The 461,373-nt window shown below is 39.7% G+C and carries 437 protein-coding genes, 28 tRNA genes, 6 rRNA genes, 12 pseudogenes, 7 riboswitches and 3 other annotated features (2 of these 493 running past the window's edge); of the genes and pseudogenes, 123 read left to right on the forward strand and 360 right to left on the reverse strand.

What is annotated here, in order from left to right; all coding sequences use genetic code 11:
• Positions 1-284: the 3' portion of a YusW family protein gene (locus ACZ427_RS12935; protein ID WP_461179006.1), read on the forward strand. It extends 274 nt beyond the left edge of the window; the window shows 284 of its 558 coding nt (coding positions 275-558); the start codon falls outside the window, past its left edge; it ends in the stop codon at positions 282-284.
• 50 nt (positions 285-334) lie between these two features.
• Here ACZ427_RS12935 and ACZ427_RS12940 read toward each other — a convergent pair whose 3' ends face one another.
• The 10 genes from ACZ427_RS12940 to ACZ427_RS12985 form a co-directional block, all read right to left on the reverse strand.
• Complete coding sequence (locus ACZ427_RS12940; protein ID WP_461179005.1) at positions 335-1,057, reverse strand: amino acid ABC transporter ATP-binding protein; 723 nt, start codon at positions 1,055-1,057, stop codon at positions 335-337.
• Positions 1,057-1,713 carry an amino acid ABC transporter permease gene (locus ACZ427_RS12945; protein ID WP_461179004.1) on the reverse strand — a complete coding sequence of 219 codons (657 nt, stop codon included), beginning with the start codon at positions 1,711-1,713 and terminating at the stop codon, positions 1,057-1,059. Before ACZ427_RS12945 ends, ACZ427_RS12940 begins: the two co-directional genes overlap by 1 nt.
• A 189-nt stretch (positions 1,714-1,902) precedes the next feature.
• Positions 1,903-2,718: a glutamine ABC transporter substrate-binding protein gene (locus ACZ427_RS12950; protein WP_461179003.1), complete on the reverse strand. Its 816-nt coding sequence runs from the start codon at positions 2,716-2,718 to the stop codon at positions 1,903-1,905.
• 973 nt (positions 2,719-3,691) lie between these two features.
• Positions 3,692-4,243 carry an NADPH-dependent FMN reductase gene (locus ACZ427_RS12955; protein ID WP_461179002.1) on the reverse strand — a complete coding sequence of 184 codons (552 nt, stop codon included), beginning with the start codon at positions 4,241-4,243 and terminating at the stop codon, positions 3,692-3,694.
• Positions 4,244-4,386: 143 nt separating this feature from the next.
• Positions 4,387-4,980 carry a DUF6241 domain-containing protein gene (locus ACZ427_RS12960; RefSeq protein WP_461179001.1) on the reverse strand — a complete coding sequence of 198 codons (594 nt, stop codon included), beginning with the start codon at positions 4,978-4,980 and terminating at the stop codon, positions 4,387-4,389.
• A 76-nt stretch (positions 4,981-5,056) separates the two neighbouring features.
• Complete coding sequence (locus ACZ427_RS12965) at positions 5,057-5,578, reverse strand: GNAT family N-acetyltransferase (RefSeq protein ID WP_461179000.1); 522 nt, start codon at positions 5,576-5,578, stop codon at positions 5,057-5,059.
• 713 nt (positions 5,579-6,291) lie between these two features.
• Positions 6,292-6,471, reverse strand: coding sequence for a hypothetical protein (locus tag ACZ427_RS12970; protein ID WP_464883443.1), 180 nt, complete (start codon positions 6,469-6,471; stop codon positions 6,292-6,294).
• 270 nt (positions 6,472-6,741) lie between these two features.
• Entirely contained in the window at positions 6,742-7,251 is a 510-nt protein-coding gene (locus ACZ427_RS12975) for a GNAT family N-acetyltransferase (RefSeq protein WP_461178999.1), read from the reverse strand.
• Between the two features lie 113 nt (positions 7,252-7,364).
• Positions 7,365-7,649, reverse strand: coding sequence for a 2TM domain-containing protein (locus ACZ427_RS12980; protein WP_461178998.1), 285 nt, complete (start codon positions 7,647-7,649; stop codon positions 7,365-7,367).
• Positions 7,650-7,803: 154 nt separating this feature from the next.
• A complete protein-coding gene (locus tag ACZ427_RS12985) occupies positions 7,804-8,310 on the reverse strand; it encodes a GNAT family N-acetyltransferase (protein ID WP_461178997.1) in 507 nt (168 codons plus the stop codon).
• A gap of 218 nt (positions 8,311-8,528) precedes the next feature.
• Here ACZ427_RS12985 and ACZ427_RS12990 point away from each other — a divergent pair, with 218 nt between their 5' ends.
• The gene (locus ACZ427_RS12990) at positions 8,529-9,314 is read left to right on the forward strand and encodes a glycoside hydrolase domain-containing protein (protein ID WP_461178996.1); all 786 of its coding nucleotides are present in this window, start codon (positions 8,529-8,531) and stop codon (positions 9,312-9,314) included.
• Between the two features lie 110 nt (positions 9,315-9,424).
• On the opposite strand, the gene ACZ427_RS12995 is transcribed toward ACZ427_RS12990, so the two are convergent.
• From ACZ427_RS12995 to ACZ427_RS13025, 7 genes are all read right to left on the reverse strand, one after another.
• Positions 9,425-9,979, reverse strand: coding sequence for an SLOG family protein (locus ACZ427_RS12995; RefSeq protein ID WP_461178995.1), 555 nt, complete (start codon positions 9,977-9,979; stop codon positions 9,425-9,427).
• Between the two features lie 132 nt (positions 9,980-10,111).
• Positions 10,112-10,618 (reverse strand): CotD family spore coat protein, encoded by a 507-nt coding sequence (locus ACZ427_RS13000; protein WP_461178994.1) that lies wholly within the window; start codon positions 10,616-10,618, stop codon positions 10,112-10,114.
• A gap of 115 nt (positions 10,619-10,733) precedes the next feature.
• Complete coding sequence (locus ACZ427_RS13005) at positions 10,734-10,865, reverse strand: DUF4260 family protein (protein WP_461178993.1); 132 nt, start codon at positions 10,863-10,865, stop codon at positions 10,734-10,736.
• Positions 10,866-10,930: 65 nt separating this feature from the next.
• A complete protein-coding gene (locus tag ACZ427_RS13010) occupies positions 10,931-11,719 on the reverse strand; it encodes an MBL fold metallo-hydrolase (RefSeq protein WP_461178992.1) in 789 nt (262 codons plus the stop codon).
• A 95-nt stretch (positions 11,720-11,814) separates the two neighbouring features.
• Positions 11,815-12,207 carry a large conductance mechanosensitive channel protein MscL gene (gene mscL / locus ACZ427_RS13015; protein ID WP_461178991.1) on the reverse strand — a complete coding sequence of 131 codons (393 nt, stop codon included), beginning with the start codon at positions 12,205-12,207 and terminating at the stop codon, positions 11,815-11,817.
• A gap of 819 nt (positions 12,208-13,026) precedes the next feature.
• Positions 13,027-13,179 carry a small acid-soluble spore protein P gene (locus tag ACZ427_RS13020; protein WP_461178990.1) on the reverse strand — a complete coding sequence of 51 codons (153 nt, stop codon included), beginning with the start codon at positions 13,177-13,179 and terminating at the stop codon, positions 13,027-13,029.
• Positions 13,180-13,239: 60 nt separating this feature from the next.
• Positions 13,240-14,589 carry a dihydrolipoyl dehydrogenase family protein gene (locus ACZ427_RS13025; protein ID WP_461178989.1) on the reverse strand — a complete coding sequence of 450 codons (1,350 nt, stop codon included), beginning with the start codon at positions 14,587-14,589 and terminating at the stop codon, positions 13,240-13,242.
• Positions 14,590-14,833: 244 nt separating this feature from the next.
• Between ACZ427_RS13025 and ACZ427_RS13030 the strand changes: the two genes are divergently transcribed.
• Positions 14,834-15,037, forward strand: coding sequence for a cold-shock protein (locus ACZ427_RS13030; RefSeq protein WP_461178988.1), 204 nt, complete (start codon positions 14,834-14,836; stop codon positions 15,035-15,037).
• Between the two features lie 105 nt (positions 15,038-15,142).
• Here the strand turns inward: ACZ427_RS13030 and ACZ427_RS13035 are convergent, their stop codons facing one another.
• Both ACZ427_RS13035 and ACZ427_RS13040 read right to left on the reverse strand, forming a co-directional pair.
• Positions 15,143-16,072, reverse strand: a complete 930-nt coding sequence (locus ACZ427_RS13035; protein ID WP_461178987.1) for a manganese-dependent inorganic pyrophosphatase — start codon at positions 16,070-16,072, stop codon at positions 15,143-15,145.
• A gap of 154 nt (positions 16,073-16,226) precedes the next feature.
• Positions 16,227-16,778 (reverse strand): hypothetical protein, encoded by a 552-nt coding sequence (locus ACZ427_RS13040; RefSeq protein ID WP_461178986.1) that lies wholly within the window; start codon positions 16,776-16,778, stop codon positions 16,227-16,229.
• Between the two features lie 129 nt (positions 16,779-16,907).
• Here ACZ427_RS13040 and ACZ427_RS13045 point away from each other — a divergent pair, with 129 nt between their 5' ends.
• Together ACZ427_RS13045 and ACZ427_RS13050 are read left to right on the forward strand one after the other, a co-directional pair.
• Positions 16,908-17,360: a DinB family protein gene (locus tag ACZ427_RS13045; protein ID WP_461178985.1), complete on the forward strand. Its 453-nt coding sequence runs from the start codon at positions 16,908-16,910 to the stop codon at positions 17,358-17,360.
• A 1-nt stretch (position 17,361) separates the two neighbouring features.
• Entirely contained in the window at positions 17,362-18,480 is a 1,119-nt protein-coding gene (locus ACZ427_RS13050) for an NAD(P)/FAD-dependent oxidoreductase (protein WP_461178984.1), read from the forward strand.
• Between the two features lie 172 nt (positions 18,481-18,652).
• Here ACZ427_RS13050 and ACZ427_RS13055 read toward each other — a convergent pair whose 3' ends face one another.
• Both ACZ427_RS13055 and ACZ427_RS13060 read right to left on the reverse strand, forming a co-directional pair.
• Positions 18,653-19,069 carry a universal stress protein gene (locus ACZ427_RS13055; RefSeq protein ID WP_461178983.1) on the reverse strand — a complete coding sequence of 139 codons (417 nt, stop codon included), beginning with the start codon at positions 19,067-19,069 and terminating at the stop codon, positions 18,653-18,655.
• Between the two features lie 51 nt (positions 19,070-19,120).
• Positions 19,121-20,581 (reverse strand): SulP family inorganic anion transporter, encoded by a 1,461-nt coding sequence (locus ACZ427_RS13060; protein WP_461178982.1) that lies wholly within the window; start codon positions 20,579-20,581, stop codon positions 19,121-19,123.
• Positions 20,582-20,840: 259 nt separating this feature from the next.
• Here ACZ427_RS13060 and ACZ427_RS13065 point away from each other — a divergent pair, with 259 nt between their 5' ends.
• Positions 20,841-21,005 (forward strand): hypothetical protein, encoded by a 165-nt coding sequence (locus ACZ427_RS13065; protein WP_461178981.1) that lies wholly within the window; start codon positions 20,841-20,843, stop codon positions 21,003-21,005.
• Between the two features lie 129 nt (positions 21,006-21,134).
• On the opposite strand, the gene ACZ427_RS13070 is transcribed toward ACZ427_RS13065, so the two are convergent.
• Both ACZ427_RS13070 and ACZ427_RS13075 read right to left on the reverse strand, forming a co-directional pair.
• Positions 21,135-21,791, reverse strand: a complete 657-nt coding sequence (locus ACZ427_RS13070) for a hypothetical protein (RefSeq protein ID WP_461178980.1) — start codon at positions 21,789-21,791, stop codon at positions 21,135-21,137.
• Between the two features lie 164 nt (positions 21,792-21,955).
• Positions 21,956-22,606, reverse strand: coding sequence for a YczE/YyaS/YitT family protein (locus ACZ427_RS13075; protein ID WP_461178979.1), 651 nt, complete (start codon positions 22,604-22,606; stop codon positions 21,956-21,958).
• A 498-nt stretch (positions 22,607-23,104) separates the two neighbouring features.
• Here ACZ427_RS13075 and ACZ427_RS13080 point away from each other — a divergent pair, with 498 nt between their 5' ends.
• Complete coding sequence (locus ACZ427_RS13080) at positions 23,105-23,263, forward strand: hypothetical protein (RefSeq protein WP_461178978.1); 159 nt, start codon at positions 23,105-23,107, stop codon at positions 23,261-23,263.
• Positions 23,264-23,514: 251 nt separating this feature from the next.
• On the opposite strand, the gene ACZ427_RS13085 is transcribed toward ACZ427_RS13080, so the two are convergent.
• On the reverse strand, positions 23,515-25,239 hold the full coding sequence (locus ACZ427_RS13085; protein WP_461178977.1) for a sulfate adenylyltransferase: 1,725 nt from the start codon (positions 25,237-25,239) through the stop codon (positions 23,515-23,517).
• Positions 25,240-25,515: 276 nt separating this feature from the next.
• Between ACZ427_RS13085 and ACZ427_RS13090 the strand changes: the two genes are divergently transcribed.
• Both ACZ427_RS13090 and ACZ427_RS13095 read left to right on the forward strand, forming a co-directional pair.
• Positions 25,516-25,860, forward strand: coding sequence for a hypothetical protein (locus tag ACZ427_RS13090; RefSeq protein WP_461178976.1), 345 nt, complete (start codon positions 25,516-25,518; stop codon positions 25,858-25,860).
• Positions 25,861-26,011: 151 nt separating this feature from the next.
• Positions 26,012-26,227, forward strand: a complete 216-nt coding sequence (locus tag ACZ427_RS13095; protein WP_461178975.1) for a YjzC family protein — start codon at positions 26,012-26,014, stop codon at positions 26,225-26,227.
• A 133-nt stretch (positions 26,228-26,360) separates the two neighbouring features.
• Here the strand turns inward: ACZ427_RS13095 and ACZ427_RS13100 are convergent, their stop codons facing one another.
• Positions 26,361-27,011, reverse strand: a complete 651-nt coding sequence (locus tag ACZ427_RS13100; protein WP_461178974.1) for an SDR family oxidoreductase — start codon at positions 27,009-27,011, stop codon at positions 26,361-26,363.
• 293 nt (positions 27,012-27,304) lie between these two features.
• The gene (locus tag ACZ427_RS13105; protein ID WP_461178973.1) at positions 27,305-27,967 is read right to left on the reverse strand and encodes a YczE/YyaS/YitT family protein; all 663 of its coding nucleotides are present in this window, start codon (positions 27,965-27,967) and stop codon (positions 27,305-27,307) included.
• 393 nt (positions 27,968-28,360) lie between these two features.
• On the opposite strand from ACZ427_RS13105, the gene ACZ427_RS13110 reads away from it, so the two are divergent.
• Positions 28,361-29,347, forward strand: coding sequence for a diaminopimelate dehydrogenase (locus ACZ427_RS13110; RefSeq protein ID WP_461178972.1), 987 nt, complete (start codon positions 28,361-28,363; stop codon positions 29,345-29,347).
• A gap of 134 nt (positions 29,348-29,481) precedes the next feature.
• Here ACZ427_RS13110 and ACZ427_RS13115 read toward each other — a convergent pair whose 3' ends face one another.
• A complete protein-coding gene (locus ACZ427_RS13115; RefSeq protein WP_461178971.1) occupies positions 29,482-30,057 on the reverse strand; it encodes a TetR/AcrR family transcriptional regulator in 576 nt (191 codons plus the stop codon).
• Positions 30,058-30,213: 156 nt separating this feature from the next.
• Here ACZ427_RS13115 and ACZ427_RS13120 point away from each other — a divergent pair, with 156 nt between their 5' ends.
• Positions 30,214-30,975, forward strand: a complete 762-nt coding sequence (locus ACZ427_RS13120; RefSeq protein WP_461178970.1) for an SDR family oxidoreductase — start codon at positions 30,214-30,216, stop codon at positions 30,973-30,975.
• A 158-nt stretch (positions 30,976-31,133) separates the two neighbouring features.
• Here the strand turns inward: ACZ427_RS13120 and ACZ427_RS13125 are convergent, their stop codons facing one another.
• On the reverse strand, positions 31,134-31,523 hold the full coding sequence (locus tag ACZ427_RS13125; RefSeq protein ID WP_461178969.1) for an RDD family protein: 390 nt from the start codon (positions 31,521-31,523) through the stop codon (positions 31,134-31,136).
• 364 nt (positions 31,524-31,887) lie between these two features.
• On the opposite strand from ACZ427_RS13125, the gene ACZ427_RS13130 reads away from it, so the two are divergent.
• The 3 genes from ACZ427_RS13130 (at position 31,888) to ACZ427_RS13140 (ending at position 35,313) form a co-directional block, all read left to right on the forward strand.
• On the forward strand, positions 31,888-33,057 hold the full coding sequence (locus ACZ427_RS13130) for an SEC-C metal-binding domain-containing protein (protein ID WP_461178968.1): 1,170 nt from the start codon (positions 31,888-31,890) through the stop codon (positions 33,055-33,057).
• A gap of 273 nt (positions 33,058-33,330) precedes the next feature.
• On the forward strand, positions 33,331-33,495 hold the full coding sequence (locus tag ACZ427_RS13135; RefSeq protein WP_461178967.1) for a hypothetical protein: 165 nt from the start codon (positions 33,331-33,333) through the stop codon (positions 33,493-33,495).
• A 666-nt stretch (positions 33,496-34,161) separates the two neighbouring features.
• Positions 34,162-35,313: a LysM peptidoglycan-binding domain-containing protein gene (locus tag ACZ427_RS13140; RefSeq protein WP_461178966.1), complete on the forward strand. Its 1,152-nt coding sequence runs from the start codon at positions 34,162-34,164 to the stop codon at positions 35,311-35,313.
• Between the two features lie 253 nt (positions 35,314-35,566).
• On the opposite strand, the gene ACZ427_RS13145 is transcribed toward ACZ427_RS13140, so the two are convergent.
• From ACZ427_RS13145 to ACZ427_RS13230, 18 genes are all read right to left on the reverse strand, one after another.
• A tRNA-Leu gene (locus ACZ427_RS13145) sits at positions 35,567-35,649 on the reverse strand.
• A 6-nt stretch (positions 35,650-35,655) separates the two neighbouring features.
• Positions 35,656-35,729 (reverse strand) — tRNA-Cys (locus tag ACZ427_RS13150).
• Positions 35,730-35,744: 15 nt separating this feature from the next.
• Positions 35,745-35,819: transfer RNA gene (locus ACZ427_RS13155), tRNA-Gly, on the reverse strand.
• A 3-nt stretch (positions 35,820-35,822) separates the two neighbouring features.
• Positions 35,823-35,897, reverse strand: a tRNA-Gln gene (locus ACZ427_RS13160).
• A 10-nt stretch (positions 35,898-35,907) separates the two neighbouring features.
• Positions 35,908-35,983, reverse strand: a tRNA-His gene (locus tag ACZ427_RS13165).
• Between the two features lie 11 nt (positions 35,984-35,994).
• Positions 35,995-36,068: transfer RNA gene (locus ACZ427_RS13170), tRNA-Trp, on the reverse strand.
• 23 nt (positions 36,069-36,091) lie between these two features.
• A tRNA-Tyr gene (locus ACZ427_RS13175) sits at positions 36,092-36,176 on the reverse strand.
• Positions 36,177-36,201: 25 nt separating this feature from the next.
• Positions 36,202-36,277 (reverse strand) — tRNA-Phe (locus tag ACZ427_RS13180).
• A 15-nt stretch (positions 36,278-36,292) separates the two neighbouring features.
• Positions 36,293-36,369, reverse strand: a tRNA-Asp gene (locus ACZ427_RS13185).
• Positions 36,370-36,380: 11 nt separating this feature from the next.
• A tRNA-Met gene (locus ACZ427_RS13190) sits at positions 36,381-36,457 on the reverse strand.
• 59 nt (positions 36,458-36,516) lie between these two features.
• Positions 36,517-36,592: transfer RNA gene (locus ACZ427_RS13195), tRNA-Val, on the reverse strand.
• 81 nt (positions 36,593-36,673) lie between these two features.
• Positions 36,674-36,748 (reverse strand) — tRNA-Glu (locus ACZ427_RS13200).
• 18 nt (positions 36,749-36,766) lie between these two features.
• Positions 36,767-36,859 (reverse strand) — tRNA-Ser (locus ACZ427_RS13205).
• A 1-nt stretch (position 36,860) separates the two neighbouring features.
• Positions 36,861-36,935: transfer RNA gene (locus tag ACZ427_RS13210), tRNA-Asn, on the reverse strand.
• Between the two features lie 141 nt (positions 36,936-37,076).
• Positions 37,077-37,192, reverse strand: a 5S ribosomal RNA gene (rrf, locus tag ACZ427_RS13215).
• A gap of 119 nt (positions 37,193-37,311) precedes the next feature.
• A 23S ribosomal RNA gene (locus ACZ427_RS13220) occupies positions 37,312-40,231 on the reverse strand.
• Between the two features lie 165 nt (positions 40,232-40,396).
• Positions 40,397-41,964 (reverse strand): 16S ribosomal RNA (locus ACZ427_RS13225).
• Together the 16S, 23S and 5S rRNA genes with 14 tRNA genes alongside form the textbook arrangement of a ribosomal RNA operon.
• A 499-nt stretch (positions 41,965-42,463) precedes the next feature.
• Positions 42,464-43,351 (reverse strand): nucleotidyltransferase-like protein, encoded by an 888-nt coding sequence (locus ACZ427_RS13230; protein ID WP_461176462.1) that lies wholly within the window; start codon positions 43,349-43,351, stop codon positions 42,464-42,466.
• Between the two features lie 125 nt (positions 43,352-43,476).
• On the opposite strand from ACZ427_RS13230, the gene ACZ427_RS13235 reads away from it, so the two are divergent.
• The gene (locus ACZ427_RS13235; RefSeq protein WP_461176463.1) at positions 43,477-43,875 is read left to right on the forward strand and encodes a YgzB family protein; all 399 of its coding nucleotides are present in this window, start codon (positions 43,477-43,479) and stop codon (positions 43,873-43,875) included.
• Between the two features lie 80 nt (positions 43,876-43,955).
• On the opposite strand, the gene perR is transcribed toward ACZ427_RS13235, so the two are convergent.
• From perR to ACZ427_RS13260, 5 genes are all read right to left on the reverse strand, one after another.
• Positions 43,956-44,399 (reverse strand): peroxide-responsive transcriptional repressor PerR, encoded by a 444-nt coding sequence (perR, locus tag ACZ427_RS13240; RefSeq protein ID WP_461176464.1) that lies wholly within the window; start codon positions 44,397-44,399, stop codon positions 43,956-43,958.
• Between the two features lie 234 nt (positions 44,400-44,633).
• A complete protein-coding gene (locus ACZ427_RS13245; protein ID WP_461176465.1) occupies positions 44,634-45,194 on the reverse strand; it encodes a cob(I)yrinic acid a,c-diamide adenosyltransferase in 561 nt (186 codons plus the stop codon).
• Between the two features lie 2 nt (positions 45,195-45,196).
• Positions 45,197-46,144, reverse strand: a complete 948-nt coding sequence (locus tag ACZ427_RS13250) for a D-2-hydroxyacid dehydrogenase (RefSeq protein WP_461176466.1) — start codon at positions 46,142-46,144, stop codon at positions 45,197-45,199.
• Positions 46,145-46,319: 175 nt separating this feature from the next.
• The gene (gene bcp / locus ACZ427_RS13255; protein WP_461176467.1) at positions 46,320-46,787 is read right to left on the reverse strand and encodes a thioredoxin-dependent thiol peroxidase; all 468 of its coding nucleotides are present in this window, start codon (positions 46,785-46,787) and stop codon (positions 46,320-46,322) included.
• Between the two features lie 61 nt (positions 46,788-46,848).
• Complete coding sequence (locus tag ACZ427_RS13260; protein ID WP_461176468.1) at positions 46,849-47,280, reverse strand: potassium channel family protein; 432 nt, start codon at positions 47,278-47,280, stop codon at positions 46,849-46,851.
• A gap of 132 nt (positions 47,281-47,412) precedes the next feature.
• On the opposite strand from ACZ427_RS13260, the gene ACZ427_RS13265 reads away from it, so the two are divergent.
• The gene (locus tag ACZ427_RS13265; RefSeq protein ID WP_461176469.1) at positions 47,413-48,708 is read left to right on the forward strand and encodes a glutamate-1-semialdehyde 2,1-aminomutase; all 1,296 of its coding nucleotides are present in this window, start codon (positions 47,413-47,415) and stop codon (positions 48,706-48,708) included.
• Positions 48,709-49,463: 755 nt separating this feature from the next.
• Here ACZ427_RS13265 and ACZ427_RS13270 read toward each other — a convergent pair.
• The 3 genes from ACZ427_RS13270 to ACZ427_RS13280 all read right to left on the reverse strand — a co-directional run bounded on the left by ACZ427_RS13270 (position 49,464) and on the right by ACZ427_RS13280 (position 52,181).
• Positions 49,464-51,212, reverse strand: coding sequence for an ABC transporter ATP-binding protein (locus ACZ427_RS13270; protein WP_461176470.1), 1,749 nt, complete (start codon positions 51,210-51,212; stop codon positions 49,464-49,466).
• Positions 51,213-51,286: 74 nt separating this feature from the next.
• A complete protein-coding gene (gene ntdP / locus ACZ427_RS13275) occupies positions 51,287-51,814 on the reverse strand; it encodes a nucleoside tri-diphosphate phosphatase (protein ID WP_461176668.1) in 528 nt (175 codons plus the stop codon).
• A 196-nt stretch (positions 51,815-52,010) separates the two neighbouring features.
• Positions 52,011-52,181: a gamma-type small acid-soluble spore protein gene (locus ACZ427_RS13280; protein ID WP_461176471.1), complete on the reverse strand. Its 171-nt coding sequence runs from the start codon at positions 52,179-52,181 to the stop codon at positions 52,011-52,013.
• 152 nt (positions 52,182-52,333) lie between these two features.
• Here ACZ427_RS13280 and ACZ427_RS13285 point away from each other — a divergent pair, with 152 nt between their 5' ends.
• The gene (locus ACZ427_RS13285) at positions 52,334-52,507 is read left to right on the forward strand and encodes a hypothetical protein (RefSeq protein ID WP_461176472.1); all 174 of its coding nucleotides are present in this window, start codon (positions 52,334-52,336) and stop codon (positions 52,505-52,507) included.
• A 45-nt stretch (positions 52,508-52,552) separates the two neighbouring features.
• Here the strand turns inward: ACZ427_RS13285 and mutY are convergent, their stop codons facing one another.
• The gene (mutY, locus tag ACZ427_RS13290) at positions 52,553-53,629 is read right to left on the reverse strand and encodes an A/G-specific adenine glycosylase (RefSeq protein ID WP_461176473.1); all 1,077 of its coding nucleotides are present in this window, start codon (positions 53,627-53,629) and stop codon (positions 52,553-52,555) included.
• A 93-nt stretch (positions 53,630-53,722) separates the two neighbouring features.
• Between mutY and ACZ427_RS13295 the strand changes: the two genes are divergently transcribed.
• Positions 53,723-54,709 (forward strand): metal-dependent hydrolase, encoded by a 987-nt coding sequence (locus ACZ427_RS13295; protein WP_461176474.1) that lies wholly within the window; start codon positions 53,723-53,725, stop codon positions 54,707-54,709.
• A 35-nt stretch (positions 54,710-54,744) separates the two neighbouring features.
• Here the strand turns inward: ACZ427_RS13295 and ACZ427_RS13300 are convergent, their stop codons facing one another.
• Together ACZ427_RS13300 and recX are read right to left on the reverse strand one after the other, a co-directional pair.
• A complete protein-coding gene (locus ACZ427_RS13300) occupies positions 54,745-55,080 on the reverse strand; it encodes a YfhH family protein (protein ID WP_461176475.1) in 336 nt (111 codons plus the stop codon).
• Between the two features lie 57 nt (positions 55,081-55,137).
• The gene (gene recX, locus ACZ427_RS13305; protein WP_461176476.1) at positions 55,138-55,941 is read right to left on the reverse strand and encodes a recombination regulator RecX; all 804 of its coding nucleotides are present in this window, start codon (positions 55,939-55,941) and stop codon (positions 55,138-55,140) included.
• Positions 55,942-56,063: 122 nt separating this feature from the next.
• Between recX and ACZ427_RS13310 the strand changes: the two genes are divergently transcribed.
• From ACZ427_RS13310 to ACZ427_RS13330, 5 genes are all read left to right on the forward strand, one after another.
• A complete protein-coding gene (locus ACZ427_RS13310; RefSeq protein ID WP_461176477.1) occupies positions 56,064-56,960 on the forward strand; it encodes a TIGR01777 family oxidoreductase in 897 nt (298 codons plus the stop codon).
• A 73-nt stretch (positions 56,961-57,033) separates the two neighbouring features.
• The gene (locus tag ACZ427_RS13315) at positions 57,034-57,165 is read left to right on the forward strand and encodes a YfhE family protein (RefSeq protein WP_461176478.1); all 132 of its coding nucleotides are present in this window, start codon (positions 57,034-57,036) and stop codon (positions 57,163-57,165) included.
• A gap of 953 nt (positions 57,166-58,118) precedes the next feature.
• Positions 58,119-58,319: a PLD nuclease N-terminal domain-containing protein gene (locus ACZ427_RS13320; RefSeq protein ID WP_461176480.1), complete on the forward strand. Its 201-nt coding sequence runs from the start codon at positions 58,119-58,121 to the stop codon at positions 58,317-58,319.
• The gene (locus ACZ427_RS13325) at positions 58,320-59,231 is read left to right on the forward strand and encodes an ABC transporter ATP-binding protein (protein ID WP_461176481.1); all 912 of its coding nucleotides are present in this window, start codon (positions 58,320-58,322) and stop codon (positions 59,229-59,231) included.
• A complete protein-coding gene (locus tag ACZ427_RS13330) occupies positions 59,228-60,007 on the forward strand; it encodes an ABC transporter permease (protein ID WP_461176482.1) in 780 nt (259 codons plus the stop codon). Before ACZ427_RS13325 ends, ACZ427_RS13330 begins: the two co-directional genes overlap by 4 nt.
• Before the next feature lie 41 nt (positions 60,008-60,048).
• Here ACZ427_RS13330 and ACZ427_RS13335 read toward each other — a convergent pair whose 3' ends face one another.
• The 14 genes from ACZ427_RS13335 to ACZ427_RS13400 all read right to left on the reverse strand — a co-directional run bounded on the left by ACZ427_RS13335 (position 60,049) and on the right by ACZ427_RS13400 (position 75,386).
• Complete coding sequence (locus ACZ427_RS13335) at positions 60,049-60,756, reverse strand: hypothetical protein (RefSeq protein WP_461176483.1); 708 nt, start codon at positions 60,754-60,756, stop codon at positions 60,049-60,051.
• 2 nt (positions 60,757-60,758) lie between these two features.
• Positions 60,759-61,616, reverse strand: a complete 858-nt coding sequence (locus tag ACZ427_RS13340) for an ABC transporter ATP-binding protein (RefSeq protein ID WP_461176484.1) — start codon at positions 61,614-61,616, stop codon at positions 60,759-60,761.
• Positions 61,606-61,983, reverse strand: a complete 378-nt coding sequence (locus tag ACZ427_RS13345) for a GntR family transcriptional regulator (RefSeq protein WP_461176485.1) — start codon at positions 61,981-61,983, stop codon at positions 61,606-61,608. Before ACZ427_RS13345 ends, ACZ427_RS13340 begins: the two co-directional genes overlap by 11 nt.
• 1,056 nt (positions 61,984-63,039) lie before the next feature.
• Entirely contained in the window at positions 63,040-63,213 is a 174-nt protein-coding gene (locus tag ACZ427_RS13350) for a type II toxin-antitoxin system antitoxin (RefSeq protein ID WP_461176486.1), read from the reverse strand.
• Between the two features lie 12 nt (positions 63,214-63,225).
• Entirely contained in the window at positions 63,226-64,071 is an 846-nt protein-coding gene (locus tag ACZ427_RS13355) for an SPFH domain-containing protein (protein ID WP_461176487.1), read from the reverse strand.
• 202 nt (positions 64,072-64,273) lie between these two features.
• A complete protein-coding gene (locus ACZ427_RS13360) occupies positions 64,274-65,737 on the reverse strand; it encodes a nicotinate phosphoribosyltransferase (protein WP_461176488.1) in 1,464 nt (487 codons plus the stop codon).
• A 63-nt stretch (positions 65,738-65,800) separates the two neighbouring features.
• A complete protein-coding gene (locus tag ACZ427_RS13365) occupies positions 65,801-65,935 on the reverse strand; it encodes a hypothetical protein (protein WP_464883444.1) in 135 nt (44 codons plus the stop codon).
• A gap of 418 nt (positions 65,936-66,353) precedes the next feature.
• Positions 66,354-67,232: a ComEC/Rec2 family competence protein gene (locus tag ACZ427_RS13370; protein ID WP_461176489.1), complete on the reverse strand. Its 879-nt coding sequence runs from the start codon at positions 67,230-67,232 to the stop codon at positions 66,354-66,356.
• 238 nt (positions 67,233-67,470) lie between these two features.
• Entirely contained in the window at positions 67,471-69,612 is a 2,142-nt protein-coding gene (locus ACZ427_RS13375; RefSeq protein ID WP_461176490.1) for an ATP-dependent Clp protease ATP-binding subunit, read from the reverse strand.
• A gap of 367 nt (positions 69,613-69,979) precedes the next feature.
• The gene (mbcS, locus tag ACZ427_RS13380) at positions 69,980-71,557 is read right to left on the reverse strand and encodes an acyl-CoA synthetase MbcS (protein WP_461176491.1); all 1,578 of its coding nucleotides are present in this window, start codon (positions 71,555-71,557) and stop codon (positions 69,980-69,982) included.
• A 168-nt stretch (positions 71,558-71,725) separates the two neighbouring features.
• Complete coding sequence (gene pdaA / locus ACZ427_RS13385) at positions 71,726-72,517, reverse strand: delta-lactam-biosynthetic de-N-acetylase (RefSeq protein WP_461176492.1); 792 nt, start codon at positions 72,515-72,517, stop codon at positions 71,726-71,728.
• 154 nt (positions 72,518-72,671) lie between these two features.
• On the reverse strand, positions 72,672-73,982 hold the full coding sequence (locus tag ACZ427_RS13390) for a Na+/H+ antiporter family protein (RefSeq protein ID WP_461176493.1): 1,311 nt from the start codon (positions 73,980-73,982) through the stop codon (positions 72,672-72,674).
• 130 nt (positions 73,983-74,112) lie between these two features.
• Positions 74,113-74,913: a YfkD family protein gene (locus tag ACZ427_RS13395; RefSeq protein WP_461176494.1), complete on the reverse strand. Its 801-nt coding sequence runs from the start codon at positions 74,911-74,913 to the stop codon at positions 74,113-74,115.
• A gap of 80 nt (positions 74,914-74,993) precedes the next feature.
• Positions 74,994-75,386, reverse strand: a complete 393-nt coding sequence (locus ACZ427_RS13400) for an OsmC family protein (protein ID WP_461176495.1) — start codon at positions 75,384-75,386, stop codon at positions 74,994-74,996.
• Between the two features lie 147 nt (positions 75,387-75,533).
• Here ACZ427_RS13400 and ACZ427_RS13405 point away from each other — a divergent pair, with 147 nt between their 5' ends.
• Positions 75,534-76,697, forward strand: a complete 1,164-nt coding sequence (locus ACZ427_RS13405) for an MFS transporter (protein ID WP_461176496.1) — start codon at positions 75,534-75,536, stop codon at positions 76,695-76,697.
• A gap of 51 nt (positions 76,698-76,748) precedes the next feature.
• Here the strand turns inward: ACZ427_RS13405 and ACZ427_RS13410 are convergent, their stop codons facing one another.
• The 10 genes from ACZ427_RS13410 to ACZ427_RS13455 form a co-directional block, all read right to left on the reverse strand.
• The gene (locus tag ACZ427_RS13410) at positions 76,749-77,432 is read right to left on the reverse strand and encodes an amino acid ABC transporter permease (RefSeq protein WP_461176497.1); all 684 of its coding nucleotides are present in this window, start codon (positions 77,430-77,432) and stop codon (positions 76,749-76,751) included.
• Positions 77,433-77,445: 13 nt separating this feature from the next.
• Positions 77,446-78,336, reverse strand: a complete 891-nt coding sequence (locus ACZ427_RS13415) for a transporter substrate-binding domain-containing protein (protein ID WP_461176498.1) — start codon at positions 78,334-78,336, stop codon at positions 77,446-77,448.
• 59 nt (positions 78,337-78,395) lie between these two features.
• Positions 78,396-79,277, reverse strand: a complete 882-nt coding sequence (locus ACZ427_RS13420; RefSeq protein ID WP_461176499.1) for a transporter substrate-binding domain-containing protein — start codon at positions 79,275-79,277, stop codon at positions 78,396-78,398.
• Positions 79,278-79,925: 648 nt separating this feature from the next.
• On the reverse strand, positions 79,926-80,750 hold the full coding sequence (locus ACZ427_RS13425) for a YihY/virulence factor BrkB family protein (RefSeq protein WP_461176500.1): 825 nt from the start codon (positions 80,748-80,750) through the stop codon (positions 79,926-79,928).
• Between the two features lie 19 nt (positions 80,751-80,769).
• Positions 80,770-81,069 (reverse strand): YtxH domain-containing protein, encoded by a 300-nt coding sequence (locus ACZ427_RS13430; RefSeq protein ID WP_461176501.1) that lies wholly within the window; start codon positions 81,067-81,069, stop codon positions 80,770-80,772.
• Positions 81,070-81,083: 14 nt separating this feature from the next.
• Entirely contained in the window at positions 81,084-81,557 is a 474-nt protein-coding gene (locus tag ACZ427_RS13435) for a low molecular weight protein-tyrosine-phosphatase (protein ID WP_461176502.1), read from the reverse strand.
• A gap of 142 nt (positions 81,558-81,699) precedes the next feature.
• On the reverse strand, positions 81,700-82,368 hold the full coding sequence (locus ACZ427_RS13440) for an SOS response-associated peptidase (RefSeq protein ID WP_461176503.1): 669 nt from the start codon (positions 82,366-82,368) through the stop codon (positions 81,700-81,702).
• Between the two features lie 13 nt (positions 82,369-82,381).
• Entirely contained in the window at positions 82,382-83,377 is a 996-nt protein-coding gene (locus ACZ427_RS13445) for a glutaminase (protein ID WP_461176669.1), read from the reverse strand.
• Positions 83,378-84,081: 704 nt separating this feature from the next.
• Entirely contained in the window at positions 84,082-85,053 is a 972-nt protein-coding gene (locus tag ACZ427_RS13450) for a CAP domain-containing protein (protein ID WP_461176504.1), read from the reverse strand.
• Positions 85,046-85,267, reverse strand: coding sequence for a hypothetical protein (locus tag ACZ427_RS13455; protein ID WP_461176505.1), 222 nt, complete (start codon positions 85,265-85,267; stop codon positions 85,046-85,048). The genes ACZ427_RS13450 and ACZ427_RS13455 overlap by 8 nt, the downstream gene beginning before the upstream one ends.
• 236 nt (positions 85,268-85,503) lie before the next feature.
• Between ACZ427_RS13455 and mreBH the strand changes: the two genes are divergently transcribed.
• From mreBH to ACZ427_RS13475, 4 genes are all read left to right on the forward strand, one after another.
• Complete coding sequence (gene mreBH / locus ACZ427_RS13460; protein WP_461176670.1) at positions 85,504-86,511, forward strand: rod-share determining protein MreBH; 1,008 nt, start codon at positions 85,504-85,506, stop codon at positions 86,509-86,511.
• Between the two features lie 241 nt (positions 86,512-86,752).
• Positions 86,753-87,331 carry a hypothetical protein gene (locus tag ACZ427_RS13465; RefSeq protein WP_464883445.1) on the forward strand — a complete coding sequence of 193 codons (579 nt, stop codon included), beginning with the start codon at positions 86,753-86,755 and terminating at the stop codon, positions 87,329-87,331.
• Positions 87,332-87,614: 283 nt separating this feature from the next.
• Positions 87,615-88,757 (forward strand): CaiB/BaiF CoA transferase family protein, encoded by a 1,143-nt coding sequence (locus ACZ427_RS13470; protein WP_461176507.1) that lies wholly within the window; start codon positions 87,615-87,617, stop codon positions 88,755-88,757.
• A 24-nt stretch (positions 88,758-88,781) separates the two neighbouring features.
• Complete coding sequence (locus ACZ427_RS13475; RefSeq protein ID WP_461176671.1) at positions 88,782-89,972, forward strand: acyl-CoA dehydrogenase family protein; 1,191 nt, start codon at positions 88,782-88,784, stop codon at positions 89,970-89,972.
• A 247-nt stretch (positions 89,973-90,219) separates the two neighbouring features.
• Here ACZ427_RS13475 and ACZ427_RS13480 read toward each other — a convergent pair whose 3' ends face one another.
• Positions 90,220-90,540 carry a DUF3870 domain-containing protein gene (locus tag ACZ427_RS13480; protein WP_461176508.1) on the reverse strand — a complete coding sequence of 107 codons (321 nt, stop codon included), beginning with the start codon at positions 90,538-90,540 and terminating at the stop codon, positions 90,220-90,222.
• A 94-nt stretch (positions 90,541-90,634) separates the two neighbouring features.
• On the opposite strand from ACZ427_RS13480, the gene ACZ427_RS13485 reads away from it, so the two are divergent.
• Positions 90,635-91,693, forward strand: a complete 1,059-nt coding sequence (locus ACZ427_RS13485) for a ketopantoate reductase family protein (protein WP_461176509.1) — start codon at positions 90,635-90,637, stop codon at positions 91,691-91,693.
• A gap of 122 nt (positions 91,694-91,815) precedes the next feature.
• On the opposite strand, the gene ACZ427_RS13490 is transcribed toward ACZ427_RS13485, so the two are convergent.
• The 4 genes from ACZ427_RS13490 to ACZ427_RS13505 form a co-directional block, all read right to left on the reverse strand.
• Positions 91,816-92,988 carry a saccharopine dehydrogenase family protein gene (locus ACZ427_RS13490; RefSeq protein WP_461176510.1) on the reverse strand — a complete coding sequence of 391 codons (1,173 nt, stop codon included), beginning with the start codon at positions 92,986-92,988 and terminating at the stop codon, positions 91,816-91,818.
• 205 nt (positions 92,989-93,193) lie between these two features.
• Entirely contained in the window at positions 93,194-94,687 is a 1,494-nt protein-coding gene (locus ACZ427_RS13495) for an aldehyde dehydrogenase family protein (RefSeq protein WP_461176511.1), read from the reverse strand.
• A 19-nt stretch (positions 94,688-94,706) separates the two neighbouring features.
• Positions 94,707-96,368, reverse strand: coding sequence for a thiamine pyrophosphate-dependent enzyme (locus ACZ427_RS13500; RefSeq protein ID WP_461176512.1), 1,662 nt, complete (start codon positions 96,366-96,368; stop codon positions 94,707-94,709).
• A 3-nt stretch (positions 96,369-96,371) separates the two neighbouring features.
• On the reverse strand, positions 96,372-97,544 hold the full coding sequence (locus ACZ427_RS13505) for an aminotransferase class I/II-fold pyridoxal phosphate-dependent enzyme (RefSeq protein ID WP_461176513.1): 1,173 nt from the start codon (positions 97,542-97,544) through the stop codon (positions 96,372-96,374).
• A gap of 212 nt (positions 97,545-97,756) precedes the next feature.
• Here ACZ427_RS13505 and kynU point away from each other — a divergent pair, with 212 nt between their 5' ends.
• The 5 genes from kynU to ACZ427_RS13530 all read left to right on the forward strand — a co-directional run bounded on the left by kynU (position 97,757) and on the right by ACZ427_RS13530 (position 103,446).
• A complete protein-coding gene (kynU, locus tag ACZ427_RS13510; RefSeq protein WP_461176514.1) occupies positions 97,757-99,028 on the forward strand; it encodes a kynureninase in 1,272 nt (423 codons plus the stop codon).
• The gene (gene kynB, locus ACZ427_RS13515; RefSeq protein WP_461176515.1) at positions 99,025-99,669 is read left to right on the forward strand and encodes an arylformamidase; all 645 of its coding nucleotides are present in this window, start codon (positions 99,025-99,027) and stop codon (positions 99,667-99,669) included. The genes kynU and kynB overlap by 4 nt, the downstream gene beginning before the upstream one ends.
• Positions 99,666-100,514, forward strand: coding sequence for a tryptophan 2,3-dioxygenase (gene kynA / locus ACZ427_RS13520; protein WP_461176516.1), 849 nt, complete (start codon positions 99,666-99,668; stop codon positions 100,512-100,514). Before kynB ends, kynA begins: the two co-directional genes overlap by 4 nt.
• Before the next feature lie 204 nt (positions 100,515-100,718).
• Positions 100,719-102,065, forward strand: a complete 1,347-nt coding sequence (locus tag ACZ427_RS13525; protein ID WP_461176517.1) for a sodium-dependent transporter — start codon at positions 100,719-100,721, stop codon at positions 102,063-102,065.
• A 43-nt stretch (positions 102,066-102,108) separates the two neighbouring features.
• Entirely contained in the window at positions 102,109-103,446 is a 1,338-nt protein-coding gene (locus ACZ427_RS13530; protein ID WP_461176518.1) for a CoA-disulfide reductase, read from the forward strand.
• Positions 103,447-103,668: 222 nt separating this feature from the next.
• On the opposite strand, the gene ACZ427_RS13535 is transcribed toward ACZ427_RS13530, so the two are convergent.
• The 9 genes and pseudogenes from ACZ427_RS13535 to ACZ427_RS13575 all read right to left on the reverse strand — a co-directional run bounded on the left by ACZ427_RS13535 (position 103,669) and on the right by ACZ427_RS13575 (position 111,342).
• A complete protein-coding gene (locus ACZ427_RS13535) occupies positions 103,669-104,340 on the reverse strand; it encodes a hypothetical protein (protein WP_461176519.1) in 672 nt (223 codons plus the stop codon).
• A 114-nt stretch (positions 104,341-104,454) separates the two neighbouring features.
• Positions 104,455-105,504, reverse strand: coding sequence for a C45 family autoproteolytic acyltransferase/hydolase (locus ACZ427_RS13540; RefSeq protein ID WP_461176520.1), 1,050 nt, complete (start codon positions 105,502-105,504; stop codon positions 104,455-104,457).
• Between the two features lie 114 nt (positions 105,505-105,618).
• Positions 105,619-106,188 (reverse strand): hypothetical protein, encoded by a 570-nt coding sequence (locus ACZ427_RS13545; protein ID WP_461176521.1) that lies wholly within the window; start codon positions 106,186-106,188, stop codon positions 105,619-105,621.
• A 155-nt stretch (positions 106,189-106,343) separates the two neighbouring features.
• Positions 106,344-108,227: an ABC-F family ATP-binding cassette domain-containing protein gene (locus tag ACZ427_RS13550; RefSeq protein WP_461176522.1), complete on the reverse strand. Its 1,884-nt coding sequence runs from the start codon at positions 108,225-108,227 to the stop codon at positions 106,344-106,346.
• A gap of 25 nt (positions 108,228-108,252) precedes the next feature.
• The gene (locus tag ACZ427_RS13555) at positions 108,253-108,423 is read right to left on the reverse strand and encodes a hypothetical protein (RefSeq protein ID WP_461176523.1); all 171 of its coding nucleotides are present in this window, start codon (positions 108,421-108,423) and stop codon (positions 108,253-108,255) included.
• A gap of 123 nt (positions 108,424-108,546) precedes the next feature.
• Positions 108,547-109,017, reverse strand: a complete 471-nt coding sequence (gene ribH, locus ACZ427_RS13560; protein ID WP_461176524.1) for a 6,7-dimethyl-8-ribityllumazine synthase — start codon at positions 109,015-109,017, stop codon at positions 108,547-108,549.
• Positions 109,018-109,042: 25 nt separating this feature from the next.
• Positions 109,043-109,654, reverse strand: a pseudogene (gene ribB / locus ACZ427_RS13565) (3,4-dihydroxy-2-butanone-4-phosphate synthase); the annotation flags it as partial.
• 14 nt (positions 109,655-109,668) lie between these two features.
• Entirely contained in the window at positions 109,669-110,319 is a 651-nt protein-coding gene (ribE, locus tag ACZ427_RS13570) for a riboflavin synthase (protein WP_461176525.1), read from the reverse strand.
• Between the two features lie 231 nt (positions 110,320-110,550).
• Positions 110,551-110,697, reverse strand: a riboswitch (FMN riboswitch).
• Positions 110,698-110,835: 138 nt separating this feature from the next.
• Positions 110,836-111,342: a redoxin domain-containing protein gene (locus ACZ427_RS13575; protein ID WP_461176526.1), complete on the reverse strand. Its 507-nt coding sequence runs from the start codon at positions 111,340-111,342 to the stop codon at positions 110,836-110,838.
• A 137-nt stretch (positions 111,343-111,479) separates the two neighbouring features.
• Here ACZ427_RS13575 and ACZ427_RS13580 point away from each other — a divergent pair, with 137 nt between their 5' ends.
• Positions 111,480-112,481 carry a DmpA family aminopeptidase gene (locus tag ACZ427_RS13580; RefSeq protein WP_461176527.1) on the forward strand — a complete coding sequence of 334 codons (1,002 nt, stop codon included), beginning with the start codon at positions 111,480-111,482 and terminating at the stop codon, positions 112,479-112,481.
• A gap of 277 nt (positions 112,482-112,758) precedes the next feature.
• On the opposite strand, the gene ACZ427_RS13585 is transcribed toward ACZ427_RS13580, so the two are convergent.
• From ACZ427_RS13585 to fabG, 23 genes and pseudogenes are all read right to left on the reverse strand, one after another.
• The gene (locus tag ACZ427_RS13585) at positions 112,759-113,667 is read right to left on the reverse strand and encodes an RluA family pseudouridine synthase (protein ID WP_461176528.1); all 909 of its coding nucleotides are present in this window, start codon (positions 113,665-113,667) and stop codon (positions 112,759-112,761) included.
• 61 nt (positions 113,668-113,728) lie between these two features.
• Positions 113,729-113,959, reverse strand: coding sequence for an excisionase family DNA-binding protein (locus ACZ427_RS13590; protein WP_461176529.1), 231 nt, complete (start codon positions 113,957-113,959; stop codon positions 113,729-113,731).
• 116 nt (positions 113,960-114,075) lie between these two features.
• Positions 114,076-114,360: a GNAT family N-acetyltransferase gene (locus ACZ427_RS13595; RefSeq protein WP_461176530.1), complete on the reverse strand. Its 285-nt coding sequence runs from the start codon at positions 114,358-114,360 to the stop codon at positions 114,076-114,078.
• A gap of 191 nt (positions 114,361-114,551) precedes the next feature.
• Complete coding sequence (locus tag ACZ427_RS13600; protein ID WP_461176531.1) at positions 114,552-114,770, reverse strand: DUF2187 family protein; 219 nt, start codon at positions 114,768-114,770, stop codon at positions 114,552-114,554.
• Between the two features lie 409 nt (positions 114,771-115,179).
• Positions 115,180-116,088: an alpha/beta hydrolase fold domain-containing protein gene (locus tag ACZ427_RS13605; RefSeq protein ID WP_461176532.1), complete on the reverse strand. Its 909-nt coding sequence runs from the start codon at positions 116,086-116,088 to the stop codon at positions 115,180-115,182.
• A 43-nt stretch (positions 116,089-116,131) separates the two neighbouring features.
• On the reverse strand, positions 116,132-117,007 hold the full coding sequence (locus ACZ427_RS13610; protein WP_464883446.1) for a sensor histidine kinase: 876 nt from the start codon (positions 117,005-117,007) through the stop codon (positions 116,132-116,134).
• Between the two features lie 51 nt (positions 117,008-117,058).
• Complete coding sequence (locus ACZ427_RS13615) at positions 117,059-117,826, reverse strand: ABC transporter permease (protein ID WP_461176534.1); 768 nt, start codon at positions 117,824-117,826, stop codon at positions 117,059-117,061.
• Positions 117,819-118,742, reverse strand: coding sequence for an ABC transporter ATP-binding protein (locus tag ACZ427_RS13620; RefSeq protein WP_461176535.1), 924 nt, complete (start codon positions 118,740-118,742; stop codon positions 117,819-117,821). The genes ACZ427_RS13615 and ACZ427_RS13620 overlap by 8 nt, the downstream gene beginning before the upstream one ends.
• Before the next feature lie 266 nt (positions 118,743-119,008).
• Positions 119,009-119,701 carry a response regulator transcription factor gene (locus ACZ427_RS13625; protein WP_461176536.1) on the reverse strand — a complete coding sequence of 231 codons (693 nt, stop codon included), beginning with the start codon at positions 119,699-119,701 and terminating at the stop codon, positions 119,009-119,011.
• 44 nt (positions 119,702-119,745) lie between these two features.
• Entirely contained in the window at positions 119,746-120,324 is a 579-nt protein-coding gene (locus ACZ427_RS13630; protein WP_461176537.1) for a hypothetical protein, read from the reverse strand.
• Positions 120,325-120,686: 362 nt separating this feature from the next.
• Positions 120,687-121,559, reverse strand: a complete 873-nt coding sequence (locus ACZ427_RS13635; protein WP_461176538.1) for an AraC family transcriptional regulator — start codon at positions 121,557-121,559, stop codon at positions 120,687-120,689.
• A 427-nt stretch (positions 121,560-121,986) separates the two neighbouring features.
• Entirely contained in the window at positions 121,987-123,369 is a 1,383-nt protein-coding gene (gene rlmD, locus ACZ427_RS13640; RefSeq protein ID WP_461176539.1) for a 23S rRNA (uracil(1939)-C(5))-methyltransferase RlmD, read from the reverse strand.
• Positions 123,370-123,466: 97 nt separating this feature from the next.
• A complete protein-coding gene (locus tag ACZ427_RS13645) occupies positions 123,467-124,378 on the reverse strand; it encodes a diacylglycerol kinase (RefSeq protein ID WP_461176540.1) in 912 nt (303 codons plus the stop codon).
• 154 nt (positions 124,379-124,532) lie between these two features.
• On the reverse strand, positions 124,533-125,966 hold the full coding sequence (gene gatB / locus ACZ427_RS13650; RefSeq protein WP_461176541.1) for an Asp-tRNA(Asn)/Glu-tRNA(Gln) amidotransferase subunit GatB: 1,434 nt from the start codon (positions 125,964-125,966) through the stop codon (positions 124,533-124,535).
• Entirely contained in the window at positions 125,966-127,432 is a 1,467-nt protein-coding gene (gatA, locus tag ACZ427_RS13655; RefSeq protein ID WP_461176542.1) for an Asp-tRNA(Asn)/Glu-tRNA(Gln) amidotransferase subunit GatA, read from the reverse strand. The genes gatB and gatA overlap by 1 nt, the downstream gene beginning before the upstream one ends.
• 12 nt (positions 127,433-127,444) lie before the next feature.
• Positions 127,445-127,735, reverse strand: a complete 291-nt coding sequence (gatC, locus tag ACZ427_RS13660) for an Asp-tRNA(Asn)/Glu-tRNA(Gln) amidotransferase subunit GatC (RefSeq protein ID WP_461176543.1) — start codon at positions 127,733-127,735, stop codon at positions 127,445-127,447.
• A 168-nt stretch (positions 127,736-127,903) separates the two neighbouring features.
• Positions 127,904-129,424 (reverse strand): sodium/proline symporter PutP, encoded by a 1,521-nt coding sequence (gene putP, locus ACZ427_RS13665; RefSeq protein ID WP_461176544.1) that lies wholly within the window; start codon positions 129,422-129,424, stop codon positions 127,904-127,906.
• A 1,185-nt stretch (positions 129,425-130,609) separates the two neighbouring features.
• A complete protein-coding gene (locus tag ACZ427_RS13670) occupies positions 130,610-132,139 on the reverse strand; it encodes a long-chain-fatty-acid--CoA ligase (RefSeq protein ID WP_461176545.1) in 1,530 nt (509 codons plus the stop codon).
• Between the two features lie 180 nt (positions 132,140-132,319).
• The gene (locus ACZ427_RS13675) at positions 132,320-133,612 is read right to left on the reverse strand and encodes a GntP family permease (protein WP_461176546.1); all 1,293 of its coding nucleotides are present in this window, start codon (positions 133,610-133,612) and stop codon (positions 132,320-132,322) included.
• Between the two features lie 135 nt (positions 133,613-133,747).
• Positions 133,748-134,074: pseudogene (locus tag ACZ427_RS13680) on the reverse strand (3-hydroxyacyl-CoA dehydrogenase family protein); the annotation flags it as partial.
• Between the two features lie 687 nt (positions 134,075-134,761).
• Entirely contained in the window at positions 134,762-136,330 is a 1,569-nt protein-coding gene (locus tag ACZ427_RS13685; protein WP_461176547.1) for an acyl CoA:acetate/3-ketoacid CoA transferase, read from the reverse strand.
• A 63-nt stretch (positions 136,331-136,393) separates the two neighbouring features.
• The gene (locus ACZ427_RS13690) at positions 136,394-137,614 is read right to left on the reverse strand and encodes a thiolase family protein (RefSeq protein WP_461176548.1); all 1,221 of its coding nucleotides are present in this window, start codon (positions 137,612-137,614) and stop codon (positions 136,394-136,396) included.
• Between the two features lie 47 nt (positions 137,615-137,661).
• The gene (fabG, locus tag ACZ427_RS13695; protein WP_461176549.1) at positions 137,662-138,408 is read right to left on the reverse strand and encodes a 3-oxoacyl-ACP reductase FabG; all 747 of its coding nucleotides are present in this window, start codon (positions 138,406-138,408) and stop codon (positions 137,662-137,664) included.
• Between the two features lie 401 nt (positions 138,409-138,809).
• Here fabG and ACZ427_RS13700 point away from each other — a divergent pair, with 401 nt between their 5' ends.
• Complete coding sequence (locus tag ACZ427_RS13700) at positions 138,810-139,727, forward strand: LysR family transcriptional regulator (RefSeq protein ID WP_461176550.1); 918 nt, start codon at positions 138,810-138,812, stop codon at positions 139,725-139,727.
• A gap of 497 nt (positions 139,728-140,224) precedes the next feature.
• On the opposite strand, the gene ACZ427_RS13705 is transcribed toward ACZ427_RS13700, so the two are convergent.
• From ACZ427_RS13705 to ACZ427_RS13830, 26 genes and pseudogenes are all read right to left on the reverse strand, one after another.
• A complete protein-coding gene (locus ACZ427_RS13705) occupies positions 140,225-141,793 on the reverse strand; it encodes an acyl CoA:acetate/3-ketoacid CoA transferase (RefSeq protein ID WP_461176551.1) in 1,569 nt (522 codons plus the stop codon).
• A 910-nt stretch (positions 141,794-142,703) separates the two neighbouring features.
• Positions 142,704-142,847, reverse strand: coding sequence for a hypothetical protein (locus ACZ427_RS13710; protein ID WP_461176552.1), 144 nt, complete (start codon positions 142,845-142,847; stop codon positions 142,704-142,706).
• A 13-nt stretch (positions 142,848-142,860) separates the two neighbouring features.
• The gene (locus ACZ427_RS13715; RefSeq protein ID WP_461176553.1) at positions 142,861-144,129 is read right to left on the reverse strand and encodes a helix-turn-helix domain-containing protein; all 1,269 of its coding nucleotides are present in this window, start codon (positions 144,127-144,129) and stop codon (positions 142,861-142,863) included.
• Between the two features lie 481 nt (positions 144,130-144,610).
• Complete coding sequence (locus ACZ427_RS13720; RefSeq protein ID WP_461176554.1) at positions 144,611-145,720, reverse strand: CamS family sex pheromone protein; 1,110 nt, start codon at positions 145,718-145,720, stop codon at positions 144,611-144,613.
• A gap of 15 nt (positions 145,721-145,735) precedes the next feature.
• Positions 145,736-147,739, reverse strand: coding sequence for an NAD-dependent DNA ligase LigA (gene ligA, locus ACZ427_RS13725; protein WP_461176555.1), 2,004 nt, complete (start codon positions 147,737-147,739; stop codon positions 145,736-145,738).
• 12 nt (positions 147,740-147,751) lie between these two features.
• Positions 147,752-149,977, reverse strand: a complete 2,226-nt coding sequence (gene pcrA, locus ACZ427_RS13730; protein WP_461176556.1) for a DNA helicase PcrA — start codon at positions 149,975-149,977, stop codon at positions 147,752-147,754.
• Positions 149,978-149,994: 17 nt separating this feature from the next.
• On the reverse strand, positions 149,995-150,675 hold the full coding sequence (gene pcrB / locus ACZ427_RS13735; RefSeq protein WP_461176672.1) for a heptaprenylglyceryl phosphate synthase: 681 nt from the start codon (positions 150,673-150,675) through the stop codon (positions 149,995-149,997).
• An 8-nt stretch (positions 150,676-150,683) separates the two neighbouring features.
• A complete protein-coding gene (locus ACZ427_RS13740; RefSeq protein WP_464883447.1) occupies positions 150,684-151,097 on the reverse strand; it encodes a hypothetical protein in 414 nt (137 codons plus the stop codon).
• 176 nt (positions 151,098-151,273) lie between these two features.
• Positions 151,274-151,576, reverse strand: a complete 303-nt coding sequence (locus ACZ427_RS13745; protein WP_461176557.1) for a YerC/YecD family TrpR-related protein — start codon at positions 151,574-151,576, stop codon at positions 151,274-151,276.
• Positions 151,577-151,594: 18 nt separating this feature from the next.
• On the reverse strand, positions 151,595-152,656 hold the full coding sequence (locus ACZ427_RS13750) for a DUF3048 domain-containing protein (RefSeq protein ID WP_461176558.1): 1,062 nt from the start codon (positions 152,654-152,656) through the stop codon (positions 151,595-151,597).
• 46 nt (positions 152,657-152,702) lie between these two features.
• Positions 152,703-154,445 carry an adenine deaminase C-terminal domain-containing protein gene (locus ACZ427_RS13755; protein WP_461176559.1) on the reverse strand — a complete coding sequence of 581 codons (1,743 nt, stop codon included), beginning with the start codon at positions 154,443-154,445 and terminating at the stop codon, positions 152,703-152,705.
• Between the two features lie 932 nt (positions 154,446-155,377).
• Positions 155,378-156,622 (reverse strand): phosphoribosylamine--glycine ligase, encoded by a 1,245-nt coding sequence (purD, locus tag ACZ427_RS13760; RefSeq protein WP_461176560.1) that lies wholly within the window; start codon positions 156,620-156,622, stop codon positions 155,378-155,380.
• Between the two features lie 16 nt (positions 156,623-156,638).
• The gene (gene purH / locus ACZ427_RS13765) at positions 156,639-158,171 is read right to left on the reverse strand and encodes a bifunctional phosphoribosylaminoimidazolecarboxamide formyltransferase/IMP cyclohydrolase (RefSeq protein ID WP_461176561.1); all 1,533 of its coding nucleotides are present in this window, start codon (positions 158,169-158,171) and stop codon (positions 156,639-156,641) included.
• Positions 158,172-158,181: 10 nt separating this feature from the next.
• Positions 158,182-158,748: a phosphoribosylglycinamide formyltransferase gene (gene purN, locus ACZ427_RS13770; protein WP_461176562.1), complete on the reverse strand. Its 567-nt coding sequence runs from the start codon at positions 158,746-158,748 to the stop codon at positions 158,182-158,184.
• A complete protein-coding gene (purM, locus tag ACZ427_RS13775) occupies positions 158,745-159,764 on the reverse strand; it encodes a phosphoribosylformylglycinamidine cyclo-ligase (RefSeq protein ID WP_461176563.1) in 1,020 nt (339 codons plus the stop codon). Before purM ends, purN begins: the two co-directional genes overlap by 4 nt.
• Before the next feature lie 15 nt (positions 159,765-159,779).
• On the reverse strand, positions 159,780-161,189 hold the full coding sequence (gene purF, locus ACZ427_RS13780; protein WP_461176564.1) for an amidophosphoribosyltransferase: 1,410 nt from the start codon (positions 161,187-161,189) through the stop codon (positions 159,780-159,782).
• Positions 161,165-163,393 carry a phosphoribosylformylglycinamidine synthase subunit PurL gene (purL, locus tag ACZ427_RS13785; RefSeq protein ID WP_461176565.1) on the reverse strand — a complete coding sequence of 743 codons (2,229 nt, stop codon included), beginning with the start codon at positions 163,391-163,393 and terminating at the stop codon, positions 161,165-161,167. The genes purF and purL overlap by 25 nt, the downstream gene beginning before the upstream one ends.
• Positions 163,377-164,060, reverse strand: a complete 684-nt coding sequence (purQ, locus tag ACZ427_RS13790) for a phosphoribosylformylglycinamidine synthase subunit PurQ (RefSeq protein ID WP_461176566.1) — start codon at positions 164,058-164,060, stop codon at positions 163,377-163,379. The genes purL and purQ overlap by 17 nt, the downstream gene beginning before the upstream one ends.
• On the reverse strand, positions 164,057-164,308 hold the full coding sequence (gene purS, locus ACZ427_RS13795; RefSeq protein ID WP_461176567.1) for a phosphoribosylformylglycinamidine synthase subunit PurS: 252 nt from the start codon (positions 164,306-164,308) through the stop codon (positions 164,057-164,059). Before purS ends, purQ begins: the two co-directional genes overlap by 4 nt.
• Positions 164,308-164,460, reverse strand: a pseudogene (locus ACZ427_RS13800) (phosphoribosylaminoimidazolesuccinocarboxamide synthase); the annotation flags it as partial. The pseudogene ACZ427_RS13800 and the gene purS, both read right to left, overlap by 1 nt.
• 43 nt (positions 164,461-164,503) lie before the next feature.
• Positions 164,504-165,808 carry an adenylosuccinate lyase gene (purB, locus tag ACZ427_RS13805; RefSeq protein WP_461176568.1) on the reverse strand — a complete coding sequence of 435 codons (1,305 nt, stop codon included), beginning with the start codon at positions 165,806-165,808 and terminating at the stop codon, positions 164,504-164,506.
• Positions 165,805-166,935 (reverse strand): 5-(carboxyamino)imidazole ribonucleotide synthase, encoded by a 1,131-nt coding sequence (gene purK / locus ACZ427_RS13810; RefSeq protein ID WP_461176569.1) that lies wholly within the window; start codon positions 166,933-166,935, stop codon positions 165,805-165,807. The genes purB and purK overlap by 4 nt, the downstream gene beginning before the upstream one ends.
• On the reverse strand, positions 166,922-167,413 hold the full coding sequence (gene purE / locus ACZ427_RS13815; RefSeq protein ID WP_461176570.1) for a 5-(carboxyamino)imidazole ribonucleotide mutase: 492 nt from the start codon (positions 167,411-167,413) through the stop codon (positions 166,922-166,924). Before purE ends, purK begins: the two co-directional genes overlap by 14 nt.
• Positions 167,414-167,652: 239 nt before the next feature.
• Positions 167,653-167,753, reverse strand: a riboswitch (purine riboswitch).
• 105 nt (positions 167,754-167,858) lie between these two features.
• Positions 167,859-168,752, reverse strand: a complete 894-nt coding sequence (locus ACZ427_RS13820) for an SDR family oxidoreductase (protein ID WP_461176571.1) — start codon at positions 168,750-168,752, stop codon at positions 167,859-167,861.
• A gap of 969 nt (positions 168,753-169,721) precedes the next feature.
• The gene (locus tag ACZ427_RS13825; protein WP_461176572.1) at positions 169,722-170,360 is read right to left on the reverse strand and encodes a DUF2179 domain-containing protein; all 639 of its coding nucleotides are present in this window, start codon (positions 170,358-170,360) and stop codon (positions 169,722-169,724) included.
• 76 nt (positions 170,361-170,436) lie between these two features.
• Entirely contained in the window at positions 170,437-171,084 is a 648-nt protein-coding gene (locus ACZ427_RS13830) for an MOSC domain-containing protein (RefSeq protein WP_461176573.1), read from the reverse strand.
• A gap of 139 nt (positions 171,085-171,223) precedes the next feature.
• Between ACZ427_RS13830 and msrA the strand changes: the two genes are divergently transcribed.
• The gene (msrA, locus tag ACZ427_RS13835; RefSeq protein ID WP_464883585.1) at positions 171,224-171,703 is read left to right on the forward strand and encodes a peptide-methionine (S)-S-oxide reductase MsrA; all 480 of its coding nucleotides are present in this window, start codon (positions 171,224-171,226) and stop codon (positions 171,701-171,703) included.
• A 51-nt stretch (positions 171,704-171,754) separates the two neighbouring features.
• On the opposite strand, the gene ACZ427_RS13840 is transcribed toward msrA, so the two are convergent.
• Together ACZ427_RS13840 and ACZ427_RS13845 are read right to left on the reverse strand one after the other, a co-directional pair.
• The gene (locus ACZ427_RS13840) at positions 171,755-172,465 is read right to left on the reverse strand and encodes an MOSC domain-containing protein (protein WP_461176575.1); all 711 of its coding nucleotides are present in this window, start codon (positions 172,463-172,465) and stop codon (positions 171,755-171,757) included.
• A 400-nt stretch (positions 172,466-172,865) separates the two neighbouring features.
• Positions 172,866-173,585 (reverse strand): gamma-glutamyl-gamma-aminobutyrate hydrolase family protein, encoded by a 720-nt coding sequence (locus ACZ427_RS13845; protein WP_461176576.1) that lies wholly within the window; start codon positions 173,583-173,585, stop codon positions 172,866-172,868.
• Between the two features lie 208 nt (positions 173,586-173,793).
• Here ACZ427_RS13845 and ACZ427_RS13850 point away from each other — a divergent pair, with 208 nt between their 5' ends.
• Complete coding sequence (locus ACZ427_RS13850; RefSeq protein WP_461176577.1) at positions 173,794-174,969, forward strand: MFS transporter; 1,176 nt, start codon at positions 173,794-173,796, stop codon at positions 174,967-174,969.
• An 87-nt stretch (positions 174,970-175,056) separates the two neighbouring features.
• Here ACZ427_RS13850 and ACZ427_RS13855 read toward each other — a convergent pair whose 3' ends face one another.
• Entirely contained in the window at positions 175,057-176,547 is a 1,491-nt protein-coding gene (locus tag ACZ427_RS13855; RefSeq protein ID WP_461176578.1) for an alkaline phosphatase family protein, read from the reverse strand.
• 240 nt (positions 176,548-176,787) lie between these two features.
• Between ACZ427_RS13855 and ACZ427_RS13860 the strand changes: the two genes are divergently transcribed.
• Positions 176,788-176,937: a hypothetical protein gene (locus ACZ427_RS13860; protein ID WP_461176579.1), complete on the forward strand. Its 150-nt coding sequence runs from the start codon at positions 176,788-176,790 to the stop codon at positions 176,935-176,937.
• An 803-nt stretch (positions 176,938-177,740) separates the two neighbouring features.
• Here the strand turns inward: ACZ427_RS13860 and ACZ427_RS13865 are convergent.
• The 11 genes from ACZ427_RS13865 to ACZ427_RS13915 form a co-directional block, all read right to left on the reverse strand.
• Positions 177,741-179,075 carry an NCS2 family permease gene (locus ACZ427_RS13865; protein WP_461176580.1) on the reverse strand — a complete coding sequence of 445 codons (1,335 nt, stop codon included), beginning with the start codon at positions 179,073-179,075 and terminating at the stop codon, positions 177,741-177,743.
• 206 nt (positions 179,076-179,281) lie between these two features.
• Positions 179,282-179,382: riboswitch (purine riboswitch) on the reverse strand.
• Between the two features lie 74 nt (positions 179,383-179,456).
• Positions 179,457-180,992: a glutamine-hydrolyzing GMP synthase gene (gene guaA / locus ACZ427_RS13870; RefSeq protein WP_461176581.1), complete on the reverse strand. Its 1,536-nt coding sequence runs from the start codon at positions 180,990-180,992 to the stop codon at positions 179,457-179,459.
• 356 nt (positions 180,993-181,348) lie between these two features.
• Positions 181,349-181,450: riboswitch (purine riboswitch) on the reverse strand.
• Positions 181,451-181,487: 37 nt separating this feature from the next.
• Positions 181,488-183,686: a transglutaminase TgpA family protein gene (locus tag ACZ427_RS13875; protein WP_461176582.1), complete on the reverse strand. Its 2,199-nt coding sequence runs from the start codon at positions 183,684-183,686 to the stop codon at positions 181,488-181,490.
• Entirely contained in the window at positions 183,683-184,951 is a 1,269-nt protein-coding gene (locus ACZ427_RS13880; protein WP_461176583.1) for a DUF58 domain-containing protein, read from the reverse strand. The genes ACZ427_RS13875 and ACZ427_RS13880 overlap by 4 nt, the downstream gene beginning before the upstream one ends.
• Positions 184,951-185,910, reverse strand: a complete 960-nt coding sequence (locus ACZ427_RS13885; protein WP_461176584.1) for an AAA family ATPase — start codon at positions 185,908-185,910, stop codon at positions 184,951-184,953. Before ACZ427_RS13885 ends, ACZ427_RS13880 begins: the two co-directional genes overlap by 1 nt.
• A 371-nt stretch (positions 185,911-186,281) precedes the next feature.
• Positions 186,282-187,823 carry an AbgT family transporter gene (locus ACZ427_RS13890; RefSeq protein ID WP_461176585.1) on the reverse strand — a complete coding sequence of 514 codons (1,542 nt, stop codon included), beginning with the start codon at positions 187,821-187,823 and terminating at the stop codon, positions 186,282-186,284.
• An 825-nt stretch (positions 187,824-188,648) separates the two neighbouring features.
• Entirely contained in the window at positions 188,649-190,148 is a 1,500-nt protein-coding gene (locus ACZ427_RS13895; RefSeq protein WP_461176586.1) for an amidase, read from the reverse strand.
• Positions 190,149-190,226: 78 nt separating this feature from the next.
• Positions 190,227-190,376, reverse strand: a complete 150-nt coding sequence (locus ACZ427_RS13900; protein ID WP_461176587.1) for a hypothetical protein — start codon at positions 190,374-190,376, stop codon at positions 190,227-190,229.
• A 4-nt stretch (positions 190,377-190,380) separates the two neighbouring features.
• The gene (locus tag ACZ427_RS13905) at positions 190,381-191,559 is read right to left on the reverse strand and encodes a Ger(x)C family spore germination protein (protein ID WP_461176588.1); all 1,179 of its coding nucleotides are present in this window, start codon (positions 191,557-191,559) and stop codon (positions 190,381-190,383) included.
• Between the two features lies 1 nt (position 191,560).
• Entirely contained in the window at positions 191,561-192,658 is a 1,098-nt protein-coding gene (locus ACZ427_RS13910; RefSeq protein WP_461176589.1) for a GerAB/ArcD/ProY family transporter, read from the reverse strand.
• Positions 192,655-194,193 carry a spore germination protein gene (locus tag ACZ427_RS13915; RefSeq protein ID WP_461176590.1) on the reverse strand — a complete coding sequence of 513 codons (1,539 nt, stop codon included), beginning with the start codon at positions 194,191-194,193 and terminating at the stop codon, positions 192,655-192,657. The genes ACZ427_RS13910 and ACZ427_RS13915 overlap by 4 nt, the downstream gene beginning before the upstream one ends.
• 918 nt (positions 194,194-195,111) lie before the next feature.
• Here ACZ427_RS13915 and ACZ427_RS13920 point away from each other — a divergent pair.
• The 13 genes and pseudogenes from ACZ427_RS13920 (at position 195,112) to ACZ427_RS13980 (ending at position 208,819) form a co-directional block, all read left to right on the forward strand.
• Positions 195,112-196,134: a DUF3231 family protein gene (locus tag ACZ427_RS13920; RefSeq protein ID WP_461176591.1), complete on the forward strand. Its 1,023-nt coding sequence runs from the start codon at positions 195,112-195,114 to the stop codon at positions 196,132-196,134.
• Between the two features lie 6 nt (positions 196,135-196,140).
• Positions 196,141-197,145, forward strand: coding sequence for a DUF3231 family protein (locus tag ACZ427_RS13925; RefSeq protein WP_461176592.1), 1,005 nt, complete (start codon positions 196,141-196,143; stop codon positions 197,143-197,145).
• A gap of 8 nt (positions 197,146-197,153) precedes the next feature.
• Positions 197,154-197,648 carry a hypothetical protein gene (locus tag ACZ427_RS13930; RefSeq protein WP_461176593.1) on the forward strand — a complete coding sequence of 165 codons (495 nt, stop codon included), beginning with the start codon at positions 197,154-197,156 and terminating at the stop codon, positions 197,646-197,648.
• A 135-nt stretch (positions 197,649-197,783) separates the two neighbouring features.
• Positions 197,784-198,755, forward strand: a complete 972-nt coding sequence (locus ACZ427_RS13935; protein WP_461176594.1) for an ABC transporter ATP-binding protein — start codon at positions 197,784-197,786, stop codon at positions 198,753-198,755.
• Between the two features lie 14 nt (positions 198,756-198,769).
• The gene (locus tag ACZ427_RS13940) at positions 198,770-199,765 is read left to right on the forward strand and encodes an ABC transporter ATP-binding protein (RefSeq protein ID WP_461176595.1); all 996 of its coding nucleotides are present in this window, start codon (positions 198,770-198,772) and stop codon (positions 199,763-199,765) included.
• 87 nt (positions 199,766-199,852) lie between these two features.
• Positions 199,853-201,667 (forward strand): peptide-binding protein, encoded by a 1,815-nt coding sequence (locus ACZ427_RS13945; RefSeq protein WP_461176596.1) that lies wholly within the window; start codon positions 199,853-199,855, stop codon positions 201,665-201,667.
• A 182-nt stretch (positions 201,668-201,849) separates the two neighbouring features.
• Entirely contained in the window at positions 201,850-202,818 is a 969-nt protein-coding gene (locus tag ACZ427_RS13950; RefSeq protein WP_461176597.1) for an ABC transporter permease, read from the forward strand.
• An 11-nt stretch (positions 202,819-202,829) separates the two neighbouring features.
• A complete protein-coding gene (gene opp4C, locus ACZ427_RS13955; RefSeq protein ID WP_461176598.1) occupies positions 202,830-203,771 on the forward strand; it encodes an oligopeptide ABC transporter permease in 942 nt (313 codons plus the stop codon).
• Between the two features lie 155 nt (positions 203,772-203,926).
• The gene (locus tag ACZ427_RS13960; RefSeq protein ID WP_461176599.1) at positions 203,927-204,610 is read left to right on the forward strand and encodes a hypothetical protein; all 684 of its coding nucleotides are present in this window, start codon (positions 203,927-203,929) and stop codon (positions 204,608-204,610) included.
• Positions 204,611-204,630: 20 nt separating this feature from the next.
• Positions 204,631-205,808, forward strand: a pseudogene (locus ACZ427_RS13965) (IS3 family transposase).
• Between the two features lie 509 nt (positions 205,809-206,317).
• Positions 206,318-207,049 (forward strand): ABC transporter ATP-binding protein, encoded by a 732-nt coding sequence (locus tag ACZ427_RS13970; RefSeq protein WP_461176600.1) that lies wholly within the window; start codon positions 206,318-206,320, stop codon positions 207,047-207,049.
• The gene (locus tag ACZ427_RS13975) at positions 207,046-207,813 is read left to right on the forward strand and encodes an ABC transporter permease (RefSeq protein WP_461176601.1); all 768 of its coding nucleotides are present in this window, start codon (positions 207,046-207,048) and stop codon (positions 207,811-207,813) included. The genes ACZ427_RS13970 and ACZ427_RS13975 overlap by 4 nt, the downstream gene beginning before the upstream one ends.
• Positions 207,814-208,081: 268 nt before the next feature.
• The gene (locus tag ACZ427_RS13980; RefSeq protein WP_461176602.1) at positions 208,082-208,819 is read left to right on the forward strand and encodes a YqjF family protein; all 738 of its coding nucleotides are present in this window, start codon (positions 208,082-208,084) and stop codon (positions 208,817-208,819) included.
• A gap of 70 nt (positions 208,820-208,889) precedes the next feature.
• Here the strand turns inward: ACZ427_RS13980 and ACZ427_RS13985 are convergent, their stop codons facing one another.
• The 24 genes and pseudogenes from ACZ427_RS13985 to ACZ427_RS14100 all read right to left on the reverse strand — a co-directional run bounded on the left by ACZ427_RS13985 (position 208,890) and on the right by ACZ427_RS14100 (position 232,298).
• Positions 208,890-210,065 (reverse strand): MFS transporter, encoded by a 1,176-nt coding sequence (locus tag ACZ427_RS13985; protein ID WP_461176603.1) that lies wholly within the window; start codon positions 210,063-210,065, stop codon positions 208,890-208,892.
• Positions 210,066-210,124: 59 nt separating this feature from the next.
• On the reverse strand, positions 210,125-210,679 hold the full coding sequence (locus tag ACZ427_RS13990; RefSeq protein ID WP_461176604.1) for a TetR/AcrR family transcriptional regulator: 555 nt from the start codon (positions 210,677-210,679) through the stop codon (positions 210,125-210,127).
• Positions 210,680-211,014: 335 nt separating this feature from the next.
• Positions 211,015-212,598 (reverse strand): BCCT family transporter, encoded by a 1,584-nt coding sequence (locus ACZ427_RS13995; RefSeq protein WP_461176605.1) that lies wholly within the window; start codon positions 212,596-212,598, stop codon positions 211,015-211,017.
• 356 nt (positions 212,599-212,954) lie between these two features.
• Positions 212,955-213,773: an enoyl-CoA hydratase/isomerase family protein gene (locus ACZ427_RS14000; protein ID WP_461176606.1), complete on the reverse strand. Its 819-nt coding sequence runs from the start codon at positions 213,771-213,773 to the stop codon at positions 212,955-212,957.
• Positions 213,774-213,790: 17 nt separating this feature from the next.
• Positions 213,791-214,133, reverse strand: a pseudogene (locus tag ACZ427_RS14005) (thiolase family protein); the annotation flags it as partial.
• A 19-nt stretch (positions 214,134-214,152) separates the two neighbouring features.
• Positions 214,153-214,551 (reverse strand): MaoC/PaaZ C-terminal domain-containing protein, encoded by a 399-nt coding sequence (locus ACZ427_RS14010; RefSeq protein ID WP_461176607.1) that lies wholly within the window; start codon positions 214,549-214,551, stop codon positions 214,153-214,155.
• The gene (locus ACZ427_RS14015) at positions 214,548-214,997 is read right to left on the reverse strand and encodes a MaoC family dehydratase N-terminal domain-containing protein (protein ID WP_461176608.1); all 450 of its coding nucleotides are present in this window, start codon (positions 214,995-214,997) and stop codon (positions 214,548-214,550) included. The genes ACZ427_RS14010 and ACZ427_RS14015 overlap by 4 nt, the downstream gene beginning before the upstream one ends.
• Before the next feature lie 29 nt (positions 214,998-215,026).
• Positions 215,027-215,791, reverse strand: coding sequence for an SDR family oxidoreductase (locus ACZ427_RS14020; RefSeq protein WP_461176609.1), 765 nt, complete (start codon positions 215,789-215,791; stop codon positions 215,027-215,029).
• Between the two features lie 35 nt (positions 215,792-215,826).
• Positions 215,827-217,002: an acyl-CoA dehydrogenase family protein gene (locus ACZ427_RS14025; protein ID WP_461176610.1), complete on the reverse strand. Its 1,176-nt coding sequence runs from the start codon at positions 217,000-217,002 to the stop codon at positions 215,827-215,829.
• 268 nt (positions 217,003-217,270) lie between these two features.
• Positions 217,271-218,014: an SDR family NAD(P)-dependent oxidoreductase gene (locus tag ACZ427_RS14030; protein WP_461176611.1), complete on the reverse strand. Its 744-nt coding sequence runs from the start codon at positions 218,012-218,014 to the stop codon at positions 217,271-217,273.
• 39 nt (positions 218,015-218,053) lie between these two features.
• Positions 218,054-219,034 (reverse strand): NADPH:quinone oxidoreductase family protein, encoded by a 981-nt coding sequence (locus tag ACZ427_RS14035; RefSeq protein WP_461176612.1) that lies wholly within the window; start codon positions 219,032-219,034, stop codon positions 218,054-218,056.
• A gap of 163 nt (positions 219,035-219,197) precedes the next feature.
• A pseudogene (locus ACZ427_RS14040) lies at positions 219,198-219,399 on the reverse strand (acyl-CoA carboxylase subunit beta); the annotation flags it as partial.
• A 23-nt stretch (positions 219,400-219,422) separates the two neighbouring features.
• Positions 219,423-220,202 carry an enoyl-CoA hydratase/isomerase family protein gene (locus ACZ427_RS14045; RefSeq protein WP_461176613.1) on the reverse strand — a complete coding sequence of 260 codons (780 nt, stop codon included), beginning with the start codon at positions 220,200-220,202 and terminating at the stop codon, positions 219,423-219,425.
• A 29-nt stretch (positions 220,203-220,231) separates the two neighbouring features.
• Complete coding sequence (locus ACZ427_RS14050; protein ID WP_461176614.1) at positions 220,232-221,836, reverse strand: long-chain-fatty-acid--CoA ligase; 1,605 nt, start codon at positions 221,834-221,836, stop codon at positions 220,232-220,234.
• Positions 221,837-222,190: 354 nt separating this feature from the next.
• Positions 222,191-223,165, reverse strand: a complete 975-nt coding sequence (locus tag ACZ427_RS14055) for a quinone oxidoreductase family protein (RefSeq protein ID WP_461176615.1) — start codon at positions 223,163-223,165, stop codon at positions 222,191-222,193.
• Positions 223,166-223,179: 14 nt separating this feature from the next.
• A complete protein-coding gene (locus ACZ427_RS14060) occupies positions 223,180-223,929 on the reverse strand; it encodes a 2-phosphosulfolactate phosphatase (RefSeq protein WP_464883448.1) in 750 nt (249 codons plus the stop codon).
• Complete coding sequence (locus ACZ427_RS14065; RefSeq protein ID WP_461176617.1) at positions 223,930-224,997, reverse strand: phosphotransferase family protein; 1,068 nt, start codon at positions 224,995-224,997, stop codon at positions 223,930-223,932.
• A gap of 139 nt (positions 224,998-225,136) precedes the next feature.
• A complete protein-coding gene (locus ACZ427_RS14070) occupies positions 225,137-225,697 on the reverse strand; it encodes a TetR/AcrR family transcriptional regulator (protein WP_461176618.1) in 561 nt (186 codons plus the stop codon).
• A 67-nt stretch (positions 225,698-225,764) separates the two neighbouring features.
• On the reverse strand, positions 225,765-226,538 hold the full coding sequence (locus tag ACZ427_RS14075) for an SDR family oxidoreductase (protein ID WP_461176619.1): 774 nt from the start codon (positions 226,536-226,538) through the stop codon (positions 225,765-225,767).
• Positions 226,535-227,761 (reverse strand): acyl-CoA dehydrogenase, encoded by a 1,227-nt coding sequence (locus ACZ427_RS14080; RefSeq protein ID WP_461176620.1) that lies wholly within the window; start codon positions 227,759-227,761, stop codon positions 226,535-226,537. The genes ACZ427_RS14075 and ACZ427_RS14080 overlap by 4 nt, the downstream gene beginning before the upstream one ends.
• A gap of 172 nt (positions 227,762-227,933) precedes the next feature.
• Entirely contained in the window at positions 227,934-229,604 is a 1,671-nt protein-coding gene (locus tag ACZ427_RS14085) for an SLC13 family permease (protein ID WP_461176621.1), read from the reverse strand.
• 125 nt (positions 229,605-229,729) lie between these two features.
• Entirely contained in the window at positions 229,730-230,455 is a 726-nt protein-coding gene (locus ACZ427_RS14090) for a response regulator (protein ID WP_461176622.1), read from the reverse strand.
• Positions 230,452-232,059, reverse strand: a complete 1,608-nt coding sequence (gene dcuS / locus ACZ427_RS14095; RefSeq protein ID WP_461176623.1) for a DcuS/MalK family sensor histidine kinase — start codon at positions 232,057-232,059, stop codon at positions 230,452-230,454. Before dcuS ends, ACZ427_RS14090 begins: the two co-directional genes overlap by 4 nt.
• A 26-nt stretch (positions 232,060-232,085) precedes the next feature.
• The gene (locus ACZ427_RS14100; RefSeq protein WP_464883449.1) at positions 232,086-232,298 is read right to left on the reverse strand and encodes a hypothetical protein; all 213 of its coding nucleotides are present in this window, start codon (positions 232,296-232,298) and stop codon (positions 232,086-232,088) included.
• A 95-nt stretch (positions 232,299-232,393) separates the two neighbouring features.
• Here ACZ427_RS14100 and ACZ427_RS14105 point away from each other — a divergent pair, with 95 nt between their 5' ends.
• The 4 genes from ACZ427_RS14105 to ACZ427_RS14120 all read left to right on the forward strand — a co-directional run bounded on the left by ACZ427_RS14105 (position 232,394) and on the right by ACZ427_RS14120 (position 237,369).
• Entirely contained in the window at positions 232,394-233,491 is a 1,098-nt protein-coding gene (locus ACZ427_RS14105) for a hypothetical protein (protein WP_461176625.1), read from the forward strand.
• Between the two features lie 3 nt (positions 233,492-233,494).
• A complete protein-coding gene (locus tag ACZ427_RS14110) occupies positions 233,495-234,724 on the forward strand; it encodes an amidohydrolase family protein (RefSeq protein WP_461176626.1) in 1,230 nt (409 codons plus the stop codon).
• 333 nt (positions 234,725-235,057) lie between these two features.
• The gene (locus ACZ427_RS14115; RefSeq protein WP_461176627.1) at positions 235,058-235,951 is read left to right on the forward strand and encodes a DMT family transporter; all 894 of its coding nucleotides are present in this window, start codon (positions 235,058-235,060) and stop codon (positions 235,949-235,951) included.
• A gap of 935 nt (positions 235,952-236,886) precedes the next feature.
• On the forward strand, positions 236,887-237,369 hold the full coding sequence (locus tag ACZ427_RS14120; RefSeq protein WP_461176673.1) for a ribonuclease H-like YkuK family protein: 483 nt from the start codon (positions 236,887-236,889) through the stop codon (positions 237,367-237,369).
• A gap of 514 nt (positions 237,370-237,883) precedes the next feature.
• Here ACZ427_RS14120 and ACZ427_RS14125 read toward each other — a convergent pair.
• Positions 237,884-238,434: pseudogene (locus ACZ427_RS14125) on the reverse strand (short chain dehydrogenase).
• Between the two features lie 118 nt (positions 238,435-238,552).
• Here ACZ427_RS14125 and ACZ427_RS14130 point away from each other — a divergent pair.
• Positions 238,553-239,329, forward strand: coding sequence for an acyl-[acyl-carrier-protein] thioesterase (locus ACZ427_RS14130; protein ID WP_461176628.1), 777 nt, complete (start codon positions 238,553-238,555; stop codon positions 239,327-239,329).
• 677 nt (positions 239,330-240,006) lie between these two features.
• On the opposite strand, the gene ACZ427_RS14135 is transcribed toward ACZ427_RS14130, so the two are convergent.
• The gene (locus ACZ427_RS14135; RefSeq protein WP_461176629.1) at positions 240,007-241,377 is read right to left on the reverse strand and encodes a hypothetical protein; all 1,371 of its coding nucleotides are present in this window, start codon (positions 241,375-241,377) and stop codon (positions 240,007-240,009) included.
• A 741-nt stretch (positions 241,378-242,118) separates the two neighbouring features.
• Here ACZ427_RS14135 and ACZ427_RS14140 point away from each other — a divergent pair.
• Positions 242,119-242,631: a gamma carbonic anhydrase family protein gene (locus ACZ427_RS14140; RefSeq protein WP_461176630.1), complete on the forward strand. Its 513-nt coding sequence runs from the start codon at positions 242,119-242,121 to the stop codon at positions 242,629-242,631.
• A 71-nt stretch (positions 242,632-242,702) separates the two neighbouring features.
• Here the strand turns inward: ACZ427_RS14140 and ACZ427_RS14145 are convergent, their stop codons facing one another.
• The 17 genes from ACZ427_RS14145 to ACZ427_RS14225 all read right to left on the reverse strand — a co-directional run bounded on the left by ACZ427_RS14145 (position 242,703) and on the right by ACZ427_RS14225 (position 256,840).
• Positions 242,703-243,149, reverse strand: coding sequence for a PaaI family thioesterase (locus ACZ427_RS14145; protein WP_461176631.1), 447 nt, complete (start codon positions 243,147-243,149; stop codon positions 242,703-242,705).
• A 23-nt stretch (positions 243,150-243,172) separates the two neighbouring features.
• Positions 243,173-244,120: an NAD(P)H-dependent flavin oxidoreductase gene (locus ACZ427_RS14150; RefSeq protein WP_461176632.1), complete on the reverse strand. Its 948-nt coding sequence runs from the start codon at positions 244,118-244,120 to the stop codon at positions 243,173-243,175.
• Positions 244,121-244,148: 28 nt separating this feature from the next.
• Positions 244,149-245,036, reverse strand: a complete 888-nt coding sequence (gene paaX / locus ACZ427_RS14155; protein ID WP_461176633.1) for a phenylacetic acid degradation operon negative regulatory protein PaaX — start codon at positions 245,034-245,036, stop codon at positions 244,149-244,151.
• A gap of 21 nt (positions 245,037-245,057) precedes the next feature.
• Complete coding sequence (locus tag ACZ427_RS14160; RefSeq protein ID WP_461176634.1) at positions 245,058-245,834, reverse strand: enoyl-CoA hydratase-related protein; 777 nt, start codon at positions 245,832-245,834, stop codon at positions 245,058-245,060.
• Between the two features lie 19 nt (positions 245,835-245,853).
• Positions 245,854-247,050: a thiolase family protein gene (locus ACZ427_RS14165; protein WP_461176635.1), complete on the reverse strand. Its 1,197-nt coding sequence runs from the start codon at positions 247,048-247,050 to the stop codon at positions 245,854-245,856.
• Between the two features lie 15 nt (positions 247,051-247,065).
• Positions 247,066-247,911, reverse strand: a complete 846-nt coding sequence (locus ACZ427_RS14170) for a 3-hydroxyacyl-CoA dehydrogenase (RefSeq protein ID WP_461176636.1) — start codon at positions 247,909-247,911, stop codon at positions 247,066-247,068.
• Between the two features lie 172 nt (positions 247,912-248,083).
• Positions 248,084-249,598 carry an aldehyde dehydrogenase family protein gene (locus ACZ427_RS14175; protein ID WP_461176674.1) on the reverse strand — a complete coding sequence of 505 codons (1,515 nt, stop codon included), beginning with the start codon at positions 249,596-249,598 and terminating at the stop codon, positions 248,084-248,086.
• Positions 249,599-249,619: 21 nt separating this feature from the next.
• Complete coding sequence (locus ACZ427_RS14180; RefSeq protein WP_461176637.1) at positions 249,620-250,393, reverse strand: enoyl-CoA hydratase-related protein; 774 nt, start codon at positions 250,391-250,393, stop codon at positions 249,620-249,622.
• Between the two features lie 14 nt (positions 250,394-250,407).
• Positions 250,408-251,184 carry an enoyl-CoA hydratase/isomerase family protein gene (locus ACZ427_RS14185; protein WP_461176675.1) on the reverse strand — a complete coding sequence of 259 codons (777 nt, stop codon included), beginning with the start codon at positions 251,182-251,184 and terminating at the stop codon, positions 250,408-250,410.
• A complete protein-coding gene (locus tag ACZ427_RS14190) occupies positions 251,177-251,479 on the reverse strand; it encodes an EthD family reductase (protein WP_461176638.1) in 303 nt (100 codons plus the stop codon). Before ACZ427_RS14190 ends, ACZ427_RS14185 begins: the two co-directional genes overlap by 8 nt.
• A 2-nt stretch (positions 251,480-251,481) precedes the next feature.
• A complete protein-coding gene (paaD, locus tag ACZ427_RS14195; protein ID WP_461176639.1) occupies positions 251,482-252,003 on the reverse strand; it encodes a 1,2-phenylacetyl-CoA epoxidase subunit PaaD in 522 nt (173 codons plus the stop codon).
• Positions 252,004-252,031: 28 nt separating this feature from the next.
• Entirely contained in the window at positions 252,032-252,823 is a 792-nt protein-coding gene (paaC, locus tag ACZ427_RS14200; RefSeq protein ID WP_461176640.1) for a 1,2-phenylacetyl-CoA epoxidase subunit PaaC, read from the reverse strand.
• Positions 252,824-252,835: 12 nt separating this feature from the next.
• The gene (paaB, locus tag ACZ427_RS14205) at positions 252,836-253,141 is read right to left on the reverse strand and encodes a 1,2-phenylacetyl-CoA epoxidase subunit PaaB (RefSeq protein ID WP_461176641.1); all 306 of its coding nucleotides are present in this window, start codon (positions 253,139-253,141) and stop codon (positions 252,836-252,838) included.
• 35 nt (positions 253,142-253,176) lie between these two features.
• Positions 253,177-254,160 carry a 1,2-phenylacetyl-CoA epoxidase subunit PaaA gene (gene paaA, locus ACZ427_RS14210; RefSeq protein ID WP_461176642.1) on the reverse strand — a complete coding sequence of 328 codons (984 nt, stop codon included), beginning with the start codon at positions 254,158-254,160 and terminating at the stop codon, positions 253,177-253,179.
• Between the two features lie 55 nt (positions 254,161-254,215).
• Positions 254,216-255,532, reverse strand: a complete 1,317-nt coding sequence (locus ACZ427_RS14215; RefSeq protein ID WP_461176676.1) for a phenylacetate--CoA ligase family protein — start codon at positions 255,530-255,532, stop codon at positions 254,216-254,218.
• A gap of 46 nt (positions 255,533-255,578) precedes the next feature.
• Complete coding sequence (locus ACZ427_RS14220) at positions 255,579-255,821, reverse strand: indolepyruvate ferredoxin oxidoreductase subunit alpha (RefSeq protein WP_461176643.1); 243 nt, start codon at positions 255,819-255,821, stop codon at positions 255,579-255,581.
• A 17-nt stretch (positions 255,822-255,838) separates the two neighbouring features.
• Positions 255,839-256,840, reverse strand: a complete 1,002-nt coding sequence (locus ACZ427_RS14225) for an NAD(P)/FAD-dependent oxidoreductase (RefSeq protein ID WP_461176644.1) — start codon at positions 256,838-256,840, stop codon at positions 255,839-255,841.
• A gap of 313 nt (positions 256,841-257,153) precedes the next feature.
• Between ACZ427_RS14225 and ACZ427_RS14230 the strand changes: the two genes are divergently transcribed.
• Entirely contained in the window at positions 257,154-257,396 is a 243-nt protein-coding gene (locus ACZ427_RS14230) for a MetQ/NlpA family ABC transporter substrate-binding protein (protein ID WP_461176645.1), read from the forward strand.
• 637 nt (positions 257,397-258,033) lie between these two features.
• On the opposite strand, the gene ACZ427_RS14235 is transcribed toward ACZ427_RS14230, so the two are convergent.
• The 6 genes from ACZ427_RS14235 to ACZ427_RS14260 form a co-directional block, all read right to left on the reverse strand.
• Positions 258,034-258,600 (reverse strand): NADPH-dependent FMN reductase, encoded by a 567-nt coding sequence (locus ACZ427_RS14235; protein ID WP_461176646.1) that lies wholly within the window; start codon positions 258,598-258,600, stop codon positions 258,034-258,036.
• A gap of 129 nt (positions 258,601-258,729) precedes the next feature.
• Positions 258,730-260,190 (reverse strand): CoA-acylating methylmalonate-semialdehyde dehydrogenase, encoded by a 1,461-nt coding sequence (locus tag ACZ427_RS14240; protein ID WP_461176647.1) that lies wholly within the window; start codon positions 260,188-260,190, stop codon positions 258,730-258,732.
• Positions 260,191-260,463: 273 nt separating this feature from the next.
• Positions 260,464-261,975, reverse strand: a complete 1,512-nt coding sequence (locus tag ACZ427_RS14245; protein ID WP_461176648.1) for a sodium:solute symporter family protein — start codon at positions 261,973-261,975, stop codon at positions 260,464-260,466.
• A 60-nt stretch (positions 261,976-262,035) separates the two neighbouring features.
• Positions 262,036-263,409, reverse strand: a complete 1,374-nt coding sequence (locus tag ACZ427_RS14250; RefSeq protein WP_461176649.1) for an LLM class flavin-dependent oxidoreductase — start codon at positions 263,407-263,409, stop codon at positions 262,036-262,038.
• A gap of 47 nt (positions 263,410-263,456) precedes the next feature.
• Positions 263,457-264,125, reverse strand: a complete 669-nt coding sequence (locus ACZ427_RS14255; RefSeq protein WP_461176677.1) for a carboxymuconolactone decarboxylase family protein — start codon at positions 264,123-264,125, stop codon at positions 263,457-263,459.
• Positions 264,126-264,362: 237 nt separating this feature from the next.
• Positions 264,363-264,473: riboswitch (SAM riboswitch) on the reverse strand.
• 244 nt (positions 264,474-264,717) lie between these two features.
• Positions 264,718-265,920 (reverse strand): DUF4317 domain-containing protein, encoded by a 1,203-nt coding sequence (locus ACZ427_RS14260; protein ID WP_461176650.1) that lies wholly within the window; start codon positions 265,918-265,920, stop codon positions 264,718-264,720.
• Positions 265,921-266,126: 206 nt separating this feature from the next.
• On the opposite strand from ACZ427_RS14260, the gene ACZ427_RS14265 reads away from it, so the two are divergent.
• Together ACZ427_RS14265 and ACZ427_RS14270 are read left to right on the forward strand one after the other, a co-directional pair.
• A complete protein-coding gene (locus ACZ427_RS14265) occupies positions 266,127-266,978 on the forward strand; it encodes a DegV family protein (protein WP_461176651.1) in 852 nt (283 codons plus the stop codon).
• Between the two features lie 157 nt (positions 266,979-267,135).
• A pseudogene (locus ACZ427_RS14270) lies at positions 267,136-267,454 on the forward strand (MBL fold metallo-hydrolase); the annotation flags it as partial.
• A 42-nt stretch (positions 267,455-267,496) separates the two neighbouring features.
• Here the strand turns inward: ACZ427_RS14270 and ACZ427_RS14275 are convergent.
• The gene (locus ACZ427_RS14275; protein ID WP_461176652.1) at positions 267,497-267,709 is read right to left on the reverse strand and encodes a hypothetical protein; all 213 of its coding nucleotides are present in this window, start codon (positions 267,707-267,709) and stop codon (positions 267,497-267,499) included.
• Positions 267,710-268,012: 303 nt separating this feature from the next.
• On the opposite strand from ACZ427_RS14275, the gene ACZ427_RS14280 reads away from it, so the two are divergent.
• Positions 268,013-268,501, forward strand: a complete 489-nt coding sequence (locus ACZ427_RS14280; RefSeq protein WP_461176653.1) for a metallophosphoesterase family protein — start codon at positions 268,013-268,015, stop codon at positions 268,499-268,501.
• Positions 268,502-270,076: 1,575 nt separating this feature from the next.
• Here ACZ427_RS14280 and ACZ427_RS14285 read toward each other — a convergent pair.
• Positions 270,077-270,328 (reverse strand): DUF3243 domain-containing protein, encoded by a 252-nt coding sequence (locus tag ACZ427_RS14285; protein WP_461176654.1) that lies wholly within the window; start codon positions 270,326-270,328, stop codon positions 270,077-270,079.
• A gap of 255 nt (positions 270,329-270,583) precedes the next feature.
• Between ACZ427_RS14285 and ACZ427_RS14290 the strand changes: the two genes are divergently transcribed.
• Together ACZ427_RS14290 and ACZ427_RS14295 are read left to right on the forward strand one after the other, a co-directional pair.
• Positions 270,584-271,480 carry an AEC family transporter gene (locus ACZ427_RS14290; protein WP_461176678.1) on the forward strand — a complete coding sequence of 299 codons (897 nt, stop codon included), beginning with the start codon at positions 270,584-270,586 and terminating at the stop codon, positions 271,478-271,480.
• A 174-nt stretch (positions 271,481-271,654) separates the two neighbouring features.
• Positions 271,655-271,804 (forward strand): DUF3813 family protein, encoded by a 150-nt coding sequence (locus ACZ427_RS14295; RefSeq protein WP_461176655.1) that lies wholly within the window; start codon positions 271,655-271,657, stop codon positions 271,802-271,804.
• A 173-nt stretch (positions 271,805-271,977) separates the two neighbouring features.
• On the opposite strand, the gene ACZ427_RS14300 is transcribed toward ACZ427_RS14295, so the two are convergent.
• Positions 271,978-272,265, reverse strand: a complete 288-nt coding sequence (locus ACZ427_RS14300; RefSeq protein WP_461176656.1) for a transposase — start codon at positions 272,263-272,265, stop codon at positions 271,978-271,980.
• A gap of 263 nt (positions 272,266-272,528) precedes the next feature.
• Here ACZ427_RS14300 and ACZ427_RS14305 point away from each other — a divergent pair, with 263 nt between their 5' ends.
• A complete protein-coding gene (locus ACZ427_RS14305; RefSeq protein ID WP_461176657.1) occupies positions 272,529-272,954 on the forward strand; it encodes a YugN family protein in 426 nt (141 codons plus the stop codon).
• Positions 272,955-273,054: 100 nt separating this feature from the next.
• On the opposite strand, the gene ACZ427_RS14310 is transcribed toward ACZ427_RS14305, so the two are convergent.
• From ACZ427_RS14310 to ACZ427_RS14320, 3 genes are all read right to left on the reverse strand, one after another.
• Positions 273,055-273,483 carry a DUF2383 domain-containing protein gene (locus tag ACZ427_RS14310; protein WP_461176658.1) on the reverse strand — a complete coding sequence of 143 codons (429 nt, stop codon included), beginning with the start codon at positions 273,481-273,483 and terminating at the stop codon, positions 273,055-273,057.
• A 202-nt stretch (positions 273,484-273,685) separates the two neighbouring features.
• Complete coding sequence (locus ACZ427_RS14315) at positions 273,686-274,108, reverse strand: pyridoxamine 5'-phosphate oxidase family protein (RefSeq protein WP_461176659.1); 423 nt, start codon at positions 274,106-274,108, stop codon at positions 273,686-273,688.
• Positions 274,109-274,459: 351 nt separating this feature from the next.
• Entirely contained in the window at positions 274,460-274,768 is a 309-nt protein-coding gene (locus tag ACZ427_RS14320) for a DUF378 domain-containing protein (protein ID WP_461176660.1), read from the reverse strand.
• A gap of 135 nt (positions 274,769-274,903) precedes the next feature.
• On the opposite strand from ACZ427_RS14320, the gene ACZ427_RS14325 reads away from it, so the two are divergent.
• On the forward strand, positions 274,904-275,161 hold the full coding sequence (locus ACZ427_RS14325; protein ID WP_461176661.1) for a transcriptional regulator SplA domain-containing protein: 258 nt from the start codon (positions 274,904-274,906) through the stop codon (positions 275,159-275,161).
• Positions 275,162-275,182: 21 nt separating this feature from the next.
• On the opposite strand, the gene ACZ427_RS14330 is transcribed toward ACZ427_RS14325, so the two are convergent.
• The 10 genes and pseudogenes from ACZ427_RS14330 to ltrA all read right to left on the reverse strand — a co-directional run bounded on the left by ACZ427_RS14330 (position 275,183) and on the right by ltrA (position 283,561).
• Positions 275,183-275,608, reverse strand: coding sequence for a toprim domain-containing protein (locus ACZ427_RS14330; RefSeq protein ID WP_461176662.1), 426 nt, complete (start codon positions 275,606-275,608; stop codon positions 275,183-275,185).
• On the reverse strand, positions 275,605-276,123 hold the full coding sequence (locus ACZ427_RS14335; RefSeq protein WP_461176663.1) for a restriction endonuclease: 519 nt from the start codon (positions 276,121-276,123) through the stop codon (positions 275,605-275,607). Before ACZ427_RS14335 ends, ACZ427_RS14330 begins: the two co-directional genes overlap by 4 nt.
• Positions 276,124-276,142: 19 nt before the next feature.
• Positions 276,143-277,387 (reverse strand): annotated as a pseudogene (gene mobP2 / locus ACZ427_RS14340) (MobP2 family relaxase).
• A gap of 3 nt (positions 277,388-277,390) precedes the next feature.
• Positions 277,391-277,843, reverse strand: coding sequence for a hypothetical protein (locus ACZ427_RS14345; protein WP_461176664.1), 453 nt, complete (start codon positions 277,841-277,843; stop codon positions 277,391-277,393).
• A 1-nt stretch (position 277,844) separates the two neighbouring features.
• Positions 277,845-278,222, reverse strand: coding sequence for a hypothetical protein (locus ACZ427_RS14350; RefSeq protein WP_461176679.1), 378 nt, complete (start codon positions 278,220-278,222; stop codon positions 277,845-277,847).
• 222 nt (positions 278,223-278,444) lie between these two features.
• Entirely contained in the window at positions 278,445-279,500 is a 1,056-nt protein-coding gene (locus ACZ427_RS14355) for a hypothetical protein (protein ID WP_461176665.1), read from the reverse strand.
• Between the two features lie 23 nt (positions 279,501-279,523).
• Entirely contained in the window at positions 279,524-280,651 is a 1,128-nt protein-coding gene (locus ACZ427_RS14360; RefSeq protein WP_461176666.1) for a M23 family metallopeptidase, read from the reverse strand.
• Positions 280,648-281,325, reverse strand: coding sequence for a hypothetical protein (locus ACZ427_RS14365; protein WP_461176667.1), 678 nt, complete (start codon positions 281,323-281,325; stop codon positions 280,648-280,650). The genes ACZ427_RS14360 and ACZ427_RS14365 overlap by 4 nt, the downstream gene beginning before the upstream one ends.
• Entirely contained in the window at positions 281,325-282,182 is an 858-nt protein-coding gene (locus tag ACZ427_RS14370) for a hypothetical protein (RefSeq protein WP_464883450.1), read from the reverse strand. The genes ACZ427_RS14365 and ACZ427_RS14370 overlap by 1 nt, the downstream gene beginning before the upstream one ends.
• Positions 282,183-282,301: 119 nt before the next feature.
• Complete coding sequence (gene ltrA, locus ACZ427_RS14375; RefSeq protein WP_464883451.1) at positions 282,302-283,561, reverse strand: group II intron reverse transcriptase/maturase; 1,260 nt, start codon at positions 283,559-283,561, stop codon at positions 282,302-282,304.
• A gap of 754 nt (positions 283,562-284,315) precedes the next feature.
• Between ltrA and ACZ427_RS14380 the strand changes: the two genes are divergently transcribed.
• Positions 284,316-286,382 carry a catalase gene (locus tag ACZ427_RS14380; protein ID WP_461177101.1) on the forward strand — a complete coding sequence of 689 codons (2,067 nt, stop codon included), beginning with the start codon at positions 284,316-284,318 and terminating at the stop codon, positions 286,380-286,382.
• A 171-nt stretch (positions 286,383-286,553) separates the two neighbouring features.
• Here the strand turns inward: ACZ427_RS14380 and ACZ427_RS14385 are convergent, their stop codons facing one another.
• The gene (locus tag ACZ427_RS14385) at positions 286,554-286,745 is read right to left on the reverse strand and encodes a GNAT family N-acetyltransferase (RefSeq protein WP_461177098.1); all 192 of its coding nucleotides are present in this window, start codon (positions 286,743-286,745) and stop codon (positions 286,554-286,556) included.
• 503 nt (positions 286,746-287,248) lie between these two features.
• On the opposite strand from ACZ427_RS14385, the pseudogene ACZ427_RS14390 reads away from it, so the two are divergent.
• Positions 287,249-288,449: pseudogene (locus ACZ427_RS14390) on the forward strand (IS110 family RNA-guided transposase).
• A gap of 172 nt (positions 288,450-288,621) precedes the next feature.
• Positions 288,622-289,847, forward strand: a pseudogene (locus ACZ427_RS14395) (IS110 family RNA-guided transposase).
• A 519-nt stretch (positions 289,848-290,366) separates the two neighbouring features.
• Here the strand turns inward: ACZ427_RS14395 and ACZ427_RS14400 are convergent.
• The 15 genes and pseudogenes from ACZ427_RS14400 to ACZ427_RS14470 form a co-directional block, all read right to left on the reverse strand.
• Positions 290,367-290,789 (reverse strand): methyltransferase domain-containing protein, encoded by a 423-nt coding sequence (locus ACZ427_RS14400; protein ID WP_461177097.1) that lies wholly within the window; start codon positions 290,787-290,789, stop codon positions 290,367-290,369.
• Positions 290,790-290,868: 79 nt separating this feature from the next.
• A complete protein-coding gene (locus ACZ427_RS14405; RefSeq protein WP_461177096.1) occupies positions 290,869-291,129 on the reverse strand; it encodes a metal-sensitive transcriptional regulator in 261 nt (86 codons plus the stop codon).
• A 144-nt stretch (positions 291,130-291,273) separates the two neighbouring features.
• On the reverse strand, positions 291,274-291,663 hold the full coding sequence (locus tag ACZ427_RS14410) for a DUF302 domain-containing protein (RefSeq protein ID WP_461177095.1): 390 nt from the start codon (positions 291,661-291,663) through the stop codon (positions 291,274-291,276).
• A gap of 156 nt (positions 291,664-291,819) precedes the next feature.
• Positions 291,820-292,179, reverse strand: coding sequence for a rhodanese-like domain-containing protein (locus ACZ427_RS14415; protein WP_461177094.1), 360 nt, complete (start codon positions 292,177-292,179; stop codon positions 291,820-291,822).
• 36 nt (positions 292,180-292,215) lie between these two features.
• Positions 292,216-292,998, reverse strand: coding sequence for a sulfite exporter TauE/SafE family protein (locus ACZ427_RS14420; protein WP_461177093.1), 783 nt, complete (start codon positions 292,996-292,998; stop codon positions 292,216-292,218).
• A 51-nt stretch (positions 292,999-293,049) separates the two neighbouring features.
• Positions 293,050-293,277, reverse strand: coding sequence for a sulfurtransferase TusA family protein (locus ACZ427_RS14425; protein WP_174616279.1), 228 nt, complete (start codon positions 293,275-293,277; stop codon positions 293,050-293,052).
• Between the two features lie 68 nt (positions 293,278-293,345).
• Positions 293,346-294,476 carry an MBL fold metallo-hydrolase gene (locus ACZ427_RS14430; protein WP_461177092.1) on the reverse strand — a complete coding sequence of 377 codons (1,131 nt, stop codon included), beginning with the start codon at positions 294,474-294,476 and terminating at the stop codon, positions 293,346-293,348.
• A gap of 19 nt (positions 294,477-294,495) precedes the next feature.
• Positions 294,496-294,900 (reverse strand): DsrE/DsrF/DrsH-like family protein, encoded by a 405-nt coding sequence (locus tag ACZ427_RS14435; RefSeq protein WP_461177091.1) that lies wholly within the window; start codon positions 294,898-294,900, stop codon positions 294,496-294,498.
• Between the two features lie 18 nt (positions 294,901-294,918).
• A complete protein-coding gene (locus ACZ427_RS14440) occupies positions 294,919-295,494 on the reverse strand; it encodes a sulfurtransferase TusA family protein (RefSeq protein WP_461177090.1) in 576 nt (191 codons plus the stop codon).
• Positions 295,495-295,514: 20 nt separating this feature from the next.
• Positions 295,515-295,814: a rhodanese-like domain-containing protein gene (locus ACZ427_RS14445; protein ID WP_461177089.1), complete on the reverse strand. Its 300-nt coding sequence runs from the start codon at positions 295,812-295,814 to the stop codon at positions 295,515-295,517.
• An 85-nt stretch (positions 295,815-295,899) separates the two neighbouring features.
• Positions 295,900-296,379 (reverse strand): DsrE/DsrF/DrsH-like family protein, encoded by a 480-nt coding sequence (locus tag ACZ427_RS14450; protein ID WP_461177100.1) that lies wholly within the window; start codon positions 296,377-296,379, stop codon positions 295,900-295,902.
• A gap of 191 nt (positions 296,380-296,570) precedes the next feature.
• Positions 296,571-296,867, reverse strand: a pseudogene (locus tag ACZ427_RS14455) (peroxiredoxin family protein); the annotation flags it as partial.
• 233 nt (positions 296,868-297,100) lie between these two features.
• Positions 297,101-297,649 carry a cupin domain-containing protein gene (locus ACZ427_RS14460; protein ID WP_461177088.1) on the reverse strand — a complete coding sequence of 183 codons (549 nt, stop codon included), beginning with the start codon at positions 297,647-297,649 and terminating at the stop codon, positions 297,101-297,103.
• A 139-nt stretch (positions 297,650-297,788) separates the two neighbouring features.
• Positions 297,789-298,358, reverse strand: coding sequence for a TetR/AcrR family transcriptional regulator (locus tag ACZ427_RS14465; protein WP_461177087.1), 570 nt, complete (start codon positions 298,356-298,358; stop codon positions 297,789-297,791).
• A gap of 7 nt (positions 298,359-298,365) precedes the next feature.
• Entirely contained in the window at positions 298,366-298,659 is a 294-nt protein-coding gene (locus ACZ427_RS14470) for an MMPL family transporter (RefSeq protein ID WP_464883452.1), read from the reverse strand.
• Between the two features lie 536 nt (positions 298,660-299,195).
• On the opposite strand from ACZ427_RS14470, the gene ACZ427_RS14475 reads away from it, so the two are divergent.
• Both ACZ427_RS14475 and ACZ427_RS14480 read left to right on the forward strand, forming a co-directional pair.
• The gene (locus ACZ427_RS14475; RefSeq protein ID WP_461177086.1) at positions 299,196-299,687 is read left to right on the forward strand and encodes a tyrosine-type recombinase/integrase; all 492 of its coding nucleotides are present in this window, start codon (positions 299,196-299,198) and stop codon (positions 299,685-299,687) included.
• Positions 299,617-300,393: a tyrosine-type recombinase/integrase gene (locus ACZ427_RS14480; RefSeq protein WP_461177085.1), complete on the forward strand. Its 777-nt coding sequence runs from the start codon at positions 299,617-299,619 to the stop codon at positions 300,391-300,393. Before ACZ427_RS14475 ends, ACZ427_RS14480 begins: the two co-directional genes overlap by 71 nt.
• A gap of 86 nt (positions 300,394-300,479) precedes the next feature.
• Here the strand turns inward: ACZ427_RS14480 and groL are convergent, their stop codons facing one another.
• Entirely contained in the window at positions 300,480-302,120 is a 1,641-nt protein-coding gene (gene groL / locus ACZ427_RS14485; protein ID WP_461177084.1) for a chaperonin GroEL, read from the reverse strand.
• 49 nt (positions 302,121-302,169) lie between these two features.
• Complete coding sequence (groES, locus tag ACZ427_RS14490) at positions 302,170-302,454, reverse strand: co-chaperone GroES (RefSeq protein WP_461177083.1); 285 nt, start codon at positions 302,452-302,454, stop codon at positions 302,170-302,172.
• A gap of 286 nt (positions 302,455-302,740) precedes the next feature.
• Between groES and ACZ427_RS14495 the strand changes: the two genes are divergently transcribed.
• Together ACZ427_RS14495 and ACZ427_RS14500 are read left to right on the forward strand one after the other, a co-directional pair.
• Positions 302,741-303,451, forward strand: coding sequence for a CPBP family intramembrane glutamic endopeptidase (locus ACZ427_RS14495; protein ID WP_461177082.1), 711 nt, complete (start codon positions 302,741-302,743; stop codon positions 303,449-303,451).
• Positions 303,452-303,453: 2 nt separating this feature from the next.
• A complete protein-coding gene (locus ACZ427_RS14500) occupies positions 303,454-303,642 on the forward strand; it encodes a YdiK family protein (RefSeq protein ID WP_461177081.1) in 189 nt (62 codons plus the stop codon).
• 147 nt (positions 303,643-303,789) lie between these two features.
• On the opposite strand, the gene ACZ427_RS14505 is transcribed toward ACZ427_RS14500, so the two are convergent.
• Complete coding sequence (locus ACZ427_RS14505; RefSeq protein ID WP_461177080.1) at positions 303,790-304,488, reverse strand: hypothetical protein; 699 nt, start codon at positions 304,486-304,488, stop codon at positions 303,790-303,792.
• Positions 304,489-304,586: 98 nt separating this feature from the next.
• Positions 304,587-305,225 (reverse strand): redox-sensing transcriptional repressor Rex, encoded by a 639-nt coding sequence (locus ACZ427_RS14510; RefSeq protein ID WP_461177079.1) that lies wholly within the window; start codon positions 305,223-305,225, stop codon positions 304,587-304,589.
• 155 nt (positions 305,226-305,380) lie between these two features.
• On the opposite strand from ACZ427_RS14510, the gene ACZ427_RS14515 reads away from it, so the two are divergent.
• Positions 305,381-307,303: an ABC-F family ATP-binding cassette domain-containing protein gene (locus ACZ427_RS14515; protein ID WP_461177078.1), complete on the forward strand. Its 1,923-nt coding sequence runs from the start codon at positions 305,381-305,383 to the stop codon at positions 307,301-307,303.
• Between the two features lie 171 nt (positions 307,304-307,474).
• On the opposite strand, the gene ACZ427_RS14520 is transcribed toward ACZ427_RS14515, so the two are convergent.
• The 24 genes from ACZ427_RS14520 to ACZ427_RS14635 form a co-directional block, all read right to left on the reverse strand.
• A complete protein-coding gene (locus ACZ427_RS14520) occupies positions 307,475-308,650 on the reverse strand; it encodes an FtsW/RodA/SpoVE family cell cycle protein (RefSeq protein ID WP_461177077.1) in 1,176 nt (391 codons plus the stop codon).
• Between the two features lie 205 nt (positions 308,651-308,855).
• Entirely contained in the window at positions 308,856-309,866 is a 1,011-nt protein-coding gene (gene tsaD / locus ACZ427_RS14525; protein WP_461177076.1) for a tRNA (adenosine(37)-N6)-threonylcarbamoyltransferase complex transferase subunit TsaD, read from the reverse strand.
• Positions 309,863-310,312, reverse strand: coding sequence for a ribosomal protein S18-alanine N-acetyltransferase (rimI, locus tag ACZ427_RS14530; protein WP_461177075.1), 450 nt, complete (start codon positions 310,310-310,312; stop codon positions 309,863-309,865). The genes tsaD and rimI overlap by 4 nt, the downstream gene beginning before the upstream one ends.
• Positions 310,305-311,009: a tRNA (adenosine(37)-N6)-threonylcarbamoyltransferase complex dimerization subunit type 1 TsaB gene (gene tsaB / locus ACZ427_RS14535; protein ID WP_461177074.1), complete on the reverse strand. Its 705-nt coding sequence runs from the start codon at positions 311,007-311,009 to the stop codon at positions 310,305-310,307. Before tsaB ends, rimI begins: the two co-directional genes overlap by 8 nt.
• Positions 311,010-311,118: 109 nt before the next feature.
• On the reverse strand, positions 311,119-311,583 hold the full coding sequence (tsaE, locus tag ACZ427_RS14540) for a tRNA (adenosine(37)-N6)-threonylcarbamoyltransferase complex ATPase subunit type 1 TsaE (protein ID WP_461177073.1): 465 nt from the start codon (positions 311,581-311,583) through the stop codon (positions 311,119-311,121).
• Positions 311,584-311,591: 8 nt separating this feature from the next.
• Positions 311,592-312,557, reverse strand: a complete 966-nt coding sequence (gene thiL, locus ACZ427_RS14545; RefSeq protein ID WP_461177072.1) for a thiamine-phosphate kinase — start codon at positions 312,555-312,557, stop codon at positions 311,592-311,594.
• Positions 312,558-313,081: 524 nt separating this feature from the next.
• Positions 313,082-313,158, reverse strand: a tRNA-Asp gene (locus ACZ427_RS14550).
• A gap of 78 nt (positions 313,159-313,236) precedes the next feature.
• Positions 313,237-313,313, reverse strand: a tRNA-Met gene (locus ACZ427_RS14555).
• 33 nt (positions 313,314-313,346) lie between these two features.
• Positions 313,347-313,462, reverse strand: a 5S ribosomal RNA gene (rrf, locus tag ACZ427_RS14560).
• A gap of 115 nt (positions 313,463-313,577) precedes the next feature.
• Positions 313,578-316,498: ribosomal RNA gene (locus tag ACZ427_RS14565) — 23S ribosomal RNA — on the reverse strand.
• A 229-nt stretch (positions 316,499-316,727) separates the two neighbouring features.
• A 16S ribosomal RNA gene (locus ACZ427_RS14570) occupies positions 316,728-318,294 on the reverse strand.
• Positions 318,295-318,533: 239 nt separating this feature from the next.
• Positions 318,534-318,607, reverse strand: a tRNA-Ile gene (locus ACZ427_RS14575).
• Between the two features lie 10 nt (positions 318,608-318,617).
• Positions 318,618-318,691, reverse strand: a tRNA-Gly gene (locus ACZ427_RS14580).
• A 61-nt stretch (positions 318,692-318,752) separates the two neighbouring features.
• Positions 318,753-318,829, reverse strand: a tRNA-Pro gene (locus ACZ427_RS14585).
• A 6-nt stretch (positions 318,830-318,835) separates the two neighbouring features.
• Positions 318,836-318,912 (reverse strand) — tRNA-Arg (locus ACZ427_RS14590).
• A 63-nt stretch (positions 318,913-318,975) separates the two neighbouring features.
• Positions 318,976-319,059 (reverse strand) — tRNA-Leu (locus tag ACZ427_RS14595).
• Between the two features lie 83 nt (positions 319,060-319,142).
• A tRNA-Leu gene (locus ACZ427_RS14600) sits at positions 319,143-319,226 on the reverse strand.
• Positions 319,227-319,229: 3 nt separating this feature from the next.
• A tRNA-Lys gene (locus ACZ427_RS14605) sits at positions 319,230-319,305 on the reverse strand.
• A 55-nt stretch (positions 319,306-319,360) separates the two neighbouring features.
• A tRNA-Gln gene (locus ACZ427_RS14610) sits at positions 319,361-319,435 on the reverse strand.
• Positions 319,436-319,440: 5 nt separating this feature from the next.
• A tRNA-Asp gene (locus tag ACZ427_RS14615) sits at positions 319,441-319,517 on the reverse strand.
• A 27-nt stretch (positions 319,518-319,544) separates the two neighbouring features.
• Positions 319,545-319,616 (reverse strand) — tRNA-Glu (locus ACZ427_RS14620).
• 9 nt (positions 319,617-319,625) lie between these two features.
• Positions 319,626-319,716, reverse strand: a tRNA-Ser gene (locus ACZ427_RS14625).
• Between the two features lie 3 nt (positions 319,717-319,719).
• Positions 319,720-319,794 (reverse strand) — tRNA-Asn (locus ACZ427_RS14630).
• Positions 319,795-320,570: 776 nt separating this feature from the next.
• On the reverse strand, positions 320,571-321,029 hold the full coding sequence (locus tag ACZ427_RS14635; protein ID WP_461176821.1) for a SprT family protein: 459 nt from the start codon (positions 321,027-321,029) through the stop codon (positions 320,571-320,573).
• 229 nt (positions 321,030-321,258) lie between these two features.
• Between ACZ427_RS14635 and ACZ427_RS14640 the strand changes: the two genes are divergently transcribed.
• Positions 321,259-322,716: a catalase gene (locus ACZ427_RS14640; protein ID WP_461176822.1), complete on the forward strand. Its 1,458-nt coding sequence runs from the start codon at positions 321,259-321,261 to the stop codon at positions 322,714-322,716.
• A gap of 160 nt (positions 322,717-322,876) precedes the next feature.
• Here the strand turns inward: ACZ427_RS14640 and ACZ427_RS14645 are convergent, their stop codons facing one another.
• The 15 genes from ACZ427_RS14645 to acpS form a co-directional block, all read right to left on the reverse strand.
• Positions 322,877-325,042 (reverse strand): Tex family protein, encoded by a 2,166-nt coding sequence (locus tag ACZ427_RS14645; RefSeq protein WP_461177063.1) that lies wholly within the window; start codon positions 325,040-325,042, stop codon positions 322,877-322,879.
• Positions 325,043-325,306: 264 nt separating this feature from the next.
• On the reverse strand, positions 325,307-325,903 hold the full coding sequence (locus ACZ427_RS14650; protein ID WP_461176823.1) for a SpoIIE family protein phosphatase: 597 nt from the start codon (positions 325,901-325,903) through the stop codon (positions 325,307-325,309).
• Complete coding sequence (gene sigB, locus ACZ427_RS14655; protein ID WP_461176824.1) at positions 325,900-326,691, reverse strand: RNA polymerase sigma factor SigB; 792 nt, start codon at positions 326,689-326,691, stop codon at positions 325,900-325,902. Before sigB ends, ACZ427_RS14650 begins: the two co-directional genes overlap by 4 nt.
• The gene (gene rsbW / locus ACZ427_RS14660; RefSeq protein WP_461176825.1) at positions 326,663-327,139 is read right to left on the reverse strand and encodes an anti-sigma B factor RsbW; all 477 of its coding nucleotides are present in this window, start codon (positions 327,137-327,139) and stop codon (positions 326,663-326,665) included. Before rsbW ends, sigB begins: the two co-directional genes overlap by 29 nt.
• Positions 327,139-327,471: an STAS domain-containing protein gene (locus tag ACZ427_RS14665; protein WP_461176826.1), complete on the reverse strand. Its 333-nt coding sequence runs from the start codon at positions 327,469-327,471 to the stop codon at positions 327,139-327,141. Before ACZ427_RS14665 ends, rsbW begins: the two co-directional genes overlap by 1 nt.
• Positions 327,472-327,597: 126 nt before the next feature.
• Positions 327,598-328,611 (reverse strand): PP2C family protein-serine/threonine phosphatase, encoded by a 1,014-nt coding sequence (locus ACZ427_RS14670; RefSeq protein ID WP_461176827.1) that lies wholly within the window; start codon positions 328,609-328,611, stop codon positions 327,598-327,600.
• Between the two features lie 290 nt (positions 328,612-328,901).
• Positions 328,902-329,303: an anti-sigma regulatory factor gene (locus ACZ427_RS14675; protein WP_461176828.1), complete on the reverse strand. Its 402-nt coding sequence runs from the start codon at positions 329,301-329,303 to the stop codon at positions 328,902-328,904.
• 2 nt (positions 329,304-329,305) lie between these two features.
• On the reverse strand, positions 329,306-329,662 hold the full coding sequence (locus ACZ427_RS14680) for an STAS domain-containing protein (protein WP_461176829.1): 357 nt from the start codon (positions 329,660-329,662) through the stop codon (positions 329,306-329,308).
• A gap of 5 nt (positions 329,663-329,667) precedes the next feature.
• Complete coding sequence (locus tag ACZ427_RS14685; protein ID WP_461176830.1) at positions 329,668-330,537, reverse strand: RsbT co-antagonist protein RsbRA; 870 nt, start codon at positions 330,535-330,537, stop codon at positions 329,668-329,670.
• 505 nt (positions 330,538-331,042) lie between these two features.
• Positions 331,043-331,405, reverse strand: coding sequence for a type II toxin-antitoxin system PemK/MazF family toxin (locus tag ACZ427_RS14690; RefSeq protein ID WP_461176831.1), 363 nt, complete (start codon positions 331,403-331,405; stop codon positions 331,043-331,045).
• A 4-nt stretch (positions 331,406-331,409) separates the two neighbouring features.
• Entirely contained in the window at positions 331,410-331,694 is a 285-nt protein-coding gene (locus ACZ427_RS14695) for a CopG family ribbon-helix-helix protein (protein WP_461176832.1), read from the reverse strand.
• 160 nt (positions 331,695-331,854) lie between these two features.
• Complete coding sequence (gene alr / locus ACZ427_RS14700; RefSeq protein WP_461176833.1) at positions 331,855-332,982, reverse strand: alanine racemase; 1,128 nt, start codon at positions 332,980-332,982, stop codon at positions 331,855-331,857.
• 598 nt (positions 332,983-333,580) lie between these two features.
• Positions 333,581-334,597 carry a LolA family protein gene (locus ACZ427_RS14705; RefSeq protein ID WP_461176834.1) on the reverse strand — a complete coding sequence of 339 codons (1,017 nt, stop codon included), beginning with the start codon at positions 334,595-334,597 and terminating at the stop codon, positions 333,581-333,583.
• Between the two features lie 54 nt (positions 334,598-334,651).
• Positions 334,652-336,169 carry an NAD(P)H-hydrate dehydratase gene (locus tag ACZ427_RS14710; protein ID WP_461176835.1) on the reverse strand — a complete coding sequence of 506 codons (1,518 nt, stop codon included), beginning with the start codon at positions 336,167-336,169 and terminating at the stop codon, positions 334,652-334,654.
• A 58-nt stretch (positions 336,170-336,227) separates the two neighbouring features.
• Positions 336,228-336,587, reverse strand: coding sequence for a holo-ACP synthase (gene acpS / locus ACZ427_RS14715; protein WP_461176836.1), 360 nt, complete (start codon positions 336,585-336,587; stop codon positions 336,228-336,230).
• Positions 336,588-336,740: 153 nt separating this feature from the next.
• Here acpS and ACZ427_RS14720 point away from each other — a divergent pair, with 153 nt between their 5' ends.
• Positions 336,741-337,511: a rhomboid family intramembrane serine protease gene (locus ACZ427_RS14720; protein WP_461176837.1), complete on the forward strand. Its 771-nt coding sequence runs from the start codon at positions 336,741-336,743 to the stop codon at positions 337,509-337,511.
• Between the two features lie 60 nt (positions 337,512-337,571).
• Here ACZ427_RS14720 and ACZ427_RS14725 read toward each other — a convergent pair whose 3' ends face one another.
• The 3 genes from ACZ427_RS14725 to ACZ427_RS14735 all read right to left on the reverse strand — a co-directional run bounded on the left by ACZ427_RS14725 (position 337,572) and on the right by ACZ427_RS14735 (position 341,054).
• Positions 337,572-339,002 (reverse strand): PH domain-containing protein, encoded by a 1,431-nt coding sequence (locus tag ACZ427_RS14725; RefSeq protein ID WP_464883453.1) that lies wholly within the window; start codon positions 339,000-339,002, stop codon positions 337,572-337,574.
• A complete protein-coding gene (locus ACZ427_RS14730) occupies positions 338,992-339,471 on the reverse strand; it encodes a PH domain-containing protein (protein ID WP_461176839.1) in 480 nt (159 codons plus the stop codon). Before ACZ427_RS14730 ends, ACZ427_RS14725 begins: the two co-directional genes overlap by 11 nt.
• A gap of 107 nt (positions 339,472-339,578) precedes the next feature.
• The gene (locus tag ACZ427_RS14735; protein ID WP_461176840.1) at positions 339,579-341,054 is read right to left on the reverse strand and encodes a degradosome RNA helicase CshA; all 1,476 of its coding nucleotides are present in this window, start codon (positions 341,052-341,054) and stop codon (positions 339,579-339,581) included.
• 683 nt (positions 341,055-341,737) lie between these two features.
• Between ACZ427_RS14735 and ACZ427_RS14740 the strand changes: the two genes are divergently transcribed.
• Complete coding sequence (locus ACZ427_RS14740) at positions 341,738-342,649, forward strand: DMT family transporter (protein WP_461176841.1); 912 nt, start codon at positions 341,738-341,740, stop codon at positions 342,647-342,649.
• Positions 342,650-342,843: 194 nt separating this feature from the next.
• Positions 342,844-343,698, forward strand: coding sequence for a DegV family protein (locus ACZ427_RS14745; protein WP_461176842.1), 855 nt, complete (start codon positions 342,844-342,846; stop codon positions 343,696-343,698).
• A 40-nt stretch (positions 343,699-343,738) separates the two neighbouring features.
• Here ACZ427_RS14745 and ACZ427_RS14750 read toward each other — a convergent pair whose 3' ends face one another.
• From ACZ427_RS14750 to ACZ427_RS14775, 6 genes are all read right to left on the reverse strand, one after another.
• Positions 343,739-344,440: an alpha/beta hydrolase gene (locus tag ACZ427_RS14750; RefSeq protein WP_461176843.1), complete on the reverse strand. Its 702-nt coding sequence runs from the start codon at positions 344,438-344,440 to the stop codon at positions 343,739-343,741.
• A 246-nt stretch (positions 344,441-344,686) separates the two neighbouring features.
• On the reverse strand, positions 344,687-345,058 hold the full coding sequence (locus ACZ427_RS14755) for a YppG family protein (protein ID WP_461176844.1): 372 nt from the start codon (positions 345,056-345,058) through the stop codon (positions 344,687-344,689).
• A 161-nt stretch (positions 345,059-345,219) separates the two neighbouring features.
• Positions 345,220-345,510 carry a thioredoxin domain-containing protein gene (locus tag ACZ427_RS14760; protein ID WP_461176845.1) on the reverse strand — a complete coding sequence of 97 codons (291 nt, stop codon included), beginning with the start codon at positions 345,508-345,510 and terminating at the stop codon, positions 345,220-345,222.
• Positions 345,511-345,763: 253 nt separating this feature from the next.
• Complete coding sequence (locus ACZ427_RS14765) at positions 345,764-346,384, reverse strand: SDR family oxidoreductase (RefSeq protein ID WP_461176846.1); 621 nt, start codon at positions 346,382-346,384, stop codon at positions 345,764-345,766.
• A gap of 175 nt (positions 346,385-346,559) precedes the next feature.
• Positions 346,560-347,462 (reverse strand): diacylglycerol/lipid kinase family protein, encoded by a 903-nt coding sequence (locus tag ACZ427_RS14770; RefSeq protein ID WP_461176847.1) that lies wholly within the window; start codon positions 347,460-347,462, stop codon positions 346,560-346,562.
• 173 nt (positions 347,463-347,635) lie between these two features.
• Positions 347,636-348,751 (reverse strand): RNA-guided endonuclease TnpB family protein, encoded by a 1,116-nt coding sequence (locus ACZ427_RS14775; RefSeq protein WP_461176848.1) that lies wholly within the window; start codon positions 348,749-348,751, stop codon positions 347,636-347,638.
• A gap of 252 nt (positions 348,752-349,003) precedes the next feature.
• On the opposite strand from ACZ427_RS14775, the gene ACZ427_RS14780 reads away from it, so the two are divergent.
• The 5 genes from ACZ427_RS14780 to ACZ427_RS14800 all read left to right on the forward strand — a co-directional run bounded on the left by ACZ427_RS14780 (position 349,004) and on the right by ACZ427_RS14800 (position 354,112).
• A complete protein-coding gene (locus ACZ427_RS14780; protein ID WP_461176849.1) occupies positions 349,004-349,957 on the forward strand; it encodes a phosphate/phosphite/phosphonate ABC transporter substrate-binding protein in 954 nt (317 codons plus the stop codon).
• 111 nt (positions 349,958-350,068) lie between these two features.
• Positions 350,069-350,845 (forward strand): phosphonate ABC transporter ATP-binding protein, encoded by a 777-nt coding sequence (gene phnC, locus ACZ427_RS14785; protein ID WP_461176850.1) that lies wholly within the window; start codon positions 350,069-350,071, stop codon positions 350,843-350,845.
• Complete coding sequence (gene phnE, locus ACZ427_RS14790) at positions 350,842-351,657, forward strand: phosphonate ABC transporter, permease protein PhnE (protein ID WP_461176851.1); 816 nt, start codon at positions 350,842-350,844, stop codon at positions 351,655-351,657. The genes phnC and phnE (ACZ427_RS14790) overlap by 4 nt, the downstream gene beginning before the upstream one ends.
• On the forward strand, positions 351,657-352,457 hold the full coding sequence (gene phnE / locus ACZ427_RS14795) for a phosphonate ABC transporter, permease protein PhnE (protein ID WP_461176852.1): 801 nt from the start codon (positions 351,657-351,659) through the stop codon (positions 352,455-352,457). The genes phnE (ACZ427_RS14790) and phnE (ACZ427_RS14795) overlap by 1 nt, the downstream gene beginning before the upstream one ends.
• A gap of 134 nt (positions 352,458-352,591) precedes the next feature.
• Positions 352,592-354,112 carry a bifunctional metallophosphatase/5'-nucleotidase gene (locus ACZ427_RS14800; RefSeq protein ID WP_461177064.1) on the forward strand — a complete coding sequence of 507 codons (1,521 nt, stop codon included), beginning with the start codon at positions 352,592-352,594 and terminating at the stop codon, positions 354,110-354,112.
• Positions 354,113-354,172: 60 nt separating this feature from the next.
• Here the strand turns inward: ACZ427_RS14800 and ACZ427_RS14805 are convergent, their stop codons facing one another.
• From ACZ427_RS14805 to ACZ427_RS14835, 7 genes are all read right to left on the reverse strand, one after another.
• Complete coding sequence (locus ACZ427_RS14805) at positions 354,173-354,718, reverse strand: PepSY domain-containing protein (protein ID WP_461176853.1); 546 nt, start codon at positions 354,716-354,718, stop codon at positions 354,173-354,175.
• 134 nt (positions 354,719-354,852) lie between these two features.
• On the reverse strand, positions 354,853-355,494 hold the full coding sequence (locus ACZ427_RS14810) for a PepSY domain-containing protein (protein ID WP_461176854.1): 642 nt from the start codon (positions 355,492-355,494) through the stop codon (positions 354,853-354,855).
• Positions 355,495-355,580: 86 nt separating this feature from the next.
• A complete protein-coding gene (locus ACZ427_RS14815; protein WP_461176855.1) occupies positions 355,581-356,954 on the reverse strand; it encodes a HAMP domain-containing sensor histidine kinase in 1,374 nt (457 codons plus the stop codon).
• Positions 356,954-357,643: a response regulator transcription factor gene (locus ACZ427_RS14820; protein ID WP_461176856.1), complete on the reverse strand. Its 690-nt coding sequence runs from the start codon at positions 357,641-357,643 to the stop codon at positions 356,954-356,956. Before ACZ427_RS14820 ends, ACZ427_RS14815 begins: the two co-directional genes overlap by 1 nt.
• Before the next feature lie 910 nt (positions 357,644-358,553).
• On the reverse strand, positions 358,554-358,874 hold the full coding sequence (locus ACZ427_RS14825; protein WP_461176857.1) for a thioredoxin family protein: 321 nt from the start codon (positions 358,872-358,874) through the stop codon (positions 358,554-358,556).
• 71 nt (positions 358,875-358,945) lie between these two features.
• Positions 358,946-359,761 carry a DUF368 domain-containing protein gene (locus ACZ427_RS14830; RefSeq protein ID WP_461176858.1) on the reverse strand — a complete coding sequence of 272 codons (816 nt, stop codon included), beginning with the start codon at positions 359,759-359,761 and terminating at the stop codon, positions 358,946-358,948.
• Positions 359,762-359,879: 118 nt separating this feature from the next.
• Positions 359,880-361,037: a CapA family protein gene (locus ACZ427_RS14835; RefSeq protein ID WP_461176859.1), complete on the reverse strand. Its 1,158-nt coding sequence runs from the start codon at positions 361,035-361,037 to the stop codon at positions 359,880-359,882.
• Positions 361,038-361,171: 134 nt separating this feature from the next.
• Here ACZ427_RS14835 and ACZ427_RS14840 point away from each other — a divergent pair, with 134 nt between their 5' ends.
• From ACZ427_RS14840 to ACZ427_RS14850, 3 genes are all read left to right on the forward strand, one after another.
• Entirely contained in the window at positions 361,172-361,312 is a 141-nt protein-coding gene (locus ACZ427_RS14840) for a YfhE family protein (protein WP_461176860.1), read from the forward strand.
• Between the two features lie 197 nt (positions 361,313-361,509).
• Positions 361,510-361,935, forward strand: a complete 426-nt coding sequence (locus tag ACZ427_RS14845; RefSeq protein ID WP_461176861.1) for a DUF4064 domain-containing protein — start codon at positions 361,510-361,512, stop codon at positions 361,933-361,935.
• A gap of 100 nt (positions 361,936-362,035) precedes the next feature.
• Positions 362,036-362,215 (forward strand): hypothetical protein, encoded by a 180-nt coding sequence (locus tag ACZ427_RS14850; protein ID WP_461176862.1) that lies wholly within the window; start codon positions 362,036-362,038, stop codon positions 362,213-362,215.
• Between the two features lie 2 nt (positions 362,216-362,217).
• On the opposite strand, the gene ACZ427_RS14855 is transcribed toward ACZ427_RS14850, so the two are convergent.
• The 4 genes from ACZ427_RS14855 to ACZ427_RS14870 form a co-directional block, all read right to left on the reverse strand.
• The gene (locus ACZ427_RS14855) at positions 362,218-362,340 is read right to left on the reverse strand and encodes a hypothetical protein (RefSeq protein ID WP_461176863.1); all 123 of its coding nucleotides are present in this window, start codon (positions 362,338-362,340) and stop codon (positions 362,218-362,220) included.
• Positions 362,341-362,696: 356 nt separating this feature from the next.
• Positions 362,697-364,526 (reverse strand): translational GTPase TypA, encoded by a 1,830-nt coding sequence (gene typA, locus ACZ427_RS14860; RefSeq protein ID WP_461176864.1) that lies wholly within the window; start codon positions 364,524-364,526, stop codon positions 362,697-362,699.
• A gap of 83 nt (positions 364,527-364,609) precedes the next feature.
• Positions 364,610-365,938 (reverse strand): sensor histidine kinase, encoded by a 1,329-nt coding sequence (locus ACZ427_RS14865; RefSeq protein ID WP_461176865.1) that lies wholly within the window; start codon positions 365,936-365,938, stop codon positions 364,610-364,612.
• 3 nt (positions 365,939-365,941) lie between these two features.
• Positions 365,942-366,631 (reverse strand): response regulator transcription factor, encoded by a 690-nt coding sequence (locus tag ACZ427_RS14870; protein ID WP_461176866.1) that lies wholly within the window; start codon positions 366,629-366,631, stop codon positions 365,942-365,944.
• Positions 366,632-366,771: 140 nt separating this feature from the next.
• Between ACZ427_RS14870 and ACZ427_RS14875 the strand changes: the two genes are divergently transcribed.
• Positions 366,772-368,133, forward strand: coding sequence for a S1C family serine protease (locus ACZ427_RS14875; RefSeq protein WP_461176867.1), 1,362 nt, complete (start codon positions 366,772-366,774; stop codon positions 368,131-368,133).
• A gap of 66 nt (positions 368,134-368,199) precedes the next feature.
• Here the strand turns inward: ACZ427_RS14875 and ACZ427_RS14880 are convergent, their stop codons facing one another.
• Positions 368,200-368,406: a zinc ribbon domain-containing protein gene (locus ACZ427_RS14880; RefSeq protein ID WP_461176868.1), complete on the reverse strand. Its 207-nt coding sequence runs from the start codon at positions 368,404-368,406 to the stop codon at positions 368,200-368,202.
• Positions 368,407-368,441: 35 nt separating this feature from the next.
• Entirely contained in the window at positions 368,442-369,113 is a 672-nt protein-coding gene (locus ACZ427_RS14885; protein ID WP_461176869.1) for a TraR/DksA C4-type zinc finger protein, read from the reverse strand.
• A gap of 202 nt (positions 369,114-369,315) precedes the next feature.
• Here ACZ427_RS14885 and ACZ427_RS14890 point away from each other — a divergent pair, with 202 nt between their 5' ends.
• Positions 369,316-370,191, forward strand: coding sequence for an NAD(P)-dependent oxidoreductase (locus tag ACZ427_RS14890; protein ID WP_461176870.1), 876 nt, complete (start codon positions 369,316-369,318; stop codon positions 370,189-370,191).
• Between the two features lie 21 nt (positions 370,192-370,212).
• Here the strand turns inward: ACZ427_RS14890 and ACZ427_RS14895 are convergent, their stop codons facing one another.
• From ACZ427_RS14895 to ACZ427_RS14905, 3 genes are all read right to left on the reverse strand, one after another.
• On the reverse strand, positions 370,213-370,518 hold the full coding sequence (locus ACZ427_RS14895) for a hypothetical protein (RefSeq protein ID WP_461176871.1): 306 nt from the start codon (positions 370,516-370,518) through the stop codon (positions 370,213-370,215).
• Position 370,519: 1 nt separating this feature from the next.
• A complete protein-coding gene (locus ACZ427_RS14900; protein WP_461176872.1) occupies positions 370,520-371,206 on the reverse strand; it encodes a class I SAM-dependent methyltransferase in 687 nt (228 codons plus the stop codon).
• 171 nt (positions 371,207-371,377) lie between these two features.
• Complete coding sequence (locus ACZ427_RS14905; RefSeq protein ID WP_017795660.1) at positions 371,378-371,575, reverse strand: cold shock domain-containing protein; 198 nt, start codon at positions 371,573-371,575, stop codon at positions 371,378-371,380.
• 321 nt (positions 371,576-371,896) lie between these two features.
• Positions 371,897-371,999: riboswitch (SAM riboswitch) on the forward strand.
• A gap of 150 nt (positions 372,000-372,149) precedes the next feature.
• Here ACZ427_RS14905 and ACZ427_RS14910 point away from each other — a divergent pair.
• From ACZ427_RS14910 to ACZ427_RS14925, 4 genes are all read left to right on the forward strand, one after another.
• Positions 372,150-373,199, forward strand: a complete 1,050-nt coding sequence (locus tag ACZ427_RS14910) for a homocysteine S-methyltransferase family protein (protein ID WP_461176873.1) — start codon at positions 372,150-372,152, stop codon at positions 373,197-373,199.
• Positions 373,200-373,378: 179 nt separating this feature from the next.
• Complete coding sequence (gene trhO, locus ACZ427_RS14915) at positions 373,379-374,344, forward strand: oxygen-dependent tRNA uridine(34) hydroxylase TrhO (RefSeq protein WP_461176874.1); 966 nt, start codon at positions 373,379-373,381, stop codon at positions 374,342-374,344.
• On the forward strand, positions 374,236-374,937 hold the full coding sequence (locus ACZ427_RS14920; protein WP_461176875.1) for a hypothetical protein: 702 nt from the start codon (positions 374,236-374,238) through the stop codon (positions 374,935-374,937). The genes trhO and ACZ427_RS14920 overlap by 109 nt, the downstream gene beginning before the upstream one ends.
• 105 nt (positions 374,938-375,042) lie before the next feature.
• Entirely contained in the window at positions 375,043-375,522 is a 480-nt protein-coding gene (locus tag ACZ427_RS14925; RefSeq protein WP_461176876.1) for a glutathione peroxidase, read from the forward strand.
• A 112-nt stretch (positions 375,523-375,634) separates the two neighbouring features.
• On the opposite strand, the gene proS is transcribed toward ACZ427_RS14925, so the two are convergent.
• The 10 genes from proS to ACZ427_RS14975 form a co-directional block, all read right to left on the reverse strand.
• Positions 375,635-377,074, reverse strand: a complete 1,440-nt coding sequence (gene proS / locus ACZ427_RS14930; RefSeq protein ID WP_461176877.1) for a proline--tRNA ligase — start codon at positions 377,072-377,074, stop codon at positions 375,635-375,637.
• 57 nt (positions 377,075-377,131) lie between these two features.
• Positions 377,132-377,359, reverse strand: a binding site (T-box leader).
• 88 nt (positions 377,360-377,447) lie between these two features.
• The gene (locus ACZ427_RS14935) at positions 377,448-377,723 is read right to left on the reverse strand and encodes a hypothetical protein (protein WP_461176878.1); all 276 of its coding nucleotides are present in this window, start codon (positions 377,721-377,723) and stop codon (positions 377,448-377,450) included.
• Positions 377,724-377,973: 250 nt separating this feature from the next.
• Complete coding sequence (gene thiD / locus ACZ427_RS14940; protein WP_461176879.1) at positions 377,974-378,804, reverse strand: bifunctional hydroxymethylpyrimidine kinase/phosphomethylpyrimidine kinase; 831 nt, start codon at positions 378,802-378,804, stop codon at positions 377,974-377,976.
• 29 nt (positions 378,805-378,833) lie between these two features.
• Positions 378,834-379,319 carry a DUF456 domain-containing protein gene (locus ACZ427_RS14945; protein ID WP_461176880.1) on the reverse strand — a complete coding sequence of 162 codons (486 nt, stop codon included), beginning with the start codon at positions 379,317-379,319 and terminating at the stop codon, positions 378,834-378,836.
• 12 nt (positions 379,320-379,331) lie between these two features.
• On the reverse strand, positions 379,332-379,955 hold the full coding sequence (locus ACZ427_RS14950) for a glycerol-3-phosphate acyltransferase (protein ID WP_461176881.1): 624 nt from the start codon (positions 379,953-379,955) through the stop codon (positions 379,332-379,334).
• Positions 379,956-380,027: 72 nt separating this feature from the next.
• Positions 380,028-381,500 (reverse strand): ABC transporter ATP-binding protein, encoded by a 1,473-nt coding sequence (locus ACZ427_RS14955; protein ID WP_461176882.1) that lies wholly within the window; start codon positions 381,498-381,500, stop codon positions 380,028-380,030.
• A 7-nt stretch (positions 381,501-381,507) separates the two neighbouring features.
• Complete coding sequence (locus ACZ427_RS14960; protein ID WP_461176883.1) at positions 381,508-382,350, reverse strand: ABC transporter permease; 843 nt, start codon at positions 382,348-382,350, stop codon at positions 381,508-381,510.
• Positions 382,350-383,339, reverse strand: coding sequence for an ABC transporter permease (locus ACZ427_RS14965; protein ID WP_461176884.1), 990 nt, complete (start codon positions 383,337-383,339; stop codon positions 382,350-382,352). The genes ACZ427_RS14960 and ACZ427_RS14965 overlap by 1 nt, the downstream gene beginning before the upstream one ends.
• 22 nt (positions 383,340-383,361) lie before the next feature.
• On the reverse strand, positions 383,362-384,960 hold the full coding sequence (locus ACZ427_RS14970) for an ABC transporter substrate-binding protein (RefSeq protein WP_461176885.1): 1,599 nt from the start codon (positions 384,958-384,960) through the stop codon (positions 383,362-383,364).
• 478 nt (positions 384,961-385,438) lie between these two features.
• Positions 385,439-386,815, reverse strand: coding sequence for a glycoside-pentoside-hexuronide (GPH):cation symporter (locus tag ACZ427_RS14975; RefSeq protein WP_461176886.1), 1,377 nt, complete (start codon positions 386,813-386,815; stop codon positions 385,439-385,441).
• 147 nt (positions 386,816-386,962) lie between these two features.
• Here ACZ427_RS14975 and ACZ427_RS14980 point away from each other — a divergent pair, with 147 nt between their 5' ends.
• The gene (locus tag ACZ427_RS14980) at positions 386,963-388,156 is read left to right on the forward strand and encodes a helix-turn-helix transcriptional regulator (RefSeq protein ID WP_461176887.1); all 1,194 of its coding nucleotides are present in this window, start codon (positions 386,963-386,965) and stop codon (positions 388,154-388,156) included.
• A gap of 116 nt (positions 388,157-388,272) precedes the next feature.
• Here ACZ427_RS14980 and ACZ427_RS14985 read toward each other — a convergent pair whose 3' ends face one another.
• Positions 388,273-389,355: an NADH:flavin oxidoreductase/NADH oxidase gene (locus ACZ427_RS14985; protein ID WP_461176888.1), complete on the reverse strand. Its 1,083-nt coding sequence runs from the start codon at positions 389,353-389,355 to the stop codon at positions 388,273-388,275.
• A 225-nt stretch (positions 389,356-389,580) separates the two neighbouring features.
• On the opposite strand from ACZ427_RS14985, the gene ACZ427_RS14990 reads away from it, so the two are divergent.
• A complete protein-coding gene (locus ACZ427_RS14990; protein WP_461176889.1) occupies positions 389,581-390,528 on the forward strand; it encodes a DMT family transporter in 948 nt (315 codons plus the stop codon).
• Positions 390,529-390,736: 208 nt separating this feature from the next.
• Here ACZ427_RS14990 and ACZ427_RS14995 read toward each other — a convergent pair whose 3' ends face one another.
• From ACZ427_RS14995 to larC, 15 genes are all read right to left on the reverse strand, one after another.
• Positions 390,737-390,868 carry a hypothetical protein gene (locus ACZ427_RS14995; RefSeq protein ID WP_461176890.1) on the reverse strand — a complete coding sequence of 44 codons (132 nt, stop codon included), beginning with the start codon at positions 390,866-390,868 and terminating at the stop codon, positions 390,737-390,739.
• A 3-nt stretch (positions 390,869-390,871) separates the two neighbouring features.
• Entirely contained in the window at positions 390,872-392,353 is a 1,482-nt protein-coding gene (locus ACZ427_RS15000) for an MFS transporter (RefSeq protein WP_461176891.1), read from the reverse strand.
• A gap of 232 nt (positions 392,354-392,585) precedes the next feature.
• Positions 392,586-393,953, reverse strand: a complete 1,368-nt coding sequence (locus ACZ427_RS15005) for a hypothetical protein (RefSeq protein ID WP_461176892.1) — start codon at positions 393,951-393,953, stop codon at positions 392,586-392,588.
• 194 nt (positions 393,954-394,147) lie between these two features.
• Positions 394,148-394,615 (reverse strand): nickel pincer cofactor biosynthesis protein LarC2, encoded by a 468-nt coding sequence (gene larC2 / locus ACZ427_RS15010; protein WP_461176893.1) that lies wholly within the window; start codon positions 394,613-394,615, stop codon positions 394,148-394,150.
• 2 nt (positions 394,616-394,617) lie between these two features.
• Positions 394,618-395,373, reverse strand: coding sequence for a nickel pincer cofactor biosynthesis protein LarB (gene larB, locus ACZ427_RS15015; protein ID WP_461176894.1), 756 nt, complete (start codon positions 395,371-395,373; stop codon positions 394,618-394,620).
• A 58-nt stretch (positions 395,374-395,431) separates the two neighbouring features.
• Positions 395,432-396,907, reverse strand: coding sequence for a gluconokinase (locus tag ACZ427_RS15020; protein WP_461176895.1), 1,476 nt, complete (start codon positions 396,905-396,907; stop codon positions 395,432-395,434).
• Positions 396,908-397,002: 95 nt separating this feature from the next.
• Positions 397,003-397,773: an SDR family oxidoreductase gene (locus ACZ427_RS15025; RefSeq protein ID WP_461176896.1), complete on the reverse strand. Its 771-nt coding sequence runs from the start codon at positions 397,771-397,773 to the stop codon at positions 397,003-397,005.
• Positions 397,774-397,803: 30 nt separating this feature from the next.
• On the reverse strand, positions 397,804-399,072 hold the full coding sequence (locus ACZ427_RS15030; RefSeq protein ID WP_461176897.1) for a nickel pincer cofactor-dependent isomerase, group 22: 1,269 nt from the start codon (positions 399,070-399,072) through the stop codon (positions 397,804-397,806).
• Positions 399,073-399,554: 482 nt separating this feature from the next.
• Positions 399,555-399,860, reverse strand: coding sequence for a monooxygenase (locus ACZ427_RS15035; RefSeq protein WP_461176898.1), 306 nt, complete (start codon positions 399,858-399,860; stop codon positions 399,555-399,557).
• A gap of 90 nt (positions 399,861-399,950) precedes the next feature.
• Positions 399,951-401,024, reverse strand: coding sequence for a Gfo/Idh/MocA family protein (locus ACZ427_RS15040; RefSeq protein WP_461176899.1), 1,074 nt, complete (start codon positions 401,022-401,024; stop codon positions 399,951-399,953).
• Between the two features lie 187 nt (positions 401,025-401,211).
• Positions 401,212-402,072: a sugar phosphate isomerase/epimerase family protein gene (locus ACZ427_RS15045; RefSeq protein WP_461176900.1), complete on the reverse strand. Its 861-nt coding sequence runs from the start codon at positions 402,070-402,072 to the stop codon at positions 401,212-401,214.
• Positions 402,069-403,079: a Gfo/Idh/MocA family protein gene (locus ACZ427_RS15050; protein WP_461176901.1), complete on the reverse strand. Its 1,011-nt coding sequence runs from the start codon at positions 403,077-403,079 to the stop codon at positions 402,069-402,071. Before ACZ427_RS15050 ends, ACZ427_RS15045 begins: the two co-directional genes overlap by 4 nt.
• Before the next feature lie 67 nt (positions 403,080-403,146).
• Positions 403,147-404,298, reverse strand: a complete 1,152-nt coding sequence (locus tag ACZ427_RS15055; RefSeq protein WP_461176902.1) for a Gfo/Idh/MocA family protein — start codon at positions 404,296-404,298, stop codon at positions 403,147-403,149.
• A gap of 187 nt (positions 404,299-404,485) precedes the next feature.
• A complete protein-coding gene (gene mgsA / locus ACZ427_RS15060; RefSeq protein WP_461176903.1) occupies positions 404,486-404,896 on the reverse strand; it encodes a methylglyoxal synthase in 411 nt (136 codons plus the stop codon).
• Between the two features lie 27 nt (positions 404,897-404,923).
• Positions 404,924-405,748 carry a nickel pincer cofactor biosynthesis protein LarC gene (gene larC / locus ACZ427_RS15065; RefSeq protein ID WP_461176904.1) on the reverse strand — a complete coding sequence of 275 codons (825 nt, stop codon included), beginning with the start codon at positions 405,746-405,748 and terminating at the stop codon, positions 404,924-404,926.
• A 255-nt stretch (positions 405,749-406,003) separates the two neighbouring features.
• Here larC and ACZ427_RS15070 point away from each other — a divergent pair, with 255 nt between their 5' ends.
• Complete coding sequence (locus ACZ427_RS15070; RefSeq protein WP_461176905.1) at positions 406,004-407,209, forward strand: ROK family protein; 1,206 nt, start codon at positions 406,004-406,006, stop codon at positions 407,207-407,209.
• A gap of 461 nt (positions 407,210-407,670) precedes the next feature.
• Here the strand turns inward: ACZ427_RS15070 and gndA are convergent, their stop codons facing one another.
• The gene (gndA, locus tag ACZ427_RS15075; protein ID WP_461176906.1) at positions 407,671-409,080 is read right to left on the reverse strand and encodes an NADP-dependent phosphogluconate dehydrogenase; all 1,410 of its coding nucleotides are present in this window, start codon (positions 409,078-409,080) and stop codon (positions 407,671-407,673) included.
• A 42-nt stretch (positions 409,081-409,122) separates the two neighbouring features.
• Positions 409,123-410,520 (reverse strand): glucuronate isomerase, encoded by a 1,398-nt coding sequence (uxaC, locus tag ACZ427_RS15080; protein WP_461176907.1) that lies wholly within the window; start codon positions 410,518-410,520, stop codon positions 409,123-409,125.
• 475 nt (positions 410,521-410,995) lie between these two features.
• Between uxaC and ACZ427_RS15085 the strand changes: the two genes are divergently transcribed.
• Both ACZ427_RS15085 and ACZ427_RS15090 read left to right on the forward strand, forming a co-directional pair.
• Complete coding sequence (locus ACZ427_RS15085; protein WP_461176908.1) at positions 410,996-412,168, forward strand: ROK family transcriptional regulator; 1,173 nt, start codon at positions 410,996-410,998, stop codon at positions 412,166-412,168.
• Between the two features lie 126 nt (positions 412,169-412,294).
• On the forward strand, positions 412,295-412,870 hold the full coding sequence (locus ACZ427_RS15090) for a M15 family metallopeptidase (RefSeq protein WP_461176909.1): 576 nt from the start codon (positions 412,295-412,297) through the stop codon (positions 412,868-412,870).
• 171 nt (positions 412,871-413,041) lie between these two features.
• On the opposite strand, the gene ACZ427_RS15095 is transcribed toward ACZ427_RS15090, so the two are convergent.
• Positions 413,042-414,025 (reverse strand): Gfo/Idh/MocA family protein, encoded by a 984-nt coding sequence (locus tag ACZ427_RS15095; protein ID WP_461176910.1) that lies wholly within the window; start codon positions 414,023-414,025, stop codon positions 413,042-413,044.
• Positions 414,022-414,183 (reverse strand): YtzI protein, encoded by a 162-nt coding sequence (ytzI, locus tag ACZ427_RS15100; RefSeq protein WP_461176911.1) that lies wholly within the window; start codon positions 414,181-414,183, stop codon positions 414,022-414,024. Before ytzI ends, ACZ427_RS15095 begins: the two co-directional genes overlap by 4 nt.
• 469 nt (positions 414,184-414,652) lie before the next feature.
• On the opposite strand from ytzI, the gene ehuB reads away from it, so the two are divergent.
• The 4 genes from ehuB (at position 414,653) to ACZ427_RS15120 (ending at position 417,978) form a co-directional block, all read left to right on the forward strand.
• A complete protein-coding gene (gene ehuB / locus ACZ427_RS15105) occupies positions 414,653-415,576 on the forward strand; it encodes an ectoine/hydroxyectoine ABC transporter substrate-binding protein EhuB (protein WP_461176912.1) in 924 nt (307 codons plus the stop codon).
• Positions 415,577-415,833: 257 nt separating this feature from the next.
• On the forward strand, positions 415,834-416,493 hold the full coding sequence (locus ACZ427_RS15110) for an amino acid ABC transporter permease (protein WP_461177065.1): 660 nt from the start codon (positions 415,834-415,836) through the stop codon (positions 416,491-416,493).
• On the forward strand, positions 416,493-417,203 hold the full coding sequence (gene ehuD, locus ACZ427_RS15115; RefSeq protein WP_461176913.1) for an ectoine/hydroxyectoine ABC transporter permease subunit EhuD: 711 nt from the start codon (positions 416,493-416,495) through the stop codon (positions 417,201-417,203). The genes ACZ427_RS15110 and ehuD overlap by 1 nt, the downstream gene beginning before the upstream one ends.
• A 4-nt stretch (positions 417,204-417,207) precedes the next feature.
• On the forward strand, positions 417,208-417,978 hold the full coding sequence (locus tag ACZ427_RS15120; RefSeq protein ID WP_461176914.1) for an amino acid ABC transporter ATP-binding protein: 771 nt from the start codon (positions 417,208-417,210) through the stop codon (positions 417,976-417,978).
• Positions 417,979-418,143: 165 nt separating this feature from the next.
• On the opposite strand, the gene murB is transcribed toward ACZ427_RS15120, so the two are convergent.
• The 3 genes from murB to ACZ427_RS15135 all read right to left on the reverse strand — a co-directional run bounded on the left by murB (position 418,144) and on the right by ACZ427_RS15135 (position 420,898).
• Positions 418,144-419,076: a UDP-N-acetylmuramate dehydrogenase gene (murB, locus tag ACZ427_RS15125; RefSeq protein WP_461176915.1), complete on the reverse strand. Its 933-nt coding sequence runs from the start codon at positions 419,074-419,076 to the stop codon at positions 418,144-418,146.
• Between the two features lie 120 nt (positions 419,077-419,196).
• Complete coding sequence (locus ACZ427_RS15130; RefSeq protein ID WP_461176916.1) at positions 419,197-420,009, reverse strand: alpha/beta hydrolase; 813 nt, start codon at positions 420,007-420,009, stop codon at positions 419,197-419,199.
• 91 nt (positions 420,010-420,100) lie between these two features.
• Complete coding sequence (locus ACZ427_RS15135) at positions 420,101-420,898, reverse strand: histidinol-phosphatase HisJ family protein (RefSeq protein WP_461176917.1); 798 nt, start codon at positions 420,896-420,898, stop codon at positions 420,101-420,103.
• 112 nt (positions 420,899-421,010) lie between these two features.
• Between ACZ427_RS15135 and hisZ the strand changes: the two genes are divergently transcribed.
• The 8 genes from hisZ to hisIE are packed head-to-tail and all read left to right on the forward strand — an operon-like array spanning position 421,011 to position 427,493.
• The gene (gene hisZ, locus ACZ427_RS15140; protein WP_461176918.1) at positions 421,011-422,261 is read left to right on the forward strand and encodes an ATP phosphoribosyltransferase regulatory subunit; all 1,251 of its coding nucleotides are present in this window, start codon (positions 421,011-421,013) and stop codon (positions 422,259-422,261) included.
• Positions 422,262-422,888 (forward strand): ATP phosphoribosyltransferase, encoded by a 627-nt coding sequence (gene hisG, locus ACZ427_RS15145; protein ID WP_461176919.1) that lies wholly within the window; start codon positions 422,262-422,264, stop codon positions 422,886-422,888.
• A gap of 5 nt (positions 422,889-422,893) precedes the next feature.
• On the forward strand, positions 422,894-424,180 hold the full coding sequence (gene hisD, locus ACZ427_RS15150; RefSeq protein ID WP_461176920.1) for a histidinol dehydrogenase: 1,287 nt from the start codon (positions 422,894-422,896) through the stop codon (positions 424,178-424,180).
• A complete protein-coding gene (gene hisB / locus ACZ427_RS15155; protein WP_461176921.1) occupies positions 424,173-424,757 on the forward strand; it encodes an imidazoleglycerol-phosphate dehydratase HisB in 585 nt (194 codons plus the stop codon). The genes hisD and hisB overlap by 8 nt, the downstream gene beginning before the upstream one ends.
• 16 nt (positions 424,758-424,773) lie before the next feature.
• Entirely contained in the window at positions 424,774-425,379 is a 606-nt protein-coding gene (hisH, locus tag ACZ427_RS15160; RefSeq protein WP_461176922.1) for an imidazole glycerol phosphate synthase subunit HisH, read from the forward strand.
• On the forward strand, positions 425,376-426,098 hold the full coding sequence (gene hisA / locus ACZ427_RS15165) for a 1-(5-phosphoribosyl)-5-[(5-phosphoribosylamino)methylideneamino]imidazole-4-carboxamide isomerase (RefSeq protein ID WP_461176923.1): 723 nt from the start codon (positions 425,376-425,378) through the stop codon (positions 426,096-426,098). The genes hisH and hisA overlap by 4 nt, the downstream gene beginning before the upstream one ends.
• Positions 426,088-426,852, forward strand: coding sequence for an imidazole glycerol phosphate synthase subunit HisF (gene hisF, locus ACZ427_RS15170; RefSeq protein ID WP_461176924.1), 765 nt, complete (start codon positions 426,088-426,090; stop codon positions 426,850-426,852). Before hisA ends, hisF begins: the two co-directional genes overlap by 11 nt.
• Positions 426,852-427,493 (forward strand): bifunctional phosphoribosyl-AMP cyclohydrolase/phosphoribosyl-ATP diphosphatase HisIE, encoded by a 642-nt coding sequence (hisIE, locus tag ACZ427_RS15175; RefSeq protein WP_461176925.1) that lies wholly within the window; start codon positions 426,852-426,854, stop codon positions 427,491-427,493. Before hisF ends, hisIE begins: the two co-directional genes overlap by 1 nt.
• A gap of 126 nt (positions 427,494-427,619) precedes the next feature.
• Here hisIE and ACZ427_RS15180 read toward each other — a convergent pair whose 3' ends face one another.
• The 8 genes from ACZ427_RS15180 to fni form a co-directional block, all read right to left on the reverse strand.
• A complete protein-coding gene (locus tag ACZ427_RS15180) occupies positions 427,620-428,333 on the reverse strand; it encodes a SurA N-terminal domain-containing protein (protein WP_461176926.1) in 714 nt (237 codons plus the stop codon).
• A gap of 1,145 nt (positions 428,334-429,478) precedes the next feature.
• Entirely contained in the window at positions 429,479-430,417 is a 939-nt protein-coding gene (locus ACZ427_RS15185) for a siderophore ABC transporter substrate-binding protein (protein ID WP_461176927.1), read from the reverse strand.
• Between the two features lie 571 nt (positions 430,418-430,988).
• A complete protein-coding gene (locus tag ACZ427_RS15190) occupies positions 430,989-431,744 on the reverse strand; it encodes an iron ABC transporter ATP-binding protein (RefSeq protein ID WP_461176928.1) in 756 nt (251 codons plus the stop codon).
• Positions 431,738-432,688 carry an iron chelate uptake ABC transporter family permease subunit gene (locus ACZ427_RS15195; RefSeq protein ID WP_461176929.1) on the reverse strand — a complete coding sequence of 317 codons (951 nt, stop codon included), beginning with the start codon at positions 432,686-432,688 and terminating at the stop codon, positions 431,738-431,740. The genes ACZ427_RS15190 and ACZ427_RS15195 overlap by 7 nt, the downstream gene beginning before the upstream one ends.
• Entirely contained in the window at positions 432,678-433,631 is a 954-nt protein-coding gene (locus ACZ427_RS15200; RefSeq protein ID WP_461176930.1) for an ABC transporter permease, read from the reverse strand. The genes ACZ427_RS15195 and ACZ427_RS15200 overlap by 11 nt, the downstream gene beginning before the upstream one ends.
• 288 nt (positions 433,632-433,919) lie before the next feature.
• Positions 433,920-434,636, reverse strand: coding sequence for a DsbA family oxidoreductase (locus ACZ427_RS15205; protein WP_461176931.1), 717 nt, complete (start codon positions 434,634-434,636; stop codon positions 433,920-433,922).
• Positions 434,637-434,749: 113 nt separating this feature from the next.
• Positions 434,750-435,199, reverse strand: a complete 450-nt coding sequence (locus tag ACZ427_RS15210) for a DUF2188 domain-containing protein (RefSeq protein WP_461176932.1) — start codon at positions 435,197-435,199, stop codon at positions 434,750-434,752.
• A gap of 143 nt (positions 435,200-435,342) precedes the next feature.
• On the reverse strand, positions 435,343-436,398 hold the full coding sequence (gene fni / locus ACZ427_RS15215; RefSeq protein ID WP_461176933.1) for a type 2 isopentenyl-diphosphate Delta-isomerase: 1,056 nt from the start codon (positions 436,396-436,398) through the stop codon (positions 435,343-435,345).
• 999 nt (positions 436,399-437,397) lie between these two features.
• Here fni and ACZ427_RS15220 point away from each other — a divergent pair.
• Positions 437,398-437,937, forward strand: coding sequence for an HD domain-containing protein (locus tag ACZ427_RS15220; RefSeq protein WP_461176934.1), 540 nt, complete (start codon positions 437,398-437,400; stop codon positions 437,935-437,937).
• Between the two features lie 105 nt (positions 437,938-438,042).
• Here ACZ427_RS15220 and ACZ427_RS15225 read toward each other — a convergent pair whose 3' ends face one another.
• The 3 genes from ACZ427_RS15225 to ACZ427_RS15235 all read right to left on the reverse strand — a co-directional run bounded on the left by ACZ427_RS15225 (position 438,043) and on the right by ACZ427_RS15235 (position 440,334).
• Complete coding sequence (locus ACZ427_RS15225; protein WP_461176935.1) at positions 438,043-438,585, reverse strand: hypothetical protein; 543 nt, start codon at positions 438,583-438,585, stop codon at positions 438,043-438,045.
• 342 nt (positions 438,586-438,927) lie between these two features.
• Entirely contained in the window at positions 438,928-439,488 is a 561-nt protein-coding gene (locus ACZ427_RS15230; protein ID WP_461176936.1) for a DNA-3-methyladenine glycosylase I, read from the reverse strand.
• A 3-nt stretch (positions 439,489-439,491) separates the two neighbouring features.
• Positions 439,492-440,334: a sulfurtransferase gene (locus ACZ427_RS15235; protein WP_461176937.1), complete on the reverse strand. Its 843-nt coding sequence runs from the start codon at positions 440,332-440,334 to the stop codon at positions 439,492-439,494.
• Between the two features lie 286 nt (positions 440,335-440,620).
• On the opposite strand from ACZ427_RS15235, the gene pepT reads away from it, so the two are divergent.
• Together pepT and ACZ427_RS15245 are read left to right on the forward strand one after the other, a co-directional pair.
• Positions 440,621-441,850: a peptidase T gene (pepT, locus tag ACZ427_RS15240; RefSeq protein WP_461176938.1), complete on the forward strand. Its 1,230-nt coding sequence runs from the start codon at positions 440,621-440,623 to the stop codon at positions 441,848-441,850.
• A gap of 141 nt (positions 441,851-441,991) precedes the next feature.
• Positions 441,992-443,032, forward strand: coding sequence for a D-alanyl-D-alanine carboxypeptidase family protein (locus ACZ427_RS15245; protein WP_461176939.1), 1,041 nt, complete (start codon positions 441,992-441,994; stop codon positions 443,030-443,032).
• 34 nt (positions 443,033-443,066) lie between these two features.
• Here the strand turns inward: ACZ427_RS15245 and ACZ427_RS15250 are convergent, their stop codons facing one another.
• Positions 443,067-443,240 carry a hypothetical protein gene (locus tag ACZ427_RS15250; RefSeq protein WP_464883454.1) on the reverse strand — a complete coding sequence of 58 codons (174 nt, stop codon included), beginning with the start codon at positions 443,238-443,240 and terminating at the stop codon, positions 443,067-443,069.
• Between the two features lie 613 nt (positions 443,241-443,853).
• On the opposite strand from ACZ427_RS15250, the gene ACZ427_RS15255 reads away from it, so the two are divergent.
• On the forward strand, positions 443,854-444,402 hold the full coding sequence (locus ACZ427_RS15255) for a hypothetical protein (RefSeq protein ID WP_461176940.1): 549 nt from the start codon (positions 443,854-443,856) through the stop codon (positions 444,400-444,402).
• A gap of 126 nt (positions 444,403-444,528) precedes the next feature.
• On the opposite strand, the gene ACZ427_RS15260 is transcribed toward ACZ427_RS15255, so the two are convergent.
• The 6 genes from ACZ427_RS15260 to ACZ427_RS15285 form a co-directional block, all read right to left on the reverse strand.
• Entirely contained in the window at positions 444,529-445,077 is a 549-nt protein-coding gene (locus tag ACZ427_RS15260; protein ID WP_461176941.1) for an HD domain-containing protein, read from the reverse strand.
• A 207-nt stretch (positions 445,078-445,284) separates the two neighbouring features.
• Positions 445,285-445,737, reverse strand: a complete 453-nt coding sequence (locus tag ACZ427_RS15265; RefSeq protein WP_461176942.1) for a DUF2269 family protein — start codon at positions 445,735-445,737, stop codon at positions 445,285-445,287.
• Positions 445,738-445,850: 113 nt separating this feature from the next.
• On the reverse strand, positions 445,851-446,717 hold the full coding sequence (locus ACZ427_RS15270) for a fructosamine kinase family protein (RefSeq protein ID WP_461176943.1): 867 nt from the start codon (positions 446,715-446,717) through the stop codon (positions 445,851-445,853).
• A gap of 82 nt (positions 446,718-446,799) precedes the next feature.
• Positions 446,800-447,528 carry a metallophosphoesterase gene (locus ACZ427_RS15275; RefSeq protein ID WP_461176944.1) on the reverse strand — a complete coding sequence of 243 codons (729 nt, stop codon included), beginning with the start codon at positions 447,526-447,528 and terminating at the stop codon, positions 446,800-446,802.
• 320 nt (positions 447,529-447,848) lie between these two features.
• The gene (locus ACZ427_RS15280; protein WP_461176945.1) at positions 447,849-449,327 is read right to left on the reverse strand and encodes a sodium:solute symporter family protein; all 1,479 of its coding nucleotides are present in this window, start codon (positions 449,325-449,327) and stop codon (positions 447,849-447,851) included.
• 4 nt (positions 449,328-449,331) lie between these two features.
• The gene (locus tag ACZ427_RS15285) at positions 449,332-449,517 is read right to left on the reverse strand and encodes a hypothetical protein (protein WP_461176946.1); all 186 of its coding nucleotides are present in this window, start codon (positions 449,515-449,517) and stop codon (positions 449,332-449,334) included.
• 323 nt (positions 449,518-449,840) lie between these two features.
• Between ACZ427_RS15285 and ACZ427_RS15290 the strand changes: the two genes are divergently transcribed.
• Both ACZ427_RS15290 and ACZ427_RS15295 read left to right on the forward strand, forming a co-directional pair.
• On the forward strand, positions 449,841-450,383 hold the full coding sequence (locus ACZ427_RS15290) for a transcription repressor NadR (protein WP_461176947.1): 543 nt from the start codon (positions 449,841-449,843) through the stop codon (positions 450,381-450,383).
• Positions 450,384-450,645: 262 nt separating this feature from the next.
• Positions 450,646-451,206, forward strand: coding sequence for a nitroreductase family protein (locus ACZ427_RS15295; protein WP_461176948.1), 561 nt, complete (start codon positions 450,646-450,648; stop codon positions 451,204-451,206).
• 85 nt (positions 451,207-451,291) lie between these two features.
• On the opposite strand, the gene ddlA is transcribed toward ACZ427_RS15295, so the two are convergent.
• Together ddlA and ACZ427_RS15305 are read right to left on the reverse strand one after the other, a co-directional pair.
• Complete coding sequence (gene ddlA, locus ACZ427_RS15300; protein WP_461176949.1) at positions 451,292-452,395, reverse strand: D-alanine--D-alanine ligase; 1,104 nt, start codon at positions 452,393-452,395, stop codon at positions 451,292-451,294.
• 290 nt (positions 452,396-452,685) lie between these two features.
• Positions 452,686-452,883 (reverse strand): SHOCT domain-containing protein, encoded by a 198-nt coding sequence (locus ACZ427_RS15305; protein ID WP_461176950.1) that lies wholly within the window; start codon positions 452,881-452,883, stop codon positions 452,686-452,688.
• A 291-nt stretch (positions 452,884-453,174) separates the two neighbouring features.
• Positions 453,175-453,418: a binding site (T-box leader), on the forward strand.
• A gap of 36 nt (positions 453,419-453,454) precedes the next feature.
• Positions 453,455-453,718 (forward strand) — a binding site (T-box leader).
• A 60-nt stretch (positions 453,719-453,778) separates the two neighbouring features.
• On the opposite strand from ACZ427_RS15305, the gene trpE reads away from it, so the two are divergent.
• The 8 genes from trpE to ACZ427_RS15345 all read left to right on the forward strand — a co-directional run.
• Positions 453,779-455,191, forward strand: coding sequence for an anthranilate synthase component I (trpE, locus tag ACZ427_RS15310; protein ID WP_461176951.1), 1,413 nt, complete (start codon positions 453,779-453,781; stop codon positions 455,189-455,191).
• Entirely contained in the window at positions 455,172-455,777 is a 606-nt protein-coding gene (locus ACZ427_RS15315) for an anthranilate synthase component II (protein WP_461176952.1), read from the forward strand. The genes trpE and ACZ427_RS15315 overlap by 20 nt, the downstream gene beginning before the upstream one ends.
• Complete coding sequence (trpD, locus tag ACZ427_RS15320) at positions 455,758-456,783, forward strand: anthranilate phosphoribosyltransferase (protein WP_461176953.1); 1,026 nt, start codon at positions 455,758-455,760, stop codon at positions 456,781-456,783. Before ACZ427_RS15315 ends, trpD begins: the two co-directional genes overlap by 20 nt.
• On the forward strand, positions 456,784-457,566 hold the full coding sequence (gene trpC, locus ACZ427_RS15325; RefSeq protein ID WP_461176954.1) for an indole-3-glycerol phosphate synthase TrpC: 783 nt from the start codon (positions 456,784-456,786) through the stop codon (positions 457,564-457,566).
• A gap of 5 nt (positions 457,567-457,571) precedes the next feature.
• Entirely contained in the window at positions 457,572-458,174 is a 603-nt protein-coding gene (locus ACZ427_RS15330) for a phosphoribosylanthranilate isomerase (RefSeq protein ID WP_461176955.1), read from the forward strand.
• Positions 458,175-458,187: 13 nt separating this feature from the next.
• The gene (gene trpB, locus ACZ427_RS15335) at positions 458,188-459,384 is read left to right on the forward strand and encodes a tryptophan synthase subunit beta (protein WP_461177066.1); all 1,197 of its coding nucleotides are present in this window, start codon (positions 458,188-458,190) and stop codon (positions 459,382-459,384) included.
• 1 nt (position 459,385) lies between these two features.
• A complete protein-coding gene (trpA, locus tag ACZ427_RS15340; RefSeq protein WP_461176956.1) occupies positions 459,386-460,177 on the forward strand; it encodes a tryptophan synthase subunit alpha in 792 nt (263 codons plus the stop codon).
• Positions 460,178-460,320: 143 nt separating this feature from the next.
• Positions 460,321-460,426, forward strand: a riboswitch (TPP riboswitch).
• A 217-nt stretch (positions 460,427-460,643) separates the two neighbouring features.
• On the forward strand, positions 460,644-461,373 hold the 5' portion of the coding sequence (locus ACZ427_RS15345; RefSeq protein ID WP_461176957.1) for a lipoate--protein ligase family protein. It continues 134 nt past the right edge of the window; the window shows 730 of its 864 coding nt (coding positions 1-730); its start codon is at positions 460,644-460,646; its stop codon lies off the right edge, out of view.

The following is a 461,373-nucleotide window of genomic DNA, read 5'->3' on the forward strand; positions in this document are numbered from 1 at the left end:
CAGATGTTGAAGGAACTCAAGACGCAGTCGATGTAGACTATGAATATGAACAAAACGAAGTGGAAGCATCTTTCGAGGATCAACAAGCAGGTGTCAATTTATCAGGTGATGAAGCAATGCAGGAGCTAGACTCCATTTTCTCTAGTTTTAACTTCGATCAGAATACAGCAGCAGAAGACATTTTTCAAGAAGTGTTAGAAGCATTTAATATTCCCGATGATGCACAGGAAGTCGAACTGGATATTGAATTTAACGACGGAACTGAGATAGATTATGATAAATAAATAATATAGAAGGCAAGCGCAGAGATCCGCTTGCCTTCATCAATTTCTAACTACAGAATTTTATTTAAAAATTCTTTTGTCCGCTCAGAATGCGGATTTGTAAACAATTGGTCCGGATCTCCTTCTTCCACAATCATGCCATCATCCATGAATAGTACACGGTCGCCTACTTCCCTGGCAAACCCCATTTCATGTGTGACAACAAACATTGTCATCCCTTCATCAGCCAATTGCTTCATAACTTCCAATACCTCACCGACCAGCTCAGGATCGAGTGCCGAGGTCGGTTCATCAAACAGCATCATTTTCGGTTCCATAGCAAGCGCACGTGCAATTGCCACACGCTGCTGCTGACCGCCAGATAACTGTTGTGGATATTGATCTGCTTTGTCACTTAGACCTACTTTTTCCAAAAGTTTCATTCCACGATCCCGTGCTTCATCCCTACTGATTTTACGCACTTTTTGTGGTGCAAGCATAATATTTTCAATAACAGATTTATGCGGAAACAAGTTGAACTGCTGGAACACCATACCAACTTCAGTACGAACCACATTAATATCTGTTTTCGGGTCTGTTAAACTATCTCCATCAACAATCACTTCTCCACTGGTAATTGATTCCAGCATATTTAAACAACGCAGGAATGTACTTTTACCAGAACCACTCGGGCCAATAACGCAAACAACTTCTGATTGCTGAATTTCGCAATCAATCCCCTTAAGTACTTCGTGATCCCCAAAATTTTTGTGTAAATCCTTAACTGTAATCATTAAATATCCAACCTTCTTTCTATAATGCGCAAGACAAAGGAAAGTGTCAATGTAATAGCAAGATAGAATACAGCAACTGCTGTATATATTTCTACTGCGTTAAAATGGTTTGACGCAATCACCCTTCCCTGAAACATAAGTTCCGGAACGAGAATGACGGATAAAAGCGATGTATCTTTAATACTAATAATAAACTGATTGCCAAGTGGTGGTATCATACGTTTAAATGCTTGCGGCCAAACAATGTAACGCATTGCCTGACGACGCCCTAGTCCAAGTGAACGTCCCGCTTCCATCTGTCCTTTATCCACGGACTGTACTGCACCACGAACAATTTCCGCTATATAAGCACCCGAATTCAGTGCAATTACCAAAATACCTGCTGTCACTGACTCCATATTGTATCCTGTGATTAACGGAAGTGCGAAAAACACCCAAATCGCCTGTACGAGAACTGGACTGCCACGTATAATTTCAATATAAATGCTAGAAATTCCATAAATAATTTTTTTATCAGAAATACGGCCAAGCCCGAAAATGGCACCTAAAATAAACCCAATCAAAAGCCCTGCTACTGAAATTAGCAAGGTATAATATAGACCAGTACCCAACTGGGGCAAAAAGTCTACTACACCTGCCCAATTAAAATTCCCCATTATTGTTTCACCTCATTTGAACCCCTTGGCTTACCATCAATACATTCTGTGAAAGCCTTAGTTTTTATACTTTAATAATTGATTACAATTTAAAAATAAGGCTTATCTGTCTAAACGGAGATAAGCCTTAGCCTGTTCGTTATTTTCTTTGAAGCATACCTCTAAGTTGTTTTATTGTGAGTGATTCTACTATTCTCCTGAACCGAACCATTTTTCATAAAGCTCGTCGTATGTGCCATTATCACGCAATGTTGCTAAAGCGTCGTTAATCGCTGTTACCAATTCTTCATTCCCCTTTGTAATGGCAATACCATAATCCTCAGCTTGATACAATTCGCCGACTACCTTTAAGCTACCTTCTCCTGATGTTTGAATATAATATCGAACGTTTGGATCATCATACAGAACAGCATCTGAACTTCCATTTTCAACGGATAAGTAAGCTTGATCCAGTTGTTCATATTCATTTGGCTCGGCACCTTCAATATTCTCTTTAATATAAGCTGAACTTGTTGAGCCTAAGCGGGTGGCAATTGTTTTTCCTTCTAAGTCTTCAATCCCCTGAATGTCTTCGTTATCAGCAGGGACTCCGATAGCCAGACCGGACTCAAAATAAGGTTCACTATAATCGATTGCCTGTTTTCTTTCTTCCGTGATACCAATTCCTGCAATCGCAATATCGAATTGCCCTGTCTGTAATCCAGGAATGATTCCATCGAAATTGGTTGTTTCCATTTCAATTTCAAAACCTGCTTCTTCTGCAATGGCGTTTATAAGGTCTACATCAAAACCTACAAGTTCTCCATCTTCCATAAATTCAAATGGCACAAAGGAATTATCTGTTGCCACTGTATATGTGTCTTCCAATTCGCTTCCGTCAGCACTTTCCCCCTCCGCATCGTTTTCTGCATCGTTTGTATCATCTCCTGATCCGCATGCTGCCAATAGGAGAATAAGTGCAAATAATAATATTGCAGCTTTTACATTCCATTTTTTAAAATTCATTAAAATACCCCCTGTTTTTTTCGTATAAATTCTCTGAAAAGAACGATTTTAATCGTAATATTTTAATAATACCAAAAAATAAATTTTTAGACAAAACGGATTTTTTAGGTATTTCAGAGGATGAACAAGCCCTTAACTGCAAATAAATATCCAAAAGGGAAACAAACGTACATATCATCCAAATAACGAAAGAATGCTATCAAATTCAGTCATAAAAAAGTAACAATACGTTCGGAACAGACTGTCACACCCTATTTAAAAAATCGTAAACTTTTACATGCCCTTTTCATAAATTTTGTTGCTCCTTAACGTCGCAATTGATATAAAAGACGACGTAACTTAACAGTGACTTCCTCTCATCCTTTACAAAATGGGTGCTATTCCAGCGCTGCTAAAAAAACACTCGCTTTCCACGGGGAACGCTTCAGCCTCCTCACTCGCAAAGCCCGCTCGCTGCGGGGTCTTCAGACTGTTCCTTTCCCGTAGGAGTCTCGCATTTTTTTAAGCAGCTTAGAATAGCTTAGAATAGCTCTCTGTTTAAGAGAGAAAACGTCCATGAAACATAAATTCCATGAGCTTTATCCTTTCTATAATCAGAACACCACTCCAAGCGTAGGCAGAATGCGTAGACTCCTGTGGGAATAGCACGAGTCTGAAGACCCCGGAGGAAGCGTTCTTTGCTTCTGAGGAGGCTGAAGCCGTGCCCACGGAAAGCGAAGTATTCTGCCGAAGCGATTGTGATAGCACTCGGGTTCAAAAAAAAATGGAAGAAGCAAAATCACGATAAAGTTACTTCGTCTTTTATATCTTTTGTGTCAAAAGCAACAGGTATTTTGGTGGGACGAGTAATCGCAGTCCCAGATCTTTTGATGGGGCGAATAATCGCAGTCCTAATCTTTTAGAAAGCAGCCTTCTGCAATACTAAAAAACACGCACACAAGTCATTAGCCTGTGTACGTGTTTGATTTGTTAATTAATTAAATTCCTTCATATTATCAGCCCAGTTGGTAAAGTTATTGACAACATTATCTAAAAAGGAAACTGTCTGTTCATCTGACAGATTACCGGAATCGTCTATTTTTTCATGAACAGAACCGACAAATACTTCATTACCAGGTAGTGTCAGCGCCCCTACACCAGGTGCGTTCAAAATTTCACGAAGATGCAATTGAGCTTTTACTGTACCCAGTCCGCCCATGGATGCTCCGACTATCATTGTCGGTTTATTAACCATTACTTTATCTACTCTGGAGAACCAGTCAATTGCATTTTTCAACATACCGGAAATGGATCCATTGTATTCCGGGGTCGCAATTAAAATTCCGTCACTGTTTTTGATTCTATTCTTAATCTCATTAACAATTTCAGGTGAGTTCAATTCCTCATCCTGATTATAGAAAGGAAGCTGATCGATCGGCAAAATTTCTATATCTATTTTTCCCTCATATCTTTTTTGCATAAACGTTGTAAGCTGCATATTATATGAATCTTTCCTGTTACTTCCTACCATTGCTACTATCTTCATGCTTGAATTCCTCCAATATATTCTGATTTGATTAACATGATTATTTTTATCAAAATAATAAGGATTTATCAAGAAATCTGATTTCAATCTAGGATAAATAACTCTTTCATTAAACAATAACCCCCTATAAGCCAGGGTATACATTAGTCTGCCTGACTTTCTACATATTCCTGTTCCTCTTCTGCACTTAGTATTCCTGTTGCTTTCCCTACTGTTCCATCCTGCAAATCCCATATGCTGTTATGGTCCTCATCCACACTTGTAAAATTTCCAGCTTCCCACTTTTTTAAAATATCCTTGTATACAGATTCATGCTCTACATTCGCTTGCTCTAAACCATCCAACAGCCATGTGATACGCTGGGGGTGGATTTCATAGAACCCCCACTTTTTATCTGCTTTTATCTTTTGGTGGGACATGCCATGAATATATTCCTGATATGTACGATCTGTTAATTCATCCTGCTGCTTAGACATTCCAAATGGATTGAGACCCGCTTCCGTATATGCTGCTAAATCGTCTTCTGTAATTACTCCCTCAATTTCTTCTCTTTGGGAAACAAGCTCTTCCTGTTCCGTTCCTTGTTCAGATTCTGTCTTTTCCTTTGCTTCTGTTTTATTTTCTTCTGTTGCTGTTGTTTTATCTGGTTCTTCATCTTCCAGCCAACTATACGCTCCCCAACCTGCAAACCCCAGCAGAATAAGAGAGGAAATTATAAGAATCGATGCTTTCTTCATTTGTCCCCACCTCCTGTCTCTATTTAGAAACATTACCTACTACACTAAGTCTTTATTTCATTTATGTATTGTTTGTTCAATGGTGGTCTACTTCTATTAATCGATGATATCTTAACGCTTTAAAATCCTCCCCCTCAATAATCCCATACTCATCCTGTTCATGGATAAATTGAAAACCTTTTGACTCATAGAAAGGGATACCTTTTCTGTTTCCTTTTGTAACGTTTACCCATTGCTCTTTCGCGCCGTATTTTCTCAATTCTACCGTAACAGCATTCAGAATCCTCGTACCTAATCCTTCTTTTCTACGGGAAGGGTCTAAATACAAAGTAAAAAGTTCTCCATGATTTTCGCTGATCATGCCGCCAACTCCAGCCCCGATTACTGTGCCGCCATCAAGTGCAACAATCCAGCCATTCCACTGTTTGTTCGTTTCTGTTACTTCTTTTAATAACCTTTCGCGTGTATAAAATTCCTTAATCATTCGCTCGATGTATTGCCGTGATAGTAAATCTCCATACGTTGCCCAATAGCTGTCTATACATACTTTTGCAATTCCATCTACATGTTCTGATGTCGCTTTTTGAATGGATATCATTCGAAGTGAACTCCTTTACTTATCTTAGTTTAAGAGCTATACAATAATTTGCTTATCCTGGAAAACTTTTGCGGGCTTCTTGATGAGGTAAAATTTGAAGAGGCAATGCCAGTTAAGTGAACCCCAAAGTCAAGTGTATTTCCAACTGTGCTATACCAAGAGATAATAGAAGATCATTACGTTCCAATTGAAAATAGTACAGCTTTTCCCCATATTCTTCAAATTATTTGCTTAACGCACATAACATCGGTTTTATTTATAAATTATTAGTTCAAGGTGAGAAACGAGCATTCAAAAATCCAATGTGATAAATAAAAACGAATCTGGTTTCTTTATGAAATCAAATTCGTTCTTTAGATTTTTATTGGTAATTATTTCTTTTATTTTTTCGCTTATTTAAAAGCTTCCTCACCATTGGATAAATGATTGGTCCATATTTAATAAGTCTTCTTAATAATCGTCCCATTTTTTCTCCTCCATTAATAAGGATTAATACTTACATAGGTTTATATTTCCTTTAATAAGAGGATTTTAAACAAAAAAGAATCAGGTTTTTTGTATTACTGTAATTCCACCGAAATAATATATACCTGCTTATAGTTGGCTATTCTCCTGAAATCACCTTCTGTCTTTATATTGGTATATATTTCATCTGAATGCGCTCCATTTCATCTTACATTATGAATTCAGCCCTAGATGTACCTGAACATATTTTATTCAGTTGAATTGTCACGATGAAGCTTATACATTTTCTTTAGTGTTTCGTTAATATTGTTCAAGCTTACAAGTACAAACCCCAACATAATAAAAGTTACAATTTCTCCAGTAACAAAAGACAGGAGACCGAGCACCAGTATGTAAAAAATATACCACCCATTACCCATTCTCACCATTCCTACCTCCCACGTGGCACAAAACCTTTAGAAAACTTGGTATTTGCTATAGGTTAGGTGAAAGCACATAAGCCCGCACTTATGCAGTAAGAAAGTTGTATGCTTTCTTAACTGCTAAAATATGTCCGTTAAAACCCTTATCACGAACCTCGGTAAGTAAATAAGAATCTCAAAAACACTCCCCAATAGATCGAAAATCCACCATCTATCTTTTCGCTTTTTTTCCTTCTCCATTTGAATCACCTTCCATTATAATCCCAAATCAAAATATCATAAAGACACTGCATAGACAGCTATCTCCTTATCCCATTTAATAATTTTCTTTTCCAATTTCATACCAATTCGCTCAGCAACTCTGATTGAGGGCTGGTTATTAACATCGATTAAAGAAATCATCTTTTTCAGTCCCGATTTTTCAAGACCAAACTTTTTACAAGTCAGCGCTGCTTCGGTAGCATACCCATTTCCCCACACACTGCGTTTAAAAAGATAGCCGATCTCCATTTCTATGACGCCATCCACTTTTTGCAGAACAATCCCGCACTGGCCCAGAAATTCACCAGTTTCTCTATGTTCAACAATCCAAAGTCCTGTGCCATAACTGGTATAATTTTTTATATTCCAGTTAATCCATGCTTTTGTTTCCTTTTCATTTTTCGTAGAAGGGTAGTATCTCATAGCAATTGGATCGGAAAATATCTCTAATAGATTTGCGGTGTCATCCTGTCTCATTTTTCTTAAATTTAAGCGTTCCGTACTTAGGACATATGTATGTTCCATCTCGTACTTTACCTCCAGTATGAAAATGACTTTAACGATGCTAATCTGAACAATAGAAACAATGGAAATAGAAAATGGGAGCCTCATCAGCCCCCCTGAAACATTCAATAACTTCAATCATCCCTGTTATCTTTCTCCATATATTCCTGTATCTTTCTCTCTTCCCAATCCGGTCCAAATAATCCGAATGAAGCTACTGACAGTCCGTGGGATACGAGCCCAATTCCCCACCCCAGAAGTGGATATACAAACCACCAATGCTGAGCAGCGTCATAGTTCATTAAGTTAATGATAATAAACATCGTATTTACGAGGATATAAACCGTTAAATGAATATAAAATGCCTTCAGATTTTCCACTCTTTTTTTCGCCCGCATATACTTTTTATCTTCTTCCATTTTCACACCTCCTGTTTCTTCATAAGTTTATTATATTTATTTTCATTCATACGTTATTTTATCAGTTCTTACATAATCCCTTCCTCCGAATCAGGAAACAAACCATGCATCCTAACTTAATGTATAATATATTCATCCAAAAATTAGCCGATTTTCATGATGTTTTCATTGTTTCTTGTACTTTCAAAACCATACGCAATGTATGTAAAATATGACCATCGAAGTTATCTTCGAATTCAGAGTCCACTTCAAACCCTTTTGCCTGATAAAAAGTTTTACCGATTTCATTGTTTTTCTCCACATTTAAGTGAACCTCTTTCACTCCTGCAAATTTCTGGATACCTTTATAAAGTAAAGCAGTTCCGATACCTTTCCCCTGGTACTCTGGATATAAATAAATGGCGCCAAGTTCCACTTCTCCCTCATCATTTACGTTTGAAAAATTTGCAAAGCCAACAATTTTCCCGATATCCTCTGCCACGAAAAGATTTGTATGCTTCAGTCGTCTTTTCATAGTTTTATCACTGTACGCATTTTCAAGGAATTTTTTCTGGATTTCAATTGGAATGATTCCAGCATATGTTGCGTTCCAACTCGTTTTTGCAACATGCCGCACCTGAATTATATCCTTTTTACGCATCTTACGAATGACAAACCCCATATCCCCATCACCCCCACACACGTATAAATATATTCTAATATTTTTAACAATTATAACATCAATTATTCCTCCTGTGCTATGCGTTTTCTATTAGAAAAGCATTTCGCTTGACGATGTTTCTATCTACGATACAGACAAGACGACAAGCCTGTTTGAATGTCCACACAGGATCTCCTTTCTCTTAATATACTGCTACAAGGTGCGAAAGGAGAGTCATAATGAATAGATATGAAAAGATAGGCTTAATTGTATTGCTGGCAGGAACGTTTGTATTGCTTGTTTTTATGAGCACCAACCTGCTTGATTCTCCTGATTCTGGTGAAAATAATGAAGAACAGGAAGAGAATGAATCCGGAAACGATAACAAAGACCTTTACTGGGGTGTTGATTCCGCAAGCTATACCGATGAAAATTTATTCGCATGTGTGGTTGACAATTTTGGCGAACCAGAAGTGTGGGGACGCTATTTAGGGGATCGCGAAGGTGTCTCTGCTGGAATGGATGCTGAAGAAATAGATTATTTGCATGAAAATGGCGTGCAGGTTCTTATTATATATAACCACGTTAATGATGCAACAGGCTATGACCATGGTGTTAATCATGCAAATGAAGCAATTGCAATGGCTGAGGAAATAGAAATACCTGAGGGTGTTGCAATTTTTGGTGATATTGAACCCAGTTATCCGATAGACAGTGCTTTTATCGAAGGCTGGTATGAGACTTTAAAAGGCTCCGCTTATGAGCCTGCATTATACGGTGTTTTTAATGAGGAAAGTGATCTGATGGAAGCCTATCATGCTACCGGTGAAGAAGTACAAGAGAATACCATCGTATGGACTGCATACCCACAGGAAGAAATCACTACAAAAAAGAATGCCCCTGAATTTAACCCACAAGGTCCTGACAGTGCCATGCTGTATGGTTGGCAATACGCTATCGATGCAGAAACGTGTAACATTGATACAAATTTATTCACGGATGATATGATCGAATATCTGTGGTAGCATCCCTCCAGGCGATACACCAACTGAATTTTGTTGAAAGAATAAGGATAGCGATCCTTGTGGTGATTGCTATCCTTATTGTATATACTGAAGTTTTTCCATCATTACATTCATTCCCAATAATCCGGATCCGCCATCCGCATCTCTTCAACTACATCATCTAAATCGGCAGGTGTTATCACGAATATTGGATAATCTTCTGCTGCATCCTTCGCTACCCTATGAAAAAACCGGGTGCTCCCCTGAAACTCTTCATCCATCAGCATAAGACACCCATCGCTTTTATCGACAAGCCACATATCTTTCGCCTTGAATTGAAATGCTCCCTTGTAATCACCCTGATAGATAGGCTTGTAGAAATCAACCACTGAAATAATCTCCTGATACTTTTCCTGCAGCGCTTCCGGCCAGCGTGATTCCTGGTTTTCAAACGGCGGAAAAATAGCTATATTTATATCATATTCTTCTTTCAAATCCAAAACGACTTCCGCTGTCCATAATTCTACACCCATTTGCCCGGAAATTAAAACCCATTCCAGCCCTTCCTCGATAAAGCCTCTTAACCTTTTTTCCATTGCGGCTTTAATAAATGATATTCTGGGATCGTCTTCCTTAAATATATTTAGTTCCATTGGTTTATACCCTGTTACGGTTAAAATTCTCATATGTAATACCACACCTCTTCTAGTAAACCTGACTTACCGCCTAAGCCTGACCATACGGCTAAGTTGCATATAATATTTGCTTGCTATTAAAATTTAGAAGCTGGCAGATTTCATGCCAGCTTCCTCCTTAAATTAACACCATTTATTCGGTTTATTCCAATGATGCGACCCATGGTTGCCGTGATTTCCATGATGACCTGGTGACATAGTTCCGGCTATCTGGCCCTTATGTCCACAGCCTGGAAGAGCCTGATTACCGTACCCTGCGTTCTGCCCCATTCCTGGCGACATTGCTCCTCCTACCTGGCCGTTTTGTCCCCAGCCTGGAGCCCCTTGATTACCGTATCCTGGGCCCTGTCCCATGCCTGGTGACATTGCTCCTCCTACCTGGCCACCCGGACCTGATGGAACATTGAATGATCCTCCATACTGATCCACACTGTTCGTGGTATTTTGGACAGAAGTGGAATGAGGGTAAACATGTTGATTTTTAACTGTATGATGATTCATCACGGTCGTATGGCTCGGATGGACATGCTCCACAACACTTTCCGAATACTGATTAACACAATTATGCTTTGTCGGATGCACAATCTGCTTCGGAGGGCATCCACAATTCGGTCTAGGACGATGTCTCATATAAAATCCCCTTTCCTGTAATAGGTTCACTATTAACCTATGGCAAAAGCATAAGGGATGTATAAGCCATGTACCTATTTTCTAAAAAAATACCTAATCTGACAGCACCAACACGTTAATTTAAAACATATCCAAGCATTGACAAGTCAGGAATAAACAACATAATTATAAATAACAACCAGCTAAATTCATAATGAGCGTAAAAATACAGACTTGCTACGAGAACGGTTAACCCTTCTATATGCAAAAAAATTTATTCTAAAACACTCCCCCTTCAGAAGCTCAAGTGAACCAGCATCTTCTTTTTCCTTTCTAAAATTGCAAGCTAAATTGCCTAAAGTGGTGAATTCCAGTCCCATGTCTCACCAGATTCTTTTGCCGAAGTACATCAACTGCTTCTTCAACTTCTTCTAAAATACCGGCTTCTATTCCTAACTGATTATGGGAGCCATAAACCTTCATAATTTTAGGTAAACGTGCAATTCTCTCTAATGAATTTACTAAATCTGACGGATTTGTAGTTGGATAAAATGCATAAATAGGAGTCCCTGTGTACAATAAATCTCCTGTAAACAAGTAGCCTTTCACATTGTCCAAAATACAAATATGGCCTGGAGAATGACCTGGTGTATGGAGGATTGTTAATGAACGATTCCCAATATCAATGATTTCTCCATCTTTCAATAATCCAGTTGGTTTTCCCTGAAACGGTTTATATGTAGCTGGATCAAATGAGGCTGGTGCCGGTTTTGTAATGTCACGTCCAATATCTTTTCTTATCTGTTCAATCGGCAGCCCTTTAATCCCATTCACTAGCCAATCTTCCTCCGCTTTATGCACATATATCTCAGTGAATTCACCATGACTTCCGATATGGTCCACATGAACATGTGTCGTAATTACAATAATAGGTAGTTGCGTCAATTGCTCCGTAATTCTTTTTATATAATCAATTCCAAGACCAGTATCGATCAACACTGCTCTTTCCTCACCAATCAGTAAAAAGGAATGTACTTTTTCCCAATGACCATATTCACTAATCGCAAATGTTCTATCATCAATCTTCTGTACCGTAAACCATGTATCAATAATTTGCTGCATATATCCACTCTTTTCTAATAAGCTGTACACTTTTGATTTACGTAATTAGTTAATCGGAAGTTCCGTCTAATAATACTGGAAATTATATAAATTTATTAACTTTTTCTATTCTGTTCTTTCAATAAATCCCTAATCTCTGTTAAAAGCTGCTCCTGTGCATCTATTTCTGCTCCTTCCTCTTCCTCTTCCAATTCTTCTTTTTTACGCTTGAATTTCATTAGCAATTGAATAAAAAGGAAAATAGAAAAGGCAATAATAAGAAAGTCAAAAATAGACTGAATAAAATTACCGTATAGTACCTCTGCATTGCCGACTTTAATCATCAATCCGGTGAAATCAATACCACCTAATAATATCCCCACCAATGGCATAATAATATTATCAACCAGAGACGTGACAATTGCGCCAAAGGCTCCGCCAATAACAACAGCGACAGCAAGATCCATGACATTTCCCTTGAAAGCAAATTCCTTAAAATCATTCCACATGTCCAACAACTCCTTTATGCGTGTATTATAACAAAATAGTATGTGCTTTTCCCGATTATTATAAGTAATGTCTTTAGAAAACATAGCTTTTCGCCAAGCCCTTATGGCGAAAGGCCAAAGCCCGCACTTATGCAGTAAGAAAGTTTTATACTTTTGTATGAAAACAACTGTTATTAGAACGGGAAAAGCTATTCAATATAACCACTATGAAATAAGATTATGCCTTTTTCTGCTTGGCTCTTTTCGTAAATTTTGTTCCTCTTTAACGTCGCATTTGATATAAAAGACGACGTAACTTGAAATTATGGTTGGTGGGATTACTCGCTACGGAAATACACTACGCTGGTTAGCGTACTGCAACTTATCGCATTTATTTATTATTTGGTTTAAGTCACGTAATAGTTATGCACTTTTAAGATAGTTGATTGGAGCGGAGGACCGTTGACTCCTGCGGGAAAAGCAACAGCTGAAGATCCCGCAGGAAGTGGTTTTTGCTTCCGAGGAAGCTGAAGCGTTGCCCGCGGAAAGCAACGGTCCGCAGCGGAAATCGACATAGCAGTTACGTCGCCTTTTATATCTTTTGCGGCAGAAGCAACATATCTTTCGATGGGACGAGTAATCGCAGCCCCAATCTTTTCGAGGACAGCTTTCTGGTTAAATTAGCTGTTTTCATAATAGATGGTGGCGGCAAGTTCTTAGCCGCCATGTTGGTTTCTTAACTGCCAACGAAAAAAACGCAGGAGCTAATACGGAAAGTCAAACGAAGGTTATTTTTTTCCTTCCTAAATAAAAAGACAGCCAAATGGCTGCCTTTGTTCATTACATGTCATGATGCGGGTTTCTTTTTTGTCTTGAATGATTCGCGTTTTTCACCTTTTTCGAGCCGCTCAATGGCTCGCCATAAGGCTGCTGAGGACTTTGTGGCAAATTCGGATGTTTCTGCTGTTTCGGTCCTTTTGGTTTTCCACCCATTGCTTTTTCCTCCTTCCTGACACACTGCTAGTTTCTGGGGGAAGATGAGAAATTATTCAGTCACAGCATGGAAGGGATATCCGAAACTGCTGTTGGAAATGCATAGGTCACTTTTTTCAGGTCGGCCGTTTTTAATTGCAATTGAATCGCCATTGCAAAATAATTAATCAACTCGTCTGCTTCTCCGCTGATTATATGCGCTCCCAAAATTTGATCGGAATCCCTATCTGTAATGATTTTCACACCTGCCGTGTCGTCATTTGTATGCTTATATGTGAACCAATCTGAAATATCCATGTAGTTCACATCCGTATTGTATGAGGATTCTTTCGCCTCTTTTTCTGACATGCCTGCCATTGCCAGTTTTGGTGTAGAGAAAACTACAGAAGGAACACCGGTATAATCTGTTTCTTTCTGATTCCCATGCAGAATATTCTTTGTAACTGCTGTTGCTTCTACATGAGCTACAGGTGTTAATGGCGACCCTTTTGTATCTGCAGCATCTCCGGCAGCATAGACAGCTGGATTACTCACACTCTGCATAAACTCATTGACGGTAACACCGCTTTTTTCGTAAGTCACATTTGCTTTATCCAGATGCAGGGCTTCTATTTCCGGTACACGTCCACCTCCATGGATAACAATATCACCTTCCAAGCTTACTATCTCTCCGTTTTTGTCTGCTTTTATCGTATAACTACTTTCATTTTTTTCAATTGCTTGAACGGAAGCATTCAAATGAACATGAATTCCGATGGCTTCAGACTTTTTAACAAGCTGGTCTACAAGATCCGGATCAAATTCTTTTAACGGATGTTCTCCCCGCTGGACAATGTGGACCTCACTTCCAGCCATCGCGGCAATATGAGCAAATTCAAAGGAAATATAACCGCCTCCAACAAAAATAATCTGCTTTGGAAGTTCATCCATTTCCAGGAATTCATCACTGTATGTGAGGTGCTCGGCCCCATCGATTGGTAAGGAAGCAGGCTTAGCACCTGTGGCAACAACTATTTTCTCTCCCCATAACATCTCATCTTCTACCCGGAGTTCGTTTTCACTGACAAACTCAGCCTTTCCATGGAAGGTTACTACTCCTGTTTTCTTCAGACTTTCTTCTTTTGCCTCCGGAACGGGATCCGTAAATGAACGTTTGAATTCAATTAACTCTTTCCAGTTTATATTACTAGCTGGCTCAAGACCATTTCCTTCCATGCGTTTATTCTTATCAATGATGCTGGTCGCACTTGCAAGAACCTTCTTCGGGTTACACCCCCGCAATGGGCATGTTCCGCCATATCCCCGTGAATCAATAATCGCTGCTTTCAAACCTTGTACTGCACATTTATTTGCAATATCTGACCCACTTGGCCCTGTACCTATCACGATAACATCAAATTGTTTAGACATTCTAAATTACTCCCTTCACTTAAGGTGATTTCCCTTATTATTTTCAATTAAACGAGTAAAAAAAGTTTTTTTAAAAAAAGGTGTATATTTTTAGATGCATGTGTTATACTAGGTTTAACTTATTGATGTTCGGTAAGCAATACAAGATACACGTAATAACTTTTAAGAGTAATTATCGTCTTGAATTATTACTCAGAACAAAAATAGTAATAAATGTGCTAGAAAGCACTTGGAGGAATTTCACATGAACACAGGTTCAGTAAAATGGTTTAACGCAGACAAAGGCTTCGGTTTCATCGAAGTTGAAGGTGGAGACGATGTATTCGTACATTTCTCAGCAATTCAAGGCGAAGGTTTCAAAACGTTAGAAGAAGGTCAATCTGTTTCTTTCGATATCGAAGAAGGAAACCGTGGACCACAAGCAGCTAACGTTGTTAAAGAAGCGTAAGCTAACGAATAAAAAGACTCTTCTCACTTGATGAGAAGGTCTTTTTTTAATGACTTTATCCATATTAAAAAACCTTTCCAGCAAAATGGAAAGGTTTTTTAATTTTTATTTTGTAAATTCATCTGTTAGTACAGTAACAATCTGTTTCTTACGTGATACCACACCTTTAAGAAGTGCACGGTTGTTCTCATCCAAGGATGCATCAAATCCTGATTCTACTTTTCCTTTTCCATCACCAAGTGCAAGCACCTCGGAATCATTGTTTAAAATGTCGGTTACAACGAAAAGGAATAGATCAAGCTCTTTATCTTTGATGATTTGTGCAATTTCTGTATCCAGATCTGCCTGGAATGCATAAATTTTACTTGCATCCACGGTGTTTACTTGTGCTATTTCAACTTTTGCATTCCCCATCGAGAATTCTTTTGCATCCATTGTCAACAATTCCTGAACAGATTTATCACTCACATCCGCTCCTGCCTGTAGCATTTCCAGACCATATGTTTCCAAGTTGACACCGGCAATTTCTGCCAGTTCATAAGCCGCATCAATATCTTCCTGTGTACATGTTGGAGATTTCAGTAACAATGAATCAGAAACAATAGCTGACACTAATAGTCCGGCCATCTCTTTGGAAATTGCTACATTGTTCTCTTTGTACATTTTATTTAAGATAGTAGCAGTACAGCCGACCGGCTCTGCACGGAATAAAAGCGGTTCCCTTGTTTCAAAGTTGGATACACGATGATGGTCAATCACTTCAGTAATTCGTACGTCTTTGATGTTATCAACACTTTGTTGGAATTCGTTATGGTCAACGAGAATTACATCTGTATTTTCCTCCACTTTTTCAATCAGCTGTGGTGCTTCCACACCGAAATAATCCAATGCGAATTGGGTCTCTTTGCTAACACCACCAAGTCTTGCCGGCTCTGCATTAACTCCCAGTTTGTTTTTTAAATCAGCATAGACAAGCGCTGAAGCAATTGTATCAGTGTCCGGACTTTTATGGCCGAAAATTAACGTTTTACTCATGGATATTCTCCTCTTTTCTTCGTATATATGTAGGAATTATTAAAAAAATCGGCTTCTCGCCAATATACAGTAAGAAAGATTTATACTTTCTTACTTGCCTATAAAAATTCTATCATAACTACTATAACTGTACAATGTGAATACCAAGGAAGCTTTAACGCTCTCCCTCGTACCAGTCGGTAACTTTTTTCACTATGTCGGTATTCTGCACTTCCTCGGCACTAAATCCCCCAATGTCTACCACTTTTATGTGGGCACCTTCATCATTTTGCAATTTCACAACACAATAACCCTCCAACTTTGAAGGTAAAATTTCCAAAATGGCCTCCCTGGAATATAGTTCATAGATTTTTAATATATCGCCTTCTTCCAGGTCCCAGTCCGATGACTCCTCCGTCTTTTCGTACAGCACACCAGACTGCTGGGGTTCAGCACCCAGTGGTCTCCTCAGATGTTCAACTTCCCTGTGCCTGGCATTGAGTTGACGCAACAATTTAATAACCTCGGCTAAACCAATCAATACCATGCCTAAGACGACTGCTCTTCCAGCGACCGGCAAGAAAATTGCCCATTCCATTGTCACTCCTTCATTTCCTAAACCAGTATAGCTCGTGGAGTTTGCCATATTATAAGCCGAGAAAACACCAGTAATAATCACAACAATCCCAATAACAAATAATATTTTTCCTATTATATTCCCCTGCATACGCCACACCCCCTCCATGTTTATTTCGTTATTCTGGCGATTTTTCCTTCCAGAGTAATCAATAAATTTTACATTTGAGTATTTTATTTTTATATTAATGCTAGGGCAAATATAAATGGAGGGATTTAGATGAGTACACAGTTTGAATACACAAGAAATACCTTTTTGGATTTTGCAGGAAATCTCGATGAAAAAACGGCCGATAATCAGGCAAGATATTTCAATAACACAATTCGCTGGCACGTGGGACATGTACTTGTAACAGCAGAAAGTTTACTTTTTGGCTATCCGAAGCAATCTACAAACTTCCCAAAAGAATACGAGGCACTTTTTGGCACTGGAACAAGACCTGCTGACTGGTCAATTGAACCACCTGCACTGCCTGAGCTTATCAAATTATTAGAAGAGCAAAAGAGACGGGTTCAGGAGCTTTCGGATGATTTTTTTACACAGGATCTGCCGTATACGTTGCCGTTCGGTAATTTTAAAACGTATGGTGATATCTTTAATATGATTCTGCAGCATGAAAACGAGCATCTTGGGAAAATGAAAGCAATGAAACAGGTAGTGACTGCAGATTAATATGGGGGAAAAATTTATTATAATAGGTGCAGGGATATTAGGAGCCAGTACAGCTTATCACCTTGCTAAGAATGGTGCAGAGGTAACTATAGTTGACCGTAAAGATAATGGACAAGCGACAGACGCTGCTGCTGGAATCGTCTGCCCCTGGCTCTCCCAACGACGAAATAAAGCATGGTATCGCCTGGCAAAAGGCGGAGCACGAATTTACCCCGGTCTGATTGAGGAGCTCACCAAAGATGGGGAAACAGAAACCGGTTACGGCCCTGTCGGAGCAATTAGTCTTCATATGGATAAAAAAAAACTTACTGCCATGAGGGACCGTGCAATAAAACGACGGGAAGATGCGCCTGAGATTGGTGAAATTACGCTTTTGGATGAACAGCAGACAAAGGCTATGTTTCCATTAGTGGCAGATGGCTACAGTGCTGTACATGTAAGTGGCGGGGCAAGAGTTGACGGTAGGAAACTCCGTGATGCTCTACTAAGCGGCGCTAAAAAACATGGTGCTTCCGTAGTAAACTCAGAAGCCAGTTTGCTCCATGAAGGTTCTGTCGTGACTGGTGTCAGGGCGAACAATAAAATAATCGAAGCAGATACTGTCATTGCAGCCACAGGAGTATGGATGAATGAATTATTAAAGCCGTTAAATATAGCGTTTGAGGTAATTTCACAAAAAGCACAAATCATGCATGTACAAATGCCATTAATGAATACTTCCGGTTGGCCTGTTGTGATGCCACCCAATAATTCCTATCTACTCTCTTTTGATGATAATCGAATCGTCGTTGGATCCACACATGAAGATAATGTTGGGTTTGATTATCGTGTAACTGCTGGTGGCGTACATGAAATCTTAACAAAGGCACTGGATATCGCGCCAGGATTAGCTGAAAGCACGGTACTTGAAACGCGAGTAGGATACCGGCCGTCCACTCCAGGGTTTTTGCCTGTAATGGGAAAACTGCCCCAATATGATGGGTTGCTGCTTGCCAATGGCCTTGGCGCATCCGGACTGACGATGGGACCATATATAGGTATTCAACTGGCAAAACTTGCACTTGGTAAAGAATTGGAAGTTGACTTAGCTGATTACGATGTAGCAGGTGCTGTAAAGTAGGACAGATTTCTCAAGGGGCCTGCCTGTCCCCTCCCGATTATTAGCAAGCTTGACTTTTCGCCAAACCTTTGTGATGAACAACCGCAGCCTGAACTTATACAGTTAAGAAAGTATTTTATCTTTCTTAACTGCCAAAAAGAGGCTGCCTCCAGCGACAGCCTCTATCAATCTACTATTTAACGATTAGAACCGGACATTCTGCACGCTTCGCCACTTTATGACTTACACTTCCCAAAATCAAGGACTGCAAATCATTCAATCCACGGCTTCCAATCACGACACAGTCACATTCTCTATCCTTCACAAACTCTACAATTTTTGGTCCTGGTTCGCCATGTAAGATATGGGTCCCGAAAACCAAGCCGGAATCCTTCAATAAATCTTTGATCGGTTTAATTTTTTCTTTTCGTTTCTTTTCAATTTCAAACTTATTCGCAGCATGTAATACATCTTTTTTCGCTGTATCGCCATCAACGACGTAAACTGCATCAATTGTTCCATCAAACTTTTCAGCAAGCTCAATGGCATAATGTGTTGATCTTACAGAATGTTCAGAGCCATCTACCGCCAGTAAAATCCGCTTAAACATAAATCCCACCTCATTAGAAAATACGCGTTTTTTTCATCATACCACAGTTAATTAATGACCGGAAGCATTGGAAATCCCACCTATACGGTTCTTCAGCTGCTGACTTGCATCATTTAAGCCGGTATAGTGAACGACGATATTATTTTGAGCAAATTTCATTTCAATTTTATCCAACGCACCGACTGCAGAATCATCCCACAAATGTGCATTTGTTAAATCAATCTCCACTTCTTTAACCGAATCCGTGAAATTGAATTTTGCCGGAAACTCATTAACAGATGCGAAGAATAACTGTCCTTCTACGTGATAGACTTTCTTCTGCTCTCTTAAAACAAGTTCTTCCGTTACATTAACTTTAGATATTTTAGCCGCAAAGAATATTGCACTCAGCAATACACCGACTAAAACACCAATGGCCAGATTATCCGTAATTACTACAATTGCTACAGTTGCAAGCATGACAACAGCGTCTGTCCGTGGAAGTTTTCCAAGATTTTTTACGGATGACCAGTCAAATGTACTGATAGAAACCATGATCATCACACCTGCTAAGGCTGCCATTGGGATCTGGACAACGATACCGCCTAAAGCAATAATTAAAAACATCAGGAATGCACCTGCAACCAATGCTGATAGCCTACCTTTACCACCGGATTTGACGTTAATAACTGATTGTCCAATCATCGCACAACCCGCCATACCGCCAAAAAATCCGGTTACCACATTCGCAATTCCCTGGCCGCGGCTTTCTCTATTTTTATTGCTCTCGGTATCTGTCATATCATCAACAATACTGGAGGTCAGTAGGGATTCCAACAGACCAACAACCGCCAGTGCCAGAGAATAAGGGAAAATGATCGCAAGTGTTTCAAATGTAAATGGAATAGATGGTATCAAAAACACCGGTAATTGTTGTGTCAGTGCTCCCATATCTCCCACTGTACGTATTCCAATGTCCCCTATAAGCACAATTACAGTTACAACAATAATAGCTACAAGCGTTGAAGGAACTGCTGTTGTGATTTTTGGAAAAAGATAAATAATTGCCAGTGTTAAGCCGACAAGTGCATACATCGGCCATCCTTCTCCTACAAAATGCTGAATCTGTGCCATAAAAATCATGATGGCAAGTGCATTGACAAATCCGACCATCACCGAACGTGGTACGAACTTCATTGCTTTAGCAAGCTTAAATATACCAAATAAAATCTGAATAATACCTGTTAAAATCGTTGCTGCAAATAAATACTCCAATCCGTGGTCTGCAACAAGGTTTACCATGAGTAATGCCATTGCTCCTGTTGCCGCAGAAATCATACCCGGACGTCCTCCAGCAAAAGCAATAACAACCGCCATTGTAAACGATGCATATAATCCGACCATCGGATCCACACCTGCAATAATTGAAAAGGCAATTGCTTCAGGAATTAAAGCCAATGCCACAACGATACCAGCCAAAATATCCCCCTTAACATTGCCAAACCATTCCTGCTTTAATTGTTCTACTCTCAATGCTCTACCTCTTTCTATAATATATTTTATTTTTTCAAGCCTATTGTAGGTTTGATCCGAATTCAACCAATGAATTATACCATAGAAAGTAATTTTGCGAAAATGTCAGGGAAGCGCAAACAATGAAATATACCTTTAAATAGCTCTATATTACTCTGCTTTTCTACCAGAAAAATCAGAGCCCCTGATTATAGTGAGTTTCCGTTTACACTTTCTACATCATTTGGTACGATTAAGCATATTGATGGAGGGATTTTTCATGAAAAGTAAAATAATCATACTGATAATGATACTCTTAACAATAGTCGGTATTGCTATCGCATATTTCTGGATGCAGCATATACTCGACGAACGTGACATGAGCGCTCCAGCATCACTGCAAATACATGAATACATAAGTATAGAAAATGACCAAAGCTCATGAAATGACTTAGGTCATTTTTGTTTATCTATCTTTGCTCCTCACTTTTTTCATCTAATTCTTTCACATAAACGATTCTGATTCTACTATCTGATAGTTCTTCTATCAGTTCACCCACGTTTACATTAACCTTCATTGATGCTTCTCCATGATTTCCAGGGTGATATGAAGAAGTGACGGAAATAGTTGGGGATTTAGCATGTAATTTTGTGATGTATGATGTTTTTCAAAATAAGTAGTGACTTCACGAACAATTTCATCATTTAAATGTTCAGGTATTTGAAATACATCACCGAGCGGGGTAAACAGTCCATCTTCTAAAGGCATCAACAGACCACTAACGACAGAACCTTTTAATGGAGTCTGAAATTCTTTTTGAGAGAACCATGCAAATTTTGGTTCACCTTCATATACGTCCCGAAAAAGAAATGCATTATCGCTTATACTCTCCTCGTAATCCACATAATAAAAACCTGGACTAAGACGTGACCATTTCATCAATGTATCATGGAAAGCTTCACTTCGATCTTCCCATTTATCTCTATTGTAAGACAAATAGCGTTCATAAATCGTAATATTATCATCCCCAAAAGGTTTGCAAAAAATGAACCAGTAAACAATGTGGGGGTGAGCTTTTTCACTTAACTCCTTTGAAATATTCATATTGTCAAGCATCGACTCCGTCATTTCCATGACTTCCAGAGAATAATGGTCTATTGAAAAGCGAATAATGTCATCGAGCAGATGGATTGCTTTCTTTCGATCCGGAAAGTTAACGATATTATCCATTACAATTTCCCTCCTAAACTTTTTCATTATTTTAGCATAAGATGAAATCTGTTGCAGGAGGTAAAAATGAATTTCGCAAGTAATAAAGAAGGAGAAAACAGAATTTTCTCCTGGATAATTTTTAAAATTCAGGCCTGCTACATACACGAAAGCGTGAAATTGTACTATGCACTAGATTTAGAATAAAGTTTTTTCTCGTATTTAGAACTGATGCGTTCAACCACACGGCTAAGTTGTAAATAGGTTCTTTGAAAAATGGGGCTTTGTATGAATGTAAATATGAATGTAAATATAAATACAGGCCCCCCTAATATGAGCCCAAGCACCAATACAAAACTCTCGGTAATGATACGGACCTTTCCAATCGATGCCCCAAGCTTATCAGAAATGGAAAGCATAAAACCGTCACGAGGACCTGATCCAACACCGGCAGCATTGTACATGCCCCCACCAATACCCATTATGATAATTCCTATTATCATAAAAATGATATCCATCCACGTATTTGTAGCTTGTGGTAAGATACCAATCCATAAATAAAAATCGACGAATGCGCCGACTAACACCGCATTTAAAAACGTACCAATTTTAATATACGACTTATCCAATATCCATGAAATAATAATTAACAGGAACGAAACGATGATTGCCCAGGAACCGATGGATAAACCAACCTTGTTATATAATGCGACATTCAATAAATCCCAGGGGTGAACACCTAAATGCTGCATGCTTATCGTAATACTAATACCAAAGCTAAAAATGATAACTCCTATTAAATAAACGGACCAACGTAGTGTAAATAACAGTTTCATCAGCCTTCTTTCAATAAAGTTCTTGTATATTTATAAAATCTACTTCCTTATTATATGATACCAGAAAGTAATAGAACATATAGATACTTATGTTTATGAAAATTTCTAATAAATGATTAAAGGATATCAAAAATTCGGGGCGCCTTGATCACCCTAAGGCAAGAGGAAGTTCAACTAAGAGCACCACTTCCGTGCAACGCCGAACTGACCCACGTCATGTGGGCCGAATCTTGAACTCAACATGCGCTTTTTTTGCTCATACGGGAATTTTCTCATAAGACCTCGAGGGGGGAGGAGCTGGACGTGGCTTACGTTGTAGTCAAAATTTATACTGCCAAATTTTATACTTTCTATAACCATAAATAAAGGGATGGAACCTCCATTTAAGTGATGAACGACCGAACGCGGAGGAAGAGCCGTCTTTCGGGAACTTATCGAGGGGATGAATGACCGAACGCGGAGGAAGAGCCGTCATTCGGGAACTTATCGAAGTGATGAATGACCGAACGCGGAAGAAGAGCTGTCATTCGGGAACTTATCGAGGGGATGAATGACCGAACGCGGAGGAAAGCTGTCATTCGGGTACTCATCGGGGGGATGAATGACCGAACGCGGAAGAAGAGCCGTCATTCGGGCACTTATCGAGGGGATGAGTAACCGAATGCGGAGGAGGAACGCTTATTCGGTCACAATAACATACGAATTGGAACCCTACTGACAGCGATTAGAAGTATGTTAATTCAGTTAATATCCATCAATAGTGAACTACTTAAATCAATATTTCCACCCCTTTATTGCTCCATATTTACGTTGATCTTCATCACAATAAACCCTTCCCTTGTATCAACGGTATAGAAAGACAAATCCATTGGTTTAATGAAAGGACCGCTCCGCTAATACTTTTTAAACTACTTTTCATCACTTCCCCGATATCGCTTATATGGTAGTGGGTTCCATGTTCGATATTGTAATTCTTCAGAGCGTAGTGCGGATGGAATATCACCTGAGGTTTTCCGTGCTACTTTTAATTCGTGCTCTGCTTCTTCTTTATCTTGGTACATAAATTCATCCGATGCTTTATCTGGTGCTTTATTGACTTTTTCCTCCAAATACTCAATAACCATTTCTTGTTGTTTATGGATAGATTCACGAGCATTTGCAATCCACTCTGCTTGTGTAGATCGCAGGGTATCCGTGACATAACTAAATTCCTCAAAAATTTCTTTATAAATTCGATCTGCATTTGAACGGACATCCATCATAACTGTCTCTAAATCTTCAATCGTCAGTTCTTCCACATCTAATGGTTTTTTTCGCTTTGGCCCGCCCAATCTGGATGTATTTAAATAATATGGGAAAAGACTTTTTATTGTTTTTCCAACTGGTGACACAGCCTGATTGTTTGCATCAACACCTTTTGGTTGGACACCTTGCATTGCAATTCGAGCTGATTCCGGTCGAACAATTTCCTTTGGAGGTAATACCCCATATCGCAACAATTCCCTAATACCTGTCCCAGAAATATTAATTCTATACCGCTCATCATGTGGACAAGTCTGATCTGTTGCCGGATTATCACATCGAATACAATAAAATACTTCATGGAACAATCGTATATCAATCCCTAATTCGTCCGCTGTAAATTTATCAAAAATGGAATGGCTGGCATATTTATCATAAAAGTCACCAATACCCGCATGGTCTCGCCCAATAAGTGCATGGGTACAGCCATAGTTTTTCATAATCAGGGCATGGAGCACAGCTTCACGAGGACCTGCGAAAATATACGTAACCCTTAACGGTGCAAGAACGGTTCTTTCTTTCGGATAATAAGTATCCAAAACACTGCGGTAAGATAGCATCCGAAACTCATGTCTTGTGTATTCACGTTTCGCCATCTCAACAAGAGGCTGAACAAATAAACCATCCATTTCCTCCAATGCATTTCTATGAATATACTCATGACCTCGGTGCAAAGGGTTGGCACCTGTTATAAATCCCCCAACAGAATTAAATTTCTTTTCCTCATAAAACAGTTTCCATGTATCTTTCGGTTCCATTCGAATATTCTCAAATGGACCCCAATGAACCCTCCGAAGCAATTGAACAGGTCCCCCTAAAGCAGTATCACCCATCCTCCGATAAATGGAATCTACTCCTGGATGGCTGCGGTCAGTCGTGCCGAAAAGATTAGAAGCACGAAACTTTCGATCATAATGAAAGATATCATCCAATTTAAGAATAGCAACGGGCTCTTTCGTTTCATCCGCAAGTGCCACTTCATCACCAACGGATAACGTTTGAATCATTTGCTTGTTCCGATCACCAATTGGCGCAAAACTCAGTGGAACTGGCCATACAACGCCATTTTTTAATCGCCCTTCCGTAAGAACTGATTTGTAATCCTCTTCAACCATAAAACCTTCATTAGGAGACAATACACCTGTAGCTATCATTTCAAGTGTAATAACAGCTTCCAAATCTACCATAATCATTGGCAACTGCTTCGCTCTCTCCATTGCTTCATTCCGTTCTTTACCGGTAAGAACACGATTAACTAATTTTCCACCATGTGGCTGTTGTGGGTAGCTTGCAAATTTCTTTTCATCTAATACAAATGTATCTTTACTCATCAGCTCTCCTCCTCTATTCGCTACTTAATATATGAAAACATTTTGCTAATAATTAAACTTATATTTTAGTACGCCCTTACTCATACATATGTTAAAATATTTGTTACTATAACAGTGGATTTTTTTAGTGAGCCAGGCCCCGTTTTGTTGTTTATCCAGATAATTTATGGTAAAGATAAAGAAAATGAACGAGATTAGCGTCTTATTTTATAATTGAGAAATAATAAAATCATGCAGCTAGCAGTTCGACAAAAAAGAGATGCTGGAGGTAGAACAATGGAAGAATCCATTTCATTAAGTGCTTTAAAAGCTTTGGTTGATAGGAAAATGAAGAAGAAAATCCTCGTAAAAGTAATGTGGAATGACAATGAAAAGATAACGTTGTTTATTACACCAAATATGAAAATTAACTCCTTTATTTATGACGAAAAGGAAGGATATTTGTTTTACGATAATGAAGGAAAGCTTGTTGAATATGAAATCCCATGTATCCTGTCAGAAGATGAATTGGTAAACGGTAAAGTGATTCTGAAAGGGGCAAAAGATCGAAAGTTCATGATAAACAATCACCCTTTAGCGAACGAAGATATTACATTTTTAAGAGAATATCGTTCGCAGTAATTTACACCGATTCAACGGTCATCTTCTCCCATTACATCAACACAAATATAAGGATTGGACGCCCAGTATCACCCTCTTCCTAGTTTTTCCATTCATAGATTTATCTTTGTCTTCCCATAATAAATATGACGAAAGATAAGGAGGAATTTTCATGGGAGAAATTAGCCAATTTAAAGGTGGAGAAAAAGCTCCGAATAACGGAATTTATATTGAGGTTGGCGAGTCTGGAAGTGGTGTAGACGATCCACATCAGATAGAGCTGAAAGCTGGGGATAAGTTCCCGGAAACATCAAACAACGACCGTGTTTGGAAAAACAAACGCAGCCTGTCTCGCCCCAGCCCTCAAAATAGCAGACATACGACCTAAAAAAAAGTAAAGGAGCTGAGATTCAAGCTCCTTTACTTTTTTACAGGGACTGCCAAACAAAAGGACAATTCACCACATTGGCAAATTGTCCTTCATTTAATATTGATACCTACAGCGAAACTGTCCGCCTCAATTAGATGGAATTTATTGTTTCTTTAATTGGATTTGATCCGGTTACTACCTGAAATTCTTTTCCAATTGTTTTCTCATTTTCTAAACTTGCAAGAATTACACTTGCTATATCCTCTCTAGGGACCTCATCTCTCTCCACTTCAGATGCTGCTTTTATTTGACCAGTTCCTTTATCGTTTGTCAGTAAGCCTGGATGTATAATCGTATAATCCAAATCGGTTGATTTCAACCATTCATCCGCATAATGTTTTGCTATAACATATGGAGCAAAGGAAGAAGAAGCATCCTGAATTGCTTCACGGGTCGTATCAAACGAACTAATCATAATAAACCGCTTCACACCTGCAACTTTAGCTGCTTCGATTGTTTTTACAGCACCATCCAAATCAATCATAATGGTTTTGTCTTTCCCTGTGTGTCCACCAGAACCGGCTGTAAATACAATCGCATCGACCCCATCAGCAGCTTTTGCAATTGCTCCAATATCGTCTTCCAGATCCGCTACAACGGATTCTGCACCTAAGTTTTCAAAAAAGGAAGCTTGCTCTTGTTTACGAATCATCGCCTTTGCTTCCAGACTATCACTATCCTGTATAAATGAAACAAGATGTTTTCCAATTTGCCCATTTGCCCCAACAACAAGAACTTTCATTACCTCCACCCTTTCTAATTAAATAAAATAGAACTACTATCATCAAAAAATAAAATGCTGTAAAGAATCTCTTATCTAAATGTTAACAAATGTGTAGAAAAATACAAAGACAACCACCACATCGGCACAATAAACAATGATATTGGGAGAAACACCACCCCACTCCGACTAGCACGAAGAGAAGTGAAACATCTATACATGTCATTCACCACTTTGTCGTTTGTAAGTAGTAGAAGGCTTCTGATTTTTCGGCAATTAAGAAAGCATAAAACTTTCTTACTGCATAAGTGCAACTAAGACTTCACCATAAAAGCTCGGGGAAAGCCTAGTTTTCTCAGTTCGGTTTGGAAAATTTTAATAAGAGGACCGATGATAAAAGCAGAAATAACCGTTCCTTCACGTATCCCGTAAATAGTTCCGAACGCCCCAAATGAAATGATAGCGGCAAGACAAACTAAACTCACATCAAAATATATTTTTACCGTCCCGAACTTTTTCGATGTTTTGATTGCAAAAGCTTTTACAATACCTTCTGTAGGATTATTTACTACCTTTGCCTTCAATTGTAATACTGTACTGAATGCAATTACCACACAGCCCATTACAACCATAATCAATTGTGTGAAATAATAGGATTTAGGAACAGATAAAACAATATAGGACCAGAAATCAATAGCAAGTCCTAAAATGGGGCCGACTGCTAATTGTAAATACTGTATTTTTGGAAAACCCCTGCCCAATAGTATCATTTGCATCAAAACAAAAAGAAAATTAACTAACATCGTTAACATCCCAAAACTAATAGGAAGGAACAAACTAAGAATATACGACGGACTTATAATTGCAGTCGTTCCAAGATGTGCCAAAGTAACCAGACTGATGCCCAACCCCATGATAATAAGACTCAGTAAAAACAATCCATAGGCTTTTATTGTGTTTTTATTAAACAATGACATGCACTTCCCTCTATAAACATGCTGGAAATGAAATAATTTCATGCTCCTTTCTTCAGTCTAAGAATACATCCTTTTCGGCAAAGTGTCTTATTAATGAAACAGATAAATTCTCAATTTCGGAAATAAAAAACAGGAAGGATTACTTCCAGCTAGATAGGGTCATTCTTCACCGCATAGGAAAATGATGGTTAGTTGTGTTGATGTGATCTGCTGCTTTAGATTCTTAGGTTCTGCTTCAGCCGTTTGATTAGTATTAAGGAAAGAGAAAAATAGTAATTTTCTAGGGTGTGGAAAAAGTTAAGACAACAGTATTCTACGTTTGATTTCTCACTTAAAATTCTTTAAAGTAATAGAAGTAGATAATAAATTTTCAAAAAATGAGGAGGAATGTATATGAGCAATAAGATAAGACTAGGAATCGTTGGTTACGGTAACCTTGGAAAAGGTGCAGTAAAAGCTATTAAAGAGACCTCTGACCTGGAATTAGTAGCCGTTTTCACTAGAAGAGATCCAAAGAGCCTGAATCTTGATGAAGCTGGTGTAAAAGCTGTACATATTGATGATGCAAATAATTACCAAAATGATATTGATGTGATGTTACTTTGTGGCGGATCAGCAACAGACTTACCTGAACAAACCCCATATTTCGCAAGCATGTTCAACACTGTAGACAGTTACGACACGCACGCAAAAATCCCTGAATTCTATCAATCCGTAGATAAAGTAGCAGCCAAACATAATAAAACAGCTGTTATCTCCGTAGGCTGGGATCCAGGTTTATTCTCAATTAATCGTGTAATGTCTGAGGCAATTTTACCTAATGGTTCAAACTATACGTTTTGGGGAGAAGGACTCAGCCAGGGACACTCTGATGCAGTAAGAAGAGTAGATGGCGTTAAGAATGGTGTACAATATACGATTCCATCGGAGCCGGCAATGGAAAAAGTGCGCAGTGGTATAAATCCGGAATTATCAACATCTGAAAAACATCGTCGCGTTTGCTATATCGTAGCAGAAGATGGAGCGGACAAATCAGCAATTGAAAATGAAATCAAGACAATGCCAAATTACTTTGCTGATTATGACACAGAAGTGAATTTCATTACAGAAGAAGAATTAAAACAAAACCACTCCAAAGCAAAACACGGCGGATTTGTTATTCAAGGCGGAAATACAGGTGATGACAATAAGCAGATTTACGAGTTTTCACTTAAATTAGACAGTAACCCTGAATTTACTGCAAGTGTATTAGTCGCATATGCAAGAGCAGCACACAGATTAAGTCAGGAAAAACAATTTGGTGCTAAAACGGTTTACGATATTGCACCAGGTCATATTTCACCACGTTCACCGGAGGAACTGAGAAAAAATTATTTATAAAATAATTGTGTTTATTGGCAACTCCCTTTTTGATGAAGGGAGTTGCTTTTGTTACGGTTTCAATGATTCAATCATAATATTTTATGACGCTAGTTTTGAAATATAAACAGGTACCTTACCCTAAAAATTCATTCCTACATCTTGCGAAATGGACGATTAATGGATAATATTTCTATAAGCTGCTTGTTTAACTCTGGGATAGATGTCTGGAAGCCTTGCCGATGCCATTCAATCAAAATACCCAGGATGGCATTTGTCTGATAGCTTATGAGATAATCTATTTTTATTTCAGGCTCTATTTCCAAGAATTCACTTACAGATTCTTTCATAAATGAACGAACTGTATCAAATAGTAAATAATAGTACATCATCGGAATTTTTTCATCAAAAATAATCTGATAAAAATCCTGGTATTTCTTTACATGATGGAATATTTTAATCATATCTGCTTCGATATTCGAAACATTGAAGTTTGTCTTATAATAAGGTTCCTCATAGGATAGTCGTAAATCTTCAACAATTACCTCCAAGTAATGTTTAAACACTCCATGAACGTCTTCATAATGCAGATAAAACGTGCCACGGTTAATTCGTGCCAAGCGACATAGTTCAGCAATTGTAATAGCCTCCAGGGACTTCGATTTTAGCAAGGTTAATAAAGCATGACGTAAACTTTCCTGTGTTTTTATAATCCGCAGATCCTGTTTCAAATTATTTCACTCCATTATTGAACACTTTAATAAATTATTGTTTATTACTTAACACAATTCGGCTTTTCCGTTGTTTGTACTTATTATTCATATCTATTATAATTTTTATTGTACACATGTTCAATAAAAATTATAAACCTTTAGGAGGAAAAGAAATTGAAATTAAAAAACAAAGTAGCTATTGTCACCGGTGCCGCTTCAGGTATGGGTAAAGCGATTGCAGAATTGTATGCTAAGGAAGGTGCAAAAGTTATTGTTGCAGACCTTAATTCAGAGGGTGCCGAGGCAGTAGCTAAAGAAATCACAGAAAATAATGGTGTCGCTAGGGCTATTCAGGTAAATATTGCAAACCAAAAAGACATTGATAACATGATTGATACAGCCGTAAACGAATACGGAACTGTGGATATTCTTGTGAATAATGCTGGTATTATGGATGGATTTGAACCTGTTGGAGATATTCTTGATGAACGCTGGGACTTAATCTTTGATGTTAATACAAAAGGCGTTATGCGGGCAATGCGCAAAGTACTGCCAATTTTCCTGGAAAAAGAAAATGGAGTAATCGTTAATACTGCTTCAACTGGTGGATTAAGCGGGGCTCATGCAGGTGCAGCATATGGAGCATCAAAACATGCAGTCATCGGTCTGACGAAAAATACTGGTTATATGTATGCACAAAAAGGTATCCGTTGTAATGCCATTGCTCCAGGGGGTGTAGCAACAAATATTGCCTCCTCCATGAATAATGTTAGTGAATTTGGTATGGAACGCACAAAGGCAGTACAGGCAGTGATGCCAAGAGTCGGACAAGCAGAGGAAATTGCACAGGTAGCACTATTCTTAGCATCTGATGAATCAAGTTTTGTAAACGGAACAGTCGTAACTGCAGATGGTGGGTGGACTGCTGCGTTTTAAATATAATTCAGCAACTTTAGTCCTCAAAACAAAAAATCCTCGTAGGCTTAATAGAACGAGGATTTTTTCATAAACGCTTCGCTGCTGTTTTCCTTCAATAGGTTTTAATTTAGAGGAGGTTTACTGCAGCTTGCTTCATTCTGCATATTCAACCTTGCCTAATTTTCCCTCACCACTGTACCCGAAAAATGATCATGTGGAAACACTGTTCCATTTTGTTCCTCAAATGCCTTGGGATTTTTCAAGAAATCGAAACTGCTTACTGTATCTCGATAAGCCATACGTTTAATAATCTGACTGGATGTTAATTCAAAGCCCTCCTTATTCTCAAGGACCAATCCCATCTTTTTGTAACCAATGGTTTGTCTATTACGACATAATTGTGCGTATTCCAGTGACCACATGACAATTGTCGGTGTGATCAATGCATGAACCACTTCATTTTTCACTTTTTTACGCAGAAAGTATTCAACAACAACCGTAGCTACACTTGAAATAGCAAAATCAATAAAATACGCTTTTGTACGTTTTTTCGTAATAGGCTTCATTACGGAATTTCCTCCTATCTTTTCTTTGTATATAACCATACGAAAATAAATAAGGATAAGTTTCATGTTTTTATTTAGTAATGATGAAATTCTGGATAGTATAGAACCGCCTTCCTCTGATTATAATCAAAAGAAAACATTCAATCATGAATTTTATTCATGTTTGAATCCGATTTATATTTTAAAAGTCTTACTGTATACTATCAATTAGTATAATGACCATAAAATCTATCTCATAGAAATGGATACTTGTCTATATAAAGGGTCTCCCCCTCTTCAGCCCTGCTTCTTATCTTATAGATGTAGAAGGATTACAACTAGAATATTAAATAGTATCATTATGTTATAAAGGAGGATACATATAATGGCTAATACATTCTTAGCAACAGTTGAACCATATATCCTGAGCGACGATAAATTGCTACGTAATTTCACGCTGCATACACTCAATAATTCTCAATTGGGAACAGAGCAAACTTTTTTCTGTGCCCTACAAGCATTGGACAAGCTAGAACCTCATCCAATGATTAATCCGATTATTCCTTATACAAAGCACATGCCTGTAACAGAAAATGTGTTAAAAGAGGTAATTATACGCCTAAATGAAAAAGATGATAACTCTCATTGGTATTCGATGATTATCTCACACTGTGACAATGATCTGCTTGCAAAGTATCAAAGTGAACTTTCTCCATTCGTCAATAAAGAGGCAATAGAAACAATTGTAAGCTTACGTTCGATGGATACGGAACAGTTATACTTGGAAGTCGCTGATATTATGAATTCATTAGAAGATGGTGCATTTAATCAACCCCTCTTCAACTTCGGTAAAAGAATTTTTAAAGAATTGATCAATCGAGGAGAATATGACCAACCAAATTTTTGGGAGATTGAAGCAGCTATAAAGGAAGATTGGGACAAGGAGTTTATTTCCTTTAATGGCATTTATAATGTTTACCTTGCTGGTGAGCAAAAAGTAACTTCCTTGATTCCTCAACTTACGGAATTACTTTCACGGGCGGAAGAAGACTTTTTGTTGGAAGAGGTCACTGACGCCCTAATTAAGATTGGTACACCTGAAGTAATTCCAGCAGTTGAGAAATATGTTACAAATGAAGATACGTCTTTATTCGCGATTGATGTGTTAGAAAATATTAAACATCCTGCCGCTGAAGAAATGCTACTACGTCTCTTTGATCAGACAACCAATAAAAGTTTGAAAACGCAACTTGCAGAAGCATTATGTCGCCAACTATCAACAAAAGCTATTCCAAAGGTGGCAGCACTTATAGAGGAAGGCTACGATGAGACATTACTTGATTTAAAGGAGCCACTCTATGCGAATTGTGTCATTAATGGCATTGGTCACCCAAAACTGGAGGAGTGGAAAAAAGAACTAGTAGAAAAAGATGCTTATTGGGAAGAACAACAGAAAGAAAGAGCTAGACAAGACGCTAAACGTGCGAAGATTGGACGAAATGATCCTTGCCCTTGTGGTAGTGGGAAGAAATTTAAAAAGTGCTGTGGAAAGTGATTAAAATTGAAATATATGAACTCTTTTGGGAGTTGCCTAGCCTTTCTTTTTATAGAAAGGCTTTTTAATCTTTTACACACTGCTTTCACTTTAGGTAGGAGAAGTCCAGACTTGTCCCTTATGTTTCGGCTAATGCAAAACATGATATACTCTCACTAACAAAAAGATTGAATAACGCACCTTTTTCCCTGTAATAATCCAACCAATTTTCTACTTTGATGACAATCGATGGAAAGCGATCTTTCACTCGTTCTAAATTCAATAATAATCGTTATGTACGATCTGAATAAGGTAGGATTTGAAATCATTTTATACAAGAAAATTGAGAATTTACATCGTTTCATTTTAAAAGATATTCATGATGAATATGAAGAAGTTTATCGAGACCAGCAAGTATTTATTTCTGTTGATATACCTACGGAGAAATGGAAAAACTAATGAACTGGTATAAACAAGAAACAGTTACTCGTGGCGCGATGGTACATGCAATATTTATAGGTATTCACCCTTTGGAGCCTTTTATCCCAAAAATAAAAAAACAAAAACATTGATGTGTCAACATTTGTGAGTGTTCTATCGTTTTTATCTAAAGATACCGGTGCACCGAACACAACGTTATACACACATTATAGTAATAGATAGTTCTTCAATATTAGCAACTATTATTATTCTTGTTTTTATGAAATAGTGGGACGATTATTGCTTCTTTCGAAAAACGTGGGAAGCAGAGAATCCCCTGAATCCCCTGCTTCCGTGATATCATATACTTTTTACTTAGAAAAACCTCTATTGTTATTTGGTCCTGGGAGTGGTCCTTCAAAGTTTGGGTATCCTGGAAATACATTCCCATATTTCGATAAATAAAATTTGTTATTCATGTTATTTATTTTCCAACCTCCTTTTAAATGTTTTCAACGCTAGATATGCAAAACTTTCTCTTAACGGCACACATAGTGGGACAAAGAGACAATTCTACTATCACTCTAGTAGTCAATGAATCCTAACAACAAGAAAAAACGTCAACTGAAATGGTTCATGGGAACATTCCTTGTCCCCATGAACTGTCCGCGCATTTTGTGAATAGGCTAATATTGGAGGTGTGTTATGTTGCCAAATTATACAACAAAATGTTTACCCGGATTAACGATTTACACTGTTAAAGAAGGAGAAAATATCTATCAAATTGTCCAACAGTTTCGGATTCCTCTTCAATCCATTCAAGCAGCAAATCCCATGACTAATTTACAAGAATTATCTACTGGAGATACAATATGCCTTCCAATGCAACAAAATTTCCCAGGCTGTTCCAACGGACAAATATACTTCATCCAGGATGGAGATTCCTACTACCGACTATCCCAATACTTTTTTATACCTTTGGAGCAATTGATGCAAGCCAACCCAAATACAGACCCTAGTAATCTACAAATTGGGCAGGCAATCTGCATACCAACTACATCTTCTTTTTCTTATTGTCCTGATTCAACCCCTTATCAGATTAAGCAGGGGGATAGTTTTTATGAACTTGCTAGTAAATTTAACCTCTCCCTTTCAACCGTTTTACAGGCAAATCCTAATGTGAACCCTAATCAGTTGGTGATTGGGCAAATGGTATGTTTACCAATTCAGTGGAAGCTTTTCTTTGAACAATATCACCATGTAGCTTTTATGTATCCTAACACATGGGAGAGAGTTACGAATTTACCAATAAGATATGAGGGGCGATCGGGTTACTTTGAGGTGTCCAGCATTAGTGCTACCCTACCATCAAATCCAACTGATAGTGCTTCATTAGATGAAGTCTGTCAGAGCCTTGTATCAGAAGGTGATTATGGAGAAAGTCCTACGAAAGAGAGAATCAATGTTGATGGGCAAGCAGCTTGTTTGATCTATCCATCAGAAGGTCAAAAACAAAATAGGGCATCCTTAATTATGAAGTATCCCAAACCTTATGTCATTGGTTCCCTCAAGCACTATCTTGTCATTCATGCAGATACGAGCCATATAAGAGGAATAACTAGCACTGTCAAACTATTAAATGTGGAAAAGGATAGGAACCTGACAACGGAGCAAGCAGAATTTCTAGTTAGAAGGGCTCTGGGATTGATAGGTAATACGAATATATACGTTACCTATGATCGAAATCTCAATAATAAATATTTAATTCACGTATATGAAATTGTCGGCAATCATACAGCAACGAGAGGATGGTACCTAGTCAACCCACATACAGGTGAAATTAGAGAATATGTGTAGGTGAGGAAGTGGGAACAAAATCCATGGTGAGAGGCGCGCCCTGGACCACTTTTTACCGACAAATCCGGCTGCTTTTAAAATGCTTAAGTTCGGACAGAAAGGAATACCATCCTGTTCACTCTGTTGGGTCCCCGCTTATCCTCCTTTGTTCACCTCATAGTCTTAAGTAGCATATAAAAAGAGACAGGAATTTATTCATCCTGTCTCATCTCTTACGATAATATTATAATACTTTATTCGTGTATAATACTGATACCGGTGGCCGGGATCGAACCGGCACTCCCAGAGGGAACATGATTTTGAGTCATGCGCGTCTGCCAATTCCGCCACACCGGCATGTGTTGGAGGCGGTAACCGGATTTGAACCGGTGATAAAGGTTTTGCAGACCTCTGCCTTACCACTTGGCTATACCGCCTTATGAATAATATCATGGAGCGGAAGACGGGATTCGAACCCGCGACCCCCACCTTGGCAAGGTGGTGTTCTACCACTGAACTACTTCCGCAAGTGGCTGGGCTACCAGGATTCGAACCTGGGATACACGGGATCAAAACCCGATGCCTTACCGCTTGGCTATAGCCCAATTATTAATATGGGGCGACCGATGGGGATCGAACCCATGTATGCCGGAGCCACAATCCGGTGCGTTAACCACTTCGCCACGACCGCCATAATAAAAATGGCAGGGGTAGTAGGAATCGAACCCACATCAAAGGTTTTGGAGACCTTCGTTTTACCATTAAACTATACCCCTACGTTATTAATATTTAAATGAAATGGTGGAGGGGGGCAGATTCGAACTGCCGAACCCTGAGGGAGCGGATTTACAGTCCGCCGCGTTTAGCCACTTCGCTACCCCTCCATATTTATTATTTACAAATGAAAAGTGGTGGCTCGGGACGGAATCGAACCGCCGACACAGGGATTTTCAGTCCCTTGCTCTACCGACTGAGCTACCGAGCCGTATATTTTATGTAATGGCGGTCCGGACGGGACTCGAACCCGCGACCTCCTGCGTGACAGGCAGGCATTCTAACCAACTGAACTACCGGACCATTAAAATATTTGGTTGCGGGGGCAGGATTTGAACCTACGACCTCTGGGTTATGAGCCCAACGAGCTACCAGACTGCTCCACCCCGCGGTATGAGATAATAATATTGATTTGTTCCATTCACTTTATAAGCTGTCATCTTAAGAAAATGGTGGAGGATGCAGGGCTCGAACCTGCGACCCCCTGCTTGTAAGGCAGGTGCTCTCCCAGCTGAGCTAATCCTCCGACACATAGGATAGTACGGCTTATGTATTATGACTCCTTGTTACAAACTAACATGGATTCAAAATTGTAAATTATAAAAGTTGGTGACCCGTACGGGATTCGAACCCGTGTTACCGCCGTGAAAGGGCGGTGTCTTAACCACTTGACCAACGGGCCAATATAATATATGAATAGTGGCGGAGAGCGAGGGATTCGAACCCTCGAGGCCGCGATAACGGCCTACACGATTTCCAATCGTGCTCCTTCGGCCAACTCGGACAGCTCTCCATGGCTCCACAGGCAGGATTCGAACCTGCGACCGATCGGTTAACAGCCGATAGCTCTACCACTGAGCTACTGTGGAATAATCCAAATCAGAATAGCATGCAAATGAACCAATTAAAGCTTGTCTTATTGCAATTATTCAGAGCAGCTTCATTCACCGTATAATTTCATCAACATTTTTTTAAACTGCTAACAATCACGGTGTATGGAAATTTGGTTTGCCTGGCGGCGTCCTACTCTTGCAGGGACAATGTCCCAACTACCATCGGCGCTGGAGAGCTTAACTTCTGTGTTCGGCATGGGAACAGGTGTGACCTCTCCGCTCTTGCTACCAGACATTCCTCAAAACAAGGACAAGATATATTATATGCATTTTTAAATAAAAATGCAAGGGTTTTTTTGATTTATACCCTAAAAACTAAATAAGAGTTAAAACAACGGACATCGTAAAGAAGTTAGTTAAGTCCTCGATCGATTAGTATTCGTCAGCTGCACATGTCACCATGCTTCCACCTCGAACCTATCAACCTCATCGTCTCTGAGGGATCTTACTCACTCGAAGTGATGGGAAGTCTCATCTTGAGGGGGGCTTCATGCTTAGATGCTTTCAGCACTTATCCTTGCCACACGTAGCTACCCAGCCATGCTCCTGGCGGAACAACTGGTACACCAGCGGTGTGTCCATCCCGGTCCTCTCGTACTAAGGACAGCTCCTCTCAAACTTCCAACGCCCACGACGGATAGGGACCGAACTGTCTCACGACGTTCTGAACCCAGCTCGCGTACCGCTTTAATGGGCGAACAGCCCAACCCTTGGGACCGACTACAGCCCCAGGATGCGATGAGCCGACATCGAGGTGCCAAACCTCCCCGTCGATGTGAACTCTTGGGGGAGATAAGCCTGTTATCCCCGGGGTAGCTTTTATCCGTTGAGCGATGGCCCTTCCATGCGGAACCACCGGATCACTAAGCCCGACTTTCGTCCCTGCTCGACTTGTAGGTCTCGCAGTCAAGCTCCCTTCTGCCTTTGCACTCTGCGAATGATTTCCAACCATTCTGAGGGAACCTTTGGGCGCCTCCGTTACCTTTTGGGAGGCGACCGCCCCAGTCAAACTGCCCGCCTGAAACTGTCTCCGAACCGGTTCACGGTCCTGGGTTAGAAAGTTCATACAGCCAGGGTGGTATCCCACGGGTGCCTCCACGTAAGCTAGCGCTCACGCTTCTCAGGCTCCCACCTATCCTGTACAAGCTGCACAAACATTCAATATCAGGCTACAGTAAAGCTCCACGGGGTCTTTCCGTCCTGTCGCGGGTAATGTGCATCTTCACACATCGTATAATTTCACCGGGTCTCTCGTTGAGACAGTGCCCAAGTCGTTGCACCTTTCGTGCGGGTCGGAACTTACCCGACAAGGAATTTCGCTACCTTAGGACCGTTATAGTTACGGCCGCCGTTTACTGGGGCTTCGGTTCTACGCTTCGCACGTAAGTGCTAACGCTTCCCCTTAACCTTCCAGCACCGGGCAGGTGTCAGCCCCTATACTTCGCCTTTCGGCTTCGCAGAGACCTGTGTTTTTGCTAAACAGTCGCTTGGGCCTATTCACTGCGGCTCACTCACAAGTGAGCACCCCTTCTCCCGAAGTTACGGGGTCATTTTGCCGAGTTCCTTAACGAGAGTTCTCCCGCTCACCTTAGGATTCTCTCCTCGCCTACCTGTGTCGGTTTGCGGTACGGGCACCTATGATCTAACTAGAGGCTTTTCTTGGCAGTGTGAAATCAGGAACTTCGGTACTAAATTTCCCTCCCCATCACAGCTTGAAATTGTTGGACGGATTTGCCTATCCAACTTTCTCACTGCTTGGGCGCACACATCCATCGGTGCGCATTCCTTATCCTACTGCGTCCCCCCATCGTTCAAACAATCATGAGGTGGTACAGGAATATCTGCCTGTTGTCCATCGCCTACGCCTTTCGGCCTCGGCTTAGGTCCCGACTAACCCTGAGAGGACGAGCCTTCCTCAGGAAACCTTAGGCATTCGGTGAAAGAGATTCTCACTCTTTTTTCGCTACTCATACCGGCATTCTCACTTCCAGGCGCTCCACCAGTCCTCACGGTCTGACTTCACGGCACCTGGAACGCTCTCCTACCATTGTTCAAAGAACAATCCGCAGCTTCGGTGATACGTTTAGCCCCGGTACATTTTCGGCGCAGAGTCACTCGACCAGTGAGCTATTACGCACTCTTTAAATGATGGCTGCTTCTAAGCCAACATCCTGGTTGTCTGGGCAACTCCACATCCTTTTCCACTTAACGTATACTTTGGGACCTTAGCTGGCGGTCTGGGCTGTTTCCCTCTCGACTATGAACCTTATCACCCATAGTCTGACTCCCAAGGTAAAGTAGCTGGCATTCGGAGTTTGACTGAATTCGGTAACCCGGTGAGGGCCCCTCGTCCAATCAGTGCTCTACCTCCAGTACTCTATCTCCTTGAGGCTAGCCCTAAAGCTATTTCGGAGAGAACCAGCTATCTCCGTGTTCGATTGGCATTTCACCCCTACCCACACCTCATCCCCGCATTTTTCAACATACGTGGGTTCGGGCCTCCAGTCAGTGTTACCTGACCTTCACCCTGGACATGGGTAGATCACACGGTTTCGGGTCTACGACCGCATACTGTATTCGCCCTGTTCAGACTCGCTTTCGCTGCGGCTCCGTGTCTTCCACTTAACCTTGCATACGATCGTAACTCGCCGGTCCATTCTACAAAAGGTACGCCGTCACCCATTAACGGGCTTCGACTACTTGTAAGCGCACGGTTTCAGGTTCTCTTTCACTCCCCTCCCGGGGTGCTTTTCACCTTTCCCTCACGGTACTGGTTCACTATCGGTCACTAGGGAGTATTTAGCCTTGGGAGATGGTCCTCCCGGATTCCGACGGAATTTCTCGTGTTCCGCCGTACTCAGGATCCACTCCGGAGGAAATTCCTTTTCGACTACAGGGCTCTTACCCGCTATGGCTGATCGTTCCAGATCATTCGTCTAAGGAATTTCTTTGTAACTCCAATGGAGTGTCCTACAACCCCAGAAAGCAAGCTTTCTGGTTTGGGCTGATTCCGTTTCGCTCGCCGCTACTTGGGAAATCGCGTTTGCTTTCTCTTCCTCCGGGTACTGAGATGTTTCAGTTCCCCGGGTCTGCCTCCTGTGCCCTATGTATTCAGACACAAGTCCTGTTCCATTACGAACAGTGGGTTTCCCCATTCGGAAATTCTCGGATCGTAGTTTACTTACAACTCCCCGAGACATATCGGTGTTAGTCCCGTCCTTCATCGGCTCCTAGTGCCAAGGCATCCACCGTGCGCCCTTATTCACTTAACTAGCGTTACTGTGAATAAGCGTACGAATTTAAATTCGCCTTCGCTTTATTTCAAAAAAATTGATGTCGTTGTTACTCTTATTTAGTTTTCAAGGTACAAATAGAGAGTTTTCACTCTCTCAAAACTGAACCAAACAACCGAGTATGTTTCCGTAATATATCCTTAGAAAGGAGGTGATCCAGCCGCACCTTCCGATACGGCTACCTTGTTACGACTTCACCCCAATCATTGGTCCCACCTTCGGCGGCTGGCTCCAAAAAGGTTACCTCACCGACTTCGGGTGTTACCAACTCTCGTGGTGTGACGGGCGGTGTGTACAAGGCCCGGGAACGTATTCACCGCGGCATGCTGATCCGCGATTACTAGCGATTCCGGCTTCATGCAGGCGAGTTGCAGCCTGCAATCCGAACTGAGAATGGTTTTATGGGATTTGCTTGACCTTGCGGTTTCGCTGCCCTTTGTTCCATCCATTGTAGCACGTGTGTAGCCCAGGTCATAAGGGGCATGATGATTTGACGTCATCCCCACCTTCCTCCGGTTTGTCACCGGCAGTCAGATTAGAGTGCCCAACTAAATGCTGGCAACTAATCTCAAGGGTTGCGCTCGTTGCGGGACTTAACCCAACATCTCACGACACGAGCTGACGACAACCATGCACCACCTGTCACTCTGTCCCCGAAGGGAACTCGGTATCTCTACCGATAGCAGAGGATGTCAAGACCTGGTAAGGTTCTTCGCGTTGCTTCGAATTAAACCACATGCTCCACCGCTTGTGCGGGCCCCCGTCAATTCTTTTGAGTTTCAGCCTTGCGGCCGTACTCCCCAGGCGGAGTGCTTAATGCGTTAACTTCAGCACTAAGGGGCGGAAACCCCCTAACACCTAGCACTCATCGTTTACGGCGTGGACTACCAGGGTATCTAATCCTGTTCGCTCCCCACGCTTTCGCACCTCAGCGTCAGTTACAGACCAGAGAGTCGCCTTCGCCACTGGTGTTCCTCCACATCTCTACGCATTTCACCGCTACACGTGGAATTCCACTCTCCTCTTCTGTACTCAAGTCCTCCAGTTTCCAATGACCCTCCACGGTTAAGCCGTGGGCTTTCACATCAGACTTAAAAGACCGCCTGCGCGCGCTTTACGCCCAATAATTCCGGACAACGCTTGCCCCCTACGTATTACCGCGGCTGCTGGCACGTAGTTAGCCGGGGCTTTCTGGTTAGGTACCGTCAAGGTGCCGCCCTATTTGAACGGCACTTGTTCTTCCCTAATAACAGAGTTTTACGATCCGAAAACCTTCATCACTCACGCGGCGTTGCACCGTCAGACTTTCGTCCATTGCGGATGATTCCCTACTGCTGCCTCCCGTAGGAGTCTGGGCCGTGTCTCAGTCCCAGTGTGGCCGATCACCCTCTCAGGTCGGCTACGCATCGTCGCCTTGGTGAGCCATTATCTCACCAACTAGCTAATGCGCCGCGGGCCCATCTGTAAATGACAGCATAAATGCCGCCTTTCAACTTCCACTCATGAGAGCAAAAGTATTATCCGGTATTAGCTCGCGTTTCCGCGAGTTATCCCAGTCTTACAGGTAGGTTGCCCACGTGTTACTCACCCGTCCGCCGCTCGTTCCACAAGCGCACACCCCGAAGGGTGATTACTTGCTTCCCGCGCTCGACTTGCATGTATTAGGCACGCCGCCAGCGTTCGTCCTGAGCCAAGATCAAACTCTCCAAAAAAGTTTGAAATAAGATTAACACCAATCAATCTTATATACTTAGCTTTTCTCAGAAGGGTTAACTTCTGATTTGTTTAAAGAAAAACAGGTTGTGTTCTTCTTGACATACTGGTTGTTTTGTTCAGTTTTCAAAGAGCGAAAATCGTTTGTTGCTTTAAAAACAGCAACTTTTATATTGTATCACCTGCACCCTTCAAAGTCAATAATTTTTTGCATTTCTTTTTGAAGAGTATTTTCTACAAGTTCGCCAATCAAATCGGCGACTTTATTAATATACCATGTTAACTTGTGTAAAGTCAACAAGAATTTTAAAGTTTTTTGTCGCTATTTCCTGTTCCTTTTTTGCGACGGACTTAAATGTATCATGGTTAATATACAAAGTCAATAAATAATTTACATTAAATTTATAATGTACTATCCCTTCATTATATAGCAAATTTATTTAAACCTGTAATTATCGTCCCCCGGGTTATTAATACCAACACATAATTCTATGCATTTCATTCATTTTCCGTTACAGCATCATTAACGACATATTTTCTATGAAATACCCCCACTCCTTTTGATTGTTCTTTTACTGTATTGATAATATCTTTATCTACTAAATATGAAATGATAGCTGACATATCCAATGAAAATGGAGCTGTCATCGCCAGTTCCTTTAATTCTGCATAAGACCAGGCGGTGTTTTTTGCTTGCATAATATTCAATAAATAATTTACAGCATGTTTGGCTCTGTTACTAATAACAAAATCCATCGCAATGAGCATCAATTGGATTCTTTTTTCAATTGCTTCACTGCTTTCAATGAATTCCTCATATAGTTTGTAAACTTCAATGTCTATTTGATTAACCTGATTCCATACCATTACTTCCGGATAATACCCTTTTTCAATTACTGCCAGCCGTGCAAGGTAATGAAGCGAATATAATATTTTACTGTTTGCATCTTTATGCTGATTTGATTCAAAGAGTTCCTTGGCTTCCCTATAACTCTTAATCAACTTTCCAAATTCAATTACTTTGCGCAAATCTCTTTTTTCCACAGGAAAGTCTCTAAGCTGTTCTTTCAGGCCACTGACAAAATCATTACGATCAAAGATCTTCCTTCCATATATAATCCATTCAACTGCCTTACGGTACCCGCTTGTATCAATCCATTCCATCAGTAAGTCCTTTGTAACAATATGCAGCGCTGCGGTTTTATCTTCAAACTCATAATGCTTCACTTGCCAAGGTTGTTCAGATTCACTTACTAATATAAGTAAAATAACATCGAAATCATCTGTAACGGTGCTATTATGCAGCGTTTTTTCCATTATTAAAATACCCAATGTTTTCATATCACTTGCATGCTCCTGGTATATAGGTCTTAAAAGAGATTCCATATCCTTTCCCCCTCCAATTCACTAGTATATATAATTCGTTACTTTTACTCGAATTCCTTTTTCTGTCACGAAATTTCCACAAATATATGCTATACTACCCTATGTAATATGTAAGGAGGACAACAATGGCAGAACAACGATTAGTCTATTCAAGTAAGATAAATAAAATACGCTCTTTTGCACTAGGCTTAATCTTTTTTGGTTTCATCCTAATGTATGGTGGACTTTTATCAAGAAACATTGGTTGGTTAATGGGACTCTTCTTTATTCTTGGGACGTTATCTATACTTTTTAGTTGTGTTGTATATATTTGGATCGGTACGTTATCAACAAAAGCCGTCCCTATAATTTGCCCCAGTTGTGAAAAACCGACGAAAATGCTGGGCCGCGTGGATGCATGCATGCACTGCAAGCAGCCGCTTACACTGGATAAAGATCTGGAAGGCAAGGATTTTGATGAGAAATATAACACACGTAAATATAAAAAAGAAGTAAAAGCTCAGAATAAAAACGCCGAGAAATAAATTTCAAATTTTATTGGTACATAAAAAATCCAAATGCAGCATCTGCATTTGGATTTTTTTATGAAGAAATACTTAATATATTAATGCTTTTGTGTTTCCAGGCCTTGGCAACCTTCACACTTTCCATAGATTTCCAAACGATGGTGACTTACATCAAAACCTGTCACCTGCTCAGCCAATGACTCCACTTCGTCTAATGTCGGATAGTGAAAATCAACTATTTTACCACATGCATCACATATGATGTGATAATGATCTGAAGTGTTGCAATCAAACCGGCTTGAAGAGTCACCATAGGTCAACTCGCGAACAAGGCCAATTTCCCTTAGTACACGCAGATTATTATATACCGTTGCTACACTCATATTAGGGAATTTTCCCTCAAGGGCTTTATAGATTTCATCAGCTGTCGGATGAATCATGGCGTTTAGAAGATATTCAAGAACCGCATGACGCTGTGGTGTAATCCGGACGCCTGATTCTTTTAGTGTATCAATCGCTTCATTTAATCGTTTGTCAGACACGGACAACCACCTCTCTTTCCATATATTATACAATTCTAATCATATTATTAGATTATAATCTTTATAATTAGTGTACCTGCTATAGTAGTAGCCTGTCAATATAAGTATATTACAGGAAATCATTTTTATAACTGTTCCAAATAATTTAGAAAGACTGACGTATTGTGTAGCCTATATAAGTAAAGCAGTCATTACACACAGCAGGTAAATAAAGGTGGCTGTCTTAGTCGGTTATTAAATATCTGCTTTCAACATACGCTCTTCTCCGCCCAGCTTCTGGTTCACATATCTTGCTGCGACAAACAGAAAATCTGAAAGACGATTAATATAGGAGTATACAAGCGTATTTGTCAGTTCATCTCCAATACCAACAGCAGCACGCTCTGCACGCCGGGCTATAGTCCTTGCAGTATGCAGTGTACTTGATGCACGATGTCCGGATGGCAGGATGAAATTTTTTAAAGGCTCCAGCCCCCCATCCCATTCATCGATTTGGTCTTCCAGCTCCTGGATATGCTTCTGTTTCAACTTCCAGGTTACCTCTTTATCATTTGGTGTAGCCAATTCTGCTCCAACGTGAAATAAAATCGTCTGAACACGATGCATTTTTTCAATAAATACATCTTTTTCATCCCAATCCTCGTTATCCAGAAAACTTAATGCCATACCTATCATTGAATTAGCTTCATCACAGGTTCCATATGCTTCGACACGCAAGTCATTTTTTGCTACCCTTTTTCCATAAATTAAAGATGTTTCCCCTTTATCTCCAGACCGTGTATATATACGAGCCATGATTAATACCCCCTGGTTACATCAATTTTATTTACGAAATCAGCTTTTCCAGCCAAATACGTATTAAGATTTTCCCTAAAAATCTCCAATGCCCGTGTCGTGTAATGCGGGGAGAGCCCAGCTATATGTGGCGTAATCGTCACCTTTTCCTCTTCCCAGAACGGATGATCTACAGGAAGTGGTTCTTCCTCAAAAACATCCAGCACAGCATGACCGATTTCTTCCTGTTGTACCGCTTTTAACAGATCTTCACTGCGCACCAAATCACCTCTTCCCATATTCAGGAATACCGCATGATTTGGTAAAAGCTGAAAATGTCTGAAGGTGAATAGACCTCTTGTTTCTTCGGTGCTTGGAAGAATTGATACAACTATATCAACGTCTGGTAGTAATTTCTCCAAATCAGCTGTTGTGTGGTTCTCATCAAAATTTTCCACAGTTCTTCCACTTCTGGAAATACCAATCGTTTTTATTCGAAAGGCTTTCGCAAGCCGTGCTACTTCCTGCCCTATTGCTCCCGAGCCAGCTACAAGCATTGTTCTGCCAGTTAGTTCCTGCATTTTTACAGATTGATCCCAATCATGGTTTTTCTCCGTCTGGGCAAGAACTTTCGCCTGGCGATATACCTGAAGCAGCATGGAAATGACATATTCGGCCATCTGGATTTTGTGAATACCCCTGGCATTTGTGACAAGGATACCCTTTCGCCGAATTATTTCGGATGGCAATTGATCTATTCCGGCAGACAGTACCATAATCCATTTCAGGTTGCTCGCCTGTTCAATGAATTCATGATCCAAATCTCCACCATATGTAACAAGAATTTCAGCTTTTTTTATATGCTGACTTACTTCATCTTTATCTTCAGAAAATATAAATTCCTGATCTGGATAGACTTCTCTTAATTTATCATGATGCCTCCGGGATATTTTTGCGGAAAAAAGAATCATACACCCTGCCTCCCCCTACATTACTTAATCATCTATTTTAATTGGTTTATCTGATTTTGAAAACTTGGCTTATCGCGTTGCTGATATGACGTGCGCCTAAGCCCAAACTTATAAAGCAAGAATGTTTTATATTATCCTGACTGCCAAAAAGACAGCCCTAATAAGAGCTGCCTAATTACAGATTTTCACGAATAAAGGACAGAGCTTCTTCCACATGACCTTCTACCTTGACTTTACGGAATTCCTTTTGAAGTTTTCCTTCTTTATCAAGAATAAACGTGGAGCGTTCAATACCATAATATTCTTTGCCAAAATTCTTTTTCAGTTTCCAGACACCGAAATCTTCCGCTACCTTATGATCCTCATCTGCCAATAATTCAAATGGGAGTTCATGCTTGTCAATAAATTTCTGATGGCTAGCTACAGGATCCGGGCTTATTCCGATGATGACTGCGTCCAATTCACCAAAGCTCTCGTGTTGATCACGAAAGTCGCAGGCCTCTGTTGTGCAACCTGGAGTCATGTCTTTCGGGTAAAAATACAAAACGACATGTTTTCCTTTGAAATCAGATAGACTGACCTGTTCACCATTCTGATTAGGTAGTGTAAAATCTGCTACTTGTTTTCCTGTTTCTACTGTCATTATGAATCCCTCCATATCTTATATTCTATAATTTCCACTATAGCATATTCGAAATGATGATTCATTCATTCCTGCTTCGTTGCTGTGATTGGACGAGTCGTAATACAAAAGCGGTTGGTAGTATATATCCAATTAAAGCCTGAATCAATGCAATCAGACGGCCGATCCCAATTGGTGTAATATCGCCATAACCAATAGTCAATAAAGTCACTCCACTGAAATACATAGAGTGAATAGCTGTTCCCAATGCACTAACCTGCCTTAATTCTCCATTCTCCACCAGGATGATTCCATGGAAAGAGAGAATAAAGTAAATCAGCCCAAATCCAATAATGACAATACAATAAATAATCAACAACACATAAAAAAGTTCAAAGGAAAAGCGACTTTCCCGCATTTCAATGTGGAAATTCCTGCCCCGGATAAATTCATACAAGCTTGATATTACAATGAAGCATATAACTCCTATTAACAGACATGGAATAACCTTCATAAAATCCCCTTCTATTTTAATTTCTTCAACTAATATATATGCCTATTCTTCGCAAAGCTTGTCATTTATTTTTCAGTAACAATACGATAGGATAGAAATATAGCATGGACAATGAAGAGAGGAAGGATTTTAATGAATTTTTCTAAATCAGAAATCTTACATAAAGAAGCACTTGAACATATCGTTGGCGGGGTAAATTCCCCATCCCGTTCCTACAAGGCTGTTGGCAAAGGAACGCCAGTATATATGGAACGCGGTGAGGGTGCTTATTTCTGGGATGTGGATGGAAACAAATATATTGATTTTCTCGGGGCATACGGTCCAATTATCACTGGACATGCGCACCCACACATTGCAGAAGCTATTTCGACAGCAGCTACAACAGGTGTTTTATATGGCACTCCCACTCGCCTTGAGAATCAATTTGCAAAAATGCTAAAGGAAGCTATTCCTTCATTGGAAAAGATACGTTTTGTCAATTCAGGAACGGAAGCTGTCATGACAACAGTTCGCGTAGCCCGTGCATATACCGGCAGAGACAAATTAATCAAATTTTCCGGAAGCTATCATGGACACTTTGATGCGGTACTAGTAGAAGCAGGTTCAGGCCCTGCGACACTTGGTACACCAGATTCTGCCGGGATCCCTCAATCCGTTGCTGAAGATGTTATCACTGTCCCATTTAATGATTTGGATGCCTACAAGGAAGCACTGGATCAGTGGGGTGATCAAATCGCAGCTGTATTAGTTGAACCAATTGTAGGCAATTTTGGAATCGTTGAACCACATGAGGGCTTTTTAAAGGCTGTAAATGATATGACACATGACGTGGGTGCATTAGTTATATATGATGAGGTAATTACTGCTTTCCGATTCACTTACGGCAGTGCACAACAAATTTATGGTATTGAACCTGATATGACAGCTATGGGTAAAATTATCGGTGGCGGCTTGCCAATCGGTGCATATGGCGGCCGAAAGGATATTATGGAACAGGTTGCACCACTCGGGCCGGCATACCAGGCTGGAACGATGGCTGGAAACCCCGCATCAATGGCATCCGGAATTGCCTGTCTAGAGGTCTTGCAGGAAGAAGGGGTTTATGAAAAACTTGATAAGCTTGGCAAACGATTGGAAAATGGCATTTTGGAAAAAAGCAACGCGAACGGAATTCCAATTTCTGTAAATCGATTATGTGGTGCTTTGACTATTTACTTTGGGGATGTTGAAATCACGAACTATGAACAAGCAGAAGCAAGTGATGGTGATGCCTTTGGTAAATTCTTCCAATTAATGCTCCGGCAGGGAATTAATTTGGCCCCCTCCAAATATGAAGCTTGGTTTTTAACGACCGAACACACGGATGCAGATATCGATAAAGCAATTGAAGCAGTCGGCCATGCGTTTGAACAAATGGCTGAACAATAATCCGTGCACCCTCCTTTTTGGAGGGTGTACTTTTTTGGCAGTTAAGCATATAAAGGCTTGGCGAAAGAATCGATGTTTCGTTTGATTTGGGTGATGTTTACTGGTTTGAGGGTGATGTTTTGCAAGATTAAGGTGATGCTCACTGGCTCAAGGGTGATGTTTTGCTAGATTAAGGCGATGATCACTGGATCGGGGGCGATGTTTTATAAGATTAAGGTGATGCTCACTGCTTGAGGGTGATGTTTCACAAGATTAAGGTGATGCTCACTGGATCGGGGGCGATGTTTTGCAAGATTAAGGTGATGCTCACTGACTCAAGGGTGATGTTTTGCAAGATTAAGGTGATGCTCACTGCTCGAGGGCGATGTTTTATAAGATTAAGGTGATGCTCACTGGCTCAAGGGTGATGTTTTGCAAGATTAAGGCGATGCTCACCGACTCGGGGGTGATGTTTTGCTAGATTAAGGTGATGCTCACTGGCTCAAGGGTGATGTTTTGCAAGATTAAGGCGATGCTCACCGACTCGGGGGCGATGTTTTGCAAGATTAAGGTGATGCTCACTGACTCGAGGGTGATATTTCGAAAGATTAAGGTGATGCTTACCGACTCGGGGGCGATGTTTTACAAGATTAAGGTGATGCCTGATAGCTGCTTAAGGGTGTTGCTTATATCATCCACTCCCGCCGCTATCCTGCTCCTACATACAAAAACTCCCCCACCAGTGGTGAAGGAGTTCTTCTTAAACGGTCTCAGGCTTACCCGTCTAAATCCTGTACTTGATACAAGTCGAAATAACTTCCTTTCATTTGCATCAGTTCATGATGTGAGCCCATTTCCTGAATTTCGCCGTTTTCTATAACTACTATTCTATCCGCGTGTGTAATGGTTGCCAGCCGGTGTGCAACAATGAATGTCGTACGGTCCGATGCCAATTTTCCCACTGCTTCCTGTATTGTATGTTCACTTTCCAAATCTAAAGCAGAAGTCGCTTCATCAAAAATCAGAATTGGAGGGTTCTTTAAAAATACCCTGGCAATTGCGATTCGCTGTTTTTGCCCACCTGATAATTTCACGCCACGTTCGCCTACCAATGTATCATAGCCATATGGCATTTCTTCAATAAATTGATGGGCATTGGCTGCTTTAGCTGCTTCTACAACTTCTTCATCCGTAGCATCCGGATTCCCCATCCGGATATTCATGGCAATTGATTCACTAAATAGTGTATTGTCCTGAAGAACGATGCCGATTTTGTCACGTAAGGAACGGGCTTTAACATCGCGAATGTCCGTGCCGTCTACTTTTATTGCGCCATCTGTCACATCATAAAATCGGGGAATTAAGCTGATAAGTGTTGATTTCCCGCCACCGCTCATCCCGACAAATGCGATGGTTTCTCCCTTTTGGACATTCAGGCTGACATTTTTCAGCACATAATTGTCCTCTTCATCATATTGAAAGGAAACATTATCAATTTCAATAGAACCATCTACGTGCTTGATTTCTTTTGCGCCTTCCTTATCGACAATATCATATTTTTCATTATACAATTCAAATACCCGGTCAATTGAGGCGATTGCCTGAACAAGCGTGGTTGAAGAGTTGATTAAACGCCTAAGCGGGCTGTACACTCTTTCCATGTATCCGACAAATGCTACCATTGTTCCTAATGTCAGATTGCCAATGATTACGCTATATCCGGCATAAGCAATAACAAGCAATGGAGCTAAATCGGTAATGGTATTTGTTACGGCAAATGTTTTTGCATTCCAGTCCGTATGTGTTAGTGCTTTATTCAAGAAGTTTTCATTTCTTTTTCCAAATTGCCCCTGCTCATAATCTTCCAGAGCAAAGCTTCTTGTAACAGGAACTCCTTGTATGCGTTCATGCAGATGTCCCTGAACTTCAGCAAGCGCCTGGGATCTATCCCTTGTCAGCCGGCGTAATCTTCCGTAGAAAAATTTAACCGCGAACCCGAAAAACGGGAATAATATGATAGAAACCAATGTCAATCCCACATCCATTGTGAGCATAATAGCAATTGCAATAAATATTGTTATCAGGTCCAACCATATATTCATTAATCCTGTAATTACAAAATTCTTCGTTTGTTCGACATCATGTATTACCCGGGAAATAATTTCGCCGGTTTTTGTCTTAGAATAAAAATTAAGGCTTAATTTTTGGATATGATCAAACAATTTGCCCCTTAAGTCAAACAGGATTTTATTACCTACCCACTGTGCAAGGTATTGTCGAATATATTCAATCGGCGGCCTCAATATGAGAAAAACAACAAATGAAACACCCATAATCCAAAAGAGTTCATTTATTTTATCTGAATTGCTTAAATTATCTGCACCAATGATGTTATCAATCACATATTTTAAAATTAATGGCATCAATAAAGGAATTCCAAATTTGACAATTCCAATAAGAATGGTCCATAAAATCTTCCATTTGTATGGTTTAACATAGTTCATATATTGCTTAACACTGCTCATACATCAATCTTCCTTAAATTATAGTTAATAGAAAAGCCTTGCTACGTTTGTAACAAGGGTTTACTGATAGGTCATTACCGATAAGTAAGGTATCGTTCATACCACTGGTCGACAAAATCCGGGGAGAAGGGGCCTCTGCGCTGGCGTATACATCGTATTAAATAATCAACGTTATTATACAGGATGCGATCCAGTACCTGCGGATAATTCATCTGTACACGATGTTCTTCATATTCATCCTCGTCCAATAAATCGTATGTCATATCCGGATAAACCTTTACATCCAAGTCATAATCAATATATTTTAATGCTTCCTCTTCGTAAACAAAAGGGGAGCTAATATTACAATAATAATAAATACCATCGTCCCGAAGCATCCCAATGATGTTAAACCAATGTTTTGCGTGGAAATAACATATAGCAGGCTCCCTTGTTACCCATGTTCTTCCATCACTTTCCGTTACCAGCGTTTTATCGTTGGCTCCGATTACAACCGTTTCTGTTCCTTTTAGCACCAAACTGTTCGCCCATACCCGATGTAGCTTTCCATTATGTTTATAGCTCTGTATCTGCATCTTAAAACCAGGTCTCGGAGCAACCATTCTATCTTCCTTTCTCCTCATTTTACTTCCGTTAGCCATTAATCCTTTATACATTATAAAGGCAATGACATAGAATATAAAGCATTAAGACCTAAAGAGAGCAGTTCTTGACATTTCCCCGAATTTTGTCGAATGCATAATAAAAAGAGCTTCCTTGAAGCGAAGGAAGCTCTTTTATGGTAGTAGGGGTAATTATTTACTTTTTATTTTGCTGAGATTTTTGATTTTGCTTTTTTACTTCCTGGGCATTTGTTTCAGATGCAAATTCAGTGCCAAACTGTCCTTGTCCTTGTTTAGCTTTTTGGTTTTGCTTTTTCACATCCTGAATGTTTGTGCCTGAAGAAGTTTTATTAGGATTTTTAGCCATCAGTATCACCTCCGCAATGATTAATTTGTCCATATCAGATTTTATTATCCGTACTGATTCATAATGGTAAAACATACCTTTGTCGAATAAAAAACGTGATTAAACATAATCTAAAGCCAAACAGCTATTTACGGAGTTACGGAGGATAAAACATGCAAACAAGAGACTTTACGGAACTGTCAATGATGAGCAAAACAAAATGGAATAGTGATGAATTACACTATTTTCAACATGCTTTGTCACAAACCCTGCCTTATATAAACCCTGAGGGCTTAACGATATTACATGAAATTAACAAGGAAATACAGCGTAGAAATACGCATTAAAACACCATAGAGGGAATGCAGACTAAGCAGCATTCCCTCTTCTGTCTAATCTTCTGTTAAATATTTCATCATTTTTTGATGCGATACAGGAAACGGATATATTTGTAATTCATCCATATCAACAAAGCTTAGACGCTCGTCCTGTGTATCGAATTGCATTGTTTCTGCTTCATATATTTCCAGTTCCCAGATAATATGGGAAAATACATGTTTCAAATCGCCTTTTCTTTGCTTGATTTTGATATCCAGGCCATATTCGTCGTACACCCAATTTCCCACATGATCCCAGCCAACTTCCTTAATTGGAACCATAGGGAATTGCCATAGATTTGCCAATAATCCTTTGTCTGCCCTTTTCTCAATGACACATTGATTTTTATTATTTTTTATTAGTAATGCCACATAAGTAATAGTTTTTTGCTTTTTTGCTTTCTTTTTAACAGGCAACTTTTCTTCCATCCCTACAGCAAATGCGCTGCAATGATTTTGGACAGGACAAAACAGGCATGCAGGAGATTTTGGCGTACAAATAGAAGCACCCAAATCCATAATGGCCTGATTGAAGGAAGATGGGTCTTCTTCCGGTATAATTTCCCGAAGATACGATTCAAAAAGCTTCTTTGTTCGCTGTTGTGCAATATCTTCTTCAATTTTAAGCACACGGGAAAACACACGCATGACATTGCCATCTACTGCCGGTTCTGGCTGATTATATGCAATCGAGAGGATAGCACCTTTCGTATACGGCCCTACGCCTTTAAGTGACCCTAGTTCTTTGGGGTTGGAAGGTACTTCTCCTCCATAAGTGTCAACAACTTCCCGAACTGCGTTTTGCAAGTTCCGTGCACGGGAATAGTAACCTAGACCCTCCCATGCCTTTAAGACATCCTGAGGGTCAGCTTCAGCCAATTTATATACGTCAGGAAACTTTTCCATAAACCGATGAAAATATGGAATAACGGTGTCAACTTTTGTTTGCTGTAACATGATTTCCGATACCCAGACTTTATACGGGTCACTCGTTTCACGCCAAGGTAATTTGCGTTTATTTTCGTCATACCAGTTCAGTAAATCTTGTTGAAATTCTAAAGTGTTAAATGATTGTAACGGTTTGTTCGTCATATTACCACATCCTTTATGGTACAATAAAAAAGTAAAAGTAACGATATTCTTATATGCAGATAAAGGGACAAAACCTAAGGAGGACCCTTACTTATGGATACTGGAACCCACATTGTTATGGGTGTTGCACTTGGAGGATTAGCTACACTCGATCCTGTTGTGCAAAATGATCCTGTACTATTCAGCGCTGTTTTAGCTGGAACTGTTGTCGGGTCTCATGCACCTGATTTCGATACGATTTTTAAATTAAAAAATAATGCAACCTATATCCGGCATCACCGCGGAACTTCACACTCTATTCCTGCCGTTTTTCTATGGGGAATTCTGATTTCAGGAATTATCTATATGATTGTCCCCCAGGTGGATTTTCTTCACCTTTGGCTTTGGACCTTTTTAGCAGTGGTTATTCATGTGTTTGTCGATATATTTAATGCATATGGAACACAAGCATACCGGCCTTTCACAAAAAAATGGATAGCCCATGGATTTATTAACACATTTGATCCATATATCTTTTTCCTCCACATCGCAGGAATTGGGGCATGGATACTTGGAGCAAATCCGGTTTATACATGGGTTCTAATGTACACGGTGATTATATTATATTACATTAAGCGCTATCTGGATAAGAGGGAAATTGTTAAAAAAATTGAAGACTATTTTCCAGAATCCAAACAGATTGCAACATCACCTACAATGAAACAGAATTACTGGCGTGTAGCTATTACGACAGATACGAAATATTATGTCGGAACAGTCGAAAACAGGCATATCGAAATCATTGATGAATTCGATAAAGCGCCACTGCCGGATTCACCAATGATGGAAATGGCCAAAAATGATAAAAACATCTCAGCCTTTTTATCGTTTTCACCAGTTTACCGTTGGGAAATAAATGATTACGATGATTTCACAGAAATCAGGCTCACTGATTTACGTTACCGGTCAAACGGATATTATCCTTTTAATGCGGTTGTTCAGATTGATGATAATATGCGAATTATGAGTTCCTATACAGGATGGATCTTTTCCGAACATAAACTGCAAAGTAAATTATATGTCAAGGAAGGTCCAGTATAAAACAGCAGATGCTCAAGATGAGCACCTGCTGTCTTTTAATCCTTATCTTTATCACCGAGCAGCGAAATGGGTATTGCTTCTTCTTTTTCATTCATTTTGTCCAGTAAGTCTACCCGGTGTCCCCACGCAAATACACCATTTATATAATTAATTTTAAATTTATAGCCTGGCTCCATTTTCAATTGATATATTTCATCTGCAGAAAAATCTCCTGGATTTATTGTATATGATAATGCAACCTGCATTTTCCGTTCATTTACTGCCACTTCAGAAATATTCCCCAATTGCTCCGCTTTCTGTGCCTTTTCCTTTAATTTCGCGATTTCTTCACGCAACTGTTCAATGGAAAAATCACTATATCGATAGTTCATCTAATCAACTCCCCACGTTCTCTATTTTATCAATTGTTTTAATTAATTGAAATGATATTACTCCTGCTCAAGGAAACGGTTGATCAATTCAATCGAAAATCCTTTTCGAAAGAGACCTTCTTTTACTTTATTCTGCAACCTATATCCCTCATATTTTGTCTGGTGCTTTCTAAACAGCTTCTCTCCCTGGTAAACCACAGCTTCCCATTCAGCCTCTTCATTTTTTTCATCATTGATGTCTGATAAAGCATCTTTAATGACATCCTGTGGAAAACCTTTTTGCATCAGCGTTGCTTGTAAGTTTTGAACCTGTTTGCGAAACGAATCTTTTTTCGATTGCTTCTGTTTCTTTTCTATCAGTTTCTGTATTTTCTCATATTGAATTTCATACGGATACTGCTCGACTGCTTCACTGGCAACAGTTGCAGCAACCCCTTTTTCAATCAGTTCTTTTTTTATGACTGCAGGCCCCTTGAAGGAAGTGTTTATTCTAGTTCGGACAAACATTGCCGCAAACTGCTTGTCATCAATCAGCCTCTCTTCATCCAATTTTCCCATAATCTGATCGATTTGCTCATCTTCGGCCTCTTTTTTCACTAAATAGTCATGAATTTCTTTTTTTGTTCTCATTCTGTAGCTTAAAAATTGGATGGCTTGGGTATATAACTTATGTACTGTATCTTTTTGGACAAGTGTAGTGATCATGGAATCATCCATTTCGAGACCTTTGCGAAGCCTGTATTCAACTAATATAGCTTCGTCTACACTAAATCCATATGTTTCACCTTGGCCATCGTCCAAGAAGATATTATACCGATTCTTATGTTTTTTTTGTGTAGTGATCCGGGTAATTTTTCTCATCGTTTCTCACCCCTTTCCCTTATGATAGCATGAAAATAATTACCTGGACACTGCCGTAAGAATCGTAAATATGCATATAATAATATTACGGAACGATTGAAATGATAAGGAGATGGATACCGTTGAATATATTAATTACCGGTGGCACTGGGTTTGTCGGAAAGAATTTGACAACAAACCTTCAAGAAAAAAAACATCATATCTACATACTCACAAGATCCCCGGATAAATATCATGATACAGACAAGACTACCTACATCAGCTACGATTATCCAATTGAAAAACTCCCAGCCATACATGCTGTTATCAACCTCGCAGGCGAATCGCTTTTTGGGTATTGGTCCAAACAGAAAAAAGAAACAATTTTAAAAAGCAGAGTGGAAACGACCCGACAGGTTATTCGTATGATGGAAAAAATGAATAAAAAGCCTGAAGTTTTCATAAGCGGGTCTGCTGTTGGTTATTATGGAATTAGTGAAGATTTAATTTTTACTGAAGAAACAACAGATCCAGGTGAAGATTTCCTGGCTGAAGTTGCAGTGACATGGGAAGAAGCGGCCAAAGAAGCGGAAACCCTCGGCATTCGTACAGTGTATGCCCGCTTTGGCGTCATTTTAGGAAATGAAGGGGCACTTCCGTTGATGCGACTGCCGGTAAAACTGCTCGTCGGCGGGAAAATAGGAAACGGGGAACAATGGCTTTCATGGGTACACATTGAAGATGTCGCAGGCCTTATTGAATTTTGTCTGTTGCATAAGGAAATGGTAGGCCCTGTTAATGTGACAGCACCAAATCCGAAGAGAAATAAGGACTTCACTAAAATATTAGCGGCTGTACTGAAGCGTCCGTACTGGTTAAAAACCCCCTCCCCCATCCTTCATGCAAGCCTGGGTGAAATGAGTCAGCTTATTACTAAAGGCCAATATGTTTACCCTAAAAAAGCATTGGATACTGGTTATCAATTTGTGCAACCGAAACTGAAGGAGGCCCTACAAGCTATTCATACAAAGAACGATTAAAAATCATGTCTTCATTTAATATGTATATAGAGAATATATTACGGTCATCCTAAGAAAAAGTGAGGGATGCCAAGTGAATCAGAAGTCCAAACAAAATCAGCGTGATAAATTTTTATCAAAAACACAGGAAGTTCATTATCAGAAGGAATTTAAGCATGCAGACCGTTTATACAATCAATTATCTCAAAGAAGAAACCGAAGCTAAAGTTGCTTTGGTTTCTTCTTTTTTGCAAATAAGCACAAGTAAAACGTTTGTATGAAAACAACTGTAGAACGGAAATGTTTATTCCGTATATACACCATAATACCTTTTTCTGATTGGCTCTTTTGGTGAAATTTTGTTGCTCATTAACGTCGCAGTTGATATAAAAGACGACGTAACTTGAAATTATGGTTGGTGCGATTACCCGCTGCGGAAATACACTACGCTTTCCGCGGGCGGCTGGTGAGCCTCCTCGTGCTATCGCACTCCGGGGTCTCACCGATGCCTTTTTTCCCGCTGGAGTCTCCGTGTATTTCCTTCGCTGGTTAGATGCTCTGTAACTTCATCAACACACTTATGTTGCTTAATTATATAACAAGCATAGTCATGCACTCTTATGATGGTTGAATGAAGCGGAGGACCGTTGACTCCAGCGGGAACAGCACGTGTCTGAAGACCCCGCAGAGTGGGTTTCTCGAGGAGACTGAAGCCGTGCCCGCGGAAAGCAACGGTCCGCAGCGGAAATCAACCCAGCAGTTACGTCGTCTTTTATATCTTTTGCGCAAAAGCAATAAATATTTTCGGTGGGATGAGTAAGCGCAGTCCCAATCTTTTAGAAAATAGCCTTCTGGTTAAATAGCGTTTTCATTAAAAATGGTAACGGCATGCTTAGCCGCCATATTAAATTTTATTGTATTAATCAAATCTCTTAATCTGCACTTGCCCACAGGCTGTGAATAAATTCCCTTAACAGCAATACGACGGCCCCTGTTTTCCACAATGATTTGTGCACAACTCAATGTTTTGTTGTGAATAGTGTTAATAACTTGAATAACCCCATCCTTATCGGGGTTGTTCCTGTTGATAGTTCTGTGGATATGTGCACACATTTTTCATGGAACTTTTTGCCTGTTTATTCGTATATAAATCATGAACAAAAAAGGAGGATACTCCAAGTGGAAATTTTAAATGATATCAACTGGGTCGTTATTGCACCGTTTATTGTCATTCAGGGGATATTGCTCATTGTAGCACTCATTGATTGGGCGAAGGCGGAGGATATCAATGGGCCGAGATGGATGTGGTTTTTTATTATCGTATTTGTAAATATCATCGGCCCGATATTGTATTTTATTTTTGGGAGGAGGAAAGATTAAATGGCATTATTATCCGTATCAAATCTCACAAAACAGTATGACCGCAAAACAGCGGTCCATAATGTCAGCTTTGAATTTCAGCCTGGTAGATGCATTGCGCTGATTGGTCCAAATGGTGCTGGTAAAACAACAATATTAAGAGCTCTTGCAGGATTACTCAACCCAACGAGTGGGTCTGTTACTTTCTCAGATATGAAAATAAATGACGATATTCGCCCATATATTGGCTATTTACCGCAATATCCCGTCTTTTATTCATGGATGACTGGAAAGGAATTTTTAATTTACAGTGGCCGGCTAGCTTTATTATCCAATACAGAGGCGTCAGAACGTGCAGAAGAGCTGCTGGAAAAAATGGGAATCCATGAAGCACGAAATAAGCGGATTGGCAAATATTCAGGGGGGATGAAACAACGGCTTGGCATTGCCCAGGCAATTATTCATAAACCAAAGCTGTTAATGCTGGATGAGCCTGTATCCTCATTGGATCCAATTGGCCGCCGTGAGATTTTAACGCTTATGAAAGAATTGAAGCGGGAGATGACCATTCTTTTTTCGACACATATTTTAAGTGACGCTGATGAAATCAGTGATGAATTACTGCTTCTGCATCAAGGTGAGATTCTGGAATCCGGATCAATGGAAGAATTACGGAATAAATATCAGACTTCCAAAATTGAGCTTGAATTTCAGGAGGGCATCATAGGATATCAGGAAAAGGTGCATGCACTCCCCAGTGTGAAAAGCAGTTATATAGAGAAAAACGCATTACACATAAACGCTAAGGACATTACCAAGGCACGACAGGAAATTCTGACCGCCGCATCCGAAGGTAACTGGCCGCTGACCGGATTTGCAATAAATAGAGCAACAACTTTAGAAGATATGTTTATGAAGGTGGTGCAGAAATGATGCAATGGCTAACCCTTTTCAAAAAAGAAAGCGTTGAGAACTGGCGTAATAAAAAATGGATTTGGGTTCCTTTGGTAATTATTTTACTTGCAATTATTGATCCGATTTCCAATTATTATATGCCACAAATTATTGATTCCGTCGGTGGCCTTCCTGAAGATACCTCCTTTCAGCTGCCCGAATTCACTCCCGCTGATGTTGTCTTGATGAGCCTTGGTCAATTAAGCAGTTTAGGTGTCCTGGTTATTGTACTTATGTCGATGGGAACTATTGCCGGAGAGCGAAAAAGCGGAGTTTCAGAACTGATTTTAGTAAAACCTGTATCCTACCGTAATTATATTACTGCAAAGTGGGCAGGACTCCTTGTACTTGTATGGTCATCACTATTTCTGGCAATGCTTGCAAGCTGGTATTATACGAACATTCTGTTTGGTGAGCTCACCTTTATAACGTTTTTACAGATTGTTTTCTTTTACGGGCTTTGGCTCACATTAGTAATTACGGTATCCATCTTTTTTAATACACTTGTTAAAACCCCTGGCCTTGTTGCGTTTCTTTCGATATTAACATTTATGCTAATGAGTCTCATAACACAAGTATTCGGACATTTCCTGGAATGGAGCCCAAATAATCTTTCCAGTCATATTAATGAAATGGTTATTACAGGCAGCATTTCATCAGATCTTGTTGCAACAGCCGTCGTGACGATCGTACTCATCATCCTTGTATTAACAGCTTCCATCTTTACGTTTAAAACAAAGGAAATGGCGGATTAAACAAAGGATTGGAACCTCTTTTGGGGGTCCCAATCCTTCTACTACTTCACTTTCACAGTGGTTATTCTTCTTAGGAACACGAAGGAAATGCAATAAATCACGATGCCAATACCCAGCACTTGATAAAAAAGTGTCAGCTCAACATTCGTAAACAGTTCGATAATGAAATCAAAAATCCAGCCTTGTGCGATACCTACAAGTAACACAATAGCTATTACCCCCAACACACTACCAGCAACGGCCATCCCATATTTGTGAAATAGTACCCCTATAATAAACATTAATGTAAAAAGGAAAATCATAATTGATATATCAATAACAATTCTTGTATACCATGTGTCATCCATAAAATAAGAAAAATGTAGGAAGTAAAATAAATCGATGCCTATCAACGATGAAAATGCCCCTACGATCTCCTGTAGAACACTTGCAGCAATTGCCATTAACAAAGCCATCAAGAAAAAGAACATCCCTATACCAACAAACAAATTTTTACGTGTTGCTCCTATTTTAATTGAAAATGGGATCCATTCTTTTACCGCTAAAAATCCTCTTATCGCACAATATACATAGATTGGTCCCGTTAAACTGAAAGTGAAAAATACCTCTTCATCGTCGATACCTGTTAAAAAATATGCGATTGCTAATGAAACCACTAAAATCCCTAATAAAATGGTCCAAAAAATCATAAGTGAATAGCGTATTTCTGTGATAAAAAAGTAAAGCAATCCTTTGATTTGTCTGCCCATCGTTATGCCCCCTTCTTTCTTTCCGTTAGATAAATCATTAAATCCTGGATCGGCACACCTTCCACATTCAATCCGTGCGTTTTAGCTTCCTCTACACTTCCATACACATAAGCTGTCATCATCCCAGCCAGCTGTTTTACCTCAATTACTTCTTTGTCAGCAGTGAACGCTTTGACCTCTTCGGCGGTTCCTGATACGGCACACGTGTTATCTCTTAATACATCCGCTTCCTCCTGCAAAACTAATGAACCTTCCTGCAATATCAATACTTCTTCAAATAATAAACTGACTTCATCAATTAAATGCGTTGAAAAAATAATGGTACGCTTCTCCTCTTCATACGTTTCCAGCATTATTTCATAGAATTTTTTCCTGGACGGAGCATCCAGACCGATATACGGTTCGTCAAAAATAGTGATTGGTGCCTTACTTGCTAAACCGACAATAATCCCAAGTGCTGACTCCATCCCTTTTGAAAGTGTTTTCACTTTTGCATTTAGATTGAGATTGTATTCTTTGATTAACTCATCTGCAAGTTCCTGATCCCATGTCGGATAAAAAAAGGAATAAATTTTGAGAACGTTCTTCACCTTTAAATCTTTTTTAAAGTTATTTCCCTCTTTAATCAGACAAATCGATTCAGTTAATCGTTGATTATCAAAAGGATTTTCTCCATCAATTAATATTTGACCTTTACTTGCCAGTATTTGCCCGGATAAGATATCCATAAATGTTGTTTTCCCGGCACCATTCCTGCCAAGTAATCCATAAATTTTCGGTTCATCCAATGTAAAGGAAACATCTTTCAATGCCTCTGTGTTCCGATAGATTTTGGATAGATTTTTCACTTCAATTTTCATTATTTCCATCCTCCCTTTTTACCATTTCCAGTAATTCTTTTTCATCAAGACGGAGTTTTTTTGCTTCATTTTTTAATGGGAGCATATAGTTTTCATAAAACGTCTCCTTCCGTTTTTCAATTAAAATCTCCTTGGCATCTTCTGTTGTAAACATACCTACACCTCTTCGCTTATAAAGAATTTTCTCTGTGACAAGTTCGTTAATCCCTTTGGCAGCTGTGGCAGGATTAATTTTGTAATAAGCGGCAAATTCATTCGTTGATGGTACTCTTTCTCCATACTTAATGGTTCCATTTATAATCGAATCTTCTAGTTGTTCTTTTATTTGAAGGAAGATTGGCTTGTTTTCATCTAATGTGTTTTTCATTTTAAACTCCTTCGTTAATTGGTTAATTACCTTTGTAACTAACCATATAACTAATTAACTTATTTGTCAACTAGTTTTTTGACAATTATGTAATTTATACCACTTCTTCATTCGCAAACAGGATTTCGTTGAAAGTGATTCCCAAAAAGAAATTATACTTTTGTATGAAAACAACTGTTATTAGAAAGGCAAAAACCATTCAGCATAATCAGCATCAACCAAGATTATACCTTTTTATGGTTGGCTCTCTTCGTAAATCTTGTTGCTCTTTAACGTCGCATTTGATATAAAAGACGACGTAACTTGAAATTATGGTTGGTGCGATTACCCGCTGCGGAAATACACTACGCTTTCCGCGGGCGGCTGGTGAGCCTCCTCGTGCTATCGCACTGCGGGGTCTCACCGATGCCTTTTCTCCCGCTGGAGTCTTCGTGTATTTCCTTCGCTGGTAAGATGCTCCTGAAACTTCATCAAAACACTTATACTGCTTAATTATATAACAAGCATAGCCATGCGCACTCTTATGATGGTTGATTGAAGCGGAGGACCGTTGACTCCTCGAAAATGTGTACACATTTTCTTCGTGCGATGTAACGCTGCCGAAGCTTTCCTTGTCCTGCGGGAACAGCACGAGCTGAAGATCCCGCAGCGGTGAATTAAAGAACATAGGCTAAGAACGCCCCGTCCTGGGACTGCGATTACTCGTCCCACCGAAAACATTTGGGGCAACGCCTATGTGACCAACATCGTGTTGGCCCGAGGCTGAAGCGTTGCCCTAAGGTGCGCAACGGTCCGCAGCGGAAATCGACATAGCTGTTACGTCGTCTTTTATATCTTTTGTGTCAAAAGCAACATATCTTTTTGGTGGGGGGGGTAATCGCAGTCCCAGGTCTTTTCGGTGGGGCGAGTAATCGCAGTCCCAAGGATATAGGAGACAGTCTTCTGGTTAAGTTAGCTGTTTTCATTATAAATGGTAGCGGTAGCATGCTCTTAGCCGCGATGTTGGTTTCTTAGGAACTAAAAAAATAGGGTACCACACGCATTGTGTGCAGTACCCTATTCTTCATTTTTATCTTCTTTTTTTGGTAGCCTGCCAGATTTCTTTGCTGATTCCCTTAGTAGAAACTCCACATGGCTGTTAACGCTGCGAAATTCATCCTTTGCCCATGCTTGCAAAACGTCATATAATTTTGGGTCTATTCTTAGTGGAAAATTCTTCTTTTTCGCCATAATAACCCTTCTTTATTGGTATAATGATCCAGTGTTCACTACAGGCTGTGTACCGCTATCTGAAACGATCGAAACGAGCAGATTATTTGTCATGGAAGCTCGGCGTTCATCATCTAAGTCCACAAGCCCGTCTTTTTCCAGTTGTCCAATTGCATCCTGAACCATCCCTACAGCACCTTCAACAATTTGTTTTCGGGCAGCAATAATCGCACTGGCCTGCTGGCGCTGAAGCATTGCTTGAGCAATTTCCGTTGAATAGGCAAGGTGTGTCAAACGTGCTTCGATTATTTCAACACCAGCGACCGTAAGCCGATCTTGCAGCTCCGTCGTTAACTGATTGGAAACTTCTTCTGCGTTCCCACGAAGGCTGAGCTCCACATTTTGAAAAGTATCATAAGGATATTTTGTCGCAACTGCGCGGATTGCTGTTTCACTTTGAATCTCTACAAACTGCTCGTATTTATCCACATCAAACACAGCTTTAGCTGAATCAACAACCTTGAATACAATAACCGCAGCTATTTCAATCGGATTTCCATTTACGTCATTCACCTTCAAGCGATTGCTGTTAAAATTTCGGACACGAAGCGAAATGGTACGTCTCACTGAGAATGGCACCGTAACAACAATCCCTTCACGACGAATCGTTCCCATATATTTTCCCAGAAAAATCACAACTACCGATTGATTTGGTTGTACAAGTGTTATTCCACTGCCCAATGTGATTGCCAGAACTAAACAAATCCCACCCAAAACAAACTGCTGCTGTACAAAACTGAACACCGTACCAGCCAAAAGTAAGGCAATAACAATAATACCTAAAAATCCATTCATCATCCACGCATTTCTCTCCTGCATCATCCAAGCACACCTTTCTCACCTAATATGATTTTATAATTATATTAAAATGATATCACTTTAATATAATTTTGCAAACTATTTACTAAGCAATATCAAATAAAAAACCCCGAGAATCAGCCATATAAAAGGCGTTTTCGGAGTTTTGAAAAATATTATAAATTTGTACGTATTTATCCTGTGGACTAGTTGCAGATAAAGCTTATCCTTCAGCAACCTCCTTGAATTTTCCCCTGACTTTCCGGATGTTCTCCATCTTGTTGTCCCATGTCTTCTGACTTAAATCAACCGCATACTCTTCCGGGTTGATTGTTCGTTTATATTCGTCCCAAAATAGTTTCAACTGGTCTTTTGCATATGCTTGCATTTCATTTAAAGGAGGATTTTTATAGGTTAGCTTTCCATCTACAAATATATCTTCATGCAAATTAACTGCTTCAAAATCCGTAACGAATTTACTAATGTAGGTGTGGATAGGATGAAACATTTTCAGTTTTTCTTCTTCATTTGGATTCTCATTTTCTAGGGTGATGTAATCCCCCTCAGCCCGGTGATTGATCTTGTTTACAATACGATAAAGCTTCTTCAGACCTGGTGTTGTTACTTTTTCCGGATTTCCTGAGATTTTTATTGTGTCCGTCATTTCTCGATTTTCATCCTCAATAGCTACCAGTTTATATACAGCCCCCAGAGCAGGCTGATCATAGCCTGTTATCAGTTTGGTTCCAACTCCCCAAACATCAATTTTTGCTCCTTGTGCCTGCAGTGTTAAAATGGTAGATTCATCCAGATTATTGGAGGCGTAGATTTTAGCTTCATGAAACCCAGCTTCATCAAGCATCTTCCTTGCTTCTTTTGACAGATATGCCATATCGCCACTGTCCAGACGGATCCCCTGGAAATTAATTTTATCTCCTAATTCTTTTGCTACTTTAATTGCATTCGGGACACCTGATTTCAATGTGTCATATGTGTCTACTAAAAATACACAATCCTGATGACTGTTTGCATATTTTTTAAAAGCCATATATTCATCCTTATACGCCTGTATCATGGAATGAGCATGGGTACCTGAAACTGGAATACCGAATAATTTTCCTGCTCTGACATTGCTTGTGGCATCAAACCCGCCAATCACTGATGCACGAGCTCCCCATATGGCTGCATCCATTTCTTGTGCTCTTCTTGTTCCGAATTCCATAAGTGGTTGACCGTTTACAATTTGTTTAATTCTCGCTGCCTTTGTAGCGATTAACGTTTGATAGTTAACAATATTCAACAATGCTGTCTCCAATAATTGTGCTTCTGCTAAATTTGCTTCCACCCTTAGTATTGGTTCATTACCAAAGACTATTTCTCCTTCACGCATTGCTTTAATCGAACCATTAAAGCGTACGGTTTTTAAATAGTCAATGAAATCTTCTTCATACCCCAATTCTTCCTTTAAATAGTTTAAATCGGACGTCTGAAAGCGAAAGTCCTGCAAATAATCAATGATTCGTTCTAAACCTGCGAACACCCCATATCCATTTCCAAATGGTGATTTTCTAAAGTATAAGTCAAATACGGCTCTACGATTATGAATCTGATCCTCCCAATATGTCTTTGCCATATTGATTTGATATAAGTCTGTATGAAGAGCCAGTCCATCATCTATGTATGACATTGTAATACCTCCTGTGGTCTCTAATTTTTTGCTTTCCAATCTATCCGGGATTTTATTTTATTACTAAATAATACCTAAATTCCGTATCATTAAAAATATACAGCCAGGACGTACCCATTTATTTCCTGCACTGTTTGGTTCTCCTTCCGTATCATATTCCCCTTTTCGTATCAACATAATCTCTAATACCCTTTGCATTTTATATTGGCTTCTTCTTAAAATCAATCTTTAGATATGACTGATTTCTAAAAGATGGTTGTTTTTCAAGAATTAATAAACCTTTAACTACTAGTTGATATAAACTGCGACATAACTACTATGTTGATTTCCGCGGGCAACGCCTATGTAACCAACATCGTGTTCGCCCGAGGTTCACGGGTCACCCTAAGGTGCGCGAAGTGTATTTCCGCTGCGGGTAAAGGCATCAACCTTCATTTCAAGCTAATCGCAGTTTATAGAAATACAAACAAACTATGCGAAAGGAGCTTAGATATAATATGATTATTTCGCTTCGATACTGTTAGTTCCCCAGAAAAAACTCCGCAAAAAAGCCAAAGAATTAGCGTTTTGCAGAGTTTCTTAATGAGTCTTATTGAGGAAATGAATTCATAAGTCTTTATCCTGCTCCTTTATACAAATTTTCAATCGGTCTCCTTTCCGGCACTACGAAATAATCTTCTCCATTCGTTGTAACGATTATATTTCCAAAGACAGCTGTTGAATAAATTTCCGCATTCACTTTATACAAATTTTCAATGACCCGGTTTACTGGATGTCCATATCTGTTTTGGACACTGTAAGTTAATATGCCTATTTGGGGTTTAACCTCCTGCAAGAACTCTAGGGATGTGCTGGTCTTTGAACCATGATGAGCTATCTTAATAAATTCAGATTGAAGTTCCTTCTGTTTTAACAGTGCTTCTTCTTGTGCTTTTTCCACATCACTCATCAGCAGGAAGTCAATATCCTGATAGGTTATTTTCAAAGCAATGGAGGATTGATTATTGGTTTTGAATTTTCCATAGCTGTTTAATACTTTAATATCAAGCAATGGATCCAACTCAATTTGCTGGTTTTCCTGTGCGATTTGGACAGGGATTTCCTGTTTTCTGATTTCACTAATATAATTTACAAAGGTTTTTGTTGTATGGAGTTTACCAGTATCCAGCACCTGATCGATATGAAAAGACTTCATTACTTGGGGGAGACCGCCGATATGGTCAATGTCCGGATGTGTCGCTACTAAAAGATCGATTTTGTCGATTTTAAGCTTTTCAAGATAACTTACTACTTTATCTCCTGCATCGGGCGGCCCACCGTCAATGAGAATGTTTTTATCATGTGGAGTTTGAATCAACATACTGTCTCCTTGTCCGACATCAATAAAGTGAACCAGCATTTCAGGCTGGCGTTCACCTTGAACCACCTGTACTGGTGTATAAATGGAAAAGGAAATAATTAATACAATTACCGGGAAAATTTTCAAACGTCGCATAGGATACATCCTTTATTTCGGGGTATCCCTTAGTTTTTAACAGATTGACGTTAATTATGAATGATTAAGAAATAAATTTATGATCCATTATACGATTCATTTATCTGCCTTAAATGCGAGCGTTCATGCTTATTTCTGTGCAGTTTCTTTATTTAAAAGCTTACCCGTGAATCATTTTCCATTATATTAGAAAAAGGTCTCGCCGACATTGCCAGCGAGACCCTTTCATTTATCTCTTCTATGCTTTTTCAACTACAATTTTTTCATTAACTACATCAACTTCTACTTTGTTAACAGATTCTTCTTCCAGAATTAAATCGGTAAGCTGATCCTCAATTTTGTCCTGGATAACTCTGCGTAAAGGTCTTGCACCGAAGCGCTTATCATAGCCAAGTTTTACTAATTCTCGTTTTGCCTCATCTGTTATGGTAATATTAATCTCATTCTCTTCAATGGTTTCTTGAAGTTCAGTAAGCATCAAATCAACAATTTCAATCAGATTGTCTTCAGACAGTTCATTGAAGTTAATAATGGAATCAAAACGGTTCAGAAATTCAGGCTTAAAGTAATCACTTAAGTTGTCCAATGTGGATACAGATTCATGTTTATCGCTATTGAAACCTACATTCACAGTTTTCACACCTGTTCCTGCGTTACTTGTCATGATAATAACTGTTTCCTTAAAGCTTACTGTACGCCCATGTGAATCCGTCAAGTGACCATCTTCCATAATTTGCAGGAACATATTTTGTACGTCCGGATGCGCTTTTTCAACTTCATCAAGCAAAATGATGTTATAAGGATTGTGACGTACTTTTTCGGTTAATTGCCCAGCCTCTTCGTGTCCTACATATCCCGGTGGTGAACCAATAATTTTAGAAACGGTGTGTTTTTCCATATACTCACTCATATCAAGACGAATAAGTGAATCGCGTGAACCAAATAGCTCCTCAGCAAGTGCTTTGGTCAATTCTGTTTTACCAACACCGGTTGGCCCGACAAATAGGAAGGAACCAATTGGGCGGTATTTAGATTTCAGACCTGCACGGCTGCGTCGGATTGCTTTAGCAACTTTACCTACTGCTTCGTGCTGACCGATTACTTTAGCACCAAGATTGTCTCCGATATCGCGCATTTTTTTCTGTTCATCTGCTTGCAGCTTCGTAACAGGAATGCCCGTTTTTTCTTCTACTATCAATTGGATATCAGATACTTCTACATCAATAACCTGCTCTTCGTCTTTTGCTTTTTCCAACTGTTTTTGCAGCTGAATTTCCTGATATCTAAGGTTGGCTGCTTTTTCATAATCTTCCAGTTCTGCAGCTTCTTCTTTTTCCCTCACAATTTCATCCAAATGCTGTTGGATGGAATTGGAGTCTTTTTCCGCATTGGAAAGATTCAAGCGTGATCCCACTTCGTCCATCAGGTCAATAGCTTTATCCGGCAGGAAACGATCCTGGATGTAACGGTTTGACAGTGTTACGAAAGCATGAATTGCTTCGTCGGAGTAGCGGACTTCATGGAAGTTTTCATAACGGTCTTTAATGCCGTGTAAAACAAGTTCCGCTTCTTCCAGTGTAGGTTCTTTTACAATGATTGGCTGGAGACGGCGTTCCAATGCTGCGTCTTTTTCTATTTGACGGTACTCTTTCAATGTTGTGGCACCAATAATTTGCAATTCACCACGTGCCAGTGCGGGTTTCAGAATATTTCCGGCATCCATTTGCGAGCTTTCAGCAGTACCTGCACCAACCAATTGATGAATTTCGTCAACGAAAAGGATTACTTCTTCACGTTCCTGTAATTCGCTAATCAGTTGTTTCATGCGTTCTTCGAATTGACCTCGCATGCTGGTATTCGCTACTAAAGAAGCAACATCCAGTAGGTAAACTTCTTTATTCATTAATTTCGCAGGTACGCTTCCCTCTATTATTTTAACTGCCAGTCCCTCTGCAATCGCTGTTTTACCAACACCTGGCTCACCAATTAATACCGGATTGTTCTTGTTTCTTCTATTTAAAGTTTCAATAACACGTTTTACTTCATTGTCCCTGCCGATCACAGGATCAATTTGGCCAGATTTAGCTGAATCTGTTACATTTTTGCCTAATTGGTCTAGTAAACCATTTCCTTTATTACCTTTTCGCTGCTTTGTTTTTGTTCCAGTCTGGTTTGAGCCATTTCCTTGAGAAAAGTTATTGGAAAATGCTTCACTTGCATTACCAAACGGGGATTTTGAAAAGAAATCATTTGAATTCATCATTTGCCCCTGGATTTCCTGGAAGCATTCATTACAAAGATGCACTTGCATTTTTTGGTTATTAATATTCATTGCTAAATTCACATTCGCTTGATTTACACCACAATTTTGACATTGCATATTCTATTCCTCCTTGAGGTAGTTATTCTCTATTTTATTTAGTTTGACTTTGACTATCTTTGACCTTTACTTTATTATAAATCCACATTTATTAGCATGCAAATGTTTTGCTTGAAGAGATTTTCGCTAATCAATGTGGTTTTTACTAATAGGTCAAATCAAAAGAAGTTTGTGCTCAAGTAGCAGCACCTTCAGTTTGACTATCTTTGACCTTATGATTTTATTATACTCTGACCATCTTTGACTTTCAAGTGTTTTGTGCAATTTTTTTATAAAAATTATAGTTATAAACCGCAGCCCCATACCTTTGAGAAAACAGCCATAAAAAAGATGAGACTATGTAAAAGTCCCACCTGAATTTTATATATTACTGTTTTGACTTTTCCTTTTGTCTCAGTTCAATTCGTCTGATCTTCCCTGAGGTGGTTTTTGGTAGTTCATCCATAAACTCAATTTGCCTCGGATATTTATAGGGAGCTGTCAGTGATTTCACATGATCCTGTAGGTCTTTAGGTAAATCTGGATTGTCTTGATTCACATTTTCCTTCAATACGATAAATGCCTTTACGATACTTCCCCTGGTTTCATCAGGACTTGCCACTACTGCACATTCCTGCACATACGGATGTTTAACTAGTGCATCCTCTACTTCAAATGGTCCAATGGTATAACCGGAGCTGATGATGATATCATCCTTACGACCTTCAAACCAGAAATAACCGTCTTCATCTTTTTTAGCTTGATCACCAGTAATATAGTACGCTCCAATACGAGACATTTTTGTTCGTTCCATATCCTTGTAATATTCCCTGAATAATGCCGGGCTATCGATCTTAACTGCGATATCACCGACCTCATTTGCAGGAAGCGGCTTTCCTTCTTCATCAATAATCTCTACCTCATTGCCTGGAGTTGGTTTGCCCATGGAACCTGGTTTTACCTTCATATTCTCCATCACACCAAGAAGCAGTGTGTTTTCTGTTTGTCCATAACCATCCCTTACTATGATGTCAAAATACCTTTGGAATGTATCAATTACTTCCACATTCAATGGTTCCCCAGCTGAAACGGCACTGTGAAGCTTTGGCAATTGATAGTCTCCCAGATTATCAACCTTAGCCATAATCCGATATTCTGTCGGTGTACAACATAATACATTAATCTCTTCATCCTGCAGAAGGCTTAAATATGTTTTCGGGTCAAATTTTCCATTATAGATAAAACCTGTTGCTCCTGAACCAAGCACAGATAAAAACGGACTCCATATCCATTTTTGCCAACCCGGGCCTGCGGTTGCCCATACTTTGTCCCCTTCTTTGATGGAAAGCCAGTTTTTGGGCGCAGTCTGCAAATGCGCATAGCCCCATCCATGTGTATGTACTACACCTTTTGGATTACCTGTTGTTCCTGAAGTATATGGAAGAAATGCGATATCGTCCCGTGTTGTATCTGCCATTTCCAATTCATCAGATACATCCTTTTTCAACTCATCAAGGAAAGACCACTCTTTAACCGGTCCTCCTACTGTATATTTTATCAATTGATCATATTCATGAATATCCTTAAACTGATCAACAAAAGGATAATAACTTACAATTCCTTTTACTTCTCCATGGCTTATCCGATATTGCAGATCTTTTGTTTTAAGCATCTCAGAGCTTGGTATGATAATGATTCCTGTTTTTAAAGCTGCAAGGTATACCTCATATACATCAATAAATCTTGGTATCATTACTAGTAGCTTATCTCCTCTTTTTAAACCATTATCAAGAAAAACGTTTCCAATTCTGTTTATATTTTCCACTAAGTCAACATAAGATATTTCTTTTGACTGGCCGGCTTCATCCTGCCAAATCAATGCTTTTTTGTCTGGATCTGTTGCGTAACGCTCCATTTCCATCACTATATTATAATCTTTTGGAGCAATCAAATCTTCCCTTTTCATTCCTTTCACTCCCCATACGCGTTTGCAATTAAGTATATCAAAAGTTAAGAAAATTTTAAATAAATATAAGGGGTCTGATCCTCGGTTACAATATCCAGTGAAGAATTGAAATTTCTCGCTGGATATTACAGTTAAACGAGGGATCAGACCCTTTTGGACTGTCCATACTTATAATCCATAAATTCCTTCTGGCAGCCTGTCTTCCAATACAAGATCATCCAGACTCTTAAAATTGTATCCCTGGTCTTTCAATTCTGAAATCAAATGCTCTAGTGCCTTTGCATTATCAGATGATACGGTGTGAAGCAGTACAATTGCCCCCGGATGAATTTGGTTCATGATTTGATCAAATGCATATTCCCAACCCTTTTGCTTATTCGTTTCCCAATCAATGAATGCCAACGACCAAAAAACGTGGATATAGCCTAATTCATTTGACCATTCCAATGTTTGCTCATTAAACATTCCTCTAGGCGGGCGGAGATATTTTAACTCCTTCTGGTCGGAAACATCTGCAACTGCCTCTTCCAGGGTTTCCAATTCCTGCTGCATTGTTTCTTTTGAAACCGTTGAAAAATCCGGATGATGGTAAGAATGATTTCCTATAATATGTCCTTCATCCACCATTCTAGCAATCAGATCCGGTTCACTATCAACATAGTGCCCTGTCACAAAAAAAGTCGCAGGTACTTCTTCTTTTTTTAAAACATCCAATATACCTTCTGTATAACCTTCCTCATAGCCATTATCAAAGGTCAGATAAATATTTTTTTCTCCGGAAAGGTCTGCATAGTAGGCTCCATACTTTTCAAGTAATGCCTGATAACTTCCAATGTCGGGCACTTGATGATCTGTATTTTTTTTAAATCCCCACCCATATCCTGTGGCAGTTGCCGGCTCAAGAAAACCAAAAGAAAAGATAAGAATAACGATGATTGATACTGCAGCATTTTTTTGCATAAACAACCCACCTGTTTTTATCTTACCTTTTCCTTTTATCTTCTATATTATTCATTTAGGCTATCGTAATTTTGTTGCTTTTTACTCTTGCAGTTGAAATAAAATGTGACGTATCTGCTAGGTTGATTGCCGCAGTGCGGAAACCAACCTTCATTTATAGTACGATAGCTGCTAACCACCCAAATATAAATAACGGGATATTATAATGGATAAATGTCGGGACAACGGTATCCCAAATGTGATGATGTTTGCCATCAGCATTTAAGCCTGATGTCGGCCCGAGGGTACTATCAGAAGCTGGTGATCCGGCATCCCCAAGCGCTCCAGCCGTACCAATTAAAGCGGCAGTTGCGACAGGTGAAAACCCGGCAGCCATACAAATTGGAACATATAATGCAGCTAGAATTGGGACCGTTCCAAAAGATGAACCAATCCCCAGAGTTACAACTAAACCAACAAGTAATAATATAAAAGCAATCATTGCCTTATTATCACCTAAGAACCCGGAAGATACTTCGACAAGGGCATCAACTGAACCGGTTTCTGTTAAAACATTTCCATATCCGGAAGCAACCAGCATTACAAATGCAATGGTTCCCATCATACCGATACCTTCTGAGACAATTCGATCACCACTTTTGAACGGAACTACAATGAAAGCAAACATTAATACAAGTCCAGTTAAAGCTCCCAGAATTAAACTTTCTGTTATGATTTGCACAATTAATGCCCCAAGAATTGCAACAATGGTAAACATATGATTTTTATTAAATGAAACTTCTTCTGCCTCTGATGTAACAAGAGATGACTCTATTCCGCCTGCACCTGGTATAGCTTCACGATCTTTTCGATATGTGAAAAATATTGCCACAAGCAGTCCGACAACCATCCCCAAACCAGGGAGAAGCATTGCCATCGCCGTATCTCCAACTGTTACTGCAGTACCATTCTCATTCATACTGTCAACAATAGTATTATGGAAAATAAGGCCGAATCCAGCTGGAATCATCACATATGGTGCCTTCAGACCGAATGTCAGTGCAGTAGCTACAGCCCGACGATCCAGACGCATGTTATCAAAAAGCTTTAATAACGGTGGAATTAAAATTGGTATAAATGCAATATGAACTGGTACCAGATTTTGTGAAAGTGATGCTACCCCGGCTATCGCCAACAGCATCATTGTCTTCTTTCCTGTCAGTACCTTTATCAGGTAATTTACTAAAATACCTGTGATCCCCGTATAGCTGATAGCGACAGCAAAAGCTCCAAGCAAAATATAGCTTAATGCTGTATTCGCCTGTCCTCCCATGCCATTTACCAGCATTTCAATTGAATCTATGAATGACAATCCTGCCATTAACCCTGCGGTCAGTGCTGCAGCTATGATGGCAATAATCACATTTACCCTTGACAGACTAAGTATTGTCATAACCAGAACGGAAACGACCACAATCCATTCCATATATATTCCCCTCTCTATAGCGATACCTGATGATTTTATCTTTAATACTTCACCATGATAAAGCATTAAAGCATAAAAATCAACCTTAATATTAAAAAACCCTGCAACAAAGTCACAGGGCTTTTTTTGGCTATTTTAATTGAAAAGAGAAAGAAGTATGATCTTGAATTGGAATCCATGCACCGATTCCCTGTTTGGTTACATTTTTAATAACGATGGCTTTTTTAGAGCCTTTTAATTCGATATATACTTCTCCAAATGTTACTTGTCCTTTTTCATTCACAGCTGGGGCATATGCTTTTAATTCCCCATTTTTAGTTTCAGGAACATTATAGGCATTATCTTTTTTCGTATTTTTCCCAATGGTTGTATTATAGGATAGGGGAAGCTCTGTCTTGGCTTTTGATTTTAGTAGCATCATTGTTTTTACATTTTCAGGATTTGCGATTTTGTTGGTAAGTGCTCCTTTAACTTCTTTTTGTTCCTGCTGTACATAGTTCATTTTCTGGTTATCGTTTCCGCCAAGATTATTAAGTTCATTTGTGTTAATATGCTGGTACTCCCAATTAATCGTTGTTTCTGTTGATTGATAATTCAGCGGCCATCTTCCCAAATACACCATTCCCCTATAGCCAATTGCAATCGGAGACGGCTTTAGGGTTGATTCATTCAGTAATTTGATTAATTCAGGGTTTTCAACCGGTGTTTTTATTTTATCAATCAACTCTTGTGTTAATTCGCTTGGTTCAACAACTTCCTGGTCCTCTGAAGCGTTTGGAAATGTATTTTCTTTGGAGATTGTTAATACATGACTGGGAATATCATAGTCTCCTTTTGATGACTCTTTTTCATCACTGTGACCAGGTATCGGAAATACAAAACAAAAAGCAAATACAATTAATGCAATAGCATAATTTTTCCTCTTATTCATGTGTGCCATTCCTTTCCTTTTTCCATAGTTTTTTCTGACACATGAATTTTATACGAAGATTTCATTTAATCTTCTTTATTCTAGTGGCTCAATTCAATTGTTTCAATACTCTCCTCAATCTTAATACTATCTTCCACAGAGCGAATCATGGAACAATTTTTTCGTGCAATTTCTAAGTTTTTATAAAGTTTCTCCGGGTCAAGCCGATAACCTTTTATCGTGAATTTTAACGAAATACGTTCAATACGGTTTGCTTCTTCAGGATTTCTTACAATATCAGCTGAAATAACCATATCTTCCACTTCGGCACGTTGTTTATTCAAAATTTTCCGGAATACGGAACCGCTGCAGCCTGCAATGGATGCTACCATCAACTGAAATGGGCGAAATCCATATTCTTCGTTTCCTGAAATGCTTAATTCATTGTAATCCAAATCGGTTCGTATACCTTTTTCTTTTAAATAAAATTCCATCTAGTACCCCTCCGTTTCTTTCGACTTACTAGTATATTTCCATTAATGGTTTACTTTAATCTTTTTCTCGGCTGGTAATGCAGAATATTTGCCCTTATAATACCAATTAGGTTGGATATGTAATATAAAACGAATGGATGAACAATAATGGTTTCTGCTAAAAAACGATTTTGGATTTTAATAGCGCTTGTTTCAGTTTCGGGGTTTTCACAAGGAATGTTACTACCATTACTTGCAATTATTCTGGAGCAAAATGGGATTTCTTCCTCTGTTAACGGTCTTCATGCAACTGGATTATATATTGGTGTCCTCTTAGCTTCTCCCTTTATGGAAAAGCCTATGCGAAAGTTTGGCTTTAAACCAATTATCATTTTCGGAGGAATGCTTGTATTTATTTCATTAGCTTTATTTCCATTTTGGGAGGCCCTATGGTTTTGGTTTATTTTGCGCATAACTGTTGGTATTGGCGACCAAATGCTTCATTTTGGCACACAAACATGGATTACAACAACCGCTACTAAAGAAACAAGAGGCAGAAGCATCGCTTATTATGGAATGTTTTTCGGGTTGGGTTTTGCCCTGGGGCCATTAATGACGCGCTTATTATCTGTTAATGAAGCTCTGCCATTTTTAGTTTCAGCAGGACTTAGCATGCTTGTCTGGTCTACCATGCTGTTTGTTCGAAATAGCTGGCCGAAGCAAGAAATCGAAACAACCAGCAGAACAAATTCGATTGGCCGGTTTTGGCACGCTGGAAAAATAGCTTGGGTAGCTCTTCTGCCCGGGTTTGGTTATGGATTTCTGGAAGCTTCCCTGCACAGTATCTTTCCAATTTACGGGATGCGAATCGGTCATGATGTAGATATCCTGTCCCTCATTGTCCCCTGTTTTGCTGCGGGCAGTCTTATCACACAATTGCCATTGGGAATTTTAAGTGACCGATATGGAAGAAGAGCAACTCTCCTTTCCATATTGATTGCCGGAACAATCTGCTTTGTGCTTGCAGCAGGTTTTGAAACATCGGTAATTGCTTTATTTATACTATTTACACTAGCCGGGATGTTTGTCGGCTCTCTTTTTTCTCTGGGTATCTCCTATATGACCGATATGCTTCCAGGAGAATTGTTACCGGCTGGCAATCTGATGGTGGGGATTACTTTTAGTATTGGGAGTATAAGTGGACCCTTTCTCGGCGGGTTATATGTGGAAGCATTTCCGGGAGTTTCATTCTTTTATTTAATTGTTGCAGTACTGCTTGTGATAATAGCTGCAATTTTCTTACGTAAAGAAAAACACGCTGATGCCGTATAATAAGTTGATAGGCTGTCTCAAAGAATCAACTTCTTTGAAGACAGCCTATTTTTATACATATTTACTATATCTGTTTTCCAACCGATCCTGCATAAATCCAATCAGGATACATATCGGCCAGTAAATCAATGCAACAAGCACATACATTGTCATTGCGTCAAACTCTCTTCCGGCTACGATTTGTGTTTTCTGAAAAAGTTCAGGCACTGTAATAACCGCTGCAAGCGATGTGGCCTTTACAATATCCATGAACACATTGGTTAGTGGAGGAATTGCAATTCTTGTTGCCTGTGGCAGGATTATCTTACGTAACGCTGTCCAATAACCTATATTCAAAGCCGTTGCCGATTCCCATTGACCATTATCAATACTATTTAATGATGAACGATCGATTTCAGCGATGTATGCCGCACTATTTAAGCCAAACCCCAGGATCGCCGCAGTAATAGCTGTGAATTCTATGCCGACAATAGGTAATCCAAAATATAAAATAAACAAAAAAACAAGCATTGGAGTTCCTCGCATAAATGATATATACAGTCGCGCCGGCCAACGAAGGATACTTTTTTTTGAACCTCTGGCTAATGCAAGGAATAATCCCAGACCTAAACCTATCAGCATTCCTGCGATTGAGATGATAAGGGTCATTGGCAATCCTTCCAGAATAAAAGGGAGGCTCTCCAATGCGAGTTCTATGTTAAACAAACCACCAAAGTCAAAACCATTGAAGTTCATTACTCAAGTCTCCTTAAAGGTCTAAGCCTTCGATCTCCTCAATTTCCTCTTCCGGTTCCTGTGAAGCGTCTTCTTCATAAAATTCTATGGCAAGCTCAGAAAGTGTGCCATCTTCACGCATCTCATTTAGTGCATTATTTATTTCTTCTGTCATTGTATCCGCACCTTCTGGTATAACAACAGCCTGTTCCGTAGGGTGGAATTTCAGATCGGGATGTAGATGGATATCAAATTCAGGAAATCCTCCAACACCGAATTTCGTTAAAAAGTAGTCATTAATGACAACATCCGTTCTCGCTCGATGCACATCACCCAAGTAGGCTTCATTCGGAGCATTTCCATATGTAATTACCTCCGCACCATAGTGTTCTGCAATTTGGCTATAAATTGTCGTTGCTCCGCCACCGGCTTTTTTTCCTTCTAAATCTTCCAATGACTCAATCCCTGAATTATCTTCTTCTCGAACAGCCATTGTAGTGTAAGAATATTTATATGGTTCACTGAAGTTAAATTCTTCTTTTCGTTTATCTGTTGCCTCGATATCATTTGCCGCAACATCAATTCTACCACTTTGAACTGCTGGAAGCATACTGTCAATCCCCATAATTTCAAACGAAATATCTAATTCCAGACGATCAGCAACTTCTCGCATTACTTCAACATCATAACCGGTTAACTGGTCTTCACTTTCTTCTTCTCCATCATAATAAGAAGCAGCAATTAACGTACCAGAAGTTCCAACAACAAGTTCACCAGCATCCTGGACTTCTTCCCATCTTTCATCTGAAGCACTTTCCTCTGTTTCACCGCCCGTACTTTCCTCTTCAGAAGTACCACATGCACTTAGTAGAGCAATCGATATAAACAAAACAAATAACATATTAATTTTTTTCAATTTTTTCATCTCCCTTGTTATATAAAAAAACAATGCTCTAGTTCTCTATTAGCTACCATTTATTCTACTCACAAATCCAGGCCCTCGATTTGTTGAATTTCTCCTTCAGGCTTCTGTGATGCATCTTCTTCAAAGAACTGTACTGCAAGTTCAGACAGTGTTCCATCATCACGCATTTCATTCAATGCATTATTTATTTCTTCCGTTAATTTATCCGAACCTTTTGGTAGGACAATAGCATTTTCAGTTGGGCGGAATTTCAATTCAGGATGTAGATGAATATCAAAATCCGGGAATTCCGCAATACCGAATTTTTGTAAATAATAATCATTGATAACAACGTCCGTACGCCCGTTGTGAACATCACGCAGGTAGGCTTCATTTGGGGCATTTCCGTATGTAACAACCTCCGCTCCATAATGTTCTGCAATTTGGCTATATACTGTTGTTGCTCCACCACCGGCTTTTTTTCCGTCCAGGTCTTCCAGTGTGTTTATTCCTGAATTATCACCTTCACGAACTACCATGGTGGTATACGAATATTTATAAGGTTCACTAAAGTTAAATTGTTCTTTTCTTGAGTCCGTTGGTTCAATGTCATTGATTGCCACGTTAATTCGCCCGCTTTGAACTGCAGGCAGCATACTGTCAACCCCCATAATTTCAAACGAAATATCTAACCCAAGCCGGCTTGCAAGCTCCCGTATCACTTCCACATTATAACCGGTCAAGTTATCTTGATTTCCTTCTTCTCCTTCATAGTAAGAAGCGGGAAATAGAGTACCGGAAGTTCCTACAACAAGTTCACCGGCACCCTGAATCTCTGCCCAACTTTCATCTGCAACACTTTCGTCTGTTTCACTACCCGTGCTTTCTTCTTCAGAATTACCGCATGCACCCAAAACAGCAACTGCTATAAGTAAAACAAGCCAAGTTTTAAAATTCTTCATCAAATCCCCCCTAACATCACCTGTGTCATAAATTGTATCAAATTAATAGTAACAGCTTTTTATGAGAGATTCAATAAAGTGAATTCTGTATTAATAAATACTCCATAAAACATCAACAGCAGATACCATTTACTTCCTCGTTTGTTTTAGCTTTTTAAAAAATCACCCCTCAATGGGATGGAGAGCACAAGCACAGCGCAGTGAAAACAACTGTTATAGCAATATCTAATAATGTAATTGTTACAGTTTTTGCATGGAAGGATACTGTTTGAATCAATCAATTAAAGAAAGATTTAACATGTGACAATAGTAGGTGAATGAACTAATGATGCTCCTGTACTTGGTGCAATGGGGAGGTCATTTGTAGAATTGGTAGCAGAGGAGATGATGCTGATGTAAATGATTTGGTGCAATCCATCTATCTAACATGTGAATTGTTAAGCTACACTTCTTTCAAGAGGAATGGAAGAAAGCAAAAAACGATAGAGTTACGTACCATTTTATATCAACTGCGACGTTAAAGCGCAACAAAATTTACGAAAAGAGCTTTTGCAATCAATGTGGTTGTTTTACTGATGATGTTAATGGGCATGAGGGGAGTAGGATTTCAGTAAATGTAAATGATTTGCCAGTATTGGCAGCTGATATTCAACTGCCAGCCCTTTTGTTTTTTCGGATCACTGCATTAATTACTCCGCCGGTCATAATAATAATTCCGGAAATATAAAACCATATCATAAGTACAATAACAGCACCTAAACTGCCATAGGTTGCAGAGTAGTTCCCCATATTACTGACATAAAAGGAAAAACCAAGCGATATGAGCTGCCAGCTGACCGTAGCAAAAAGTGCGCCCCATACAGCATTTTTAAAATAAATTCGTTTGTTGGGTGCCAGTTTATACAATGCAAGAAATACAATAAAAAATATAAGTGAAGATATAACATATCGAAAGGTTTCCCATATGGAAAGAAAACCTGCCGACAGACCAAAAAATGAAAATATGTATTCACCGATTATCCGGCCAAAAACGGGCAGCAGGAAGGCGATACAAATGACTAGTACCATTGCAACTGTTAATACAATTGCTATCAGTCTGGCAACAATAAATGAGCGGTTCTCTTCCACCTCATATGCCTTATTGAAGGATCTTGTCATAGCATTAATCGCATTGGAAGCTGCCCATAATGTGCCGATTATCCCAATCGATAACAAACCACCATTCTGCTCATTGACCAATTGACTGATGTTTGTATTGATTAAGTCAACAATTTGTGCTGGTGCGTAATCTGCAAGTAGATCAATTACCACCTGATCATTAATCGGCAAATAACCAATCAAGGTTAGCAGAAACAACAGGAAAGGAAAGAGTGATAGCAAAAAGAAGTATGCTAATTGTGCAGCCAAACCAAATATATCATCATTCATAATTCGGCCATATACTTGCTTGGTGAAGTTTACTGCTTTTCCCATACCAACTCCCCCTTTGTGATTACTGTTCTAATTCTTTTGTTTCCTTATTTCCTGCCACTTTCTCCAATTGCTTTTCTGCAGTTTCCAATGCATTGATTACATTCGCAGCTCCATCCGGAAAGTTTTCACTGACTTTGTCCAACGTCATTCTTAACTTATGAACGGCTTCCGAAGGATTTTGTATCCAATAAGATGAACCTGACTTAACTGTATTCAGTTTATTTACGGTGTACTTCCTGGTTTCTTTGTCAAATAAAGTTACCAGTCCTCCGATTGCTGCTCCTGTTAGAATCCCTGTTACCAATTTACGTTTACTCATCTTATTCTCTCCTCTTATTTTATATTATGTGTTTCTTTGATATATGAAAGTAAGTTTTTGCATCCTTTCGAAACCAGCTTATATGTGTAGTTGAAATCCCCGGTGAAATAAGGATCAGGGATATTTATTTCATCCGGATCATCCACAAATTCCATCAGTTTTTTCACAACCGCTTCATCCGTGTTCTGGTTCATTTCTTTTAAATCCATTATATTTTGCTCGTCCATTGCAATAATATAATCATAAGCATCCCAGTCATTTGTATTAACCTGCCTTGCAAACATTCCTTCATAGGAAATTTGCTGTTTTTCTAGTAGATTTCTTGTCCCCTCATGCGGCGCCTCGCCAATATGCCATTCTCCTGTTCCACTTGAATCGACCTCTATTTTTCCGGATAAATTATCCTTTTGCACAAGATCACGAAATACAGCCTCTGCCATTGGAGAACGACAAATGTTTCCCAGACAGACAAACAAGACACGTATCATTTTACACAACCACCCCTACTTTAATTCTATTATAATCATCAATCAAGAATAGAAGCAAAAAATATTACATTTTTCATTCTTTTGAGGTACGTAAACTCCTTATATAGAAAGGATGCCCGGCAGCGCAAGGGGCATCCTTTCTTTACAATGTAATCGGCTCGATACATGTTGTATCGTTATTTTTGGCAGCATTCACATAGTCGGCCACATTATAAGCGGTGAGCGGGATATCCTCTAATGTCTGTATGAATTGCTGTGCATCTATTGACGATTTTATATGACCATGAATCCATTCATCCTCCCTGCCATCAGGCAAAATGACCGGCATCCGGTGATGGATATCCTGCATGAAGTCATTCGCATCCTTTGTCAAAATTGTACAGGTGAAAAGTGTTTGATCACCATGTACCCATTTATCCCACAATCCTGCAAATGCGAATAGATTTCGTTTTTTTAGCTTAATTCGCTTCGGATGCTTTCTTTCGTCTGTTTTCTTCCATTCATAGAAACTGTCTGCCACGATTAAACATCTTTTACGTGACATTAATTGTTTAAAGCTTGGTTTTTCATGTGCTGTTTCGCTTCTTGCATTAATCATTTTATAGCCGATTTTCTCATCTTTAGCCCATGAAGGAACAAGCCCCCATCGCAAATAACCTGCTCTTTTTTTCTTGCCATCGTGGATAATTGCGAGTACATTTTGTCCTGGAGCGATGTTATAACTGTATTGATATCCATTGATGCCATGTTCCAAACCAAATTCCTGCATGATCTCCAGTTCATCAGCCAATAATGTATACCTGCCACACATTATTATCCCCCTCTTAAAATAAGCTTAAATCCCATTGGTTTGCAATATGCCTTAACAAACGAATCCCTGCAATGCTATTACCTTGCGGGTCGAGAGAAGGTCCATATACGCCTATGCCGCAACCTTCCATAAAAGGCAGTTCTTCGTCACGCACTCTAGGTGGAGCGAGGGCTATAATACCACCGGAGACTCCACTTTTTGCTGGAATTCCCACATAAGCAGCAAATTTGCCTGAAGCATCATACATCCCGCATGTCAGCATTAGTGCTTTCGCAAGCCGGGTAATCTGCCGTGGAATAATCTCTTCCCTGGTGTTCGGATCTTCTCCATCGTTAGCTAGTATCATACCCATTCTAGCCAAGTCATCTATTGTAATTTCAATAGAACATTGCTTAAAATATGCTTCCAATGTTACATTCAGATCCGACTCCAGGTAATCCATTTCCAATAAATAATAACCAATCGCCCGGTTCCGCATGGAAGCATCTCTTTCTGATTCGTACACATCGATGTTAATCAACGGACGATAGCCAAGCATTTTTTCGAACAGCTCGAACAACGACTCCAGTTTAAGATCAGATGTCTTTCCTTCCAGCATAGAGGTAACAGTTATCGCGCCAGCATTAACCATGGGATTAAATGGTTTTTTAACCTGTTTCATTTCCAGATGCATAATCGAATTGAATGCTTCACCAGTCGGTTCAACATCAACGCGATCCAGCATGTAGGAGACACCGCGTTCCATGCATGCCGCAATGAAAGTGAAGACTTTTGATATACTTTGAATAGTGAATGGGATATTAATGTCTCCGGAGCGAATGGCTAGGCCATTTTTCCCAAGAATTGAAATGCCTAAATCATCCTGATCTGCTTCTTCCAGGATGGGAATATAGGATGCAAGCTCTCCATCACCTGTATGTTTTCGATAAAAGGAGACCCAGTCATCCACATACTGCTGCAGCCATTCCCGGGTTAACTCCGTATTCCAATTTGTTGTCCCTTGTACCAATGAAACCACCTCGCCAAGACTAGTATGTGTATATTTCTGTGAAAATTTCAATGAATATCAGGAATTCATCATCTCTGCGTTAGTTTCTTCCTGTTTAACCATAATACCCTAAAAAGAATCGCAATAACCTTTTAGAAACCAGTTTCGCCATGACTTTTAAGCCTTAGTTAAGAGAGAAGACTCTTTTGGACAACCCTTGTGTTAGAATTTGGCTAAACGCCCAAGCCTTTATGGCGATAAATTCAAAGCCCGCACTTATGCAGTAAGAAAGTTTTATACTTTCTTAACTGCCTAGAAAAGGAGTCGGTTTTTTCATGCTGACTCCTTTTCATAATATGATGCGTCAATTACAACAGCTACAATTGTACATTTGCCTTCTTCTTTACCTTTTGGAGCTTGAATATCGTTCCAATACAAGCATACTTGCATATTATGTAAATTCATATGGTTCAAATCATCAAATCACACTGACACTGACACTGACACTATTATTATACAACGTGGGTTGGCATTTTCAAGGGGGGAACCCTCCCTAAACAATGACTTCTCACACTTTCCATTGTCATAAGAAAAATTGGCTCTTCGTCAGAATTTTATAGTGTAAGCCTTATCCTTAACTTATGCTGTAAGAAAATTCGCTTTCTTAACCTTAAAAAAAGAGACTGGAACCCTATTCATAGGATTCCAGTCTCTTAATCTATCAATTATTTTCCAATAAATTGTTGTGTCCAGTGGTTACCTTGTTCCACATATCCAACACCGATATGTGTATAATCGCCATTTAGAATATTCGCACGGTGACCTTCACTATTCATCCATGCATCAACAACTTCTGCTGGAGTACGTTGACCTTTTGCGATATTTTCCCCAGCGGTACGGTAATCAATACCAAAGCTCTGCATCATATCAAATGGAGAGCCGTAATTAGGGCTGTTATGGGCAAAATAATTGCTTCCCGCCATATCACGAGATTTCTCTCTTGCCACTTCACTTAATTCTGTATCGATTTGAAGGGGGCTTAGACCCTGTTTAGCTCTTTCTTCGTTTGTTAATTCTACTACCTCTTGTTCAAATTGATTTAATTCTTGTGATTGTTCCTGATTCTGGTTTTGTTGTTCTTGTTCCTGAACTGTTTGCTGAGGAGCTGAGGATTCAGGCTGTTCCACTTGCTCTACAGGCTCTTCTTCTGTCTCTTCCTCATTTTGTGTTGGTTGTTCTTCTTGCTTGTCTTGTTCAACTGGTTGTTCCGATTGTTGTTCTTCAGCAGGTTGCTCTGCTTCTTGCTCAGGTTGTTTCTCTTCAGTTGGCTGTTCCGCTTCTTGCTTAGGTTGTTTCTCTTCGGTTGGCTGTTCTGCTTCTTGCTTAGGTTGTTTCTCTTCAGCAGGTTTTTCTTGTTTTTGTTCTTCTTTCACAGGCTGTTCTTGTAACTCAACCTGAATATGATTCCAATTCACGTTGTCCAATTTATCTTTTAAATTGCTCCACGCTTTATCTAGCATTCCATTTACATCATCACCAGAAATGGTCCCCTGCTGAGAATTTACAGAATAAAAGATTTTATATTTGTTAAAGCTGGACTGATCAGCATTTGCTGATGCATCTGCAGTAGAGTCAAATGCTCCACCAAACAGTAAAGCTGTTGATAATGCTGTAACAATACTTACTTTCTTAAACATCTTGTTGCACGCTCCTTTGTGTTTTGTTTGATGCAAAATTATCATAGCATGGATTATTTGTAATAATTCTGGCAGGGTTTTCCAAACGGTGTCTTCTCTTTTCTAAATCAGAATCCCCCTTTGTTTTTATAGGAATCATAACCATCCTAAAATCAGATAAATAGGAAAAAGTTTGGTAAAGTGGTAGATATTTCATCAAAATTGCTATTGACACCCTTAAAAAGTCACCTGTTTTATTACAATGATGAATAATTTGTAAAGATATTGTTACTTGCTTTCCCCCTATGAAATGCCTTATTTTTATATAGTAGGGATAAGTGGAGAATCTATGATATTACTAAAATATATTACTTTTTTATCAACCCCCCTTATTTTCAATCGTTCACCCTTAATAAATAGAAATAAAATGTTAAGAATATAGTCATCATTGGAGGATTCATGAAAATGTCAATGTTATCAAATGCAGAAATCGGAATTGATTTAGGTACTGCAAATATACTTATTTATTCAAAAGCAAAAGGAATCGTCTTAAACGAGCCAGCTGTTGTAGCCATTGATGTCAACACAAAAAAAGTGGTAGCTGTTGGTGCAGAAGCAAAAGAAATGGTAGGAAAAACACCACAAAACATTGTCCCCATCCGCCCATTAAAAGACGGAGTTATCGCTGATTATGATGTAACTGCACAGATGCTGAAAGAGTTTTTGAAAAAAGTAAGCAAAAAAAATGGGTTATCCTTGAGAAAGCCAACAGTTGTTGTTTGCACACCTTCCGGAAGCACAACAGTAGAACGGCGCGCTATTCACAATGCTGTGTCCAGTTATGGAGCAAAACAGGTGCATTTAATTGAAGAACCTGTAGCTGCTGCAATCGGTGCTGATCTTCCTGTAGATGAGCCCGTAGCGAACGTTATTGTTGATATAGGCGGCGGAACTTCAGAGGTAGGTATCATCTCATTTGGCGGAGTTGTTTCCTGTAATTCTGTGCGTACTGGTGGAGATAAGATGGATGAGGAAATTGTCCAGCATATCCGTAAAAATTATAATATTCTAATCGGTGATCGTACAGCAGAGAATATTAAGATGGAAGTTGGAAATGCGATTCCCGATCATAAAGAAGAAACTATGGAAATCCGCGGTAGAGATATGGTTACCGGTCTGCCTAAAACAGTAAGTATTACATCCACAGAAATACATGCAGCCCTAAAAGAGTCGCTGGATAAAATTTTGGAAGCTATCCGTTCTACATTGGAGAATTGTCCTCCTGAATTAAGTGGGGATATTGTTGATCATGGTATCGTATTAACTGGTGGAGGCGCCTTATTAAAAGGGATGCAGAATTGGCTTTCCAATGAAATCATCGTACCTGTACACCTTGCCCCAAACCCGCTTGAATCGGTGGCAATCGGCACAGGCCGCGCATTGAAAATGATTGGAAAACTACAAAAAGCAGCGAAATAAAAGAATAATTATACTTAAGCCCATGCATTTATTTTATGTATGGGCTTTTTGTTGTCAGTTAAGTGGATTAGGTGATGAGTAGATTGGCGGGAGACGATGTTTGAACACTTTTGGGCGATGTGCACTTTCATGAAGGCGATGTTAAAACACATTCGGGCGATGGACTTTCATGAGGGCGATGTTGAAGCACATTCAGGCGATGCGCACTTTCCTAGGAGCGATGTTAAAACACATTTAGGCGATGCGCACTTTCATGAAGGCGATGTTGAAACACATTCGGGCGATGCGCACTTTCATGAGGGCGATGTTGAAACACATTCGGGCGATGCGCACTTTCATGAAGGCGATGTTAAAACACATTCGGGCGATGAGTACTTTCCTAAGGGCGATGTTGAAGCACATTCAGGCGATGCGCACTTTCCTAGGGGCGATGTTAAAACACATTCGGGCGATGCGCACTTTCATGAAGGCGATGTTGAAACACATTCCGGCGATGCGCACTTTCATGAGAGCGATGTTAAAACACTTTCAGGCGATGCGCACTTTCATGAAGGTGATGTTTCAACACATTCAGGCGATGCGCACTTTCATGAAGGTGATGTTTCAACACATTCAGGCGATGCGCACTTTCATGAAGGTGATGTTTCAACACATTCAGGCGATGCGCACTTTCATGAAGGTGATGTTTCAACACATTCAGGCGATGCGCACTTTCATGAAGGTGATGTTTCAACACATTCAGGTGATGCGCACTTTCATGAGGACGATGTTTCAACACTTTCGGGCGATATCCTTTGGTTCGTGGGGGCGCTCCCTTTAATCACCCTTACTTTTAAATTTTTCCGAAATTTTAAAATAAACCGTTTACATATCATTCAATTTCATGTACAATAAAGTTAATAAATCATGTCAAAGTGCTACATGCGTTAAACACATGGTTAATTTGTGAAATCAAATCAAAAACCGACTGCCTAATCTGTTTACAGTTCCATTCCAGAGCTGTTCCAACAGATAAAAGCCAGTTCATGTTGAATTACAGATTCCCCTGTAATCAATTTGAACTGGCTTTTTTATTCCATAATATAGAGAGAGGAGGCTACAAATTGGCTGGTGCTTTGGAAAATATCAAAGTTCTCGATTTATCCCGAGTCCTTGCAGGTCCCTATTGCACCATGATTCTTGGCGATCTGGGTGCGGAAATCATCAAGGTAGAGGCGCCGGGTGGCAGTGACGAAACTCGCAAGTGGGGCCCTCCTTTTCAGAATGATGTAAGTGCCTATTATCTTTGCGCAAATCGGAATAAGAAAAGCATTACCGTCGATTTAAAATCGAATGATGGAATAAATACAATCAAACAGCTTGTAAAAGAGAGTGATGTCATCATCAATAATTTCAAATCCGGTACGATGAAGCGTTTTGGTCTAGATTACGAAACACTTGAAGCAATCAATCCAAAAATTATTTATTGCTCGATCACCGGTTTTGGTGAAACAGGCCCCTATCAGGATATGCCCGGCTATGATTTTATCATTCAGGCAATGAGTGGACTAATGAGTATAACCGGTGATGAAACTTCCGGCCCTCAGAAAGTCGGTGTAGCAATTACTGATATTTTAACTGGTTTATACGCTTGTATTGGCATTCAGGGAGCTTTACTGGAACGTACAATTTCAGATAAGGGACAAAAGCTTGATCTTTCCCTGTATGATTCTGCTGTCAGTTCCCTAGTCAATATCGGAAGTAATTACTTAATGTCTGGCAAAACACCGGAGGCTCTCGGTAATCATCACGCGAACATTGTTCCATACCAGACCTTCCACGTCCTTGATGGTGATATGGTTATCGCTGTTGGTAATGACAATCAGTTCAAAGCGTTATGCCGCATTCTGGGCAAACCCGAATACAGTATGGATCCCAGATTTCTATCAAACTCTGACCGTGTACAGCATCGCAGCGAATTAGTTCCATTATTACAGGAAGTCTTGATAAAAAAGCCGACTGCTTATTGGCTGGAAGAATGCCGTAAAAACAATATACCATGTGGTCCTATCCAGACGATTGATGAAGTAGCCAAAGACCCGCAGCTGCATGCGCGTGACATGTTTATTGATGCCACGCACCCGACTGCAGGGTCGATTAAAATGATTGGAAATCCTCTGAAACTGTCCCGGACTCCAGTACAAGTGAGACATCATCCACCAGATGCAGGTGAGCATAATGAAGAGATACTGGGAGAAACAAAATAAATAAAAGATTAGGAGATGATTGCATTGAATTTTGATTTTACTGAAGAACAAAATATGCTGCGTCAAACTGTTAGAAGTTTTACAGATAAGGAGATTATGCCATACATTGCCGATTGGGACCGGGAGGGAAAATTTGATCCTTCCCTTCTTCCAAAGCTTTCTGAGCTAGGCTTAATGGGTGTATGTATCCCAGAGGAATATGGCGGAAGTGGGATGGATTATAATTCACTGGCGATTGTCTGTGAAGAACTGGAGCGTGGAGACACCGCTTTTCGTACCGCAGTCTCCGTTCACACCGGATTAAACAGCATGACGCTTTTACAATGGGGAACAGAAGAACAAAAACACAAATACCTTACCCCACAGGCGATGGGAGATAAAATTGGCGCATTCGGATTGACAGAACCAGGTGCAGGATCCGATGTAGCCGCAATGCAGTCAACAGCAGCAAAAGAAGGAGATTATTATATTTTAAATGGACAAAAAACGTGGATTTCCTTATGTGATATTGCAGATCACTTTCTTGTTTTTGCTTATACAAAAGACAGGTCTGAAAAGCATAAAGGCATCTCTGCCTTCATCGTAGAACGTGAATGGGAGGGATTTTCTTCCAAAGCTATTAAAGGCAAGCATGGCATACGTTCCGGAAATACGGGAGAGATCTTTTTTGAAGATGTCAAAGTTCCAAAAGAAAACCTGCTTGGAGAAGAAGGGGAAGGATTTAAAATTGCGATGGCAGCCCTTGATAATGGCCGCTTCACCGTGGCTGCAGGGGCAGTAGGGCAAATCATGGCCTGTATAGAAGCAAGTGTCAACTATTCGCATGAAAGAGAAACATTCGGAAAAGAGATTGGCAAACACCAGCTTGTTCAGCAGATGATCGCTAAAATGGAGGCTGGATTTCAGATGAGCCGTCTGCTTGTATATCGCGCAGGTGAATTAAAAAATCAAGGAAAAAGAAATACAAGGGAAACATCCCTCGCCAAATGGCAAGCATGTGATTTTGCCAATAAGGCAGCGGATGACGCCTTACAAATCCACGGGGCATACGGGTATTCAGATGAGTATCCTGTAGAACGCTATCTGCGCAATTCCAAAGCACCTGTTATTTACGAAGGAACCCGCGAAGTACACACAATAATGCAGGCAGAATATGTTCTGGGTTATCGTCAGGATAAAAAACTCAATAAAATGCTTCCGGCTTTGGAGAAGTAGATAAATTTTTTCCACGCTTGAGGACCTTGGGTAGCACTATCAAGGTCCTCAGATATATATCGTCTGAATCGAGCGGATGGCTGATTATTCCAAGTGAGAAAGCCTTTATATCGAGCATATATCTCTATCGAAAAACGAGCGTGGTATCCACGCTGTCGCTCGATTTGAACAGGCGCCACCCGATTTCAAGTTACTTCTGCTCTATTTTAATGCGCTGTTGCTCGATTCAGCCATACTCGCTTGATACCTACCTTGCTAACCCTTCCGCATGTGCTTCGTACTGTTTATATAAGTCTTTTAAAGCTGAAGCAAGTGCGCCACCTGCTTTTCCGAGATAATGTGTTTTCACTTTTTCAATCGGCTTGTCAATACCATCTTGTAAACTGTGACCACGGAGCAGCTGCTGGATAAATTCTCTCCCATGAGCTGTTGCTAAAGTACAATTTGCTGCAACAATCACACCATATTTCTTATCGATTTCCGCCGTGATTGTCAATGTTTCATACATACTTTTTGCTGCCATCCCTGCAGGTAACCTGGAATGCCCGGCGATAAATACAGTATTCATCTTCTGCTTCCTCTCCCGCCTATATAGAATATATATTCATCATATCATAGTAAAAAGAAATGAGACCTCTTGAAAAATTGCATGAACTATCCGTATGCAATTTTATTCTAACATTGTAAGCAGCATCTCCATTTCGTGGACAAAACAGAATGGTGGGATTGCCAACTTATCAATGGTAACATTAGTAGAAAAGAGATGGGGAGGCTGTTCTATTATGAATATATTGGTACAAGGCGCAGGAGCTTTGGGCGTTTATTTCGGTGGGAGAATGTTGGAAGCAGGACAAGATGTTTCTTTTTTTGTGAGAGAAAAACGGAGTGCTCAATTAAAAAAAGAGGGATTAAAAATAAACAGCCCAGTAGGAAATTTCGAAAAAAGAGATATAACTGTCTACACATCGCCTGAGGAAGTCAAAAATATAGATGTCGTGCTCCTTGCTGTAAAAGGTTATCACCTTGATCAAGTTATACCGCAAGTTCAGATGATTGTTCGCCAGACGGGGGCATTCGTGCTTCCTTTGCTAAATGGTGTAGAGCAGTTGGAAAGACTACAGCAAGCCATTGGCAAAGAAAAAGTGTTGGGAGGATTTGCCTCTATTATTGCAACACTGAATGAACAGGGTCATGTAAATCATACCAGTGGTGGTAGTGCGATAAAATTTGGTGCTCTTCATAACGAGCAAGCAGATATATGCGAACAATTAGAGAAGCTTCAGGGTCTTGTCAAGACGAATATTCTAAGGGAAGAAGACATACGAAAGCATATGTGGAAAAAGTACATATTTATCACAGCGTTTTCTGGAATTACTTCAGCAATGAATCTGCCGGCAGGTTTTATATCTGAGAACGAGGCTACGTTTGTCACTGCTAAAAGAGTAATCTATGAAATGAAAATGCTCGCAGAAAAAGAGGGTATTGATTTAACAGAACAAGAAGTGGAACAGATGGCAAACAGGTTAAAAGGTTTTCCACAAGAAGCGACATCTTCCATGCATCAGGATATGAGAAAAGGGCTTTCTATAGAAGTCGAGCATTTACATGGAGGGGCACTACGTTTAGCTGGGAAGTACGAGGTGAATGTTCCTGTCATCGAGACACTATATGGCATACTGAAACCGTATGAAAACGGAAAGCCAATGGACGATAGGGAGTAAAGATTATACCATCTTCGAAAACTTATGCTATAGCTGCCATGTTGGTTTCTTAACTGCTGAAAAAGCACCGATACATACGGTGCTTTTACACATCACAGTATTTATTTTATCCCTTACTACCTCTACATATTTAACCCAGCCTTCGTTTGGTTTTTCACTTCTTGAATTGTCACGCCACGGTTAGCCATTTCCCTGATATAAACTTCCCCTGGAACAATCTGCTCTGGTGGATAAACACCCTTTTTATCAATTGTTCCATTTCCAATCATTTGAGCGACTGCCGATATCGTGTTCGCAGTGGCCCTGGCCATTGCTGTTACATTTGTATGTCGATCCTTATATGTTGTCATTTCATATTCATAGGTTGATAGTACACCGTTTTTCTCACCGGATACGATGACTCGAAGTAAGACAGCATCATCTTTTTCACCCAGTTCAACGATAGGATCAAGTACTTTCAACAGCACTTCACGCGGGCTGATTTTTTCTCCGTTCACATCCACTTCGTAATCCATTCGTGTTAAATTCAAATCAACAAGTAATTTGAATTTCTCGGCATGCCCCGGATATCTTATCGTCTTATATTCCAGAGTGTCCAGGTACGGGTAGGACAGTGACAGGGTTGAGGTACCACCAGAGGTATGGAATGCTTCCAACGGCCCAAATTTCTCAAAGTAAACACGTTCTACCTCTGTTAATGATTGAATTTCCTGTTTTATTCCGTTACGAATAATCAGCGAAGGATCGGTATAATGATCAAATACACCCGCCATGGAAAATACGTGATTATACTCAAATGGTGGATCAGGTTTAACAGGAATTCCTCCAACATATAGTTGAATAGACTTTGGCTTATCCAGTTTACCTGCCCCGTGTCCTGATAGTATATTAATCATCCCTGGTGCCACACCTAAATCGGGTATAAGTGTCACTCCTGCCTTTTTTGCCTCTTCCTTCATTGTGAGAACTTTATCAGTCATGTGTCCAATATGTCCACCGAGGTCCACGGAATTAACACCAACTTGAATGGCTGTTTTCGCGACAATTTCATTAAAAGAATAAAATAATGCATTAATGATTACATCGAACTTTTTCATATAACTTGCAAGGTCTGCCTCATCACTGGCATTTACCTGATATGCTTTCAGTTTTGGTGAGTTTAACTGACTGACGACTCTCCGGGCACCGTCAATATTGATATCTGCCAGGCCGACAGCAGTCACTTCCTCACTTGCAACCAGATCGCGCGCCACTTCTTTCCCCATTAAACCAGAGCCTAGCACACCTATCTTCATACGATCCACCCCTCGCAAAAAAGTATTCCCTTTTTTAGAAAACCTTATTTATCTTCAAGCTTTAGCCTGGACTTATGAAGTAAGGAAGACATTCTTAAATTCTTAGAAAACTTGGCTAAACGCCCAAGCCTTTAGACGAATTGTCAAAGCCCTCACTTATGCAGTAAGAAAGTTTTATACTTTCTTAACTGCTAAAAAATCCTCTTTACTCCACATCAATTTGTGCACGTTGAAGTTTTCCACTGTAATCGACGTAAATCGCTTTCCATTCTGTAAATACATCTAATGCCTGCACACCTGAATCCCGATGCCCATTTCCTGTACCCTTTGTGCCACCAAATGGCAGATGAATCTCCGCACCTGTTGTTCCCGCATTCACATAGACAATACCTGTATCGAGATCCCGCTGTGCTTTAAAGACACGATTTACATCATGTGTGAAAATAGAGCTTGAAAGTCCATATGTTACTCCGTTATTCACCTCAATTGCTTCTTCAAAGTTTTTTACCGGAATCAATGAAACGACCGGTCCAAATATTTCCTCCTGGGCAATACGCATATCTGCGGTAGCATCTGAAAATAACGTAGGGGCAAAATAGTATCCATTCTTATGATCCCCTTCACTCAGTTCATAGCCACCTGCAAGTAATTTAGCTCCCTCATCCCTGCCAATCTCGATATATGACTTAATTTTATCCATACCGGATTTGTTTATGATTGGCCCTACCTTTATCGATTCATCCAACCCATTGCCTATCGTCAGTTTTGTCATTGCTGCAAGTAACCGTTCTTGCAATGTTTCTTTCACTTTCTCGTGAACTATCACACGGCTGCATGCTGTACAGCGTTGGCCGCTCGTTCCAAAAGCACTCCATAAAATACCTTCCACAGCCAGATCAAGATCAGCATCATCCATCACAATGACAGCATTTTTTCCGCCCATTTCCAGGGAAACCTTTTTCAGCTGTTTGCCACACTCACTGGCAATATTCCTTCCTGTATCATTTGATCCTGTAAATGATATAACCCGGATCGCGTCATGATGGACCATCGCATCTCCAACAGTAGATCCTGCCCCAAACACGACGTTCATAATTCCGTTAGGCAGACCTGCTTCTTCAAAGATTTTCGCAAGTTCATAGGCCATAATTGGTGTCTGGGTCGCAGGTTTCCAAATCACTGCATTTCCAGCAACAATTGCAGGGAATGATTTCCATGTTGCAATCGCAATTGGGAAATTCCATGGGGTGATAATACCAACGACACCAACTGGAGCTCGCTGACTCATTGCAAATTTATCCTTTAATTCCGCTGGTGTGGTTTGACCGAAAAGCCTTCGTCCTTCCCCGGCCATGTAAAAGGCCATATCGATACCTTCCTGGACTTCCCCACGCGCTTCTTCAAGAACTTTTCCATTTTCCATTGTTAACAATTGAGAAAGTCTTTCCTTGCGCTCCCTCATGAGATAGCCAACCTGATAAAGTACTTCAGCCCGCTGTGGCGCGGGTACCAGTGCCCATTCTTTTTGAGCCTTTTCCGCTGCTGCTACAGCATCTTCAACATACTCATTACCAGATAAAGGTACTTGAACAATTTCTCCGCCAGTTGCCGGATTGATAACAGGGGTAGACTCCTTCACACCTACCCACTCTCCATCAATAAAATTTGCTAGTTTTTGAGTTTCAAGTGTTACTGCCATGAAAAAAACCTCCTAAATTTTATGATTTCCCTTGTCGTTTTCGGATTTGTGCTATCGTTGAGGAAACAGAAATTTGTTCTTTATCTGTCCTGATTTCGATCACTGCAGGGTGTTGCCTGCTTAGTGCCTGTTCTAGAGCATGTTCAAAATCAGTGATGTTATCTGCTAAATAACCATCTGCTCCTACACTGATTGCTAAGTCTTTAAAAGAAACCTGCCCTAGTTCAGTAGCCATTACCTTTTTTGGATAATGCATTTCCTGATGCATACGGATCGTACCATACATATTATTATTAAAAACGAGACTTATGACCGGAATATGATACCTGACTGCCGTCTCCAGTTCCTGGACGGTCATCATAAACCCTCCATCACCGGATAAAGAGACTACGGTTTTATCCGGGAAAGCAAGCTTTGCGCCAATTGCTGCAGGCATCCCATACCCCATTGCACCTGATGTAGGTCCAACAAATGTATGCTGCTTCCTAAATGGATAAAAAGCATGCAACCATCCGGCAAAATTACCTGCATCTGTTGTTAATAACGCATCTTTCGGCAGCTTTTGTTCCAGCTTTGCGATAATTTGCTTATTAATCACATCATCCTCTGACACTTCTAAGCTGCTCACCTCAGCATATGCCTGCCGTCTCCATACTGCCCAGTTTTCCCAGGTCACCTCCACCTTCATCTGAAGAAGCGCCTGTAGTGTTTCTTTCATATCGGCAACAATTCCCACATCTGGAGCAAACACTTTACCAATTGTGTCATAGGAAATATCCGCATGAATCAGTTTTTTATCGGATGTAATGATTGAATAATCCTGTGTAGTGACTTCCGAAAGCCTCGTACCTAATGCGATAATCACATCCGCTTCTTTAACAGTCTGAAGGATTCTTTTATTTGTCCCAAGACCAAGGTGACCTGCGTATAAACCGTGATCATTTGGAAAAGCATCATGACGACGAAATGCCGTAAGAACTGGAAGCTGATATTTTTCCGCAAACTGTACCAGTAATCTTTCTGCTTTTGCGCTTTTCACACCACCGCCAGCGATTATCAATGGTTTTTTTGCCTTATTGAAAAGGTCTTCCACCATTACTATTTCACCTGAAGCTGGTGCAGGCATCGGCCTCCCTGAAACAGGACCGAATTCCATTTGCCCTTCCTCAGGAAGTACATCCTCAGGTAGTGATACAATAACTGGTCCAGGTCTCCCCGACTGGGCAATTCGAAACGCACGCTGAATCATTTCCGGCATACGTTCAGCATCCCTCACCTCAACAGTCCATTTTGCAATGTGAGCAAAATATTGATCCAAATCCACTTCCTGAAAGCCTTCTCTCCCCCTGAATTTCTGATGAACCTGACCTAATAATACGACCAAGGGTGTAGAATCCTGGTATGCAGTATGAACACCGATGGATAAATTTGCTGCACCAACCGCCCGAGTGGCAAAAACAACGCCCGGCTTTAAGACAGATGTTGCATAGCTTTCCGCCATAAATGCGGCACCGCTCTCATGCCTGGTTGAAATGACATCAATCGAAGGTTCGTCATAAAGTGCATCGAGTACAGGGAGATAGCTTTCTCCAGGCACACAGAACACCCGCTTGATTCCTTCCATTTTCATACATACCACAATCGACTGTGCCCCAGTCATTACAGCCATTTGCCTTTTCATCCATTATTCACCTCCAATACCAAGTTGCGTCAAACGCTTGATAACTTCATCCAATCTGGTTGATGATACGGTTAATGCAATTCGAATAAAGCCTTCGCCGGCTGAACCAAAGGCATTACCCGGGGTCACAATAATCCCTGCCTCTTCCAGTAATGTGGTAGCAAAATCAATCGAATTGGAACCTGCTGGAACTTTTGCCCATAAAAAGAGGGTTCCTTTCGGCTTTTCCGCTGAAATCCCAAGTTTCATTAAAGCAGCATGTAATTTTTCCATCCGTTCTTTGTATATGCCGTTATTTGCTTGTACTGTCGAGAGGTCACTTCTCAATGCTGTAGCAGCAGCTTTTTGAATTGGTAAGAATTGCGAGGTGTCCATATTACTTTTCAGTGTTGCTAAAGCTTGAATGACTTTTTTATTTCCGACAACATAGCCGATCCGCCACCCTGTCATGTTAAAGCTCTTGGATAGAGACCCGAATTCTAATGCAACCTCTTTCGCATTCGGTACCTGCAGCAAACTTGGTGATTTGTAGCCGTCAAAAGTCACCAGCCCATATGCAGCATCATTAGCGATAACGACATTATTTTCTTTTGCAAATGTAATCGCTTTCACAAAAGTATCTAATTCGACAGTTGCTGCTGTTGGATTACTGGGGTAGTTAAGGAACATCAGCTTCGCCTGCTTTACATCATCTTTTGCCAACTGCCCAAAACTTGGAATAAAACCATGGTTCCCATCCAATGGGAATGAAACACTTCTTCCACCTGCTAAATGCACACCAGCGCTGTAAACTGGATAGCCCGGGTCTGGGAGCAATACGGTATCACCTGGATTAATTATTGCCTGAATCAAATTGGCAATGCCTTCTTTGGATCCAATTAATGCCAAAACTTCTGATTCCGGGTCAACATTGACGCCATAATATTTTTGATAAAACGCTGCAACGGCTTCTTTAAATTCACTACAGCCACTATAAGCGGAATATCGATGGTTGTCTGGTTTCTTCGCTTCCTCCACCAATTTGTTATATACAAATTCAGGTGCAGGTAAATCCGGAGCCCCGATTCCCAAGTCGATGACATCTACCCCTTCATCCTCCAGCTCCCTTTTCTTCTTCTGAAACGCTGAAAATGGATATGGCGGCAGATTTTTCACTTTGTCCGAAACAAAAGACATCTTTTAACCCCCACTTATAATATACGTAACATCATGTCAAGTATCTGATTCAATTATAAATCAGTTTTTTTACATTTACAACTATTCGAAAAACACAGATGGTTTGTTCCGATATTTAATTTTATTTTAAAAACCGCATATTTATACGAAAAAATGATCTTTATTTGTTAGAATGAGAAGATACAGGAATATATGTAAAAGGGGATCAAAATATGAACGCAGAAAAGGCTTATGCACAGCAATTGGACGAACAGGATGAGCTGAAAAACTTTCGAAACGAATTTTATATAGCGGATGACAATATTTATTTTGACGGGAACTCACTAGGTCTCCTCTCCAAACGTGCAGAAAAAGCTGTAACAAAGCTAATGAACTCCTGGAAAGATTATGCCATCGATGGGTGGTCAGAAGGAAATCACCCTTGGTATTACTTATCGGAAAATCTGGGAGAAATAAGTGCTTCCTTAGTTGGAGCGAAACCGGAAGAAGTGATTATCACCGGGTCCACAACAACGAACCTGCACCAGCTCCTGGCAACATTTTACAAACCTGATGGGAAGAAGACGAAGTTTATCGCCGATGAACTTAACTTCCCTTCTGACATTTATGCAATAAAAAGCCAGCTACAGCTAAAGGGCTTGAATCCGGAGGAGCATCTTATCCAGGTGAAAAGTAATGACGGAAATACGCTGGAAACGACAGAGATTATTAATTGCATGTCAGATGAGGTGGCACTTATCGTATTGCCTGGTGTGCTCTACCGAAGCGGTCAGATTTTGGATATGAAAAGATTGACAACTGAAGCACATAGGCGCGGTATTCTGATTGGGTTTGATTTATGCCACTCCATTGGTTCCATTCCTCACCAATTATCGAATTGGGACGTGGACTTTGCCTTTTGGTGTACATATAAACATTTAAACGGCGGACCGGGAAGTGTCGCAGGCCTATATGTAAACGAAAAACACTTCGGAAAAGTGCCCGGGCTTGCAGGCTGGTTCGGCTCTGCAAAAGATAAGCAGTTTGATTTGGAACATACCCTTACTCCGGCGGAACACGCGGGGGCATATCAAATCGGAACACCACATGTGTTAAGTGCAGCTCCATTGCTTGGTTCGCTGGAGATGTTTCAGGAAGCCGGTATGGACCTGATTCGCAACAAATCACTAGCTTTGACGAACTATTTAATGGAACTGATTGAAACGGAGTTAGCCGACTATGATTTCACGATTGCAAACCCACGTGATAAAGCAACACGCGGCGGTCATGTCTTTCTCGAACATCCGGAAGCTGCACGTATCTGCAAGGCCCTTAAAGCAAACGGGGTCACTCCTGATTTTCGTAATCCGAACGGTATCAGGCTTGCTCCTGTTGCTCTGTATAACACCTTTGAAGAAGTATGGAGAGCAGTACAAATTTTAAAAACAATTATGCGTGAAGAAACCTATAAAAAATTTGAAAACAAACGAGGTGAAATTGCATGACAATGTGGATTGATATCTCACAACCGCTAACGAATGACATGGCCCACTTTCCAGGAGATACCCCATTTTCCTATGAGCTTACGTTTACAAAGCTGGAAACAGGCTCCGCTAATATTGGCCAAATGACAGGAAGTCTGCACACCGGGACACATATTGATGCACCTTTTCACTACGACTCGAATGGAAAAACAGTGGAACAGCTTGACCTTGACCGTTATATCGGCAAAGCGGTAGTCCTTGATGTCAGCAATACGGAAAAAATAACTGCCGATGTTCTACAGGAGTTTGAATGGGAATATGTAACGAGAGTTCTTTTGCACACATCCCTAAAAAATGATCCTAAACGCTTTCCAGAGACTTTTCCATACCTGGATCCGGATATAGCCCCCTTTTTGAAGGGAAAAGGTGTGAAATTACTTGGGGTTGATATGCCATCCGTTGATGCAGCTGATAGTAAAAATCTGGCTACACATCATGCACTATATAAGCATGACATTAATATCTTGGAAAATATTATGCTTGACCACGTATCCACAGGTGTGTATGAATTGATTGCATTGCCGCTTTCCATTAACGGTGCTGATGGCAGTCCAGTCCGGGCGGTGCTTCGCCCGATTGAGGAAAAGGAGAGCGAATTATGACCGAAAAGCACTCGAAAGATACATTTCGATCAGAAGAAGGAATCCATACTGATTTCAAGGAAAAAATGACATATGGGGACTATCTGCAGCTTGACTCATTATTATCAAGTCAAAAAAGACTTTCCGAACACCATGATGAAATGTTGTTTATCATCATTCATCAGGTGAGCGAACTCTGGCTGAAATTGATTATTCATGAAACTCAGGGAGCAATTGCCGCAATCGAGCGCCATGACTTGCAGGCGTCCTTTAAAATGCTGGCACGTGTCTCCAGAATACAAACACAAATTATTCAAGGTTGGGACGTATTGTCAACACTCACTCCGGCTGAATATATGGAATTCCGTGACAGCCTGGGAAATGCTTCCGGTTTTCAATCCTATCAATATCGTCTGGTTGAATTTGTTCTCGGATATAAAACACCATTCATCCTGAAAATTTACGAAAAAGACCCTGAGTTGCATGCGATCTTGGAAAAAGCATACAATAACCCAGGGCTATATGATGTTGCGATTAAAGCATTGGCAAAAGAAGGCTTCCCAATTAATAAGGAACTTCAGGAACGTGATTTTTCCAAAACATACGAAAAAGATGCGACTGTAGAACAGGCTTGGATGGAAGTATATAAAAACGTAAACAAATATTGGGATCTATACCAGCTTGGCGAAAAGCTGGTCGATATTGAAGACCAATTTCAACAATGGCGTTTCCGACACATGAAAACCGTAGAACGGATTATCGGCCATAAGACAGGAACAGGCGGTTCCTCAGGTGTTGGCTATCTAAAAAAAGTGTTAGAACACTATTTCTTTCCAGAATTATGGGATATTCGAACCAAATTATAAACAATTTTATTTTTATTTCTATAAACTACGACGTACCTTAAAATGCAGGTTGATGTCTTACTCGTTGCGGGAAAAGCACGTATCTGAAGTGCCCGCGGAAAGCAACCCAGCAGTTACGTCGCATTTTATACCAACTACTGGTTAAGAAATCAGCCAGAGCTATTAATCCTGCTATGAAGACGCATCTAAGAAAGGAAATTTATAATGAGCAAGAAAACAGATCAATGGTCGACGAAAATTGGTTTCATCCTATCCTCGGCCGGTGCCGCGATTGGCCTTGGTGCCATATGGAAATTCCCTTATATGACCGGGGTGAACGGTGGAGGAGCATTCTTTCTTCTATTTATCGCCTTTACGGTAATTATCGGACTGCCTATTTTAATCGCGGAATTCATTATTGGCAGAGGAGCAGAGAAAGAGGCGGTCAGTGCGTACCAGACACTCACACCGAAAAAATCCCCCTGGTCATTTATCGGACATTGGGGTGTAGTCGGTGCATTTCTCCTTATGTCGTTTTACAGTGTTGTAGGTGGTTGGGTTCTGATTTATAGCTTACTGTCGATACCGGGGATGGTTATTACAAGTGGAACAGATTATCAGGAACTATTTGCATCCATCACTGGAAATCCGATGATTACTATTGCCGGACTGGCTTTCTTTTTATTGATTAATGTTATTGTTGTTTCGTTTGGTATTAAAGATGGAATTGAACGATCTAGTAAAATACTAATGCCATTATTATTCATCTTTTTCATTATTCTCGTGATCCGTGCCGTCACTTTTGAAGGAGCCATGGAAGGCATACGCTTTTTCCTTCAGCCTGATTTTTCTGCACTTACAGCTGAAAATGTATTATATGCACTTGGTCAGTCTTTCTTTTCCCTGGCTGTCGGGATTTCCGTCATGGTTACGTACAGTTCTTATTTGAATAAAGATGTAAGTCTGCCGGCATCCGCAGGTTCTGTTTCTGTGATGAATATTCTCGTATCCTTGTTAGCTGGGCTCGCCATATTCCCTGTCGTATTCGCTTTTGGTCTTGAACCGGCAGAAGGACCGGGTTTGTTGTTTATGGTATTACCGGAAGCATTTAGTCAAATGCCATTTGGCGAAGTCTTTCTAAGTTTATTTTTGCTGCTTTTCCTATTTGCGGTTTTAACCTCCTCTTTCAGTATGTTGGAGATCATTACTTCCGCTTTTACAGAAAAAAAGCCCCGATCCCGGAAGAAAGTAGCAATAACCGCCGCATTGCTTGTTTTCATTGCAGGTATTCCGGCAGCTTTATCATCCAGCGCGTTAGCCGACTTTAAAATTTTTGGATTAACTCCATTTGACGCAACAGATTTTTTAGTCAGTAACATTATGCTTCCTGCCGGGTGTTTATTTATTGCACTGTTTATTGGTTTTAAAATGGATCAGGCCCTTGTGGAACAAGAATTTTCTTATAGTACAAATATATCTCCCGGCATCTATCAAGTATGGATTCAGCTTATCCGCTGGATTGTACCGGTTACAATAGTTATTGTATTTTTAGGTTCATTAGGGATCATTTAGGATAAAATAATGATTATCTCATTCAGCAAAGGAGCGATTTGATATGGCACAGAAAATCCTGATCGTTGGCGGCGTTGGCGGTGGAGCGACCGTTGCCGCGCAAATACGCAGGAATGATAAGAAATCGGAAATTACTATTTTTGATAAGGGTGAGCATATATCTTTTTCCAATTGCGGGATGCCTTATTATATCGGTGGAATCGTCGAGGAAAGGGACAACATTTTAGTCTCCACCGATAAATTCAGAGAGAAGTACAATGTCCACATTCGAACAAATGCTGAGGTGGTTTCCATTGATCGGACAACAAAGCAGATTACGTATAAAGACCAGACAGGAAATCACAATCAATCCTATGATAAATTAATCCTGTCACCAGGTGCCTCAGCTGTCGTGCCGGAAGTTGAAGGTAAAGACAAAGCATGTATTTTCACACTGCATACCATTCCAGATATGGATAAAATCTACCGGTACATTAAGGAAAGTAAACCAAAAACAGCGGCAATTATCGGAGGTGGCTTTATTGGGCTGGAAATGGTGGAAAACCTGCATGCATTGGGGATTGACTGTACTATTATCGACAGATCAGAACAAGTAATGAAAGTCGTTTCTGAAGATATGGCTGAGGTCATTGGTGATCATCTTAAGGAAAAAGGTGTTCAGCTTCTTTTAGAAGATGGGCTATCCGGATATTCTGATCAGGGAAAAACTGTCCAGTTTGCTAGCGGCAACAGTATTCAGGCAGACATGACCATTATGGCGACAGGAGTCCGGCCGAATATTGACCTTGCCTCATCAGCCTCCTTAAAGATTGGAAAAACAGGAGCTATTGCTGTGAACGAATATATGCAAACGAATGATCCTGACATCTATGCGCTTGGAGATGCAGTTGAAACAAAGGATCTAATAACAGGAAAACCGAGACATATAGCACTTGCAGGACCTGCCCATAGACAAGCATTCGTCATTGCAAGCCATCTGAACAACGAGATGGTGCCATATAAGGGTATTATCGGAACGTCAATTATGAAGCTGTTTGATTTAACAATTGGAGCAACAGGTCATAACAAAAACACATTAAATGAAGCCGGAATCCGGTTTAAAGAAGCTGTGCTTCATAGCTATTCCCATGCAAAATATTATCCCGGTTCAGGTAAACTGTGGATAAGGATCTTATTTGATGAAAAAACCGGCATTCTTTATGGAGCCAATGTCGTGGGATTTGACGGTGTAGATAAAAGGCTTGGAGTACTCGCAACTGCCATCAAAGCCAAATTGACAACCGCAGAGCTTGAAGAAGTAGAATTAGGCTATGCACCTCCATATTCAAGTCCAAAAGATCCAATTAACATTATTGGATACAAAGCTTCCAGTATGCTTTAACTTTAAAAAGAAATTTAGAAAAATTGGCTTTTGGCAAGTCTTTTTGATGGGAAAAGTAATTGCAGTCCCATATCTTTTAGAGAACAGCCTTCTGATTACATTAGCTGTTTTCATTATAGAGTAGTGGCGGCATGCTCTTCGCCGCCATGCTGGTTTCTTATCTTTTAAATAAAAGGGTCTGCCCCCTTGCTTGATTGTGGGGGCAGACCCTTTGTTCCTCTATTATAAATCTTCTTCAAAACGGTAGACGAGTTCAAAATTAGACTCATTTAGCAGTTCCGCAACGTGAACACGTACGCCATGGCCAAATACAACTTCATCTTCCGTCATCGCAACAACCATTGCTTTTGTTTTGTTTTGAACATCAATATAGATATCTCCGACAACCGGCTTTAATGTATCATCTTTCTCAGAAAGATAGGAAATGGACTCATCCTCAATTTGCTGGGACTCCGGTACCAGATTTTTATCAAAATAGGCAATTTCCTGACTGGCATCAGACTTTCCGGGAACCATTACAACATACTCACTATGTTTTACACCATTATCCCTTGTTGTCGTTACATTTCCTCCCTCTACACTTTCCACTTTTTCAATTTCGTTTAGGGAATAGTGATCCAGGAAATCAGGGGCAGGCTTGATAATTAGAATATAATCACCAGGTTCTGGCTTGCTATCTTTATCTATCGTATATCGCTTCCCATAGAATATAAAAGTATCATTATGCTGAGGTCTGTACAATTCGATTTCACTGGCACTCGTCAAAACCTGCTGCATGTCTTTCAAACGGTACAGATGGACAGATTTTTTAAACACAGGCTTAACAGAATAAACCTTATGCAGTTCATTTCTGTAAAAAACAAATTGTCCTTTTCTTACTTGATAAAGCTTCATTTCGTTACCTCCTAAAATGCTTATGCTTTTTATATTATAACTATATTTCGTGAAAAAGAAAGCCCATATATAAGTTCCCTAAGTTTATCAAAATTTAAACATAATCACCGGTAGTTATCGTACATTTTTTTCCATATGGACAAAAGGGACCTCCGTATTCACCTCACCTAAAATCCGTTTTGCTGTAATATTATCACCTTGAAGCCATTTCTCAAAATCAAACATAAGCGGTTCACGATCACCGCCAAGAGCAAATCCTGCCTTTTTTTGTTTTGGGAAATATGCAGATGTATGAATCGTCCCTGCCCATTGTTTATATTTATCGGAAAAAACTCCTCTATCCGTATCATTTAGCATTCGGAATGCCTGATAGGCGTCCATTGTGCCAGCTTGCTGCTTCATCACATTTAACCGTTGATAAGAATCATCCAGATGATGGCGGTTTTCGTCTTTCAGGATTTCAAAATGATTCGTACAGATATTAGATTGTCTTACTTCCACCCCTCTTGGAGTTGCTTCCACCACAAATGTCTCCTCATTTTCATCCAGCACGGTGTAGCTAAAAGAGTGGCGATGCGGAATTTCTTTCAAAAGAGAGATCGCTTCATCTACATTTGCGCAAGTTTCCAGAACGATTCTTCCAATCATATGACAGATAAATCCATCACCTGGCTTCTTGCGGTGCATAAAATTGTATCCCATTACCAGCCCTTTTTCATTCATCCCATCCATACGTCCAGTGATCTTCTGGGATGGTCCAATCACCGCATAGCCATTATCTGTTGGCTGATAAACCGTATAACGACCTTCATAGGTCTTGGGATTGTAATCATAATTACGAATCATATAATCAGATCCGGTGAAAATGGAACAACCGCTTTTCACATATTCAAGACGATACCCGCCGAATTCCAGTAATACATCTTCCATTTTCCATTCCAAAGCATCACGAAAACCGATAAGTTCCTCCCAAATTTTAGGAGCAAATGACAAAAACGCCTGTTTTGCTTCCGCTTCACTTATGGTAAAGCGTGGCCTTCTTATTTTCCACTGTTTTTTCCGATTCTCTACGGTAAAAGAATCTTTAAGCAATTCCCCCTGCATGTATCCAAAATCATAGTGGCTGCCGCGAAATTGGACAATATCACTATATATCTGCTTCATCCGTACATCCCTCATTTTCTATTATCTGCCTATAGTGTATCTTATATGAATAGAAATAGAAAATAATTTTTCTTGATAAACAAAATGCCGAAAAACCCCAGTCACAACTGGAGCTTATATTTTTCTATCTGTATTTTTTATTTTAAGAAAAAGCTTTGTAAACCATAGGGACAGAAACGCAATCCCGACATCAATGAATAATAAGTACGTCAGGTTCATTCCTTTATGGAATTCTAATAAACCGAAAATACTAGATAAACCTCCTAAACCAAAAGCAAAAATGACCGACGCAATTACAGCATAAAAGTAAAAATTTTTCCCTTTATTTGTACAGTGTTGATACAAGAGCATGAAAGTTACTGGAAGTAAAACGGCAGTTACCGTGATTCCACTCGTAGTAAGGGGAGTCAATGTGTGTGGGTGAATAAGAAAATTTTGCTCCGCTAATATAGTATCCACATTCATCCATAAAATGTGTATCGTAAAACCAAAAAAAGAAATTTCGAATAATCTTTTCCTATCTATTACAAAGTACAGAAAAATCAGTGGCAGCAAAACGCTCGCAATATTGACCCAAAAGTACCATGTATCCATACCTGAATAGAGACTCCAGTATTCAGAATATAAGTTACTAAGCTGTTCCCTAACTTTGAAGATTTCTTGATATAATTGATGTTCATTCATCTCTCAGCCCACCTAAATAAATCATTTCTTTTTAGTTTTAGACTAAAAGAGTAATTCTATTCAGGATGAAAAACTTGGCATAGAACTTAGGCAGTTAACGAAATACGTTCTCAAACTGTATGGAAGAAACCATCCTAAACATACAGCAGAACCTTTTATGATTTATTTGCCAATTCTTCCACCAGCAGAGAAAGTTCTTCCCAACGATCCATTTTTGTTTCCAATTCCGCTTCTACTTTCTGCTGCTCGGTAAATATTTCTTGCACCTTTTCAGAATCACTTCCGGCTTCAGCAATTTCACCCTGAAGTTCTTCAACCCGAGCTTCCAGTTCCATAATTTCCTCTTCAATTACGTTCCATTCTTTCTGCTCATGGTAGGAGAGTTTTTTCTTTTGCTTTTTTGGTTTTTCTGCTGGTTTAACCATCTTTTTCTGCTGGTTTTCTTCTGTCTCCCTAATTTCTTCAAGATAATCGCTATAATTTCCAAAGAAATGTCGTGTTTTTCCCTGTCCTTTAAAGACAATCAGCTGATCTACAACTCTGTCCAAGAAATACCGATCATGGGAAACGGTAATCACCACACCCGGGAAATGATCCAAATATTCCTCTAAAATACTTAGTGTCTGTGTATCCAGGTCATTTGTAGGCTCATCGAGAAACAGCACATTCGGCTCTGTCATCAACACCTTCAGCAAATACAGACGCCGTTTTTCCCCGCCGGAAAGCCTGCGTATATAGGTCCATTGCTGAGGACGGGTAAACAGGAATCTCTCCAGCATCTGTTCTGCAGTGATTTCTGTACCATCTTTCGTATAGATGACTTCAGCTACTTCTTTTATATAATCTATCATACGCATATTGCCATCAAGTTCTTCATCACCCTGGGTATAATAACCGATTTTAACGGTTTCTCCTGTCTCGATTTCTCCTTGATCAGGGCTCACCCGCTTCGCCATTATATTCAACAGTGTTGTTTTGCCAGTACCGTTTGGGCCAACAATCCCAATACGGTCCCCGGGTACGATAAGATGACTGAAATCTTCCAACAGCTTTTTATCTTCAAAGGTTTTATCAATATTGTTCACTTCAATAACTTTTTTTCCTAACCTTGTTGAGGCTGCCTGGAATTCAACATTTTTCTTTGTCGTATCAAATTTCTGCTCTTTCATCTCCGATACGCGGTTAATCCTTGCTTTTTGCTTTGTCGATCTGGCTTTTGCACCGCGTTTTAACCAGGCCAGCTCCCGTCGTAATGTGTTTTGATGTTTTTGTTCATTGCTTCGTTCTAGAGCTTCACGTTCAGCTTTCTTTTCCAGAAACACTTCATAATTGCCTTCGTAAATATACAGATTGCCTTTATCCAATTCGTAGATTCGATTGGTAACACGGTTCAGAAAATACCTGTCATGTGTTACAAGCAGTAAGGACCCTCTATAAGCTTGCAAATATTTCTCCAGCCATTCCACTGTTTCATTATCTAAATGGTTTGTAGGCTCATCCAAAATAAGCAGATCTGCAGGCTGGATAAGTGCTTTTGCGATTGCGATTCGCTTTCGCTGTCCCCCTGAAAGCTCGGTGACATTTTTATCAAAATCCGTAATTCCCAATTTGGTAAGAATCTTCTTTGCCGCAGCATTTGCTTCCCATGCTTCCTCATCATCCATTTTCTGCTGCATTTTTAGTAGCCGGGATTGTGCTTGCTTACTTTCCGGGTCTCGCTGAAGATGCAAGACCGCCTGTTCATAATCACGCATGACTTTCATAATCGTTGCTTCACCATAATAAATTTGTTCAATAACAGTTAAATCATTGTCCAATTCAGGGTCCTGGGGCAAATATTCGATATGGTAATCCATTGAATGTTTGATTATCCCTTTCTCGGGTGTCTCGATTCCGGCAATTGTTTTTAGAAAACTTGACTTACCTGTCCCGTTCACCCCGATGAGACCGATGCGTTCCTGTTCAGCAATTGTTACAGTGATATCTTTAAATAACAATTTTTCACCATATGACTTATGTACATTTTCAATCGTAAGCATATACTATCCTTCCTCACGCTTTTATCTATTTCGTTTGATGTCTTCTATTCTTTATCCATGCCTTCCCAATGATAACAATTAAAAATAACAACCAGGAAGTAACGAGATAAAAGATTAATTTACTCGTATCATTCATATCAGAAAAGAAAAAGGCCATTCCTGTCCAGACTACTGCTATGATAATAAATTGTGTCACTAAAAGTTTGATTATAATCTCCCCCGATATTCGTAATAGCCCACCATACAGTTTATCTTACTCATCGGTATTTTTCCATTTAAAAAGCCGGGAAAAGCAGTATGTACTGCCTCCCCGACACCTTTATCCTTCTATTGATTTGATCAGGTTCACCATTTCGACTGCAGAAACAGCAGCTTCAGCACCCTTATTTCCTGCCTTGGTACCTGCACGTTCGATGGCCTGTTCAATCGTTTCCGTTGTTAAAACACCAAAGATTACCGGTTTGCCTGACTTAGAAGATGCGCCTGAAACACCCTTTGCAGCTTCACTACAAACATAATCAAAATGCGGTGTGGATCCACGGATTACTGTTCCCAGTGTGATTACAGCATCATATTCCGGTTTTTCTGCCATCTTTTGAGCGATTAACGGAATTTCAAAAGCGCCGGGGACCCAGGCAATATCGATGCTCCCCTCAACAACACCATGTCTTTTTAATGTATCGACGGCACCTTCCAATAATTTACCTGTAATGAATTCATTAAATCTGCCTACAACGATACCTATTTTTAAATCTGTACCAACTACATTTCCTTCAAATTTTTTTCCCATCTGTTTCATCTCCTCATTAATTATGAATACGAGTCTCCATTTTTTTTCGATAAGCAATTAATTGCTCTATTGTAATTAGTTTCAAGTCAAACAGTTCGGCCATTTCCAGTAAATCCGGAATCCGGGCCATTGTGCCATCATCTTTGATAATTTCACAAATTACTCCGGAAGGAAAGGCATTACTTAATAATGCTAAATCGACCGCAGCTTCCGTATGGCCAGGGCGGGTCAATACACCACCTTCTTTGGCAATTAAGGGAAATACATGTCCGGGTTTTTTAAAATCTGCCGCCAGTACCTCCGGGTCCGTTAAAGCTCGTATCGTCCTCGACCGTTCGTTCGCGCTGATACCAGTCGTTGTATCTATATGATCGATTGAAACTGTAAAAGCTGTTCCTAATGGATCTGTACTTTGATCTGTCATCATCGACAGGCCAAGTTTTTCGGCCAAGTCTGCTTTGATTGGCGTACATACCAAACCTCTTGCGTGTGTAATCATAAAATTAATCACATCAGCTGTGACTGTTTCCGACAAGGCAATGAGGTCACCTTCATTTTCCCTGTTTTCATCATCTGTAACAATGATAGGCTTTCCCTGTTCTAATTCAGCTATTGCCTCTTCAATTGAATGGAACATTTTATACACTCCCTTTATGCAAACCCATTATTTTCAAGAAATTCCTGATCTATTTCATTTTTCTGCTGTGGAAATTGCTTGCTTAGCATATTTTGCACATATTTTGCCAGCATATCGCATTCAATATTTACACGATCGCCTATCCCTTTTTCACCAAGAATCGTTTCCGACACAGTATGTGGAATGAGTGAAATGGTAAAGGAATCCTTGTTTACTGCAAATAATGTTAAACTAACACCATCAACCGTAATAGAGCCTTTATGCAATAAAAAACCGGACAGCTCCTCTGGAATCTGAATATCATAATAAATTGCATTTTCCTGTTTTCGTTTTCCGTATATTTTACCGGTACCATCCACATGTCCTGAAACAAAGTGACCTCCGAATCGTCCGTTTGCATGCATCGCCCGTTCCAGATTCACACTTGACCCTGTTTTTAACGCCTGTAATGAGGTTGATTGAATGGTTTCAGGCATAGCGTCCACCTGGAAATGGTTACCTGAATACTCTGTAACAGTGAGACAAATCCCATTCACCGAAATACTGTCGCCAATATTTACGTCTTCGAGTATCTTTGCTGATTCAATGGTCAATTGAACCGCCTGTTCCGATACGTTTTTGATATTTTTTACAGTCCCTTTATCTTCAATAATTCCTGTAAACAATGCGCTCTTCCTTTCTGTAAGGCAGATGGAAAAGTAATTTACTTTCCTACTGCATAAGTGATTTATGTAAACGAAAAAAGCCCCTGAAATAGCTTCAGAGGCTTAGGTTAGAATTTTAATTATCAGCACACTTTATTTATTCAAAAGAAACAGCAAAAAGAAAGATTATACACATATAAAATGTATAAAATCAACGAAATTACTATCACTTTAGCAACCGTGCATCACTAAAAATTCCTTCTCCCATCCAGACTATAACTGTCGGCTCTGGAGTTTCACCAGATCCACCGCTTGGTTAGAAAACCGCACGGGTCACGGACTAAGAAGCATTGCTTCAACACCGCCGATTGGGAATTTCACCCGACCCCGAAGGACTATTTCGTAATTTAATTTCTTATAGTATACAGTTAATACTGGGAAAATGCAAAGATATAGCCTGGTTAAAATATAGAATTATTGTTCTTCATCGGCAGAATCACTCCAGCATCATTTGTTCAGTCAAAATTGCCGCCTTTATCATTCCATCTTTTCAAACTCCTCGACCATCAACTCATAATCCAGTGCACCAAAAGCCTTATATTGAATAACTCCCTCTGAATCAATCATGTAGGAAGTCGGGATTGGTTTAATCCGATATAAGGTTGATACTTCCCCCTGATTATCCAACAATATCGGAAAAGTTAACCCAAATTCATCGGTCATTTTTGGTATGTCCTTTTGATTGATTTCCGTATCGGTTAAATTAATTGCAAGTATGGCGACATCTTTATCCTCATAGAATTCCTGCATTGCCGGCAATTCTTCTTTGCATGGCGGACACCAGGTCGCCCAGAAATTCAGCATCACCCGTTCTCCACGGAAATCGGATAATTTAACCGTCTCACCATCTGTTGTTGTCAATTCAAAATCAGGTGCTGTATTTCCAATTTCAAGACCTGTTTCCTCGGCTGCTACTGTAGATCCGGCTACTAATGCAATTGTAATCATAACTAGTAAAATAAACCATAATCGTATTTTTTTCATAAACCATACCTCCGCTAACGTAGTCGTATTTATTCTTCCGCACTTTGATTGATACATACAAAAAATACGGTGACTTTGCTAAGAATTTGCTATAATACATATACTTCAATTAAATGCTAAAAAAGGAGAATCCTTCTATGCCATTACCAAAAGGAAAATTCAATTGCATTACGGATATCAAAGGTGTAAGAGTAGGACATGTCACTTTACATGAAAAGATTGATAGAGAAGACTCCATATGCACTGGTGTTACGGCAATCCTTCCCCATGGTGGAAATCTGTTTAAGAAAAAAGTACGCGCAGCAAGTGCGGTAATTAACGGATTTGGTAAATCAACTGGTATTATTCAGCTGGAGGAGCTTGGACTGCTTGAATCACCAATTATGCTGACAAATACATTTGGAGTGGGATCGGTTCTTCAGGGGACACTGCAATATATGCTTGAGGAAAATAAGGAAATTGGTGATACCACAGGTACCATTAATATTGTTGTTGGTGAGTGTAATGACGGTTATTTGAACTCGATTCGGCATCAGGCAATAAAGCCGAAACATGCGATGGAAGCCATTCATAATGCTACAGAAAGCCCTGTACAAGAAGGTGCTGTAGGTGCCGGAAAAGGGATGGTCTGCTTCGGTTACAAAGGCGGAATCGGTACAGCTTCCCGTAAAGTTATATCCGATAAGCAAACGTACACGGTCGGCTGCTTGGTCCTAAGTAATTTTGGCAAACGAGAACAAGCATTATTTGCCGATTGGAATAAAATCGAGCTGGAAACTCCTGATGGCTCCATCATGATGATTATCGCTACTGATGCTCCACTTTATGACCGGCAGTTAAAACGTCTGGCTAAACGTTGCGCAGCAGGACTTGGTCGTACAGGAAGCCATATTGACCACGGCAGCGGAGATATTGCCATTGCCTTTTCAACCGCAAGTACATCGGATCACAACTCAAATTATGCGGTAGAATCCATGTCCTTTCTTCGTGATGATCATCCATTGATGAATCAATTATTTCAAGCAGTTATCGAAACAACAGAAGATGCGGTCATACGATCACTTGAACAGGCTGAAAAAACAGAAGGTAGAAAAGGACGGGTAGTGCATAACGTTCGGATGCTCAAGGATGATTTATAGGATTCAGGTGATGGTCAATAATCCAAGGGCGATGTTTTAGCGGATTCGGGGGATGGTTAATAAGCCAAGGGCGATGTTTCATCAAATTCAGGTGATACGCCACTAATACGTGAGCAACGCCGAACTGACCCATCTGAACTCAACATGCACGTTCTTTGCTCATGAGGGGAGTTCTTACTTAAGATCTCGAGAAGGGAGTCCGCTACACTGGACGTGGCTCACATAATAATGGAATACTGGAAAAAATGAGTAACAGCCTTATTTTGCTATCACTTAACTATCTAGACTTATTAATGAAAGACTTTGGAACATCTGCCTTGAATAGTAATGATCGTCCAGTGGAAGGATGCTTAAATGCCAGGACCTTTGCATGAAGCCCCAGCCGGCCTATCGCCTTTTTCTTTGATCCATATTTTTTATCCCCAACAACCGGATAACCGAGATCCTGCATATGCACACGGATTTGATTCTTCCGGCCTGTTTCCAGCTGTACTTCTAATAGGGAGAATTCTTTATTGGATTGGATACATTTATAATGGGTAATCGCATGCAGCCCATCATTTTTGGCCGGGCTGGAATACATCAGATGCGTCTTGCTTTCCTTAAGCCAGGAAGAAATATAACCTTTCTCTTTTGTAACCTCGCCTTCTACAAGGGCAACATAGGTCCGTTCTTTTACCGTGTCTTTCCAATTGTTTTGCAGCATATGTTTTACCTTTTCGGTTTTTGCAAACATCATAACACCTGAAGTATCTTTATCCAAACGGTGCACGACAAAAACTCTGTTTGCCGGATTCTCCAGACGAACATATTCCATTAATTGATGGTGAGCGGTCTGGTTTTTCTCCTTTTGAGTTGCGATGGAAAGCAAGCCTGCCTCCTTATTAATTACGATAATGTCCTCATCCTCATATAAGATGGACATCCCAATTAATGCGTCTTCCTTTATAGCTGCTTTATTCTTTAATATCGAAACGGTTTGACCCGGATGCAACGGATAATTGTGTTTTGTTTCAATATGATCATCTACCGTAACCTGTCCACGGGTTAAAATGGATTTTACTGAGTTGCGGCTTCGTTGTGACATTGCCCGTAATAGAAATGGTAGTAGTTTTGTTTCTTCTTTCACTGTATATATTAACGAATTTGCTTGTTTATTTCTTGTATTGCCCTGCTTTTTTGCCATTGAATAAATCTCCTCTTCTGTCTTAATTAGCGTGTGATTAATTTAACCAATCGGCTTATATCTAATCTTCATCCTTCACATCAATATCCTCAGGTATTGGCTCATTGAGGTAATCCTGAATCATTTTACGGTATTTTTCAACTTGGTCAAGATGAGTATTGAATTGCTCCCTGTTAATAAGATAGTGCTCCCCGTCAAAGATAGCCCGCACGCGCCCTTGTAAGACGAAGGCTCTGATTTTCGATTCCTCGATGGATAAATATTCAGCCGTTTCTTCTATGGTGAGGTACATAAAGGTGGCTCCTTTCATACACAACTTAGCTAAACGCCCAAGTCCTTATTTTAAGTTTTCTGAAATACCGAAAAAATCAGGATATCTCCTTGGTGAGAAATCCTGATTTCGAAAGACTATTTTTGCTCTATCAGCACATCATGAAATTCTGGTGTCTTTTCCATTTTACTTTTAGCATATGGACATAAAGGCAAAACTTTCCTATCCTTTTCTCTTGCATGCACCACAACTTTTTCTACTAATTTCCCGGCAATCCCCTGGCCTCGAAGCTCGTCCGATACATAGGTGTGATCAATAATCAGCTTACCGCCGCCATTTTGTACAAATGTAATTTCTGCTAATGGGTCTTTGATATCATCCCCAACGTAGAATTTATTCTCACCCTTATTAATCGTAGTCATTGTAATGCCTCCATTTAAGCAATTTGAAACAAAACTTACCCAAACGAAGCCGTACCATTTTGATTATCATTTGAATAATATTTTGTATTGAGAATCTATTATACCTCTTTATTTAAATAAAATAAAGATACAATAGGCAAAGAAATGGTTTCTCATGACTTGTAAAAGCCAGCGTAGCGCATTTTTAATTTTTACTCTTCGCGTTTATAATTCTTATGATTAACAACGGTTTTAATTGGGTCCCCTGTCTCTGAGTCTGTTCCAATCCTGACAATCACCGTGTTCTCCCTTACAATTAAAACTTTTCCTTTCTTACCTTTTTGTTCACCCCTAATGATGTTAATCGTCTCTCCCTCAGCCGCATGATTTGTTTGGACTTCACCATTACCAAAAGTGTTTTCTTCTTCCATCTCGACTTCCTCCTTTACATATTTCCGCTTCTTGTTATCATAACCTTCACATCATATTTTATCAGATATAAACGTATAAAACCTTTCTCCTGCATACATGAATAAAAGATCACAGCATTCAAATTCTATCAGCTAATACTTATCGAATAAAAAAGTGATTTTCATCTTATTGTAACAGATATGACCATACATTAGAAAACCTGTTTTTTCACCAAGTCTTTATGAGGAAAAGCCAAAGCCATCAGTTATGCAGTAAGAAAGTATCATACTTTTGTATAAAACACCTGGTATTAGAACGGGAAAAATTATTCAGTATAACCCACCATCAACCAAGATTATATCTCATTATAGATGATGACTGCATGCTTTTAGCCGCCATATTAGTCTCTTAACTGCTCAAAAATAGTTATCATTTTCCCACACAGTCAATAATATTCACGATTTCCTTCGTCGCTTTTTTTGCCTCTGGAATCGGATATAGTGGAAAGACATGATTCATTTTTGGATATTCATAATAATTTATCATCACGCCTTGTGATTTCGCAATATCTCTAAACCTTCTTGCATCAGGGAAAAGTACTTCACGTGTCCCAATGAATAAATGAATGCTTCCTAATCCGTCTACTTTTCCATTTATAGGGCTCAGTAAATAATGGTTAGGATCGGTATCTCCTGCATATGCTTTTCCCATTTGAATCAAACCGTAGACCCCGAGCATTGGATCTTTTTTTTCCAATTCATAGGCAGCTTGATTTTTCATGGTTATATCAAGCCATGGTGATAGTAAAATAATGTGTGCTGGCTGCGGCAATTCCTTTTCCAGAATCAATTGGGCTAAAGCTAATGCGAAGCCCCCTCCAGCAGAGTCACCCATTAAAATAGTATTTTTCCCACCTGATGTGTGCAAAATCTTTTCATAGATTGGAAGCACTTTTTCAAATGATTCCTGGTACTGGTGATTCGGTGCTTTCGGGTAAATCGGAACGAATATCGTTGCATTGGTTTCTTTTGCAATCTTCCCGAGAAATTTCCAATGATAGGCCAGTGGTTGATTAACGTACGCCCCACCATGTAAATACAATATTTGTTTTTCAGAAGAGGCATTTCCTAAATTATAAACATAACAATCCATTCCATTTAATATCCGTTTTTTTAGATCAAATTTCTGGTGGATATGTTCAGGCAAGATATATGGCTTGTCATTTTCATTTCGTTTTTGTTCCATAAACGCTTCCAGTTGTTTCTCATTCACAAATTTCTCTTTAGAACCTCGTCGAAGGAGTAAGCGTTCGACAATTTTACTTTGAAGACTTCGCATTTTTTGCTCCCCCATTTTATTGTATTTACTTTTTAAAAAAACTCTAATTTTCGTGGGATTTCCACTCACATATAATCGACAACTGACCATTTTTAAGTGTAGCGGTAACTTCTCCATCCATCTTTATCATGAAACTTTTCACAATGGACAAGCCTAGCCCTGTACTTTTACCAGTTCGAGATTGATCTGCCACATAAAATCTATCGAAAAAGAGCGCTACATCCTTATCAGTTAATGTAAGTGCATCATTTTGAACGATTAGTCGAACAGCTGATTTCTCCTCCTCAAGACCTATGGCTATATTTCCGCTGGAATGCTTCATTGCATTGGAAATCAGATTTTCAATGACTCTCGTTACTGCAGATTTATCCGTCTTCATAAATACATCATTATTTGGCATGTTGATAATTGGTTCCATATTTTTTTCATTAAAACGGTCGAAAAAACGCATTAATACATCTATTGTTAAGTTCTTCAAATTAAATTTTTCTGGCTTCAGTTGATAATCAGCAGATTCAATAACAGACAGCTCAAAGAAATCATTTAATAATTTTTCAAGCCTTTTAGCTCGATTTTTTGCAATAGATATATATTCTTTTCTTTCATCTTCCGGAATTTCATTTGATTCAGCCATCTGCATATATCCTAAAATAGAAGTTAAGGGCGTTCTTAAATCATGGGATATATTTGCAACGGTCTGTTTTAGTTCATTTTCAAAACGGATTCTTTCTCTTTTTTCTTTTACGTGCAAATCTATAAGGTGATTGATTTCAATTCCTAAATGCTCAACATTCTGATCTAAAAGCGTCATATCTATTTTTTTGTTTGTCCTTTGATTATTATAGTTTTTCAGTTGCCCGCCTGTTTTTTTCACTTCTTTCTTTATAGAAATAAAGCGAATAAAAAAGTATACAGCCATTAATGATACGATTATTAATAGATATAGCACCTTTTCACCCGCTTTCAAAAGTTATTTCATTTCCTTTTTGTTAAAAACAAAAATTCCGCACAAAATTAAGATGATGAACGTTACCAAGGCAATTAAAATAGACTTCAATATTCCTCCATTTGTCATCGTAAACTGAAACACTTCACTAAATTGCTGAAAGATAGAATGCTCATACAAAATGCTTATAAATGGTGACGTAGGAAGTTTTTCAACTGCATACATTACAATGGTAAATAAAATAGATAAAATAATTGTTTTTCCACTATCTTCCGTAATAATGGCGATCAATAATATGATCACAGTATAGCCTAAAAATTGAAGTGTAAATAGTCCAAATGCTCTACCTAAATAAAGCATACTAGAAACAGTCAATATGTCTCCGTGTCCTAATAATATAACCTCTATGATAGCTGTCATTAATGGAATCAGTATCGTAACGATGATTGATCCAATTGTAAATACGAGGTACTTTGATATGAAAATATGGCTTCTTTTACTACCGCTTATTATTTGGTTTTTGATTACACCACTTTGCGAAAACTCATTAGAGATAAAAAAACCGGCTAACGTACTAACGATTAAGTTAAAAAATAAAGGTATTGTAAATGTAGATACGGCATTTAGTTCACTTAAACCAGCACTATCAAAAGCGGTACCACTCATTTGCCACCAATCAATGATCACTAAATAATGCAGCAATGCACTTAAGCCCGTGCTGATTAATAGTAACACCCAAAATGTCTTATTTCGTTGTAATTTAAACCATTCGGCTTTAATCTGATTACTCATGTTCCTCACCTCCGACAAGTTTTGAAAAATAACTTTCGAGGCTGTCGCCATTTTGTGCGAGATGTTCAATAACAAGACCATTTTCAGTTAAAGCCATTGAGACGTTTCGCACGTCATCCAGATGACTATAAAGTTTTATTGTACCATTCGGCATCACTTCATAGTCAGTAGTAGATAGAGTAGATTCCAGCACCGTGGCTCCCTTCGTTGGCTGATCGACTTTAATTTGCAAATGTTGTCTGCATTTTTCATCCAACTCTTTTGCAGATATTTCTTCCAGGAGTTTCCCTTTATGAATAATACCGTAACGGCTTGCCAGTAGATGTAGTTCGCTTAAGACGTGACTTGATATTAAAATCGTTAACCCTTTTTCCCGATTCAATTTTTTTATTAGTTCCCTAAGCCAGGCGATTCCCATTGGGTCCAATCCATTTGTTGGTTCATCAAGAATTAAGAATTCTGGATCACTCAATAGACTTATTGCAAGCCCTACCCGTTGCTTCATTCCAAGTGAAAAATCTTTTATCTTCTTCTTTCCCGTATCCTTAAGCCCGACAAGCTCCAATGTATTATTGATACAGTCTTTTCCTGGAATACCTTTTTGCAAACGATAAACTTCTAAATTTTCATATGCTGTCATATTCGGGAAAAGTGCAGGACTTTCAATAATGGCCCCTATTCTTTTCTGTGCATCTGTTAACTTATTTGGATGGTCATTTCCGAATAGCTCTATTGATCCATTTGATGGAAAGGCTAGTCCTGTAACAATACGTAACAATGTTGACTTTCCCGCTCCATTTTGACCAATGAAGCCATAAATTTCTCCCTTTTTGATGGATATATTAATACTTTTAAGGGCAAAATCATTTCTGTACTTTTTTGAAAGGTGATTGGTTCTTAAGATATATTCACTCATTGATGTATTACCTCCCTTATTTGCTAGAACAAAAGCGCAATCGCCTTGATCACCCTAAGGCATAGCTTAAGCAAGAACTCACAGTGGCGTTCTTGGCTCATGAGGGAGTTCTTGCTTAAGACCTCGAGGGGGTAGGCGATGGAGCTGGACGTGGCGTTTACTGATAAGGAATTGATATGCTGCCAACTATTTATAAATTCTTATCTTTTAATAATATGATGGAACATAAATCATAAGAAAGGCTTAAATCAATCCTTAAGAAAACCTTAAGTTTTAAGACGATAGCCCATTCCCCAGATGGTTTCGATATATTCTTCATTTGGATTTGCTTTGCCGAGTTTATTCCGTAAGTTGCTCATGTGAACATTTACAGTATTGTCGTCCCCGTGAAAAGGCTCATTCCATACACTTTCGAAAAGATTCGATTTGGAGAATACTTTTTTGGGGGAAGTCATAAGAAGAACGAGAATCGTGTATTCACGAACCGTCAATGAAAGCTCTAGACCATTCAGATACACGGTCTTCGCTTCTAAATCAATATGAATATCTTTATGCGTTAACACCTTTTGTTTTTGATTTTCATTGGTATGATTGTATCTCCGTAGTAGAGAATCAATACGAGCAGATACTTCTTCCACATCAAAAGGCTTCGAAATAAAGTCATCTGCACCTGATCGTAAACTATTTATTTTTGTCTGTTGTTTACTTTTTGCTGAAATAATAATAACTGGAACAGAACCTTTTTCTGTTATTTTTGCAAGTATTTCTTCTCCTGCCATACCTGGAAGCATTAAATCAAGTAAAACTAAGTCCCATTTCTGTTTTTCTAAATAAATCATTGCTTCTGTCCCAGAATAGGCAGGTTGCGGCTGATACTGGCTTTTTCTTATAATTTCACATAACAATTGGTTAATATCATTGTCATCTTCAACAATCAGAATATTAATCGTTTGATCCACTTTCATTTCCCCTTTAATGGTACGTATTATTGTAAAAAAGTGTATCACATTTCGGCTGGCATGAAATGAACAGGAACACGCTCTTTTTCCCCTGCACTGTTATTATGATAAGCCTTAAGATTCCCTTCATACACTAATTTAATTTTAGGTCCTTTCAGTAAGTCATTTGGTGCTATAAGTGATAGCGGCTTTTCAAAATCAATGATGTTACATTCCTTTAGTACGGATGCAACAAACTGTGAACAGAAGAATGCTCTTTTTCTTTTTATCGGCTTATGAAATATAAATCCGAATAACCCCAATAAATTATAGCGATATTTTTCCTTTTCTGCTTTTATTTCTTGTATATAATGTTTCATGTCTTTCATTTGTTCTTCAGTGACTTCAAAAGAATAGATGGCACATTCTGCTTGTTTAAACAAATTTGACTTCATATCTTCTTTTACGAAACCACCAAAAAAAGGGTTTCTAATAGATTTCCTGCCAAAGCTGTACACCTCTGATAAATCAGATTCAAAGGCAATAGACGCATGATTATATGTTTTTTTCGTATATAGCTTTATCAATTTTGTAAATAATGTACCTGTATTTGTTAATAGAAGATATCCCTTTTTTTCTGTCATGATCATTCTCCTCTAAGTTGTCAAAGAAACATTTCTATTACAATATACATATGAAAACATAAGAAGAACTTAATTGATTTCTTAAGAAAATATTAAGTTTTAAAAAATAGTTGTTTATTACAAGAAAAAGGAACTGAACCACTATTGTGTCCAGTATTGGGGATCGTACTTATACAAAAAGGAAATGACTCTTAGATAAAAGTCATTTCCTTTTTCAGATTCTATAAATACATAGTGTTCCGCCCGCTTCTTCTCCTGGTCCTCTTCTTCCTTCCAATATACCGAATTAGTTACAGTGGGAAAGGAAGAAGAAAGCTATGGGGAAACAAATAACACCATATCACCTCATGTTGATCTACTTGCTAAATTTCCCGTTTTTTCTTCACAGCGAACCAAATTTCACTATACACATTATTTCTGTCAGACAAATCTCCTGTAAATGAAATATTAGGAGCTTCTACTAATTCATAATCTGAAGAAGGAAGCCACTCAGAAGCTATTTTCGCCCAGGTCTCTTGCATGATTTTTGGAAATTCACCTTCAGATGAGAATATTGCCCAAGTTAGATCTGGGACTTCTACTACATCAAACTCATCAAAACCTGACTCTTTTGTAGTTAAAAAGCCAATCATATGATCGAGATTGCCTTTTTCCTCCATACATCTATCATCTAAATTATAGGATGCATTCACTACTTGATTTGGCTCCATGTTTGCATAGTTGTGCAGTTTTTTTCTTTGTTCAGGTGTGATGCTCTTAGCTAACTTTATAATTTCTTGATTTTCTCCTTCAAATTGAATAGGAACTCTTTTTTTCACACCGACAATCTTAAAGGCTTCTTTTTTCTCGATTCTATAATCCATATCAATTCCTCCTTGAACCGTTAATTGGAAGGAGAGCTTAGGAAATGCTTTAAGCATATTTTTCTTTTTGACCTCTGAAGGACTAATTCCCGACCATTCCCGAAAGGCACGTGAAAATCCATCAACTGATTCATAACCATATTTGAATGCTGCTTCTGTAACACTCATTCCTTCATGTAACAAGTCAAAAGTAGCGTTAGATAATTTCCTATTACGGACGTATTCTCCTAATGACATGCCAGAAAGAAAAGAAAACATTCTCCGAAAATGGTAAACAGAAGTTCCTGTAATTCGCTCCAATTCGTTATAATCGATCTCGTCATTCAAATGTGATTCAATATAATCTAACGCCTCGTTCATACTTTTAAGCACTACTTATTCCCTCCTACATGTATTAATTATAATAACGATCAAAAAACAATACCCGATGAAGAAGAAACGGTTATTGTCGGATTATAAGTTCTTGATAAATTTTTCTCTTATTTCATATTTACATATATTTGAGGAGAGAAAAGTCACTGAGAAAAGAAAATAGAAAAAATATATAATTGGGGCTAAGAAAAAAGTTGGTTTGCTATTGAAAAACACTGGGTACAATTGAAGCAACTATTGGATAGTTTACTGGATAAAACCAAGAACAGCAAGACTTTGGGCATGAAAAGAGTATTGAAAAGATATTGGTTTTGTATTGGAAAAACATGAAAAAATCCCGGGTTTCTGTTGAGAGAAACCCGAGAAATTATTGAATTTGTAATGGAAATATCAAATGTTTATTTTAATTAGCAAGAGTATTTTTTAGTTAAACAACTTTCCTCTCCAATCGACAAACACACTCCACATGCGCCGTTTGTGGGAACATATCCACCGGCTGCACTTCTTTGGCTTCATAACCGCCATCTTCCAGTACACGCAGGTCCCGTGCCAGTGTCGATGGATTACAGGATACATAAACAATCCGATCAGGCTCCATTTCAATCATAGCCTCCAGGAAGTCCACTTCACAGCCTTTACGTGGTGGGTCTACTACGATAACATCCGGGTTCAGCCCCTCTGCTTTCCACTGTGGCATGACTTTTTCCGCTTCCCCAACGACAAATTCTGCGTTTTTAATCCCATTCAGTTTGGCATTGTTTTTCGCATCACTGATTGCCTCAGGTACGACCTCAACACCATAAACTTTTTTGGCTTTCTGTGCTAAGAACAGTGAGATAGTACCAATTCCACAATAGGCGTCCACAACGATATCATCACTTTCAATGTTTGCATATTCCAGGGCCTTGTCGTACAACTTTTTCGTTTGCGGCGGGTTCACCTGATAGAATGATTTTGCAGAAATTGCGAAACGAATATCTCCGATTGTATCGTAAATATATTCCTCTCCCCAGATAACTTTCGTTTTGTTACCTAATATTACATTCGTACGTTTGTTATTGATATTATGCACGATTGATTTCACATGTGGGAAAGTCTCAGTCAGTTCTCGAATTAGCTCATGTTGATATGGTAATTTTTCTGTACGTGTTATCAGCACAATCATCGTTTCATCGGTTTCTCTTCCAGTACGTACCATGATATGACGGAGGACTCCGCGATCCTTCTTTTCATCATATGCTTTGATCCCCAGCTGATTCGCTATCCTGCGAACGGCATGCAATGAACGGTCATTCAATTCATCCTGGATTACACAGGTTTCCATATCGTCAATAATTTCATGACTCCGCTTCCTGTAAAAACCTGTAATTAATTCGCCATCCCTTTCACCGACCGGGATTTGCACTTTATTGCGATAACGCCACGGGTCTTCCATTCCTATCGTTGGATGGACAGGGACATGGTCGAGATGGGCGATTTTTTGCATGACGTTTTTCACCTGGTTATATTTCATATCAAGCTGCATATGATAACTCATATGCTGAAGCTGACAGCCCCCACATTGGTAATATACATTGCAGGGAGGTTCTACCCGGTCGTCACTCTGCTTTTTAACGTCTAATAACTTTCCGAATCCGAAATTCTTTTTTACTTTGACGACCTTTACTTGCGCTTCTTCACCAGGCAATCCGTATGGCACAAATAATGGGTAGCCATCGACTTTGCCAACACCATTTCCTTCATGAGTAAGATCCTCAAATGTCAGAGTAATTGTTTCATTCTTTTTTACTGGAGCTGTATGTTTAGCCATATTTATCTTCCTTTACGTTCTGGTATATTGCTTATCATCTTATCATACCTTTTACCATAAAATCATTTCTAACCAATGAAAAGGAAGACTACTCTATTTAGTAATCTTCCTTCTTAATAAATTCATCCGGTACGAAAAACTCGATGTGCTGCTTCAGGTTGGTAAATTCCCCAGGCAGCAGCCCGCCGTATTCTCCGTCAATATTCAATTGCATTTTTTCATCCGTGGTTACTTTTATATGTTTTGCATGGACATATATGATATTTTCACTTTCCAAATGGGCGCCCCTGAGTGCTAGTGAGGCGATTCGGATAAATTCAGCCAAATTTATTTTCCGTAAAATAAGCAAATCAAAATAGCCATCATCTATTTTCGCATCTGGTGCAAGCTTTTCAAATCCGGCAACTGAATTTGTATTTGATAATAAAAATAGCATGATGTCTTCATCCACAATATTTCCATCATATTCTATTTTTGCACGTATCGGTTTTAAGGAAGGGAGCATTTCAACCCCTTTCATATAATAAGCCATCTGACCGAGTATGGTTTTTAATTTGCTTGGAACCTCATAGGTGAGTTCGGTCAATTTACCGCCACCTGCTATATTCATAAAATATTGGTCATTATTCACCCTGCCGATATCAAGCAACATCGATTGATCAGCTAAAATGATATCAACTGCCTTCTTGATATCCCTTGGAATATGTAAGGCTCTGGCAAAGTCATTGGTTGTTCCCATCGGAATGATACCAAGCTTCGGACGAGGCTCCAGTTCTGCTATACCGTTTATTACCTCATTAATCGTCCCGTCTCCCCCGGCTGCGATAACCAGGTCATATTCTCTATCTACAGCTACTCTTGCAGCCTCTGTCGCATCACCTTCACAAGTAGTGGCATGTGCGGATGTTTCATATCCAGCCACCTCAAAACGCTCCAGGACCGTTGGCAATACCTTTTTAAACGCCTCTCGCCCAGACGTTGGATTATATATGATTCGGGCTTTCTTCATTACTTTCCCTCCCCATTCTTCCATGATACAGGGCAATGTTCTTTAATTTTTCCGTAAAATTTACATCCAACCAATATCATAGACCTTTTATCATTATTTGAAAAGGGAAATGGTTTAGACTACCGCCACGTAAAGCAGCGATAGTCTCTCTTCCTTATCTATTATCCAATTCTTCTTTTAAAATCTTATTCACCATCGGAGGATTTGCCTGTCCTTTGGTTGCTTTCATTACTTGTCCGACAAGGTAACCCATTGCTTTTCCTTTTCCATTCTTATAATCCGTAATGGATTGCTCGTTCTCATCAAGCACGGTTGAAATGATTTCTTTCAGTTGACCTTCATCAGAAATTTGAACAAGTCCTTTTTCCTTCACGATTTTTTCCGGGTCCCCACCATTTTCTACTAATTCCGCAAAAACCTTTTTAGCGATTTTAGATGAAATGGTTCCATCTTCAATCAGCTGAATCATTTTTGCTAGTGCTGCTGGAGTGATTGCTAAATCATCAAGTTCTTTTTGGTGCTTGTTCATATATGCAGAAACTTCACCCATTAACCAGTTGGATACCTGCTTGATATCTGCACCGTTATTGGTTGCCTCCTCGAAAAAGTCAGCCATCTCTTTGGAGTTGGTAAGAACTGCTGCATCATATTCGGGTAGTCCCACTTCTTCGATATAGCGTTTTTTCCGGGCGTCCGGCAACTCCGGAATTTCTGCACGGACCCGCTCTTTCCAAGCTTCATCTATATACAATGGCACAAGATCCGGTTCCGGGAAGTAACGGTAATCATCCGATCCTTCTTTGATACGCATTAGAATGGTTTCTTTCGTTTTTTCATCATACCGGCGTGTTTCCTGAAGAATCTCTCCACCCGATAACAATACTTTCTCTTGTCGCTTTTCTTCAAATTCCAATCCCTTTTGAACGAAACTGAAAGAATTCAGGTTTTTCAATTCTGCTTTCGTACCAAATTCCTCCTGTCCAATTGGACGCAGAGAAATATTGGCGTCACAACGGAGAGAACCCTCTTCCATTTTCACATCAGAAACACCTGTATACTGGATAATATTTTTCAGTTTTTCCAAATATGCATAGGCTTCCTCAGGTGAGCGAATATCAGGCTCTGATACGATTTCGATTAACGGAGTTCCCTGACGGTTAAAATCCACCAATGAATAACCATCATCTCCATGTGTCAGCTTCCCTGCATCTTCTTCCATATGCAGGCGTGTAATTCCAATACGTTTTTTCTTGCCGTTTACTTCAATTTCAATCCAGCCATTTTCCGCTATTGGTTTATCAAACTGGGAAATTTGATATGCCTTCGGGTTATCCGGATAGAAATAGTTTTTACGGTCAAATTTTGTATCTGTCGCGATTTCACAATTCAGGGCCATACCTGCCTTCATTGCAAAATTAACTGCTTCTTCATTCAATACAGGAAGCACACCAGGGTACGCTAAGTCAATCGGGTTTACATTTGTGTTAGGTTCTGTACCAAACGCATTGACACTGGGACTGAAAATTTTTGAATTTGTTTTTAATTCAACATGTACTTCCAAGCCAATAATTGTTTCAAAGTTGCTCATTATTTTGCACCCCCTAATTGAGGTCGTTTTGTATGATGATCTGTTGCCTTCTCATAAGCGTGTGCAGCACGGAAAACCATATTCTCATCAAAATGCTTCCCAATAATCTGCAGACCGATTGGCAATCCATTTTCAGAAAACCCGCATGGTACGGAAATCCCCGGTACACCTGCTAGGTTTACTGGAATTGTTAAAATGTCATTGGCATACATTGTCAATGGATCATCAATTTTCTCACCGACTTTAAATGCAGGTGTCGGTGCTGTTGGTCCAATAACGACATCATAGTCTTCAAATATTTTATCAAAATCATTTTTTATCAATGTACGTACTTTTTGCGCCTTTTTATAATAGGCATCGTAATAGCCGGAGCTTAGGGCAAATGTTCCAAGCATGATACGGCGTTTTACCTCTTCTCCAAAACCTTCACTGCGGGATTTCTTAAACATATCCATCATGTTGTTTGCATTCTCTGACCGTACACCATAACGTACGCCGTCAAAACGGGCAAGGTTAGCAGATGCTTCAGATGAAGAAATAAGGTAATAGGCGGAAACAGCATATTTAGAATGCGGCAAAGAAACTTCTTCCCAGGTAGCACCCAGTGATTCATATACTTTCAATGCATTCATGACAGATTCTTTCACTTCTGGTGTAACACCTTCTGCCAGGTATTCTTTCGGCACAGCAATCTTCAGTCCTTCTACATTACCTGTTAAGGCTTCTGTATAGTTAGGCACTTCCACATCAGCACTTGTTGCATCCATTTTGTCATGTCCTGCGATAACCTCCAGCACACGGGCATTATCTTCAACATTACGTGTGATTGGTCCAATTTGATCCAGTGAGGAAGCAAAAGCGACCAAGCCAAAACGTGATACACGTCCATATGTAGGCTTCAATCCCACAACTCCGCAAAACGCTGCAGGCTGGCGAATAGAGCCACCTGTATCAGATCCCAATGCAAATAACACTTCTCCTGCTGCTACTGATGCTGCAGAACCGCCGCTGGATCCACCAGGAACATAATCGGTATTCCATGGGTTACGGGTTGGTGTGAAACTGGAATTTTCATTGGAAGAACCCATAGCAAATTCGTCCATGTTTATTTTTCCAATGGTGACTGTTTTTTCGTTATTGAGCTTGTCAACTACAGTTGCATTGTATAATGGATTATTAAAGTTTTTCAGAAATTGACTGCCGCATGTTGTACGCAGTCCTTCTGTAACGATGTTATCTTTAATTCCGGCTGGCATTCCGAAAAGGCTCCGTGATTTATCTTTGGACTCGTCCAATTCTTTTGCTTTTGCGCGTGCCTTTTCTTCATCCAATGTCAGAAATGCCTGGACTTCCCCATCCACTTCTTTAATACGTTCATAGGATGTATTCACAAGGTCGCTGACGGTTATTTCCTCATTATGTAGTTTTTCTTCCAATTCTGTTATCTTGTAATCAAATAATGACATAAACCTATCCTCCTACTCCAAAATCGATGGTACTCTGAAATGACCGGACTCTTTATCAGGAGCATTTTTCAAAGCATCCTCTTGTGTAATTGTTTTCTTAGGCTCATCTTTACGCATCACATTTTTCAAATCAAGCACATGAGTTGTCGGCTCAACGCCATCTGTATCCAATTCGTTTAATTGTTCTGCGTATGTAATAATTGAACTTAATTGATCTGTAAACATTTCCGCCTCTTCTTCGGTAATCTCAAGTCTTGCCAAGTTCGCGACATGTTTTACCTGATCTTTTGATATATCTGCCATTCTTTCAACCTCCAAACGATTTCACTTTATCTATTGTTATAATTGAATCTATATTAAACGATTATACCACTTCTTGATAATAGCAGAATTAGCCGTGTATAAGCAACTAATCAAAAAATAAAAAATCCGCTTCCTCCATTCCAGAAGAAGCGGATCTATAAGGTTTTGTTATTCCTTCACTTTTTGAGCTGTGGTATTGAATTCTGCTTCAATTTCCTGTGAAGGTTTACCAAGCAGACTGACTAAGACAGTAATAATCATATTGAACAGGAATCCTGGAAGTAATTCATATAAATCAAAAATTCCGCCTTCCAGCATACCTCCCCATATAATAACAGTCAATGCACCAACAATAATCCCCGCAAGTGCACCATTTCTGGTGATTCTCCGCCAGAATAGGGACAGTAAAATAATTGGACCGAATGCTGCGCCAAAACCTGCCCATGCATAGCTGACCAGTTCAAGCACCGTGCTATCCGGATTCATTGCGATAATCACTGCAATTAGGGCAATCCCCACTGTAGCAATCCGTCCAACCCACACCAGTTCTTTTGAAGAGGCTTTTTTACGAAAAATTGCTTTATAAAAGTCCTCCGCTACAGCTGAAGAGGATACAAGCAGTTGGGAATCGATGGTACTCATAATTGCTGACAGAATTGCCGCAAGCAATATCCCTGAAATCACTGGATGAAATAAAAGTTGGGAAAAAGCAATAAATATGGTTTCCGAATTGCCCAGCATCTGAATGCCGTCTTCCGTAACCACCTCTATCCCAAAATCATTCAGCAGTGAAACATCCTGTGTACTTATGAAGGCCAGTCCGACGAATCCGGTAAAGATAGCGCCATATAATCCTAGTACCATCCATGCTGTACCAATGAACTTTGCTTTGGGAACATCTTTTGGAGACCGTAATGCCATAAATCTTACAATAATATGTGGTTGGCCAAAATAGCCCAACCCCCAGGCCAACGAAGAAATAATAGCCAGAATTCCTACACCCTGAACCATATTAAGGTGGTCTGGATTAATTTCTCCGACTGCTTGTACAGCCTGATTCCAGCCCCCCATCTCAGATAGCGCAACAATCGGTACTGCAATTAAGGCAAAAAACATTAATATTCCTTGGAAAAAGTCTGTCCATGCCACTGCCAGGAATCCGCCCAGCAACGTGTAAGAAACAACTACAATCGCTCCTATCCAGAGTGCTGTCTGATAAGATAATCCAAATGAAGCCTCAAACAGTGTTGCACCGGCAACCATGCCCGAAGAAGTATAGAAGGTGAAAAATAATAAAATAACCAGTGCGGAAATGACACGAAGAACATGCGACTTGTCTTTAAACCGGTTTTCCAGAAAGTCCGGGACTGTAATGGAATCATCAGAAACCTCCGTATAAACACGCAGGCGTTTTGCAACGAATTGCCAGTTGAGATATGCGCCAATGGCCAAACCAATCGCCATCCATGCTTCTGACATCCCCGATGCATAAATGGCACCAGGCAATCCAAGGAGGAGCCAACCACTCATATCCGAAGCACCAGCACTTAATGCTGCCACACCAGGGCCTAAATTCCGTCCGCCTAATACATAATCTGATAAGTTATTCGTTCGATAATACATCATAATACCGATTACTAGCATTCCAATTAAATAAAAAGCAAACGTTATCAATGTTGTAGCATCCATGAATTATTTCCTCCTTTCCGTAAATAATGTGATAAATGATAAAAGAAGCACGATAGGCATTGGAACAAAAAGCCAAAACCATGTCGCTCCTTTAATAGCGTATTCGTATTCCATATAACAAACTCCCTTCCGAATCTTCTCAGAATTACGAATTGTTTTTTCTTAAAAAGCACATGTATTATAATTTCACAATCCACGCTATTTTTCAACCTTACATAGGTGACCTTCCTTCAGACTTGCTTCATAAATCACCGATTCAAATGTGGTATTTGGTCACGGTTGTTTATTTCAATTTATTTATCGTGATATACTTCATTACATTTCTTATTATGCAGCTATATTCCTTTTTCTATTGCGTATCTCTTTATTTCTTACAAATCTTCACCGGATAACTTTTTTTAAAAACCTGGCTTATCGTAAGAAAAACTTCTATACTTTTGTATGAAAGCAACTGTTATTAGAACGGAAAAAATTATTCAATATAACCACCATGAATCAAGATTATACTTTATTCAGATTAGCTCTTTACGTAAAATTAATGTCGCAGTTGATATAAAAGACGAAGTAACTTGAAATGAAGGCTGATGCTTTACCCGCTACGGAAATACACTACGCTTTCCGCGGGCTCGCGCTGAGCCTCCTCGCTCGCAAAGAACGCTCGCTGTGGGGTCTCAGGCGTCTTCGCTTTCCCGCTGGAGTCTTCGTGTATTTCCTTCGCTGGATTGGGATTGTGCACTGCAACTTATCGCATTTATTGTTTGATTTAAGTCACGTAATAGTTATGCACTTTTAAGATAGTTGATTGAAGCGGAGGACCGTTGACTCCAGCAGGAACAGCACGTGTCTGAAGACCCCGCAGAGTGGGTTTCTCGAGGAGACTGAAGCCGTGCCCGCGGAAAGCAACGGTCCGCAGCGGAAATCAACATAGCAGTTACTTCGTCTTTTATATCTATTGTGTCAAAAGCAACAGATCTTTTGATGGGACGAGTAATCGCAATCCCAAATCATTTCGGGGGGCGAGTACGAAGTCCCAAATCTTTTAGAAAAATTCTTCTGGTTAAAATTAGCTGTTTTATCATAGATGGTAGCGGCATGCTCTTAGCCGCCATGTTGTTTCTTACAACGAAAAAAGCCTAAATAGCTTCCATACGCTATTCAGGCAAATCCATCATAATCGTCCTCATATTAAACCTTTATTGATTTTTTTATGATCTTTCCACTCGGGGTCTTTGGTAACTCATCTAAAAAATTTATTTTTACAGGTATTTTGTATTTCGCCAGTTTTCCTTCACAAAAATGAATGACTTCTTCTTCCAGCACTGGCTGATTATATACAACTACGTACGCAATAACAGATTCCCCTGATTCTGGATGCGGTTCGCCAAGTACAACTACTTCAGAAATAGATGGATGTGTATAAAGAACTTCCTCTACCTCTTTTGGATATACATTATATCCACCGACGATGATAATATCTTTTTCACGATCAACAATATAGAAATAACCATCCTCATCCAGCCGAGCAATATCTCCTGTATGAAGCCAGCCTTCTTCGATTGACACAGCTGTTTCTTCTGGCATTTTATAGTAGCCCTTCATGACACTCGTTCCACGTATCATTAGTTCACCTTTTATTCCCGGCTCAACTTCCTTTCCATTTTTATTGACTACTTTCATTTCTGTTTGTCCAACACGTTTACCAATAGACCCTGGTTTTCTTAAATTAATAGGGTTATAAGCAACTGCAGCCGCTTCGGATAAACCATATCCCTCGATGATCCTGACACCAAATGTTTTCTCAAATTTATTAAGCATTGTGTTTGGAAGGGAGGCCCCACTTGAAATACATAAACGAATAGAAGCAAAGCTATCAATCAAATCATTGTCTTTATCAGCCGTATTGTACAAATAATTATACATTGTTGGAACACCAGGGAAAATGGTCGCTTTATAAGTTTTAGCAATGCGAAATACTTCACTGGGTGAAAACTTTGGAAGAATTAATAACGTAGCCCCTTTTAATAACGGACCACATAACGCTGCTCCGATACAAAATGCATGAACCATTGGTAATGTAACAATAACGCGATCCTGATAATCAAACGTTAAATGTTTCGCATTATTGAATGCATTGGCATATACATTTTCAAAAGTTAACATTACTCCTTTTGGGCGCCCAGTCGTTCCAGATGTATATAACATTATTGCTGTATCATCTTTATTCCAGGGTACACGTTCATACCTAGAACCATCAGCTTCCATTATCCTGCTAAAAAATTGGATCTTCGCTGCCAGAACACTTTCGTTATATGAGGGTTCATCTTCTGACTCAACGATTATATAATGTTCAACTCGCTGCAATTCACCTGATTTTCCCACAAAATCTTTTAGCAGCGAATCTGTTGAAACAATTCCTTTTACTTCAGCATTATCCAAAATGTATCTCATTTCTTCATTCGTATACAGTGGATTAATTGGAATGACCACAACACCAATTCGTAGAGCACCATATAAAGCAATAACAAAATATGGGCTATTCCACATGATTAGCGCAAGATGATCTCCTTTTTTATAGCCTAATTGTTGTAAATTGGAAGCAAATCGACTAATTTGCGCTTCCAGTTCACGATAGCTTGTCTTTTCATCCTGAAAAATGTATGCAGTTTTATTCGGCTGATCAGCGGCAGTTATGGAAAATTGCTCTGATATATTCATAATGAACCACCTTTGAAATGTTTTTTAGAAAACTTGATCTTTCGTCAAGCCTTTGTGGCAAAAGGCACTAGCTTACACTTATGCAGTAAGAAATTTTATACTTTACTGTTAAAAAATAAGAGTCAGTGAAAGAAATATTGGCTGACTCTTCTAAGTTACTGATTTATATATTTTTTCACTTTACGAGAAAATTAAGCCTGTCAGGAATATCGATAAAGCACCAATTAAAGGTAAAATTACCGATGTTACAAATGCGTGCTTATAGCCTTTTGCATATGCAACCCCACTCAAAGTAAACATAACTACAATGACGGAATTCCATGGTAATGAATCAAATCCAATAGCAGTTGTAGCCATCAATCTATGAATTAACTCTGGATCAAATCCCCATGATAGGAACTCTTGTCCAAATAGATCCGTGATCATCGTCAGACTTCCAGATGAAGAACCTGTCATTGCTGATATAGAGGAGGTAATAGCCATAATTTTTAACATTCCATTAATTTGTAAGTCCATTAACCAATCCCTGGCAACATCAAAGAAAGGTACCGCTTCTACTACACGGGCAACACCAACAATAACGGAAACATAAATTAAAGGTAAAATACCATTTTCAACACCTTGACTTGCTGTCTGTCCAATATCAGTTAGTGATTTCCAAAATAACACAATAGCTAGTATGCTGGCTAGTATTAGTCCAAAAACAATGTCCATTTTAAATACATTAATTAAAACCAGTGCTGCAATAATTGGAAGAACAGAAAGGAATGCATTTGGTGCTGTTTTCGCCAACTGTTCTTCATCAATATCAACTGAACTAATATTATTGAACTCCTGAATATCGAAATCCCTTTCAGCATTTTTTAAAAGAAGTTTCACAAAAATGGTAGCACCAACAAGATAAACTACTGTCGCTATAAGCCCATATCCCGCTCCAGCCATTAGAGTCGTCCCTAAGTACTCTGTAGGAATAATATTTAAAACCTGCAAAGACCCTGGTAACATACCAACAGGTGGGATTGTTCCAATTAATGCGATTGCAGGAAAATATGACCATGGTATACGTAATTTTTGAAATAAGTTCTTCCCAATTGGAAGAATAAAGAATATAATAACAAAAATACTTACACCACCATACAACAACAACATGGTGATTAATGTTAAAGCAGCTAATGCCCACTTTTCTCCAGCTTTGGTAGCAATAGTATCAGCGAGCCTCCAACCTGCACCACTATCTTCTAAAACTTTCCCAAACATTGCACCTATACAGAAAAGCAATAAATATTGACTTGCAAAACTAGTAAATCCTGACATATAAGGTCCGGTCCAAGTTTCAGCAATTCCAAGTCCCCCAAATACTGCAATAATAGCACTTACACCTAAAGTTACGATTAATAAATTTATTTTTTTCCATGCCCCAAGCATGAGAATGATAAACCCCAATAGGACACCGATACCACTCAATGTTGCCATTTTAACTCCCCCAATCCTTTTTATACATGGATAAATTGATTTATTGGTAGATAGATAGGAAAACATAAAACTTTCCTACCTACATAAGTGTATCTTTTGTTTTTGTCATAAAGGCTTGGTCGATAGCCAATTTCTCTAATATTCGTAGAACTTAGATTCTGCTTTTTTTCCAAACTTTCCAGATCTCATCATATTTTTTAATAAAAGTGGTGGTACCCATCGGTTTTCCACAAATTCCTTTTAGAAATATTCCATAACGTGATAACCAATATCTACTACCAGCACAGTCTTGAAGTTCAAATGAACCTAGTGGATGATTAAACCGTAACGCATTGCTTTATCTATATCTTCTTTTGATGCAATACCTTCTTCCAGAACTTTAATCACTTCAATAAATTGCGGAATCATGATGCGGTTCACAATAAATCCAGGGGTATCTTTTTTGACCTCTACTACCTCTTTTTTTTAATACTTCTGATACAGTCTTTCATTTATTTACCGTTTCATCACTCATTTCTAATCCAAATAGAATGAAAGCGCTTTGTTTTTTATTCAAAAAAATTCATACTAATTGTTCGAAACATTATGCTTTAAAATTATAAAACTTATGCATTAAGAAAATTTTATATACTTTTGTATGAAAACAGCTGTTATTAGAACAGGAAAAACTATTCAGTATACCCACCATCAACCAAGATTATATCTTTTTTTGGTAGATTTTTTTGGTAAATTTTATTGCTCTTTAGCGCCGCAATTGATATAAAAGAAGACGTAACTTGAAATGAGATCGATGCTTTTACCCGCTGCGGAAATACACTACGCTAATATGTGCATCGCGACTTTACCAAATCACTTATGTGATGGTTGATTGGAGCTGCAAACCGTTGGCTCCTGCTCAGAATACGTGTCTGAAGACCCCGCAGAGTGGATTAAAGAACATAGGCTAGGAACGCTCCGTCCCGGGACTGCGTCGTCCCAATCTTTTAAGAGAACAACCCTCTGGTTAAATTAGCTGTTTTCATTACAGATGATGGCGGCATGTTCTTAGCCTCCATGTTGATTTCTTAACTGCGAACAAAATATACCTGACTTTTAAACGAACAAGTTGGTAGTTGGAAATCGGCCAATGACCAATTTCCAATCATTCAATTATCTTTTTGATTCTATAATTTCGCGGAGTCCTCCCCATTCTTCCGCAAAAATAGAAGAATCCATCTCTTTTAGATCATCAGCAATCACAGGTCTGAAATCCATCCATTCTAAGACATCTTTCTCAAGATCTACACCTGGCGCGATTTCAATTAATCGAAGCTTCCCGTCCAAGATATCAAAGACGGCTCGTTCCGTAACAAATAATACCGGCAAATCATTATCAGAGGCAAATTTACCGCTAAACGTAATTTGTTGAACCTCTTCTACGATTTTTTTCGCTTTCCCTTGTTCCGTAATTACTAATTTATGGTCATTTGCTTCTGCTTTTCCACCTACCGTAAAGGTTCCCATAAACACAACTTTTTTAGATGATTGACTAATGTTTATGAATCCACCCGGGCCTGTTACTTTTGATCCGAACTGGCTCACATTAACATTACCATGTTTATCAAATTGTGCTGCACCTAAGAACGCGCCATCTAATCCACCACCATCATAGAAGTCAAACATGGAATCATGTGGAAGGATAGCACCTGCATTATATGCTGCACCAAAATCCAATCCTGAAGCTGGAACCCCACCGAATAAACCTAACTCAAGTGTTAATGTTATTTCATTTGCAACACCCTCTTCCGATGCTACATTGGAAACTCCTGCAGGCATTCCGATCCCTAAGTTAACAATCGATTTTGGCTCTAACTCCATCGCAGCACGTCTGGCAATAATCTTTCTGGCATTTAAAGGAAGACGGGGAATCCCATTCATTGGTACCCTTATCTCTCCGGTAAACGCCGGATTGTACTCTGTCCCCATTGTCTGATAATGGTAATCAGGGTTTTCATTCACAACAATATAGTCTACTAACGCACCTGGAACTTGAACATCCCTCGGGTTTAGTGATCCAGCCTCTGCGATATTTTTGACCTGAACAATAACAATGCCACCGTTATTTTTCGCAGCATTCGCTAAAGGAAATTGCTCAAATTGCACAGATTCATCTTCTGTTGTAATATTCCCCTCTGTATCAGCAGTAGTACCGCGAAGTAATGTCACTTGAATTGGAAGAGTTGGGTAATGTAAATACTCCTCCCCATCAAGTTCAATAAGTTTTATCAGCTCTTCTGTAGTCTTGTCATTAACTTTTGCACCTTGAAGACGAGGATCTACATATGTATTAAGCCCTACTTTTGACATCACGCCAGGTTTTTTACTAGCAGTTGCACGATACATATGGGTCATGACACCCTGTGGAAGTAAATAAGCTTCAACCGTTCCATCTGCAGCAAATTTCGCCATCTTAGGAGAAGTACCAGTATGACCTGAGATTAAACGTTTTGTTAAACCTTCATATGCAAGGTGATCAGAACCCCTCCCTTCTGTCCCATTTCCAATCCCGCAAGAATGAGCAAAGGTAATATTTTTTGGGTGACCCTCTTCCTGAAATCTATTTTCGATCGCTACCAAAATTTCTTCTGGTAGACCACCTAATCCATTTGTTGTCGATGCAACAAAATCATTGTCTTTAATTAGATTTGCAGCCTCAGCCGGAGTAATAATTTCAGCCATTTTAATTCTCCTTTTCATGAATCTCCTGTATCGTAAAAGTTATACATGATGTTTAATAAGTATTTAAGCATTGGGGTTTTTAATTAATAAAGCAATTCCCATACCGCCACCGATACAAGCACTTGCAATACCATATTTTTTATTTTGGTCGATGAGTTCATACATCAAAGTCATCGCAATTCTTGTACCACTCATTCCTAAAGGATGACCTAGTGCCACCGCACCACCATTTACATTAAGTCGTTCATAGAGTGGATTATCCAAATACATATCTAATTCCTTCATCACACCTAGCATTTGACCCGAAAAGGCTTCGTTAATGTCATATAGATCAATATCTTCTTTTTCCATACCTTGCTTATTAAGCAGTTTGCGGATTGCATATGCTGGTCCCATTCCCATGATTGTCGGATCCAGTCCCGCTACCGTCCAATCGACAATTTCTGCCATTGGTGAAAGACCTAGTTCACTTGCTTTTTCTTTTTTCATTAATACTACTGCTGCCCCACCATCATTTAAGCCTGATGCATTTCCAGCAGTTACTGTACCCTCTTTTTCAAAAGATGGTTTAAGTTTAGCTAAAGCTTCTAATGTTGTATTTGGTCTTGGATGTCCGTCCGTATCAACTACGTTTACTGCACCTTTTCTTCCCTTAACTTCTACTGGTACAATTTCTTTTGCAAAACGTCCGCTTTCCATTGCTTTTGCTGCTCTCATTTGGCTATTGTAAGCAAATAAGTCTTGGTCTTCTCTTGGTATGTTATATTTTTTAACTACATTTTCAGCTGTATTTCCCATATGCATGATTGGGAATTGTGGATATGGTTGTGCATTGTGATGATATTTGGTATTTGCATCTTTTAATTCCTGGTTCCCCATGAGAAATCCTTGGTAGCGAATTTCCAGCGGCAAGTAGTATGGAGCTCTTGATAAGTTTTCCGCTCCGCCAGCTACAACAATTTCAGAGCCTCCAGTTAAAATATCCATTGTACCGTTAACAATTGATTGTGCACCAGAGCCACAAATTCGGTTTATGGTATAACCCGGCACATGCTCTAACCCAGCTAAAAGTGCTGCATTTCGTCCCAAGTTCGGCGCATCACCTGATGATTCAACATGTCCCATGACGACATCATCTACAAGACTTTGATCTAAATTATTTGAACGTTTTAACGCTTCTTTAATTGCAATGGCACCAAGTTCTTCTACAGGAACTGTTTTAAAATCACCAAGGAAAGCACCCACTGGGGTTCTTGCTGCACTTGTGATAACTACTTCACTCATATATAGCACCCTCTTTATTAAATTTTTATTTTACTTAAATGATATTCTTACATGTATAAGCCGCCGTTAACTGGTAAAAGTTGGCCAGTAATAAATCCTGCCTGATCTGAGGCTAAGAAGGCAGCAGCTGCTGCGATATCTTCTGGTTCACCCGTACGCTTAACAGGAATTTCATTGATCATGTTTTTCCTGATGTCTTCTGGAATTGCTTCTGTCATTGGTGTTCTAATAAAACCCGGTGATATTGCATTAACTGTGACACCTTTTTTCGCATATTCAAGTGCAAAGGTTTTAGTTAGACCAAGAACGCCAGATTTAGAGGAGGCGTAATTTGCTTGACCAAAATTACCTTGTTGACCAGCAATGGACGAGGTGTTGATGATTCTTCCATAACCCTGTTCAGCCATAATTTCGGCAGCGATTTTAGAAGTAATAAATGAACCAACTAAATTTGTATCTAGGACCATTTTAAAATTTTCTACTGTCATTTTTTTTGCAGTAGAGTCTCTGGTAATACCAGCGTTGTTAACAAGAATATCTAGTTTTCCAAATTTACTTATGGTATCATCTATTAATTGTTTTACTTCAGTTTCACTCGCAACGTTTGCTTTTAATGCTATTGCTATTCCACCTTTAGAAGTGATTTCTTCTACAACTGTATTTGCGCTTTCTGCTTCACTATCAAATGGATAGTTTACAACTACTGCAGCACCTTGCTTTGCAAAATATTTGGCTACGCCAGTTCCAATACCCTGACTGGACCCAGTAATAATAGCTACTTGATTTTTCAACATCTATAACGCCACCTTTTTCAACAAATTTCGCAAACAGAATAATAGCGCTTACAACTTATTTCTTACAAAAGTAGGCATTATACTGTGCGATTTTAGTACTAAGCTATGGACAAATAACAAAAATTGTCGATGTAATTCTGTTATAATTTTCTTACACTTAAATTATGTCATAGCTTAGAAATCTCGAAAAATACCTTTTTACATATCTAATTTATAATCAAATTGTTATAGAGGTAATCTTTGATTTTTGAAAACGTTTTATTGTATATGTACTTATAAAGGAGGTTTAATTTTGTTTTCAGTTTATCTTTTTTTCAAAGTTAACTAAATTTCATAATTGGTGTATTCTTATATTGAATGTTTCATATAACCTAAGTGTTATATAAAGGGAGGAATCTTATATGACAAGTGATATGTCAGGAGAATATCTAAGAGCAATTATTGATAATGGGAATATTTCCAGTGCGGCAAGGGCTTTATTCATATCCCAACCCTATCTCAGTAAATTTATAAAGAATTTAGAAATGGATATGGGTGTTGAACTGATTAATCGGAATGTAACACCAGTAACACTCACCTATGCCGGAGAGCGTTATTTAAATTACATGGATGAAATTGAACAAACATATAAAAACATGAAACATGAAATTGAAGCAATAACAAATATGAAAAAAGGTAGGGTTAAACTTGGTATTAATCCTATATTAGGAACCCATACGCTTTATAATTTACTTCCAGATTTCATGAATCGTTATCCAGGTATTGAAATTGATTTAATAGAAGAATCTGCTAAGGAGATTGAATCATTGTTGCTACAACGAAAGATTGATATCTGCATAAATATGCTCCCTGTATTAAATTTGGATATTACCTATGAATACTTATATGAAGAATCGGTTTTACTTGTTATACCACAGGGACATAAATATTATAGTACCGACCAAAAAACAAATAAATTAGAGCCATTTGATATGCAATTGCTTGATGGAGAAGATTTCATCTTGTTGAAACCCGGAAACGGATTAAGAAAAGTAACAGATGAAATTTTTGAAGAGTACTCCGTTAACCCAAATATTATTTTAGAAACTTCTAATGCCGAAAACGCATTTAGATTGGCCAGCAATGGTATAGGGTTAACCATTATACCCGAGTGCATTACAAATACAAGTAATATCCAACAAAACCAAAATTATTTTGCGATTGGCAAACCGGCCTATAAATATAATGTTGTTGCTGCCTATAAAAAAGGTGAAATGTTATCAGCACCTGCACTGGCATTGCTTAACATGGCTAAGGAAAATTATAAAGTAATTAAATAAAAGTAAGATTTACTATTTTAAGGGAGTGATTGAATCTATAAACAATTACTGAAGCATTAATCAACAAGGTAGGAGAAGAACATGTAGCCAGAGATGTGTAATTCACTTTTTTGCTAATCTTTAAACGCTAACATTCAGTGAACTAATGTATTAAAATAATACTAACTATCTTTCTGTTAGAGTGAAAAGAACTGATTAAATGCTTTAAACAATAAAATCAAGTTAAATATTTAAGGCACAATAGAAATGTAGGAAAGACACCAACTCCCCCTCTTTTATATTTTCCTTGAGAATCGCATGGAATAGAAATATAAGGAGATAAAACTGTTATCTTTAGGTAAGGGTTAAAAAGATGGCTCAATTAATTCTTAACAGCCAACCAGCATTATGATCTTGAAATTATAATTATTTACCATAACAATACTTATACTTTTCCCCTTGCATCCTTCCAATTGGTAACAAATTGGAAATCGGCCACTGACCGATTTCCAGTTAATTTATCTCTTCGATTCTATAATTTCGCGGAGTCCTCCCCATTCTTCCGCAAAAATAGAAGAATCCATCTCTTTTAGATCATCAGCAATCACAGGTCTGAAATCCATCCATTCTAAGACATCTTTTTCAAGATCTACACCTGGAGCGATTTCAATTAATCGAAGCTTCCCGTCCAAGATATCAAAGACGGCTCGTTCCGTAACAAATAATACCGGCAAATCGTTATCAGAGGCAAATTTACCACTAAACGTAATTTGTTGAACCTCTTCTACGATTTTTTTCGCTTTCCCTTGTTCCGTAATCACTAATTTATGGTCATTTGCTTCCGCTTTGCCACCTACCGTAAAGGTTCCCATAAATACAACTTTTTTAGATGATTGACTAATGTTTATGAATCCACCCGGGCCTGTTACTTTTGATCCAAACTGACTCACATTAACATTACCATGTTTATCAAATTGCGCTGCACCTAAAAACGCACCATCCAATCCACCACCATCATAGAAGTCAAACATGGAATCATGTGGAAGAAATGCACCTGGATTATATACAGCACCAAAATCTATCCCTGAGGCAGGAACCCCACCGAATAAACCTAATTCAAGTGTTAATGTTATTTCATTTGCAACACCCTCTTCCGATGCTATATCGGAAACCCCTGCTGCCATTCCGATTCCTAAGTTAACAATCGATTTTGGTTCTAACTCCATCGCAGCACGTCTGGCAATAATCTTTCTGGCATTTAAAGGAAGACGTGGAATCCCATCCATTGGTACCCTTATCTCTCCGGCAAATGCTGGGTTGTACTCTGTCCCCATTGTCTGATAATGATAATCAGGATTTTCATTCACAACAATATAGTCTACTAATGCACCTGGAACCTGAACATCCCTCGGGTTTAGTGAGCCAGCTTCTGCAATATTTTTGACCTGAACAATAACAATACCACCATTATTTTTCGCAGCATTCGCTAAAGGAAATTGTTCAAATAGGACAGATTCACCTTCTGTTGTAATATTTCCTTCTGTATCAGCAGTAGTACCGCGAAGTAATGTCACTTGAATTGGAAGATTTGGGTAATGTAAATACTCCTCCCCATCAAGTTCAATAAGTTTTATCAGTTCTTCTGTAGTCTTGTCATTAGCTTTTGCACCTTGAAGACGAGGATCCACATACGTATTAAGTCCTACTTTTGAAAAAACTCCCGGCTTTTTACTAGCAGTTGCACGATACATATGAGTCATAACACCTTGCGGAAGTAAATAAGCTTCAACTGTACCATCTGCGGCAAATCTTGCCATCTTTGGAGATAGAGCAATATGACCCGAGATTATACGTTTGGTTAAACCTTCATATGCAAGGTGATCAGCACCTCTTCCTTCTGTTCCATTTCCAATCCCACAAGAATGAGCAAAGGTAATATTTTTTGGATGAGCCTCTTCCTGAAATCTATTTCCAATTGCTACCAATAGTTCTTCCGGAAGACCACCAAATCCATTTGTTGTTGTTGCAACAAAATCATCGTCTTTAATTAGATTTGCAGCCTCAGCTAGTGTAATAATTTTTGCCATTTTAAATCTCCTCTTCATGATAGTTATAGTACATTGTAATAGTAGTTACACATACACCTTATGAGTATTTAAACATCTGGATTTTAGCATTAACAATGTAATTTCCATACCGCCGCCGATACCAGCAATGGCGATACGTATCCTTTTAATTTAGCTAGCGCTTTCAAACTAATGAATAATCCTAATATCGTCGTATCTATAAGGTTTACCGCAACTTTTCTTATACACAAACAATACCTTCCACTCGCAATATTGTGACATTTCATGCTACACAACCTGTCTTTTTACCTATCGCTACTCTACTATTCTACCATGTAATACGTTAAATATGTACATTGTGCCCCCGTATTACACTATATTTCACCCTAATCCATATGCCTACTTTTGTACATTTTCAGGGCATATAGGGAAACACTTAAACCCGACTTTAAGTATAAGGCTTTCATCACAGAGTTTTCTAAACGAATTAGCAAATAAAATAACAGCGCTTACATGTGGTTCCTAGTAAATATTTATCTAATATACCTGTCCGAATTTACTAAAAAACTATAAATAAATAACATAAAATTGTCAGTTTATTTTCTGTTATGATTTCCCTACTCTCATATTATGCCACAACCAGATTGTTTTGGTAAATACTTTTTACTTATATCTAATTCATAATCAAATTATTATAGGGATATCAGCTATTTTCAAAAGCACTTATAAATCATTGGTGTATATGGGAAATCTGTTTTAATTTCAATAAACTTATCTTCAAACTAACTACATCTTATAATTGGTGATGAATTGAATAGGTGTATAAGTTATAAGCTGGTAACAAAAAAATCCTGAATAGCTTTCCACACTATTCAGGCATATCCATCATATAGTATTAGGGTAAAAAATTACTGACTAGCATCTTCATAGGTTAGTAGAAGAGGCTCGGTCTTTCAACTGAAAGAATACTAGGTTCCAATTCATGGGACAAATCCTGTACTTCCTTGTTTTGAGCAAATGTAAATCCTGCTACAAGAAGCACTCCCAATGCTAAGGTAGTAACCATTTTTTTCATTAACTCCCCTCCTTTAAAGGTTTATTAACTCCTCATATGTCTGGTTTGCAAGTTTATAGTATTTAACAGAATCTTTATACTTACCTAATTTTTCATGCTGCTCAGCTAGCATCTTGGAATATGTCACCAAGTTAGCATAGTCCCTGTTTCCCATTAAGTAAGGTATAAATTTATCTGTAACTAACGATATAAGCGCTTCATGTTCATCATTGATTGCATACGTATATGTGTTAATAATGTAATAATATAATTGATAATATGAACTGTTATCTGCTAAATTTAATACCTCTCGTGCCTGTTCAATCATTTCTTTTGTTTTTTCCAAATCAGAAATAGTGTAATACTCCTTAATCAATGAAGTAGCAGCAGCTATTCTTTCCGTTAAAGGCACTTCTTTTTCTGCGACTACTTCCAGAAAAAAATTAATCGCGCCGTTTGGGTTCCCTTTTGCAGAATGTAGATATCCCAAATTAAGGTTTGTTAATTGAATGACGCTTTTATCTTTATTTAACTCACCTAAGTGTTTCGCCAGATTATAATTTTTAATCGCCTTTTCGTACATTTTTATTCTTCTGTAAGAGATGCCAAGCACAATATGGCACTGGGCACACCGCATAAAGTTATATTCTTTCATATAGATATTCAAAGATTTTTCTGCATATTCAATAACTTCCAGCGTGTTGCGCAATTTACTATGGGTGACAGCAATCGTATATTGTAAATCGGCAACTTCATTTTCCTCTAAATCTATTTGATTTATTTTTTCTTCTGCCAATTTATACAGCTTGATTGCCTGGTTAATTTCCCCAGTGAATGAGTTATAGTTACCTCTAAACTTATACCAGTAGTATTGATGTATACCATCAAACGAACCAGCCAATTCATTTAACTCATTAATCTTATTCAGAGCCTTATCAAATTTTCTTAAGATAATGTGATATCTAATTTTATGAATCTCGAACATTAATAAATTCTCTGTCAGGTTTCCATCCATTAATTCCTGGATTTCGTTGTATGTAGCAATAATCTCATCCTTGTCATTCACTTCATAAAGCATGTTATACCATTGTTTACATTTTTCCTGGATATGTGTATCCAATTCATTATTTAACTGAATTCCAAGGCGTGTACATAGTAATTGAATGATCTCAGGACTAGCGTCTGTTTTCTTATTCTCGATTTTTGATAAATAGGATAATGAAACAATTCCTTTAGCTAATTCTCCCTGGGTCATTTCTTTCTTTGTCCGTTGTAGTTTGATAAAGGATCCTATTTCTAACAATATATCCACCCTAACATCAAATTATGTTTTTGTTATGTTGACAGCCAGGAAAGTATAGAACTTTTCTCCCGCTTCTCCTGCATCAATTCTAGTTAAGTTTTTCTAATATAGTTATATTATAACATAATTTCTGATAATTCATATTGGGAAAATTATAGGGTAAATAGACTGTTTTAGGCAAAAAAACACCAATAAAACTTTCTGATTTTCCTATAACAGGAAAATCAGCCCCATTTTGAACATAATTTGTCCAAAACGGGGCTGATTTCATTTTGCATTTTTTACTAAAGGTATTTCCGATATTATTTTCCTATATCGTCCGGCGCTCAGAACCGGAAGTTCCGCGTTCATGACATGAGGTCCTGCGTTCGTGGCGGCTGGTTCTGCGCTCATGACCTAAAGTCCTGCGTTCGCGGCGACTAGTTCTGCGTTCAGACCTGAAACTCCGGCGTTCATGGCCTGATAATTTGAGACCGTTCATTTAGTGAAAAACATGAACCGTCGGAGAATCTTCTCCCGCCTCACGGTAGATAAGACTTTCCAATTTTTCACTTGATGTCACTTTTATTTCCAAATCATAGTAGTTTGCAAACATATCCTGTACCAACCCATAAATAAACTGTGTAAACCCGATTACTTCCGCTTTCCCATAGAAATCAATCGGAATCTCCAACGTCATTTTTTGCAGCTCTTCATTAACATAAAAACCTTCTCCAATGACACCTACATAGTTCGGGAAAAACTCCGCAATTTCATTCCCAAAATTCGTGACAATTTCATGATCCTCAAAGTAATTCTCTCTTCCCTCATCAGATGGAAAGAGAATAACCTCCTCATTAATGGAATCCCAGTCACCGATTGAATTACTGTCACCAGCTACATTTGTCTTCGCAACAAAATTTCCTGGTACAGGCGAGTCCTGTTCTTCTTCACGGTATATAGCAAACATAATCGGAACATTTTCGAGTCCTTCAATCTGTCTAAGTTGCTCCAGGATTTTCTGAGCAATCTGATTGCCCTTTTCCATCATTTGATCTTCCGAAATATCTTCATAGTAATAGGGGCCACCAGTTTCCGTTTGAAAACGGTAAACCGACTTCATCGCGAGGCCAATCGATATCCCATTCAGATTAACTGAATTATCTTCATTTTGTGTCAGAAAGTTTTGTTCCAATATATGTGATAAATAACGGGGATTATCACGATACGTGTCCTCGCCGGCGTCATCATCCACTTCAGGATTCAATGCATCAATCCATTCAAGAGCCATCTCCTCCGTTATATATTGCCCCTCCTGAAAAAAGTACTCCCCGGGATCATAGACTGCTTTCGAATGCCGTCTCAGCCCTTCTTCCACTGCATCAATATCCACCCGGTTTGCCATCTGACCAGTAATGAGACCTCTTGCTTCACTTGTTTTATATGGAAGAATCATCCTGTAATTTTCATCCGTCAATTGGTAGCTTGGCACAATAGATGTTTCTTGTTCGGAATCATCCTCTTGCAAAACTTCATCATCGTTAACATTTGGTGCACAACTCGTTATAATCAGGAGTGTGCTTAACAACCAAACACTTATTTTTTTCTTCAAGTATTCCACACTCCCTTAACTTTGCAACGCGTTTCTAAGCTCTTCTTCATCCCAGATTGTAACCCCTAATTTCCTGGCCTTCTCGTACTTTGAACCCGCATCAGCCCCCGCAATCAGTATATCTGTATTTTTACTTACACTGCCGGTAACAGTACCGCCCAGTTCTTCAATTGCTTCTTTGGCTTTATTACGCGTGAGGTATTCCATTTTCCCTGTAAGTACGATGGTTTTTCCTGCAAAGGTACTGTCTTGTGCTACTTCCGTTTTCTTCGGACCTTTGTATTCCATATTCACATTCAATTCTCTCAATTCATCTAGCAGGGCAATTACCTTTTCCCCGGAAAAATACTGGACAACGGAATCAGCCATTTTATCGCCAATCTCATCAACAGCTACAAGCGATTCATAATCAGCATGCTGCAGTTTCTCCATTGTCTCAAATTCTGCCGCAATGGTTTTGGCAGCTTTTGAACCGATAAAACGAATACCCAGACCAAATAATAGTTTCTCCAGTGAATTATCCTTGGATGCCTCGATGGCGTTCAATAAATTGTCAACCGACTTTTCACCCATACGCTCTAAGTTCAGCAATTCTTCCCGCTTTAATCGATACAGATCTGCAATGGTATGAATCAGCTTTTCCTGGAAAAGCTGGATGATTACCTTTTCACCTAATCCATCAATATTCATCGCATTGCGGGATACAAAGTGGATAAGTCCTTCCTTCAATTGTGCAGGACAGTTTGGGTTAATGCACCTTAGTGCAACCTCCTCCTCCAGGCGAACGAGCTCACTGCCGCATGCAGGGCATTCTGTTGGCATATAATATTCCGTGAGACTATCCACTCGTTTTTCTTCCACGACACGCACTACTTCCGGAATGATATCTCCGGCTTTTTTTATTACAACCGTATCACCAATTCGTATGTCTTTTGACCGTATCAAGTCCTCATTATGCAAGGAAGCACGCTTGACAGTCGTCCCAGCAACTTTTACAGGTTCCAAAATGGCAGTTGGCGTAATTACACCAGTTCTGCCCACACTTAATTCAATATCTGTCAGCTTTGTAATTGCTTCTTCCGCCGGGAATTTATATGCAATTGCCCAGCGGGGACTTTTCGCAGTAAAGCCAAGTTCTTCCTGTTGGTTTAGATGATCCACTTTAACGACGATTCCATCAATTTCATAGTTCAGGTTAGGACGCTCGTTTGTCCAATACGCAACATAATCAAGAACCTCTTCAATCGAAGAACACTTTTTCCATTCCGGATTTGTTTTAAGCCCCAACTCTTTCAGCTTGTCCAGCCGCTCGCTATGAGTGGCCAACTCACTTGTCCTCCATTCTCCTACACCATATAAAAATATGTCCAGATTACGCTCTGCTGCTATTTTCGGATCCAGTTGCCTTAATGAACCTGCTGCAGCATTTCTTGGGTTCGCAAACTGCTCTTCACCGTTTTCTTCCCTTACTTTATTTAAAGCAAGGAAGGACCGATGCGGCATGAATGCTTCTCCACGCACCTCGATTGTCTCTGTTTCCTTTATCGATAGTGGAATACTTCGGATTGTTCGTAAATTACTTGTAATGTCCTCACCTGTCGTTCCGTCTCCACGCGTTGCTCCACGGACAAATTTCCCATTCTCATAGGTTAAAGATACTGCCAGTCCATCAATTTTCAGTTCACAGACAAAGGCGATTGGCTGATCCACTCCAGCGCTCGCACGTCTTGCAAAGTCTCTTAAATCTTGCTCATTGAAAGCATTACTAAGGCTCATCATTGGCACATTATGTTGAACTTTTTCAAAAGCATCCAGTGGCTCGCCGCCGATTCGCTGTGTAGGGGAATCAGGTGTGATAAATTCCGGAAAATCCGCTTCCAGCTTTTGGAGCTCCTGTAATTTCTGGTCATATTCTGCATCCGGGACGCTTGGTTTATCAAGCACGTAATATTCATATCCGTATTGATTTAACAGTTCTCTTAGTATATTGATTTGTTCCTGTGCTTGCAGTTTTTCCATGCCAAGCACCTCCTATTGTTCTTTCGTAATTGGAGCAAATTTTGCCAGCACACGCTTGACTCCTACAGGTGCAGGGAATGCGATATCAAGCTCCATTGCTTCACCTTCTCCCTGTACTTTTACAACTGTGCCTGTTCCCCACTTTTTATGTGTTGCTTTATCACCAGGCCCCCAAGACTTACTCTCGGCGCCTGTTGTTTGCTGCATCCGTTCTGCTTTTCGTTTAACAGGAGACGGTCGCTCTTTTGATTGCGCAAAGCTTGAACCGAACATCGTTGTTTTTGCCTGCTCGATGCCATCCATTAATTCATCCGGAATTTCATTAATGAAGCGACTGATTGGATTCATATTTGTTCTGCCGTAAAGTGTGCGCATTTTTGCGTGTGTCAGGTAAAGCTCTTGTTCAGCTCTCGTAATACCCACATAGGCCAATCTGCGCTCTTCTTGCATTTCTTCCTCATCAAACATCGATCTGCTGTGTGGAAAAACATTTTCCTCCAATCCAATCAGGAAGACAACTGGGAATTCCAGTCCTTTTGCAGCATGTAGTGTCATCAGGGTAATTTTTGGTTCATTATCCATATCTTCTTCATCGACACGATCAATATCCGCAATCAATGCAAGGTCTGTTAAAAAAGCGATAAGCGTTTTATCTTCCCCCGCTGCTTCTTCAAAATCCTGAGTTACGGTCATAAACTCTTCCAGGTTCTCCAACCGACTTTGTGCTTCAATGGTTCGTTCACTTTTCAGCATTTCCAAATAGCCCGTGCGTTCAAAAATCGCTTCAACCATATCTGTTGCCGTCAGGAACTCCTGCTGCTGGGACAATGTCTGAATCAAATTTCCGAATTCCGCAAGCGCGTTGGCAGCTTTCTTGGAAACACCAGTGAAATCCACTTCTTTAACCGCTTCGTTAAAAGATATATCATGCGTTGCAGCATGTTCCCTTAGTCGTTCAATCGATGTTTTTCCAATCCCTCTTTTTGGGACATTAACAACCCGTTCAAAGCTTAGATCATCATCCGGGTTCGTGATTAATCTTAAATAGGCAACCATGTCCTTAATTTCTTTTCGCTCGTAGAACTTTGTACCTCCGACCATCTGGTAGGCGATATTTGATTTCATTAACGTATCCTCAATCGCCCTGGACTGCGCATTGGTACGGTATAAAATAGCTACATCGTTTGCGGTGTAACCTTCCTCCCGGGTCAGTTCCTGAATCTTATCAGTAATAAACAGTGCCTCTTCCTGCTCCGTTGCCCCTTGGTAATAGTGAATATTTTTCCCATCCGGGTTCTCTGTCCAAAGATTCTTCGGCTTACGTCCGGAGTTATTTCCTATCACCTTATTTGCCGCAGTAAGAATTGATTTGGTTGACCGATAATTTTGCTCCAGAAAAACAGTCCTTGATGATGGATAATCTTTTTCAAAGGAAAGGATATTCGTGATATCCGCCCCCCGCCAGCGATAAATGGACTGATCCGAATCACCGACAACACAAAGGTTCTGGTAACGGCTTGCCAGCTGCTTAACAAGGAAATACTGTGCATGGTTCGTATCCTGATACTCATCCACATGAATATACTGAAACCGGCGCTGATAATATTCCAACACTTCCGGAATGCGTTTAAATAAGTGAATGGTTTGCATAATCAAGTCATCGAAGTCCAGGGACTGGTTCTTATGCAGCATTTTCTGGTACGCTTCGTAAATTTGTGCAATCTGCCTATCATAAAAATTCCCGACATTTTTGCTGTATTCTTCTGGTGTAATCAATTCATTTTTTGCTGCACTGATTTGTCCAAGCATTGCCCTGGGATCGAATTTTTTCGGATCGATATTCAGGTTTTTTAAAATTTGCTTGATGACAGAAAGCTGATCACCACTATCCAAAATTGTAAAATTACTGCTATATCCGATTCGATCAATATCACGCCTTAGAATACGGACACACATGGAGTGAAATGTGGAAACCCACATGTATTCACTCTCAGGGCCAACAAGCCTGCGAACACGGTCTTTCATTTCACGTGCTGCTTTATTCGTAAATGTTATTGCCAATATATTTCTTGCTGCCACATCTTTTTCACCCAGCAGGTAAGCAATTCGATGTGTAAGCACTCTTGTTTTTCCACTGCCTGCACCGGCCATAATCAGTAACGCCCCGTCCGTATGCTTCACTGCTTCCTGTTGTTCCTTATTCAGTCCTTTTAATAAGCCATCCATCATCTGACTCATATTTACACCGCCTTGAATCAATAATCTTTAACTGCTTTTACAGTTTTTAGTGCTTTTTTAATATCTTTATAAATAATATTTCCAACAATAATAACATCCGCATGTTCCTTCATTTCACGGGCCTGGAAAGTGTTTTCAATCCCCCCGCCGTAAAAAAGGCTCGTATTGCTCAATCCATTTTTCACTTTTTTTACAAGTTCCGGGTCACCATACTTCCCGCTGTATTCCATGTAAAATATCGGTAAGTGGAATACGTTTTCTGCCATATAGGCATATGCTGTAACATCCCCATCGTCAGGTAAATAGCTGTTCGTATGTGTGAATGCTTTTGCGTCCTCATTAAGAATACAATACCCTTCAAACAGAATTTCACTGTATTCCATCATATCAATATATTGTTTGATCGCCTGGTGCTGCATATCCATCATCCATTTTTTTTCAGTGGAATTCATCACCATCGGAATAAAATAATAGTCAAAACCCGGAGTAATTGCATCTGCAGTAGATATCTCCAGGATACATGGAACAACATGCTTTCGGCGGATTCGTGATAACAGATCCAACACCCCATCAAGTGTTACATCATCCGTTCCGCCAACAATCACAGCATCCGTTCCCGATTCACAAACTGCGTCCAAGTCTTCATCGGAAATTTCCTTAGCCGGATCCAATTTAAAAATATGTTTCCATTCATTCATATTCGTATTCAAAAGTTCAATCCTCCATCATCATAATCAATTAGTTTATTATACCAAAAATCACGCTTGGAATTTAGGGAAATGGCTAATCTTTTTAAGAAGTGTAGTAGAAGAAGTGATATGGGGGGAAATGTGGATGGTGATGGTGTCCTGACTGAACAGCTAGTCTCTCGTGGGGCAGCATCGACTGAATCTCGCGTAACTGCGACCTCGTGACAGCGAGCATCGACCGAATCTTCATTAACATCACCTTCTAGTTTGGCTGCATCAACCGAATCTCGCGTAACTTCGACCTCGTGACAGCGAGCATCAATCGAATCTTCATTAACATCGCCTTCTAGTTTGGCTGCATCAACCGAATCTCGCGTAACTTCGACCTCGTGACAGCGAGCATCAATCGAATCTTCATTAACATCGCCCACTGGATGGGCGACATCAACTAAATCTTCATAAACATCGCCTACTCATTTCGCAGCATTAGACTAGGTCTTCGTATACATCACCACTGTAGGACAGCACCGACTAAATCTTCAAAAGCATCGTGACCAGGAAGTGCTACATCAAAAAAAACGCCACCCACAATCAGGTAGCGGCAGGCTTATTCATCTTTATCATCTAAAATACGGTCCAACACCATCTGGTATCCATCACTGCCGTAATTGATGCACCTTCTTACTCGCGAGATGGTAGCAGTGGATGCTTTCGTTTCCTCTTCAATGGCATTATATGTACTGCCTTCTGTCAGCATTTTTGCAACCTGTAAGCGTTGGGAGATTGAGTGAATTTCCGCCATTGTTGCTATATCATCAAAAAAACGATAGCATTCTTCGCGATCCTTTAAGGAAAGAATCGCATCAAATAACTGATCTAATTGTTCTCCACGTAATTTATCAATTTGCAATCAAAGTCCTCCTTTAAACTATTTTGATACGGTTACAGACCGGTTGATACCTGGGTTTGATGGAATAATATTAATCCATGTTTTACCAGGTACAAACCCGGCCGGTTCGCCATCTTTAACCGGGATTATTCGTCCATCCCTGTTTTCCCACTGCACTTCCTCTATGTTTCCTTTTCGGATTAAATATGCATTTCCGCCAGATGTTAAATCAACATCACGTCGGCCTGCATTATCAATAACTTCATGATCTGTTTCTACAATGAAAATATTATCCACCCGAATAGGATCGCCTGTACTTAACTCGACTGTTTTTTCCCGGTCATTGTATCTTGTATAAGTTTCACTGGAGGTGTCATAATAAAATTCAACAATTTCCATCGGATCACTTCCATAAATGATTTCCACATGGTTTGCTTCTTCACCGGAGAAATTCTGAGCGTCTTTTTCCGTAAAAGTCATCGGCTCATGGTTAGCAGAGATATCATATCCTTTCGCTTCTGCTTCAGGGTAGACTCCGCTAGTCTGTAAATAGGAATTGTGCGGCGCTTGACGAAAAGACTCCCGATTAAACAAGGGGCCGTTATTATCATAATTGGAGCCATTTAAATGATCGATTTCCCGCTTTTCTATCATATCATTTATAAATCCTGCAGCTCCGTGGTACACGTACATTGCATTATAGCCATTTGCCAATTCGAAGTAATATTCCCTGGCACTGCGAACAGGTCCAACAACTTCCGGTATGTCACTCTGATACAATGCAAGTAGACGTGTGATATTTCCTTCGGCCAAAATTTCAAACACGATATCTGCTTTAGAAAGCCCCGTCTGTGGCCTTGCGTCAGTATGGTTATTGACCATTACACCGATCATCCGGTTATCGACATCTTCATTCGTTTCGGTGCCTGTCAAAGGATAAACGTGGCTGATATCCTCCTGGACTTCAATTATATCAGGTGCTTTTGTTTTTTCTACAACATTATTTTCTTTGGATTCATTGTCTTTCACCGTGATTTTTTCATCCGAACAAGCCATAAGAAGCATCATTACTCCCAACAGCAAATAAACAATTTTCCTCATGCTTCTCCACCTCTGCCCGACTTGACCTTATACTATTTAGTATATGTTAACACATTGTTGCCGGGAAGAGTATTTCTCTTTTTTTCACGTCTACAATTCCCTGTGGTGTAATCCTTACATAGGGCAGATGGGTTGATGACAAAAAGAAAATCGTATGGATAGGATCATGAAACACATAACCATATTCCTCCAGCGTTACTTTTAACTGTTTTTCTTTTTCAATAAGCTCGCTCATACTTCCGTCGAACATAAACCCTTTTAAGGTCAGTGGTATTTCCATCAGTAATTCTCCATTATGAACAAGTACAATTCCACCGCCTATTTCCTTTAACCGTTTCCAAGCCAGTAATATGTCTTGTTTATTTTTACCGATGAAGATAAAATCACCTGTGGCCGAATAGGAGCTCGCAATCGCTCCAAGCTGGTTTGTGAATCCGAGGATAGTAGTATTCACACGCCATTTGCCGTTTCTGTCAAGCAATAGCAGGAATGCATCCCCCTTGTTTGCAGGTAGAACGTCCGGTGTAATATCTGTCTCAATGGCATATGGATTTATAATTACATCACTTTTCATTTCTAACCCAACGGGCACTGAAAATTGCAGTTCTTTTTTTTCAAGATCCCAGTCAAATGTAAGTGGATTAATTTCATAATCCGCCCAATTAATGGTTTTATTGATCTTTTGATCTGTCCCATCTTTAACAATCCACTTCCCTTTTGCCAGCACACTGTGCGGATCCGGATTGTCTTTCGCTTTTAAAATATTAATATGAGCAATCCTGCCCGGGGTGATACTGCCAAGCTGTTCATCCAATCCGAAGTGTCTTGCAGCGTTATAGCTGGCCATTCGATAAGCTTCCTCAACTGGCACACCTTTATCGATCGCAATTTTGATGCAGACATTCTGCAGCCCATTCTCATAGAATGCCGGTGTAGACCCATCTGTAGTCAGAGTTAGATTATCATAGTTTTTGAGGCCGGCAGCTTTAACCTCCTCCATCTGTTTGGGCAGATCAGGCCTGATGGAGGAATAACGAAGCGCTACCTGGTATCCCATCCTCAGACGTGTAATTACATCTTCCCCATTTATCGATTCATGATCTGAGCTTGCACCGAGCAGCTTCAATTTTGTTAATGTTTTTTCCGATGCCCCCGGAAAATGTCCTTCCACCGGTTTTCCTTTCCGTTTCGCTTCCTGCATCCAATAGAGCAGACGGTCATCACCCTCCAGCAAGCTTGGCCATGAGGTTAATTCTCCTCCCTGGACAACAGCCGGATGGGATAACCAGGATAATATATCTTCCGTGTTAAAAAGCTCGTCTTCATCCTGTAGCATTGTTTGCGAATCAAATCGTGTCCACCAATACATGGAAACTGGGAGATTACAAAAATCTTCTAACAAAGAAAACGCTTTCTTTCTATTCAATAAAAAAAGCCATAATAAGTTGTCATTCATTAAAGTTGTTGTTCCGAATTTCGCAGCATGAATTGCCAGTTCTTCCGGATTATATAATTGATTTGGATGTGTGTGTGGCTCAATATATCCTGGCACCAGATATTCTCCGGTACAGTCCACTATTTCAGTCCCAGAGGATTTTTCTGGTAATTTATCACCGACATACACAATGCGGTCATCCACAATCCAAATATTCGCCTGAATCCATTCTTTTGTATATACGTTTAAATAAGTACCATTTTTAAGTAACAGGGTTGGTGCCTCAAGACCATCGACTACCCTGACATGTTCTCTAAGTTCCCGGTTCCTCCAGTTCATTCCATTTTCCAGCATAAGTTCTCAACTCTCTATTTATCAGTTTTTTCCATTCTATCATATTTTACGCTTTAGCAGTGTAAAGTTGCTTATAATTTATCATGAAGTTTTTGTGAAGTTTATTTTCAGCATTTCTAATATAAAGCATTTGATTTTATTGTAAGAATTTTGTTTTCTAATAACAATTAGAGAACTTTGTGGCAAAAACATTAGCCCAAACTTATGGAGTAAGAAGTTTTATACCTTTGTATGAAAACAACTGTTATTAGAACGGGAAAAACTATTCAACATAACCACTATGAGCCAAAATTATACTTTTTTTCCGGTTGGCTCTTTTGATAAATCTTGTTGCTCTTAACTTCGCAATTGATATAAAAGACGACGTAACTTGAAATGATGGTTGGTGCGATTACCCGCTGCGGAAATACACTACGCTTTCCGCGGGCGGCTGGTGAGCCTCCTCGTGCTATCGCACTGCGGGGTCTCACCGATGCCTTTTCTCCCGCTGGAGTCTTCGTGTATTTCCTTCGCTGGTAAGATGCTCCTGAAACTTCATCAAAACACTTATACTGCTTAATTATATAACAAGCATAGCCATGCACTCTTATGATGGTTGATTGAAGCGGAGGACCGTTGACTCCTGCGGGAAAAGCAACAGCTGAAGATCCCGCAGGAAGTGGTTTTTGCTTCCGAGGAAGCTGAAGCGTTGCCCTAAGGTGCGCAACGGTCCGCAGCGGAAATCGACATAGCAGTTACTTCGTCTTTTATATCTTTTGTGGCAAAAGCAAAAAGTCTTTTCGGTGGGGCAATGCCTGTGTGAACAAAATCGTGTTGTCCAGAGGCTCACCAGCTGCCTGCGGGAAGTGAATTGTATTCCAACTGCGGCCCATATCCACAATTTTTACGAGATGGTCCTAACATAAAAAAACTTGGCTCATCGCCAAGTTTTTTTAGTTTACTTTTCCTATATCTCTGCGATAGAAGAATCCGTTCATATCCTCAGATAGAACATCATACACATCATCCGCGGCTTCTTTTAATGTAGCAGCTTTAGCCCCAACTAGAAGTACACGTCCCCCGTCCGAAATAAGCGTTTCCCCTGCTAATTTCGTTCCTGCATACACGGTAAAGGAGCCTTTTGCTGATGACAATTCAGGAATCTCTGTTCCTCTATGATACTTACCAGGATATCCTTCTGAAGCCAGTACAACGCCTGCACAGGCATTCGTTTCCCACCTAATCTGAGGGTCTTTCCCATTCATCACATCTGTAATAACCTGGACAAGGTCATTTTCCAAAAGCGGCAATACAACCTGTGTTTCCGGATCACCAAAACGGGTGTTGAACTCGATGACTTTTGGTCCTACCTCCGTCATGATTAACCCGGCATATAAGATTCCCGTAAATGAACGCCCTTCTTCCATTAAGCCATCCACCGTCTTCTGCAGGATCTCCTTTTGGGCAAAGGCTACATGCTCCTCTGTCACATCATCCGCTGGCGCAAATGCACCCATTCCACCGGTATTTGGCCCTTTATCATTATCAAAAGCCCGTTTATGGTCCCTTGCCGTTACCATTGGATAGACATTGTTTTCATGCACAAAGGCCATCAATGAAAACTCTTTACCTGTTAAGAACTCTTCAATCACAATTGTTTTGCCTGCATCAGCAAATGTTTCGGCAACAAGCATATCATTAATTGCTTCCTGCGCCTGTTCTATCGTCTCCGCAACAACTACACCTTTTCCGGCTGCAAGACCGTCTGCTTTAATAACAATCGGCGCACCTTTGACATCGATGTACTGTTTTGCCTCCTCTGCACTCGTGAAAGTCTCATAGGCAGCTGTAGGAATATTATGTTTTTTCATGAACGCTTTGGCAAAACTTTTACTACCTTCCAGGATTGCCGCTTCCTTCGTTGGTGCAAACACAGTCAATCCTTCGTTCTTAAAATTGTTTGCGATGCCAGCATTCAACGGATCTTCAGGACCGACAATTGTCAGATCAATTGCTTTCTGTTTGGCAAAGTCAATCAGTCCATCCATATCCATCTCATCGATTGCAACACATTCCGCCTGTTTCTGAATTCCGCCATTTCCAGGTGCTACATATAAATTCGTAACCTTCTCACTTTCGGCCAATTTCATCACAATGCTATGTTCGCGTCCGCCTCGACCTACTACTAATATATTCATAGAAAAGTCCTCCTGCTTAGTGTTTGAAATGACGTATTCCCGTGTAAACCATTGCGATTCCATGCTCATTACATACATCAATGGAATCCTGGTCACGCTTGGAGCCACCAGGCTGAATAATTGCTGTAACTCCTGCCTTCACTGCAGCTTCCACTGTATCCGGCATTGGGAAAAATGCATCAGATGCCAAGACGGAACCTTTTGCCTTCTCGCCAGCCTGTTCGATTGCGATATTTGCTGAGCCGATCCGATTCATTTGCCCTGCACCAATTCCGATTGTCTGATTGTCTTTTCCTAAAACGATCGCATTTGATTTCACATGCTTGACCGCTTTCCATGCAAACTGTAAATCTGTTACTTCCTTTTCTGTCGGCTGACGTTTTGTAGCAACCTGTAATTGATCTTCGGTAACTTCACCATTATCATTATTCTGGATCAGCACACCGCCTTTAACGGTTGTCAGCTTATGATAAGCCGTTTTTTCATCATTCATGTTCAATTCCATCAAACGTATGTTTTTCTTTTTTGTTAAAATCTCCAACGCCTCTTCACTGTATCCAGGTGCAAGAACAATCTCCAAAAATATCTCACTAAGCTTCTCTGCTGTACGTGAATCTATTTCTCTATTACATGCAACAATTCCCCCAAAAATAGAGATAGGGTCTGCGTCATAAGCTTTTTGAAACGCCTGGAACAGATTTTCTGAAACACCGATTCCGCATGGGTTCATATGCTTAACGGCTACTGTTGCCGGTTCACTGTATTCCGATAAGATATCAAGCGCTGCATTCGCATCCTGAATATTATTATAGGAAAGCTCTTTCCCGTGCAGCTGTTTTGCTGTGGCCAGACTCATGCTTGTCTGCAGTGGGCTTTTATAAAATGCAGCCTCCTGGTGGGGATTTTCTCCATAACGCAATGTCTGTACTTTCTCATATGTAACGGTATAAGTCTCTGGAAATTCTTCTTTCGTTTCTTCAGCAAAATACGCTGCAATCAATGCATCATAATTTGCAGTATGACGGAAAACTTTAGCAGCCAAATTTTTGCGCTGCTCTACATCAAATTTATCTTCGCGGAGTCCTTTTAAAACAGCACCATAATCGGAAGGATCTACAACAACAGCTACATCTGCGAAATTTTTTGCTGCGGAACGAAGCATCGTTGGACCGCCGATATCAATGTTTTCGATGATTTCATCATTTGAAACCCCTTCTTTTTCCAGGGTCTGTTTGAATGGATATAAGTTTACAACAACCATATCAATCGGGGAAATGTCATTTTCCTCAATCTGTTTCATATGATTTTCATTCGACCTTTTTGCAAGCAATCCACCGTGAACATTCGGGTGAAGTGTTTTTACCCGACCATCCATTATCTCCGGAAATCCGGTAATTTCATCAATGGCCTTTGCTTCTATCCCGGAATCCTTTAATACACGTAAAGTGCCGCCGGTGGAAATAATTTCATAATCCAGTTCGGACAATCCTTTTGCAAATGCTGTAATACCTTCTTTATTGGATACACTGATCAATGCTCGTTTTTGCATGAAAAATCCCTCACTTTGATAAAATTAGCTGATTGATAACCTGTGGATATAAATGATGCTCGATTTCTTGTATTCTTTTTTTCAGCGTTTCTTCGGTATCCTCTGATGAGACCTTAAGTGACTCCTGGGCAACAATTGGACCTGTATCGATTCCTTCATCAATAAAATGTACAGTCACCCCTGTCTGCCCTGCACCTGCTTGATATGCTTGTCCAATGGCATCTTTCCCAGGGAAAGCAGGCAGTAGGGATGGGTGAATATTGACGATCCTGCCTTCAAAAGCATGCAGTAAGGCTGAACCAACAATTCGCATATAACCTGCGAGAAAAACCCACTCGACATCTGCCTCCTGCAACTTTTCAATGATTTCATTTTCATATTCCGCTTTGGAAGCATATGCTTTCGGATTAAAAACGAATGCCGGAATCCCGTGTTTTGCAGCTTTTTCAAGGGCGGCTGCCTCTTGTTTATCACACACAAGAAGTGCAATATCACAGGCCAGGTCTTTTTCATCCAGCATTGCCTGAAAATTACTGCCTGTCCCTGATGCAAACACAGCTGCTTTCACTTTACTCATGACGAAAAATGCACTCCTTCGTTTTCTACTACCTTTCCGATAACAGATGCCTTCTCGCCATTTTCCTCCAAAATCGATACAATACTGTTTGCATCTGATTCTCTTACAACGAGTGCCATACCAATTCCCATGTTAAACACGCCATACATATCTTTATCTGATATAGCTCCTTTTTCTTGCAGGAACGGGAAAATTTCCGGTACTTCCCAGGCTGCAGTGTCCAGCTCAACCCCTAGATTATCCGGAATCATCCGAGGGAAATTTTCATAAAACCCACCACCGGTAATGTGCGAGATTCCTTTGATTGTATGATTTTCCAGAACAGCAGCTACCTGCTTCGCATAAATTTTCGTCGGTTCTAACAATGCCTCTCCAAGCGACATGGACAGTCCTTCATATGATTTGTTTAAATCAAGTCCTTCCACAATTTTACGAACGAGCGAGTAACCATTGGAATGGATCCCGCTGGACGACAGACCAATCACAACATCGTCTGCTTGAATAGACTCACCTGTAACAAGCTTTGATTTATCGGCAATTCCGACTGTAAATCCAGCAAGATCATACTCATCATCTTGATACATTCCTGGCATTTCTGCAGTTTCTCCGCCAATAAGAGCAGCACCTGCATCCACGCATCCATTGGAAATACCTGAAACAATCTGTTCAATCATCGCCGGGTCATTTTTTCCGCAGGCAATATAATCAAGGAAAAATAACGGCTTCGCACCCTGGGCAACAATGTCATTAACACACATTGCAACTAAATCAATACCGACTGTATCATGCTTATTTAATTGAAAGGCAAGCTTCAGCTTTGTGCCAACACCATCGGTTCCAGAAACCAGCACCGGTTCCCTGTAGTTAAATGAAGTGAGTTCAAATAATCCTGCAAATGCTCCAATACCGCCCAACACTTCCGGACGGGCTGTTTTTTCAATATGCTTCTTCATCCGTTCGACAGCTTCATAGCCCTTTTCAACATCTACTCCGGCTTTTTTATATACATCTGACATAGATTTACCCACCTTTTAGCAACTCGTGCCGCTTATTTCCGTTAGGCCCTCTTTTTTAATAGGATAATTCCCTGACATACAAGCTGTACAGAGCCCTTGATTGATCGTTTTATCTTTTACAATTGCTTTTTCCAGTCCCGTTTCCGATAAATACTCCACACTGTCCGCACCGATAATTTCACAAATTTCCTCAACCGTATGATTGGCTGCAATTAATTCTTTCCTTGTTGACATATCAATACCGTAATAACATGGATTTTGTATGGAAGGTGAAGCGATGCGCACATGGACTTCTTTGGCACCTGCTTTCTTTAACATATGGACAATTCGCCTGCTTGTTGTGCCACGGACAATGGAATCATCAATCATAACGATCCTTTTCCCCTCTACAATTCCGCGTACTGGGGCAAGCTTCATTTTTACACCAAGTTCCCTCAATTCCTGGGAAGGCTGAATGAATGTTCTTCCAACATACCGGTTTTTAATGATACCCATCTCATAAGGCAAACCGCTTTCCTCCGCATATCCGATTGCTGCGGAGATACTGGAATCCGGCACCCCGATGACCATGTCTGCTTCTGCTGGAGACTCTTTTGCTAATTCTTTTCCCATCTTTTTTCTGGAAGCATGAACATTAACAAGATTGACATCACTATCCGGCCTGGATAAATAAACATATTCCATTGCACACATACTCCGTTGCTCACGCATTGCAAAACGGGTTGATTCAATTCCTTCGTCACTGATTGTTACAAGCTCACCCGGTAGAACCTCACGTTCGAAATCAGCTCCAATTTGATCAAAAGCACAAGTTTCGGAGGCCACGACATAGGCATTACCAAATTTGCCTATCGATAATGGCCGCACACCATTCGGATCAACTGCTACATACATCTTATCTTCTTTTAAAAGAATATACGTGTAGGCCCCGACAATTTCATTGAGCGCACCGGAGATTGACTCCTCGTTTACCTTCATTCCACTTCGTTTGATTAAATGGGCAAGCACTTCCGTATCTGAAGAAGTCTGCAAAATGCTTCCTTGTTCCTCAAGCTCCCCGCGCAATTGATGTGCATTCATGACATTGCCGTTATGCGCCATTGCCATACTACCTGTTTGTGTACGAAAAAGTAATGGCTGAACATTTTCGATGCCTCGTTCGCCCTGTGTCGTGTAACGGACATGGCCAACCGCAGCACTCCCGGAAAGATCATCAAAGTTTGCATGTTTAAATACGTCATTCACTAATCCTAATCCTTTATGCGGTTTTAATTCATCACCATTACTTACAACAACACCAGCGCCTTCCTGCCCGCGATGCTGCATGGCATGCAGGCCATAATACGTAAGCTCTGCCGCCTTTTCATGTCCCCAAATTCCAAATACGCCACATTCTTCATTTATACCTTTGAGTTCAGCAAGCATGGGATAGCTCCCTTCCATAACCCTTTCAGTTTTTCTGTATTTTCCTGAATAAGATTCGAATGGTTTAGGTTGACAGTAAAATTGCTATCTTCGGTTATGACACCAATTTGTTGTACAGGTTGTACAATTCGTTCGAAATCTTCTTTATTTTCCGGTTTAACAGATACAAGGAATCGTGATTGCGTCTCACTGAACAGGGCAACAGTTGCGTCCCCTTCCAGGTCAACTGCCACACCTAAGCCTTTATCATTAAAGACACTTTCAGCTAGTGCAACAGCAAGACCGCCTTCTGCTAAATCATGTGCCGATTGAACCGTACCTTTATGAATCGCTTCTAAAAGTTGTTTCTGCCTTTCTACTTCAACCTGTAAATCAATGCGCGGTGCTTTTCCTTCGTATTTGCCATCGACAATATTTTGCAGTTCACTTCCACCAAATTCCGTTTCGGTCTCCCCGATTAAATAAATCAGATCTCCAGCCTGCTGGAAATAACTAGGTGTAATGTGTTTAACGGACTCATGTAATCCAACCATTCCAACGACAGGTGTAGGGAAAATTGCTTTTCCTTTGGACTGATTGTACAAGGAGACATTTCCGCCAATAACCGGTGTGCTGAGTGCTGTACAAGCTTCACTCATCCCGTCAACACTTTTTTCCATTTGCCAGAAGACTTCCGGGTTTGTTGGATTCCCGAAATTCAATCCATCTGTAATTCCAAGTGGACGTGCTCCTGAACAGACAATATTACGTGCCGCTTCCGCAACCGCGATTTTTCCGCCTGTCTCAGGGTCCAGGTACATATAACGAGAATTACAATCTGTTGTGATAGCAAGCGATTTATCTGTTCCTTTAATACGAACAACCGCTGAATCAGAGCCAGGGGTTACAACTGTATTTGTCTGTACCATGGAATCATATTGATCATAAACCCATTCTTTGCTGGAAATTGTCGGCTGCTGTAATAGCTGTTTCAATGTTTCTGCATGATCATCAACCTGTGGAACCGTATTTTCGATTGCCTGTAATTCTTGGAAATACGCTGCTTCTTTAGATGGCATCTGATATACCGGTGCTTCTTCTGCAAGTGCATCTACAGGAACATCTGCCATTACTTCACCGTGCTGTTTAATCCGGAAGACTTTTTCACTGATTACCTCACCCACAGCTACTGCCTGCAATCCATACTTTTCAAAAATAGCTATAATTTCCTGTTCACGCCCTTGCTTTACACAAAGCAACATACGCTCCTGTGATTCAGAAAGCATCATTTCATAGGCGTTCATGTTTTGCTCACGCTGTGGGACATAATCAAGATTCATTTCCATCCCGGTACCTGCTTTACTTGCCATTTCACTAGCTGATGACGTTAGTCCTGCAGCACCCATATCCTGCATACCAACCAATGCATCAGAATGAATAACTTCCAAAGATGCCTCAATCAGCAGTTTTTCCATAAATGGATCGCCAACCTGAACCGCCGGCCGGTCTTTGGCTGCATCCTCTCCCAAATCATCAGAGGCAAATGTCGCGCCATGAATGCCGTCACGTCCGGTAGGTGCACCCGCATAAATAATTGTATTACCAATTCCAGCTGCGATTCCTTTTTGAAGTTCATCATGGTTAATCAAACCAATCGCCATTGCATTCACTAGCGGATTATCTTCATAGCTCTCGTCGAACTGTATTTCTCCGCCCACTGTAGGGACACCAACACAATTACCATAGCCTGCAATCCCATTAACAACTTCCGTAAACAGATACTTTGTGCGCTCCTTTGTCAGATTTCCAAAACGAAGCGAATTCATCACAGCAATCGGACGGGCACCCATGGAAAAAACATCACGAAGGATTCCACCAACACCTGTAGCAGCTCCCTGATAAGGCTCAACTGCTGATGGGTGATTATGGCTTTCAATTTTAAAAACAACGGCCTGATTATCCCCGATATCAATAACCCCGGCACCTTCACCAGGTCCCTGAAGAACATAAGGTGCCTTCGTTGGAAATCGTTTCAATAATGGTTTCGACGTTTTATAACTGCAATGCTCGGACCACATCACAGAAAATATCCCTGTCTCGGTAAAGTTCGGTCGGCGTTTCAGGATATCTTTGATCATGTCAAATTCCTCGTCGCTTAACCCCATACCTTTATACAGTTGATCCTTTTCCACCTGTTCCGGACTGATTTCATGCGTTTGTTGCATAGGTATCCCTCCAATTTTCGATGATTGACTGGAATAATTTAAGGCCGTCATCACTGCCGAGTAATTCCTCTACTGCTCGTTCCGGATGTGGCATCATGCCAAGCACATTACCTTCTTTATTGATAATCCCTGCGATATCAGAAACCGATCCATTCGGGTTATTCTGATACGTAAATACGATTTGATTATTTGCTTTAAGTTCCTGAAGTGTTGCATCATCACAGAAATAATTTCCCTCACCATGAGCGATTGGAAAACGGACGATTTCATCCTTTTGATAATCGGAAGTAAAAATTGTCTCATTATTCCGAACGACAAGTGGCTCCTGATGACACATGAAGGAAAGGTTTTTATTTCTCATCAATGCACCAGGCAAAAGCTGTGCCTCCGTAAGAACCTGGAAACCATTACAAACACCCAACACAGGCTTTCCTTCAGCGGCATGCTCTTTGATCTGTTTCATTACAGAGGATGTAGAAGCAACTGCACCGGAACGGAGATAATCCCCGTAGGAAAATCCGCCTGGTAAAAGGATGCCGTCATAGTTTTCTAGATTGCTACCTTCATACCAGACCAGATCTGCCTCTTCCTGTAGTACTTCCTTTACAGCATGGTACATGTCACGATCACAATTGGATCCTGGAAATACAATCACTGCAAATTTCACGAACGAACAGCCCCCTCCACGTCAAAGCGATAGTCTTCAATAACTGGGTTTGCGAGTAGCTTGTCACACATTTCCTTCACCCGTTCTTCCAGGTTTGGTCCTTCCTCAACCTGTAGTTCGATATATTTTCCAACACGAGCATCTTGAATTTCCTGATAGCCAAGGGAATTCAATGATTCCTGTATTGCTTTTCCCTGTGGATCCAGGACACCTTGCTTTAACGTGATATGTACAGTAACTTTTTTCATCATTTTTCCTCCAGTCGATGTAGGATTTCTTTATTTACCTCTATTAAATCGTCAGTCCCCTGACGGAAAACATCTTTATCCAGTGTTGTTATACCCCATAGCCTCCATTTATCTGGAGAAATTTCATCGGCAAGGAGCAGACATCCATTCGCTTACGACTTCGCCTTTCCTTCATGCAAGAGGGCGTTCTTCATATTATTCATCCTTTGTTAGACCGATTCGGTTAAAGATTACATCCACATTTTTCAGATGGTATGTGTAGTCAAAGCAATCATCAATCTCTGCTTGAGTCAGCTTCGAAGTAATCTGTCCGTCAGCTTCCACAAGCTGCTTGAAATGTGTACCGGTCTCCCATGCCTCCATTGCTTTCGGCTGGACACTATCATATGCGGCTTCCCGATTCATGCCTTTATCAATTAATGTGAGAAGAACACGCTGTGAAAAAATCACGCCATGTGTCCGGTCAATATTTCTCTTCATATTGTCTGGGAATACCGTTAAATTCTTAACGATGTTTCCAAAACGGTTCAGCATATAATTCAATGCAATTGTGGCATCAGGTAATATGACACGTTCTGCAGAAGAATGAGAGATATCACGTTCATGCCATAAGGAAACATTTTCAAAAGAGGTCATCATATAACCACGGACCACACGTGCCATTCCGGTCATATTCTCAGATCCAATCGGGTTTCGTTTATGTGGCATGGCAGAAGATCCTTTTTGGCCTTTCGCAAAACGTTCTTCCACCTCGCGTGTTTCGGTTTTTTGCAGGCCACGTATTTCAGTTGCGAACTTTTCAATGGATGTAGCAGTTAGTGCAAGTGCTGACATATATGCTGCGTGACGGTCCCGCTGCAAAGTCTGTGTTGATACGGGTGCAGGGGAGGTCCCTAGTTTTTCACATACATATTGTTCAATAAATGGATCAATATTTGCATACGTTCCTACTGCCCCGGAAAGTTTACCAAATTCGACATTTTTCGCTGCCTGTTCAAAACGTTCCAAATTACGCTTCATTTCCTCATACCACAGTGCAAGCTTCAGTCCGAATGTTGTCGGTTCTGCATGCACCCCATGTGTACGCCCCATCATCACTGTATGCTGATGTTCAATTGCTTTATTTTTCAAAATCTCAATGAAGTTTGTCAGGTCTTTGCGAATAATATCATTTGCCTGTTTTAACAGATAGGAAAGTGCTGTATCCACAACATCTGTAGAAGTTAAACCATAATGGACCCATTTCCGTTCTTCTCCAAGCGTTTCGGAAACTGTACGTGTGAAGGCAACAACGTCGTGTCTTGTTTCCTGTTCGATTTCATAAATCCGGTTCATGTCAAAGGAGGCATTTGCGCGAAGGTTTTCCACGTCTTTTTTTGGAATAACCCCAAGCTCACTCCACGCCTCACATGCGAGGATTTCAACCTCGAGCCATGCTTTATATTTATTTTCCTCTGTCCAAATGGCCCCCATCTCTTCTCTGGTGTAACGTTCAATCAATGTTTTGCCTCCTCGAATCGTTCTATTTGCTTCTGTTTTTCTGCTTCTGTTTCTGCGATGAATGTTATATGACCCATTTTTCGTTTTGCTTTTGCTTCGTCTTTACCATATAAATGAACAAAACCATCATCGGCATATCCCATTGCTTTTTGCACACCAGCGAGATCTTCACCCAGAATATTAACCATAGTGGCAGGATTAAGTAGTCTGATCTCTGTTAAAGGTAACCCACAAATTGCCCGTATGTGCTGTGCAAATTGGGAAATATTGCATGCTTCAATCGTGTAATGGCCTGAATTATGCGGGCGTGGCGCCATTTCATTCAGGTAAATTTCCTCACCCTTAACGAACATTTCAATCGCAAATGTCCCAACAATGTTCATTGCCTGTGCAAGTTTGTCAGTTGCTTCATGGGCTTTTGACTGAATTCCTTCACTAATTCGCGCCGGAACGGTAGTTTTATACAAGATGTGATCCTTATGATTATTTTCAGCTATAGGAAAAAATGTGATATCACCAGACTCGGATCTTGTGAAAACAACCGAAATTTCCTTATCGAACTTGAGCCATTGTTCGATAATGCAATGCTTGTTTTTCTCGGCAAAGTCTATGGCTGCTTGTGCATCCTCTGGCGAATTTAGTTTGATTTGTCCTTTTCCGTCATAACCACCGCTACAGGTTTTAATAACTGCCGGATACGTAATGTTTTGCAATGCCGTTTCGCATTCTTTTTCATTTGTCACGATTGAAAATTCCGGAACAGGCAAGTTTGCATTCCTCATTAATTCTTTCTCTTTTTCCCTATTCTGTGTGATTTCCAATGCAAAAGCTCCTTGCGGCAATTTTCCATGTTCCTCAATATATGTGGCAGCCGTCAAGTCAACATTTTCAAATTCATATGTTACGACATCACTGATTTGAGTTAATTCCTTTATGGCATCCATGTCATCATATGCTGCAGTAATCTGTTTATCTGCAACCTGTGCCGTGGGACAATTAAGAGTTGGATCAAGTACCGCAACATTGTATCCCATATATTTAGCTGCGATTGCCATCATCCGGCCAAGTTGTCCGCCACCAATGATTCCGATTGTTTGGGGTGGTAGTATAATATTATTTTTTCGCAAGCTCGTCCCTCATTTCTGTCACTTTTGATTGCATTGCTTCACGATAGGTTGCCAGTTTTGCTGCTACATATTCATCAAATGCACCAATCATCTGTGCTGCCAGAATTCCTGCATTTGTTGCACCGGCCTTCCCGATTGCAACCGTTGCAGTAGGAACACCACCAGGCATTTGTACTATGGATAAAAGGGAATCCAATCCATTCAGTGCCTTGCTCTGAACAGGAACACCAACCACTGGCAAGGTCGTTTGTGATGCGATCATTCCAGGTAAGTGTGCAGCACCGCCAGCACCTGCGATAATAACCTTCAATCCATTTTCCCGGGCAGATTTAGCGTAAGCAAACATTTCATCTGGTGTACGATGTGCGGAAATAACATCCTTTTCGTACGGGATTTGCAGTTCATCTAGTACACTGCATGTATGCTGCATTGTCTCCCAATCTGAAATACTTCCCATTATTATCCCAACTTGTGCCATGAAATCCCTCTTTCTATATCACTTTTTATATTAATCTGTTTTCTAATAGTTTGGACTGCTCTTACTCGTCCCACCGAATAAAAATGTTGCTTAAAATGATAAACTACGGGAGGAAGGAGCAACAAACTTCACATTATAGGTCCTTATACTATGAAAAAAGTCTATTCCTCTCCCTCGTATTATGAGAGAAGATGAATAGACCATACCAAAAACACACTCAAACAGATCATTGCTGCTGCAACGAACTCATCCTCCCTCATAGTCCAGCATTTACGGTGCCGGGTAGAAACTTCTAAAGCCTATTCTAAAGAAATATATGAGGTACCGTATTTATTTGTCGGGTTAAGCATAACAAATCAAGCTAGAAAAATCAATAAAATATCGAACAATCCATTATTAATTTATACTAATGTTCGGTTTTTACGCATTTTAGTTTTATTTATACTCAAGAACTTACCATTGCTCCCCCATTTACGTGGATAACCTGCCCGGAAACGTAGGAAGAATCATCAGATGCAAGATATACATAGGCAGGCGCCAGTTCATACGGCTGCCCCGCTCGTTTCATCGGTACATCTTTGCCAAAGTTTTCGGCTATCCGTTCAGCGGAAAAACTCGCCGGAATTAACGGCGTCCATATGGGACCTGGTGCAACGGCATTTACACGAATCCCTCTATTGACCACATTTAATGATAGCGAACGGGTGAAACCGACAATAGCCCCCTTTGTGGCTGTATAATCAATCATTTTTTCTTCTCCCTGATACGTGGTAATCGACGTCGTATTAACGATCGCACTCCCTTTTCCTAAATATGGCAAAGCGGCTTTTGTCAGGTAAAAAAAAGCATAAATATTCGTCTGGAAGGTTGCATCCCATTGCTCATCTGAAACATCCACCAGACTTTCCTGTGTAAATTGCACTCCATGATTATTCACTAAAATATCCAATTTCCCGAAATAATCCATGGTCTGTTTGATTACGTTTTGGCAATGCTGTTTAACTCTCAGGTCACCAACAATCAGCAGGCACTTTCTGCCAAGCTCCTCAATCCTATGTTTCGTTCGATATGCATCCCCATCCTCATACGAATAATAATAAGGAAGGATGATATCAGCACCTTCTTTGGCAAAAGCAATCGCAGTAGCTGCACCAATTCCACTATCCCCACCCGTAATAATGGCTACCTTGTCTTTCAGTTTTCCTGCAGGCGTATAATCAGGATTCTCAATCATTGGCCTCGGAACCATCAATGATTCAACACCGGGTTGCTGTGGCTGGTGCTGGGGTGGAAATTCGGTTGGTAATATTTTGTGGCTCAAATCATTCCACTCATCCATTCATTTTCCTCCTAATGCATACTTTCTAATTCCACCAAGTATCATTACTGGGCGATCATAAACAATATATTCTAATCAGGAGTCCAGCGTTCCCCGTGGAAAGCGAGTGTTTTTTAAGCAGCGCTGGACTAGTATTCATGTTGTAAAGGTTGAGAAGAAGTCACTGTTAGGTTACGTCGCATTTTCTATCAACTGTGAGGGTTAAAGAGGAACAAAACTTACAAATAGAGACAAATAAAAAAGAATAGCTCAGTATACTAAGACATCTCTTTTGAGGTCCAAAGCATATAAATATTACACGAAATATCAATTGGAATGACAACAATTTCAGTACATCATGAATGTTAATTTATCAAGGTTTAGATCATTTTAACATGTCAAATCGCAAGGTAAATCACCTAACAAATAACAGATTGAGAATTTTTGTTCTCAATCCGCTATTTTGTGTACTAAATTGATTGTCCCTTTATGGAATTTAATAACTCATCGGCTTTATGAGTGACCGTTTCCTTGAATTTAAACTCAATTCGGTAACTCATCGGCTTTATGAGTGACTGTTTCCTTGAATTTAAACTCAATTCGGTAACTCATCGGCTTTATAAGTGACTGTTTCCTTGAATTTAAACTCAATTCGGTAACTCATCGGCTTTATGAGTGACCGTTTCCTTGAATTTAAACTCAATTCGGTAACTCATCGGCTTTATGAGTGACCGTTTCCTTGAATTTAAACTCAATTCGGTAACTCATCGGCTTTATGAGTGACCGTTTCCTTGAATTTAAACTCAATTCGGTAACTCATCGGCTTTATGAAGGTTTTTAACTTCACTAAAGTAAATGTCAGCTATAAAAAGAGCAGGAGCAAATTCAAGTGCGAATTGCCCTGCTATTTATATTGCTAATCTTTGTGTGATTTGCATTGTTTTTTCTTTTTTGCACCTCAAAAGAGAACCCGTTACTCAGTATACTGATCTACTCATTTTTCTTGGTATCATTTATATTATTATTTTCCACTGTTCCTGTTGGCTGTCCAGACGGATTCGCATTGGATCCAGCATTATTTTTTCTCGGCGTCATTAATTTTCCCTTACGTACCTGCTTCACCCAGAACCCGCCATAAATCTGTTTTGGTTCATAAGAGATAATAAATGCTTTTGGATCGATTTCCTTAATCAACTTATAAAGCATGAGCTCATACTTTCTTGGTGTCAGAATTTGCATGGATAACCGGTCCCCTTCCCTGCCATAGGCTGACCAGCTTGTTACGCCATACCCTTTTTCCCGTATTTTCCTTGTAAAGTCAAGATCAGGATTAGATGAAACAACATTCACGGTAATATAGCCTAATGCAAGCTTCTCTTCTATTTTCGTTCCAATAATAACCCCCATCCCAAAACCAACTGCATAGGCGATCAGATTCTGGATTTGATCTAAATTATCGAGCACCAATCCTAGTCCCACAACATAAATAACAATTTCGAACATGCTGACAAAAGCAGCAATGTATCTCCTGCCCTTTAATGTCAGGATCATACGGATGGTTGACAAGGATACATACACGATATTGATGATAAGTATGATTGCAACCATAATAAATGCATTTTCCAACAAGTAAAATCCTCCTCTTTCCTATGCATGTAGAACATATTAATAGTATATTCATATGGAAATTTTTTTAAAGTATGTGTTAAAATCCACGTACCCTCTTTTGTAATGCCCTTTGCCAGCTCTTCCCCAATAATTCACAGGATGCCAGATCAGCTGCCAATCGGAGATCTTCCTTATATACATGTAGTATTTCATTACATGCAGCAATCGACCACTGCGGGTAGGGGCGTTCCATTAATTCCAAATCAGATACTGCCTGCACATTGCCCTCCTGTAATACACGAAAATACCAACCGGTTCTTCCGCTTTTTTGTATCTGTCTAGCAAAGTCAATCTGACGAAAAGGCGTAGAAGAATCCAAATAAGGAAGGCCAGGCTGAGAAACTTGAATAAGCGCCTCTCCAATCTTGAATGTATCACCAATGCATACAGTAAATTCATCCATTTCAAGCACAACGAAATGTTCACCCATCGCCCCCATATCAATTGCTTCCACCGCAAATTCTTCCTTCCAATCGGTATAATGTTTAATCGGATAGGAAAATACTGCTTTATCTGGCGTTCGCTGTGGCCCATCAACTTCTGAAATACCTGTTTCGCTTAACCATACATTTTCAATTGATTTATAGGCAGACATCGTTATTTCCCATGGTCTGTTCGTTCTCCCAGTTTCCGGTATTTCTTTCACATTACCTTGAAATATTTTATGTACATGTGGTTCATCCATTATGTCACCTGCTTTATCTTATGTTATATTGTTTTTATTCTATTTAAAAATAATCTAGTATAACTATAACATTAGCAACAGGAGGTAAGGCAAATTGACAACGAAAAAGGCAGTATTTGCAGGTGGTTGCTTCTGGTGTATGGTGAAACCATTTGATCAGTGGGACGGGGTTCATAGTGTCATCTCCGGATACACTGGCGGACAACTTGAAAACCCTACGTATGAAGATGTGAAAAACGGGACATCCGGACATTATGAAGCAGTAGAAATCACCTATGATCCTGCCATTATTGCGTATGAGGAAATTTTAAACATCTATTGGCAGCAAATCGACCCTACGGATGATGGCGGGCAGTTTCAAGATCGTGGCGATTCCTATCGAACAGCTATTTTTTATCAGGATGAAGAACAGCGTGATTCAGCCGAAACTTCCAAAAAAGAGCTTGATCAAAGTAATAAATTTTCCAAACCGATTGTAACAAAGATTCTGCCGGCAGCTGTTTTTTATCCTGCAGAAGCATACCATCAGGATTTTTATAAGAAGAATGAAGCGGAATATAAAGAAGACCGGGCAAAATCTGGCAGAGATGAATTTATTGAAGCTGTATGGAGAAAATAAATAGTTGAAACGTGCAGGTATTTGCCCTGCACGTTTCTTCATAATAACTCGTTATTCTTTATTCGGACCAAAAACACGTTTTTCCATATTAGACTCTTTACCTTGCAAACGTTTATGCAATGTTCGCTTCCAATTGGGAGCCAGCAAGTCACATGAAGCCAGTTCTTCAGTTAAATGAAGGTCGTCCTTTTTCTCATACATCACCTTATTACTAGCTGCAACTGTCCACTCAGGGTAAGGTCTGTTGACCAGTTCTATGGCAGTTCCTGCTTGCACATAACCTTCCTTTAACACACGGAAATACCAGCCGGTTCGCCCACTATTTTGAATACGTAATGCGAAATCTATAATCTGGAAACGACGGGCAGGCTTCCAGCAAGGCCGGCGGGGCTGTGAGACCTGAATCAATGCATCGCCAATTTTATAGGTGTCTCCAATGCATACAGTGGATTCGTCCATTCCTTGTACTGCAAAATTTTCACCAAATGCTCCCATATCAATGGACTCCAGTTCCAGATCTGCTTTCCAAAAAGTATAGTGTTTGATGGGATACGCGAATATAGCTTTTTCTGGACCACCGTGATTCTTTTTATCGGCCACTTCATCGCCTGAGAATCCATTTTCTCCTACCCGGAGTTTTTCATTTGTTTCATTTTTGAAAATACCACTTGCCCACGGTTTTTCCATTCGATTCGTTGCATTTTGATCACCCAATTGTTTTACTTTACCGATAAAAACTTTATGTACAAATGATTGTTCCATTCTGACACCTACTTTACGATATTTATCTTTATTGCTACTTTTTTATAAGGCTGCTTTCTAATCGTTTGGGACTGCGGTTACTCGTCCCATCGAAAAGACTTGGGACTGCGGTTACTCGTCCCATCGAAAAGACTTGGGACTGCGATTACTCGCCCCACCAAAATACCTGTTGCTCACGTGTCTGAAGACCCCGCAGAGTGGTTTTCTCGAGGAGACTGAAGCCGTGCCCTAAGGTGCGCAACGGTTCGCAGCGGAAATCGACATAGCAGTTACATCGTATTTCCTCTCACCTATGAAGATAAAGAGCGACAAAGCTTACGAAAAGAGTCTTTGGTAATTATAACATTTACAACAAGAACATAGAAATAGAGAAACGTGCGCCTCGCTAACGCACGTTTCTCTATTTCTTCTTCGTATCACATGCTTTTATAAATTCTTGATAAATATTAATGGATGGCTGATCGCCTGAAACAACCATCGCTTCCGGATGCCACTGCAAGCCTAGCGCAAATGGATGTTCCTTACTTTCCACTGCTTCAACGATACCATCACTGGATTTCCCACTAATACGAAAGGAGCTTGATACATTGCGGTTCGCCTGATGATGTAGACTATTGACACGGAACTTCTCTGAACCTGTCAACTGGTGGAGCAATGACCCTTCTTCGGCATAGACAAAATGTGAACCATGATCCAATGGTGCTTTTTGTGAATGCTGCAGCAGCTCACCGTCGGCTTGCGAATAAATATCCTGATACATATCCCCACCAGCTGCAATGTTCAGGGTTTGTGCTCCACGGCACACGCCTAATACAGGTTTATCTGTTACCAGGAGTTTTTTAATAAGTGCAATTTCGAAACTGTCACGTTTAGGAATAATCGTACCAAGCCTTGGATGTGGCTCCTCCCCAAACATAGTAGGGTCGATATCATATCCTCCCGTCGCATATAGCCCATCAATTTCATCTGCTATTTGTTTCACGTCTTTTTCATCTAATAGATACGGTAATATCATTGGCATACCACCCGCCTCGTAGATTGCCCTTACATTTCTATTGGTGACAGAGTAATGTGATTCATCTATTTCCATTGATGATGTAACCCCAATAATTGGTTTCACTTTCGAATCCCCCCTATACTAATACATATGACTTTGCTTCAGTTTAGTTGACTGCTATCCTTATGTCCAGTGAATTATAAGATTTATCTGATAAATACATAACTGTGTATTTCTGATACTTGTTACAAAATACAGGCATGCATGATATAGTTGTTTAATCGGGTTTTTTAGTAATCTACGTCCATATAGACAAGAGGAGCGGTGTATTTTGTTCAAAGACGAATCCTTAGTGCCATTGAAAATGCTGTTATTCAGCTTTCATGCATCAAATACAGTCATACTTAGTTTTCTACCCTTATATTTGCAATACAAAGAGCTCAGCGGTACGGAAATAGGCTGGGTGCTGGCCATCGGTCCGCTTGCATCCATTTTTGCTCAACCGTTCTGGGGGTATTTGAGTGATAAGTATAAAACAGTGAAGTGGATCCTTTTGATTTGTATTATCGGGCTTATCATTGGCAGCACCCTGTTCTTTCAGATGAATACATTACTTTCGATTATCCTGATGGGAGCAGTGTTTTACTTTTTCACCTCTCCAATCGGGGCACTTGGTGACAGTCTTGCACAACGTCGTGCAGATGATCTTAAAGTCTCTTTTGGCACCATCAGAACGTGGGGTTCGATTGGATTTGCTACCTCTTCCCTGCTTATCGGTGCACTGCTTGATTATATTGGGGTCCAATATATGTTACTCCCATACCTGTTTTTCGGATTCTTGGCCTTATTGATTGTTTTCCAGTTAAAAGATGTAAAAGTTGAATCGGAACCAGTTCAATTCAAGGATGTAGGTAAAATCATTAAAAATAAACCATTTCTCATTTTTTTACTGATGATTTTGTTCCTAACCATTACGCATCGCGCGAATGACAGTTATATGGGACTGTATATTACCCAATTAGGTGGTTCAGAAGGGCTTGTCGGGATTGCCTGGTTTGTAGGAGTTCTTGCAGAAGCTGCTGTCTTTGCCTTCGCGGGATTTTGGTTCAGAAAATATCATCCACTGATCTTCATTATTGCAGCAGGGATCCTGTATTCAACAAGATGGTTTTTATATGCATGGATTGAAGATCCAATCTACATTATAGCATTGCAATTCCTGCATGGGCTGACATTCGGTATCTTTTACTTATCGGCATTTGAATATGTGACAAGGCTTATCCCAAAGCTTTTACAAGCTACCGGACACCTTTTGTTTTTTGCTACATTCTTCGGCTTATCCGGGATTATTGGTTCACTGGCAGGAGGCGCAATTATGGACACATTTGGCGGAGGTTCGTTGTACTTTAGCATGGGAAGTCTGGCATTAATCGGAACAATTTTACTTATTATTTATCATATGCAGACGTACAGAAAGCAAGTAACATCCGGAAAAAGAATGGAATAATGAAGAAGAACTTCTATACCTCATAGAAGTTCTTCTTCTCTAGCAGAGAATTTCAATACAGAATAACTCCGCTTCCAAGTTCTAAATTTATTGATTCAGCAGCTTCAACAGGAATTCTTTCATATCCACAAGACGCGGATAGTCTGGTTTCAACGTGGTCCCTGCAATCACCAACGGCACGATAGATTCCTGTTTGTGCAAAGAACCGTGTGCAGCACCAGCAAGATGGAATGGTGTGGACTGAGCCTTAAAATCACAACCCGGTTTAGCATTAACCACAATGAAACGGCCCGGTTGGGAATGCATCGCGCCATAAACCCGGGCTAATGGATCAGGGTAGTCGCCATAGGAAATTTTTTTATCATCTCCCACATGTACATCCAGAAGTTCAAAATCCCCCTCCATATTCCATGTTTGCTGATACACATCCGTATATTCACCGCCAGGACTATAATGTAATGAACCTTCTCTCATGCCTGAGACGACATGAATGGAGTTCTCCTTTTTCCAGGCAATAATATCAATACGATGATCTTTTTTCAGACGATCAATAATAGCGGAGAGTGAAATATTTCTGTTCAATACATAAATATAAGCCATACGCTGGTTTACAGACAGGACAATCTCGTCTTTTTTGTGAATGGGGCGCTGAAGTCGTGCAATACGATATTTCTTCAGGGTTTTCCTTAAATCAATGACAAATTTACGATAGCTGGAACCCGTCGGGGAGTGACCATTGTCTCCCATAATCATCCATACGCATTGATGAAGTGCTTCTTCCCAGCTGGAATACAAGTTCAGTGTTTTTTGGATTTCACGATCTATTTTGGAGATTCCTTTTATATCCATTGGCCCTTTGAAATGCATGCGAAAATCCAGGTCCTGAAAGATACAGAAAGTAAACCCAGGAAGTTTGTTTTTACGAATTAAATGACGAAGCTCCCTGGCCGTGTATTTATAATTTCCTGCAGCAATTTGTGTAGGAAAACTCCTGGACCGCAGTTTGGAAAAGGCACCTAATGAGAAAATCGGCGGGGTCTTGCTTGTCCACTTACCGTCTTCAAAGTAAGTCAATGTGCTGAATAACTTCGGAACTTGCAAGCGCTTTGGTGTGTTTCCACGATAGACAAAGGAATTAATAGAAGCGGAAGTCACCCCCTTTTCAGCTAACTCCTCATATACGGTAGTAACATCGCCACTCAAATGCTCATTATTCAGCTTGTAGAGCATGTTATGGATGGTTTTACGTATTCCCAACTTATTCGTTTCCCGAAAACCCGTCCCGTAATTAATGATTTGTTTTCGGGAGTCATCGAACCAATTCAGACCGGGAATCTGGTGTTTGTCAGCATATGTCCCTGTCAGCAGACTGCTGTCTATCGTTACTGACATTGTTGGAAAAGAGCTGACTACATTAGAGAGATAACTGCCGTTTTCCATTAGAAATTGTAAAGCAGGAGCATGGCCAGTTTGGATAGCTACTTCCAGTGGTGCAGGCATCAGTGAATCAATATTTAATAAAATCACTGGCTTTGTTGATGTCGATTGTCGATGTTGATTTAATTTTTTCACCTTCACATTACAAATCCCCTTTGTTTACAGAAAACTGATCTATCCTGTTAGTAGTAATTTTTTCGAAATATATGGCACCAATCATTAACATTCCGTGAAAAACATGTCATCATTCTATTATTTGATTACTACTTAATATTTATTATAAAAATGCGGGAAGGATAACAATTTGTTCTTATTTGACGAAATAATTGCATACTACCATTGGATAACTAATACATATTTAAGTAAAGGGGGAGATAGTGAATGAATAATTTCGAGAAATTAGTCAGTGAGTTTAGAACAAAGCTGGAACGCAATTTATCCCAAAAGGAGATGGAATGGATGAAGTGGGTTACAGATAGAGAAAATGTAATGAAAAAACAGTTTCTCTGTCAAAATACAGAAAGAACATAAGAGATTCTCTTTTTTGGGTATAAAATATATAATTAACACCTTTTAACCACTTTAGAATAATGATAAATGTTGATTTCACGGGATTTCTAATAAAAGTCGCATATTCAATTAAACCACTTATAACTTAATATGGATTTTATGAGGGAATTACCTTTTAAAATGTCCTTCATCAGCTTTATGAAGGACATTCCACTCGGGATTTCTGCTTCGTTTGTCCTTCATCAGCTTCATGAAGGACAGTTCTCTCGGCATTTCTGCTTCGTTTGTCCTTCATCGACTTTATGAAGGACAGTTCCCTCGGGATTTCTGCTTCGTTTGTTCTTCATCAGCTTTATGAAGGACAGTTCTCCCGGCATTTCTGCTTCGTTTGTTCTTCATCGACTTTATGAAGGACAGTACACTCGACATTTCCGACTCGTTTGTCCTTCATCGACTTTATGAAGGACAGTTATCCCGGCATTTCCGACTCGTTTGTTCTTCATCAGCTTCATGAAGGACAGTCCAATCGGGATTTCTGCTTCGTTTGTTCTTCATCAGCTTCATGAAGGACAGTCCAATCGGGATTTCCGAATCGTTTGTCCTTCATCAGCTTCATGAAGGACAGTTCTCTCGGGATTTCTGACTCTTTTGTCCTTCATCAGCTTCATAAATAATCCAAAATTTATCTTTAATCAACAAAAAAAGCAGGAGCGAATTCGATTTCGAATTGCCCTGCTATTTTTGTTGTTTTTTCCTATTTGCATCTCAAAATAGAACCCATTATGCAATAAGAATACAGCACTAGTTTTTTGTTGGAATTTATCTTAACTCAAGAATATAAAATACAAAACAAAGATAAGGAACAGTCCATACATAATCGGGTGAATCTCTTTCGCACGACCTTTTAAAATCATTGTAATCGGGTAAAAAATAAAGCCGATTGCAATCCCTGTTGCGATACTATAGGTTAATGGCATAGCCACTACGGTTAAAAATGCCGGTACTGCTATTTCAAATTGATCCCATTCAATATCTTTTAACGCAGATGACATCATGACACCTACAATGATCAACGCGGGTGCAGTAACCTGCGAAGTAACCACACTTAATAATGGCGAGAAAAATAAAGCCAAAAGGAAGAATCCTGCTGTAACTACTGCAGTAAATCCAGATCTCCCTCCCACAGCAACCCCAGCGGCAGAATCCACATAGGACGTGGTAGTAGATGTACCTACAGCAGCGCCGACAACAGTTGCAGCTGAATCAGCGAATAAGGCTTTCCCAGCGCGTGGCAGTCTATTGTTTTTCACCAATCCTGCCTGTCTAGCGACTGCAACAAGTGTTCCAGCTGTATCAAAGAAATCAACAAACAGAAAAGTTAAAATTACGACAAGCATTTCAATCGTGAAAATTTCACCAAAATGTAAAAATGCCTGACCAAACGTTGGTGCTAAACTTGGCACACTGCCAACAACGTCGCCCATTCCGGATGGAGGAGAAATCAATCCAAAAATCATTCCTGCAATCGCAGTAATAATCATCCCGTAAAAGATTCCAGCTTTAATTCCAACCGTAATCAAAATGACTGAAATTACAAGTCCAAATATAGCCAGTAACACCGTTGGGGACGTTATATCTCCTAAAGCAAGTAACGTATCCGGGTTGCCTACAACAATACCTGCACTTTGCAAACCAATAAAAGCGATGAATAAACCGATACCTGCTCCAACCGCCAGTTTTAAATTAGCAGGAATGGAATTAATGATTTTTTCACGAAGACCGGTTAATGTTAAAACGATAAAAATAAGTCCAGATGCTAAAACACCAGCCAATGCCGTTTCCCATGGAATACCATAGCCGAGCACTACAGTATAAGCAAAGAATGCGTTTAAACCCATCCCAGGCGCAAGTCCGATTGGGTATTTGGCGATAATTCCCATAAATAAGGAACCAACAGCTGCGGCAATTGCCGTTGCAGCAAATACAGCATCCGTGTCCATCCGTGTTACCCCGTCTGGCAGATTTTCAACACCTACTAAACCAAGCGTATTCGGGTTGACAAAAAGAATATATGCCATCGCCAGGAAAGTTGTTAATCCTGCCAAAAATTCTGTTCTATAGTTTGTACCTAATTCTTCAAAACGAAAATATTTCTTCATTTCTCTTTCCCCTTCTTTTTACAGTTAAGTAGGTGTTAAACCATTCTTAACTGCATAAGTTCAGACTAAAGTTTTCGCCACATATTTAGCATTCGTTTTCTAATATAAAAGTACTCCTGGCATAATCCAGGAGTACTACTTAAACAAACGGAGAAAAAGACGGAAACCATACAACCTTTATTTACTTTCTTCCTTAAGCTGCATGAATTTTAAACTTTATCCCGCGTAGTCAGACCATTTACGGCGGTCTGGTAGAAACTCTGGGCCATATTCCCGAAATTATACGCATTTATATTAAAATGTAACTCTATAATACTAAAAAGAAAGAGAAACGTCAATAAAATACGAACGATAAACAATATTTTTCACTTAAAGTTCGTTTCACTCCCACTCAATCGTTGCAGGCGGCTTGCTCGTAACATCATATACTACGCGATTAATATGCTGCACATCATTTACAATCCGTGTTGATATTTTTTCAAGCACATCCCATGGAATACGCGCCCAGTCTGAGGTCATTCCATCAATGGATGTAACCGCACGAATCCCGATTGTATAATCATAAGTTCTCGCATCTCCCATGACACCTACACTTTTAATATTTGGAAGAACCGTAAAATACTGCCATATATCACGCTCCAGTCCTGCTTCAGCAATTTCCTCACGTAAAATTGCATCAGATTCCCGAACAATCTCCAACTTTTCTTTTGTTACTTCACCTAGCACACGGATAGCAAGTCCCGGGCCAGGGAATGGCTGACGCCAAACAATATGTTCTGGAAGACCCAGCTGTGTTCCGAGTTCACGCACTTCATCTTTGAATAACGTGTTTAATGGCTCGATGAGTTCAAACTGCATATTTTCTGGCAACCCGCCAACATTATGATGGGATTTAATTGTTTGGGCCGTTTCTGTACCACTTTCAATAATGTCTGTATAAAGTGTACCTTGTGCAAGAAAATCGATATCTTCCAACTTTCCTGCTTCATCATCAAATACATAAATAAATTCATTTCCAATGATTTTTCGTTTCTTCTCAGGATCGTCTACCCCTTGAAGTTTGGTAAGGAATCTGTCTGTTGCGTCAACCTTAATGATATTCATATGAAAATCTTTTGCAAATACTTCCATAACATCATCTGCCTCATTTTTACGAAGCAATCCATGATCTACGAAAATACATGTCAGCTGTTCGCCAATCGCTTTATGAATTAAGGCAGCAACAACGGAAGAATCAACCCCGCCGCTTAAAGCACATAATACATTGCGGTCACCGACTTTTTCCTGGATTTTTTCAACTTCCATATCAATAAAATTTTCAATCGTCCATTCTCCATCACTTTGGCATACATCAAAAACAAATTGGTTTAATACGTGATCTCCATATTCAGAATGACGGACTTCCGGATGAAACTGTACACCATACAGCTTTTTCTCCGGATTACTCATTGCAGCAATCGGAGTGGAAGGACTTGTTGCATCAACTTGAAATGACTCCGGTGCTTCCATCACTTTGTCTCCATGGCTCATCCACACGGATTGTTTCGCTGGAGTATCCTTAAAAAGAATAGGCTCCTGATTTACGTCGATCATTGCTTTTCCGTATTCACGATTTTTCGCTTTTTCCACTTTTCCACCATACTGCAATGCTATTAATTGCATGCCGTAACAGATTCCAAGAATCGGAATGTCCAGATCGAAAATCTCCTTATCACAGCGGAAGCTATTTTCGTCATACACACTATGCGGACCTCCTGAGAGGATAATTCCTTTAGGATTCATTTTTTTAATGGCTTCTGCTGTAAGTTTATGAGAATGTAATTCACTGTAAACTCCAAACTCTCTAATTCGTCTGGTAATCAATTGATTATATTGGCTTCCAAAATCCAAAACTAATATCATTTCATCTGTTTCCATTTTATAAACTCCTATCTACTTTCAATCTTTGGATTCATTATACGCTGTTCTTCCTGCATAGAGCGAGAGAGTTCTTTAATCGAGAGGGATTTGTCTATGTTCAAGCGAGTGACCTGTTAATCCAGCAAAGTCGGCCTTTTCGAACAAGGCGGCTGCCTACTTGTCGCTCGATTCGATGCTGTCCCTCTCGATTCAAGTGTCCTCGTTCGTTTTCGCATATCCCCCCGCTCGATTCCACATCAGTCTCGCTCGTTTTCAACACACCTTCAAAACAAAAAAGCCTGAATCCCCGCTTTTCATAACTACACGATACAGCTACAAAAAGGCAGAAATCCAGGTTGAATAAAATACAATCCGATCAGATATTCTGCCTTCATAGTCAGGGCTTTTACGGTGCCCCGGTAGAGACTTTCGAACCATATTATCGAGGATATACGAAAGGCATATTAACTTCAGTTTTACATGTTCTTATAATACTAACCAAGCTTTGTGAGGTCAACCCATTATTCGTTTGATTAAATTTTTCCATAATTGGGTTAGTTCATCTGCCTTCTCATTTTGCAATTCATTCTTGTATAACAACTGCTCAAAATGATGTGTTAATTGTCCCATTTCATCGGTGGCATAACGAACGTCAATACGTTTAGCATATTCACGCAATGTTTGATCAGGCTCTTTTTTCAACCCACGATGTTCCAAGATTTTCAACAGATGGTGGTAAGCCTTCTGATACGTTTTAGCATCCTGTTTCCTCCTGAAGCTTACGGCCAACAGATGCGTTTGCCAACGAAATCTTGTTACATAAAGAACGAAGGCTAACAGAATCATAACACCAATTGTTATGACCACAAGCCACCAATTTATCGTAAATTCATTTTCAGCTGTATTATTTTCAGCCATCGTGGTTTGAGATTCTTCCTCAGGCAAATCCGGTTCCTCTTCAGGCTGTTCTGTTTCCTCTGTGGCATCCAAAGCATCCTCATCATTCCAGTCTGCATTATTTTCGGTATCTGTATGGAAATCGGAAAGGTTGGAAAATCCCTGGGTCGGCTCAAATGGAACCCATCCTGTATCCGGAAAATACACTTCCACCCACGAATGTGCATTTGCATTAGTTACTTCGTATAGATCCGCGTCGGCTGCTGTCTCACCCTGAGAAAGCATTTCACCACTGGTAAAGCCTTTCACCCATCTCGCGGGGATATCCAGTGTACGCAGCATGACAACCATTGACGTAGAAAAGTTATCACAATACCCAACCTTGGAATCAAACAAAAACTGGTCCACATAATCCTCGTCCTCTTTCGGTACAGGAACGTCGGTCGTCTGATAGGTATAACCATTTGTTTGACTGAAATAACGCTCAATCGCTTTGGCCTGGTCATACCGGTTATCACTTATATTGGTGATTTCTTCCGCCAATTCGCCTACCCTCTCCGGCAAGTTTTCAGGGATTTGTGTGAAACGTTCCTGTATTGAGGAAGGATCTTCATCGCTTGAATCCCGTAATGCATTCATTTCAAACGACGGACTTTCATAGATAATCGCATAGTCTTCCATGCTTACAACTTCATCATTTAATCTCGTTTGGATAGCTTCAGTCGTATCATCCAGTAAGAATTGGCCGTCTTCTTTATGAACCTTATCAACACCATATGGATAAATAAGCTTTTCAATCGTCGTATTGTCTTGAAACTCCAATACAGCTTCCTGTCCTTCTGTAGTGACGTTATCTGAAAAAGTCTCTAAAGAGATCGTTCCATTCTGCTGAAACTGATAATCCGGTTCAGAGGAAGCCTCCCACCCTTTCCCTGTATAGACATCCTTTGTTTCAATCCGCCAATAGTGTTCCTCCAACACTTCTGCTTGAAAAACAGGTGTATGATCCTGGATAAATGAACCACCAAGCCGGGAGTCATCTTCACCATATCCGACCTTTTGCACACCAGATCCGCCTGTTAAATCACCCTCTGCGGCACTTTGTATAAATGGAACCGGATCTGGCCATTGCGGCTCAAATTTTGGCGCTGTAAAACCAATGAGAGAGGTAAACAAAACAATCCCCACCAAGGGCAGTAACCATACAGGAGTCTTTTTGATCCAGGAAAAACGAATGGATTCATTATCCATTTCTTTCATAAGATTAGCAATTCCAAGTGCCATAAAAGAAATAATAAAGGTTCGCACAATCGCCACGTTTGCCTCATAGAGCGTAAATGTGTCCAGTACAGCGATATAAATAAATGTCAGCATCACAAAAAGAAAGACTCGTTTCATGACAACAAACCAATAATGCAACAGATAGCTTATTAACCAAATTAATACGAAAAATAAAACACTGCGAAAAACTGGTGTCAGATTATACCAGTCCTGCGAGATTAATACTTCTATATTAAAACCCATTTCCATAATCAGTTGTTCAAACCACAATCCGCTCAAAAAACTGTGTTCAAAATATAATGTATGAATGAAAAACAACAAGCCAACAGCTTTCAATAAAAATCCGATCCACCACTTCATTTGAAACATAGAGATGAGGAAACAATAGAATGCAAAAACTATAAAGATGGTTATGCCGCCAGTCTCTGTAATGTCCTTAATGGGGTAAAGCCATTCAAGAAACAGGAAAAAACCGCAAAAATACAAAATAATGCTGAAGAATAATGATGTTTTGGTTTGACTTAATTTATTCATAAGCCATTCACCTCAATAGGGTTGTTCATTAATTGCTGTTCTGTCAGCACAATGATACCAACACCTTCAAATTGCAGTTGTTGAATGATTGCATGTTCGTGCTGGAAAAGCAATTTAGATGATTGAATCAATAAAATACGAACCTTTTTTGTACGTGTTTTTAATTTTTGAATGGTCTGTCTGAAGGTTTCATCCAAATGTGTTGTAACAATTATGACAATATTACCATTGCCCATTTTAAATATCTCTTCCCCTAACTTAACAGCAAATGGCCGGTCCCCCGAGGGCTGTATCCTTGTTAAATACTGCCTGATCCATTCTTTCTTCGTGCTGTCATGATGCTTTGGAAAATGAACAACATCTTCACCAACAGATAATAGACCAGCATGGGTGGCTTGCTTACGAAAGGTTTCCAGCAATGACACCGTTACTTCAATTGCTGCCTCAAAAGCTAAAAGATTCATATCTTTATAATGACAGCTATCAAGTACAAGTAATATATCGGTACTTTTTTCCTGTTCAAACTCTTTTGTCATTACTTCGTTTTTTCTCGCTGTCTGTTTCCAATCAATCCAGGAGAATTTATCACCTGGAATATATTCACGAATACCTGAGGCTACATTTGTGTTCGTCAGATTTATAACGGAAGAAGCTGTCGCCCCCTGATCAAAACTGCTGACCTTTTCAACCATTTGTACGGGGCGTTCATTCGGATAGACAATCAGCTGATCCGGGATTCTGAATGTAAACTCCTTTTTGACAAAACCGAAGATGTCTCCGGTTCTAACCCGGACCCCCTTAAGATGATGCTCTCCACGTGGTACCTGTTCCAATGTGTAGGGAAGTTCAATCGTACGGCGAAAAGATGGGAAAACAACTTTTTTAATTTTCCTTTCTATATTCAGCCTGCCAGAATCATCCATATATTGATATTTATCTTTCCGATTATCTACTGTCTCTAATGTGTCCGGGAAAATTTCTTCACAAATACAATAATAGAGTGGAAATGGTACAAGCCGCTTTATTTTGACAGTGACAGACACACTGTCCCCTGCATGGATAAGATGACTGGAAAGATGACGTGTTACTTTCCATTTCTTAATCGGGTATAGCAACAGCCCAAAATGATAGAAGAAGATTGGCAGAAAAGCGAAAAATAAAAACCAGCTTGTGAATCCCCCCTGAAACATTGCAAAAGAAAGCAAAACAAGAAATAAAACAACAATAAAACCAAAATTACCGACAAGCCGCAAGTTTTCTTTCATCAATGAAATTCCTTTCGGATCGGAATATGTGTATGTTTTACAATAGACTCAATCACCTGCTCGTTCGTCAATCCATTATATTTAGCTTCAGAAGTTAATATAACCCGATGTGATAAGACAAATGGGGCGAGGTATTTCACATCATCCGGCAGTACATAATCACGTCCATAAATATAAGCAAACGATTTGGCCGCACGCATTAAAGAAATGGACCCTCTTGGACTCACACCGAGATAGATGGAGGAATTTGTTCTCGTATTGCTTACAAGATTAATAATATAATGCTGAATATTTCTATCAATATAGACTTCCTTTACCTCTTCCTGAACAGCAATCAATTCCTCTTTGGACATAACGGCTTCAATTGTTTCTATTGGATGATTCTGTGATGTACGTTCAAGCATTTCCAATTCATCCCGAAATGCGGGGTATCCCATTTTAAGTTTTAGTATAAAACGGTCAAGTTGCGCTTCAGGCAATGGATAGGTTCCTTCATATTCAATAGGGTTTTGTGTTGCCATCACAAAGAAAGGTCTATTTAATGGAATGGTATTTCCATCTATGGTGACATTGGTTTCTTCCATTGCCTCAAGAAGAGATGATTGTGTCTTTGGAGAAGTCCGATTAATTTCATCGGCAAGAATAATATTTCCAAGAATAGGTCCAGCCCGAAATTCAAATTCTAGTTCTTTCGGGTTATAAATGGAAATTCCCGTGACATCAGATGGCAGTAAATCAGGTGTGAACTGAATCCTTTTAAAATCACAATCCAATGATTTGGCCAATGTACGAACAAGCATTGTCTTTCCTACACCCGGAACATCTTCCAGTAATACATGCCCTTGTGCAAGCAAAGCAACCAGGCTAAGTGTCGCCATATCTTCCTTGCCAATCATGACTTTATTTATATTCGTTAATATTTTCTCAATTGTTTCATTATATATATTTATATCCTGCATTCTCTTCGGCTCCCCTCAAGCGACTCCTGCATTCTAATCTACTATAACTATACTAAAAAAGCCTATGAAGTGAAAGTATACTTCCTGTAAATATATAACTAGCATTAACAGATAGAAAGATTTTTATACAGAAAAAAAGAGTTTTCTATCTTTTTTAGTAATTAGAAAGCATAAAACTATCTTACTACATAAGTGCAACTAGGGCTTGGCGAAAAGCCCTAGTTTTCTAAACTTATCAGGCACTCCAGCGCTATATGGTAATATCGCCTACCTTATTGGAAGTCTGTCCCATGCAATCCGACCTGTCTTGAAAATCGTATGCAGAACAAAAAGATGCACCACTCCAATCGAGTAATGCATCTTCGTTATTTTTATGGCTGATATTCAAGCGGTCCACCCGGTCCAAGAGGGATACCGAGTAACATCCATACGACAAGCATGATTGTCCAGCCAAGCAGGAAGTATATGGAGTATGGCAGCATTGTGGAAATCAATGTACCAATACCCATTTTCTTATCATACTTCTGAGCGAATGCAATAATAATCGCAAAGTATGTCATTAATGGCGAAATGATGTTTGTTGTTGAGTCCGCTACACGGTAAGCCATTTGTGTAAGCTCCGGTGAGTAGCCCAACTGCATCATAATCGGAACAAATATAGGTGCCATCATGGCCCATTTTGCTGAGGCACTGCCAATAAATATATTGATAAATGCAGTAATCAGGATAAACAGCAATATTAATGGGATTCCTGTCAAATTAACACTATCAAGGAATTCAGCTCCATATACACCAAGTACCAGTCCCATGTTTGATTCACTAAAGTATGCTACAAACTGACCTGCCGTAAATGCAAGAACAATGAACATCCCCATGGAGGCCATGGTGTCAGTCATCTGTGCGGCAACATCTTTATCGCTCCGAATACTTTTCGTAATCAGTCCATAAACCAAGCCTGGAATAAAGAATAATATGGCAATGATTGGTACCAGTGAGCTCATGAATGGGGATTGGATAATTTGATCCATCCAGTTTCCTTCTGTTCCACGCATTGGCGCATTTTCAGGCAGAACAAGCAATGCTGTTAATATCAATCCAAAAACCAATGAGATTCCTGACCAAATAAGTCCTTTTTTCTCTATTGAAGTAAGTCCTTCCAGATTTCCTTCCTTGTGTTCGCCTTTATATTCTCCAAGGCGAGGCTCTACTATTCTTTCTGTTACCCACGTACCAATAAAGGTCAGGACAAAAACAGAAACTGCAATAAATAACCAGTTCATTGCAATATTCATCGTTTCTGCATAAGCAGGGTCGATGATTGATGCTGCTGCAATGGTCAATTCACCCAACATAACATCTGTACCTGATAATAACAGGTTTGCACTAAATCCTGCTGAAACCCCGGCAAAAGCTGCTGCCAGTCCCCCAAGCGGATGTCTTCCAAGTGCAGCAAAAATTAATGCACCAAGCGGCGGCAAAACAACATAACCAGCATCTGAGGCTACACTGGACATAATACCTGCAAATACCAGCCCAACGGTAATAAACCGATTTGGTATAGATAAAACGAATCCGCGCAGCAATGCACTTATTAATCCTGTACGTTCCGCAACGCCAATCCCTAACATTGTTACAAGTACAACTCCAAGTGGTGCGAAACCGATGAAGTTATCTGTCATACTTCCGAAGATATACGTAAGACCTTCCGCATTCAATAAGTTGTTTATTTCAACCATTTGACCTTCTTCACCCGGGTGCTCCACACTAATCCCAAGGGGTTGCAGGGCAGCAGATAAGAGAAGAACTAATAACGCTAATATTGCAAACAATGTAACCGGATGAGGTAATTTATTTCCTACAACTTCAACCCCATCCAAGAAACGTTGAAAAAGACCTTTTCTTCCTTCCTCCATAAATATTGCTCCTTCCTTGATGTCGAATCAGTAATATTCTGAAAACTAAGTATGCTTTTTTACACATCTTTCATTATAAACATCTCTTATACGAATTTAAATACCAAAACCCTAAGTAAAAATAATGAAATATTTCTTAAGATTGGCCCTTGAATAAATAATTTCGGCATTATGCGATGTGTGGACTTCTGGACTTTGCCTGAGCGCAGGACTGACGCCTGAGGGCGATGTTTTATACCATTCGGGTGATGATCTCTGGCTCGAGGGTGATGTTTTATATCATTCAGGCGATACTCGTTGGCCCAAGGGCGATGTTTTATATCATTCAGGCGATACTCGTTGGCCAGAGGGTGATGTTTTATATCATTCAGGCGATACTCGTTGGCCCAAGGGTGATGTTTTATATGATTCAGGTGATACTCGTTGGCCAGAGGGTGATGTTTTATATCATTCAGGCGATGATCCCTGGCCAGAGGGTGATGTTTTATATGATTCAGGCGATACTCGTTGGCCAGAGGGCGATGTTTTATATGATTCGGGTGATGCTCCCTGGCCCAAGGGCGATGTTTTATATGATTCAGGCGATACTCGTTGGCCAGAGGGTGATGTTTTATATCATTCAGGCGATGATCCCTGGCCAGAGGGTGATGTTTTATATCATTCAGGTGATGACTACCTGGCCCGAAAGCGATGTTCCATATCATTCAGGTGATGATCCCTGGCCCGAGGGTGATGCTCCATATCATTCAGGCGATGCCCCCCCTGGCCCGAGGGTGATGAAACTCGGCCAGAAAACGATACTTCCTGGCCTCCATGTAGCCAGCGTTAACCCTGCATCATCGGATTATGCTCCATACCAATCCATAGGTCGCTCTGCTCCAATTGGTACGCAAGTTGCAAGAGCCTATTTTCTTCGCCTTTTCCTGCCATCACCTGTACGCCTAAAGGAAGACCTTCCACTGATAGGTGAACTGGAACCGACATCGCAGGCTGTCCCGTTAAGTTTGCCAGCTGTGTAAACGGGGTGTACGTCAAGCTTGGTAAAAACATATCGTAAACAAGATCCTGTTGGTGCTTCTTATCAATCTCATTCATTTTTAACCGAAGCTCGTCCTGCTCTTCTCCAGAAAATGTTAATTCACCTATTCTTGGTGCAGTATGTGCAGTCGCAGGCGTGATGTAAAAATCATAGGTTTGGTGAAGCTTCGCCATTTGTGCTGCTGCCATGTCCCATGACGTAAGACTTGCGGAATAGTCTGCTGCTGAAACAGACTTTCCGGCCTCGTTCAGTAGCCAGGTTTCTATTTCTACATCATCCGCAGTAATGGCTCGTCCTATTCCCTGTTCCAATTGTTTTACTACTGAAGAAATTTCTCCACTGTTCATCAAATAATAGTTTTGCATTAATTGAACACCATCTACATCGTTTTCCTTTTCCTCCACCATATGACCCTCTTTTTCCAGCCATTTTACCGTTTTTCTCACAGCTTCCTTTGCATCTTCAGAAACAGAAGTCCCTACAGGTGATGTGGTTGTATATGCAATCTTGAGCGGTTTCTGAAATGGCGTCTGTAAAGCCCCAACATAGTTTCCATCAAACAATGGGGTATGAAATGCCGCTTCCGGCTGTACGACCTGAAGTATATCAAGCATTGCGGCACTGTCGCGGACACTTTTTGATAATACAAAATCAATCGATGCACCCTGCCACTGACGGCCTACACCAGGACCCACAGGTGTTCGTCCCCGGGTCGGTTTCAGACCAAATAATCCAGTGAACGATGCTGGTATCCGAATCGATCCTCCTCCATCACTGGCACCCGCCATTGGAACAATACCTGATGCAATAGCAGCTGACGCCCCGCCACTTGATCCTCCCGGTGAATAATCTGTATTCCATGGATTTCTTGTCGGCCCATACCATTCAGGTTCCGTAATGTTTTTCAACCCAAATTCCGGTGTGTTCGTATGCCCCATGAATTGAAATCCTGCTTCCCTGAATTTCTTTACAAAATTAGAGTCATGCTGTGCAGTATTTGATTTTAACAGCCTTGAACCAGAGGTCATCAGCTCTTCTTGCAAACTTTGCGAGATATTCTTCAACAAAATAGGGACCCCTGCAAATGGGCGCTCATCTCCAACGAAACTTCCTGCCTCTTTTAAAGCCTTCTCTTTTCTCAAATGGATAACCGAATTCAATGAGGGATTTACTTTTTCCAGTTGCTCGAAACTCAGCTCAAGTAATTCCTTCGGTGATATTTCTTTCATTTTTATCAATTCCGCCAAATCTGTAGCATCTAATTTCCTATATGTTTGGAGTTCCACTTCTACACCTCATTTGTATATTTTTCCCATCAGTGTATCATCAATGAATCATTAACTTGAAGTGACAACTCCCCCACATTAATCATAATTCTCTTTTTTCCATGGGGGGTCTCCGTATTTATGCAGTTTCTGATTAATTTTATGGATAGAAAATGGAATGACGAAAGCTAGAATCGTGCATAGAATGGTCATTTTTTCAGGTAGTCTTTCTGTAATAACTTCCCACATCGTTTTAATCCTCCTTTTCTTGTTGTTGAATATTTCCGGATTCCTCAATCTCTGCTGTTACCGAGACATCGATTTGACTTTTTTCAAAGTAATTTTCCCCATGATCCCAATTATCCTTCACAGTCTGCCAAAATTCATAATGATGACGATGAAGATAAGGGCCAAATCCAAAGACATCAACTTTAAAATCATTTTGGACTTTATCAATGGATGCCCTGGCCAGATTTTCAATCTCATCTTCCAGAGAACTTTCTATTTTTGCTAAACTTTCAGGGTTGAAGATATCTTTTGAGCTGAATACTTCAGCAATGGTTCCACTTACTTCGAGATCTACATGAAATACAATATTATTTTCATCCTTTTTATCAACCGTTATTTTCCGTTTTCCATCCCTGATGGTAATAGACACTGGAGTATCTTCTGTACTAACCTCGAGAATTCCTTCCTGATTTTCACCGGTAATAAAGTTTAATCCTTTTGTTTCATCACCATCAAGCGATCCAACTAACTGGTTATTTTTACCCCGAAAAACCGCAACCCCTTCATTGCCGATTTTGTTATCCTCTGTAATAACCATTTGTGGTAAAATAAAGCTTTGTTCCATTAAAAGATATTCATGAACATCACCAAGACGGACCGGATCTATGATGGCAGAATTTCTATCACTGTTTTCCAAAATGGATTCAATATGACGGACGGGAAATTGTTCATTTTTTGGATTAATATCAAAAAGACCTTTTGCATCCTCAGCAGCGATAACAATATGTATCCCTCGTCGCATTTCCTGATCCCTTAGAAAAACATCCATTACATTACCAAATAGGCCTGGTTCTTTTGCTACTTCCGCAGAAACAGGAAGGACGTCTACATGTTCCGGTGATGGAGAACGGCTTGTTTTTTTTGAGATCTCACTATGTATCGCATAAATGGCCTGCCCACTTTCAGATACATTCATATAAGCTTCCTGTTCACCTCCGCCACTTTGAGTAGGGGCCCCTATACGAGAGGGAATAACAATTTGTTCTGTCAGTAATAAGCTATACCTTCCATTATTATGGTTTTCTGCTAAATCAATGGCAACTCCAACAATAAATCCCCTATCCTCTATCTCCTGTCTGTCCCAGCAGCCTGTGAGCAAAAACACCAATACACAAGAAATCCACAAAAACTTATACTTACCCATCCTACTTCACACCCCTCACCTTTCTAACAATCAGTAATAAAATGACCGCGGTAACTGTCAATCCTAATCCGTAATAACTTACAAAATTTCCGAACCCGGTAGTTTCCGTGAAATCCTGTGGTAACATGCTAATAAAAAAAATGAGTGGAGATAATGCAAATATAAGTGTTGTTTTTTTCACCTTTGAAAAAATCGAATGCAATGCGAGTATTCCAATATCAAATGCCATCACTGTTGTATTGAAAATAGCCATAATCCAAATAACAAAAAACACAGATTCAAACCGTTCAAAAAAACCTCCGGGAACTTCAACCGCTTTTGATAACTCCACAGTTGGATGCATAATATTCGCTGTAGCCATATTACCGAACACTGCGATGCATGTCAGAAAGAGAAAAACATACAGACTGATAGCCATCGTCATGCCGAGCACAGCCTTTTTTGGTGCATTTTTAGGACGCCTTACATATGCTATATAAAAAAACAGTATTCCAACACCAGTATAGGACAGCATGCCTTCTCTTGTACCCTGTAAATATCCCTGTATATCTGTTTTAAAAACAGGTAGCAGATTTTCTAGTTCCACATACTGCAATGAGAAAAGAATTAATATAATTGAAAGAAAAAGAATGATCGGCAAAAACATGATGTTTAATCGGAATATGCCTGCCCTTGATCCGGAAACGGCATACACAACGATTAGAAGAAAGGTTAATGCAACTACCTCGACGGGGGTTCTGTCAAATAAATATCGATGAGATGTAGCTGCAATCGCCCTGATTTCATACGCTGTTAAAAGGACACTCTGGATGACAAAAAGGAACATTAATATGCTGGCAACCGGTTTGGTAACCAGCATGGAAGCATATTCAAAAAAGGATTGACCTGGGAAGCCGGCTGCCAATTTAGCCACCATCCAGGTTATAACAATAACAATCATTCCACCTATTAATATGGCTATCCACCCATCTGCAGCTACCGTGTTCTCCGCCAGCGTCCTCGGCAGTAAAAGAATTCCTACGCCAATCATCATGGATGGAACGGCAACCATAATTTCTCTGTCACTTATTTTTTCATCTGCATAACTGAAATTTTTCATGACTGCTGTTCTCCTTTATTTACTGACTTTTCATCAATTGGTTGCATGTAGGCTGGCCGCTTCGAAAGCATTGTCAAAGGCGTACGGATGACCAAATCTTTCCAGTCTGCAAGAAAGCTGGGAGCAAAAGGGGCTGTATAGGGGGTGCCGATACTTTTTAAATTGACCATATGGATGTTAAGCATAATATAGACAAGGATAATTCCATAAAGGCCTAATACGGCAGCAGCAATCATGAAAGAAAAGCGTATAATCCGAAATGCAATGGCAGCACTGTACGATGGATTGGTAAAAGATGCAATTGCCGTGAGTGCGACAACAATTACCATAATGGGACTTACGATACCTGCAGAAACCGCTGCCTCACCAATCACCAGCCCCCCGACAATTCCGATTGTCTGTCCAATTGCTTTAGGTAACCTGGAACCTGCTTCTCTCAACAGTTCCATTGTTATTCCCATTGATATTGCTTCAATAAAGGCAGGAAATGGGACCCCTTCTCTCGTTGCTGCAATAGAAAAAGCGAGATTAGAAGGGATCATACCAGGATGATACGAAACTAATGCGATATACAAGGATGGTAAAAACATAGCAATAAATGCTGCAAAATATCGTACTGCCCGCAAAAAAGTCCCAACTGTCCAGCGTTCATAATAATCTTCAGGGGATTGTAGTGTATTTCCAAATGTAATTGGAGCAATAAGTACAAATGGCGTGCCATCCAATATAATCACTACTTTTCCCTGCAGTATAGCAGTGGATGCTTTATCAGGCCTTTCTGTATTCATCAGTTGTGGAAAAGGGGATAAAAAATTATCTTCTATCCACTGTTCTACATAGCCCGATTCCGGGGCAAAGTCAATATCAATTGTCTCCAGCCTGCGATTAACTTCCTTCACGATATCCGGATGGACAATTCCATCAATATAACTGACGACAAGTTTCTGCTTTGATCTTCTTCCTATTTCATGGGCTTTAAAACGAAGATTGGGGTCTCGTATATCGTGGCGAATAAGCGCCATATTTGTTTGGATATTTTCAACAAATCCGTCCCTTGGCCCCCGTATTAACTGTTCTGACTGGGGCTCTTTGATTGATCTACTTTCTCCTCCTGCCGTTCCCATAATTAGGACGGTATCCGTTCCATCCAAATAAAGTGCCGTACCACCTGTTAAAATCGCAAAAGAAACGTCATCCAAGATTTTGGTCTTTTTAATATCGGTAATTGCTATGATCTCCTGGTACATTTCATTCATTACATCTTCTTCTATTTGTTTGGTCCTATATTGTACAGCTTTCAATATATTGTTGTTAACCAGGTCCTTATCAACCAATCCATCTATGTAAACAATCGCACATTTTTTATCCGTACTACCTGCAGTAAATTTGCGGATAATTAAATCACCGGGTCCATCTAACATTTTCTTTAAATCATCTAAGTTTTCTTCCAGTTTGGGTCCTATTTCTACCGAAAAATTTTCTTCACTCTTTTCTGGTTGTTTTCTCCGCCTGGTAAAAAATGAACCCCGTACCATTTCATCGCCCCCGATCACTTAATAAACGCTCTCCTTCTGTTTCCCATTATGACTACTTTTTATACAAAATAGCCCGTCTGCCTATTTCCTAACAGAGTGTTTTCTAAAAGATTTGGGGCTGCGATTACGCTTCCCACCGAAAAGATCTGGGACTGCGATTACTCGCCCCACCAAAGTGACTTGGGACTGCGATTACTCGTCCCACCAAAAGATCTGGGACTGCGGTTACTCGTCCCACCAAAAGACCTGGGACTGCGGTTACTCGTCCCACCAAAAGACCTGTTGCTTTTGACACAAAATTGATAAAAGACGACGTAACTGCTGGGTTGATTTCCGCAGCGGACCGCCTGAGCACCTTAGGGCACGGCTTCAGCCTCGGGCCAACACGATGTTGGTCACATAGGCGTTGCCCCAGGACGGGGCGTTCTTAGCCTATGTTCTTTAATTCACCACTGCGGGGTCTTCAGACATGTGCTATTCCCATAGTACAAGGAAAGCTTCGACAGCTTTACATCGCACGAAGAAAATGTGTACACATTTTCGAGGAGTCAACGGTCCTCCGCTCCACTCAACCATCATAAAACTGCATAACTATCACGTGACTTAAATCAAGCAATAAATACTATAAGTTGCAAAGTCTTACCAGCGAAGGAAATACGCGAAGACTCCAGCGGGAAAGCGAAGACGATAAGACCCCACAGCGAGCGTTTTTTGCGAGCGAGGAGGCTTATCGCGAGCCCGCGGAAAGCGTAGTGTATTTCCGCAGCGGGTAAAAATCATCAACCTTCATGTCAAGTCACTTCGCAATTTATATCAACTGCAGGGTTAAAGAGCAACATAATTTACGAAAAGTGCCTCCTAAAAACTGTATAATCATTCGATTTAACGGCAAACTAATCATTGCCAAGGAGGTATTCCATGAACATAAATCAAAAAGTAAATGCAACAGCTTCCGAACTTACCCACATCTGGATAGGGTATACGGATGCAAGTTTAAATATTGCTGTATTTTCCTATTTCAAAGAGAAAGTTGAAGATGAAGAAATACAGCCTGTTATCCAAAATGTTCTAGACGTATCTCAGAATCATTTAAAAACACTTAAAGATTTTCTTGAAAAAGAGGGGCATCCGACACCACAGGCCTTTACAGATGAAGATGTTAATATAAATGCCCCACGCTTATATACAGATGGTTATATGCTGCAGCATACCCTGCAGGTGGGCATGTTGGGGATGAATGCTTTAGCAATGGCTATAAGCTGTTCTTCACGGGAAGATATATATTCCTATTTTTCGAAGGCTTTTCGTGATTTTAACGCTATTCATCATAAAGCAACATTGGCTGCATTGTCGAAAGGAATTTATGTCCGTCCGCCTTCAATTCCCATACCAAAGGAAGTTGATTTTGTTAAAAAACAAAATTTCCTGACAGGATGGTTTGGTGAGCGTAGGCCGCTACTCGCTCCAGAAATTGCCAACCTATACGCTAATATCCAGCGGAATACGGTAGGTGCCGCTACATTAACAGGTTTCAGCCAGGTGGCAGCATCAAAGGAAGTCAGATCATATTTACTTCGAGGCATTGATATAGCAAAGAAACATGTAAACATATTCAGTGAAGTGATGGAAGGAAATGACGTTCCTGTTCCAATGGGATCAGATGCTATGGTGACAAATTCCTCTGAGATCTCGCCTTTCTCCGATAAATTAATCATGTTTCATACAACTGGAATGATTGCCCAGGGGATCGGTTTTTACGGATTTAGTATTTCAACAAACATCAGAAGGGATATAGCTTCCCATTACATGCGTCTCATGGATGAAATCGGTTTATATTCAGAGGATGGGGCCAATATTATGATTAAAAACGAATGGCTTGAGGAACCACCCCGGATGGTTGACCGGGAGGAATTAGCCAAAATGGACAAAAGAAAGGAGTAAACGAAAATGGAAAATCACGAACATATTGAACTCACCGCATCGGAAATTTCTGCACTGTGGACAGCCTATCAAAGCAGTACAATGAGTGTATGTGGATTAAAATATATTTTAAACCATGTTGAAGATGAGCAAATACGCGTCATTCTTGAAAATACATTTAAATTAATTCAGCAGCAGGTTGAACAGCTTACGAATTTTTTTCATCAGGAAAATTATCCTGTTCCCCTGGGTTTTACTGAACAGGATGTAAATGTAGATGCTCCTCGTCTTTTCTCAGATAAACTTTATCTTGAAGCTATTTTAAATATGACCGATATGTCTCTCGTCTCCTTTACTGCTGCTCTTGTAGCTGCCGAACGCGAAGATGTAATCAACTTCTTTTCGGAAAATTTAATTAAATTCCAAAATCTCCACAAGCAGTCAAAAAAGTTATCCAAAGAAAAAGGGATTTATATACGCGCCCCACACATCCCCAAATACAACCAAGTTGATTTTGTAAAAAAACAGAAATTCCTGGCAGGATGGTTTGCGGATCGTAGGCCACTGCTTGGCGCGGAGATTACGAATCTTGTTTTTAATACGAAACGAAATGCCCTGGGACAGGCAATTATCACCGGATTCAGCCAAGTAGCAAAATCAAAGGAAGTCAGACGCTATTTTGAAAGAGGCCGGGAAATTGCAGGGAAACATCTGGAAGTATTTACATCCATATTACATGAAGATTATCTCTCCGACGGTGCGCTATTAATGACTTCAGAGGTAATGGATTCCACAGTTGCTCCTTTTTCAGATAAATTGATGATGGAATTGACTGCCACCTTAATCGCATCAGGTATCGGACAATACGGTGTCTCCATGGCTGCAAGTCCAAGAAGGGATTTAGGAACCCATTATGCTCGGCTAACTACAGAGGTGGCTGCTTACTCTGAAGATGGAGCAAACATTTTGATTGATAACGGCTGGATGGAACAACCTCCAATGGCAGCTGACCGAAAAGAATTAGCGAAATAGGGAAACATATGGAGAAAAAGATAAATAAAAGAAGCAGAAAATTGGAAGTACTGTTATGGAGTATCGCCCTACCTGGGTTTGGACAGTTATTAAATCATAAGTATATTAAAGGTATTCTTTTGATCGGTTTGGAATTCCTCATTAATGTGATAGGAAACTTCAATCGTATTATTGTATTAAGTTTTAACGGCGAAATTCAAGAAGCAATTAATCAGACGAATTATCTTTGGCTTATGTTTTACCCTTGTTTATATTTCTTTTCCATTTGGGATGCCTATAAGGACGCTGGAGGAGGAGAAAAACCGTTTGCATACTTACCACTTGTTTTTTCAGCCTATTTTGTTACAGTAGGCTTGATTTTTTCACCAGTGTTTACAATTTTCGGAACCCTGATTGGGCCCATGTGGCTCCCCATTTTGTCCCTGCCAATTGGTTTGATTGTTGGTGCTCTTATACGATGGATTTTGTTGAAGGTATATGGAAGGGAATCGCGTAAAACCTAAACCCGCTCTCAAAGCTTGAATGTGCTTGAGAGCTATTTTTTTATTACGAATATATTACAATTCCTTCACATAGGATATATGGACAAATACCAAGCCATTTTTCCCACTATTATTTCTCTGAATGGAGTTGTTTATATGGATAACAATCCCATATTAGATGTTGACCAATTGAAAACATATTTTTATTTAGATGATAACAAGGTTGCCAGGGCGGTTGATAATATATCCTTTTCCATTTACCCAGGTGAGACAGTTGCACTTGTTGGTGAATCCGGCAGTGGCAAAAGTATGACCGCCCTTTCGGTGATGCAGCTGATTAACAAACCCGGCGAGATTGTAAATGGCAACATTATAATGGATGGTAAGGAACTCCCTCAATTATCTTCCAAACAGATGAGTAAAATCCGGGGCAACGATATTGCAATGATTTTCCAGGAGCCAATGACTGCCCTGAACCCTGTGTATACAATTGGAAACCAGATTATAGAAACAATACGTAAACATAAAAAAGTACCAAAGAATACTGCACGCAAAGAAGCAATTGAATTATTAAAGTTGGTTGGTTTTCCAAGGGAAGAAGAAGTTATAAATGAATATCCACACCAATTGTCGGGAGGTATGAGGCAACGGGCAATGATAGCGATGGCAATTTCCTGCGAGCCAAAACTGCTGATTGCTGATGAGCCTTCAACTGCTTTAGATGTCACCATTCAAGCTCAAATATTAGATTTACTATCGGAAATGAGAGAAAAACTTGATATGGCAATACTTCTGATCACCCATGATTTAGGTGTTGTTGCCGAGTATGCGGACCGTGTGCTGGTCATGTACGGAGGGCAGGTAGTTGAGGAAACAAAAATGGAGCAACTCTTTGAAAATACGAAACATCCATATACAACAGGCCTGCTTAATAGTTTGCCAAGTCTAAAAAAAGATCTGAATAGACTGGGAACGATCAAAGGCAATGTTCCGCCTGCATATGACTTTCCACTGGGATGCCGCTTCTCGACACGCTGCCCCCACGTGATGGATCGCTGCTATGAGTTAAATCCGGAACTGCTTGAAGTTGAATCAAATCACAAGGTTCGTTGCTATCTCTATGAATAAGGAGGGCTGATAAGATGGTACCGGCAGAAGAAAAGGAAGTACTCGTTGAAGCTAAAAATATTAAAAAATACTTTCCTATTAAGGGAGGTATTTTGAAACATACGGTAGGACATATCAAAGCCGTTGACGATGTCTCTATTGAAGTTAATAAAGGAGAAACACTGGGGCTTGTTGGTGAATCCGGCTCAGGCAAATCAACACTCGGACGTGTCATTCTCCGGCTACTTGCACCAACAGAGGGAAATGTTTTCTTTGAGAATAATAATATTTCAAATCTAAGTAATCGTCAGCTTCGGAACTATCGAAAAAACATGCAAATTGTTTTTCAGGACCCCTTCGCTTCACTTAATTCTAAAATGAGTGTCGGTGAACTGATTGAAGAGCCCTTACTCGTTCAAACAGTGGCAACAAAGGCCGAGCGGAGGAAAAAGTGTATTGAACTACTGGAAAAAGTAGGTTTACACGCTGCCGACCGCACGAAATATCCACACGAATTCTCCGGTGGTCAGCGTCAGCGAATTAGTATTGCACGGGCTTTAGCGCTTAATCCAAAATTCATTATCTGTGATGAACCGGTGTCCGCACTTGATGTGTCCATTCAGGCACAAGTCCTGAACTTAATGGCAGATCTGCAGGAGGAATTTAATTTAGCCTATCTATTTATTGCACATGATTTAAGTGTCGTTAAGCATATTAGCGACCGTGTGGCTGTTATGTATCTCGGGCGCATTGCAGAAATTGCACCCAAAAAATCCCTATATGATAATCCGCTTCATCCATATACACAGGCATTACTTTCTTCGGTACCATCGACAGATGTCCGGCACCAACGTGAGAAAATTACATTAACAGGAGATTTGCCCAGCCCTTCTGATCCTCCATCGGGATGTGTATTTCGCACACGGTGCCCAAAGGCATATGATCGATGTGTGGTAGAACGTCCTGAATTAACAGACCTGGGGAGTGGTCATCATGTGGCTTGCCATCTATATGATGAAAGTCACTCATGAATATCTACTAACACTTGGAGGTGATTATCTGTAGATAACAAACGGTCAAACAAGTTGTGTGATACCAAACATAAAGGGGGAATTGGCTTGAAGTTAAAAAGGAATTGGTTATTATTATTTATTATTGTGCTGACACTTGGGTTGGTGTTAGCTGCCTGCAGCAGCGACACATCCGATGAAGATCCGGAGGAAGAAAAAGAAACGGATACACAAGAAAATGAGACGGAAGAATCAACAGAAGAGGAAGAAGCTTCTTCAGATGAGCCGCAAATGGGCGGTACTCTCACTGGTGCAATGGACACCGCCCCAGCCGGCGTATTTAATCCAATTTTTTATGAGGAAGCTTATGAAGCTAACATTTTGGATTTCACGCACGAAGGACTTCTCAGTCAGAATAAAGAATTAGGGTTTGAACCAAACTTGGCAACTGATTGGGAAATCAATGATGACCAAACTGAGATTACACTAACCCTTGAAGAGGACGTCACCTGGCATGATGGCGAAGCCTTTACAGCAGAAGATGTCGTCTACACCTACAAGGCAATGTCCAGTCCGGGATATATTGAAGCAGGCGGTATTCGTACCGAGTATGTTGTTCGACTCGCGGGCTATGAAGCATTTAATAATGGTGAGACAGATGAGTTCGAAGGCGTTATCGCAGAAGACGATCACACTGTTACATTTAAATTCACTGAGCCGAATGTAACGCTTTTAAAAGATGTGTCCTTTCCGATTATCCCAGAACATGTCTTTGGAGATATTCCGATTGCAGAAGTTCCTGAACATCCAGGAACACTTAATGCCGGTGAAGTTATCGGTACCGGACCGTTTCAGTTTACGGAGATGCTTGAGCGTGAACAATATGTACTTGAAAAAAATGCTGACTATTGGAAAAGTGAACCATATTTAGATCAAATTGTCTGGCGTGTTGTTGAACAATCCGTCATGCTGGGCTTGCTGGAGAATGGTGAAATTGACTTTATCTCCGATCCAAACGGTGTTCCAGCTGCTGACTATGAAACAGTAGCAGATCTTGATCATATTGAGATCATTGAACAACCTGATTTCGGTTATCAGCTCATGGGCTTTAAGGTCAATCATCGATCAGATGCTGATGTAGAAAGCGGCACACTTGATCCGGATAACTGGGAACCGAATGAAGATATGAGTGATCAGCTTGTACGCCAGGCTATGGCCTATGCTGTTGACCGTCAGGCAATTGTTGATAATCTACTATATGGACATGGTTCTGTTATTAATGCCCCAATTGCACAGCAGTTCTGGGCATATGATGAGGATGCGGCCACACCTTATGAGTATGATCCAGAACAGGCAGGCGCCTTACTCGACGAGGCTGGCTATGTTGATACAAATGATGACGGTTTTCGTGAAACACCAGAGGGTGAAGAATGGATAGTGAACCTGAATTACCCGACTGGTAATAAACTACGTGAAGACTCGGCACCAATTCTGGCACAATTCCTTGAAGAAGTGGGTATTCAAATTGATTTGCGCCAGCCAAAAGAAATGACAGCATATGTTGAAGACTTAACGAATGATAACACGGATTGGGACCTTTATCTGATTGGCTGGAGCTTAGGAAGCACAGACCCAGATCCATCCGGTTTATGGGGGGCAGATGCAGCCTACAACTTCTCCCGCTGGAATAATGCAGAATCAGAGCAATTAATCCAGGAAGCCATGCAGGCACCAGAAGCACTTGAACAGGACTTTCGTGCAGAGAAATACAGTGAGTGGCAATCTGTCTTCTCAGAAGATCTGCCTGCCCTTCTCTTATATGCACAAAACAAAATTTACGGTTTCAATGAACGATTAAACGGCGTGGATCCAATGCCATATTCATTCAATAATGACCCTGAACTATGGTGGATATCCGAGTAACATCTTATTAGAAAACTTGGCATTCGCTATAAGTTAGGCGAATTGCTAATGTCTGAACTTATGTAGAAAGACTGCCAGGAAAGAGCGTACGGATCTCAACGTATGCTCTTTCTTGTAAAAGATATATAGCCTGGTTTAGAACTTAGGAGATATCTTAGATTTCAACAGCAAGGGGGGAGATTATGTATAAGTATATCATTCGCCGAATCCTTGTATTTATTCCGATGCTTTTCTGCTTAACAGTTATTGTATTCGGACTTGCTCAAGCAGCACCCGGGGACGCTTTAACAGGACAGTCACTCTCAGACCCGAATGTCGATCCAGAAGTGTACGAGCAACAGCGGGAGGCTTTAGGGTTAAATGATCCGATTCCAGTTCAGTATTGGCACTGGATAAGTTCAGCTGCGCAAGGTGATTTTGGAAACTCGTTAGTCTTTAATGGACGTTCCGTTGCTGAGTTAATCGAGGCCCGATTTGCAAACACCGTTTATTTAGGTCTTTTTTCATTAACTATTACGATTATTGTAGGGATCCCGATTGGCATTTATTCAGCAAGACATCCGTATTCAATGCTTGATTATGGGGCAACAGGGTTTGGTTTTCTCGGACTGGCAATCCCGAACTTTTTCTTTGGACTTATTGCTATTTATGTACTGTCGATTAATTTAGGCTGGTTCCCTGCACAAGGAACCCTTTCCACACCTGGTGTAACGGGGTTCGGGGCATTTATAGACCGCCTGCACCACATGATATTGCCTGGCATCACACTCGGTCTCGCGGGAACCGCAACATATATGCGTTACATGCGTTCCGAAGTGCTTGATGTTCTCGGCAGTGATTATATTCGTACAGCAAGAGCGAAAGGAATGTCTGATCGTAACGTACTTTTCAAACACACACTCCGAAATGCTCTTATACCAATTATTACGTTAATGGGATTTGAAATTGGTGTGTTGCTAAGTGGGGCGGTTATTACAGAACAGGTCTTTCAGTATCCAGGCCTTGGAACATTGTTTTTGAGTTCGGTCGTGAACCGTGATTTTCCGGTGGTAATGGCGATTGCCCTGATACTTGGCGTACTTATCCTTGTTGGTAACTTATTGGCCGATATTTTTTACAGTATTATAGATCCAAGAATCCGATACGATTGAGGTGAAGTGAGATGCAGCCGAGTTCACGAAAACTGCCGCCTTTGCGACTGGAAGCAGGGTCAGAAACCGGGGGGCCAGACCCCAATGGGAAGAATAAAAGCAGAAGCCCATTTCAATTGGCGTTTTTCCGATTTATGAAAAATAAACTTGCGGTCTTAAGTGTATTTGTTCTATTGGCCATTATCACCGTCTGTGTGCTTGCACCTGTATTTACCGATTTGGACCCTGAGAAGACAAATCTCTTATTAATTGAAAAAGGACCAAGTGATGAACATATTTTAGGCACAAACGGACAGGGCCAGGATAATTTTGCCCGGTTGTTATATGGTGGAAGAATCTCATTGATTGTCGGTTTCAGCGCAATGTTTTTTACACTTACCATTGGTGTGGTACTGGGATCACTTGCCGGTTATTACGGCGGGAAAATGGATGGCATTATTATGCGCGGAGCAGACATTATGCTTATGCTGCCATTTCTTGTGCTTGTCCTGACGATCATGGCTATTCTGGAGGAGGTGACCATACCGATATTTGTTACCATTATTGCGGTAACTGCCTGGCCTAATCTGACAAGAATTATTCGAGGAACTTATTTATCGCTTCGTGAACAGGAATTTGTGCTTGGAGCACGCGCAATTGGAGCTGGCGATTTCCGGATTATATTTAAGCACTTTATTCCAAATGCAGCTGGACCGATTATTGTTAATGCTACACTTATGATGGCAACTTACATTATCATTGAATCAGGTCTTAGCTTCATTGGCTTCGGCATCCCACAGCCGACGCCAACATGGGGAAATATGATTTCAGAGGCACAAAATATCCGTATTCTCAGAAATCATCCAGAAGCCTGGATTCCACCAGGGGTTGCAATATTGGTGACAGTATTGGCAATTAACTTTATCGGCGATGGATTACGAGATGCGTTTGACCCTAAAAGTAAATCCCGCTAGGAAAAGACAGCAACCTGCCTGGTGTGAGGGCAGGTTTTTTAGTGTGGATAGATTGCAGTATGTTAAAGTGATGCCTGCTTGCTTGGAGGGTGATGTTTGGCGAGATTCAGGTGATGCTCTCCGGTATGGGGGCGATGTTTGGTGAGATTTAGGCGATGATCACTGGCATGAGGGTGATGGTGCACGTGATTCAGGCGATGATCACTGGCATGGGGGTGATGTTGCATATGATTCAGGCGATGATCACTGGCATGAGGGCGATGTTGCACATAATTCAGGCGATGCTCACTGGCCTGGGGGCGATGTTGCACATGATTCAGGTGATGCTCTCTAGCATGGGGGTGATGTTGCATATGATTCAGGCGATGATCACTGGCATGAGGGCGATGTTGCACATAATTCAGGTGATGCTCACTGGCCTGGGGGCGATGTTATACTTAATTCAGGCGATGCTCACTGGCCTGAAGGTGATGTTGCATATGATTCAGGCGACGCTCACTACCCTGAGGGCGATGTTTCATATGATTCAGGCGATGCTTACTGGCCTGAGAGCGATGTTGCACATGATTCAGGCGATACCCACTGGCCTGAGATTATCTCACATGATTCAGGCGATACCCACTGGCCTGAGAGTGATATCCCACATGATTCAGGCGATACCCACTAGCCTGAGGGCGATATCCCACATGATTCAGGCGATGCTCACTAGCATGAGGGTGATATCCCACATGATTCAGGCGATACCCACTGGCCTGAGAGTGATATCCCACATGATTCAGGCGATTAGTATTAGTCTTAGAAGTGGACACGCAATAGAGAGAACTTATATTATAAAATAAGTTGAATGGAGCGTGTTAAAATGCCAAGATATTATGATCATGAATTTAAACAATATATCGCTAAATTAGTTGTGGAAGAAGAAAAGAACGCGGCAGAAGTAGCGAGAGAGATGGACGTCCCCTATAAAACCATGAGTCGCTGGGTAAGCAATTATCGTAAAAAGCAAAAGGCCGAGACCGCTGACCTGGACTATATAACGCCCAGTGAGCACAAGAAGCGAGAGAAAGAGCTATTAGACAGGATTAAAGATTTAGAAGAGGAAAATGAAATCATAAAAAAGGCGGCAAGCATCTTCATGAAAAACCAGAAGTAAGATTCGCTTTTATACACGAACACCGCCACGAGTTTCGTGTAGTGAAGATGTGCAGCGCATTAAAGGTTTCAAAAAGTGGCTATTATAAGTGGGTGAATACGAAAGAAGTGAAGAGTGAACTTCAACAAAAAAGAGAGGAAATAATGAAGCAAATTCGTCACCTGTTTCATCAGTATCACGGGATTTATGGGAGCCCGCGTATTACAAAGGAGCTGCATAAATCAGGTATTAAAATCAGTGAGAAAACAGTGGGGCGTTATATGAAGGAGATGGGGTTAAGTGCGATCCCTAAAGAACGATTTGTCGTCACGACTGATTCCAACCAGTCCGAACCTATTTATCCAAACCTGTTAAACCGGAAGTTTTATCCGACCAGGCCTGATCTTGTATGGGTTACAGACATCACTTACATTTGGACCACAGAGGGCTGGTTGTATTTATCCACCGTTATGGATTTATTTTCACGGAGAATCGTTGGTTGGAACATGGATAAGACAATGACAAAAGAGTTATGTTTAGTGGCTCTAGATCGGGCTTTAACCCTTCGAAAGCCTTCCGGCCCACTCATTCATCATTCGGACCGGGGAAGCCAGTATGCATCAAATGATTATACAGCGCAACTGAAAGAAAATAATATTATCATTAGTATGAGCCGCAAAGGAAACTGTTATGACAACGCATGTATTGAGTCCTTTCATGCATCTCTAAAGAAAGAGTTCGTCTATCGCACGAAGTTTAGTACCAGAGAACAAGCTAAAAAAGAGATTTGGAAATTTATTATGAGCTTTTATAACGAGAGAAGAAGTCACTCTACACTGGGTTATGTTTCGCCAAATGAATATGAAAGAATGTACGGTTATTCGGCACATAGGAAAGTTGCATAAAGGTGATACAACCATAGATGGGCAAGCGGGCCAAATAAGCAACTTTATATGGAGAAGGGGGTATGCTAGCCTTGATTGGCAGGCCAAGTTTTTAATACCTGCCTGTTTGGCAACAGATGCATACCCACAGAGGCTCCATGTCAAGTTGCGGGATTTCTGCACGCTCACCTCTCTCGCTTGTGGCTCTAAAATGACTCACATGTAATCGAAACAAAATGGAGAGGAAAATATCCTCTCTCATCGACAAGGCTGAGATAGGTATCTCTTAGAAAGAATTCTCTTTTCTATTTGTCCATTTTCTTGACAGAAGTCCACGATACCCTAGCCTGAGGGCGATATCCCACATGATTCAGGCGATGCTCTCCGGCATGAAGGCAATATAAGCACACTTCAAGCAATACCGTCTATTGTTTTCCAATTTTATCAAATTAATGTATGATAATAATTAAAATTAAAAAGGATACAATAGCAGTGTGTATATGCTTTTTTACATAGAAGGAAGTGAAAAAATGATAGCGAGTGATAATGCAGCAGTGCGATTTAATCAAGTGAATTACTCCACGGAGGGTTTACATATTCTAAAGAACATCAGTGGTTCGTTTACAGAAGGCAGCATCACAACAATTGTCGGCCCTTCAGGTGCTGGAAAGACGACATTGTTCCGATTATGTAATGGTCTGAAGTCACCGGATTCTGGTGAAATATATATTCATGATAAAAATATTAATAGCTATGAACCGGTGGAATTGCGCCGGCATGTCGGGATTGCCTTGCAGAATGCAGCAATGATAGGTGGCAGTGTCTTGAAAAATCTAACACTACCTTTAGAATTGCAAGGAAAGCAGCTGGCTAGAGAGGATGCTGAAGAATTAATGCATATCGTAGGGTTGAATAAAGATATGTTGCAGAGAAACTCCAAGGATTTGTCCGGCGGCCAGCGCCAAAAACTATCCATCGCCCGAACACTCGTAAATCGGCCAAAAATCTTATTGCTTGATGAGATTACATCTTCGCTCGACCGTGTTTCCCAACAGGATATTGAAGACCTCATCGTGAGAATCAAACAGCAATTCGGAACAACCATTATTTGGATTACCCATAATCTGCAGCAGGCTCGAACAATCGGTGACTATACATGGGTGATGATGGAAGGTGAAGTCATCGAAACAGGAACAAGCGATTTGCTGGACGACCCTGAAAATGACAAAGTAAAACGGTTTGTAAAGGGGGAAGTCGAATGAGCTTTCTTACCTTAACTATTACACTTATTTTTGTACTCATCCCACTTATATTATCCAAAACGCTTAAGCTTGGACTCGAGAAAGATACCATCATTGCAACCGTTCGTTCCATCATACAACTACTGGCTGTCGGATATATCCTTCAGTTTGTATTTGATGCTGAAAACTCCATTTATATGATATTGATGATCTTACTCATGATTGCTGCGGCCACACAGAACGCCCGAAAAAAGGGCGTATCCATTAAAGGGATCACGTGGAAACTTGTTGTTACCTTTGTTTTTGTTGAATTACTGACACAAAGCATCTTGCTCGGTTTACATATCACACCACCGACGCCTCAATATATCATCCCAATCAGTGGTATGGTGATTGGAAACTCCATGGTGCTTGGTATTCTGTTTCTCAACCGATTCACAGCGGAAATGGAATCACGTCAGGAGCAAATAGAACTTATCCTGTCACTGGGCGGCACACCAAAACAGGCAGTGCATACACAGCTTATCACTTCCATCAAAGCAAGTACGATTCCGACAATTGAAAGCCAGAAAACCATTGGGCTTGTCCAGTTGCCAGGAATGATGAGTGGGCAAATTATTGCGGGAGCAGATCCTGTTCAAGCGGTTTTATTCCAATTACTCATTTTATTCCTCTTGCTGACAACTGCTGTAGTGACTAGCATCATGTTGGGCTATTTATCATTCCCGACCCTTTTTAATCAGCGCATGCAATTTTTAGGGGAGAATCTTGAAAGCTCGGAATAGAAAATAGAGGCTCATCAGTGAATGGTGAGCCTTTCCCGTTTATTTCCAGCAGTCTTTCTTGCACAGGATTTCTCCCTTTAAACCATTCTTCTCCCTCTCATCCCTTTTATTTTTTTGGTATTTTATAAATAATTCCTTTTATACATAATATTAATAGTATCCCCCTACAATGTTAGCATTTTAAACGTAAATCGTATAAACTTGAGCGCTTATCTCATACTAACAATATATTAGTATAAACCAATAAATCTGTAGTAAGGAGTAGAAAATGTATAAGGATATACGAAACCGCACCCAACATCGCGGGATTCCTTTACCTGATGGTCCATGGATAATGACACAAAAGTGGGATCATTTGTTATTCATTCATTTGCCTGTCCCTCCTGAGATAATGAAGAAACATATCCCTCAAAGCGTGGACCTGGATATCTATGATGGAATGGCTTGGCTAACCATACTTCCATTCAAATTAAATGACATGCGTTTTCGCAAAACACCACCTATTCCTTTCGCGAAGTCTTTTTTAGAACTGAATGTACGGACCTATGTGAAACGAAAAGGAATACCTGGAATTTATTTTTTTAGTTTGGATGCCGAAAAAATTTTTGCTGTTGCGGGTGGAAGAATAGCCACATTACCTTATTTTCATGCAAAAATGAAGATGAAAAAAAGCGAAGATACCTTTCATTACAGCAGTATGCGCTATGGAAAATCAGAAGCTATATTTAAAGGAAGCTACCGGCCAACTTCTGAAGCTTATTATCCGAAAAAAGGAAGTCTTTCCCACTGGCTCCTGGAAAGATATTATTTATATTCGTATAGGAATAACGCTCTGTTTCAAGGGGGTATTCATCATAGACAATGGAAAATTCATGATGTAGAAGCTTCTATTACGAGACAAAACTTAACCCCATTTTTGCCTGATACTGTTTTTAATAGTAAACCACTGCTTCATTATGCTGCCACCAGGCGGGTTTTATTATGGCCAATAAGAAAAGTTGATTAACAGATCATTTCCTTAACTATGTTAGGAAGTGATCTGTTAACTTTTTAGTGGAATCACTGCGTTTAGCTTTTTAATAACTTCTTTGTTTCATATGCATATCAAAGTCACTCTCTTTCTTATTCTTTCTTGGCCCTATGAAGATAGCCAACATGCCAACTAATCCATAAATTATAAAAGAAGTAGCATAGCCCCATGTTCCAATAAACCATCCAGCAAGTAATGAACCTAATGCTTGTCCTACTGCCAAAAGTAAGAATGGAATGCTAATACCTAATGATGCATTTGTAATAAATACACGGATTCCCCAGACAAGAAGAACTCCGGTTAAAAATATATAGGAGCTACCGAAAATTCCGGCCGATAAGTAAGAGATTAACCAATTTCCAGGTGTAAAAGATAGAATAATCGATGCTGAAGCAATTGACAAACTCCCTAATTTATAAGCAACAGACAGTCCCCACCTTTCAACGAGAGAACCAGAAAACCCTCCCAGTACACCAAATAATCCGATAATTACCCAAAATCCGGAAAGCTGCCAATCACTGTATTCACCAGCCACTTCAATAAAAGATCTGGAAAAGGTCCAAAAGGCTGCCGTAGAAATCCCCAAGATAAGAGATGCCAAAATCAACGAAGTGACTCCTTTTACTCCTCGTACAGAGAGGTTTCCTTTTTTAAACATCAAATTCGAACTCTTCCCGACTTTGGGAATCGCTCGGAAATTCCATATCAATATAAGAAATGTCAAGACAGCATAAATCAAATACGTCAGTCTCCAATTCGGTGTTAATAAAATCGCTCCTAATCCAGTAAGGGCTATGCCAAAACTTGTTCCTGAATTGACCCATGTATTCGCCTTTCCTTGCCTAGCCTCTTTAATCCAAAGCGATATGGCAGCGCCATAAGGTGGAGATACCAGACCTGTACTTCCACCAGCAAGTAACACTCCAAACGCAAGCACCCATGCATTTGGAGTTATAGACATCAACAGCAATCCAGTAAAAGCAGATACACCGGCTGAGATAATCATCCTTCGTGGTCCTTCTTTTGTAGTAATCACAGTGGATAGGACAATCGTGAAGCAATAGGCCAAATAAAATAATGATGAGATTATCCCTGCTACATAATCAGACATTTCAAGTGATTCACTTATCTCAGGAAGGAGTAATCCAAAACTAAACCTCGCTAAACCATAAGTGACAGCAATCATGGCAACTCCAGGCAGAACCAACTTTGAAAATTGCATCGTATTCATCCTAACTTTTAATTATATAGAACGACCTTTCTAATTTTTAGGTAAAAAAATTACGATGTATGTTGGACAAGTACCATCGCAATCGCAATCGAATATTTTGTCGCCTTCTCTGCGCCAATCAATGTCGTCATGGAAGTAGTTCCTTCAAGCAGCAATGTAAATTGATTAGCTAAATCTCGTTCGTTATCTTTACCTTTCCTTTGAGCCAATAGTTGAAAATATTTAAGCAATTTTGATTTATGCCCTCTTGCAATGTTTTCAATCTCATTATCAGTTCCCGCATAGTCTTCTATTGCTCTTAAAAACATATCTCCTTTGTAGGATTGTTCTTTTAACCAACGGCCGTGAGCTCGGACAGCAAGAATGAAAGGGGAATCTGAATCCATTTCTACATGTGAATCCAAATATGACCAATAGCGTTCTTCCCGCTGCCTAAGTACTTCTTCGACCAAATTATCCTTGGAAGGAAAATGATTATATAGCGTCATCGTTGCTACATTCGCTTCACTGATGATTTGTTTCAATCCTACTCCACGAAATCCATGCTCATAAAATAACTGTTCAGCTACTTTAAGTAATGTATCTTTTTTTATAGATCTACTCATATCATTCACTTCTCTTTCAATTATATAGAACGACCTTTCTATTACAAGTTTATCAATCCCTCGAACTAATCGTCAACTTTTTTTATCTAAACAAGCTTTCACTAATCACAATGTGACCATCACCTTAACAAAAAATATCCTGATAAGTTACTCCACAACCTGCCCGATTGCTGTATTGAAAGAATCCAGTATATCAACGTAAATGTATCAAACTTTTTTAGCAGGCAGGAAAGCATAAAACTTTCCTACTGCATAAGCGCGGGCTTTAGCCGCTCACCATTAAACGCTTGGGGAACACCTAGTTTTCCAATAATCTACTTTTTCTCTTGGAATGTTTAATTATTACTCTTCTGTGTCCATTTCTTTTTCTTTCGCACATTATTGACCCATGCTCTATCCTCATCCATCATTTTTTTGGCAGCAAAAATGGTCAAGAACTGTACAACAATGATTGGTATCCCCATAAGGCCAGATAGTACTTCTAGCGGTGCCAATCCGCCTATTCGCATTAATAATAATGCAAGAACAGTGATAATTGCAGCGACAATCAGCCGCAGATTTCTGGATGGCTCCGATTTACTCATATTTTTCGTTCCTGCATAGCTGGCAATGGTATATGTTGTTGAATCCAATGTAGTGATCATGAAAATCATAGCAATGGTGACAAACATTACCAGAGCAATAATAGCTAAAGGCATGGAACTCAATATTGCCGGTATAGCAGCCATCGCGTCATTCTGAATAATCTCCAGTACAGGAACTTCTCCCGTAAGATACCTGTGTACACCAAGACCGCCAAGGACAGCTGTTGCACCCCAGGATATTAGCATTGGAGCTAATAAATAGGTTAGAATCATTTCCCTTATCGTTCTTCCTCGGGATATTGTTGCAGCGAAAACACTGTGCAGCATTGCCCATGTAGCATTATAGGCAAACCAGAACACGGTATTGCTTTCGATATGTGTGGTTTCTCCCATGTTCACAGAATTTGTATAAAGGGATATATCAACATAATGCATGATAAGAAAACCAACAGTGTCTGTGAAATAATTAAGGATGAATACCCCTGGACCTGCTACCATGATGAATATAGCAAACAAACCTGCAAGGTACATATTTAACGTACTTAATTTCTTTATTCCTCTTTCAATACCCAAATAGGCACTGATAGAGAATAAAAGTACCCATACAACTGTCACAATCAATGTTAAGCCAAATGTGATTTCAATATTAAATATTTCTGCCAGACTATAGGTGACAATCGGGGTCCCTAACCCTAACGTAACAGCGGCACCTGCAAGGATACTGATTAGAAAAATAACATCCAATATTTTACCACCGATACCATCCGTAAACTTATCTCCAAAAATACTCCGGCAAGCTTCGGAAATTCGCATAAGCGGTTTCTTCCTAACGTGCACGAGATATCCCATTGCAGGAGCAGCCATCACGAAAATGGCAAAGGTTTGAAAGCTCCACAAGAACATACTATAGGCGTTTCCCCACAGCAACGCCTGGGCTGATTGTGCCTCTACACCAAAAGGGGGATCTACTGCAACATTGGCCCATTCAGTCATCCCTGTCCGCATGATGGTGGACCCCAGCCCCATGGCGATTAGAATCGAGGAATATTCAAAAAGCGTGAACCTTGGTTTCTCCATCGGGTCACCTAAAACAACATCCCCATATTTGGAAAATGATAAATAAAGTCCGGCGGCAACCATTAAAATGGCATACCATAGATACCCCCAGTTAAACATCTCAACAATTTGATTAAATATGGTATTTAATAATTCTAAGGATTCATCTTCATACATCGCAAAAGGAATACAAATTGCGATGATAATAAGTAAAGATGGGGCAAATATTCTATGGTCTATTAGCCTTCTTTTGCTCGATCCTTTGCTTTTTTTGCCCATTTCTATCTAAACCTCCAATTATTTATAACGATATAAAAGTAGATATATAGTAAGTTTAACAACTTCTCTCGGCTATATACTCTACTTATTTACCACGTTTTTAATTTTATAAACGTAGGATAAACATAAGAAACCAACATAGCGGCTACGAGCAGGTTGCCACCAAGGTAAAAATCGAGATATAGGCGGTTTATAGGTTTCCATACTGTGATTTTAAAATAAAATATACCGTCCAGTATTCTTCAACCTGGACGGTATTTGTTCCTTTGTAATATGAAAATAAACATTCTAGAACATGAGGCCCCCTAGATAGAGAACGCTTCTATCTAGGGGGCCTTTTTTCTTAGTAAAGCTAACTATAGACTATTTTTACTTAAAGGATCTTCTTCAGTCTTTCTAAAATTCGGCTTCCGCTTTTCTTTAAACGCTTGAACTCCTTCTTGATGATCTTCTGTGGATACGACTGTGGCCTGGGTGATACGTTCCTGTTCAAGAATTTCATCCAGGCTGGAAGTAAGGGATTGGTCGGCAATCTTTTTTATAAACCCATTCACTTTTACAGGACCATCTGCTATTTTTGCGGCAAACATCTTTACCTTCACATCAAAGTCTTCTAATGGATAAACATGATTAACAATACCTAAAGAGCTAGCTTCTTCAGCCGTGATTGGCTCTGCACTGAATAACAGCTCTTTCGCCCGGTATGGACCGATTAACCTTGGTAGAAAAAACAACCCACCTCCGTCGGAAATTAAGCCAACTTTGGAAAAACTCAATACAAATTTACTCCCTTCTGCGGCCAGGATCATATCACATGCTAACGCAAGGTTAAACCCTGCACCTGCAGCAAACCCATGTACAGCAGCAATAATTGGTTTTTCCAAATCTCTCATCGATTGAACTAACTCATTTAACTCTCCAATATGTTCATACGTTTCTAAGGCGTCACCCGTACCCATTGTCTTAACATCCCCGCCCGCACTGAATGAACGACCTGCACCCGCAATGGTAACGACACGAATCGTTTCATCATATTTAGCCTTTTTAATAGCTTCTTTTAGTCCCGTAATCATCTCTGGACTAAATGCATTCAAACTATCCGGTCGATTCAAAGAAAGGTGCATTACACCATCATTAATCTTGGTTAACAAATGCTTGTTTTCTGTCTGCTTCATTCTTAATTCTCCTCCTTTTCTATGCCTCCTGTTATATAAACATCTCCATCTCCAGCATTAATCGCCTGTTTAGCCAGGTTAATAGCATTGATCCCAGAACCACATTGACGATCAATCGTAAGCAGGTATATCTGTAGACAATCCTGTCTGTAAAGTGGTTAATCTGGCGATGTTTCCTCCACCGCTTAACACATTTCCCATAATCACATCATCGATTAACTGTGGATCAACTGTTGCCCGTTTAACCGCTTCCTTTATAACTTCAGCCCCAAAAACATGTGCCGGAACAGATGCTAGAGCACTCCCTTGTCTTCCTATCGGCGTTCGAACGGCTGATACGATAACAGCATCTCTTTTCATAAATTCATCCACTCCCCTATTAATACTTTTTATAGTGAACTTTTCCTTTAATAACTTCTTTTCCATTCTGATTCACAGCCATCACATTAAAATCCATATGCGTTTCACTGGTATCATGCAATATTGCTTTAAGTGTAATCACATCCTCAAGAAAAACCATTCCTGAAAACCTTATGGTATAACCTTGAATAAATCCGTCTTCCAAATAGGGAGTGAAAAGTTTAGACAAGTTTCCCATCGTCCACATTCCATGGGCAATAATGCCGGGTAGCCCTGCCTTTTCCGCTTCTTTATCAATCGTATGGATAGGGTTAAAATCACCAGAAGCACCAGCGTATTTAATCAAATCAATTCTGGATACAGGGTCAAGTGTCTCATCAATTTGATTACCTATTTGTAAATCCATTAAATGTTTCATCTGACCAATTCCTTTCTTACAGCTTCTGTTATAATGACAACTTGCTTCTCCGTAAATATGTTTTTTCCTTGTGTATCCTCACCATATCTTTCCAGGATAATAAATCCCATTAAGCCATTGCCACCGTTTTTCTCGTAGTAATCTGCCACCTTTGTATAACAATATAATGTTTCACCTACCAACAGAGGTCTTTCATAATGATAGGTTTGCTCTCCATGAATCAACCCTTTATTGGGTAGGTATAACTCATCAATCTCCCCATACTCAAAGACACGCGGAAACGTTGGTGGTGCAATGTTTTGTCCAAATCTTGACTGCTCCCCAAATGCTTCGTCCACAAATATAGGATGTGAATCACCGATGGATTCAGCAAACCTTCTTACCATACCTCGCTCCACAATATTTTTAACTTTATCGGAACATTTCCCTATCACTTCGTTAAACATATCTGCATCCCCTTTATGCTTTAATAGATTTAATCTTTTGGTCCGCCGGCAACATAGATTACCTGCCCATTAACAAATGAAGACGTCTCATCAGCAAAAAAAGCAACCGCATTAGCAATATCGGCGGGTTTTCCACTTCTGCCAACCGGGATCGTGTTGACATTGGCTTTTACCAGTTCTTCAAAAGGAACTCCGATCCGATCAGCTGTTTCTTTCGTCATTTCCGTTTCAATAAAACCTGGTGCAACCGCATTTACCGTGATTCCAAATTTACCTAGTTCAATGGCGAGTGTTTTAGTTAGACCTTGCAACCCTGCTTTAGCCGTCGCATAGTTGGCTTGTCCACGGTTACCAAGTGCCGATGTAGATGATGTGTTAATAATTCTTCCATATTTATTGTCTACCATGTATTTTTGTGCTGCGCGGGCAGCATGAAATGATCCATTTAAATGGACATCCATTACTTGCTGCCAGTCACTATCTGTCATTTTAAATAACAGATTGTCCCGAATAACTCCTGCATTATTTACTAGAATATCCAGGGATCCGAATGTTTCAACGGTCTCTTTCATTACTTCTTCTACTTCCTCCGCATTAGCAACATTGGCAGGTTTCGCAAGAATTTCATAGCCTTGATCCTTAAATTCCTTTTCCGTCTGACTGAGGGCCTCTTCATTAATATCAATAATCGTCACTTTTGCTCCTTCTTCAGCAAATTGCCTGGCGACCCCTTTACCTATTCCGCGACTACCACCTGTTACAAAAGCCACTTTTGATTCAAATCTCTTTGCCACGATAAATTCCTCCTGAATTTTTTAAATGTTGTCCTCTAAATAAATTGGCCTATTTTAACGTTACCTTTTAATAGATTTCTGGAAATAATTATCCGCTGAATTTCATCGGTACCATCGTATATTCTCCATAGTCTTGCTTCACGGTACCAGCGTTCAATTGGCAATTCTCTTGTATACCCCATTCCACCATGAATTTGCATAACACGGTCTACTACTCTATTTCCCATATTAGACCCGTATAACTTGGCCATTGATGCTAAATGACGGTTGTCTTCTCCCTGATCGAGCGTGAACGCCGCATTTAGTACCATCCATTTTGCTGCTTCAATTTCAACTGCTGAGTCGGCGATTTGCCACTGAATTGCTTGACGGTCCGCAATTGGTTTACCAAATGTTTCACGCTCTTTGGAATAATCAATGGCCATTTGCAATAACCGCTCAGCGGAGCCAACTGCTGTTGCACCTACAACCCATCTTGCAAAACCGATCCACTCTAAGCCAAGATTATAACCACCATGTAACTCTCCTAAAATATTTTCCTCCGGGACTCGGACATTATCAAAAACAAGTCCTGCTGGTCCCCATTCTCCCATTGTATGAATATATTCGGATTTCCATCCCATATCCCGATCGACAATAAAACAAGTAACACCATCTCTTCCGGTACGTTCGTGACTGTCTTTATCTGTTACAGCAATTACCATTACAAAGTCAGCTTCGTTCCCACCCGTAATAAATGTCTTTTCTCCATTGATAACCCATTCATTTCCGTCTTTCACAGCTGTCGTTGTTATATTTTGTGTATCAGATCCTGCACCAGGTTCTGTCATTGCAAAACAGGATTTCTTATCACCATTAATCGTTGGTATTAAATATTTTTCCTTCTGTTCTTCGTTCCCATAATAAAGAATATTATCCGCTGATCCCCCGAATTCAAACGGAACAAATGTCTTTGAAACTTCCATTAAAACGATAGCCAGCATCATTTGACCAATTTCTGCTCCACCATAATCAGCAGGTGTATTAATCCCCCAAAAGCCGGATTGTTTGGCTTTCTGTTGAAGATCTTTCATTTTTTCCTGTGACAGGCTTGGTTTACCCTCCCTTTCATTTCGTAATACCTCGTTTTCTAATGGCATTAATTCCTTTTCCACGAATTTTCGGATTGTTTGCTGTACCATTTTTTGCTCATCTGTTAAACGTAAATGCATGTTATCCACTCCTGTTCTTTTCTATCATATTATTTATACTAACTAGTAAGTATGTTAAATGGGGAGAAACGGAAGGAAAAATTGTGAAAGCAGCTATTCCTTCCTTTTCATGTATAATCCGGTAACACTGTCAGTCATTTCTATCATAAAATTGATGGGTTACTAATTGTTGGAAGACAGATCCATAGTTTTCCCCTCACATTTTAAGTAAGATGCCGCTTTTCAATCTGTAAAAATGTTGTACAAATCATTCAGCGAAGGCCTATTTTTAAATATTCAGCGTACCTCCATCAATAACAAGCGTTTCTCCTGTAATAAACGAGGCCTCATCAGAAGCAAGGAACAAGACTGCATTGGCAACTTCTTCCGGTTTACCGATTCTTCGCAGGACATTTGCAGTAGATAGAATCGGCCACTTATCTGTCTTCTTCCAATCATCAACCATTTTTGTATCAATAATGCCTGGAGCAACAGCATTCACACGTATATGTTTCCTTCCAAACTCTGTTGCCGCCGTTTTGGTAAGTGTGATGACACTACTTTTTGAAGCGGAGTATGCGGATACAAGTTTCTGCCCCTTTATTCCAGCAATACTGGCCGTATTAACGATGGAACTACCCGGCTCCATCAAGGGAATTGCATATTTCATTCCAAGGAACACACCAGTTAGGTTGATATCCATAACTTTCTGCCATTCTTCCAGTGAGACATCCGGTATTTTTTTCTCATCACTGTTCACCCCTGCATTGTTATATAGGATATCAATTCGACTGAATGTATCAATCGTTCTTTTGACCAAATTCCTGACCTCTTCTGGATTGCTCATATCAGTATGAACAAACGCTGCTTTTCCACCCTTTGCTATAATCGTATTCACCGTTTTTAGCCCAGCCTCTTCGTTGATATCCGATACCATAACCCTGGCTCCTTCTTCTGAAAAACGTAAAGCTGTCGCTCTGCCAATATCTCCACCACCGCCGGTAACGATGGCAACTTTGCTTTCTAACCGCATGTGATCACCCTTTTTGCTAAAAAATATAACCTGGAATATTTATGGAACTACTATGAGTTTTCCATATGTTTTGCGATCTGCCAATACCTCTAAAGCTGCTGGTACATCCTTAAAATCATATTCATGATAAATTAGTGGTTGAACCGATCCTTCTTCATAAAGTCGCATTAAATCATCATGAATTTCACTTACCTTTTCTGGATTTAAACCACGAAATAACCCCCAATGAACACCAACAATGGAATAATTTTTAACCAATGCATGGTTTACTGGAGCATCCGAAATACGCCCACCTGCAAAACCGATAACGAGTATGCGCCCATCAAAGGCAATACATTTTCGTGAACGATCAAACACATCTCCACCTACAGAATCAAAAATTACATCGGCTCCACGCCCGTTCGTTTCCTCTTTTACTATTTTCACAAAATCCTCAGTTGTATAATCAATAGCAACATCGGCTCCAAGGTCTTTGCATAACTGCACCTTTTCTGGTCCTCCGGCAGTTGCAATAATTTTTGCTCCTTTTGCCTTGCCAAGCTGAATAGCGGATGACCCTACTCCCCCGGCACCTGCATGGACTAAGAGGACTTCTCCTTTTTGAATATTACTACGGTGATATAACGCATAATAAGAAGTTTGATAGGTTATAAACATACCTGCCGCTTCACTGGCAGACATTGTATCTGAAACAATATAAACAGATTCCTCAGAAACAGAAACCCATTCTGATAACCCTCCTTGAGGCAGTTTTGGGGTTGCAATGACTCGCTGACCTTCCTTAAGTTGGCACCCTTCCCCAACAGAGCGAATAATTCCTGAGATTTCGGCACCAGGTGTAAAGGGAATAGTTGGCCGTTCCTGATATTTCCCCTGACAAAGTAAAATATCAAAGAAGTTAAGAGAAGAAGCTTCAACTTCTATTAATACTTGTCCTTTTTCAGCATTGGGGCGGGTTGACTCTTGTAATTTCAATACATCTTTTGGTTCTCCTAATTCTGTCACTTTCCAACTGCGCACCTGTAATTCCTCCTTAACAATGGGATTTCTTTTAATTCATTACTAGAAAGACAGAAATCTTATTTCTTATCTGGATACTAAACGTACAGTATGTTTAAACGTTAATTATGGTATTTCAATCGAGAATAATATGAATTTATTTTTCCACTACTGGTGTACAACCTTAAAAACCTGTTGGCCATTGCAAGATTTCGCTCACTTTTTGATCCATTTTTGGCACAAGCATATTCCAATGTCTGTGATAGAAATTTCCTTGTATCCCTTGGATCAATAACGTCGTCAATCAAATACTTTCCGGCGGCTTTATAAGGCGAACTATCAAAACCCCATGTTTTCAATAATTCCAGCCTCTTTTCCTCCGGATTTATCCCTTCAGTATTATTAACTATCATTGATGCTTGAAATTCGGTTTCCTTTTTTCAATAAATGCGTCTACTCCTTCTTTAACATCTTCTGTCTGGAAAACTTCTTCAAAAAGTGCCGCTTCATTTTCGATCCCTGCTTCTAAATTCATCTCCAGCCCTTGATCAACGGCCTGTTTAATCCTTGATAAAGCCTGTAGTGACTTCCCGGCAATCTGTTGAGCCAAACTCATTGCTGCAGTGAATGCTTCTCCTTGTTCAACCACCTGACTTACTAACCCTATTTTCTCCGCTTTTGCCGCTGTAATCGGATTCCCTGTATACATCATTTCTTTTGCTTTTGCTTCACCAACAAGCCTGGGAAGTCGTTGGGTACCAGCTCCTCCAGGAAAGAGCCCCAGTTTAATTTCAGGAAACCCAAGCTGTACCTGCTCTTCTGCAATCCGAATATCGCATGTTAATGCCAATTCACAGCCTCCACCAAATGTAAGCCCATCAAGGACTGCAATCGTCGGCTTTGGTAACTTATCCAGTTCATTCAACATGATATGCATGGACCTTACATCCTTGAGCATATCAGCGTTTCCAATCATTTGTGGAAACTCTTTGATATCCGCTCCAGCCATAAATGCTTTATCCCCAGCTGTTGTTAATAGAATACACACTACTTCTTTATCATCTTTTAATACTGCAGTGATTTCTTTTAACTCTTTTTGCACCTGTTGACTCATCACATTTAATGGTGGATTATCAATCGTAACTGTAGCAATACCTGCCTCTTTTTGATACGTAACAATTTCCCCCACTTATTTCCCCCTCTCATTACATAGCTAATTTAATTGTTTGATTCCTCTTTGATTTTCCGGCGTAAAATTTTTCCGACATTCGTTTTTGGCAATTCTTCTCTAAATTCAATGACCTCTGGTACTTTATATGCCGCCATATTCTTTCGGCAATACGCAATTAACTTCTTTTCATCACGTTGCTTCCCTTCTTTTAACACAACAACTGCTTTTACCGTCTCTCCGCGGTACGGGTCAGGCATACCAACAACCACTGCTTCCTGAACAGAAGAATGTTCATATAGAATTTCTTCAACATCCCGTGGATAAACATTGTACCCACTCGCAATAATCAGGTCTTTTTTTCGATCCACAATGAATAAATAACCATCTTCATCCATATAAGCGATGTCACCTGTATACAACCAACCGTTTCGAAATGTATGGGCAGTTTCTTCCGGCATATTCCAGTAACCTTTCATCACCTGTGGCCCTTTAATAATTACCTCACCTATTTCTCCAGTGGGTAGTTCCTTCGTTCCCTCAGCCAGATCAACAATTTTATAATCGGTAGACGGAACACCAATGCCTACACTACCAGGTTTTCTTATCCCGAAATAAGGATTACAGTGTGTTGTGGGAGAAGTCTCTGAAAGCCCAAATCCTTCTAATATTGTTGCACCGGTTTTCTCTTCAAACGTTCGCAGGATTTCCCCTGGCATTGGAGCACTACCACTGTTACAAATTTTGATACTATCCATATTATACTCGCTTACCTTTGGATGATTAATTAAAGCAATATACATGGTTGGCACTCCTGGAAAAGATGTTGGTTGCACATCTTTAATTGTCTGAAGCACTTCTTCCAAATCAAATCTGGGTAACATAATGCTCATCGCTCCACTGTAAATGGCAAGGTTCATACATGACGTCATTCCATATACGTGAAATAACGGAATCACAGTCAGGAAACGCTCTTTTCCCGGCTCAAGGGCATCTTTAAAATATTCGTTTGACTGCATCACATTTGCTAGCAGATTACGATGTGTAAGCATGGTTCCTTTTGAACGTCCGGTCGTTCCACCCGTGTACTGTAAAATGGCTGTATCCTCACTCGCATTTATAGCAACAGGCTTAGGAGGGGCTGTTGCCTTTTTCAAAAACGTTTCAAAGCCTGTCGCCATACCATCTTCGGTTTCTCTTCCTTCCAAATTAACTTTAATAACATTTTTAATTGATGTATGATCAATAATTTGATTTAAAGCAGGAAGCAGCGGCTCGTAAATAACAATAGATTCGGCACCTGAATCACGTAAAATAAACTCCAATTCTTTTCCGATGAGCATCGGATTGATCTGTGTTACAATTCCACCTGCCTGTAAAGCTCCATAATAACTAATGACATATTGTGGGCAATTCGGCAGCATAATTGCCACCCTGTCCCCTTTCTTTATCCCTTGCTCCTGAAGAGCTGCAGCAAAAGCATCAATCTGCTTGCCAAGATCTTTATACGTAATCTCTTTCCCATAAAAGTAAATGGCTGATTTTTCTCCATATTTCGCAATCGTTTCATCCAGCATCTCTGTAAGTGATATATCCGGTATTTCCAATTCCTGTTTGATATGTTCCGGGTAATGCTTTAACCAGACTTTGTCCATCGTATCATTCCTCCTTGGAAAATCATTTAAGATAGCGCTTACAAATAAAACGTTGCTTCTATATCATTCCCAGGCACACCCTTCTTCTTTAATGCAGGGATTACATTTTCAAAAACATGTGCAGGATGCCCGTTTAATTACTCCTGGACGGATTCCTGTTTAAAAAATCCTCTAACCACCTCAGCTATTCTTCTGTAATTCTCTCCATAAAATCTTCCCACTGCTTGTAGTTGGAAATTCATCTAGAAACTCAACGATTCGTGGATATTTATTAGATAAGCGGGCAGGCCAAAACTCCAAGTGATTGGTATTCATCATATGTCACCCTTCCTATTTTAATCATTAAAGCACGCTCTAAGGTATTAATATTATCTTTCCTTTTGTCTTTCTCTCCTGAAAAAGTTCATGTACGTGGTTCGCTTCAGCTAATGGGTACGTATTACCGATCGTCAGCTCCAACCTCCCTTGTTCCACATATGTCAGAAGTTCTTGTAAACTGCTTGTGAACAATTTTGGTTTTTTCATGATTTGTGGCAGAAAAAAACCGACTACTGTTTGATTACGTCTCATTAATGATGATGGGTATAATTTTGCCTGTTCCCCACTTGCTACTCCGTAAATAACAAGACGGCCAAAATCCGCTAAACATTTCATTGTTTTATAAAAAACGCTGCCACCAACCATCTCAAGTGCTACATCAACACCTTGGCCATCCGTCAAATCATAAATTTTATTTTCCCATCCATCTTCCGAGTAATTAATAAGATGATCTGCTCCCATCTTTTCAGCAAGTGATAGTTTCTCCGCTGTGCTGGCAGTTGCAATCACTTTTCCTGCACCAAATATTTTTGCCAGCTGAACAGCCAATAAACCGACTCCACCTGACGCTGCATGAATAAGGACGGTCTCGCCTTTTTCCAATCTTCCCATTGTCTTTAAAATGTGGTATGCACTTTGGCCCTGTAAAGGAAGAGCAACAGCCTTTTCAAAAGATACATCTTCTGGAATAGGTATCAACGTTTTTGCAGCAACAACAGCATATTCCGCATAACCTCCCGATTCAATTAATGCAACAACATGCATCCCTTTTTTAATATGATGAACAGCTTCCCCAACCTCTGCTACCACACCGGCGACCTCTGAACCTGGAATGAATGGCAATTCTGTAGGGACGACATACTCCCCTTGACGTCTTGCTGTGTCGGCATAGTTAACACCAACTGCTTTCACTTCAATTAATACATCATTGGCTTCAACTGACGGTGTTTCCATATCTGTATATTTAAGTACATCTGGTCCACCATATTCCTTGAATTGTATGGCTTTCATATTTCGCTTTCCTCCTATGTTTCCTTATTGATTTTTGTCTTTTTCACTTCGATTGTTTTACCATCTACCAATCTAGGGATAATGGATAGTATCCCTTGCTGGTTTATAAATGTGATATCGTCCTGCAGTTCATGACTCACTAGCATTCGTCCAACTCGGGAATCACGCAACACATCTTGATGTGTAACATTTTCATAAAACATTTTTGCGGTTAGTGCACTATCCGTTAAATCAACATGGTCACCATATTCGCTTACAAGCTGCTGGATAAAATACCCTGCGCCGTAGAAATCTTCTATACAGAATTGATTTTGCGAACCAGAACATATAACAATAATCGTTTCATTGTCATATATTTCTGTAATCTCCTCACTTACGGCCTTTCCATTCAACAATGATGCAATATATACCTCTTTTGCGGATGCCGCTTTACGAATGGCAACTGTTCCATTCGTTGTTGACAGCACTACCGTTTTCCCCGCGACATGCTTCTCTAATGCCAATGGGGCTGGACCAAGGAACCCATCAATCGTTTTTCCATCATATTCCCCGACAAGTGAAACATCTTTAGGTGCAAAGTTTTTTGCCTCTTGTAAAGCTTCCGCTTCGTCCATTACAGGAACCACACGCTCTGCTCCATAATCAAGACATGCTGTGATTGTTGAAGTTGCAAGCAGCACGTCAAATACAACTGCGATTTTATTGTTATCCATCTGGAAAGTGTCAATTTCTTCTTTTTTCAATAAGAGATGAATTTTCATCATTTACACACCTTTGGCAGAATGCAATGCATGTTGAATTAAATTCGCAACAGATTCATTGAAGTTAGCGAATCTTGCATCATTGGTCTGCCCATTATGATAGCGGTAATAGATTTGCTGGCAAATTACGGCAAGTTTAAAGTAGGCAAAAGTAAGATAAAAGTGAATAGAAGAAACATCACGCCCGCTTTTCTTCGTATAATCCTCCAAAAACTCCCTTCGCGTAAAAAAACCCTCATTGATCGTTACAGATGGCTTCCCAAGTCCTGTTTTCAACTGCTCCGGGTCATCCGCTTCAACCCAGTAGCTTAAAGCAGCTCCAACATCTGCCAATGGGTCTCCTACCGTTGTCATTTCCCAATCAAACAAACCTGTCATTTCACTAAAATCCTCTGAAAACATGGCATTATTTAACTTATAATCATAGTGGATAATAGTAGGTTCCTGGGACACAGGAATATTACTTTGCAGCCATTTCGTCAATTGGTCAACACCTGGGACATTTTCTGTTTTTGCCCGTTCATATCGCTTAATCCATCCAAACACTTGCCGTTGCATAAAACCATCCGGCTTGGAGAGGTTTACCAACTCCGTCTGATTGTAATCAACCCGGTGCAACTCCACTAATTTATCAACCATTAACTCAGAAATTTTCCTGCCTAATGCCGGATCATATTGTATGCCATCAGGAAACTTTGTATCGATTACCAGTCCTTTTCTACGCTCCATGATAAAAAATGGGCTTCCAACAATTTGTTCATCCTCTGAAAAAATATATGGCTTTGGTGCAGTTGGATATAATGGGTGCATACTGGATAAGATTGTGCTTTCCCGCTTCATATCGTGTGCTTTCGGTGCAACAGGGCCGAGTGGCGGCCTCCTGAGTACCGCCTCCCATGCCCCAACCCGTAACAAATAGGTTAAATTCGAATGACCAGCACCAAATTGTTCAATCTCCATTGTCCCATCAGGGATCCCCGAAATATTTTTCCGTACAAATTGCTGCAATATTTCCTTATTAAGTCCCTCCCCTTCACGTACAGCTATCGTATCGCTAAACGAAGATTTCATTGTTCTTCAGTCCTCCTCACACCAAATGCATATGTTCTTGAAAAAATCATCAGCCCTTGTTACTGACCGGATAGTATGTTTATACTATTCAGAAATTAAATTCCATATTACTATCTGGTTAGATAGTAATTTCTTTTTTCTACTGTATCCCGGCTAAAATCATATCTGAGTAAATTTCCACCAATTCCTCTGGTGAAACTTCTCCTCCTGGATTAAACCAATTATAGCTCCAATTTGTTACTCCCAATATTCCAAACGAAATCATGTCCACTTTTAAATTTTCCTTAAACTGTCCTTGATTTATTCCTTCCTGCAAAACATTTTCAACATTCAAGCGAAACTGCGTCCTTTTTTGTTTAATACTTTCAATATTTTCATTGACTAAATGCCGTACCTCACGAAAGTATACACGAGCGCTTGGACCATTTTTATCAATATCTGTAATTAATAAGTTTATTATTTCAGTTATTTTTTCTTTCGGTGACAAGTTATCATTATTGATTATCCGATTCTGGCGATCTAATAAATGGCTAATATAATCTTGATGAATTTCCATTAACAACTGCTCTTTACTGGAATAATAATAATAGAACGTTCCCTTCGTCACTCCCAATTCGTTGACGATATCCTGGATGGACGTTTGACTAAATCCTTTTTTCTCGAAAAGCAAAATGCTTTGTTTTGTGATTTCATCCTTCATTTGCCTAACCTCGCTTGCTGTAGAGTTATACTATGATAAATTTATCATAACCTCCAGCTTTCATCTATTAATAAGCGTGTGATCCACCATCAACAGCTAAAATATCACCACTAACAAAATCAGATGCTTTTGAGGCTAGAAATAATGCAGCACCTTGCAGATCAGCGTCATTTCCTAGTCGATTTAATGGCGTTCCTTCCAGAATCTTCTCTTCTCCTTTTTCCAGCAGACCCCGGGACATTTTTGTCGGGAAGAACCCCGGTGCAATTGCATTTACATTGATATTGTGCTGTCCCCATTTAACAGCTAAATCCTTTGTAAACGTCATGACTGCTCCCTTACTTGTATTATAACCAATCGTATCCATATACCTTGGATCTGTTCCACCAAACCCAGCAACAGAAGCAATATTGATAATTTTCCCTGCCTTTTGCTTCATCATTGTTTTACCAACTTCCTGACTCATTAGGAATGTTCCGGTTATATTCACATTGATAACCTTTTGCCATGCTTCAAAAGGCATGTCCAGTACAGGTGCCCCCCAAGTAGCCCCGCTATTATTAACCAGAATATCAATGGAACCAAAGTGGCCAAGTGTACCCTCTACAACTTTTTTGACATCATCCGGATTCGATACATCACATGCAAATGCTAATGAATCAACACCAAGTTTCTTTAACTCGTTACTCATTTCTTCACAAGTCTCCAACTTTCTTGAACAGAGGACGACATTTGCGCCTGCTTCCGCGAACCCTTGAGCAATTTGCGCCCCCAGCCCCCTTCCTCCGCCTGTAACAATTGCTGTTTTCCCATCCAATTTGAATAAATCCAGCACACTCATATTAAATTCTCCTCTTTTTTATATTTTCGAAGCTCTAATTTAGCAACTTGTCTGCGGTGTACTTCATCTGGACCATCTGCAAGTCTAAGTGTCCTGGCATTTGCCCAATGATTGGCAAGGGTGAAATCTTCACTTACTCCTGCCCCTCCATGCGCCTGGATTGCGCGATCAATTACTTTTAATGCCATATTTGGGGCAACAACTTTAATCATTGCAATTTCAGTCTTCGCTTCTTTATTACCAACTGTATCCATCATATATGCAGCTTTCAGTGTTAATAACCTTGCTTGTTCAATATCAATTCTTGAGTCGGCGATCCATTCTTGTACAACACCCTGTTCTGCAACCTTTTTACCAAATGCGATTCTGCTTTGTACGCGTTTACATAAATCTTCAAGCGCACGTTCTGCGGCACCGATTAGACGCATACAATGATGAATCCTGCCGGGACCAAGTCTTCCCTGTGCAATAGCAAATCCTTTTCCATCACCCCAAAGCATATTCTCTGCAGGTACACGCACATTGTCATAGATAATTTCCGCATGACCATGTGGTGCATCATCATACCCGAACACTGGAAGCATCCGCTCTATCTTAACACCAGGTGTATCTAACGGAACCAGAATCATCGATTGCTGCTCATGTTTGGCTGCTGTCGGATCAGTTTTCCCCATAACAATTGCAATTTTACAACGTGGATCTCCTGCACCTGATGACCACCATTTCCGTCCATTGATAACATATTCGTCGCCATCGCGAACTATACTTGATTCTATGTTTGTTGCATCGCTGGACGCAACATCAGGCTCTGTCATAGAAAAGCATGAACGGATTTCTCCAGCCAGTAGCGGTTCAAGCCACTCCTTTTTTTGCTTATCCGTCCCATACCGAGCCAAAACCTCCATGTTTCCTGTATCAGGTGCACTACAATTAAACACTTCCGGTCCAATCATAGATCTTCCCATTATTTCACAAAGCGGTGCATACTCCAGGTTGGTCAACCCGGCCCCATATTCGCTTTCCGGCAAAAATAAATTCCATAACCCTTCCGTTTTTGCTTTCTGTTTTAATTCTTCCATAATAGGTGGGATTTGGGTCCACCGGCTTTCCTGCTGGTTCAACTGTTCTTTATAAACTCTCTCATTTGGATATACATTCTCTTCCATAAAGGCAGCAACTTTATTCTGCAATCCTATTACTTTTTCCGAATATGAAAAATCCATTTTACCTTCCCCCTAACAAAGTTTTACCTGAATACCTACTGGATAGTATGTTCATAATATTTATTTAATTATAACAAATTTTCTTGTAAATGCAATACATAATAAAACTAAAAACATCGCACAGATAACTATCTATGCGATGTTGGAACATGTTATATAGTTGGCTAAGGGTTTATTGAAATTCTGCTGGTACTTCAAATAAATCAATCCCCCATGCAACCGGTAAAAAGAAATATACTACGGTTACGATTAAGATAAGGGCAGTGATATTTAACCAGAATCCGTTTTTAACCATTTCGGTTATCTTCAACCTTCCTGTACCATATATTATTGCATTCGGTGGCGTACCCACAGGGAGCATAAAAGCACAGTTTGCTGCCATCGCACATGGAACCATTAATGCATATGGATGTATATTCAGCGCAAGTGCAAGAGAAGCGACTACCGGGATAATCATAGTCCCCGTTGCTGTATTCGACGTAATTTCGGTCAGGAACAAAATGACACCAGCTGCAACAAGCATGATAATAAAAACATTCATTCCTTCAAGTCCTGCCAGCTGACTTCCAATCCAATTTGAAAGGCCTGTCTCTGTAAAACCTGCAGCAATGGCCAGTCCTCCTCCAAACAGAATTAAGATTCCCCATGGAATATCTTTGGAATCCTTCCATTCCATTATTCTGCTTCCCTCTTCCTGTTTAGCTGGGATCAGGAAGAGCAGAATAGTTGCTGCCATTGCAATCATACCATCGCTAATGCCGGGAACATGTACGATATTTTCCCAAATAAATGTACGAGTAATCCACATAAAGGCCGCGAAAATAAAGACAGCTGCCACAGCTTTTTCTTCATAGGAAATTCCCCCAAGCGACTTTCTTTCATGATTGATCTGTTTCTTCCCTCCCGGAAGTTCACTAAAATTTATTTTATAAACGACTTTCGTAAGGTAAAGCCATAAGATTGGAATTAAAATAACAGCAACTGGAACGCCAACCATCATCCAGCCTGCAAAGGAAATTTCTGTGCCAAACATTTCTCCTACTGTAGCTGCGAGTATACTGAGAGGAGGTGTTCCAATCAACGTTCCGAGACCACCAATGGTTGCGGCATACCCTATACCGAAAATAACCGCTTTTTCAAATTTCGGTATCTCCTTTGCATATTCACCTTTCTCCAACGAACTGGATGCCTGATGTACAATCGCCAGCCCCATTGGAATCAGCATCATTGTAGCTGCCGTGTTGGAAACCCACATGGATAGAAAAGCAGTAGCTACCATGAAACCCAATACAATTCGCTGTGGACTTGTACCAATTACAGAGATAATCGATAATGCAATTCGTTTATGAAGATTCCACTTTTCCATCGCTGTAGCAATAAAAAATCCACCTAAGAACAAGAAAATAATATCATTTCCATAGGATGAAACAACGGTATCTCCATCTAGTGCCCCGGTAATCGGAAGCAAAATAATAGGTAAGAGCGAAGTTACCGCAATTGGCACTGGCTCTGTAATCCACCAGGTAGCGACCCACAACGTCACAGCAAGAACCGCCCTAGCCTCAATATTTAAACCTTCCGGCTGAAAAAATAATAATGTTAGTAAAAATAACAAAGGCCCCAGGATTAGCCCCACTTTCTGAGCAGGTTTAAAGGAGGGTTTCTTCTTATAACTATTATTTCCACCACTTGGAATGGAATAACTATCTTTTTCACGTTTTTCTGATGTCGTAGAGCCCGTACCACTTCCCATCTTAGAAAAAGTTAATATCTTTTTTGTATTCTCATGTGAACGCCAAAGCCGCCCCCAAAAGGCTGCTATATTTCCAGTTTTTTGTGACATATTACCACTACCCCTTTGCAATATATTGTCAGCGCTTACAAAGAGTTTAGGCTATAGATTTCTTTCTGTGTACCTTTTGAAATTATTTCAACCCTTTTGTAAGTAAAAAAAGCAAAGGGCAGAGGTCATTTTTCTGACTCTGCCACTAAAGAATGAATGAGTTGAATACGCTCAGGTTTTAATTGATAACGATGCAAAGGACGTCCTGTTTCCTGATACAATATCTCTACTTGCAAGACATCCTGACCTGTCAGGTATTTTAAATACTTGCTTATCGATACTCTGGATATCCCTGTTTCATCAGCTATTTCCGCAGTAGAAAAGGGGCGGCTTTCCCACTTCACAATCTGCCTGGCGATTTTGGCAAGTGTAGGTGCGGTCAGACCCTTAGGTAGATGATCCCCACGTGAATCAGAACGATACTTTTTCAAAAGAAAGGCATCCAAGTCTTCCTGTTGTACTTCTCGTCCGTCTTCCATACGTTCAAATTTCTGCTGATATTTCAGCAATGCTTCTTTAAACCGTTCAAAATCAAATGGTTTAATTAAATAATCAAATGCCCCATAACGTAAAGCTCTTTGAATCGAGGCTTGATCATTTGCAGCTGTTATGACAATAACATCAACATTTAAACCAGCATTCCTTATCTCCACCAGCAAATCAAGACCATTACTGTTAGCCATATAAATATCCAATAAAACAAGGTTCACCTCATTATTATTTAGAAAATCCCACCCAGTCAAAATATCATGCGCCATACCAGCAGTTGTAAACCCTGTTACTTCTTCAAGGTATATCCGATTGAACTTCGCCACCATTGGATCATCTTCTACAATTAATACGTTTATCATATATTGTCACCTTCATATGGAATTATTACATCAAACACGGTTCCTTCGCCTTTTTCAGAGTAAACTTCAAGTGTTCCTCCCAATTCATCCAGGGCTTTTTTTGTTAAGAATAATCCGTATCCGCGATTGCTCCCCTTTGTGGAGAGACCTTTATTAAAAATCGTTTCTTTTTCGAATGGTGTTAAACCTGGTCCATTGTCCTGAATGGTAAAATGAAATTGCTTATTTATATGGTTAATTGTAATAAGAACACACCGATCAAGCTGGTGTGCCACAGCATCATTTGCATTATCCATTAGGTTTCCTATCATTGTTATGATAGCTTGTACTTTTTCTGTATTCCCTAACACTGGCAATTGCCGGTCTCCATTGACTTCGATGTCAACTCCATTTTCTCTGAACTGACTCAACTTGTTATGGATATAACCTGCCAATACTGGATCCTTCACAAGTCGGGAAACTGCCCCAATTTCGCTGTGATAATTATCAGAAAGATGGTCAATATATTTTTCCAGCTCCTTATACGACTCGGTATGCACCATTGCTGAGATGACATGCAATTTGTTCATAAATTCATGAGTTTGTGCCCGAAGTGTATCTGCATAAGTTCTGGCCTCCGTTAACTGCTCGACCAATGAGGTAAGCTCCGATTTATCCCGAAATGTGGCAATTGTACCTGCCATATGATTATTGACAATAATGGGCCTAGTATTAACAACGATATTAATACCGTTAAGACTAAGCTCCTGATCATATTCAATATTTTGATCCAGCAACACCTGTTTCAAATCAGAATTTGGCAAATAGCTTTCCAGCTGCTGACCGACAGGATTTTTTGAAAGTTCTGCGCGATCAAATAAATCCATGGCGTTATTGTTGGCAACGACAATTTCATTCTGCTTATTAATGGCAATAATACCTTCTCTTACAGATGCAAGCATGGCATCTCGTTCTTGTAATAACTGTCCAATTTCCTGTGGCTCAAGCCCGTGTAATGTACGCTTAACTCGACCTGATAGAAAAAAAGCTCCAATTGCTCCGATAATCAAACCAGCAGCAGTTCCTGTATAAACCATAGCCTGACTTCTAAAAACGGATTCATTTACATTGTCCAGCAATATCCCGACCGCTACTACACCGACTTGCTTATTTTCATTCCATACTGGAATAAATGCGCGCATTGATTTACCAAGTGTTCCTTCCGCGATGGACGTATATCTCTCTCCCCCAAAAGCACGATCCTCATCATTTCCTACAAAATATTCTCCGATTCTTTTTTCAACAGGATGGGAGCGACGGATATGTTGATTATCCATAACGACGATATAATCAACATCTGTATCCTCCTGTACCGCTTTCGTATAAGACTGTATCTCTCCTGAATTATCCGGATCTGTTAATTTTTCGGTAACAAGCTGGGATTGGCTCACAGTACTTGCAATATTCATCACCTTTTCCCTCTCATTTTCTCTAGTGCTATCAGCTGTTTCACTTGCGATTAGGAGACTTGTAACTGCTAATGCAACACTTAATACCCCTATAATTAACAGTATAATCCTTGTCTGCAATCGAATCGGCTTTCTATTTCTAAAAAGTTCTTTCATTGAATCTCCTTCTAAACTCTATATTTTTACTTAAGCAAATGCCCAGCTGTTAACTTCCTTATATTGTCTATCCCATTATTATGTTCTTTACTCGATACAGGGAAAATTATAGCATATAAATATGTTGGTGAAATTAAAAACAAAGCAGGCGTAAAACAAAATCCTTTGTCATTTATTAATTTTCCGAATTTATTGATCTTTGATGCTTTCTTTACCCCTTTCAAATCAGCTTTCATCACAATTTCACTTACTTCCTCTCAGATTCAATTAATAGGCATACACACATTTTTTCTTTCCAGCATAGCCTATACTAAAATGTCTTGGAGGGATGTTTGTGAAAGCCGAACGAAAAAATGGTTCAAAAAATCCCCAAAGTCGATCGAGATGGCATCTCTTTGAGATCATTGGTGTTTCAATTGTTTTTATTGCACTTGGGCTGCTTTTCCTGGCGCCTGATTCACTTTCTCAACTATTCGATACCATCATCAGTGAGGTAAAACCAGTTGTGGTAGATACCTTTTTGACAGGGGAAGTTGGAATTGCTGTTATTGTCAGTGTTATTGTAGGACGAATCTTGGAACGCCTTGGTTTCACAGATGGGCTCATCCGTCTTATTGTTCCGATTATGCAATTGTTTAAAATAAATCCAGTCGTTATTATTCCGAGTGCCTATAATATTCTTGGTGACATCAACGCTGCAGGTAAAATTGCTGGTCCAATCCTTGTAAAAGCAAACGCGACAAAAGCAGAGCAAAAGATAGCTGTCGCAACCATGATCCAATCTCCTCAGTCTTTCGCTACATTTGTATTAGGGCTCATCGCATTATCGGTATTTGAAATAGATGCATTTTTACTCATTCTATTATCCATTTTCGCTCCTTTAATTATTGTACCTTTCCTCTTATCAAGAACCATTTATCGTGACACAAATAAAGTTACTTTAGATCAATTACCGCGTTTCACACCAAGAACAACATTTTTAAATACCATCTTTGCTTCAGCGAAGGAAGGAACAAGTTTACTGCTATTAACCATTATCCCAGCTGTTACAGTCGTATTTATCCTCATTGGTATTCTAAATTTCGCGGGTGTATGGGAGACGCTTGAAGCAAGCATGGCATCCATCTTCTCCCTGCTTAGTATCGAGCCTGACTCCGGAATCGTTTCATTTCTCGTTGCCCCCACATTAGCGGTAGCTCAAATGGCTGATTTAGTTACTACTATTGATCCAAGGTTAATCGTTGGTGGTTTCGTATTAGCAAATTCAGGACTTCCTGTTTACGTTATTGTAGGCCAGATTCCTGCAATTTGGGCAGAGTCAACCGACCTGCAAGAAAGAGAAGTCATATATGCTGCATTAATCGGTATTGCAATCCGGATTGCAACAGCTTGTCTTCTCGGATATTTCCTTACTCCTTTCCTGGTGGTGTAATAAATGAAAAATGCTTATATAATACGTGCTGGAAAGTTAGTAACAGTAAGCAGTACCGGTACCATTTATAATGGAGCTATGGTAATAAAAGATAAAAAAATAATCGATATTGGAGATTGGCACACACTCCAAAGACAAAACCCTTCTCTTCCTGTAATAGATTATCCGGACCATGTAATCACGCCGGGTTTAGTAGATTGCCATACACATTTATTGGAATTTGCTCCATCCTCCTTGTATCCTATCACACCAGAAATCCATTTCACGGCAGGCAAGACATTACTTTTACACGCCTTGACTTCTGGCATAACAGCAATTGGGGAACAGATATGCGGGCATCCAGAGAGTGTTTTTTCGATTGGAGATTATCGAGATATTGTAAAAGAGTTTCCGATGGATATATCATTTGCTACTACCAGTATATCAATTGGTTTTAATACATTGGCTCATTTTACATCTGTAACTAAGTCAAAAGCTGTTTCTCAATCAGATTTAACTCATCCACAAATAGTGAAAGAAATGGCGATACAAAATGATTACCCAGGTGAGAATCTATTCATCAATGCAACCCCGGCAAACTTTACGGCAGATGAAGTTCCACGTGCAGGAGAAATTATCTATACACTTGAAGAGTTAAAAGAAATAGTCAAGATCTTCCACCAATACGGCAAAGAAATTGGTGTCCATGTTGCCGGTGAAGATGCAATCGAAATGACACTTAAGGCAGGTATCGATATTTTGCATCATGCACACGGTATTACAGAAAATCAGATGGAAAGGGCTAAATCACAAGGTACCAAAATCATTGCAACACCAATGGGCGGAACACATTTAGAACCAAATTCACCAGAAAATATAATGCAATTAGTTGAGAAGAATATTGCTGTCTCCATTGCCACTGATGCATACTTACCACCATACCCCAATGTCGATTGGCTACCTTTTAAAGATCAGGCATTACAAGGTCCAGATGTTCTCATGCAAATCGCCCAACCTGGAATGAAGCTTCTAAAAGCCGGCGGATATGATGAAAATCAAGCACTTTCATTATTAACCGCAAATCCGGCAACAATCTTAGGTAAAGGGAATCGGTTTGGAAGGTTAAAAACAGGCATGGACGCCAACTTTTTAATAACGAACGGAATCCCGGGGTTGGAAATCACGTCTATAGAAGATATTAAAAAGGTTTATTTTCAAGGCAGGTTGGTTGCTGACAGGATGAAGGAAAGTTAACTGAAAAGATAGATTCAATTAGATTACAACTTCTCAAAACAATTGTTGAAAAACTTCATACAGTCATTTGTATCAGAAACAAGTCTAAAACTGATTGCAGATTGTAATACATTTATGATGTTTAAGAGTGATGAAAAGTTGGAGTTGAAAAAACAACATAAAGGCAATTCCTGTAAGAATCGGTTCTGTCCGATTTGTGCATGGAGAAATGTGCGGAAAGAGAATTTATGAGTCGAATTGAAAAACTCCCGACTGAGCATAATAGTATACAGAACATACTATTATGTTTATGATAGTAAAGTTGTCATTTTAATATAGGAGATCGTAGTAAAAATGTTAAAAGCTTATTCTTGGCTGACTTTTTGCGTAATCGTATGGGGAAGTAATTTTGTGTTTGGAAAAATTTTGGTTCAGGATTTCTCTCCAACGTTATTAACATCACTGAGGCTTTTCTTTATTGTATTATTATTAGTCGGCTTATCGTCTTACAAAAGACATATAAAACGTTTAAATAAAACAGAATGGCTAGCAATTTTCTCTTTGGGGATTATTGGTGTATTTATAAATCAATGGTCTTTTTTTGTAGGATTGGAAACAGCCGATCCTACAACATCTGCTCTGGTCCTGGCAACAGCCCCGATTTTAACCGGCTTTTTAGCTGCCATATTCCTGAAAGAGAAATTAACGATTCGTATGCTGTTGGGGTCTGTTTTGGCGATTACGGGAATTTTTCTGGTTGTAACGAAGGGTAGCTTATCCTCTGTATATATTGACAAAGGACTTTTATGGATTGTTGTAACGATGGTAACATTCGCCATCATGATCATAATGACAAGGATGCTTTCCCAACAAATGGATCCACTTACAATTACCCTCTACTCAAATATCGTGGGATTTATTGTATCGGTTCCGTTTGTCTTTATACTGGACAACCCGTTACGAATCGGCGTTACTGTTTTTGACTGGGCTTTACTTATTGGAACTGCCGTTACCGTTCATGGCATAGCTACTCTGATTTGGAATAATAACATTCGGCATGTTGATGCTTCAAAGGCCTCCATATTATCTAATTTAGAACCGTTTGTAGCTATGATTACAGGTTTAATATTACTTTATAAACCAATCACGGGTGTGGAAATAACAGGTTCCCTATTTATAGTGGGAGGAGTCATATTTTCCACCTATCAACGAAAACGGTATACAAGAATGGTAAATCACAAAAAATAATGAGCATGATACTTTTAAAAGAATAGCTGTTAGGAAGTTAAATTCCGGAACAGCTATTCTTTTTCCAATATCATCATATTTTAATGTAATTACTCATTGGTAATGGCGCCTTAGTGGGAGACGAATCCCTTTTTATTAATTCCTGCCAAAAGGAAGCTGGAATTTCCGCTTTCATCGCTGCCAATTCTTCTTCGATGCGGGCGAGTAGAACCAGGAATAGCCGTTGCGGTCGCAGGATGAGTGGTTAAAAATTGAAGAGCAGCCACCTTTAGACTAATCTTGTGAGGTTACGCAATTTCCTCGGAAATACACCCGAATAATGGATTTCAAAAAACATAAGTAAAACTGTCGATATTTCCCGGGAAATGATGAACGAAATTTCACTTCAAATTTATTGAGTGCAAAGAGTGCTGAACGAGCTGAGAGCTGTACTGCTTCCGCTTCACAGATAGTTTTATCAAAAATTGCTCTTAGGAGGATAATTCGTTCCACGGGTTTGGTTGTTTGTCCCGAGCATACCAGTCTTTGTTCATGTCGCGGTGCGCTGTGCATTTTCCAGTCTAGCCGCGGCAACATATGGCCTAAACAATTAAAAAGAGCCAAGCCTTATCTAGACTTAGACTTCATTTTCTCTGTACCATGAAATAAGGATTTATCTTCAATTATATACGTAACGAACGTCAAAACCAGTCCGAATACAATAATACCAGCGGCTACAATACATCAGAAAATGCTCATGCTTATCGCAAGGTTTTATGCCTTTAGGAACATCAACTTCATAGAATTTACAATTTCTTAGGAATGTTTACACAGCTGAATTGTTATAATTATAAAGAACACACTAAATTATTGCACTATTTCAGTACATGCTACATTCTAAAAGGGAGGAAATTTAGGTGAATGTTGTTAGATTTCAGAACTTAAGCCAAAAAAATATGTCCTTCAAGCAGGTATTTCAGCATATTGTCCAATTTATGAAGAAAGACCCAAAAGGGAATTATCGTTTGATGTTTGGCACGGATTCTCAGGTTCATGCCTATTATACAAAGTTTATTACGGGCATCGTAATCCAGCGTGAAACAAAAGGCGCATGGGCTTGTATTCACAAAGTAATAATCCCAAGAAAAATGACCAACCTTCATGAACGCATCTCCTATGAAACAACATTAACAGAAGAAGTTGTCTCCATGTTCACAGAAGAAAGAAAAGATCAATTGATTAATATTGTTTTGCCGAACATTTATAAAGGGGCTTCCTTTACCATTGAAGGACATATCGATATCGGATCTGGAGTCAGGAATAAAACGAGAATCTTCGTCAATGAAATGGTAGCACGAATGGAATCACTTGATATCGAACCAAAAATCAAGCCGAACTCGTTTGTTGCAAGCAGTTATGCGAATCGGTTTACGAAATAATATGATTACAAACAAATGCATTTCTTTTGAGAGAGTAATGAATAAAAGGGATATAAATATGTAGATCTTCGTGGAAGAAAAAATAAAAGAATCCATTGCTAATGGGGAGTTGAGAACCTTACTGGCCGCCTCATTCGAACTTACTGATGATTTCTTTCGGCTTGTTATTATGTCGGAAAATAAAAGATAACCCCTCATATGTTTTAGCAGGCGTTGAGGGATTATTTCTACCTTCATGTGCCAGAGCCCTTCTTAATGGGTTTTGGTCTTATTTTAATCGCTCCAATTTGGTAAGATAGAGCGGTTTTTTATAGCTTATGCATTTCTATTTTACAGTAGACCACGTACAGTTATTTATACACCCAATAAAACTAAAATAACTCCAGCTGTTTTGGTGAAAAGTCTTCATATAGAATGTCCAGCATTGCTTACAATTCCTTGGCATTTCCGGCCTACTTTCTCCACCTTAATAAACTTCATAGCCACGTCCAGTTTGCGCTCCTTCAATGCTTTTTTAAAAGGTCAATGCCACCTTACTTACCGGAATTGGGTCAAACCCTGGAAAGAATTCACGAAGCTTTTCCGGTGATTCCTGAAAAACAGTCGGGCTTACGCTGTTGATTCGTATCCCTCTGGGCATCTCGATAGCTGCTGATTTTACAAAGGACCTTACCGCTCGGTTTGCCATGCAGAAGAGGCACCACGGGCGATGGGTTCATCCATGATGATCCCTGTAGTTAACGTAAAGCTTCCACCATCATTCACGTGATCCATGCCAAGTAAAACAAGGTTTATTTGTCCTTTTAATTTGATTTCAATTGTGATTTCATTCAATTCTGGCGTTATATCTTCAATAGCTCCAAAATGCGCATGCCCTGTCGCACTGACTACAGCATCCACTTTTCCAACTTGTGCAAACATTTTACGAATCTGATCAGGTTTGGTGATATCTACTTCAACATCAGCGTTATGCCTTGCAGCCCGAATGATTTCATGCTTTCCTACTAGTTTTTTCGTGATTGCCTTCCCCAAAAGGCCGGTAGCCCCCACAAGTAAAATCTTCATTTCGTAATACTCAACTCTAAGAAGCTGAAAAATAAAAGGAATCACCTTTTATATCTACATATTCGATAATAGCATGATAGAATGTAAAGAAGAATACAAGCAATAAGGAGATATAAAGATGCAAAATGCCATATTATATAAAAAAAATTATCATATTGACTTACGCGATGTTGATTTTAAAAAGAAATTAAGGCTAAGCACATTATTCAGTTATTTCCAGGAAGCGGCCAGTCTTTCTGCCGAAAATCTTGGTGTAGGTATAGATACATTAGCAAATAATTATGGTGTCGCTTGGATTCTCGTGCGGATACGAGTAGAAATAGACAGATTACCTGAGTTGAACGAAAAAATCACGATTGAAACATGGCCTCAGGAACCTGGAAGACTGGAATTCGAGCGAGATTTTATTGTTCGTGATCCAAAAGGACTTCCTATTATTCGAGCAGTTTCGGCCTGGATGATTATGGACTTAAAGGAAAGAAAACTAAAAAGACCTTCATATATCTCATTCGAAAATCCATCAGTGATGGAAGAACGTGCAATTGATTATAAACTAAAAAAACTAAAGAGTGTGGGATCAATGGAAACAGCCTACCATAAAGTGATTGGCTACAGCGATACTGATTTTAATGGTCATTTAAACAATTCAAAATATGTAGATTATATGCTGGATTGTTTTCCCATTAAAGATCATCGAATCCATGAGACAAAATCCATCGAAATGAACTTTAATCATGAGGCATTGCCAGGGGATACCATTATCTTACAGAAAGGGATTTCAAATATTATGGACTCAGGGCTAATTAATATTGAAGGAATAAATGATAATAATCACAAGGTAGTTTTTAGGGCTCAAGTGGAAATTATGGAGACTAAACGGAAAAATAGGGACTAAATTTTTGACCCTTTTCTTTTTATGATTGATCAGTCCAAAATTGTCATATAATAATTTTGGATTAGTCAAGTGAACTCTCTTCAAAAAACGGCCCCTATAATAAAAGGATTTTCAACAATCACTACTAGCACGTAGCTGCTTCTTTAAATTTTATACATTTTGTTATTATTCGATCCATGAAATAGTTCGGTTCATTTGACATAAAGCCTTTTTATCATGCTATTTTATCGCCACAAATATTAGGCATTATCGTTAATATTAACATTAATACTTTAGCTACCTTATAGTTTTAAGTGTAGATCTAAAACACTTGGACAGTGGCCTAAACACAAGGGTGGGGTTGAAGTGAAAATAGAGGGTAACAATTCCAGATAGAAAAGAGAAGTGTAGCCGTAGAATTTACTGATTTTCATTTAAGTATGTATATAATCAAAAAAAATTCAGTTAGGATAAAAATAATCGGTAAGCCAATAAAATCGACTTACCGGTTATTCCTTTATGAACTATTTCTGTTATGAAAGTCAGTGGGAATGTTAGAAAAACTGTCGATTCGCCATTGGGTTAAGAAAAAAATTTATGCACCTGCTATTCCGAAAAAGTTCATTGGTTCATAGATTTAGAGTGATAGTTGCTAATTCTTTAATTTTTTTATGGTGATTTTGTAATCAATAGCTATCCTAAATTGCTTCTTCTCTATCTGTTCTTTCTTTCTCTTTGTTTACTTCAGCTGTCGCTCCTTTTTCTTCTTTTAAACCAATAAGTAAAAGATAGAGAACGATACCGATACCCATACCCCATCCCGCACCGAGCGTTGCTGTCAGCATTCCGATAATAAGCGCCAGTCCGCGTGAGGTGTTATTAGATACCATCCCCATTGCTATGTAAGCACAAGCAAACCCGGTTAATAGCAGCGTAACGGATAAGGCAACCGGAAATAATGGGGTAATAATACCGATGACCGGCAAAAAAAGACCAAGCGGAATCGCTAAAATATAAAAGTTCATGGCACCGCCGTAAATAGAATCCATAACATGTTTTCCTTTTTTGTACCGCTCAATCAAGAATATTTGTACCCCTGTCCATATAGGTCCGTGAACCCAAAGAAGAGGACCTGCGGTTAAGAGCTGAGCGGCATTTCGAATAGAAAGTATATAATGGCTTCTCGTTGTATTGATGTCGATCTTTTCATCACTTCTTGCTTTGTCTGCTCCTTTTAAAAGCGTATTGGCAACAATCAAATCACTAAAGGCCAAAATGTAGATCATAATGCCTATTGGAAGTACAGAAAGGATAACATCCCAACTAGGAAGACCAACAGCCCACAAAGATAAAGTCGAAATCGTTTCTCCAAGCGGAGGGACAAAAAATCCCCACGAAATCTCAAACGTTAATTCTCCACTGAGCCATCCCACAACACCCGCTCCGGCAAAAGCGATTAAAAGAGCATTGGTACCGGCAGCAATTTTCAGCTTTGAATCTGGCAGTTTAGAAAAAGGAATGGAAAACATTAAGATTAATGTGATAATCCATGCGGTGATTAAGGTAACCGGTATTTCCTGTAATCGGTCCAACTCGGACTGAAAGGCAGCAATTGCCGCTCCCATAATAACCCCTGCTTTTAGTGCTGTAGGAAATAAATTATTAAATTTTTCCCCAAGTTTGGTAATGCCAAAAAATAAAAACAGTGCTATGACAACTAGAAAGATAGCAATCATACTTTCTATAGCTTCCTCACCAGGTGTAAGCGCATTCATAAAAACGATGGTTAGTGGTAGCCCAGCTGTAATTGCTCCAGCAGCGTATGGGTCACCAAATAATACTGTTTGGGCAAGTACCCAAAATAACATGACAAGGCTCACGGTCCATGCCATTTCAAAGGGGACATCAAAATATTGCATAACAAGCGGAGTAACCGCTCCGCACGTAGCAAGAAGCATCAGCCCCCCCTGTAAGTGCTGACTTGGTGTCAGTTTTAAGTGGATCCCAGGTACTCTTGCTGTAAAGGGGCCCCATTTAACCCCCGGTCTTATCTTCCTTTGTTTTTTCATAAATCGTTTCTTCCTCCCTTAAATTGTAATTTCAAAATATTTATTAAAAAGGTTAATATCCTTTTTAATTAGGCACTGGGTACGGTAGCGTCAAAACACCTATACCTCTTCTCATCAATAAATCCGTTCCGAGGTTCTAAGAGACAGAGCATATCTCAATGATGGTGAATGCAGCCGTGCTGAAAATTTTCTAAAAGTGATGTAATATAAATTCGCGAAAAATAGTATAACGTTAGTAAAACGTAATACTAACTAATCGTTATACAAATAATACGATATTGTAGAGGGGTTGTCAACATTAAATTTAGAATATTTTTTACATTTTTTTAATTACATATTTTTAGAATATAAAGAGGTGCTGAGAATCCAAGAGAACTAGCTATAAAAGAGAATTAAGCTGATCTCTTGCAAAATCAGGGTATCAATTGATTAAACTCGTAGTGAACCAGCAAAAGCAACTTACTTTTCAGCTTCTATTCCATTTTCATTCGTTACCGGGAAAGTGACGATTGGAAATGGTGATGAGATTCTGGAGTTGTATGTGAAGGTATACCGTTAAAAAAGCAGAAGATATTACAACGGGAAAACAGTTGTTTTGGCGGAGTAAACTAGATAATTGATTCATGCACAAAAAGCCAAAAAAGACAAGTGAAATTTGCGGTAACTCCGCTTAGATACTTAATTTAATGTTATAATAGATAAATAGATGTAATTATTAAAATAATATGAAGGAGTGTAATGATGATAATAACCTACAATAATAAGTATCCTTCCATCCATGATACTGTCTTAGTAGCTCCAGGAAGTCATATAATAGGAGATGTTTCCATTGGAAAGGAATCTTCCGTGTGGTTTAATGCTGTACTACGAGGAGATGAGGATTCTATTACAATCGGAGAAAAATGTAGTATTCAAGATAATTCAACCATTCATTTGTACGAAGGTTCACCCGCAGAAATCGAAGACGAAGTAACAGTAGGACACAATGTAGTACTCCACGGGTGTAAAATAGGAAAGCGGTCTATTATTGGCATGGGATCAACCATCCTTGATCATGCAGATGTGGGAGAAGAGTGTATCATAGGAGCAAATACTTTAATCCCTTCAGGCAAAAAAATACCGGCTGGTTCTTTGGTTGTTGGCTCTCCTGGTAAAGTGGTTCGTTCACTATCGAAAGAGGATTACGATTTAATTGATCTTTCCGTAGATTCTTATGTGAAAAAAGGGAAAGAATTCAAAGAAATACTCGGGTGAAATAAATATTACCTTTTAAGCAGAATAAATGCTGTGCCCAAACCAAACTTTAGGCACAGCATTTTTATTTCCTAATCTATTGATATAAAATAATTATTTTTTCGGTAACAGATGGCATCAATGGAAGCGATAACTTCATTCTTCGTTTCAATTTCTATCCGATAAAAACCAATCTTGTTATTCCGCTTTTCCTCTGTAGCCTTCGCTATAATGATATCCCCTTCTACAGCACTCTTCATAAAATTGGTAGTCGTCGAAAGTCCGACAGCAGTTTTTCCATAGGAATTACAAGCAATAGCAAAGGCAAAGTCAGCCATGCTATAGAGTAGACCACCATGAACGGTGCCATGTGCGTTTAACATATAATCTTGAATTTTAAGTTGAACGGTAGCTCCTCCTGCGGTGAATTTAATTATTTCAATCCCTAAATGTGCAGCAAATTGATCATTTTTAAGTTTATTTAAAATCTCGTGGTAATGGTCCTGATGAATCGAAATATCATCTATCGTTTTATTCATCTCCAACCTCCTAGAATTATATCTTATAATAATCCCATACTGACCTTTAACGTTTCCTTTGCTTCTACAACCATCGTCTCCATCAACTCTTCTACAGAAGGGCAGTCATTAATCAATCCAGCGATCTGACCACTGTTAATAAAGCCACTTTTTGTATCCCCATTCATTGCTCCAACTTGATGATAACTTTCACTCGTCTTATCTATAAATTCTTCTACATTAGTTTCTTTTTCCATATTTAATAATTCCTCCGCATACTTACTTTTCATAATTCTGCGGATATTATTGAATCCACGCCCAACAATAATCGTAGACTCATCAGTTGCTTCACGAATTGCTTGCTTATAATTGTCGTGAAATACCGCTTCCTCTGTAGCCACAAATCGAGTTCCCATTTGAACACCAGACGCACCTAGAGAGATGGCAGCTGCCAAACCTCTGCCATCGGCTATGCCTCCAGCAGCAATAATAGGAATTGATAATTCCTTAGCTACTTGAGGAATAAGTGTCATAGTAGTACTTTCATTTAGAGCATTAATTCCCGCTGCTTCATACCCTTCGCATACAATCAGATCAGCACCAGCTTTTTCCGCCTTTTTCGCCTGTCTTAAAGTGGAAGAAACACAAATAACTTTAATGCCATGCTTTTTAAATTCCGGAATGAATTCTGCCGGGTTCCCGGCGGATAAAGAGACCACAGGTACTTTAAAATGGAGCACTTTTTCTACTACCTGATGAACATGAGGATGTACGGAAATCGGTATGTTAACGCAACAAGGTCTCTCTGTATTTTCCTTCATTGTTTTTATGTTTGCCACAATTTCCTCAATAGGCAAAGTTCCAACACCAATTGTGCCTAAACCGCCTGTATTAGATATTGTCGCCGCTAAATGAGGATCACTAATATTCCCCATCCCCCCCTGAATAATTGGAAATTTAATACCTAATAGATTAGAGACTGGATTATCCATATTTCACACTTCCAATCTAGTTTTATATTTAATCCGGTATATAAGGCGAATTGTATATATCAAATTCACTGCTTTTTTTAATATGATCATAGCCCTTTGCATATATTTTTTCATAAAACATATTAGCTGGTTGAACAAGAAGGTTATAATAATTATTAAATAATTTAGCTGCTTTTTCTCCCATCCATTTTTTTGGCAGTAATTCTCTTGGAAGACCAGGATCAATAAATAGGGATTTTCGATAATAGTGCACTAATTTTGTACGATTTACAAAACATTCTTTCGCGCTAATATCCCCTCTTTCCATTCTCAAACGATCCATTTCATATTTTTCTTGATATCTATTTATAAATACCTCGTATCGTTCATTTAAATAATCAATATTCCAACATTCTTTAATAATTTGTTCATCTGACTTTGGCCCAATATTCTCTGAAGTGAACACATGCACATAATCTTCTATGTTATATCTTTCAATAATATCATTTAATTCAGAAGATAAATCATTTGGGGTTACCCAAAGACTATTTGATAAGAAACCAAACCCACTCCAAGTTAACTCTTTTCTTAGTTCATCTCTAATTTGGCGTTTTTTTTCTGGAATAGTATACAAAAACATTCTCCACTTGCCATCCCAATGTTTTGGTTCAATCTGATAAATTCTGCCTGCAGCCTCATTCATCCTATTAATTCCTTGTTTCGTAAGCGAATAATAACTCTTGTTCCCCTCTTTACGACTGGCGAGCCAGTTTTGTTTATGCATTCTTGAAATAGCAGCTCTGACTGCTTGAGGGTTCTGTTCAAATGCCTCTAAAAGTTCGATAAGACTTCCAATCCATATCTCGTTTCCATATCGGCGAATATAATCCCCATATAAGGTAAAAATCATAGATCTAGTATTCGGTTTTTTATCCATAATATACTCCTTACATACTTATTACTCGCCTATAAACACAGGGGGCCTCTTCTCGTTAAACGCAGATAAAGCCTCGGTTCGGTCCTTTGTTGGAATGGTTAACTCATAAGCATTTGCTTCTAGTTGCAAACCTGTGTTTATATCAATATCCAAACCATTTCGCATGGCAAATTTAGCTTGCTTGACTGCTACTGGGGCATTTTTCATTATCGCTGTAGCTAATTCTTCACAAATAGCGGTTAATTCGGATGGACTGGTGATTTGATTGATGATTCCACATAAATAAGCTTCATCAGCTGGCAAACGTTTTGCAGTTAATATTAATTCCATTGCTTTTGGCATTCCAATTAAACGTGGGAGGCGTTGTGTCCCACCAGCTCCAGGTATAATCCCCATGCTCGTTTCTGTAAGTCCGATAATAGCGTGAGATACAGCATAACGAAAATCACAAGCAAGGGCTAATTCGAAACCACCACCAAATGCGTATCCATTTATTGCTGCAATGGTTGGTTGCGGAAGTTCAGCAATTTGATTAAATACATCACTGATTTTTTTTACATTTCTTCGTACTTCTTTATCATTCAACGTTTTTCGTTCTTTTAAATCCGCTCCAGCACTAAAAGCCTTTGAACCTACACCTGTGAAAATAACAGCCTGAACCTCTTTATCTATAGCTATGTTTTGAATGACTTCTTCTAACTCTACTAATGTGCTAAAATTAAAGCAGTTTAATACTTCAGGTCTGTCTATCGTTATATAGGCGATTTTATTTTCCACTTTAAATTGAATGTTATCCAACTTATATCCTCCTTTCAAATTATATGTTTTCAACTACTGTTGCAATACCTTGGCCGACCCCAATACACATGGTCGCGAGCCCTTTATTGGCGTCTCTTTTCTTCATTTCATGAACGAGGGTGGTTAGGATCCTTGCTCCACTTGCTCCTAATGGATGGCCAAACGCGATTGCTCCACCATTAACATTGACAATATCCGTGTTTAGTTCAAGCTGTTTGACGCATTCAAGAGACTGAGAGGCAAATGCTTCATTTAATTCAACTAAGTCAATCTCATTAATACCAATTCCTGCTCGTTTCATTGCTTTTCGCGACGCATGAATAGGCCCAAGTCCCATATATTGGGGTTCAACACCCGCCGCTGCACTTGAAACATAACGTGCCATTGGCTTAACACCTAATTCATCAGCCTTTTCAGCACTCATTAATAATACAGCTGACGCACCGTCATTTACACCCGATGCATTCCCGGCAGTAACCGTACCATCTTGAAATATTGGTTTTAAATTGGAAAGTTTTTCAGTACTTGTATTCGGACGTGGATGTTCATCCGTATCCACTGTGATGGTTTCCCCCTTTTTTTCAAATGTAACTGGAATGATCTCGTCATTAAAACGACCACTTTCCATTGCTTTCTTGGCTTTCATCTGACTACTATATGCAAATTCATCTTGTTCTTCCCTGGAAATATTGAACTTTTGAGCGACATTCTCTGCAGTTTGAGGCATACTGTCCGATCCATACATTTCCTTTAGCCTTGGGTTTGTAAAGCGCCAACCGATCGTTGTATCTAAAAGTTCCATTGATCCTCGTGGAAATTCCTTGGAAGGTTTAGCCATCACGTAGGGTGCTCTCGTCATGCTTTCTGTTCCACCAGCAATATAAATATCGCCGTCACCTACCATAATCGCTCTTGCTGCCATATTTACAGCATCAAGGCCAGATCCACATAAACGATTGATAGTTGTACCAGTTACTCCAATAGGAAGTCCTGCGAGTAATACAGCCATTCTTGCGACATTTCGATTCTCTTCACCAGCACCATTTGCATTCCCTAAAATAACTTCTTCTATATCATCAACAGGTAAACCAGGTTGTCGGTCTACAATCCCTTTTATGACATGTGAAGCCAAATCATCTGGGCGCACATCCTTTAACGCTCCCTTGTAACGGCCAATTGGAGTTCTTAGTGCATCAACAATAACAACTTCTTTCATGATTCATCACTCACCTTAATTTGTATAGTCATAGACACCTGTTCCTGATTTCCTACCCAATCTTCCGGCTTTTACGTATTTTTCCAGCAATGGAGCAGGTCTATATTTCTCACCCAATGTACTATGTAGATAGCGGAGGTTGTTCAGACGGGCATCTAACCCAACTAAATCAACTAATTCGAACGGCCCCATCGGATAATTTAAGCCTAGCTTAATTGCTTTATCTATATCTTCAGCTGTGCCTAAGCCTTCTTGAAGCATATAGAAAGCTTCATTTCCTACAAGACAGCTAATCCGACTCGTCACAAATCCTGGAAAATCATTGACAACTACGGTTTCTTTTCCCATCTGTTTTGCAGCTGTTTCCACAAATTGAGCAGTTTCATCACTTGTTTCCAAACCACGTACAATCTCAACCAACGGCATTTTATGTACTGGATTAAAGAAATGCATGGCGATCACAGCAGAAGGACGATTGGTATAAGAGCCAATTTCCGTCGGACTTATGGTCGATGTATTTGACGCAAATACACATTCCTTTGGCGCAATTTGATCGATTGTTTCAAATATGTTTTTCTTCAATTCTTTCTTTTCCGGAACTGCTTCAATAATTAGATCAGCCCCTTTTACTGCTCGCTCCATTTTCGTCACAAACGCTAATCTTTCTTTTGCTCGTTCAGCTTCTAGATTCGTGAGTTTCTCTCGGGTAATAGCCTTTTCAAAATTCTTATCTATTTCGGTCTCAGCACTTTGCAACACCTCTTCATTGAGGTCTACTAACCTCACTTCATATCCACCTAAGGCACTCACATATGCGATTCCGCGCCCCATAACACCTGCTCCAACAATTACTACATTCATCCAAAATCCTCCCATGAAAGTTGATTGATAAAAGGCGAACCTTCTTATGCAGTTCGCCTTTTATCATCATACCGTATTATTTAAATAAGGCTTTTTTAGTAGGTTATCATTTTTGTTGAACAACAAACTTTAAAAACCATAAAATAAATAGCTTCTCGCTTATACGCGTTAACTATATGTTCAAAGGATTTAGCGGTTTTGACCCTGCATAAGAAAGTATGCTTTTGGTTTCTGTATAAAGATCCAGCGATTCAATACTCAGTTCACGACCAAACCCGGATTGTTTATATCCTCCGAATGGAGTGCCCGGAAATGCGGAGAATGGGCAATTCACCATAATAACCCCTGCTTGTAATTTATCTGCTACACGTTTAATTAACCCTTGATCTTTTGCCCAAATAGATGCTGCAAGACCATATTCCGTATCATTACCAAGTTTGACAGCCTCTTTTTCATCTGTGAATTTCATTACAACGACTACTGGGCCGAAAACTTCTTCCTGAGCTATTTTCATATCATTCGTTACATCAATAAGAATGGTTGGTGCATACCAGTATCCGTTTTCAAAACCTTCTACCTCTAAGGCCTGGCCTCCGGCTACTACTGTTGCCCCCTCTTTTACTGCACTTTGAACATGTTCATCGATTTTATCCAATTGTCCTTGGCTGATAATCGCTCCGATATGTGACTCAGGTGATAATGGATCCCCTGCAACCATTTTTTTTGTTTTTGCTACGAAACCTTCCATGAAATCATCATATATATCTTCATGGACAAATAAACGAGATCTTGCCTCACAGGATTGACCTGTATTGTAGAAAATTCCAAATAGAGAACCGTTAATAGCGGCCTCTAAATCAGTATCTGGAAATACAAGGTTAGGAGACTTCCCCCCCAATTCCAATGTGGTGCGTTTTAGTGTTTGAGATGCCTTTGCCATAATGTCTTTACCTGTGGACGTTTCACCAGTAAATGCTACTTTATCTACACCTTCATGCTCTGATAAATAAGAGCCAATTGTTGCTCCTGGACCCGTAACAACGTTAACTACACCCTCAGGTACACCCGCTTCTTGACAAATTTCTGTTAGAAGGATTGCAGTGATCGGTGTCAAACTAGCTGGCTTCAATACGACCGAACAACCTGCTGCTATGGCTGGTGCTATCTTCCAAGCAGCCATCATCATTGGGTAGTTCCAAGGAATAATCTGTGCAGCAACACCAATTGGTTCCTTTTGGGTATAATTGAAAAACTGTCCCGGAACATTATTTACTTCTCCACGATGTCCTACAATGGCACCTGCATAAAATTCAAAGTCTTCAATAGCCTGGGATACTTGGCCTTGTGCGGCGGATATTGTTTTTCCGCTATTTAATACCTCAATTTCAACTAATTCCTTAAAACGGCTCCGCATAATAGAAGCAATTTTATTTAAAACCCTCGCACGCTTACCAACAGGATACTTTTTCCATTTACCAAAATCAAAGGCATTTCTAGCTGCTTCTACTGCTATATCAACATCTTTCAACCCCGCCTTTGGGACCTCTGCAATAACTTCTCCTGTTGCTGGATTATAGGTCTTAATTACTTCTCCTGATTCAGCATCGGCCAATTTCCCGTTAATGACCATCTTATACGCATCTCTTTTTACTTCTGTTGGAATTGATTTTTCTTCTGTTTTTAACATCATAATTACTCTCCTTCTATATTAGTATCCCTTATATTCAGATTGTCTCTTTTCAAAAAAGGCCGTTACACCTTCTTTATAATCCTCAGTTGTACCAGCAATTTTCTGACCATATGCTTCGTTATCAAGCATCTCATCCAATGGTGTTTCAAATGACTGTTGCATATAACGTTTGATTAACCCTATAGCTTTCGTTGGCTTTGATGCAAGGTTTTCAGCAAACGCTTGCGTTTCTTCCTCCAAGGTATCTTGTGAAACAACTTTTGTAACGAGACCATATTCTTTTGCTTTATTTGCTTTCACTTTTTCTCCTAGCATCGTTAGTTCCAAGGCCTTCGCCATCCCTATAATACGAGGGAGATAATACAAACTCCCTGAATCAGGTATCAGACCAATATTTATAAATGCTTGAATAAAAGATGCTTTTTCCGATGCAATCCGGAAATCACAAGCTAATGCAAAACTGAACCCTGCCCCGGCTGCAGCTCCATTTATTACAGCAATTGTCGGCTTTTCCACTTTTGCCAACTGTTCCATCATTGGTTTGTAACGCGTAAGAATCATTTCACGATGATCCACGTCCGCATGTAACCCGCTCAGATCCTCGCCAGAACTGAATGCTTTTCCCTTACCAGTAATGACAATCGCCCGGACCTCAGCATCTTTCTGAAAGGATTTTAAAGCCTGAATAACTTCCTTATTCATTTGTTCCGTAAATGCATTTAACTTTTCTGGACGATTTAAGGTTAGCCAGCCCACTTGATTGTTTATTTCATATTTTAATGTTTCGTACATCTAGAGCATCCCTCCTATTTCCCTTTAAACGTGGGAGATCGCTTATCTTTGAATGCAATCATTCCTTCTTTTTGATCCTCTGAGGCAAAAAGTAAATAAAAGTTCTTTCTTTCATATTGCATCGCCTCATAGACGGGAAGATCTTCACTTTTACCCACAGTGTCTTTGATTAAACGCAGGGAAAGGGGGGCTTGTTTAGAAAGTCTCTTCGCAAAGGCAAGCGTTTCTTCCATTAAAAGCTCTGCAGGAACAATTCGATTGACTAATCCATACTGATAGGCTGCCTCAACATGCATTTGCTCACCGGTCCAAAGCCATTCCAATGCTTTTCTTTGACCAAGTGCTTTCGTTAGTCTTACCGTTCCTCCTGCACTAGGCATCACACCAATATTCACTTCCGGGAACCCAAACTTCGCGTCCTCAGAGGCAAATATAATATCGGCATTTAATACCAACTCAAACCCGCCACCTAAAGCAAATCCTTGTACTGCTGTAAGTATCGGTTTCTTTATCTGAGGAATATTATCCCATTTTGCAAACTGATTTAAGTTTTCTAATGTAATAGGATTATCATCCGCCATTTCATCAATGTCCGCTCCCGCTGCAAAGGCTCTTCCTGCCCCGGAAATAACAATAATCTTCACTTCTTCGGATTGATCAAAATGAGATAAACAGTCTACAATCTCCGTTATCATTGGACGGCTTAATGCATTTAATACCTTTGGACGATTCAGTTCCATCCTTCCAATTTCATCCTCAATCCAAGTATTAATATATTGGTAGTTATTCAACCTCTTCACCGATCATCATCGTTACGATATCACCGGCAAATGACATTAAATCTTTTCCTGATGCCTTGGATTCATCCGTTTTCATTGCCTGTTTTAACGAGTCATGATCATCATAGTACATTTCACAAAGTAGATAATAATCACTTTTCCCTGTAGGAGCACCAACAATTTTAGTCACTTCCATCTTTCGTAAACCTGGAATTTTTTCTGTTATTGGTGCATGGACATTTGTATAATGTTCATCAAAAGCCTGCTTATCTTCTGGTTGTTTGTATAATGCAATTAGTTTTACCACAATTAATCCACCTTTTCATATAAGTTTGCGATTGGTTTCATCGCTTCAAACGGGTTTTGACATTCATTACAGTAAAGCATGCTTCTGCACGCAGTCGGCCCAAAAATATTATCCATCGTCACATATTTTGAATCACAATAGGGACAATCCATTTCCCATGGTTCACCCTCCTTATGTTCAGCTGGAGGTGGTGTGATTCCATTCTGCTTTAACTTTAATCTTCCATCTTCACTAATTCGATCTGTCGTCCATGGAGGATTAAAACTGAACTCCACATCAATGTCTTGAAAATCACCGAAATTTGCTATTTCCTTTTTTACCTTATTTACGACATCACCTTTTATCATATCCAAAGCCGGACACCCACTAAATGTTGGTAATAGTTTTACAGACATTCGTTTGTTTTCAACCTTTATTCCTTCTACCATCCCTAATTCAACAATACTGATAAAGGGCATTTCCGGATCTGTAACATTTTGCAACAGGTGAAGCATCTTGTGTTCGTTATCTGAAATTACCGGCATATGTCCGCCACTTCCTTCTATAGGTCATTTACCAAGCTACTGCTTCTAGATCAGAATTATACACTTCCGTTAAAACATTTAACGCTTCATTCAGATCGTCAGTGTGTTCTCCATTTCGGCCATTCCCACTTTTCATACCAGGCGCCCCTTCGATTGAAAAGTCCACTTCAGCAAATAATTGTTGGATACTTTTAAGCCACTGGGTTCGTAATTCTTCTTCCGGAGCAATGAAATCAAGATCACTAATATCATTGCTATACTTCCCTAAGGAAATCACTCCATCAAATTCATCCCAAACACGCTGTATTGCTCTTTCCATTCTTTCCCTTGCTTCATCCGTACTGGACATCAACTGGTTGAACCAAGTCTTCCAGTGCATGAGATGGTAATATTGCTCCGTTGAAATCTTCACTGCCGCATGAGTAAGAGGTTCATAGCTTGACTGTTTAAGTGATTCCAGACGGATCTCCTTAAAAACTCCAAAAAACAGGTGACGGACAACGGTGAATGCCCAATCATATTCTGGTTCTTTTAGATAGTTCCCTGGTCCGTTTACCTCTTCTAAAATAATGGCATTCCGAAAATTCTCCGGGTCTCTTTTATGGGAAATATCATTTATATTCCCTTCCCCTAAATCCTCAAGAAGCTGATAATACATCGCGGCATGGCCCATGGTATCCTGACTAATGGATGAAAAAGCGACATCCTCTTCAATATGGGGTGCTAATCCAAGCCATTCCGAGCCACGATAGGAATGAATGAAATTATCATCAGCTAACTGATAAAGTAATTCACAAATATATTTGTTTTCCTGATTCATTACAAAACACCCCTAATTCATTTTTTCTTCAAAGGCCTTCCACTGCTTTGGCAGATTTGCATAACCTTTTGTTTCACGATAACTTTTATTATCCACGTGCTTAAAGCCTTCTCTTTCCTCCTGTGACATCATCCTGATTTCGGATCGTTTTACAACCCACAATTCTTTCATCGCTTCCCGGCGGAAGAAATTTTCCTTTGCCATCACAAAGGCCATTTCCCGATTAGGTGCTAGCAGGCTAAAACGATGCTCCAAGCCAAGCCCATCTTTTTTTCTGCTGAACACTTCAAATTCCTCATAGAATAACTCTTCCGACATTTAAATCCTCCTTTCTTTGCTGTTTAGTAAAATGTTTAACCGACGTATTCCTTTTTCCCTTGATAATACGTACTCAATGCTTCACGAACCCAGCTACTGCTTCTATAAGAATCTCTTCGAAGGGAAACGCGTTCGTCCGATTTTGGACCATTACCAGATACAACTTGTTTAAACTTGTTCCAATCAGGTTCCTGGTAACTCCACTCTTGTTTTTCTTCATCGAAATTCAATGTTTCATCTGGAATGGATAAACCAAGTAACTTTATTTTAGAAACATATTTAGTCAAGAACTCTTGACGTAATTCCTCATTTGTTTTGGATCTGAGTTTATACTTAATATTAATATCAACGCTGGAATTACCTATATCTTTCTTGGACTTAGGGCCAAAGAACATTAAGAGTGGTTCCCACCAGCGATCCAGTGAATCCTGGAGCATTTGCTTCTGTTGATCTGTCCCGGCAGCTAATGCGAGAGTTAGACTTTCACCATGTTTGGCATGGAATGATTCTTCCTGGCATATTCGCTTCAGTGCTCTTCCATAAGGTCCATAGGAAGTCTTTAGCATCATCGTCTGCGTAAGAATTGCTGCCCCATCGACAAGCCATGCGATAACTGCAGCGTCAGCCCAAGTAGGTGAAGCCATGTGAAATACATTATGGAATTTCAGCTTTTTAGAGAATAAATCCTCAAGGATACCTTCCCGGGTTTTCCCGAATGGTTTGTTTAAGTCTTCTGTTACACGAAGCAGTAATTGACCATGCCCCATTTCATCCTGTACCTTTGCCATAATAGAAAGTTTCCGGTCAATCGTCGGTGCTTTGGGAACCCATTCTTTCTCTGGTAAGGCACCCATTATTTCACTAACTCCATGGGATGAAATCAGCTTAATTAGAGCCTTTCTATACTCATCTGGCATCCAGTCATCTGCTTCAATCTTTTCATCCGCTTCAATTCGTTGCATGAAATGCTCATACTTTTCTTCCTCTCTTAATTCAGAGGAATATTGAATCGCTTCCATTTTTTAAAATCCTCCTTTTTATACAATCTATTAACGAGTTATCTAGTTTTCTATGTTACGAGCCAGGAACCGTTGCTTTTTGGGATTCTCTAATAACCCGAATTGCCTTTCCTTCCGACCTTGGAATATTACCTGGACATTCAATCTTTGCGTCAATCGTTACAAGACAACTGCTCTTTAACTTCTTAGATATTTTTGTGGATAGAATTTTTATCTTTTCATGGTTCATGTCACAATCGATAGCTTGATAGACTTCTTCACTGATTTCAACCTTGAGGACTACTTTATCTAGCGCCCCTTCACGATTTACTTTAAGCTGATAATGTGGTACAAATTCCTCCATCTCTAATAGAGCGCTTTCAATTTCGGATGGAAATACATTCACACCGCGAATAATCAACATATCATCAATCCGTCCTTTTACTCGTGACATACGGATAGAAGTCCGACCACATTTACATGGTTCTTTTGTAATAGAGGCAATATCTCCTGTACGGTAACGAATAACAGGGAATGCTTCTTTCGTTAAACTCGTAAAAACAAGTTCCCCTTCTTCTCCTTCTGGTACAGCTTCCAAAGTTTTTGGATCAATAACTTCTACGTAAAAATGATCATCTGCGATATGCAATCCATCCTGCGCGTCCTTACACTCGATACTTACACCAGGCCCCATGACTTCACTTAACCCATAAATATCCATTGCTTTAATATCCATCCGTTGTTCAATGGTCTCCCGCATTTCCTCTGACCATGCTTCCGCTCCAAAGATACCGTATTTCACACTGCTCTCACGCGGGTCTTTCCCCATCTTTTCCATCTTCTCGATAATATTCAGCACATAGGACGGGGTGCCTGTGATCACTGTTGGTTTAAAATCTTCAATAATCATGATTTGGCGCTCTGTATTCCCTCCCGAAATTGGTACAGTTGTCATACCTAACTTCTCGGAACCATAATGGACGCCAAGTCCTCCGGTAAACAAACCATATCCATACGCATTATGTAACACCCCCTCAGGTTCACCACCACAAGCAGCAATTGCTCTCGCAGTAATTTCAGACCATACATCAATATCATTTTTCGTATACCCCACAACAGTCGGTTTCCCACTTGTTCCAGTGGAAGCATGTAATCTTGCCAATTGGCTAACAGATTTTGCAAAAAGTCCATATGGGTAATTATTTCTCAGGTCTTTCTTGACAGTAAAAGGTAGCTTCTGAATATCATCGATAGACCTAATATCCTCTGGTCGTAAACCAATTTCTTCAAATTTCTCCTGATAGAATGGCACGTTCTCTGCCACTCTTTCCACGGTAGTTTTCAATCGCTCTAATTGCAGCGCTTCCTTTTTTTCATCCGCAAGCGTTTCCATTTCTCTATTAAAAAACAATTGACATTACCTCCTGCTTGGTTATTACTTAAGTCGCTTCACTAAAATATTTCTCATTCAATGCGATATATTCCTCTTCTTCCTCTGGGACTTCTTCTTCTGCATAGATAGCCTCAACCGGACATACCGTCTCACAAGCTGCACAATCAATACATACATCCGGATCTATATAAAACATGTCATCGCCTGGATGAATTGCATCTACTGGACAAACCTCCACACATTCAGCTGATTTTTCATTATGACAAGGAGAGGTTATTACAAATGCCATTCGTTATTCCTCCTCTACTAAACTTTTATTTTTTCGAATAAACTCGTACTATGCTGTGGCTGCTGACGGGCCTTTGGATCAACATACGTTTTAATGCTGCTTATAGCTGTAGCTGCGTCACTAAAACCAGTAGCAATTAATTTTACTTTGCCATCAAACGTCACGATATCACCTGCTGAATAAATACCTTCTATATTCGTTTTCATTTTGGAATTAACCACAATCGACTTCTTCAGAAACTCCAATCCCCATTCCTTAATCGGACCAAGGGAAGATACAAATCCATAATTTGTAATCAACTCATCCAATTCAACGGTGATCGCTTCCTCTGAATCTTTTTCTTGTATGGAAACGGCATTTATTCTCTCATCATCCCCATAAATATCCAATAAATTATAAGGGGTATACACATGAATATTGGAGTTTTTCATCTGTTCGACACTAGCTTCATGGGCCCTAAAACGATCACGACGATGAATAATGTTTACCTTCTTTGCAATCGGTTCCATCATTAACGCCCAATCAACTGCTGAGTCTCCACCGCCTAATATACAAACTTCCTTATCAGTAAATCGCTCCATATCATTTATAAAGTAATGAAGATTTTTCTCTTCGTATTTTTCTGCATGTTCATGATCAACTCGACGGGGTTTAAATGCTCCAATTCCTGCTGCAATTAGAACGGTCTTGGAATGATGTACTTCTTTATCAGAAATAACTTGAAAATGCCCTTCCTCCACTTTTACAACACTTTCTACAGTTTGATCCAATACTACCGTCGGATCAAATTGATTGGCTTGGGTAACTAGTTGGTCGACTAAATCCTGTGCTTTTGTTTTTGGAAAACCTGCAACATCATAAATATATTTCTCAGGATATAGTGCACTAAGTTGCCCACCTAGTTGCGGCAAACTTTCAACTATCTTCACTTTTAATTGCCTCATACCACCATAAAAAGCTGAAAAGAGTCCTATAGGACCACCGCCAATTATAGTAACATCATACATATCTTCCTCCATTTTTACACCTCCTAATATATAACGAAAAATAGTATTACGTTTTTAATACGGGATTATTTTATTTGTTATAAGTATAATATCAACCATTTATATTTATGTCAATATTAAGATTAATTAATTTATCATTATTTTAACACTATTTCGGATCATCGTTTCGTCTTTGTGACTAATTAATTAAGTATACAATTCCGACAAATAAAAACGAATACCTTAAAGTGATAGAAAATTAGCAATCTAATTCCAGTCATTGATGGAGGTAAAAAGGTGGATAAATGAGGAGTGTATGTAGAAATTCAAGAATTATTAAAGCAGGATGAAGTTAAATAACTTTAATGCTTGGTATTTCAAGGGTAGGGATGCTACAGAGGAAAAAACAACAATCAAATTTGGGGTGGCTTCCGGACCACGCAGTGATATGGTAACCAAAGCGCTCAAACCGTTACTTGAGGATAAAGGATACACGGTGGAGAATACGGAGCCCAGTGATTATATCCAACCGAACAACGCCTTGAACAATGGGGATATTGATGCAAATTTGTTCCAGCATAAATTGTAATATGAATCATTTGCAGAGGAACATGATATGGATTTATTCGAGCTAAAAATTGCCCAACTGCACCTCTGGGACTGTATTCCAACAAGTACGACTCGATTGATGAAGAAGTTGATCAACTTCGTGCAAGTATTTTAGTAAAAATGGATGATTTTCAATTTTAAAATGAAATATTTTTTCTATTTTCATACTTCTGTCAAGACAAGCGTACGACTAGTTCGGACACACATCGAAAACATTCTTTCCCCTCTAAGTCAAAACCGACAAGAGATTGTGTATAAAAACGTATGTTTACCTCTTCTCACTTTTCGATCAAGGATAACTTCACATATATAACTTTCCCCTATCAACAGTTCACTGAAGCAAACACATTTTTGTTTTCGGTGAATGGGTGCTTCGTCGTACTCCCATAGTAAATCAAAGAAGTTGATTATCTACATATTGTAGGTAACCAACTTCTTGTTTCTTTAAATGGTCTTTTCAGTACCCTCGGGTAGTGAAGGTGGAGATATAGATAATTTTTACGAAGTGTATAAACATTTCGCATCACTGATATTGATCTGGTTATCATACAATTTTCCTCTGATGAAATTGAGGAAAGGCTAGCCCTGCCAATCTATCATGTTACTAAATTTATCTACTAAAATTCATATACTGCTTCTTTTTCCTCCCGTATTTTCCAATATGTTTCAGTTAAAACTACCGTATCTTCAACCAAACGATTGATCCGAAATAGTACATCATCATTTGTTATTTCCTTCCGATAGAAATCCTTCTCTTCCATAAATACATATGTCTGTACCACTTGTGCTTTCATATAACCGAGGATTGGTTTTAATTGCTGTTCCGCAATTAAATAATGCTTTGATGACCCGGCTGTCACAAGCATACTGACTACTTTATCTTGAAATGCGTTTGCAGGGATTAAATCGAATATATTCTTCAATGTTGCTGGTATGGACGCCTGAAAAATAGGTGTACCAATAATAATAGCGTCGGCCTCCATAATTATTTGCGTTACATATTTTGTATCGCCTTCATATTTACTGTAGTGGCGCCCATCACTAAATTGGATATCATATTCGGCTAAATCGATTAATGTCGTTTGTGCATCCGGGTATTTTTCAGCCACCGCTTTAACGGTGTAATCCATGGCCGTTCTTGTTTTTGAACCGACCCTTGAACCGGATATTCCAATAATATTCACGCTCGCTCCCCTCCAATCTCCAATCATTTGCTGTATTACTTATAATTTAAAATCCTCGCCAATCAAGTCTAAATCCTTCATTAAATGACCAAATGGCATACCACACTGGGCTTTTCCCTGCAGACATAATTAAACCCATCGAGTGGTGATTACTTTTTTACGTGTATAAAAATTTAGACCGTCTTTTCCATTAGCATGTAAATCGCCATAGAAGGAATCTTTCCATCCGGAAAACGGGAAGAAAGCCATAGGGGCTGGTACACCAATATTCACACCCAGCATTCCGGCATCAATGGTTTCACGGAATTGCCGGACCTTGCCTCCATCATTGGTAAAAATACATGCGCCATTTGCAAAAGGAGATTTATTTGTTAATGTAATTGCTCCATCCAGATCTTTCACCCTGACAATTGATAAGATAGGGGCAAAAATCTCATCCTGCCAGATTTTCATTTTACTATTCACTTGATCAAAAATCGTCGGTCCGACAAAATAGCCTTCCCTTTTGGCGTTCTCATCTTTCCTACCATCGCGCACCAACTTAGCTCCCTCTTTTTCTCCAGTTTCAATGTAATTAAGGGTTCGTTCTTTATGACTCTCACGAATTACGGGACCGAGAAATACTCCTTCATCCAATCCGTTGCCGATTTTGATTTCATCGGCTTTTTGATGTAACAAAGATATGAATTCATCTGCGACCGTATCCTCGACAGCAACAACTGACGCAGCCATGCAACGTTCACCCGCCGAGCCAAATGCTGCATTTAGAATTTGTGTGGTTGCATTTTCCATATTAGCGTCTTTTAACACAATCGAGTGATTTTTTGCTCCGGCAAGTGCCTGCACACGCTTCAAGTTGGCAGTCCCTCGTTTATAAACATATTCGGCAACCGGCTGGGAACCAACAAAGGAGATTGCCGATATACCTTGATGATCCAATAAACCATTAACTACATCATGTGCCCCATGCACAATATTGAATACCCCTTTTGGCAATCCTGCTTCCTCCAACAACTCAGCCAATCGATTTGCCAATAAAGGTGTGCGCTCCGATGGTTTCAATATAAATGTATTACCAGTGACAATGGCCATGGGAAACATCCATGCCGGGACCATCATTGGAAAATTAAACGGCGTAATTCCACCAATGACGCCGATTGGGTAGCGATACACGCCAGATTCCAATCCCTCTGCAATTGAAGGAAGCTGTTCGCCCATCATTAGGGAAGGTGCGCCTGCAGCAAATTCCACATTTTCAATTCCACGCTGCACCTCCCCCTTTGCTTCATTAAAACTTTTTCCATTTTCAATTGTTACAATTTCCGCCAGTTCATCCCAGTGGTCCACAAGCAATTGTTGATACTTAAATAAAATACGCGCCCGTTTCGGTACTGGAACTTCCTTCCATTCATGAAAAGCTGTAGCAGCTTTCTCCACGGCTTGATCCACATCTCCCTGGGAGGAAATAGGTACATATGCAATCAATTCTCCAGTCGCCGGGTTAAAGACTTCCTCTGTCCTGTCCGATTCTGCTTCAATCCACTCTCCAGCTATGTAATTCTTCAATGTTTCGATTTTCGTTTTCGTCATCGTATAACCTCCAACTTTCTACATTTCTCCATCATTATACGCCAAATTAATAGATTAGTTATCAAAGTAACCTACCTATTCCTAAAATTCCAACCTTTAATGAAAAACCCTTATGGTGTTAAATCTAACTTGACTCCTTTTGCATTGCTTTCTCCTTCTACTTGCCGAAATACCATTTCCAAAGTGAGAAACCGATAATAATAAGACTAGTGATAAATCCATACAACCATACGGAAAGCATTGGATTAACAAACATCACAACTCACCCTTTCCCTAATTTGCCTGCGTTTGATTTTTTTCTATTTTTTCCCCTTCAGTAACTTGAGGGTTCTTCAGTATTCGTGCCAAAATCACAATCGTTGCAATACCAATAAAAGTAGCCAGTGCTCCTGCCGACATCGTACTTGGGACGATACCAGTAAAGTAGATAATCAGATAGGAAAGCAAACCGATAGTCATCGACAGTTCTGCAGCTCTTGCAGGAGCTTTCTTCTTGCTATAAATAGCATATAAAATAGGGCCCATCGTTCCCGCAGCTACGCCTGAAATCCCTATCCACATGACATCTCCCATATAAGCAGGCGGGTGCAGCACAATTAAAAATGCAGCTAAACCTACCAGTGGAACTGCCAAACGACTGATTTGCAGGGACATTTTCTGTGCTTTTTCATCACTTATATTGATAATTCCTCTTTTAACAAGGTATTTCAGAAAAATATCATTGGCAAATACGGTCGAAATGGACACGAATATTCCATCTGTTGTTGACATGGCCGCCGCAAGAATCACCACACCAAAGATTGCTACTATAATCGCAGGAAAAGCCCAAACTGCATATTCCATTAATGCCAGGTCAGCTTCCACCACATTATCACCAAGTGCCATTCTGCTATATAGCCCCCCAAATAGCACAAGTAGACAGAAAGCAGCAGTGATAACATAGGTCACAATCATTTTTCCTAAATCCTTTTCATTTTTCAGACCAAGCACTTTATTAAACAAATGCGGCGCGGAGGCAAAGGCCCATTGAATAATAATGGCACCGGAGATTGCACCAATGGAATAAAAATGAGCTGACTCAGGATTAAATACCTCCACTAAATTTCCATTTTGGGCGCTGAGGTCATCCACAATGCCGGTAAATGTCGCAGTTATACCTCCCTCCCAAAAAATGACAATCCCAGAAATAAATATAGCAAGACCAGCAATCGCCATCATGACCGCCTGGATGGCATCCGTATAGATATCAGCAAATGCTCCACCTGCAAACACATAAAGAACAACAATTGCTGTAATGAATATTAATCCGTTTGTATATGACATTCCTAGAAGATACTCAAAAATTCGTGCGCCCGCCACAAACTGGGCAGCTATATAAAAAATATTGAAAAGCAGAATCAGTCCTGTCCCCACTCTTAAAATATCACTATTATAAAAATCACCGAGCCAGTCCGGTAGGGAAAGTGATTTTTGTTCCGTATTCAGCTTTCTTACCTTTTTGGCTACCATCAACACCCCTATCGGTCCGCCCCCAATCATAGCCAAAAACAGCCAAAGATTGGATAACCCCCAGTCATGGGTCCAGCCCGGATAGCCGAGAAAAGTTGCGGCACTTAAATAGGTTGCAGCAAAGGATAGACCGAGCACATATGGCCCCAAGTTTCCCCCACCAGTAGCAAAGTCGCTGACACTCTTCGTTTTTCTGGCACTTACGAAACCAAGAACAAGCATAACAATAAGAAATATTGCAAAACCAATCCATGTATACAGCGTAATTGTACTCATTTCTGACCTCCTTTACGTATACTTTTTCGTTCATTCGTACAGGGGGGCAACTCGCCCCCCTTATTTCGACTGAATGGCAGCAAACTTTCTCGCTGGGTGATTATCAGACAAATGGGCACGCCCTTTCCCAAACATATTTTCCCTTAGCGTCTTTCCTTCATATTCCGTCCGGTAAATGCCACGTCTCTGCAGCTCAGGTACAACTAAATCCACAAACTCTCGAAATGTATCCGGTGAGTAGGTCTGTGCGATATTAAACCCATCAACATCACCTTCCACAGCCCATTCCTCGATTCGATCCGCAATTTGTTCGGGTGTACCGATAAACTTCACGGTGCCATTACCAAGCCCGTGATTTTTGACGGCCTCCCGCAGTGTCCATTTTTTATTAGGATCTTTCGTATACATATCCAGATTTCCCTGAACCGCTTCTGTTTCTATATCTTCAATATACTGATCTGGATCGTATTTGGAAAAATCAATTCCCGTGTGACCGGAAAGAAGAGAAGCTGTTCCTTCATAGCTGACATGGTTGGTCAAATCTCTATATTTCGCATACGCTTCTTCTTCCGTTGCCCCGATGATTGGCAGGATCATTGGAAAAATGAGTACATCCTCCGAGTTTCTGCCCTGTTCCTGTGTTCGCTTCCGGATGTCTGCAACATAGGCTTTTAATGCGTCCAGCGAATGATTTTTGGTAAAGACAGCCTCGGCATGTTTAGCCGCAAAGTCGCGTCCTTTTGGTGAAGCTCCTGCCTGAAATAAAACCGGAGTACGTTGGGGCGAAGGTTCGGCCAAATGCGGACCCGGTACATTAAAGAATTCGCCTTCATGATTAATCAATCGAACCTTATCAGGATGTGCAAATGTATCATTTTCTCGATCATGAACAACCGCATCATCATCCCAGCTGTGTTCCCAGAGTTTATAGACGACCTCGAGGAACTCATCGGCACGGTCATAACGGAGTTCCTTTGGAAGACGACCGGAAAGCCCGAGATTAACTGCTTCGCTTTCGAGATAAGATGTCACCACATTCCATGCAACCCTTCCCTCCGTTAAATGATCAAGTGTTGATAATTGTCTCGCAAGTGCGTATGGTTGCGCATATGTAGCGGAAATCGTTGGCGCAAAGCCAAGATTTTCAGTTACCGCGGCCATTGCGGAAATTGGGATCAGCGGATCATGGGCTGGAAGTTGGACAGCATGTTGAGCAGCTGCTTCATGACTATTCCCATATACACTGTACGTCCCTAGAACATCGGCGATAAACATTGCATCAAATTTCCCGCGTTCTAAAACTTTTGCTGTTTCCGTCCAATAAGACAGTCGGTTATGATTTGTCCCCTGATCTTTTTCATGTTTCCACAATCCCGTGGAGTGTGGGGAAGGTGAATTTTGAATAAATCCATTTAAGTGAATTTGTTTTGTCATTGTTAGAACTCCTTTTCCCTTGTTTTTAAGTGGTCTTTGCTTACGACTTAAGCCTCGTCGTAAGCATTTAATGCATTCACACTATGTGCAATTGCTGATCCTGCTTTTAAAGCTACCGCTACAAAAATAGCTTCAGAAATTTCCTCTAGAGTTGCTCCTGTTTTCTTAGCATTTTTCGTATGCAAGTCAATACAATAAGCGCACCCTGTTGTATGTGCTGACGCCACTGCAATTAACTCTTTTTCCTTTTCTGTCAGTTTACCTGCCTTGATGGCCTTTTGATCAAATCCCGCAAATGCCTTGAATGTATCACCATTGAGTTCACCAAATTCCTTAAGTCTGTTGAAATAGGATGCTTTATAAAGCTCATCATCACCTTGCCCGTCAAATGCATTCAGGGCGTTCACACAGTGTGCGGCTGCCGATCCTGCCTTTAATGCTATTGCCACAAAAATAGCTTCCGCCACTTCCTCTTTATCAGCATCATTTTTCTTTGCATTACCCACATGTAAATCAATACAGTACGGGCAGCCAGTTATGTGTGCCACCGCCACGGCAATTAATTCCTTCGATTTTACGGACAAATTCCCTTTTGCCAATGCCTTGTCATTAAATGCAAAAAAGGATTGAAATACTTCTGGAGCATATTCCTTTAATTCAGTAATCCGGTTAAAATACGATTTTTTGTACAAGCTATCAGTCTTTGTCAATGTAATCTCTCCTCATAAATTTTTAATTTTGGTTTGTAATGTGTAATGTGTGATAAATTAATAGACAGGTCATGAAGGTAATTTATTGCTTTTTTAACCACCTCCCTAAAATTAATTAAACTTACCTTATGAAATTACTTGGTTTTCAAACAATATTATACCCAGTAATTGATTCCTATCTATTCCAATTAGAATGAAAAAAACCTCTCCCGATGAGGAAGAGGTTAAATTTCTTTACACACTTACTCATCTTTCAAGCGGATGCTTGCTGGAATTAGCACCGTTTTACTGTATTTCAAGTAACGGTTGCTGCGGGATCACAGGACCAGTTCCTCCCCCGACTCTTGATAAGGAATTGCTTTATTTAATTTTTAAATTTTTAAGATTTCTTCACATCTTATCGGATACTAGTAAAACTGTCAAGTGAAGTTTTTGTTTTTTCAGCAGTTAAACCAAGAGTTTCTCTAAGAAAACAGTGAAATATATTAGAAGTATAGCGAAAACCCTGACTTTACACTAATTTATCTAACAAAAATGATATAACCACAATATAGTGTTGGCACTACAATCAGTATAACAGTGCGTTATATTTCCCATTCTACTCCGATGTATCATTGTCCTCCGGCGCTTGTTGAATTAAAGCTTCCGGAATCATTTCAAAGCCTTCAATCACCGTGTTTTCTTCCACTTCCATCATCAAGAAACGTTTTCCATTGAAATGAACTTGACGGACATGGCTTAAGTCTTGTGGACTTATGGAGATATTCGCTATTTTCGTCTCTATTTTGATAGATTTTGAAGTATATTTCGGTACAATGTTGTTTGCTTTAAACTCATAACGTTCATCATCAATCACCGTTTTAAAAGCGGACTCAACCTTTTCGGTGTTAACATCTTCTATTCCACTGCTTGTTAAAACCTGTTCCACATCTTTATAGTCTAATTTCGGTATATCTTCCTCTTCATGTTCTTCTGTGACCCGATGAATCTCTTCGTATACATTCGAAAGTGTGGATGTATTGATTTTTTGATCACCAGCTACGTTTTTCACAATTTCCTCAAAAACTAATTTATCCTGTGCAGCAGTCATAATTTCTTCCGCATTTAAAACTTCTTCTATAAAATGATAATTCAGTTCATTCTTCTTCCCTGACGAATAAAGAACATGGTTGACATCCGCAGCATTATCCGTGATAGAAGGAAATAGAAATCCTGATATGGGAGCTTTTAAATTGATAATTGGATCTACAACAATATTATATTTAAATTCCTTTTCGACATAATCAAAAAGTAATTCTTTTTTCGGATCCTGCGTTTTGTTCATACTGCATAAAATAAAGGGATGGGAATAAACCCTGTCCCGTTCACTTTCTTCCGCCTCGTCACTCATGTTCTTCATCGGTTTCATATATTCTCCCCGAATAAAGGTTACAACAATATCCATTTCGTATTGTTTATCCTTCAGCATTTTTTCTACGAGCTGAAGCATATGCCCCTTCCATTCTTCTGTATCATTACTTAAAAGACCTTGATGGAGAATGAGCTGACTGTTGTTTTCCACATCACGCTGAAACTTTAATTCAAATAACTTTTCATCCAATTGACCGGATAATACTTTTTTAAAATTGTCCATAAACAACTCTTTCTGATCAATCTCCAGCATTTCAAATGGCGAACTCTGGTGATGGTAAATATCACTGGATTCTTTCATGATGTACACATTAAAAATTTCATCTATTTTCAATAAATCATTATCCACTTTAAATTGTTTACGGATATTTGCTATATCTTTTTTGTCCAAAGTTGTTCCACTCCTAAATTGGTAATCAGTGCGTTGTATTTCCCTATATACATTCTATCATTTTATCATAGATACCAGTTGCATCATTCCACTCACTAACCCAATTTTTTTAAAACCATGTATCCCTTTCCCTTTTCGTGTATATTTATAGTAGTATATAAAAATGACACAGGAACAGCTTGATTATATGGAAATGGGGGCAAATGATGAGAAAAATTATTTTATCGACAGAGAGTGGCGCAGATATACCGGAAGATTTAGCTTTAGAACATGATGTTCAAGTCGTCCCAATGCACGTCATCATGGATGGTGAGGATTATTTGGATGGTTCCCTTCCCGTACAGGAAATCTATGACTATTATGACCGTACCAAAAATATACCATCTACAACATCTACAAATTCCCATGAATATCATAATTTTTTCACAAAGATAAATGCAGACTTTCCTGATTGCATCATTGTTCATAATGGCTATACGTCAAAGGCCTCTTCCTCCTTTCAAAATGCAGTGATTGCATCAGAAGAATTTGACAACCTTTTTCTCATTGACGCTTTGAATGTTACAGGTGGATTAACCGCTATTGTGATGTATGCTGTTACACTAATAGAGCAGGAACCCACGATGGAACCTAATCAATTAGTAGAAAAAATTAAAGCTATTATTCCTAAATCAAAACTCGCTTTCGTCCCCGGCAGCCTGGAATTTTTAAGAGCTGGTGGACGTGTAAGTAATGTGGCTTATCTCGGTGGGGCTTTGTTAAAATTAAAGCCTCGAATTGAATTAATCGACGGGAAACTTGTTTCTAATAAAAAATATCGCGGAAAAATGAGTAAGGTTTCAGAAAAACTTATGCGAGACTATTTAAATCAATACGACATTGATCGGAACCAACTCTATTTAATCTACTCTATCGGTCTTGATGAAGGGATTAAGCAGCGAATGGATGAAATCGCAATAGAACATGGTTTCATTAATATAAAATGGATGCAGGCAGGTGCTATGATTTCAACTCATTCTGGACCTGGTGGTTTCGGGATTGCAGGATTAGAAGTTTAAGCTATAAAAGCGTAGCAAAAATAGGTCTCAGCCGGTCACATAAACAAAAACTAGATAAGATTATGAATGATAATAAATCATTTTATTCATATGAGGAAATGACTTTATCTTTGCAACTAATGAAGGATATCCAAAAGCATATATCTATTCGTATACAGCTGGATTCAAAAATGTAGAAGTTCTTCAAGAAGATACAGCTTTTGAGGATATTAAATTAATCAAAACAAAAGACGAGCATGGTAGAGGAAAAATACTGGAAGTTGCTGCTCATGTATGGGTGGAGTTGTCTTCAAACACCCAGATGAGAAAACGTATATGTAGCCGGGAATACTGTGTGGTATGAGGGGGGTCAAGAAGAAATTGAAACACACAAACCAATTTTAAATGCTGGAGATAATCAATTCCTAGAAGGCGATTCTCTCATAATGGGAAAAGATGAATTCTATGAAGTATATAAGGCTGCTCCTCACGCAAAATGGCACGTATTTCTTCTTCAGGAAGTGCTTTATGTTCTTCATTCATTTTTGATCAAGTACCTTTCCAAATTTTTTCTCATATAAATCACGAACCCATATCTTGACCGGTGCTTTCCATTGCTGGGAAGGGGGAGGAATATTTTTAATGAGACTCTTTGGTTTCATGCCAAGCTCTTTTGCCATTTGAATATCCGCCTGATTTAGACGGCAGCGCTTTTTGGCCTCTGCCCATGTTCCTTTCTTTTGCTTACTCACACCATCCATCCTTTCTTTCACAGGGAAATTAGTCTATTAACATAATTATAACATAGGGGAAAATCTCATTAGTGAGGGGTTGCTTTTTTCATAATTGACAATCTATGTATTTACTATACCTTGTTGGTATGTAAGCCGTTTCAATGCTTTATAAAAGGAATTATATGATATAATAGCGCCGCCCGCAAGCACCGCTGATACAAATAACAACAATGGCCATCATGATTATATTTCCGGTTAGAAACCTGCCGACACCTAATAACCACTATGCCGGTAATGGCAAAACAGGAAGGAGCGTGTAAAATGCGGATTATCATCATGGCAGACACTCACATGCCGTACAAGGCGAAAGAGTTGCCAACCCGGCTTATTCAAGAATTAAAGACAGCTGACATGATCATACATGCAGGAGATTGGAATTCTATGGATGTATACAACGCGCTTGCAAAGTATGGACCTGTTAAAGGCGTTTATGGAAATGTCGATGGTGCGGGTATTACTAAAAATTTCTCTTCAAAAGAACTGGTAACGATAAATGGATTTCGTATCGGTATCGTTCACGGCCACGGAGAAAAAAAGACAACCGAAACCAGAGCATTTGAAGCTTTTGCTGATGAAAAAGTAGACGTGATTATTTTTGGCCATTCCCATATCCCACTGCTCCGTTATTTCAAAAAAGTACTGTTACTAAACCCCGGTTCACCGACAGACAAACGCACACAGCCCTATTACTCATTCGCCATTCTTGAGATTGACGAAGAAATACATGCAGAATTCGTCTTTTTTCAGTGAACAATGAGCCTAGTCTGGTCCTAGTCCACTGACTCCGGAAACCCACAGCGGAGGAAAGTGAACAATAGATTGCAAGAGGAATCGTGTATAGAGCATATTCAGTCGATCTCACTTATGAATGAGGCGTTTTGGTCCAGTCTTCCAGGTCCCTGTGTCTATGTTTCAATCGTCATTTGTGGTACTTTACATTCTTTCATACTACTTTCGGGGGATCATGAGGATGATAAGACAATTGAGATGCAGGAAGTAATCCTTGAATGCGAGGTACGCCATAATGCCTCTTTCTCTCTAGTCATAAAATCTGCGCGATTCATGTTTGCTACTGTTTCTGCTTCTATTTAGTTTAGATTTTATCCTTTGATAGTTACAAAAGAATAATGGCAGTGGTATAAGTGAAACATGCAATAGTAGTTTTTCTCAAGGAGGGCGGCGCACTTCTGCCGGTTGTAGGTGTCATACGATACGCTAAAACGAAGGGGTGGTGCCTATTGTCTGTTTTTGAGACAATGGTTATTATGATCACTTTCGCAACTCTTGTTGTGATGATCATCGACCATAAAAAATAGACCTCCCTGATATTTTCAGTCATGGTGAGGTCTATTCCTTACTTGCGCTGGCCCGAAGGGGAAGCGGTTCATTGCTGACCGAAGATACCACAATATCTTCGGTCTTTATTATTTTATGTCTGCTTTGTGTTTCTATGTATATTATAACACAAAATAGAGATTTGCAAACCAAAAATTTATGAGTAATATTTTGAATATGAGCATGTCTGTATGAGTCATTTATTCTATATATTACAATCATATTAACTGGATGACAGTTTTCTTTGGAGGAACAGGTGTCATTATTGACTGTTATATCATGGTTTATGGGCGATGATTTACATCATGCCGCCCGTACTTGACTTTATTTTTTGGTTTTTCCTTAGCCTACTTTTATTGTTTTTATAGAATATATTAGCCTGTCAAAACAGGAACGTATATCCGTTCCGTTTCGTATTTTTATTTCTTTTAGTTACTTTTATGTGACATTTTAAAATGTCACATAAGTTCCTGTTTCACTCAACTGGTACAAATTAAATAAAACATTGATATCTTGCAAATATAAATCACACCAAAAATAGTCAATGTTGACCTATCAAACTCCACGAACATGCACTTTACGATAACAAACACATAAATAGCATATATACACAAATGTATAATCTGTTGAAATTTCCTGGACAGTGTTGACAAATCGTGGACAAAATAAAGCCTCTACAAGCGTATTTACCGATTAGAGGTTTTATTTTTTTATTTTCTAATATATAACATTTAAATCAAGTTGTCAAAATTTTTACAACGCACGCCATGTTTTTTGCTTTTTTGCTTGTTGTTTAAGTGCACGCGTTAAAAGTTTGAGGGTATAGGGAACTCTTTGTGTCGATTTTTAGTATGTTTGATTTGTCACTGTCGGCACATTATTAATCAGTTATACAATATGTATATTAGTACAAAAGGGCAAGGTATCCCCGGCCCTTTTTTTATTTCGATTCAATAACTACCTTGCATTCATCTAAATGAGTGTGATTAATTATTCACTCTTACCTTGAACAAGTTTCATCATTGTACTTGCAATTGCTTGCCTTTCTTCTTGGGATGCAGTCCACAACTCTTTTAGGACAGCTTGTTCGCTGTTCTCTGGTTCTACACTATTTGCCAGATAATCTCCAACCTCGTAAGCTATTCCGTTAAGGGGTTGTTCGCTCATACCATCCGATTCTGCTTGTTGCAGAAGCCCGGACAAGAAGCCCTTCCAGGAATTAAAATCATTTAATACAGACATTCAATATTCAATATCCTCTCTCTATAATGTAATTTTTACAAAATTAGTATTTGAAGCTTTTCCTATTTAATATTCATAAAATAATGGTATCAGTTCCAACTTATCTATATCCTTAATAAGAAGAACACTTTTATTGTCTAGTAGAAAACTTTATCCCCCATAAATAGTTAATAACCACCCAGGTATCACTTTCATACAATAAGATATGGAGGGATATCAATGGGTGTGGCAGGAGACTTTTTTTTGGAGATGTTAATGCTATATTGTATTGGAGCAATAGGTTTTATAGTAAGAAAAACGGGGATTTTGAATGAGCATACAAACGATGTGTTAACACAACTGATTCTCTATGTCACATTACCCGCACTTATTTTATTTTCATTAGATATTTCATTTTCTCATACTATAATAAAGGAGTTTCTCTGGCTTTTTTCCATGTCTGTTTATGTACTCCTATTATCCACCTTTTTGGCTATTTGGATGAGAAGGCGGTCTCAACTTCCACAGAAACAGGAAAGCGTTTATGAAAGCCTGATCATCTTTGGAAACCAAGGGTTTATCGGTTATGCTGTATGCTTTATCCTCTTTAGCGAACAAGGAATTGTTTATTTAACCATGTTTAATCTATTTTATTTACTACTTATATGGTCGTATGGTATACATCTATTCACTAAAAGCAGTAATGCAATAAGTTGGAAAGGCATCTTTTTGAATCCAGGAATCCTGTCTACCACTATTGGATTAATTATTTTATTTTCTCCTATTAGTTTTCCAGAAACCATATCAAAGGCATTGGAAACCGTTGGCGAAATGACCATTCCACTTTCCATGATATTAATCGGAAGCCTGATGGCGAACACAAAATATAAGGACATTCCTTTATTGTTGAAAAATCTCCATTTATGGAAAGCTGCAATGGCCAAGCTTCTTCTAATTCCATCATTACTACTTCCATTTGCATTGTTACCTGTCCCCTTTCCATTACTAGTAATTGCAATTCTAGTTTCCGGAATGCCCTCTGCATCAACAACTTCATTATATTCACAAAAGTTTAATGCAGATACCAATTTTGCAACTTCAGGTGTATTATTAACTACTGTATTATGTATTTTCAGCATTCCATTCATTTATATGATTTTGCATCTATTTTGAACAAGACTGAAATTGGGTTATTCTTTTTCTCCTAAAAATTCTACGGGATATAAAAACAGTTATCGTCCATACTATAAATGGGACATTTACTTCCCTAAGATAACAACGAAGAACCTGTTGTGAAATCAGATGCAAATTAAAAGTAGTTAACCACGTAATACGAGGAGTGTTTAGATGGATAATTTCCAACAAGCGAACAACGCACAAGAAAAACAAGCAGCAAAAAATACGATTCAACACGCATATACAAATTGTTCAGCCGAAGAGCAGCAGCAACTACAGCAGTTAGAACAACAGTTAAAGGCTAAAAATTATCTAAGTTAGTCATAAGCTTATTGTATTCCTTCAGTATAAATCCAATGAGTAGACAAGCAACCCCCTGTCTTGAATGAGACGGGGATTAATATTTAATAAGAGATTTTATTAACACTATTTATGTGAGTTGGTATCCCGATTTGATTTGTAGCCATCTATGCCCTAATAGCAATTTCATACAATCAATATTTTTTCAAAGTTTTGTTCATCATTTGATAAAGGATATATATACCCAAGTAAGAGCCGGTAATTAAGAATAAAGGATTTAGGAAAATGGCATGGATATTTGTCATGAATACGGTTTTATCTTTAGTGATTTGATAAATAGAGAGAGAAGCAATATTGCCAAAGACAAATGTTGATATAAGAGCAGTTAGATTAAAAATAAAATGTAGCCTATCCCATTTTTTTCGCAGGAAGATCATTGTAAGTGGAAGTAATAAGCTCACTAAAACAAGTAAAGTGTTCACGAAATTCCTCCTTTGTTTCTTGGTTTATTAGTATTACCATTTTAATTAATTTCAGTATAGTAAAATTTTGGCTTTTTTTTTGATGGGGCTTATTTTTCTTCACCTGATGAAATTGTGTAACGTATCCTATTTATTTTAGGCAGTGGTGAATAAATCGTAATTAAGTAGGTAACCGTTGTCTCAATTATGACCATATTTTTAGCAACTCAAGTGTATCCTTTTCCTTCATTCAGTTAATACTACAATCAAAGGAGTGGATAATATTGCTAAAGCTGCAGACAGATATAGAAGGAAAACAAGTATACTTTGGTGACGTAGAAAAATTATTTAAGTCCAATGGGTTTACCTTTTGCAGTAATTTTGAATACCATAAAGGGAAATTTGATATGGTATTATGCCGGGAAGGCGGAGAAACAATTTACATAAGAATCCCTTTTGATGTCTTAGATGGTGAATTGGATCACCCCAATGCATTTGTTCAATTTGGGCAGCCGTATACCATTAAACATGTTGTAAATACAGGACTGGATTGGGATGAAAATTCACTGTTGACGACAACAGGATTTAATCAATTTCAGGAACCTGTTGATAAAGATGGCAAAATATTGGATAAAAGTAGGTGGGAAGAAGCTGGTGAACAGCAGGTCCGTCGTGTCGTTAGTGTGATGAAAGACTTTGACATTTCCTAATATTTCTTTTATGAATTAATTTGTATGACCATATGTTAGATTCATTAGGAAAGAAATCGACCTTTCATCATCAGTTAGGTCGATTTTCTTTTACTTGCCGTTAGTGGATAAGCTGGTTTAATTGATAAATATGAGCTTTATCTTCATCCAAATTATTTTTAATGACCTGAAGACTTTCCGGATCCAAATCCCCTTTGACGATTTCCTCTGCCTGGTTCACACCCACTTCTTGTCCCTTCAGGACGCCTTTAATAATTCCTTCATTATTATCTGGGTATTTTTTCATGTTCATCATTACTTCTGACATAGATAACTTCACCCCATTATCTTCAACAGCTTTAGCACCAAGATTTTGAATGCGTTCGGCTGTTTTTGCAGCATGCAGTTTATGTTCCTGCTGAATACGTTGTAGTTTGCTCTTCAGGTTTGGGTCCTGGGTGTGTTTAATGTAATGTTCATAAGCATGGATACCCATGTACTCCCCCTTTAAATAGGCATTTAACTCCTTCACGACATCCTTTTCATTCATTGATGTAACCTCCTTTTAATCATTAGGGAACATTGGACTAAAGATTATGTCTTATTTTGAGTTGGCAGCCGATAAATATACACCTGGAATCTGATAATCTAGGATATGGATTAACTCTCAGGGAGCAGAATAATAATATATGCTTGGAGGATTTAGAGGGGCTATGGGGTGAAAAAGCCAAGCAATTAAGCTCGGCCTATCCTCACAATTCTAATATTTTTGGTTCAATACCTGTTTTATTCATCAAGCTTATTTGAATTGGTTTAATTTCCAATATAATAAAATTAGGATCATTCGGACCGTCAAACCAATTCTCCATATATGAATTCCACATTTCCTTTTTCAGTTCCGGCGAATCCGAAATCTGGACTTTTCCTTCATACTCTACATATTCATCACCGAATCCTTCTCCTTCGTATCCTAGGAGAATATGTGTGTAAGGATTTTCTTCAATCTCTTCCGCTTTGTGAGTATCTTTGCTTGTTGCTGTATAAAGGTTTAAGCTATGATGAGAAAAAATCATGTACCTTGAGTGTGGTTTATTTTGTTTAACAGTTGCCATCGTGCCAACAGAACTATTATCTAAAATATTTTCAATAGTTGCTTTTACTTCTGATTGACTCATATAGATCCACTCCTTTATCAATGGTATTTACATTATTCCATTGTTGGTAAAAAATTAAACGAAAACCTTACTGTTATTTTCCTTACATAACTTACCAAGCCTATGGGAGAATCATTCTTATCGAGGAAAGGTTTGCCCGGTTTATACTGATGAAACTTTAGATCTAACGGATAATATGGAGCATCCAGAACACAATGAAGATTATCTGCAGGAATGTATAGAGAATCTTCGGCAAAAAGAAATAAACCTCTAGTTTTATAAAAAAGGGCTAGAATATAAAAAAGGAAACACACATTTAAATGGGTTTCGGGTTAAAATGTGTCTCCTTTTTTAAAGCATTAGTAAAAGGTTTTACTCTTTTTTATCACGGTTTCTTATATTTGAAAAGTCCTCTTCTTCACTAAACTCTGTTCCATAATTTAAATTTCTTGATGGGATGGATTTACCTCTATCAGTACTTTCTTCATTCATTGGGTCAAATAATAAGGTTAAACAATATAAACCACTCAGACCAACAAGAGCATATACCACTCTGGAAAGTCCAGCATCTTGACCACCAAAGATGGAAGCAACTAAATCAAATTGAAAAAATCCGATTAGTCCCCAATTAACTGCACCAATGATAACTAAAGCAAGCGCAATTCGTTTTAAAGCATTCATATTTTTCACCTCCAAACGTACTTTTGGTAAGTGTTATCTTTTGCTGCAAAGATTCAAATCATGCACAGATAATGAAAATAATTTAGTTAATTAGCGGAATAATAGAAGTAAATCTCAAGGGAAACAGGTGAAATAATGGAAGTTAATCAAACATTTAAACCGGGTGAGGTTGTATATATAATCATTCGCAATCCTCATGCTCAAGATGTGGCAAATGTGCAACAAGCAGCTGTAGTAGAGAATCCAGATAAACCTAATGAACTTGCGCTTTTTTTACATGAAACTTATTTTCCATTAACAGATGAATTTGCTGTTTTTAAGACGGAAACGGAAGCAGAACAAGTATTTTACGATGCATTTGGTTCGTCAGAGGAAGGTAGCTTTTATGGTTAAAGCCTTTGTACCCCAACTGATCTATGTCGAACCCCGTGCATTATAACCGCTTAGTTGGTTTATTGGAAGCTCCAGCCATTTGATAATACTTCTGGCAATGTTTTCACCTTCGCGATCACAATCGGTTGCGACAATAATTTCATCTGTTTCCTTCAATAATTGCTTCACAATGTCAAACTGCTTCTGCTTATCCTTACCCACTTGAAACTGAAATGTTTCCGGGAATATTGGTAAGTTGTCTAAATGCCACTGCTTCCAGGATTCACTATAAGCTTCCGGTGGAACGAGCTCCACCAAATGACCAAAACCCCACGTTATATATTTTTTTCCTTGAAAGAATCGATTATCGTACACCTCCATGTATCCATCTTTTCTACTGACATGTTTAAACGCTTCTGCATAGTTCTTAGCCTGACTTGGTTTTTTGGCTAATACCGGAGCTGTCAACTTAATTCTCTCCTTTTCCCTGCAATTTGCTTTGGATGTTGCGTTGGATTAATCTTTACAATGAACTTTTCTAGTTCATACCGGTTTAATAACGTGACGCCGCATGCTTTGGCTAATGTTTTAGCTTGCTTCGTAAAAAAGGAGTTCGTAATTACCCACGCTTCATCTGCCTGATAAAAAAACATGGCTGCCAGTACTTCACGTAGGGCATCCATGCTGACATTATGCTTATAACCATAGCGCTTTGCCTGTATCACAATTTTATTTCTACCTTTAAGCACCACATCTGCCCCGTAGTCACCTGATTTTTGTGTCACAACTGGCCGGTATCCCAGTTCCTTAAACAATACTTTCAGATACGCTTCAAACTGATAACCCTGCATACGGTCAATGTCTCTTATACCTGACTTTTTCATCCGATTAAATCGTTTTTTCTTCTTGATATATTTAATTATCGTTGGTAAAACAAACAGAACAATCAACATAGCACTGCACAAGAATAATAGATTCTCCACTCACGTCACCACCTTTTGGTTATTCATAGCCATCCATTATACGGTCAAATTCCTGCATGTTTCGATCTTTTTGATAATCATGAAACGTGCGGCGCATGGTTTTACTTAACTTCATCATGGAAGCATTAAACGCATAAACAGACTGATGTCGATCAGTAAATGACTGCTGTTGATTGAATGATTTCCACCCATTTAATCGTTTTGGCTGGAACGATAAATCGTTTTGCGCTCTTGCATAGTCACGCATCTCAGACAGTACCGCATTCCCCATGCGCTTTTTTAGATCATCCAGTTTCGTTTGTTTATACCTTTCATAATCACTCCCTTCACCGTACATCTCTTTCATGACATTTACTTCATCATCCAATTGTTGGTGCAACTGATACATGTCATCACCATGAAATTGCTGCAAATAAATATTTGTTATTTCGTCTATATAAGGTCTTGCATCATTAATCGATTGATAACCATATTGCCATTATCTTTTATCCGATGGAAGATGTTTCATGGCCTCCTGAAATAATGCTTTTGTTTGGCGATAAGTAGACAAGGAAACACCATTTTCTTTTTTATGATGAACTGTACCACGAACAAGGTCATCGATTTTATTGCGTTCATGCGTTCTATCCAATATCACGTTGGCGACTCTGGATTTCATTTTATCTAGTGTTTTGGGTTTACGCTTGGCGCGGTATTCTTCCTGCCACGTTTGCGTCTCCTTATCAAATACGTCCATCTTTTCACGTGTTGGATACAGCTCCGTTGAAGCAATATGGACATGAATGTTGTCGGTGTTATAATGTAAAGATGCTGCCCATACAGCCGAGTTTCCCATGCTTTCTGACTTCAATACGGTAGCCATCGTTTCACGGACAACCTTCCGCATGTTCGCTTCATCAACGGTATGTGTTGCCGAATTATAAAGACTTTGTTTTGCCAGCCATTCATTATCAAAACTAATGACATCCTGCCACATGGGTGATTCATTTTGTTGCGCTAACTGAAATCGTTGCTTCAAAATTTTCTTGTCATCCTGATTCAACTGATCATTATTTTCAGTGAAAAGTTCACCTTGTTTCGCTTCATCATCCATATAATCCATGAAGTCGTGAAACACGAAAAAATCATCCGTTTCTTTGGATGATTGGTTCACATGAATATGACGTTTCGCATCTTCACGGTCGATATAATTGATATAATCGTTAAAGATATTGGACCCAGGTATAACAAACTTGCTTCGTAACACAACCGCAGGACTACTCATGCATTAAACCTCACTTCCCTGTTGTTTTTGTGCCTTTCGATTTTCATAATCAAGTTTCTTTTGACCATATTTATGGATACGTTTTTGAATTAAGTCTTCTGCTTGCTGCATCCCATTCGTCTTATATTTTTCAGTGGTAATCAAATCTTTGAATTCATTGATCAAGTAATAATGGTTCATAAACTCCAACAGAATTTTTGTATCACGATCAACCACATTGCCAGTAACCTGAATACGATGTAATTTGTCTTGCATGGTCGCAAGCTTTTCATCCATTAAATCCGAAATCATGTTTTTGAAAACAACATATTTTTCATCACGTTCTGCATCATAGTGATCAATGGCTTCCGTGATGGCATCCGCTTGTGACACATGCTTTTCAGCTGCAATGGTCTGTATCTTTTCAATAGTGTCGGGTGACAACCGAACATGTAAACGTTGTTTCGTTGCATTCAATTTAATTCATCTCCTTCATGTTTACGTTGAACATGTTTTCCAAATAGTCATCTGTTTCCCCAGGGTCAATGTCCAATACAGTAGCTAACAACAAATACATTTTCATGGATTGTTTTTCTAATTGGTCAAGCCGATTGTACGTAATCTCTAATGCATCACCAACTCGACTTAATGTTGAATCCAATTCTTTTTCAGCTCGTTTAATGCCGTTAAACTGTGCTAAATCTTCAATGTGTCTTTTTAACAATTCATTCCGTGACACGTTTTGTTTTCGTGCTTCGTCATTTAAAACTTTGACGGCGCCGGAATCGACATCACGCACTTTGATTTCCATTATTACATCATTCCTTTCCGTTAATTTTGCTGCTTGTTCACACATCAATATGACGTAAATCCCTTCCCTCTCTGTCAGCTTCCTTCAATGCATACAGTGCAGTATTCTCATGAGAGCGCAAATAGTGTTGAACAGGATAAGGGGAAAATGTCCCCACACAAGGTGGGGAACTAGGCAGAGCCTAGTTTTCCGGTAAGACCATTTTTTTGAGCAAAGGCGTACACTTGGCGCCCTTGCTGGCGTACATTTGGCGTACACCTTCATCACTTAATTATCATTCTTTTCGTCGGGTTTTTCCTTATCATTGGATGACTTTTTGGAGCTATTAGTGTTCTTATCTTGTTTGTTTTTGTTTGCAGCTTGTTGATCATTTTTCTTATTATCGGCATCCATTTTGTCATTTTCTTGTTGCTTATTGTCACCCTTATTTTGCGTTAAAGCATTCAGTTTTTCTTCATGATTTTGATATTTATCCCGGAGTTCTGTTACTTTCTTTTTCAGTTTTTGGATTTCATTTTTCGCATCATCGATGGCTTTATCCTTTTGTTCGATCTCCCGTTTTGTGTCAGCTTTCTCTTCCTTCGTTTCAAATGCCATGTCTTGATTCAGTAATTCTTTTTCCTGTTTAAGTGTCTCAATCAAATCTTCCTGAAACGGTATATCTTCTTTAATAATGGTGGTGATTTCTTGTTTCGTACGTTCCATATCCGCGATAATATTTTCTTTCTTGTATCCTTCATCCGTCTTCGTTACCAATGCTTGGTTGATGTCGATTTTTCGATAATCCCCAACGATAATCACTTCTTCCGGCTCAGGTAAGTCGGATTCTTTAATGTCCTGATCGGTCACCGTTGTTTCACTATCTTTGTTTTGCAACTGCTTTTTGTATTCTTGTTTGAGTATGTTTTGATCACGATGTTCATTCACGAATAGCCCGATAACTTGAAAGGACTCAGGGACATCTTCAATCTGAACGACCATATTATTGTCTGACTGATACACCAAATCTGCATTGTATTTTTGACTCTCATTTTGTTCTTTCGCATAAAACGAAAATGTAGGTTCGACAGCATCTGTTCCGGTATGATTACGTTCCAATGTCACTTCCATTAATTTATTTGTCGGGTTATACTCCCAATCACGAAGCGTTAATGTGGTTTGACTGAGCCCGCCAATTGATTCATTAAAAGACGTCTGAGCTATCGCACTGTCATCGTACATCCATGTTTTGGACGTAAAAAAAACACCGAACGCTAGGCCGACGACAAGCAATAGACTGATATAGGTTTTGTTTTCACGTCCACGATTCAATTTAGTTTTCACGTTATCATCACGCCCTTTCTTGATTACTGTTCACCTGTTAAAAATGGTTTAATGTACGGCATAGGATCGACTTTTTCACCATTGATGATCACTTCAAAATGCAAGTGGGCTCCGGTTGATGCACCCGTTGAACCAACTTTTCCAATGACGTCACCAGCTTTTACTTTTGTTCCTACTGGCTTTCCTTTTTCCATCATGTGTGCATATCTTGTCCGCAGACCGTCTCCATGTTTAATTTCCACATACCATCCATACCCTGTTCCCATGTTATTGCTGCTGGATTCGTGGGTCGTACCATTTGCTTCACTAATGACAACTTCCCCGTCCGCAAATGCCGTGATCGGTGTTCCCTGAATGCCATTCGATGCAACATCAATGGCAGCATGAAACGAAGAACAGCCACCACAACTCCGATTACCAAAGCCTGATGTGATGTTTTTAGAGTGTGATGATATCCATGATTTATCGCCAATCACTTCCATGTCTGGTTGGGCAGATGCTTCACAATTCATCGTTAAACCACCCAGGTTTTGGGCAATCTCTTTCGTTGTTGGCACCCAATGTTCATTTAAATTGTTGGGATCGTTAGCTGCACCAACCGGCGCATAAACACTTCCTAATTGTTCAACCGTCACCAAGCCATCGACTTTGATACGGTTATATAATGTTTTGGACATAGACTCCAATCCTTCATACAACGTTGGAAAAGAAAAAAGGCCACTGCCATCCGGATTCATCAAACCACCCGGATTGTTTTTTTGTTGAACCGCATTTGATTTTCCCCACGCTGTTTCATGTAACGCAATGGAAGCAAACAAAACTGGGTCAACGCCCGTTTCTTCTGACAATTGAATAATGGTATCGCCATGCCCTTTTAATGCTCCTGAACGCTTTTGACTTTGAAAAATGTCATTCCATTTTTCCTGATTAATCTCCCCTGTTGCCGAGCATACATAACCGGCAGATGGATTATTTTGTTCCGAATGCTGTTCGTCAACGCTCCCGCCTAACGCACCAATAATCGCAAACATAATACTCATTAAAACTAAACCAATCAGTATAGGAATGATATTCGCTGCCACAAGACCAACAATCCATCCAATCGCTTTTTTCTTACCATTGGCTTTCACGACACCCCAAATATGTTTCATGTATCCTTCTTTCCTTCCATGCCTTCATCAGGGGTTACTAGTTTGTTCACCAGCCATTGATCGTTTTGTTTCACCATTGTCAGATAAAAAAGCTGCGTTCGTTCATTGGTTACACGTCCATTGGATGTCACATGCCATGTGGCAAATGCACCAAATGTCATGTTGTTGGATTGTGACGTATCGGAAGCAAACAATTCAATGGATTCAATTCGCCGTTCAACATTTGCTTCTTTCACCGTTTGAATATCCTGCTTGATGTCCTCTAAAAATGAAGCTGTTACAACCCCTTGCCATTTATCCCAGTCTGAGATTTGAGATAAATAAAGAGCAAGCCCTTGTTTCGCTTGCTCCTTTGCACTGGCGACTGCTTGATCACCAAATTGTTTTTGATAGGCAGTTTCATGTTGATCTTCCGTTTGCTGGTTACCCTTATCTTCTGTATCATTTTGCGTTTCATCTGCAGCATTTGAATCTGTTTTAGTTCCTAATACTTCATCAATTTTTTCTTCCTGAAGTGTTGGTGGTTGTTCTGTTTCCTGCTGTGATTCATCGAATAAATCCTCCGGAGTTTGTTGCTCTTCTGCATCGTTTGCCCATTTCCAAACATACATCGCTATAATTAACAGAGCAACGATGATGAGGAATGTAAACTTGTAAAGAACCCGTTTTTCCATCACAAACCACCCTCAAACAGTTGCAATTCTTCGTCAGATGCTTCAATGGAGAGCATCAAATTACCAACACCACTGATACTCAATAAACATTCCCCTTGTTGTAGTTGTGGTACATGTTCCAATTCACTATCCGTCAGCTGTCCTTCAAAAACGGTTCGCAATGTATCCAATGAGTTGGAATCCTGCTGCATCACAAACTTATATTGGGTCAGTTCAAATAACGTCCGTATTTTGGTAACCGTATCCGTGTCGGAATGGTCAGGTACAAAATCACGGATGGATTGACTTGCCAGGATGAGTCCCCCAAAATACTTCCGTGCTTCACGTGCAAAGTCTGTTAAAAACTTGACCGCCAGCATATTTTCCGAATTGACCAGTCGATGCGCTTCATCAATCATCACAAGAAAACGTGTCGCTTCATCAACATCAAATGATTCATCGTCATACATTTTCTGTTTTTGTGATGATCCAACTTGAATCAAGTTATCCCAAATCAGGTTCAGCGTATTAAACATTTGAGCGTTGAACACACTTTTCTCAAGTCCTGTCAAATTACGAATTGAAAAGAAGATTACTTGTTCATTCGTAATGTCAGGAATCGTTGTATGACCGTTGAATAAATAAGCAAAACTGTTCACCAAATTATCTATCACCAGTTCAATTTTTTCGAGTCGCTTTACCCTTGAGGATGACAATTCTGAACGAATGATGCGCTTCTGGGTATTGTCATAGAGTTGCTCACGGGCAAACATTAAAAAGTCACTGAATATGGGATATGCCTCATTAGCCAGTGACGTAATACCAGTTGTATGAATTCTATCCGAGAAACCAAGTGAATCATAAAAAAGGCGCAGCACCTTCTTAAATTCTTCGATCTCCTCAGAGGAAGGATCACCTGATCGAGATAGGGGGAGGTGACTAACCTCCGTCCCTCTCACACCACCGTACGTACGGTTCCGTATACGGCGGTTCCAAGTTATGTTGAACGCAAAATTTTATATCTTGCGGATATGCTCTTTAACCCTAGGTTCGCCCAGTAGGCGGTGCCTAGGGTTTTGTGTAGTATAGGGCTCTTGGCGATGCGCCAGTAGGCCTTCCTGGAGTTTCCCCATTCGTATGCCTTTTGGGGTGATATCCCAAGGGCAATTAATTTCCTCATTTTGGTTCTCGGGAGCTTCCATTCTTTCCACCGTACCATGCGCAATCTTCGATGCAGCCATGATTCCAAATCTTTCAGTTTGCTTGGCGTATCAATTAATTGATAATACCCGAGCCAACCGACAAGATAGCTGTTAAGTTTGTTAATGCGTTGTTCCATTGCGATTCGTTGTTTTCGTGAAGTTAGTTCCCTGACTCGGGCTTTAAACCGTTTTATTGATTGCTTCGCAATCCTGATCTTTGGCTTCTGCTTATTGCTTGTGAAGCTAAAGCCCAGTAGCTTGCGTTTCCACGGTCTGTCGACCGCACTCTTTTCTCGGTTTACCTTGAGGCGAAGTTTTCTTTCGATGAACTCTGTAATGGATTCCATCACTCGTTCCCCAGCCCGTTTGGATTTCACGAAGATGTGGAAATCATCCGCATACCTAACGAATTTATGACCGCGTTTCTCCAGTTCTTTATCCAGTTCATCCAATACAATATTTGAAAGTAACGGACTTAACGGACCACCTTGAGGAGTCCCTTCTGTGATTGGGCGGACCAATCCATTTTCGAGCACTCCTGCTTGCAGGAAACTTCGGGTAAGACGGAGTAACTCCTTGTCTTTAATTTTATCCGCAAGTTTTGCCATGAGGCGGTCATGGTTCACTTTATCGAAGAATTTCTCCAAGTCCATATCTACAACCCAGCGGTATCCTTCTTTAATATAGGCTCTTGCCTGTTTAACGGCAGTATGTGCCCTTCTATTCGGGCGGAACCCATAGCTGAATTCCGAGAATGTCGGGTCAAACACTGCTGTCAGTTGTTGGGCAATGGCCTGTTGAATGAAACGGTCTGTCACCGTAGGGATACCTAGTTTCCTAATACCTCCGCCCGGTTTCGGGATTTCGACCTGGCGGACTGGTTTCGGCTGATAGGTACCCGACCCTAGGCTGTCAACGATGGCTGTCCAGTTTTCTGTCAAATGCATCCGCAGGTCTTTTGTGGTCATTTGATCAACACCGTGACTGCCTTTATTCTTTTCTACTCGTTTTATTGCCTGTAAAAGATTCGGTCGTGCTAGAATCCGTTCCATCATAGATATATCCTCCTGCGTGAATCAGCGTTCTTCTTGTGCCATCCCATTCTCCGCCCTCTTTAAGTCCCCCACGGGATTCACCGTTTCCTCCTTAAAGTAGGTTGCCATCTTTTCTGCTTCATTGAATGGAATGAACGCCTAGACGTGATTCTCCATAATTGGTTCCGTCCTTCCCTGCTTCCTTAAGTAAAGCAGGTACTATGACTTCTGCTGACGCCTGTTGTTCAACAGCCTTTCACAAAGCTGCTTACCGTGTGGGCACAGCGTATCAACAGGTTCTCCCCGGGTAAGAGTACAAACTTTCCTTCCATGTCCCCGCCTCATCTACTTTGTAATACCTTTGGCAGTATGGGTTTTGTCCTGTTTGGCAGACTCATCCAATATTACCTAGCCTTATATGAGGTTCGTGTCCCTCGGGGCGGAAGTTTGCCGTCGACTTCCTTCAGACATGACGGTCGCCCCCCCATGCCCTTGTCTTGAGCTACAGCTACTACTGCCTTCGCTGTTCGGGACTTTCACCCTATAGTTTGTACCCATGCCGGGCACACCAAAAAAAGGTAGTTAATCCTTCTTGGACCTCCAATAGTGGAAATAAATTTAGTTAATTATTTATGACATACATGTCATTCTAAAAATTTCTTCCTCCACGCTCAAAATTTTACCAAGTGTGCATATTTATGGTTAGTTGGTGAAATCTAATAATAATCGTCATAAAAAACTTTTTAGGAGGAATATCATTTTGAATAATGATCCGATGAAAGATATTAAACAAAAACAATTAGACGAGTATCGTGTTCAGAACATAGGGAAACCATTGACGACCAATCAAGGAAGGACCATTGCAAATGACAAGGAATTATTAAAAGCAGGCGAACGTGGACCGACGTTACATGAGGATTGGCAGTACTTTGAAAAAATCACTCATTTTGTTCATGAAGAGGAACCTGAAAGGGTGGTCCATGCCCGAGGGTACAGTGCCCATGGGGAGTTTGAATGCTACAATTCAATGAAGCATGTAACAAGAGCAAATTTTTTACAAGAACCTGGGAAAAAGACCCCTCTAACCATTCGATTTTCAACCGTCCAAGGGCCAAGAGGTTCTTATGATACAGCGAGAGATTTACGTTGTCAGGGTGTTAAGTTATATACGGAGGAGGGAAATTATGATTTGACAACCATTGCTATGCCTGTACTTATTAACTTTGACGCGATGAAATTCCCAGATGCGATGCATGCATACCAATCAAAACAGGATGATGATATTCCAACTGCTACAGGTGCTCACGACAGATTTTGGGATTATGTCGCGAATAACCCTGAAGCGGTTCATATGGTTACTTGGATTATGTCAGACAGAGGGGTTTTAAGAAGTTATCGCCATATGGAATCGTGGTCAATTAATACGTATACTTTTGTGAATGAACAAGGTAAAGCAACTTATGTACGGTTTGTTTGGAAACCTGTTCTTGGTGTTCAATCCTTACTTCAAGAAGAGGCGATCAAAATCGGTGGAATTGATCCTGATTTTCATCGAAAAGATCTCCGGGAGGCAATTCACCGTGGTGCTTATCCAGAATACGAATTAGGAGTTCAGCTTATACCAGTCGAAGATGAGCACAAATATGATATTGACGTCCTTGATCCGACCAAGTTCTGGCCAGAAGAACTGATTCCAGTAGAGATTATTGGTAAGATGACGCTAAATCAAAACATCGAAAATTACCATACAGAATCCGAACAAGTCGCGTTTAATCCCGCCAACGTTGTTCCTGGGATTGACTTTTCCAATGATCCTGTATTGCAAGGCAGGTTAGTTGCGTATCATAGTGCACAACTTTATCGGATTGGGGCAAATTTCCAACAATTGCCGATCAATAAACCGGTTTGTCCATTCCATAATAACCAAAGACGTGGACCTATGCGTTATCGAATCGATGTGGACCATGTGAACTACCATAATAATTCGTTAGCGGATAATACTCCTCATGAAACACCAATCGATGAAGGTGGTTATGAACATTATCCAAAAGAAGTAGGTGGTCGCACAACGCGGAAACCGATTGATTCGGTCAATGATTACTTTTCACAGACACGAATATTCTGGAATAGCTTGACTCCTGTTGAAAAAATGCATACCATTGAAGCATTTAGCTATCAACTCGGTAACGTGATGGACGAATCGGTTCGTCAACAAAATGTGAATTTATTAGCCAATGTCGATGTGGAACTAGCGTCGACAGTTGCAGATAATATTGGTGTTGCTCGTCCAACAGGCAGCCATGTCCCGGTTTCTGGTAGTTACCCATCTTTAAGTCAATTCAACACACCTCCTAGCGCGTATACGAAAAAAGTCGGTGTACTGATTGGCAATGGTTTTAATGATCAGGAAGTAACCGGGGTTCTTAATTTTTTTGACCATCATAAGGTTTTTTACGATATTATTAGTGAAAGGCTTGGATTCGTCACTGGGGCCAACGGAGGTAAAATCAAGGTGAATAAAACGTTCCTGAATTCTAGTCCATATTTAGTTGACTCCGTTTACGTTGTCGGAGGTAATACTCCTAATGAAAAAAGGTTTACGGAAAATGTTTCAGAGTTTGTGAACATGGCCTATAAACTCTACAAGCCTCTTGGTATTGCTACTACTGGTCAGGAAATGATCGCACCAACAGCTTCGGATAACCTAGTAGGTGTCATCATGGCAGCAAATAGTACAAATTTCAAGCAGGATTTTGTGACGGCTATTGCCCAGTCCCGTTTCTGGGATCGGGACAAAGGGACAGGTCCCGCGTCTCAAGGACTGTCAGGAATAACAAAGTAATATTCAAAGATAATGTGAGAATTAAAATAGTTATAATTAGGTTAGAAAGGCAAAACATTCGATATGAAAAGAACCACACATATTAAACATAACTAATATGTGTGGTTCATATTATTACACTCTTCGACTAACGCGCACGATTGCTTTATAAAGGTTTTTTAAATACATAGCTCACTTGGCAACACTTTCGTAGCCATTATCTTTAGCCCATTCATGTACATAGGATAATAGTCTTTCACCATAACCATTTGAACGTTTATTTTTATCAGTGATCAAATCACAAACCCAAACAAAGCGACCATAATAAAGTGTGATCATAGGCTTAAACCCTGTGACTGCAACAATTTCTTCTTGATCATACAAGCCGAATAGTCTATACATATCCCTTTCTTTGGCTCCCTTACCAAATCAAGATAGGTTTTCTCATCAAGATGAGTACGTAATTGATTCCATTACTGAAAAGCTTTGAACCATCTTTGAGTACGACTGTATTCATTCGAACAACCATCCTTTATATTACTTTTTGCCTCTCATATTCTGTTACGCAGTATTCCTTTCACTCAACAAAATGAGCCGTTTCAGAAAGAGTTAACGCTTCCGTTACTGCGCCCGTTCGTATTATATGGTCAGCCGGGCTTTGAACTGGTTGACCTATTTTTTATAGGTTTCATATGCTTGAGGAAGTCGGGGGAGGACGTCTGCGCCCGTGGGACACTGATCCCGTCCGTAATACTGTCCACCCCTTCCTTGTAGAAACATGTTTGAGGCTGGTTGGGACACGATCCCGCATAACAAGCGAAGCTATGACACTACAAGGGCGTGTAAGGGGAGCACCGGCGAATCTATTAAAGGAGTTGTGATCAGTTATGGATCCTGTTATCGGCCTGGATGTCGACAAAGGAGAAAGCCAGGTCCAAACCTTTTTACAACGGAAAAAAACGTATAAGCAAAGCTTTAAATTTGCGCACCATCTACAAGGACTTCACACGTTTTATCAGTTTTATCAGGAAGTGGAACAGGTTGCCGGTCAGCCTCCGGCCGTCATTTTCGAATCTACCGGGCACTATCATGAACCTGTGCTTCAATTTCTCGAGGATCAGGCTATCACGTATTATGTCATCAATCCGGTCGTTTCTTATGAGGCCAAAAAAACGGGTCTGCGTAAAGTGAAAACAGACAAAGTCGATGCGTATCATCTAGGTGAGTTGTACTATAAAGAAGATCTAGAAGCCTTTCAGAAGAAAACCGAGCAATACCTGGATCTGCGTCAATTAACCAGACAGCACAGTGCTTTAACGGATAGCTATGTTGAAATAAAATTGCAGTTCCAAGCTGCAGTCGATCATATTTTTCCGGAATATCATAATGTCTTCAGCGATCTTTGTGGCAAGTTATCGTTGAACACCTTACTGCATTATCCGACTGCTTCGGCTATTTCAAAAAGTCGCTCAACAAACATTAGCCGACGATATGCGTCAATTCGGGGCTAGACGTTCCGACGCATGGTTTTTGGATAAAGCAGCCCAATTAAAGGCTGCGGCAGACCGTAATCCCTTTCAGCATCCCGTCTGTCATGGTCATATTGTCAGCTTACAGATGTATATTCAGATGCTTTTTCAATATCAAGAGCACCTATCCCAATTAAAACGAGAAATAGATGCCCTGGCTCGGTCTTTTGAAGACCATGGATTGATCCAGTCGATTCCCGGGATTGGAGATAAGCTTGCAGCAACAATCATCTCCGAAATTGGGGGAATTGATCAGTTTGAACGGCCTAAGCAACTGGCTGCCTATGCTGGGGTAGACCCAGCAGTCTTCGAATCAGGTAAATATAAGGCTGCCATCAACCGCATCACGAAAAGGGGATCATCAATATTACGTCAGGCCCTTTATACGGCTGTGCAATGCGGCCTGGCCAAAAATCGCAATAAAAAACTGATAGTCTTTTATGATCGCAAAAGAAACGAGGCCAAACCTCACAAGGTTGCTATGATTGCCTGTGCTAATAAACTCATTCACTGGATTCATGCCATATTAAAACGTCAGGAAGTCTTTGTAGATCAATAAGAAACGATTTAAAGTCACAATTTTCAAAACATTATCGATTCAACGGTAAGGCTATTTGGTATGCTTAATTTTAGCATTCCTGTAGAACGTTAATTTTAAGGTTTGAAAAATATAGAGCCCCTCGATAAGATGAATTTACACACAAACAAATTAACTTAGGAGGAAGCTCTACATGAAGTATAAAATGCAGGACAAACAAAATCAACTTATAGAAAGAATATCAGACCAACATCTAGTCGTTGGAGTGGATATTGCACAACAATTCCATGTAGCTCGTGCAGTAAATTATAGAGGTATTGTGATTGGTGATCCTCTCACTTTTGAAAATGATGTGCTAGATTACAAGAATGGATGAACGAATTAAAATATTCAAAAGGTTATAGTACTGAAATTGTGGGAATGGAACCTACCGGACATTATTGGTTAAACTTATCTAAATGGCTGTATGATCAAGGTATCGATGTCGTAACGGTTAACCCTCATCTTGTAAAAAAGAATAAAGAAAATCGAGATAACACGCAATCCAAAAGTGATAAAAAGGATGCTCTCGTAATTGCTGATATGGTGAAGAATGGATATTATTCTTTTTTACATCCAACTTCAGAGGCTTTCGAAAAACTGAGAGTTCTAATGTCTAACCGTGACGTAATCGTGAAACGACTTGTTAGTTCCGTTAACCAAATAAATCGTTGGGTTGATATTATATTCCCTGAACTTCGACAAGTATTTAAAGATGTTAAAGGGAAAAGGTGCAATCGCAACCCTTCGCTTATTCCCTACACCAGCTGAATTACGTTCAATGGAAGCCCAGGATATCGTTAAAGGATGGAGAACACTGACGAAACGACAACCCGGGTTTAAAAAAGCACAAACATTAATTCAATTAGCTAAAGGTTCTGTTGGTGCCACCCAAGCACTTGACGCATATAAACTACACCTAGAACAATTACTTGAAGAATTTGATCTCGCCACAACTCAACTTGAAAAAGTTGAAAAAGAAGCGACTGATTCACTTGAAAAAATTACTTTCGCCAACAAAATACTTGGCATGAAAGGAATTACTGAAATTACACTTAGGGGTATTATAGGTGAAACTGGTGATTTAAGTAAATTTGCACACGGTAATTCTTTATTACGACATGCAGGCAAATTATTATCTCTAAGCGCGGAAGATCTCGCCTAAGGCGTTACTTGTACTTAGCCACAATGAGTCTCGTAATGAACAATCCTGAATTTAAAGAACTTCATGCCCACAATGTCAAAGTAAAAAAGATGAAAAAGATGAAATCTATTATGAAATTGATTGGCAAGTTTGCAAGAATAATAGTAGGAATTGCCCGACGTAATGAACCCTATTGTCCAGTAAAAATACAACCCTTATCGCCTTTAATAGCATAAATTAATTACCTTGAAACTGAACCTATCAAAAAAATTAAAAGTTACTTTTTGAGTGATGGCTTATTCGTAGGATTTCAAAAAAAGCACGGAGTACTGGATGTGTTACACGAAAGGGCACAGACCCATTATTTTAGCAAAACCGGCCTCCACCCCTTGGATAGGCATGACGAAGGAATGAGAGGGCATTAGACCCGTTGAGACATGGGAGGGAAAGCCTCCGAGGGCGGCGTGGAGAATACGTGCCGTATATCTTTTGGAATGTTTGGAGTTTTTAACTCCTCTATTCCCGTATGCCTTCATGTAGCCTTAAACATCATTACTCATTCCAATCATCCGTTATTGTTCTTACAAGTGGTTTGAAATCCTGCGAATAAGCGAGCATTTACGAGTAAATTGAATCTATCTGAGGGAGTGTAACATGTTTTATTGAACTTTTTTAACTTTAAATGTTGACAACTATTAGCTGGTATAGCGGAACAAGCATATATCTAAAATAAAACACTTGTTGCCTAAAGATTATTATTTCAATACAGCCTTGAATGCGTAATTTTCCGGATTCAAATGAATCAAGTTCAGGTTTGAAACAGTTATTTTCCAATGAATTCTCCATGTCATTGGAAGGAATCCGGTGATCAAGCGGCGGACCAGAATCCGTTTCAACGGCTTCCCACTCAATGATGAACAACAATCCAGCCGGATATGGCCCAGATCACTTTCAACATAGTGAATGTTTTCAAGATGCACTTTCGCCGTATTTTCCTTCAGCATCCTCAGCATCTTTGGTTCAATATCCACCGCAAAAACTTCCTGTGCCTGTTTAGCCATGGGAATCGTGAAAAAACCAGTGCCTGCACCAAGGTCGCCAACCGTGTCATTTTTATCTAATTCCAAATACCGGATTATTTCCTCCGGCGGTAATTTTTTTCTGCGATCGACACTCATCAGCTTATCTGCTCTTTCTAGGTTAAAGCGTTTATCCAGTCATTGTTATCTCCTTTCACCCAACACATCTGCAGGAGAATTACCGACTTTTTACAAGCAGGTTTACTGCTTCCTTAATAAGATCTTCCGAACTTTCACCGGATTCCTTCTCCTCACGAATGCACGCTTCCAGATTTCTGCTAACAACCAATGCTGCTGTACGGTCAAGCGCATTTCTGGCAGCAGTCATCTGGTTCACTACATCACGACATTCTTTCCCTTCATCCATCGCTTTCAATAATCCCCTGACTTGACCTTCAATACGTTTAATTCGATTTTTCATCTGATCATCATATTCCATTGGACGGCACCCCTTTTCTCTATTGAATCTGGTATTTGTGTTGTACATAAAACCAGTTTTGTACATTCATTTCCTTTACTTCCATTATACATGATGGGGTATTAAAACTCACACAAAAAGATGAAAATCTTTCGTAATTAGATATTATTTTGTCTTATCTATACAAACAATCAGTCCTTCCTCTATATCAGCTGCAAACTCTTGTAATGAATCATCATGAACCATTTCAATTAATGCTGTTGGCTTTGGCATGCCAATTTTAACCTTGTTTGTTTCAATATCCTGGTACACAACTATTTTACATGGGAGAAAATAACCTATAAGCTGATTTTCAGATAATACATTATTCGCCTCTTTTGGATTACAAACTTCCAAAACCTGATAAGCTTGTTCAAAATCAAACCCTTTATTGTTTAACGTTTCTTTAACATCAAATTGCCAAAGCACACCGAATTTTTCTTCCTTTAGGTTTTCCTCCAGTGCATGAATCGCTTCCTCCAGTGATTTTTCCGTTTCAACTGTATAATGAAACATAACCTTAAACAACTCCCTTTTTATAAAAAGTTACCTGCCATAAACAGATAAAATTATATTTGGTAATTTCCATCCAACGTTTAATACTAACCCATACGACGGAATGTTAAACATCTCCATGTTAATATACCTGTTAAACTCCTTCATCATCAATCATCATACCCAGGCATTCATTCCGCCTTTAACATTAGATACTTTTTCAAAACCTTGTTTCTTAAGCATTTTGGCTGCCTTTGCGCTTCGCATACCGCTTTGACAAATAACGACTACTTCTTTATTTTTATCCAATTCTCCGGTACGTTTTGATAAATGGGCTAATGGTACATTTGCAAATTTCTTCTGATGATTGGCTTTATACTCACCCGGTGTTCTTACATCAACGAACTGTACATCTTTTTCCGCAAACTTATCTTTTGCTTCTTTTGCGGTTATATTCGAAACTCCTTTTGTCGAAAGAAAAAAGTTCACCACAAATGCAATTATAATAATGAAAAAAATCCATTGTAAAATTTCCATCCAACTCCCTCCTAGTCCATTAGGTAACTGGTTATCCTAGAAAAAATCCGACCATATTTTAACAGCTGTTGCCAGAATCAGAACTGAAAGAATGCCTTGTAATACTCTCGTATTTACTCGCTTACCGGCATTTGCACCAAGCGGAGATGCAATCAGACTAGCAATAATCATGATCACAGCCGGAATAAGTAATACCTGACCGGTCATTATTTTACCTGCCGTTGAACCAACGGCTGAAAGAAATGTAATGGCAAGTGAAGATGCAATCGTCACACGTGTCGGTATCTTCAGCACAAGCAGCATAATTGGAACCAATAAAAATGCGCCTGCCGCACCTACAATTCCGGCCCCAATACCGGTTACAAATGCAAAAAATGCAGCAAGCCACTTGTTGAATGTAACTTGGTCAAGCGGGGGATCGTCGATCCCTTTTTTAGGAACAAACATCATAACGGCTGCGATAGTAGCCATTACACCATACACAAAATTGATGCCGCCATCCGTCATGAACTGGGAACCATAACCACCAATAAAACTTCCAAGCATGATACTTATCCCCATATAAATAATCAGTGTTTTATTTAGGTATCCACCTTTCCGGTATGCCCATACCCCGCCAATTGTGGCAAACAAAACCTGAACGGCACTAATGCCGGAAACTTCATGCGCTGTAAACGCTGATAGTCCTAATAAAGGCGGAATGTATAGCAGCATCGGATATTTAACAATGGAACCGCCGATACCAACCATCCCGGATAGGAATGAACCACCAAATCCAATTAAAAACAGGACTAATATGAACATTAAACTGTATTCCATAGCCATACTCCTTTCATAAAAAGAAGAAACCCCTGAATAAGGGGCCCCTCGTTAGGCTTTCTTAATCCAGAACTTCAGTACGTCATTTTCTTCAGTCTGATCCACCAGCTCGTGACCACCTGAATTAGTCCAAGCTGTTAAATCACTTTTTGCACCTTTGTCTGTCGCATGAACCTCCAGAATTTCACCCGATTCAATGTCTTCGATTGCCTTTTTCGTTTTTACTACCGGCATAGGACATGCCATTCCTTTTGCATCTAATACTTTTACTGCTTCCATCATAAGTTCCTCCTTGTAATTTTTTAATCACCGTGCTGTTTCTGGACCCATCCATTCAGTTAAATGTATTAACCGTGTACTGCACAGCGATTCGGGCCAATCTCCATTTCGCGCTGTTTTTCAGCTTCCGGGTTCATTTTACCCATATTGGTCTGACGAATATTATCGTGCTCGTTTGGCTGCGGCGGCAGGTTCTCCGTTACCATTTTCCGGAACTCCTGTGCATCTTCCACCTGCAGACCTGAATTACGCTGATACAAATCACCAAGCCGTGCCTTGACACTTCCGTCATTTCCAAGTTCATCCACAAATGAATAGTGAGCGGGCAATACAATCAGATCGTCAGATAGTTCTTTATAACGGCTGTATAACGTTTCCCGCAAATCTCCGACCCAATCTTCAGCCTTTCCAGCCAAATCAGGGCGGCCAATCGATTTCACAAATAGAATATCTCCGGTCAGCAGGTATTTGTTATCAATAATCAACGATGTGCTTCCAATTGTGTGCCCCGGTGAATAGATCGGCTGTACCTGAATAGTTGTGTTTCCGACAGTAATATCTGTTCCTTCTTCCAATAATGCATAATCAAATGTTACTTCTTCCGCATCTTTATCCGGTAAATGATACGTGCCTCCGGTATTTTCAGCGAGTTGACGTCCACCCGAAATATGGTCAGCGTGAAGATGCGTATCAATCGTATGCTCAATCGATACACCTTTTTCTTCAGCAAAACGTTCATAAATACCTGTCATACGATTAGCATCAACAACCGCTGCTTTTTTGTCGGAAACAACCATATATGACAAGCAGCCTTTTCCAAGACGTACAAACTGGTATAGACTTCCGCCGTCATTCAAATCTGCTATTTTGATGGGCTCCAAATGTTCACTCCAGGCTTTCATGCCGCCTTCCAGGTCATAAGCATGTGTAAAACCTTCTTCTTCCAAAAGGTCTCTCACCATTTTCGATGAGCCCCCTTTGGCACAAACCACAATTACTTCCTGATTTTTACTAATTTTATCTGCTATAGCGTCAACGCCATCGAGCAGGTTGAAATAAGGTTCATTGATTATTTCAACGCTGTCCCCTTCGATCTTCCAATCATCAAACTCATCCGTATTCCGAACATCCAGGATGAGAGTCTCCTCACGGTTGACAACTCGTTTTGCAAGTTCATCAGTCGTAATACTTTTTATCATACAATTAGCCTCCTACTGTTTAAAATGTCAGTGAAATATCGGCATCTTTGGCAAATTCAATGAATGAAGTTGCCCCACCGACTTCAATTCCTTTCACAAAATCGTCTTTTTCCAGATTCATAACATCCATTGTCATTTGACATCCAATCATTTTGACACCCATTTCCTGAGCCATTTCCAACAACTCACTGATGGATGGAACGTTCGTTTTTTCAAAGCCTTCTTTGAAGTGCTCTTTCCCTTCCGGCATCGCCAGGTTTTTGTGAGCCTCCTTATGAATCAAGTTGAGTCCTTCAAATGTGAAGAATATCCCTACCTCTTTATCCGATGCGGCGGCTGCTGTCGCAATGTTAAATACTTTATAGGCATCGAACATACCACCATTTGCTGCTATTATTGCTACGCGTGTGTTATTGTTTTCCATTGTTTATTCCTCCCTCAATTATTTTGTGGATTTTTCCGTTGGGCCATCCCATTCAGCCATGCCCGGCACCACATTTTTTACGATTTTGAAACCTTTTTGTGACAGCTTTTGGGCTGCAAGGTCGCTTCGGCTCCCCGTACGGCAAATAACATGAATCTCTTTGTCAGTATTTATTTCATCCATTCGGTTTTCCAATTCCCCAAGCGGAACATTGATTGCGCCCGGAATATGATTAAATGCATATTCTGCTTGTTCACGAACATCAAGAATCGTTACATCTTCAAGTCCATCAACTTTATTCCGCAACACCTGTAAACCAATCACATCATCATAGTTTGCTTCATTTTTTACTTCATCATCACTTGCTCTACGCAAATAATGCTTCAGCACGTCACCCTCTTCAATAGTGCCCAGGTACTGATGACCTGTACTTTCCGCCCAAGCCTTAATATCGGCTGTGGATCCTTTATCGGTTGCCTGAACTTCCATTACCTGCCCAGGATCCAAATCAGAAATAGCCTTTTTTGTTTTGACAATTGGCATTGGACAAGCAAGCCCCTTTGCATCCACTGTTTCATTTGCTTTAATTCCCATGAATCAATGCCTCCTTTATTTTATTTCTCCACTTTCTCTGTCCAGGCGAGCATACCGCCATCAACATTTGTTACATCAAATTCCTGGTTCAAAAGAAATTCACATGCTTTACTACTACGGCCACCCGAACGGCAAACCATATAATAGTGTTTGTTTTTATCTAGTTCATTGATTCGATCCGAAATCTCACCAAGAGGAATGTGTTTCGCACCCGGTATTTTCCCTTGTGCCACCTCATCATCCTCGCGTACATCAATAACATTTACATCACTTTTGTTTTTGATTCTTTCTTCCAGTTCGTTCGTCTTTACTGATTTCAATTGAATTTACCTCCTTGATAGTCTTATTTAACAGATCCTTAAATCAAATCTTCCTTACCAATATGGGTAAGGGTATTAAATTATTTTAAATAAATAGGCTGATATTGCCTTCTTCTGCTTCTCCAACATAAGCAGCCACACCACCGTATTCAATTTCATCCATAAGTTCTTCTTTTTGAAGACCGAGCAAATCCATTGTCATGGTACACGCAATCAGTTTAACATCCTGTTCCTGAGCCATATCCACCAATTGGGGAAGAGGCATAGCATTGTGCTTTTTCATAACACGTTTAATCATTTTTGGTCCCATTCCCAAATAATTCATTTTGGATATGCCCATTTTATCTGTACCACGCGGCATGAGTTTTCCAAACATTTTTTCGAGAAAATTCTTTTTTACCGGAACCTGACTATCTTTCCGGAGCGCATTTAATCCCCAGAATGTGTGAAATATAGTCACCTCATGGTCATAGGCTGCCGCGCCATTTGCGATAATATATGCAGCCATTGCTTTATCATAATCACCACTGAACAAAACAATTGTTGTTTTCTTTTTATCCTGCATCAATTACTTATTCAACTCCTTTTATTTACACTCATACATGTATAGGTATTAAATATTGCTAAATAATAGGGTTCGCTCTTTTGCTGAACCCCTTTAAAAACATTACATAACTCACCATATACCCTGATGGGTATTTTGTCAAGCGCATATTCAATTTTTTTTGATAACCAATGCTACTTGATTTTTGCACCTTTGCTTTCTTCCGTTGATGTCAGATTAACCGCTAATATTTCCACATCCTTATTTTTATAGAGCTTTTGAAAATCAGGTATTTCTGCTCTGCAAGGGGGACACCATGTAACCCAAAAATTGACAATAACACGTTCACCCCGGTAATCTGACAAGCGCACTGTTTTTCCTTCGAGCGTCTTTAAATTAAAGTCCGGAGCAATTTGTCCTACTGAAATCCCCACCTCATCCATCCCTTTGACATCATCCTTATCATCGGGAGGCGGTGATGAGGTCATTTTGCCTCCACTTGAACCGATTTTTTCTTATGATTCATAGTAAAGTGTGAATATGAAAACTTGATGAAAATACCTTTTTAATTTTTAATAGAACGGTGCTCCAACTTATTTGTAAAAACGTTAAGTTTTAAGAAAAAAGCCAGGCAACGACTGGATCTCCCCCGGACGATACCTGACTATTAATGACAGACAACCATTTTTTTGGATTAAACTTCTGGCAGCATTCTCAACTTTGCACGGCTTATAAAACTGATTTAATCTTCCTCAGCGGCCATTGCCTCTGCTTTTGTACGATGAACAGTGCCAAACGGATGTTCAGGCGGGGCATAGATTGTGTAAAGTTTAAGCTGCGTACGACCCGTATTAATCAGATTGTGCCATACTCCGGCAGGTACCATGATTGCATAATCATCAAAAACTCTATCCTGAAAATATAAATTATCTTTCCTATCTCCCATTTGAACGACTCCTTGCCCTGCCTCAACACGTAAAAATTGATCCACATCAGGGTGTACTTCTAAACCTATATCTTCCCCAACTCCAATACTCATCAATGTAACCTGCAAGTTATCTCCTGTCCATATGGCTGTACGAAAAGTATTGTTTTGCTTGGCAGCCTGATCTATATTCAGAACAAATGGCTCTTTTCCATGATCTTGCATCAAGGGACCCGTAAAGCTGCGGGGGTCTGCGTATGGCCAATGTTGGTTTGCATAAAATTCATTTGCTGCACCCCAGTTAAACGGTACCCTGCCACAATTACAAATTGGCGAGTAGGAATAAGGATATTCATACTGAGACATAGTTTTCAATCCTTTCTTGTGATTACATATACAAAATCATCATATGTCCCAAGTTTGTTTTCAGTTACTTTTGAATCGCTTTTGAAAAAACACTATTGTTCCAGCCTCTCGTGTGTTCCTGCAACCATTCAATGAACCATCAACGGGGTATAAAGGTTTCCAAAGCATGCACTTGTACGTTTAACAGTTCTTCCTTTTGCTGCTTGGACTGCTTATGATAAGGCACTTCCGGCGGGAATGTCAGACTACCGAGAAGAATACCGCCTATTTGCCTTGCAAGAAGGTTTGTGTCAGGTTTATTTTCAAATCCAGCAAAGTGTATATCCAATCCTTTTTTGAGTCCGTTAAAAATAATAACGGGAAAATTAATTTCGTCGGCTAAAAGCCCCATAAAACTTTCGGCGAGCAGTGTCTTTGCAAGCATATGGTTTTTTGACAAAGCTGTAAATCGGTCATCCAGAATGCGTTTGAAAAATTCCGTTGTTCCCGGTTCTTCCGCGAACTTCATGACTTTGGCATGAAATTCATTTTCGAGTGCTTTTTTCACCACAATCTCAAAAAGGTTCTGCTTTGTGGAAAATTTGCGGTAAAGTGTTACCTCGGCCACTTCGGCTTCCTTTGCGATTTCCTGAGTGGTGGACTGTAGGAACCCTTTTGAAATGAACACCTTGATTGCCGCATTCAAAATTTGATCCGTTTTATCTCGCATACCTATTTCACCCCGTTACAATTTCTGTTCCCTCATCACTTTTTGTACGCACAAACCGGTCAAAAATTACCAATATTGCGGGCAGGACAATGATCGTACTCAAAAGGGCAAAGGAAATATTCACTAATGTCATCATACCAAAATTGCTTAAAATCACGAAATCAGATATAAGCAAAGCACTGAATCCGCCAATTGTTATGAAGGCTGAAGCAAATATAGCTTTACCTATTTTTTCGTTGGCTGTTATAATTGCTTCCTGTCTTTTTGAACCTTTTTGACGTTCCTCGTAAAACCGCTCCATTACCAGGATCGTAAATTCTGTTCCAATACCGATAATCAGCGCGCCGAGTGTTGCTGTTAAGGGAGTATAATCAATTGTAAGTGAAACAGTTGTAATTAAAGAACTAATCTGATTAAGTAAATCTTCGCGGAACCTGCCGCCGCTCCGGTGCTATTTCCTGACTTTCTAGCTCACTCATAAACGCCCGGGGATTCCCCCTCTAAAGCATTGAAAAACCCTTCTTCTTGTTAAGTGTCAATAAAGTTATTTAATTTTTAATACCAAAACAGTATAACCCCGTCCTCATAATAAGACGGGGTAAAAACAAAGTGTTTAACTTCTAATGTGGATCACTTCATTGTGTCTAAAAATATAACAATAAAGTCGTTTAAAATATGGGTGCTTTGTTCAACAATCCCGCCCGTTACAGAGAAGGTTTGTTCAATGACTGTTTGTTTCATGAACTTAACCCTTGTTCTTTGCGATTTGGCTTCGATCCGGTGCTTGAGGACGGTTAGAAATGTACCAAAATAAACTATATGAGGAGGACATGAATCATGTACTGTCAAAAATTCAAAACGAAATCTGGACAAGTTAGATGGGAGTGTATTGCTGATGGAGAACGTGATTCTGCAACCGGAAGCCGCAAACAAATCAAACGACGAGCAAAGACACAACGAGAAGCTAAAGAACGTGTACAAAAAGCCGTCCGCTCAACCCAAGAAGATAAAATCGATGAGAACTCAGGAAAACGCATCACATTTGATCAAGTTGCATCTGCTTGGTTAGAAGTATACAAACAAACAGGTGTTAAAAGAAGCACTTTGCGAATCCGTGAAAAAGAAGTCGCTATACTAAACCGTTATATGGCAAAAAGCCCAATTGGAAAGATTACGTACTCCATGTATCAAAAATTCATTAATGACATTTCGCCAAATTATGCTCGGACTACTGTTCAAGGAGTGAACACATCAGGGCATGATATTTCAGCGTGCGATAAAGGACAAGCTTATCAAGGAAAGACCAAATCGCGATGTAATTATACCTAAAAAAAGAAAAACAGTTGAAGAAATTGAGATGGTACCTATTGAACAAAAATATTTAACGAACGAAGAATTGAACGAGTTTCTTAATGCTACTTTAAACCATGGACAGGAATTAGATATTGAACGGTTCTATCTGTTAGCTTTTTCGGGTATGCGCTCCGGAGAGTTATGTGCATTAAAATGGTCTGACATTAACTTTAAGACTAATACTGTTCGAATTACAAAAACACTCTATAACGAAGATAACAACATGCGCAAATATGAATTAACACCTCCAAAAACAAATGGGTCGATAAGATCGATTGAAGTGGATTCTGAAATTATGCAGCTTATTAAATCACATCACAAACGTCAGAAAAAGATCAAAATGAAATATCGTAATGAAGTGGAACATGACGGTAATTTCGTTTTTTGCCGAGCGAATGGATATCCTTATATACAAAAGAATATAGTGACAAGGATGGCTAGGCTGATGGAATATACAAACATTGAAAAAAAGGCGACACCCCATATCTTCAGACACACCCATATAAGCATGATGGCTGAAGCTGGTATTGACCTTGCAACGGTTATGGAAAGGGTAGGACACGATGACCCACAAACGACTTTAAAGATCTATACACATGTAACCAAAAAAATGAAAAAGGACGCTTCCGCAAAAGTTAGCAACTTATACGAAAACGCCCTATCCAAAATAAATTTTAATTAAATGTTACTTTCTTGTGACATTTTCATGTTTCAGAGGTCTATAAATCTCTTATAAACACTGTCATGTAAAAGTTTACGGGCGATGATTTACATCATGCCGCCCATTCCACCCATACCGCCCATATCAGGCATTCCGCCGCCGGCAGCGCCGCCATCTTCTTCAGGCTGGTCTGCTACTACAGCTTCAGTAGTTAGGAACATTGCTGCTACAGATGCTGCATTTTGCAATGCGGAACGAGTAACTTTTGTAGGGTCAACGATACCAGCGTCAACCATGTTTTCCCATTCGCCTGTTGCAGCATTATAGCCAATGCCTACTTTTTCACCTTTTAGGTGCTCAATGATGATGGATCCTTCAAGACCTGCATTGTGAACGATTTGACGTACAGGCTCTTCTAATGCGCGAAGAACGATTTTTGCGCCTGTTGCTTCGTCATCTGTCAGGTTCAACTCGCCAACTTTTGTAAGTACATTTACAAGGGCTGTACCACCACCTGCAACAATACCCTCTTCTACCGCAGCACGTGTAGAGTTCAATGCGTCTTCAATGCGCAGTTTACGCTCTTTTAATTCTGTTTCTGTAGCGGCACCGACTTTGATTACTGCTACACCGCCAGCTAATTTAGCAAGGCGCTCTTGTAATTTCTCTTTATCAAATTCAGAAGTAGATTCTTCTGATTGTGCACGAAGTTGTGTCACACGGGAAGAAATTGCTTCTGGATTTCCGGAACCTTCCACGATTGTTGTGTTTTCTTTTGTTACAACAACTTTAGATGCGCGACCTAATTGTTCCATTGTTGTGCTCTTCAGATCCAATCCAAGATCTTCTGTGATTACTTCAGCACCGGTCAGGATACCGATATCTTCTAACATTGCTTTACGACGGTCACCGAATCCTGGTGCTTTAACTGCTACAGCGTTAAATGTACCGCGAAGCTTGTTCACAACTAATGTTGCAAGTGCTTCCCCTTCAACATCTTCAGCAATTAAAAGAAGCGGTTTACCTTGTTGTACAACTTGCTCAAGTACTGGCAATACTTCCTGAATGTTACCGATTTTTTTATCAGTAATTAAAATATACGGATCTTCCAGAATTGCTTCCATTTTGTCCTGGTCTGTAACCATGTATGGTGAAGCATATCCACGATCAAACTGCATCCCTTCAACCACTTCTAATTCAGTGTTGAAACCTTTTGATTCTTCGATTGTAATAACACCGTCATTACCAACGCGTTCCATTGCCTCAGAGATCAGGGTACCGACTTCATCATCACCAGAAGAAACGGATGCGACTTGAGCGATGGATTCTTTGCTTTCAATCGGATTGGAGATAGCTCTTAATTCTTTTACAGCTACTTCTACTGCTTGTTCAATTCCACGGCGGATGCCTACAGGATTTGCACCGGAAGTAACGTTTTTCAACCCTTCACGGATCATTGCCTGTGCAAGAACAGTTGCAGTTGTTGTACCATCACCAGCAACATCATTTGTTTTTGATGCAACTTCGGATACAAGCTGTGCACCCATGTTTTCAAAAGCATCTTCCAGTTCGATTTCTTTTGCAATAGTAACACCATCATTTGTAATTAACGGTGAACCGAATTTTTTATCCAAAACAACGTTGCGGCCTTTTGGTCCTAACGTTACTTTTACTGCATCTGCCAATGTATCTACACCACGTAGCATCGCGCGGCGTGCGTCTTCACTAAACTTAAGATCTTTAGCCATATTTATGAGTCCTCCTTAAAGTCATTATTAAGTATTTTATTATCTGATTTTAGCTAACTACTGCCAGGATGTCACTTTCACGAAGAACTAAGTATTCTGTACCTTCATATTTCACTTCAGTACCCGCAAATTTTGAGAAGATAATGCTGTCACCTTCTGCAACTTCGAGTGCAACTTTCTCTCCATTATCTGTAACGCGGCCAGAACCTACTGCAACTACTTTACCTTCCTGTGGTTTTTCTTTTGCAGAGTCTGGAAGTACAATACCGCTTGCAGTTTTCTCTTCTTGTTCCACAAGCTCAATAACTACGCGATCTCCTAGTGGTTTAATCATGTAGAAAGCCTCCTTAATTCCATATCATTATTTTTTGTTTATTAGCACTCGAAGGTAATGAGTGCTAATCCCAATTATTATAATAAATAATTCGTCTAAAAAATGCAAGAATAAAGTAATAATATTTCACAACTTTATTTAGACTGAATCCGACAAAATCTGAGAGGGACATGGCTCAGTATCACGACATATATGATCAACATGTGATAAAATACGTAATATGTATGATTTGTACATGAAAACATATATTATTATAATCACAAACTATTAAAGGAGTCGTTTTATTTTGCCGAAACGGTATTGGTGGGTTATTCTAACCTATATCATTATGCAATTTTCAGGAATTATTGGTGCACCAATCCTGTATGCCTTATTTCCAATAAGTGATTTTGATGCTGTTATTTACTGGTCCATTTTCAGTTTTGCAGGAGCACTTGTTGTTACGTTGCTATTATTAAAGCCTGATATGAAAATGGGTAGTCAGCGTGATGCATCCTCCATAGGAGAAATTATCGTCTGGTCTGTTCTGGGGGTATTCATGGCCTTTGCTGCACAAACTATTGCCGGTGTGATTGAGATGGAGCTTCTAGGAATTGATCCCGGCTCTGAAAACACCCAGGAAATTATGGATATATCACGTGCTGCACCAATATTTATGATTATCCCGGCAATAATCGCACCTGTTTTGGAAGAAATTATTTTCCGAAAAATTATTTTCGGCAGCTTTTATAAACGGGTAAATTTCTTTTTTGCGGCATTATTATCAGCCTTAATTTTTGGGTTTATCCATTTAGACCCGACACATATTTTGATTTATGCTTCCATGGGGTTTGTCTTTGCATTTTTATATGTAAAAACCAAACGAATTATTGTCCCGATCATCGTGCACGCAGCAATGAACACGATTGTAGTTATAGCACAATTCGGTTTGAGTCCGGAAGATATTGAAGACATGCAGCGGCAACTGGAACAAATGATGATATTTATAGGAGGATAAGCATGAAGATGTCACCATTGGCAATGGCCGTTATCTATTTTTCCATGGGGGTGCTTTTTATTTATGTAGCAATCCAATATGCTGATGATACGATTTGGAATGTTACAACCCTCATCCTTGCAGCTGTTGCTGCACTTGACTTTGGAGTAGGTATTCGAATGATTAAAATGCATTTTAGTCGGAAAAAGTAAGAAAAGTTCGTGACGCCTTGGTCACCCTAAGGCAAGAGGAAGTTCGACTAAGAGCGCCACATCCGTGGCAACATTATTTATAGGTGAAAGCTTTATACTTTCTTTACTAGTGACAAAAGGAGCTGCGCAGCTCCTTTTGTTTTCCCCCTATTGAATACTACTTAATTTTTCCAGCCACTCATCCCTGTCTTTAATGTCTTTTTCCATTGTTGTATAACGGACAACCAAAAGGTCATTATCCTTCACAAATACGTTTCCAAGCTCTTCCTGATCGAACTGTACATCATCTTCAGATAAAGAAAATTCATACATTCCCTCATGTTCTGTTTCTTCAATCCTGTTGAATTCTAATTCACCTGTAGTCTCTTCCGATAAATTAGTCTCCATCGAATGCATAAAGTTCGCTATTCCGATGTCGTCCATCCCTTCCTGGAAATAATGAATCGTTAAAAGCTGCGAATAGTTTTCAAATGTCTCTCCATCAGTCAGAAACTCTGCAATCGCTTCCCCCTCATCTTCCTGATAATTTCCGAGTGTCCATTTATCCTCATCAAAGGGCATTTGGAGGTCGGTAAACACTTCTGCGTAACCTCCTTTAATTGCTATTTCCTCTGCGGATGACACTTCTTCTATTGCTTCATCTTTTTCATCAAGTTGACGGATCGATTCCTTTTCTTCAGAAGCATCATTATCTTCTTGTTTATCATCTTCGGTTGTTTCACGCTCTAATTCGTATTGTGTTGTTAGATCTTCCGTTTCCTCACTGCTAGAACCTCTTGCACATGCACTAACAATAAGACTGAGCAGCACAATGATGACTACTGCAAACATCTTCTTTTCTTTCATGTCAGCTTTCTCTCCTATTCAACAATCCCATTTTGTAAGGCATGGGACTTCCACATAAAAACACCCCACTGAATTAAACATTCCGAAGTGTGGAGACGTCATTCTTTTGTATCTAAAGGATAATGTTTGAGAAAATACACCAATGACTGTAACTCAACGGCCAGATCGATATGGTGTACACGAATATGTTCCGGCACCGTTATCCGTGCAGGGGTAAAATTAAGAATACCTTCAATTCCATATTGTACAAGCCGGTCCGTAATTCCATCCGCTTCACTTGCCGGAATGGTCAGAATAGCAACCTTTATACCAGACATCTTTTTTTCCATCTCATCAATATGGTAAACAGGAACTTCACCAATATCTGATCCGGCCTTTTCAGGGTCTGCATCGAAAGCCATCTGAATTTTTATATTATTATTTTTCATAAAATTATAATTTAAAAATGCTGTACCAAGATTACCTACACCGATTAAGGCAACCTCTGTTACTTCATCCTGATCCAATGTTTTACGGAAAAAACCAAGCAGGTATTCCACATTATAGCCATATCCCTTTTTACCCAATGCCCCAAAATAAGAAAAATCTCTCCGTATGGTTGCTGAATCAACTTTCACAGCCTCACTGAGTTCCTTGGAAGATACCCGTGATTTCCCTTGCTGATTCAAATTATTTAAAAATCGATAGTATAAGGGTAAACGTTTCGCAGTTGCCTGTGGGATTTTATTCTGTACCATTGTTACGCCTCTTTTCACTTCATTCATTTTTGCACAATGTATATATTATTTTAACAGAATTACGGGGAAAAGTCGTGATTAATTTCACAATTCCATCGCCTGCCTTGCCTGCCTGATTACATATACGATAAACTAGAATGGATGAGGTGAACGTAATGATATTAATGCAGTTAAACGGAGTATCCAAGTCCTTTGGAGCGGATGAAATTTTAAATAATGTCAAACTTGAAATAAAAGATAATGAGCGCATCGCGATTGTAGGGAGAAATGGTGCGGGTAAATCAACACTGCTGAAAATTATGGCAGGTGAATTCACCTATGATGAGGGCGAATTCTTTAAGCCAAAAGACCTTACTATTGGCTATCTTTCCCAGCATACGTCATTGGAATCTAAAAAAACCATTTGGGATGAAATGATGGAAGTATTCCAGCATCTAACCGATCAGGAATTGGAACTAAAGGCAATTGAAAAAAAGATGGCAGAAAATACGGACATGCAGACTGCAGATTCTGAAAAACTTTTACACGAATATGACAGACTTCAGCAAACTTTTCAAAGAGACGGTGGTTATACATATGAAGCGGAGATAAAGGCTGTTTTAAATGGTCTGAATTTCCAGGATTACACAAATGAAACACCAATCAGTGATTTAAGCGGCGGACAGAAAACACGCCTGGCATTAGGAAAACTGTTATTAACCAAACCGCAATTGCTCATATTGGATGAACCAACGAACCATCTGGATATTGACACACTCGGCTGGTTGGAAAATTATTTATCGAGCTATCCCGGGGCTGTCGTTATCGTATCCCATGATCGTTACTTTTTAGATAAAACGGTTTCCATTGTTTATGAAATATCCCGACATAAAACGAAGAAATATCATGGAACATATAGTAAATTTCTTGAGCAAAAATCCCTTGACTACGAGCGGGACTTAAAAGAATTTGAGAAACAGCAGACTGAAATTAGGAAAATGGAAGATTTTGTCCAGCGAAACATTGCCCGTGCCTCCACAACCAAACGCGCACAGAGCAGACGAAAACAGCTCCAGAAAATGGATAAACTGGATAAGCCTTTAGGCGATGAGTCTTCTGCAAACTTCTCCTTTCAAATAAACCGGCGGAGCGGTAACGATGTGCTAAAAATGGATAATCTTAAATTTAAATATGAGGATGACAGTCAGCCCTTGTTTACGAATGCAAAACTGCATGTAAACCGTGGGGAAAGAATTGCACTTGTAGGTCCAAATGGAGTCGGAAAAACCACATTACTGAAGATAATAATGGGTGTATTAAAACCAAAAGATGGAACCATTCAAATTGGAACAAATGTGCAAATCGGCTACTATGACCAGGAACAGGCGAACCTGACTTCTTCCAAAACCGTTCTGCAAGAATTATGGGATGAGTATCCGAATGTCAATGAAAAGGATATTCGCACCGTTTTAGGTAATTTTCTATTTTCTGGAGATGATGTACTAAAGCCTGTTCAGGCATTAAGTGGCGGAGAGAAGGCACGGCTTGCATTGGCAAAATTAATGATGCAAAAAGCGAATCTACTTATCCTGGATGAACCTACAAACCATCTGGATATCGATAGCAAGGAAGTATTGGAAGCTGCACTCACTGATTTTCCGGGAACCATTATTTTCGTATCCCATGACCGCTATTTCATTAACAAAATTACGGACCAGGTAGCAGAAATGCAACAGGATGGAATTACAATCTACCTTGGAGACTATGATTATTATATTGAGAAAAAAGCAGAAGCAGCTGAAATAGCAAGACTGCAACAAACGGAAGAAACCGTTCAGAAAACGAATAAGAAAAAGTTGGACTTCCAGAAAGATAAGCAGCAACAGCGTGAAGAACGCAAGAAACAGCGCCGAATTACGGAACTTGAAGATACCATCGAAGAGATTGAATTGGAAATTTCCAAACTGGAAGAAAAAATGACCGATCCCGATATCTATCAGGATCATGAGAAGGCACTTGAGCTGACAGAAAAAACAGGCGAACTAAAAAAAGAAGCAGAATCCCTTATGGAAGAATGGACAGCATTGCAGGATGGCTAAATGCTGATTATACAGTGGAACAAAAAGCTCGGGAATCCTTCATATTCTGAGTAAATTAGCTGTTTTCATTAAAGAGCTAGTAGCGGCATGCTCTTAATCACCATGTTGGTTTCTTATCTGCTAATAAAAAACACACCCATACGCCTGCAATTTGCAGTGTATGGGTGTTTTCTATTTAAAAAGATAATCATTTTGAATGGTATGTTCCACAGCCACACGATAAACAATTCCAAAACCAATCATTGTGGATAAGACACTGCTTCCACCATAACTTATCAACAACAATGGAATACCAGTAACAGGCATTATCCCCAGTGTCATTCCGATATTTTGAAATGCATGAATCAACAATACACTGAAATAGCCAAAACATAGATATGAAGCAAATGCAGAATGCTTATATGTGTTTAACCCCAGCGTAACCAATTTATACAAAAGCATAAAATAAAGGAAAATAACAAGCGCACTGCCAATAAAACCAAAACTTTCTCCAATTACGGAAAAAATAAAGTCTGTATGTGCTTCTGGATAATTCACTTCTAATCCGCTTAAGCCCTTTCCAAATAACTGTCCCGACCCGAGTCCCATAAAGGCCTGATCAAAATGCCAGGTCGCGTCGTTGGATGGCTGAGTAGGATTAAACCATGTCAAAATTCGATTAATTTGATATTGTTCAATCCCTATCACTTCTTCTGCAAAATTAGGAAATTGAAGAATAATTCCCAGAAGAGCTGCTGCAAAAGCAGCCCCTCCAGCAGCCAAAGCACCAATAATTTTCCAACTGATCCCGGACAATATGATGAACATGCCCAAGACAAATAAATATACCATGGCGGTACCAAAATCTGGCTGCATCATAATTAACAAAATAGGCGCTACAACAATGGCTATCAGTTTAACCAACAAGAAACAGTCTGTTTTCAATGAAGTAACCTCATATTTAGCTTTATGGCGACTTACAGTTGCAGCAAGATAGACAATTGTGGACATCTTTACAAATTCAGCAGGCTGCAGGGAAAAAAGACCCGGCAGCTGGAACCAGCTTTTTGCACCATTTACTGGGCTTGCTATACTGGGCGGACTTATCAACAACACAAATAATAGAAAAACACCAAATCCATAGATAAAAATACTAGCTTTAAAGAGTTGATCCAAATCAAAGTATTGAATAGCTGCGACAATACACGCACCAGCACTGAACCAGACAATTTGCTGCAGAACAAAATTTGTCCCATCATTTTGCTCCAGCTGCTGGGCATTATAAATAGCCAAAAGACTTACACAAACAAATAAAATAAATAACATAATAAAATCAGTTTGCATATAATAAGATTGCTTTTTATTCATAGCATAATCACCAAATTTCTTTCCGCTTCTCCAAATAATTATCCACAATCATTTTTGATGTAAAAAAGCTTTAAAACTAGTTGTTAACAAAGTTATGCACATTATCCACAGTCCCGCGAGAAGTTATCCACTTAATTAATCAACAGGCATTGTGTTTATGTTATAGGGTTTCATGAATATTGTGCACAGGACTGTGGATAACTAGTTATTTTAATAATAGCGAAGCATTGGCGTTTAGATCCAACCCCGAAAACTTCCCCTGTTCATAAGCAATTGTTCCTGCTGCAGCAATCATCGCTGCGTTATCCGTACATAGATTCAATGGTGGAATTAGCAACGGGATATCTACTTCCGCAAATTTTTCGTGCAGTACACTTCTTAAGCCATTATTTGCAGCTACCCCACCTGCTACGATAACCTGTTTCACGTTATATTCCTTTGCTGCACGCACCGTTTTCACTGCCAGGACGTCAATGACACTTGCCTGGAAGCTTGCAGCAATATCTGCTGCTTTCAATTCTTCCCCGCGTTGCTTAGCATTGTGTATTTTGTTGATAACTGCTGATTTCAGCCCACTGAAACTAAAGTTATAACTTCCCTCTTCCAGCCATGCCCGGGGAAAATCGATAGTCTCTTCTCCTTCACCGGCTAAACGATCAATATGTGGTCCTCCTGGATAAGGCAATTTTAGCATCCTTGCGACTTTGTCATAAGCTTCTCCAGCTGCATCATCAAGCGTTTCACCAATTACTTCATACGTCCCATGTTCTTTCATCAAAACAAGCTCTGTATGACCCCCTGAGACAATGAGGGCAAGCAGCGGGAATTTGAACTCCTCTTCCAAACGATTAGCATAAATATGTCCGGCAATATGATGGACACCAATTAGCGGTTTTTGTTTCGCAAAAGCCAAAGCCTTCGCAGAATTGACGCCTACCAGGAGCGCACCAACAAGTCCTGGTCCCTCCGTAACTGCAATCGCATCAATATCTTCCCAATTCACTGCAGCTTCATGAAACGCTTCTTCCAACACAATGGTCATCTGTTCCACATGATGCCGGGATGCGATCTCCGGAACTACTCCGCCAAATCGTTTGTGACTTTCTATTTGTGAGGCAACGGTATTGGAAACAATTTCCCTTCCATTCTTCACAATAGCCACTGCCGTTTCATCACAGCTTGTTTCAATACCTAATATATTTATATCTTTTTTCATCGTAAATTCACCCACATCACTATAGCATCTTCCTGGTCATCGACGTAATAATTTTTTCGGATACCACCAGGAACAAGTCCAAATTTCTGATACATTTTCTGTGCCACGATATTCGATTTTCGTACTTCCAATGACAGACGGGAAACCCCCATCATAACCGCCTGCTGGATGGTATATTGAAAGAGCCTCTCACCAAGTTTCTGTCCCCGGAACTCCGGCATAACAGCAATATTCGTAATTTGTGCATCATCAATGATAATCCATGTTCCAGCATACCCAATGATTTTATTATCAAGTTCCATTACAAAATAATGGGCGTGCATGTTATCTACAAGCTCCTGATAAAAAATATCCGTTGTCCAAGGTATCGTAAACGATGCCCGTTCCACTTCCATCACTTGATCGACATCGTCTGTCATCATCTTTCTTAACATGAGCTCAGCCATTTTGCTTTTCCTTCTGGGCTTTCATCCAATTAGCCTCTGCCTCTGCCAGTCGCAAATAATTTGGTGTTAATGTATGGATGGCTTCAGGTTCGCTGTTGCTAGCTGCCAAAGCTAAATGACTTGCTTTAGATAAATGATAGGGGCCTTCTGGTATAATTGCAAATTCATCCATACTGTCGGTAATTGCTTCTTTGTATAATGAAACATCCGGACTGAGGAATAGCACTTGTTTTTTCTCTTTGGAAAGCTGTTGCAGGAGCTCTTGCATTGAAATATTCGATTCTTCAAAGACCGGGGCAAGCTTATCGCCTTTCCATTCGTAGACACCTGAAAAAACCATCCCGCGCCGTGCATCAAAGAATGGGCAAATATAAGCATTAAAAAACCTTCCCTGATAAGCAAGGACTTTTAAGCTTGATACACCCACAATAGGAATATTAAGTGACCATGCCAAAGACTTTGCGGTTGCTAACCCAATTCGGACTCCAGTATAAGATCCGGGCCCTTTTGCGACAGCTATTCTGTCCAATTGGTCAGGAGGCATCGAAACCTCCTTCATCAGGTGATCGATTGCCGGCATTAACCGCACTGAGTGATTCTTTGCTAAATTTGTAGTGACTTCACCGATAATTTGTCCATCTTTAAGTATTGCCACACCCAATACTTGATTCGATGTATCTATTGCAAGTATATTCATTCCAACGTAACTCCTTTAAAAAACTTGGCTTTCCGTAAAATCTTAGGCGTTCCCTTAGCCTATACGTATGTAGTAAAAAAATTTATACTTACTTAACTGCTTAAAAACGTTATAAGCTTGGACGCATTAATTCATTAATAACCCTTTCATAGTGTGAACCTTTCGGGTTAAATTCCAGCGTTCTTGAGTTTTCATCAACATAGCTAATTTTAATCGCTAATCGTTCATTTGGCAAAAATTCTTCGATATATTGCGCCCATTCCACAACAGATATACCTTCTCCATTAAAGTATTCCTCAAATCCAATATCCTCGTCAGAATTCTCCAGCCTATAAACATCCATATGGTAAAAAGGAAGTTCTCCTTCATATTCTTTTACTATCGTAAATGTCGGACTGCTGACATTACGTTTCACACCAAGGCCATTCGCTATTCCCTTTGTAAACGTCGTTTTACCGGCACCAAGATCACCTTCCAGTGTAATTACATCACCAGGCTTCAGCATGACGGCCAGCCGCTCAGCCAATAGTTTCGTCTCCTGAGCTGTCTGTGTATTTATCTGATGTTTATCCATCATTGCACCTACTTTAAATGAGTGTATCCTTTTTTATATAATTGAAATTTCCTATTATGTTCTTCTAAAAACACCTTACCATAAGTATCGTCTGCTGTAACATAACCTATCCTTGTCACTTGTGTATTTGTACCATTTGCAATTTCCTTTACCTTCATCCAATTATCTTCGGAAACTGTGCCCAACAGTTCAAAATCCTCACCACCATAAAATTTCCATTTATGCTGCAAATCTTTAGGAAACTGTGTGTAACCTTGGCTTATTGGTATTCTATCCTCATTTAGTATTAGATTAACCTGGGAAGCTTCTGCAATCTCTGCAGCTTCATTTGCGATCCCATCACTAATGTCATTTAAGGCAACTCGGGGAATATTTCCTAGTTCCTTTGCAAATTCAACTCGAGGACTGGGCATTTGATGCCGACGAATATAATACCTTTCATACAAATAGTCCCCGGGATTTGTTAAAATATGAAAACCTGCCTGTGAATCTCCTAATGTTCCTGTTGCAAAGATAACATCGCCAGGTTGCGCCTCACTTCGGTAACGAGCCTTCCCTTGATTAACATAACCAATGACAGTAATTGAGAGCGAAAGTTCTGCACCGGAAACCGTATCTCCACCAATTAGATCCATATTGTACTTTTGAGCCAATTCCTTCATGCCGAAAAAAATTCCTTCCAACTCGTCCATGGTCCATGATTTTGGAATCACGATAGATACAAGATAAAAAGCAGGCGTTGCTCCCATCGCAGTCAAATCACTGATATTTGCCGCCAGCCCACGATAGCCAGCATGAATAGGTTCCATTGTATCCTTTGAAAAATGAACGCCCTCAACAAATGTATCTACAGCAGTTACAATATCCTTGGTCTGCTGACGAAAAACCGCAGCATCATCACCAATACCCTTAATCAATGTATTCTGTTCATAAATCTGTTGTTTAATTGAATCTATAAATGAAAATTCATCCATTTATTCATCACCATTTTCTATTATTAGACTACACTTATGATAGCAAAAAGACAGTGAAAAGGAAAAAATAATGTTAATGACAGGCGTTCTACAAGATGCCTGAATCGATAAACGACGTAACGTTTGTAACAATGAAGCGTTATCTTCAGGAACAAGCAAGCGTGCAGCCCAGTTATGTGCTTTTTAATTGTACTTATGTGAATGGAAATGTCCGATAATACGACTATCTTTAAGATTGAATCAGGTAATTTTAAAATAAAAAAATATTATTCTAAAGGCTGGGACTACAATTATGCTTCCCACCGAAAAGACTTGGGGCAACGCCTATGTAAACAACATCGTGTTGGCCCGTGGCTGAAGCGTTGCCTCCAGAAAACGACTGCTCGGATTGGTAATCAACCTAGCTGTTACGTCGTATTTTATATCAATTGTGAAGGATAAAGACAACAAAATTTACGAAAAGAGCCATTAAAAAACACATGATTTTTAAAATCATGTGTGTGTATGTATTTCTTTTATAAAAATGGCGGTCCGGACGGGACTCGAACCCGCGACCTCCTGCGTGACAGGCAGGCATTCTAACCAACTGAACTACCGGACCAGATTTAAATGGATAAATAGCACTACTGATCTTCAACTAGCTCAGAAGCCAGAAGCAATGTAGTTAATTAAACAATTTTGGTTGCGGGGGCAGGATTTGAACCTACGACCTCTGGGTTATGAGCCCAACGAGCTACCAGACTGCTCCACCCCGCGATATGAAATAATAATATTAAGTAGTTTTGTGAAGCCTGGCGGCGTCCTACTCTTGCAGGGACAACGTCCCAACTACCATCGGCGCTGGAGAGCTTAACTTCTGTGTTCGGCATGGGAACAGGTGTGACCTCTCCGCTCTTGCTACCAGACATTCCTCAAAACAAGGACAAGATATATTATATGCCTTTTCAAATGAAAATGCAAGTTTTTTTATTATACCTTGAAAACTAAATAAGAGTTAAAACAACAGACATCATAAAGAAGTTAGTTAAGTCCTCGATCGATTAGTATTCGTCAGCTGCACATGTCACCATGCTTCCACCTCGAACCTATCAACCTCATCGTCTCTGAGGGATCTTACTCACTCGAAGTGATGGGAAGTCTCATCTTGAGGGGGGCTTCATGCTTAGATGCTTTCAGCACTTATCCTTGCCACACGTAGCTACCCAGCCATGCTCCTGGCGGAACAACTGGTACACCAGCGGTGTGTCCATCCCGGTCCTCTCGTACTAAGGACAGCTCCTCTCAAACTTCCAACGCCCACGACGGATAGGGACCGAACTGTCTCACGACGTTCTGAACCCAGCTCGCGTACCGCTTTAATGGGCGAACAGCCCAACCCTTGGGACCGACTACAGCCCCAGGATGCGATGAGCCGACATCGAGGTGCCAAACCTCCCCGTCGATGTGAACTCTTGGGGGAGATAAGCCTGTTATCCCCGGGGTAGCTTTTATCCGTTGAGCGATGGCCCTTCCATGCGGAACCACCGGATCACTAAGCCCGACTTTCGTCCCTGCTCGACTTGTAGGTCTCGCAGTCAAGCTCCCTTCTGCCTTTGCACTCTGCGAATGATTTCCAACCATTCTGAGGGAACCTTTGGGCGCCTCCGTTACCTTTTGGGAGGCGACCGCCCCAGTCAAACTGCCCGCCTGAAACTGTCTCCGAACCGGTTCACGGTCCTGGGTTAGAAAGTTCATACAGCCAGGGTGGTATCCCACGGGTGCCTCCACGTAAGCTAGCGCTCACGCTTCTCAGGCTCCCACCTATCCTGTACAAGCTGCACAAACATTCAATATCAGGCTACAGTAAAGCTCCACGGGGTCTTTCCGTCCTGTCGCGGGTAATGTGCATCTTCACACATCGTATAATTTCACCGGGTCTCTCGTTGAGACAGTGCCCAAGTCGTTGCACCTTTCGTGCGGGTCGGAACTTACCCGACAAGGAATTTCGCTACCTTAGGACCGTTATAGTTACGGCCGCCGTTTACTGGGGCTTCGGTTCTACGCTTCGCACGTAAGTGCTAACGCTTCCCCTTAACCTTCCAGCACCGGGCAGGTGTCAGCCCCTATACTTCGCCTTTCGGCTTCGCAGAGACCTGTGTTTTTGCTAAACAGTCGCTTGGGCCTATTCACTGCGGCTCACTCACAAGTGAGCACCCCTTCTCCCGAAGTTACGGGGTCATTTTGCCGAGTTCCTTAACGAGAGTTCTCCCGCTCACCTTAGGATTCTCTCCTCGCCTACCTGTGTCGGTTTGCGGTACGGGCACCTATGATCTAACTAGAGGCTTTTCTTGGCAGTGTGAAATCAGGAACTTCGGTACTAAATTTCCCTCCCCATCACAGCTTGAAATTGTTGGACGGATTTGCCTATCCAACTTTCTCACTGCTTGGGCGCACACATCCATCGGTGCGCATTCCTTATCCTACTGCGTCCCCCCATCGTTCAAACAATCATGAGGTGGTACAGGAATATCTGCCTGTTGTCCATCGCCTACGCCTTTCGGCCTCGGCTTAGGTCCCGACTAACCCTGAGAGGACGAGCCTTCCTCAGGAAACCTTAGGCATTCGGTGAAAGAGATTCTCACTCTTTTTTCGCTACTCATACCGGCATTCTCACTTCCAGGCGCTCCACCAGTCCTCACGGTCTGACTTCACGGCACCTGGAACGCTCTCCTACCATTGTTCAAAGAACAATCCGCAGCTTCGGTGATACGTTTAGCCCCGGTACATTTTCGGCGCAGAGTCACTCGACCAGTGAGCTATTACGCACTCTTTAAATGATGGCTGCTTCTAAGCCAACATCCTGGTTGTCTGGGCAACTCCACATCCTTTTCCACTTAACGTATACTTTGGGACCTTAGCTGGCGGTCTGGGCTGTTTCCCTCTCGACTATGAACCTTATCACCCATAGTCTGACTCCCAAGGTAAAGTAGCTGGCATTCGGAGTTTGACTGAATTCGGTAACCCGGTGAGGGCCCCTCGTCCAATCAGTGCTCTACCTCCAGTACTCTATCTCCTTGAGGCTAGCCCTAAAGCTATTTCGGAGAGAACCAGCTATCTCCGTGTTCGATTGGCATTTCACCCCTACCCACACCTCATCCCCGCATTTTTCAACATACGTGGGTTCGGGCCTCCAGTCAGTGTTACCTGACCTTCACCCTGGACATGGGTAGATCACACGGTTTCGGGTCTACGACCGCATACTGCATTCGCCCTGTTCAGACTCGCTTTCGCTGCGGCTCCGTGTCTTCCACTTAACCTTGCATACGATCGTAACTCGCCGGTCCATTCTACAAAAGGTACGCCGTCACCCATTAACGGGCTTCGACTACTTGTAAGCGCACGGTTTCAGGTTCTCTTTCACTCCCCTCCCGGGGTGCTTTTCACCTTTCCCTCACGGTACTGGTTCACTATCGGTCACTAGGGAGTATTTAGCCTTGGGAGATGGTCCTCCCGGATTCCGACGGAATTCCTCGTGTTCCGCCGTACTCAGGATCCACTCCGGAGGAAATTCCTTTTCGACTACAGGGCTCTTACCCGCTATGGCTGATCGTTCCAGATCATTCGTCTAAGGAATTTCTTTGTAACTCCTGGTGGAGTGTCCTACAACCCCAGAAAGCAAGCTTTCTGGTTTGGGCTGATTCCGTTTCGCTCGCCGCTACTTGGGAAATCGCGTTTGCTTTCTCTTCCTCCGGGTACTGAGATGTTTCAGTTCCCCGGGTCTGCCTCCTGTGCCCTATGTATTCAGACACAAGTCCTGTTCCATTACGAACAGTGGGTTTCCCCATTCGGAAATTCTCGGATCATAGTTTACTTACAACTCCCCGAGACATATCGGTGTTAGTCCCGTCCTTCATCGGCTCCTAGTGCCAAGGCATCCACCGTGCGCCCTTATTCACTTAACTAGCGTTACTGTGAATAAGCGTACGAATTTAAATTCGCCTTCGCTTTATTTCAAAAAAATTGATGTCGTTGTTACTCTTATTTAGTTTTCAAGGTACAAGTTTCCACATGACGTGGTGACTTCTGTGTTCGTCACAGGACGTGACGGTCTTTAACAGAAGGTCCTTGGAGAGATTCACTCTCTCAAAACTGAACCAAACAACCAAGTATGTTTCCGTAATATATCCTTAGAAAGGAGGTGATCCAGCCGCACCTTCCGATACGGCTACCTTGTTACGACTTCACCCCAATCATTGGTCCCACCTTCGGCGGCTGGCTCCAAAAGGTTACCTCACCGACTTCGGGTGTTACCAACTCTCGTGGTGTGACGGGCGGTGTGTACAAGGCCCGGGAACGTATTCACCGCGGCATGCTGATCCGCGATTACTAGCGATTCCGGCTTCATGCAGGCGAGTTGCAGCCTGCAATCCGAACTGAGAATGGTTTTATGGGATTTGCTTGACCTTGCGGTTTCGCTGCCCTTTGTTCCATCCATTGTAGCACGTGTGTAGCCCAGGTCATAAGGGGCATGATGATTTGACGTCATCCCCACCTTCCTCCGGTTTGTCACCGGCAGTCAGATTAGAGTGCCCAACTAAATGCTGGCAACTAATCTCAAGGGTTGCGCTCGTTGCGGGACTTAACCCAACATCTCACGACACGAGCTGACGACAACCATGCACCACCTGTCACTCTGTCCCCGAAGGGAACTCGGTATCTCTACCGATAGCAGAGGATGTCAAGACCTGGTAAGGTTCTTCGCGTTGCTTCGAATTAAACCACATGCTCCACCGCTTGTGCGGGCCCCCGTCAATTCTTTTGAGTTTCAGCCTTGCGGCCGTACTCCCCAGGCGGAGTGCTTAATGCGTTAACTTCAGCACTAAGGGGCGGAAACCCCCTAACACCTAGCACTCATCGTTTACGGCGTGGACTACCAGGGTATCTAATCCTGTTCGCTCCCCACGCTTTCGCACCTCAGCGTCAGTTACAGACCAGAGAGTCGCCTTCGCCACTGGTGTTCCTCCACATCTCTACGCATTTCACCGCTACACGTGGAATTCCACTCTCCTCTTCTGTACTCAAGTCCTCCAGTTTCCAATGACCCTCCACGGTTAAGCCGTGGGCTTTCACATCAGACTTAAAAGACCGCCTGCGCGCGCTTTACGCCCAATAATTCCGGACAACGCTTGCCCCCTACGTATTACCGCGGCTGCTGGCACGTAGTTAGCCGGGGCTTTCTGGTTAGGTACCGTCAAGGTGCCGCCCTATTTGAACGGCACTTGTTCTTCCCTAATAACAGAGTTTTACGATCCGAAAACCTTCATCACTCACGCGGCGTTGCACCGTCAGACTTTCGTCCATTGCGGATGATTCCCTACTGCTGCCTCCCGTAGGAGTCTGGGCCGTGTCTCAGTCCCAGTGTGGCCGATCACCCTCTCAGGTCGGCTACGCATCGTCGCCTTGGTGAGCCGTTATCTCACCAACTAGCTAATGCGCCGCGGGCCCATCTGTAAATGACAGCATAAATGCCGCCTTTCAACTTCCACTCATGAGAGTAAAAGTGTTATCCGGTATTAGCTCGCGTTTCCGCGAGTTATCCCAGTCTTACAGGTAGGTTGCCCACGTGTTACTCACCCGTCCGCCGCTCGTTCCACAAGCGCACACCCCGAAGGGTGATTGCTTACTTCCCGCGCTCGACTTGCATGTATTAGGCACGCCGCCAGCGTTCGTCCTGAGCCAAGATCAAACTCTCCAAAAAAGTTTGAAATAAGATTAACACCAATCAATCTTATATACTTAGCTTTTCTCAGAAGCGTTAACTTCTGATTTGTTTAAAGAAAAACAGGTTATGTTCTTCTTGACATACTGGTTGTTTTGTTCAGTTTTCAAAGAGCGAAAATCGTTTGCCGCTTCAAAACAGCGACTTTATAAATGTAACATGTTGACTAGTTGATGTCAACTGTTTTTTCACTTCTTTTTTACTTTCAAGGAGTGAAATGGGCCTGAGTGGACTCGAACCACCGACCTCACGCTTATCAGGCGTGCGCTCTAACCAGCTGAGCTACAGGCCCATAGTTGAAATGGAGCGGGTGAAGGGAATCGAACCCTCATCATCAGCTTGGAAGGCTGAGGTTTTACCACTAAACTACACCCGCATAATTATTGATTATCTATTATAATGAAGTGTCTTTATATAATTGAAATCATTTTTAACGATGGTCGGGAAGACAGGATTCGAACCTGCGACCCCATGGTCCCAAACCATGTGCTCTACCAAGCTGAGCTACTTCCCGTAGAAATGGCGCGCCCGAGAGGAGTCGAACCCCTAACCTCTTGATCCGTAGTCAAGCGCTCTATCCAATTGAGCTACGGGCGCATTAAAGCAACCTCTCAAGCATAACATGACTAACGATGCTTCGCAAGAACTTTTTTGAAAAAGTGCGGTCGAGAGGACTTGAACCTCCACGGGATTAACTCCCACTAGGCCCTCAACCTAGCGCGTCTGCCATTCCGCCACGACCGCATGGTTTCTATAAAGAGTTTCTTTTTTATATTGTTAATTAAAGTGAAAAATAAAATGCTGTGCATAATCACAGCAATTATTAATGCGGATGAAGGGAGTCGAACCCCCACGTCCGTTAAGACACTAGAGCCTGATTCTAGCGCGTCTGCCAGTTCCGCCACATCCGCAATTGGTGAGCCATGGAGGATTCGAACCTCCGACCCTCTGATTAAAAGTCAGATGCTCTGCCGGCTGAGCTAATGGCTCTTTTGTATAATAACACTTGATTGTTTCATTATTTACATTATTAGAAAATACAAATTGGCTGGGCTACCAGGATTCGAACCTGGGATACACGGGATCAAAACCCGATGCCTTACCGCTTGGCTATAGCCCAACAAGTGGCGGTCCGGACGGGACTCGAACCCGCGACCTCCTGCGTGACAGGCAGGCATTCTAACCAACTGAACTACCGGACCCAACCTAATTTTTATTTTAAATAAAGATGACCCGTACGGGATTCGAACCCGTGTTACCGCCGTGAAAGGGCGGTGTCTTAACCGCTTGACCAACGGGCCAATTAACAATGGCGGAGAAGGAGGGATTTGAACCCTCGCGCCGCTTACACGACCTACACCCTTAGCAGGGGCGCCTCTTCAGCCACTTGAGTACTTCTCCATATGGCTCCACAGGCAGGATTCGAACCTGCGACCGATCGGTTAACAGCCGATAGCTCTACCACTGAGCTACTGTGGAATAATCTGAATGTGCGTTTCATTTTAGAGCAATGCTTGTCCTATTGCGTGAATAAGGCAACGAGAAATATAATACAACATTTTTAACGCATTGTCAATTGTTTCAAAAAAGATTTTTTTGTAGAAACGCGCTGTAATTAATCAGCTTATTTAATTTACCACGGATGACAAAATTCGTCAATGGATTATCAAATAAATTTTTCTAAGAATGTTGGAACTAAATATTTAAGTTATTGTATAAGCCACTGCCGGCTTTGAAGATTAGGCCAGTTAAGTCTTCAGATAAGAAACCAACATGGCGGCTATGAGCATGCCGCCACCATCTTTAATGAAAACAGCTAATTTAACCAGAAGGGTGTTTTCTAAAAGATTAGGACTACAGTTACTAGTCCCACTGAAAAGACATGTCGCTTTTGAAGCAAAAGGTATAAAGTACAACATAACTTGAAATGAAGGTTGATGCTTTTTTCCCGCTGCGAAAATCAGCATAGCATTTACGCCACAATTGATAAAATGAGACGTTAAAGAGCAACAAAATTTACGAATAGGGCCAACCAGAGAAAGGTATAATCTTGGCTGATGGTAATTATACTGAATAATTTTCCCGTTTTAATAACAGTTGTTTTCATACAAAAACCCCCAAAAACAGCGATGGGATTGTTCTTTCAACACGCGGATCAATTTAACATCGCGCATGAGTTTTTATTTGTCAACCTTCTTTCTCAGTAGCGACACAGGTCTGTCTTTAATTCTTTTGTTCCCTCATTAATCCTTACCTTATTCCGATATCTTTTCCAACTTACCACCACACTTGCCACATCTGTATTTATTCAAATTAACCCTTCTTATTCTTTTATATTCGTGCTTGCATTTCTTACACTTATACAGATGATTGTATTTTTTTCTTTGGGATGGCAAAGGATTACAGTGCCTGGGTGACCCCGTCTTTTTCAGTAACATCTTAAAATCCTTATCACCATGTTTATATCCTTTTCCTTCTATATGAAGATGATAATGACACAGCTCGTGTTTAATAATACCTGTAAACTCATCGGGTTCCATTTCGAGCGCATATTTTGGATTTAGTTCTACTACCTTCTTAGCAGGGATATATCTGCCTCCCGTTGTACGAAGGCGCTTATTGAATGTCACCTCATGTTTAAACGGCTTATTAAAGTATATTAAAGATAATTCATTTACAAGCTTATAAAGTTCTTTATCATTTAACTGATCCATTTGCGAAAAACTTCCTTTGCTGTCATTTCATTTCTATTATTTTATTCTATCTTATCTATGAAATTTTTCCTTGTTAATACAATACCAAATTCTTTTCCCTATTCAAATATTATTCACAAAAGCACACTCTCTATTTAAAATCATTGTAATTAAACATTGATTTTCATTTGAATTGTATTATAATTGAATGTAGGCAATATAATTCTATATTTCAGGAAGGGGAATAATATTGAGTAATAATAGAAAAACACTTACTAGTGGAAATGGAAGCCCAGTTGGAGACAATCAAAATTCGATTACTGCTGGTGAGCGTGGCCCAGTTCTACTTCAAGATTATCATTTAGTTGAAAAACTGGCACACTTTAATAGAGAGCGTATTCCCGAGCGTGTCGTTCATGCGAAAGGTGCAGGAGCATTTGGATACTTCGAGGTTACAAATGATGAAATTTCCAAATATACGAAAGCTGATTTCCTAAGTGAAAAAGGGAAACGCTCTGAAACGTTCATTCGTTTCTCCACAGTTGCCGGTGAGCAGGGATATCCTGATACCGTACGTGACCCCCGTGGATTTGCGCTTAGATTTTATACAGAAGAAGGAAACTATGATTTAGTTGGGAATAACACACCTATTTTCTTTATTCGCGATTCAATTAAGTTCCCTGATTTTATTCATACACAAAAGCGTCTTCCGAACGGCCTAAAAGATCCTAACATGGTTTGGGATTTCTGGTCATTATCACCGGAGTCACTGCACCAAATCACTTACTTACATGGAGACCGTGGTATTCCTGCAACTTACCGTCATATGAATGGTTATGGAAGCCATACGTATAAATGGGTAAATGCTGATGGTGAAGCATTCTGGGTGAAATACCATTTTATCAGTGATCAAGGCGTCAAAGCACTGGATACAGACCTTGCTGATAAACTTGCCGGTGAAAACCCTGATTTTCATAGAGAAGATTTATATAATTCCATTGAAGATGGTGATCATCCTTCATGGACATTATATGTTCAAATTATCCCATATGAAGATTATAAAACACACGAATGGGATCTGTTCGATGTAACAAAAACAGTGTCTAAAAAAGACTATCCAAGAATTGAAGTTGGTAAACTCGTACTAAACCAAAACCCGGGGAACTTCTTCCAGGATGTAGAACAAGCTGCACTGACACCTGGGAATTTTGTACCTGGAATTGAAGCATCACCGGATAAAATGCTTCAAGGACGTATATTCAGTTATGGCGATGCACATCGCTATCGTGTTGGTGCAAACCATCAGCAAATTCCTGTTAACCGTCCGAAAAACGAAAACAATTATCAGCGCGATGGTTTCATGGCGGTGAATGGCAACGGAGGACAATCTCCAGTTTATGAGCCTAATAGTGTAAACGGACCAGCCGAAGATTCATCCACAAAAATCAAGCCATTCGAAGTTGCCGGCGAAGCAGACAGTGTTCCTTATGACAGTGAAGATCACTATACGCAACCCGGAAACCTTTATCGTCTGATGAGTGAAGATGAAAAAGCACGTCTGGTGAAAAACTTCGCTGACCATATGAGACCTGTTAAGAGTGACGAAATCAAACTGCGTCAAATTGAACATTTCTACAAAGCAGATCCGGATTGGGGCACTAGAGTTGCTGAAGATTTAGGTTTGTCTGTTCCAGAAAGTGTAAAATAATCTAGTAATCTATGAAGAATAGTGCTGTAAAACCCAGCACTATTCTTTTTTTGCAGTAAAGAAAATATAAAAATTTGGATTAGAAGCCGTTTTAAATTTTTTCCATACTTAACCTATTCCCAGCAGAGAAAAGCCGGCTACTAGTGTAACCGGCTTTTTATTATTTCTCACTATTAACCATTGTTAATGCAATCCGGCCTTTGTTAACATCAATCTGCTCAACCCAGACGGTCACAACATCACCTACTGAAGTGATATCCATCGGGTGTTTCACAAATCTATCAGCCATTTTCGAAATATGGACAAGTCCATCCTGTTTCACTCCAATGTCCACGAAAACCCCAAAGTCAACAACATTTCTTACAGTGCCTTGCATTTCCATTCCTGGGGTTAAATCCTCCAGTGTCATCACATTTTGTTTCAGTAGAGGCTGCGGAAAGTCATCACGGGGATCACGTTCCGGACGGCTTAAATAGTTCATGATATCAATCAATGTCGGTTCACCGATTTCCAGAGAATCCGCAGTCTCTTTTGTATGCAATGTATTCATTTTTTCACGGAGCTTATCTGATCCAATATCTGCTAACTGACAATCAATCATTTCCAGAAGTTTTTCGGTATGTTTATAGCTTTCCGGGTGTATTGGTGTCCGGTCCAAAGGATGGCTACCATCAACAATACGAAGAAAGCCAATCCCCTGTTCATATGTTTTTGCACCTAGGCGTGGTATTTTCTTTAATTGTTTGCGATTCGTAAATTTCCCTTCCTCATCTCTTTGATTGACAATATTATTTGCTACCGTTTTGCTTAGGCCCGCAACATATTGAAGCAATGAGGAAGATGCGGTATTAACATTCACGCCAACCTGGTTAACTGCTGTTTCAACAACAAAAGTTAATGATTCATTCAGTGCTTTTTGACTGACATCATGCTGGTATTGCCCCACTCCAATGGATTTCGGATCGATTTTTACAAGCTCTGCAAGTGGATCCTGTACACGGCGTGCGATGGATGCTGCACTTCTTTCCTCCACTTGCAGATCTGGAAATTCCTCACGAGCCAGCTTAGAGGCAGAATAAACACTTGCACCTGCTTCGTTAACAATAATATATGGTACATCCAGGTTATTATTGGTAATGACATCTGAAATGAATTGTTCTGTTTCACGGGAGGCAGTACCATTGCCAATTGCGATAAGTTCGATCTGATATTTATTAACAAATTCCATCACCATTTTCTCCGCACCTTTTGTATCATTCTTCGGTGCAGTCGGATACATCACATTGACCTCATGAACCTTCCCTGTTTCATCGACAACAGCAAGCTTACAGCCCGTCCGATAAGCTGGGTCAACGCCTAATACCATTTTTCCTTTTAACGGTGGTTGCAGCAGCAAATTTTTAAGGTTTACGGAAAATACCTCAATCGCCTGTTCCTCTGCTTTTTCCGTCAGACTACTGCGGATTTCTCTCTCAATGGATGGTTGAATCAATCGTTTATAACTATCCTCAATTGCATGATTTAATACTTCCACGACTCTGCCTACTGTGTTTTTATTGATTATTTTTTTCTGTAAAAACTCCACGATTCTGTCAGCAGGTGGCATAATTCCCACTTTAAGTACATTTTCCTTTTCGCCCCGATTTAAGGCCAATATACGATGGGATACCAATGAACGGACAGCTTCATTATAATCATAATACATTTCGTAAACACGCTTTTCATCTTTTTCCGCATCTTTCACTGCTGATTGAACCATGCCCCGTTTAAAGGTCTCCTCGCGTATATATTCGCGATATGCCGGCTCATCCGAGATCCATTCTGCAATGATATTATTTACTCCTGTAATTACTTCTTCTACTGTATGTAATTCATGCTCTTCGGATAGATAGTTTTTAGCTTCTTCATCGATTGCTGTGATTTCCTGTTGCCAAAGCAGCTCTGCTAAGGGCTCTAATCCTTTTTCCTTTGCAATTGTTGCTTTTGTTCTGCGCTTTTGTTTGTATGGGCGATATAAATCCTCCACCCGTTGCAGCTGTGTCGCTTGTTTAATTTCCTTTTCCAGTTCTTCTGTTAACTTTCCTTGTTCATCGATGATACGAAGTACTTCCTGTTTTCTTTCCGAGAGATTGAGCGCATATGTCCATTTATCCTGAACAGCCTTAATCTGTACTTCATCCAGTCCGCCAGTTACTTCTTTCCGATAACGAGCGATAAACGGTACTGTATTTCCCTCATCCAATAATGCGATTACTTTGTTTACTGTGGTTGTATTTATCTGGGTCTCCTTGGAAACCCAACCACTTAATTGCTGTTCTATTTCCATTGTCACGTTGGTTCCTCCCTTTCTTACACGTTTATTTTACCAAAGAACACCCCAATTTCCTAATCAGCTAAAAGAAAAAAATCTTAGGCCGTGTCTTAAACACCCTAAGGCAAGAGAAAGTTTGACTAAGCGCGTCACTAATACGTGAGTAACGCCGAACGCAATAGTGAGGGCTGAAAGCTTTCACTCAACATGCGTTTATTTGCTCATGAGGGAGTTCACCTAATAAAAAAGACTGACATCTGTGTGCCAGCCCCTCATGACTTATCCTTTATAACGCATCGCAATTAACGTTGTATCATCATGCCTGATTTTATCGCTCATTAACTCAAAAGATTTTGTGACCTGTTGAACATCTTTATTCAGCAAATATTGCTGTGATAAGTCTTTATCAGATACGCCGTCAGAGAATATAATAAAATTCGTTTCCGGTTCCAACTTTTGCTGTACGACTTTAAATGGTCTGTGATAACCGGCTAAATAACCACCGTTGGGAATATTTCGCTTTTTCTTCTGTTTTTTATCAACTGTAAGCAGACCGATATTTCCAATGGAAGAAAAGGAAACCATCCTGGAACTGAAATCCAGCTTTAGTATTCCTATTACCACGCCTCTCTTCCCAAATAACTTTTTATTACAATACTTTACAAGCTGCTCTACAGTTGCATGAACATTTCCTTTTATAATATCAATCACGATTTGTGACGATTCCTTCGCGTACTCACCACTTCCAAGTCCATCTGCAATCGCGCAGATAAACTGCTCTTCTGATTCGTTATAAAAAAAACTGTCTCCACAGTAATAATTACCCTTTTTTGGTCGCTGAAAGACAGAAACATCTACCTTGCTTGATGTAGTCAATCGAATACCTCCGAACTTTCTGACTGAATGGCTTCCCGGAGTTTTCGAAGTGCCCGTCGCTGTAGTCTCGACACGTGCATTTGTGAAATTCCCAATTGTTCACCGGTCTCTTTTTGACTTAAATTATCAAAATAGGTACATTGAAGAATTTGCTGTTCTCTTTCAGACAAAATAGGTAGAATTTTTTCCAATACCATTTTTTGATCCGTATTCTGATAGCCACTTTCATCATTTCCTACTAAATCCAGAATAGAGACGGTACTGCCGTCAGAATCAGCTTCAATTTTGTGATCTACGGAAAGAGCTTTATAGCTTTTGCCCATCTCCATCGTTTCTAATATATCCTCTTCAGATGCACCAAGATGATCAGCTATTTCTTTTACCGTCGGTGATTGCTGGTTCATCGTTGTCAATTCATCTGCGGCTTTTTTAATTTTCGGTCCTAATTCCTTAATGCGCCGTGGTACATGGACGCTCCAGGTTTTATCACGTATAAAACGTTTAATTTCTCCAATTATTGTTGGAATAGCAAAAGATTCAAAGGATTTACCAAAACCCGGATCATATCTTTTAACTGCTGCTAATAGTCCGATCATTCCTACTTGTACCAAATCTTCATGAATCGTACTGTTTTTTGAATACTTTCTAGCAATTGATTCGACAAGATCTTTATACGTAAGTACAATTTTCTCTTGAACTACCTCATCAGTCGGCTCTTCCTGCAGATATTCAATCCATTGGTAAACCTCATCTCTTCCCCTATTGTGTGGTTGAGATTTGGTCGTCATCAAAGCCCACCTCAGTTTCATTTAAATACTTTGTCATTAGAACAATAACACCGGAATTATTGCTGATTTGTACCTTATCCATTAACGCATCTATTAGGTACAGGCCAAATCCTCCTTCCCTAAGATCTTCGACAGATTCTGAATTTTTATAGGGTCCAATGTCATCTTTGATTTCACTTAAGTCAAAACTCCCGCCATAATCAGCTACCATTATTTCCAGACGCTCTTCATAAAGGCCAAATCCAATCGTGATTTCTCCTTCATCTCTTTCGCTATACGCATGATCTACCGCATTTGTAATTGCTTCTGATATTGCCACTTTTAAATCCTCGATATCTTCATAGGAAAATCCCATTCTATTCGCAATACCGGATATACTTAATCGGATAACTCCAACATAATCGGCCTTGGCAGGTACCTTCATCTCTATAAAATCAAATTTTTCCATTATTCAACTCCACCCCGAATCTTTGCGTTTATATCCATAATCTCGTCCAGTCCGGTAATTTTAAACAGGCGCAATACACGGTCCTGAATATTTACTAATTTCATTTTACTGTCATGTTCTTTCGTAGACTTTAATGCACTGATAAATATACCCAGCCCTGTACTATCCATATAATTTACTTCTTCCAAATCTATTTCCACTAGATGGCCATTATTTTTCGTCAATGGTAAAAGTGTTTCTTTTAATTGTGGTGCTGTATATGCATCAATTTCACCTGAAAGATAAACAATTGATTTTTCGCCTTCTTCTACAACATCTATAGCTAAATTCATAATTTACCTCCTGAATACGGCTATGGTATGTATAAATAAACATTTTAAGCCGTCTAATATTTACTTAAATTTCCGATTGTCTACACTTCAACTTCACTTTCATTTAATTCCCGCTTCAGCCAAATATTAAACCTCTTTTTTTAAAATACATAATGTGAAATCATCTCTCAGTTGAAAGTCCTGTAGACGTTCAAAATGTTTGTATACTTGATTAACCATGTCTTGTGCCGGTAACTCTGCATATTTAAGAATTACTTCTAGTACTTCCTCTGTTTCAATAAAACGCTCTCCATCTCTGCATTCTGTCACACCATCCGTTAACAAGATAACCATATCACCTTTGCTGATTGGTAATTCAAACTGCCTGTAATCCGTGTCTGAGGAAACCCCGAGCACAAGACCTTTGGCAGCAATTTCCTCAAAGGTGTTTTTTTCAGCGTTGAAGTAAAATCCAGGTTCATGACCTGCGGAAGCATATTGGAGTTTACTTTCCGAGGGGAGATATTGCGCGTAGAACATCGTGATAAACATACTTGGGTCAACATTTCGTTCGACAACCCGGTTTAAATTCTTCAATATTGCTCTGGGACTCATGGACTCTTCCGGATAACTGTCCATGGAATACTTAATCATAGACATGCACAATGCAGCAGGAATTCCTTTCCCAATCACATCTGCGATAGCAATACCAAGAGAGCCATCGTTTCCTTTTATAAAATGATGATAATCTCCATTCATCTGATGTGCTGGTACACTTACCACACCTATATCCAGCCCTTCAATCATAGGCTTTTTGGTGCCCAAAAGAGTTTCCTGCATACTGGCAGCTACAGAAATTTCCGATTTAAGTGCAAGCTGCTGTTCTCTTAGTGTTTGAATCTCCTGATGGGAGAGGCCATAGGAAATCATTGCCTCTAATAAAAAATCCATGGAGTGCTGAAAGTCTTCATGCAAATCTGGATATAATTCTGCGAGTGACTGATTATGTAGATTCACAATCTCTTCTGGAAGAATATGATTTTTGATAAATGATTTACTGATTTGTTCCACACCGTACAGCGACTGTTCATCTTGTGTTGTAATATAATGTTTTAGTAAGTCTTTATATGCGGCTGCATCTAATTTTACGATTTCATCCATAACTGTATCCTCCCCTAATAGCGTCAACTTATTAATTGCTGAAAGATTGGAGTTCACTCCAAGCCCCAGTCGTATGAGTTATCCTGAACTGTAATAAGTAAGTTTAATGCTTTCTTACCTGCTAAAAGAGATAGACGCGAACTGCCAATAGGTTGGTCACATCTATCTTTTTAATATATTACTTTTGAAATTGGATTTGCTTCGAGTTTTTATAGTATTATTCTGAACTTGTACTAAGAAAGTTCTTTTCTCTCTTAACTGCAAAAATTAATACTATATATTTCTTATGGTTAACGTACCCATTTTGTTGCTTTTATTCTTGTTCCTTCTCCAACTTCCGACTGTATATCAAAATCATCCATCAGTCGTTTTACACCTGGCATACCCGCCCCAAGTCCCCCGGAAGTTGAATAACCATCTTCCATGACCTGACTTATATCGCTGATACCCGGACCTGAATCAATTGAAATCATGCAAAGACCCTTCTGTTCCAAATTATCAATGACTTCAAAACAAACCTGTCCCTCGTCGGCATATAAGTATATATTACGAGCCAGTTCAGATATCGCTGTGGCAATACGCGCCTGATCCACCATTCCGAAGCCAATTTGTTTGGCGATATCCCGGCCCAGCTGTCTCGCTCCAACGATGTCCCACTCTTTATTAATATTCACACACGATTGAGGCTTCATTCCTATTCCCCCAATTCCTGGTAGAGTTTATGGAGCCCTTGTTCCAGGTCCAGTGCCGTTGGAACATTTTTTAAATGGATTCCAAGATCAATTAGAGTCATTGCAACAGCAGGCTGAATACCAGTTAAAACTACTTTCGCCCCCATAAGATCTGACATTGTAACAACATCACCCAACACCTTTGCAATAAATGAATCGATAATCTCCACAGATGTTAAATCAATTACTACTCCGGATGATCCGCTTTTGTAGATTTTGTCCAACAAGTCTTCCTGAAACTGTATAGCAGTATTATCATCTAATTCCGTTTGTATCGATATCAATAAGTAATTTTTTAATTTTAAAATAGGTATGCGCAATATTCTCACTCCCCTTGTAAAGATTCTAGTAGTTCTTCAATACCTTTATTTTTTTCTTCCAGATTAACCATTTTTCTATTCGTCATTTCAAGCGCACTTGTAAAGCCTTTTCTCAACGAACTTTTCGTCGGAAATTTCCCAAGATCAATCCCCAGATTCACAATGGTCTGTGCTATTTCAGGACGGATACCAACAAGGATACAGGTGGCCCCTATTAAACGTACAGCCTCCGCAGCCTGAATGATATGATGGGCAACCATTGTATCGACTACTGGCACTCCTGTGATATCAATTAAGACAACCTCAGAGTTATGCTTAATGACGCCTTCCAGCAAGTTTTCCATAATTAATTTGGCTCGATCTGTGTCGATTGTCCCGATTAACGGCATTACTGTAATACCTTGGACGACCGGAATAAGTGGGGCGGATAATTCCTGCAAAGCAACCCGTTGCAGGGAAACAATGTTTTCCCAGCTGCCGGAATACTCGTTAACAAGCTGACGAATGATTGGCTCGACCCATTTATCGACACTTGCCAGGACCTCTGAAATGAAATTCGAATCAACCTTATCAGATTGACTCAGTATATAATCAATCGTTACCCTTCTAAACACTTGGAGACCATCCGTAATATAACTCAAGGGCCATCCGAGGTTGATGATTTTTTCTGAGAATTCTTCCACAGCCTTTGTATTACCTTCATTCTTTATGCTAGTGAAAATAACATTTACAAATTCTCTGTTCGTACTTTCAAATAATTCATCAGAAATAGTTGCTGTGTAATTACCATCTTTTAAAGAATGAATTTCTCCCATCCACATTTGAACAATCGTGTCACTGCTCTCTAAAACTATTCTTTTAAATTTCTCATTCATTGATTTACCTCCGTAACCACCTGTCATTTTTATAAATATTGTTGCATGTTCGCGAAATTTCTGCAAATATATTAACTAATCATCCAATGTTATAATACTGTAACGATTATTGTAACATATTATAATTTCAGTGATTAGGCATCGAGATTAAAAACAAAAGCTCAGGAAGCCTTGGCCACCCTAAGGCATGAGGAAGTTCGCCTAAGTGAATCACTCCCCTGGAAACGCCGAACTGACTGACCTACTTCGTGTGGGCTGAAAGCAACGGTCCGGGCCGGAGATCAACATGGCAGTTATGTCGTATTTTATATCTTTGTGTCAAAAGCAACATATCTTTTCGGTGGGACGAGTAAGCGCAGTCCTAAATCTTTTAGAATACAGCCTTCTGGTTAAATTAGCTGTTTTCAATAAAGATGATGACAGCATACTTTTAGCTGCCATGTTGGTTTCTATCTCGTTACAGACATTAAAAAAACTCTTGTAATTTTAATTTACAAGAGTTTTTTTAGCTTTGACCATACATATCTCTAAGCCCAAGACTTATTTCCAATGCATGATCTATTTTCTTCATCATTTCTTTATCCAACCTGGTAATTTTATCAGTTAAACGCTGCTTATCCAACGTTCGAATCTGTTCAAGAAGGATAACAGAATTCCGGTCAAAGCCATAACGCTTTGCATTAATTTCTACATGTGTTGGCAGTTTAGCCTTTTGAATCTGTGCTGTAATAGCGGCAACAATAACTGTCGGGCTGAAACGATTTCCTATATCATTTTGCAGGATCAATACTGGGCGAATGCCCCCCTGCTCTGATCCAACCACAGGGGAAAGGTCAGCGAAATATACTTCGCCTCTTTGAACGATCAAATTGTTACACCCCGATCACTGTGCGCTCTAAGGTGTTTTCAGCCTCCTCTTCGGCTTGAAAGGCTTCTGAAGCAATTCTTAGATTAATACGGCCCATTTCTTCGTATCCACGCTGCATGGATTCATGAAAATGTTGAATATGCTCCTCTTTCTTATGCTGCAAATAATTTCTTGTCGCCTCACAAATGAAATCACTTAAGTCATTATTTTCATATTTCATTACTCCATCCACCTCATTTAGTAGGTTTGTTGGTAATTTTACTAAGATCTCCTGTAAGCTCTCTGACAAAACCATACACCTCCGCCAACTGATGAACGATCAATAAATTCAATCTTAATAATATCACTGAATTTACATGTTTGCAAAGGGATATCGGGATATTTTTAAAAGAATCTACATTATTTTCGTTTCATGTACCTTGCTACGTGGTAAACACAAAACTTGGAGATTATTGTTTTTCTCTATAAATTCTTGGTACCCGATGATTGATTGTACATGGAATTTCATAATTAATTGTATCTAGGTAATCTGCCAACTCATCCATTTCAATGAAGTCATTTTTTTGTTTGCCGATTAATGTTACTTTTGCTCCGATTGGATAGCTTTTATCAAGCCGGATCATTGTCTGATCCATACAAATCCTTCCGACAATCGGCATACGCTTTCCATCGACCAGTACAGAAATTCCCTGAAGCTTTCTCAACCAGCCGTCACCATAGCCTATCGGAATTGTTCCAATCCATTCTTCTTCTTTCGCTGTATAAGTTGCACCATAGCTTATAGACTCACCGGGATCCACTTTCTTAACATGGGTAATCCTGCTGTGTAAGGAGAAGGCCTGTTGTAAATCTATCTGCTTTTCTTTTTTCACTGTTTTTGAGGGATACAATCCATACATCGAGATACCAAATCGAATATAGTCATACATTTCTTCCGGCAGGCGGATGGATGCTGCACTGTTTCCGATATGAATATCAACTTTATCTTTCCAATTCTTCTTAAATTCAGCATACAGCATTTTAAAGCGAGTTTTCTGCTCTTCAAAATAGTCCAGATTCTCTTCATCTGCCGTTGCAAAATGTGTAAACACCCCAGTTAAATATATGCTTGGATTTTGATTTAATGCATGCAGAATATTTTTCAATTCCTCTACGGTACGAATCCCAATCCTCCCCATGCCTGTGTCCCACTTCATATGTAATTTCAGATCTTTCGTAAATGTATAGGTGTTTACTTCTTCGAGCCATGATTTATGGTAAAACGTTATTGTGATATCATTTTCAGAAGCAACTACAGCCCCTCTGGGTGGTACGTAGCCCAGCACTAAAATCGGTGCGGCGATACCTGCTTTTCGTAGTTGAAGCGCCTCTTCCAACAAAGCCACAGCAAGCATTTCGGCACCGGATTCTAAGGCCCTTTTTGCAACCGGGACACTTCCATGTCCATAGCCATCCGCTTTCACTACTGCAATAATCTTCGTATCCTCCGACAACCTTTCCTTCATTCTAAGAACATTACGTTCAATTGCATTTAAATCCACTTCCACCCATGTATCTCTATACGATTGATCCACCATAGCAGAAAACTCCTTTCCCCCATAAACTCTATCCCATATTATTTCCTTTATGAATTCGAGTGTCAAATGGTATGAACCACGGTTTTTCTTAAAATTCCGTGATTCCTTAATAATGGTTGATTTCAAAATTTATAAATTGCGACATAAGATCATGTTGATTTCCACTCGAGGCAGTCGCGCGGCGCTCACGCTAGATGGTTCTGCGTTTGTGGCCAAGGGTTCTGCGTTCAATGCCGATGGTCCTGCGCTCGCAACCTGGAGTCCGGCGTTCGTGGCCGATGGTCCTGCGCTCGCAACCTGGAGTCCGGCGTTCGTGGCCTGTGGTCCGGCGCTCATACCCTAGGGCAGCCCTTCAGCTGTTGCTTTTCCCGCAGGACAAGGAAAGCTTCGGCAGCGTTACATCGCACGAAGAAAATGTGTACACATTTTCGAGGCGTCGACTACCCGCAGCGAAGATCAACCATCCTAAAAGTGAGTTGCTATTATGTGATTAAATGAAACATTTAGGGTTGTAATGCACATATCAGCATCTAAGCGTGCAAAATAAAAGCAGACCCCCTCTCTACATACGAGGTGTCTGCTAACTAGCCTAGTCAAATCATTTCACTTCTCTGCCTTGAACCGATTGAGCAACTTGGATAAACTCTTCTCTCGTCAATTCCTCACTGGCGAGAGTGAAGTCAACACCTTCATAGCTCCACTCGATCCTATTTTCCGAAAGCGCTGCGACAGTATGACCAAGGTTGACAATATCACCGTTTACTTCCTGCGGTGAGGAGAGGGTTGGTAAAACCTCTGTCGTTTCTTCAACCAGGGTAAAATCTTTTTCTCCTGAGAAAGTTAAAATGACCCGCTTTCCGTTTTCCAATTCAACGTCTTTTTGCTCGATTAACTCAGAGCCGGCGAGAAACGTTGGGTAAACCACCGAAAGCGTATCATCCATTTCCTGCCCTGAAACAGGTGCATCCTGAGCGTTGCTGCTTGTCATGCTTTTATCCATTGTAAAATCGTCTTCTTCAAAGCTCGGGTCCATTTCAACATTTGTAAACTCTACTTGGACCAGTACATTTTGATCTTTATCCATTACTTTTACGAGCGCTGGCATATAGGAATCCTTATCAAAATAAATTTCCTGTGAAGGCAGGTTATTATTACTTTGATAGTTCGTTTTTGTTTTAAATATATAATGGTTATCTGTTGCTTCAAATGCCGCTTCCTCATCACTTAATACATCCTGGACAAGTGATTGGTATAAATACGGCTGGCTGCTATTCTCGGGCCATTCTGTCTGAAACTTAAAGCTTTTGTTCAATGCCGGTGTTAACACAAAAACACCGTCTTCATTTTTCAAAATGACCTGGCTTCCTTTTTCATCCTGTTCATTCGCCAGTGTCACCCGATAGAAGTCCTCTTTCTTATGCCAAATATCTATATTAAATTGTTGATCTTCCTGACCTGTACTCATTACCATTTCAGCAGTTGCTTTGTATCCATCCATTTCCTCCAGGTTTTCTTGCAATTTTGACACTACATCCTCCTGTGTCTTCTCGCCACAGGCAGCCATCAATATAATCAGGCCGAACATTACAATCCAAACACCATGCATTCTTTTCATGGACATATCTCCCTTGTCTCAGTAAAAACATTAGGGAACTTTGTCACGCAATGATCAAGAAAATGTACGATATACTTTCGAAATGCCTTCAATCACGTCAGATGCCATTAAGTCGGGATAGGCGTTCGAATCTTCTACCATTAAATCAGCGGATCTTCCATGAACGAAACATGCGTTACACAACGCCTGAAATATACTTTGATCCTGCATGACCATTGCCAGGATAATGCCTGTGAGTACATCCCCGCTTCCGCCCTTGGCAAGCCCTGGATTGCCAGTTGTATTCACGGCCTGTCTGCCATCTGGTGCCGTTATAACCGTATATGTACCTTTTAAGACAACATATACATTATATTTCTCGGCAAACCCGGCTGAATAATAAAATGGTTTGGACAGGACTTCAGGAATGGAAATATCCATAAGCATAGCCATTTCTCCAGGATGTGGCGTCAAAATAGCGGGCTGCTGTCTGCCTTTCATCTCGGGAAGATTGGATTTAATATGGGAAAGTCCATCTGCGTCAATAACGACGGGGCCATCCATTTCACTGCAGACACGCTCCACAAGCTTCGTGGTCTCTTCACTTTGGCCCATGCCAACCCCCAGTGCTATCGCATTATATTTGTCTGTTGCTATCAAATTATCGGCATTGAGATAGCCTTTTGTTTCAGAAAGTGATAGATACGTAGCTTCTACACACCGGGATGCAATCATCTGGATTACCTTTTCGGAGGTACCTGCCGTTATTAGCCCTGCCCCGGCTTTTAATGCTGCATTTACCGTCATTGCAATGGAACCGGGCATCTGAGTGCTTCCACCAATGACTAAACCTTTTCCATGCTTGCCTTTATGCGTATACGGACTTCGTTTTGGCATCGTACGCAAATATTCAGCTGCATTCCAAACCTGCCTGTTCACATATTGCAAAAAAGCGGCGTCAGGAAATCCAATATCAACTTGTTCCCATCTTCCATAATACCTCGCAGTATGTTGGAGGAATGCACTCATCTTCGGGGCACCGATTACATAGGTATCGTCAGCTTGTACAGCTTGAAAATCCATAATCCCTTCATCTGCGGGAAGTCCGGATGGAATATCTACTGAAATTACATAAGCGGGTGATTCGTTTATTAATGAAACAATTTCAGCGAATGGCTCTCTCAGTTTTCCATTAATACCTATTCCAACCATTGCATCGATAATTACTTCTGATTCCACTAACCTTTTCGAAAATACGTTTCCTTCTTGTACGACAGTCACCGAACCGCCACATTGTAAAAATAGATTTTTGTGGTAAAGCGCGTCTCCGGTGATTTTTTTATCTGGAACGACCTGTACGACATGGATCTCATAGACTTTATTGATCAATGTCCTTGCTATGACAAAGCCGTCCCCGCCATTATTACCAGAACCCACAAGTATGGTAATCGTTCTTTTTTCACCAATGATTGCTTCAACCTTCTGACAAATGGATCTTCCCGCATTTTCCATTAGGATTTTCCCATCAAGCCCGATTTCCTGCATTGTGTAATGATCAATATCGTACATTTCTTTTGCGGTGACAATATACACTTTGTTCCCTCCTGCCCGCACTAAAATATATGAGACAACCTTTGTAAATATGCACCAGTCATTTTTCTTCCATAACAACTTGTGCAACCGCATAGTCCCTTGAATGGGTAATCGAAATAAATATATGATGCTCCCCATAGCCTTTTGCATTGACTCTTGGAGCTCCATTATCATCTGTTGCAATTTCAATATGCTGAAAGCTTAATTTGCCAATTCCAGTGCCTGTCGCTTTAGCGAACGCCTCTTTCGCAGCAAATCTCCCTGCAAGAAACTCAGTCTTACGCTGATCATTTTTCAATTTGCCAAACACTTCTTTTTCCATCGGTGTCAAAACCCTGTCAACGAGGCGGTCCCCTTTTGAAAGACTGCTTTTAATCCGATCAAGTTCAATTAAATCAATACCAATTCCTTTTATCATTCAAATTCTTACCTTTCTTTATCAGGATACATTTCATTGTCATTCATTTTAATATTTTAGTACGATTATATTGGTTATATGAGCAAAAATTACTTATTATAATAATAGTACCCGACATTTGCATAGAATAAAATTATTTTCAGGGGGATACGAATGTTTATTCGAAATGAACGTAGCATTAAGGAATTCATCCAGTTTTACCCGGTAGTTGCTGGAATAGCGATTATAAATGCAGCATTATGGTTGATTATAGACTTTTTACAGCTTCCCTTTGGGCAAATGATTTATCAATGGGGTACCGGCAGTAATTATTTTATTGCACATGGTGAGTACTGGCGTCTTGTGACCCCCATTTTTTTACATGGAGGTTTCATGCATCTATTATTTAACACATTTGCCCTCGTCATATTTGGCCCGGCACTCGAACAAATGCTTGGAAAAGCAAAATTTCTGCTCGCTTATTTTGGAGCCGGAATAGCGGGTAATATTGCTACATATGTGTTTGGTCCATCGGAATTCTTTTATGTTCACCTCGGTGCTTCCGGTGCGATTTATGGGCTTTTCGGAATATATCTCTTTATGGTTGCTTTCCGAAAGCACCTGATTGATCCGGGGAGCACACAAATCATTGTGGTTCTATTTGTTATTGGCTTAATTTTGACATTTGTCCGGTCAAACATTAATACACATGCCCATGTTTTCGGATTTCTTGGGGGGTTTGTCATCGCACCACTCATTTTATCAAATGTCAAACCATACTCTCCATGGAGAAACCGGCGGCATTTCCATAAGGAGAATGATGATTCCATCCAATTTGATCCAAATCGCTGGAAAAAAAGAGGCATCTCTCAGAAGATGAAGAAAAATATTTGGTGGATTATACTTGGGATTCTGGTATTAATTGCGATATGGAACAGATTATAGCCTATAAATAATAGAAGAAATCGGCAAACTAGCCGATTTCTTCGTTTTAGTATCTACTTATTAACGCCGATACGAATACCAATCCGATAACGCATCCACATCCTGTTCTTCAAGTTGTTTTAAATTATAATGCTTCCCTGCACCAAGTTTAGAAATAATCGATAGTTTTATGCTTGCCAGCTTCTGCAGTTTCTGAATTTTATGTTGTTTTTTCTCAAATGCCTGAATACGTTTATGAAAAATTCGTACTGTTGTTCTGCCAATGGTGCGATATCTTATGCTAAACCGTTTGCCATTTACCTGAACCCCCGCATCACGGTATTGCAAAAATCCTAAATATAAACTCACAACAATTAAAACGATGGCGGCCCAGATAATCTGTGGAATGAAATACATGACGCCTGCGGTGATCAATAAAAATGGAAACACAGCCCGGATTAAATAGAATTTCAATGCCCGTTTTGGAAGTGCGTTAAATTCCACTGCATGTTCCGAATAATTCGGCAAAAGGTCTTCCAGGAAATCCTCTGCTTCCTCTCTTTTCATAATCGGAAATAATACCGTCGAGAAATCCTCGCCTTTTTCCATAGCTCCCCCGGCAACTTCTGCAAAGACTGTTACATAGCCCAGCGGCTGCCTGATGATACTTTCCTGTATACCAATTGCCTGGATTCTTTTCAATGGCAAGGTTATTTGTTTTTTCTCCAATAGCCCTCTTGTGATGAACAACTCATCCTCATTTTTTGTAATGGTAAAGTTTCCATATTTAATCATCGTTCCAGCAATACCCAATAACCATAGGATAATTAACAAGAGAAGCGAGAGTCCAATGATAAATACAACACTTAAGCCAATCACCCAGTCCACCGTAGAGTTATACACCCCGTCCGGGATAAATTGTTGAAATTGAGAAAATAAAAAAGCAAAGATAGCTAAAATGACACCAATACTCCCAGATGTTGTCCCTGCCAAAAACAACCGTTTAAAGGTAATTTGAAAAGTGGGTCTACTTGAAAATCCCTCCTCTTCTTCTGTTGCTTCAGCCTCTTGAACTTTTCCCTTTTTCAATTCATTCCTTAAACGCTCCCCCTCTGCCAAGGTGACTGCCTGGAGCGAGGCCTCTGCACCTGCACCGCTTCCAGCCGTTTCGATTTGCACCTTTGTTAATTTAAATATCCGGTGAAGGACGCCCGAAGTTAGATCAATAGATTGAATACGGTTTTTGGAAATAAAGCGTTTCCTTCTTATAAAAACACCGTACTCAATCCTTAGTTCATCATTTTCCACGCGGTATGTAAATCGGTACCAGGAGAGTGCACTGGAAGTGATAAGGATAATCAAAAAAACAGACCCAATAAGAATAAAATAGAAGAGGGATTCATCTCTGAATGTAATAAAACCAAGTACAATCAGGAAAATTGCTTCTCTTATTGACTTCACAAAATTAAATAAAATAGCTGCTGGATGCAGTCGTTGCTGTTTAGACATCATCTTCATCCACCCTTGCCAAAGCAGAAATGCGGTCACGCAATTCCGATGCATCTTCCTCCAGCAATGCCGGTATCTCATGAGTGGTTGCTGCCGTTGAAATCGTGACACTTGCAAGCTGGAACTTTTTTAAAATAGGCCCCTGTTTTGTATCCACATGCTGTACCCGGATCATTGGTACCAGCGTTCGTGATACAATTAAAATACCGTGCTGGATATATATTTCCTGATCAAACACTTCATACCGCCATCTTCTCCAACGAAGCTTCGGAAATAGAAATATAAAGAAATATGTACTTAGACCACTAATTATTACAGCAGTGATTACAATCCAGGATGGAAAATCAAACATTCCAGAAATAATTGCCAAACCAATGGTTATTACCCAAAGAACCCCCACAAAAATAGCTTCCGTAATCCTCCACGCCTTGATTGCATCTTGAGCGATTGTATTCATAGGTGGCTGTCTCATGTTTTTTCCCCCAATCTTTACTTATTATGTTCTACGAATAACCTAATAAAAGGTTCCATTAAAAAAAGCTCCCAAATACAAAGGAGCTTTTCCTGGTCTGTTTTATATTAGTCACGGTTTCTTCGCTTTTGGAAGTTCCCTTTGCGATTTCTTCCGCCTTGGTTACGACCACCTTGATTACGTCCACCCTGACTGCGGTTTCCATAAAACCGTTTATTATTGGAACGACGGTTGTTATCTTTACCTCTTGGTGCTTTCTTTACGCTGATAGGTGCTACAGAAGAGATATTAACCGGTGTGTCTCTGCGCTCTTTTGTAAGCATCTTCAGTGCGGCAGCAATTACTGTTATCGAATCATTATCCTCCAGTAATTCATTTGCAGTCTCTTGATATGCTTTTAAATCACTTTTTTCAATTGTTTTTAAAAGCTTGTCCACTGTGACCTGCTGCTGTCCTTTTTGTGCATCCTGATTTGTTGGAGGCATCAAGCGTTTCATTTTACTTTTCGTTGTTTTTTCAATCACTTTCAAGTGTGCCATTTCTCTTGGCGTAATAAAGGAGATGGCTTCACCTGTCCTGCCGGCTCTTCCTGTACGTCCAATTCGATGCACATAGCTTTCCGGATCTTGTGGTATATCAAAATTGTAAACATGTGTAACGCCGGAAATATCCAAACCACGCGCTGCTACATCTGTTGCTACCAGTACTTCCACGCGACCGTTCTTAAATTTGTTTAACACGGATGTGCGTTTACCTTGTGTCAAGTCTCCATGAATACCCTCAGCTCGATAGCCTCTTGCTTGCAGACCTTCTGTTATTTCATCGACACGTTTTTTCGTTCTGCTAAATACTATTGCCAAATCAGGTGAATTAATATCCATATGATTGTTTAACGTATCAAATTTGTATTTTTCCGGGATTTCCACAAAGTATTGATCAATATTCTCAACCGTCATTTCCTTTGCTTTTACTTTGACTTCTTTTGGTTCCTTCATCAAATTTGTAGCAATATCACGGATTTCTTTTGGCATGGTTGCTGAGAATAATAAGGTTTGTCTTTCTTCGGGAATTCCTTTTAGAATATCGCGGATATCATCAATGAATCCCATGTTCAGCATTTCATCAGCTTCATCAAGTACTGCTGTCTGTACCATGTTAATACGAATTGTTTTTCTGCGCATATGATCCAACAGTCTGCCTGGTGTCGCCACGACAATTTGCGGGCCGTCCTTTAACGCACGAATCTGCCTTTCCATATGCTGTCCGCCATAAACAGATAATGCACGAATACCTGTAAATTTCCCCAGCCGGTTAATTTCTTCAGCTACTTGAATTGCCAGTTCTCGTGTGGGAGCTACAATTAAACCTTGAATTTTTCTTTGTTTTGAATCAATCTTTTCAAGCATGGGGATTCCAAAAGCTGCTGTTTTCCCTGTACCTGTCTGTGCTTGTCCAATCACATCATTACCCTGCATTGCCAATGGAATCGTCTCTGCCTGTATTGGTGTTGCTTCTTCAAATCCCATTTTCTCCAGTGCTTTCAGGATGGGGCTTGAGATGTTTAATTCATTAAATTTTGTCACCTAAACGTCTACTCCTTCTTTTTGTAAAAAATTCATTCTCAGAAGAGGCCTTGGATTTTTCTCATACTTTAGGTATTTTAAATAGTATCCCCGTCTTTTCAGCGTATTAAACACTTGGGTACATAAGAATCAATCATATCTCTCATCATGTTATTTTCTCATTAAAGTATTGGAAAATCCTGATTTGCATTTGGATTTTTCATTCATACTTTTATCCGAAAAAAAATAATTATACTTTCCTAAAGTGCAAAAAAGGCTTCACCACATTTTGGTAAGAGGCCTCACTCGAAAACTCATACATTTTTTATCATAACATATATTTCACAATCATACTAACTGTGAAATGATTTTTTGTTGATACCATGGTAAAATAGAAAAAACAGACAAGCCAAGAACAAAAGTGCAAGCGCCTTGGTCACCCTAAGGCATAGCTTAAGTAAGAACTCAACATGCGCGTCCTTTGCTCATGAGGGCGTTCTTACTTAAGACCTCAGGCGGGGTAGGCGCTGGAGCTGGACGTGGCTGATAATCTAATATAAATATTTCATGCCAAAATTTTATACATTCTTATCTTTTTAGAAAACTTGGCATTCGCTATAGGTTAGGCGAATTGTCAAAGCCCACACTTATGCAGTAAGAAAGTTTTAAACTTTCTTAACTGCCAAGATAAAAGGAGTCTTTATATGCGTCGCCCTCCATTTAACCCATATGCAGCGGTTGGTATTGGCGTGATTACTGTTTCTGCTTCAGCAGTTCTGGTTAAACTGGCGGACAGTGCACCCTCGGCAATCATTGCCAACTATCGACTATTGTTCGCTGTACTAATGATGTTACCAATTATTTTAATCAAATACCGGCACGAATTCCGGCTCATAAATAAAAAAGACTGGATGTTATCCATTCTGGCCGGAGTATTTTTAGCCTTCCACTTTATTCTCTGGTTTGAATCATTAAACTATACATCTGTAGCAAGTTCGGTTGTGCTCGTAACATTGCAGCCGATATTCGCTTTTTTAGGGACGTATTTCTTTTTCCAGGAACGTTTCTCATCCGGTGCAGTCATCAGCATGGTTATTGCATTATTTGGAAGCTTCATTATTTCCTGGGGTGATTTCCAGATAAGCGGGATGGCTTTATTTGGGGATATTCTTGCATTACTTGGTGCCGTAACAATAACTGTATATTTTTTATTCGGCCAACGTGTAAGAAGGAATTTATCGCTTATGACATATACTTTTGTCGTCTACGGAGCAAGCGCAATTACATTAATTATCTATAATGTAATACTGCAAAATTCTTTCTTTGGCTACCCTGCAGATCATTGGTGGTTATTCCTGGCATTAGCGATTTTCCCGACATTCTTTGGCCACACATTATTTAATTGGGCACTTAAATGGTTAAGCACTTCCACCATTTCCATGGCGATTGTTCTTGAACCGGTCGGTGCATCCATTCTCGCTTATTTCATTTTGGGAGAAATTATCACATGGCCGCAACTATTAGGGGGAACCATTGTGATATTCGGGTTATTTTTATTCATTATGAGCACCACAAGGAAATCAAAAGTAACTATTTCACATAAAGAAGGTAATTAGAACCTGGCTTTTCGCTAAGCCATCGTTACACACACAAAGGAAGAAATTTTCATGTAATCTTGCCTATTAACCGATATACTATCAGGTGCCTGATTCTAAATATCAGAAAAACAAGCTATTAGAGAGATTCACCACATATAATTTGATGCGATTTAAAATTCTCTAGATAATCAACGAAAGAAACAGGTGAAGATATGAATATCCAAATAATGACAGACGGTGGAGCAGATATTCCTCAGCATTTAAAAGAAACCATCAATATCATTGTTGTCCCACTATATTTGCATTTTAATGACAGCGAATATAAAAGTGGTGAAGAGTTGAATCTGCAAAGTTTTTACCAAAAAATAAAGGAAAAAAATGAATTGCCTCGATCTGCTGCACCCAGTCCAAATGATTTCTATGATGCTTATAAGAAGGTTGATCCAAATACACCAATTCTTATGCTCAGTTTGTCCAAAGGATTAAGTAGTACTTACGAGAATGCAATCATAGGAAAAAACATGCTGTTAGATGAGGAACCTGAGCGGAAAATAGAAATAATTAATACAAAAACAGCTTCATGCGGAATTGCCCTTTTAATACATGATGCCCACATAAAAATAAATGAGGGACTTGGGTTTAATGAACTTGCCGGCCACCTGCGTGAGCGTGTGGAGCAAACATCTACGCTCTTTATTCTGAAAACACTCGAAAATTTGATCTTAGGCGGACGTTTGGACAGAGTAAAAGGGACAATTGCGAAAACACTCAATATCAAATTATTAATGAAAGGTAGCGATGAAGGAACGATTGAGGTTGTGGAAAAAGTCCGGGGTGATAAAAAATCAATAAGGCGTTTCATTCAGCAAATTGGTGAATACACTAAAAATATGGAAGATAAGGTCATCGCTATGACACATTGCAACGCGGAAGAAAGAGCGAAGAATGTTCTTTCAGGGATTAGAAGTAATTATCCATTCAAGGATGCTTATCTAAGTGAAATGGGACCGTTAATCTCAACCTATGGTGGAGAAGGCGCATTAGTTATTGCATTCTTCAATGATTAGAAAAATAAAGGTGCTGACCCTTATGTTTGGGTCAGCACCTTTATTTTTCAGAATTTGACTTTGTCAGGAACTCATAAACCATGGAATTCAGTGTGTCCTTATCATCGCCTAAACAAATCAGGTGTCTGGAACGCTCAAAAAAGACAACCTCTTTTTGTTTCGAAGTAATTTCCTTATCCAGATAGTAGGCTGTTTTATAAGGCACCATTCCATCCTGCTGCCCTTGGGCAATTAACACCGGAGAATCCACCTTTTTTAAATAACGGCGTGTAAACTTAACTAATTTCAGGAATTCCAGATTGGCTTTGAATGGAACATTTCCCATTTTACTCCGATAATGCGAATATAATTTATTTTTCCCCAAGTTTCCTTTCATACCATCAGCAATTACTGTACCAATATCAAGCCCCATCTGTTTAAAGGATAGAAATTTACCAGAAGTAGCCAATAAGACGAGATTATCCACTTTATATTTAGCTGCCAAATAGGAAGCAATCATACCTCCCATTGAAAACCCGATAAGATAAATTTCATCATATTCTTTACTTAATTGCTTAAGTGCGCCTTCTGCTTTCTCAATCCATTTTTTATAGGAAGCATCTTCCAGATTTAGTGTTTTGCCATGGCCTGGCAATGTTGGTACTTCAATACGCCAATTCGTCTTCTCCTTTAAAAAGTTCACCAATGGGTCCAATTCATATGGTCCCCCAGTATAACCATGGATAACTAAACATCCAATCATACTAATTCTCCTCTAAATAACTATATAATTTTCTTTTATCTCTTTTCGACAAAATATTACCTATAGTTCCATTATACCTCTTTATTTTCATTTTCCTTTGTTACATATTATTGACAATTAGACAATTTGGATGATTTCCATACTTAAACGCGAAAGCATTGGTTAGCAATACATAAGAAAGCTCTCAACTGCACAAAAAAGCTGATGGTATATTTATTATCTCCCATCAGCTCCGTATCTTGTATTTTATCTAAAACTTTTTATGAGTGATCCAAATTGTTTAACAATTGGAGATACTTGATGATACGTGTTGGCTAATTGACCAACGGTTGATATCATTTTGTCAACATCAACCTGCCCTTCGTTGTTTTGAAAATAAGCGAACAGGTTATTATTTCCTGGTTTCACTGGTGACGACTGATAATATGATGGATAAGATTGCATGTATTGTGGCCAGAATTCCGGTTGCTTTGGTTTGGCAAAATGTTCGTATGGTGTCTGATGGAATCCCGGTTCAAACGAACTATTGGAATAATGTGGCGCATATTTATCGTAAGGGGCAGTTTGATGTGCATAGTTTTGATAATCAGGTCGATTATAATAAGGATTATCGTACATGATTGCCCACACCTCTTTTATTTAGCTATTTTCTAAAATTTTGGGGCTGCGGTTACTCGCCCCATCGAAAAGACCTGTTTCTTTTGACACAAAATTAGAAAAAGTGCCTTTGTATTATTTTCTATAATATACTATGCGCTACTTATAGAGTGTGTGTAAGGTTACCAATTGTTTTCATAACCACCATGAAACGGACTTTCGTATGAATTAGTTCCAATTCCTAAATTGTATTTAATTTTATTTATTTGACAACCCAATATAGGATCTTCTTCTTCGATAAATGTGGCAGGGGTACCGTAAATACCTACATCCTGTAACTCTTTCATATAGTTTTTGTTTTGAGAAACATTCTTTGTCTTGTAGGAAACATCCCACTTTTCCATTTGCTCCAATAATTCCTTACACTGTGAATTGTTATCACCTATATATATCATCACATTTTTCTCTGTCACAGATGATTCCTCCTGGATGTATCATGAATACATTGATTTAAATTATAGTATTTAATACCCACATTCTTACAAAGTCAAACCAGATTATCTTTAAAAATTACATTTACATTACATTTAGATTAAAATAGCTTTTTATGCATTAATCCAATAATTTACTAACACAGAACAAAAAAATTCCCGTTTCTCTCCTCAGAAAAAACGGAAATAGATAAAGAACGCTTCATTTGAACTTCAATTTTGATAACCGTAATTCCTATAAATCAGATACTGGTGTATCTCCTTCCAATAATTCAAAAACTTTGTTTTCGGCTTCCTTGCTTGTTAATATTTGGACCAGTACTGAAGCTACATCTTCCCTTGTCACTTTTCCAAACTCTTCTATTTTCTCTTGTAAGTTAACTTTACCTTTACCAGGATCGTCCGTTAATCCTCCCGGCCGTAAAATCGTATATGCTAACCCTGAATCTTTCAGGTATTCATCTGCCCGATGTTTTGCATACAGGTAATGTTTAATTTGTTTGGCATCCTTTGGTTTATCTGCACCCATGGAACTCAATAACACAAAACGGTTTATACCATATTTTTTCGCTAAATCTGTTGCTTCAATCGCACCTTCCTGGTCAATGATTATTGTTTTATCCGCCCCTGTATTCGGACCGGAACCAGCTGCGAAGATTACTGCATCGACATCGTCGTACGCACTCTCAAAATTCTCCTCCAGATCGGTTAATACTGTCTGGGCACCAATATCTTCAAACTGGGAAAGTTGTTCTGCTTTTCGTACCATGGCTACCGGCTCGTGATTCGCATCCATAAGTTTTTCTACCACTTGTTTACCTACAGAGCCATTTGCTCCGATTACTAAAACCCGCATCTTTCATCCTCCTATATAAAATCATTTACTGATGTACTGTTACCTGAACAAAAAGAAGCCAAACATGAAATTTAGAAAACTTGATTTTTCACCAAGCGATTGTGGCGGCATGCTTTACGCCGCCATGTTGGTTTCATAACTGCCAATAAAATGTTTAGTTCCATTCATACCTTTACTACCACATACCACTCCCATGGATCATCTGCATATGTCCAGGTACTACGGATATTTCCTCAGGAGTTGTACCTGCAATTTCTCCATCCATATCGATTTCTTTTCCCGTGTTCGTTGATATTTTTAATTTTTTCGTTTGGAAGTGATCAAGTTCCGTTAATTGCTCGACATCCGTATTAGGATTTTTCATTGACAACAGCTCACGGAAGGTTAACAGTGTGGAGTTTTTTACAATTAATGCATCAAACATTCCATCATTTGGATGAATGGAAGGGATTGGCATTTCCCTTGTTCCGATAAACCTTCCATTCAATACGATAATCATTACTGCTTCCCCAGAATACTTATTTTCTTCGGTAATAATCTCATATTGAAAAGCTTCTGCTTGATTGACGGTACGAACTGTACTCATAAAATAACTCAATATACCAAGATTTGTTTTCTGTTCCTCATCTATATTTTGTGAAGTTTGAGCGACCAGACCAATTCCCCAAAAATTGAGGAAGTATCTGTCTCCAGCCTTGCCAAGGTCGATATTCACAACTTTTCCATTTACGATAGTGTGTGCTGCTTGTTGAAGATTTTGAGGGATTTGCAGCATTCTGCTGAAATCATTGGATGTACCGCCTGGTAAAATAGCGATTACAGGCCTGTCCTTTAATGTGGCAATAGCATTTACACAGGCGTTTAACGTCCCATCCCCTCCTAGAATAATGAGCAGTTCTATTTCCCCTGAAAATTTTACACATGTTTGTTTGGCATGTTCAATGCTTTCTGTTTGAATGATTGTAAGTTCTTTGATGGCCTGGGACAATATTGGCAGGGTCTGGGTAAGCTTTTGCTCCATACCATTACTTCCTGCGTTACCATTATATATAAACAGTGCTCTATGATATTTAGGCATAATATCTCTCCTTACACTTCTCATACGTATTACCTTTTACCCCAGTTGTGAACTACCCACCACTTACCACTCTTACGGGTTGCTTGAAGTGGGGGCTTCTTGGGTAATCGCCACTTTTGGTAGCTGACGAAATTGACCAAGCTAACCCTCTTGTTCCAAGAGTTCATATTGCATTAGGTAGTCGCTAATAATCGAAGGCCTTCTTTTTTTATATTTAGTGCTGAATTGTAATCTCTATCAAGCGTTAGTCCACAAGTGCAGTGATAGGTACGTTCTGATAATTTTATCTCTTTTACCGAACCGCAATTCGAACAAGTTTTAGTAGATGGAAACCATTTATCTATTTTGACAAGTTGTTTTCCTTGTTCTTTTAGTTTGTACTGTAAGAAAGAAGTGAACATCCCCCACCCATTATCAGCGACACTTTTCCCAAACTTTAGAGCTTGTGACATTCCTTTCATGTCTAAATCTTCAATCACAACAGCATCAAAGTTAGACACTAATTTCTTTGATTTATGGTGAAGAAAGTTCTTACGTTGATTTGCGACTTTCTCTTGAATTTTAGCTACTCGAATACGCTGTTTGTTCCAATTCGAAGAGCCTTTCTTTTTTCGAGAAAGTTTGCGTTGTTCTTTTGCTAATTTCTCAAGCATTTGACGATAGAAACGTGGGTAATTGGCTTTCTTACCTGTTTCACTTTCGACAAACAGCCCATCCATAGCAAAATCTAATCCAATTATTTTTTGAATTTCTTTGCTTTCAATTTCTTTTTCGTACGCTGTGAGAATGGAAATATAGTATTTTCCTGATGAAGTCATAGATATGGTACAAGATTTGATTTTGTGTTCGGAAGGAATTTCTCTATGTTGTTTGATTTTAACCATTTTAAGCTTAGGCAATTTGATATGACTATCTAACATCTCAATATTTCCGTTGACGACATTCGTTGTGTAGCTTTGTTTGTGTCGTTTACTTTTGAATTTTGGAAACTTAGCATTACCTTTGAAGAATGCTTTGTAAGCCTTATCCAAGTTTAATTGTGCATTAGCTAATGCTAAAGCGTCAACTTCTTTTAGCCATGCAAACTCCTTTTTATATTTAGCAGGAGTCGGATGTTTTACCTTTTTTAATGCTTCTTTATCATCTTTCAGCTTTTCGTAAGTTTCTTTTCGTTCTGCTAACATTTTGTTAGAGACGAAGCGAACACAACCAAACGTTTTCCTTATCATCAAATCCTGTTCATCTGTTGGATACAATCTGAACTTATACGCTTTATTATGTTTAGCCATATCAAATCACCTCACTTAACGCAAACTAGTGTTCCTATTATATCATAAGGAAATATGCTTGGCTATCACCAACCGAAATTCATCTCCCCCTTACCGTTGGGGCTTTACCCTTCACACGTTTGAAGAGGGAGACTTCTTTCGGATAAACGTTAAATAATTGTAAAAATCTTAAAATAGACTAGTATTTTCGATGCAAATAGTATTTAATATAAATGTAAGAAATAATACTTTCAAATACATAGGAGGGTCTACATGAAGAAGATTTATAGTTTGCTGCTTATTTTAGGATTTGCATTTATACTTGTTGCCTGTGGAGGTTCTGATGAAGCAGAATCCAACAGCGGGAGTGAAGATTCAGATGGTGAAAGTACAGAAGAAAGTGAAGGGATGACCCCGGAAACGTTGGTAGTCGGATTTGTACCATCACAGGATTCCGATACGATTGCTGATACCATCGAGCCGTTGGCAGACCGTTTAGGTGAGGAATTGGGAATTGAGGTACAAGGTCAGGTTATGACGAATTATAACGCATTAGTCGAAGCGATGGGTGCCAATCAGGTACATGTTGGTTTCATTCCTGCTTTTGGTTACGTTCTGGCAAACGAGCAGTATGATGTTGAAGTAATCTTAAAATCCATCCGATACGGGTCAGGTACATATAAAGCACAATATCTTGTACGCTCTGATTCTGGTATTGAAAGCCTTGCAGATTTAGAGGGTACGACATGGGCATACGGTGATCAGGGTTCCACTTCTGGATACCTATTCCCTGCAAACCAACTCATGGAAGAATTCGGATATGATACTGCTGCTGAATTAGAAAGTGAATTCTTCGGTGGAACGCTCCAATCCGGTGGGCACGATAACTCGGCTATCGCTGTTTATGAAGGTGATGCTGATGTCGCAACAACTTTTGATGATGTACGTACAGAGCTTGAAGAGGAATATCCGGATGTAATGGATGAACTGACTGTTTTAGGTTACACGGATGAAATCCCAAATGATACCATCTCTGTTACAAAAGAACTCGATGATGACTTCGTTCAAGAAATTAAAGATACTTTCCTATCATTTAATGAAGATCCAGAAATGATTGAAATTATGAATGAAGTGTATAACTGGGATGAAATCGACGAAGCTACCGATGACGAATATCAGGTGGTAAAAGATACGTACGAAAAATTCAAGGATAATATCGAACTATAATCTGAATCGATCCATATACTTCAACTAGTTTAAAAGGGGGGCATACTCCCCTTTTTTCCTAGTTTACCAACATGTTAATGACATAAGACCGTAATGGAGGAAATACATATTATGATTGAATTCAAAGATATTGGCCTCGTCTATCCAAATGGAACAGAAGGCTTAAAAAATATAAACGTCAAGATTAATGATGGTGAGTTTGTTGTGATCGTTGGCTTATCTGGAGCAGGGAAATCGACCTTCATTCGTAGTATAAATCGCCTGGTGACACCTACTTCAGGTGCGCTTCTCGTGGATGATGAGGATATTCTTAACTATCATGGAAGCGATTTGCGAAAACTCCGCACGAAAACCGGTATGATTTTCCAAAATTATAACCTGGTTAAGCGGTCAAATGTACTAAAAAATGTATTGGCCGGTCGGTTGGGTCATACAGGAACATTGCGTTCCATTTTGAATTTATATAAAAAAGAAGATCTGTCCTTGGCTTATGAAAGCCTGAAGCGGGTGAATATCGATGAAAAAATTTACAATCGTGCGGACGAGTTAAGCGGTGGGCAGCAGCAGCGTGTCAGTATTGCTCGTGTACTAACACAAAAACCTAAATATATTTTAGCGGATGAGCCGGTTGCTTCACTTGACCCTCCAACCTCTCATCAAGTAATGACATATTTAAAGAAAGTTAATAAAGAAGATAACATTACAACAATTGTAAACTTGCATTTCATTGATATGGCGATGGAATATGCAGATCGTATTATCGGCATGCGTGCAGGTGAAGTAGTCTTTGACGGTCCGGTTTCAGAGGTATCAGAAAAGACTTTCGAGGAGATTTACGGCCGTTCCATACGTGAGGATGACTTGCGTGGGGGGGCTGATGAATCGTGACAACTGAAAACAATTCATTAACCGGGAAGAAGACCCCTTCCATTTATCCTGTTAAAACAAAAATGCAGGTATCCGTAATATTTTTCATTGTATTAGGTATTTACTTATTCAGTATGTATTGGACACAAAAGGAAATGGTTGGCGGGCTTGGTGGTGCATTTGGCAATATGTTTAACGTTGTCGAAAAGTTCTTCCCACCGAATACTGCTGTTATCCCGGCCATTTGGGGACCATTGGTGGAAACCATTCAAATGGCAATTATCGCTACTACCGTTTCTGCTATTCTGACCGTTCCATTGGCCCTTATGGCAGCACGAAATATAGCTACATTTAAACCGTTATATTATGTAACACGTACCTGTTTAAATATCCTGCGTACCATTCCGGATCTTGTATTGGCAGTACTCTTTGTCGGGTTATTCGGAATCGGTGTGTTCCCTGGTATATTGGCACTCACCATTTTTTCATTGGGTATATTGGCTAAACTCATTAGTGAGACAATTGAATCTGTAGATATGAATCCCCTTGAGGCAATGCGTGCCTCCGGTGGCAACGTATTTCAGGTAATCTGGTATGCATTAATTCCGCAGGTTTTACCGCAATATACATCGCTCGTCCTGTATGTGTTTGAAATTAATATTCGAGCATCCGTCGTATTGGGTCTGGTTGGAGCTGGTGGGATTGGCCTCATTTTAAATCAGCAATTAGGTTTTTATAATTACCCGAATGCCATGATGATTATTATTATGATTTTTGTGGTGGTTATCGTTATTGAATATATCAGTACGAAAATAAGGGAGGCACTGCTATAATGGAAAAACTTACCCTACCTCCAAAACCAAAAGGATCCAGCCTGAAGAAAGTCAGAAATATTATCATTGCACTTCTGGTGATAGCCTTGTATGTATGGACATTTATGAGTATTAATATTGACTGGGGCCGGGCGATTGAGCGTGCCATTAATAACTTCCAGAGAGTTATCCCAGAACTGTTCAGCCCGAACTGGGAGGCAGCAGGAGAAGTCTCCATGGCCATGCTGGAAACAATCTTTATTGCATTTGCCGGATCTTTGATGGCCGCCATTTTAGCTGTACCGCTCTCTTTTCTGGCTTCACATAATATGATGGGTGGGAAAGTTTTCTCAACCCTCGGAAAATGGATTCTATCAGCGGTTCGTGCATTTCCCGATCTGATTCTGGCAATTCTGTTTGTCGTAGCTGTCGGACCAAATGCATTTGCCGGGGTTCTTGCAATCGCAATCGGTTCAACCGGAATGCTTGGAAAGATGTTCTCGGAAATCATTGAATCTATTGACATGCAAGTGGTTGAAGCAATGGAAGCAAATGGTGCCAATCGAATACAAATCCTTTTCTATGCGGTGATTCCACAAATTATTCCAGAATTCCTATCCTATGCCATCTATCGTTTTGAAGTAGATATTCGGGCATCTTCCATCCTGGGAATCGTTGGTGCAGGTGGTATTGGTACGATGATTATTTTCGCATCAAATAACCGGGACTGGAATGAAATGGGAACTATTTTATTAGCAATCATTATTGTCGTAACGGTTATCGACTTTGCTTCTTCCACAATCAGAAGGAAAATTGTATAATTAATTCTAATGTCTCGCAGGATGGTTCTCCTAATTCTGTGAGACATTTCCATATGAAGAAAGGATGTATCCGTTTGAAAAAGGACACAGCAAAAATCACACTATTATACACGAGTGATATTCATGGGAATGCGATGCCTATATTATATGGCACTAATGAGACCGCTGATATTGGTCTGGCAAAATATGCCACTGTTGTAAGGCAGACTCGTGAGAAAAATGATCACGTCATTATCGTTGATAACGGGGATTTAATTCAAGGGACACCTTTAATGACCCATTACGTAAAGAAACATAGAGAAAAAGAAAATCCAATGGTTGGGATTATGAACCAAATTGGCATAGATGCAGGGGTCATCGGAAACCATGAATTTAATTTCGGTGCCGAGATTTTAGCAGATGCTGTGAATTCATCCAAATTCCCCTGGTTGTCAGCAAATAGTTTGAATGAAAAATCCGGTAAACCTTATTTCGGCCCTCCTTATATAATGAAATCATTGGATAATGGTGTGAAAGTTGCTATTGTCGGTGTGACCACTCATTATATTCCAAATTGGGAATCACCTGAGCATATAAAGGGAATTGAATTTGCAGACGCATCTTCCACATTACAGAAATGGGTCCAAAAAGTACGTGAGACAGAAAAACCGGATATACTCATAGCCATGTATCACGGCGGCTTTGAACGTGATTTAGAAACTGGTGAACCTACCGAAGCATTAACAGGTGAAAATCAGGGATATAAAATGTGTACAGAAATTGAGGGCATAGATGTTTTATTAACCGGGCATCAGCATCGAAAGTTAACAGAAAAAATCAATGATGTACTTGTCATCCAGCCAGGAAATAACGGACAGGCCTATGGAGAGATACAAATTGATGTTCAATACGAATCCGGGAAATGGAAGATCAGCGACAGGAAGGCACAAATAAAGACGTTGGACGGGGTACAATCAGATCCAGGTATACTCGAGTATATGGATGAGTTAGAAACATCCACGCAAAATTGGCTCGATCAGCCAACAGGATTTATTGATGGCGATATGACAATCGAAGACCCGCTTCATGCTAGATTAACCAAACATCCTTTTATTGAATTTATTCAAAAAGTTCAAATAGATGCCAGTGGTGTTGATATTTCCGTCACTGCCCTGCTTAATAACAGCTCAAAGGGATTTTCCAATACTGTAACAATGCGGGATATTGTTGCTAATTATATGTATCCGAACACGCTCGTTGTGCTTGAATTGACAGGAGAAGACATTAAAGCAGCTCTGGAAAAAAGCGCTGCATATTTTACTTTGGATAAACAAAACCAAATTACTGTCAGTCCGGCATATATCGAACCTAAACCACAACATTATAATTACGATATGTGGGAGGGCATTAACTATACAATTAATGTAGCCAACCCCGTGGGAGAAAGAGTTGAGAAAATCACCTATCACGAAGAACCACTTGAAGCAAATAAGTCCTACCATGTTGTACTCAATAATTATCGTGCTTCCGGTGGTGGTAATTATGATATGTTTAAAGGAAAACCGGTTATCAGGGAAATCCAGAAAGATGCGGTAGAATTAATTCGCGGATATTTCGAAAAGCATCAAACCGTAGAAGCAACTGTATCAAATAACTTTACTGTAAAAGCTGAGTAGTAACAAAAAAAAGAGACTGACTCAAAACGAATGGTCAGTCCCTTTCACTCATTCTATCAATTAATCATTATCGTCATCTGTCTCCATATCCATTTCAAAAATTTCTCCAGTATGTGCGTCAATATCGAATTCTGCTTCGTTGTCCCCATTTTCAATTTCTATTTCATAAACAAGACGGTCATCATCCTCATCAAGCTCAAGTTCTACTATCGTACCGGAAAATTCATTTAAAGCTATTTTGCCAGCTTCTTCTGTGGTGATGACATTCTTATCTGTATTACTTACTGCTTTCTCTTCTCTGTCATCCGCATCATCACCATCATACTCCTTCGCATTCTCTTTTAGAACCTCTCCTGTATCAGCATCCACTTTCACTTCATAGGACACGCCATTACCCTCTATTTCTACTTCATATACTGTTCTGTTAAATTCTTTATCCAATTCCATTTCTGTAATGGTCCCATCGTATTGATCTGTTACCATTTGTTGAACCTCATCTGTTGCTAACGCCGGGTTAGCCTCTTCTGCATTCGTCTGATAAACGCCAAATCCTAATAGAGCAGCTCCAGTAAATGTTCCAATCAAAATCCCTAATTTCTTTTTCATCTTTATTTCCTCCTTGTTTTATTGTTATCTTTATCATAACCGGACAACATGAAAGAACCCTTTGAGGAAGATTAGAATTTAATGAGAAAGCCATTAAAATTCATGAAAATAAGCTGCCAGCGTAGACTGACAGCTTAATCATTCTCCCTATCTATTTCCAGTGCGATAACTTCAGCGGTGTACGCATCAATTTCAATGCTAGCCTCATCTTCACCGTCCACTATTTCTATTTCATAAATGAGACGGCCATCATCTTCATCTTGTTCAATGTCTTCAATTCTGCCGGAAAATTGGCCCAAGGCAATTTCCTTTGCTCTCTCTTTTCCAATGACACCGTTCCCGCCGGATTCTTCCTCACGATTTTCATTATTGATCGAGTTATCCTGGTGGTCATTATGGTTGTCATTATCTGTATCATCTTGAGAATCCACTTGATTTTTTGGATTTTCCATTTTATCAGCATCATTTTCAGTTGATGATTCCTTTTGTGAAGAGGCTATCTCTTTTAGATTCCTCACTTCACCATTATTGCCATCAAGTCTTATATTATATATTTTCCCATCACTTTCCACTACAACTTCATAGATTGTATCATTGATATCTTTTGCCAGTTCAATTTCAGTGATGGTTCCAGGATATTGATCTGTCACCATCTGACGTACTTGATCTGACGATAGTTCCGGTCCAGCTGTCGATGCTGTGGACTGATAAATTCCAAGCCCCAAAACAACGGCTGCTGCAACTGCCCCCAGTGCAATCCCCAATTTCTTATTCATTGTTCTTCCTCCTTCCCCTCTATCCTATCTAAAGAAAATAAAATAAGTCTGAGAATCAGATTAGAATTTGATGAGAAATTTTAAAACTACTCTTTGATAATCGGCAATTGAAGTAGGAAGGTGGATCCTTCGCCAACTTTACTTTTGACATATAAATCACCATGATGTTCTCTCGTAATCACTTTGGCTATTGCCAGGCCAAGACCTGTCCCGCCTGTATCCCTGCTTCTCGCTTTATCCATTCGGTAAAAGCGCTCAAATATTCGTTCCTGCTCTTCTTCGGGAATTCCTTTTCCATAATCCGTTACTTTAAAAATCGCCTTATTACTTTGCATGGAAATACTGACATTCACTTTATCTGTACTATATTTCAATGCATTATCCATCAATATATAAATGATCTGCTCCAATTGAGCCCTGTTTCCATTTACAAATAATTCATCCGTACTTTTTTCAAAAATTATTTCCCGTGCGTAGGCTCCTTTGAACGTGTGGATGATTTCCTCACATAATGCCGTAATATCAATCTGCTGCATTTCAGCTGTTTGTTTATTTTTCGCCAGCAGTAGCATTTGTTCTACGAGCTTTTTCATCCGATCTGCTTCTGAATCAATTGCCCCGATCGATTCCTTGACAAGCGACAGGTCCTCAGTACCCCTACGTTCGAGAAGCTGGGCGTAACTTTTCACAATAGATATTGGTGTTTTTAACTCATGGGAGGCATCCGAAACAAAAATTTCCTGTTTTTCAAAGTTTTCTCTCAGGTAATCGATCATTTCATTAAACGTTTTTTCCATTTCGTAAAGCTCATCCTTGGAGCGGCTTTCCAAATCAATTTTCTCCCATTTTGTTTGCTGTGTGTTTTGTTTCATTGTCTGAATCAGTTTTTTTATCGGACTTAATAAAAATCGGCTCAGCAATGTTCCTGCAATCACAGTCGGAATAAGCATAATCGCTGAGGCCACTATTAAAACATAAAACAGGGTTGTCTTAGTTTCATCAAGTTGTACAAGATGATTGGCAACTTGAATGGTGACGATTTCTCCTGCATGCTCACCGGAATTCCATATAATTGGTTTAGAGACCACAGCAATATCCGGACTGTTCTCCTTTGAGACAATTGATTGTGTTTCCGTGGTGGAATACTCCCAAGATAATGTACGATAATCTCCTAATCGCAAATGCTCTTCAAATGGCGACCCGTTCTCATCAATTACCCGAATAACCCCTTCTGTTGGAAGGTAGGCTTTTAAAAGGTTACTGATTTCCACCTCATTTAACCCGGCATTCGAACTTTGCGCCAATGTTTCCACAAGCGTGTTTGTTTGTGCGGAAAGCTGTTCCACTTCACTATCTGCAGTTATCTTATAAAATAGAAAATAAATGGATGTGTTTACCAATAAAATCAGCACAAGCATAAATAAACTGGAAAATAGCTGAATCTTTGTCTTCAGTTTCATTAGGCATGATCCTTTATAGTATACCCAACACCACGGACGGTCTGGATATAAGCTTTGTCATATCCCTTATCAACTTTCTGACGCAAATAACGGATATAGACATCGACAACATTTGTATCCCCATAATAATCAAAGCCCCATACCTTTTCAATGAGCTGATCTCTTGTGAGTACAATATTTATATTTTTTAACAGGCATACAAGAAGATCGAACTCCCTTGGGGTAAGATCTATTTGTACTTCGGCTCGTTTGACTTCGCGTGCATCTAAGTCAATATGTAAATCACCTACTGAAAGTTGATTCTCATTTACCTGCTTTCTTTTGGGAGATCTCAAATGTACCCGGATACGTGCAAGTAATTCTTCAATTTGAAACGGCTTAGTAATATAGTCATTTGCCCCTAAATCCAGTCCGCTCACTTTATCATGAACCTCGTCACGAGCGGTCAGCAAAATAATTGGTGTACTGTCGTCTGTTCTTCTTATTCGTCTTAGCACTTCAAGCCCGCTAAGCTCGGGGATCATTATATCGAGCAATATCAAATCCCAATCTCCTTCTTCCATTAATCGGAGTGCTTCCTTTCCATTATCAGCGATTTCTGTTTTATAATTTTCATAGTCAAGTTCTAACTGTAGAACTCTGCTTAGTTTTCGTTCGTCCTCAACAATTAAAATAGCTGGTTGCTCCATCTTCTCTCCACCCGCTTCCTATTATTTCCTTTTCTGTACTATATCATGAAATAAGCCGCTTTTCGTAAACTTAGATGCGCTTTAACCTTCACAGTTGATATAAAAGACGAAGTAACTTAACAGCGACTTCCTCTCATCCTTTACAAAATGGGTGCTATTCCAGCGCTGCTTAAAAAATACTCGCTTTCCACGGGGAACGCTTCAGCCTCGGGCCAACACGAGGTTGGTCACATAGGCGTTGCCCCAGGACGGGGCGTTCTTAGCCTATGTTCTTTAATTCGCTCGCTGCGGGGGCTTCAGACTGTTCCTTTTCCCGTTGGAGTCTCGCATTTTTTAAGCAGCTTAGAATAGCTTTTTGTAAGAGAAAATACGTTCATAAAACATAAATTCCATGAGCTTTATCCTTTCTATAATCAGAACACCACTCCAAGCGTAGGCAGAATACGTAGACTCCTGTGGGAATAGCACGAGTCTGAAGACCCCGGAAGAAGCGTTCTTTGCTTCTGAGGAGGCTGAAGCCGTGCCCACGGAAAGCGAAGTATTCTGCCGAAGCGATTGTGATAGCTCGGGTTCAAAAGAAATGGAAGAAGCGAAATCAAGATAAAGTTACTTCGTCTTTTATATCTTTTGTGTCATAAACACCAAGTCTTTTGATGGGGCGAGTAACCGCAGCCCCAGGTCTTTTAGAAAACAGCCTTAAAGAAATAAATTACAGCTAAGTACTCATGAATTGGTTCTTAGGTAAACATTTGTATCTCTTTTCATTATACTAAGTTGGTGTTGGAATTACGATAAGAATGAGGATTGATTTTTTTATATCCATCCAAGGGGAAACTATAATTTATATGATTTCCTGAACTTTAAAGAAATAAAATAGGAGCTGACCCTTATGGGAAAGCTCCTATCTTCATTATCCTAATTGCTGATGTAGAAATTCAGTTACAGATTCAGGTGTTTTTGTATCGGCACTGTGCTGGTGGGCAAGTTTTTCGCCATCTTTGAAAATAAGAATACTCGGAATACCCATTACCTCATATTTTTCAGCAAGACCGTCCAACTCATCACTGTTGACCTCATACCATTTATAATTATTGAATTCTTCCAGTATATCGCCAATAAACATATCCATCCGCTTACAATCCGGGCACCAATCTGCAAAAAATTTCACAATTACCGGTTCATCACTACTGATCACTTCATTGAACTTTTCTTTTGTTTGTAAATGTTCCAACGCTTTTCACCTCTTCCTTCATCTTCTACTTTTATTGTAACGGCTTTAACCTCATTTGTCTTTTTGTTTGCTTAATCCTTGTATTCCACTCTTCCAAGAATATATGCAACAAACAATCCTGCTGCAAATGTTACTACACTTAAGAGTAACAACGAAGTCGCTTCAGGCCATCCTGGAAATACGACAAAAATAGAACCAATCACCAGTCCAATAATAATTGCAAAGGTACCGGTATAATGATTGGATAAAAAGTAATGAATAATTTTACTCATCACGAGAAGCCCAACAGCAATACCAATCCCTGTTACTGCAATAATATCCAATTGCAGATTGCTTATAGCAGCAATGATGGTAGAATACACGCCAATCAGCAATAACATAAATGATCCACTAATTCCCGGAATAATCATTGCACTGCTCGCGATAAATCCTGAGAAAAATAATAGAACGTAGGTTGAGCCGGTCACATTTTCTATAATTTCCCCCTCGTTAGGATTAAAGAAAGCCATCGATCCAACAAGGGCCACTGCAATAATCAATAAAATGCCATGTTTTATTTTAAAGGTATGCTTTGCATCTGCCTTATGAAATAAGTATGGCAAAACTCCAAGAATCAATCCCAGAAAGAAAAACTGTGTAGGTCCAGGATAATGTTCAAACAACCATTCAATAACATTAGCTAATAAAAAGATCGCTGTTACAATACCAATGCCTAAAGGGATTAAGAATCCCAAATGTTTTTTCCAATCTTTGCTTAAAAAACCGTTAATCGCAGCAATCAGCCGGTCATAGATACCAAGTAATACAGCAATTGTTCCTCCACTGACTCCCGGAATTACATCACTTGCTCCCATGATTAGACCACGGTATAAATTTTTCCATTCCATCTTCGTAATCTCCTTAACTATCTGCCACTTAATTATATGTACAAACACAAAAATTATTATATCATATTTGAATACCAGCGGAATAAAAAATCGTCCCCATAATAGATATGAAACTTCATCATTCTTCGACAAATTCCAATTCCGGCATCCACTGTGACATGTGGGCTTTAATTTCCTGATAGTGCTCCTCGGCATCGGAAAGTTCATCTTCTGTTAATTGATACATTGGCACAACTTCATAATCAGTCTCTTCACTAAATTTAACAAAGGTTGGTATAAACCTGGGTTCCTCTATCTCGATGGATTGCTTATCCGTTTTATTATTTTTCGTTATTGTGAAATTCAAAATTCCACCAATCCGCCGGTAAAATTCATCTTGCCCCGATAAGAAATTACCAAGCGAATATATAACGAGGGTTTCATTCCCATTCTCCCCAGTCACCCATTCCACAGGCTGCAGTACATGTGGATGATGTCCGATTATTACATGTACACCTTTATCAGCAGCAAATTGGACCAAATCTTTCTGCTGCTCATTAGGCATGCGCTCATACTCATTTCCAAAATGAAGGCTTAAAGCAACGACATCTGCCTGCTCTTTCGCCATAGCCACTTCTTCGGCTAATTGCTCTTTATTTATCAAATTAACCAGGTAATCCTTTCCTTCCGGGACAGGTATACCATTTGTTCCATAGGTATAAGCCAAAAAGGCTACGGAAATTTCTTCTTTTGTTTCAAACACTCTTATATTTTCCTGATCCACTTGATTTTTGTATGCACCTGTATACATCATATCAATCTTTTCCCAATGCTGAATGGCTTGTTGAATAGCTTCTTCCCCACGGTCCAGTGTATGATTATTAGCCAACGAAACAACATTCACTCCAACATTTTTCAAAGCGTCACCAACTTCGTGAGGACTATTGAAGGAGGGATAAGATGATAAGCCCAATTTTTCTCCCCCAATCATCGTTTCCTGGTTTGCAAACGTAATCGTGGGATTGCTCAAGAATGGCTCGACTGCTTCAAGCATTGGTGTGAAATCATAGCCATTTTCTATTCTCGCATCCTGATAAACCCGTTCATGGATAAGCATATCCCCTATTGCAGCAAATGTTATTTTTTGAGTGTAATCCAATGCTTCTTTCGATTGCAAACCTACTTTTTTCGACTCATGTACATCCATTTCCACAGTATCATTTTCAGCCGAGCACGCAGAAAGGAATAAACTGAAGAATAAAAGAATGAACAGCCAAACAAATATATTTCTTCTCATTGACCGACCCTCCCTTATTATTGCCCCTATCATAGCATAAATTGTTTCATTTCATAGATATATGTTTAAATTTATCATTTCGGGGAAAAGGATTTGTAGAAATACTACCATTACAAGAAAGGATTTTTCAAATTATGCCAAAAGTACAGTATCAACCAACAAAAAATAAACAGCTTTCAGATGCACAGGAAGTTCATTACTCCAAGGAATTCAAGCAAGCTGATATTGCTGGAGGTTACCGCAGAGCTAAAGTAAATAGTGCAAAACAAAATTAAATAGTACGTAATTTTACAAGCACCTTGTTCGATTGAGCAAGGTGCTTTAATATTGATTATAGTGATGAAACTTTTCTGTTATCGATTTCGTATAATAATGGTAAGAGAAAATTTGGCTTTTTGCCAAAGTTTCATGCAGAAAGTCTTAGCCAAAACTTATGTAATAATAAAGTAAGAGAAAAATGGAGGTCCTTTACATGAAACGAACGGGAGAAATAATCTTAGGTATCATCGGAGCACTCGGTTATGGTTTTTTTGGTTTAATCGGCGGATTTATGATTTGGGTAAGTAATAATGCTACCCTACTTGAGCAGCTTCCTGCTGAATTATCACGTCAAGGAATCGAAATAACGGAAGCGGAGTTTACTGCTATGATTGAAACGATGGGGGACAATGGTTTATTAATCACAATCACCGCAGTTGGAGCTATCATATTAGGTATTGTTGCAATGGTATTATTGAAAGGAAATAGAAAACCGAAAGCTTCAGGAATCATTTTCATTGTTACCTCCGTGGTCAGTGTCATCTCAATGGGTTTTGCGGGAATAATAGCCGGTATTTTTTACCTGATTGCAGGGATTATGTGCCTCGTTAGAAAACCCAAACCAATGGTGGAGGAATAAAGTCTTTTAAAATCTGAAGATACATTAATAGATAGATGACTTATTACATACTATAATAAAGTATATACAAACTTTTACCTTACCTATTGGGGTGTTGAAAGTGAAACGATATCTAACAGCTATTTTCATTGCTATCAGTGTAATTGTTATTGTAATTGGATTAAGTATAGATTTATATTGGAGTGGGATTGCATCCTGGGGGATCGCGATTGTCTGTTTATTACTTGCAGTCCATTATTCAAAATATATCCCAAATGATAAAAAAAGCAAAAAATCCTGACTCTAAGAAAAGAGACTGTTCGTTGGGCAGTTTCTTTTTTTATATACGATAATTAAATGCTCATCATTTACTCCCTGTGCTGCATTAATTAATTTATAATTCGGGTTTGGTTTACCTTGATCCATGATTCTCCAGTTGTAAAACAATCATGTTTAAACAGCTGTTATTAGAACGGGAAAAATGATTCAGTATAACCACCATGAGCCAAGATTACTCCTTTTTCTGATTCGCTCTTTTGGTAAATTTTGTTGCTCTTTAACGTCGCGGTTGATATAAAATGCGACATAACTTAAGGAGGTGTAACCGCAATCATATCTTTTAAAGAACAGCCTTCTGGTTATATTAGCTGTTTTCATTAAAGATGGTGATGGCATACTCTTAGCCGTCATGTTGATTCTTATCTCGTAAAAAAAGCAAGCACTTATGAAAGTGCTCGCTTTTTTTATAATCATTTATTCTCTGTTAATGCTATTGTTTTAACTTAGCCCAAGTTTGATTTCTTTGATGCTTTTTCCCGTTCATTCTTATTCAGGATTTTCTTCCTGAGGCGAATCGATTCTGGTGTTACTTCACAATATTCATCGTCATTCAGGTACTCAATTGCTTCTTCCAACGACATTTCACGTGTTTTTCTAATCGTGGAAGTCTGGTCTTTTGTTGCTGAACGTACGTTTGTCAAATGTTTTTCTTTTGTGATGTTCACCGTCAGATCGTTTTCACGGTTATGCTCACCGACAATCATACCAGCATAGATTTCTGTACCAGGTTCTACAAAAATTACACCACGGTCCTCAAGTTGCATAATACCATATGTGGATGCTTTACCATTTTCCAGACCGACAAGCACACCTTCGCGTCTTCCACCGACAGGTCCATTGACAAGCGGTTCATACGTATCAAACGTATGATTAATAATTCCATATCCACGTGTTTGTGACATGAATTCTGTTGAATAACCAATAAGGCCTCGGGAAGGAACCTTAAATTCCAGACGAACCTGCCCATTACCCTGGTTTACCATGTCGAGCATTTCACCCTTACGTGCGCCAAGCGATTCCATCACTGGACCTGTATAATCCTCTGGGACGTCGACTTGTACACGTTCAAACGGTTCGCATTTTTTGCCGTCGATTTCTTTAATAATTACCTGAGGCTTGGATAGCTGTAATTCGTAACCTTCTCTGCGCATGTTTTCAATCAGAATGGATAAGTGTAACTCACCACGTCCGGATACCGTCCATGCATCAGGGGAATTAGTCGGATCAACGCGAAGACTCACGTCTGTTTCAAGCTGCTTCATTAATCGTTCTTCAATTCGTCTTGAAGTGATATATTTCCCTTCTTTTCCTGCGAAAGGACTATTATTCACTAAAAATGTCATTTGCAGGGTTGGTTCATCGATTCGAACCATTGGCAAAGCTTCCGGATGATCCTGCGGGCAAATCGTTTCTCCGATATTAATATCTTCCATACCGGCAATTGCTACAATGTCACCGGCTGTTGCTTCCTGAATCTCAATTCGTTTCAAACCAGTAAAGCCAAATAATTTAGTTATACGAAAAGATTTCTCTGTGCCGTCTTTTTTCATTACAACAACTTGCTGGCCAACTTTCATTGAACCTCTCACAATACGCCCGACCCCAATCCGGCCGACATAATCATTGTAATCAAGTAAGGTCACCTGAAATTGCAAGGGCTCGTCCCTCGTATCAACAGGTGCTGGGATATGATCCATAATAGTAGTAAAAACCGGGTCCATTGTTTCCTGCTGGTCCTCAGGCTCTTCTCCTGAAGTACCATTCAATGCAGATGCGTATACAACCGGGAATTCCAATTGCTCGTCATCTGCTCCAAGCTCGATAAATAAATCAAGCACTTCATCAATAACTTCTCCTGGACGTGCATTCGGGCGATCTATTTTATTTAAAACAACGATTGGCGTTAGTTTCTGTTCCAATGCTTTCTTTAATACAAAACGAGTTTGTGGCATTGTTCCTTCATAAGCATCAACAACTAGAGCTACACCATCAACCATTTTCATAATACGTTCAACTTCACCGCCAAAGTCAGCGTGGCCCGGCGTGTCCAAAATATTGATGGTCGTATCTTTATAATCAATTGCTGTATTTTTTGCCAGAATAGTGATACCGCGTTCTTTCTCGATATCTCCTGAATCCATTGCTCGCTCATCAACTTGTTCGTTTTCACGGAATGTTCCTGAGTACTTTAAAAGCTGATCCACAAGTGTTGTTTTACCGTGGTCAACGTGGGCAATGATAGCGATATTGCGAATGTCTTCTCTTAAATTCATAAACCGTACGCTCCTCTATAATAACCGGATGGTTCAAACCATAAAATTATATCATAATCCACCAAAAGATACAAATAAGTATCTTAATCTGGAAATATAATTTCAAATTTTGCTCCGCCAAGCTTTCCTTTTACAAGTCTTATTTTCCCACCGGACTGTTCTACAATTGCACGTGCAATGGCCAATCCTAAACCAGTTTCCCCACTTTTACCTTTTACAAACCGATGAAAAATATGCGGAATCAGGTCATCTCCAACGCCATCCCCATCATCTTCCACCGTAATAGCCGTTACCTTACTCTCATGATAAACTGTGATTTGAACCTGGGATTTTGCATGACGGATGCCATTAAACACTAAATTGAGCAGTGCCCTTAATAATTTTTCTTCATCCGCGACAAGCGTAAGATCACCTTCCACATGATGATACAGTTCGATTTGCTGCTCATTTAAAACCGGCAGTGCGCGATCTGCTACTTGATCAATTAAGGTGGTGAGATCTACCTCATCTGCTTCATATACATCTGGCTTACTATCCAATTTCGCAAGCAATATCATCTCATTGATAATTTTTTTCAGTCGATTCACTTCTGTCACCATGACTTCCAGGCCTTTTTCTGTATCTGTTTCATCGAAAATTCCATCCTTTATCCCTTCTGCATAGCCCTGAATCGTCATAAGCGGCGTTTTCAGTTCGTGGCTTGCATTTTGGAAAAAGGCCTGCTGGGAGTTCATGTACCGTTGAAGCTCCTGAGCCATATCGTATACGCTTTGCTCAACTTCTTTAATTTCCCCACTTGCTTTAACGCGCTTAACATCACTGAATTGCCGTTTTTCAATCTTTTTCAATTGCCGTTTTAATTGCGACAGTGGGGTTACCAATTTATTTGTTAGAAAATAGCTCAGCAGTACGGCTACTGCAGCACCAACCAAAAAGACAATGATTATAAGAAAGACAAAATCCTGCTGAACTGCCGAGATATCACTCATTGGTGTTAATAATATCAATTCAAGTCCCAATGTCTCCGGATAAAATAAAATTCTTGATGTTACGAAATTATTATCTCCAAATTCCCAAAGCATTTCACTATCGTTTGAGAAATCATTGTTTTGGAAAATTCCTTCTGTGACCGGATTTGACATCGTCGAAAAGAGTATAGCATCCTCATTCCGGTCATATAGAAAGAGCTGTAAATCCTGAGCCTCCAATACTTCGTTAAATTGTTGGATATTCAAACTTCCATACTGATCCGCTAATACATTTACAATAATTTCACCGCTTTGCTCCAATTGCCGTTGTTCATCCTGAATCAGTAAATCCAGAATGAGTGAGTATATCACATAACTTGCTACTCCCAAGATTATAATTAGCAATGCAGTAAATGCAATATTCAGCTGGTGTTGAAGTTTCATGAATTAATCCTCTTCTTTTCGCAGCCGATACCCATAGCCCCAAACCGTTTCCAAAGGTATAGCTTCAATTTTTTTACGAATTCGCTTGACTAAATCATCCACTGCCCGGTCACTTCCGAAGTAGTCATCACCCCATATTTTTACGAGCAAGTCTTCCCGTGAGAACGCATGATTCGTATTTTCAGCAAACAATAACAATAGATCAAATTCTTTTGTTGTAACTTCCTGTTCTTCTCCATTCCAGAAGAGTCGTCTATCGTTTTTATGAATTAACAGCTTGCCCACTTTCACTTTATCTTTCGCAATGCCGTTCTCCTCCGTAACGACCGGACGCACACGCTTAAATAAGCGCTTCACACGGGCGATTAATTCCCTTGGACTGAAAGGTTTTGTTAAATAATCATCTCCACCCAGCTCCAGCCCCAGAATTTTATCAATTTCTTCATCCTTCGCTGAAATGATAATGATTGGCACATCACTTTCCATGCGAATTTTTCTGCAAAATTCATAGCCGTCCATCCCAGGTAGCATAATATCTAAGATCCACATATCCGGGGGATTCTTTTCCCATACTTCCCACGCTTTTTCTGCAGATTCCAAGACCGTAATCGTATACCCTTCCTTTTTTAAATATGCAGAAACAATGTTTTGTATATTCTTGTCATCTTCCACGACCCCTATATATTTGCTCATTGGCTCATCACCTCACCTGTTATTCATTTACATTTTAACATAATTTTTTTACACATTTTTTCCACAATTGTTCCAAATCTCTCCCAATACAACTTTATATAATAAAACTACAGCAAAGCAAACGAAAGGATGATTAACCAGTGAGTGACAACAAAGATAACAATTTATATAACAATAATGAAAATCATGAGGTGGAATATAACGCAATGAATGATGATAATTCAGTAAATCAGTCACAAGATGAGGAGGAAAACTCTGAAACGGCGGAGCAGCCAGCTGGAAAAAATACCGCTTCCACTAATTCACCTCCAAATAAGCCATCAAAAAATAGTAAGACTGGTGTCAGTGCCTTGGCAGGTGGCCTTATTGGCGGAATAATCTCTGCAGTTGCCGTGGTTATGCTAGTCGCCTACAATATTATACCGATTGATAATATTGATAATTCAACTGAAACTAACCAGACATCAGGGGAAGAAGACACAGGTTCTCAAGTTGTTGAAACAATGTCCACAAATAATGCCGACATTGCGTCCAATATCAGTGAAACCTCTGAAGCGGTAGTAGGTGTTACCAATCTTCAGCAGCAGAGTGTATGGACAGAAAGCCAAGCAGCCGGATCCGGGTCCGGAATTATCTATAAAAAAGCGGATGGTAAAGCATATGTAGTAACAAACCAACATGTAGTCGCAGATGCCGAGGAAGTGGAAGTCGTTTTAAATGATGATGAACAAATTAAGGCAACAGTTTTGGGAACAGATGAATTAACAGATTTAGCTGTTCTGGAAATTAACGGTGAGAACATAGATACTGTAGCAAACCTTGGATCGTCAGCCGATTTACAAGTCGGTGAATCTGTAATGGCTGTTGGAAATCCATTAGGTATGGAATTTGCCAACTCGGTAACACAGGGAATTATCAGTGGACTCAATCGATCCGTCAGTGTTGATACAAATAGCGATGGACAGCCCGATTGGGTGACAGAAGTAATCCAGACAGATGCAGCTATTAACCCTGGTAATAGCGGTGGTGCATTAGTCAATGCAGAAGGTGAAGTCATTGGGATTAACTCAATGAAGGTAGCACGACAGGAAGTGGAAGGAATCGGTTTCGCCATTCCAATTGATGAGGCGCTGCCAATTATAGAAGATTTGGAAACAAATGGTGAAATCGTAAGACCACTTATCGGAATATCAACTGCGTCATTAAATCAAGTTCCCCCACAGGTTCAATATGAAATCAACTTACCGAAAGAAGTGGAAGGTGGAATGGTTATCGCCCAAGTTGAATCAGGATCAGCAGCAGATGAAGCAAATTTACAACAATTTGATGTAATTACAAAAATAAACGGAAATGAAGTTACATCTATTTTGGAATTAAGACAATTTCTATATTCTGAAGCATCAATTGGCGAAGAAGTAGAAATCGAATACTACCGCGACGGCAGCCAGGAGACTACAAACTTAGAATTGCAGGCGCAAGAGCAGGAACAGCCCCAGGCATAAACACAAACGATTATTTAAGAAAGACTCCTTCAAAGCACAATTGCTTCTGTGAAGGAGTCTTTCTGTTTAACCGAAAAACAAATCAAAAATATTACTCCCGGAAGAGCTTTGCTTATTGTAAAATTCACTGTATCCACAGTCCTTACAAAATACAACGATAAATTGATTCTTTTGGACATCAAACATTTTTGATAACCCAGTTCCGGTCATCGCCACTTCTTTGGTATCTGCATTAGTGCTTCCACATTTTAAGCATCCTTTATTTTCATTCAATCCAATCACTCCCTTATTAAGTGATACGGAGTGAACTAGTCAAAAGATTCATCTTCATACTTATTATGGTTCGGTGTTACACCATTATATTTACCATCAATATCTGACGACAAAAAGCCTTCCACATCTTCAACATCACCGACATTCTCATCACTGTTTGGATACATCTCATCATAATTATCTCGATCCCCATAAAAGTCAGATGGTGATTCGGATGTCCCATACCGGCTTACTTCCTGCCAGGTATCTTCCGCATCATACCCCACCTGATTTTCATCGGTAACTTCATCCGGATTAATGTTGGGGCTGAATACTTCTTCTTCAACTGTACGGCTACTCTCGAATATATTATTGCTCGCATGTTCAACACATCGATCTGTCGTAGGGACAGCAACTAATCGATCGAAAGGTATGTCCTGCCCACATTTAGAGCAGATTCCATAGGTCCCTTCTGCGATTGCATGCAGTGCTTCATTTATTTCTTCCAATTCCTTTTCGGCATGATCGTTTAATGCAATATCCTTTTCTCTTTCATACAGCTCTGTACCATGATCACCCGGGTGATTATCGTAGTTTGACAGTTCCCCCATTGATTCTTTTACCAGTTCAAGCGTTGTGCCAAAATGATCTTGCACATGATCAATTAATTCTGTTTGTCTCTCCATTAATGCAGCTTTACATTGTGCTATTTGATCGGCTGTGATCATTATGATCATCCTCCAAAAGTTTTAAAATGTACTAATCATACTATGTGTAAAAGCTGTATAATGATTCTTTAATGAAGCTCCCAAATCATGTCAATATGGGGAATGTCATCCTTTTTTCATTTTTAAGAGGAACCTCAAAACAAGGAATTTGCTTATGCTTTGTCGAAGAATGTAGTGAGAGAAGATAAAGGAGGATTTAATAATGCTGGCAGGTAATACAACAATCGGATTTATCGGAACCGGAGTAATGGGAAAAAGCATGGCGGCAAATTTGCAGAATGCTGGTTATTCAATCTCTGTTTATACCCGGACAAAAGGAAAAGCCGAGGAGCTTTTAACAAATGGCGCAGTGTGGAAAAGCACGGTTACAGAACTCACGCAATCGTCTGACGTAATTATTACAATGGTCGGCTACCCAGCAGATGTAGAGGAAATCTATTTTGGAAAGAACGGAATTTTAGAAAACGCGAAGGCAGAAACCTATGTAATTGACATGACTACATCAAAGCCAGCCTTAGCAATCAACATATATAATCAGGCAAAGCAAAAAAATATCCATGTATTGGATGCACCTGTTTCCGGTGGGGACGTCGGGGCTAAAAATGGCACATTAGCGATTATGGTAGGCGGAGAGCAGGACGTATATGACAAAGTCAAACCCATATTCGACATTATTGGTGAGAATATAATTTTACAAGGCGAAGCAGGCGCTGGACAACATACAAAATTAGCAAACCAGATTACGATTGCCTCTAACATGATCGGTGTTTGTGAAGCAATTTCCTATTCCAGGAAAGCAGGATTAGAACCAGAGCGTGTATTGGAAAGTATTACAACAGGAGCTGCAGGGAGCTTTTCATTGTCAAAACTCGGCCCCCGTATGCTAAAAGACGATTATGCTCCCGGATTTTATGTGAAGCATTTTATTAAGGACATGACGATAGCTCTTGAATCTGCACAGGAGATGGGTCTATCAACGCCAGGCCTCTCACTTTCATTAGATCTTTACAAAGAACTTGCTGAAAAAGGTGAAAATGATAGTGGTACACAAGCATTGATTAAACTTTTTGAGCAGTAGTAAAAAGGGAAACGGGAAAAATCATTCCTTCTTTTCCCGTTTCTCTATTTCATATTGTACCGTAAATGCGAGATCATCATTCCCAAAAAGCTGTAGGACATTCAACACTGTCTGATCTGGCATTTCATCGGATTCTTTTTTGGAAACCGTAAGCTCGAGCATTTCTCTCAACGCATTGTTCTTCGATTGACCAGGATATGTTTGTTCGTACAATGCCACTGGTTCAAGATTATTATTAATACACCACTGTGCATAAACCAAAATCATCATTCTTTCATCATTTTGATAACTTTCGATGACCTGTTTTTCCATTCCTTTCTTATCCATTCTATTCACAACCTTTTCGCAACATAAAAATCCACATAAATGTCAAAGCCTGTCTTAATTGCTCGGAGAGACTGCTATATTGACTTTCACTGAGATTTTCTTTATATACCCCAAACCCATCAACATACTTAAGATGTTCCTCTGCCGCAAGTTTTTGGAATTCCCATGGCATCATTGTATTGCAAATTGCCTTTTCGCCATGAAGTCGTGGGTAGCTGTTTACCCTTGGACCAGCTGTCGGTCCTAATATTCCAACACAAATGAACCCATTATCATTGACCACACGTTTCAGTTCTTTTAAAGCTTCAGCAGGAGAAGCCGTCCATTCCAATACATTGATTGCCATTATACCATCGAAGCTATTGTCTTCATAAGGCAGGTCACTCACATCCCCCTGCGTAAACTGAATCGGTTCTTTCACTGTCCGTTCATTCGCCAGTGCAATCATCTCACTGGATAGATCCATCCCGGATGCATGGTATCCTGCTTCATGCAATTTATAGGTACCATAGCCATCCCCACAGCCAATATCAAGGACTTCACATCCCGTTTTCATATGCTTTTGGACAAAAGGAATAATATCTTTTCTGCTTCCATTATCCCACATATTCCTGCTTCGTTCATTCCAAGAAACAGCCCGATTATCCCATTGTTCTTCAGCTTCCTTTTTCCAGTTAAATAAAACCATGCGCGCACCCCTTTACAATACTTTAGTAATTATATTCGATATAGCAGGCGGAATTCCTTTATATACATATATGTCATGTCAGCTAATTGATACGCTGCCAAAATTATGTACGTTCATATATGCAAAAAAGGCCTATCTCAAAAAATGAGATAAGCCTCCTAAAATACTCTATTATAGACGAACTACATTAGCTGCTTGTGGTCCGCGGTTACCTTCAACGATTTCAAATTCTACGTCTTGACCTTCTTCAAGTGTTTTGAAACCTTCAGCCTGAATAGCTGAGAAGTGTACGAATACATCGTCTCCATCTTCACGCTCGATGAAGCCAAAACCTTTTTCTGCATTAAACCATTTTACTTTACCAGTCATCTAAATGACCTCCCTATACAAATATCGTGCAAAGTATAATTGAATCATAAATACTTTTACACCACTTGTTAAAGAGATCGTAAAGTATTATTCAAACTTCAATTTCCTTTTGCTACTTTTAACTTTACCTCTTTCTAAAATAAAATGCAAGCGTTTAGCAAATTATTTTCAAATTAAAATACATCCCTCATCAATTGCATAATTCCAATATATACATAGGTTCTTCATTAAAATCAAAAAACTTTTAAAATATTCAATTTTCCCGTTGACAATTGGTATAATTGCATGTATATTTTAGCTTAATAAAATATTAAAGAAATTTTCTTATCCAGAGAGGTGGAGGGACTGGCCCTTAGATACCTCGGCAACAGACTCGTCTTGAGCACTGTGCCAATTCCAGAAGCGTAATGCTTGAAGATAAGATGGGAACAGTCACAGGCAAACCTCTTCTTATTTTCAAGAAGAGGTTTTTTTGTGTTTTAGGAAAGTATAAAACTTTCCTGTTGGATAAATGCAGCGAAAGACCAAATCTGCATGCTTGCCACTTCAGAAAAAATTAGGAGGAGGAAAAAGAATGAAACGTACGCTGGAAGATCGTTTAAAAGACGGAACTGTAATTGTGGGAGAAGGTTATTTATTTGAATTGGAACGCAGGGGATATTTACAGGCAGGATCATTCGTGCCTGAAGTAGCATTAGATAACCCTGAAGCACTTAAGCAAACGTATAGGGATTATATGAATGCCGGATCTGATGTTGTATTAGCTTTTACGTATAACGCACATAGAGAAAAAATGCGTATCATCGGTAAGGAAGAGTTATTAGAACCGTTGAACAGAGAAGCCATCCGTTTAGCGAAAGAAGTAGCAAAAGAAAACAAAGTGGAAGAAGCACTGGTTGCCGGGAATATATCAAACACTAATATATTTGATTCAAATGACAATGAATCAAAAAAGAAAGTACGAAATATGTTTGCTGAAATGGTGAAATGGTGTAAGGAGGAAGAAGTCGATTTCATTAATGGAGAAACCTTTTATTACCATGAAGAAGCTGAAATCGCCTTAGAAGAAATTTTAAAGCAGGATTTGCCTGCTGTAATCACATTAGGCTTAATGGGAGAAAACGTTCTAAGAGATGGATATACGGTCGAAGAATCCTGTAAAATACTTTCTGAAAAAGGTGCACTGGTTGTTGGAATGAATTGTTTTCGTGGCCCTCGGACGATGCAGCCCTACATAGCTGATATACGAAATCACGTAGATGGCTATGTCGGTGCACTGCCGATTCCGTATCGCACAACTGAAGAAAATCCGACATTTTTTAATTTGCCTGATGGAGGATGCAGCTGTCATTTACCTTTGGAGACAACTTTTCCCACCGCTTTAGACCCGCTTTATCACAATCGATATGAATTGGCTGAATGGGCAAAGGAAGCTAAGAACATCGGGGTTAATTATATCGGGTTATGCTGTGGTGCTTCCCCGGCAATGCTGCGTGCAGTAGCAGAAGCTGCAGGGGTTGAAACGCCAAATTCGAAATACTCCCCGGATATGGAGAAACATTTCTTGTTTGGAAAAGACGAAACGCTGAAGAAGCATAATTTACAATATCGATCGAAAGCTTAATTTCATTTATTAATAGTAACTTCATTGAGATACACCAGGGGAATATTACACGTTAAAAGAGAGGTTGGAAAAAAAGACAAAAACGTGATAAAATATCTTCTTGCAAGATTATAAAATTGAATACGACTACCATACGTTCTATATCTTGCAAATATATGAATGAATAGGTGGTAAAGAAAATGGAAGATAATTATCAGGTTTTATTGTACTACAACTATGTACAAATTGAAGATCCCGAAAGCTATGCAGCTGAACATCTTCAATTTTGCAAGGACTTAGAATTGAAGGGTCGAATTTTAGTAGCTCAGGAAGGTATCAATGGCACAGTTTCCGGGACCGTTGAGCAAACTGAAAAATACATGGAAGCAATGCATCAGGATCCACGCTTTGCTGATATGACATTTAAAATTGACGCACACGATGGCCATGCTTTCAAGAAAATGCATGTACGTCCAAGAAATGAATTAGTAACACTTCGCCTGGAAGATGATATTAATCCACACAAAACTACAGGACAGTATCTGGAGCCAAAGGAATTCTTCGAGGCAATGCAGGATGAGGATACAATTGTCCTTGATGCCCGCAATGATTATGAATACGATCTGGGACATTTCCGTGGTGCAATACGTCCGGATATTGAGACATTCCGCGAGTTACCGCAATGGGTGCAGGAAAACAAACATCTGATTGAAGGCAAGAAGATTCTAACCTACTGTACAGGTGGTATCCGTTGTGAAAAATTCTCTGGCTGGTTAGTTAAAGAAGGCTTTGAAGATGTCGCCCAGCTACATGGGGGAATCGTAACATATGGTAAAGATCCTGAAGTTCAAGGGGAATTATGGGATGGCAGATGCTATGTATTTGACGAGCGTATCTCTGTACCAATCAATCAAAAAGACCACGTTGTAGTCGGCGTAGACTATTTTGATGGTGAACTTTGTGAACGCTATGTAAATTGTGCCAACCCTGATTGTAATAAACAGATTATCAGCTCAGAAGAAAATGAGCATAAATATATGCGCGGTTGTACACATGAATGCCGTGTCAGTCCACGAAACATGTATGTAAAAGAACATGGATTATCACAGGAAGAAGTAGAGCGCAGACTCGAAAATCTTGGAGAAACATTGAAACAGGAAGCATAATAAAAAGACGACCTTGGCGGGTCGTCTTTTTATTTTCATTAAGGGGGATTGATGGCGATGTTTATGCTGATTCGGGTGATGATACGAAGGCTGAGGGCGATGTTTGTGCTGATTCAGGCGACGTGATGCCTGAGGTGATGTTCATGCTGATTAGGGTGATGACACGATTGCTGGAGGCGATGATTGCGCACATTCGGGCGATGACGCGTTTGCTGCTGGCGATGTTTGCGCACATTCGGCTGATGACGCGATTGCTGCTGGCGATGTTTGTGCTGATTCGGGTGATGACGCGAAGGCTGGAGGCGATGTTCATGCACATTCGGGTGATGACGCGATTGCTGCTGGCGATGTTCATGCACATTCGGCTGATGACACGATTGCTGCTGGTGATGTTCATGCACATTCGGGCGATGACGCGATTGCTGCTGGTGATGTTTGTGCTGATTCGGGCGATGACGCGAAGGCTGGAGGCGATGTTCATGCACATTCGGCTGATGACACGATTGCTGCAGGTGATGTTTGTGCTGATTCGGGCGATGACGCGAAGGCTGGAGGCGATGTTTGTGTACTTTCGGGCGATGAAGCAACATTAGAAAGTGAGATTTACAAAGATAAAGGTAATGCCGGAAATATCGCCCAAATATTTTGACATTAATAGGAGGCCTTGCTATCCTTTCATTAAAGGAGGCTCATTTCATATGGGTATTTATAATTTTTCTGCTAAAACCATGCAGGGAGAAGAAAAGTCTTTGGAAGATTACAAAGGAAACGTTCTTCTTATTGTTAATACAGCAAGCGAGTGCGGATTTACACCACAATTTGAAGGCTTGCAGAAACTATACGAACAATACAATGATCAAGGATTTGAAATTCTCGGATTTCCATGCAATCAATTCAATGAACAAGATCCAGGAACAGACGGGGAAATATCGAATTTCTGTCAAAAAAATTACGGTGTCACCTTTCCAATGTTTAGTAAAATTGATGTAAAGGGCGATAATGCCCACCCTCTTTTTAAATACCTTACTGATGAACAGAAAGGGATACTTTCCAAACAAATAAAATGGAATTTTACAAAGTTTCTCATCAACAAACAAGGAGAAGTCATCGACCGCTACGCACCACAGACCAAACCGGGAAGTATCGAAAAAGATGTAAAAAAAGTGATTGAATCTTGAAACACTCCAGTTTGAAAGCTTTGGTCTACTTTAAGGATCCACAGTCCTCAACATTTACCTAATCCTTATGCTAAAAAACGAGCGCAATTCTCGCGCTCGTTTTCAGCTATGATTAATATGCTTTTGCCCAATAAACCAGTTCTTTTGCTTCTTTGCCACAGCATACGCATGTATCTGCAACACTTTCCTGTTCAAATGGGATGCAGCGTGATGTTGCTGACGTTTCTTCCTTGATTTTTTCTTCACAGCCTGTATCCCCACACCACATGGCCTTAATATATCCCTGATTTTGATTGAGGTTTTGTTTAAACTCTTCCATGTCCTTAGCAACAGTTGTTTTCTCTTCACGATGAGCCAATGCTCGATCAAATAGATTTTGTTGAATTTCTTCCAACAGTGCAGGGACCCGTTCCTCAACCTCGCTTTGTGCTACAAATTCCTTCTCACCTGTATCACGGCGAACAAGTACGACCTGCTCTTTGTCAATATCTTTCGGTCCCATTTCTATACGGACAGGAATGCCTTTCATTTCATATTCATTAAACTTCCATCCGGGCATTTTGTCACTACCATCTATATCCACACGAATTAAGTTTTTTAATTGATCACGTAAATCATATGCCTTATCCAGCACGCCTTCTTTATGCTGGGCAATTGGAACAATCATTGCCTGCGTCGGTGCAACTCGTGGAGGAACAACTAATCCCCGATTATCTCCATGTACCATGATTAGGCCGCCCATTATACGTGTTGAAAGTCCCCACGATGTTTGATGGACAAACTGGCTCTCTCCATTTTCATCCAAATAAGTGATATCAAAGGCTTCTGCAAATCCTGTTCCGAAATGATGGGACGTACCGGATTGCAGTGCTCTTCCATCATGCATTAAACTCTCAATCGTCAATGTATAGTTCGCACCTGCGAATTTTTCTTTATCCGTTTTGCGTCCTTTTAACACAGGGATTGCTAAATAGTTTTCCACAAGATCTGCATAGACACCAAGCATTCGATCCGTTTCTGCTGCTGCATCTTCGTCTGTCGCATGTGCTGTATGTCCTTCCTGCCAATGAAATTCAGATGAACGCAAGAAAGGGCGTGTTGTTTTTTCCCAGCGTACAACATTTGTCCATTGGTTATAGAGCATTGGCAAATCACGATAGGAATGAATATTTTTGGAGTAATAATCACAGAAAAGTACTTCTGATGTTGGTCGGACTGCTATCCGTTCAGCTAATTCTTCGTCTCCACCATGTGTTACCCAGGCTACTTCCGGTGCAAACCCTTCGACATGATCTTTCTCTTTTTGCAGAAGGCTTTCCGGAATGAATAAGGGGAATGCAACATTGGAATGACCTGTTTCTTTAAATTTCCGGTCTAATTCCTCGCGGATATTTTCCCAAATTGCAAAACCATACGGCTTAATAATCATTGTTCCGCGGACTTGTCCATAATCAACCAGTTCCGCCTGTTTAACGACATCTGTATACCACTGCGCAAAATCATCTTCCATTGCGGTAATGTTCTCCACAAACTGCTTATTTTTCTTACCCAAGCTAAAACACCTCTTTATATAAAAATTATTATTTGAACACAAAAAATCCTCCATCCGTAAAGGGACCGAGGTTTGGTGGTACCACCCTTGTTTGCAGACACAAAATAAGCCATGCACACTTTACTTGATAACGGTTATGAACCGCGCACATCTTACAGCAAATATTGCCTTTCCGATGGCGAACTATAAAGGCAGGTTCCAATTCAGTCTTTCGGAAATTCACACCGGCCATTTCCTCTCTTTGAAAGACACTGCAATGTACTAATCCTTTTTCAGCGTTTCGTTTATATCTCTTAATATAATGCTATACAAAGGCAAAGTCAAGGCATATCAATATTACATACCTTTTTCCTCAAAGCGAAAGGCTTTTCTCCTATTCTGCATCTGAAAAAGTTTTGAAAGTCTCGATTTCTTTTGAAAGAGTTGTTTTCATTTTTTCACCACATTTCCCGCTGCAGATCGCAAATAGGCCGTCTTGTCCATGTTTCTTAGCTTCGGAGTCAGACGTTGTGACAATCATTGGGACACTGGTATGCCTTGAGTTTAAATAAATTTGGATAATTTCCCCTTCTTTTTCCGAGTAATCAATCCCTTCGGCAAACTTAACATTTATTGCGTATAATGGTTGATCTTCAGCAATCTTCTTCATACACCATGCACATCTGAACATTGTTAATCCCCTTTCTATACACAGCGCTTTTAATTTAAAATGCTTTATATCATTTTGCAACTTATCAAATGTCGATCTGACGCCAGATCTTTACGTTATTTATTTATTTTTTGGATGAACAGTTTGGAGAAGATAATACTTCGCGAATGAGAACGAGGAGACCCTAAATGACTCTCCTCGTTCGCAATGATGCAATCAACTTAGTCTATTGTTCTCGTAACGTTTCCATTTAGAATGTATTCACGTTGATTTTATGAGCCGCGCCAAATTTTCGCTCCGCAGCATGATAGGTCGGGCCAACTGCATCCGTATAGGAAAAGCTGTGTTCAATCGCTGTCGTTACAAAACGTTTTGCTAGTCGAACCGCTTCCACAATCGTTTTTTCTTTCGCCAGATGTGCTGCAATCGCTGCAGAATACGTACATCCAGCACCACTTGTATTCACAGTATCAATCCGTGGGGCCTCAAATGTTGTCAGACTTTCACCATCATATAGAACGTCCACTGCCGGACCTTCCAGTCTGCCGCCTTTTACCAGAATATAATCCGCACCCAGTGTATGAAGGTCAATCGCTGCCTGCTTTAAATCGTCAACATTATTTAGAGCTTTGCCACCCAATAACAACGAAGCTTCCGGCACATTGGGGGTAATGACTTTTGCCATTGGGATTAGCTGGTTAATCAACATATCAATCGCATCATCTTCTAACAGCTTCGAATCCAGTTTCCCCACCATCACGGGGTCTACTACTATATTTGGAATATTGGTCTCCTTAATCAATCCCGCAACCGTTTCAATAACTTCCTTCGAAAACAGCATTCCTGTCTTTAATCCATCTGCTCCAACCTGTTTCAGCAATGTGGAAAATTGTGCCTCGATTGCTTCGATGGTCTGTGGATGAACATTTTTGTCTGTTTCCGGGTGTCTTCCTACGATTGCAGTAACAACACTCATCCCATATGCGTCCAGTTCCTGAAATGTTTTCAAATCTGCCTGAATTCCTGCACTGCCTCCAGCAGCAGAACCTGCAATTGTGATTAGTCTTGATGGATGCTTCATCTGGAACTACCTCTTTTCGAAAATTATTTCTAAAATAATAGTACAATAAAAAACCAGACAATCATAATAAACTGCACGACCACTTTTGCGAAAGCCCCGCCCAAAAAGCCAATCAATGAGCCAATGGATGCACGAAACGCTTCCTTAACCGTTCGCTTTTGAATCATTTCAATGACCAGAACCGTAATGAAGGGAACAATCAGGATACCGAATGGTGGATAAATGAATGATCCAACAATCACAGCCACTGCAGCCCCTCGTTCTCCCCATTTTCCTCCACCGAAACGTTTCACAAAATAACTGTTGGCAATGATATCCGCCACTACAAGGATAACTGTGAATACAGACATGGCTATCCAGAAAAATGCGTTCAGTTCCTGTGAATTCAATACGAAATGATAGAGAAGGAACCCTCCCCATAAGACAAACACAGAAGGAATAATTGGAAAGATGATTCCCGCAAAACTTGCGACAAATAACGCAATAATGATAATCCATATAATAATATCCAGCATGATGCCCTCCTGTTACTCCGGCGTTTTCCGGAACATACTTGATAGTTTCGTCTCTTCTTTTCTATAGATTCGTTTGTAGTTTTCCATGTGTTTCCAAATACTCAATATCGATAATAAAATAACAATCACTGTCGGCTCCATTCCAAAAAAGAAAGCGGTGGTAACTAGAAAGGAAAGATACATAAATAACACACCGACAACTAAGTAATCTGTCGTAATTGTAAACAAAAGTAAAATACCAATTCCAAACACAGCTATTTTCCAGTCAATTACAAACAGCGTCCCGACAAGTGATGCCGTCCCCTTCCCGCCGCTAAACTTCATCGTGATTGGGTAATTATGTCCTATAATAACAAATAATGCCGTTATATACACAAGCAGATGTTGCGCCTCACCAGTAATTCCATTTTCATTTAAAATAAATAATACCAATAACAGTGCTAAAGTTCCCTTAAAAATATCAATAAGAGCAACGAAAATTCCATATTTCCAGCCAAGCAATATTGTTGTATTCGATGCCCCGGCATTTTTCACTCCTGCATTCTTAATATCCACTTTCTTATACATACCTACTACCTGCGAGCCATGAATACAGCCAAAAATATATCCAATTATACAAGCAATGAGAAAATACACATGAACCCTCCTTTGCTTCAGTATATAGCGAAATCCAAACTGTAAGAATACGATGGTGTAATTCTTTCTTAATCAGACATTACGAATCTTCTTAAAATCAATGGTTCGATTACTGATCCGCTGAAGCAAATCGTAATCATGACTGATAGCAAGCACCCCAATCTTACGCTCTTCAGCTAATTTTAAAACCACTTGCCATATCTCTGCCTGTGTAATGGTATCAAGCATTGTCGTCATTTCATCAGCAATGATGTATTTCGTGTGGGAATGAAACACACGTGCAACACAAAACCGCTGCAGTTCACCTCCGGATAATTCACTCGGATATCTTGTTAGCCATTCTTCCCTAATTCCTAACGCCTGCAGCAATTCTCTATCAGCCACTTGAGCTTCTGCCAACACTTTTCCCATTTTCCATTTCGGGTTAATTGCTTTTTCAGGATGTTGCCAGATCAATTGTACCGGATGTGCCATGGTGCGAAAATCTGTCTCCCCATTTACTATAACAGTACCTTCCTTTGCCTTGATATATCCGGCAATGATTTCTGACATCGTTGTTTTACCAGATCCGCTGTATCCAAACATGCCTACAATTTCCCCGGGCTTTATTGTTATATCCACATTTTTAAAAAGATATGGATTTTTGGAATAACGATAACTGATTCCCTTCACTTGAAGCATCTTGCCATCCGTTTCAGGCTCCCCCTCTGAGTTCGTTGGACTACCTGAAAAAAAGTGATTTTGCGGTAATGCATCCCATAATTTCTTTGTATAGGGCTCCTGCAATTTCTCACCTTTTCCCGAGAAGGCCTCAACCCCTGCAGTTTCAATCGTTCTGCCCTCATTCATAACTACAACCTTATCTGCAATCTTTCGTGCTGTCGCAATATCATGGGTTATAAACATGATGCCTTTCCCTGCAGCAGCCAATTCTTTGAGATGTGCGGCCGTTTCCTGGACTGCCTGCGGATCCAGCCCGGGCGTTGGTTCATCCGCAATTATTAAATTTGCATCAATTACCATCGCTGTTGCAGCCAAAACCCTTCTCGCCATGCCACCGGATAATTCAAAAGGATAGCGTTTTTCTAACTCTTGACCCAGACCTAATTTTCGAAACACAGCCCGCTGAACATCTTTTTTGTCTTTCCCTTGAACTGCAGATTGCACCTGTTTTCCTGCTTTCATTAATGGGTCTAGCGAATTGACGGATTGTGGAATTAGCGAAATTTCTCTGCCACGCAACATTTCCTGTTTCTTGGTTGTAAGCATTTCTTCTTTATATCTCAATTCCCCAGTAATGGTCGCATTTTCAGGTAGTATACCTAACACAGCATCTGCAAGCAGACTTTTACCTGACCCGCTTGCCCCAATAACTGCGACAATTTCACCCTCATAAATTGTCATATTTAGTTTACGAATCACTTGCAAATTGGTTTCACGTAATCCCTTTTTATATTGACGGAAAGAAAGTGCAAAATCTTTCACTTCCAGAAGAGGAGATTTGCTTATTCTATTATTCCGTGTTCTATCTGATGTTATCATCATGCTCACCTCATCCTTTCTGTCCATGAAACGGGTCTATTAATCTGCTTAAGCTTTTACCAAGTAAATCAAACATAACAACCATCAACAACAGTGACAGCCCTGGGAAAAACGCCAGCCACCACATTCCTGTTGACAAATAGCTCATGGATTCAGATAAAATAATTCCAATTGCAGGCTGCTCTGCAGGCAAACCAAAGCCTAAAAATGTAATTGCTGCTTCATGAAGGATCGCATGCGGGAACAATAGAATAAATCCAATGAAAAGCTGTGGTATGAGATGTGGAAGCAGATGATGTCTTGCAATCCAAGCCTTAGATTTTCCTAATTGACGTGAAACACCAACATATTCAGTTGTTCTCACCTGCAGCATTTCTGCGCGCAATATCCGTGTCAAACTTGGCCAATGTGTGAGAGCCAGGCCAATAACAACCCCTGTGAACCCTCCCCCCATCGCAAAAGAGATTAATAGCAGCAATACAATATGTGGAACGCTTAGAAATAGGTCAATTAAACCCGTAACAAAACGATCCATTGTTTTATTCCAGGAAGCAAGTAAACTGAGAATAAGCGCAATCATCGCACTCGAAAATGCTGCCAGTATGCCGACACAAAGACTTAATGTAAGTCCCTTAACGGTCCGGGCAAGCATATCCCGTCCAAGCCAATCTGTTCCAAACAGATTCGTAATAGAAGGACGCTCGTTTCTTGCATCCAGATTCACTCCCAGACTTTTCTCACCAATAAAAAGTCCGGAAACCACCATTCCCGCAAGTAAAACAATCACAATGGCACTGACAGCAATGGTCCGCTGTCTAATACTAAGATGCTTTCTTCCTGTATGCTCTCCCATTAGAACTCACCTCTTTTAATACGAGGATCAACAACTCTATATAAAGTATCTGCCATAAGATTACCAGTAAATACAAAGATTGTGCTGCACAGAACAATTCCTAATAATAAAGGAACATCCCCACCAAGCCCGGCCTGGACAACAGCCTGCCCCAGACCTGGGTAGGCAAATACCTGCTCAGCCAAAACAGCACCACCGAAAAGCTCGCCAAATGAGGCGAAATGAACGGAAATAGCCGGCATGGAAATATTTCGCAAACCATGGCGAATTAGCAATGTGACTCCATGCTCACCTTTTGCCCTGGCAAAACGTACATACTCACTATTCATGACATCCACAAGCTTTTGTCTTGTATGCAATGCTATATTGGCTATACCAACAATACTTAATGTTAAAGCAGGCAAGAACAAGTGCCGTAGCCGCTCGGAAATTGTTACATCTTCAGCAAGAACTCCTGCTGGTGTGCCAAGTCCTACTGGAAACCAGCCTAGCCACACTGAAAACAGCATCAATAATAACAAGCCAAGCCAAAACGCGGGGGTTGAAGCAAGTGTAAAACAATAGCCTTTGATCAACTTGTCCAACCATGTTCCTTCTTTCATCCCTGCAATAATTCCGAGTACAAAACCAAAAAGGCCTGAGAGTACCCAGGCCAAACCCATCAGGGCAAGTGAGGCGATAAAACGTTCCGCAATTACATCACGAACCGGACTGCGGTGTATGAGAGAGGTCCCCATATCCCCCTGCAGCATCGCGCTTCCCCAGTTGAAAAATTGTTGGACTTTTGGTTCATCCAATCCCCAATATGCAGCGATGTTATCCCGTTGCTCAGGACTCACACGTGTCATATCCGCTCCAATATAGGATTGTACCGGGTCAACCGGGGAAAAACTAATGAGTGTGAAGGATAGTATGCTGATCGCTATTAATAATAGTGCAAGCTTTACTAATTTACCTCCAATATAAAAAGCGATATATTTCACCTGCAATGACTACCCTTCTTTCTTTTTACTAATCGGTCCAATGCCACTGTTCAATAAAATCTGTAATTGGCCATCCATGCCCATGTGGCTGAACTTTTTGCTCCCCAATTTCCAGATCTTCATGAACAAAGTATAAATGTTCAAGATTAACCAACCATGCCCAGGCGGCGTCCCCTCTGGCGGAAAATCCAGTTTCTCCGTCCCATTGTGCCTTTTTCCAGTAGCTGTTTGCTTCTTCCTCCGATGTAGCGCTTAATGCTTTATTCAAATATTCGTCTACAACAGAATTAGCGTAGTAATTCGCATTATAATATCCAATCCCTCTTGTGTTACTACTGTATAAATTATAAATTTCAAGTGGGTCATGACTTCCCCACCCCATCATGACAGGATGAGAATACATTAACCGGTCTAATTCATTCCAGCTTTTCCCTTCTGTACTCACATTGATGCCAAGCGGTTTAATCATATCAGCAAAAGCCATGGACAAAGACTGGCGAATTTGATCATCAACTGGATAAAGCAGTGTAAATGATGCTTCAATCCCATCTTTTTCTCTTACACCTTGATCATTTTCAACCCATCCGGCTTCATCTAACATCTGTTTTGCTTCTTCCATTTTTCCATCTTCAAACACAACTTCTGGATTCCACCATGGTAACTGATCTGCAACGGAATAAGCAGGTGTACCAAAACCCTCCAAGACCCCATCAGCAAGCTCCTGACGATTAATGGCTATATTTATCGCTTTTCGAATCGTTACGTCAGCTGTTACATTATTCCCGATTGGTGCACCATCAGCCGTTTCCTCTCCTTCTGGCACGTATGGAAACATAATTCCTCTGTTATCGACACTCTCCAGTTCAATAAGCTTCATTCCTTCCAAATCATCTTTCGCAAATGCAGGTGGTACAGATGCTACATCCACCTCACCTGCCTGAGCTGCAGCATATGCGCCATCCTCGGAAAGGAAAAGAAATGTCAGCTTAGAGAAATTCGGTGATTCTCCATAATAGTATGGATTTTCTGTTACAATAATCTGTTGCCCCTTATCCCATTGTTGCAACTGAAAAGGCCCGGATCCAATTGGATTTTCATTATAATTATCGTCATAAGCATGCTCCGGCACAATTCCTGTCGTAACCAGCAGATAGATGAAGGTAGATTGAGGTTCCTTCAATGTGAATGTAACTTCATTTTCTGCTGTTTTTTCAACCTTTTCCATATTGCTTAAATCAATAATGGACCCACTGTCGGCAGCTGTTTCAAAGGTGAAGACCACATCAGCTGCAGTCAGTTCCTCCCCGTCTGAAAACTTCACATCTTCCCGAAGCCGAACCGTCCATTTCAACCCGTCCTCGCTTACTTCATAACTCTTGGCTAAATCATTTTGAATGTCAAAGTTCTGGTCCTGTTTGAGCAAAGTACTTTGGAAAAGCGGTGAACCATAGCGTCCCCATCCTGTTGTCGGGTCAAAGCCATCATCCGGCTCTCCACCAATTGCGAGTACAAGTTCATCTCTTGCACCATCAGCTTTCTCCTGTTGAACCTCTTCGCCATCCCCTCCAGTACAGGCACTTAGCAGGACGATTAAACTTAAACATATTATAATCCTTATCTTTTTCATATATAGTTCTCCTCATTATATACCTTTCATTATTTCTCATCATTTTTAAATAATAGCAAAAAAAATAGCGCCCGACAATCCAACTATTTATCGGGCGCTCACTGTGGGGTCTCATCGTCTTCGCTTTCCCGCAGGAAGTGATTTTTACTTCCGAGGATGCTGAAGCGTTGTCCCCTCAACGGTCCGCTGCGGAAATCGACATAGCAGTTACTTCGCCTTTTATATCTTTTACGTCAAAAGCAACAGATCTTTTGATGGGACGAGTAATCGCATTTGGTGGGACGAGCAATCGCAGTCTCAGATCTTTTGATGGGACTAGTAATCACAGGCCTAATCTTTTAGAAAACAGCCTTCTGGTTAAATTAGCTGTTTTCATAATAGATGGTGACAGCATGCTATACGCCGCCATGTTGGTTTCTCACCTTGTAAAAAGAGCGATTAACCGCCCCATCGAGAAGTTAATCGCCCATTTGTACTATTATTGCTCTTTTGCAGCAAGGTCAGCATTAATCTGTTCAAACATCTTATCATTCAGTTTATAGCCGTATTTAAATATGATAAAACAAATAATACAAGAGATTGCAGGTACTAACACCATCATTACTTTTATTCCAATTAACGTATCAGGTGTCTGGACAGCATTGGGAACATAGCCGATGATACTCAGTCCAATTCCTCCTACAAACCCTGCTACAGCCTGAGACAATTTCCGCATAAAACTGTAGAGGGAATAGGTTGTACCTTCCTGTCTGATTCCTGAAGACCACTCACCATAATCAATAACATCGGAAATGAATGCCCAGACAAGCATATTTGGAATATTGATCCCAAGCATCCCCAACCAGAGAAGAGGTAATACAGTAGCCGGTGTCGCAGGCAAAATGAACAACAAGGCCATTGCGCCGGCACCTATTACGAATCCTATTAATGTTAATGTTTTCTTGCCAAACTTTGCGGTAAGCTTTGGAATAAAAACCACCAACAGGATAACAGATACAATATTTAACATATTATATACGGAAAACAGAAATGGGTTATCCAAATTATAAGTAAAGAAATAAAGTCCGACCGATTGATTAATCAACATGGCCATCAGAATGAAAAATGACATAAATGAAAGTGATAAAAACGGGCCATTTTTCATGATTCTCGTAACCATTTGGATATTCATTTTTTCCGGTTTCGCAGAATCGACCGGTTTAATACGTTCTTTTGTATTTCTATAAGTTAAATAATAAAGCACTACTGCTATGACACCAAATATCGCAACAACAGCAGGATATCCAATTTGTTCAGAAGGAAATAACGCTACCAGCGGAACAACGAGAATCCCGACGGAAAACACACCAATTTGTCCTCCTAGACCACGAAACGAAGCCAAAGCCGAACGGTCAACTGGATTCCTTGTTATCACGGAAGCCAATGAACCATACGGAATGTTGACAGCTGTATATGCCATACCGAATAAAATATAGGTTACATAGGCATAGACCAGTTTACCAGATTCAGAAAGATCTGGTGTGAAGAAAACTAGCACCGCCATTACTACAACCGGTATTCCTGCCCATTTCATATAGGGTCTGAATCTTCCTTTTTTATTAGTTTTTCCAAAACGGTCAATAATTGATCCCATTAACGGGTCATTAATAGCATCCCAGATTCGAGCTACTAGAAATAGAGTAGCAACCGCTGCCGCAGAGATACCAAAAACATCTGTATAAAATACCAGCAAATACGTTGTGACCATAGAGAATGTTAAGTTATTTGCTGTATCACCCAGCCCGTAGGAGAGTTTTTCCTTAAAGCCTAATTTATTATTTACTTTTGTTTCTTCTTCATATTTAAAATCTTCCATTTGTTAGACCTCCATAGTTGCAATCGTTTTCATGATTCTATCATAATAGAAAAGTAACATTATTATAAGGACATATTTAACATTTAAAGGATAATAATAGCGTTTTCATGAAACGCTTTCCAAAAATTCAACGGGGTGAACATAACTATGGAACAAACAAGAATTATATCTGCAGCCATGATAATAAATCATTCAACAGATTTAAACACTTATGTATTAGACAACAATGCAAACATTCTCTTCCATCACGAAAGAATTACGATACCGCGCTTCCTGCCAGGAGCGGAGGAGGAAGATATACTTTATTTTCACGAGCAGATGAACATGCAAAATAAACATTTTTACTCCTATGTAAATGAATGGGGACTGCGTTATCTTGGCTATACCACTGCAACTTATAAAGTTATCATTGGACCTTATCTTGACCTCACTCCCAATTTGTTCAGTCTCTCCAGAAAATATCATCTCAGCAGCAATGAGAGTGAGAATTTGAGAAGTTTTTGTAACCAGATTCAAGTTTTAACGGTAGATAAAATAAATAGTTACGGCAGTATTCTTCAGCAATTCGAAAGACTTATTGATACAGATACAACGCCAATCACTATCGCAGTAAATGGCAATGGAAAGGATAAGAGAGAATCTGCAATGGTTCAATGGAACGAAGATGTCGAAATTATAAAAGTGAGATACCGGATAGAAGCAGATCTCATACACGCAGTTGAACTCGGGCAAAAATCGAAAGCGATAGAGCTTTTATCTTCCAACAATATGCTCTTTTCCTTTTCCGAAAGATTTCCAAACCAGCCGCTTCGGAGGGTGAAAAACCTGGCGATTGTTTTAAGCACATTATTGCGCACTGCTGCTACAAGGAGGCAAGTACCAGCAATACTGATTCATCGCGTTTCTGAAAAATTTGCCAATGAAATAGAATTTACGAATCAATTATCCAAACTGCAGCAATTATATAATGATATGGTAATGGAATACACTGATCTTATCGTATCAAATGCACTGACCAACTATTCAAAGCTAACGCAAAGAGTGATTGAATATCTCGTCAGTTTCTATGATAAGCAAATCGATAAGGATGAACTTGCAAGCATCTGCTTTACACACCCAAGCCACCTCTCAAGGAAGTTTAAACAGGAAACAAACATGACAATAACAGGTTATCAGCAAATGATACGGATAAATAAAGCAAAACATCTGCTGAAAAATGAAGCCATCTCGATTGAGGAAATAGCTTGGAGTGTCGGGTACGAGGATGCATCTTACTTTGCAAGGGTTTTTAAGCGGGAGGAAGGTATAACACCTTCTCAGTATAGAGAAGAAGCGTGGTAACGGTTTAAAATTTCTGCCTTTTTCAGCAATGATTTATTGCATCAAAAAAGCAATGCCCCTCGTCTGAAGTGCATTGCTTTGTATCAACTGTTCTCATAAAAACGCTAAAATTAGTTTCAAACTCTCCATCCGCGCTCATACTGGGGTGGTGTATCCAGGCTTTCTGTCTGATGGATATCAATTGCTGCTTTAAGCGGAAAATATGGGTCGCGTAACATTTCTCTTGCCATAAGCACAATATCACAACGCCCGTTGCGGATGTGGTCATCTGCCTGCATCCCTTCTGTAATCAATCCTACTCCGGCCGTTGCAATGTCCGCAGCATGGCGGATTTTTTCCGAGAAAGATACTTGATAACCCGGACCAACATCGATGGACGGATTCGGCGTATTTCCACCGGAACTGCAATCGATCAGGTCCACTCCTTCCACTTTTAAACGTTTGGACAACTCGATAGAATCTTCTATCGTCCAGCCCCCATCCGCCCAATCGGTGCTGGACACGCGAACAGTAAACGGGAGGTTATCCGGCCATTCCTGGCGCATTAACCGAACCGTTTCCATCACGAAGCGAATTCGATTTTCAAAACTGCCACCATATTCATCTTTCCGATAATTGCTAAGAGGTGAATAGAAACTGTGTGCTAAATAACCATGCGCCGCGTGAAATTCAACCCATTGGAACCCTGCTTCCCTGGCTCTGGCTGTTGCTTGGCGAAAAGATTCTTGTATCTCATGAATGTCTTCTGTTACCAATTCTTTTGGCGTTCGATTTTTCTTAGAAAAAGGAATAGCACTTGGGGCAGCAACTTCCCATCCGCCTTGATCATCAGGAACATTGACACCGAAATCCTTCTGCTTCCATGGTGCATATGTGGACGCTTTTCTCCCGGCATGAGCCAGCTGAATCCCCGGAACAGCTCCCTGGTCTTTAATAAACTGCGTGATTCGTTGAAAAGCCTCTGTATGTTTGTCAGAATAAATGCCCAGATCTTCCGGCGAAATTCGCCCACTCGGTTCAACTGCTGTGGCTTCGGCAATCACAAGTCCTGCTCCGCCAACAGCCCGTGTACCCAGATGTACGAGGTGCCAATCACTTGGCAAGCCGTCCGCTGCACTATATTGGCACATCGGAGCAACCCCAATTCTGTTGCGTAACGTTATATCCTTGATGGTTAAAGGAGAAAAAAGATGTGGCATGAATAAAGCCTCCTTTTTTAAATCGCTTGAAAATATCATTACCATATTCGAATACCTTAATTTAGAATCCTTCATTTGTCAATTTAGCAGATTTGGCTGGGCGGGAAACTTAGATTGCTTCCATACTGTTTAGCAGCTTTTCCTTTTTGTACAAACCTATACGGATACAACCTAATATGATAAGCTACCATACATTATGTAAATATCAGGTGGTGATCGATTCCATTGCAATTCAATAAAATATACATCATCATTATTCTCGTGATGGTCGTTTGGGGATTAAATGTTTCTGCACTAAAAATCGTTGTGGAGAATTTCATGCCAATTACGATTACTTCTTTGCGGATATTTACTGCCGGTTCAACTGCTCTTATTATTCTCATGTTTTTCCGTCTCGTACGACTTCCTAAAAGGTCAGAGTGGGTATATTTGATTGGCGGCGCTTTTTTAAGTGTGGTTTTCCATCATTACTTTCTGGCAGAAGGGCTGGTTAAAACATCAGCTACTAATACTGGATTGATTTTAGGGATGGGTCCGCTCTTAACTGTTGTTTTTTCGATGGTGTTCTTAAGAAGAAAACCAACATTTATTCAGCTAATCGGCTTTGGCTTTGGAGGGGTGGGTGTCAGCTTTACGGTTTTGGCCGGAAGCGGCGGCATTCATTCCATTAATGGTGGAGACGTGTACATTATGTTATCGATTATTTCACAGGCACTCAGTTTTATTTTGATCAAACGGGCCTCCGAAACAATGGATCCGCGCCTGTTAACCGGCTATATGCTGATTATCGGCTCCTTTATACTTTTTATCATCAGCTTATGGAAGGAGCCAGGTGGGATAACGGCTGTTGCTAATGTTACTTCCCCTTTCTTATGGGGTCTATTTCTTTTCTCAGCACTGATTGCAACCGGAATCGGGCACATGGTTTATAATTATTCCATTGGGCAGGTTGGGCCGGCGGAAGCATCTATTTTTCTCAATCTGAATACGTTTTTTGCTCTTCTCGGCGCAGTTATTTTTCTTAATGAATCGATTATCGCAGCACATTTTATCGGGCTCATTTTCATTGTATCCGGCGTTATACTTGGGTCAGGTGGTCTAGAGTCTTGGATTCTCCAAAGAAAGATGAAAAAACAATTATCTACCAAAAACAGAAAAAAATTCGGTACATAGGATCAGGCCCTTTTCTGAACGTTTCTCCAATCAGCCATCTCGGCGTCTTATCTATTCAAAAGAAATTGCTTGGCTTGTCGGATACGGGGGATGCTTCCTATTTCAGAAGAAGTTCCAGGTAGGAAAAGCAGGACCACTGAATTTAAAAAGCAAATTTCCAGCAAAAATGCTAGCCTTCGCATAGAGGCTAGCATTTTCATAATTTATATTATCCTTTATAACTGAAATCCTGAATTTTAATCCAGCTCTTTATGGTCTCCATCACATTTGACTCGTACCATTTTTCTTCCACACTGTTTCCTTTATCCTGTTCGATTTTGAATTGGTCAAATCCTATCATATCTTACAAAACTGCTGAGTCATTTTCTTCTTTTTTTCCTTCATCTTTCACTTCAGCAATCGATGCTTGAATTTCTTCCATTTTTTTACCATCCAATTTATAGAACTTCATTGCAATAATAGAAATAAGCCAGCATACTATTGGAACACCGAAAAAGATAATCAATGTCATAATCAGTAAAGGTGTAGTTAATGTCTCTCCTAACTGTGGAAATTCATTTTGATAGCCTATTAATGCTACAAGAAAACCAACAAGCGCTGGTGCCAAAGAAGATACCATTTTATCAATGAAAGAGAAGATCGTGCCCATCATCCCAGGTACATAACGCCCTGTTCTATATGTTTCATAATCGGAAACATCGGCAATCATTGGAATAACAATAGATGGTGTCAGTGTTGTAATACCATTACCTATACTATACAGTACTAAAAAGACAATCGTTGCCATACCTATATTCTGCAGAGAGATGACGGTTGTATCAATTATTAAGAAGAAGGGAATCAGAACCCCAAAAGAAATAATGCCTAACCATGAAGCATTTACCAGAGTATTTTTCATTCCTTTCTTTCTCGCATACATAACTCCTAAGAATGTAATAATAACTCCCGGTATAATAGTAATTGCTGATATTGTACCACTAAGCGCATAGTCTCCAAGCAGAATTCCGAAAAACATAACGATTACAGGTGCTTGTCTCAAAACCTGAGAAGCGAGTTTATCTGTAGATGCGGCAATCACCAGCATTTGCAACGGGCGATTTTCTTTCAAAATCGGCCAGTAATCACGAAATCTCGTATGTGCGGTCAAATTCGCCAGACCGAAGAATTCTTTCCTATCCTTCGTCCAAATTGCAATAACCGCCATGATTGTAAAGACACCAGCAGTAATCATTACAATTGTATTCAATTCTGTGAAAAGACTAGCCGTAAAGTCACCATGCTTCGCCATAAGATAAGAAGCTACAAAAATTTGACCACCTGTAAATACTCCGATATTGTAAACGGAATCAAAAATAGAAAAAAGTGGACGTTGTTTTGGATCATTTGTCAAAACCGTCTGTGCCGCTTTCGTTACAGCGGTCTGCATGGTATAGCCAATAATATAAATCGCATAAATACCGATAAAGAAAATCAACTGAAATGACTCCGGTAACTGATGGGTTACATTATACATAATTAAAATCGAACCAGCTAAAATGATATTTCCGATAATCATAATTGGCCTGAATTTACCAAATTTCGACTCGGTTTTATCAATCACAAATCCAATAATCGGATCGGTAATACCATCAAATACACGCATAAATGTTAAAATTGTACTAACTACTACAACTGTCAGTCCTGCAATACCTGTTGCATAATAAGACACAAATGTTAACGCAAACATATATAAGTTCGTTGCAGTATTATTAAGTGCAAAAAATGCAATTTGCCAGATCTTCGCTGAATGATAGTTGTTTTCGTTGCCCACTGCTGTTGTTGACATGAATATCCCCCCTAGATTGGTAAACCGCTTTCATTTCGTGAAAATTTTTAGGGCTCACGACTCCTTATTATTTCAATTAATCTATTATTTCTATAGCTAGTTAATTTGTTAGGTAAACAAACTAACTAAGTTATTTATAGTATAAATGTAAGCGGTTAAAAAGGCAAGGGTTTTTTTGAAAAAAATAGAGACTGCTTGATTTGATTAAAGCAGTCTCTAAGTTTCCCTGAAATTATAAAAGCAAATATGCGATGATTGATCCAATGCCACCAAAAATAAGAGCGTATGGCATATTAATTAAGGTAATCCGGTATGGACTCTCCCCCAGATTCATTGCAGTAATTTGAACAACCAGTCCATACGTACTTACAGAAGTAGTAGCAACCGCACTCGTCACAAGAACAATTGCTAGACTGACCGGATTCATAAACTCCAATAACACCGCTATAACACTGCCTAAAATACCCATTGTTGCAATCGGATGAACGCCAAACATACTTAAGAAAATAAAAATAACCTGTATAAGAATAAAAACAAGTAATGGGTGATCAGACAACGCCAAAATCGGCTGTTGAATAAAATCCAGATAGGATGTATCGTTTATACTATTTTCAAAAAAGGCCAAGGAGAAGAAGAGAATAATGAAATTTTGCATCGTATTCGTCTTCTGTTTCCATGTTGGCCAGCCAATTTTCCAAAAACTGCGTAACCTCTTCATAATAATGGACCAAATGAAGGCAAACGGGAATATAAGCAATGTTACCGTAAAAATAAAATCCAGGTTAAACAAATTGCCTATCATTATTACAAGTGTTAAGAACATAATTAGTGCGGCTAACAAATGGGCTATTTTTTTAGTCAATGCCCCTACATCCATATCTGACCCGCTATTCGTATTTTCATAGGAATATTTCTTGTAATGAAACCTTCCCCAAATGGAATCTAGTGAAAATGTCAACACTGCAATCAAGAGAAGCCAAGGCAACAAGGAAACATAATCAACTCCAGTTGTAAATATGGAAACCGCCAACAATATTTCCAATGGACTCCATAAGAGGGCTAAGGAATAACCCCGGAGTGTCGCTGTACTGGTAAATGAATCCCGCAATTTTTTATTGAGCGAGCTTAAATTCTTCTTTAGTACATCCTGTGATATGGTAGCAGCTGATAAATTTAAAAACGATGCGAATGTCAGCGTTGTTACAGAACTGCGCGGATAGAGCTTACCCAAATCAGCAACATTCACTTTCAGCAAACTATTAAGACTACGATCGAACCGTCCACTCTTTACGACACTGTTCATCCATGGAAGCATAGCTAATAGTGTCAACAGGGAGAGGTTAGATGTTAGCATTGCTGGAATGGCAGCGATAGATTGTCCTGACGAAATAAAAGCAGCAGCACCAACCACAGTAAAAGTAACGGCCAGAATTTTGAACAATCTGGAAGCCCAGGGAATAGAAATGGCGAACATAAAGATAGAAAAAATTCCAATGATGTAATTTAATGTTTCGTTTTCTATGAAAACATTGATTATATGTAGTAAAAATACGACTGAATAAAAGATATACAAATAACGAAAGATTGGATGTTGTCTCATTTTCTCCTCCCGTAGCATAATGGGAATTATTTATGGATTTTAGAAAACAGCTTTCTGGTTAAATTAGCTGTTTTCATTATAGAGGTGGCTGTATGCTCCTATTCGCCATGCATGCTGGTTTCTTAACTGCTGAAAAAAATAAGGTTATCCCACAATATTAATGAGACAACCAATTTCCTATTTGAATTCCATAATCATTTCATTTCCTGCCAAACCCGCTCATAAACCTTCTTCAAAGGAATGTCAAATTTCTCCGCAATTGCCCTGCAATCCTCAAACTCTGGAGAACTTTGAAAGACTCCCCCATCTTTCAGGCCCTGCTTCACTGTCACCGTCCCCCACTCCGTCTCTACTTTTATAAAAGACCTCTCCATCCGGTGAACTGTCAATGGATAATACCGAATTCCCAGCGTCGTTGTTTCTTTCAACAGAATTTCTTTCATGTGATTGATATTTTTTTGGGAGCAAAGTAATTGCAGCAAAATTCCCGGCCTGTTCTTCTTCATATAAATCGGCGTATAAAATACATCATTTGCTCCCGCTTCAATCAAGACATCCATGACATAGCCTAGCCATTCACCGGAAATATCATCAAGATTCACTTCCATTTTCACCATTTGATCATCGATATGCTCATGGTTTGGAGGTTGTTTGGAGACCACGTTTAAAACCCCTCTCCATCTTTTTGCGACATTCGATCCATCAATACAGCATTGTAGGCACCGCCAAAGCCATTATCGATATTAACCACACTTACTCCCGATGCGCAAGAGTTTAACATCGCCAAGAGTGCAGACAAACCTTGGAAGTTCGCGCCATACCCAATACTGGTCGGAACAGCAACCACCGGGTGTGATACAAGCCCACCGACAACACTTGGCAGGGCTCCTTCCATGCCTGCCACCACAACAGACACGTTAGCATTCTGGATTTCCTCTGCATTATCCAGCAAACGATGGATTCCAGCGACACCTACATCATAAATCCGACGTACTTCACTGCCCAGTACTTCTGCTGTCACAGCTGCTTCTTCTGCTACTTTCAAATCAGAGGTTCCTGCACATACAACTGCAATATAGCCTTTCGCTTTATTTGTGGACACCGTTTTCTGCTTCCAAAAAAGAACTTCTGCTACATCATAATAGGTAAGTTCTGGATGCCGTTCTAAAATAACTTCGGCCTTTTCCTTGGAAATTCGTGTTGCCAGTACATTATTCTCTTTTGCTTGAATGGCTTCAATGATGGAGGTAATTTGTTCAGCGGATTTTCCTTCTCCATAAATAACTTCCGGAAAACCTTGACGTTTTTTTCGATGATGGTCCACTTTGGCAAACCCTAAATCCTCATATGCAGCCAACATTTCCTTGGCCTCTGCCACACTTAATTTGCCTTCCTGGACTTGTTTTAAAATATCTTCCAACGTTCTCCCTCACTTTAAGATCCATCAGCAGGAACATGCGCTGCTAATGAATTAATTATCACGTAAAATTCACTGCTATATCCTTAGCAATTTTTTCATACTTTGTATATATTCCGGTATAAACTTCATGGTTTTCCATATTCGGCTTTACAACTTTTTCCGGAGGCATGTTTCTCTTAATCTCATCAAAAGAATTCACCTTCCCAATCCCTACCAAAGCTGTCCATGCTGCTCCCCATGCCGCATTATGATGGGTATCTGAAAGGTGTACTTCTTTTCCAAATACATCTGCCATGATCTGCACCCATAGTTTGGATTTAGTCAAACCGCCATTGACACTGATCTTTTTCGGCTCGCCGGCTATTTCTTCCAATGACTTTCCAATTTGATAGATATTAAATGTGATGCCTTCAAGAACTGCACGTACGAGATGTTCCTTTTTATGTCCGATACTTAGGCCATAGAAATTTCCTTTCGCTTTCTGGTTCCATAATGGCGCTCTTTCGCCGTTGACGTAAGGTAGAAAGATAATGCCATCTGCGCCTAACTCTACCTTTTCTGCCATTGCAGTCAGTTCATCATGACTGCCCTGAAAATCCAGAAGATCTTTTAACCATTGTAACGCAATTCCCCCATTATTAGTAGGTCCTCCAATAATGGATGTATCTTTTGAAAATGCATACGTAAACGTTTCATGTTTTTCATTAACGCTCGCACCTTCAATGAATTGCCGGATTGCGCCACTCGTACCTACAGAAACATTTACTTCTCCTGGAGAAATTGAACCATTCCCGAGATTTGCCAATTGCCCGTCAGCCGCGCCAATAACAAGAGGGACTTTTTGAGAGATTCCAATTTCTTCGGCAATGTGATTGTCTAAACCAGTCAGCACTTCCGTTGGAGGCACGATTTTAGACAACTGCTCTTTTTTGACTCCTGTGATTTCCAGTGCTTCCTCGTCCCAATCCTGTGTTTTTAAATTAAACATTCCTGTGGCTGATGCCATTGAATAATCAACGACACGTTTCCCAAACCATTTTTGCAGCAAAAACTCTTTCATGGATATGAAGTAGGCTGCATTGCGATACGCTTCAAAATCTGTTTCTTTCATCCATAATAATTTATTAAGTGGGGACATTGGGTGAATCGGTGTACCCGTTCTGGAATAGATGTCCATTCCTTTGGTATGCAACAGTTTTTCCGCCAATTCACTGCTTCTGCCATCAGACCAAATCAGCATCCCGGATATTGGATTACCACTATCGTCTGTACAAATAAGGGAATGCATCGCGCTGGAGATACCAATCGTTAACAGTTCCTCATGATTTACGTCTGCCGTTTCAATAACTTCTTTCATCGCCAATACAGAGGAGCACTCTATCTTTTTAGGATCCTGTTCAACCCAGCCAGGGTGCGGATAATTGGTTGTTATCATTTGTTCCGCTTCAGCGATTAATTTCCCTCTCAGATCAAAGAGAACTGCTTTTACACTTGTTGTTCCCAAATCAAGCCCCATAACTAATTCTCTTACCATAATTATCTCTTCCTTTACATCCAAATTAATTAAGGTTCTGCAGAAAAGGCTTTGGAACGAATAGAACCAAAGCCTTTTGCCTGACCATTAAAGGTTTATATTGTCATACCACCAAATCCGCCATCTACACGGAGAAGCGTTCCTGTAACGAATCCGGAAGCTTTTTCAGATGCCAGATAGACAGCTGCACCTTGAAGCTCTTCCGGCTCACCAAAACGTTCCATTGGTGTATGGCCCATAATTGAATTAATACGGTCCTCATCTAATATTTTACGATTTTGCTCGGCAGGGAAGAATCCTGGAATAATTGCGTTCACACGGATACCATGTGGAGCGAATTCTTTCGCAAGATATTGTGTTACACTGTTGATTCCTGCTTTTGATGCAGAATACGTAAAGACTCTGGATAATGGTGTTGTTGAGGAAACAGATGAAATGTTGATAATGCTTCCTTTTCTTTCCTGTTCAATCATTCGTTTTGCGAGAATTTGTGTTGCGAATACTACACCTCTTAAGTTTACATCCATAATGTCATCCCATTCATCTGTGCCCAATTCCATGAATGGTGTAGAGCTGTTTTTACCAGGTGCATTCAGAACAACATCCCAGCCGCCTGACCAGGCTTCGATATCTTTTGCTGCCTGCTCGATAGATTCAAGATCGCTGACATCCCCCACAAATGATTTAGCTTCTCCGCCTGCAGCTTCGATCTGCTTTGTCACTTCTTCCGCTTTTTCCATATTACGGCCGACAATGGCAACTTTGGCACCATGATCTGCTAATCCTTGTGCGATGGAACCACCCAGTGTACTATTTCCTCCAATTGCAACAACTGTTTTTCCTGTTAAATCAAATAAATTTGTCATTTCATAAATCCCCCTGGTACGTATTTTATATTAAGCCAAATTACCTTCATTATTAAAATTGATTTCATATAGTTCTGAAGTCTGTTCGATACTGTCATGCCCTTTCACATGATCTAATAATGCCTCAGATACTTCAATCTCACTGACATGGAGAGTGTTTTTAATCCGAACCATTTTCACTGTGTTAAAATCGAGTATATTGCAAGTTTTAATTGCCGCTTTGATTGCCTGCTCATCATTCGGCAAAGCTGTTGATATATGGGTTGGCCCTACAACGGTTGATGTTAAACCATTGGCATAGGTTGCCTCCCTGTCCATCTTATCAACAAGCCGCTGTGTGGTGAAATCTGCAGTCCCGACTCCATTGGCATTCCCTTCCGTTTCTTCTGTTAAGTCAAGTACAACCATTTTCGTGACATCCGGTCCCCCATAGGCATAAGGAGTCGGATAACGTCCGGTAATATTAGGGTCCATGCCATCACCACTGATATTTTTCCCAATTTCATCAATGACAAGCACATCAATTTTGTCAAAATGGATCTTCGGCAACAACTGTTTAGCAAGCTTCTGCAGCTCGGTTTCTCTTTCTTCTACTTCATCCGGAGCCAAAACTTCAATTTCCGCCACTTTATCAAAAGCATTTTCGACTGTAGCTACTGCAAAAAGAATCGGCATCTTCGACATAGTCATTTTGGCCATTTCCGGAACATGCTCAGCCATATGTTTGAACCCAAGCTGATGACATGCTTCTGCACCTTTTTGTTTTCCAAGGCCAATACTAATCATTTTCATAATTCCGCTTTCTACAGGTCCACGAAAAGCAGTATGTGGTTTCACCCTATTAATAATGACAATACCGTCTGCTTCAGAAGCTATTTTGTCAACATATACAGGTAAGCCGTTCGGCAATTCGCCAACCTTAATGACCTCCATGGAGGAACGGATTTCGGCATTGACACTTTCTTCCGTTACACCTAAATGCTCAAGCACAGCTTTCTGTCCTGGCCCTGTTGCACCTCCATGACTTCCCATACATGGTACAAGAAAAGGCTTTGCACCTAAATCCTGCAGATATTTGACAGTAACGGCGGTCATTTCCACAAGACGGTCCATCCCTCTGCTTCCGACTGCTATAGCAATCTCCATGCCCGGCTTAACGGTTTCCTTTATATATTCCTTATCCAATTCAGCACCTAGTGCAGCACTGAGATCATCCACTTGAGATCGATCAAATTCCTGCTTCACTTTCGCCATTTTAGGGAGAGGAATATCCTGCAATAATTCTTGAAGAATACCCATAAACCAACACACTCCTTTTTTAAAACTCTATGTTTATTTTCTGTAATTAACAAGATACTTCTTTAAATATACTTCCCTCACAAATCCTTCTTAACACTATAATAATGGTAAAAATGAAGCAAGTCATGTAATCCCTTTCAAATCGGAATAAAAAACGAGCGTGAGTCTACTGACATTAAGGGAATGGTCGTTTTTATTTAATTTGTTTAGTAAACAAATTATTAATTAAAGAATACCATTTCCTCCCTGGTTCGTCAAATAAAATCACGGGTTTTTAAGGGGGCAAAAAGTAGTGTAATCGTACTCCGAGATCTACCTAGCCCCCCATCAAGTGTATGCAGTTTTCGCTCCTTATACCTCAATCCTCACGAAAGACTGATTTCTAAAAGATTACCTTTGTCCAAACAATGAATCTTAACTAGTAGTTGATATAGTTTATAAAAATAACAGCAAACGATACGAAATCAGCCTCATGGAAAAAATTATTCTATTGGACCATTCGTGATCTTTGTGAGTTTAGAATTGATAGCAAAAATTTTCGCATTCACATCTGTAATCCCAAATCCATCTAGCCTTTTTGTGTGCATATCTATATATTTTTCAGCAGTTTCTTTTGTTTCAAAGATATAGATTCCTCCAGCTTCATTTGTTTCAGGGTTTTCGGTCCAAATTTTCCACATGAATCCTTCTTCTTCGTTGATACTATCTGCTAAATCAGAAAATGCCTCTGCCATTTCATCACCAAATGGTCCCTGCATTGGAAAGTCCACTTGTAATACGTACGCCATTTTCATTCTCCTTTACGATTAAAGATTAAAGATGATACAGAAAGAAAAGCTGCCCGAATAACCATAGTCGATTATCAGACAGCCAATCATTTATTTTGTTACTACTACTGCCTGTTCCTGAGCTATTAAGCAAAGTTCTGCAGCTTTAAATGCATGCTCTTGTGTCATTGCATTCTCTGTACGGCTCATACAATCTTTGATTAGTTCACCAAAAAACGGGAAGCCTACTTCACCTGATAGGGAATAATGCTTTTCGCCATCTTTATTAACCAAATAGAGATGATCTCCTGTTTCTTCACGGGCTACATCCACATATTTACGAATTTCAATGGTACCTTCTGTTCCAGTAATGAAAGTTCGGCCATCGCCCCATGTACTTAATCCTTCTGGTGTGAACCAGTCTACCTTGAAGATTTGAGTTGCACCATTATCACCAACTAAGGTAGCATCACCATAATCTTCTAATTCCGGGTGATCTGGATTATTGTAGTTTCCAACTTTACTATGAAGGATTTCTGCATCTGCACATCCTGCATAATATAGGAATTGTTCAATCTGATGACTGCCGATGTCGCATAAAATGCCACCATACTGTTCTTTATTGAAGAACCAGTCTGGACGACTTGGGGCATTCAAGCGATGGGGGCCGAATCCAGTGACTTGAATAACTTTACCAATTGCTCCGTCCTTAATAAGGTCTCCGGCAAATACAGCACCTTCAACGTGAAGCCTTTCACTGAAGTACACCATATATTTTTGTCCAGTTTTTTCAACGACACGCTTTGTTTCTTCCAATTGTGCCATGGTAGTAAATGGAGTTTTATCTGTAAAATAATCTTTTCCAGATTCCATCACTTTATTTCCTAATGCACTTCTTTCTGATGGAATTGCCGCAGCTGCTACCAGTTTAATGGAGTCATCTGTCAAAACTTGTTCCAGTGAATCAGCAACCTCTACGTCTGGAAATTGCTCAACAAAATCCTTTACCTTTTCTGGATCTGGATCATAAACCCATTTCAATGTAGCACCTGCTTCTACCAGTCCATTACACATCCCATTAATGTGACCATGGTCAAGTGCAACTGCTGCAATTGGAAATTCTCCTTCTTTTACAACCGGATTTGGTTTTCCTTTTGGCGCATAATTCATACCGTCTTTACTCATGCATCATCCACTCCTTTGTTTCCAACTATCATATCTGTACAAAATATTTGTTATCACTCGTTTTGGATGTGGTCTCGCTCGATTTACTGCACTTCGCTCATTTCGACTGCGATACCGCTCGATTCCACAACATTCCCGCTCGTTTCAGACGCTGTTTCGCGTGATTTAGCGTTTGACACGCTCGATATTAGAACCAGTCTGAATACCCCAGTTTTCTTAAGTTCTGTGCGGATGTTTCCAGACAATCAAACGGGTCACGTCCGTACGTGTCATCCTGCTCGATCAGGAAATACTGTGCTCCGCTTTCCAGACCAGCCTCAATGACAGCATTCATATCAAGGTTTCCTTCGCCTACTTCTGCAAACTCAATAAGATTCGTAAATTTACTAAAGAATGTACCCATATCTTCAAGATCACTTTCCTGGATATCCAATTCACCGATACGGTAATCTTTCAAATGCAATAAGGAGATACGGTCTTTATAATTTTTAATGATTTGTACAGGGTCTTCTCCAGCTCGTTGAATCCAGTGTACATCCAATTCAAAGCCTAGTTTGGACGTATTGTTTTTCATCAGATCCAATAAATATTCCCCATCATATTTCTGGAATTCAATGTGATGTGTGTGATAATACAATTCAATTCCATGTTCTGCCAGACGCTTTGCCATTGTTTCTGCCCGTTTAATGAACTCCATAATTTGATCTTTATCGCCCATGATATTTAATGGCAGCATACCAATACGCAGGAAGTTACAATCCAAAGTTTTACAATCATTAACAATTTTATCAAAATCATCGGTCAGTGTTTCACCAGGGGCACCAGGCATCATTGGTTCCAGGGGTGCAGACATTGCTGCAATCTTAATATCAAATTCCTCGCTTGCACGTTTTAACTCAGCTACATTTGCTTCTGTCATCGGAATCTGGGATACTTCTACAGCACCGAAACCAAGTTCATGCAGTTTTTTCATTGTTTCATATGCACCAAGTTCTTCCACTTTATTTTTAAGCATCATCATTTGCACACCGATTTTACCTTTTGTCATTGATATACCTCCATTTTTATTTCTTGTTTTAGTTCGGATGATCTGCGGATTGCGCTGATAATTTCCATTGATTTCTGTGCGTCCTTCACATGAATATAATCCTGACTGTCATTTTCAATACATGAATAGAAGTGATTAATCAGTTTTGAATGGCTTGCCCCATAATAAAATTTCGCACCTGGGAGCTTCTCATCTTCAATAACTCTTTCCTTCTTACCTTCATCATTTGTTTTCGTCAAAATACTATCTTTAATGGTTAGTTTTCCTTTTTCCAACAAAACCTGGAGCTCTACCGAAGAATTGGTGGCATTTGTGACAGTTGAGAAAAATAGTCCCGTAGCACCATTGGCAAATTGAATATTAGCTGTCGCAGTATCTTCTACTTCATGGCCGTAGTCAAATAGATTGTCAATTGACCCTCTAATTGTCGCAATTTCTCCACCAATCAACTGCATTTGATCCAGGACATGAATTGCCTGATTGATCATAACACCGCCACCGGCCTGTCTCATGATTCCCCGCCATGGCTTCACATCATAATAAGCCTTTGGTCTGAACCAGGTCACCAATCCTTTTAAGCCTGTTACTTTGCCGTACTGTCCGCTTTCAATAATTTCGAGAAGTTTTTCAAACGTTTCATTAAGTCGGTTCTGAAAGCTAATACATATTTTAATATCTTTGTATTGCTCTTCCAAATCAACTAAAGACATACCCTCTTCTGCACTTCTAGCCAGCGGTTTTTCTTGAAATACATGGACGCCCTTTTCAACACAGGCTTTTGTAGCCGCGTAATGAAGGTGGTGCGGCAGGCATACATGAACACAGTCTAATGCTTCCTTTTCCAGCATTTCTTGATAATCTGTATAAAAAGTGGCATTAGCTACCGTATTTTTAAAGGTTTCGTCAATATCACATACCGCTACTAACTTTGTATTTGGATTCTCCTGGATTACAGGCAGATGAATTTTCGAAATATCACCAAGTCCAATCACTGCTACGTTTAACATTCATTTGAGTCTCCTTAAAAACTAACTCACTGCCAGAATGGAAATGAGTTAGTTTGCTTCAATATGATTAATTGTTTTTTTGTTCTTCAGCAATTTTCTTGTTTAATTCTTCCAAGTATAGATCCTCATCAACCGGAAGATCTACTTCCTTTCCAAGCCAGCTGGACAGGTGGATAGCATTTGCTAATGCAACCCCATTAATACCGTCGCTGCCTGGTGCGAGTAACGGCGTTCCATCTAAGACATTTGCTGCAAAGTTTTCCATTACAGCAATATGCTGGCCGCCCCATACGCTTTCGAACTCCAGTACTTCTTCATCAAAAATGTCTCCTGTGTCACCACCCATAAATATGCTCGCGACATCCTTCATGCTCATTGTTGCACTCATTTCAGATTCAGGCTTTTTCAGACGTTTAATTGTAACTGTTTTACTGTCATCAACAATAATTTTCCCTTTGTCTCCATGAATTTCGAATCGATCTGTGCCCATTATATCGTGTGTTGCCGTAATAAATACACCGGTAGCACCATTTCCATAGTCAAGCATTGCTGTAACTTCATCTTCTACTGCAATATCTCTTTGATAGCCATATTTCACATTGGAATATACTTTCTTCGGCATTCCAGCAATCCATTGAAGGAGGTCAAGCTGATGCGGTGCCTGGTTAACAAGAACGCCGCCTCCTTCGCCATCCCATGTCGCTCTCCATGCACTTTGATCATAGTAGCCCTGAGGTCTCCACCATGTTGTGATAATCCAGTTCGTGCGGCGGATTTCACCGATCTCTCCATTGTCGATAACCTCTTTTACTTTTTGATAGAGTTCGTTTGTTCTCTGGTTAAACATAATGCCGAACGTAACTTCCGGCTTTGTTTCTGCAAATTCGTTTAATTCCTTTACCTGTTTCGTATAAACACCAGCCGGTTTTTCTACTAATGCGTGGATGTCTCTTTTTAATGATTCGATACCCATTTCCGGATGCAGATAGTGTGGAACACATGTAACGATAGCATCAACATTTCCACTTTCCATCATTTTAATGTAATCGTCATAAAATGGAACTTCCGGGTACTTTTCTGCAGCAACTTCTTTTTTCTCCGGATCGATATCACAAATTGCTCCAATCTCTATGTTGGAAACTCTTCCTTCTGCGATAAACCCTGCATAGGCATCACCCTGCGCGCCTAGTCCAATAATACCTAATCTTACTTTTTTCATGATTTATTCTCCTCACTATAATTTTTTATTCTATCATCGAATGCGTTTTCATCCGAATTTAATTAAATGAAATGTAAGTGCTTGCATAATTATTATAATGAATATAACTTTGAATTAAAAGGATTATTATTGCAAAAACAGGACTAATTTCACTCAATTACTTTTACACATCTAACCAAGCGTAAGTTTATTCTTTTCCCTGCTCATGAATAATTTCACGCCATTTTAAATCACCACGGTCCAATGCATGAATCAGCAATTCTGCACCACCCATATTTGTAGCTAATGGAATGTTGTACACATCACTAAGCCGCATTAAAGCAGAAATATCAGGCTCATGCGGCTGCGCTGTTAATGGGTCCCGAAAAAATATAACCATATCCATCTTATTCTCCGCAATCAAAGCACCGATTTGCTGATCCCCGCCCAATGGGCCTGACCGAAAACGTTGCACGGATAAACCTGTATTCTCAGAGATTCTTAGCCCGGTCGTTCCTGTAGCGAATAACTTGTGGTTTTTCAGAACATATTTATATGCTTGCGCAAACTGTACAATATCATCTTTCTTTTTATCATGCGCGATTAAAGCAACTTTCATTATCTTAACCTCCCTTTTTCGTAGAATTTATTCACCTATAACGACGCGAAGCACATTCGGGTGGTCCTTAAACGTTTTTGTTCCAGCACCATATCCGATTGCCTTCACCTTCATGGAAGGCAGGGTACGGAATTCCTCTGCAAGCACCGCTATAATTGCCGCTCCAGTCGGTGTTGTAAGCTCTCCTTTAATATCGCTGCCCGCTATAGGAACGCCTTGCAAAATCTCCAGTGTCGCCGGTGCCGGAACTGGATATATACCATGATCGATATGAATTTTTCCACCACCAACCGGAACAGGGGATGATTTAACTGTATCCACATCCAACTGATGAATTAAAATAGCTGTACCCACAATATCAATAATAGAATCAACTGCACCTACTTCATGGAAATGAACATCCTCCAGAGGAAGTCCGTGAATCTTTCCTTCCGCTTCTCCAATTTTCTTAAAGATATTTAATGACGTTTCTTTCACTGCGTCCGTTAAATCGGATGTTTCAATGAGCTTCACAATATCTTTATAGGATCTGTGATCATGATGATGGTGTTGATGGCCGTGATTATGTCCATGATTATGGTGATCGTGGTGATGATTATGCTCATGATTATGTACATGTCCGTTTTCATGATGGTGTTCATGCTCTTTTTCATTTTTTAAAATCACATCAAATTTTGTACTCGTAATTCCATTTTTCACTACTTTCTTCCACGTTAATTCGTATTCATCTTGTATCTGAAGTTTTTGTAATTCTGCTTCCATATTTTCAGAATCAGCCCCGGCATCAACAAGTGCTCCTATTGTCATATCCCCGCTGATTCCAGAAAAGCAATCAAAATAAAGGATTTTCATTTCAAACTCACCTTTTTCTGTTATAATGATGATGGAATCTTAAAAATTTCCAACATTATTACCTGTTATGTAAACCCTTACACTACAGGAGAATAACTTTGTTTAATTTGTCTATTAAACAAATTAAAATATCCAATAATAGAGTATCATTGTTGCATATCTACGTCAATAAATCCTTATGATGCCAGATTGTGCACGGATGTATAAACGAAGAAAAAAAATCATCGTCTTACAGGAAAACAAGGGGGAGTACTTATGATTACAGGTGATGGGAATTATATTAAAAAGATTAATAGAGGAATCATCTTACAACGAATTATTGAATATGGGATGATATCAAGGGCAGATTTATCTAAAATAACCGGTTTAAATAAAGCTACCATTTCCGTCCAGGTTGCTGATCTCCTTGATGAAGAATTAATCTATGAAACGCAGCAGGAGCATAATACTATTGGAAGAAGACCAATCATGCTCTCAATAAACCGTAAGGCATGCTATGTACTTGGGATCGATCTTGACTATAAAAAAATACAATACACTTTATCTGATTTACTTGGTTATCCCGTCTGCAGTGACACAGTTGAACTGGAAACGGAAAACTATGATGAGATTATTCAATTATTGTCAGACCATATCAAAGAATATGATAAAAAATCCAAAGACAGTAAATATGGTTTGATAAATATAATGATTGGAATTCATGGAACTGTAAATAAAGATGAACAAATCAATTTCGTTCCAAAGTATCAATGGCATGACAAAAACCTTAAAGCAGAGCTGGAAAAAGAAATAAATGTGACGGTTAACATTGAAAACAACGCGAATCTTTCTGCATATGCAGAAAAAGTTTATCAACATCACAAAAGCGGTAATTTGCTTTCAATTCTCATGTCTTCAGGGATTGGTTTGGGTATAATGCTTAATGGCGAACTGCAAAAAGGTTATCACGGTTATGCTGGTGAAATGGGACATATGATCATTTCGCCAGGTGGAGGTAAATGTAAATGCGGTAATCATGGTTGTTGGGAACTTTACACTTCCGAATCAAACTTTTTTAATCAATTAGCTGAAAAGCTGAATAAAACCGAGGTTACCTATGAAGATTTCGAAGAGCTGATTGCCACGAAAAATGTGATCACAAGTCAACATATGGAACAATATATCGCCTATCTTTCTATTGGTTTAAATAACATTATTAATATATACAATCCCGAAACAATTGTTTTAAACAGCAGAATTCTTCAGCTGTATCCAAATGCAATTGAAGGGATAAAGAGTAATCTGGTATCCAGTGTGAGTCAATATCGTGAAATCGTTCTTTCAGATCTTGGTTACAAATCATGCGTCATGGGAGCCTGCGCTTTAGCAATCAAGCGATTTCTTGAAGTGCCGTCCCTCTTCTTAAATCTTACAGAGGACCATATCCCATCCAATGGTAAAAGTAGAGAAATAGCACACTAAAAGAAACGCTCTTCGTAAGCTTTTTTGAATTTAACCCTCATAGTTGATATGAAATGCGACGTAACCTAACAGTGACTTCCTTTCATCCATTACAAAATGGATGCTAGTCCAGCGCTGCTAAAAAAATACTCGCTTTCCACGGGGAACGCTTCAGCCTCCTCGCGGAAGATCACCGCTGCGGGGTCTTCAGACTGTTCCTTTTCCCGTCGGAGTCTCGCATTATTTAAGCAGCTTAGAATAACTTTCTGGTTAAGGGAGAAAATATTTATGAAACATAGATCCTATGAACTTTTTCTTTCGATAATCAGAACAACACTACCAGCGTAGGCAGAATACGTAGACTTTGTGTCATAAACAAAAACGCTTTTTGATGGGAAGCGTAATCGCAGTCCTGTTTTTTAGAAAACAGTCAAAAAGAAAAAGCAAGTCCCTATGCCAATAGCATGGGAGCTTGCTTTTTTTTAGAACCAATTCGTATGGAAGACTCCTTCTTTATCCTTGCGCTCATACGTATGAGCACCAAAGTAGTCACGCTGTGCTTGAATCAGGTTAGCCGGCAAATCTTCTGAACGATAGCTGTCATAGTAAGCAATTGCACTTGCAAATGTTGGAACAGCAATACCATTTTTAACTGCTACCGAAACAACTTCACGTAAAGCGGATTGATATCCTTCCACAACCTCTTTGAAGTAAGGATCCAGCAACAGATTTGATAATTCCGGTTCACGGTCATATGCTTCTTTAATTTTTTGCAGGAAGTTTGCACGAATAATACATCCTCCACGCCAAATCATGGCAATGTCTCCATATTGAAGATCCCAACCATTTTCCTGTGAAGCTGCACGCATCTGTGCAAAACCTTGAGCATAGGAAACAATCTTACTCATATATAATGCTTTTCTTACCGCTTCGATCAGTTCTTTTCTATCACCGTCATGTTTCTGAGGTGTTGGTCCATTCAACACTTTACTTGCTTTCACACGTTCATCTTTCAATGAAGAAATGAAGCGGGCGAATACAGATTCTGTAATTAACGGAAGTGGGACACCTAAGTCCAACGCATTCTTACTTGTCCATTTTCCTGTACCTTTTTGTCCAGCTTTATCCATAATTACATCTACAAGTGGTTTACCTGTTTCATCATCTTTCTTCGTGAAGATATCTGAAGTAATCTCGATAAGATAACTGTCCAATTCACCTTTGTTCCATTCCGTAAATACTTCATGGAGTTCATTAGTGTCCATACCAAGCACATGTTTTAAGATATAATATGCTTCTGCAATTAATTGCATATCTCCATACTCGATGCCGTTGTGCACCATTTTCACAAAATGCCCGGCTCCGTTAGGGCCGATGTATGTCACACAAGGATCTCCGTCTACATTTGCTGCGATTGCTTCAAATATCGGAGCAACAAGTTCATATGCTTCTTTTTGACCGCCAGGCATCATGGATGGACCTTTGAGCGCACCTTCTTCTCCTCCGGAAACTCCTGTTCCAATAAAATGAATGCCGGTTTCATCGAGTTTTTTATTACGGCGAATCGTATCTTCGTATAATGTGTTACCACCATCGATCAGAATATCACCTTTCTCAAGATACGGCTGCAATGATTCAATGGTTGCATCCGTGGCAGGACCAGCTTTTACCATTAGTAAAATTTTACGAGGCTTTTCAAGTGAATTCACAAATTCTTCGATGGTTTCAGACCCTGCGAAGTTCTTGCCTTTTGCTTCATTTTCCAAAAAAGCTTCTGTTTTTTCGTAAGAACGGTTAAAGACAGAAACTGAATATCCTCTGCTTTCAATATTTAATGCCAGGTTCTTCCCCATAACCGCTAAACCGATAACACCAATTTGTTGTTTTGACATAATTAGATACCTTCCTCGTTTATGAATTTAGCTATTTATCGCTTATAGCGAAAAATAACGTTTTGCGTTTTCATAGCAAATTCCGCGAACATACTTCTCAAGCAATGGCATATCTTTAGGAACTTTACCTTCTTCTACCCATGTACCAAGTAAATTACACAATATTCTTCTGAAATATTCATGGCGGGATAGAGACAGGAAGCTTCTTGAGTCTGTTAACATCCCAATGAAGTTACTGATCAGCCCGATATTGGCTAATGTCTTCATTTGGTCTTCCATACCATCGATTGTATCATTAAACCACCATGCAGTTCCAAACTGAACCTTTCCAGGAATTTCTGCATTCTGATAATTTCCAGCCATTGCAGCAAGTACATTATAATCTTTGGAGTTCAGGCTGTATAGAATTGTTTTAGGAAGTTTGTTTCTTGCTTCCATGGCATCCAATAAGTGTGACAGTTTCTCAGCAACTAACGGGTCACCGATGGAATCAAAGCCGGAGTCCGGGCCTAATTTTTTAAACATACGGCTGTTGTTATTACGCAATGGACTGATATGAAGCTGCATAGCCCAACCCTTGTCTGCATATAACTCACCTAATGTAAGCAAGGTATAGGTTCTAAACTGATCCATTTCCTTTTCAGAAAGCTGCTCTTTATTCAACCGTTTTGAAAAGATAGTTGAAACCTCTTCTTTTGTCGCTTCCTCATAGTACAACACATTGATACCATGGTCAGAAGCCCGGCACCCGTGTTCGTCAAAGTAATCAACACGTTTTGCCAGCGCATCAAGAAACGCCTCATACGTTTCAATGTTCGAATCTGTGACTTTCCCCAATTTTTCTACCCATGGTAGGAAATCTTCTTTATCAATACCTAAACCTTTGTCCGGTCGGAAGGATGGTTTTACGTTCGCTGAGAATCCTTCTTTACTTAATTCGATGTGGCTGGCTAAATCATCTGTTGGATCATCTGTTGTCCCAACAAACTCCACTTTATCCTTTTTCAATAAAGATCTCACGGAAAACTCCGGTGTTGCCAGTTTACGATTGGCTTCTTCCCAAATAGCCGGTGCTGATTCTTCATTAAATACTTCATCAATATCAAAATACCTTAATAACTCTAAATGTGTCCAGTGATACAATGGATTACCAAACGTATTCGGTACAGTTTTCCCCCAAGCCAAAAACTTTTCATAATCGCTTTTGTCTCCTGTTACGTATGCTTCGTCAGTACCATTTGCACGCATTGCTCTCCATTTATAATGGTCTCCTGCCAGCCAGATTTGAGACAGGTTATCGTAATTTTTATCCTGGAGAATTTCTTCTTGATTTAAATGGTTGTGGTAATCAATTATCGGTAAATTCTTTGCTGTATTATGATATAATTCTTTTGCCGTTTCATTATATAGCAAAAAATCATCTGTAATAAATGTTTTCATGTACATCAACCTTTCTTCGATTTTTAAGAGAATAGATTGTCAAGTTGTTATCATCGATCGTAACATAAACAATAAGATTCTTCCTAAAGTTAATTATTTTGTTTACTAAACAAACTATTTATCTTATACTATACATAATATATGTAACCGTTTTATATTTCAAGTATAAAATTACTTTTACTATGGATTTGAACAACTCTTGTGGCGAAAGGCCCTAGTTGTACTTGTACAGAAAGAAAACAACATGGCTGCTAAGAGCGGAGGACCGTTAACTCCTGATCAGAACAGCATGTGTCTGAAGACCCAGCAGTTATGTCGCACTTCATATCAACTGTGACGTTAAAGAGCAACAAAGGTTTTATGCTTTCTTACCTGAAAAAAATAGAAACTGAATCAGCACAAAATATAGAGAAATCTTTGTTTTTCCATCTCTGGAGAAATGCTAGGAATTTCTACAATTATAGGAGGACTTCTTTTGAACACAGGAGATGCAAATTATATTAAAAGGCTAAATAGAAGAATTCTACTTGAAGAAATTATAAAGAACATATCCTTATCAAGGAGCGATTTAGCCAGAATAACCGGTTTAAATAAAGCTACAGTTTCTGCTCAGGTAGCTGATTTTCTACAGGAAGACATTGTCATCGAAAAAAGTGAAGGGGAATCCATCACAAGGGGCAGAAAACCAATTCTCCTGGAAATAAACGGGAATGGCGGGTATAGTATCGGTATTGATATTGATGAATCTCAAATGAATATATATTTCACTAATTTGAAGGGAGAACCCTTTTATAATCTCAATCTTCCTATTCTGGATTATAATCTTGATAATTTAACGAAACAACTGATTGATAATCTAATGCCCTATATCAAAGAATTCAATCAAAAGTATGCATCAATCGGACTTGTTGGTGTGGGTGTGGGAATTCATGGAATTGTCAACGACAAGGAAGACATTATTTTCACTCCAAAACAGAAATGGTCAAACATTAACATCAAAGACAGACTCGAAGAAGCATTTCAGACAAATGTAACAATCGATAATAATGCAAACTTAAGTGTCTTTGCAGAGCAAGTGTATGATGAGCATATCTCTGATTTGTTTTGTATCACATTATATTCAGGTATAGGCTTGGGAATTATTTCAGAAGATAAGATATATCGCGGCTACCAAGGATTCGCCGGAGAGATTGGTCACATGATCATAGAATCCAGTGGACGGCAATGTTCTTGTGGCAACAAGGGCTGCTGGGAATTGTATGCTTCAGAAAGCGTACTGCTTGAAGCCTTAAAGGAAAAACATCCTTCTGTTACCGGAGAGAGTAAAATCGAAACATTACTGAATCAGGAGGGTACAGAAGAGATTATTGAAAACTATCTGGATTACCTTGCTGTTGGATTGAATAACATCATAAATATTTTTAACCCGGAAAAAATTATATTAAATGGGGTAATCATTAACGGCAATTCCCCCTTTATTAATAAAATACAGGATAAATTGAAGTCAAAGATAAATAATTACCGTGAAATCAGAGCATCCAAGTTAGGAAAGGACTCCTCTGCACTCGGTGGCGCAGCACTGGCCATCAAAAGACATTTCGGTCTGAAAACAATCAATTATGTCGAGTATGGTTATACGAAAAAATAAAGAACCGTAATCGTTCACTCCTTTCTTCATTGCCTTATCCTTTTCCAAATCTTTTTCTATAGATTTTCTGTTTATCTGCTAAAATAGAACAGTAAGTAATTTTTCAGGGAAAGGATTTTCGCTTACATGAAAGGCATCATTGACACATTTATTCCATGGGTTATTATTATTATATTTTTAACGATTTTATTCATTGTATATAACCAGGCGGATAATAATCATCAAGATTTAGGTGAGGATGCACCTATTCCAAGTGAGCTGCATCCAGTGGTTGAGAAAAATAAAAATAAGCTGATCGAACAGGCTGCCGAAATAAATATCGATGTTGTTATAACAGATGAAACCCGTTCGTTTTCAAGACAAGATGAATTATATGAACAAGGCCGATCAATGAACGGAAGTATTGTTACGAATGCCAAGGGAGGCGAATCCTACCACAACTATGGACTGGCTATTGATTACGCATTAATAGACAACAGTGGTAATGTTATTTGGGATATTCATTACGATGGTAATGGTAACGGAGATTCCGACTGGTTTGAGGTAGCTGAACTTGCTAAAGACTTAGGGTTTGAATGGGGTGGCGACTGGACAAACTTTCCAGACTATCCACATCTGCAAATGAGTTTCGGCCTCACTATCAATCAACTTCAAAACGGAATACGACCAGATCCTGAAAGTGTGGAAGAGGCACATAAATAGTCAGGTATAGTGTAGTGTAATTCCGCAGCGGTATGTTACGTCGCAATCTTTTAGAAAACAGCCTTATGGTTAAATTAGCTGTTTTCATTAAAGATGGTGACGACATGCTATACGCCGCCATGTTGGTTTCTTAACTGCCAAAAAGATCTCACTAAGTTGTGAGATCTTTTTTCATTCTCCAGGGAAATATATATTTTGCTTTCTTCTTGCTTTCTCCAACATTCTTACCACTTGACGGCTTCTTTCCATCAAAAAATGATAATATGTCCTGTTATTTGATTCAATCATGTCTGCAAAAGCCTGGACTTGATAAACCATATCCAACTCTGCCTGGTCTTGTGCCAATTCTTCTGCTTGTTTCGTTTTACGATTATATAATTTTAATGACTCTATTGGAGCGATATGGTTTAAGGTTAATGATCCATCCTCCCCATGAATTTCGGAGGGAATGGTGCCCTGGGCTATTTTAGAACACAGAATCGTAACATGGAAATCCTCATACATTACAATCAATGTCCCGCTTCCATCAATTCCATTGGATAACTTTACAGGAAAATATTCAATATCTTTTGGATCCCCAAATAAATCAATTGCCATACTTAATGGATATACCCCCAAATCCATTAATGCACCCCCGGCAAATTCTTTAGAAAAAACATTGGGAACCTCTTCCTCTCCCCCTTTATATACATCATACCGGGAAGAATATTGAACATACTGTAACATAGCACTGCGGACTTGCCCTATATGAGGCAGGTGTTTTTTAAGAGTTTCATAATTTGGTGAGAATAAATGACGATACCCTTCAAAAATAAACACGCCTTGTCTATCAGCCGCTTCCTCTATTTCCCGCCATTGCTTTTCGGTATAGACCATTGGTTTTTCACAAAACACATGTTTCCCTTTGGCAATGCATTTCAGAATATGTTCGTAATGTAATACATTCGGTGATGCAACATAGATGAAATCAGTTGGATTTTCCAACATTTCATCTATGTTTGTAAATGAGTTAGTAATCCCGTTGTTTTTTGCAAAATTGTCTGCAGTATTTTCAGACCTGGAATACACCGAATGTAACTGTGCTCTTCCAGATGCTTTGGCTGCATCAATAAAGCTCTGCGTAATCCAACTTGTTCCTATTGTAGAAAAATTCATTTTTCATCATCCTTTTCTTCATCCAATTTATCTTTCTTTTTCTCATCGGGATGAGGATCCACCGTATGTTTATAGCCATAGCCTTTCGATATCGTAACCATTGATAACAGTAATACGATTGCTGCAATACCAACGGAAAGAAGGATATACCCCCACATTTTCAAAACCTCACTTTAATTGATGAATTATTTCTTCGTCCACTTCAACCACCTGTAAAGTATAGCAACTAATTCCATTCATTTCTATCAACACTTCCGCCCTTTGATCTAATCCCCCTCTCACCCTTGTAATATATTTGTAAAAATACTTACTATTCTTTATATTCACTGGCAAATTTCGATTATATTAAAGTAAATAAAAAGATGATGAAGTATATCTTTGTATTTTCCAGTGTAATAACAGTTACATTAAAATTCAAAGGTTTATTGCAAATTATCGGAAAATACTACGTTTGTAACTATCTAAATTTACCGATAACATTATATTATGAATGCTTTGGAGACAAGTTCTCCCCTTTTCTACAGCTTTTTTTTCGATTTTCCTCGGTGATAAATACCTAGTAGAAAAGTCACCAGGGACATCAAGCACAACAATTTGTTTTATACTTTTAAGGGAGGTCATGTAGAGTTGAAAAAATTATTACTTACATCCGTTTTATTATTTACACTCATTTTGCTTGCAGCTTGCGGCGGTGGCAATGAGGAAGGGTCTGGCGGTGAAAGCGGTGACAATGGAGAAGACGGAAACAGTGAAGGCGATAAATTAGCCGAACTTCAGGAAGCCGGTACCGTTACAGTTGGTTTTGCTAACGAAGAGCCTTATGCATTCCAAGGAGAAGATGGAGAATTACAGGGTGCAGCGGTAGAAATTGCAAGAGCAGTATTTTCAGAGCTGGGAATTGATAATATGGATTCACAACTGGCAGATTTCGGACAGCTCATCCCCTCCGTTCAGGCAGGACAGTTTGATGTTATAACTGCAGGTATGGCTATTCAGCCGGGACGCTGTGAAAATGCGGCATTTTCTGAACCAGAAATGCAGTACGGGGAAGGCCTCGTTGTTGCAGCAGATAACCCACTGGGACTTGAAAGCTATGCAGATATCGCTGATAATCCTGACGCAACAGTAGTGGTTATGGAAGGCGCAACTGAAGTTGAATTCCTGAAATCAGAAGGTGTCAGCGATGATCAAATACAAACAGTTGCTGACATTCCAGCAACCTTCTCAGCAGTTGAGGCTGGAAGGGCTGATGCTACTACTGGAACAGAAGCTACAGTCAGAATGGCATTTGAATCTGCTGACACAGACGGTCTGGAACTTGTGGAAAATTTCGAGCAGCCTGATATTGATGGTGTACCGAGCTTCGGTGCTGCTGCATTTAGTTTAGATAATACAGAGCTTCGTGATGCATACAATGAAGCGCTTGAACAATTAAAAGAAGACGGTACAATTGCTGACATCTTAGATGAAACAAATGGATTTAGTGCAGAAAGTAATATGGTAGAAATCGGTGAAGTAACAACAGAGGAACTTTGCAACGGGGAAGCTTAATTCACTAGATTGAAAATGAAGCTAGTAAACGAAAACTAACCTTACGACTCCATAGGGTCCGGTTCCCTCACCTAGGGGCCTGGCCCTATTTTTTTAGAGAACCTGGCCTTTGCCAAACCTTTATGGCAAAAGTCCATAGTCCGAACTCATGCATTTAAAAAAGTTTCATACTTTCCTAACTCCGCATAAAACAAGTAGTTAATCATATAATGGTTTACAACCTTTTCAGGATATAAATAGATAAAGGAGTGATTACAATCAACGCAATTATTGATATTATCCCTCAACTTGCCCAGGGGCTTGGGATTACAGTTACTGTTCTTCTGGCCGCTGCGTTCTTTGGTTACTTGATGGCATTTATTGCAGGATTATGCCGTTTGTCAAATAACATTTTTCTTCGGAAATTCACCGGTTTTTATGTAGAAGTTTTCCGCGGTACTTCATTAATTGTTCAGTTATTCTGGTTATACTATGCAATTCCTATGCTCTTTAATATTCAACTTGGTAGTAATTGGTGGGCTGGTGTTATTGCAATAGCTCTGAACTATGGAGCATATTTATCAGAAGTAGTTCGAACCTCTATTCTTGCTGTTGCAAAAGGACAAACTGAAGCAGCAACCGCCCTTAACATGTCACGTTTCCAACGGATGCGCCTTATCATTTTTCCACAGGCTGTACGAATGATGCTGCCCGAGTTCGGAAATTATCTTATTCAAATGTTAAAGGCAACATCCCTCGTGTCGTTAATTGGTATGCATGATATATTATATTATGGAGATATACTCAGGAGTGCCAATATTTCCCAGACACCACTTGTGTACATGCTGGTCCTGGTTTTCTACTTTATTCTTGCACTACCTCTAATTTGGCTGACACGGAAAGCAGAAAGCATTTCCAAGAAAGGGGTGGCTAGTTAATGGAAAGTACTTATTGGAGCTGGGAAACATTTATTGATGCTCTTCCAATTATTTTACAGGGGTTGGGAGTAACTGTCGGCTTAACAATCTCATGTTTTGTATTTGCGCTCATTTTTGGTTTTTTCTGGACCTTTTTAAGAAGAATTCCAAACAAACCATTGAATTGGGTGGTTACATGGGTTATGGAATTTATTCGTTCCACACCGCCACTTGTACAGTTGTTCTTTATTTATTTCGCATGGCCAGTTATTCCTGTTATTGGAATGACCTTAAGTCCATTTACCAGTGCAGTTTTAGGTCTTGGTATACATTTCAGTACGTACATAGGCGAAATCTATCGTTCTGGTATTGAAAGTGTAGAAAAAGGCCAATGGGAAGCCTCTAAAGCATTAAATTTCTCGACAGGTAAAAAATGGACTAAAATCATACTTCCCCAGGCGATACCGCCAACCATCCCAATGCTTGGCAACTATTTTATTATTATGTTTAAAGAAGTTCCATTAGCATCAACAATTGGTGTTGTAGGGATCCTGAGCCTGGCAAACAGTTACGGGGCGCAATACTGGGCATACCTGGAGCCATTAACTATTGTAGCACTATTATTCCTGGTATTGAGTTATCCTTCTGCAGTCCTGATTAAAAAATTAGAACTGAAAATGAACACAAGTTTTGACAAAAAAGAAGCACTAAACAGTTCAAAAGGAGCGTGACCGAATGACGGAACCAATTGTTAAATATAAAGATATTCATAAATCATTTGGAGATGTACAAGTACTAAAAGGGATTGACTTAGAGATTAAACCCGCTGAGAAAGTTGCTGTTATCGGTCCGAGTGGGTCAGGTAAAACAACCATTATCCGTCTGTTGATGACATTGGAGGAACCGACTTCCGGTGATATTATTGTAGGTGGAAAAAACTTGTGGAAAATGGAAAAAGACAAAAAGCAGGTCAAAGCTAATGAAAAACATCTACGGGAAGTACGCGGTGATATTGGCATGGTTTTCCAGCATTTTAATCTGTTTCCACATATGACAATCCTGGAAAATTGCATGACTGCACCGATCCATGTACAAAAAATAGATAAAAAGGAAGCCCAGGATCTTTCCATTGAAATGTTGGAAAGTGTCGGACTCGGAGATAAAATTGATAATTATCCAAATCAGCTTTCCGGTGGTCAGAAACAGCGTGTAGCCATGGCACGGGCGCTTGTCATGCGGCCAAAAATAATGCTATTTGATGAAGTAACCTCCGCGCTTGACCCGGAATTGGTAGGAGAAGTTCTTGAAGTTATCCGGAATATTGCCAAAAAAGGTGACATGGCAATGATTCTGGTAACACATGAAATGGACTTCGCACTGGATGTTGCCGATAAGGTATTATTTCTTGATGAGGGGGTAATTGCTGAGCAAGGTACAGCAAGTGAAGTTATTGAGCACTCAAGCAACGAACGTCTAAAAAGCTTTCTACACAGATTCAGAAGCTAATAGTTATAGAGGTGCCGGCTTTTGCCGCCCTCTTTTCACTTGTGGAAATATCATCCGTTTTAAGATAGCATTAGCCACAATAACGGAACATCATCTCATTCTCCACGAACATCGAGCCTCTTCTAATCCAAAGAAAAAAGCTGTAATCACACAGGTAATCACAGCTCATCTTTTCAAATCTTCACCGATAATTTTTACTTCACGTTCCAGATTGACACCAAATTTTTGTTTTACTGTATCCTGAACATGGTGGATTAAATCAATATACTCTTTTGCAGATGCACCATCTCTATTTACTATAAAACCAGCGTGTTTCAGGGATACCTGAGCACCGCCAATCTGTTTGCCCTGCAGTTCACTATCCTGAATCAGTTTTCCGGCAAAGTATCCCGGCGGGCGTTTAAATACACTTCCACAGGATGGATATTCCAATGGTTGCTTTGATTCCCGTTTATACGTCAAATCATCCATAACTGCTTTAATAGCTTTATACTCGCCTTTTTTTAACGTAAATGTAGCCTCTAATACAATATATCCCTTATCAGGGATGTTACTTGTACGGTAATCCAAATCCAGCTGGTCAGCTTTTAATGTGAGCAGGTTTCCTTCTCTGTCAATTACCTTGGTGCTTGTGAGAACATCTTTCACTTCCCCTCCATAAGCACCTGCATTCATGAAAAGCGCTCCACCGACCGAACCAGGGATACCACAGGCAAATTCCAGTCCGGAAAGCTCCTCCCGTAAAGCCTCTCTGGAAACATCAATAATTCTGGCACCACTTTGGGCGACAACTGTCCCCTCATCTATTTGAATGGCAGTCAGTTTCTGCAAGTTCATAACAATCCCGCGAATACCTCCATCTTTTACAATCAGGTTTGATCCATTCCCAAGCAAAGTGAAAGCTATTTTTTCTTTGTTAGCCAGTTTTACGATATCTTGCACCTGTTCATATGTTTCCGGTTTTACTAAGAAATCAGCCTTCCCACCCAGATGGGTGTACGTATGATTTCTCAAATGTTCATCCACCATCACATTTTTCTCGGTTGTCAGACGTATTAATTTTTCGTATATATGATGATCTTTTGTCACTTCCATCATTCCTTTTAGAAAACTTGACTTTTCACCTGATTCTTGTGGCGAAAGGCCCTCATGCAGTAAGATGATCTTACCCTTTCTTAATTGCGTTCTTAAAAATTTATTATCCTTTACTATTGTAAGTCATTGCTGGTCGCCTTGCCACAAAAAAGAATGAATTATTTTGTCCACATTTCTGTTCTCATGTAAGGCACTATGACCAAGTTCTTCGTTTTCGATTATTATTTCATTATATTGATTATTTGGTACAATCTTTTTTAAAGCCTGCACACTTTCCGGCATAGCTACTGTGTCACCTGTACTGCCGATATTCAGTACATCAATATGATTTGGAATTGTTTTTTTTCTTAGTAATTCAAGCGTCAGGGAATCTGGTTTTAGATCTGTTGCTGCTTCATCATGATGGATTTGAAAATATTCCTGACTATAAATCCCGTCAAAAGGACTTCCAATGGCAATGAATTTGCTCACCACGGGGTATTGTTCCCCTTCATAATCCTGGATGAATCTCAATGAGACAAGCCCTCCCATCGAGTGTCCGACAAGATTAACTGTATCAACATAATAATTTTCCTTCATATGGCTTACAACAGTGGATAACCACCGTGTTGTATCTTCAATGCTTGCCCGATTGTCTTCAAAAATAACCTGAACAAATGTAGGCTCAGCTTTTCCCTTGCTTAGATTATAATCTCTTATTCTTCCTTTTGAGGAAACATAGTATACCAAGCCTTTATTTCCCCATTGGTATTCATTTTCAAATCGTTCCAGCATATACCCGAAGGAATTAGATGTTCCTTTATAGCCATGAACAAACACGGTTGGACTCCCTGTATAAAGCCCGGACTTTGTCTTATTCGGTATACTGAAAAGGCATATAGCCCCAACTAATAAGATGCAGGATGATGTCAGCACTACGATGTATTTCTTCTTCACAAAACTTCCCTCTCTTAATGAACTGCATATTGCTTCATTATAGCACTTTTTCCCACAGTATGTCTTCATTGTCAGGGAAATGATACAAACTTTATCGAATATCCTGGATCGGATGAAATACAGGTGTTCTTTCTTCAAATGTGGTCACATAATCGAAGCCAATTGCTTCTAGCAGCTCGAGTGACTCCGCAAAGTTATAAGCCAGTGTTGTTTCCACATGTGAGTCCGACCCGAGTGTTATAATTTCTCCACCAAGTTCTTTATATAATTTTAAAATATCAGTACTTGGCATTCCGCTTTCCAAGCCATAGCGAAAACCCGACGTGTTCAATTCTATTCCTTTACCATCTGGAATAATTTCCTTGAATATCTCCGTGATCAGATCATGGAAATCATTCATACTTTTTTCTTTTGTATATCGTTTTACTAAATCCAGATGTCCCAGCACATTGTAATTTTTATAGTTTTTTATACAATAAAGCAGCTCTTCATAATAAATTTGATACGCTTCATCGACTGTTTTATTTTTAAAAAAACTTCCAGAATGAAGGTCCTTTCTTTCTGTCGTATGCTTGGAACAGATGACAAAATCAACGGTTTCGCTATTCAGCAGATCGTTGTATCTATTTAGGAGATGTGGCTCCACGCCAACCTCAATCCCTTTTCTGACACGGATCTTTTCACCATATTTCTTCTGCATCTCTTTCATTTTCACATCGTATTGCTTCAGATCAAATTCAAAAACAATAGATGTATCCGGATAATCATAATCAACATGCTCCGTGAAGCAAATCTCTTTCAGTCCCAGGGAAATGGCCTGCTCTATTGTTTTTTCCATCGGAGTCTCACAATCTGCTGAAAAATCGCTATGTATATGATAATCAAACATAATAAATTCTCTCCTTTAGTATTGACTTTTTTCCTTATACTTATTAGAATACTATATAACTTTAATTAGATAAAGCAATAAAGCATTAAAGTTTAGTGGAAGGAGATTTTTCATGCAAAATTACATAATGAGCAGTGACAGAGATACAATCGTAGAGGATTTCCAAATTAGAGATAATTTGATTACAACATTAAAAAAACGTTTTTCGACATATGGATTTCAACAAGTACGGACATCTACCTTTGAATATTATGATTTATATAATTCTATTACCGGAACCGTAAATAAAGATGAGATGCTGAAAGTGATCGATGCTTCCGGTCGTGTATTAGTTCTCAGGCCCGATGTAACCATTCCAATCACAAGAATGGTAGCATCCAATGAAGATATTTCACCTGAAAACCTGCGATTATTTTATGTACTGGATGCTTTCCGTCAATCTTCTGACCAAGCAGACAAAAAAGAAAGTACACAGGCAGGCGTCGAGTACTTTGGGCAAAACATCCCGGAAAACAATGCAGAGGTCGCTATGCTGGCAATCCATACATTAAAAGATTTAGGTTTCACCAATTTCAAATTAGAAATCGGCCATGCCGGGTTCTTTAAGGAACTTATTAAACAAGCATCTATAACTCAACAGGAACTGGAACAATTACAAGCTCTGATTCAGTCAAAAAATTTAGCTGACATCAATCCCTTCCTTACTAAACTGGAAATAGATAATGACTTAAAATCAGCAATTCAGTCCATCCCTCTGCTTTACGGAAATCCAAATGATGTTATTGAGCAGGCGGAAAAAATCATTCGCAATGAAAATATGAAGCTACTTCTGCAATCACTTGTCGAGGTGTATGACGTAATGAAGAACTATGGAGTCGAGGATTCCATCGTATTTAATCTCGGATTAATAAATAATATGAATTATTATTCGGGAATTATTTTTCAAGGGTTTGTCGAAGACTTTGGAAAACCAGTGGTGATGGGAGGCAGATATGACCATCTCGGTGAACAGTTTGGTAAACCTATGCCGGCTATCGGTTTTGCATTTGACATTGATGATCTCCTGCTTGCCCGCAGACAGCAAAATCTTTCATTCCAGCAAAACACACAGGCAGATGCCATTATATTTTATGAAAAAGAAAAACAGGAAGATGCATTTAATGCAGGATATCAACTACGAAACAAAGGTTACCAAGTACTTACTTTCCGAACCGGTACAATGGCTGACGATGCAACTTTGGCAACAAACAAAATCTATTATCAGAATGGGCAAAACCTGCTGATTTCCCATGATAGAAGAGAGATATTCGTTCAGCTGGATGAGCTTGTTTCACTGTTACAGGATCGCAAAGGAGGAAACTAAGTGGATTATATAACATTGGCATTGGCTAAAGGCAGAACAGCAGAAAGCACGATTGCTCTATTGGAAAAAGCAGGTATCCAGTTTCCTGATTTCCACGAGAAAAGCAGAAAACTTATCTTTTACAATACGGAGAGAAACATTAAATTAATTACTGTAAAAGCTGTCGATGTGCCAACATATGTAGAAAAAGGGGCAGCTGATATTGGTATTGTAGGAAAAGATAATATTCTGGAAGCACAGGTGGATATATATGAAATGCTTGATCTGAAACTTGGAAAATGCAGATTTGTCGTTGCAGGTAAAGAGGGTCAGGAATTAAAGAGAAACCAAAAACTTACAATTGCATCAAAATATCCAAGCATTGCAAAAAGCCATTTCCAAAAATCAGGTCAGCCTATTGAAACCGTAAAACTAAATGGATCCGTAGAATTAGCGCCCCTCATCGGATTGGCGGATTATATTGTCGATATTGTTGAAACAGGAACAACCATTAAAGAAAACGGATTGGCAATTCTTGAGGAAATCGAGAATATCAGTACCCGGTTAATTGTTAATAAAGCAAGTTTTGCAACAAAATCAAATGCAATCAACCCATTTATAAATAAATTACAGTCTTCCCTGGAGTGATAATAATGAAAATAATAACAGCCGAACAATTCATCGAAGAAAAAAATAAGCTTTCTGAAGCACAAACAAATGATGAAAAACTCGACCAATCCGTTTTAGAGATTATTAGACATGTAAGAGAAACTGGCAATGAAGCAGTTTATCATTACACGAAAAAGTTTGATGGCGTCAAATTAGAGGACCTAATTGTTTCGGAACAGGAATTTGAAAATGCCAAGCAGCTGGTTTCTGAAGAATTTATTGAAGCGATTAAAAAAGCAAAAGCTAACATTTCAGCATTTCATGAAAACCAGCAGGAGCAATCATGGTTTATGAATAAAGAGGCCGGGGTCACGCTGGGACAAAAAGTAACGCCGCTAAAGAAGGCTGGAGTCTATATTCCAGGTGGAAAGGCTGCTTATCCTTCATCTGTCTTAATGAATGTCATACCTGCAAAAATAGCCGGTGTAGAATCGATAAACATTACTACACCACCACAGGAGGATGGCACAGTAAATCCATATGTTCTCGTGGCAGCCAAGATAGCTGGTGCTGATAGGGTTTATAAAGTTGGAGGCGCTCAAGCGATTGCCGCACTTGCCTATGGTACGGAGACAATTGAAAAAGTGGCAAAAATCGTAGGACCGGGAAATGCTTACGTTGCCAGAGCAAAAAAGTGGGTGTATGGCGATGTGGCCATTGATATGATTGCCGGCCCCAGTGAAATTTGTATTGTAGCAGATGAAACGGGAAAAGCCAGCTACATAGCTGCGGATCTGCTTTCACAGGCGGAACATGATGAATTAGCAAGTGCTATCTTCATTACAACAAGTGAACCATTGGCAAAAAAAGTTGCAGCGGAAATAAAAACACAAACAGCAAAGCTGGAAAGAAAAGATATTATAGAAAAATCATTGGAAAATAACGGAAAAATAATTATTACAAATCATTTAAACCAAGCGCTTGATGTTGTTAACATGATTGCTCCCGAACACCTGGAGCTAATGATTCAAAACCCGGCCGATAGTGTTCAACACATTAAAAATGCCGGCGCAATTTTCCTGGGAAACTATGCCCCTGAAGCATTAGGTGATTACTTTGCCGGGCCAAATCATACATTGCCTACAAGCGAGACAGCTGCTTTTTCATCCCCGCTTGGCGTTTATGATTTCGTCAAAAAATCAAGTATTATTCACTATTCCCAAGAAGCATTGCAGCAAGCTGCAGATTCAATTATAACACTTGCAAATACAGAAGGTTTAACAGGGCATGCCAATTCCATCCAAGTAAGAAAGGACGATCCAAATGCGTAATTACAAGATTCATAGAAAAACATCTGAAACAGAAATAGATTTGGAGCTTTCCATTGATGGTACAGGAAAGCCCGAAATTGATACAGGAACAGGTTTTTTTGACCATATGCTCACATTGATGACAAAGCATGGTTTATTGGATTTACAGGTGAAATGTAATGGTGACCTGGAAGTTGACCAACATCATTCCGTTGAAGATATCGGCATCGCATTCGGCCAGGCATTCAACAAAGCACTTGGAAAAAAAGAAGGTATCACCCGTTATGCAACGATTACAACACCAATGGATGAAGCGTTGTCCACCATTTCATTGGATATAAGCGGGCGTCCATACTTCGTCTACCATGTGGATGGGCTAAAAGATAAAGTAGGAGCTTTTGATACCGAATTAGTGGAAGAATTCTTTCAAGCTTTTGTGAGTAATGCCAAAATAACACTTCATATCAATCTAGCTTATGGGAAGAATTCACATCATATCATTGAATCGATTTTCAAAGGATTTGGACGTGCGCTCGATCTGGCAAGTCAAAAAAACCCCCGGATCCAGGGTGTGCCTTCAACTAAAGGAACCCTATAAAAAAGGAGCAAATGCAATGATTTCTATTATTGACTATGGAGCCGGCAATATCAAAAGCCTGCAATTCGCTCTAACTAAGCAGAACCTGGAATCACGTGTAACAACTAATCCTCAAACAATTCAGGACAGTGATGCGATTATACTACCGGGTGTCGGTGCTTTTAGCGATGCAATGGAAGCACTGCATCAATTGGGATTAATTGATGTGATTCAAAAAGAAGCAGCAACAGGGAAGCCCTTGCTCGGTATCTGCTTGGGAATGCAGTTATTTTACGGCAAGAGCTTTGAAGATGGTGAATGGAACGGACTTGGTCTGCTGGAAGGAGAAGTCAGCCGGATCCCGAGTTCCGTGAAAGTTCCACATATGGGCTGGAATACCATTACATATCATTCAAAGAGTCCTATATTAAACAAAATCGATGATGATGCCTATGTATATTTCGTTCATTCCTATATGGTTAGCAGCTATCAAAAACACACACTGACAGCCAGTAGTGAATACGGAGGAACTGTACCAGCCATCGTGCAACAGGATAATATAATTGGTATGCAGTTTCATCCGGAAAAAAGCGGTGTGACTGGATTACAACTATTACAAAATTTCGGGGAGATGATTTCATGATTCTGTTTCCGGCAATCGATATAAAAAATGGAAAATGTGTCCGACTTATACAAGGTGATTACAATAAAGAAAAAATCTATAGCGATTCACCTCCTGACACTGCAGTCAAATGGGAAAAGAAAGGTGCCCAGTTCCTTCATATCGTTGATTTAGATGGCGCCAAGACTGGTAATTCCATAAATAAATCAACAATTAAAGCAATCACAAAAAAGGCTGGCATCCCAATACAATTAGGTGGTGGAATCCGGTCTTTGCCAATCATTGAAGAATATATTACTGCAGGAATTGATCGTGTGATTATAGGAACTGCAGCAATTAATGATAAATCATTCTTACAGAAATCGGTAAAAAAGTATGGAGGGAAAATAGCAGTCTCCATTGATGCCCGAAACGGGTATGTGGCAACGGAAGGCTGGACGAAAAACAGTTCTGTCAAAGCTATCGACCTTGTCAAAGAACTCGAATCCATTGGTGTACAGACCATCGTTTATACGGATATTTTAAAAGATGGCATGTTGCAAGGACCAAATTTCAAAGAGTTACAGGCAATTAATGAAGCTACTTCTATGAATGTCATTGCCTCAGGTGGGGTTACGACAGCAGCAGACGTAAAAAAATTAACAGAATTAAACCTGTACGGGGCTATTATTGGAAAAGCTTTATATGATGGCACATTAACCTTTGAAGAATTAGTGGAGGGTGATAATTATGCTCGCTAAACGTATTACTCCCTGCCTTGATGTAGATAAAGGGCGTGTTGTAAAAGGGAAAAAATTCCAAAATATCCAGGATGTTGCAGATCCCGTTGACCTTGCCAAAAAGTATAATCAAGCTGGCGCAGACGAGCTTGTATTCTATGATATTACAGCTTCCAATGAAGATAGAAATATTTTTCTGGATGTTGTGGAAAATGTTGCAGCAGAAATTGCCATACCATTTACGGTTGGCGGGGGGATTCGTACATTGGAGGATATTCATAAGGTGCTGCGTGCCGGTGCAGATAAGGTATCGATAAACAGCGCTGCAGTGAACAATCCGAATCTCATTACAGAAGCAGCTTTAAAATTTGGTTCACAGTGTATTGTCTTTTCTATTGATGCAAAACAAACAGAGCGAGATCAATGGCATGTAGTTACAAACGGTGGAAGAAATGATACGGAGATTGACGCCATTGAATGGGCCAGGCGCGGAGAACGTCTCGGAGCTGGCGAAATTGTCGTCAATGCCATGGACGCAGATGGAGAAAAAGATGGCTACAATCTAGCATTAACTAAAGCAATTGCTGATTCCGTCAATATTCCAATCGTCGCCAGTGGCGGTGCGGGAACAAAAGAACATTTTTCAACCGTACTGCAAAGCGGGGGTGCAGATGCAGCTCTGGCAGCGTCCGTATTTCACTATGGTGAGATTCAGATACCCGAGTTAAAAGAGTTTTTAGCTGAGAAAGGTATCATTGTTAGGAGGGATAAATAATGGAAGTAAATATCGAGCAACTTTCATTTGATGAAAACGGACGTATACCTGCTATTGTACAGGATGCAGAAAACGGAAAAGTATTAACACTTGCTTATATGAATGAAACATCGATCATGAAGACGATCCAAACAAAGGAAACGTGGTTTTTCAGTCGCACACGTCAGGAGCTTTGGAATAAAGGAGAAACCTCCGGCAATAAGCAGCAGGTTAAAAAAATAACATTTGATTGTGATGCGGATGCACTGTTGATTCAGGTAAAACCACTGGGACCAGCATGCCACAAGGGGGAGGAATCCTGTTTCCATAACCTACTCTATCAAGAGGAAGAAGTAGCACAGGATGTTCTATACCAAGTTGCTGAAAAAATAAAAGAGCGAAAACAGAATCCCGTAGAAGGCGCTTATACAACCTATCTTTTCAATGAAGGCATTGATAAAATCCTGAAAAAAGTAGGCGAAGAAACGAGTGAAGTCATTATTGGAGCAAAAAATAATGATAAACAGGAGGTAACATGGGAAATTGCTGACCTCACCTATCATACACTTGTTCTGATGGAATTACTGGGTGTAACCATTAATGATATTCAAAAAGAATTACAAAAGAGACATATTCAAAAAGAAGAAAATTCAGGTGAGTAAACGTCGAATCAGGCAATGACGCTACAGCGTATGCGCTATTGCTGATAAGAGAATTTCCCCTGAAAGACAGTAAAAATGAGAAACAGCATTCCTATAACAGGGACGCTGTTTCTCATTACTAAATCGTTAAATCAATTTTTCTACTTCAGCCTGCTCTTGAAGCTCTTCTACTTTAGTCATCAGCTTTTCCTGTGTTTTGTTCATCTTAATCTGCTGTCGAATCTGTTCCTCTAGTTCTTCCATTTCACCGACTTCTTCTCCGCTTTGTTCTTTTAGTTGATTATAGAATTCTTCCACTTCTTTATCCGTAACTTCTACTTCAAGCTCTTGTTCCATATATTCTGTCGTAATTAAATCATCATTTAACTGGGATTTAAACTGGTCTTCCGTTATTTGAAGCTGATCCAGGACCGTTGTCAGCTGCTCGCCTGATTGTTCTTTAATCGAATCAAGCTCTGTCTGGACTTCCTCTTCAGATACTTCTATTCCTACTTTTTCTGCATCCTGCAAAATTAATTCCTGTTCGATAAGGAGGTTGACTGTTTGTTCTTTTATCTGATCCAGATTACTGATATCCTGGCCACTTTGCTGCATTGTAGTTTTCACTTGCATGTAAATCGGATTGTATTTATCCCCTTTTACTTCCTTACCATTTACGTTAACTACGGAAGCATCTTCCTCGATCTTTTCTTCATCCGTAACTTCAACTGGTTCCTGGGCTTGCTCAGAAGGGTTATTGGTTGTTTGATTTTCCTGTTCTTCCGCAGAATCATCTCCTCCACAAGCAGACAGAATCAGTGCTATACTTAGTGCTAATGCTAATATCAGTAATTTTTTCATTTGAATACACCCTCACTTCCCTTTCAATCTCCTTTAATTCAAACACATACGATCCATATATTTCAAGTGCCATATTTCGTAAAACCCTTTTTTATATGCGCCATCATAAGGTTTCTCCGCTTCTTTACATTTAAAAAACAATTTCCTGTATGCTAAACTTATTTCTGCCACAAATGATGCAGAAGAACAAAAGCTCAGGAAGCCTTGATTACCTATGGCATAGCTTTAACTAAGAACTCAACATGCGCATCCTTTGCTCATGAGGGGATTCTTACTTAAGATCTCAGGCGGGGTAGGCGCTGAAGCTGGACATGGCTGATAATCTAATATAAATATTTCATGCCAAAATTTTATACATTTGTATGAAAACAACTGCTATTAGAACGGGAAAAGCTATTCAATATAACCACTATGAAACAAGATTATGCCTTTTTCTGCTTGGCTCTTTTCGTAAATTTTGTTACTCTTTAACGTCGCAGTTGATATAAAAGACGAAGTAACTTTATCTTGATTTCGCTTCTTCCATTTCTTTTGAACCCGAGCTATCACAATCGCTTCGGCAGAATACTTCGCTTTCCGTGGGCACGGCTTCAGCCTCCTCAGAAGCAAAGAACGCTTCTTCAGGGGTCTTCAGACTCGTGCTATTCCCACAGGAGTCTACGTATTCTGCCTACGCTTGGAGTGGTGTTCTGATTATAGAAAGGATAAAGCTCATGGAATTTATGTTTTATGAACGTATTTTCTCTTACAAAAAGCTATTCTAAGCTGCTTAAAAAATGCGAGACTCCAACGGGAAAAGGAACAGTCTGAAGACCCCGCAGCGAGCGGTCTTTGCGAGTGAGGAGGCTGAAGCGTTCCCCGTGGAAAGCGAGTATTTTTTAAGCAGCGCTGTATTAGCACCTATTTTGTAAGGGGTGAGAGGAAATCATTGTTAAGTTACTTCGTCTTTTATATCTTTTGTGCCAAAGTAACAAGTCTTTTGATGGGACGAGTAATCGCAGTCCCAATCTTTTTGAAGAGCCTTCTGGTTAAATTAGCTGTTTTCATAATAATAGTGGCTACATGCTATACGCCGCCATGTTGGCTTCTTAACTGCTAAAAAAGGCAATCCCCAAAATTAGAGGATTGCCTTCGATTGCACAAATTTAGTTCAAACTTGCCTCGATTTCATTAATCATTTCACTAACGGAAACAAGACCACCGCCAGATAAGTACCAGAAATCTGGATCAAGGTAATAAATATTATCATTTTCATATGCTTTTGTATTCTTCACTAAGTCATTTTCCACGAGCTGCTTTGCAGAAGTTTCTCCGCCTACTGCAGCTGTTCTGTCAATAACATATAGACGATCAGCATCCTGTTCAACGACATATTCAAATGTAACATTCATTCCATGTGTCGACGCATCAATACCTTCATCTGCTGCAGGTACACCAAACACATCATGTATCAACCCAAATCTGGAACTTGGACCATACGCACTGATTTTATCATCATTTGCCAATATAATCAGAGCGTTCTCATCGCTGTTGGAAGTTTTTTCGTTTAATTCAGCAATGGATTCTTCAATCGCTGCCAGTTCTTCTTCCACTTCTGCTTCCTTGCCGAAAATTTCTCCAGTTTTCATCATATTTTCTTTAAATGATTCCATATATCTTGTGTTATCAACCCCAAGATGTACAGTTGGAGCAATTTCTTCCAGTTGGTCATATACGTTTGCCTGACGTCCGGAAATAATAATCACATCCGGATCCATTTCAGCAATTTTTTCAAAGTCTGGTTCTTTTAAGCTTCCGATATTTTCATATTCATCACTATCATAATGGTCCAGATATGATGGAAGACTCCCTTTTGCGACGCCTGCAACATCAACATCCAGTTTATCCAGCGTGTCCAATATTCCATAGTCAAAAACGACTACTTTTTCCGGATTTTTCGGTACCGTTGTTTCACCAAGCTCATGCTCTATCGTGATGGACTCACCAGCTTCAGCACTCGTTCCTTCACCACTCTCGTCTGTTCCACATGCAGTAATAACAACAAGCAGTACACTCATTGTCAGTAAAAGGTAAACCTTCTTCATCTATAAAACTCCTTTGTTATTAAAATTTATATTTAAAATAACGAATGCTGCAATCTAATTATTGGATGGATTATCACGTATTACTGCCAAAAAGGTATATATTGATTTTTTCAATCAGCAAATGGGCTGTCCTGAAAAAATCCCGTGTGGCATGAGCGCTCATGCCACATATATTTTATTGATATGTTTTCTCTTTATATTTATAGTAACCTTGATTTTTTAGCCAGGACTTTAGCAATAAGAAAATTTTACATTTCTTAACTCCTGAGCAAAACTATTTACCCAATTGATAAAATAAGGTAAACTTGAAAGTGGTAGGGCTCCTTTATAATGGATTTGACCAACACACGTCATCCCATTATAAGGGGCTTTTTTTTGCCGGTATAAGGAAATTCGGGACTTTCCACCATTGACTTTTGGTGAAAAGCCCGGATTTATTATACTGATTCTTTTTGGCTTTCATATGAATTACCTATATCCATTTTTATCATGCAGCAACCGCTATTAAAAAACTTGTTTTTTGCTTTCATTGTGCTTGCACAGAATGAAATTTTTATCTTTTATTAACTGCTTAGAAATACACACAAATTCGTCTGTCATCAATTTCCTTAATATCAATATCCATGTCATAAATATCTTTTAGGACACATTTATCAATAACATCACATGCGCGACCCTGCTTCACTATTTTCCCATCCTTTAATGCAACAATGTTATCAGAGTAACAGGAAGCAAAATTGATATCGTGAATGACAATGACAATTGTTTTGCCCATTTCATTCACAAGCCTGCGCAACGTTTTCATAATTTGGACAGAGTGACGCATATCCAAATTGTTCAGTGGCTCGTCAAGCAGAATATATTCTGTGTCCTGTGCAATTACCATGGCAATATGGGCACGCTGGCGTTGACCGCCACTAAGTTCATCTAAGTATTTATCCTGCATATCCCTAAGTTCCATATAATCAATTGCCTCTTCTACTTTTTCCCAGTCCTCTTTTTTCAGTCTTCCCTGTGAATATGGAAAGCGGCCAAAAGATACGAGTTCGCGAACGGTTAGTTTAAGGTTGATTGCATTTGATTGCTTTAATATAGAGATTTTCTTGGCAAGCTCATTGTTTTTCGCCTGCAGAATATCTTCCCCGTCAATCGTAATTGCCCCATCATCTTTTGCAATAAGACGGCTAACCATCGAGATTAATGTACTTTTCCCTGCACCATTCGGACCAATAAATGAAGTAATTGTTCCTTTTTCTATTTCCACGGATACATCATCAATGACCTTTTTTTGGTTATACGATTTAAATACACGTTTAATATCTACCATGATTTATTCTCCTTTAACAAAAGATATATGAAATAGACACCACCGACAAAGTTAATAATCACACTGATTGTTGTTTCAAATGTAAAGATTTCTTCTACAATAAATTGTCCGCCAAGCAGTGCGATGATACTGATTAATACGGATCCTATAATAACGTAAAAATGACGATACGTTTTCAGAAATTCATATGCCACATTTACTACCAATAATCCAAGGAATGTGATTGGTCCGATTAACGCCGTAGCGATGGAAATTAGAACTGCTACAATAATTAATAACTGTTTTACAACCACATTATAAGGAACACCTAAATTTATCGCATGATCCTTACCAAGCCCCAAAACGTCCATGTATTTATAAAAACGCGTAAAATACAATAACACTAAAATGGTAAGGCCGGCAGACAAGTAGACAAGGTTTGTATTGACATTATTGACACTTGCAAACATACGGTCCTGAACCATCGTAAACTCATTCGGATCAATCAGTACTTGCATGAAATCTGTGAAGCTTCCAAAGAATGTTCCCAAAATCATTCCAATTAATAATAGAAAATAGATGTTATTCTTTTCGCCCTTGAAAAGAAGACGGTAGAGTACTAGAGAAAATAACATCATAATTCCAATCGAAATTAAGTAATTAATTTGACTGTTCATCATAATGAGCGAATTTGCACCGGCAACAAAGATGATGAATGTTTGCAGTAATTGATAAAGTGAATCAAGCCCCATAACACTCGGTGTTAAAATCCGGTTATTCGTTATTGTCATGAAGATTACAGTCGCCACGGCAATTGCTCCACCTGTCAAGACGATGGCTGCTACTCTGATTAGCCTTCTTGGCAAGAGATATCCAATATTGCCACTTAAGTCATAGAAAACATATAGAAGTGCTAGTAGTGTTGCGATTACGGCAAGGATAATTATTTTTTTCTTATAATCCATATTTCTTTCTCCTTAACAGCAGATAGATGAATATCCCACTACCTATCACCCCAACGGTTAAGCTGATTGGAATTTCATATGGATAGATTATAACTCTGCCGATGATATCGCAAAATAATACAAATACTGCACCTAGCAATGCGGTATGTATCAATGTTTTCTTCAAGTGATCCCCCTGATAGATTGTAACGATATTTGGAATGATCAGACCCAGAAATGGAATCACACCAACTGATAACACAACAGAAGCTGTTGCAAGTGCCGTGATCATTAACCCAAGATTAACGATCTGGCGGTAGTTCAGCCCTAAGTTTTTGGAGAAGTCTTCTCCCATTCCTGCAATCGTAAACTTATTCGCATAAATATAGGCTAATATAAGAATCGGGACACTAATAAACATTATTTCATAATTTCCGCTCATGATCATCGAAAAATCGCCTTGCATCCATGACGACATATTTTGAATGAGATCATTTTGGTAAGCGAAAAATGTAGAAACAGAACTGATAATATTACCAAACATTAATCCAATTAGCGGGATGAATATAGCATCTTTAAATTTGATTTTCTCCAGTATCTTCATAAACAGGAATGTACCCAAGAGTGCAAACGCAAAGGATACAATCATTTTTTGAAATGGACTGGCCGCTGTAAATACCATCATGGAAACAAGAATTCCCAATCGGGCGGAGTCCAATGTTCCGGCAGTTGTTGGTGAAACAAACTTGTTCCTGCTCAACTGCTGCATAATCAGACCACATATACTCATGCTCGCTCCCGCAATTATTATACTTATCAGCCTTGGTATCCTGCTGACAAACAGTATTTGTGCCTGACTCTCAGTTAAACTGAATAAATCAAATGGTGAAACATTTGAAACTCCGATAAACACAGATCCAACCGAGAGTATAATAAGCGTTAATATTAAGTATCTTATTTTCATAGAACGACCTTCTCTTAGAAAAACTTCCCCAGCCAAACGGCTGTTCCAATGTTTTCTATTACTCCCCATTTAAATTTAATAACCAGGTTATTAATAATAATTATCAACTTTAAATAATTCTAATTAAGAATGATATTCATTATCAATTAGATTATTAACTACAGTATATCATATTAAGCCTTTAGGTCAATAACGATTCAAGTTATTGTTACAATAACTTTTACTTCATTAAAGCGAAAAAACCGCCAGATGAGAACACCATCCCTCATCTGGCGGTTTTTATAGTAGTTATTCTGTTTCACAGCCTTCATCTGTACAGTAGGTTGTCTCAGATTTTTTGGTGTTTAAGGATTGTAAAACAGGCTTTTCATTTTCTTCTTGCCAAACTTTCTCAAAAACTTCTGTAAACACATCTTCTGGTTGAGCACCAGAAACTGCGTACTTTTCATTGAATACAAAAAATGGAACACCCTGCACTCCTATTTGACGCGCTTGTTCTTCGTCAGCCCGGACATGATTCACGTAACCATTTGCTTTTAGTAATGCAGTTACTGCATCCCCATCAAGTCCAACCTCTTCAGCAAGTTCGATTAGTGTTGCATAATCACTGATCAGCTTTGATTCAGTAAAATAAGCATGCAACAGTCGTTCGGTCATTTCTTGTCCTTTACCCTGTTCCTCTGCATATTTTGCAACACGATGAGCATCAAATGTATTTGTATGCTGCATTGTATCGAATTTATAGGTTAATCCAAGCTCAGCAGCCTGCTTCCCTACCTGTTCGTTCATATCTTTCGCCTGTTCAATAGACATTCCCTTTTTATTGGCAAAGTATTCATAGATATTCTGTCCAGCTTTCGCTTCAGCATCCGGATCAAGTTCATAGCTTTTGTATTCTAATGTTACATCTGCTTTATGTGTAAAATTCTCTAATGCATTTTCCAGTCTTCTTTTTCCCATATAACAAAATGGGCATACAAAATCAGACCACACTTCAATTTTCATAACATCCACCTCATTTCTGAAATATTGTATCATAGCATGAATAATTCATTAAATAATGTGCTCTAGGATAGTAATGACCACCCCAGTTGGGGTAGTCATCACTATCCTTCATTCTAATAGGCTGTTTTTTCTTGAACAGAGCCATCCTGCTTATAAATTGTTAATGAAGTTCCTTTGTTTCTTGCAATTTCCCGGGCACGTTCCACTGCGTCATCTTTGCGTGCAAAAACTTCACTCGGACGCTTGGCATTACTTAATTGGACTGCCCATCCTTCATCATGGGTGACAACCTGTTCGCCTTCCTTCAGTCTTTCCGGATTATTCTCATACTTCTTTCCTTCTTCCGACCGTTGCGTCGGTTTCCCACTCTCGCCGTATTGATTAATTTCACCACTGCTTGCATTTTCACGCCATTCCTTCGCCTGTTCAATTGCAATTGGAATGGCTCTTCCTTCTTCATAACCTTCATCAACCATTGAATTTGCTATATCAATTGCTTTTTTCTTCGTAACATCATTTAAGTTTTTCATGGATGACGGGTAGTCATTTAAAGTCCAAGGCATGCAATATTCCTCCTTCAACAATTTCATTTATATATATAATACCCACCAAACGATGGTAAAACTTTCTTAGTGTATGAAAGGTTTCAAACATGTTTTCAGGTGAAAATAAAAAGTAATAAAAAAACAGCTAAAGCAATAAAGCCTTAGCTGTTTTCCTCCAATAATGATCTTCCCATAATACTGACACGATTTGTATTTTTCAATTCATTCAGTGTTTTGACACCAATACCAAGCATTACCATTTTCAATTCAAGTTCGATTTGTTCCATTGTTTTCACAACAGCTTCTTCAGACTCTGTTGCAGCTTGCAGCAATTGACGGGCAAATCCTATAACATCTGCCCCAATTGTAATTGCCTTCGCTGCATCTACTCCCGTCTTCATTCCACCACTAGCTACAAGCGGAACATCAGGTAATTTCCCGCGGACAGAAACGAGACAGTCCTTCGTTGGCAATCCCCAATCATTAAATGCTTCAGCAGCAGCCTTTTTTAGAGGGTCCAGTGAGCGCAATTTCTCCACCTGACTCCAGGAAGTCCCGCCAGCACCTGCAACATCAATATAGGAAATTCCAGCATTGTATAATTTTTCGGCTACTGTTCCATCAATGCCAAAACCGACTTCTTTTGCACCAATTGGAACACTGGAAGCCTTTGTGATTTTTTCTATTTTTGGCAAAAGATTTTCAAAGTTTAAATCTCCGCCGTCCTGCACAGCTTCCTGAAGACTATTGAAATGAAGAACGAGCGAATCTGCTTCTGTCTTATCAATAATCCGCTGCGCTTCTTCCACCCCATAGCCATAATTTAATTGAACCGCTCCCAGGTTCGCAATTAAAGGTACTGTTGGTGCTTGCTTACGGATCAGAAAAGAATCTTCATGCGCACTGCTCTCAAGCAAGGCCCTCGTTGATCCCAAGGCAACAGCCCATCCCATTTTTTCTGCAGCTAGTGCCAGATTCTGATTAATGCTTGTTGCCAGTTCTGAACCACCTGTCATGGAACTCACGAGAAACGGCGCATTTAATTTCTTATTTAAAAAACTGGTACTCAAATCTATATTATCAAAATTAATCTCCGGTAATGCATTATGTATAAATGAAATTCCTTCCAGCCCGGTTGATTTATTGATTCCTTCAACATTTTCGGTTAAACAAAGACGTATATGTTCTGTTTTCCGCTGATTAATTCTTTGCTCCATTTGAAATGGCTCCCTTCTTTGTTTAATCATAACAGTGTAGCCTTTATCATACCAATAATTCAGGAAAAAGTAATGGAAGAAATGCTGATTTTTAAAACGCTGAAAACAAAAGATCTGGTCAACCCTTGAATACCGTACGACAAGAAGAAACTCGACAGGATTGACCTCGAGAGGATAGTCACCCAGAGTGGGACGTGACATTTACTGAGAATGAAAACAACTGTTATTAGAACGGGAAAAATTATGCAGTATAACCACCACGAACCCAAGATTATACCTTTTTCCGGTTGGCTCTCTTAGTAAAATTTTGTTGCCCTTTAACGTCGCATTTGATATATAAGACGACGTAACTGCTATGTCGATTTCCGCGGGCAACGCTTCAGCTTCCTCGGAAGCAAAAACCACTTCCTGCGGGATCTTCAGCTGTTGCTTTTCCCGCAGGAGTCAACGGTCCTCCGCTCCAATCAACTATTTTAAAAGTGCATTACTATGTTTATTATATAATTAAGCAATTTTAAGTGTTTAGATGAAGTTGCCATGCACATATCAGCGAAGGAAATACACGGAGCCTCCTGCGGGAACAGTGGCCAGAGTGAGACCCCGCAGAACGGAGTTCGAGGAGGCTCACGGGTCACCCGCGGAAAGCGTAGTGTATTTCCGTAGCGAGTAATCGCACCAACCATAATTTCAAGTTACTTCGTCTTTTATATCTTTTGTGTCAAAAGCAACAGATCTTTTGGTGGGGCGAGTAATCGCAGGCCCAATTTTTTAGAGAATAGCTTCTGGTTACATTAGCTGTTTTTATTAAAGATGCTCTTAGTCGCCATGTTGGTTTCCTAACTGTTTTTTAAAAAAAATCGGTTTTTCACCAAACCTTAGCCCGAACCGATGTAATAAAAAAAATTATGCTTTCTCAACGACGAATAGAATTACTTGTTTAAATGCTTAAAAGATGGTATAGATTGACGTAAACAAAAAATATCCATGGAGGGGAATCTTTTGAAACAGCAGGCCAAAAAATTTGCGGAAAAGGCACATGAGGGACAGAAAAGGAAATGCTCCAATGTACCTTATATCACCCACCCGACTCGGGTCGCCAAAAGACTTGAAAAATATAACTTCTCTGATGAACTCATCTGCGCGGGCTACCTGCATGATGTGGTCGAAGATACCCCTTACGAATTAGAGGATATCAAAGCGATGTTTGGCAGGAGAGTGGCTGAATTGGTCTCTGGCCACACAGAAGATAAATCAAAATCGTGGCAGGAAAGAAAACAGCATACCATAAATACAATCAAGGATGCCGAAAAGGAAATAAAGTATCTGATTGTTGCAGATAAATTAGACAATCTCCTCGGCCTGGAAAAGGATCTTGCTGAACAAGGCGATATCGTATGGCAACATTTTAATGCAGGGTTTGAAAAACAAAAATGGTATAACGAATCTGTTGCTGCCAATATGGCTATTGGCTTGGACGATACGGAAATACCTCGTTATTTCCATGACTACAAAGCTGCTGTTGAGCGGGTTTTTGGGTAATTCGCTAATCTGCTACCACTCTGTAAAAGGAAGCTTTTGATTATTATACCTTTTTCTGATGCTTATATTTTTTCCCTTGCTTTTTGATAGCCGTGTTTCTTAACGTTATACTTTCTGCAACAATGATTCACCACTTGTGGCAACATTCCAGACAATTTCGCCACATTGCTCATCGTGGTCAATACTCACCTTAAAATCATGTTTGCAGTAAAAATAATTTAACCGATTAACATGATTATAGTCTCTTTTAGCGATATCTCCAGTAATATACTGAACATTCTCTTCTCGCGCAACCTCTTTTAAATGTTTCATTAAAACAGAGCCGTATCCTTTATTTTCCTTACCTTTAATATCAGCAATATGAATCGTATGCTGATCTTTATATTGTGCTTGAATCGCAGAGTCCCAAGCTCCACGATAAGGTTTTGCGCAATCATGAAGCATGATTTGAAAGGTCTCTTTCCCGCGGTCGGCAAAGATTACAACCCAGTTAGCATCCCTTGCCTGGTCAATACTGATAATTTCAGATCTTTTAGCGATTTCTTTAATATTGTTTTGCATACGGAAAAGCTGGATTTCCAATGTATCCAGTTCCTGTTTTAATTCATCTTTATTTTTTTCTTTCTCCAGAAAAGCTGAGTAAACCATGTAAATCACCTGTAGAAATATATTGTATGTTGACACACACACAATTTGGTATTTTACTAGATACACCAGCCTGATTACAAGGGGTAAAAAGAAAAAAGCTGCCCCCTTTTGGTAAGTGGTTCACTTTTGATGGAGATAAACTGAATTAACAAGTTGAATAGCATACCAAATCACATCGTGATTGGTATGCTATTCTTATTGCTAAGTTGAAGTCTAATTGTAAAAGAGAAATGAAGGATATTAATCTATTAAGACCGAATAAGAGTTTCTCTTCTGCTTTGGGTCGTTCTTCAATCCGATAAATAATCGGATAACGGCTTCGCCTCTGTGCTAGGGCATCCATTACTTAGCTGCCAGAAAACAATCCTTTGTATGATCATTCACCATTCCTGTTGCCTGCATAAATGCATAACAAATCGTCGGACCGACAAATTTGAACCCGCGTTTTTTTAAATCCTTGCTCATTTGCTCTGATTCCTTCGTCAAAGCCGGCACTTGTCCGTGGGTCTCCCAGTCATTTAAAATCGGCTCTCCATCTACAAATTGCCAAATATACCTGTCAAAACTTCCGAATTCCTCCTGCACCTTTAGAAAGCTTTGCGCATTTGTAATAACGGAGCGGATTTTAAGTTTATTGCGTATAATCCCTTCATTTTGCAAAAGTTCTTCTATCTTCTGCTCCCCGTATGCACTGACAGCAACTGGATCAAAATAATCAAAAGCCTCACGATAGTTTTCACGTCTTTTAAGTATTGTTATCCAACTCAATCCAGCTTGAGCTCCCTCCAGGGACAGCATTTCAAATAGCATACGATCATCATGGGTTGCCCGGCCCCATTCATGATCATGATATTTTATATATATTGGGTCTTCTGTGACCCATTCACAACGTTTTATACCCATCCGCTAAGCTTCTTTCTTCTCCACTTTATTTTCTTCATAGGAAATCCAATCACTGAAACTGCCTGGGTACAGTTTCACATTGGTATAACCAGCGGCTTTTAATGCCAGTACATTCGGGCATGCTGATATACCTGATCCGCAAGAAACAATAATTTCACGTTCTTTTGGTATAGATGCAAAGTGTTCCTGAAGCTCTCCGTTCTTTTTCCATACCCCATCTTTTGTCAAGACATCCTTCCAGAAGAAGTTTTTAGCTCCTGGTATGTGTCCGGCTTTTACGTACATTGGTTCCGACTTTCCTAAATACCTTTCCTTTGAACGGGAATCGATTAACATTGCCTCGTCTTTTTCCAGCTTTTCTTTCACTTCTTCTATGTCAGCAACCTGGTTGTTTCGGAAAATGGGCTGAAAATTCTTTGCCTCCAATTCCGGGATCCTGTCGGTAACTTCATTCCCTTCTGTAATCCAACGTGTATAGCCCCCATCCAAGATGTATACTTTTTCATGCCCTAAGTAATCGAGGAGCCACCATAATCTTGCCCCATACATATCGTTTGCCTGATCATAGATAACAACCGTTGTTTCATGATTAATACCAATATTACCAACCTTCGCTGCAAACATTTCCATATCCGGCAGTGGATGATTTCCACCATGTTTTTCTGCCTTACCTGATAAGTCCTTTTCTAAATCCATATAAACCGCACCTGGAAGATGACTTTCCAGGTACATTTTTCTTCCAGCATCCGGATCGGTAAGTTCAAATCTCACATCCACAATTACAGTATTATCCTGGTTATTTTCCAGGCGATTTTTCAATCGGTTCACACTGATTAAATAAGACATGTTATCCCTCCAGTAATTTATTCATCACATACGCTTCGAGCGAATTAGCATCCATAAAGAAATCTCTTTTGCTATCTTCTATTTTGAACTTGTTTTTATATATAAAATTATGCCTGCTTTATTTTCTGTTATTACTGACAATTCTAACCGATGCAATACAATATGCAAAGCCCATCGTTTTAATTTATATATATTCATTAATATTGGTTTTTTTCCTATTAAATTATTTCGTGACTCGATATAGTTTGTGATACGATATGAAAGGAACGAAGGGAGAGATTACAAGATGAAAAACGATATAATCAGACGTTTTACTACATACGCAAAAATCGATACACAATCCAATGGAGATTTTGATACCACTCCTACTACCGACGGCCAGTTTGAATTGGCAAATTTACTGATAGATGAATTAAAGGAAATCGGGATGGAAGATGCTGTAGTTGATGATCATGGATACGTCATGGCAACACTGCCTTCCAACACAGAAAAAAATGTCCCGACCATCGGTTTCATGGCCCATTTGGATACGGCTACTGACTTCACCGGTAATAATGTAAACCCGCAAATTATTGAAAACTTTGACGGGAATGATCTGACACTGAATAAAGAGTTAGATGTTGTCTTGTCTGCGAAGGATTTCCCTGAGCTTCCAGGCTACAAAGGACATACATTAATTACAACAGATGGAACAACCCTACTCGGGGCAGACAATAAAGCAGGAATTGCAGAAATTATGACAGCAATGGATTATTTAATCAAACACCCGGAAATCAAGCATGGAAAAGTACGTGTTGCATTTACACCTGATGAGGAAATTGGTCGCGGCCCCCATAAATTTGATGTGGAACGATTTGATGCAAAATATGCCTATACCGTTGATGGCGGCCCATTGGGTGAGTTACAATATGAAAGTTTCAATGCCGCTGTAGCCAGGGTTACATTTAAAGGCAACAGTGTGCACCCAGGCACTGCAAAGAACAAAATGGTTAACGCCGGGAAAATGGCAGCAGAATTCATCGGAAAATTCCCGGAGCAGGAAGCACCGGAACATACCGAGAAATACGAAGGTTTCTATCATTTAATCTCGGTTAATGGGGATGTGGAAAGCACACAGGCTATTTATATCATCCGGGATTTTGACAAAGAAAACTTCCTGTCGAGAAAAGAGAACGTCGAAAAATTCGTAAATGAAATGACTGAAAAGTACGGAGAGAACAGTGTCCAGTTGGAGATGCAGGATCAATACTATAACATGCGGGAAAAAATTGAACCGGTAAAAGAAATCGTGGATATTGCCCAACAGGCGATGGAAAAACTGCATATCGAAGCAGTGATTAAGCCGGTACGCGGTGGCACAGATGGATCCCAGCTCTCCTATAAAGGATTGCCGACACCCAACCTCTTCACAGGAGGAGAAAATTTCCACGGAAAATTTGAATATATTTCAGTAGACAATATGGAAAAGGCAACAAATGTAATTGTAGAGATTTGTAAGTTGCTGGAAGCAAAATAATCATTTTGAAAACACATAAAGACCGCAGAGGAAAATATACTCGCTTCCACCGAACGAACTTATTGCTTCCCTGAACAATTCTATGAGAAAATGTTAATCGGTTTGTCATAAATGTGTATAATTTACAGGGAGCGAATCATTATGTCTAAAAAGAGAATACGAGTAAGCTTTGCAATGGTAATGCTACTATTTTTTATAACAGCATGCTCCACCGAAAATACAGATGAAAAGGATCCTCAGGATGCGAGCAGTGACGCAACATCTGAGCTATCAGGTTCATCTGAGTCAGAAACAGATAAAACTGCTATAACATTCCCTGAAGCAGAATTACAAAAACTGGATGAGGGAGAAAATGTTCAACATCTGCAGGAGGCTTTAAATGAAATTGGTTACTCCATTCCAATAGATGGAACCTTTGGCGAGGCAACAACATGGGCAGTAACGGATTTTCAATTTCAGCATGAAGACCTATTGGCACTTGGTGTATACAAACAGGATACAAAAATCGCCATGGATGAAGTTCTTTCAACAGCTAATGAAATAGAACCAGGGGCCGGGATTCCCCAAGATGTTGAAGTAAGTACAACAGAATCCGGCACACCCGTCCTGGCAAATCCTTACGACCAACTTTCATTAGTGAATAAAAGCCATGCATTGCCTGCTGATTACATGCCTGAGGACATGGTCATTCCAGATGTGAAATTCCCTTTTACCGAGGAATTACCAAAGAAACAGATGCGTAAAGTTGCAGCAGATGCACTGGAAGAAATGTTTCAGGAAGCAGAAGAAGAGGGACTTGTTCTGTTTGCACAATCTGGTTATCGTTCTTATGAAAGACAGGAAATCCTTTTTGCTTCTTATGTAGACCAACATGGTGAAAAAGCGGCTAATACATTCAGTGCACGTCCCGGAGAAAGCGAGCATCAAACAGGCTTAACCATGGATGTAACAAGCGCTGATATCAATTACCAATTAAACACTAATTTCGGTGATACGGATGAGGGGAAATGGGTTAAAGAAAATGCAGCAACATTCGGATTCATAATAAGATACCCAGAGGGGAAAGAAGAAATAACAGAGTACCAGTATGAACCTTGGCATCTACGTTATGTCGGAGAAAAAGCTGCCAATGAAATCATGTCACAGGGCATTACATTCGAAAAGTATCTGGGAGCAATCTAAATTCTAAAAACCTGTTCAATTTGAGCAGGTTTTTTTAGGCAGTTAAGAAACCAACATGGCGACTAAGAGCATGCCGCCTGTTTTCTAAAAGATCTGGGGCTGCGATTACTCGTCCCATCAAAAGATCTGGGACTGCGATTACTCGTCCCATCAAAAGATCTGGGACTGCGATTACTCGTCCCATCAAAAGATCTGTTGCTTTTGACACAATAGATATAAATAACGAAGTAACTTGAAATTATGGTTGGTGCTTTTTAACCGCTGCGGAAATATACTACGCTTTCCGCGGGTGACCCGTGAGCCTCCTCGAACTCCGTTCTGCGGGGTCTCACTCTGGCCACTGTTCCCGCAGGAGTCTCCGTATATTTCCTTCGCTGATATGTGCATTACAACTTCATTAAGCACTTATGTGATCGTTGATTGGAGCGGAGGACCGTTGACTCCAGCAGGAACAGCACGAGCTGAAGACCCCGCAGCGGTGATTTTCCGCGAGGAGGCTGAAGCCGTGCCCTAAGGTGCGCAACGGTCCGCAGCGGAAATCAACCCAGCAGTTACTTCGTCTTTTATATCAACTGTGACGTTAAAGTGCCAACCAGAAAAACGTATAATATTGATTCTGGTAGTTATACTGAATGATTTTTCCGGTTCTATTAATAACAGTTATTTTCATACAAAGTTTAAACGATCACACTGCATCATTCCGGGCTAAGTTTCTCATGATATAAGTTTAGCTCGGAAGCGAAGTTTTCTAACGTTTCAATAATGCTAATCCGGGTATAATAAAATACATAACATGTTCGATATATCTAGGGTGAATTAATATGTTTGGTTTATTAGATTTATTTTCATTAATCTTATCTATCTTTATCATTTTTCCGATTGTATCGATTATACGTGAATCGGGTTTTTTTATTGCTTGTAAACTTCTTGGAGCGAAAGATGTAAAAATAACCATTGGTTCCGGTCCACATCTATGGAATTTTTCAATTTATGAAATAAGAAAATATTTTTTCATGTATAGCTGGTGTTCCTATGATGAACTTAGAAATGACACCAAACTGGGACACATTTTACTCTACTCTTCTCCTTTATTAGCCAATTTGATTGTAGCACTTACAATTAACTTTTTACTTGCTAATGGCATGTTGGGAATGGAAGAGTTCTGGAACAGGTTTATCTTTTATACATTTTACTTTATTCTAATGGATGCAGTGCCACTGTATTATCCGGATGGTCAGCCAAGTGTTGGCAGAGTATTGTATGACCTGATTCGTTATGGAAAACGCAGTGACTTTGAAAGAAGTGATCCTCAAATGGATGTTTCCACAGATGAGTTTGAGGATGAAAAGAAGAAGAAAGATAAAAAATAATTAATCTGGAGTGAAAGGCGCACGTTTATAACTGTGTCTTTTTTCATTAAAATTATTCATTATGTACACCTGCCTTATAATTGCATGTACATGTACAGAGGGCAGGATTGCCAGTCGAGGGGGATATTAGAGGTTAATATAGGAATATCTGTTATTACCCGTTTCATTTTCTTCCTTTTCAATTTGTATGTCCAGCGCCCGAATCCGCTCAATTGCTACATGGTCTTCGATTGATTTATAATGATGGTTTCCGCCTGTTTCCTCATCAGCCTCATCTGCAAGTGTCACAACCTGTTGCAATGGTTTTAACTTCAGTTCGCCTTCAGGTAAATAGGAATCCGTATGAAGCAAAATCGCTACTGCAATTTCCTTTGCGGTCTGACGGTCCTCACCAATTCGAATCAATAGCTTATGTGCGCGGCTGGCCCCTTTGATTGCATGGATATCATTTTCCTTATAAAGCTCATAATCCCATTCCCCATCACGGTACCAGGTGTAATGGCCAACATCATGCAGAAGTGCCGCTTTAACAGCCGAATCCGGATTAACCTCGAACTTTCTGGCAAATATATAAGCATACTCGGCTACTGCAATTGCATGTGCCACACCGGACCGCTTTAGATACTTTTGTGTAATTGGATGTGTAAATATCTGTTCCAGGGTCACTCTTTTCATTAAAATCCTCTCCTTTCCTAAATTTTTATGACTATATCATGAAAAAGGTATTTTTGCAATAATAGATTGCCTATTTTCACTAACTTTAAACATAAGATATAGTTTCCTGTATGGATGGTATCATCACCGCAATCATTGCAGGCCTGCTGAAAAGAAAAATTTAACATGAATTATAGCGCATCACCAAAGCGATGCGCTCATTTTTGTCTAAAAAGGTTTTAGGATCATCAGTGCAATTACCACAAGAAAAATCACATTTTCAATCCGTTCATAAAAAAACAGATCTTTGGATAGTGTATAATATTCGGGTGGAATCTCTTCCCCTTCATAATTTTTTAGCAATGCTTTAATTGGTTTGGAACGCGGCGACAAGATGAATGGTCCAAAAGCTAAAGCGATAAGAAACAGTACCAGGCTAGTAATGTACCACCCTTGTGTGAATAAATATGTATTGATAAAACCCATCCACAAACCAGTAATTAATAGCAGTGTCCCACCAACCATTGTAAAAATATGCAGCCGGGTACGAATAACATACGCATGCTTCAATTCCAACATCTTCGTTGCTTTAGTCACTATATAAATCATTACGAAACCCGGCCCCATCCCAATTATTGCAGAAAAAATATGAATAAATACGAGCAGTTCATAAAATGACATGGTGCATGCCTCCTGAAAATAGATACAAATCAATCATACACCAACGAGCCTTTCAGTTTGTGACATATCGCACACTAATTGAAGGATTTACAACAGATTTGTGAATCCATATACTAATTACCGACATAGCGGTCTAAAATCATATCAACACTTGGACCATACGCCTCTCCAAACATATTTAAATGAACAAGAAGATAATAAAGCTGGTACAGTGGCTTTACTTCCTCATAATTTTCATCGAGAGGAAATTGCGTTTCATAGGCCTGATAAAATGCACTCGAAAATCCACCAAACAACTCAGTAAAAGCCAATTCGAAATGCCTATCCCCATATAAAAAGGAAGGATCTATCACATAAGGCACTCCCTCCCTGCCAACAAGCCAATTTCCTCCCCATAAATCACCATGCAAATAAGAAGGGACAACATTTTGCGGAACCCATCGACCTAATTGAGTCAAGAGCTTTTCCAGCTTTTCTTTGCGTTTCCTGGCAATACTTTTTTGTCTAATTCCCTGATCCAACTGGGCACCCAGCCTCTGGTCACGATAATATTCCAGCCAACTGTTGAACAGGCCATTTGGCTGTGGAAGCACACCAATGAATGTATCATTTTTAAAACCATGCTCTTTTCCAGCCGTCTGATGCAGTTTTGCAATTCTCTCTCCAAGCATTCTGTCCGTATCGGTGGTTTTTTCACCTTCTACCCATTCCATTATTAGAAAACCTTTTCCTTTATCATCAGAATATGCCAAAACTTCCGGTACATCTATAGAATTCGTGTTCTGTATATTTCTAAGACCCTCTTCTTCCAATTTAAAGAAATCTTCTGGTGCATCGGTATGGTGTTTTATAAAGTATTTTTCTTTTTTGGTTTGAACGAAAAGACTATCATTAATCGATCCACCTTGTATTTGCTTAACACGTGTTACCGCAGTAGAATCACCTGCTTTACGCAGTGCCTCCTCAATCAGCTTATTCATTTTCTTAACACCCCTGCTTCTTGAAAATCAAAATACACAGGTCTATCCCCCTGTGTATGATTATTATAAACTTTAGATATGATTAACCAGATGCATGTGAATCTTTTTCCATTCCAACAATATCATGTACAGTCACTTCTCCATCTGTCGAGCACCGGAAATAACGATTTTGCGTCACCTCCACCAATGCAAGAGCAGCACTATCTCCATCAAATATTCCACTTCCTAAATCACAATGGATAAACCAGCCATCCAAATGAACCGTGGAGTGCGGGTTATGACCGCGATAGATAAATTTACCATTACTCCAGTGATTCCATTTACGTTCACTAACCTCTAATAATTCTTTTTTGTTCATCCAAACAATATCACGAGGTTGTTCTTTTTTCTCAGCAAGAATTTCTAATCCTGCATGTACATAAATCGCATATTCATCTTCATAAATGAGTGGCAGGGTCTCCAGCCAAAACGCGTAATCTTCAGCAACCCCCCACCCATTTTCATCACCATATACGCTCTTAAAGCTTTTAACTGTCTCATCCCCGCCAAACTCCATCCATATCGGGGAAAGCTCCTTCATAAACCAAATCATCATCTCTTCATGATTTCCTATAATCACATGAATGTTTTCAGGGTATTTGTTCGTATGTTCTTTTACCCATTGCAGGACCTGTGCACTTCTCGGACCCCGATTTATCATATCCCCACCTACTATAAGCCGGTCTTCTTCAGGATTTAACTTCACATGATCAATCAGCTTCTTAAATGAACAAAAATTGCCATGGATATCACTAATGAAAAAGGTTCGCATTGTCACATGCTCCTTCCAATTATTTCAGATTCCTTATTTTCACAAAATTGTACTATTATTTCCATCGCAAGTAAATATGAAAAAATATCTATATTAATAGTGAAATTCCTCTTCCTGTTCAATAATCAACAGCCTAATTATAAACAAGTTCATCGCCAGTTAAAGTGATTTTTATCACATTAACTGGTGAAAGCTTAGAAAACTTGGCTTTCCAGCAAACCTTAACTCGGACTTACATCGTAAAATAGTCTTTCTTAACTGCTAAAAAATTGGCCATCCCATGTGGGACGGCCAATTTTTGCAAGTTTGAAAAATGGCATTTAATTACTTCTTTTATTTTTACTCAGCTCTGCATTTAGATAGCCTATGAATTCAGAAGCTTTTTGCTTTGGTGCTATTGTCAGCAGGCTTACTACAATGAAAAGAAAACTTGAGATGATCAGCCCCCAGATACCGGAGGCTAAGCCAAGTGGTTTTAGACCGGTAAACTCCAGAATGAAAACAAGAATTGCCCCAATAGAGACACTGGAGATGACACCTGCTGCGGTTCCACGCTTCCAAAAGAATGTACCGAATAAAGCTGGAACGACAACAACCAGGCCAGAAGATGCCGCTACAGAAAGCACAGCAATTAAGTTCAATTCCAGTTCTGCAAATGCAAATGCTAATATTGCTATTACAGGAATGACTATTTTTCCGACTCGCAGTTGTTCGGCATCATTCGGTTCTTTTTTTAAATTCCCGTATACATCACGGGCAAACATGGATGATAAAGTAAGCAAAATCGAATCAATCGTTGAAACAGCTGCAGCTAAGATACTGACCATTACAATAACTCCCAGAATAGGCGGAACAAGGTCAGAAGACAACAACATTGGAGTTGCCAAATCTGCCGTGGAAAGATCCGGGAACATTTGGAAAGCTGAAAATCCCCAAAAGACAGAGACAAATGTATAAATGAAACCAAATATAAGAAAACCAATTAACATTTGCCGTAACCCTTTTAATGAAGCTGGCATGAACATTCGCTGACTAACCTGTGGATTAGACAAGCTAAAGAAAAACCATGGCAATGTCATTCCAAGGAATGTCAGGAAGTCAAAATAACCATTACCAGGAACGGAAAGCATCTCTGGATGATCCGTCTGCAATGTATTGAAAAATTTTCCAAAGCCGCCCAGGCCATCAATCACCAATAGTACGACAATCGTAGAGGTAATTACCATAAAGACAGCCTGAAGCGAGTCCGTCCAAACGATAGAACGGATTCCGGCTACATAGCTAAAGAAAATTGCTAATACGGTCGCAATTATTACACCTGTTGTAAAAGGGATCACATTATTTGTGATGCCTTGCAAGAGATAGCCAACTCCAGCGAGTTGAACCGCACTATAGGGTATTAGAAATAAACAATTGGCAAGTGCAATGGCTGATGCCGCCTTTTTGCTTTCATAGCGGTCCCCGACCATTTCTGAAGGTGTTACATATCCGTATTTCTTTCCGGCAAGCCAAAAACGCGGACCAAATAATGCGATAAGGGAAACGCCGGTAAAATAAATGATTTCAAAACCGAGTGCCCCTACGCCCCCTTGATAGGTCAACCCTGCCAAACCTACCATCATAAATGCACTGTATGTTGTGGCACTATAGCTTAACGCGGAAAGAATACCATTCATTTTCCTTCCACCAAGGAAATATCCTGCCATATCCCCCCTGTTCCCGCGTCGTGACAAAAAGGCTATACCTATTGCGAGTGCAATGTAAATTGAAATTCCCCAAACTACCAAATTTGTATCCATATTTTTATTCTCCCCAATCCCTTGTGACCATAATATTAGCTATAATAATGAGTACACCGATAATCCCCCATAAGAGGAAGCTGCCGTACCAGGTTTGGATCCCTGAAAGGATTGTATAGGGAAGGATAAAAGCAAGGAAAATTAATAGAATAATGATAATCCCCCAAATGTATTTCGACTTTTTTTTCATAACAATTACACCTCATCTCGTGAAAAGTTGAACATGATGAAAATCAGTTTAGGTAATCAAAAAATAAATATACTTCCTGATGTCTTTACACATATATTTACATATGTAATTTAAAAATGCAACATATTTTTTGATTAAAAGAGGGCGCTGATGTACGAACGAATAGAATTTGGTATACTGAATATAGCTTTTATACAGAAGGAACAGCTATTTTTTAGCAAAAATCTGTTGGCAGATAGGAAAGTACAAAACTTTCTTACCTGTAAGTCAACCAAGGCTTACTGACTTGTCGATACGGCAAGTTTTCTAAGGAGGTTCTACAAGTGAACGAAGAAGGCAATAAAATATTAGGGGAAGAAAGAAGACATTTAATTTTATCCTGGCTGAAGGACAGCATTGAGCCATTGGCAGGGAAGGCACTTGCTGAGAGGACACATGTCAGCCGGCAAGTAATCGTTCAGGATGTCTCCCTATTGAAGGCCAAGGGTGAACCCATCATCGCCACATCACGAGGTTATGTTTATTTTAACGATCGGAATGAAACGGACAAAATCAAAAAGATTATTGCTGTTTGTCACCGCTCTGAGGACACTGCAGATGAATTATATACCCTCGTAGACCATGGTGTTTCCATACAGAATGTGGTGGTGGAACATCCGATTTATGGAGATCTTACCGGCTCTCTAATGCTGAAGAACCGGCGTGATGTTGATGCTTATCTCGATAAAATGAAAAACACTCAGGCAACACTCTTGTCGCGACTTACAGAAGGCGTTCATTTGCATACAATCGAGGCCGATACAGAGGAACAGCTTGATGAAGCCTGCGAAGCATTAAAGATCGCAGGCTATTTACTGGAACAATAGATGGAGGGAAATTCCCCTGCATCATAATGATGAATTCAGGTGGTTCAGTCTATAGTGCGGCGTACAGTCCTTTAAATATTTTTATTACTATCAATGAGCTTTTTCTATGGAGAAGGCTCTTTTTGTCTGATAACCTTTAATTATACCAATCTACGCCAATTCCTTATACAGTTGCGTTTCCATCGCCAATCGGCTACAATTTAATTGATAATACTTATCAATTTGACTTTACAGATATATTTAGGCTGAGGGGGAAATTGAAATGATGGAAGAAAAACAGCAAACAGAACTCGCAAAGCTTATCCGTGACCGTCGTGCGGTTAAAAAAGGCTATAATAATAAAAAAGTAACAGAAGAAACCATCCGGGAATTGCTGGATGTTGCCATTTGGGCTCCAACTCATGGAATGCGAGAGCCGTGGAGGTTTATTTTTGTTGATGCTGATAAACTGCCCGCTTTTGCTAAAAAGGTGGCGGCAACCTATCCAGAAGAAAGACAGCAAAATCGTGAAGACTATCTAAATGAACCAAACGCCATTTTAGTTGTAGTTATGGAAGAGGGGGACATACCAAAAGTCCAGGATGAAAACTTTGGTGCTACCGCAGCAATGCTCCAAAATTTCTGGCTGTTGGCATGGGAAATACAGCTTGGTGTTGTATGGAAAACCAATCCGCATATCTATGACCCACAAGTAAAAGATCTCTTAAAAGTTGGTGAGAATGAAAAAATCGTTGGTTTCATTCATATGGGATATTTTGATGAAAAGCCAATTTCAAAAGATAGAATAAAAGTATCAGATAAATTTACACGGTTCGAAGGTTAGAAAAACACCGCCAAATGTCAAATAAACATTTGGTGGTGTTTTCTTAGGAGTAGTAACCCCTCATTGAATATAGTTTCACATCATATTAGTCATCCCATACGGTACTTTTAAGCTTACTATCGTTATGATGACGTTCCATGGCAAGTTCAATCAAACGATTGATCAAATCCGGATAGGATATACCACTTGCTTCCCATAATTTGGGGTACATGCTTATTTTTGTAAATCCTGGAAGTGTGTTTACTTCGTTTACATAAATCCTTTCTTCTTCTGTCAGAAAGAAATCAACCCTTGCCAAACCTTCACACTGAAGTGTCTCAAAGGCTTCCACAGCTACTTTTTGCATCCGTTTTGTTACTTCTTCCGAAAGATTAGCCGGAATGGCCAATTCTGCTCCTTTTTCATCAATATATTTAGATTCATAGGAATAAAATTCGGTTTGCGGCAATATTTCACCCGGCAGAGAAGCCTTTGGGTCTTCATTTCCAAGAACAGAGCATTCGATTTCACGACCGACAAGATTTTCTTCAATAATAAGCTTATGATCGTATTGAAAAGCTGATGTTATCCCAGCTTCAAATTCTTTTTTTGTAGATACCTTACTTACACCGACAGAAGAACCTTGATTTGCTGGTTTAATAAACATTGGTGTTCCTAAATAGGCCACTGCTTCATCATAATCAATCTTATCTTTTTTTGCTCTTGTAAATGCCAAACCTTTTGCCACATTGATACCTGCCTCTTTTAGCAGTCTTTTCGCAATATCTTTATCCATGCATATAGAAGAACTGAGAACACTTGGACCTACAAAAGGCAGATTCGCTGTACGAAGCATGCCCTGCAAACTCCCATCCTCCCCAAGTGTTCCATGCACAATCGGAAAGACTACATCCAGTTGATCCATTGTATCTGCATTAACCGCATGAATTAATTGATTCGTAGATTGCCCCGGTACGAGAGCAATTTTATCATTCGACTTATTTAATTGAATAAGCTTTGGGTTTTCAGCATGTAGTAAATATGAACGTTGATCATTCAAATGCCATTTTCCCTGTTTATCAATTCCAATCAATACAGGCTCATATTTATCTTTATCAATTGCTTCCACAATATTTTTGGCAGATTGCAGGGAAACCTCATGTTCCGCAGATTTTCCACCAAAAATGATGCCAACTTTTTTCTTTGTCATATGTAACACCCTTTCCTTAAAAATTTTCTCGTTTATTACTAGAAACCAATGAATAAATTCGCAGATAACTTAAATTCTATAACAAATACTAAAATACATTATACAAGTATAAAAGCTATATATTAAAAATAGCATAAACCTGCCTGTATATAGAAGTGAAATCTCAGAAATTATTACCTAACTTACTAAAAAACACAAACAGACTTATGGTTATATGGTAAGAAAGCTTATACTTTCTCCCCTGGTGAATTAATAAAGGAACTGACCCAAACGAGGACAGCTCCATTCATTTATTTCCCGCGTTTCCTTTTTGCTTCATCATATTCTTCCTGTGTAATTTCTCCTTTTTCTAACCGCTCTTTCATAAGTTGAAGAGAGTCCCGGGGGTTCCCCTCTGATTTCCTTCGTTTAAATCGGACGAGGATAATGATAATGGCAATCAGGATCACAATGGAAAGGCCAATTCGTATATAGACTTCTATCGGCATTTTATCACCTCTACTTTACCATTTCCTTTTTTACATATTTTTAAGCATATGTCGATATTTCCCGGGAAATGATGAACCCCAATTATTTTTTCGACATTTTTTATTAAGGATTGTTACTTTTAATCATTCCTTTTCGCACAGTTTGTTGCTATTTTTATAAAATGTGACGTACTCTCTAAGTTGATGCACCTTAAGGAATGAGCCTTCGACAAAACATATTGGATCTTTTTCAAAATAATCCTTGACTTTCATTTCAAATTATTCTAATATTAACTACAATAACTTAATCGATAAAAAGCGTTGAAAAAGATTAGTAGTCTATTTGAACACATCAGAGAGCTGGTGGTTGGTGTAAACCAGTGTGTTTTTGTAGATGAATGGACTTTTGAGCTTCCAAACCGAACCATTATGCAGTAGGCTTTGGCGAACAGGTCTCATCGTTACACGAGACAGATATGAAGCGATTTTGCTTGATATTGCCAAAGTGAGCTGTTTTCAGCTAATAAAGGTGGTACCACGGTCCCCCGTCCTTTTTGGATGTGGGGATTTTTTGTATTCACATTTTTATATTATAAAATCGTTGAGTAAGAGTAGTAAGTATTGCCCAAGCGTTACAGAGAGCTGGTTGTGGTGGAATTCCAGTACAGATGGGAATGCTGAATGGACTTGCGAGAGGTTTTCTGAACGTTATACCAGTAGGAAGACACGGGATCCGCCGTTATACGGATAGGATATCGGATCTGTAACATTCGCTTAGGTTCCGTATTCGAATAAGATGAAAAGATCTTTTATCTTTTCAATCTGAGGTGGCACCGCGATTGCAATCGCCCTCTATAAACACATTACATGTGTTTATAGAGGGCTTTTTTATTTTAGAAAGAAAGGGATGGAAAGCATGAAAACTACCGAAAAAAAGACATTGCCTTGTAAGTTTATTAAGCAAAATGCAGATACATTAACGCCAATTGAAATTTTTAAACGAATCGCTGGAAAGAAAAAGTTTTTGCTGGAAAGCTCCTTTCAACATGAGAAAAAGGGCAAATATTCATTTATTGGATCAGATCCTTACCAGGAAATTATTGGATATGGGAGCAAAACAACCGATGTAAAACATGAAACCGGCACAACCAAAAATGTTTCTGAAGCTGCACTACCTTATATTCAAAAGCAATTACCGAAAATCGATACAGATTTACCTCTCCCTTTTTATGGGGGTGCGATTGGATACGTTGGATATGATGCCATTAGGCAATATGAGAATATCGGAGAGGTTTTACCGGATGATCTAAACATGCCCGACATTCACTTTATGCTTTATAAAAATATTATTGTATTTGATCACAATAAGGAAAATATCTATTTGGTCGCGGTAAACCCTGATAACCAACCTGAAGAAGTATTAGATGAGCGCCTGCAGCAATTAAAAGATATGTTGAAAGCACAGGCAAATACAAAAGAGGATACGAACAGCAGCGTTCGCTTTGAACCGGAAATAACAGAAGAAAAATTTAAAAAGAATGTAGAGATTGCTAAAAAACATATCAGGCAGGGTGATATTTTCCAAGTTGTCCTATCCCAAAAAATGACGGCTGAAATCAATGGAGATCCTTTCTCTTTTTACCGAAAACTTCGAAAGGCGAATCCTTCTCCCTATATGTTTTATATTGACTTTGAAGACTACCTTGTATTAGGGGCCTCCCCGGAGAGCCTGATTCAAACAACTGGTGATGAAGTTGTAACAAATCCAATTGCGGGTACCCGTGCGCGCGGTACCTCACCTCGAGAAGATGAAGCATTAGCACAGGAATTACTTACGGATGAAAAAGAAATTGCCGAGCACCGGATGTTGGTTGACCTGAGCAGAAATGATCTTGGCCGCGTCTGTGAAGTTGGCAGTATCACGATTCCAACTTATATGAAAATAGAAAAATATCAGCATGTGATGCATATCGTTTCAGAAGTAACGGGGAAATTAAACAAAAATTACACCAGCATTGACGCATTGGCCTCATGCTTACCGGCAGGGACCGTTTCCGGGGCACCAAAAATCCGGGCAATGCAAATCATTAACGACCTTGAAGACAAAAAGCGCGGGGCATATGCTGGCGGAATTGGCTATATCAATTTCAATCATGACTTAAATATAGCACTTGCCATCCGGTCTCTTGTTATCAAGGAAAAACGTGCGTACCTGCAAACCGGTGCAGGGGTTGTCTATGATTCCGTCCCGGAAAAAGAATACGCGGAAACCTTACACAAAGCAAAATCTCTCATGGAGGTGAATAATATTGATTTTATTACTGGATAATTATGATTCATTCACCTACAATCTTTATCAATATTTTTCAGAAGAAGCGATAGATGTTCAAGTAGCAAGAAACGATAAAATCACTATTAAAGAAATTGAAAATCTTCAACCGGAAGGACTGGTAATCTCACCTGGGCCTGGATTACCTGAGGAAACCGGTATATGTATAGAAGCAGTAAAACATTTCCATAATAAGCTCCCGATTTTTGGTGTTTGTTTAGGCCAGCAGATTATCGCTGAAGCATTCGGAGGACAATTAAAACCGGCAACTTTTATTAAACATGGAAAGACCTCATTGGTATCGCATAATGGCTCTGGTTTATTTCAAAACCTCCCCAGTCCCGTTGAGGTCATGCGTTATCATTCGTATGTCGTTGATGGAAATACACTGCCATCTCAATTGGAAGTTGTTTCCTCATCCCTGGAAGATGATGAGATCATGGCAATAAACCATCGTGATTATCCTGTTTATGGTGTACAGTTCCATCCAGAATCGATTGGAACCAACGAAGGAAAAGAGTTTATTAAAAACTTTTTACATGAAATCAGAAAGGAGTCCCCAAAAAATGAAACAATTTTTAAGTAAATTAATTAATCGTGAGAGTTTAACTGTAGATGAAATGAAAGAGGCAACCAAATATTGCTTTACTGAGTCCGCTACCGATTCTGAAATTGCTGCATTTCTGACTGCTTTACAGGCAAAAGGAGAAAACTCGGATGAAATCACCGGTATCGTTGAAATGATTCGCTCCCAGTCCACATTCAAAACAAGTCTTATTTCAGATGCAATGGATAATTGCGGTACAGGAGGCGATCAATCCTACAGTTTCAATATCAGCACAACATCTGCTTTTGTCATCGCGGGGGCTGGGGTCACAGTGGCAAAACACGGAAATCGGAGCATTTCAAGTAAAACCGGCAGTGCTGATGTATTGGAGCATTTGGGAGTTTCCTTATCTTTATCAAAAGACCATGTAGAAGAAATGTTACTGGATAACAAAATAGCCTTTATGTTTGCACCTCATGTTCATGCTGCATTGAAGCCTTTTTCCAAGGTTCGTAAAGATCTTGGATTGCCAACAATTTTTAATGCAATTGGGCCACTGACAAATCCGATTGAACTGGATTCCCAGTTTATTGGCGTTTATCGTCGCGACTTGCTCCCAATGCTGGCCGATGCACTAAATAAATTAGGAAGACGGCGCGCTGTCATTGTAAATGGTGCAGGAAATATGGATGAAGCCTCGCTTGCAGGAGAGAATCATCTTATTATCCTTGATCAGGGAAAGCAAACAGCTTTAACTTTAAGCTCAGAGGATGTCGGATTACCAACATACTCCAATGAACAAATCCGCGGTGGTAATGCAAAAGAAAATGCAGAAATCCTGCGTAACGTCTTAAAAGGAAAAAAAGGTGCCTATTTCGATACAACAATCCTCAATGCCGGACTCGGATTATTTGCGAACGGTACAGCAACAACCATTAAGTCCGGAATAGAGATGGCACAAGAAAGCATTGAGTCTGGCGCAGCACTTAGTAAATTAGAACGACTGGTAGAATACAGCAAAAAAATTCCAAGCGGGGTGTTATAAATGTCAATATTAGAGAAAATTCTAGTTGAAAAAGAAAAAGAAGTCACACAGTTGAAAACCCAAACCTTTGAAACGTTGCATGATAAAAAAATAACGACTTTCAAGGAAAAAGTAGCTTCTTCCAGTAATATGAATATAATCTCCGAGATCAAGCGCTCTTCTCCTTCCAAAGGTGAAATAAAGATGGATGTGGATCCGGTGACACAGGCAAAACAGTATGAGCATTCAGGTGCTGCAGCGATTTCCATTTTAACTGATAATCCTTTCTTTCATGGATCCATGGAAGATTTACGAGCAGTAAGAGAAGCTGTAGAACTGCCAATTCTGTGTAAGGATTTTATTATCGACCCTGTCCAAATTGACCAGGCAAAGGCTGCCGGTGCCAATATCATCCTGTTAATTGCAGCGGCATTATCGGATGCCGATTTGGAAAAACTTTATCAATATGCTAAAGACCAAAATCTCGAAGTACTTTGTGAAGTTCATAATGAAGAGGAAATGAAACGGGTACTACGGCTTGATCCGGAAATCATTGGAATAAACAATCGTAATTTAAAGACCTTCCACGTCGACCTCAAAGCAACAGAGGATCTGGCGGCAATGGTAACAAACCCGCAAACAATGCTTATTAGTGAAAGTGGTATAAAAACCAGTGAAGACGTAACCCGTGTACGTGACTTTGGAGCTGATGCCATCTTGGTTGGAGAAACACTGATGCGCTCAAGTAATTTGTCAGAGACCTTCCAGGAGCTGCAAATTCCGCTACTTACTAAAGGGGTGTGAAGCAAATGCTTGTGAAGATTTGCGGGATAAGGACAGAACAGGCTGCTTCTGCCGCAGTTCAGGCAGGTGCGGACTTTATCGGTTTTGTTTTTGCTCCGAGCAAACGTCAGATCACACCTGCTGAGGCTGAAGCAATTGCCAAGAGTCTGCCCACAACGGTTAAGAAAGTAGGTGTATTTGTAAACGAACCCCCTGAAAACATGAAGCAAATTGCAGAACAGGTCGGTCTGGATTATATTCAGCTACATGGAGATGAGTCCACTAAAATTGCTGAGGCTCTGCCCTATAAAGTTATCAAAGCCTTTCCGGTAGATAAAGACACAATTTCTAAAATTGAATCGTATCCATGTGACTTTTATTTGCTTGATAGTCCCTTTGGTAAAAATCGTGGCGGAAACGGTACATCTTTTGACTGGAATCTAATAGAAAGTCTATCCATTAATCAAGGAAAAATTATCTTAGCAGGGGGGCTGGCCCCAAAGAATGTGCAAGGTGCTATCAATCTCGTAAATCCTGCTGGAGTTGATGTCTCAAGCGGTGTGGAAACAGATGGAAAAAAGGATCATGAAAAGATCAGACAATTTATTCGAAATGCAAAACATACATGAAAGGATGAGTCCATTGACAACATATACCCTACCAGATGAAACAGGAAGATACGGTGAATTTGGAGGACGTTTCGTTCCTGAATTATTAATGCCTGCCGTCATAGAATTGGAAAAAGCCTATGACGAAGCAATGCAGAACCCTGATTTCATTTCAGAGTTAAACGATTATTTAAAGCAATATGTTGGCAGAAAAACCCCGTTGTACCATGCAAAAAGCCTGTCTAAAAAGCTCGGGGGAGCACAAATTTATTTAAAACGTGAAGATTTAAATCATACTGGGGCACACAAAATAAACAATACCATCGGCCAGGCGCTCTTAACACTTCGAATGGGCAAGAAAAAAGTTGTTGCCGAAACAGGAGCAGGTCAGCATGGTGTCGCCACCGCAACTGTATGTGCCTTGCTGGGGCTTGAATGTGTCGTATTTATGGGGGAAGAAGACATACGTCGGCAGAAACTGAATGTATTTCGAATGGAGCTATTAGGTGCGGAAGTTCGCAGTGTATCCCATGGGAGCGGCACATTAAAAGATGCTGTCAACGAAGCTTTACGATACTGGGTAAGCAATGTGAATGATACCCACTATATTATAGGCTCCGTTGTCGGACCACACCCCTTTCCAAAAATCGTGCGTGACCTTCAATCTGTTATCGGCAAGGAAACAAAACAGCAGATGATTGATCAGACTGATAGTTTACCAGATGCCGTTGTCGCTTGTGTTGGCGGAGGGAGTAATGCAATGGGTATGTTCCACCCATTTATTGAAGATGAACATGTAAAATTATTCGGAGTTGAGGCAGGTGGAGCTGGATTGGCAACCAACAAACATGCAGCTACATTATCTGGAGGAAAAGTTGGTGTCCTGCATGGAACACTCACACATCTGCTTCAAGACGATGATGGTCAAATTGAAGAAGCCTTCTCCATCTCAGCAGGACTTGATTATCCCGGAGTAGGACCAGAACATAGTCATTTACATGAAAACGACCGGGTAACCTATACATCGATTACAGATGATGAAGCCTTGGAGGCATTTCAATATCTTTCAAAGACGGAAGGTATTATCCCTGCACTGGAAAGCGCCCACGCTGTTGCTTATGCATTAAAACTGGCAAAAGACATGAAACAGGAAGAAACTCTGGTTATTTGCCTGTCCGGCAGAGGGGATAAGGATGTTGAGCAAGTAAAAGACAGATTGGAGGAAAACTAATATGGGTAAACAACAAATGGAACAGGCTTTTCAACTTAAGCAAGCAGACAATCAGAACTTGTTCATCCCGTATATAATGGCAGGTGACGGTGGTTTGGATATATTGGAGGAACGAATTTCTTTCCTCCAAGAATCCGGTGCAGCAGCAATTGAACTGGGAATCCCATTTTCTGATCCTGTGGCTGACGGACCAACGATACAAGAAGCAGGGATTCGCGCACGAAAAAATGGCACATCCCTATCAAAGGTGCTGGAAAAACTGCAATCTTTCAAAGAAAATCGTTCCATCCCTATTATATTAATGACATATATTAATCCGATTTTTGTTTATGGGGTGGAAAACTTTGCAAAAGCGTGCAGACTGGCCGGAGTGGACGGAGTAATCATTCCCGACCTGCCGCTGGAGGAAGAAAATTTGATTGATGCACATTTAAAAGAGAACGATATTGCCTTTATCCAACTGGCTGCGATGACAAGTCCAAAATCCCGGTTAGTTACGCTGGCAAAAAAATCAGAAGGCTTCCTCTACGCCGTTTCCGTCGTTGGGACAACTGGAGCACGTGCAGCACATCACACGGATGTAACAGCATTTCTAAAGATGTTAAAAGAGAATAGTTCTGTTCCTGTACTGGCAGGCTTTGGGGTTTCCAATGACGAGCAAGCACGTGAACTTAGTAAAAATTGTGATGGTGTCATCGTGGGCAGTAAAATCGTTGATTTATTACATGAAGGTAAAGAGGCAGAGGTTAAACATTTAATTAACAGGAGTCTGAAGCAGGAAGTAAAGAGTTAATAGCTCTCAGGAGAAATGAATATACTTGTTTCTCCCCCTTCTTTTTTTACCTTTAACTTAAAAATAATAATAGATCGAAAATAGCGTTAATTATTTTACATTCTGACAACTATAAGATAGGATAAAAGTGGAATTTGTATAAAAATTAGCACTAAGGGAGCCGTAAAACTGACTGAGAGGAATGCGATTATTCTGACCTTTGCACCCGAATTAGATAATACTAGCGTGGGAAAGTGCAGTTGATATTAGAACTTGGCTTTTTCCAAGCCCTTGTGACAAATTAGCCCGCACTTATGCAGTAAGAAAGTTTTATACTTCTTAACTGCCAAAAAAGACTGCAACCTTAAGGAATTGCTGTCTTTTTTTAGATAGAATCGTACGAAGCCAAACATTATCGTATTAAAACATTTCACGTTTGTGTTATGCCTCCCCTTGTGTCCAAATTTATTCTCGGAGGTGATTAATTGTGGAGAAACAATGGGGTTTTTTGGATAGTGGAATTGCCGATGCAGCAGTAAATATGGCTTTAGATGAATCTTTACTGAATTGGCATGGCAAAGGTGAAATCCCTCCTACATTGCGCTTTTATGGATGGTCAGCACCAAGTCTATCTATCGGGCATTTTCAAAAAACTGCCAAATCTATTGATTTTACTGCTCTAGAAAAGTATACCTGCCAATTTGTCCGCCGATTAACCGGTGGCAGTGCTGTTTTACATGATAATGAACTTACCTATAGCCTTGTTATCTCAGAAGATGATCCATCGATTCCAAAATCAGTAACAGAAGCCTACTATGTGTTAACAAAGGGTGTTCTGGAAGGGTATAGAAATTTAGGTATCCAAGCTGATTTCGCTATGCCAGAAAGGCGATTGAACAGGGAAAGAACGGATATTTGCTTTGAAAACCCAGCATCCTACGAAATGATTGTTGATGGCAAGAAGATCTCGGGAAATGCACAAACGAGAAAAAAAGGTGTCCTTCTGCAGCATGGGTCTATACCTATGAGCATCGACACAAAAATGTTATTTGATATGTTTAATTTCCCGTCAGAGAAAATCCGGCAAAGAAAGCGAAATTCCTTTGTAAATAAAGCAACTACTATCAACGATCTGACAGGAAAACAGCATACGTATGAAATGATGACAACTGCTTTCAAAAAAGGATTTCAGACAGGATTAGATATAAGTTTTCAAC

This window comes from Virgibacillus ainsalahensis, assembly GCF_055380755.1.

Excerpts from the sequence above, each read along its gene's own strand:
- ACZ427_RS12950 (WP_461179003.1), bottom strand. The coding sequence starts at position 2,718 with ATGAATTTTAAAAAATGGAATGTAAAAGCTGCAATATTATTATTTGCA.
- ACZ427_RS14415 (WP_461177094.1), bottom strand. The coding sequence starts at position 292,179 with ATGGAAATTTTACAATGGATTTTTTTCATTATTATAATTGCATTTGTG.
- ACZ427_RS13140 (WP_461178966.1), top strand. The coding sequence starts at position 34,162 with ATGTTGCCAAATTATACAACAAAATGTTTACCCGGATTAACGATTTAC.
- ACZ427_RS13590 (WP_461176529.1), bottom strand. The coding sequence starts at position 113,959 with ATGTACCTCACCATAGAAGAAACGGCTGAATATTTATCCATCGAGGAA.
- ACZ427_RS13090 (WP_461178976.1), top strand. The coding sequence starts at position 25,516 with ATGGAAGAATCCATTTCATTAAGTGCTTTAAAAGCTTTGGTTGATAGG.
- opp4C (WP_461176598.1), top strand. The coding sequence starts at position 202,830 with ATGCAGCCGAGTTCACGAAAACTGCCGCCTTTGCGACTGGAAGCAGGG.
- ACZ427_RS14500 (WP_461177081.1), top strand. The coding sequence starts at position 303,454 with ATGAAGATGTCACCATTGGCAATGGCCGTTATCTATTTTTCCATGGGG.
- ACZ427_RS15185 (WP_461176927.1), bottom strand. The coding sequence starts at position 430,417 with ATGAAGAAGGTTTACCTTTTACTGACAATGAGTGTACTGCTTGTTGTT.
- ACZ427_RS15070 (WP_461176905.1), top strand. The coding sequence starts at position 406,004 with ATGATTACAGGTGATGGGAATTATATTAAAAAGATTAATAGAGGAATC.
- ACZ427_RS13605 (WP_461176532.1), bottom strand. The coding sequence starts at position 116,088 with ATGCGAAGTCTTCAAAGTAAAATTGTCGAACGCTTACTCCTTCGACGA.
- ACZ427_RS13865 (WP_461176580.1), bottom strand. The coding sequence starts at position 179,075 with ATGAAGAAATATTTTCGTTTTGAAGAATTAGGTACAAACTATAGAACA.
- phnE (WP_461176852.1), top strand. The coding sequence starts at position 351,657 with ATGGAAAAACTTACCCTACCTCCAAAACCAAAAGGATCCAGCCTGAAG.
- ACZ427_RS13080 (WP_461178978.1), top strand. The coding sequence starts at position 23,105 with ATGACCGAACGCGGAAGAAGAGCTGTCATTCGGGAACTTATCGAGGGG.
- ACZ427_RS14955 (WP_461176882.1), bottom strand. The coding sequence starts at position 381,500 with ATGATGATAACATCAGATAGAACACGGAATAATAGAATAAGCAAATCT.
- ACZ427_RS13755 (WP_461176559.1), bottom strand. The coding sequence starts at position 154,445 with ATGCTGGAAAATGGAATGAACTGGAGGAACCGGGAACTTAGAGAACAT.
- ACZ427_RS14130 (WP_461176628.1), top strand. The coding sequence starts at position 238,553 with ATGCAAAATGCCATATTATATAAAAAAAATTATCATATTGACTTACGC.
- ACZ427_RS13600 (WP_461176531.1), bottom strand. The coding sequence starts at position 114,770 with ATGGAAGAAGAAAACACTTTTGGTAATGGTGAAGTCCAAACAAATCAT.
- dcuS (WP_461176623.1), bottom strand. The coding sequence starts at position 232,059 with ATGAAAGAACTTTTTAGAAATAGAAAGCCGATTCGATTGCAGACAAGG.
- ACZ427_RS13915 (WP_461176590.1), bottom strand. The coding sequence starts at position 194,193 with ATGGTACGGGGTTCATTTTTTACCAGGCGGAGAAAACAACCAGAAAAG.
- ACZ427_RS15235 (WP_461176937.1), bottom strand. The coding sequence starts at position 440,334 with ATGTCTTATTTAATCAGTGTGAACCGATTGAAAAATCGCCTGGAAAAT.
- ACZ427_RS14740 (WP_461176841.1), top strand. The coding sequence starts at position 341,738 with ATGCGTCGCCCTCCATTTAACCCATATGCAGCGGTTGGTATTGGCGTG.
- ACZ427_RS13365 (WP_464883444.1), bottom strand. The coding sequence starts at position 65,935 with ATGCAAAGGGTATTAGAGATTATGTTGATACGAAAAGGGGAATATGAT.
- ACZ427_RS13330 (WP_461176482.1), top strand. The coding sequence starts at position 59,228 with ATGATGCAATGGCTAACCCTTTTCAAAAAAGAAAGCGTTGAGAACTGG.
- trpD (WP_461176953.1), top strand. The coding sequence starts at position 455,758 with ATGAAACAATTTTTAAGTAAATTAATTAATCGTGAGAGTTTAACTGTA.
- ACZ427_RS14510 (WP_461177079.1), bottom strand. The coding sequence starts at position 305,225 with ATGGTACAGAATAAAATCCCACAGGCAACTGCGAAACGTTTACCCTTA.
- ACZ427_RS13490 (WP_461176510.1), bottom strand. The coding sequence starts at position 92,988 with ATGAAGATAGGTGTGCTAGGCTCTGGTTTAATGGGGAAAGAAGTGGCG.
- ACZ427_RS13675 (WP_461176546.1), bottom strand. The coding sequence starts at position 133,612 with ATGGCAACATTGAGTGGTATCGGTGTCCTATTGGGGTTTATCATTCTC.
- hisA (WP_461176923.1), top strand. The coding sequence starts at position 425,376 with ATGATTCTGTTTCCGGCAATCGATATAAAAAATGGAAAATGTGTCCGA.
- ACZ427_RS15040 (WP_461176899.1), bottom strand. The coding sequence starts at position 401,024 with ATGAGTAAAGACGGTATGAATTATGCGCCAAAAGGAAAACCAAATCCG.
- ACZ427_RS13975 (WP_461176601.1), top strand. The coding sequence starts at position 207,046 with ATGAGCTTTCTTACCTTAACTATTACACTTATTTTTGTACTCATCCCA.
- ACZ427_RS13395 (WP_461176494.1), bottom strand. The coding sequence starts at position 74,913 with ATGAATAAGAGGAAAAATTATGCTATTGCATTAATTGTATTTGCTTTT.
- ACZ427_RS15055 (WP_461176902.1), bottom strand. The coding sequence starts at position 404,298 with ATGAAAAAAGTAAGATTAGGTATTATTGGACTAGGCGCGCAGGGTGAT.
- ACZ427_RS14225 (WP_461176644.1), bottom strand. The coding sequence starts at position 256,840 with ATGGAGGAAGATATGTATGATGTTACTATAATTGGCGGTGGTCCTATA.
- ACZ427_RS14945 (WP_461176880.1), bottom strand. The coding sequence starts at position 379,319 with ATGCTGGATATTATTATATGGATTATCATTATTGCGTTATTTGTCGCA.
- ACZ427_RS13970 (WP_461176600.1), top strand. The coding sequence starts at position 206,318 with ATGATAGCGAGTGATAATGCAGCAGTGCGATTTAATCAAGTGAATTAC.
- ACZ427_RS13035 (WP_461178987.1), bottom strand. The coding sequence starts at position 16,072 with ATGAGTAAAACGTTAATTTTCGGCCATAAAAGTCCGGACACTGATACA.
- ACZ427_RS14705 (WP_461176834.1), bottom strand. The coding sequence starts at position 334,597 with ATGAAAAGAATGCATGGTGTTTGGATTGTAATGTTCGGCCTGATTATA.
- ACZ427_RS15230 (WP_461176936.1), bottom strand. The coding sequence starts at position 439,488 with ATGGGTATAAAACGTTGTGAATGGGTCACAGAAGACCCAATATATATA.
- ACZ427_RS13690 (WP_461176548.1), bottom strand. The coding sequence starts at position 137,614 with ATGAGTGAAGTAGTTATCACAAGTGCAGCAAGAACCCCAGTGGGTGCT.
- ACZ427_RS13585 (WP_461176528.1), bottom strand. The coding sequence starts at position 113,667 with ATGGCAAAAAAGCAGGGCAATACAAGAAATAAACAAGCAAATTCGTTA.
- ACZ427_RS13620 (WP_461176535.1), bottom strand. The coding sequence starts at position 118,742 with ATGAGTGAATATATCTTAAGAACCAATCACCTTTCAAAAAAGTACAGA.
- ACZ427_RS13985 (WP_461176603.1), bottom strand. The coding sequence starts at position 210,065 with ATGCAATTTTCAAAGTTGGTTCTGCCTGGAGTTGCCATGATTGCTGTC.
- ACZ427_RS13705 (WP_461176551.1), bottom strand. The coding sequence starts at position 141,793 with ATGGCAAAAATTATTACACTAGCTGAGGCTGCAAATCTAATTAAAGAC.
- ACZ427_RS14920 (WP_461176875.1), top strand. The coding sequence starts at position 374,236 with ATGCCGTGTCAGTCCACGAAACATGTATGTAAAAGAACATGGATTATC.
- mbcS (WP_461176491.1), bottom strand. The coding sequence starts at position 71,557 with ATGAAAAGGGAAGATTTGATTGCTCCAAAAGATTATAATATAGTGATG.
- ACZ427_RS14240 (WP_461176647.1), bottom strand. The coding sequence starts at position 260,190 with ATGACGAAAACGAAAATCGAAACATTGAAGAATTACATAGCTGGAGAG.
- ACZ427_RS13615 (WP_461176534.1), bottom strand. The coding sequence starts at position 117,826 with ATGAGTAATCAGATTAAAGCCGAATGGTTTAAATTACAACGAAATAAG.
- ACZ427_RS15305 (WP_461176950.1), bottom strand. The coding sequence starts at position 452,883 with ATGCCGATAGAAGTCTATATACGAATTGGCCTTTCCATTGTGATCCTG.
- groES (WP_461177083.1), bottom strand. The coding sequence starts at position 302,454 with ATGATTAAACCACTAGGAGATCGCGTAGTTATTGAGCTTGTGGAACAA.
- ACZ427_RS15045 (WP_461176900.1), bottom strand. The coding sequence starts at position 402,072 with ATGACAAAAGGTAAAATCGGTGTGCAAATGATGATGCTTAAAAATAAA.
- ACZ427_RS12940 (WP_461179005.1), bottom strand. The coding sequence starts at position 1,057 with ATGATTACAGTTAAGGATTTACACAAAAATTTTGGGGATCACGAAGTA.
- ACZ427_RS13285 (WP_461176472.1), top strand. The coding sequence starts at position 52,334 with ATGCAAACAAGAGACTTTACGGAACTGTCAATGATGAGCAAAACAAAA.
- gatA (WP_461176542.1), bottom strand. The coding sequence starts at position 127,432 with ATGTCATTATTTGATTACAAGATAACAGAATTGGAAGAAAAACTACAT.
- fabG (WP_461176549.1), bottom strand. The coding sequence starts at position 138,408 with ATGTTGAAAAATCAAGTAGCTATTATTACTGGGTCCAGTCAGGGTATT.
- ACZ427_RS14885 (WP_461176869.1), bottom strand. The coding sequence starts at position 369,113 with ATGATCACAGCCGATCAAATAGCACAATGTAAAGCTGCATTAATGGAG.
- ACZ427_RS14140 (WP_461176630.1), top strand. The coding sequence starts at position 242,119 with ATGATAATAACCTACAATAATAAGTATCCTTCCATCCATGATACTGTC.
- ACZ427_RS13265 (WP_461176469.1), top strand. The coding sequence starts at position 47,413 with ATGAATTTTTCTAAATCAGAAATCTTACATAAAGAAGCACTTGAACAT.
- ACZ427_RS14665 (WP_461176826.1), bottom strand. The coding sequence starts at position 327,471 with ATGAATTTAGCTATAGATGTTGTAGAAGAAGGCGAAAAATCAATTGTT.
- ACZ427_RS13980 (WP_461176602.1), top strand. The coding sequence starts at position 208,082 with ATGTATAAGGATATACGAAACCGCACCCAACATCGCGGGATTCCTTTA.
- ACZ427_RS15330 (WP_461176955.1), top strand. The coding sequence starts at position 457,572 with ATGCTTGTGAAGATTTGCGGGATAAGGACAGAACAGGCTGCTTCTGCC.
- guaA (WP_461176581.1), bottom strand. The coding sequence starts at position 180,992 with ATGGAAACAGATGAAATGATATTAGTTTTGGATTTTGGAAGCCAATAT.
- ACZ427_RS14970 (WP_461176885.1), bottom strand. The coding sequence starts at position 384,960 with ATGAAAAAGATAAGGATTATAATATGTTTAAGTTTAATCGTCCTGCTA.
- ACZ427_RS13900 (WP_461176587.1), bottom strand. The coding sequence starts at position 190,376 with ATGTGGGAAGTTATTACAGAAAGACTACCTGAAAAAATGACCATTCTA.
- ACZ427_RS14315 (WP_461176659.1), bottom strand. The coding sequence starts at position 274,108 with ATGAGTCAATCAGAAGTAAAAGCAACTATTGAAAATATTTTAGATAAT.
- ACZ427_RS13950 (WP_461176597.1), top strand. The coding sequence starts at position 201,850 with ATGTATAAGTATATCATTCGCCGAATCCTTGTATTTATTCCGATGCTT.
- trpC (WP_461176954.1), top strand. The coding sequence starts at position 456,784 with ATGTCAATATTAGAGAAAATTCTAGTTGAAAAAGAAAAAGAAGTCACA.
- ACZ427_RS12965 (WP_461179000.1), bottom strand. The coding sequence starts at position 5,578 with ATGATATCCATTCAAAAAGCGACATCAGAACATGTAGATGGAATTGCA.
- paaX (WP_461176633.1), bottom strand. The coding sequence starts at position 245,036 with ATGGATAAAAAACCGAATACTAGATCTATGATTTTTACCTTATATGGG.
- ACZ427_RS14120 (WP_461176673.1), top strand. The coding sequence starts at position 236,887 with ATGTCCTTCAAGCAGGTATTTCAGCATATTGTCCAATTTATGAAGAAA.
- ACZ427_RS14025 (WP_461176610.1), bottom strand. The coding sequence starts at position 217,002 with ATGCATTTACGTTTAACAGATGAGCAAAAAATGGTACAGCAAACAATC.
- ACZ427_RS14050 (WP_461176614.1), bottom strand. The coding sequence starts at position 221,836 with ATGGACAAAGTCTGGTTAAAGCATTACCCGGAACATATCAAACAGGAA.
- typA (WP_461176864.1), bottom strand. The coding sequence starts at position 364,526 with ATGAATTTAAGAGAAGACATTCGCAATATCGCTATCATTGCCCACGTT.
- ACZ427_RS14010 (WP_461176607.1), bottom strand. The coding sequence starts at position 214,551 with ATGAAACATTTAATGGATTTACAAATAGGTAATCAAATTGATGAGACA.
- ACZ427_RS13340 (WP_461176484.1), bottom strand. The coding sequence starts at position 61,616 with ATGAAAATTGAAGTGAAAAATCTATCCAAAATCTATCGGAACACAGAG.
- ACZ427_RS13360 (WP_461176488.1), bottom strand. The coding sequence starts at position 65,737 with ATGTCATACATAGATGATGGACTGGCTCTTCATACAGACTTATATCAA.
- ltrA (WP_464883451.1), bottom strand. The coding sequence starts at position 283,561 with ATGATGGAACGGATTCTAGCACGACCGAATCTTTTACAGGCAATAAAA.
- ACZ427_RS13925 (WP_461176592.1), top strand. The coding sequence starts at position 196,141 with ATGGAAAATCACGAACATATTGAACTCACCGCATCGGAAATTTCTGCA.
- ACZ427_RS13415 (WP_461176498.1), bottom strand. The coding sequence starts at position 78,336 with ATGAAAAAATTGAAAAAAATTAATATGTTATTTGTTTTGTTTATATCG.
- ACZ427_RS15025 (WP_461176896.1), bottom strand. The coding sequence starts at position 397,773 with ATGACAAATTTATTTGATTTAACAGGAAAAACAGTTGTTGCAATTGGA.
- hisF (WP_461176924.1), top strand. The coding sequence starts at position 426,088 with ATGCTCGCTAAACGTATTACTCCCTGCCTTGATGTAGATAAAGGGCGT.
- ACZ427_RS13235 (WP_461176463.1), top strand. The coding sequence starts at position 43,477 with ATGGCAGAACAACGATTAGTCTATTCAAGTAAGATAAATAAAATACGC.
- ACZ427_RS14670 (WP_461176827.1), bottom strand. The coding sequence starts at position 328,611 with ATGGATGAAATCGTAAAATTAGATGCAGCCGCATATAAAGACTTACTA.
- ACZ427_RS15265 (WP_461176942.1), bottom strand. The coding sequence starts at position 445,737 with ATGTCATTTTATGAACTGCTCGTATTTATTCATATTTTTTCTGCAATA.
- ACZ427_RS15210 (WP_461176932.1), bottom strand. The coding sequence starts at position 435,199 with ATGCCTTGGACTTTAAATGACTACCCGTCATCCATGAAAAACTTAAAT.
- recX (WP_461176476.1), bottom strand. The coding sequence starts at position 55,941 with ATGAGAAAAATTACCCGGATCACTACACAAAAAAAACATAAGAATCGG.
- ACZ427_RS13610 (WP_464883446.1), bottom strand. The coding sequence starts at position 117,007 with ATGGCTGTATACTTTTTTATTCGCTTTATTTCTATAAAGAAAGAAGTG.
- ACZ427_RS13055 (WP_461178983.1), bottom strand. The coding sequence starts at position 19,069 with ATGTTTAAGCGGATTTTACTGGCGGTAGATGGCTCTGAACATTCTGTA.
- ACZ427_RS13245 (WP_461176465.1), bottom strand. The coding sequence starts at position 45,194 with ATGGCTCGTATATATACACGGTCTGGAGATAAAGGGGAAACATCTTTA.
- tsaE (WP_461177073.1), bottom strand. The coding sequence starts at position 311,583 with ATGGATAAACATCAGATAAATACACAGACAGCTCAGGAGACGAAACTA.
- ACZ427_RS13410 (WP_461176497.1), bottom strand. The coding sequence starts at position 77,432 with ATGAACTTCAATGGTTTTGACTTTGGTGGTTTGTTTAACATAGAACTC.
- ACZ427_RS14000 (WP_461176606.1), bottom strand. The coding sequence starts at position 213,773 with ATGAAGCAGACAGAAAACAAGCATTTGTTAACCAAGATTAATGATGGT.
- ACZ427_RS14515 (WP_461177078.1), top strand. The coding sequence starts at position 305,381 with ATGATATTAATGCAGTTAAACGGAGTATCCAAGTCCTTTGGAGCGGAT.
- ACZ427_RS14440 (WP_461177090.1), bottom strand. The coding sequence starts at position 295,494 with ATGGGAATTAAAGCAAATGAAACAGTGGATGCAAAGGGGCTTGCTTGT.
- ACZ427_RS14980 (WP_461176887.1), top strand. The coding sequence starts at position 386,963 with ATGGAACAAACAAGAATTATATCTGCAGCCATGATAATAAATCATTCA.
- ACZ427_RS13450 (WP_461176504.1), bottom strand. The coding sequence starts at position 85,053 with ATGTTTAAGAAAGTAAGTATTGTTACAGCATTATCAACAGCTTTACTG.
- ACZ427_RS14135 (WP_461176629.1), bottom strand. The coding sequence starts at position 241,377 with ATGAAAAAACAAAGGAAGATAAGACCGGGGGTTAAATGGGGCCCCTTT.
- trpA (WP_461176956.1), top strand. The coding sequence starts at position 459,386 with ATGGGTAAACAACAAATGGAACAGGCTTTTCAACTTAAGCAAGCAGAC.
- ACZ427_RS13405 (WP_461176496.1), top strand. The coding sequence starts at position 75,534 with ATGGTTTCTGCTAAAAAACGATTTTGGATTTTAATAGCGCTTGTTTCA.
- ACZ427_RS13525 (WP_461176517.1), top strand. The coding sequence starts at position 100,719 with ATGAGCAAGAAAACAGATCAATGGTCGACGAAAATTGGTTTCATCCTA.
- ACZ427_RS13530 (WP_461176518.1), top strand. The coding sequence starts at position 102,109 with ATGGCACAGAAAATCCTGATCGTTGGCGGCGTTGGCGGTGGAGCGACC.
- ACZ427_RS15200 (WP_461176930.1), bottom strand. The coding sequence starts at position 433,631 with ATGAAAATAAGATACTTAATATTAACGCTTATTATACTCTCGGTTGGA.
- ACZ427_RS15095 (WP_461176910.1), bottom strand. The coding sequence starts at position 414,025 with ATGAATTTTTCTACAATAGGAACAAGTTGGATTACGCAGAGCTTTATT.
- ntdP (WP_461176668.1), bottom strand. The coding sequence starts at position 51,814 with ATGGTTGCTCCGAGACCTGGTTTTAAGATGCAGATACAGAGCTATAAA.
- ACZ427_RS13025 (WP_461178989.1), bottom strand. The coding sequence starts at position 14,589 with ATGTCTAAACAATTTGATGTTATCGTGATAGGTACAGGGCCAAGTGGG.
- ACZ427_RS13630 (WP_461176537.1), bottom strand. The coding sequence starts at position 120,324 with ATGACAGAAAAAAAGGGATATCTTCTATTAACAAATACAGGTACATTA.
- mgsA (WP_461176903.1), bottom strand. The coding sequence starts at position 404,896 with ATGAAAGTTGCTTTAATCGCGCATGATAAAAAGAAAGATGATATTGTA.
- ACZ427_RS14865 (WP_461176865.1), bottom strand. The coding sequence starts at position 365,938 with ATGAAACTTCAACACCAGCTGAATATTGCATTTACTGCATTGCTAATT.
- purH (WP_461176561.1), bottom strand. The coding sequence starts at position 158,171 with ATGCAAAAACGAGCATTGATCAGTGTATCCAATAAAGAAGGTATTACA.
- alr (WP_461176833.1), bottom strand. The coding sequence starts at position 332,982 with ATGGTGGATCAATCGTATAGAGATACATGGGTGGAAGTGGATTTAAAT.
- ACZ427_RS13110 (WP_461178972.1), top strand. The coding sequence starts at position 28,361 with ATGAGCAATAAGATAAGACTAGGAATCGTTGGTTACGGTAACCTTGGA.
- ACZ427_RS14725 (WP_464883453.1), bottom strand. The coding sequence starts at position 339,002 with ATGATGTCTAAACAGCAACGACTGCATCCAGCAGCTATTTTATTTAAT.
- ACZ427_RS13300 (WP_461176475.1), bottom strand. The coding sequence starts at position 55,080 with ATGAACTATCGATATAGTGATTTTTCCATTGAACAGTTGCGTGAAGAA.
- ACZ427_RS14815 (WP_461176855.1), bottom strand. The coding sequence starts at position 356,954 with ATGAAACTGAAGACAAAGATTCAGCTATTTTCCAGTTTATTTATGCTT.
- ACZ427_RS13045 (WP_461178985.1), top strand. The coding sequence starts at position 16,908 with ATGAGTACACAGTTTGAATACACAAGAAATACCTTTTTGGATTTTGCA.
- ACZ427_RS14745 (WP_461176842.1), top strand. The coding sequence starts at position 342,844 with ATGAATATCCAAATAATGACAGACGGTGGAGCAGATATTCCTCAGCAT.
- mutY (WP_461176473.1), bottom strand. The coding sequence starts at position 53,629 with ATGACGAACAAACCGTTACAATCATTTAACACTTTAGAATTTCAACAA.
- fni (WP_461176933.1), bottom strand. The coding sequence starts at position 436,398 with ATGGAGCAAAGAATTAATCAGCGGAAAACAGAACATATACGTCTTTGT.
- ACZ427_RS13040 (WP_461178986.1), bottom strand. The coding sequence starts at position 16,778 with ATGCAGGGGAATATAATAGGAAAAATATTATTTGTTATTGGGATTGTT.
- ACZ427_RS14905 (WP_017795660.1), bottom strand. The coding sequence starts at position 371,575 with ATGACTGGTAAAGTAAAATGGTTTAATGCAGAAAAAGGTTTTGGCTTC.
- ACZ427_RS14075 (WP_461176619.1), bottom strand. The coding sequence starts at position 226,538 with ATGAGTGTGCTGGATTTATTCAAATTGGATGGGAAAACAGCAATTGTT.
- purF (WP_461176564.1), bottom strand. The coding sequence starts at position 161,189 with ATGCTTGCTGAACTCAAAGGTATAAATGAAGAATGTGGCGTATTTGGA.
- ACZ427_RS13000 (WP_461178994.1), bottom strand. The coding sequence starts at position 10,618 with ATGAGACATCGTCCTAGACCGAATTGTGGATGCCCTCCGAAGCAGATT.
- ACZ427_RS14055 (WP_461176615.1), bottom strand. The coding sequence starts at position 223,165 with ATGAAAGCCATACAATTCAAGGAATATGGTGGACCAGATGTACTTAAA.
- ACZ427_RS14900 (WP_461176872.1), bottom strand. The coding sequence starts at position 371,206 with ATGGTTTTATTTAACTGGAAAAAGGAAGCTGAAGAACAATGGGATAAT.
- ACZ427_RS14060 (WP_464883448.1), bottom strand. The coding sequence starts at position 223,929 with ATGATGAAAATTCATCTCTTATTGAAAAAAGAAGAAATTGACACTTTC.
- ACZ427_RS13430 (WP_461176501.1), bottom strand. The coding sequence starts at position 81,069 with ATGAGTAAACGTAAATTGGTAACAGGGATTCTAACAGGAGCAGCAATC.
- ACZ427_RS15205 (WP_461176931.1), bottom strand. The coding sequence starts at position 434,636 with ATGAAAATTGAAGTGTGGTCTGATTTTGTATGCCCATTTTGTTATATG.
- ACZ427_RS13270 (WP_461176470.1), bottom strand. The coding sequence starts at position 51,212 with ATGAGCAGTGTTAAGCAATATATGAACTATGTTAAACCATACAAATGG.
- ACZ427_RS14505 (WP_461177080.1), bottom strand. The coding sequence starts at position 304,488 with ATGAAAGAAAAGAAGATGTTTGCAGTAGTCATCATTGTGCTGCTCAGT.
- kynA (WP_461176516.1), top strand. The coding sequence starts at position 99,666 with ATGACCGAAAAGCACTCGAAAGATACATTTCGATCAGAAGAAGGAATC.
- phnC (WP_461176850.1), top strand. The coding sequence starts at position 350,069 with ATGATTGAATTCAAAGATATTGGCCTCGTCTATCCAAATGGAACAGAA.
- ACZ427_RS14800 (WP_461177064.1), top strand. The coding sequence starts at position 352,592 with ATGCCTATATTATATGGCACTAATGAGACCGCTGATATTGGTCTGGCA.
- ACZ427_RS13935 (WP_461176594.1), top strand. The coding sequence starts at position 197,784 with ATGGATAACAATCCCATATTAGATGTTGACCAATTGAAAACATATTTT.
- ACZ427_RS13440 (WP_461176503.1), bottom strand. The coding sequence starts at position 82,368 with ATGTGTGGCAGGTATACATTATTGGCTGATGAACTGGAGATCATGCAG.
- ACZ427_RS14030 (WP_461176611.1), bottom strand. The coding sequence starts at position 218,014 with ATGCGGTTAGAAAGCAAAGTTGCCATCGTTACCGGCGGTGGTGGAGAT.
- ACZ427_RS13670 (WP_461176545.1), bottom strand. The coding sequence starts at position 132,139 with ATGAATATATCAGAGCAATTTTCCATAACTGCCGCTGATCAGCCGAAT.
- ACZ427_RS13645 (WP_461176540.1), bottom strand. The coding sequence starts at position 124,378 with ATGAAGAAAGCCCGAATCATATATAATCCAACGTCTGGGCGAGAGGCG.
- ACZ427_RS14675 (WP_461176828.1), bottom strand. The coding sequence starts at position 329,303 with ATGAAGCCTCAATCGTGTGTGAATATTAATAAAGAGTGGGACATCGTT.
- ACZ427_RS14750 (WP_461176843.1), bottom strand. The coding sequence starts at position 344,440 with ATGATTGGATGTTTAGTTATCCATGGTTATACTGGGGGACCATATGAA.
- ACZ427_RS14090 (WP_461176622.1), bottom strand. The coding sequence starts at position 230,455 with ATGATAAACGTATTAATTGTAGAAGATGATCCAATGGTGGCGAAGTTC.
- ACZ427_RS14780 (WP_461176849.1), top strand. The coding sequence starts at position 349,004 with ATGAAGAAGATTTATAGTTTGCTGCTTATTTTAGGATTTGCATTTATA.
- ACZ427_RS13030 (WP_461178988.1), top strand. The coding sequence starts at position 14,834 with ATGAACACAGGTTCAGTAAAATGGTTTAACGCAGACAAAGGCTTCGGT.
- tsaD (WP_461177076.1), bottom strand. The coding sequence starts at position 309,866 with ATGAAAAAAGATATAAATATATTAGGTATTGAAACAAGCTGTGATGAA.
- ACZ427_RS13105 (WP_461178973.1), bottom strand. The coding sequence starts at position 27,967 with ATGTCATTGTTTAATAAAAACACAATAAAAGCCTATGGATTGTTTTTA.
- ACZ427_RS14320 (WP_461176660.1), bottom strand. The coding sequence starts at position 274,768 with ATGAATGCTTTAAAACGAATTGCGCTTGCTTTAGTTATCATTGGTGCA.
- ACZ427_RS14175 (WP_461176674.1), bottom strand. The coding sequence starts at position 249,598 with ATGTTAAAAACAGAAGAAAAATCAATTCCAACAGAAGTAAAAAGAGAT.
- ACZ427_RS13070 (WP_461178980.1), bottom strand. The coding sequence starts at position 21,791 with ATGGATAATATCGTTAACTTTCCGGATCGAAAGAAAGCAATCCATCTG.
- ACZ427_RS14230 (WP_461176645.1), top strand. The coding sequence starts at position 257,154 with ATGAAGTTAAATAACTTTAATGCTTGGTATTTCAAGGGTAGGGATGCT.
- pcrA (WP_461176556.1), bottom strand. The coding sequence starts at position 149,977 with ATGAGTCAGATGATGGATGGCTTATTAAAAGGACTGAATAAGGAACAA.
- rlmD (WP_461176539.1), bottom strand. The coding sequence starts at position 123,369 with ATGGCTAAACATACAGCTCCAGTAAAAAAGAATGAAACAATTACTCTG.
- ACZ427_RS14635 (WP_461176821.1), bottom strand. The coding sequence starts at position 321,029 with ATGGATCAGTTAAATGATAAAGAACTTTATAAGCTTGTAAATGAATTA.
- ACZ427_RS14730 (WP_461176839.1), bottom strand. The coding sequence starts at position 339,471 with ATGAGACAGCCACCTATGAATACAATCGCTCAAGATGCAATCAAGGCG.
- ACZ427_RS13480 (WP_461176508.1), bottom strand. The coding sequence starts at position 90,540 with ATGAATACTGTATTTATCGCCGGGCATTCCAGGTTACCTGCAGGGATG.
- ACZ427_RS12995 (WP_461178995.1), bottom strand. The coding sequence starts at position 9,979 with ATGAGAATTTTAACCGTAACAGGGTATAAACCAATGGAACTAAATATA.
- groL (WP_461177084.1), bottom strand. The coding sequence starts at position 302,120 with ATGGCTAAAGATCTTAAGTTTAGTGAAGACGCACGCCGCGCGATGCTA.
- ACZ427_RS15255 (WP_461176940.1), top strand. The coding sequence starts at position 443,854 with ATGTTTGGTTTATTAGATTTATTTTCATTAATCTTATCTATCTTTATC.
- ACZ427_RS13500 (WP_461176512.1), bottom strand. The coding sequence starts at position 96,368 with ATGAAAAGGCAAATGGCTGTAATGACTGGGGCACAGTCGATTGTGGTA.
- ACZ427_RS13890 (WP_461176585.1), bottom strand. The coding sequence starts at position 187,823 with ATGGAGGAAGGAAGAAAAGGTCTTTTTCAACGTTTCTTGGATGGGGTT.
- thiL (WP_461177072.1), bottom strand. The coding sequence starts at position 312,557 with ATGGATGAATTTTCATTTATAGATTCAATTAAACAACAGATTTATGAA.
- ACZ427_RS13020 (WP_461178990.1), bottom strand. The coding sequence starts at position 13,179 with ATGGGTGGAAAACCAAAAGGACCGAAACAGCAGAAACATCCGAATTTG.
- ACZ427_RS14015 (WP_461176608.1), bottom strand. The coding sequence starts at position 214,997 with ATGTTTAACGAAGTGATAGGGAAATGTTCCGATAAAGTTAAAAATATT.
- ACZ427_RS14460 (WP_461177088.1), bottom strand. The coding sequence starts at position 297,649 with ATGTCTCAGTATGAATATCCTTATTCCTACTCGCCAATTTGTAATTGT.
- hisZ (WP_461176918.1), top strand. The coding sequence starts at position 421,011 with ATGCAAAATTACATAATGAGCAGTGACAGAGATACAATCGTAGAGGAT.
- ACZ427_RS13125 (WP_461178969.1), bottom strand. The coding sequence starts at position 31,523 with ATGAAGCCTATTACGAAAAAACGTACAAAAGCGTATTTTATTGATTTT.
- ACZ427_RS14070 (WP_461176618.1), bottom strand. The coding sequence starts at position 225,697 with ATGAAGGATGAAATCACAAAACAAAGCATTTTGCTTTTCGAGAAAAAA.
- ACZ427_RS14870 (WP_461176866.1), bottom strand. The coding sequence starts at position 366,631 with ATGAGCAAATATATAGGGGTCGTGGAAGATGACAAGAATATACAAAAC.
- ACZ427_RS13960 (WP_461176599.1), top strand. The coding sequence starts at position 203,927 with ATGATCACTGGCATGAGGGTGATGGTGCACGTGATTCAGGCGATGATC.
- msrA (WP_464883585.1), top strand. The coding sequence starts at position 171,224 with ATGGTGAAACCATTTGATCAGTGGGACGGGGTTCATAGTGTCATCTCC.
- ACZ427_RS14910 (WP_461176873.1), top strand. The coding sequence starts at position 372,150 with ATGAAACGTACGCTGGAAGATCGTTTAAAAGACGGAACTGTAATTGTG.
- ACZ427_RS14435 (WP_461177091.1), bottom strand. The coding sequence starts at position 294,900 with ATGGAAAACAATAACACACGCGTAGCAATAATAGCAGCAAATGGTGGT.
- ACZ427_RS13325 (WP_461176481.1), top strand. The coding sequence starts at position 58,320 with ATGGCATTATTATCCGTATCAAATCTCACAAAACAGTATGACCGCAAA.
- ACZ427_RS14810 (WP_461176854.1), bottom strand. The coding sequence starts at position 355,494 with ATGAATAAGAAATTGGGGATTGCACTGGGGGCAGTTGCAGCAGCCGTT.
- gatB (WP_461176541.1), bottom strand. The coding sequence starts at position 125,966 with ATGAGCAACTTTGAAACAATTATTGGCTTGGAAGTACATGTTGAATTA.
- kynU (WP_461176514.1), top strand. The coding sequence starts at position 97,757 with ATGAACGCAGAAAAGGCTTATGCACAGCAATTGGACGAACAGGATGAG.
- ACZ427_RS15225 (WP_461176935.1), bottom strand. The coding sequence starts at position 438,585 with ATGGTTTACTCAGCTTTTCTGGAGAAAGAAAAAAATAAAGATGAATTA.
- hisD (WP_461176920.1), top strand. The coding sequence starts at position 422,894 with ATGAAAATAATAACAGCCGAACAATTCATCGAAGAAAAAAATAAGCTT.
- murB (WP_461176915.1), bottom strand. The coding sequence starts at position 419,076 with ATGATGGAAGTGACAAAAGATCATCATATATACGAAAAATTAATACGT.
- ribH (WP_461176524.1), bottom strand. The coding sequence starts at position 109,017 with ATGGGAAAAAAATTTGAAGGAAATGTAGTTGGTACAGATTTAAAAATA.
- ACZ427_RS13355 (WP_461176487.1), bottom strand. The coding sequence starts at position 64,071 with ATGCAGGAGAGAAATGCGTGGATGATGAATGGATTTTTAGGTATTATT.
- ACZ427_RS15295 (WP_461176948.1), top strand. The coding sequence starts at position 450,646 with ATGATGGAAGAAAAACAGCAAACAGAACTCGCAAAGCTTATCCGTGAC.
- ACZ427_RS14685 (WP_461176830.1), bottom strand. The coding sequence starts at position 330,537 with ATGAATGAGAAATTTAAAAGAATAGTTTTAGAGAGCAGTGACACGATT.
- ACZ427_RS13230 (WP_461176462.1), bottom strand. The coding sequence starts at position 43,351 with ATGGAATCTCTTTTAAGACCTATATACCAGGAGCATGCAAGTGATATG.
- ACZ427_RS14350 (WP_461176679.1), bottom strand. The coding sequence starts at position 278,222 with ATGTGTGAACAAGCAGCAAAATTAACGGAAAGGAATGATGTAATAATG.
- ACZ427_RS14895 (WP_461176871.1), bottom strand. The coding sequence starts at position 370,518 with ATGGATAAGAAAGGAATGGAAAAACAGGTCATCGAAAGTTATCAAAAT.
- ACZ427_RS14720 (WP_461176837.1), top strand. The coding sequence starts at position 336,741 with ATGTTTATTCGAAATGAACGTAGCATTAAGGAATTCATCCAGTTTTAC.
- ACZ427_RS14165 (WP_461176635.1), bottom strand. The coding sequence starts at position 247,050 with ATGAAAGAAGTTGTTATTGTTGATGCACTAAGAACTCCAATTGGCCGT.
- hisH (WP_461176922.1), top strand. The coding sequence starts at position 424,774 with ATGATTTCTATTATTGACTATGGAGCCGGCAATATCAAAAGCCTGCAA.
- ACZ427_RS13575 (WP_461176526.1), bottom strand. The coding sequence starts at position 111,342 with ATGAAAAAAATACGATTATGGTTTATTTTACTAGTTATGATTACAATT.
- purD (WP_461176560.1), bottom strand. The coding sequence starts at position 156,622 with ATGAATATATTAGTAGTAGGTCGAGGCGGACGCGAACATAGCATTGTG.
- ACZ427_RS15245 (WP_461176939.1), top strand. The coding sequence starts at position 441,992 with ATGTCTAAAAAGAGAATACGAGTAAGCTTTGCAATGGTAATGCTACTA.
- ACZ427_RS13010 (WP_461178992.1), bottom strand. The coding sequence starts at position 11,719 with ATGCAGCAAATTATTGATACATGGTTTACGGTACAGAAGATTGATGAT.
- ACZ427_RS12945 (WP_461179004.1), bottom strand. The coding sequence starts at position 1,713 with ATGGGGAATTTTAATTGGGCAGGTGTAGTAGACTTTTTGCCCCAGTTG.
- ACZ427_RS14465 (WP_461177087.1), bottom strand. The coding sequence starts at position 298,358 with ATGCGAGATAAAACGGATCAAATTTTGAATGCGGCAATCAAGGTGTTC.
- ACZ427_RS13100 (WP_461178974.1), bottom strand. The coding sequence starts at position 27,011 with ATGAAAGTTCTTGTTGTTGGGGCAAATGGGCAAATTGGAAAACATCTT.
- uxaC (WP_461176907.1), bottom strand. The coding sequence starts at position 410,520 with ATGAAAACATTTATTACAGATGATTTTTTGCTATATAATGAAACGGCA.
- ACZ427_RS13485 (WP_461176509.1), top strand. The coding sequence starts at position 90,635 with ATGCAATTTTATTCTAACATTGTAAGCAGCATCTCCATTTCGTGGACA.
- purE (WP_461176570.1), bottom strand. The coding sequence starts at position 167,413 with ATGGCACAAGTTGGGATAATAATGGGAAGTATTTCAGATTGGGAGACA.
- ACZ427_RS13280 (WP_461176471.1), bottom strand. The coding sequence starts at position 52,181 with ATGGCTAAAAATCCTAATAAAACTTCTTCAGGCACAAACATTCAGGAT.
- ACZ427_RS14265 (WP_461176651.1), top strand. The coding sequence starts at position 266,127 with ATGAGAAAAATTATTTTATCGACAGAGAGTGGCGCAGATATACCGGAA.
- paaD (WP_461176639.1), bottom strand. The coding sequence starts at position 252,003 with ATGCCGGTAATTTCAGATAACGAACACAAGATGCTTCACCTGTTGCAA.
- ligA (WP_461176555.1), bottom strand. The coding sequence starts at position 147,739 with ATGGAAAAACTGCAAGCACAGGAACAAATCAATATACTAAGAGAACTG.
- ACZ427_RS14365 (WP_461176667.1), bottom strand. The coding sequence starts at position 281,325 with ATGGAAAAACGGGTTCTTTACAAGTTTACATTCCTCATCATCGTTGCT.
- purN (WP_461176562.1), bottom strand. The coding sequence starts at position 158,748 with ATGAGTAAAGTGAAAGCAGCTGTGTTTGCATCAGGGACAGGCAGTAAT.
- ACZ427_RS13880 (WP_461176583.1), bottom strand. The coding sequence starts at position 184,951 with ATGAAAGAAAACTTGCGGCTTGTCGGTAATTTTGGTTTTATTGTTGTT.
- ACZ427_RS15120 (WP_461176914.1), top strand. The coding sequence starts at position 417,208 with ATGACGGAACCAATTGTTAAATATAAAGATATTCATAAATCATTTGGA.
- ACZ427_RS14360 (WP_461176666.1), bottom strand. The coding sequence starts at position 280,651 with ATGAAACATATTTGGGGTGTCGTGAAAGCCAATGGTAAGAAAAAAGCG.
- ACZ427_RS14995 (WP_461176890.1), bottom strand. The coding sequence starts at position 390,868 with ATGATAGGATTTGACCAATTCAAAATCGAACAGGATAAAGGAAACAGT.
- ACZ427_RS14420 (WP_461177093.1), bottom strand. The coding sequence starts at position 292,998 with ATGGAATACAGTTTAATGTTCATATTAGTCCTGTTTTTAATTGGATTT.
- ACZ427_RS14430 (WP_461177092.1), bottom strand. The coding sequence starts at position 294,476 with ATGATAAAAAGTATTACGACTGATGAACTTGCAAAACGAGTTGTCAAC.
- rsbW (WP_461176825.1), bottom strand. The coding sequence starts at position 327,139 with ATGGAAAAATTTGATTTTATAGAGATGAAGGTACCTGCCAAGGCCGAT.
- ACZ427_RS14470 (WP_464883452.1), bottom strand. The coding sequence starts at position 298,659 with ATGGAGCGGTTTTACGAGGAACGTCAAAAAGGTTCAAAAAGACAGGAA.
- thiD (WP_461176879.1), bottom strand. The coding sequence starts at position 378,804 with ATGAAGCATCCATCAAGACTAATCACAATTGCAGGTTCTGCTGCTGGA.
- ACZ427_RS13345 (WP_461176485.1), bottom strand. The coding sequence starts at position 61,983 with ATGAAAAACACATTAGATGAAAACAAGCCAATCTTCCTTCAAATAAAA.
- sigB (WP_461176824.1), bottom strand. The coding sequence starts at position 326,691 with ATGACGACCAAATCTCAACCACACAATAGGGGAAGAGATGAGGTTTAC.
- larC (WP_461176904.1), bottom strand. The coding sequence starts at position 405,748 with ATGAAAATCCTTTATTTTGATTGCTTTTCTGGAATCAGCGGGGATATG.
- ACZ427_RS14425 (WP_174616279.1), bottom strand. The coding sequence starts at position 293,277 with ATGGAAGCAGTAAAAGTATTAGATGCAAAAGGAATGGCATGTCCTATG.
- ACZ427_RS14775 (WP_461176848.1), bottom strand. The coding sequence starts at position 348,751 with ATGGCTAAACATAATAAAGCGTATAAGTTCAGATTGTATCCAACAGAT.
- ACZ427_RS13905 (WP_461176588.1), bottom strand. The coding sequence starts at position 191,559 with ATGGGTAAGTATAAGTTTTTGTGGATTTCTTGTGTATTGGTGTTTTTG.
- kynB (WP_461176515.1), top strand. The coding sequence starts at position 99,025 with ATGACAATGTGGATTGATATCTCACAACCGCTAACGAATGACATGGCC.
- pdaA (WP_461176492.1), bottom strand. The coding sequence starts at position 72,517 with ATGCAAAAAAATGCTGCAGTATCAATCATCGTTATTCTTATCTTTTCT.
- ACZ427_RS14845 (WP_461176861.1), top strand. The coding sequence starts at position 361,510 with ATGAAACGAACGGGAGAAATAATCTTAGGTATCATCGGAGCACTCGGT.
- ACZ427_RS14975 (WP_461176886.1), bottom strand. The coding sequence starts at position 386,815 with ATGGAAGATTTTAAATATGAAGAAGAAACAAAAGTAAATAATAAATTA.
- ACZ427_RS12990 (WP_461178996.1), top strand. The coding sequence starts at position 8,529 with ATGAATAGATATGAAAAGATAGGCTTAATTGTATTGCTGGCAGGAACG.
- mreBH (WP_461176670.1), top strand. The coding sequence starts at position 85,504 with ATGTTATCAAATGCAGAAATCGGAATTGATTTAGGTACTGCAAATATA.
- ACZ427_RS13830 (WP_461176573.1), bottom strand. The coding sequence starts at position 171,084 with ATGGATGAACCACATGTACATAAAATATTTCAAGGTAATGTGAAAGAA.
- ACZ427_RS15270 (WP_461176943.1), bottom strand. The coding sequence starts at position 446,717 with ATGAATAAGCTGATTGAGGAGGCACTGCGTAAAGCAGGTGATTCTACT.
- ACZ427_RS14985 (WP_461176888.1), bottom strand. The coding sequence starts at position 389,355 with ATGCCACATCTTTTTTCTCCTTTAACCATCAAGGATATAACGTTACGC.
- ACZ427_RS14150 (WP_461176632.1), bottom strand. The coding sequence starts at position 244,120 with ATGGATAATCCAGTCTCTAATCTATTAGGTATTAAATTTCCAATTATT.
- ACZ427_RS15030 (WP_461176897.1), bottom strand. The coding sequence starts at position 399,072 with ATGGGTATTCTTCAAGAATTATTGCAGGATATTCCTCTCCCTAAAATG.
- ytzI (WP_461176911.1), bottom strand. The coding sequence starts at position 414,183 with ATGTGGGGGTATATCCTTCTTTCCGTTGGTATTGCAGCAATCGTATTA.
- ACZ427_RS15035 (WP_461176898.1), bottom strand. The coding sequence starts at position 399,860 with ATGGCGTACGTATTACAAGTGGACTTTCCAATGCAGGGACCATTTGGT.
- ACZ427_RS13885 (WP_461176584.1), bottom strand. The coding sequence starts at position 185,910 with ATGCAGGATATAAATATATATAATGAAACAATTGAGAAAATATTAACG.
- ACZ427_RS13350 (WP_461176486.1), bottom strand. The coding sequence starts at position 63,213 with ATGGCGAAAAAGAAGAATTTTCCACTAAGAATAGACCCAAAATTATAT.
- ACZ427_RS12960 (WP_461179001.1), bottom strand. The coding sequence starts at position 4,980 with ATGAAGAAAGCATCGATTCTTATAATTTCCTCTCTTATTCTGCTGGGG.
- ACZ427_RS14765 (WP_461176846.1), bottom strand. The coding sequence starts at position 346,384 with ATGCGGGTTTTAGTAATCGGAGCAAATGGCTCTGTAGGTAAACAAGTG.
- ACZ427_RS13135 (WP_461178967.1), top strand. The coding sequence starts at position 33,331 with ATGTACGATCTGAATAAGGTAGGATTTGAAATCATTTTATACAAGAAA.
- ACZ427_RS13940 (WP_461176595.1), top strand. The coding sequence starts at position 198,770 with ATGGTACCGGCAGAAGAAAAGGAAGTACTCGTTGAAGCTAAAAATATT.
- ACZ427_RS14830 (WP_461176858.1), bottom strand. The coding sequence starts at position 359,761 with ATGGAATGGAAAAATTTATACCGTGGTCTAATCATGGGAGCAAGTGAT.
- paaB (WP_461176641.1), bottom strand. The coding sequence starts at position 253,141 with ATGTCGGAAGAGTTATTCTATGAGGAATTTGAAGTGTTCAGCAGAAAA.
- ACZ427_RS12955 (WP_461179002.1), bottom strand. The coding sequence starts at position 4,243 with ATGAAGATAGTAGCAATGGTAGGAAGTAACAGGAAAGATTCATATAAT.
- ACZ427_RS14770 (WP_461176847.1), bottom strand. The coding sequence starts at position 347,462 with ATGCCTAAATATCATAGAGCACTGTTTATATATAATGGTAACGCAGGA.
- ACZ427_RS14115 (WP_461176627.1), top strand. The coding sequence starts at position 235,058 with ATGTTAAAAGCTTATTCTTGGCTGACTTTTTGCGTAATCGTATGGGGA.
- ACZ427_RS14310 (WP_461176658.1), bottom strand. The coding sequence starts at position 273,483 with ATGAATGAAAAGGATGTCGTGAAGGAGTTAAATGCCTATTTAAAGGGG.
- ACZ427_RS13370 (WP_461176489.1), bottom strand. The coding sequence starts at position 67,232 with ATGCGACGTTTGAAAATTTTCCCGGTAATTGTATTAATTATTTCCTTT.
- ACZ427_RS15260 (WP_461176941.1), bottom strand. The coding sequence starts at position 445,077 with ATGAAAAGAGTGACCCTGGAACAGATATTTACACATCCAATTACACAA.
- ACZ427_RS14085 (WP_461176621.1), bottom strand. The coding sequence starts at position 229,604 with ATGTCACAAAAAACTGGAAATATAGCAGCCTTTTGGGGGCGGCTTTGG.
- gatC (WP_461176543.1), bottom strand. The coding sequence starts at position 127,735 with ATGGCAGATATATCAAAAGATCAGGTAAAACATGTCGCGAACTTGGCA.
- ACZ427_RS15005 (WP_461176892.1), bottom strand. The coding sequence starts at position 393,953 with ATGAGACAACATCCAATCTTTCGTTATTTGTATATCTTTTATTCAGTC.
- putP (WP_461176544.1), bottom strand. The coding sequence starts at position 129,424 with ATGGATGCTACAACATTGATAACGTTTGCTTTTTATTTAATTGGAATG.
- ACZ427_RS15180 (WP_461176926.1), bottom strand. The coding sequence starts at position 428,333 with ATGAAAAAATTACTGATATTAGCATTAGCACTAAGTATAGCACTGATT.
- ACZ427_RS14380 (WP_461177101.1), top strand. The coding sequence starts at position 284,316 with ATGAAAGATATTAAACAAAAACAATTAGACGAGTATCGTGTTCAGAAC.
- ACZ427_RS13685 (WP_461176547.1), bottom strand. The coding sequence starts at position 136,330 with ATGGCTGAAATTATTACTCCGGCTGAGGCTGCAAATCTAATTAAAGAC.
- ACZ427_RS15050 (WP_461176901.1), bottom strand. The coding sequence starts at position 403,079 with ATGTTAAACGTAGCAGTGATTGGACTTGGTGATATTTCGAAAATTCAT.
- mscL (WP_461178991.1), bottom strand. The coding sequence starts at position 12,207 with ATGTGGAATGATTTTAAGGAATTTGCTTTCAAGGGAAATGTCATGGAT.
- rimI (WP_461177075.1), bottom strand. The coding sequence starts at position 310,312 with ATGGCTGAGCTCATGTTAAGAAAGATGATGACAGACGATGTCGATCAA.
- ACZ427_RS13465 (WP_464883445.1), top strand. The coding sequence starts at position 86,753 with ATGCGCACTTTCATGAAGGCGATGTTGAAACACATTCGGGCGATGCGC.
- ACZ427_RS14410 (WP_461177095.1), bottom strand. The coding sequence starts at position 291,663 with ATGTTTCATTATACAGTTGAAACGGAAAAATCACTGGAGGAAGCGATT.
- ACZ427_RS14805 (WP_461176853.1), bottom strand. The coding sequence starts at position 354,718 with ATGAAAAAGAAATTAGGGATTTTGATTGGAACATTTACTGGAGCTGCT.
- ACZ427_RS14170 (WP_461176636.1), bottom strand. The coding sequence starts at position 247,911 with ATGAATGTAGTAATTGTTGGAGCAGGTGTTATGGGGCGCGGAATCGCA.
- ACZ427_RS14400 (WP_461177097.1), bottom strand. The coding sequence starts at position 290,789 with ATGAGTGTCGATCGCAGAAAAAAATTACCGCCGGAGGAAATAATCCGG.
- ACZ427_RS13250 (WP_461176466.1), bottom strand. The coding sequence starts at position 46,144 with ATGATTCTTTTTTCCGCAAAAATATCCCGGAGGCATCATGATAAATTA.
- purL (WP_461176565.1), bottom strand. The coding sequence starts at position 163,393 with ATGCAACAAACGCATGAAATCAGTCCGGAACAGGTGGAAAAGGATCAA.
- trhO (WP_461176874.1), top strand. The coding sequence starts at position 373,379 with ATGGAAGATAATTATCAGGTTTTATTGTACTACAACTATGTACAAATT.
- hisB (WP_461176921.1), top strand. The coding sequence starts at position 424,173 with ATGCGTAATTACAAGATTCATAGAAAAACATCTGAAACAGAAATAGAT.
- ACZ427_RS13930 (WP_461176593.1), top strand. The coding sequence starts at position 197,154 with ATGGAGAAAAAGATAAATAAAAGAAGCAGAAAATTGGAAGTACTGTTA.
- ACZ427_RS13050 (WP_461178984.1), top strand. The coding sequence starts at position 17,362 with ATGGGGGAAAAATTTATTATAATAGGTGCAGGGATATTAGGAGCCAGT.
- ACZ427_RS14280 (WP_461176653.1), top strand. The coding sequence starts at position 268,013 with ATGCGGATTATCATCATGGCAGACACTCACATGCCGTACAAGGCGAAA.
- ACZ427_RS14065 (WP_461176617.1), bottom strand. The coding sequence starts at position 224,997 with ATGAAATCTTCGTTTAGCGATACGATAGCTGTACGTGAAGGGGAGGGA.
- ACZ427_RS13580 (WP_461176527.1), top strand. The coding sequence starts at position 111,480 with ATGCCATTACCAAAAGGAAAATTCAATTGCATTACGGATATCAAAGGT.
- ACZ427_RS13065 (WP_461178981.1), top strand. The coding sequence starts at position 20,841 with ATGAAAAGTAAAATAATCATACTGATAATGATACTCTTAACAATAGTC.
- ACZ427_RS13505 (WP_461176513.1), bottom strand. The coding sequence starts at position 97,544 with ATGTCTTTTGTTTCGGACAAAGTGAAAAATCTGCCGCCATATCCATTT.
- ACZ427_RS14840 (WP_461176860.1), top strand. The coding sequence starts at position 361,172 with ATGCCAAAAGTACAGTATCAACCAACAAAAAATAAACAGCTTTCAGAT.
- ACZ427_RS13875 (WP_461176582.1), bottom strand. The coding sequence starts at position 183,686 with ATGAATAAATTAAGTCAAACCAAAACATCATTATTCTTCAGCATTATT.
- ACZ427_RS14250 (WP_461176649.1), bottom strand. The coding sequence starts at position 263,409 with ATGACAAAACAAATTCACTTAAATGGATTTATTCAAAATTCACCTTCC.
- ACZ427_RS13095 (WP_461178975.1), top strand. The coding sequence starts at position 26,012 with ATGGGAGAAATTAGCCAATTTAAAGGTGGAGAAAAAGCTCCGAATAAC.
- ACZ427_RS14925 (WP_461176876.1), top strand. The coding sequence starts at position 375,043 with ATGGGTATTTATAATTTTTCTGCTAAAACCATGCAGGGAGAAGAAAAG.
- ACZ427_RS15280 (WP_461176945.1), bottom strand. The coding sequence starts at position 449,327 with ATGGATACAAATTTGGTAGTTTGGGGAATTTCAATTTACATTGCACTC.
- ACZ427_RS13995 (WP_461176605.1), bottom strand. The coding sequence starts at position 212,598 with ATGGGCAAAAAAAGCAAAGGATCGAGCAAAAGAAGGCTAATAGACCAT.
- ACZ427_RS14215 (WP_461176676.1), bottom strand. The coding sequence starts at position 255,532 with ATGGAAACGCTTGCGGATGAAAAAAAGGAAGCGCTGCAATTAGAGCGA.
- ACZ427_RS13295 (WP_461176474.1), top strand. The coding sequence starts at position 53,723 with ATGGATACTGGAACCCACATTGTTATGGGTGTTGCACTTGGAGGATTA.
- ACZ427_RS15285 (WP_461176946.1), bottom strand. The coding sequence starts at position 449,517 with ATGAAAAAAAAGTCGAAATACATTTGGGGGATTATCATTATTCTATTA.
- gndA (WP_461176906.1), bottom strand. The coding sequence starts at position 409,080 with ATGTCAAAACAACAAATTGGTGTTATCGGTTTAGCGGTTATGGGGAAG.
- ACZ427_RS15190 (WP_461176928.1), bottom strand. The coding sequence starts at position 431,744 with ATGGTAGATATTAAACGTGTATTTAAATCGTATAACCAAAAAAAGGTC.
- ACZ427_RS15020 (WP_461176895.1), bottom strand. The coding sequence starts at position 396,907 with ATGGTAAGAGAATTAGTTATGGGGCTTGATTTGGGAACAACAAGTGTA.
- pcrB (WP_461176672.1), bottom strand. The coding sequence starts at position 150,675 with ATGAATGAATGGAAACATATTTTTAAATTGGATCCGGCTAAGGAAATT.
- ACZ427_RS14245 (WP_461176648.1), bottom strand. The coding sequence starts at position 261,975 with ATGAGTACAATTACGCTGTATACATGGATTGGTTTTGCAATATTTCTT.
- ACZ427_RS14645 (WP_461177063.1), bottom strand. The coding sequence starts at position 325,042 with ATGGAAATAGAACAGCAATTAAGTGGTTGGGTTTCCAAGGAGACCCAG.
- ACZ427_RS13700 (WP_461176550.1), top strand. The coding sequence starts at position 138,810 with ATGACAAGTGATATGTCAGGAGAATATCTAAGAGCAATTATTGATAAT.
- ACZ427_RS14180 (WP_461176637.1), bottom strand. The coding sequence starts at position 250,393 with ATGTACGAAACATTAAAATATGAAATAAACAATCAAGTGGGCTGGCTA.
- ACZ427_RS13425 (WP_461176500.1), bottom strand. The coding sequence starts at position 80,750 with ATGGGAAAAGCAGTAAACTTCACCAAGCAAGTATATGGCCGAATTATG.
- ehuD (WP_461176913.1), top strand. The coding sequence starts at position 416,493 with ATGGAAAGTACTTATTGGAGCTGGGAAACATTTATTGATGCTCTTCCA.
- ACZ427_RS14890 (WP_461176870.1), top strand. The coding sequence starts at position 369,316 with ATGCTGGCAGGTAATACAACAATCGGATTTATCGGAACCGGAGTAATG.
- ACZ427_RS13860 (WP_461176579.1), top strand. The coding sequence starts at position 176,788 with ATGAATAATTTCGAGAAATTAGTCAGTGAGTTTAGAACAAAGCTGGAA.
- ACZ427_RS14755 (WP_461176844.1), bottom strand. The coding sequence starts at position 345,058 with ATGTACGATAATCCTTATTATAATCGACCTGATTATCAAAACTATGCA.
- ACZ427_RS13550 (WP_461176522.1), bottom strand. The coding sequence starts at position 108,227 with ATGCTTACGATTGAAAATGTACATAAGTCATATGGTGAAAAATTGTTA.
- ACZ427_RS14325 (WP_461176661.1), top strand. The coding sequence starts at position 274,904 with ATGGAAGTTAATCAAACATTTAAACCGGGTGAGGTTGTATATATAATC.
- ACZ427_RS12985 (WP_461178997.1), bottom strand. The coding sequence starts at position 8,310 with ATGGGGTTTGTCATTCGTAAGATGCGTAAAAAGGATATAATTCAGGTG.
- trpE (WP_461176951.1), top strand. The coding sequence starts at position 453,779 with ATGAAAACTACCGAAAAAAAGACATTGCCTTGTAAGTTTATTAAGCAA.
- ACZ427_RS13595 (WP_461176530.1), bottom strand. The coding sequence starts at position 114,360 with ATGACTACGATTAATAAGGGTGAGAATAAATTCTACGTTGGGGATGAT.
- bcp (WP_461176467.1), bottom strand. The coding sequence starts at position 46,787 with ATGACAGTAGAAACAGGAAAACAAGTAGCAGATTTTACACTACCTAAT.
- ACZ427_RS13420 (WP_461176499.1), bottom strand. The coding sequence starts at position 79,277 with ATGAAGAATTTTAAAACTTGGCTTGTTTTACTTATAGCAGTTGCTGTT.
- ACZ427_RS14285 (WP_461176654.1), bottom strand. The coding sequence starts at position 270,328 with ATGTCTGTATTAAATGATTTTAATTCCTGGAAGGGCTTCTTGTCCGGG.
- ACZ427_RS12980 (WP_461178998.1), bottom strand. The coding sequence starts at position 7,649 with ATGGAAGAAGATAAAAAGTATATGCGGGCGAAAAAAAGAGTGGAAAAT.
- ACZ427_RS13990 (WP_461176604.1), bottom strand. The coding sequence starts at position 210,679 with ATGAGTAGATCTATAAAAAAAGATACATTACTTAAAGTAGCTGAACAG.
- hisIE (WP_461176925.1), top strand. The coding sequence starts at position 426,852 with ATGGAAGTAAATATCGAGCAACTTTCATTTGATGAAAACGGACGTATA.
- ACZ427_RS12970 (WP_464883443.1), bottom strand. The coding sequence starts at position 6,471 with ATGGTGAGAATGGGTAATGGGTGGTATATTTTTTACATACTGGTGCTC.
- ACZ427_RS14475 (WP_461177086.1), top strand. The coding sequence starts at position 299,196 with ATGTACTGTCAAAAATTCAAAACGAAATCTGGACAAGTTAGATGGGAG.
- ACZ427_RS13910 (WP_461176589.1), bottom strand. The coding sequence starts at position 192,658 with ATGAAAAATTTCAGTTATGCAGATGAAAAAATAAGTGACAGAGAAATT.
- tsaB (WP_461177074.1), bottom strand. The coding sequence starts at position 311,009 with ATGAATATACTTGCAATAGATACATCGAATCAAGTATTGGGTGTGGCA.
- ACZ427_RS13545 (WP_461176521.1), bottom strand. The coding sequence starts at position 106,188 with ATGAATGAACATCAATTATATCAAGAAATCTTCAAAGTTAGGGAACAG.
- ACZ427_RS15275 (WP_461176944.1), bottom strand. The coding sequence starts at position 447,528 with ATGCGAACCTTTTTCATTAGTGATATCCATGGCAATTTTTGTTCATTT.
- ACZ427_RS14080 (WP_461176620.1), bottom strand. The coding sequence starts at position 227,761 with ATGGATTTTTCATATTCGGAAAAAGTAATAGGATTGCAGAATAAAGTT.
- ACZ427_RS13495 (WP_461176511.1), bottom strand. The coding sequence starts at position 94,687 with ATGGCAGTAACACTTGAAACTCAAAAACTAGCAAATTTTATTGATGGA.
- paaA (WP_461176642.1), bottom strand. The coding sequence starts at position 254,160 with ATGGAAGCGATTCAATATTCCTCTGAATTAAGAGAGGAAGAAAAGTAT.
- ACZ427_RS13540 (WP_461176520.1), bottom strand. The coding sequence starts at position 105,504 with ATGAAGCAGATATATAGTGATATTGTCCAATTTCGCGGCAGCCACTAT.
- ACZ427_RS12975 (WP_461178999.1), bottom strand. The coding sequence starts at position 7,251 with ATGGAACATACATATGTCCTAAGTACGGAACGCTTAAATTTAAGAAAA.
- ACZ427_RS15135 (WP_461176917.1), bottom strand. The coding sequence starts at position 420,898 with ATGTTTGATTATCATATACATAGCGATTTTTCAGCAGATTGTGAGACT.
- ACZ427_RS13335 (WP_461176483.1), bottom strand. The coding sequence starts at position 60,756 with ATGGGCAGACAAATCAAAGGATTGCTTTACTTTTTTATCACAGAAATA.
- ACZ427_RS13435 (WP_461176502.1), bottom strand. The coding sequence starts at position 81,557 with ATGATACGTGTCTTGTTTGTCTGTCTGGGAAACATTTGTCGTTCTCCA.
- ACZ427_RS14960 (WP_461176883.1), bottom strand. The coding sequence starts at position 382,350 with ATGGGAGAGCATACAGGAAGAAAGCATCTTAGTATTAGACAGCGGACC.
- ddlA (WP_461176949.1), bottom strand. The coding sequence starts at position 452,395 with ATGACAAAGAAAAAAGTTGGCATCATTTTTGGTGGAAAATCTGCGGAA.
- ACZ427_RS14480 (WP_461177085.1), top strand. The coding sequence starts at position 299,617 with ATGATATTTCAGCGTGCGATAAAGGACAAGCTTATCAAGGAAAGACCA.
- ACZ427_RS13075 (WP_461178979.1), bottom strand. The coding sequence starts at position 22,606 with ATGAAACTGTTATTTACACTACGTTGGTCCGTTTATTTAATAGGAGTT.
- ACZ427_RS14405 (WP_461177096.1), bottom strand. The coding sequence starts at position 291,129 with ATGGAATATGATGATCAGATGAAAAATCGAATTAAACGTATTGAAGGT.
- ACZ427_RS14450 (WP_461177100.1), bottom strand. The coding sequence starts at position 296,379 with ATGCAGGATAAAAAGAAAACAACAATTGTTTTGTTCAGTGGTGATTAT.
- ACZ427_RS14145 (WP_461176631.1), bottom strand. The coding sequence starts at position 243,149 with ATGAATAAAACGATAGATGATATTTCGATTCATCAGGACCATTACCAC.
- ACZ427_RS14295 (WP_461176655.1), top strand. The coding sequence starts at position 271,655 with ATGGATAATTTCCAACAAGCGAACAACGCACAAGAAAAACAAGCAGCA.
- acpS (WP_461176836.1), bottom strand. The coding sequence starts at position 336,587 with ATGATAAAAGGAATTGGTATTGATTTAATTGAACTTGATCGGATTAAA.
- ACZ427_RS13920 (WP_461176591.1), top strand. The coding sequence starts at position 195,112 with ATGAACATAAATCAAAAAGTAAATGCAACAGCTTCCGAACTTACCCAC.
- ACZ427_RS13820 (WP_461176571.1), bottom strand. The coding sequence starts at position 168,752 with ATGGATGAGTGGAATGATTTGAGCCACAAAATATTACCAACCGAATTT.
- ACZ427_RS14520 (WP_461177077.1), bottom strand. The coding sequence starts at position 308,650 with ATGAATAAAAAGCAATCTTATTATATGCAAACTGATTTTATTATGTTA.
- ACZ427_RS15000 (WP_461176891.1), bottom strand. The coding sequence starts at position 392,353 with ATGTCAACAACAGCAGTGGGCAACGAAAACAACTATCATTCAGCGAAG.
- ACZ427_RS13840 (WP_461176575.1), bottom strand. The coding sequence starts at position 172,465 with ATGGAACAATCATTTGTACATAAAGTTTTTATCGGTAAAGTAAAACAA.
- ACZ427_RS14110 (WP_461176626.1), top strand. The coding sequence starts at position 233,495 with ATGAAAAATGCTTATATAATACGTGCTGGAAAGTTAGTAACAGTAAGC.
- ACZ427_RS14835 (WP_461176859.1), bottom strand. The coding sequence starts at position 361,037 with ATGAGAAGAAATATATTTGTTTGGCTGTTCATTCTTTTATTCTTCAGT.
- purS (WP_461176567.1), bottom strand. The coding sequence starts at position 164,308 with ATGAAAAAAGTTACTGTACATATCACGTTAAAGCAAGGTGTCCTGGAT.
- ACZ427_RS15090 (WP_461176909.1), top strand. The coding sequence starts at position 412,295 with ATGAAAGGCATCATTGACACATTTATTCCATGGGTTATTATTATTATA.
- ACZ427_RS13130 (WP_461178968.1), top strand. The coding sequence starts at position 31,888 with ATGGCTAATACATTCTTAGCAACAGTTGAACCATATATCCTGAGCGAC.
- paaC (WP_461176640.1), bottom strand. The coding sequence starts at position 252,823 with ATGAATCAGGAAAACAAATATATTTGTGAATTACTTTATCAGTTAGCT.
- ACZ427_RS13085 (WP_461178977.1), bottom strand. The coding sequence starts at position 25,239 with ATGAGTAAAGATACATTTGTATTAGATGAAAAGAAATTTGCAAGCTAC.
- ACZ427_RS14220 (WP_461176643.1), bottom strand. The coding sequence starts at position 255,821 with ATGGCATTTGTAATAACCTCTCCTTGTCATAATGAAAAATCAGCTGAA.
- ACZ427_RS14820 (WP_461176856.1), bottom strand. The coding sequence starts at position 357,643 with ATGGAGCAACCAGCTATTTTAATTGTTGAGGACGAACGAAAACTAAGC.
- ACZ427_RS13400 (WP_461176495.1), bottom strand. The coding sequence starts at position 75,386 with ATGGAATTTTATTTAAAAGAAAAAGGTATACGAACCGATTTGGATTAC.
- ACZ427_RS15195 (WP_461176929.1), bottom strand. The coding sequence starts at position 432,688 with ATGGATTATAAGAAAAAAATAATTATCCTTGCCGTAATCGCAACACTA.
- ACZ427_RS13750 (WP_461176558.1), bottom strand. The coding sequence starts at position 152,656 with ATGAGGAAAATTGTTTATTTGCTGTTGGGAGTAATGATGCTTCTTATG.
- ACZ427_RS14855 (WP_461176863.1), bottom strand. The coding sequence starts at position 362,340 with ATGGATCAAGGTAAACCAAACCCGAATTATAAATTAATTAATGCAGCA.
- ACZ427_RS13390 (WP_461176493.1), bottom strand. The coding sequence starts at position 73,982 with ATGGAATGGATTGTGGTCGTTTCCGTTCTGGTTATGACAATACTTAGT.
- ACZ427_RS14935 (WP_461176878.1), bottom strand. The coding sequence starts at position 377,723 with ATGAAGAAGATTGCTGAAGATCAACCATTATACGCAATAAATGTTAAG.
- purM (WP_461176563.1), bottom strand. The coding sequence starts at position 159,764 with ATGTCAGATGTATATAAAAAAGCCGGAGTAGATGTTGAAAAGGGCTAT.
- pepT (WP_461176938.1), top strand. The coding sequence starts at position 440,621 with ATGAAAAACGATATAATCAGACGTTTTACTACATACGCAAAAATCGAT.
- ACZ427_RS13710 (WP_461176552.1), bottom strand. The coding sequence starts at position 142,847 with ATGAAAAAAATGGTTACTACCTTAGCATTGGGAGTGCTTCTTGTAGCA.
- ACZ427_RS13375 (WP_461176490.1), bottom strand. The coding sequence starts at position 69,612 with ATGCAATGTCAAAATTGTGGTGTAAATCAAGCGAATGTGAATTTAGCA.
- ACZ427_RS13535 (WP_461176519.1), bottom strand. The coding sequence starts at position 104,340 with ATGAAGCTTTATCAAGTAAGAAAAGGACAATTTGTTTTTTACAGAAAT.
- ACZ427_RS14290 (WP_461176678.1), top strand. The coding sequence starts at position 270,584 with ATGCTATATTGTATTGGAGCAATAGGTTTTATAGTAAGAAAAACGGGG.
- ACZ427_RS13260 (WP_461176468.1), bottom strand. The coding sequence starts at position 47,280 with ATGAAGGTTATTCCATGTCTGTTAATAGGAGTTATATGCTTCATTGTA.